Here is a 404,019-nt window from a genome sequence, read left to right as displayed (position 1 = left end):
CGGGGGGGCGGGCCCCCCCTCCCCGCCCCGCGCGCCCCTCACCCCGGTCCCCGGGGCCCCCTGCGGGGCTTGGGTTACCCCCCAATTTTTACCCCCCCCCCCCCCGCGGGGGGGGGGGGGGGCCCCCCCCCCCCCCCACGACCGGGTAGTGATCAGCCGCGCGGCTTCTCGACCATCTCGGTCGTCTCGATCTCGTCGCCGACCTGGATGTCGTTGAACTTGCCGAGGCCGATACCGGCTTCGTAATCGGTGCGCACCTCGGTGACGTCGTCCTTGAAGCGGCGCAGCGACTCGATGGCGAGACCATCGGCGAGCACGACGCCGTCGCGGATGACACGGGCCTTGGCGTTGCGCGTGATCGTTCCCGACCGCACGATGACACCGGCGATGTTGCCGAACTTCGAGGAGCGGAACACCTCGCGGATCTCGGCGACACCGGACTGGACCTCTTCGAACTCCGGCTTGAGCATGCCCTTGAGGGAGTTCTCGATCTCGTCGATGGCGTTGTAGATCACGGAGTAGAACCGGATGTCGACGCCCTCGCGCTGAGCGCGCTCGCGCGCCTTCGTGTCGGGACGGACGTTGAAGCCCACGATGATCGCGTTGTCGATCGTCGCCAGGTTCACGTCGGACTCGGTGATCGCACCGACACCGCGGTGGATGATCCGCAGCTGCACCGAGTCGTCGACCTCGATCTTGAGCAGCGACTCCTCGAGAGCCTCGACGGCACCCGAGACGTCGCCCTTGATGATGAGGTTGAGCGACTCGACCTTGCCCTCTTCGAGAGCGCGGGTGAAGTCCTCGAGCGAGATCCGCTTGCGGGCCTTGGCCAGCTGGGCGTTGCGCTCGACGGCCTCGCGCTTCTCGGCGATCTGGCGGGCCATGCGGTCTTCCTCGGTGACGATGAAGACATCGCCGGCGCGCGGAACCGAGTTCAGCCCCTGCACCTGCACCGGTCGCGACGGGTAGGCCTCGACGACCTGCTCGCCGTTCTCGTCGGCCATCGCCCGCACGCGGCCATAGGCCGTGCCCGCGACGATCGCGTCGCCGACGCGGAGGGTTCCCGACTGGATGAGCACCGTGGCCACCGAACCGCGACCCTTGTCGAGCTTCGCCTCGATGGCGACGCCACGCGCCGCCTTGTTCGGGTTGGCCGTCAGGTCGAGACCGGCGTCGGCCGTGAGCAGCACGGCGTCGAGGAGCTCCTGGATGCCGGTGCCGGCGCGAGCCGACACATCGACGAACAGCACGTCGCCGCCGTACTCCTCCGCGACGAGACCGTATTCCGTGAGCTGCTGACGCACCTTCGCCGGGTTGGCTTCGGGCTTGTCGACCTTGTTCACCGCGACCACGATCGGCACGTTCGCCGCCTGGGCGTGGTTCAGCGCCTCGACCGTCTGCGGCATGATGCCGTCATCGGCCGCGACGACGAGGATGGCGAGATCGGTCACCTGGGCACCGCGGGCACGCATGGCGGTGAACGCCTCGTGACCGGGGGTGTCGATGAAGGTGATCGCCCGCTCGATGCCCTCGTGCTCCGTCCACACCTGGTACGCACCGATGTGCTGGGTGATGCCTCCGGCCTCGCCCTCGATGACGTTGGTCTGACGGATCGCGTCGAGAAGTCGCGTCTTACCGTGGTCGACGTGACCCATGACGGTGACCACAGGGGGACGGATCTCGAGGTCGTCCTCGCTCTCCGCCTCCAGCTCGGCCTCGAGGTCGAGACCGAAGCCCTCGAGGAGCTCCTTGTCCTCGTCCTCGGGCGAGACCATCTGGATCTTGTAGCCCAGCTCCTCGCCGAGCACCTCGAACGTCGCCTCGTCCAGCGACTCGGTGGCCGTGGCCATCTCGCCGAGGTTGAACAGGATCGTCACGAGCGTGCCGGGCTGAACGGTGTACCCGGTCAGCGTCTCGATCTTGTCGGCGAAGTCCGCGATGGATGCGCCGCGGCGCATGCGGATCGTCTCCCCGTTGCCGCGGGTGACGTTGACGCCACCGACGACCGGGGCGCTCCGCATCTCGAACTCCTGCCGCTTCGCCCGCCGCGACTTGCGCTGCTTGCTCTTGCCGCCGCCCTTGCCGAAGGCACCGGCGGTGCCACCGCCGGGGCCACGGCCACGACCGCCGCCACCGGGACGACCGGCGAAGCCGCCGCCACCGGGACGCGCGCCGGGACCGCCGGCACCACCGGGACCGCCGGCGCCGCCGGGACGACCGGGGCCACCGGGACGCTGCTGGAACGGTGCGCCGCCGGGACGGCCGCCCTGGCCGCCACGCGGCGCGCCGGGACGAGGGGATCCGGGACGGGGCGCGCCGGGACGCGGAGCGCCGGGACGCGGCGCCTGCGGACGCGGGATGTTTCCGGGAGTCGGGCGCTGGCCCATGCCCTGCGCCGAGGCGAAGGGGTTGTTCCCCGGACGGGGGCCCGCCGGGCGCTGACCCATCCCCTGCGACGAGGAGAACGGGTTGTTGCCGGGACGGGGCGCACCCGGCTTGGGTGCTGCACCGTCGGAGGGCTTGGGCGACGCCGGGGTGGGCGCCGCAGCCGCGGGGGCCGCCGGCGCGGACTTCTGTGCCGCGGGCGCGGTCGCCGTCGGGGCGGGTGCCGGCGCCTCGGGCGCAGGCTTCGGACCGGGCTTCGGGCCCGGGGTCGGTGCCTTGGCGGCGGGCTTCGCCGCAGGCTTCGCGGCAGCAGCCGCCGGAGCGGCGTTCTTGAGCGACCCATCGGCCTCGATCGCCGCGCGCAGCTTGCGCGCCACCGGCGGTTCGATGGTCGAGGACGGGCTCTTCACGAACTCGCCGAGTTCCTTGAGCTTCGCAAGTGCGACCTTGCTGTCGACGCCGAGTTCAGCGGCGATCTCGTGTACGCGTGGTTTACCAGCCACAATTCTCCTGTCTGGGTCGGTCTGCCCAGACAGGGCAGACCACTAGTCGCGGACGGGTCTCATTTCGAGCCGTTCACTTTGTTTCCATAGCTGTTCAGCCTTTGTTTCTTGGTGGGTGCTGTTCGAAGATCCGCGTGTCCAGCTGAGTGGATACGCGCAGTGCTCTACCGAAGGCGCGGCGCCGCAACGCGGCATCGACGCATTCCCGGGTCGGATGCACCCACGCGCCCCTCCCCGGCAGGACAGCACGTTCGTCGATCACGAGAACGTCGTTCTGGGACACCACTCTGAGCAGAGCGGAGCGGGGAGCACGCGTGCGACATCCGACGCACGTTCGTACGGGTTCCATCTTACACCTGCGTTCCCCCGCCCCTCTCCCCGGCACGGTGAGTCGGAAGGCGGGAAGCGATCAGTCGTCGAGGACGCTGTCGGGCTGGATGTCGATCTTGGCTCCGGTGAGCTTGGCGGCGAGACGGGCGTTCTGGCCCTCCTTGCCGATCGCGAGCGACAGCTGGTAGTCGGGCACCAGGGCACGGACCGCCTTCGTGCCGGCGTCGAGCACGAACGAGCTCGTCACCTTCGCCGGCGAGAGCGCGTGCGCCACGAAGGTCGCCAGATCCGGGTCGTGGTCGACGATGTCGATCTTCTCCCCCGCGAGCTCCTCCGTCACGGCTCGCACGCGACGGCCCATCTCTCCGATGCAGGCGCCCTTGGCGTTGATCGAGGGGTCGTTCGCCTTGACGGCGATCTTCGTGCGGTGACCGGCCTCGCGTGCGAGGGAGACGATCTCGACGAGACCTCCCGCGATCTCGGGCACCTCCAGCGCGAAGAGCTTGCGCACGAGACCGGGGTGGGTCCGCGAGACCGTGATCTGCGGTCCTTTGAGCCCCTTCGCGACGCTGGTCACGTAGACGCGCAGACGCGAGCCGTGGGCGTACTCCTCGCCGGGCACCTGCTCTTCGGGAGGAAGGATCGCCTCGACCGAACCGAGGTCGACGTGGATCATGCGGGGGTTGGGGCCCTGCTGGATCACGCCGGCGACGATGTCACCCTCCTTGCCCTTGAACTCCCCGAGGACGGCGTCGTCGGCGATGTCGCGCAGGCGCTGACTGATGACCTGCTTCGCGGCGAAGGCGGCGATGCGCCCGAAGTCGTCGGGAGTCGCATCCTCTTCGCCGATGACGGCGCCCTCGTCGTCCCTCACCACCCGCAGCACGGCCACGTGGCCGGTCTTGCGGTCGAGGTCGACCCGCACGCCCTCGGGGGTGGCTCCGTCGGCGGAGACGTGCTTGGAGTAGGCGGTCAGGATCGCCTGCTCGATGATCGAGACGAGCTCGTCGAAGGGAATCGCCTTCTCCTTCTCGATCCCTCTCAGCAGACTCAGTTCGATGTCCATGACGGCCTCCTCTATTCAGCTCTCGTCGCGCCGGTTCGCACGCGCGACATCCGTACAACGATACCCTGTGAGCTGCGCGCGCTGCCACGACGGCCGTCGCTCCGACCCCGTCCCGATGCCCCAGGAGGACCCGTGAACACGTTCGACACCGTGGTGATCGGCGCCGGGATGGCGGGCGTCACCGCCGCCCGCATGCTGACCGATGCGGGACAGCGCGTCGTGGTCCTGGAAGCGCGCGACCGCATCGGCGGACGGATGCACAGCGACCGCGAGGCGGGGTTCCCCGTCGATCTCGGGGCGTCCTGGATCCACGGCATCGACGACTCCCCGCTCTGGGATCTCGTGCAGGCTCTCGGCATCCCCACGCTCGAATACACGGTCGGGAGCTTCCAGGTCGGTGGCCGGCCGATCGAGAACTTCGACGGCGAGGCGAGGCCGATGGATGCCGCGGCCACCCGGCAGTGGATCGCCGACGTGGAGGAGGCCGACCGGCTGCTGGTCTGCGAGATCGACGCCTCATCCCCCGGCGACACCTACCTGGACGTGACGGAGCGCGCGCTCGACCGCTCGGCGCTGGCCCCCGAGCGCATCGACGAGATCCGCGAATTCTTCCGGCACCGGGTCGAGGAGCAGTGCGGCGCCTGGATCGGCGACCTCGATGCGCACGGCCTCGATGAAGACGCGATCGACGGCGACGAGGTCATCTTCCCCGGCGGATACGACGAGCTGCCGCGCCGGATCGCCGCGGGACTCGACATCCGCCTCGGACAGGTCGTCGAGTACGTGGGGCGCTCGTCCGCCGGGGTCGTCGTCCGCACCGCCGATTCCGAGGTCACGGCCGACCAGGTGCTGGTCACCGCGCCGCTGGGCGTGCTGAAGGCCGGATCCATCTCCTTCGATCCCGCCCTTCCCGACGACATCGCCGGGCCGATCGACCGTCTCGGCATGGGGGTGTTCAACAAGATCTTCCTCCAGTTCCCGACCCGCTTCTGGCGCGAGGACAGCTACGTCGTGCGCGCCCTGGGCGAAGCCGGAGAGCGCTGGCACTCGTGGTACGACGTGTCCGCGGTGAGCGGCATCCCGACCCTCCTCACCTTCGCCGCCGGACCCCTCGGACGTCACCTGCAGGAGGCGACCGACGACGAGATCGTCGACGACGTCGTGGCCGCCCTGCGCGCGCTCTACGGCGACGCGGTCGTCGAGCCCCGGGCGCGATGGATCACCCGCTGGGGCGACGACGAGTTCTCGCGGGGGTCGTACTCGCACCTCGCCCTCGGCTCCTCTCACCACGATCACGACGAGCTCGCAGGACCGGTCGACGGCGTGCTGCACTTCGCCGGGGAGGCGACCTGGGGCGACGAACCCGCGACGGTGGGGGCCGCCTACTACTCCGGCCATCGCGCCGCGGAGCGCATCCTCGGCCGTCCCGTCGACCGGGATGCCTTCGCCGCGGGGATCAGAGCTCGCGAGCGGACGGCAGATCGTTGATCGCGCGGATGAGCCGGAAAAGGTAGCCGATCTGCCGCTGGTCCAGATGCAGGATCAGCCGCGGCAGGTGGAGCACGTCGTCGTCGGCCACCTCTGGACGCCGCGGATCGTTGCGCTCGATCCGACCGGATGCGAGCATCGAGCCGAACCGGTCGTTGAGCTGCTCGATCTCCTCGTCGGTCGGCGCCGTGCGAAGACGCAGCACCAGCGAGTCGCCGACCCATCGCAGTGAGTCGTAGTTGCGCCAGAAGCCGGCGATCTCGGCGCAGGCGGCCTCGACCGAGTCGGTGACCAGCACGCGATCGAAGTCTCCGACCGAGATGACCCCCATCGGCTCCAGCGTCTCGTCGATGAAGCGGCGCAGCCCCTGCCAGAAGGTTCCGCCCGGCTGGTCGAGGAGCACGATGGGCGTCGGCTCCGCCTTGCCGGTCTGCTGCAGCGTGAGCAGCTCGAACATCTCGTCGAGCGTGCCGAACCCGCCGGGCAGGCAGACGAAGCCCAGCGACTCCTTCACGAGCATGAGCTTGCGCGTGAAGAAGTACTTCATCGCGACGACCTGGCCCTGCCCGGTCACGAGGCTGTTGGCCTTCTCCTCGAAGGGCAGGCGGATCGACACGCCGAGCGACAGCTCAGGCCCCGCTCCCTCGGCGGCCGCCTGCATGATCCCCGGCCCGGCCCCGGTCACGACCATCCATCCGTCGGCGGCGAGGGCGGCGGCGATGTCGCGCGCCTGGAGGTAGAGCGGGTCGTCGTGACGGGTGCGCGCCGACCCGAACACGCTCACCTTCGGCACCCCGCGGAACGGCGCGAAGAGACGGAACGCGTCGCGCATCTCGGCGAGAGCCGCGGACGCGATCTTGAGGTCGAGCCGGTTCGCGTCGTCCTCGCCGAGCTGGATCGCCGTGCGCAGCATCCGCTTCACCAGGCGCCGGTCGGTGTCGACACCGGCGTCGTCGAGCAGGGTGTCGAGGGCGGCGTCGAGCTCGGCGTTCAGGTCGGCGTTCAGCGCCGGCGGAAGCGGTTCGTCGATCATGGCGGGCGGTTCAGCTCGTGAGCCGGCCGACGACCTCATCGATCGAGACCGCGTCTCGTTCGCCGGTGCGGCGATCCCAGACCTCGACCTGGCCGTCGGCGGCCCCGCGCCCGACGACGACGATCCACGGGATGCCGACCAGCTCCGCGTCGCCGAACTTGACGCCCGGCGAGACCTTGGCGCGGTCGTCGTACAGCACGTCGAGTCCGGCGGTCTCCAACTGGGCCGACAGGGCCTCGGCCACCTCGTACGCCACCTGATCGCGGCCGGCGGCGACGACGTGGACGTCGAACGGAGCGACGGACGCGGGCCAGATCAGTCCCTTGTCGTCGTTGTTGAGCTCGGCGATGATCGCGAGGATGCGGGTCACGCCGATGCCGTAGGAGCCCATCGTCACCGTCACGAGCTTGCCGCTCTCGTCGAGCACCTTCAGCCCGAGAGTCTCGGCGAAGAAGCGTCCCAGCTGGAACACATGGCCGATCTCCATGCCGCGGGCGAGCTCCACCGGGCCCGAGCCGTCGGGCGCGGGGTCGCCTTCGCGCACGTTCGCGATCTCCACCACGCCGTCGGCGAAGAAGTCGCGGCCCGCGACGACCGAGTGCGCGTGCTTCTGATCGATGTTGGCGCCGGTGATCCATCTCGTGCCCTCGCTCACGCGCGGATCGACGAGGTAGCGGATGCCGGTGGCCGACTCCTCGCCGAGCACGGGGCCCGTCGGCGACCAGGGCCCGATGTAGCCCTTCACGAGGAGGGGGTTGTTCTCGAAGTCGTCGTCGGTCGCCGTCGAGACGTCGGCGGGCGCGAAGGCGACCTCCGCGCGCTTCTCGTCGACCTCGCGGTCGCCGGGGATGCCGACGACGACCAGCTCGCGCGAGCCGTCGAGATGTGTGAGGGCGAGCACGACGTTCTTGAGCGTGTCGGCCGCGGTGTACTCGCCGTCGAGGTGCGCATTGCTGTGCGCGACGAGCGTCTCGATCGTCGGGGTGTCCGGCGAGTCGAAGATCACCGGCGCGGCTGAGGCATCGAAGGGGACGGCGTCGGGCACGGCGGTCGTGAACGCCTCGACGTTGGCCGCGTAGCCTCCGGCGCTGCGGACGAACGTGTCCTCCCCGACGGGCGTCGGGTGGAGGAACTCCTCGCTTCGCGCCCCTCCCATGAGTCCGTTGTCGGCGTTCACGATGACGTACTCGAGTCCGAGGCGCTGGAAGATGCGCTCATAGGCGTCGCGCTGCTCCTGGTAGCTGACCTCCAGGCCCTCGTCCGAGGCGTCGAAGGAGTAGGCGTCCTTCATGGTGAACTCGCGTCCGCGGAGGAGCCCGGCCCGCGGGCGCGCCTCGTCGCGGTACTTGTCCTGGATCTGGTAGATCGTCAGCGGCAGATCTTTGTACGAGGAGTACAGATCCTTCACGAGGAGCGTGAACATCTCCTCGTGGGTGGGGGCGAGCAGGTAGTCGGCGCCCTTGCGGTCCTGCAGACGGAAGATGCCGTCGCCGTACGACTCCCACCGGCCCGAGGCCTCGTAGGGGTCGCGCGGCAGGAGCGCCGGGAAATGCACCTCCTGGGCACCGGCGGCGTCCATCTCGGCACGGATGACGGCCTCGATCCTCGACTTCACGCGGAGACCGAGCGGCAGCCAAGTGAACACGCCCGGAGCGGCGCGACGGATGTAGCCGGCACGGACGAGCAGGCGATGGCTGGTGACCTCTGCGTCGGCAGGGTCTTCGCGGAGCGTGCGGAGGAAGAACTTCGAGAGACGAGTGACCACGGCTCAAGTCTAGTGAGCCGTGGTCACTGCCTCCGCGGACCGGTCAGTTCAGCGCGGGCAGGCCCGACGGCACGACTCCGCCGCCGTAGAGGCTGGCCGCGAGCTCCTGCAGCGCCGTGAGGGCCACGCGCTGCGGCAGAGGGCCGTAGGAGATGCGCGCCACGCCGAGCTTCTCGTATTCCGATGCGGCCAGCGCCCCGGGGAGGCCGATGACGCTCACCTTGCGCTCGCCGATGCCGTCGACGAGCTGGCGGGTGACGTTGGCGTCGAGGATGCCGGGCACGAAGACCGACGTCGCCCCGGCGTCGAGATAGGCCCGTCCGCGCTGGATGGCGTCAGCGGTGCTCTCCTGCACCGACCGGTGCCCTGCGCGCACGAAGGCGTCGGTCCGGGCGTTGAGCGCGAAGGGCACGCCTTCGGCTTCGGCGGCCTTCACGATCGCTTCGACCGCGGCCACGGACTCGTCGAACGGCTTCAGGCGGTCTTCGACGTTCGCGCCCGCGATGCCCACGCCGATGGCGAGCCGCGCGGTCTCGCCCGCGTCGCCGTAGCCGTCGTCGAGGTCGGCGCTGACCGGTACGTCGACGGATGCCGCGATGCGCCCGACCATGTCGATCATGATCTCGCGCGGGGTGGCGCCGTCGTCGTAGCCGAAGGAGGCGGCGATGCCGTGTCCCGCCGTGGCGATCGCCTTCGTCTCGGGGAGAGCCGCGACGGCACGGGCGGACACCACGTCCCACACGTTCACGACGCGGAGGATCTCCGGGGCGTCATAGAGTCCGACGAGGGTCTGGGCCTTCGATGCAGTGGTCATGACACCCACGCTAGTGCGGGTCTTCGACATCGGGGCCGGTCGGCGGGATGCGTCCGGCTTTCGGGTGACGGATGCCGGCGCATTTGACGTGGGCGTGGGCGAAGCTCGCATCGGTATCGCCCTCGTCTCGGATCGCATTCCGGTATGTCGGTTTATGGGTCTGATCTGGGTGTTCGAATGTCGGTGGTCCCTGGTTGGGTGGGGGTATGACGGGGGTGGCCGGGACGACGATCGAGCAGGTGAGAGCACTGGGTGCGGTCACCGAGATGCTCGTCGAGGTCGAGCGGACGATCAGCAGCGTGCAGGCCGTGCGCGACGGGTTGTTGGCGGTCGGGTCGCGGTTGGCGGTCGAGGTCGCGGGGCGGGCCGGGTCGGCTGATGAGGTGGATCTGGTGTTGCGGACGGTGGCGGCGGAGTTCGCGGCCGCGCTGCGGGTCAGCGACCGGACGGTGCAGCGGCGGATGACGGATGCGTCGTGGCTGGTGGAACGGTTCCCGCTGGTGTGGCGGGCGCAGGGCGAGGGGCGGATCAGTGCCGCCCACGCCCGGGTGATCTGCGACGCCGCAGACCACCTCGACGACCGGGCAGATCGGGACGCGTTCTCGGCGGAGATGATCACCTTCGCGGAGACGGAGTCCGCGAACCGGACGGCGCGGATGGCGCGGCGGGTCGCGGAACGGTTCTCATCCCGTTCGATCGACCAGCGGCATGCGGATGCGCGGTTGACGCGGGGGGTGTGGGTGAACGACCTCCCCGACGGGATGGCCGAACTCGGGATGCGCGGGCCCGCCGCGCTCGTGCACGGCGCGTTCGACCGGATCACCCGGATGGCGAAGACCGTGCAGCACCAGACGCCGAGCCCCGCGGTCGAGCAAGACCCGCGCACGCTGGGTCAGGCCCGCGCCGACCTGGCCCTCGACCTGCTCCTGACCGGAGCCCCCGCCGGACACGACACCCCCGGCGGGCTCCTCGCCGCGGTCACCGCCACCGTGTCGGTCACCGTCCCGGTCACGACCCTGATCGGCACCGGGACGACACCGGCCGAACTCAACGGCCGCACCCCGATCGACCCGGCCACCGCCCGCACGCTCGCGGGCGCAACATCCGGATGGGACCGCATCCTCACCCACCCCATCACCGGCGCCCTCCTCACCGTCGACCGGTACCGGCCCAGCTCAGAACTCAAACGACACCTCACAGCGAGGGATCAACGCTGCCGATTCCCCACCTGCGGCTACCCACCCACGAACTGCGACATCGACCACCACCACGACGCCGCCCTCGGAGGACCCACCACCGCCGACAACCTCGGACACCTCTGCCGCCGCCACCACACCCTCAAACACCACACACCCTGGCACGTCGAACCCCACACCGACGGCCACTACACCTGGACCAGCCCCACCGGCCAGACCTACATCGACCGGCACCCACCCCCGAACACCATCACCTTCACCCAAGACGACACCCCACCACCCTTCTGACCCCACCCTTCAGAGCCGACACTCTTCAGAGCCGACACCCTTCTGAGCCCGGGACCCTTCTGATGAAAAGGCGTCCGAGGGATGCGGGTTCGAGCAAACGACCACCGCCACCCGACCTAGTGTGGGAGCATGCCTCAGCGCCGATCGCACGTCGCCCCGTCCGCCGCACAGACCGAACTGGCCGCGGCATTGGCCGCGCTCCGGCGATCCCTCGAGGCTCCTATGGAGTTCCCGCCCGAGGTGCTCGCCGAGGCCGAAGCCGCGCGCGCGGCGGAACCCGACCTCGACCTGTGCGACGTCCCGTTCGCGACCCTCGACCCTGCCGGCTCGCGGGACCTCGACCAGGCATTCCATCTGGAACGCGACGGCTCCGGATACATCGTCCGCTACGCCATCGCCGACGTTCCCGGATTCGTCACTCCGGGTGGGGCTGTCGATACCGAGGCCCGGCGCCGCGGTCAGACCCTGTACGCCGCGGACGGCAGGATCCCGCTGCATCCGGCCGTGCTCAGCGAGGATCGCGCCTCTCTCCTCCCCGGCGTCGACCGACCGGCCTTGGTCTGGACCTTCTCGCTCGACGCCGAGGGCGCCGTCAGCGAGTTCCGCTTGGAACGGGCCCTCATCCGTTCCCGCGTCCAGCTCGATTACGAATCGACCCAGGCGTCGCTCGACCGCGGCGAAGACGGTCCGGCATCCCTGCTCGCCGAGATCGGAGCGCTGCGGATCGACCAGGAACGACGCCGCGGTGGCGCGAGCCTGAATCTGCCCGACGAAGAAGTCGCGCGCGCAGAAGACGGCGCGTATGACATCGAGCGCGCCAGCCCCCTGCCCGTCGAGGAGTGGAACGCGCAGCTGTCCCTGATGACCGGCATGGCGGCGGCATCCCTCATGATCGACGCCGGCGTCGGCATCCTGCGCACGATGCCGAGACCCGATGACGATGCGTTCGAGACATTCCGACACCAGACCGAGGCCCTCGGCCGCCCCTGGACGTCCGGCGACTACGGCGAATACCTCCGCGGCCTCGACAGGACCGATCCGCTGGCCCTCCCCGTGCTGCAAGCGGCAGCGGCGCTCTTCCGCGGCGCCGGCTACGTCACGTTCGACGGAGAAGCTCCCAGGGACGCGATCCAGGCAGCGATCGCCGCCCCGTACGCCCACGCCACAGCGCCGCTGCGGCGCCTCGTCGACCGCTGGGTCCTGGCGATCTGCCTCGCCGTCTCGACCGGACGGGAGATCCCCTCCTGGGCGCGCGAATCGCTCGATCAGCTTCCTGCCCTCATGCAGGAGTCGGGCCAGCGGGCATCGCGGCTGGACGCCGCGACCGTCAACGCCGTCGAGGCCGCGCTGCTCGTGCCGCTGGTCGGCATCGAGGTCGACGCGACCGTGATCGAGCTGCGCGGCGAACGCGCGTCGGTGCAGATCGCCGACCCGGCCGTGACCGCCACGGCGCCGGTACCCGCCGATGCGAAGCCCGGAGACGTCGTCCGCCTGCGCGTCATCCGTGCCGACATCGCGAACGGCGAGGTCGAGTTCGCGATCTGAATCCCGGGACGGCGCCCGGCGAGCTCAGTCGGACGGGACCACCGTGGTCGTCATCACCAGCAGTTGCGGGTCGGTCAGGTCCAGCGCCACCGAGATCGAGGCGAACGCGGAGAGCGATTCGACATGCGTCCCGCCGCAGAGGATGACGGCCTCGCCCTCGGGCAGCGCGCAGTGCCAGCGGCGGCGATCCACGATCGTCGAACCTCCGCCTCGATGCGGCTGGGCGCCGCAGAGGCCACCCAGGCCGCGAGCTGCGCATTGATCCGCGACTCGCGCTCAGCGATTGTCGCAGCCAAGGCCTCGGTGTCGAACCCGGCACGACGCAGGCTCTTGCCGAGGCGGTACTCGTCGACGGCACCATCCTCGTGGATCCGACTGGTCTGATTCGCCCGTCCCTCGAAGTCGGGATTGCCGAGGGCGTCCGCTCCCGGATCCTTGCGCCACAGGTGGGCGACCGAGAGATCGAGGGCGAGCGAGGCGAGATGGCAGGCCGTGTGCCCGCGACTCAGGCCCGCGCGACGACCGGCGTCCACGGCCAGGCTGACCGACGCCCCGGGCGCGAGCGCGGCGGGCGCGTCGGCGACGAGCCGATGACCCACCAGCCAGGTCCATCCCTCGGCGCCGCGCTTGACCGGGATGTCACGGCCGACGGCGAACACGCCCTCGTCGCTCACCGCGGCCATGACCGCTTCGGCGACGGACGCCGCGTCACCGCCCATACGGATTTCGCCCGAGTCGCCCGGCTGATCGGGCCAGGTGTGGTCGACGGGGTGGAACGGCGTCGCGTCGACCACGACCACCGCGCCGTCGGGCGTGCTCTCGACGCGGGTGACGACTCCGTCGCCGGTGACCGCGCCGCCGGCGAACGAGACCAGCGTGGAAGCCATCAGGCCGTGACGACCTGAGCGGTGCCGAGCGGCGCCTCCGGTCCCATCTCGGCGGCGATCCTGTTCGCCTCCTCGATGAGCGTGGCCACGATGTCGGCCTCGGGCACCGTCTTGATGACCTCGCCCTTGACGAAGATCTGCCCCTTGCCGTTGCCGGAGGCGACGCCGAGGTCGGCCTCGCGCGCCTCGCCCGGGCCGTTGACGACGCATCCCATCACAGCGACACGCAGCGGAACGGTCATGTCCTTGAGCCCCTCGGTCACGTCTTCCGCGAGCGTGTACACGTCGACCTGCGCGCGCCCGCACGACGGGCACGACACGATCTCGAGCTTCCGTTCCCGCAGATTCAGCGACTGGAGGATCTGATGCCCGACCTTGACCTCTTCGGCCGGGGGCGCCGACAGCGAGACGCGGATGGTGTCGCCGATGCCCTCGCCGAGGAGGATGCCGAACGCCGTCGCGCTCTTGATGGTGCCCTGGAAGGCGGGACCCGCCTCGGTGACGCCGAGGTGCAGCGGCCAGTCGCCCATCTGCGCGAGAAGGCGATACGCCTGCACCATGATCACCGGGTCGTTGTGCTTGACCGAGATCTTGAAGTCGTGGAAGTCGTGCTCCTCGAAGAGCGACGCCTCCCACCGGGCGCTCTCGGCGAGCGCCTCGGGAGTCGCCTTGCCGTACTTCTGCAGCAGCCGCGGATCGAGCGAACCGGCGTTCACGCCGATGCGCAGCGACACCCCCGCATCCGATGCCGCCTTAGCGATGGCCCCGACCTGATCGTCGAACTTGCGGATGTTGCCGGGGTTCACACGCACCGCCGCGCACCCGGCGTCGATCGCCTGGAACACGTACTTGGGCTGGAAGTGGATGTCGGCGATCACCGGGATCTGGCTCTTCTTCGCGATGATGTGCAGCACGTCGGCATCATCCTGCGAGGGAACGGCGACACGAACGATCTCGCATCCGGATGCCGTGAGCTCGGCGATCTGCTGCAGCGTCCCGTTGATGTCGGTGGTCTTCGTCGTCGTCATCGACTGCACGCTGATCGGCGCATCTCCGCCGACGAGCACCTTGCCCACTCTGATCTGGCGGGACTTGCGACGCGGGGCGAGGACTTCGGGGATCTTCGGCATCCCAAGGTTCACTGCTGGCACCCCTCAAGCCTACGCCGCCGCGACACCGCGGGGCTGGACGCGGGCCGCGTGCGGCGCCGGAGGCACGGCGTCATCCGCCCCGGCCGGTCATCCGCGGTGTGGTAGTTTTCACCCGATGCACGCGAACCTCACCTGGTGGCCCGCCTCCTAGGCGGTGTGTTCGCGTTCCCACGAATCGAGACCGCCTCCGGGGCGGTCTTTTCGTTGAGCCGAGCCGGAGCCCTGCACAGGAGACAACGATGACCCCCTCACGACTCGCCGAGCTCAGCGCCGACCCCGACGCATCCTTCGTGCTGATCGCGCGCGAGGGCGCCGACACGGTCGAGCTGCTCAGCGGCGAGGTCGTCGACGTCGACCTGCTCGCCGACATCCCCCTCCACCGCGGCGGCGCCGCACGCGAAGTGTTCGCCCTGGTCCCCTACCGGCAGGTGCGAGAGCGCGGCTTCGTCGCCCAGGACGACGGGGCGCCTCTGCGCTGCCTCCTCGTCGACGAGCACCTGCGCCTTCCTGCCGCTGAGCTCCTCGAATCGCTTCCCGACGCGCCGGTTCCGCTGCGGGACGACGGCTTCGACATCGCCGACGACGAGTACGCGGCCATCGTCGAGACGGTCATCACTGATGAGATCGGCCGGGGCGAAGGGGCCAACTTCGTCATTCGCCGAGACTTCACAGCGACCATCGACGTCGACGACCGCACCGCCGCCCTCACCTGGTTCCGCGCTCTCCTGACCCACGAGCGCGGCGCCTACTGGACGTTCGCGGTCGTCACGCCCGGTCATATCGCCGTCGGAGCGAGCCCCGAGGCCCACGTCGTCGCCCGCGAGGGCGTCGTCACGATGAATCCGATCTCGGGAACGTTCCGTCACCCCGCCGGCGGCGCGACCAACGAGACGCTGGTCGACTTCCTCTCGTCGACGAAGGAGACCGAGGAGCTGTTCATGGTCGTCGACGAGGAGCTCAAGATGATGAGCGCCGTATGCTCCGACGGCGGGCGGATCACCGGTCCGCATCTCAAGGAGATGTCGCGTCTGACCCACACGGAGTACATGCTCCGCGGTCGCAGCGCGCTCGACCCCCGCGACATCCTGCGCGAGACGATGTTCGCCCCGACCGTCACGGGCTCCCCGATGCAGAACGCGTGCGCGGTCATCCGACGGCACGAGCGCAAGCCCCGCGGATACTACTCCGGCGTGGCGGCCCTGTTCACGCCGAATGCCGACGGCGGTCACGACCTCGACGCCCCTATCCTCATCCGCACCGTGTACCTGCACGACGGCCGGCTTAACGTGCCCGTCGGCGCGACGCTGGTGCGACACTCCGACCCGCTCGGCGAGGTGTCCGAGACCCATGGCAAGGCGGCCGGCGTGCTCGGCGCGATCGGCGCGATCGACCGTGACCGGGTCGCCGAGGCCCGCACCGACACCGACGCCCCCGGCGACGAGCCGTCGCTGTCCGACGACCCCGACATCGCGGATCTCCTGTCGTCGCGCAACGCCCGGCTCGCCGACTTCTGGCTGAACCCGCAGGGCGACGATCGCGACGGACCCTTCGCCGGGCGCACCGCCGTCGTCGTGGACGCCGAGGACCGCTTCACTACGATGCTCGCCCATCAACTGCGTCACCTAGGCCTCGTCGTGTCGATCCGCCCGTGGAGCGAGGTGCAGGACGCCGAGATGGATGCCGCCGACGTCGTCGTGGCGGGGCCGGGGCCCGGCGACCCGCGAGACGCGTCGAACCCCCGGATCGTCCGCATGCGCGAGGTCGTCTCCCGGCGGCTCGACGACGGAGCCCCCCTGCTCGCGGTCTGCCTGAGCCACCAGATCCTCAGCGACCGGTTCGGCATCGCTCTGACTCCGCTCGATGCACCGCATCAGGGCCTGCAGAAGGTCGTCCCCGTCTTCGAGGAGGAGGCGTCGATCGGCTTCTACAACACGTTCACCGCGCGAGTCGCACCGGGAACGCGCGACGTCGGCGGAGCCGAGGTGTCGGCGGATGCCGTCTCCGGCGACGTCTACGCCCTCCGCGGCCCGCATTTCGCTTCCGTGCAGGGGCATCTCGAGTCGATCCTGTCCCGCGACGGCATCCGCACGCTCGAGCGGCTCGTCGCTCACGCCCTCACCTGATCGGCGCGGCCCGGCGCGCGGCGAGCAGGCGGCGCTCGGCCTCGTTCCGGGTGAGCGTCAGCGCCCGAGCATCCGCCGCTGCGGCTTCGCGCACCAGGCCGAGGCGACGCAGCAGGTGCGCCCGAACCGCGTGCCAGAGATGGAACCCCTCGAGCGCGTCCTGCAGCGCGTCCACCTCGTCGAGCGCGCCGCTCGCGTCGCCCGTCTCCGCCAGTGCGACGGCGCGGTTCAGACGGACCAACGGCGACGGATCGAATTCCCGCAGCATGTCGTAGAGGACGACGATCTGCCGCCAGTCCGTGTCCTCGATCCGGTCCGCATCCGCATGGCACGCCGCGATCGCCGCCTGAAGCTGCCATCGACCGGGGCACCGCAGCGCCGCGGCACGATCGAGCGCCTGACGCGCCCGCGCCTCGAGGCGGTGGTCCCACCGATGGCGATCCTGCTCCCCGAGCAGCACGAGTTCACCCGCCTGCGACCTCGCGGGCTCCCTGCTCCGGTGGAACGACAGCAGAGCGACGAGTCCGTGCGCCTCCGCCTCTCCCGGCAGAGCATCCGCGATCACCTCGGCGAGCCAGAGCGCGTCGTCCGCGATGTCGCGATCCGCGTGCGCGTCGCCCTCGGGAACGAGATGCGCTTCGTTGTACATCACCGACACGACGGTCAGCACGAGATCGAGCCTCGGGGCACGCTCGGCGCCGACCGGCACGCGCAACGGGATGCCGGCCGCGCCGATCTTGCGCTTCGCCCGGACGATCCTCTGCCCTGTGGCGACAGGCGAGCTCAGGGTCGCGCGTGCGATCTGCTCGGTGGTGAGCCCGCACACCGCGCGCAACGTCAGAGCGAGCTGCGCCGAGGGCGTCAGAGACGGATGGCAGCAGCCGAACAGCAGCGGCAGGCGCTCATCGATCTCGGACTCCGGTGCGGGGCGCTGGTCGGCGAGGAGCTCGAGCTTCTGCCGATAGCGCTTCTCGCGACGCAGACGGTCGAGCGCGTTGTGCCGGGCCGCGGTCGTGAGCCATGCGCCCGGCTTCGGGGGCACGCCGTCTCTGCGCCACTGCACGAGAGCCTCCGCGACGGCATCCGCCACGGCCTCCTCGGCCAGATCGAGATCTCCGAGCGACGCCGTGAGGGCGGCCACGATCCGCGCCGACTCGACGCGCACCACCTGCCCGAGGGCGAGGTCGGATGTCATTCGAACTGGCTGTAGTCCGTCACCATCGGACGGATCTCCACAGAGGTGCCGGGCAGCTCGAGCATCGGCCAGGTGCGGACGAGGGCGATCGCGGCGTCGAGGTCGGGCACGTCGATGATGCTGAAACCGCCCACGGCCTCACGAGCCTCGGTGAACGGACCGTCGACGACGACGGCGCCCTGCGCCGCATGCCGCAGCGTGGTCGCCGTCTCGACGGGCTGGAGTTCGGCCCCGCCGTCGCTGATCGCTGCGTCGTTGTCCTGGAACCACCGGTAGACGCGCGCATACACGTCTTGAGCGACCTCGGGTGCGACCTCGGCGTCGTGCTCGGGCGTCGACGTGAACATGATGACGTACTTCATGACAGGTGTCCTTTCCTCTGGAGAACCGTTACACCTGCACAGCGAACGGACAAGGACGATTTCGACATCACTGCAGGATGTTCACCGGATTGAACAGATCGGCGATCAGCAGAAGCGCCCCCATTCCGATCAGCAGCACGGCCACGACGACGGTCAGAGGCACGAGCCGGGTGGCGTCGACCGGTGCCGGCGGAGGCCGACGGAACAGCTTCGCCCCCGCCCGCTTGATCCCCTCCCACAGCGCGACCACGATGTGACCGCCGTCGAGCGGCAGCAACGGGATGAGGTTGAACACGAACAGCGCGACGTTCAGCGATCCCAGCAGCCCCAGCAGCACGGCGAACCGGTTGAGGACGGGGGCGTCGGTGGCCGCGACCTCGCCGGCGATCCGTCCGACGCCGACGACGCTCAGCGGTCCGTTCGGATCGCGCTCTCCGCCGGTCACCAGCGAGACGGCGACATCCCACAACCGCACGGGCAGGGTCATGATCAGCGAGGCCACCCTGCCGACGGTCTCCCCCGTCAGCTGCGGTCCCGCACTCAGGGGCTGCTGCAGGTATCCCATCTGCGAGCCCATGCCGACATACCCGACCTCCTTGACGACCGGCTGTCCGGCCTCGTCGAGGATCGGCTGCCCGCCGGCATCGGTGATCGTGCGCTGGGCGGCGATCGGCGTCATCGAAAGGGTCTCCTCGGCACCGTCGCGCCGCACGACGACGTCGAGGGTCTCGCCCGGCGACGCCTGCACGATCGCGGTCGCCTCGGCGAACGTCGACACCGGCTGCCCGTCGATCGAGATGAGGACATCGCCCGGCTCGATTCCCGCCTCCGCTGCGGGGGACGGCGGATCGTCGGCCGTGCATTCGGTGGCCGTCGACTGTGCCGGCACCACGCACTCCGTCACGGAGGCGATCGTCGTGGTCCCCTGCTGGATGCCGATCCCGGAGACCAGGACCGTGAAGATGATCAGGGCGAGGAGCAGGTTCATCAGCGGGCCGCCCAGCATGACGATCACCCGCTTCCACACCGGAAGGCGGTAGAAGACGCGGTCCTCCGCCCCCTCGGCGATCGTCTCGTCGTTGGCCGAGCGCGCATCCTGGATCAGCGAGCGGAAGATCCCGCGCGCCGGACCGGTGGTCGTCGAGGCCGGGTACATGCCCGACATCGAGATGAACCCGCCCACCGGAAGCAGCTTGACACCGTACTCCGTCTCTCCGAGGCGCTTCGACCACAGGCGAGGCCCGAAGCCGATCATGTACTGGCCGACACGCACGCCGAAGAGCTTGGCGGGGACGAGATGGCCGACCTCGTGCAGGCCGATCGACAGGCCGAGGCCGATCAGCATGAACAGGATGCCGCCCAGGTAGAGCAGGATTTCCACGAGGCAACGCTACTGCCCGCTGTCTAGGAATCCGCCCGGCACCGCCGAGCGACTACGCTGATCGGGTGACCTCCCGGCAGCTGCGACTGATGCGCGCTGCCGCCGTCTCGTCGGTGGCCACACTCATCGCCGCCGTCTCCCACACGCTCGGCGGCGGAGCGGCGCCGCATCCGCTTCTCGTCGTCGCGGTCGCGATCCTGCTCCTGCCGGCGTGCGCCGTGCTGGTCGGGCCACGTCGATCGCGTCCCCGGGTGGCCGCCGCCGTCGTCGTCGGACAGGCGGCGTTCCATCTGGTCTTCCAGGCGCTGGGATCGCCGACCGGATCCGCGGCGCTCGGTGCGGGCTCCCCCGCCGGTGCCGCACACGCGCACCACCTCGACCTCACGGCGCTCCCCGCCGCGGCACTCGGCGCCGCCGCCGCTGCGCCCGGCCCCGCCATGATCGGCGCACACGTCGTCGCCGCCGCGCTCACGACTCTGCTCCTCTGGCACGGCGAGACGATCGTCCGTGCCGTCGCCGGCTGGTTCCTGGCGCGCCTCCACGCGGCGGTCGCGTGCTCACCCGCCGAGCACGGGCGACCTGTCCCCCTCCGTTCGCTCGTTATCGCGACGCGCGACGCCGCCGTCTCCGCCGCCGTGTCGCGGCGCGGCCCTCCCCTGCTCCTGCGCGGCTGAACGGTCGCACTCGATCCGCCGCGCCGCCGCGCGCGGCGTGACCCTTTCCCGCGGGTTCCCGCGTCGTCCCGGCGCGCCCGCAGACGAGCAATCAGGAGATCACCCATGAACACCCTCACCACCCCTCGCGACCGCTCCCGCCGAGCCGGCCGCCTCTCGCTCGCCGTCGTCGGCGGCGTCGCCCTCGCGCTGGCCGTCCCGACGATGGCGGGCGCGCACGTCGGGGTCAGCCCCGATCAGGTCGCCGCCGGCGATCACGGCGTCCTCACGTTCTCGTTCTCGCACGGCTGCGACGGCTCCCCCACGACGGCGCTGCACATCACGATGCCCGACGGGCTGGCCTCCGTCGCGCCGACCATGGACGGCGACTGGTCGATCGACGTCGAACGCGGAGACGACGGGCTCGTGCGCGCCGTCACCTACACCGCCCTCGCCCCGGTGCCCAACGACCTGCGCGGCGCGGTGAGCATGTCGGTCGGACTCGACGAAGACACCCCCGAGTCGCTCGCCTTCCCGGTCGTGCAGGAGTGCGTCGAGGGCTCGACCGAATGGACGCAGCTGGCCGAGAACGGTGAGGACCCGCACTCGCTCGATGCTCCGGCACCGGTCGTCACCGTCACCGAAGCCGCCGCAGGCCACGGCGCGCACGCCGACGCCGGCGCCGGCGAGGACGAAGCGGATGCCGCGGCGGAGTCGGCGGCATCCGATCCGCTTCCGGTCGCCCTGGGCGCCGGCGGGCTCGTCGCGGGCATCGCCGCGCTCGTCGTCGCCGTGCTCGCGTACCGCCGGCGCGTCTGACGCCTGCGGCCCGCCCCTCCTCGACCGTGGAGGGGCGGGCCGCAGACCGGGTTCGTCGCACCTCCGTGAGATCATGGAGGCGACATGTCGATGGAACAACAACCGAGCCTGCCTCCCGTGCTCCGCCCCGCGAACCCGCCCCGGCGTGAGCTCTCCGAACTCGCCGCCCGCTATGCCCGCGCCGTCCGGGGCGACGTCGAGGGGGTCGTGCTCTCGGGGATCACGCTCGCCACGGCCGACCTGCGGCCCGGAGAGGCGTTCGTGGCCATCCGGGGGCTCAACCGGCACGGCGCCGATTTCGCGGTCACCGCCGCCGAGAAGGGCGCGGTCGCGGTCATCACCGACGAAGACGGCGCCGAGATCGCCGCATCGAGCGGTCTGCCGATCCTCGTCGTCGACGACCCGCGCGCCGTTCTGGGCGATCTGAGCGCCTGGGTCTACGGGACTGGCGCCGACGACCCGCTTCCGCTGCTGTTCGCGACGACCGGCACCAACGGCAAGACGAGCGTCTCGCATCTGCTGGAGGGCATGCTCGAGCAGATGGGCGTGATCACCGGGCTCTCGTCGACCGCCGAACGCCACATTGCCGGCGAGGTGATCGTGTCGCGCCTGACGACGCCCGAGGCCTCCGAGATGCACGCGCTGCTCGCACTGATGCGCGAACGCGACGTCGAGGCCGTGGCCGTCGAGGTCAGCGCCCAGGCGCTGTCGCGGCACCGCGTCGACGGGATCCGGTTCGACGTCGCGGGCTTCACCAACCTCAGCCACGACCACCTCGACGACTACGCCGACATGGAGGAGTACTTCGAGGCCAAGCTGCCGCTGTTCCGGCCGGACCGCGCCCGTCGCGGCGTCGTCTGCCTGGACTCGCCCTCCGGCGCCGTCGTGGTCGAGCGGGCCGAGATCCCCGTCGTGACCGTCGGAACCCCGTCGATCGCGGCCGACCCCCACGCTGCTGCGCGGGCCGACTGGGTGGTCGTGATCGATGACGAGCGCGCCGCCGGCACCACCTTCACGATGAGCGGGCCGGCCGGTTCGCTGACCACGACCGTGCCGGTGATCGGCCCCCACATGGCGGCGAACGCGGCGCTCGCGGTCGTGATGCTGCTCGAGGGCGGCTACGCCTGGGCGCGGATCGTCGAGGCGCTGGGCTCGGGCGACGGCATCCGCGCCTATCTGCCCGGACGCACTCAGCTGGTCTCCGGAGAGCGCGGCCCCGCCGTGTTCGTCGACTTCGGGCACTCCCCCGACGCGTTCGAGAAGACCCTCGCCGCCGTGCGCCGGGTCACGCCCGGCCGTGTGCTCATGCTCTTCGGCGCCGACGGCGACCGCGACGCGAGCAAGCGCTACGACATGGCGCGCACCGCCGTCGAGGGCAGCGACATCCTCGTCGTCACCGACCACCACCCGCGCTTCGAGGACCCCGCGTCGATCAGGGCGACGCTCGTCGCGGGAGCGCGGTCCGCACGACCGGATGCCGAGATCCACGAGTACTCCCCGCCGGAGAGCGCGATCGTGGCGGCCGTCGGACTGGTCGGCGACGGCGACGCGATCCTCTGGGCAGGCCCCGGCCATCAGGACTACCGCGACATCCGCGGGGTGCGCACCCCCTATTCGGCGCGCGAGCTCGCTCGCCGCGCACTCCGCGCCGCCGGGTGGCCCGTGCCGGATCCGCGGTGGCCGGTACCGTACTCCGACGAGGACTGACCGCTCAGGCTGCGGCGATGAGCCGGTCGGCCGTGCGCCGCGCCCAGGTCTCGGCCTCGGCGAGCGATTCGACCGTGAGGACGTCGGGCGCGTCATGGGCATCGACGACGCGGGCGATGGTGTCGACGATGCCGAGGAACGACAGACGCCCCTCGTGGAAGGCGTCGACGGCCTGCTCGTTGGCCGCGTTGTAGACCGCCGGGAATGTGCCGCCGGCGCGGCCGACGGCTTTCGCCAGTGCGACCGACGGGAACGCCTCGCCGTCGAGCGGCTCGAACGTCCACGACGTCGCCCGCGTCCAATCGAGCGGGCGGCCCACGCCCCCGACCCGATGGGGCCAGTCGAGCCCGAGCGAGATCGGCAGCCGCATGTCGGGCGGCGATGCCTGCGCGATGGTGGAACCGTCGATGAACTCCACCATCGAGTGCACGATCGACTGCGGATGCACCACCACGTCGATGTCGTCGTATGCGATGTCGAACAGCAGATGCGCCTCGATGACCTCGAGCCCCTTGTTCACGAGCGTGGCGGAGTTCGTCGTCACCATGCGCCCCATGTCCCACGTCGGGTGGGCGAGGGCCTCGGCCGGCGTGACGTCGGTGAGCCCGCTGCGGTTGCGTCCGCGGAACGGACCGCCGGATGCCGTCACCACGAGCCGCCGCACCTCCGCATGCGTCCCTGAGCGGAGCGCCTGGGCCAGGGCCGAGTGCTCGGAGTCCACGGGCACGATCTGGTCGGGCCGGGCTGCGGCGAGGACGAGCTCGCCGCCGACGATGAGGGACTCCTTGTTGGCGAGAGCGAGAGTGCGACCGGCCTGGAGCGCGGCGAGCGTCGAGCCGAGCCCGATCGACCCCGTGATCGCGTTCAGGACGACATCGGCGTCGACGTCGCGCACCAGCTGCTCCGCCTCGGCGGCGCCCAATGCGGTGTCGTCGACGCCGAACTCCGCCGCCTGGGCGTTGAGAGACGCCGCGTCGGTGCCCGCGGCGAGACCGACGAGCTCGAAGCGACGCGGATTGGCCCGGATCACGTCCAGAGCCTGCGTTCCGATCGAGCCGGTGGAGCCGAGGACGATGATGCGACGCATGACGCCAGCCTAGGACACGGCCCCGGCCGGCCCCCGCCTACTGCTGCTGGACGGGAGTCGTGGCCAGGATGTCGACGACGAACACAAGGCTCTCCTTCTGGAGCTCGTGCCCCTCGTTCGCGCCGTACCCGTCGGAGGGCGGCATGACCACGAGAACCTGCGATCCGACCTTCTGGCCCTCGAGCGCCTTCTGGAAGCCGGCGACGACACCGGTCGTCTGGAACTGCGCGGGAGCGGCGTCCCGGCTCCAGCTGGAGTCGAACTCCTCGCCGTCCGACCACTTGACGCCGAGGTACTGCACCACGACCAGATCGCCCGACGCGACCGTCGGGCCGTCGCCCTGCTTCAGGACGGCGACCTGGGTCTCGGCAGGGGCGTCGCCGTCGGGGATCGTGACGGTCGGACGACCCGCGTCGTCGAGCTCGACGGTCGGCATGCCGGGCACCGGGTCGACCGGTGTGCCCGTGGCGACCTCGGGGAGCTTGTCCACCGCCTCCGCGTACACGACCTTGCTGGTCCCGCCCTCGCCGAACACGCTGCCGGGCAGGGTCAGGACGATCCGGGAACCGGCCGGCTGGCACTCCAGCGCCGCGACGAAGAGCGATGACTGGTCGGTGTCGAGGAGGACCGGAAGGACGCCGCCCTCGCCGCGTGCCGATGAGTCGACGACCTCGCCGGTCGCCGCCTCGATGATCTGGAACTGCACCGAGACGAGGTCGCCCACGACCAGGTCGTCGCCGTCGCCCTCGCTCACGACCGTGCGCTCGACGCCGTCGAAGGCGGCATCGGCGGGCACCGAGACCGTGGTGTCGGTTCCCTCACCCTCCACGGTGACGGCATCCGACGTGGTGCCCGGCTGCGCGTCCAGCGCACACTCGCTCGCCGCCGACGGCTCGGGAGAGCTCGAACTCTCCGGTGCGCCGCTGCCGGAGCACCCTGCGAGCAGAAGGGTCGCCGCGGCGACGGTGGACAGGACGATGGGCAGACGCTTGCGCACAGTGAGACCTCGAGATCGCGGGCGGGACACCTCATCCTGCCCCATTCCCCTTTGCCCTCGCTGGGAGGCACGACGGGAATCTCCATTCCCCGTACGGCATGCATCGCGGAGTAGCCTGCTCTGATGACCTCTGAGCAGTCCGTCGAGCCCGGGATGTCACCCGACGGCACGACGTCGTCGGACGAGGAGACAGCGAGACCGCGGCAGGCCGGCTTCACGTACGCGCTCGGACGGAGCCTGATCAGTCCGCTCGCGCGCCTCGTCTACCGCCCCCGGATCGAGGGCAGGGAGCACGTGCCGCCGACCGGCGCCGTCATCTTCGCCAGCAATCATCTGTCTTTCATCGACTCCGTCGCGATCCCGGTGGCGGCGCCGCGACCGGTCCACTTCCTCGCGAAGTCGAGTTACTTCGAGGGAGCGGGCTTCCGAGGCTGGCTCAGCCGGACGTTCTTCCAGTCGATCGGAGCGATCCCCGTGCGCCGCGGCGCCGGTCAGGCGGCGCTCGACGCGCTCGACCTCCAGCGTCAGCTGCTCGACGAAGGTCTCGCGGTGGCCCTGTACCCGGAGGGCACCCGATCCACCGACGGCCGGCTGTACAAGGGACGCACCGGAGTCGCCTTCCTCGCCCTGCAGACCGGAGCGCCTGTCGTTCCGGTCGGTCTGATCGGCACCGACAAGGTGATGCCCGTGGGAGCCAAGGTGCCGACCGTCTCCGAGCGGATCACCGTGAAGTTCGGCGCGCCGCTCGACCTGTCGCCGCACGGCCCGGCCTCCAGCGGACGCGCGCGCAGGCTGGCGACCGACGACATCATGGCCGCGATCCATGCGTTGTCCGGGCAGGAGCTGGCGGGTGCCTACAACGAGGCGCCCGCGCAGGGAGCCATCGAGAAGATCAAGCAGGCTCTGCCGCACGAGCGTCGCTGACAGAGCGACCGGACCGGCGCTCGGACTCAGGCGAGGGCCGTCACCGTCGCCTCATGCCGCACGGGGAAGTTCATCGAACTGGCGATGAAGCACCATTCGTTGGCCTGCGCGTGCGCCCGCTCCGCCGCCTCGAGCATCGACGACTCGGCGACGACGACCTCGGGTCGTAGCAGGACCTCCTCGAACGCGCCGCCGCCGGCTCCGTTCTCGCGCATGAGCCCGCTGGCGCGATCGCTGTACGAGACGACGACGACGCCGGCGGTCACGCACGCGTGCAGGTACGACAGCAGGTGGCACTCGGACAGCGAGGCCAGCAGGAGATCCTCGGGATTCCACCGCGACGGGTCGCCGCGGAAGGGCTTGTCCGACGAGGCCAGGAGCTCGGGCTTCCCCTCGACCGTGATCGTGACGTCGCGACGGTAGTCGCGGTACCCGCTCGTGCCGCTGCCGGTGTTGCCCGTCCAGATGGAGGTGAGTTCGTAGCGGTGCTCGCCGAGGGCCCGGGATGTCGACTGGTCTGCCATTCCCTCAGTCTGCCAGTGAGCCCGCACCGGACGCGGCGATAGACTCGACGGGTGCTGGAGACTCTCACCGTTCAGGATGCCGTGGAACTCGCCGTCGTCGAACGGAGCGGCTTCGTGGAGTCTCGGCACGCCGGTGCCGCGGTCGTCCTGTCGCCGGACGGAGACGTGATCGCGCGCCACGGGAACGCCGACGCGCTCATCCTGCCGCGCTCGAGCCTCAAGCCCTTGCAGGCGGTGGCGTGCATCACGGCGGGCGCCGCTCTCGAGGGCGAGCAACTGGCGCTCGCGACCGCGAGCCACACCGGAACCGACCGGCACGCCGGCGTGGTGCGCGACGTGCTGACCGCAGGAGGCCTGACGGAGGACCACCTCCGCTGCCCTCCCGCCTGGCCGAGCGACACCGCGACGCGCGACGAGCTCGTGCGCGAGCACGGCGAGCCGGCGCGGGTGCGCATGAACTGCTCGGGGAAGCATGCGGCGATGCTGCGCGCCTGCGTCGCGACGGGCTGGTCGACCGAGGGGTACCTCGACCCGGGGCATCCGCTGCAGTCGCACATCCGCGACACCGTCGAGCGTCTCACCGGCGAGAAGGTGGCGCACACCTCGATCGACGGCTGCGGAGCCCCCGTGCACGCGGTGACGCTGACAGGACTCGCCCGCGCCGTCCACCGCGTCGGCACGGCATCCGACCGCTCTCCCTTCGCGCTGCACCGCGTCGCGGGGTCGCTCGTGCGCGCGGTGCGCGAGAACCCGTGGACGATCGAGGGTCCGGGTCGTCCCGACACCATCGCGACCGAGACGCTCGGCGTCTTCACGAAGGGCGGCGCCGAGGGCGTGATGGTCATGGTGTCTCCGGACGGCACCACCGTGGCGCTCAAGATGCTCGACGGCGCTCCGCGTGCGTCGACCATCGTCGCCGCGACGCTGCTGGCTCGCTCGGGCGGCCTGAGCGACGCCGACGTGACCGCCCTCGGCGACGCTCTGCCTCTGGAGGTGCTCGGCGGAGGGGTACCGGTCGGGAGAGTTCGGCCGGGGCGCGGCATCTGACGTCGTCGCACGCTTCAGTACGGCGCGAGCGCGGGGACGATCACCCGTCGCGCCCTCCGGCCCCCAGCCACCGACCAGGCCCGCCCCTCGTGCGGGAGCGCGAAGGGAGGCAGCTCGCGGACACCGGCGAGCTGCCGGAGCTCGCCCGGCTGTTCGGCGCGGATGAGCACCTCGCCCTCTCCGCGCACCCGCTGCCAGACGGACCAGCTGCGCTGCCAGGTCTCCGCATCGCCGACGACGATGCACGGCGCCGACGGCCGCAGCCTTTCCGCTCCGACGGGGATCACCTCGCAGTCGGGATGGGCATCCGCGAAGCGGGCGATCACTTCGGCGGTGCCCGAGCAGACCACGGCGGTGACTCCCGCCTCGGGCCGCCAGTCGCGCAGCCGCGACGGGCGTGAGGCCGCGAGTTCTCTCGGTTCCACCCAGGCGAACTGGACCTCCCTCTCGCCGAGCCGAGCACGACCCGGCGGACGGTCTCTCACGAACCCGGAGGGGTCGCCGCCGGCGGCCAGGTGCTCCATCCGCGTCGCCATGCGCAGCAGAGCCCGTCGCGGCAGTGCGTCGACGAGTCGGCCCACCGCTCCTGTCGACCGTGTCGCGGTCAGGACCACCGTGCTGCCGCGGTCGACGCGGAGGATCTGCTCCCAGCGCTGGGCGAAGAGCTGAGCGTACTCCGGCGGATAGGCCGCGATGCGCGCGTCGAGATCGTCGCAAAGCACTAGGGAGGGCAGCGGCGTGCTGCCGACCGCCCAGGTCTCCACGAGATCCCAGGCACCCTCCGGGTCGGCGGGCACCCAGGCGGCATCGGATCGTTGGGCGGCCAGGACCCGAAGAGCACTGGTGCGCCCGGAGCCGGGCGCACCGAGGATCGCGAGGCCGCGGTCGACCCCGCAGACGAGGAGCTCCGCGGGTTGCGTCTGACGATCGGGGTCGTCACCGCGGCCGAGCACGATCGAGCGACCATCGGGAGCCGCTGCCGTGTCATCCCCGATCATCGCCTCGAGCGGCAGCCGCATCGGCAGCGCGGGCAACCAGGGACTCCGCGGCGGCCCGGCCGCCGCCCACCGCATGCCGACCCGTCGCAGCTCGGCCGCACCCGTCAATGCGATGCGCATCGCCACCGGCTCCGCGTCCTCGGGTCGCCGCACGAGGCCGAGACCCCGCGAGGCCGGTCCTCCGGGGATCTCCGCCGCCGCGGCCGTTCCGATGACCAGCCTGCTGTCGGAAGCGTCGCTCACGCGCAGGCTCAGGCGCAGCGGGCAGTTCGCCGCCAGCGCGTCTCGCACGACACCCGACGCACGCTGCGTTCCGAGGATCAGGTGCATGCCCAGAGCCCGCCCGCGGGCGGCGACGTCGGTGAAGACGGCTCCGAGGTCGGGATGCTCCTGCAGGAGCGCGGCGAACTCGTCGACCACGATGACCAGTCGCGGCATGGCCACCTCACTGACATCGCGCGCTCCTGCACCGGCCAGCACCGCTTCCCGCCGTTTCAGTTCGGCGGTGAGGCTCGACACGCCTCGACGGGCACCGTGCTCGTCGAGATCGGTGATCACGGCCACCACCTGGCGGAGCTCCCGCAGCGGCTCGAAAGCCGTGCCGCCCTTGAAGTCGGCCAGGACGAAGGCGACGCGATCGGGCCCGTGCGCAGCGGCGATCGCGGTGACCCAGGTGACGAGCAGCTCGCTCTTCCCCGTTCCCGTCGTGCCGGTGACGATCGCATGCGGCCCCTGCTCGACGATGTCGATGACGATGTCGCCGTGCGTCCCTCGGCCGACGACCGCGGGAAGCCCCTGGACGCCGGCGGTCTGCGCCAGCTCGTGCAGCGACACCGCGTCCGGGAGTCCCGCCGCGTCGTCGACGGCTCCCACGTGCTCTCCGGCGATCGTCCGCGCCTGAGCCGCCGAGAGGCATTCGATCGCGACGTCGGTGATCCCCTGCGGTGTCCGGAGCGTCGCCCTGCCGGGTTCGACGACGTCGATGACGGTCGTGATGCCGTCGGGGACGTCGGATCCGGGCTCAGCCAGCCAGATGAGCGCGTCCGCATCCGTTCGCCCCGTCTCTGCCGATGCCACGGCCACCCGACAGCCTCCCCGGCGCGCCCTCGTCGCGTGCGGGAGCGCGTCGAGTCCGAGTCGGGGGAGCTCGCTCCCGACGATCGAGAGCTGGCCCGCGCTGAAGCGAAGGCAGAGCTGCATCACCAGCGCCCGCGCTGCGGCCGAGATGACCGGCGCCGGGCCACGCAGGCAGACGCCGCGCCCCAGAGCCACGGAGACGGGCGCATCGTCCAGGATCGCGCACCTCTCCTGGAAGTCCCGTGCTCGCGCGTCGTCGCCTCCGGAGCAGCGCACGGCGCTCGCGACCGTCCCCCGGCCGAGCACCACCGGGGTGGAGGAATCGGGAGGGTGCCCTGCGCGCAGCGGCGGCCGAGTGAGGCATGACGCCGCATCCGGCTCGCGCAGCCATCGGGTGGCCCGCTCCTCCTCCTGCCTGCGCCGAAGCTCGGCCTCTGCTGCCGACCATCCTTGCGCGGCCTCGGCGTCGCTGCGTCGTCGGTCGCGACGGCGGCTGCGGGCGGCGTCGACCAGTGACGCCGCGATCATCAGCGGGCCCAGAGCGGCGAAGCAGAGCGCGTAGAGCGAGCCGGTCACCCACCACAGCACGACGCCGGCAGCGATGGGCACCGCCGCGGCCATGAAGGGCAGCGGGGGACGGCGCGGTGCGGCAGGCGGGGCGGGGAGGGCGATCGGAAGGGAGTCCATGCCCCCAGTGGACCGCAGGATGAGCGCCCGAGCGGCGCTGTCCACAGTCCTCGCGGGCTATTCGGCGGCGGGCTCGACTGTGGAGGGCGAGTCCACGTCGCTCACCTGGACGATGACGAGGGTCACGTTGTCCCGACCGCCGTTCTCCAAGGCGGCGGCGAGCATGGCGTCGACCGCATCGGCCGGGTCGGCGTTCTCCCGCAGGAAATGCTGGATGCCGTAGTCGGTGAGCTCTTTCGTGAGCCCATCGGAGCAGATGACGAAACGGTCGCCCGCGCGCACATCGATGGTGATGTAGTCGGGCGGGGTCAACTCGCTCGCCCCCACGGCGCGTGTGATGACGTTGCTGTACGGGTGGCCCTCGGCCTCTTCCGGACTCAGCTTGCCGGAGGCGATGAGCTCCTGCACGACCGAATGGTCGGTGGTCACCTGGACCAACCGGTCGTCGCGCAGCAGATACACGCGGGAGTCGCCGATGTTGAGCGACACCCACTGGGGCACCTCTCCGGTGACGTCGAGGAACACGCCGGTGAGGGTCGTCCCCGTGCCCTCGTCCGTCGCCTCGGGGTGGTCGGCGATGTCGCCGACGGCGAGCTGCAGGGCGTTCTCGATCGTCGTCCGATCGACCTCGCCGGCGTCGACGATCGCGCGCAGACGCGCCACGGTGCTGCGGCTCGCGATCTCGCCGCCCGCGTGACCGCCCATGCCGTCGGCCACGATGAACAGCGGGAACTCCGCCAGGAAGGCGTCCTGGTTGGTCTCGCGGCGACGCCCCAGATCGGTGACACCCGCCCACGATAGCTGCAGTGGACCCTGCGCGATCGTGACGCTGCGCGTCTTCGTCGTCTCAGCCACGTACTGCCTCCGATGGACCTGCGGCGAGTCGGGCGGACGCAGGATACTCACACATCGTAGTGGAACTCGCCATACCGGTTCACACCCGGGCGCCGGGGTCCTCGGGAAGCGGGAACAGCTCGTCGAGGACCGCGAGGTCATCGGCCTCCGGGCGCCAGGCGTCGCCGGCCGCGGCGTTCGACTCGACCTGCGCGGCCGATGTGGCACCGGCGATGACGCTCGACACGGCCGGACGCGTCAGCAGCCACCCGAAGGAGGCCTGCAGCATCGTGATCCCGCGTTCGTCGCAGAACAGTCGGAAGCGGTCGAGCGCGTCCCAGGGCGCGTCCTCCCACACATGGGGCCGGGCCGTCATGATGCGGCTCGAGGCCGGTCCGCCTTCGCGCGTGAACTTGCCGGTCAGCAGACCGTTGTGCAGCGGGAAGTAGGGGAAGAAGCCGAGCCCGTAGCGCTCGACCGCCGGCAGCACCTCGCGCTCGACGGCGCGGGCGAGCAGCGAGTAGTGGTTCTGCGCGGAGATGAATCGGCCGGTCGAGCGCCCCCGAGCGGTGAACTCGGCCTCGGCGATCTGCCACCCGGTGAAGTTCGAGTGGCCGTAGTAGCGGATCTTCCCCTCGCGCACGAGGTCGTCGAGAGCGTCGATGGTCTCCGCGACGGGGGTCTCGGCATCGGGCAGATGCAGCTGGTACAGGTCGATCCAGTCCGTGCGCAGCCGCCGGAGGGATTCCTCGACCGCGCGGCGGACATAACGACGCGATCCCCGACCCCCCGGGAAGTCGTAACCCATGTCGCGCTCGTGCCCGAATTTCGTCGCCAGCACGACCCGATCCCGCCTGCCCTCGAGCGCCTCGCCCATCAGTGTCTCGCTCGTGCCGGCCACGGCGCCGTACATGTCGGCGGTGTCGAAGAGCGTGATGCCGTTCGCGATCGCCGCGTCGATCACCTCGCGGGTGCCCGACAGTGTCTCGGTGGCGGTGCCGCTGCGGCCGAAGTTGTTGCATCCGAGACCGGTGGCGGACACGACGAGACCGGAGGCGCCGACGCGGCGCTGCGAGATGACCATGCCTTCCACGTTAGCGCCCGGAGTCGGGCGGTCGGGCGGTCGAGCCGACATGCGACAGGGCCCCCGACGCATGTCGAGGGCCCTGTCGGAAGTTCACGCGGGAGGCTGCGTGGGCTCCGACGGCGGTGCAGGCGGCGCGGTCGGAGGCGCCGTCGGCGGGGCAGGCGGAGCAGCGGGCGGTGCTGCCGGAGGCGCCGGCGGCGTGTTCGGCTGAGACGGCGGGACCGGTCCACCGGTCGTCGGCGCGGCCGGGGGCGCGTAACCAGGCTGCGCCGGCGGAGCGTAGCCGGGCTGCGCCGGCGGGGCGTAGCCCTGCTGTGCGGGCGGGGCGTAGCCCTGCTGTGCGGGCGGGGCGTAGCCCTGCTGCGCGGGCGGGGCGTAGCCCTGCGGGGCCGCGTAGCCCTGCGGCGCCCCGTAGCCCTGCTGGGGTGCTGCGGCGGCGGGCTGGACGGGGATGCCGTCCCACACCGTGCGGTCGCCGAGGAAGCCGTTGCCCGCCCACGGAGCAGGCGTGACGTTCGGGTTCCAGCGCGACTTGTCGAAGGCGTTGATGCCGAGCCACACGATGCTCAGGAAGACGTAGAGGACGACCCAGACGGCATCCTTCTGCAGCTTGAGGCCGACTCGCCAGGCGGCGATGACCGACAGGACGCCGAGGGCGATCGAGAAGATGAATCCGATGCCGATCCAGCTCAGCAGCGCCGCGCCGCCGATGCCGTAGAGCACGAGCCACGGGCTCAGGTCGCCGAGCTTGAAGAAGACCATCATGTTGTAGATGGGGACCCAGGCGCGCCATCCTCCCTGCACGCCGGCCTTCTGGAAGATCTTCATGTAGAAGAGGGATACCAGGACGTATCCGGCGATCGCGATCAGCAAGATCACGAAGAAGTATGCGAAGAGGAGGCCAAGATAGCCTGCTCCGTAGTCGTCGTATCCCATGAGACTCACATTTCTTTGGCCTGGGGAGGCGCTTCTCGCCTCCCGTGATGAAGCGAGCGCTTCGCATTCGTCATGCTAGCGGTGCGCTCAGGGGCGGGCAACGAACCACGCGGAGGGTCTCCGCCGCGTGGCGGCGGCCGTCATTCGGCGACGACGAGCTCCAGCACGTTCGCATCGTCGGTGTCGCGGAATTCGACTCCACGCTCATCAGCCCACCGACGAAGGGCCAGCGGCGAGGTGATGCGCGGACGATCCTCGGCCAGTGCCCGCACGAGCAGGCCCTTGGACTTCTTGTTGAAGTGGTTCAGAGCCCTCCCCTGCTCGGTGACGACCCGGACGTACCGGGAGGGGACGGATGCCGGAACAGGTCCGAGCGCGACATACGCCTCGCTCCGCAGGTCGAGGACGAAGGGGGGCTCCGCCCCCGCGATGGCCGCCGTCGTCGCATCCCCCCAGTGCCGTCGCAGCGCCGGCAGCCCGGGGAGCGACGTTCCGGCGGAGAGACGGTAGGCGGGAAGGGGGTCCATCGCCCCGATCGGGCCGAGTGGCGCGCTGTGGATCCACACGTGAGCCCCCAGCCAGCGCCGGGAGGCGGACGACAGCGTAGCCGCGTCGAGGGCATCGAACAGCACGCCCGTGTAGCGGTCGACCGCCGGCATGGTCGGCGCCGTGCGCAGCATCCGGTTGTCGACGATGTCGTCGAGCTGCCGCTCGCTCAGCTTGAGGATCCGGCGCGCAGCCTCGCCGTCGGCGGCGAGATCGACGAGCGCGTCGACCGCCGCCGCCCTGCGTCCCGAGAGCGACGGCAGTGCCAGTGACTCGAACCGCAGCGGCGCCCCGGAGCCGCCCCGGCGCTTGGTCTCGGAGGGAGGGAGCAGGATCTTCATGGTGCCTTCGACAAGAACATCCGCCCGCGACCGTCCGCGCTCATCGGATGAGCGGGGACGGTCGGAGGCGGATGGGTGGATGTGCTGCTAGGCGATGAGCGCGGCGTTGCCGGCGACGATCGTCAGGGTGTCGCCCTCCATCGAGAGGAACCCGTCCTGCGCGTTCGCCAGCACCTTCGCGCCGTCGGTCTGCGTGATCCGGACCTGGCCCTCGGCGAGGATCGCCAGCACCGGCTCGTGGCCGGACATGAATCCGATCTCGCCCTCGACGGTCTTGGCGACCACGAGGCTCGCCTCCCCCGTCCAGACCTCCGCGTCGGCGGACACCAGGCTCACCGTCAATGCCATGGTCAGCCGTTCTCCTTCTGGATCTTCGCCCACTGCTCCTCGACGTCGGAGATGCCGCCGACGTTGAAGAAGGCCTGCTCGGCCACGTGGTCGAAGTCACCGCGGGTGATCGCGTCGAACGACTCGATCGTGTCCTTCAGCGGCACCGTCGAACCCTCGACACCCGTGAACTTCTTCGCCATGTAGGTGTTCTGCGAGAGGAACTGCTGGATGCGACGTGCGCGCGACACGACGATCTTGTCTTCCTCGGAGAGCTCGTCGACACCGAGGATGGCGATGATCTCCTGCAGCTCCTTGTTCTTCTGGAGGATCTGCTTGACCGTCGTGGCGACGCGGTAGTGGTCCTCGCCCAAGTAGCGGGGGTCCATGATGCGCGACGTCGAGGTCAGCGGGTCGATGGCCGGGTACAGACCCTTCGACGCGATCTCACGCGAGAGCTCGGTCGTCGCGTCGAGGTGGGCGAAGGTCGTCGCCGGAGCCGGGTCGGTGTAGTCGTCGGCCGGCACGTAGATCGCCTGCAGCGAGGTGATCGAGTGACCGCGCGTCGAGGTGATGCGCTCCTGCAGGAGGCCCATCTCATCGGCGAGGTTCGGCTGGTAGCCCACGGCCGAGGGCATACGACCGAGAAGGGTCGAGACCTCGGAACCGGCCTGCGTGAAGCGGAAGATGTTGTCGATGAAGAGCAGCACGTCCTGCTTCTGCACGTCGCGGAAGTACTCCGCCATCGTCAGAGCCGACAGGGCGACGCGCAGACGCGTCCCCGGCGGCTCGTCCATCTGGCCGAAGACGAGAGCCGTCTTGTCGAAGACACCCGCCTCCTCCATCTCGTGGATGAGGTCGTTGCCCTCACGAGTGCGCTCGCCGACGCCGGCGAACACCGACACACCACCGTGGTCCTGCGCGACGCGCTGGATCATCTCCTGGATGAGAACGGTCTTGCCGACACCGGCTCCACCGAACAGACCGATCTTCCCACCCTGCACGTACGGGGTGAGGAGGTCGATCGACTTGATGCCGGTCTCGAACATCGTGGTCTTCGACTCGAGCTGGTCGAAGTTCGGCGCCTTGCGGTGGATCGGCCAGCGCTCGGTCACCTCGATGGTCTCACCGGGCTCGCCGTTGAGGACCTCGCCGATCACGTTGAAGACCTTGCCCTTGGTGATGTCGCCGACGGGGACCGAGATGGCCTCGCCCGTGTCGCGGACCTCCTGGCCGCGGACGATGCCGTCGGTCGGCTTCAGGGCGATGGCGCGGACGAGGTCGTCGCCGAGGTGCTGGGCGACCTCGAGGGTGATCTCGCTGGACTCCTCGCCGATGACGATGGTGGTCTTCAGCGCGTTGTAGATGTCGGGAATCGAGTCGTGCGGGAACTCGATGTCGACAACCGGACCGTTGACGCGTGCGACGCGCCCGACGACCGCGGTCGCCGACTGGTCAGCCGGGGCGGTGAGGGTCATTTTCGTCTCTTTCCTGATGGTCTATTTGCTCGACGAGAGTGCATCGGCGCCGCCGACGATCTCTGCGATCTGCTGCGTGATCTCCGCCTGACGCGCGTTGTTGCGCAGACGGGTGTAATCGGTGATGAGCTTGTCGGCGTTGTCGCTGGCCGACTTCATCGCCTTCTGGGTCGCGGCCTGCTTGGCGGCGGACGACTGCAGGAGAGCGTTGAAGACGCGGCTCTGGATGTAGACCGGCAGGATCGCGTCCAGCACGGTCTCGGCATCCGGCTCGAATTCGTAGAGGGGGTAGACGGTGTTCCCCGCCTCCGACTCGTCAGCCTCCGTGATCTCCAGCGGAAGCAGACGCACCGACTCGGGCGACTGCGTCATCATGCTGACGAAGCGGTTGTAGACGAGGTGGATCTCGTCGACGCCGCCCTCGTCGCCCCCGCGCGAGAAGTCCTCGAGCAGCTGCTGCGAGATCTCCTCCGCCGTGTGGAACGACGGGGTGTCGGTGTCGCCGGTCCACTCCGCAGCCGCCTCGATGCGACGGAACTGGAAGTAGCCGACGGCCTTGCGACCGACGAGGTAGAACACTGGTTCCTTGCCCTGCTCGCGCAGGAGGGAGGCCACCTCGAGACCCTCGCGGAGGATCTGCGAGTTGAAGGCTCCCGCCAGACCGCGATCCGACGAGAAGATCACGACCGCGGAGCGGCGGATCGTCTCGGGTTCGCGGGTGAGCGGGTGGTCGACGTTCGAGTGCGTCGCGACGGCCGACACGGCCCTCGTCACGGCGCGCGCGAAGGGCGTGGACGCCTTGACGCGTCCCATCGCCTTCTGGATGCGCGAAGCCGCGATGAGTTCCATCGCCTTCGTGATCTTCTTGGTCGTCTGAGCAGAAGAGATCTTCTGCTTGTAGACCCTGAGTTGAGCGCCCATGGATTCAGTACCTCACGCTTACGCGCGACGACCCTTGACGATCTTCTCCTGGTTGACGTCGTCCGCCTCGGCAGCCTCGTGCTCCTCGTGACCGGGAGCGCCGATGCCCTGCCCCTTGCCGCCCTGGAACTCGAGGACGAATGCGTCGGTGTGCTTCGTCAGCTCGGCGACGGTGTCGTCATCGAGGACGTTCGTCTCGCGCAGAGTGTCGAGAACCTGCGTGTTGCGACGCAGGTAGTCGAGCAGCTCGCGCTCGAAGCGCAGCACGTCGGAGACCTCGATCGAGTCGAGCTTGCCGTTGGTTCCGGCCCAGATCGACACGACCTGCTCCTCGACGGGGTACGGCGAGTACTGCGGCTGCTTCAGCAGCTCGGTCAGACGCGCGCCACGCGAGAGCTGACGACGGGAGGCGGCGTCGAGGTCGGAGGCGAACATCGCGAAGGCCTCGAGCGAGCGGTACTGCGCCAGCTCCAGCTTCAACGTTCCGGACACCTTCTTGATCGACTTGACCTGAGCGTCACCACCGACTCGCGAGACCGAGATGCCCACGTCGACCGCCGGACGCTGGTTGGCGTTGAAGAGGTCGGACTGGAGGAAGATCTGGCCGTCGGTGATCGAGATCACGTTGGTCGGGATGTACGCCGAGACGTCGTTCGCCTTGGTCTCGATGATCGGGAGACCCGTCATCGACCCCGCGCCGAGCTCGTCGGACAGCTTCGCGCAGCGCTCCAGCAGACGGGAGTGCAGGTAGAAGACGTCGCCCGGGTAGGCCTCGCGGCCCGGCGGACGGCGCAGGAGGAGCGACACGGCGCGATAGGCCTCGGCCTGCTTCGACAGGTCGTCGAAGATGATGAGGACGTGCTTGCCGCCGTACATCCAGTGCTGGCCGATGGCCGAGCCCGTGTAGGGCGCCAGGTACTTGAAGCCCGCGGGGTCGGATGCCGGAGCAGCCACGATCGTGGTGTACTCCAGGGCACCGGCCTCTTCGAGCGCGCCCTTCACCGAGGCGATGGTCGAGCCCTTCTGGCCGATCGCGACGTAGATGCAGCGGACCTGCTTGGTGACGTCACCCGACTCCCAGTTGGCCTTCTGGTTGATGATCGTGTCGATCGCGATGGCCGTCTTGCCGGTCTGACGGTCGCCGATGATGAGCTGACGCTGACCGCGGCCGACGGGGATCATCGCGTCGATCGCCTTGATGCCGGTCTGCATCGGCTCGTGCACCGACTTGCGCTGCATGACGCCGGGCGCCTGCAGCTCGAGTTCGCGCACCGCGTCGGTGGCGATCGAGCCGAGACCGTCGATCGGGTTGCCGAGCGGGTCGACCACGCGGCCGAGGTAGCCGTCGCCGACGGGGACCGAGAGGACCTCGCCGGTGCGGGTGACCTCCTGGCCGGCCTCGATGCCGGTGAAGTCGCCTAGGATGACGACGCCGATCTCGTGCTCGTCGAGGTTCAGCGCGAGACCCTTGGTGCCGTCGGCGAAGGTCACGAGCTCGTTCGCCATGACGCCGGGAAGTCCCTCGACGTGGGCGATGCCGTCGGCGGCGTCGATGACGGTGCCGACCTCCGTCGCCGCGGCCCCGGTGGGCTCGTAGGCGGCGGCGAAGTCCTTCAGCGCGTCACGGATGACGTCGGGGCTGATCGATAGTTCTGCCATTGTCTTCCCTTTGTATCTGGGTGCGCGGTTCCCCGCGCGAAGTCGTGTTAGCCGAAGCTCTTGTTAGCTGACAAGCTTCTGGCGAAGGTCTGCGAGACGGGCGGAGATGCTGCCGTCGATGACGTCATCGGCGATCTGCACGCGCAGGCCTCCGACGACGGCGGGATCGATGACGACGTTGAGCGCGACCGTGCCGCCGTAACGACGCGACAGGGCGTCGCTGAGACGGGTGCGCTGCGCCTCGCTGAGCGGCGAGGCGCTGTGGACGGTCGCCACGATGCGATCGCGCTGGCTCGAGACGATGCGCATGGCACGGCTGAGCAGCTGTCGCACCCGGCGCTCACGCGGCAGCCGCACGAGCGAGGTGACGATGAGCGCCGCCGGAGCGCTGGTCCCGGCCTCGGCGAGCAGACGCTCGACGAGGACGCCCTTGGCATCCTCTCCCCCGAGGCGGCTGCCCAGGGCGAGCTCGAGTTCGGCGTTCGCCGCGATCACCCGCGAGAACCCGAACAGTTCGCCCTCGATGTCGGCACCCGGCTCGGCGATCGTCGCGGCGCGGATCGCGAGCTCCTCGATGCCGTCGATCAGCTGGTCGGAGTTCGACCAGCGCTCGGCGACGGCGGACGTCAGCACGCTCCGCGCGGCGGCGGAGTATCCGCCGAACACCGCGGAGACGACGCTCTGACGCGCCTCGGCAGGAGCGGAGGGATCGGCGAGCGCGCCGCTCAGCTGCGGCGACTCGCTCACGGCTCGCGCGGCAGCGAAGAGCTCCCGTGCGGTGTCGAGAGTGACGCCCTTCGCTGCGGCAAGCGTCTCGATGGATGCCGCGAGTGCCTGAGTGGTCGCGCTGCCCATTACTTCGCCGCCTTCTCGGAAGACTCGAGGTCGGCGAGGAAGCGATCGACGACCGCCGTGGCGCGAGCGTCGTCGGAGAGGCTCTCGCCGACCACGCCGCCGGCGAGGTCGAGGGCCAGGGAGCCCACCTCGCTGCGCAGCGAGACGAGGGCCGTCTGACGCTCGGCCTCGATCTGCGTGTGAGCGGTCGCGGTGATGCGCGCGGCCTCGCTGGTCGCGGTCTCCCGCGCCTCGGCGACGATCTTCTTGCCGTCTTCGCGGGCGGCCTCGCGGATCTCGCCGGCCTGCGTGCGAGCCTCCGCCAGCTGGCGGGTGTACTCCTCGAGCGCTGCCTCGGCCTGCTTCTGCGCCTCGTCGGCCTTCGCCATGTTGCCCTCGATGGCAGCCGAACGCTCGTCGAGCATCTTGGTCAGCTTCGGAAGGGCGACCTTCCACACCACGATGAGGATGATGAGGAACCACACGCCCGACCAGATGATGTCGTACCACGCGGGGATCAGCGGGTTGTTCGCCGATTCGCCCTCTGCTGCGAGGTTCGTGACAAGAGCGTTCAGCATCCTGTCTCCTTCAGAAGTCGGTGCGGATTACGGGAAGGGGATGAATCCGACGGCGATGCCGACGAACGCAAGCGCCTCGGTGAAGGCGATACCGATCCACATGAGGACCTGCAGGCGACCTGCCAGCTCGGGCTGACGGGCGACACCCTCGATCGTCTTGCCGACGACGATGCCCACGCCGATGGCCGGGCCGATGGCTGCGAGGCCGTAGCCGACCGCCGCGAGGTGGCCGTTGATTTCAGCGAGAACCGTAGTTGCGTCCACGGGTTTTTCCTTTCGTTGGGTGGGAGGGCTGATGCCCGCCCGCTCAGTGCTCTTCTGCGACCGCGAGCTGGATGTAGACCGCGGTGAGGACGGTGAAGACGTAGGCCTGCAGCACGGCCACCAGGATCTCGAAGATCGTGAAGGCACCGCCGAAGGCGAGGGTTCCGACACCCAGGGCGGCCCAGCCGCCGCCCGCGGTGAAGAAGAAGAACTGGGTGGCCGCGAAGCACAGCACCAGGATCATGTGGCCGACGACCATGTTCATCAGCAGTCGCAGGGTGAGCGTCACCGGGCGGATGATGAACGTCGAGACGAGCTCGATCGGCGTGACGATGATGTAGACCGGCCACGGCACTCCCGACGGGAAGAGCGCGTTCTTGAAGAAGTTCTTCGGGCTCTTGCGGATGCCGGCGTAGATGAAGGTGACGTAGCTGACGATCGCGAGGACGAGGGGGACGGCGATGATGCTGGTGCCGGCGATGTTCAGGAACGGGATGATGCCCGTGATGTTCATGAACAGGGTCATGAAGAAGATCGTCGTGAGGATCGGCAGGAAGCGGTCGCCGTCCTTCCGCCCGAGCAGGTCGTGGGCGATGCCGCCGCGGACGAAGCCGAGGCCCATCTCGACCAGGCTCTGGAAACGACCGGGAACCACCGTCATGCGACGGGTGCCGAGCCAGAGGATCAGGACGACCGCGATGACCGAGAGGAGCTGCACCAGGTGGATGCGGTGCACCGGGATGCCCGCGACCTCGAAGAGGATCTCCGGGAAGAACTCGTCGATCGACGGGCCGTGGAACTCGCCGTCGGTGGCGAGTCGAGGGATCAGGGTCGCAGCAAGATTGAACAGCGCGGGCTCCAGCTTCGGGGCACCGGTCTAAACCGGGGCGACGATGGTCGGTGTGCTACACAGCGCAAGCGCTCGCGGGCGAGCGGCGGGCACTCCTCAACCCTATCAGAATCTGAGGATGCCCTAAGACCGCGGACGGCCCTCGGCAGAGCCCTCGTCGGGCTGATTCGCGGCCCCCGGCGCGCGGTCCTCCGGCACCTCGGTCGGCAGGCTCGTGTCGCTCACGTTCGGCAGTCGCATGCGCGTGAGAACGATCACGTCGATCACGAGCGACATGATCACCCCGGCCACGATCGACAGGAAGAACACCATCGGGTGCAGCCACGGCTGACCACTGAGCAGGATCATCACCACGACGAAGACGCCCAGCTTGAGGAGCCACCCGCCGAGCACGATCGCGAAGAAGAGCTGCACGTACAGCGGGTCGCCGTACCAGCGGTTGGCGACGAGGATGCTGATGCCCGTGATGGCGAGGAAGAGGGCGGAGAGGAGCACTCCGAGGAGGCCGCTGACCAGGCCCTCCCCCTGCGCGACCGCGAACCCGACCCCGCCGGCGACGAGCGCCAGCACCGCCGTCGCCACCGCCGACCAGATCAGGGTGCGCCGCAGGATGGGCGTGCTGGACACGGGACTCGGACTCATCAGGACTCCACGGGGGTCGGATCGGGTGCGACGCCCGCCGCGGGTCGTCGCCGACGGGTCGGGCTCAGGGTGATGACGAGACAGGCCGCGATGCCGACGATGCCGAAGCCGACACCGGGGAGGTACTGGCCGGGCCAGTCCTCGCGGGCGCCGACGTACATCAGCAGGACCGCGAGCGAGAGCACGGCCGTCCACGCGTAGAAGATGAGGACGGCGTCGCGGTCGCGGTGGCCCAGATCGAGCATCCGGTGATGCAGGTGCTTGCGGTCGGGTGAGAACGGCGACTTGCCGGCGTTCATGCGCCGCAGCACCGCCAGGCCGAAGTCCAGCAGCGGCAGCAGGACGACCAGCAGCGGCAGCAGGATCGGGATGAACGCACCCAGCAGCTGCGAACGTCCCAGCCGGTCGGGATCCAGCGCGGAGGGGTCCATCTGACCGGTGAGCGCGATCGCCGACGTCGACATGAGCAGTCCGATCACCAGCGCACCCGAATCGCCCATGAACAGCTTCGCCGGACTCCAGTTCAACGGGAGGAAGCCCAGGCACGCCCCGATGAGGACGGCGGCGACGAACGTCGACAGGTTGAAGTAGCTCGAGGCGCCGGAGTCGCGCGTGAAGATGTAGGAGTACGCGAAGAACACGCCGTTCGAGATGAGGCACACCCCCGCGACCAGGCCGTCGAGCCCGTCGATGAAGTTCACCGCGTTCATCACGATGACGATCGCGAACATCGTCATCGTGATGCTCACCCAGCTGGAGAACACGATGAGGTCGCCGAACGGCAGCGAGAGGATCTGCAGTCCTCCGCCGACCGTGATGATGCCGGCGGCGAGGAACTGCGCTCCGAGCTTGATCATCCAGTCGAGATCCCACAGGTCGTCGACGACCCCGATGACGGCGATCAGCAGCGATGCCCCGAGGATCGACCACATCGTCGTGGGCGGAACCCAGATGCTCTGGAAGAAGGGGTTCGCCGCCGACACCAGGAAAGCGGTGGCGATTCCCAGGAAGATGGCGACGCCGCCCAGCCGCGGCGTCGGCGTGGTGTGCACGTCCCGATCGCGGATGCCGGGGTACAGCTTGAAGCGGAGGCTCAGCCGCCACACCGCCCAGGTCAGCCCGAAGGTGATGACCGCGGTGAGGATGACCGTGAAGAGGTACTGCTTCACGGATTCCCGTCCTGCGGCGGCTCCTCGGCCTCGAGCAGATCGCCGAGCACCTCGAGCAGCTGGGAACGGGACACGACGCCCTGACGCAGGATCCGGACCTCGCCCCGTTCTCCGTCGGCACGCCGCACCAGCGACGTGGCGTCGACGATCGTCGAGGCGACCCCGTCCTTGCTCATGCCGTCGTCGAGGTAGACCGCGACGCTGTCTCCCAGCATCCGCTCAGCGTCGTGCGCCGAGATGGCGGCGGCCTGGCCCGTGAGATTCGCGCTCGACACCGCGAGCGGACCCGTCTCGGCGAGGAGTTCGAGCGCGACCCGCCCTTCCGGCATCCGTACGGCGACGGTTCCGCGGGTCTCCCCCAGATCCCAGACGAGCGAGGGCTGGGCGGGGAGGACGATGGTGAGGCCGCCGGGCCAGAACGCCTCGACGAGCCGCTGGACGGCCTCGGGGACGGACTCGGCCAGAGCGGAGAGCGTGTCCTTCGAACCGATCAGGACCGGCGGAGGCTGATCGCGTCCGCGCCCCTTGGCGTCGAGCAGTCGCTGGACCGCGGTGGCGGAGAAGGCATCGGCGGCGATGCCGTAGACGGTGTCGGTGGGGATGACGATGAGGTCGCCGCGGCCGATCGCCTGGCGCGCGTGACGCATTCCGGCGAGCAGCTGCGCCTCGTCGCGGCAGTCGAAGATGGTGGTCATGACCGTTCGATTCTATGCGGGGCGGGGGCGGCTCACGCGCCCGGCGACCTGATCAGGCGCGGAGCGCCGTCGTGGCGCGGTCGCGCAGGGTGAGGTCGCGGTGCGTCGCGGCGGCGCGCCAGCCGGCGTCGGTGAGCAGATCGCGGATGGCTCCGCCCTGCAGCTCGCCGTGCTCGATGACCAGCAGGCCGCCAGGGCGCAGCAGCCGCAGCGCGCGCGAGCTGAGCTTCCGCACGACGTCGAGTCCGTCCACTCCCCCGTAGAGCGCCAGGGCCGGATCGAACAGACGCACCTCGGGATCGCGCGGAACCGCGGCGTCGGGCACGTACGGCGGATTGGAGATGACGACCGACGCCGTGCCGTCGAGCTCCGGGAACGCGTCGGCCAGATCGGACAGCACGAGGGTGAGGTTCTCGGCGTGCGCGGTGTTGCGGTCGGCCCACGCGTACGCCTCGGGCGAGAGCTCCGCCGCGAAGATGCGGGCATGGGGCACCTCGGTCGCCATCGCCAGGGCGATCGCACCGCTCCCGGTGCCGAGATCCACGCCCACGGGCTCGGGCTCCGGTGCGTTCAGCAGCGCGTCGATCGCGTACTGCACCACCGTCTCGGTCTCGGGGCGGGGCACGAAGACCCCGGGACCGACGGCGAGCTCGAGATGCCGGAAGGGCGCCGTTCCGGTGATGTGCTGCAGCGGCTCGCGCGCGGCTCGCCGTGTCACCGCCGCGTCGAGGACGGCGGCGTCGGCCTCGGAGACCCGATCGCCGCGCACGACCGCAGCCTGCACCTCGCCGCGACGCCGGTCGAGCACGTGCCCGGCGAGCAGTTCGGCGTCGACCAGCGGATCGGGCACGCCCGCGTCGGCGAGACGCCGGGCGGCGGCGCGCACGAGGGCGGCGAGGAAGTTCTCGGGCATGCGTCCAGCGTAGAGTGCATGCGACTGTCACAATTCCGGCCCGCGCAGCCTGCTCGCCGTAGGCTGGAGCGGCAGCGACCCGCACAGGAAGGCTCCTCATGCCCGGCATCCACTCCGACATCACGACCGCATTCGGCAACACCCCCCTGGTGCGCCTGAACCGCGTGACCGAGGGCGTCGAGGCCACCGTCCTCGCCAAGCTCGAGTTCTACAACCCCGCCTCGAGCGTGAAGGACCGCCTCGGCATCGCCATCGTCGACGCGGCGGAGGCCTCGGGCGAGCTGAAGCCGGGTGGGACGATCGTCGAGGCCACGAGCGGCAACACCGGCATCGCGCTGGCGATGGTCGGCGCGGCCCGCGGCTACAAGGTGATCCTGACGATGCCGGCGTCGATGTCGAAGGAGCGGCGGATGCTGCTGAAGGCCTTCGGCGCCGAGCTCGTGCTCACCGACCCCACCAAGGGCATGACCCACGCGGTCGCCGAGGCGGAGGAGATCGCAGCCAGGACTCCCGGCGCGATCCTCGCGAAGCAGTTCGCGAACGAGGCCAACCCGGCCATCCACCGCAAGACCACGGCGGAGGAGATCCTCCGCGACACCGACGGCAAGGTCGACTACCTGGTCGCCGGCATCGGCACCGGCGGGACCATCACCGGCGTCGGGCAGGTGCTGAAGGAGCGCGTCCCCGGCGTCACGATCGTCGCCGTCGAGCCGAAGGACTCCCCCATCCTCACCGAGGGCCACCCCGGTCCGCACAAGATCCAGGGCATCGGACCGAACTTCGTCCCTCCCATCCTCGACCGCGAGGTCCTCGACGAGGTCATCGACGTCACCTTCGACGATGCGATCCGCGTCGCCCGTGACACCGCCAGCCGGGAGGGCATCCTCGTGGGGATGTCGAGCGGCGCGGCCATCTGGGCGGCGCTCGAGGTCGCGAAGCGACCCGAGGCCGCCGGCAAGACCATCGTGGTGATCATCCCGTCGTTCGGTGAGCGCTACCTGTCCACGGCGCTCTACGAGCACCTGCGCGACGAGTGATCACGAGCATCGCGACCCGGCTCCGCGAGGATGTCGCCGCGGCTCGCCTGCGCGACCCCGCCGCCCGCACCTCGCTCGAGGTGGCGCTGCTGTATCCCGGCCTGCACGCGATCTGGGCGCACCGCGTCTCGCACGCGCTGTGGCGGCGGCGCCTGCGCCTCCTGGCCCGGGCGACGTCTCAGCTCTCGCGTTGGCTGACCGGGGTCGAGATCCATCCCGGCGCGCGGATCGGCCGCCGCTTCTTCATCGACCACGGCATGGGCGTCGTGATCGGAGAGACGGCCGAGATCGGCGACGACGTGATGCTCTACCACGGCGTCACGCTGGGCGGTCGCACCCGTGATGCAGGCAAGCGGCACCCCACTCTGGAAGACGGAGTCGCCGTCGGCGCCGGCGCCAAGATCCTCGGCCCGGTGACGATCGGGGCGGGATCGGTGATCGGGGCGAACGCCGTGGTCACCAAGGACGCCCCGGCCGACAGCATCCTGGTCGGCGTGCCGGCGAAGCCGCGTCAGCGTGGCACGGTCGACGACACCCGGGCGCTGCTCACCGCGCCCGAGTACTCCATCTGACCGGCATCAGCGTCGGCTCTCGCGCTTCGCCTCGTCACGGCGACGGAGGAGGACGAGCGGCAGGAGCACGCTTCCGAGTGCCGTCACGAGCCACACGATGACCGCGCCCAGCAGCCAGCCTGCGAGATCGACGATGCGCAGACCGCCGACGGGCAGCAGCACGACGACGATCAGCGCTATCAGCGTCGAGAAGATGCCGATGCCGCCCATGAGCACCGGCGCGTAGCGATCGGCCAGGCGACTGACCCAGGGCGCCAGCACGCTCTGGAGCACCGCGAAAACGACGATGCAGACGAGGAATCCCCACCACTGGTCCCACTGGATCCGGAAGCCCGGGAGCACGGCGTCCGCGACGATGAGACCCAGGCCGGCTGACACGAGGTACAGCAGCGCCCGATACAGCATTGTGATCACGCGCCGAGCATAGCGCTCCCGCTCTCGCGCGTCAGGAGTCAGATCCGACGGCGGCGAGCCGCGCCTCCTCGTCGGCGGCGATGGCGCTCTCGATGATCGGGTCGAGCGCGCCGTCCATCACCTGGTCGAGGTTGTACGCCTTGAACCCGGTGCGGTGGTCGGCGATGCGGTTCTCGGGGAAGTTGTAGGTGCGGATGCGCTCCGAGCGGTCCATCCCGCGGATCTGCGACTTCCGGGCGTCGGATGCCGCGGCATCCAGCTCCTCCTGCTGCTTGGCGAGCAGGCGTGCGCGGAGCACCCGCATGGCCGCCTCGCGGTTCTGCAGCTGCGACTTCTCGTTCTGCATCGACACCACGATGCCCGTCGGGACGTGCGTGATGCGCACCGCCGAATCGGTGGTGTTGACCGACTGACCGCCGGGGCCGGACGAGCGGAAGACATCGATCTTGAGATCGTTCTGGTCGATCTGGATCTCTTCGGGCTCGTCGACCTCGGGAAAGACGAGAACGCCGGTCGTCGACGTGTGGATGCGCCCCTGGGACTCGGTCGCCGGCACGCGCTGCACGCGGTGCACGCCGCCCTCGTACTTCAGGTGCGCCCAGACGCCCTGCGCCGGATCGGTCGACGACCCCTTGATCGCCACCTGGACGTCCTTGAAACCGCCGAGGTCGGACTCGTTGCGCTCGAGCAGCTCGGTCTTCCAGCCCTTCGACGCCGCGTACTGCACGTACATGCGCAGGAGATCGGCGGCGAACAGAGCTGATTCGGCCCCGCCCTCCCCCGCCTTGATCTCCATGATCACGTCGCGGGCGTCATCGGGGTCGCGCGGGATGAGCAGGCGGCGCAGACGCTCCTGAGCCGTCTGGAGTCCGTCTTCGAGCACCGGGATCTCGGCCGCGAAGGCGTCGTCCTCCCGGGCGAGTTCGCGCGCCGCGTCGAGATCGTCGGATGCCGCGACCCACGCCTCATGCGCCGCCACGATCCGCGACAGCTCGGCGTAGCGACGGTTGACGCGCTTCGCGCGGCCGGCGTCGGCGTGCACCGCCGGGTCGGAGAGCTCCTCCTGCACCCGGCGATGCTCGTCGATCAGAGTCTGGACGGACTCGAACACCGAGACCTCAGCGGATGTTGTTGTCGTGGCCGTGCGCGCCCGACGGAAGCGTCGGGATCGACTTCTGCATCTGCACGAGGAACTCCACGTTCGAGTGGGTCTCCTTGAGCTTGCCGAGCACCACCTCGAGGGCCTGCTGCTGGTCGAGGCCGGCGAGGGCGCGACGCAGCTTCCAGGTGATCTTGACCTCGTCGGCCGAGAGCAGCATCTCTTCGCGGCGCGTGCTCGACGCGTTCACGTCGACCGCCGGGAAGATGCGCTTGTCGGCGAGCTGGCGCGAGAGGCGCAGCTCGCTGTTGCCGGTGCCCTTGAACTCCTCGAAGATGACCTCGTCCATCTTGGATCCGGTCTCGACGAGAGCCGTGGCGAGGATGGTGAGCGACCCGCCGTTCTCGATGTTGCGCGCTGCACCGAAGAAGCGCTTCGGCGGGTACAGCGCCGAGGCGTCGACGCCACCGGTGAGCACCCGACCGGATGCCGGGGCGGCGAGGTTGTAGGCGCGCCCCAGTCGCGTGATGGAGTCGAGCAGCACGACGACGTCGCGGCCGAGCTCGACCAGGCGCTTCGCGCGCTCGATCGCGAGCTCGGCGACCGTCGTGTGGTCCTCGGCGGGGCGGTCGAAGGTCGAGGCGATCACTTCGCCCTTGACCGTGCGCTCCATGTCGGTGACCTCTTCGGGGCGCTCGTCGACGAGCACGACCATGAGGTGCACCTCGGGGTTGTTCTGCGCGATCGCGTTCGCGATCTGCTGCAGGACGATGGTCTTGCCGGCCTTCGGGGGCGCGACGATGAGTCCGCGCTGGCCCTTACCGATCGGGGCGACCAGGTCGATGATGCGCTGGGTGAGCTTCTCGGGGGCCGTCTCGAGACGCAGGCGCTCCTGCGGGTACAGCGGGGTGAGCTTGCCGAAGTCGACGCGCGTGGCGGCGTCGTCGACCGACAGGCCGTTGATCGAATCGACCTTGACCAGCGCGTTGTACTTCTGGCGCCCCTGCTGCTCGCCCTCGCGCGGCTGCTTGATCGAGCCGACGACCGCGTCGCCCTTGCGCAGGTTGTACTTCTTGACCTGGCCGAGCGAGACGTAGACGTCGCTCGGACCGGCGAGGTAGCCCGTGGTGCGCACGAAGGCGTAGTTGTCGAGCACGTCGAGGATGCCGGCGATCGGGATCAGGACGTCGTCCTCGCCGATCTCGGTGTCGAACTCGTCGGTGGGGGCGCCACCACGACGCTTGTTGCGCTGACGGCCTCGGCCGTTGCCACCCGCCTGGTCGTCGTCGGCGGCAGGCTGGTTCTGCTGCTGATCGCCTCCGTTGCCGCTCTGGCCGCCGCGTCCGCGGTTGCGGCTGCGGTTGCGGTTGCGGCTGCGACCGCCCTGCTCGTCGCCGCCGTCCGACGACTCCGATGCGCCGTCGGCGCCCTGGGTGCCGCCCGTGCTCTGGAGAGCGTCCTTGCGGTTCGCGTCGCTCTGGGCACCGCCGTCGGGCTGCGCTCCGCCGTCGGTCTGCGCGCCGCCGGTCTGCGCGCCGCCGTCGGTCTGCGCGCCGCCGTCGGTCTGCGCGCCGCCGTCGGTCTGCGCGCCGGTCGACGGGGCGTCGGCGGCATCGGCGGCGGGCGCGGCGGCCTCGCCGGCGGGCTTCTTCGCGCCGCGGCGACCGCGTCCGGTGGTCTTGGGAGCGGCTTCCGCCGCGCCGTCGCCCTCGACGGCCGGAGCGGCTGCCGTCTCGCCCGCGGCCTCGCCCGGCGCCTCGGCATCGGCCTTCTTCGCGCGACTGCGGCGGGGGGCCTTCGCCTTGGGGGCCGCCTCGGCGGTGTCGGCTCCGTCGCCGGACGGCGCCGACTGCGGTTCGGACGCCGTGGGGGCGGCATCCGTCTCGGGCGCCTTCTCCGCCTTCGCCGCGCTGGCGGTGGTGGCGCGCCGAGGCGCGCGCTTGCGCGCCGGTGCGGCCGTCTCCGTCGCTTGTGCGTCGACGACCGACGTGGACTGATCGTTCTGGGTCTCGGAGAGGTTCTCCACGAGTACTCCCTTATATGTCATGGGGAATGAGCGGTGAACGCGCGCAACGGGTGCTGCGCGCGATCGCACGGACCGGCGCTCGGCGCCGGCCTGCCCCGGCACGGGTTCTCGGAGAGAAGCAGTGCCTCAGGGGTTCGCGTGCGGGTCTTGCGAGAGTTGCAATGGGGCCAGATTCACGAAACTACGTGGAGCCCTCCGCTCGGTTCCCCACTGTACCACCACGCACGTCGACGGCGAGCAGCAGCGCCTCCCACGGGGTGTCGGTGACCTGCGCGGCCAGCTCGACGGCGTCCAGACGGCCGCCGGGGCCGTCGGCGAGCACGAGCACGCTGGGGCCGGCGCCCGAGACCACGGCGGCGAAGCCCGCCGCACGGAGCGCCTGCACGAGACGCTGCGTCTCGGGCATCGCCTCGGCACGGTAGTCCTGATGGAGCCGATCGGCGGTCGCATCCAGCAGCAGCTCGGGACTCTGCATCAGCGCGGCGATGAGCAGGGCGGAGCGCGAGACGTTGAACACGGCATCCGCGGTCGAGACCTGCGGCGGCTGCAGCGACCGCGCCTGCGACGTCGACATCGTGTACGGCGGGACGAGCACGAGCGGAGACACGCCTCGGTGCACCAGGAGCTTCTTGTGCTGCGGCCCCCGTTCGCCCATCCAGGCGATCGTCAACCCGCCGAAGAGCGCCGGGGCGACGTTGTCGGGATGGCCCTCGAGTTCGGTGGCCAGGCGCAGCAGGTCGGCGTCGTCGATGTCGACGTCACCGGCGAGCAGCCCCTTCGCCGCGAGCACTCCGGCTGCCACGGCGGCTCCCGAGGAGCCCAGCCCTCGCCCGTGCGGCACGCCGTTCTCGGCGACGATGCGGAGGCCGGGAGGGGTCCTGCCCGCATCGGCGAAGACGTAGGCGATCGTCCGGACGACGAGGTTCGACGCGTCGCGCGGGATCTCGTCGGCCCCCGACCCCGACACCTCGATCTCGAGACGACCGGCGGGCAGCGCCGTCACCTCGAGGGTGTCGTAGACGCTCAGGGCGAGCCCCAGCGTGTCGAACCCGGGGCCGAGGTTGGCGCTCGTGGCCGGAACCCGCACCTCGACGGTGCGCCCCGCGACGGTGCGCCCCTCGACGGGCGCCGCGGATGCCGGCATCGTCACTCGCCCTCCACACGCAGCACCGACACGACCCGCTCGACCACGTCGCTTCCGGCGAGAGCGTCGACCGTCGCGCTGAGCGCGTGCTCGGTGGCGCGGTGGGTGCCGATGACGAGGCGCGCCGTCGGCTCGTCCTCCCCCTCCACGGTCTGCACGACCGTGGCGACCGAGACGCCGCCGTCGCTCAGGATGCCGGCGACCGTGGCGAGCACGCCTGCGGCGTCGGAGACCTCGAGCGTGATCTGATAGCGGGTCGTGACATGACCGATCGGCACGACCGGAAGGTTCGCGCGGGTGGACTCACCCACCCCGACACCGCCCGCGATGTGACGGCGGGCGGCCGAGACGACGTCGCCGAGCACCGCCGACGCGGTCTGCACGCCACCGGCGCCGGCGCCGTAGAACATCAGCGAGCCGGCCGCCTCCGCCTCGACGAACACCGCGTTGTTGGCACCGTGCACCGAGGCGAGCGGATGCGACGCCGGGACCAGCGCCGGGTACACGCGCACCGAGATCGACTCGGTGCCGTTCGCCTCGAGGCGCTCGCAGACCGCGAGCAGCTTGATCACGAATCCGGCCGCGCGCGCCTCGTCGATCATCGATGCCGTGATCGAGGTGATGCCCTCGCGGTGCACGGCGTCGAGGGGGACGGCGGTGTGGAACGCGAGGCTCGCGAGGATCGCGGCCTTCTGCGCGGCGTCGTAGCCTTCGACGTCGGCGGTCGGGTCGGCCTCGGCGTATCCGAGGCGCTGCGCATCGGCGAGCACGTCGGCGAAATCCGCACCCTCGGTCTCCATCCGATCGAGGATGTAGTTCGTCGTGCCGTTGACGATGCCCATGATGCGCACCACGCGGTCGCCCGCCAGCGAGTCGCGCAGAGGGCGGATGATGGGGATGGCGCCGGCGGCGGCCGCCTCGTAGTAGACCGAGGCGCCGACCCGATCGGCGGCCTCGAAGAGCTCGGGTCCGTGCGTGGCGAGCAGCGCCTTGTTCGCGGTGACGACGTCGGCGCCGGACCCGATCGCCTGGAGGATGCTCGTGCGGGCCGGCTCGATGCCCCCGATGAGCTCGATGACGATGTCGGACCCGAGGATCAGCGACTCGGCGTCCGTCGTGAAGAGCTCCCTCGGCAGATCGGCATCGCGCGGCGCATCGACGTCGCGGACGGCGATGCCGGCGAGCTCCAGCGCGGCTCCGGCACGGTCGGCCAGCTCGTCGCCGTGGCGCAGCAGGAGCGCTGCGACCTGCGAGCCGACGGCTCCCGCACCCAGCAGCGCCACACGAAGTCGTCGGTAGTCGGTCATCGGATGCTCCTTCGGAGGTGGGTCATTGGTCTCCCTCGGGGGCGTGCGCCCCGTCGATGCCGGCGTCGCGGGCCAGCAGGTCGTCGATGGTCTCGCCGCGGACGATGACCCGTGCTCGGCCGTCGCGCACGGCGACGATCGGCGGTCGCGGCACATGGTTGTAGTTGCTCGACAGCGACGCGCAGTACGCCCCGGTCGCGGGCACCGCGAGCAGATCGCCCGGCACCAGATCGGCCGGGAGGTACTCGTGGTCGACGACGACGTCGCCCGACTCGCAGTGCTTGCCGACCACGCGGCTCAGCTGCGGCTCCCCGCCGCCGGCGCGCGACGCGAGGCGGGCCGAGAACTGCGCGCCGTACAGCGCCGTGCGCGCGTTGTCGCTCATGCCGCCGTCGACGCTGACGTACCGTCGCACGGCCCCGGAGGAGACCGTCACATCCTTGGTGGTGCCCACCTCGTAGAGGGTGACGCCCGCCGTCCCGACGATCGCCCGGCCCGGCTCGAACGACAGCGCGGGCACCGGGATGCCGCGAGCCGCGCAGCCCTCGGCCACGGCCTCGACGATCTCGCCCGCGAGCTGCGCGATCGGCGTCGGGTCGTCGACCCGCGTGTAGGCGATGCCGAACCCGCCGCCCAGGTTCAGCTGCGGCACGGGACCGCCTTCGAGCAGGGCCGCGTGCAGTTCGAGCACGCGGGAGGCCGACTCGCGGAAGCCGGCGACGCCGAAGATCTGCGACCCGATGTGGCAGTGCAGTCCGGCGAAGTCCAGACCCGGCAGCTCGCGGATGCGCGCGACCGCGTCGGCGGCATCCCCGACGGGGAACCCGAACTTCTGGTCTTCGTGCGCCGTGGCGAGGAAGTCGTGGGTCTCGGCGTGGACTCCGCTGACCACGCGGACGAGGACGCGCTGCACGGCACCCGTTCGCGCGGTGATGGCGGCCAGTCGCTCGATCTCGATCGCGCTGTCGACGACGACGGTGCCGACGCCGACCTCGACCGCGCGCTCGAGCTCGGCCGTCGACTTGTTGTTCCCGTGGAAGCCCAGGGACGCCGGCGCCACGCCCGCCGCGAGGGCCACCGCGAGCTCACCGCCGGTGCAGACGTCGATGCGCAGGCCCTCGTCGACTACCCAGCGCGCCACCGTGGTCGACAGGAAGGCCTTGCCCGCGTAGTAGACCTGCGCGGTCGTGCCGTGCTCGGCCGCCGCGCGGTCGAAAGCGGTGCGGAACGCCCTGGCTCGCGCGCGGACCTCGTCTTCGTCGAGCACGAGGACCGGGGTGCCGTGGTCGCGCGCGAGTTCGGCGGCGCTCACCCCGGCGATGACGAGCGCGCCCTCGGCGTCGCGCGTGGCGGATGCCGGCCACACGCGATCGGCGAGGTCGTTCGCGTCTTCGGGGACGGAGAGCCATTCCGGAGCGAGCGAATCGGCAGGGGGAAGCACGGAGCACCAATCGTGGGAGGGATCTCGGGCGGAACGCGCACATCGAGATTGACCCGATTCTAGGGCACCGTCCTCGGCCGACTGATCACGGTGACGCCCGGCGTCAAGCCCTTGTTCCCGTCCGGGGAGGCCTCAATAGGGTGGGGATCGTGACGAACACTCCCGCGACCTCGACGACCACCGATCCCTCGGCCGATCAGCCGGATCGTCCCGGTCTCATCGCCCGTGTCACACAGCCCGTGATCGCCTGGGCCCTGCGGCGGCGCCTGGTGCGCGCCGCGCTGCTGTACTCCGAGCGCCGCGGACCGATGCTGGCCGACAGCGTCACGTACCGGGCGCTGTTCAGCGTCTTCGCCGGCGTGCTGCTGGGCTTCTCGCTCGCCGCGCTGTGGCTGGCGGGCAACCCCGACGCGTGGCGGGCGATCATCGACGCCGTGCAGGCAGCCGTCCCGGGCCTCATCGGCGCCGACGGCGTGATCGATCCGAGCGACCTGCGTCAGCCGGCGTCGCTGTCGATCGCAGGCATCATCTCGCTCGTCGCGCTCGTCGGGGCCGCGCTCGGTGCGATCGGGTCGCTGCGCACCGCCGTGCGGGTGATCGCGGGCACCGTGCAGGACGACATCCTGTTCATCTGGGTGATCCTGCGCAACCTCCTGCTCGCCGTCGGCATCGGCCTGTCGTTCGTCATCGCGGCGGCGCTCACCTTCGCCGGACAGCTCGGCGTCGCCTGGATCAGCGACCTGCTCGGGCTGCCATCGGATGCGCCGGTGGTCGAATGGGGCGTGCGCGTGATCTCGCTCGTGATCGTGTTCGGCCTCGACACCCTGCTCCTCGTGGGGGTGTTCCTCCTGCTCTCGGGCGTGCGTCCGGCCGGGCGCTCTCTCTGGTCGGGGGCCCTGCTGGGGGCGGTCGGACTGGTGGTGCTGCAGCAGCTGTCGAGCCTGTTCGTCGGCGGAGCGACCAGCAATCCGCTCCTCGCCTCGTTCGCCTCGCTGCTGGCGCTGCTCATCTGGCTGAACTTCTCGGCGCAGGTGATGCTGATCGCCTGCGCGTACATCGTCACCGCCGAGGAGGAGCGTACCGATCGCGTGCACGAGCGGTTCGGCGCCACGACCTTCCCGCTGCGCCGGCTGCAGCGCGCCGAGGTCGACGTGCGCATAGCGACCGACGAGCTGCGTGCGGCGCAGCGGGCCGTGGCGGGAGACGACGGGAAGTCGTGACCCGCCGCCCGGTCAGCTCGGGCACACGCCCTTCTGCTGCAGCGCGGCGTCGGTGACGATCGCACCGTCGACATCGAGGTCGATCACGGCCTCGGTCCCGTCGATCGCGAGCCCGGTGAGAGTGAGCCCGGCCGGGAGGCGGTCGGCGATGCACACTCGCTGCGTCCGCGTCAGGTCCTGACCCACCGAGCCCAGCATCGATCCCACGCCGTCGACGTCGACGTCCACGCCGCCGATCGTGAGGCCGACCGGGGTGAGCTCGATCTGCCCGTCCGCCGCTCCGGGCGTGAGGGTGAGGGCCACCGGGACCGATGCGCCGAACACCGTGAACGACCCGCCGAGGGTGGCGTTCGGCTCGTCGAGCAGGACCGACTCCACGGGGAGATCCGTACTCGCGAGAAGATCGGTGAACTGTGTCTGATCGATCCGGATGGTGCCCGAGGCGCCGTCGAGCCCGCCTCCGTCCACGGCCACGCCCGTAGCCGTGACGTCGGCCGCGCCGGTGATGCCCTCGAGCGTCACGGCATCCGTCGTCAGGCGGAGGGTGTCGAGCCGCCCGCCGATCAGCTGCGGCAGCAGCACGCCCTCCGTCTCGACGGCGAGCTGCTGGTCGGCCGGAAGGTCGAGCTGGTCGACGACGATCGACCGGACGACGCCCGGCAGGATCGCCCGGGCGAGGAGCTCGGCGGCGACCACGAGCAGAGCCAGCACGATGGTGACGACCAGCAGGACCCACGGCCAGCGACGGCGCCTCGGCGCAGCATCCGTCGCCTGTCCCGTCTCATCGCTCATGCTGACATCCTCTTGCACGCGCCGCTCGCATCCTCGCTCCGCGTCACATCCGCTCGGGCGCGGAGACGCCGAGCAGGTGGAGACCGTTGCGGAGCACCTGCCCGGTCGCGTCGTTCAGCCACAGACGAGTTCGGTGCACGCTCTCGATCGGCGCGTCGCTCAGCGGGATCACCCGGCAGTTGTCGTACCAGCGGTGGTAGAGGCCGGCGAGCTCTTCGAGGTAGCGCGCCACGCGGTGGGGTTCACGCACCTCGGCGGAGAAGGCGACGATGCGGGGGAACTCCTGCAGCGCGCCCAGCAGAGCGGCCTCGGTCTCATGGGTGAGCGTCTCGGGCGCGAACTCCGAGCGGTCGACTCCGGAGTCGGCGGCGTTGCGGGCGACGTTGTGAGTGCGCGCGTGGGCGTACTGCACGTAGAACACCGGATTGTCGTTGGTGCGCTTCTGCAGCAGCTCGGGGTCGAGGGCGAGCGGCGAGTCGGCGGGCGAGCGCTCGAGCGAGTAGCGCAGCGCATCCGTCCCGAGCCACTCGCGCAGGTCGTCCATCTCGATGATGTTGCCGGCACGCTTGCTGAGGCGGGCCCCGCCCACCGAGACCAGCTGGCCGATCAGCACCTCGACGTCCTTGTCGGGATCGTCTCCGGCGGCTCCGGCGAGCGCCTTCAGACGGTGCACGTAGCCGTGGTGGTCGGCGCCGAGCAGATAGATCTTGTGCTCGAAGCCGCGGTCGCCCTTGTTGAGGTAATAGGCCGCGTCGGCGGCGAAGTACGTGTATTCGCCGTTCGAGCGGCGGATCACGCGATCCTTGTCGTCGCCGAAGTCGGTCGTGCGCACCCACACCGCGCCGTCCTCGTCGAACACGTGTCCCTGAGCGCGCAGGCGGTCGACCGCCTGATCGACGAGGCTCACCCCGTCGGCGTTCTTCGCGTGCAGGATGCGCTCCGAGAACCACACGTCGAAGTGCACGTTGAACTTCGACAGCGAGGTCTGCTGCTCGGCCAGCTGGTATTCGTAGGCGAGCTCGCGGGCGACGACGACCTGCTCGGCGTCGGGAAGGTCGAGGAGGTCGGGTCGTGCCGCGAGAACCCGGACCGCCAGATCGTCGATGTAGCTGCCGGCGTACCCGCCCTCGGGGGTCGGCTCGCCCTTCGCCGCGGCGACGACCGACTGCGCGAACCGCTCCATCTGCGCGCCCGCGTCGTTGATGTAGAACTCGCGCGCCACCGTCGCACCGGATGCCGCCAGCACGCGGGCGATCGCGTCGCCGAGCGCCGCCCAGCGGGTGTGGCCGATGTGCAGCGGTCCGGTCGGGTTCGCGCTCACGAACTCGATGTTGACGCTGCGGCCCGCCTGGGTGTCGTTGGTGCCGTAGGCCGGGCCGGCATCGACGATCGTCTTGGCGAGGGCGCCCGCGGCAGCAGCGTCGAGGCGGATGTTGATGAAGCCCGGGCCCGCCACCTCGGCGCTGGCGATGCCCTCCGTCTGCGCGAGCCCGTCGGCGATCTGCTGCGCCAGCTCGCGCGGATTCGCACCGAACGGCTTGGCCAGGCGCATCGCGATGTTCGACGCCCAGTCGCCGTGATCGCGATTGCGCGGACGCTCGAAGACGATGTCGGATGCCGTGAGCTCGAGCGACTCGCCGGGACGTCGTTCCTCGTTGAGCGGCATGAGGACGGCGAGGAGGGCTGCGGCGAGCGTTTCAGGGTTCATAGACCCCTCAGTTTACGGCGCGGCATGACCCCGACCGACGCGCGAAGGGCGGGTGGAGTTTGCGTTCGCGTTCCCGTGACTTACTCTCATCCCATGCACGCCTCCGCCGCCCCGCGCCGACTGCGCTCCGCAGGCATCGTCATGGCCCTGCTCCTCGCCGTCGCCGCCGGCATCCTCGGCGTCTGGCGTCCGTGGACCCCGCTGCCGTCCGCCGCGCCGGTCGGAGCCGCCGCCGACGGGTCGTCCGGGGCCGCCACGGTGGTCGCCCCGGCGCCGCTGGCCCTTCCCGAGAACCCGCGCGTGCTCGTCTTCGGCGACTCCTGGACCTACGGCTCGGCGGCGAGCGACCCGACCCTGGGATACGCGTACGTACTTGCCGGCCTGATCCATGGCGAGACCGTCGTCGATGGCGTCCGTGGCAGCGGCTATCTCAAGCCCGGCCTCGACGGGCCGACCTTCGGCGAGCGCATCGCCGCACTGGACCCCTCCCTCGCTCCCGACCTCGTCATCATCCAGGGCTCGATCAACGACCGCGCCCAGGGCGTGGCCGGGTACCGCGAAGCCGTCACCGCCGCGTGGGACGCGCTGGGCGCGATCTACCCCGAGGCGGCGATCGTCGTGCTGGGCCCCGCACCGCACGAGCTCCCGGTGGGAGCCGCGACCGCCCGCATCGACGCCGACCTCTCTGAGCTCGCCGCCGCACGCGGCTGGTGGTACATCTCCCCCGTCGCGCAGAACTGGATCACCGATCTGAACTACCTCGACGTCATCGACGTGGAGGTCGGGCGGCAGCATCCGTCGACCGCCGGGCACCAGTACCTCGCCGAGAAGGTCGCCGCAGCGCTCGACGAGCTGCGCGTCGCGCCGGTCACGGTGGCCGGCGGGTCGGAGACCACCCCCGACGAGTGATATCGTCGTTCGGTACGCCTCCGTAGCTCAGTGGATAGAGCGCCGGTTTCCGGTACCGTAGGTCGCAGGTTCGACTCCTGTCGGGGGCACGGAGGGGTGTACGCGGATGGTATGCGAATACGTACGCGTAACCCCCAAGTACGAGAAAGCCGCCTGGTTTCAGGCGGCTTTTCTCGTTGGAGATGCAGCTCAACAGTCCGTCGGCGCCAGGATCGAGCAGGCGATCTACGCTCCCGAGACACTCACTACCGACACCAGTCGCCAGAGCGCACTGACCGACTGGTCCACCTGTTCGCGGGTGATCGCGCCACCGACGTACTGGAGGACGAGTCCGTCGAGTGACGCGAAGACCGCGCGCGCCAGCGCCTCGTTCTCGCCACTTCTCTCGTCACCGAACATCGCTCTGGCGACTTCTTCGGTGTATCTGTCGTACATGTCGATGATCTGCGCGCGCACCGATTCGTCGCGACCCGCCTCGAGGATCATCTCGAACTGGTAGATGTGCAAGTCCATTCGCGCGCCGAGGGTGGACCACAGTGCCTCCTTGTAGTCCTCCTCCGAGGCGAGGAAGTTCTCGAGGTGAGAATCATGCATCGCGGTCTGCGCCGACCACTCCAATGCAGCTTCGGCGAGAGCAGACAGGGACCCGAAGTGATGAGCCACGAGTGAGTTGTTCACCCCGGCTTCCTGCGCGACCTTTCGGAAGGTCATGCCGTGCAGACCGTGTCGAGCCACGACGCGCACGGCGGCTTCGACGAGCGCCTCGCGGCCGGTTCCGTACTTGATGCGTGAGGATTCCTCGGCCATGTTGGCACCCTACCCCGCGTACGAGCTCGAACCAGCCATGCCACCAGATTTGAGCAAATGCTTGACACTGAACTGAGCAAGTGCTGAAATTGCGGTCATCACCCGCCGGTTCAAAGGAGAACGACATGGCAACCGCCCGAACGGATGCACCCGCCGAGCAGACGACCACGCTCAAGCGCAACAGTCTCGGCGTCGTCGGCATCGCCTTCTTCGTCATCGCGGCCGCCGCACCGATGGCGGCATTCGTGGGCGCATCGCCCGTCGTGTTCTCCATCGTCGGACCCGGTGCTCCAGCGGTCTACGTCATCGTCGCCGCGGTCATCGCGATCTTCGCGATCGGGTATCTGAAGATGAGTCGCCACATCACGAACGCCGGCGGCTTCGTCGCGTACATCGCGCGCGGTCTCGGGTCGCGTGCGGCAACAGGAGCGGCCGGCATCGTCGTCGTCACATACCTGGCCCTGCAGATCGGGCTCGTCGCGCAGTTCGGCGTCTTCGCTCAGCAGCTCGCCGCGCAGGCGGGACTCGATCTGCCTGTGTGGGTCTGGGTCATGCTCGCCATCGTCATCACCACCCTTCTCGTCATGCGGGGTGTCGATCTGAACATGCGGGTACTTGGGGTCATCATCGCGCTGGAGGTCATCGTCGTCGCTGTGCTCATCGTCGGCATCCTGATCGCGTTCCCCGGCCAGGACCCCTCGCTCGTCAGCTTCAGCCCTGCCGTTCTCGCCAACCCGGGTGTCGGCGTCGCCGGGCTGTTCGTGTTCACCTGCTTCACGACGTTCGAGGCGACCACGGTGTTCGCGGAGGAAGCGCGCAACCCGCGAAAGACCATCCCCGTCGCGCTCTTCGTCGTCATCGGCTTCGTCGCGGTGTACTACACGCTCGCCACCTGGGCCGTGAGCTACGGGCTCGGCGCCGACAACGTGCAGCAGGCATCCGCCGACAACCTCTCCGGGGTGATCTTCGACCTCGCCGACCGCGCCGTCGGCCCCTGGCTGTCCCTCGTCCTCCAGATCCTCGTGCTGACGAGCTTTCTCGCGATGCTCATCGGCGTGCAGAACATGTTCGCCCGCTACTGCTTCGCCCTGGGGCGCGCCCGGGTGCTCCCGCAGATCTTCTCCCGTGTGTCGCAGGTCAAGCGCGCACCGTACCTCGCGGCCCTCGTCGACGCCGCTGTCTGCATCGTCGTCCTGGCTGCGTTCTTCGCCGCCGGAGCCGATCCCATCGTCGTCATCTACGCCTGGTTCGTCGCACTCGGCACCATCGGTTTCATCGTCATGATGACGCTCGCCTCGGTCGGGATCCTCGCGTTCTTCCTCCGAGAGCGCCTGGAGACCGGCTTCTGGAGTACGAAGTTCGCTCCGACTCTCGCGCTCATCCTGAACGCAGCCGTCCTCGTGATCGCGCTGTCCAACTTCGACGTGCTGCTGTTCGGCGACGGGACGGTCGCGAAGGCGATGCTGTGGCTGATCCCCCTTGCCTTCGCCATCGGGTTCATCATGCCCAGCTTCCGGAAGAACATCGACTTCCAGATCGTCGCGATCTCCTGACCTCATCGACTCCGAGTACAACGCAAGGAAACAGAACCATGAGCACCACCACCGACTCCCAGGTCCAGGCACAGGGCTTCGTCGCCCAGAACGACTGGCCCGATGTGTCCGCGATGATCAGCGGCTTCGGGGACCCGAGTCTCGCCGCGAGCGGCGCACTCGCCGGGAAGACGCTCGACGTCCGCTACGACAACGGCTGGGTCATCCGCCACGAGTTCCGCACGGAGAACGAACTCATCTGGACCCTGCTCGACGGTGACGGTGCTGGCTCGACCGGAACGCACGCCTACCGAGCGGTGGAGGTCCGACCCGGGATTCAGCTCGTCGACGTCCTGAAAGGCGATGGCGCGGACACACACGCCGTGACCTTCGTCATCGACCTGGAGGACGGCCGGGTCACGACCGCCGACAGCGAGATCACCGTCACTGACGGTGACGGGCGCACCGGGACCACATTCCTCTCCGGACGAGTCGTCGGCACCGGCGAGATCGAACCGCGACGGCGCAGCGACGAACTCGTCGGCAAGCGCATCTACTACCGCTACAGCGAGACCGAGCGCTACGAGCACATCTACCTCAACGGAGGAACCTTCGTCTGGCACTGCATCTCCGGGGCTGAGAGCGGACTCGCAGACGTCGACGAGACGAGAACGTTCGAACTCGCGGACGGCATCGTCATCTTCTACTGGAAGGAGAGCGTGATGCCGGTGGAGAGCTTCCTCGTCGTCGACCTGGAACACAAGCGCTCCATCGGCCGGATGTTCTGCTGGGAGAACTCCACGCAGAGCGTCGTGCACATCCCCTTCGACAGCCGCTTCACGATCCTCAACGAGACCACCTACCCGAACGACTGACCGGCCACGCGCCGATCACGAAGGAGACGACGATGTCCGACTTCATCAGCAACGCACGCTTCGACCGCACAGCGGCCGAACCCTTCGAGGTCGGCACTGTCCAGTGGACTCGTCGCCCCGGCGAGGGAGAACGAGGAGACCTGTCCTCCGGGTTCTGGTTCATCACACCGGAAGAGACACCCGGCGCGATGCGGGTGGTCGGGCACGCCGACGAGACGGTGTACATCATCGAGGGTCACCTGCGGATCGAGCCCGAGGAGGGTGAGGTGTTTGAGCTGACAGCGGGGTCGGTCGCCTCCTTCAACAAGGGAACCGCGGCGCTCTGGACCGTTCTCGCACCCACCGTCGAGTTCTTCGTCTACTCCTGAGGGCCGAACCATGACGAGCGAGCATTACGACACGGTCATCGTCGGGGCTGGGTTCGCCGGACTCACCGCCGCGCGTGAACTCACTGGGAGCGGACAACGGGTCCTTCTCGTCGAAGCGCGGGATCGCATCGGTGGGCGCACCTGGCTCGACCGCCGCCTCGGACTCGACATCGAACTCGGGGGCACCTGGGTCCATTGGACCCAGCCCTACGCGTGGGCTGAGCTGCATCGATACGGACTGGACGTCGTCCCGAGCCCGGAACCGGAGATGGCATGGTGGCAGGTCGACGGACGACCGACCGCCGTCACGCCCGAGATCTTGCTCGAACTCCTCGACGAGCCGAACCGGGAACTGGGAGCAGAGTCGCGCGCCGCGTTCCCGCAGCCGTTCGCACCGTTGCGGTCCGCCGACGTCGCGCGGCTCGACGCCCTCCGCCTTTCGGATCGTCTCGATGCGTGCGAGCTCGACCCGGCGCGCAGGACGCTGCTGCGCGCCTTCTGGACGCTGAACTTCAACGGGCGCCTCGACGAGGCCGCCTACACCCAGGCGCTCCGTTGGCTCGCGGTCGCCAACGGCGACTGGAAGGTCATGTTCGAGGCGTGCGCCAGCTACAAGATCGTCGGCGGTACGCGTGCCCTCGCCGACGCGATGCTCGCGGACTCGACTGCAGAGCTGCGTCTCGGCGCACACGTCGCGGCGGTCATCGACAACGCCGGCGGCACCCACGTCGAACTCGCAAGCGGAGAGACAATCAGCGCGGATGCCGTCATCATGACCGCCCCGCTGCACGCGCTCTCCCGCATCCGCTTCGACCCGCCCTTGCCGCCGGAGAGCGAGCGAGCGGTGTCGTCCGGCCAACTCGGCCTCGGGACGAAGGTCTGGCTCTCGATCGCGGGTGAACTGCCACATTTCGTCGCGTTCGGCGACGAGGCAGACCCGTTCACGTTCCTGCAGTCCGAGTACCACGTCGATGGGCGCACCCTCGTCATCGGTTTCGGCCCGGACGCGCACGGCGTCGACGCGGCTGACGTGAACGCGGTCCAGGCTGCGGTCGACCGGCTCGTCCCCGGACTCACCGTCCTCGACAGCGCCGGCCACGACTGGACCGCGGATCCCCTGTCAGGCGAGACCTGGCCGATGCACCGCACCGGCTACCTCACCACCGGCCTGCCGGCGCTGCAAGCCGGACACGGTCCAGTGATCTTCGCCGGCTCCGACATCGCCGACGGATGGGGCGGTTTCATCGACGGCGCCATCGAAAGCGGGCTCTCCGCCGCGCGAAAAGTCACGGCTGCGGATCGGCGTCGCCTCGCTTCGAGCGCAAGGAGATCGGTCCCTTCGGCGATCACCCGGGTGACTCGCTGACGGAGGGTACGCGGGCGGGCGTGGATCCAACGCCGCGCTCAGCGGCCGATCGCGTCCAGCGCACCGAAGACGATTCGCGGACTCCCCTCACCGGCGTGCGTCACGGTGAACAACGTCCGCGTGCACGAGCGGCAGCGCACGATGGCGACGCGCGGGTCGAGCTCCACGACCGCGACCGCGAGCGGCGCCTCGGTGCCGCAGCCGCCGCAGACTCCCACGAGGCCGGTCACGTCGGAGCCGAAGAGGTCGGACAGCATTCCCGCCAGACAGTTGCCGTCGACGATCGTCGAGGAGTGGTCGGCATCCATCAGCGTCCTCCGAATCGCTCGGTCCGCACCCGCGCCGGATCATGCCCGATGCGCACGAGGATGTCGGCGACGTGCTCGACGAACCCGGTCGGACCGCACACGAACACGATCGGCTCCTGCTCGGGCGGCCAGGTCGCCGCGCGGACCGATGCCTCGTCGACACGACCGACCGTACCGTCCCACCCCGCGGCGGCCGATCGCGTGTAGGCCCAGCGCACGTCGACGCCGGCATCCCCGGCCGACTCGACGTCGCCGCGGTACAGCGCGTCGTCCGGAGTGCGCACGGAGTACAGCAGGCGGACGGATGCCGTCGCCCCGGCATCCGTCGCGGCTCGCATCATCGCCATCAGCGGCACGATGCCCGATCCTCCCGCGATGAGCTGCACCGGGCGCCGCTCGGTCGCCGACGCATCGGGCCGCCACACGAAGAAGTTCCCGAGGGGCCCCTTCACCTCCAGCTCGTCGCCGTCGCGCACGTCGTGCACCAGGTACGGCGACACCTCGCCGTCGACCACCTCGTCGACCGCCAGCTCGATCACCTCCGACGGCGCCCCGTACGAGCCGAGCGAGTACGACCGCACCGCCTGGTAGCCGTCTTCGGCGGTGAGCCGGATGTCGACGTGCTGTCCGGGATCGCTGCCCGGCCACCCGGGAACCGCGAGACGGATGCTGCGCGCGGAGCGCGTCTGCGTGCGGGTCTCCACCACGCGCGCCGGACGCCAGTCGCCGACCGTCACCAATAGCGTTCCTCGGTCCAGGGGTCGCCGTGCATGTTGTATCCGTTCTGCTCCCAGAATCCCGGCGCGTCGCCGTCCATGAGCACGAGCGCCCTGATCCACTTCGCGCTCTTCCAGAAGTAGAGGTGCGGCACGAGCAGCCGCGCAGGACCGCCGTGCTCGGGGTGCAGGGGCTCGCCGTCGAACTCGACGGCGATCCAGGACTTCCCGCCGCGCAGGTCGTCGAACGGGATGTTCGTCGTGTACCCGCCGTGGGAGTGCGCCATGGCGTGGGTCGCGGCGGTGTCGACGTCGGCAAGGAGCGTGTCGAGCGAGACGCCGCGCCACGTCGTCCCGAGCTTCGACCAGCGCGTCACGCAGTGGATGTCGGTGCGCACGTCCTCGATCGGCAGCGCGAGGAACTCGTCCCAGTCCCACGACGCGACGACGCCGGTGTCGTCGCTGATGTCGAAGCGCCAGTCCGACAGGGGAACGCGCGGCGTCGGACCCGCCGACAGCACCGGGAAGTCGTCGGTCAGATACTGGCCCGGGGGCAGCTCGGGGATGCTCTCCCGGCGACGAGCACCGAATCCTCGCGAGATCACGGCCATGGTCCCTCTCCTTCATCGCCGACAAGGGGGACGCTAGCAGAGCACGGACCGCGCGAGAAGCGGGCGGTCCGCACGAGAATGTCGGTGGTCGGGTGCACACTGTCCGCATGGAGATCACACTCGTGCAGCCCGAGGGACTGGTCGTCAGTCCCGCCTTCAGCCACGTCGCCGTCGTGCCTCCCGGCGCGACGACGATCCACGTCGGCGGCCAGAACGGCGTCGACTCCGCCGGGGCGCTCGTCTCGACGGATGCCGCGGAGCAGTCGATCCGCGCGGTCGAGAACGCCGAACGGGCGCTCACCGCCGTCGGCGCCGGCCTCGAAGACGTCATCAGCTGGACCGTGCTCATCCATCAGGAGGCCGACCTGCGCGCCGCGTACGGAGCCGTCGCGGCGAAGCTCGCCCGGAAGGGCGCGCCTCCGCTGGTCACCGCGGCGATCGTCCAGGGCCTGGGGGTTCCCGGTGCCCTGATCGAGGTCAGCGCGGTGGCGGCCGTCATCCGCGACTGACGGCGGCCGGCGGCGGCCGGCTTCGATCAGTGTCAGCCGCCGATCTCGGCGAACGCGGCCAGCGGGATCCCGATCCATGCGGGGCGGTTGCGCTTCTCGTAGACCGCCTCGTACACCGCCTTGTCGGCCACGTACGCGGCGAGAAGACGCTGATGCTCCGCGCCGATCGACTCGCCCACGCCGATGGCGTCGGCGTATCCGGCGAGGAACCGGCTTCGCGCGCGCTGCGACCACTCCCTCGCTCGCGTCGCCCGCAGGGCCTCCTCCTCTTCCTCGCCCTCGCCGACCGCGCCCCGTGACAGCTGCACGACCCCGGGCACGTAGTCGAACGAGCGGAGCATGCCCGCGACGTCGCGCCACGGCGAGTCGGGAAGGACCCGTTCGTGGAACGGTCGGCCCGGCTCGCCCTCGAAGTCGACGATGCGCCAGCCGTGCGACGTCCGCAGGGTCTGACCCAGATGCAGGTCACCGTGCACGCGCTGCACGTCGAGCCCGTCGAGCGCGGCCACGGCGGCGTAGGCCTCCCGCAGCCGCGGGGCGTGCGCCTCGAGCTCCGGCACCACGCCCAGCGCATGATCGAGCCGCTCCCCCATCGCTCGAGCCAGCGCCGACACGGCATCCGTACCGCGCCGTTCGGCCGGGAACCTCTCGCGCAGCATCTCGTGCACCTGCGCGAGCGCCGCGCCGAGCCGCGCCGCCTCGCCGGCGAAGTCGCCTCCCGACTCCTCCACGCTCTGCGACGGGTCGGCGAGCAGCGTGCGGACGCTGCCGGTGGCGAGCTCGAACCCGTCCGACGCGGTGCGGAGGAACTCCTGCAGCATCGCCAGCTGCATCACCTCGCCGTCGACGTCGACCTCGACCCAGCCGTACAGGGCCGCGATGCTCTCGGACGCGCCGCGCGTCAGCTCCTCGTGGATCTCGATGTCGGGGTTCACGCCCGGACTCACCTTGCGGAACACCTTCATGATCGCGGTGTCGTCGAAGCGCACCGACGAGTTCGACTGCTCGCCCGAGAGCGGCGATCCGCGCAGGCCGGGATCGAGCGCCGCCTGCCCCGGCACGCGACGGAACCTGAGCCCGTCGATCGTTGCCTCTCCCCCGTCCTCGGCTGCGACGAACGCCCTCAGCCACAGCGCCATCGCGACGCGATCGTGCACGGCGTCGAACAGATACCGCTCCGCACCCTCGCGCTCCACGGCGCCGACGAACGCGTGACCGATCGCCTCGACGTACTCGCGGTAGCTCGCCAGGGGCACCTGATACAGCTCCGAGCCGCCCTCCGCATCGGTGTACTCGACGGTGATGAGGAACACGGTCACCGCGGGACTCGGCGGCTCCTCGGTCAGCTCCGCGAGAGTGCGGATCCCGCTCACGCGGAACGGGCGCCCCTTGCCGGCGAACCAGCGCGTGCGTCCGAGGTACTCCTCCAGGACTCCGGGTTCGATCTCGATCACAGCATCCCCATCTCGTCGGACTCGTCGGGGCGCTCCTGCAGCTGGAACCAGAAGAAGCTGTGCCCGCCCAGAGTCAGCAGATACGGCAGTTCGCCGATCCGCGGGAACGGCACCTGCCCCACCAGCTCGACCGGCACGAGGCCCTCGAAGCGGCGGAGATCCAGTTCGACCGGCTGCGGGAACTGCGACAGGTTGTTGACGCACAGGATGACGTCGACCGTGCCGTCGTCGTTGGTGTGCTCGCGCGAGTACGAGAGCACTGCGGGGTTCGATCCGCCCAGGTCGTTGAAGCTGCCGAGCCCGAAGGCCGGGTGCTTCCGCCTCGCCTGGATCATCTCGCGCGTCCAGTGCAGGAGCGACGAGCGGTCCTCCTGCTGCGCCTCGACGTTGACGGCGAGATAGCCGTAGACCGGATCCTGCACGAGCGGACGCGTCAGCTTGCCCGGATTCGCCTTCGAGAAACCGGCGTTGCGGTCCGAGCTCCACTGCATGGGCGTGCGCACGCCGTCGCGGTCGCCGAGCCAGATGTTGTCGCCCATGCCGATCTCATCGCCGTAGTACAGCACCGGAGAGCCGGGAAGCGAGAGCAGGAGGGCCGTGAACAGCTCGATCCGGTCGATGTCGTTGTCGAGGAGCGGAGCGAGACGGCGGCGGATGCCGATGTTCGCCTTCATCCGCGGATCCTGCGCGTACTCGCTCCACATGTAATCGCGGTCCTCGTCGGTCACCATCTCGAGCGTGAGCTCGTCGTGGTTGCGCAGGAAGATTCCCCACTGGCATCCCGACGGGATCGACGGCGTCTCGGCGAGGATCTCGGTGATGGGATAGCGCGACTCGCGACGCACCGCCATGAAGATGCGGGGCATCACCGGGAAATGGAAGCACATGTGGCACTCGTCGCCCCCGACCTCGGGGTCGCCGAAGTAGTCGACGACATCGGCCGGCCACTGGTTCGCCTCGGCCAGCAGCACCCGCCCGGGATACTCCCGGTCGACGATGCGACGGACCTTCTTCAGAAAGTCGTGGGTTTCGGGGAGGTTCTCGCCGTTCGTTCCCGGCCGCTCGTAGAGGTACGGCACGGCGTCGAGGCGGAAACCGTCGAGACCCATGTCGAGCCAGAACCGCATGGCGTCGATCATCGCGTCGTGCACCTTCGGGTTGTCGAAGTTCAGGTCCGGCTGGTGGGAGAAGAACCGGTGCCAGAAGTACTGCTGCCGCACGGGGTCCCACGTCCAGTTGCTCGGCTCGGTGTCGACGAAGATGATGCGCGCGTCCTCGTAGAGCTCGTCGGTGTCGCTCCAGACGTAGAAGTCGCCGTACGGCCCGTCCGGATCCCTCCGGCTTTCCTGGAACCACGGATGCTCGTCGCTGGTGTGGTTCATCACGAAGTCGATGATCACGCGGATGTCGCGCGCGTGCGCCGCGTCGAGGAACTCCTGGAAGTCGGCCGTAGTGCCCAGGTCCGACTGGATGCCGGTGTAGTCGGCCACGTCGTAGCCGCCGTCCCGCAGCGGCGACGGGAAGAACGGCGGCAGCCAGAGGCAGTCGACACCGAGCCACTTCAGATAGTCCAGCTTGTCGATCAGTCCGCGGAAATCGCCCGATCCGTCGCCGTCGCCGTCCTGGAACGACCGGACGAGGACCTCGTAGAACACCGCGGTCTTGAACCACTCCGGCTCTGCGCTGCCCGGCGTGTCGGGGAACGGCTCCTGCGTGAGGATGGGGATCGATGCGGTGTGCGGGGCGGGCTCAGCAGCTGTCGTCACAGGAACCTCCGTAGCCGGGACATGTCACCACCGTGGCACGGGAAGGCGCCGAGCGCGTCTCCCTTGCGTCGTCGACAGCACAGGGTGTATTCGGTGCCCCGCACCATGCCTCACTTCTTCTCCGGGTCGTGCCCCCAGTTCATCAGCGAGTACCGCCACGGCGTCTCGGTCACATCGCCCTTCGGCCGCTGCGCGGTGTGACGTGCGACGTAGCCGACCACCTTGCGCATCCAGGCGATGTCGTCCGACGTCAGGTCGGCCTTGTGCGTGCGCAGCAGACGAACGATGCGTCGGCCCGATCGGTGACCGGTCGACTCACCCCCGTCCGACTGTCCGACGGAGCGCGACTCGTCGGTCTCGAGCCATCTCTCGAGCTCCGCCGGCGTCATGTTCACGTCGCGCCGCCAGTCGTCCCAGACGTCCGCCAGTTCGTCGTCATGCGTGGTCATCATCGATCCTTCCTCTCGGTCGTCTCTCTCGATCCTGCCCCCGGATCCGACCTCGAAGGGTCGCCGTGGTCAGATCCGACCCCGCACCGGCGTGCGCTCGACCGCATCGGGCTCAGCGGGCATCGCCATCTCGGCGCGCACCCCGAGCAGGCGCACCTCCCGCTCGGCGTCGAGGGTCGAGCCGAGCGCCAGCGCCGCGGCGATCACGTCGTCGGGATCGGAGGTCGGCGCCGGCAGCTTGCGACCGAAGGTCTTCGTCTCGAACGGCGCGTAGCGCACCTTCAGATGCACCCGGATCACCGGTCGTCCCTCGGCCGCGCAGTCGTCCGACGCCTGGGCGGCGAGCACACGGATCGCCGCCTCCACCTCGGCGGGCGTGGTGAGGTTCTGCTGATACGTCGTCTCGCGGCTGTGGCTGCGGGCGACCCAGGGGGTCGCGTCGACGACCGCGGGTCCGAGCCCCGATCCGAGCCCGCGGTACCACACGCCCATCTTCGGTCCGAACTCGGCGACCAGTTCCTGCTCGTCCGAATCGGCGAGATCGCGCACGGAGCGGATGCCGTGATCGGCGAGTCGCTTCTGCACCTTCGCCCCGATGCCCCAGAGGTCGCGCGTCGACTTCTCGCCCATGACCTCGAACCAGTTCTCCTCCGTCAGACGGAACAGTCCTCGCGGCTTGCCGAACTCCGTGGCGATCTTCGCGCGGATCTTGTTGTCTCCGATGCCGACCGAGCAGTGCAGGCCGGTGGCGGCCAGCACCGCCGCCTGCGCATCTCTGGCGACCGTCTCCGGATCGTCGCAGCTCACGCCCAGGAAGCACTCGTCCCAGCCGATCACCTCCAGCACGACGCCCGGCATCGCGCGCAGCGTCTCCATCACCTCGGCCGACGCCTGAGCGTACGCCTCGTGGTCGACGGGCAGGAAGACGGCGTCGTCCGGGGCCTTGCGTGCGGCGATCTTCAGCGGCATCCCCGATCCGATGCCGAACGCCCGCGCCTCGTACGACGCGGTCGAGACCACGGCGCGCTCGGTGGGATCTCCGCGCCCGCCGACGATCACGGGCAGGCCGGCGAGCTCCGGCCGGCGCAGCACCTCCACGGCCGCGATGAACTGATCCATGTCCACGTGCAGCACCCAGTCGGCCATGAGAAGAGTGTGACCGCTGGTGGGGCGGATGTCACCCCTCGTCAGGTCATCGCGATTCCGATCGCGGTGACGATCACGGCCAGAAGCGGCAGCGCACCCTGCATCGCGGCCGCCCTCGCCCTGCGGCGGTCGGAGAGCACCAGCACGAGGGCGGCGGCCGTCATCATGCCGGTCCCGGCGAACACCAGGGTCACCCCGACCGTGTTCGCCCCGACGATCACCAGCCCGACGCCGAGCAGCGTCGTCAGCGCCAGGAAGAGGTTGTAGAAGCCCTGGTTGAAGGCGAGCTGCTTCATGGTGACGGCATCCGCCTCGCTGGCGACGCCGAAGATGCGCCGCGTCTCTGGCTCGGTCCAGCGCAGCGACTCGAGCGCGAAGATGAAGACGTGGAAGGCGGCGGCGGCCGCGGCGAGGACGAGTCCGACGATCAGCATCCGCCGATTCTCGCAGACCTCGCCGCTCACACCAGGAAGATCGGCAGGAGTCCCGGATTGTGCGCGTGCACGAGCACGGCGAACACCACGGCGTCGAAGAGCAGGTGCACGGTGACGACGTAGGCCAGTGAATGGGTGCGCAGGAAGATGAAACCCTGCAGCAGCGCGAAGGGGATCGTCAGCAGCGGACCCCACTCGCGGTAGCCGAGCTCCCAGAGGAACGACACGAAGACGATCGCCTGGAGCAGGTTCGCGATCACGTCGGGGAAGTGCCGTCGCAGCAGCGCGAACACCGTGCAGATGAAGAACAGCTCGTCCCAGATGCCGACCGCGCCGACGCCGACGAAGAGCCGGGCGATCAGGTCGGGCGTGTCGACGACGGGCCAGTTCTGGTACACGCCGCTCGTGATGAAGTAGAACGGCAGGATCAGCCAGCCGAGCACCAGGACGGCGACCAGCCACCCCCACTGCAGTCGCCCCCAGCGTCGGCGGGTCCGCCAGGGGAAGCCGATCGCCCGGTCGCGGTAGACGAAGCGCGAGATCGCGTACGGCACCGCCACCGCCCCGCCCAGCGCGAGGGTGAATCGCAGCATCGCCAGGTTGTCGAGCTCGGCGGCCAGCGGGATGATGCTCACGATCAGCAGGCCGATCGCGATGAGCGAGAGGTCGCGCGTGAGCGACGGAGCGGAGGAGCGCGCCCTTCCTCGCTCGGCGAGCCACGCGGTCGCGACGCCGAGTGCGAGCAGCACCCAGCCCAGCCAGGCCTCTTCGAGGACGAAGAACGCGGGCGCCGCCGCACAGACGAGGAAGGCCGGGGCGATCGCCGCGCCGACCGTCGTGGTCCGGGTCGCCTCCGTCACGCGCGCGGCTTCCGCCGGTAGACGAGATCACGGATGTCGCGGCCCTTCGCGAGGCCCTTGCGCTCGAAGGCGGTCATCACCCGACCCTTGAAGCGCTCGGCCCACTCCCCGTCGAAGGCACGCTCGAAGCGCGGATCGGCGTCGAGCACCTCCCGCATCTGGAGGGCGTAGTCCTCCCAGTCGGTCGCGAGGCGCAGCAGCCCGCCGTCGCGAATCGCCCGCGCCGCCGCGTCGCCGAAACCGTCTCGGATGAGGCGCCGCTTGGTGTGGCGCTTTTTATGCCAGGGGTCGGGGAAGAAGATCCAGACCTCGCGCGCGGCGGCCTCCGGCAGGAACGAGGCGAGCACCTCCGGCGCGTTCGCCTCGACGACGCGGAGATTCCGCGCTCCCGCACGGTCGGCGTCGAGCATCGTGCGGGCCAGGCCCGCGCGGAAGACCTCGACGGCGAGGAAATCGTCGTCAGGACGAGCGGATGCCGCGGCCACGATCGCGTGTCCCTGACCCGAGCCGATCTCCACGTACAGGTCGGCGTCTCGCCCGTACTCGGCCGCCGGATCCAGGCGCGCGTCCGGGTGGACGGAGGTCCAGGCCACGTCGCGCGGGACGTCGACGAGGTACTGCGGGGCCAGGTCGACGAACGCACGGTCCTGGGCCTCGGACATGCGGCCGCTGCGGCGCACGAACGACACGGGTTCGTCGCGGAAGGTGCGGGGTTCGGGCATGGTTCCAGGCTAGGGCGCTCAGCCGGACGGCGCGGTCACGAAGTCGATGAGCTCCTCGACCCGGCCGAGCAGCGCGGGCTCGAGGTCGCGGTACGTGGTGACCTTCGACAGGATGTACTGCCAGGCCCGACCGGTGTCGCCCGGAGTCTCGTGCGGCCAGCCGAGCGCGCGGCAGACGCCGGTCTTCCAGTCCGTGCCCCGCGGGACCTCGGGCCACGCCGCGATGCCCATCGCCTGCGGCGTCACGCACTGCCAGACGTCGACGAAGGGGTGCCCGACGATGCGGAGGTGGCGGCCGTGGGGGCCCCGCGACACGGCATCCGCGATCCGCGACTCCTTCGACCCCGGGACCAGGTGGTCGACGAGCACGCCGTAGCGTCGCGTCGCGCTGGGCGGCTCGGCGGCGAGCAGCTCGTCGAGCAGGTCGATGCCCTGCAGGAACTCGACGACGACTCCCTCCACCCGCAGGTCGGCTCCCCAGACCTTCTCGACGAGTTCGGCGTCGTGCTTTCCCTCGACGAGGATGCGGCTCGGCATCGCGACCCGCGCGCGCTGGTCGGCGACGGCGAACGATCCGGATGCCGTGCGCCGCGGACCCTGCTCGCGCGCCGACGGGACGACGAGCCGAACCGGCGATCCGTCGATGAGGAAGCCGCCGCCCAGCGGGAAGAGGCGCCTGCGGCCCCGCCGGTCCTCCAGCTCGACGGTGCCGCCCTGAACGCGGGTCACCGCGCCGCAGTAGCCGTCGTCGGCGACCTCCACGACCAGGTCGAGCTCCGCGGGAACCTGCGGCACCGTCTTCGCACCCCGCTCGCGCCAGCCGGCGGCGAGCACGTCGGATCCATACCTGTCGTCCATGCCTTCCAGCGTATGTGTCTCCGCTGACGGCGAACGGAGAACCCGCGGCGGATGCTGTCGCGTGTCGGCCTCTGTGCATAGACTCGACGCATGGGGCGGCAGTCGGTCAGGGACAGTTCGACGCGGACTCGCTGGCTGGCACGAGCGGGGGTCGTCCTCGGTCTGGTGGTCACCGGGTTCACGGGATCGGGTGCTCATGCCACCGACCCGGTGACGTTCGGCTCCGCGCACGTCGTCGACGAGGCGGGCGCGCTGACGGATGCCGAGCGGGCCTCCGCCGAGGAGCGGCTGTCGGAGCTCACCCAGGCCAGCGGACTCGATCTCTTCGTCGTGTTCGTCGACGAGTTCACCCAGCCGGGCGATGCAGACGACTGGGCGAACACGGTCGCGTCGGACAACGGCATGGGCGCACGCGACTACCTGCTGGCCGTGGCGGTCGAACAGCGCACGTACTCGTTCAGCGCCGACTCGTCGGGCCCGATCGGCGAGTCGCAGCAGGAGAGCATCGAACGCGCGGTCGAGGAGCGTCTCAGCGCCGACGACTGGGCCGGGGCGGTCACCGCCGCGGCCGACGAGATGCAGGGCGACGGAGGCGCGGGCGCTCTGCGCGTGGTCCTCGTCGTGGGCGGCGTCGTCGCCGCCGCTGCGGTCGTCTGGGTGGTGATCGCGCTCGTGCGGCGTTCCCGGCGCGACGCCGAGATCCGACGCCGGGGGGCGATGCCGGAGACGCCCGACCCGAACGACCCGTTCTCGACGCTCACCGACGAGCAGGTCGAGACGCAGGCCGGTGTCGCGCTCGTGCAGGCTGACGACGCCATCACCTCCAGCCGTGAGGAGCTCGGGTTCGCCGTGGCGCAGTTCGGCGACGGCGCCACCGCGGAGTTCACTCGGGCGGTCGACATCGCCAAGGCGAAGATGTCGGAGGCGTTCGATCTCAAGCAGAAGCTCGACGACGAGATCGAGGACACGATCCACGAGCGTCGCGCCTGGCACATCCGCATCATCGGCCTCGCCGACGAGATCGACGACGTCCTCGACGAGAACACGGCGGCGTTCGATGCGCTCCGCAAGCTCGAGCAGAACGCACCGCAGGAGCTCGAGCGAGTGCGGCGCGAGCGCGCGGCGCTCGACCCGGTCCTCGCCGCCGCCGCGCCGGCGCTGGCGACCCTCGCGGCCTCCTACGACGCCGATGCGCTCCGCACCGTGACCGACAACCCCGCCCAGGCGGCTGAGCGCGCGGCACTCGCCGACCGCTCGATCGACGCGGCGGCCCAGGCGATCGCCGAGGGGCGCACCGGAGAGGCCGCCTTCGCGATCCGCACCGCCGAGCAGTCCGTCGCCCAGGCCGCGCAGCTCTCCCAGGCGATCTCGGCGCTCGGTGCCGAGCTCGCTTCGATCGAGACGCAGGCCGGGGCGCTCGTCGCCGAGCTGCAGGGTGACCTCGCCGCGGCCCGGCAGCTTCCCGATTCCGACGGCTCGATCGCCTCGGCGGCGTCGGTGACGGCCCAGCAGCTGCAGCTGGCACAGGCGAACCTCGACGGCGCCGCTCGCAACCCGCAGCGCGCCCTCGAGACTCTCTCCGCCGCGAACGCGCAGATCGACGCGGCGCTCGCCCGGGGCCGTGAAGCCGTGGAACGCTCGCGTCGCGTGCAGCAGATGCTCGACCAGACGCTGGCTCAGGCCGGGTCCGAGGTGCGGTCGACGAGGGAGTACATCGAGACCCGACGCGGCACGGTCGGGTCGACCGCCCGCACCCGTCTGGCCGCGGCCGAGGCGAGCCTCACCCAGGCGCAGAACCTCCGCACCACAGACGCCGACGCCGCCCTCGCCGAGGCCGGCCGGACGCTCGATCTCGTGCGACAGGCGTCGTACGCGGCGCAGTCCGACATGCAGTCGTACAGCGCGCCGAGCTATCAGGACGACGGCTGGGGCGACCTGTTCGGCGGCTCGGGCCGTCGATCGGGCGGCTCCGGCATCGGCGGCGACATCCTCGGCGGCATCATCGGCGGACTCCTCTCCGGCGGGGGCGGAGGCTCCTCCCGCGGCGGCGGCTGGCGATCCGGAGGCGGCGGCGGATTCCGCAGCTCCGGATTCGGCGGCGGCCGTTCCGGAGGCGGCCGTCGCTCCGGAGGAGGACGCTTCTGAGCCGCATCTCCTTCTCACGCAGAACTCGACGTACACCCTCTGAAAGGAACCACGCATGACCAAGCAGTCCATCTTCGGACGTATCTCGACCCTCGTCCGCGCGAACATCAACTCGCTCCTGGACTCTGCGGAAGACCCGCAGAAGATGATCGATCAGCTCGTCCGCGACTACACGAACAGCATCGCCGACGCCGAGTCGGCGATCGCCGAGACCATCGGGAATCTGCGCCTGCTCGAGCGCGACCACGAGGAAGACGTCCAGGCCGCGACCGAGTGGGGCAACAAGGCCCTCGCCGCCAGCCGCAAGGCCGACGAGATGCGCACCAAGGGCGACATCGCCGACGCCGACAAGTTCGACAACCTCGCGAAGATCGCCCTGCAGCGACAGATCAGCGCTGAGCGCGAGGCCCGCGGTGCCGAGCCGCAGATCTCTGCGCAGACCGAGATCGTCGACAAGCTCAAGTCCGGCCTCAACGGCATGAAGGACAAGCTCGGCGAGCTCAAGAACAAGCGCAGCGAGCTGCTCGCTCGCGCGAAGGTCGCCGAGGCGCAGACCAAGGTGCAGGACGCGGTGGGCTCGATCAACGTCCTCGACCCGACCAGCGAGCTGGGCCGCTTCGAAGACAAGGTCCGGCGCCAGGAGGCCATCGCGCAGGGCAAGATCGAGCTCGCCGCGTCGAGCCTCGACGCGCAGTTCGAGAGCCTGGAAGACCTCGGTGAGCTGACCGAGGTCGAGGCCCGACTCGCCGAGCTGAAGGCAGGCGGCACGGCACCCCGTCAGGCGATCGAAGGCTCCTGACACCACCGCGGATGCCCCGGACCTCGCGTCCGGGGCATCCGCTCCTTCCTCTCCCTGGAGGCCCCCTTGGTGCGTTTTCTCATCGTTCCGCAGTGGCAGGGGTCGCCGGCGCCGCGCGCCATGCTGCTCGTCGACGGCGCTTCGGCGATCGCGGGCGACCTGCCGCGCGCCGCGACCACCGTGCTCGAGGTGCCCGTCGAGGCGGGTGAGTCGCTGGGAACGGGGGTGCGGCGCCTCAGCGCCCTGCTCCGCACGCGCGAACTGCTGCGCGAGCACACGGCCGCCGGCGAGACCGTGGTCATCGGCGGTGACTGCAGCGTCACGGTCGCCGCGCTCGACGCGCTCCCCGGCGGGATCGACGATCTCGCCATCGTCTGGTGCGACGCCCATGGCGACCTGCACACTCCCGACACGTCGCCGTCGGGCGCCTTCTCCGGCATGGCGCTCCGCGCCGTCCTCGGCGAGGGCGAGCGACAGGTGGCCCTCTCCCCCGGCATCCCTCGCGAGCGGGTCGTCGCGGTGGGCATGCGCGATCTCGACGACGCCGAGATCGACCAGCTCGCCGGCCTCACGTCGCTCTCGGCCGACGACGTGAAACGACCCGACGCCCTGCTCGACGCCGTCCGGGCGACCGGCGCGTCGAGGGTCTGGGTGCACATCGACGTCGACGTGATCGACCCGCCCGAGATGGCCGGCGTCTCGGCCCCCGCGCCGTTCGGCGTCTCTCCGGCCGCGCTCGGCAGTGCGATCCGCAGGCTCCGCGAGGAGTACCCCGTGGTCGGGGCGACCATCGCCGGCTTCGCACCGCGCTCGCCCGCCGACGCGGTCGATGACTTGGGTGTTCTGCTGCGTCTGATCGGGGCCGTCGCGTGACCGAGGACTGGCGTCGCGTCGCCGAGGCGGTGCTCGCCCGAGGACGCCGATTCGATCGCCGCATCCCCGCCTTCCTGCTGCGCTCCCCCCTCAGCCGTCTGGGCTACCTGTGGGCCACGGCGGTGGGGTGGCTGTGGGGATCCCTCTGGAGCACCGGGCGCGTGGAACGCCGCGCCGGTCTCTGGGTCTTCCACGGCATGCCGTCGTGGACGTTCAACCGCGGCGGTGTCTGCGTCGGCGGGTGCTTCCTCACCGGCGACTCCCGCCCGACCGAGGCGGTGCTCCGTCACGAGGCCGTGCACAAGCAGCAGTGGCTGCGCTACGGCTTCCTGATGCCCGTGCTCTATCTCTTCGCGGGCCGCGATCCGCTGCGCAACCGCTTCGAGATCGAGGCCGGGCTCGAAGACGGCAACTACGTGCGCCGATCGAGCTGATCAGCGCGAAGCGGGCAGCAGTCCGAAGCGCTCGGGGGCGTGGATGAGCGCGGGATCGACGCCGAGGCCGGTCGTCAGATGGTCGACGATGTCGGCGGTGCCGAGGTAGCCGCCGAGCAAAGTGACCCGGGTCTCCACGTCATCTGCGCACATCATCTCGTCGGCCCACGCGCAGGTCGCGCGCGCCAGCGCCTGTCCAGGAGCGCAGGGGCGGCCGGACCCGGGTGCTCCCGAGCGCTGATCACGCGCGAGCCAGGTGACCGTCATGCGACCGGGGGCGTCGATCACGCCGATGTCGGTCGCCTCGGCGACTTCGATGAAGATGCGGCCGGACGCGCACAGCGGCAGAGTGGCGAGGAAGACCTCCAGCTCGGTGAGCGAGTTCTCGTCGGCGGTCACGAGGTGATGAGAACGGCGACGCGCGGCGCGCCGTTCTGCTCGCGTGCCGCGCAGCTCGAGGGAGGTGTTCATGGTGATCCCATGCTACACCAAGTGAAGGCTTGCCTAACCTTCCTCGACGAGCGCCTTCCGGAGGGCGGAGAGCTCGTCGTCCGTCATCCCGTTCGCGCGCAGATAGCCGGCCGCCGAGCCCCACCGCTCATCGACATGGTCGAGCAGACGCCGCATCACCGGCGCCGGCGACTGCGTGGCCAGAGCCACCGCGTGCACGGCCTCCGGATGCTGCGCCCGCAGGTAGGCCGCGATGCGCGCGGACCGCTGCGGCGGGAGCTGCGACTCCGTCAGCGCGTAGTCGGCGACGACGGCCTCGCGATCGGCGCCGACCGCCGAGAGCGCGAGGGCGACGGTGACGCCCGTGCGATCCTTGCCGACCGTGCAGTGCACCAGCGTCGGCTCGCCCGCCGCGATGATCCGGATGGCCTGCACCAAACGCTCCCCGCTCTCCTCGAGCAGATGCAGATACAGCTCGTCGAGACTCGTGTCGGCCTCGAAGAACGAGCGGACGGAACCGAGGAACAGGGGCAGATGGGTGGTGTCGGGCCCTTCGATCTCGGTGGGCTCGGCCGCCACCTCCTCGCCGTCGCGGAGGTCGACGATGTGGCGGATGCCGGCGCGCAGCGCCGTCACCCCCGCGGTGGTCGCGCCCGAGAGCTGCCCGGAGCGCAGCAGCATCCCTGACCGGATGCGACCGCCGTCGGCGGGGATGCCGCCCACGTCGCGGACGTTGTTGACGCCGTCGATGTCGAGCACGGTCATGCCGGCACCTGGGGCGTGCGCGGAGGAACCGGGTAGCGACCGGCGATCACGATGCGGTTGAACGCGTTGATCGACACGCACGCCCAGCTCAGTGCCGCGTACTCCTTCTCGGTGAACACGCTGCCGACCCGGTCGTACACCTCGTCGGAGACACCCTCCTCGGAGATGAAGGTGAACGCCTCGGCGAGTTCGAGAGCCGCGCGCTCGCGCTCGCTGAACACTCCGCTCTCGCGCCAGACGGGGATCTGGGTGAGCGTGTCGACGTCGAGGCCGGCCTTCTGCGCGCGATCGACATGGATGCGCGCGCAATAGCTGCATCCGTTCAACTGCGAGCAGTGGATCATCACGATCTCCTTGAGACGGTCGTCGATGCCGTTGTCGGCGCAGATCTGGCCGACGGTCCGGGAGAACGCGTCGAGCGCCTTGTAGGCGGCCGGCTCGGTCTTGGACAGGTGCACGCGCGTCTCGCTCATACGACCATGATATTCGTCGTCGGAGCGTCGGAGCCGGCGCTCCGGATGCTCGGAAAATGCAGAATGCGCATTCAGATCAGATAAATGTGCGCAGATCATCATGGTGTGACGCATTATTACTTGTCACTGTGTCCTGCGATTTCTTCCCGTACCCGCGAAGGGAGCAGAATGTGCGAGTGGCGACCGAGATCACCGAGTTCAGCTATCTTCCCGCGCAGGCCGAGGCCTTGGGCGTACCGCTGCCGCCGGTGGAGCGTCTCTCCCTCCCCCTCGCCGACGGTCGCACCCTGAGTGCTCTGCGCTTCGGCACGGCCGCTCCGCAGGTGACACTCCTCCACGGCGCCGGGCTCAACGCCCACACGTGGGACACCACCGCCCTCGCACTCGAGCGGCCCCTGCTCTCGATCGACCTCGCAGGCCACGGCGACTCCTCCTGGCGAGGCGACGCCGACTACTCACCCCGGATGCTCGCCGCCGATGTCGCAGCAGCCCTCGAGACGTGGACCTCTCAGCCGCAGCTGATCGTGGGTCAGTCGCTCGGCGGACTCACCGGCGCGGCGCTCGCGGCATCCCGTCCGGATCTGGTGTCGGGTCTGGTCGTCGTCGACATCACGCCGGGGATCGACGTCAGCGCCGGGCCGGCGACGCTCCGCGCCTTCTACGCCGGGCCCACCGACTTCGCGACCCGCGACGAGCTGGTCGAGAAGGCGATGTCGCTCGGTTTCGGCGGCACGCGACCCGAGACGGAGCGCGGCGTCTTCCTCAACACCCGCGTCCGGTCGGATGGACGCGTGGAGTGGAAGCACCACTTCGCCCACCTCGCCGCCCAGACGCTCGCCGCGCACGACCCCGGCACGGTCGAGACCCCCTCCCCGCGGCACGAGACAGGATGGGACGATCTCGTGGGCGTCCGGGCTCCGCTCACCCTCGTGCGCGCATCCCGCGGTTTCGTCGCCGAGGCGGATGCTGCGGAGCTCCAGCGCCGCATCCCCTCCGCCCGCGTCGTCGTCCTCGACGCCACGCACAACGTCCAGGAGACGGCTCCCGCCGCCCTCGCCGACCTCATCGCCGCATCCGCCGACCCCCGCTCCTTCTCCCATCCGTAGGCTCGAACCACCGGCACACAGCACCTGCCGCACCGAGAGGAAAGCTCCATGTTCCGACGCACCCGCCGTCTCGCGCTGATATCCGCACTCGCGGCCACGGCGGTGATCCTCAGCGCCTGCTCCGGCACGCCCGCCGAGACGCCGTCCACGTCACCCGGAGAGCCCGATCCGGACGCCACCCTGCACGTCGGCCTCGTCCTCGAGCCCACCAACCTCGACATCCGGCACACCAGCGGCGCGGCGCTCGAGCAGATCCTCGTCGACAACATCTACGAGGGCCTGGTGACCCGCACGCAGGAGAACGAGATCGAGGGCAGGATCGCCTCGGACTACGAGATCTCCGACGACGGACTCACTTATACGTTCACCCTCAACGAGGGCGTCGTCTTCCACGACGGCACCCCGCTCACCTCCGCCGACGTCGTCTCGTCGTATGAGACCGTGCGCACCGACACGACGGTGCAGGGCAACGCCGAGTTCGCCTCGATCGCATCGATCACCGCGCCCGACGCCGCGACCGTCCAGATCGTGCTGTCGGCACCCGATCAGGATTTCCTCTTCGCGCTCACCGGCCCCGCCGGGCTCGTGTTCAAGACCGGCGACACGACCGACCTGAAGACCGCGGAGAACGGCACGGGTCCCTTCACGCTGACCCGCTGGAACAAGGGCAGCACCATCACCTTCGCCCGCAACGACGCCTACTGGGGCGAGAAGGCCGGCGTCGCCGAGGTCGAGTTCCAATACATCCCCGACTTCACCGCCGGTGTGAACGCGGCACTCGCGGGCGACGTCGACGTGCTGACCGCCGTCGATCCGAACCTCGCGCCGCAGCTGGAGGACTCCGGCGACTTCACCCTCACCCAGGGCCGCACCACCGACAAGGCCACGCTCGCCTTCAACAACAAGAAGGCACCGCTCGACGACGTCCGCGTGCGCGAGGCGCTGCGACTCGCGATCGACCACGAGGCTCTGATCGAGGCCGTGGGCGCGGGAACGCCGCTGTACGGTCCCATCCCGGAGCTCGACCCCGGCTACGAAGACCTGTCGGACGTGATCTCCTACGACCCCGAGAAGGCGAAGCAGCTGCTGGCCGATGCCGGTCAGGAAGACCTCGAGCTGACACTGACCATTCCCTCGTTCTACGGGACGACGGTGCCGAAGGTGCTGATCTCCGACTTCGCGAAGGTCGGCGTGACGCTCGAGGTCGACTCGGTCGAGTTCCCGGCCTGGCTGGAGGACGTCTACACCAACCACGACTACGACCTGAGCTTCGTGCTTCACGTCGAGCCGCGCGACTTCGGCAACTTCGCCGATCCGGAGTACTACTTCGGTTACGACAACGCCGAGGTGCAGAGCCTGTACGAGCAGGCCGAGACCGAGGTCGACGCCGAGAAGTCGGCCGAGCTCCTCGCCCAGGCCGCGAGGATCGTCTCCGAGGACCACGCCGCGGACTGGCTGTACAACGGCGAGACCATCACCGCCGTGAGCCCGATCGTCACCGGGTTCCCGAAGGACTCGATCAACTCGCGCATCGACCTCGCGGGCGTGACCGTCTCCGAGCAGAAGTAGGCGGTCCGCGCTCCGTGGTCCGGTACGCGCTCATCCGAGGAGCCCTGCTCATCGCAGGGCTCCTCGTGGCGAGCGTGCTCATCTTCCTGACCCTGAGGGTCTTCCCCGGCGACGTGGCGCAGCTCATCGCCGGGACGCAGGCCTCCCCCGCCGAGGTCGAGGCACTGCGCGAGGCTCTCGGCCTCAACCGGCCGCTCGTCGCCCAGTACACCGACTGGATCGGCGGCATCTTCCGCGGAGACCTCGGCACGTCGCTGCTCTCCGGAGCGTCGGTCGGCGAGGAGCTGCTGCTCAAGGCGCAGGTCACGGTGCCGCTCGGCCTGATGTCGCTGGCGATCGCCGTCGTCATCGCCGTGCCGTTCGGCATCCTCGCCGCGCTGATGCGCGGTCGGCGCGGCGGCACGGCGCTGAGCGTCGGAGCGCAGGCCCTCGCCGCCGTGCCCGTGGTGTGGGCCGGCATGATGCTCATCGTCGTCTTCTCCGTGTGGCTGGGCTGGCTGCCCCCGCAGGGGTTCCCCCGAACCGGATGGACGACGCCGGGTCGGGCGATCGAGGCTCTTCTGCTGCCGGCCCTGACCATCGGGATCGTCGAGGGCGCGATGCTGATGCGCTTCGTGCGCAGCGCGACGCTGCAGGCGGCCGGTCAGGATTTCGTACGCACGGCCGCGGCCAAGGGCCTGACCCGCACGCGCGCCCTCATCCAGCACGGCATCCCGGCCGTCGGCCTCTCGATCGTCACCGTGCTCGGTCTCCAAGTGGCGGGGATCATCGTCGGCTCGGTCGTCATCGAGCAGCTCTTCACCCTGCCGGGCATCGGGCGCATGCTCGTGGCCGATGTCGGCACGCGCGACCTGGTCAAGGTCCAGAGCGAGCTGCTCGTGCTCACCGGCTTCGTCCTCGTCATCGGCTTCCTCGTCGACCTGCTGCACCGGTCGATCGATCCGCGACAGAGGGAGATCGCATGACCTCGCGCTGGCTCCCCCGACTCTGGCGCACCGCGACCGGTCGCCTCGGACTCGTCGTCGTCGCGGTGATCGCCGCGACGGCGCTCCTGTCGGTGTTCTGGACGCCGTTCGACCCGCAGGCGTCGAGCATCGCCGAGCGCTGGCTCCCCCCGAGCTGGCCGCACCTTCTCGGCACGGACGACACCGGCCGCGACATCCTGAGCCTGCTCATGGCCGGGGCGAGGACGACCGTCTTCGTGAGCGTCGGGGCGGGCATCGTCGCGACCGTCGTGGGAATCGCCCTGGCCGCCCTCGGCGCACTCACCGCGCGGTGGGTCCGCGAGACGGTGTCGGTCTTCGTCGACATCCTCATCGCCTTCCCGGTCCTGCTCATCGCGATGATGATCTCGTCGGTCTGGGGCGGCTCCCTCTGGGTGGTGATCTGGGCCGTCGGCATCGGCTTCGGCGTGAACATCGCGCGCGTCACCCGACCCGAGCTGCGCCGCGTGCAGCAGAGCGACTTCGTCGTGGCGGCGCGGGCGTCGGGCCTGACTCCGGCGCAGAGCCTCACCCGGCACCTGCTCCCCAACGTGGCCCCGGTCTTCATCGTGCAGCTGTCGTGGTCGATGGCCGTCGCCGTCCTGGCGGAGGCGGGCCTGTCGTACCTCGGGTTCGGCGCGTCTGTGGTCGAGCCCAGCTGGGGCATCCTCCTCGCCGACCTCCAGCGTTACATCGGCGTCCACCCCCTGTCGGTGATCTGGCCCGGTCTCACCATCACGATCACGGTGCTCGCCCTGAATCTGCTCGGCGACGGGCTGCGCGAGGCGACCGACCCGACCCTCCGGCACCGCTCCGCCGAGACCCACACCCCGGCGGTGGTCGCATGAGCCTGACGGTCGACGACCTCGTCGTCGAGATCGACGGGCGACGCGTGGTCGACGGCGTCTCGTTCGAGGTGCCGGACGGCACCCGGCTCGGCCTCATCGGAGAGTCGGGTTCGGGCAAGTCGCTCACGGCGCTCGCCGTGCTCGGCCTCCTGCCCGAGGGCGCCACCGCGAGCGGCAGCATCCGCTGGGACGGCACGGAGCTGATCGGCATGCCGGATCGAGAGCTGGCGACGCTTCGCGGCGACGACATCGGGATGGTGTTCCAAGAGCCCCGCACCGCCTTGAACCCCATCCGCACCGTCGGCCGGCAGATCGCCGAGTCGATCCGCATCCATGAGCGCATCGGCCGACGCGAGGCGCGCGACCGCGCGATCGCCGAAGCCGCCCGCGTGCGCCTGCCCGACCCCGAGACCATCGTCGACCGCTACCCGCACCAGCTGTCGGGCGGGCAGCGACAGCGGGCGGCCATCGCCATGGCGCTCGCCTGCCGGCCGCGGCTCCTCATCGCCGACGAACCCACCACCGCTCTCGACGTGACGATCCAGGCCGAGATCCTGTCGCTGCTGCTCGCGCTCGTCGAAGAGGAGGGCATGGCCCTGACCTTCATCACGCACGACCTTGCCGTGCTCGCCCAGGTCGCCACCGAGGGCGTCGTGCTCGAGCGCGGACGCGTGGTCGAGAGCGCGCCGGTGTCGACGCTGCTCACCGCCCCCTCGTCATCGGTCACCCGGGGGCTGCTGCGCGATGCGACGGCCACCCTGTGGCGACCGGACGGAGGTGACCGGTGAGTCTCATCGAGGCGCGCGGGCTGAGCCGCGACTTCGTCGAGCCGCGGCGCTCGTCCTTCGGGCGCGCCCGAGTCCGGACCGCTCTCGCCGCGACCGACCTCGACGTGATGGCCGGCTCGTCGGTCGGCATCATCGGCGAGTCGGGATCGGGCAAATCGACGCTGGTCCGGCTGCTGCTGGGCCTGGATCGTCCGACGACGGGCACGGTGAGCATCGGCGGACGGACGGTCGACGCGACGGCATCCGCGAGATCGCTCCACTGGCTGCGCCGCGAGACCGGGCTGGTGTTCCAGGACCCCTACGCGTCGCTCGACCCGCGGATGACCGCCGGGCAGATCGTGCGCGAGCCGCTGTGGGCGCTCGACATCCCGGGCGATCACCGTGCCCGGGTCCGCGAGGTGCTCGCGCAGGTCGGTCTCGACGCCGACATGGCCGATCGATACCCGCACGAGTTCTCGGGAGGGCAGCGCCAGCGCGTCGCGCTCGCGCGGGCGATCGTGCATCGCCCCCGCATCCTCGTGGGCGACGAACCGCTCTCCGCGCTCGATGTGACCGTCCGCGCGCAGATCCTCGACCTGCTGACCGAGCTGCGGCGGACAGCCGATCTCACCCTGCTCCTCGTGTCGCACGACATCGGCGTGGTGCAGAACCTCTGCGACACCGTCGTGGTGATGAAGGACGGTCACGTCGTCGAACGCGGCTCGACCGACGACGTGCTCCTCCGCCCGACACACGACTACACGCGCACCCTGCTGTCGGCGATCCCCGTGATCCCCGACGCCGGCCCCGATCGTTGAGCGAGCGACGACCTGACGAGACCCGGCGTCAGCCCTTGGCACCGAAGAGCCGTCGGCGACGCCGTCCGGTCGGCTTCAGCACCCGGCGCATGTAGACCGTTCCCAGCTCGCGACCGAACTTGCGCCCGACGCCGCCCATCCTCCCGGCCTCGACGAACCCGAGCTTCTCGTGCAGACGGATGGAGGCCTCGGCACCGCTGTCGCTGATGACCGCCACCATCTCGCGCAGGCCGATCTGCTCGCAGGCCTCGATCAGCGCCTGGAGGAGGGCGGCTCCCAGGCCCTTGCCGCCCGCGCCCGGTCCGAGATAGATCGAGTCCTCCACTGTGTACCGGTAGGCGTTCTTGCCCGCCCACGGCTGCGCCAGGGCGTAGCCGATGACCTCGCCGGCCGGCGACACCGCCACCAGGAACGGCAGCTCCAGCCGGTCGAGCAGAGCGAACTTCTCGCGCCAGTACGGGATGCTGCTGCGCCGCTCGTCGAGCGTCACGGCCGAGTTGCTCACGAAGTGGTTGTAGATCTCGCGCACGTGCGGCAGGTCGACCGCGCGCGCTGCACGGATGGAGTACGAGAACACCTCGGGCGCAGCATCCGGACGGAGATGACGCGGCAGGACGCGGCGACGGTCCCCCGGCTCGAACTGCATGCGCTCAGCTTAGGGAGGAGGGGCCCTCACCCTCCACCCGCCAGTCGATCGGATCGGCACCGCGTTCCGCGAGGAGCGCGTTCACCCGCGAGAACGGACGCGAGCCGAAGAACCCCCGGCTGGCAGACAGAGGCGACGGATGCGCGGACGCGATCACCGGCGTGTCGCCCAGCAGGGGCTGCAGGTTCGCGGCGTCCCTGCCCCACAGCACGGCGACGAGCGGCTGCGCGCGCGCGACCAAAGTCGCGATCGCATGCTCGGTGACCTTCTCCCAGCCCCAGCCGCGGTGGGATGCCGCCGCGCCGGGCCGGACCGTGAGAACGCGGTTGAGCAGGAGCACGCCCTGGTCGCTCCAGGCGGCGAGGTCGCCGTGGGGTGCGGGAGCCAGGCCCAGGTCGCTCTCGCGCTCGCGGTAGATGTTCGACAGGCTCCGCGGCAGCGGACGCACGTGGCGGTCGACGGCGAACGAGAGCCCGATCGGATGTCCGGGCGTCGGATACGGGTCCTGCCCCGTGATGAGCACCGTGACGTCGGAGAGCGGCCGCTGGAACGCTCGGAGCACGTTCTCGCCGGCCGGGAGGTAGCCGCGACCGGCGGCCTGCTCGGCGCGCAGACGCTCGCCGAGCTCTGTGATCACGTCCTGCACCGGCGCGAGCGCCTCGGCCCAGCCGGGATCCAGCGCACCGTCGTCGGCGAGCTGCGCGAGCGTGCGCGCCATCGTCAGTCGACGGACCGCACCCGCAGCGGACCACGGGCCAGCAGATGCTGCGCCGACTGGGCGACGGGGCGCATCGTGATGAGATCGAGGTTCACGTGACCCGGTGACTCCAAGGCGTAGGCGATCACGTCGGCGACGTCGTGGGCGACCAGCGGCGCCTCGACACCGGCGTAGACCGCCTCGGCGGCGACCGAGTCGCCGCCGAGGCGGTTCAGCGTGAACTCCTCGGTGTGGACCATTCCCGGGGCCACCTCCACCACGCGGATCGGCTCGCCGTTGAGCTCCTGGCGGAGGACTTTGACGACCATCGCCTCGGCCGCCTTCGCCGCGTTGTACCCCGCGCCCCCCGCATACGCCGTCTGCGCGGCGGTCGATGTCACGAACACCGTGTCGGCGTGACCGTCGGCGGCGGCGGCGCGGCGCAGCGACGGCAGGAGGCCGGCCACGAGACGCTGCGTCGCGAGGACGTTGGCGTCGAACATCCACTGCCAGTCGTCGATCGAGGCGTCCTCGACGCGGTCGGTGCCGCGGGCGCCTCCCGCGACCTGCACGAGCGCGTGCACGGGTCCCGATCTCTCGAGCTCGGCCACCAGGGCGTCGACCGCGGTCCCGTCGGTGAGGTCGCAGGCGACGGCCGATGCGCCGGTCTCTTCTGCGAGGGCCGTGAGCCGGTCCTCCCGGCGTGCGACGCCGACCACGTCCCACCCGCGGCGGCGGAGCTCTCGCACCGTCGCCGCCCCGATCCCCGAGCTCGCACCCGTCACCACTGCACGTCTGATCACCATGTCTCCACCGTACGACGCCGGCCCGGGATTGCGGGGCACGGCACTGTTACGTCACATTTCCCACTCCTTGTTGACACCGGACGATATTCCGTACTGTCACTGCAACGGCATCCGCCATCCGACCTTCCAACCGTTCCAGGGGGAACACATGTCCGCACCGGAGAACTGGCGCTTCGAGACCAAGCAGATCCACTCGGGTGCCGCACCCGATCCGGCCACGAAGGCCCGCGCCACGCCGATCTACCAGACCACGTCGTACGTCTTCGACAGCGCCGACCACGCCGCGAACCTCTTCGCGCTGGCGGAGTTCGGCAACATCTACACCCGCATCCAGAACCCCACGCAGGACGTGCTCGAGCAGCGCCTCGCCGCGCTCGAGGGCGGCACCGGCGCCCTCGTCCTCTCCAGCGGGCAGGCCGCCTCGACCTTCGCCGTGCTGAACATCGCTCAGGCGGGCGACCACATCGTCTCGTCGAGCTCGATCTACGGCGGCACCTACAACCTCTTCAAGTACACCCTCGCCAAGCTCGGCATCGAGGTCACCTTCGTCGAGAACCAGGACGACGTCGAGGAGTGGCGCCGCGCCGTGCGCCCGAACACCAAGCTGTTCTTCGCCGAGACGATCGGCAACCCGCAGATCAACATCCTCGACATCCGCACCGTCGCCGACGTCGCGCACGAGAACGGCGTGCCCCTCATCGTCGACAACACGATCGCCACGCCCTACCTGATCCGCCCGTTCGAGCACGGCGCCGACATCGTCGTGCACTCGGTGACCAAGTTCCTCGGCGGACACGGCACCACGATCGGCGGCGTCATCATCGACGGCGGCAGCTTCGAGTGGTCGAAGAACGTCGACAGGTTCCCCGGGCTCACGGTGCCCGACCCCTCGTACCACGGCGCGAGCTACACCGCCGCCGTCGGCGACCCGCTCGCCTACATCATCAAGGCGCGGGTGCAGCTGCTCCGCGACCTGGGATCGGCCATCGCCCCGCAGAGCGCGTGGAACCTCATCCAGGGCGTCGAGACCCTGTCGCTGCGCATCGAGCGTCACGTGCAGAACGCGCAGGAGATCGCCGAGTGGCTCGACGGCCGCGACGACGTCGCGACGGTGAACTACTCCGGGCTGCCGTCGTCGCCGTGGTACGCGACGGCGAACACCTACGCGCCGAAGGGCGTCGGCGCGGTTCTCTCGTTCGAGCTCAAGGGCGGTGTCGAGGCAGGACGCGAGTTCGTCAACAGCCTCTCGCTGTTCAGCCACCTCGCCAACATCGGCGACGTGCGGTCGCTCGTGATCCACCCCGCGTCGACCACGCACGCCCAGCTGACGCCCGAGCAGCAGCTCACCGCGGGCGTCACCCCGGGCCTGGTGCGTCTGTCGGTCGGCATCGAGAACGTCGACGACCTGAAGGCCGACCTCGACCAGGCCCTCGCCGCGGCGCGTCGGGTCTCGGAGGCCGCGCGCGCCTGACGTCCGCCCTCGGAGGGCTGCTGAAAGGAGGAACACGCCGGTGCGGGGCTCACCCCACCGGCGTGTTCCTCCTTTCAGCGGGCGGTCGGGGGGCGCGCGGGGCGGGCGGGGCGGGCGTCGGGGCGCGCGGGGCGGGCGTCGTAACGTGCGGGCACGGTCGACGTGCGCACGGAAGAATGGGGGCATGGACTGGCAGACGACCTCCGAGGACACGGTGCCTTCGGCACCGGTGACGGAGGCCGACGTCCGGCTGCTCCGCGCCCGACCGCCGGTGACGGGCGCCTGGCGCGACGGCGACCCCGTGGGAGGCCGACGGTTCGCCGCCTTCGGCCCGTTCGCGACAGAGAGCGGCGCCGAGCTCCCCGGCATCCGCATCGCCTACGAGACGTGGGGCGAGCTGAACGCCGCGCGCGACAACGCGATCCTCGTCCTTCACGCGCTCACCGGCGACAGCCACGTGCGCGGCGACGCGGGCGCCGGCCATGCCACCGCCGGCTGGTGGGAAGACGTCACCGGTCCCGGCGCCGCCCTCGACACCGACCGCTGGTTCGTCATCGCACCGAACATGCTCGGCGGCTGCCAGGGCTCGACCGGCCCGGCGAGCGTCGCCCCCGCGGGTCACGAATGGGCCTCCCGCTTCCCGTACCTGACCATCCGCGATCAGGTCGCCGCACAGGTGCGACTCGCCGACGCCCTGGGCATCGACCGCTGGGCCGCGGTCGTCGGCGGTTCGATGGGCGGCATGCACGCGCTCGAGTGGGCGGTGACCCATCCGGAGCGCGTCGAGCGGCTCGCGGTCCTCTCGTCTCCCCCTGTCACCACGGCCGATCAGATCGCCCTGAACACCGTGCAGCTCGAGGCGATCCGGATGGACCCCCGGTTCCAGGGCGGCGAGTACTACGACCTCGGAGACGGCGACGGTCCGCACCGCGGTCTGGCCCTCGCGCGTCGGATGGCCCTGCTGAACTACCGCAGCCCGATCGAGCTCAATCAGCGGTTCCAGCGCTCCTGGCAGTCGGGCGTGTCGCCGCTCGGGCACGGAGGCCGGTTCGCGGTCGAGTCGTATCTCGACTTCCACGGCAACAAGTTCACCCGCCGCTTCGACGCGAACAGCTACATCACGCTGGTGGAGGCCATGAACTCGCACGACGTCGGACGCGACCGCGGCGGGGTGGAGGAGGCCCTCCGCGCGGTGACAGCGACGACGCTGGTTCTGGGCATCGACACCGATCGCCTGTTCCCCGTCGACGGGCAGCGGCGCATCGCGCGCGGCATCCCGAACGTGCTCGGCGGTGACGCGGTCGTGGTCACCAGCGACTTCGGCCACGACGGCTTCCTCATCGAGACCGAGGCCGTGGGCGCGAACCTGCGTCGGCTGCTCGACACCTGACCGCTCACGCGGGCGTGAAGCGCCAGGGCAGGCTGCGCGCGTCGAGCTCTCCCTGGTCCCACGCGTAACGGGGGCCGTCCCTCACACGCGTGCGAAAGAGCGAGGGAGCCCCTCCCGCCGCGAGAGCCGCGCCGACGTCGGAGAAGGCCGCGAGCTGACGGAGGGTCATCCAGGTCGGCGGGAACATCATCCAGGCACCGGCGCCATGCCGGGCGAGGGCGTCTGCCGGGGTCACCCACGCGAACTCGGCGACCTCGCCCGGAGAGGGCACGGCGGCCTCGTCCGGTGCGGCGGCCAGGAAGAACCAGGTCGGGATGCGCACGGGCGCCTGGACGGGCGGATGCCACCGCGAGAGCGGCACCGGATCGTCGACGACGAGCCCCACCTCCTCGAACGTCTCGCGGATGCCGGCTCGGCGCGCGTCGTCGCTCTCCGATGCACCGGGGCGACGGTCGACGGACTCGACCGTGCCGCCGGGGAACACCCAGGCGTCGGCGAACGAGCCTCGCGTCGGGCGTCGGATGAGCAGCACCTCGACGCCGCGCTCCGCCGCGCGCAGCAGCACGACCGTGCCGGCGACGGGGAGGTCGTCGTCCGGAGGGGTCACCTCGCCACTCTACGATGCGGCGAGAGCCGCGGCCGGAGCGCGTCGGGCCTCGAGGCGGTACGACAGCAGCGCGATCGCCAGCCCGGCCGCGGCCAGCGCGGCGCCGGTCCACGCCGGAGCCGTGAAGCCCCAGCCGACGGCGATGACGACACCGCCGAGGAACGCGCCGAGGCTGTTGCCGATGTTGAGGGCGGAGTGGTTCATGGCGGCGGCGATGGACTGATTGTCGCCCGCGACGTCCATGAGCCGGGTCTGGATGGAGGGGCTGAGGACCGACGAGACGAAGCCGACCACGACGATCATCAGGCTGAGACTGACGATCCAGATCGAGACGACGGCGAGCAGGGCGAAGACGCCGGCCATCGCGGCGAGCCCGAGCAGCAGCGTGCGGCGAAGGTCGATGTCTGCGAGGTGCCCGCCGACGAGGTTGCCGACCGTCATGCCGACGCCCATCAGCACCAGGACGATCGGAACCACCCCTTCGGGTGCCCCCGCCACGTCGGTGACGAGCGGCGCGATGTAGCTGTAGACGGCGAAGAAGCCTCCGAAGCCGATGGCGCCGACACCGAGCGTGAACCACACCTGACCGATCCGGAAGACACCGAGCTCCTGACGCATCGTGCGACCCGGGGATCCCGGATGCTGCGGCACGAAGAGCGCGATGCACGTCGTCGCGAGGGCGAACACGAGCGCCACCACGGCGAACGCGGCGCGCCAGCCCCACTGCTGTCCGAGGAAGGTCCCGAGCGGCACGCCGACGACGTTCGCGACCGTGAGCCCGGTGAGGATGAACGCGACGCCCTTGGCCCGGTTGCCCGGCCCCATGACATCGGCGGCGACGAGGGCGCCGATGCCGAAGAAGGCACCGTGCGGGAGCCCGGCGAGGAACCGCGAGACCCCGACCAGCTCGAACGTGGGCAGCACCACCGTCAGCGCGTTGAACACCGTGAGAGCGAGCGCGAGGACGATCATGACGCGGTGCCTCGGGTAGCGCGCCGCGAAACCGGCGATGGTCGGGGCGCCGATGACGACGCCGAGCGCGTACAGCGAGATGAGCCAGCCGGCCCGGCTGAGAGCGTCGGCCGGGCTGGCCGCCCAGAGCGAGGGCAGCAGGTCGCCGGCGATGTCGGGCAGGAGGCCCATGACCACGAACTCGGTCATGCCGATGCCGAAACTGCCGATGGCGAGAGAGAGGAGCGCCCTCTTCGCCGCACCCCTCGAGGTCGTCGAGGGATTCACCGGTTCAGCTTAGCGGTCTTCGGACCCGTCGATCGCCGCCTCCAGCCGCTCGATCTTCGCGTCGAGCTCTCCCGAATATCCGGGGCGGATGTCGGCCTTGAGCACGAGCGAGACCCGCGAGCCGAACGGCATCACGGCCTCGGTCGCGCGCTTGACGACATCCATCACGGTGTCCCAGTCGGGTCCTTCGATCTCGGTGAACATGCTCGTGGTGCGGTGAGGCAGTCCCGACTCGCGCACCACCCGCACCGCGGCGGCGACCGCGTCGTGGACCGAGTCGCCGCGGCGCTCGGCACCGTCGGCGGGAGCGCCGCTGGGGGCGACGGAGAAGGCGATCAGCATGGTTTCACTTCCTGGTTCTGGAGGGACGGGCGGAGGGCACACGTGCGAGAGCGCGGATGCCGACGACGAGGAGGACGACGAGCAGGAGGTTGCGCGCCGTGAGCAGAGCGACGGCGAGCGGCTCGGCACCCAGCAGCGCGTCGTACGCGAGAGGATAGATCAGGCACGTCAGCCCGCACAGGGCGAGGACGATCACGGCGGGGATCCGCGACCGGGGGCCGTCGAACACGATCCACAGGATCAGCGGCGCGAGCAGCCAGGTCTGGAACTGCGGCGAGCCCACCTTGTTCGTGACGATGAGGGCGGCGACCAGGGTCAGCGCCGACGGAGGGAACAAGCGGGCGAACGCCGCACCGCGCAGCGCCTTGACGACGGCGAGGGCGGTGACCGCCCCCACCACCAGCACCATGAGCGGCGTGAGCGCCGTCGAGACGGCTTCGGCTCCGGACGCCCGGATCTGGAAGGTGAGGATCTCGAAGCTGTACTCGATGCGCGCCGCTCCGGCCACCGCCATCCATAGGAACGGCGTCGCGGCGACGGCCTCGATCTGCAGCCCGCGACCGGTCTGCTCGGTGAGGAAGCCGAAGACCTCGGCATCGGCGCCGAGCAGGAGCAGACCGACGATGACCGCCGCCGTGACCGCGGCGGCGGCGAGCAGCATGCGTATCCGTTCTCGCCCGGCGACGAGCGCGGCGAGCACGAGGGCGCCGGGCCAGATCTTGATCCAGGCCCCGACGGTCAGAAGCGCCGCGGCCACCGCAGGACGGGAGGCGAGCCAGAGGCCGCCGATCACGGCGATCGGAACGGTGAGGGCGTCGAGGCGATACATCGCGATGGGCCCCAGCAGCAGCACCGCCGCGCACCAGAACCACGCCGCCGCGCGTCGCGGCCGGGTGGGAGACCGGCCGAGGAGCACACCGAACGCGAGCGCGCCGACCGCTGTGACCAGCACCGCCCAGGCGACGAGGTAAGCCCCCGCGACGCCGAGCAGCGGAACGAGCGGCGCCGCCGCGACCTTGGCGACGAGCATCGGCACCAGGCCGAGCTGCGGATAGACCCAGGTCTCGGTCACCCCGACGATCGCGCCTCCGCTGAGGGCGGACGACGCCCACGGTTCGTAGACGAGGACGACGTCGCCCATCGGCTGACTCGGATACAGCCAGCCGGTCCACGCCGTGACCAGGTGCACGAGCAGGAAGGCGCACCAGAGCACGACGACGCGCCCCGTCCGGGCGGGATTCACGCCAGAACGTCCGCGATCGCGAGGGGCAGCGCGTCGGCGACATCCAGCGCGACGATCGGATGCCCCGTGCCCCCGTCGTGCACGCCCGACGCGATGCGGCCCGCGTGTCCGTGCAGCCAGGCGCCGGCCGCAGCGACCTCGGCGAGCGGAGCGCCGGGGTTGGCCGCAAGCATCGCGCCGAGAACTCCCGCGAGCACGTCGCCGGTGCCGGCCGTCGCGAGCCAGCCCGTTCCGGCCTCCACGGCGATGACGGCTCCCCCGGGGTCGGCGACGAGCGTGCGCGCACCCTTGAAGAGCACCGTGCCGTCGAGGGCCGCGGCGACTCCGGTCGCCGCCTCGGCACGATCGTCCGAGGGACGGACGCCGAGACGGTCGCGGAGCTTGGCGAACTCGCGGGCGTGCGGCGTCACGACGATCGGAGCGCGCGGACCGCGCTCCCGGGCCCCCGCGGCCAGATCGAGTGCTCCGGCGTCGACGACCACGGGAGCGGATCCGGCGAGGATCCGGGTGAGCGCCTCGGCCTCTTCCGCGCTGCGGGCGTCAGGATCGGTCCCCGATCCGATCACCCAGGCGTCGACACGCGATCCCCCCGCGTCGGGTCCGGCCACCGTCTCCGGCCGTCGGGCGAGCACCGCGTCCGCGACCCTGGACGGTCCCGCGAACCGCACGAATCCCGCCCCGCTGCGCCAGGCGGCCTCGACGCCGAGCACCGCGGCGCCCGGGTACGCGATCGAGCCGGTGCGCAGGGCGACGACACCGCGCGCGTACTTGTCGTCGTCGTCCGACGGAGCGCGGAGGAACCGCGCGGTATCGCTGCGGGACCACTCGCGCACTTCGACCATGACTCCACGTTAGCGGGACGACCCGCCCTGCACCCCGGCGGAGGTAACGTCGAACGGTGACTCTTCTCTTCACCCCGCTCCGCATCCGCTCCGTCACCTTCCGCAACCGCCTCTGGGTGTCGCCGATGTGCATGTACAGCGCCCTCGACGGCGTCGTGCAGGAATGGCACCACACGCATCTCGCGCAGTTCGCCTCCGGCGGCGCCGGCCTCATCGTGGCCGAGGCCACGGCGGTCGTGCCCGAGGGGCGCATCTCCCCGCGCGACGCCGGACTGTGGAACGACGAGCAGCGCGACGCCTGGGCGCCCGTCGTGCGCTCGATCCACGACCGCGGCGCGGTCGCCGGCATCCAGCTCGCCCACGCCGGACGCAAGGCCTCGACCTGGTGGCCGTGGGCTCCGGGCCGCGGGTCGGTGCCCGCCGAGGACGGCGGGTGGACGACGACCGCGCCCTCCGCCATCGCCTTCGACGGGTTCGCGGAGCCCGTCGCGCTGGACGCCGCCGGCATCGATCGTGTGGTCGACGCCTTCGCCGCATCCGCGCGCCGCGCCCTGGATGCCGGCTTCGACGTGCTCGAGCTGCACGGCGCGCACGGCTACCTGCTGCACCAGTTCCTCTCCCCCCTCTCGAACACGCGCGACGACGAGTACGGCGGCACCCTCGAGAACCGCGCGCGACTGCTCCTCCGGGTCGTCGACGCCGTACGAGCGGAGGCGGGCGATGAGGTGCCGCTGCTCGTGCGCATCTCGGCCACCGATCACGCCGACGGCGGCTTCACCGCCGAGGAGGCGGCCGTGGTCGGCGACTGGGCCGCGCAGCACGGAGCCGACTTCATCGACGTCTCCAGCGGCGGACTCGTGGCGCACCAGCGGATCGAGACCTTCCCCGGCTATCAGGTGCCCCTGGCCGAGACCGTCCGCCAGGGCGGACGCATCCCCGTGTCGGCCGTCGGGCTCATCACCGCGGCGGAGCAGGCCGAGCAGGTGCTCGCCGACGGAGCGGCCGACGCGATCTTCGCCGGTCGGGAGTGGCTGCGCGATCCGCACTTCGCGCTCCGCGCGGCGCACGAGCTCGGCGCGGATGCGGACTGGCCGCCGCAGTACGAGCGCGCGCGCTGGCGCTGACACGCGCGAAGGCCGCCGACCCGGGTCAGCGGCTGCGGATGCGACGCGTCGCGTCCTGCACCTCGCCGACGAGCTCCTCCAGGATGTCCTCCAGGAACAGCACCGCCGTCGTCCGACCTTCGCCGTCGCGCACCTTGGCCAGGTGACGGCCGGCACGGCGCATGAGCGCGAGCGCGTCCTCCAGGTCCGTGTCCTCCTGGACCGGGACCATGTGGTGGATGCGCTTCGCGGGAATCGGCTCGACGAGCTTCTCCGCGGCATCCGGTCCGTCCGAGGCACGCAGGACGTCCTTGAGGTGCACGTACCCGACCGGCACGGCATCCGCGTCGACGATCACGTACCGCGAGAAGCCGTAGCGGGCGACCGCCTTCTCGATGTCGTCGGGCGTCGTCGACTGCGGAAGCGTGATCAGGTCGCCGAGCGGCACGGCCACGTCGCGGGCCTTCTTGTCGGTGAACTCCACCGCCGCCGCGACCGTTCCGGCGGTGTCGGTCAGCACCCCCTCGCGCCGCGACTGGTCGACGATCGTCGCGACCTCCTCGAGGGTGAAGGTCGAGGCCGCCTCGTTCTTCGGCTCCACGCGGAAGAGCCGGAGCACGCCGTTGGCCGACGCGTTCAGCAGCCAGATCACCGGCATGAAGACCTTCGACACCCACACCAGCGGTGTGGCGAGGAGCAGCACCGCGCGATCCGGCACCGAGAACGCGAGGTTCTTGGGGACCATCTCGCCGAAGACGACGTGCAGGAACGAGACGATCAGCAGGGCGATGGTGAACGACACGACGTCGACCACGGCGTCGGACCAGCCGATCGCATGCAGCGGCACGGCGAGCAGGTGGTGGATCGCCGGCTCCGACACGTTCAGGATCAGCAGCGAGCAGATCGTGATGCCCAGCTGCGACGTCGCCAGCATCAGGGTCGCGTGCTCCATGGCGTAGAGCGCGGTCTTCGCCGGCCGGGAGCCCTGCTCCGCCCGCGGTTCGATCTGGGAGCGGCGGGCCGAGATCACCGCGAACTCCGCGCCGACGAAGAACGCGTTCGCCGCCAGCAGCACGACGAGCCAGGCGAGTCCTCCCCAGTCGCTCATCGGGTGACCTCCTCGTCCGGATCAGCGGGTCTCGGCACGTATCGCACCCGATCGACGCGACGACCGTCCATCCGGACGACCTGCAGGACGCCGCTGTCGACGGAGACCTCGTCGCCCGCCGCCGGCACGCGCTCGAGAACGCTCATGACGAAGCCGCCCACCGTGTCGTACACGTCTCCTTCGGGCACCACCACGCCCGCGCGGCGGCGCAGCTCGTCGGGCCGGAGCTCTCCGGGGAACGTCACGCCGTCGCGCCCGCGGACGATCCCGGCGCGGGTGCGGTCGTGTTCGTCCGAGACCTCTCCGACGAGCTCCTCGACGAGATCCTCGAGGGTCACGAGTCCGGCCGTGCCGCCGTACTCGTCGACGACCACGGCCAGCTGATACCCGCGGGCACGCAGCTCGGAGATGAGCCCGTCGACGTGCACCGTCTCCGGAACGCGGAGCGCGTCGGTCGCCAGAGCCCCGACGGGGACGTCGTCGCGACGATCGCGCGGCACGGAGATGGCGGCTTTCAGGTGCACCACGCCGGTGATGTCATCGAGATCGTCGTCGTAGACCGGGAAGCGGCTGTGCCCGGTGCGCCGCGCGAGCTGGATGACGTCGTCGGCCGAGTCGCCCGCGGCCAGCGCGTGCATGCTCGGACGTGCCGTCATCACGTCGGCCGCACTCAGCCGGGAGAAGGTGAGCGTGCGGTCGAGCAGCGTCGCGGTGTCGGCCTCGAGCACTCCGGCGCTCGCCGAACGGCGCACCAGCGACGAGAGCTCTTCGGCGCTGCGCGCCCCGGACAGCTCCTCCTTCGGCTCGATGCCCATGCCGCGGAGCACCCCGTTGGCGCTGCCGTTGAGCACCACGATCGCGGGCTTGAACACGGCCGTGAACGCGACCTGGAAGGGCACGACGAGCTTGGCGGTCTGACGCGGCAGCGCGAGAGCGAAGTTCTTCGGCACGAGCTCGCCGAGGATCATCGACAGCACCGTCGCGATCAGCATCGCGACGACGGTGGCGATCGGCGCGACCGCGGCCTCCGGGATGCTCCAGGCCACCAGCGTCGGACCGAGCAGGTTCGACAGCGCCGGCTCCATCGTGTAGCCGGTGAGGAGGGTGGTGAGGGTGATGCCGAGCTGGGCCGAGGAAAGGTGGGTCGACGTGTGCTTGAGAGCGCCGATGGTCAGCGAGAGCCGGGACTCCCCCCGCGCCTGACGCGCCTCGAGGTCGGCGCGGTCGAGGTTGACGAGCGCGAACTCGCTCGCCACGAAGAGACCGGTCCCGACCGTGAGCAGGAGCCCCACGCCCAGCATGATGTAGTCCATCAGACGTTCCTCTCCGGTGAGAGAGGCGGACAGTGGGGCGATCGACTGCAACTGGGAGGGTCGTCCATTATGCCGACGATTCTACAGAACGCATCGGGGAACGCGACCTCGGCTACCAGCTGACCGGCAGTGCCTTGCCCTCTTCATAGCCGGCGGCGGACTGCAGACCCACGAGGGCTCGGTCGTGGAACTCCGGCACCGACGATGCTCCGGCGTAGGTGAAGGACGATCGCACGCCCGAGGTGATCATGTCCAGCAGATCCTCCAGCCCGGGGCGTAGCGGATCCAGGTAGATCTTCGACGAGGAGATGCCCTCCGCGAACAGCTCCTTGCGCGCGCGCTCGTACGCGTCGAGGCGGCCGAACCGCGCCTGCACGGCCTTGGTCGAGGCCATGCCCCATGACTCCTTGAAGATGCGCCCCTCCGCGTCGCGCTGCAGCTCTCCCGGCGCCTCGATGGTGCCCGCGAACCAGGAGCCGATCATGACGGATGCCGCGCCGGCGGCGAGCGCCAGAGCGACGTCGCGGGGGTAGCGCACTCCCCCGTCGGCCCACACGTGCGCGCCGAGTTCCTTCGCGGCCTCCGCCGTCTCGAGGACCGCCGAGAACTGCGGTCTGCCCACGGCGGTCATCATGCGGGTGGTGCACATGGCGCCGGGACCCACCCCCACCTTCAGGATCGACGCGCCCGCATCCACGAGATCGTGCACGCCGTCGGCCGTGACGATGTTCCCGGCCACGATCGGCAGGTCCAGACCGAGGTCTGCGACGGCGCGGATCGCCCGCAGCATCCCCTCCTGGTGCCCGTGCGCGGTGTCGACCACCAGGACGTCGACCCCCGCCCCGGCGAGAGCCTTCGCCTTGGCCGCCACGTCGCCGTTGATGCCGACGGCCGCGGCGACCACCAGGCGCCCGTGGGCGTCCACCGCCGGCCGGTAGAGCGTCGATCGCAGGGCCGATCGGGCGCTCAGCGTGCCCACCAGATGCCCGTGGCGGATCACCGTCACCATCTCGACTCCGGCATCCGTGATCACGTCGAACGCATGGCGCTCCGAGCCGATGTCGTCGGCGTCGATCGACGGAACACCCTGATGCACCAGATCGCCCAGCTGCGCGTCGGGCAGCGCGGTGGCCAGCCGGGTCGCGGGCAGGATGCCGAGGATCCGGTCGACATCGATCGGCGAGCCGCCCCGGGCGACGACGATGCCGTGCCCCGTCGTCGGCGGGAGCAGGCGGAGGGCGTCGGCGACCGATGCTTCGGGCGGGAGCACGAGGGGCGAGTCCCAGAGCACCGGCTGCCCCTTGACGTCGCGGATCGCCGCGTCGAGGTCCTGCAGCGGAAGGTCCTGCGGGAGCACGCCGAGTCCGCCGCGTCGGGCGAGCACCGCCGCGAGCCGCGGGCCGGTCACCGAGTTCATGTTCGACGCGACCAGAGGAAGAGTCGCGGCGGTGCCGTCGTGAGGCGCGAGGTCGACCTCGAGCCGGCTGGTGACCGCCGAGCGGCGCGGGACCAGGAAGACGTCCGAATAGGTCAGATCGACGGTCGGCTGCGCACCTGAGAACTCCATGTCTCCACGGTATCCGGATCGGTCCGCGCCGGGGTCACGGCTTCGACGATCACAGGGGCGAAACACGTTAGGCTTGACAGTCGAGAGTGTGCGGACCCTGGCGCATCCTGCGCGGCGTCCGCACGAGAGTGCTTCAGCGATGAAAGAGGGCGATCGAGCGTGTCGAACCAGGTGACCGGCGTCGGGGGCGACGGGGGGTTCGGAGCCAATTCCTGGCTCGTCGAAGAGCTCTACGAGCAGTTCAAGGAGAACCGCGACTCGGTCGACAGGGAGTGGTGGCCGATCCTCGAGAAGTACCACTCCGACACGGCGGGCGGCACCGCCCCCGCGGCATCCTCCGACGCCTCCGCCCAGCCGGCGCATCCCGTCACGGCCCCGGTGCCCGTGATCGGCGCTCAGCCCGTGGCACGCACGACGACGAAGCCCGCCGCCGCGGCGCCGATCCCCGCGCAGGCGCCGAAGCCTGCCACCAAGGATGCGGCGGACCAGGCCGAGGAGGACAAGGTCACACCCCTGCGCGGGCTGCCCAAGACCCTCGCGGCGAACATGGACGAGTCGCTCACGGTCCCCACCGCCACCAGCGTGCGCACGGTGCCGGCGAAGCTGATGATCGACAACCGCATCGTCATCAACAACCACATGGCGCGCACCCGCGGCGGCAAGATCAGCTTCACCCACCTGATCGGCTGGGCGCTCATCCGCACCCTCGACGAGTTCCGCAGCCAGAACGTGTTCTACGCCGAGATCGACGGCAAGCCGTCGGTGGTCGCCCCGGCCCACGTGAACCTCGGCATCGCGATCGACCTCCCCAAGCCCGACGGCACGCGCGCGCTCATGGTGCCCAGCATCAAGCGCGCCGACACGATGACCTTCGGCGAGTACCTCGCCGCCTACGAAGACCTCGTCACGCGCGCTCGGGGGAACAAGCTGACCGCCGCCGACTTCCAGGGCACCACGGTCTCGCTGACCAACCCCGGCGGCATCGGCACGGTTCACTCCGTCCCGCGCCTGATGAAAGGCCAGGGCTGCATCATCGGCGCCGGCGCCCTCGAGTACCCGGCCGAGTTCCAGGGCGCCAGCGAGAAGACGCTCAACGAGCTCGCGATCGGCAAGACGATCACGCTCACCAGCACCTACGACCACCGCGTCATCCAGGGAGCGGGCTCGGGCGAGTTCCTCAAGAAGGTGCACGAGCTGCTGATCGGTCAGCGGGGCTTCTACGACGACATCTTCGCCGCCCTGCGCATCCCGTACGCACCCATCCGGTGGAACCCCGACATCGCCGTCGACCTGGCCGAGCGCGTCGACAAGCAGTCGCGCGTGCAGGAGCTCATCAACTCGTTCCGCGTCCGCGGCCACCTGATGGCCGACATCGATCCGCTCGAGTACGTCCAGCGCTCGCACCCCGACCTGGAGATCGAGAGCCACGGCCTCACCTTCTGGGACCTCGATCGCGAGTTCGTCACCGGCGGCTTCGGCGGCCGCCGCGTCGCCAAGCTGCGCGACATCCTCGGCGTGCTGCGCGACTCCTACTGCCGCACCGTCGGCATCGAGTACATGCACATCCAGGACCCGGAGCAGCGGCGCTGGTTCCAGGAGAAGCTCGAGGTCAAGTACCAGAAGCCCGGCCACGACGAGCAGCTGCGCGTGCTGCGCAAGCTCAACGAGGCCGAGGCGTTCGAGACGTTCCTCCAGACCAAGTTCGTCGGCCAGAAGCGCTTCTCGCTCGAGGGCGGCGAGTCGCTCGTCCCCCTGCTCGACGAGATCCTCCAGGGCGCGGCGACGGCAGGACTCGAGGGCGCCGCCATCGGCATGGCGCACCGCGGCCGGCTCAACGTACTCACCAACATCGCGGGAAAGACCTACGGTCAGGTCTTCCGCGAGTTCGAGGGGACGCAGACCCCCGGGAACCAGCGCGGCTCGGGCGATGTGAAATACCACCTCGGCACCGCGGGCACGTTCGTCGCCGACGACGGCTCCCAGCTGCCGGTGTACCTGGCGGCCAACCCCTCGCACCTCGAGACCGTCGACGGCGTGCTCGAGGGCATCGTGCGCGCGAAGCAGGACCGCAAGCCCATCGGCACGTTCGCGTGGCTGCCGATCCTGGTGCACGGCGACGCCGCGTTCGCCGGCCAGGGCGTCGTGGTCGAGACGCTGCAGATGTCGCAGCTGCGGGGCTACCGCACCGGCGGCACCATCCACGTCGTGGTCAACAACCAGGTCGGCTTCACGACGTCGCCGAACGACGGACGCACCTCCGTCTATGCGACGGATGTGGCGAAGACGATCCAGGCTCCGGTGTTCCATGTCAACGGCGACGACCCCGAGGGCGTGATCCACGTCGCCCAACTCGCGTTCGAGTACCGCGAGCGCTTCCACCGCGACGTCGTCATCGATCTCGTCTGCTACCGCCGACGCGGCCACAACGAGGGCGACGACCCGTCGATGACCCAGCCGCTGATGACCGATCTCATCCAGGCCAAGCGCTCGGTCCGCAAGCTGTACACCGAGTCGCTCGTCGGCCGCGGCGACATCACCGAGCAGGAGTACGACGAGGCGAAGGCCGACTTCCAGAACCGTCTGGAAATCGCGTTCGCCGAGACCCACGCCGCCGAGACGGGCGCGACACCGATCGTCTCGGAGGAGGCTCCCGCGGAGGAGCAGATCGGCGAGCCCGACGTGACCGGCGTCGCGACCGAGGTCATCCAGCTCATCGGCGACGCGTTCGTGAACAAGCCCGAGAACTTCACCGTGCACCCGAAGATCCAGCAGCTGCTGGACAAGCGCCTCGACATGAGTCGCAACGGCGGCATCGACTGGGGCTTCGGCGAGCTGCTCGCGTTCGGTTCGCTGCTCGTCGAGGGGACGCCGGTGCGCTTCGCGGGACAGGATGCGCGCCGCGGCACGTTCGTGCAGCGCCACGCCACCCTGCACGACCGCGCGAACGGCCAGGAGTGGCTTCCGCTGTCGAACCTCTCCGACGCCCAGGGCCGCTTCTTCATCTACGACTCGCTGCTCAGCGAGTACGCCGCGCTCGGCTTCGAGTACGGCTATTCGGTGGAGGCGCCGGAGGCCCTGGTGCTGTGGGAGGCGCAGTTCGGCGACTTCGTCAACGGTGCCCAGTCGGTCATCGACGAGTACATCTCGTCAGCCGAGCAGAAGTGGGGCCAGCAGTCGAGCGTCACGCTTCTGCTCCCCCACGGATACGAGGGCCAGGGGCCGGACCACTCGTCGGCCCGCATCGAGCGGTTCCTGCAGCTGTGCGCGCAGGACAACATGATCGTCTCGCGCCCGTCGACCCCGGCGTCGTACTTCCACCTGCTGCGTCGCCAGGCCTACGCCCGCCCCCGCAAGCCCCTGATCGTCTTCACCCCGAAGGCGATGCTGCGGCTGCGCGGCGCGACGAGCCCCGTCGAGGACTTCACGCACGGCCGGTTCGAGCCGGTGATCGACGACCACCGCGAGCTCGATCGGGATGCCGTCGAACGGGTGCTCGTCCACTCGGGCAAGGTGCACTGGGATCTCCGCGCCGAGCTCGACAAGAACCCGAACCCCGCCATCGCTCTCGTCCGCCTCGAGCAGCTGTACCCGACGCCGATCGACGAGCTCAAGGCGATCACCGATTCCTACCCGAACGCCGAGCTGGTGTGGGTGCAGGAGGAGCCGGAGAACCAGGGCGCCTGGCCGTTCCTCGCTCTCGCGTTCGCGGATGTACCCGGCGATCGCAGGTTCCGTCCGGTCGCGCGCAGCGCCTCGGCGTCGCCGGCGACCGGATCGTCGAAGGTGCACGCGGCCGAGCAGGCGGCCCTGCTGCGGCAGGCGCTCACGCTGAGCTGAGGCGGATCGCTCCGCCTCAGCGGATCGCTCCCCCTCAGCGGGGCGTCAGTACCAGATGTCGAGGGAGGGCGCGGGGAACGCGACGAACGCGCGGTCGAGCGCGCCGATCGCTTCTCCGTCGCCGTCCACGCGACCGGCGCCCTGCAGGGACGCCGCGCGCACGGAACCGGCGTAGAGGCTCGAGAGCGCCGACACATCGAGTGCGAGGTCGACGGCACGGCCCTCGACCCGGTCGACCGTCGCCGCTCCCCCGGCATCGACCCGAAGACGCCAGTCCCCCGCCGCGAAGCCGAGTGCGTCATCGACGCGGATCGTGACGTCCAGCGGAGCCGAATACCGCCGAGCGGTCAGCGCCGCCGGAACGTCGATGATGCGCAGCCAGCCGTGATCGTGCACGGTCGCCGTCACTCCTCGCTGATCGAGCACCAGCCACGGCAGCGGATCGTCGAGCGGACGCAGGTCGGCGGTGACCTCGTCGACGAGGTCGTGCTGCAGCGCGAAGCGCCACAGGGCCGACACCGCGTCAGGCGTCTCCGCGACCAGCAGCCGGACGTCGAGATCGAACCGGAAGGAGTCGCCCCTCTCCGTGAGACGGTAGGCGAGCGCTCCGCAGACCTCGCCGGTCTCGTCGAGGTAGCGAACGCCCCGCACCTTGTCGCGCTCGGGAGTGGTCGGGGCCGCGCCCGACAGGCCCTCCCAACGCCCCTGCCAACCGGGTATGCGACCGGGAGCGCTCCGCCGGGCGCGGGCGTGCACGGCTGCGAGGTCGAGGGCGAGCGTCTCGCGGTCGACGTACTCGACACGTCCGGGCGCGGTGGGACCGCTCCAGCCGGCACGGCGGGTGTCGACGGTGAAGGCGAGCACCGGCAGGGCGGAGCCGAACCCGTACCGGCCGTAGATGGTGGCCTCGGACACCGTCAGCCCCGCGACCGGGATGCCCGCGGCCGCCGCGGCACGCAGCTCTCCCTCGAGCAGCGCCCGCGCGATCCCCCGTCGACGGTGCGTGGCCGCGACGGTCACCATGCTGATGGCCCACATGTCGATCTCGCCGCCTCCGGGCAGCGTCATCGGCGTCACCCAGGCGTTCGTCGTCGCCACGGGGAACGCGGTGGCCGCGACGCCGGGTTCGTAGACGCCGACGTTGCGCCGGGTGAGATAGGTCTTCCGCGCGGCGGCCAGGGATTCGGCGCTCGGCTCCGCACCGAGGAAGCCTCGATCGGCGGCTCGCTGGAAGGCCTCGGCGCGCGCGTCGTCGGTCAGGTCGACGACGCGGTACTCGAGTCCCGTCGAGCTCAGTCGTTCGATCGAGAGCGGGTCGGCTGGCACGTCGCGCGCATCGGGAGTGGTCATCGTCCCACCCTAGCGAGGGGCGCCGACCCCGGGTTCAGTGCTGCGCGGCCTGAACCTCGCGCAACCGGGCGAACACCTGGTCACGCAGCTCCTCGGGAGCCGTCTCCTTGCACGCCCGGGCGATCACCTCGGTGAGCGTGGTCGCGACGAGGGCCTCGTCCCGGCACGCCGGGCAGTTCTCGAGATGCTCGCGGATCTCGGCGTGCTCGGTCTTGCACACCTCGTTGCGGAGGTACTCCTCCAGATCCTGACGGGCCTTGTCGCAGCCGCAGTCGCTCATTTCTCACTCCTCGTGTCAGCCGCGGCGATGCCCCGCTCCGCGGCGTACTCGGCCAGCAGCTCCCGCAGCATCCGCCTGCCACGGTGCAGGCGACTCATCACGGTGCCGATGGGGGTCTTCATGATGTCGGCGATCTCCTGGTAGGCGAATCCCTCGACATCGGCGAAGTAGACGGCCAGGCGGAAGTCCTCCGGCAGGGACTGCAGGGCGTCCTTGACGACGGATGCCGGCATGTGATCGATCGCCTCGGCCTCGGCGGAGCGCCCGTGCGATGCCGTGGTCGACTCCGCGCCGCCGAGCTGCCAGTCCTCGAGCTCGTCGATCGTCCCCTGGAACGGCTCGCGCTGACGCTTGCGATAGATGTTGATGTACGTGTTCGTGAGGATCCGGTACAACCACGCCTTCAGGTTGGTCCCCTGAGTGAACGTCGCCCACGAGCCGTAGGCCTTCACGAAGGTCTCCTGCACGAGGTCGGCGGCATCCGCCGGGTTGCGCGTCATGCGCATCGCGGCGGCGTACAGCTGGTCCATGAAGGGCAGCGCCTGCTCCTCGAACTCGCGCCGAGGGTCGCTGACGGTCTCTGCGGTTGCGGTGTCATCCATCACCGGCCAGTCTAGGCCGCTGATGTCGAGCGTCCCGCGTTCCAGCGTGCCCAGCATCGACTCTCCTTGATCGCGCGCGACCCCGCTTCCCACGCGGCGGGGGCCGTCTTCACTAGAGTGAGAACCGATGAGCGCCCAGAGGTATTCCCCGCCCCGTGTCCACGGCGCGTACGCCGCGCCCACCGTCGACCGGGCGCTGCGCGCCGAGCTCACCATCCCCGGGTCCAAGTCGCTCACGAATCGCGAACTCATCATCGCCGCGATCGCCGACGGTCCTGGGCGCCTGATCGCACCCCTGCACTCCGACGACTCGGCCCGCATGGTCGACGCGCTGCGCGCGCTCGGGGTGGGCGTCGAAGAGGTCGACGGCGGGCACGAGTTCGGTCCCGATCTCGTGGTCACGCCCGCACGACTCGAGGGCGGCACCACGGTCGACTGCGGACAGGCCGGCACCGTCATGCGGTTCATCGCGCCCCTGGCGGGGCTCGCCGAGCACGACGTGCACCTCACCGCGCACGAGACGGCCCTGCACCGCCCGATGGGAGGGCTGATCAGCGCGCTCCGCGATCTGGGAGTCGACATCGACGACGAGGGCACCTGGGCGCTTCCGTTCACGATCCGCGGGCACGGGCGCATCCGCGGCGGCCGCGTCGAGATCGACGCCTCCGCGTCGAGCCAGTTCGTGTCCGGACTCCTCCTCGCGGCACCGCGGTTCGACGTCGGCCTCCACCTCGTGCACACGGGCGAGCACCTTCCCAGCCTCCCGCACATCGACATGACGATCGAGGCGCTGAGCCGACGCGGCATCCGCATCGAGCGGCCCGGCGTCGGAGAGTGGCTGGTCGAAGCGGGCGTGCCGCGGGCCAAGGAGATCGCGATCGAGCCCGATCTCTCGAACGCGGCGCCCTTCCTCGCGGCCGCGCTCGTCACGGGCGGCTCCGTCGCGATCACCGGCTGGCCGGCGCACTCGACCCAGCCGGGCGCCCTGCTGCCCGAGATCCTCCAGGCCATGGGCGCGCACGTCGGCCGCCACGGCGGAACGCTCACCGTGCGCGCGGGTTCGGGCATCCGCGGACTCGACATGGACCTCTCCGCCGCCAGCGAGCTGACTCCCACGCTCGCAGGCCTCGCCGCCTTCGCCGAGACGCCGACGACCCTGCGCGGCATCGGGCACATCCGTCGCCACGAGACCGATCGGATCGCCGCGCTGGTCGGCAATCTGCGCGCGCTCGGCGGAGAGGCCGAGGAGCTGCCCGACGGCCTGCGCATCATCCCCCGCCCGCTGCACGGCGGGGGCTGGGCCGCGCACCACGACCATCGGATGGCGACGACCGGCGCGCTCATCGGTCTGCGCGTCGCCGACATCGAGATCGACGACATCGGGACCACCGCGAAGACCCTGCCGGAGTTCACGATGCTCTGGGAGCGGATGCTGGGTGGCTGACCGATGAGCTGGCTCGACGACGCCGACGACCTCGAGGACGACTTCGAGGACTACGACGAGAGCAGCATCCGGACCCGTCCGAACCCGAAGGCGAACCGGCCGCGCACCAAACGACGCCCCGCTCACGAGGACGCCAGGATCGGCCGGGTGCTCGGGGTCGATCGCGGCCGGTACTCGGTGCTTCTCGACGAGGACTCCGACGCCGAGCACACGATCACCGCGGTCCGCGCACGAGAGCTGAGGCGGACGCCGATCGTCACCGGCGACCGGGCGCGCGTCGTGGGCGACACCTCCGGCGAGGAGGGGACGCTCGGTCGCATCGTGGGGATCGTCGATCGCACGTCGCTGCTGCGTCGCAGCGCCGACGACACGGATCAGGTCGAGCGCGTCATCGTCGCCAACGCGGATCAGATGCTCGTCGTCGTCGCCGCGGCCGACCCGGAGCCGCGCGCGCGCCTCGTCGACCGCTACCTCGTCGCGGCCCTGGACGCCGGCATCCGCCCTCTCCTCGTCGTCACGAAGACCGACATCGCCGACCCGACCGACTTCCTCGCGCATTTCGACGGCCTCGATCTGCAGGTGTTCACCAGCGCGCGCGACGAGATGCCCGTCGACCGGATCGGGGCGGCACTGGTCGGTCATTCGACGGTCTTCGTGGGGCATTCCGGGGTGGGGAAATCCACCCTCGTGAACGCGCTCGTCCCGTCGGCCGAGCGGGCCACCGGGCACGTGAATGAGGTGACCGGGCGGGGTCGCCACACGTCGTCGTCCACGGTCTCCCTGCGCTATCACGGGTCGACGGGGACAGGGTGGGTGATCGATACCCCGGGCGTCCGCTCCTTCGGCCTCGGTCACGTGGATCCGGCGCACATCCTGGCCGCCTTCACCGAGCTCGCGGTGATCGCGGAAGACTGCCCCCGCGGATGCACGCACCTCGCCGATGCTCCCGACTGCGCACTGATCGAGGCGGCGGAGCGCGGTGAGCTGAGCGAGACGGGTCGCGCGCGGCTCGACTCCCTGCAGCGACTGCTGCAGACGTTCGCCGACAAGGCCGAGCAGACCCCCGGCCGATAGGCTGGAGGGGTGACTGAGCGCCTCGACATCGGATCCCCCGCCCCCGACTTCACCCTCCTCGACCAGGACGGCGCCGAGGTCTCTCTCGCCGACCTGCGGGGCCGCAAGACGGTGCTGTACTTCTACCCCGCGGCCATGACGCCGGGCTGCACCACCCAGGCATGCGACTTCCGCGACAGCATGGGCGCCCTGCAGGGCTCCGGCTACCGGGTGATCGGCATCTCGCGCGACGAGCCGTCGAAGCTCGCCGAGTTCCGCGATCGCGACGCGCTCACCTTCACGCTCCTGAGCGACCCCGACCACGCGGTGCACTCCGCCTACGGGGCCTGGGGAGAGAAGATGAACTACGGCAAGGTCGTCGAGGGTGCGATCCGCTCGACCGTGGTCATCGACGAGGAGGGGGTCGTCACCCTCGCCCTCTCCAACGTGAAGGCCACCGGGCATGTCGCCCGGCTGCGGAGGCTCCTCGGCATCGACGCCTGACCGGCGCCGGACAAGGGCGGGTCACTCGGCGGCCGCTCGCCCGCCCTCACGTCGCGCGCTGGCGATGAGGAGTCCGAAGCCCACGAGCCCCGGCAGCCCGACCGCGACGACGAACAGCCACGGGATCGGCTGCATCGAGAGGGAGGCCACGGCGAGGGCGACCGCCAGCACCTGGAACACCACGCCTCCGGAGCGGGCCCACGACCTGCCGGCCCGGGTCCCGGCGGCGAACGCGATCAGGGCCGCGGCGCCGATCAGGGTGAGCGCGATCAGGGCGACCGCCGTGGGGAGGGATGCCGCGTCGCCGGCGCCGAGCCCCGTGAGCTCGATCACCGCGAACACCAGCAGCGCGACTCCCTCGGCAGCGAGAACGCCGGCGGCGGCGAGGGCGAGCCCGGGTGAGCGCACGATGGGTCTCCTGAGAATCGAGTGGGAAGGCGGAAAATCCTTGATTTCGCGGGCTCCATGTAACAGAATGGACAGCGTCATGTGCTCCCACAGCGGCGTGGGGCGGGCCACTCGCCCGCATCACAATACGCGGGCGTCCGTCCGCATATCACCAGGGTAACTGAACCCGAACAGTCGCCCGAAACTGAGCAGTCGCGTCGCGACATCTCAAGCAATCCACACCGAGGAGCCCCCATGGACTGGCGTGACAAAGCCGCCTGCCTGACCGTCGATCCCGAACTGTTCTTCCCGGTCGGGAACACCGGACCCGCCGTCGACCAGATCGAGAAGGCGAAGGCGGTCTGCGCCACCTGCACCGTGACCGAGATCTGCCTGCAGTACGCCCTCGAGAGCAGTCAGGACTCCGGCGTCTGGGGCGGCCTGTCCGAAGACGAGCGCCGCGCCCTCAAGCGCCGCGCCGCACGCGCGCGACGCGCTTCCTGAACTCCTCGAAAGCGGCCCGAGATCCTCTCGGGCCGCTTTCGTCTGTGCGGAGCGGGCGAGGCGGTCAGGGCTGCAGCCACCGCAGCGGGATGTCGATGACCACCTCGGTGCCCTCGCCCTCGCTCCCCCGCCACTCGATCGTCCCGCCGAGCTCGCCCTGGATCAGCGTGCGGATGATCTGGGTGCCCAGCCCTTGGCCGATTCGCCCCTCGGGCAACCCGAGACCGGTGTCGTGCACCGTCACGCGCAGGTTGTCCTCGGTGCGCGTCGCGTCGATGGTGACCAGTCCCTCCGTGCCCGCGAGTCCGTGCTCGACGGCGTTGGTCACGACCTCGGTGAGAGCGAGGGCCAACGGCGTCGCGTATTCGCTGGGCAGCACGCCGAACCGGCCGGTCGACTGGGTGCGAGCGCGGGTGTTGGGCGCGGAGGCGACCTCGGCGACGAGCTTCAGCACGCGGTGGAACACCTCGTCGAAGTCGACCTTCTGCGTCAGTCCCTGAGCCAGCGTGTCGTGTACGACGGCGATCGAGTCGACGCGCCGCATCGCCTGCGTCAGCGCGTCCCTGGCCTCGTCGGAGTGGGTCCGCCGTGCCTGGATGCGCAGGAGCGACGCGACCGTCTGCAGGTTGTTCTTGACCCGATGGTGGATCTCACGGATGGTCGCATCCTTGGTGATGAGCTCCTGCTCCTGGTGCCGCAGCTCCGACACGTCGCGGCAGAGGACGATCGCCCCGATCCGCGTGCCGCGGTCCTTCAGGGGGATGGCTCGCAGCGACACGGTCACCCCGCGCGCCTCGATGTCGGTGCGCCAGGGCGCGCGGCCCGTGACGACCACGGGCAGCGACTCGTCGACCTGCCGCGACGGCGGCACGAGCCGCGTCGTGACCTCGGCGAGCGACTCCCCCTCGAGCTCGTCGTCGAAGCCCATGCGGTTGAACGCCGAGAGTGCGTTGGGGCTCGCGAAGGTGGTGATCCCGTCGACGTCGATGCGGATCAGGCCGTCCGACGCGCGAGGCGCCCCGCGCCGCGGCGACGTCGGTGCGGCGAGGTCGGGGAAGCTGCCGTCGGCGATCATCCGGAACAGGTCGTTGGCGCAGTCCTCGAACGTGATCTGCTGACGCGACGGGGTGCGCGTCTCGCCGAGGTTCGTGTGCCTGGTCACGACGCCGATGACGACGGGGGCCGCGTCGTCCGCGCGGCGCTCCTGCACGATCGGCACCGCACGCACGCGCGTCGGGGTCTCCTCGAACCAGTCCGGCGAAGACGAGTCGACGATCGCCGCCGACTCGAACGCGCCCTGCACCTGAGTGCGCCACTGCGGCCGGACCCGTTCCCCGACGATGTCGCGATAGAACAGCGTGGCGGCGCCGCTGGGCCGCGCGTGAGCGACGGCGATGAACGAGCCGTCGTCGGTCTGGATCCAGATGACGATGTCCGCCGAAGCGAGATCCGCGAGCAGCTGACCGTCGCCGGCGAGACGATGGAGCCACTCGACGTCGCCGTCGGTCAAGATGCCCTGGGCGTGGGCGAGATCACTGAGGGTTGACACCCCACCAGCCTAGGGGCGACCGTCTCAGAGGATGGCCAGGGAGCTCGCGCGCCACCGCCGGTCCAGTCCCTCCAGACGGATGGCCACGGCCCGCGTCCGGCCCGGGCCGGCGACGACCACGACCGCCTCGATGATGCCGTCGAGCGGCTGCCCGATGCGCATCGAGAGGATTTCGAAGATCGGACGCGCGGGGGCGACGCCCCGCGCGCTGCGCGCCCGGGCCGACAGGTTCGCCCGGGTCACGAGACTGCGGAACGCGTCTTCGCTGAACCACCGGGCGAGCTGGTCGACCTCGCGGACGCCGGCCAGCACCTCGAGAACGCCGTGCGTCAGGCTGCGCAGCAGGGGTGCGGGGTCGGGGAGCTCGGCCGTGGACGTCGGCTGCGGGGCGAAGTACTCGTGAAGCATCATCATGGGAACTCTCAGTCGTTGAAACTGCGAGTCAGTAGAGCATGGCGCGGGGGCGCACTCCGGGGCCTTCGCGAAGGAATGTGGATAACTCGTACATGGCCGACGGGCCTCGCCTACGCTCGGTCGGATGCACTGGGATCGCCTGTTCGAAGACCTCGAAGGTCAGCTCGCCTCCGAGTGGGAGGCGGAGCGGGCGGCTCTCGACGCGGAGTCCGAGAGACTGCGGATCGCACGCCTCGATATGCGCGCCCGACTGCGGATGCTGTGCGCCGCCGGAGCCGAGGTCACCGTCGACCTCGCAGACGCCCGGCGGGTGCCCGTGACCCTGCGCAGCCTCGGTGCGGACTGGATCGCCGCGACGTCACGCGTCGCGACGGGTTCCGCGCCCGCTGCCACGCTCCTCATCCCCCATGACGCGATCACCGGTATCGCTCTCGACCACGGACTGCTCCTGGACAGTCTCGACGAGAGGCCCGGCCACGACCTCGCCCTGCGGGAGCGCATGACGCTCGGGTTCGTGCTGCGCGACCTCGCGCGACGTCGTGCGGCGGTGCGCCTGAGCCTGCGGATCGGCGACGATCTGCACGGCACGATCGACCGGGCGGCCGCGGACCATCTCGACCTCGCGCTGCACGACGCGGGTGATGCGCGCCGTGCGGCATCCGTCCACGGGTTCCGCGTCATCCCCTTCTCGGCGCTCGTGGCGGTGCGAACGCTCGGCGATCACCTGGTGTGAGCTGACGACGTGCCCCACACCTCGGGGAAGCTCGCGGTCTGCGACTGCCGCCAGAGCGCCATCCGCCGCGAGGTCTCCGACTGCTCGGCGAGGTACTCCTCGATGCTCGACTCCTCGACCCGCCATCTCGGCGGCGCGCCGAGCTGCGAGCCGCGCAGACGGCCCTCGTGCACGAGAGCGATCACCTCGTCGACGCCGATGCCCAGGAGCTCGGCGACCTGAGCGGGGGCGCGGAACCGCGGGGGGGACGCGGGCGAATGTGCCATGGTGCCATTGTCCCCCACCGTGGTCTGCGGGCCCCGGCCGGCCGCCCCCTGTGGATAACTCGGCAGGAGGGCGACCGAGTTCTGTGACGATACTCCCATGGCTGTCCTCTCCCGTCCTCAGCGCGCGTTCTGGGGCGACGTCCGGTTCCTCGTCGGCATCGTGTTGGTGGCGCTGTCCGTCGGCGGAGTGTGGCTGCTCGTCGCGGCATCCGACGACACGACGCCGGTGCTGCAGGCGAAACGGACCATCACTCCGGGCGAGATCCTCGAGGCCGGCGACTTCCAGGTGATCGAGGTCGGGCTGGGGCCCGTGACCGGCGACTACCTCGCCCCACAGGATCTGGAGCCGGGCCGCATCGCCTCCCGCACTCTGCAGAAGGGCGAGCTCGTGCCCTCGGGCGTGCTCGCCGACGCCGCGGAGAGCCGTCGCACGACGGTGGTGGTCGAGAGCAGCACCAGCCTCCCCGAAGAGGTCGTGGCGGGAACGGTCGTCGAGGTGTGGCATGCGCCTCCGCTCGACGACGGACGGTCGTTCGACGAGCCGCGCATCCTCGTCGCCGAGGTCATCGTGCGTGCGGTGGTCGAGGCCGACGGCATGCTCGCCGCCGAGGAGACGCAAGTGGAACTCGTCATCGATCGCGCCGACGTCGCCGAGGTGCTCTCCGCCATCACGGGCGGATCGACGCTCTCGGTCGTTCCCGTCCGATCCGGCTCATGATCGGCGTCATCGTGGCGATCGCGCAGCCCCGGGCGCGGGAACTCGCCATCGAACTCGAGTGGGAGGGCATCCGCGTCGTGGCGATCGCGCCGCCTACCGCACCGATCGAGCTCGCGCCGGGCGTACACGCGATCGTGGTTCCCGCGAGCCGCGACGTCCTGTCAGCTCAGCTGATCGCGGCGTGCGATCGGGCCGGAGTGCGGATCGTCGCACTCGGCAGCTCGGAGAGTCGCCTGGTCGGCCGGCTGGGCCTCGCAGCGGCGCTGCCGCCGGAAGCGGCCGGGTGGGAAGTGGCTCGGGCGCTCGTCACCGACGCGCCCGAGCCCGAGCCCGTGCCGGCCGCCTCCGCGCCGCGGGTGACCGCGGTCTGGGGCTCGCAGGGTGCCCCCGGCCGCTCGACCGTCGCCATCCAACTCGCCGTCGAACTGGCGCGTACCGGGCGCAGCACCGCCGTGATCGACGCCGACACCGTCGCCCCCTCCGTCGCGCTGCTCCTCGGTCTCGGCGACGATGTCCCCGGCGTCGCGGCGGCCTGCCGACGGGCTGAACTCGGCACCCTCGACCCGGCGGAGCTGAGCCGACTGGCGGTCACGGTCCCCAGCAGCGGCGGCGCGATCGAAGTGCTCGCGGGGATCAATCGACCGAGCCGCTGGCCGGAGCTGTCGGCGGGCCGCGTCGGCGCGACGCTGCGCGCCTGCCGCGGGTGGGTGGAGGAGACGGTGGTCGACGTCGCCGCGTCCTTCGACGCCGACGACGAGGTGACCAGCGACATCGCCGGTCCCCGACGGCACGCGGCGACCTCGACCGTGCTGCGCGAGGCCGATTCCATCATCGCGGTCGCCTCAGCCGATCCGCTGGGGATCAGCAGGTTCTTGCGCGATCACGCCGAGCTGCGACGGATCTCGTCCGCCGCGCCCGTGACCGTGGTGGTCAACCGCGTCCGCCCCGGCCCCCTCGGCATCGACGCACGCGGTCAGGTGCGGCGCACGCTCGAGCGATTCGCCGGCATCACCGACGTCGTCTTCCTGCCCTTCGATCAGCGCGCGGCCGATGCGGCACTGCTGCACGGGCGGCCCATGGCCGACGTCACACCGCGATCGCCGTTGGTGGCGGCGGTGCGTCGCCTGGCCACCGGGTCGTCACCTCGTCGGCGCGACGAGAGCGCTACTGGCGATAGCTCGCGAGGAAGTTCCCCAGTCGTTCGACGGCTTCGCTCAGCACTCGCGGCTCGGGGAGGGTCACCAGTCTCAGGTGGTCCGGCGTCGGCCAGTTGAACCCCGTCCCCTGCACCAGCAGGATGTGCTCCGCGACGAGCAGGTCGTACACCAGCTTCGCGTCGTCGCGGATCTCGTGGACGTTCGGGTCGAGTCTCGGGAAGGCGTACAGCGCCCCCTCGGGCTTCACGCACGACACCCCGGGGATGGCCTCCAGGCCCTGCCAGGCGATGTCGCGCTGCTCGTGCAGCCGACCGCTGGGGGCGATCAGCGCGTCGATGGACTGAACGCCCGAGAGAGCGGCCTGCACCGCGTGCTGGGCGGGGACGTTCGGACACAGCCTCGTCGACGCGAGAAGCGTGATGCCCTCCAGGAACCCCTTGGCGTGATCCTGGGGACCGGAGATGACGAGCCACCCCGACCGGTATCCGGCGACGCGGTAGGTCTTGGAGAGGCCGTTGAAGGTGAGGCACAGGAGATCGGGGGCCAGAGTCGCCGTCGGGATGTGCTCCGCGCCGTCGAACAGGATGCGATCGTAGATCTCGTCCGAGAGCAGCAGCAGCTGGTTCTCACGGGCGATCTGCACGAGGCCCTCGAGGATCTCTCGCGAGTACACCACACCGGTCGGGTTGTTCGGATTGATGATGACGATCGCCTTGGTCCGTGGCGTGACCTTCGACCGGATGTCCTCGAGGTCGGGCTGCCAGCCGTCGTCCTCGTCGCAGAGGTAGTGCACGGGGGTCCCGCCCGCGAGGCTCGTCATCGCCGTCCACAGAGGGTAGTCCGGCGCCGGGATGAGCACCTCGTCGCCCTCGTCGAGCAGTGCCTGCATGGTCATCGTGATGAGCTCGGAGACGCCGTTGCCGAGGTACACGTCATCGGGATCGATGCGCGGGAATCCCTCGATCTGCTCGTAGCGGCCGACGATGGCGCGACGAGCCGAGATGATGCCCTTGCTCTCGCTGTAGCCGTGCGCGGTCGGGAGGGCGGCGAGCATGTCGTGCACGATCTGGTGCGGCGCGTCGAAGCCGAAGATCGCGGGGTTGCCGGTGTTGAGCTTGAGGATCTTGTGACCCTCCGCCTCGAGACGCGCCGCCTCGACGAGGGCGTTTCCGCGGATCTCGTACAGGACGTTCTTGAGCTTCGACGACTGGTCGAAGTGGCGCGTTGGTGTCATCGGCCAAGCCTACAGCGACGAGGAGGGGGCCGGTCCGGTGCGGATCGGCCCCCTCCTCGTCGGGCTCACCTCTTGTTCTTCTTCTCCTGCGCTCGTCGCTGCTCACGGTTCGCGGGAGCAGGAGCGGGGGCATCCGTCCGCTGGCCGAAGGCGCCGCGCGGGGCCTCCCGGGCCTCGTCCTGCGGAGAGGGCGTCCGCGCGGCCGCCGCCTGACGCAGCCGGTCGGTGGCCGCCTGCTGCACCTGGCCGCGGTCGTTGCGGACCTCGACCTCGCCGGCGTCGTTCGCCGCGGAGTACTCGAGGCGCTGATCGCCCGCGCCGTCGGCGAGCCCCTTGGCCTCGACCTCGGCGGTCTGCGAGTCGCCGGCACGGCGCACCTCGACCTCGAGGTTGTAGAGATAGCCGACCGACTCCTCCTTGATCTGGCCCATCATCGACTGGAACATCGCGTACCCCTCGCGCTGATACTCGATCAGCGGGTCGCGCTGCGCCATGGCGCGCAGTCCGATGCCGTCTTTGAGGTAGTCCATCTCGTACAGGTGGTCGCGCCAGCGGCGGTCGAGCACCTGCAGCACCACGCGCCGCTCGAGTTCGCGCGTCGCGGCCTCGCCGAGCGACTCCTCGCGCTTCTCATAGGCGATCTTGGCGTCGGAGAGCAGTTCGCGCGTCAGGCCGTCGGCGGTGATGCCGCCCTTGCGGCCCGCCGCCTCCGACACCACCTCGTCGATCGTCACGCCGACGGGGTACAGCGTCTTCAGCTCGGTCCACAGCGCGTCGAAATCCCAGCTCTCGTTGTGCCCCTCGCCGGTGTGATCGCGCACGACGCCGCTGATCGCGTCTTCGATGAAGTGCTGCACGCGGTCGGCGATGTCGTCGCCCTGCAGGATGTGACGACGGTCGGCGTAGATGGCCTCGCGCTGGCGGTTGAGCACGTCGTCGTACTTGAGCACGTTCTTGCGCATCTCGGCGTTGCGCGCCTCGACCTGCGACTGCGCGCTGCGGATCGCCCGCGACACCAGGCCGGACTCGATCGGCACGTCGTCGGGGAAGTTGGTGCGGGCGAGGATCGCCTCCGCGGCCCCCGACTGGAACAGCCGCATCAAGTCATCGGTGAGGCTGAGGTAGAAGCGGCTCTCACCCGGGTCGCCCTGACGGCCCGAGCGTCCGCGGAGCTGGTTGTCGATGCGCCGGGACTCGTGGCGCTCGGTGCCCAGCACATAGAGTCCACCGGCCTCGATGACCTTCTCAGCCTCCTCCGCGACGACGGCCTTCATCGCCTCGTAGGTCTCGTCCCACGCGACCTCGTACTCCTCGGGGGTCTCGACGGGGTCGAGGCCCTTGCCCTTGAGTTCCTGCACGGCGAGGAACTCCGCGTTCCCGCCGAGCATGATGTCGGTTCCACGACCGGCCATGTTGGTGGCGACGGTGACCGCGCCCAGGCGTCCCGCGCGCGCGACGATCTCTGCCTCGCGCGCGTGGTTCTTCGCGTTGAGGACCTCGTGCTTGATGCCCTTCTTCGCGAGCAGACGCGACAGGTACTCGCTCTTCTCGACGCTCACGGTTCCGACGAGCACCGGCTGGCCGCTCGCGTGACGGTCGGCGATGTCCTCGACGACCTGGGCGAACTTCGCCGTCTCGTTCTTGTAGACCAGGTCGGACTGGTCCTTGCGGATCATCGGCCGGTTGGTGGGGATGGGGATGACGCCGAGCTTGTACGTCGACATGAACTCGGCGGCCTCGGTCTCGGCGGTACCGGTCATGCCGGCGAGCTTGTCGTACAGGCGGAAGTAGTTCTGCAGCGTCACGGTGGCGAGGGTCTGGTTCTCCGCCTTGACCGGCACGCCCTCCTTGGCCTCTATCGCCTGATGGATGCCCTCGTTGTAGCGGCGTCCGACGAGGATGCGGCCGGTGTGCTCGTCGACGATCATGACCTCGTCGTTCATCACGACGTAGTCGGTGTCCTTCTTGAAGAGCGCGAGCGCCTTGATCGAGTTGTTGAGGAACGAGATGAGGGGCGTGTTCGCCGACTCGTAGAGGTTGTCGATGCCGAGGTAGTCCTCGACCTTCTCGATGCCGGGCTCGAGCACACCGACCGTGCGCTTCTTCTCGTCGACCTCGTAGTCCTCACCCGCCTCGAGGGTGCGCGCGATCTTGGCGAACTCGGCGAACCAGCGGTTCGCCTCGCCCGACGACGGACCCGAGATGATCAGCGGCGTCCGGGCCTCGTCGATCAGGATCGAGTCGACCTCGTCGACGATCGCGAAGAAGTGCTCGCGCTGGACCAGGTCCTCCTTGCGCCACGCCATGTTGTCGCGCAGGTAGTCGAATCCGAACTCGTTGTTGGTGCCGTAGGTGATGTCGGCGGCGTACTGCTCCCGACGCACCGCCGGGGTCTGACCCGAGACGATGATGCCCGTCGTCATGCCGAGGGCACGGAAGACGCGGCCCATGAGCTCGGCCTGATAGCTCGCGAGGAAGTCGTTCACGGTGATGACGTGCACGCCCTTGCCCGCGATGGCGTTCAGATAGGCCGGGAACGTGGCCACGAGCGTCTTGCCTTCACCGGTCTTCATCTCGGCGATGTTGCCGAGGTGCAGCGCCGCACCGCCCATGATCTGCACGTCGTAGGCGCGCATGCCCAGGGTGCGCTTGGCCGCCTCGCGCACGGCGGCGAAGGCCTCGGGCATCAGCTGGTCGAGCGTCTCCCCCTTGTCGAAGCGCGCGCGCAGTTCGGTGGTCTCGTTGCGCAGCTCGTCATCGGTGAGCTTCGCGATGTCCTCTTCCAGCGCGCCCACTGCCTTGACCACCTGATTGAGTCGGCGGATGACCCGCCCTTCTCCGGCGCGCAGCAGCTTCTCAAGAGGATTGGCCACGGATGTCATCTCCCTGTCAGTGGGTAAATCGCCGGGCCGTCGATCGACGTGCGCCAGGCATACCTCGCCATGTTACCGGCCTGTGACCTGCACGTCGCCTGCATGGGAGTCTGCGCGTCGGACCGCGGGATTGCCCGGTATCCATATACTCGGTATCGCGTCGCACAGCACGCGGGTCGGAGGAGGACATGTCGGTTCGTCAGAGCCTGCTCGCCATCCTCGATCAGGGCCCCTGCTACGGCTACCAGCTGCGGCACGAGTTCGACCGCCGCACGGGTGCGACGTGGTCGCTCAACGTCGGTCAGATCTACAACACGCTGGAGCGTCTCGAACGCGACGGCCTGGTGCGCCGCGGGGATGCCGACGCCCAGGGGCACGTCTACTGGTCGATCACGGACGACGGTTCGGCCGACGTCGCGCGCTGGTGGGCATCGCCGGTCGAGCGCGATGCCGTCGCCCGCGACGAACTGGCGATGAAGCTCGCGGTGGCTGCGACCCTCCCGGGCGTCGATCTCGATGCGGTGCTGGGCGCGCAGCGCGCGGCGAGCGAGGGGCGGCTCGACTCGCTGCGCAGCAGGGCCGATCCGTCGCGCGACGACGCCGGGCCCGAGGCGCTCACGCGTGCGCTGATCCTCGATTCCCTGGTCTTCGCCGCCGAGGCGGAGGTCCGCTGGCTCGACCGCGTGGAGGAGCGTCTGCGCGCGCACCCGCAGCATGCGATGGCGCTCGAGCTCACCGCGGAACGTCCCCGACGCGGACGCCCCGCGACACGCGCCGCGGCCGACGCCTGACGCGCGGCGGAGATCCGTTCGCCCGGAGCGGATGCTCCGCCTCGCGCACGCCGGGGAAACTAGGATCGGGACATGGCAGGAATTTGGGGCAGGCGCAAACGCGAACAGGAAGAACTCGCCGCACAGGACGCCGATCTGGCGCGTCGGGCGGAGCAGGCGCTCGTCGGCGCCGATGAGCGCATCCGGACGACCTCCGATGAGCTCGCCTTCGCCGAGGCCGAGCTGGGCGAATCCCTGACCGCCGACCTCCGCGCCGCACTGACGGCCGTGCGCACGCACCTGCGCGAGGCGTTCCAGCTGCATCAGCTGAACCACGACGAGATCCCCGACACGCCGGAGGAGCTCCGCACGCGCAACGCACGCATCCTGCAGCTGTGCGACTGGGCGCAGGATCTCCTCGACGAGAAGACCTCGGTGCTCGCCGATTCCGTCGCCAGGGTGCGGCGGGCTCCCGAGATCATCGCCCAGGTCCGAGCGGATGCCGCGGCCCTCAGCTCGCGCATCCCGCAGACGAACGACACCATCGAGCGTCTGTCGGCGCGATACGCCGAATCGGCCATGCACCAGATCACGGCCAGCGCCGCGGAGGCGGAGCAGCTGATCGCGTTCGCGACGCACAGCGCCGACATCTCGGAGCGCCGCCGGGCGGCGAAGCAGAACGAAGAAGCGAACCTCGCGCTCGAGACGGCGACGGAGGCGACGCGCCGGGCCTCCGCCCTCCTCGACGCCGTGGAGGACTTCGAGATCGAGGCGCTGCGCGCCGAATCCACCCTCGCCGAAGTGGTGGCGGATTCGCGGGGCGACCTGATCGCCGCACGCAGCGCTCCCCCGGTCCCTGCCGTCGCCGAGGCGGTGACTGCTCTGCAGGCAGCGCTGAGCGCGCTCACCCCCGCGGGGACGCCGAACGATCCGTTCGCCGAGCTGTCGCAGCTGCGCAGCGCGAACTCCGCCCTCGACGCGGCGATCGCGAAGGCACGGCACCGGGCCGAGAATCCTCTGCCCAGCGTGGCGCAGGTGCAGCACGCCATCGATGACGCGGACCGCCAGCTGGGCGTGGCACGCGGGCTCATCGCGGGACACCGAGGGTGGATCGGCGCCGACGCGCGCACGCGACTCGCCGAGGCGGAGCGCCTGCGCGTCGACCTCTCCGACCTCCTTCCCGCGGAGGAGACCCGCGAGCAGGCGCTCGCGCAGGCCCGTCGCGTCGCTCACCTGGCCTCCGAGGCCCTGCAGCTGGCCCAGCGCGACATCGACTCCTCTCGTCCCGACGACCAGGGCTGGGGCGGTGGCGGCGGCTGGGGAGGTGGCGGCGGCTGGGGAGGTCGTCCCCGCGGAGGCGGCGGCGACATCGCGTCCGGCATCCTGGGCGGCCTCGTGATCGGCGGCCTCCTGGACGGCATGTTCGACTGACCCTCGACGGGGCATCGTCACGGCGAACGGCCCGCCCCCTGCCGGGGACGGGCCGTCGTGCGTATCAGCTCAGGAAGCCAGCGCCTCCGCCGGCGGGGCCTGCGTGCTCAGCGCGATGACGCCGTAGTCCCAGCCCTTGCGACGGTAGACGACGCTGGGATGGTCGGTGCGCGCGTCGACGAAGAGGAAGAAGTCGTGCCCGACCAGTTCCATCCGGTCGACGGCCTCCTCGACCGTCATCCATTCGGCGTCGAAGTTCTTGGTGCGGATGACGACGGGCGAGTACGCCTCCTCCTCGGGGCTCTGGACCGGGATGCTCCCGGTCGCCACCGCGCGCAGGACGTCGGCCGACGCTGGCTGCACGTCGATGCCCTCGAGCTCGCCCGTGCCCTTCTCGAAGTGGGCGCCGCGCGGGTGCTGGCGTCCGTCGACGCGCTTCTCCTTCGCGCGCCGCAGCTGCTCGCACATCTTGTCGATCGCGAGGTCGAGGGCGACGAACTTGTCTCCGTCCGTGGCCTCGGCGCGGACCACCGGCCCCTTGCCGACGAGCGTGAGCTCGACCGTCTCCTCCGGAACGTGCCCGTTGCGGAACACCCGGTGGGTGACCTTGACGTCGAGCCGTTGCGCGCGACTCGCGAACGTCTCGACCCTGGCGATCTTCTCCTCGACAACGGTTCGGAAGCGATCGGTGATACCCACTCCGACGCCGACGATGCTCGTTTCCATTGCTGTCTCCTTGTCCCGGTCCACCCGGCCAAGGGCGGACCGTTGTCGCCTTGTGGTCCCCCACCGTAGTCCGCATGTCGAAGGAAGTCACGACCCGGTTTCGCCGTGTCGCCCGGGAGTTGCCGATGAGTCCGCTCCGAATCCGGCCCGACGCGGCGTGGCGGCGAGCGCCACGGCGGACATCACGCGGAAGCCCGCGACGTCGAGGGCGCGCGCCGCTTCGTCGAGGGTGGCGCCGGTGGTGACGACGTCGTCGACGAGGACGACCCTGGCCCCCTCGACGACGCGGCGGGAACGGATGCTGCCGCGGACGTTGGCCGCTCGCTGGCCGGCGTCGAGACCGCGTTGATCGACCGGCCGCCGGCCGACCGTGAGCACGCGTTGCGGCCGCTCGCCGGCCCGTCTGATCAGCAGGTCGGGCACGCGGTAGCCGCGCCGACGGAAGGCCGAGCGCGACGTCGGGACCGGCACGATCCAGGTGCACGGATCGATGAGCGGATGCAGCACCGTGCCGAGCGCCGCTCCGAGGGGACGGGCGAGCAGCGTGTCGCCCTCCCCCTTGAGTCGCCGGATGCATCGAGCGGCGATCCCCTCGTAGGCGAGCGCCGCGTGGACCGTGAGGCCCGCGCGGGTCGCGGTGACCCGCGGCACGGGAGCCAGTTCGGCCGTGCACGCGCGACAGAGCAGCCGGCCCGGCTCTCCGCATCCCGCGCAGGAAGCCGCGAGGAGGAAGGCGGCGAGTTCTCCGCCCCACCCGTGCATCACAGAGAAGGAGGGCATGCGACGATCATGGATGGAGCGAGGACCCGTGCGGCGGCATCGTCGCCGTTTCCGGGGACGGCCGACCGGATCGGCGAGGCGTGCAGGAGGAGTGCGCGATCACTCCCCGGTGCGGGTCGCGAGGACCGACACGCCCGTCGCCACCTCGCGCCACGCCGAGCCGGCATGCGCGAAGAGCTGCCCCCCGACACCGAGCACGCGGACCCCCGCCGAGGCGCGCGCGCCGGCGATCGAGAAGGCGTCTCCGGGAGCCGCCTCCGAGGCGCCCGGCCCGCCGACCATCTGATTGAGCACCTGCGGGCTCTGCGGATCGACGAGAACGGCCAGTCGCTCCGTCCCCACCCACGACAGCCCCAGGGCCACGGCGGAGAGCTGCGTCAGCTGCTTCAGGTCTCCGAGCTCGACGGGAAGGCCGGCCGCATCACGGATCACCGCCGCCACGACGACCCAGCGCTGCTGGCCCACCGTGATCACCGCCGCCACCCGCGCGCCGTCCGGGGAGACGCGCATGTCCGAGATCTGCGACGCGTTCGGCCATGCGTTCGCCACCGCGTGCGCCACCACATCACCCCCGGTGGCCTGCAGCGCGTCGGGATCGCCCGTCGGCACCGTCCACGTGTAGCCGAACGGATCGAGGGTCGGCTCGATGAGCCCCGGACGAGCGTCGAGCTCGTCGCGATTGCCGTCGCCGACGAGGTACACGTGCCCGTCGGCGAGCTGAACCGCCGCGGTGGAATCGTCGATCGCGACGTCGATCGAGGCGATGGGCTGGTCGATGGCGAGGATCTGCTCGGAGATGCCGGGGATGGGCGAGATCTCGTCGCCGACGATCCGGCCGAATGCGCCGTCGCGCAGGATCAGGGTGCCCGCCTCCGGCGGATCGTCGATCAGCTCCACGACACCGGCATCGACCGTCCGACCGTCCACCGTGAAGCGCACCTGCGACACCGCGACCCCCGCCGCGCGCAGCGTCGCCTGGAGCTGGGTCCGCATCCGGGAGAGCGTGACCTGGTCGAGCCCGCTCGCCGGACGGGTCAGCGCCACCTCGGCCACCTGATCCGTGATCGGCACGGCATCCTGCGCCAGCTGCACGTCGGCGGGGAACGCCGACTGCACCGCCGGATCGAGCCAGGCGCTGGGAGACCCGCCGATCAGCGCCTGCGTCACGGTCGTCGCCGCGCTCTGGCGACGGGGGAACCAGCGCACATCCGGCACCAGACGCGCCCATCCGCTGTCGAAGTACTGCAGCGCGTAGCCCTCGTAGACGTTCGGGAACCGCTGCTCGTCGATCACGATGCCGTCGGGCGCCTTCGTGATGCGCCACTCCCCGTCTTCCCTCCGCTCCAGGGTGAACATCACATTCGACGCTCCGGGCGCCTCGGAGTAGGCGCCCGACTCGTCGACGCTCGCGACCAGGTCGAGGAGCACCTGCACCTCGGCCGTCTCCGCGTCGTCGACGGCATCGACCGGCACCGACGAGGTGAGGACGCGGGTGTCGGTCCCGGCGTCCACCGACACGCCCTCCCCGGGGCGCCACACCCGCTGCAGCGGCGGCGCGAGGAATTCGCGCGCCGTGCCCCAGTTGTCGGACGTGGTGATGCCGGCTTCGAGGAAGCCCTCGACGATCTCCTGCGGCCCCGCCCCCGCGATCGGTCCCGAGGCGACCGGGAGGAAGTCGACGTCCTGCGTCGACTCGCCGAGCACGAGGCCCACGGTGACGTCGCCGCTCGTGGGAAGACCCGCGCAGGCCGGCAGCAGCAGCGCGGCGGCGGCCAGCGCCGCTCCGCGCAGCATCCGGGATGCTCTGCGCCTCGTCATGACTCGTCCATCCGCGTGAGCAGGTCGGGGGGCAGGTCGACCCACGACAGGGGCTGGGTCGCGTCTCCGATGTCGGAGCGGGACTGCGGCTCGACCGGGATCGGACTCGGACCCTCCAGAGCGCCGCCGTGACGCGGGATGGTGAGCACGAAGTTCGTGCCGACACCGAGCTCCGACCAGACGGCCAGCGTGCCGCCGTGCAGCGTCGCATCGCCCAGCGCGATCGACAGACCCAGCCCCGTACCGCCGATGGTGCGCTGCCGCGAGGGATCGGCCCGCCAGAACCGGTCGAACACGCGCTCGGCATCCGCAGGAAGCATCCCGAGACCGAAGTCGCGCACACCCGCCGCCACCGCGTGCTGATTGCTGTCGACGGTGACGACGATCGGCCGCCCCTCGCCGTGCTCGATCGCGTTGCCGATGAGATTGCGCAGCACCCGGCGCACGCGTCGGGGATCCATGTCGACCGGCGAGTACCCGCCGGGGGCCACCAGCCTCAGCTCGGTGCCGCGTCCCTCGGCCAGCGGATGCATCTGTTCGATGACGTCTTCGGCGATGTGCGCGAGGCTCGTCGCCTCGAGCTCCAGCTGCACGGAGCCCGCGTCGTACCGGCTGATCTCGAGCAGGTCGGACAGCAGGGTCTCGAAGCGCTGCACCTGGGTGTGGAGCAGCTCGGCCGTACGCGCCGTCGTGGGATCGAACTCCGCCCGCTGATCGTTGAGCATGTCGGCCGCGAGGCGGATCGTCGTCAACGGTGTCCGCAGCTCGTGCGAGACATCGGAGACGAAGCGCTGCTGCACCATCGACAGCTCCCCGAGCTCCTTGATCTGCGCCTCGATGCTGTCGGCCATCGCGTTGAACGACCGGCCGAGGGTCGCCAGCTCGTCCTCGCCGTGCACCTCGAGCCGCACCCCGAGGTCGCCGGCGGCGAGCCGCGCACTGGTCTCGGCCGCCTGGACGATCGGCGTCGCGACGGCGCGGAGGACGATCCACGAGATCGCCGCGATGATCGCGACCAGGCCGATTCCGGCGATCCAGAGCGTCCGCTGGACGAAGACGAGGGTCTGGTCGGCATCCTGCAGGTCGTAGGCGAAGTAGATGGCGAACGGACCGGCCTCCGGCACGTTCAGCTGCTGTCCGACGACGATGCCCGGCACCTCTCCGCCGCTGGCGAGCGGGAGGGCGACCGACTGCCACGCCTGCCGGTCGTCGAACTCCACGACGCGCGCTTCGAGCTCCGGGCTGAGCCTGTTCCTGCTCAATCCGGCCGTGAACCCGTTCAGGCGCACGCCGTCGGTCACGGTCTCGATCCGGAAGCCGGCCAGCTGGTCGGTGCTCGACGTCCGCGCCAGATTCGCCTGGATGCCGCTCCACAGCTCGGCGAGGGCCGCGGGGTCGTCGCCGACCTCTGCCACGTCGAGGATGTCCTGAGCCTGATCGACGGCTCGCCGCGCGTCCTGGAGCGCGACGTTCTTGCGGGAGACGAAGAGATCGTTCTGGATCACCAGTGCCATCGTGACGCAGGTGATGAAGATCGCCAGCGACGTGGCGAGGAGGGTGATCGAGAGGGTGCGGAACCGGAGCGAGCGGCGCCACAGCGCCGACAGCACGGACGGCCAGCCGCGCCAGTCGCGCAGGACGGCGACCGCCGTGGTGGTCGCTCCGGTCGCGGCCATGCTGCCCCTAGCCGACGCTCCCGGCGCGATAGCCCACGCCGCGCACCGTCATCACGATCTTCGGATTGTCCGGGTCGAGCTCGACCTTGGCGCGCAGACGCTGCACGTGCACGTTCACCAGACGGGTGTCGGCCTTGTAGTGGTACCCCCACACCTGCTCGAGCAGCATCTCGCGGGAGAACACCTGCTGCGGCTTGGACGCGAGGGCCACCAGCAGCTGGAACTCGAGCGGCGTGAGCGCGATCGAGGTCGTGCCGCGACGCACCTCGTGGGCGTCGACGTCGACGATGAGGTCGCCGACCTTCAGCTGCTCGCTGGTGGTCTGCGGCGTCGGTCGCAGCCGGGTGCGGATCCGCGCGACGAGCTCCTTCGGATTGAACGGCTTGACCATGTAGTCGTCGGCGCCGACCTCGAGGCCGCGCACCACGTCGGCGGTGTCGCTGCGCGCGGTGAGCATGAGGATCGGCACTCCGGATTCCGCGCGGATGCGGGTGCAGATCTCGATGCCGTCCATGCCGGGGAGCATGAGATCGAGCAGCACCAGATCGGGACGCTGCGCACGCCACTCGTCGACCGCACGCGCACCGTCGGCGCAGAACACCGGTTCGAAACCCTCGGTGCGCAGCACGATGCCGATCATCTCGGCGAGCGCGGTGTCGTCGTCGACCACGAGGATGCGTGAGGTCATAACAGTTACCTTATGGCACCCAGTCTCGCCTTCTCCGGTCTCCGCACCACGTACGGGGATATGACACGATGGGAGCGCTCGACGGAGGGAGCGCTGTGACCGGCCAGACGTGGACCCCTGCCCCGAAGAAGGGCGTCATCCCGCTGCATCCGCTGACGTTCGGCATGCTGCTGGGCAAGGCGTTCGCCGCCCTGCGGCACAATCCGAAGGTGCTGTTCGGGTTCGCCGTCGTCATCCAGCTCGTCGTCGTGATCGCGACCGCCGGCATCATGGGCGTGGTCCTGTTCACCACGTTCTCGCGACTGTCGACCGTCTCGCCCGCCTCTCCGGATTTCGAGGCCGTGCTCGCCGGGACGATCGCGATCAACGCCATCGCCGGCATCCTCCTCGGGCTCGCGTCGATCGCGTTCACCGCCATGATGCAGGGCGTCGTCGCGGCCGAGATCGGCTTCGCGTCGGTCGGCGTGAAGGCGAGCCTGCGGATGCTGTGGCGGAGGATGGCGCCCGCCTTCTGGCGTCTGGCCGGATTCGCGTCGCTCGCGGTCATCGCCGTCTTCGGCGTGTTCACGGTCGTCGCGCTGATCATCGGCGCGTTCATCGCGGGCGGCCTGGGGGGGACCGTCGAGATGGTCGGGCTGATCGTGCTCGTGGTGCTCCTGGTCGCCGCGGCGTTCATTCCGCTGAGCATCTGGCTCAGCACGAAGCTCATGCTCGTCCCGTCGATCCTCGTGCTCGAGCGGGCACGGCTGCGCGACGCCCTCGTCCGCTCGTGGCGGCTGACCCGCGGACGCTTCTGGGTGGCCTTCGGCGTGGCCTTCCTCATCAGCGCGATCATGGGCCTCGCGATGCAGGTGGTCAGCCTGCCCGTCGCGATGCTGAGCTCGCTCCTCGGATCGGTGGTCGCCCCCACCGGCGCGGTCGAGCCCGGTGCCGTCATCGCGTTCGTCGTCACGCTCCTGGCCCCGCAGGTGCTGGTGCTGGTCCTGCAGGCCATCACCCTCGTCGTGCAGAGCACCGGAGCCGCGCTGGTCTATCTCGACTGCCGGATGCGGTACGAGGGACTCGATCAGACGCTGATCGCGCACGTGGAGCGCCGCGAGCTCGGGTGGTCGGACGATCAGCTCGGCGACCCGTTCGCCGTCGACCCGTCGCGCGCGGTCTCGAGCGCCCCTCCCCCTCGCCAGCTGCCCGAGCACCTGATGACCGCCCCGGCCCCGGGCGTTCCCATCGGGGCGCCCGTCGCCCCCGCGGTCTTCGCTCCCCCGCCCCCTCCGCCTCCGCATGCCGGTCCGACTGTCGCGCCGCCCCCGACCGACGGGCCGTGGACGCCGCCCGGCGGCGGCTGGGCGGCTCCGGGCAGCGGCGACGGGTCGGCATGATCGCGCGTCTCGACGAGGTCTGGGTCCCCGACGGCGACGAGGCGAGACGCTGGGCCGAGGAGGAACTCGCCGAGCCGCGCTATGCGGATGCCACGCCCACCTGGTTCGACCTCGTCGCCCGCGACATCGGGCGCTTCATCGCCGATCTCTTCAGTTCGCAGAACGGAGCCGGCGTCGGCCCGTCGGCACTGATCATCGTGAGCGTGATCGTCGTCGGAGCCCTCATCACGGCACTCATCGTCTGGGGCCGCCCGCGCGCCTCGCGCGCACGACGGCGATCGAGCGTCGACCTCCTCGGCGCCACCGATGACCGCAGCGCCGCCCAGCTCAGGGCCGACGCCGAGCGGAGCGCGCGCGACGGCGACTGGGACGCGGCGGTCGTTCTCCGCTACCGCGCCCTCGCCCGCGGGCTCCTCGAGCGAGACCTGATCGCCCCGGCGCCCGGTGCCACGGCGCAGTCGATCGCGCGGGAGGCGAGCGCGGCGTTCCCCGACGAGGGGGTCGCCCTGCGGGCCGCTGCGACGTCGTTCGACGACGTCCGCTATCTCCGGCACCCGGCGGACGAGCATCGCTACCACGAGCTCGCGGCGACGGATGATCGGCTGCGGGCCCGGCGCCTCGAGGCGGTGCCGGCGTGACCGTGCACGCCACCGCCGACGACGCGGTCTCCGCCACCGAGATGCCGCGACGGCGACTGCGGTCGGCCCTCGGGTGGGGTGCGATCGTCCTGCTCGTCCTCGTCGTCGCGGCGGTGTCGATCGGCGTGAGCGCCACCTCTCCCGCCGCAGGCGGCACGCTCGACCCCGAGGGCCGCGACGACACGGGCGCCCTCGCCGTCGCCGAGATCCTCCGCGACCGCGGAGTGGAGGTGACCGTCTCGCGCTCCCGGATCGACGCACGGGCGGCGATCGACGACGACACCACTCTCGTCATGACCAACCCCTTCACGCTGACGGACGACGGGCTCGCCGACCTCATCCGCCCGGCATCGCGGATCGTGGTCCTCTCCACCGGCACGCATCTGCTGGACCAGCTCGACATCGGCGAGAACGCCTCCGGGAGCACGACGTCGGCCGCCGCCGACTGCCCCGTCCCGGAGTTCGCCGAGGTGGGCACGATCCGTCCCGACCGGATGTTCTCGCCCGCCGACGGGGTCACGGCGTGCTTCGGCGACGCCGACGCCGGGGCCGTGCTCGTCGACGATCGCGACGACCGGCGCCGCGTGGTCGTCGAGGCGACGAAGCTGTTCAGCAACGCCTACCTCGCCGAGAACGGCAACGCCGCGCTCGCGCTGGCCCTGCTCGGCCAGACCGAGCGGGTCGTCTGGTACGTCCCGTCGTTCGACGACTCCGATATCGAGGGCCAGGCCCCGCAGGACGCCCTGGGCAGCCTCACCCCGGCGTGGGTGACGCCGGCCATCCTCCTGCTCCTCGCCGCCGGGATCGCCGCCGCGATCTGGCGCGGGCAGCGCTTCGGACCGCTCGTCGCCGAGACGCTCCCGGTGACGGTCCGCGCCTCGGAGACCATGCACGGGCGCGCGCGACTCACCGCGAGGGCTGCCGACGCGCCCCACGCCGCGTCCGCTCTGCGCGACGGCGCGCGTCGGCGACTGGCGCGGCGGCTCGGGCTCGCTGTGCACGCCGCGGTCGACGAGGTCGCCGACGCGGCATCCGATCGCCTCCGGATCCCGCGCGGTACGCTCCAGTCGCTGCTCGACGGCCCGCCGCCCGCCGATGACCGAGAGCTGATCGAGCTCGCACGGCGACTCGACGAGCTCGAAGACGCCGTCGACTCCGAGACCACCCGTTCCGCCCGTTCCACCCGACCATCCACCGCACAGAAGCCGAGGGAACCTCGTGACCGCTGACCATCCTCCCGTCGACGACACCGCCCTGCGTCAGGCGATGCACCGCGTGCGCATCGAGGTCGACAAGGCCGTCGTCGGACAGGCCGGCACCGTCACCGGCCTGCTGGTGGCGCTGCTCGCCCGCGGACACGTGCTGCTCGAGGGCGTGCCCGGGGTCGCGAAGACCCTCGTCGTGCGCTCGTTCGCCCGCGCGCTCGGGCTCGACACCAAGCGCGTGCAGTTCACGCCCGACCTGATGCCCGGCGACGTCACCGGTTCGCTCGTGTACGACGCGCGGACCGGCGAGTTCGACTTCCGCGAGGGCCCCGTGTTCACCCACATCCTGCTCGCCGACGAGATCAACCGCACGCCGCCCAAGACGCAGGCCGCCCTGCTGGAAGCCATGGAGGAGCGACAGATCTCCGCCGACGGCGTCAGCCGGCCGCTGCCCGATCCGTTCCTCGTCGCCGCGACGCAGAACCCCATCGAGCACGAGGGGACCTACTCGCTCCCGGAGGCGCAGCTCGACCGCTTCCTGATGAAGCTCGTCGTGGGAATGCCCGAACGCGACGCCGAGGTCGCCGTGCTCCGCCGGCACGCGGAGGGGTTCTCGCCGCGGCAGCTCACCGGACTCGCCGCCGTCGTCACCGCCGACGAGATCCTCGCCGCGCAGGACGCCGCGGGCCGCGTGGAGGTCACCGACGACGTGCTGGGCTACGTGGTCGACCTCGCCAGGGCCACGCGCGAGTCGCCGTCGGTCGAACTGGGAGCGAGCCCGCGCGCATCGACCGGCCTCCTCGCCGCCGCGAAGGCCTGGGCGTGGCTGAACTCCTCGTCGGCCGTCACCCCCGATCACGTCCAGACGATGCTGGTGCCGGTCTGGCGTCACCGGCTCCAGCTGCGCCCCGACGCGCAGATGGAGGGGGTGTCGGCGGATGCCGTGCTCGCCTCGGTGGTCCAGCAGACCCGGGTGCCGATCTAGGTGTTCGTCACCGGCCGCCTCGCCCTCGCCCTCGCCGTCGGCGTGATCCCGCTCGTCGCCGCCGGCCTCGCGGGGTATCCGGCCTCCCTGTTCCTCGGCGGCTGGATCGTGCTGTGCCTGCTGCTGACGGGGATCGACGTCGCCCTCGCCGCCGACCCGCGCCGGGTCGCGGTGACGCGCCGGCTGCCGGCTCGCACGCGCATCGGCGAGCCCGTCGTCGCGAGCGTCGCGCTGCACAACACCGGAGAGCGGATGCTGCACGCCGTGATCCGCGACGCCTGGCAGCCGACCGCCGGGGCGCCATCGACCCGCCCGCACCTCGCCGTCGCCCCGGGCGAGCGCGCGCGGGCGAGCGTGCCGCTGCGGCCGCGTCGGCGCGGAGAGCTCGTCAGCGACTTCGTGATGGTGCGGTCGCGCGGACCGCTCGGACTCGCCGGTCGCCAGGCGCGTCACTCCGTGCGTGGAGCCATCCGGGTGCTTCCCGCCTTCTCCTCGCGCAAGCACCTGCCGTCCCGGCTGGCGCGGTTGCGCGAGCTCGACGGCAACACGAGCATCCAGGTGCGAGGTCAGGGGACGGAGTTCGACTCGCTGCGCGAGTACGTGCGCGGCGACGACGTGCGCTCCATCGACTGGCGCGCGACGGCGCGCGCCGGGACCACCATGCTGCGCACATGGCGGCCCGAGCGGGATCGCCACGTCGTGATCCTCATCGACACCGGGCGCACCGCCGCGGCGCGCGTGGGTGACGGCACCCGCGTCGATGCGGCGCTGGAGGCGTCACTGCTGCTCGCCGCGCTCGCGTCGCGCGCCGGCGACCACGTGCACCTGCTGCTCTACGACCGCGTCGTCCGCGGCCGGGTCACGGGCGTCGACGGCGCGGCCCTCCTCCCGGCGATGACCGACGCCATGGCCCCGGTGCACGCGCGACTCGTCGACACCGACTGGCACGGTGCCTTCGCCTCGGTGCGCACCCTCACCACCCGGCCGTCCCTGATCGTCGTGCTGACCGCGCAGGACGCGGCGGAGTCGGCGAGGTCGTTCCTCGGCGCGTTCCCCGCCGCCTCCCGCGCGACGACCGTCCTGGTCGGCTCCGTGACCGACGACGGCATCGCCGCACTCGCCCGCGGCCGAGGGTCGCGCGAAGAGGTGTACCTGGCCGCCGCGGCCGAGCGCACGCTTCGCGACGCGGAGAACGTCGCCGACGCAATCCGCCGGGCCGGTGGCGAGGCGATCGCCGCGGACCCCGAATCGCTGCCGCCGCGCATCGCCGACCGCTATCTCGAGCTGAAGGCGGCCGGCCGGCTGTGACGACGAACGCTCACCCTGCGACGAGTCGCGGGGTGCCGGCCTCGAACTCCACAAGATCGCCCGTGTCGCCGCGTCGATGGGCGCGCCCGCCGATCACGATCATGTAGATGAGGAAGACGGCGAGCGCGGCTGCGCCGATGCCGATCTTCACCGGCCACGGCAGCGACCACCCCGTGACGAAACCCTCGACCAGACCTGCGAGGAACAGGGCGAACACGAGACCGAGCGCCACCGTCGCGAGCGACCGCCCCTCCTGGGCGAGCGCCTCGCCGCGGGAACGCGCGCCGGGCGCCACCCATGCCCAGAAGACGTGCAGACCGGCGGCCGCTGCGACGAAGATGCAGGTCAGCTCGAGCATGCCGTGCGGGAGGATGTACAGCACCATGACGTCGGCGCCGCCGTGCACCGCCATCACGGCACCGGAGACGCCGAGCCCCATCGCGTTCTGGACGAGCACGGCGAGAGGCCAGACGCCGGTCACGCCGAACAGCACGCACTGCATCGCGATCCAGGCGTTGTTGGTCCACACCATCCCCATGAACACGGCGGCCGGGTTCTCGGTGTAGTAGCCGGTGAACTGCTCGTCGGCGTACTGCTCGAGGGCATCCGGGGGGCCGAGCGTCGCGACGAGGGCGGGATCGCTCGCGATCCAGGCCGCCGTCCCGACGGCGACCGCGACGAAGGTGGCGGCGATGACGAGCGTCGTCCACCGCAGCCGGTACAGCGCGGCGGGCAGCTGACTCCCGAAGAAGCGCGAGGTCTGGGTCAGGATGCTGTCCGACGCGCCGGTGAGACGCAGCCGGGCGCGAACCAGGATGGTCGACAGGTACGCCCCCTGGGGTGAGTCGCCGACCGAGGTCTTCAGCTCGGCGAGGTCGGCCGATGCAGCACGATAGCGGACGATGAGCTCGTCGACGCCGGCCCCGTCGAGTCGGGCGCGGCTGAGCTCGTCCAGCCGCTCCCACTCCGCGCGGCGGGCGTCAGAGAGCGCATCGGCATCCACCTGATTTACTGTACTCATGTCCGTCCCGCTCGACGCGTCCGACGAGGTGCTGTCCGGAGAGGCCGTCGCCATCGACGTGCAGCCGGTCGGCTTCCTCCTCCGCGCGCTCGGCGCGCTCATCGACATGCTGCTCGGGTTCGTCGTGTTCGCCCTGTGGCTGTTCCTGCGCATCTGGCTCCTCGACGCCGGCGTGCTCGACGACGCGACCGACCGCATCGCGACGGTGGCGGCTCTCGTGGTCAGCTTCGTGGTGCTCCCGATCACCGTCGAGGTCGCGCTCAAGGGGCGCAGCCTCGGCAAGCTGGCGGTCGGCGGGCGCATCGTGCGCGTCGACGGAGGGGCCGCCGGCTTCCGGCACGCCTTCATCCGCGCGCTCCTCGGCGTGCTGGAGATCTACGCGACCGTCGGCGGCCTGGCCGTGATCACCGGCGCCCTCACCTCGCGATCGCAGCGGCTCGGCGATCTCGTGGCCGGCACCTACAGCCAGCGGGTCCGCACCCCTCGGCTCGTACCGGTCGCCCCGCAGCTCCCGCCCGTCCTGCAGGGCTGGGCGCAGGTCGCCGACGTCGCCCGGCTGCCCGACCGGCTCGCGCGGCGGATCTCGCAGTTCCTCCAGAGCTCCCCCCGCATGATGCCGGTCGCACGGGCGCGGGTCGCGCACGACCTGCTCATCGAGGCCGCTCCGTTCGTCTCGCCGATGCCTCCGGCGTCGCCCGAGGCCGCGCTCGTCGGGATCACGGTGCTGCGCCGGGAGCGCGAGCGCCGCGCGCTCGAGAACGCCGATCGGCGGGCGGAGATGCTCAGCGGACGACGGGTGGGCGTCTGACCGCTCAGTAGCGGTAGTGGTCGAGCTTGTACGGGCCGTTCACGGGCACTCCGATGTAGGCCGCCTGCGCGTCGCTCAGCTCGGTCAGCCGGACGCCGAGTGCGTCGAGGTGCAGCCGCGCCACCTTCTCGTCGAGCGCCTTGGGCAGGGTGTGGACGCCGATCGGATACGACGCGGCATCGGTGAAGAGCGCGATCTGGGCCAGGACCTGATTGGTGAACGAGGCGCTCATGACGAACGACGGGTGCCCGGTGGCGTTGCCCAGATTCATCAGGCGTCCCTCGCTGAGGACCAGCACGCTCCGACCGCTCGGCATCCGCCATTCGTGCACCTGCGGCTTGATCTCGATCCTCTCGGCGCCCTCGAGCGATTCGAGCCCCGCCATGTCGATCTCGTTGTCGAAGTGCCCGACGTTGGCGACGATCGCGAGATGCTTCAGCGCCTGCAGGTGGTCGGCGGTGACCACGTCGCGGTTGCCGGTCCCGGTGACCACGATGTCGACCTCTCCGGCCACATCGATCAGTCTCGCGACCTGGAAGCCGTCCATCGCCGCCTGCAGCGCGCAGATCGGGTCGACCTCGCTCACGATCACCCGCGCGCCCTGTCCGCGGAGCGCTTCCGCTGCCCCCTTGCCGACGTCGCCGTAGCCGCAGACGAAGGCCACCTTGCCCCCGATGAGCACGTCCGTGGCCCGGTTCAGCCCATCGGGGAGCGAATGCCGGATGCCGTACTTGTTGTCGAACTTGCTCTTGGTGACCGAGTCGTTGACGTTGATCGCGGGGAAGAGAAGACCGCCCGCCGCGGCGAGCTCGTAGAGGCGGTGCACGCCGGTCGTGGTCTCTTCGGTGACCCCGATGAGCCCGGCGGCGATCCTGGTCCACCGATCGGGAGAGTCGACGAGCGACCGGCTCAGCAGATCGAGGACGACGGCGTACTCGTGCGAGACGTCGCCGCTCGGCGCGGGGACGGCACCGGCCCTCTCGAACTCGACGCCCTTGTGCACGAGCAGCGTCGCGTCGCCTCCGTCGTCGAGGATCAGGTTCGGTCCGTCGAAGCCCTCGGCGGTCCAGTCGAAGATGCGCTCCGTGCAGTCCCAGTACTCCTCGAGCGTCTCGCCCTTCCACGCGAACACCGGAACGCCGGCGGGCGCGTCGACCGAGCCGCCCGGCCCGACGACGACGGCAGCGGCCGCCTCGTCCTGCGTCGAGAAGATGTTGCAGCTCGCCCACCGGACCTGAGCTCCCAGAGCGACCAGCGTCTCGATCAGCACCGCCGTCTGCACGGTCATGTGCAACGAGCCGGCGATGCGGGCGCCCCGCAGCGGCTGGGCCTCGGCGAACTCCGCCCGCAGCGCCATGAGGCCGGGCATCTCGTTCTCGGCCAGGCGCAGCTGGTGGCGGCCGGCTTCGGCGCGGGACGGATCGGCGATGCGGTATTCGAGCTCAGGCATGCCGACATCATCCCACTCCGACCGCCTCCGCCCGCGTCGGCGTCAGAAGCGGATCGCGTCGATGACCTTCACCCGCAGCGCCACGAGCGCGGGGATGAACCCCGACACGGCCCCGACGACGACCGAGGCGACGAGCCCCACGAGCGCCGCTCGCATCGGGAACGGGGGAACGTCCTGCATCCCGACGAACATCGACGTCACGAGCCAGTCGGAGCGCAGCACCGCCACGACGATCGCGATGCCGATGACACCCGCGACCGTGGTCGCGACGAGGCTCTCGAGGAAGACGGTGAAGAACACCCGACCCGAGCTCGCCCCGAACGCCCGACGGACACCGATCTCGCGCACGCGCTGCCGCATCGCCACGAGCTGGATGTTGATGAGGCTCAGCGCGCCGAGGGCGAGGATCACGGCGGCGATCCCGCCGGTGACCATCTCGAAGGTCGCCTGCGCGTCCATCGCGCCGGGCTGCGCGGCCCAGTCCGACCTGCTGACCGAGACGGTCTGCCCCTCGGGAAGTCCGGCGCGCAGGTCCATCGCCAGCACGGGACCGATGGCGTCGGCCTGGTCCTGACCGACCCAGATCTCCCACTGCGACCAGGCGCCCTCGGGCAGACCGTCCACGCGCGACCGGTAGGCGTCATAGAGAAGGTCGATGCGCAGCTCCTCGTCGCCCATTCCCTGACGGGGCACGACGCCGACCACCTGGTAGGTGCCGCCACCGTCTCCGGTGAGCCGGATGGTCGGATGCTGCGCCAGCGGCACGCGTCCGATGCGGTCCCACAGGGCCTCCGAGATCACCGCCGGCGGCGCGAGCGCCTCGACGTCGGTGTCGCGCAGCCAGCGCCCCTGCAACAGCTGCTCCCGATGGATCACGGAGTACAGGGGGTCGATGAGGCGAGCGGGGACGTCGGTGACCCCGTCGGGCAGCTGCACCCGCACGGTCATCCCCTGCGCGATGCGGGCGGTGTGGCTGAAGTCGAAGCGCTCCGCCACGCGCGCGAAGCGCTCGTCGACGGCGTCCATGTCGACCGCGGCCCCGTCGTCGTCGCTGACGGCGACGACGATGGTCGCGGCGCGCCCTCCCCAGCGGTCGGACTGCTCCGCCTGGTACTGCCGCTGATACTCCGAGATCGCCACGACGGCGGTCAGGGCGCCCACCGACACGGCGATGCCGATGAGGCTCAGCAGCACGCGGAGCTTGTGCACGCGGATCTCGGCCCAGGCGTCCGACAGGGCGCCGAGGAACCCGGTCATGCCGCGGGGCCGTTCATGCGGGAGGGCACCGGCGCCGCGAGCGTCGAGGCGGCGAACGCCCGCGTCAGGTCGGCGGTCTCGAGCACGCCGGCCTCGAGGCGGTAGTGGCGGCGGGCTCGGGCCGCGACGTGCAGGTCATGCGTGATGGTCACCAGCGCGGCATCCGTCTCGGTCGCCACCTCGTCGAGAAGGGCCATCACCGACGCCCCGGTGTCGATGTCGAGGGCGCCCGTCGGCTCGTCGGCGAGGATCAGGACGGGCCTGCGCACCAGGGCGCGGGCGATGGCGACGCGCTGCTGCTCGCCGCCCGACAGCCGATCGGCGACCTGCTCGACGCGATGGCCGAGGCCCACGCGCTCGAGCATGTCGGCGGCGATCCGGCGTCGGTCCCAGAACAGGCGCCCTCTGGCGTGTCCGAGCGGCATCATGACGTTGTCGATGGCCGTCCGCCCCGGCAGGAGGTTGAACTGCTGGAAGACGAATCCCACGTTCTCACCGCGGAGACGGTCGAGCCGTCCGGACCGCATCCGGCGCACCTCGCGGCCCTCGAACGACACCGAACCGGATGTCGGTGCGTCCAGCATCCCGAGGATGTTGAGGAGGGTCGACTTGCCGGAGCCGGAGCGACCGACGATGGAGACATGGTCGCCCGCGTCGACCTCGAGGTCGACGCGGCGCAGGATGTCGAGGGTCGAGTCGTCGGGGAGCAGGACGCTCTTGGCGACGTTCTCGAGAGCGACGAGGGTCACCAGCTCATCCCGCTGTCGCACTGCTCGACGCCGGGCGAGACCTCGTAGCAGAACTCCTCGACCGGGGCGACGAAGCCCGGAACGAACTGACGGATGCTGTCTCCTTCGGCCAGCCCCTCGGTGACCTCGACCATGACGCCGTCGTTGACCCCCAGCGTCACGGCGCGCTCCTCGGGCTCGGAGCCGTCACCGGCGTCGACCCAGACGTTGCCCGTCCCCGCGCCTCCCTGGACGGCGGTCACCGGGATCACGAGGGCGTCGTCGACCTGCCCGAGTGAGAGATCCATCGTAGCGGGAAGACCGGCGAACACCGTCTGGTCTGAGGGGATCGCGCAGCGGACGCTCGCCGTCCCCTCGGCGCTCACCTGCACGCGCACCCCGGTGCAGGCGAACGGCGCGGGGCCGCCGGCGATGGTGACCGTGCCCTCGGTCGGGGCATCGACCAGCCGGTAGAGCTGCACGGGCTCGACCGTCGCGAGCAGGTGGTAGCGCGCCGGCGTCAGTGTGTAGGACTCCGCGCCGACCGACGTCGTCTGCCCCTTGACGAGGGCGATCTCCGACACGTCTCCCGCCTCCGGCGCGACGACGTCGATGTCTCGGCGCGGCTCTTCCTGCCGCACCGTGAAGAGCTTCTGTCCCGCTGCGACCGTGGCGCCGTCGCCGACGTGGACCGCCAGCACCGTGCCGTTCAGCTCGCTGCGCACGGGGAAGGCCTCGTCGCGGGCGATGGTGCCGCTGAGGCTCAGCGAGTTCGTGACCGAGCCGCGCTCGACGGCGACGACCGGGTCGGTGATCCCCGCCTCCGGGGTCACGATGCTCTCGACCCGATCCGGGAAGAAGGCGATCCGCACGAGCGCCGCCGCGCACGCGCCGAGCACCACCACGAGAAGGAGAGGGAAGATCCAGCGACGCCAGACGATCACGACGGCCTTTCCGGACGTGCCGCCCTGGCAGGCCCCCGGACAGGCTACCCAGGAGGACGCTCGACGGCCGGGACGATCCGCACCGCGTGTCGGCAGGACGTCAGGCGCGAAGCGCCTCGTGCCGCACCACGATCCATCCCGCCGGCACCGACATCCGATCCGCGTGCGGGGAGCACAGGTCGTGCGCCTGCGGATCGTTCGGTGCGCCGAGCGGGCCCAGAGCCGCCATCTGGTCGCGGTAGTCGTACGTGAGCGTCGCCACGGCCTCGCGCGCGCAGCCGACCTTCGAGCAGAGTCGTCCGTCCATCACCGTCAGCGTAGGACGCCATCCGGAGGGTCGACGGATGCCGCGCCGCGCGCACCCGCACCGCCTAGACTTTCGTCATGCCTCGACGTCGCACCGCCCGCGCTGCCGCCGCCCCTCGGCGCGGAGCGCGGCACGGTCGACACGGACGGCTCGGGCGGAGCGAGGTCGTCCGCCCGCCGCTCGCCCCGCTCGACGGACGCCTCGACCGCTTCGACCTGGCGGTCGGCACGGCGGTGGAGTTCCTCCGCGGCACCTGGCCGGAGCTGCAGGACGTGCGATTCGAGATCGGCGCGATACCGGGTTTCGACGCCGCCGACGAGGTGCCCCGCTGGCACCTCGATCGCGATGCGCGTCGCATCGTGCTGTTCCGCCTTCCCATCGAGCGGCTGCTCCCGCCCGGTCATGACGACGCGGCGCATCGGCGCATGGCCATCGAGAGCGCGGTGTTCCGCGCCGCTGCCGAGTACGTGGAGCGCGAGCCCTGGGATCTCGGACACGACCACTAGCAGGCGGTCAGGGGTAGACGGTGACGGCCTGTTCCGCAGCGGCCCCGGGCCGCACCGGCAGCACGGCCATGGCTCCGGGTGCGGTCATCGCGACCGCGACGTGCACGGTCGCCGACGTCCGCAGCCGATAGGCGGTGTCGCGCGCGACGTCGACCGACCGGGTCTCCCCCGCCGGCACCTCGATCTCGGCGGGCTGGCCACCGCCGTCAGCGGGCTCGACCGAGACGACGGCGTCGTCATCCGATGTGTTCGCGATCTCCAGCCGGGACGCCGGACCCGACGGCACGGCCACGAGGACGTCGGTGTCGATCTCCGGCGCAGGCGTCACCCACGCGAAGTCCGACTCCGGGCCTGCACCGTCCTGCTGGCGGACGGCGGCGACGACCGGGGTCTCGGCGGTGATCTCCACCGTGTACGACCCCGGTTCGAGCCCGCTGAGCGAGACCTCGGCCGGGATGTCGGCGGTCAGCGGAACCGTCAGCTCCGTCGTCGCCCCCCGTGCGCCGACCGCCGTGACGGTGACGTCGGCGAGCGAGTCCGCATCCGGCGAGAGCAGACGCAGCACCGTCGCGTCGGCTTCGTCGCCCTCCACCGGGAACGCCTGCACGCCGGTGATCACGAGGTTCTCCTGGGCACCGGCGACCGCATCCTGCAGATCGATGCCGACGGGGTCGAGCACGCGCGTGAGCGACGACTGCAGAACCGCCCGCACGGGCGCCCCGACGGCGCTGACCTCGACGACCGGCGCCTCATTGCCGGCGGCGATCGACGCGAGCGGAAGGCCGACCTGCGTGCGCGCGGGCACGACGACGGTCCGCGCCCCGGGCACGGTGCCGTAGACCGAGAGCGCGACCGTCGCCGGGACGTCCCCGGCGTTGGTCAGCACGATGACGTCCTCCGCCCCGGTTCCGACGTCGCCGCCGACCAGCCACGACTCCAGGCGCGGCTCTCCGCACGGCAGCGCGGCGAAGCCGGCGATGTCGGCCTCGGCGACCGTGACCGACTCGGCGGCCGCGATGATCGGAGCCGTGCGTCCGTCCGCCTCCCCCGTGAGCACGCGGACGTCTCCGGCATCGGGCAGATCGGCGACCTCGAGGACCTCGGTCGTCGGTGTTCCCGACGTGGCCGCCGAGGTGAGATCGGGAGTCGCGGCGGGGCGCATCTCCGACGGGGCGGAGGTGTTGCGGCCGAGCGCGCGGAGGTCGCCGTTGCACACGAGCACGCTGTCGCCGGGCAGCGGGGTGACCTCGACCCGGGCGGGATCGTGCCGGACGACCGGCCACGGCGCGTGGACGGCCACCGTCACACCGACCACGCAGGCGACCGCCACGGCGGCGCCGGTGATGAGGCGGGCGCCGGTCGCGGCGACACGGAAGGCGCGGTTGCCGCTCATCGGTCCTCCTCCTCGGTCGGGTCGGGCGCGGGCTCCACGCCGACCATCGGATCGTCCGAGATCCCGTCGTCGTTCTCTCCGGTGGCCACCGTGGGGACGGTGACCTCCGTCACCGGGGCATCCGCAGCCTCCTCGTCGGCACGCCGCGGCAGCACCAGGGGCTCTTCGGGGGTGCGTCCGACGATCCGCGACTGCGCACGGGCCGCACGCCGGGAGGCGCGCGTGGGGATCGACAGCAGCAGCGCGGCGAAGACGACGATCAGCTGCAGGGTGATCGCCAGGCGCGCCTCGGCCTGTTGCGCCTGCGTCAGGGCCGACGGCGGGGCGGCGTCGACGTCGAGCCGCCAGAGGGTGCCGCGATCGGTGGAGCCGGCGTGCACGAAGCCGGGGCGCTGGTCGATCGCCGCGATCGCCCGCGTCCTCAGGTCGCGCGCCTTGTCCCCTTCCCCGTCGGAGGGGTGCGCGAGCAGGACGTAGCTGATTCCGCGTGCGGCGAGCTCGGCCGGCGCGTCGAAGTCGCGGGCCGAGAGCGTGTCGACCGCCAGCGACGAGATGTCGAATCCCTGCGGCTCGACCGCGGTCGTCATCATGGTCGACTGCGAGCCGAGGGTCTCGCTCGCGCCCCACGCCACGTCGACCGCGAGACCGCCGTCGTTCTGCGGCGTGAGCACGAGCGTGGCGAGCGGCCGATCACCCGCCGCCTGCGCCGCGACGTACGCGGGCAGCGTCGATACGGGCCCGTCGGTCAGGACGGCGCGCCCGGTGTGTGCGGCGGTGAGGGCCGGCACCGCCGACGCGACGAGGGCGAGGGCGGCCACCGCGGTGGCGAACAGGCGGAGCCCGGCGCGTGTCAGCGCGGTGTCGAGCGTGACGAGTGCCGCTCCGACCGCTCCGATCCAGGCGAGGCTCAGGCCGGCACCGGGCCAGATCGCCACCGGGGTGCCCTGCGTGAAGCTCACCGTGATGCCCACGGCGAGGAAGGCGGTCGCGAGCCCCGCCGAGGTGACGACGAGGAGCATAATCCCCGCCCGCCACCGCGGTGCGACGGCCGCGGCGAGCGCGAGCAGTGCCAGCGGGGCGCAGAGCAGCGGCGCCCAGGCGCCGAGCCCGCCGGGGGCCACCGCGGTCCAGCCGCCGAGGTCGGTGGTGGGGAAGCCGAAGGCGATGGCGAGGCGGCCCGCTGCGTCGGCCCCGGCCTGCGGTCCGTTCCAGACGGCTCCCGGGTCGCCCAGCACGCCGAGCAGCGTGCCGTGCGCGAGCTGCCACCCGACCAGAGGTGCGAACATCGCCGCCGCGGGCAGCGGAAGCCACAGCAGGCGGCCGGCGCCCCGGAGCCTTCCGGTGCCGAGCGCCAGGCCGATCGCGACGACCAGGAGCAGCAGGAGCGCGGGAGCCAGGGACGGGGAGCACGCGAGGACGGCGGCGAAGAGCAGGGATGCCGCGCCCGCCGCGCCCCAGGATCGATGCGCCACCACGGCGGAGTGGAAGAGCCAGGGCAGGAGCAGATGCGCCAGCACGGCAGCGGGTCGGCCGTCGACCAGGGCGGTCAGGAAGGTCGGCGCCACCGCCCAGGCCGCGCCCGCGAACACCCGCAGACCGGAGCGGTCGGTCACGCGCGTGGCGGCGAACCAGCCGCCGAGCACCGCGAGGGGAAGGGCGAGGATCCAGAGCAGCACCAGGGCGAAGGAGGGGCCGGCGGGCCACAGCGTGCCGAGCACGGCGATCACGGCGGCGAACGGATCGGCGGGTCCCACCAGATCGACGCCGACGCCGCGCAGGCCCCACGCGGCATCCGCCCACAGCCCCGTGACGGTCTGGCGCAGAGGGAGCAGGGCCCCGCCGCCGATCGCCGGCCAGGCGAGCACCGTCGTGAACGAGGCGACGCTCACGACGAGTGCGGTGAGCACGGCCCAGCCGCCGCCGCCCGAGAAGAAGTGCAGCTCACTGACGGCGCCACCCTCGCTGCCGTGCCCGTCGTCGAGTCGGCGGCGCATCTGCGACGACGTGACCCGGAGGGGGGCGATGCCGGCCCATGTCGACGAGCGGAAGGCCCGGATGCGCGAGCGGGAGCGTCCGATCGCGCCGATGCGCACCATCGCCGTGAGGGCGGCCGCCCACTCCGGGATCACGGAGCCGGGGCGCTTGGCGATGAGATCGGTGATGGATCGCCAGAGCGCCAGGGGAAGCAGGGCGAGCCAGTGCAGCGGGACGACGGGAGCCGGGGCGTAGGCGAGCCGGCGGTGCAGCTGCGCGAGCCGCCGGACGTAGGCGCGCCGCGAGCCTCCGACGGGAAGCGCCGCGGGACCGTCGGGGCTGACCGAGACCCGCGCCGCGGGCGCCAGGACCACCCGCCCGCCGGCGAGACGGGCGCGCACGCCGAGATCGAGTCCTTCGTCGGCGCCGGCGAGGGCGGGATCGGGGCGAAGGGCGTCGCGCACCTCGGCGCGGATGAGGATGCCGCGGACGTCGGAGCCGAGCGCGTCGTCCATCCCGTCGTGCTGACCCTGGTCGAGCTCTCCGGCGGCCAGCTCGACCGAGCGCCCCAGGGTGGTCATGCTCACGCCGAGCGAGACGATCTCGCGCTCGTCGTCGGTCGCCACGAGCTTGGGCGCCACGATCGCCGCGGACGGCGACCTCTCCAGCGTCCCGCTCAGCCGCTCCAGCGCGCGCGGATGAGGCGCGGTGTCCTGAGCCAGCAGCCAGACGGCCGCTCCGTCGAGCAGACGGGGTCGCGCGAGCTCGACCGCCTCGGCGAACGAGGTCGACGCGCGCGCCTCGATGATGCCCTCCACCGTGCCGGCGACGATCTCGCTGTCGCGCACCGAGGTCGCGTCGCCGCACACCACCAGGGTGACCGCCGCCGGGGGTGCGGTCTGGGCCCGGACCGCGTCGAGAGTGCGGAGGAGCTGGGCGCGAGCAGACGATCCGGGGCGCGCGACGATGATGGCGTGAACTCGGGCTGGCATGACGTCGTCAGCCTATGCGCGCGGTGATCGTCGCCGAGGCAGCCGACGCGGCGCGCCCGCGAAGCGGGTGCCGACCGTCTCTCCGCGTCGCGGGCGGAGATCAGCTCGCGCGGCGCTTGAGCTTGCGGCGCTCGCGTTCGGAGAGGCCGCCCCAGATGCCGAAGCGCTCGTCGTTGGCGAGGGCGTACTCGAGGCACTCGCTGCGCACGTCGCAGCTCGTGCAGATGCGCTTCGCATCGCGCGTCGAACCGCCCTTCTCGGGGAAGAACGCCTCGGGATCGGTCTGCGAGCAGAGCGCGTCGCTCTGCCAGGCGAGCGCGTTGTCGTCGTCGGCCTCCGGCTTCCGAACCCCCGGCACTCCGAGGTTGATCGGATCGACGAACCAGTTCTCCGGAACGTCGGAACGGTATCCCGTCATCTCGATCTCCACCCTGTGTATCCGCCCCCCGGCGGGCCGTGCTCTCACTAATTACACCCGTGTCATTCGCTCCGGTCAAGTCGCGGATCGTAAACCCTCAAGCGTCTCTTTAAAGTTCTTGACGGCCCTTCGGCGTGTCGCGACCCGGCGCGGCGACGAACGCCTCGCCGCGTCCGGTCAGCGTCACCGACTCCTCCTCGGGCGTCATGAACACGGCGGTTCCGACGGCGACCCGGCGCTCGTCACCGGATGCCGCTGCGACCGTGACCTCGCCCGCCGTGGCGAGCACCATCGTCGGCCCCTCCACGTCGACGGCGACCGGCTCCCCGTCGAGCACGATCCGATCGAGCGCGAAGTCCGGCACCGGCACGGGGTAGGGCGTGACGGCTCCGTCGGTCGCCGGCCGCAGCACCGGCACCTCGCCGGTGGTCGTGTCGAGGATCGCCAGCAGCTCGGGCACGTCGATCCGCTTGGGCGTGAGTCCGCCGCGCAGCACGTTGTCGCTGGCCGCCATGATCTCGACGCCGAGGCCGGAGAGGTAGGCGTGCAGCAGTCCCGCGCGCAGGAACACGCCTTCGCCGCGACGCAGCACCACGTGGTTCATCAGCAGCGCCACGACCACGCCCGGATCGCCGGGATAGGTCGCCGCGACACCGGAGATCGCGCGCAGCGTGGTCGCCCACTGCCCGTCCGTCGAGGCGCCCGCTGCCGCCTCGACCGCGGCGATGACGTCGTCGACCTCGGCCTGCGCGGTGCCGCCGAGGAGCCACGCGATGACGTCGCGGAGCGCGTCGCCGTCGGCGCGCAGCCGATGGCGGAGCGCGACGACACCCGCACTGTCGCCGAGACCGTCGAGCAGCTCGAGCGTCGCCGGCACCGGACGCAGGCCGCTGAGCGACTCGAACGTGTCGCTCAGGGCGACGATGAGCTCCGGCTTGTGGTTGTCGTCGCGATAGTTGCGCTGGGAATCGTCGGCGGCGAGGCCGCTCTCACGCGCCCATCCCTCGCGCGCCTGCGCGATCGTGGGGTGGACCTGGATCGACAGCGGCTGCCCGGCCGCGAGGAGCTTGAGCAAGTACGGCAGCGAGCCGCCGGTGATCTGGTCGAGCGTGCCGCCGCCCTCGACGTCGGCGGGGTCGCCCGGATGGTCGCCGAACCACACCTCCGCCTCCGGCGAACCGGACGGCGTCCGTCCTTCCAGTTCGGCGAGCAGCGAGTCGGATCCCCAGGCGTAGTCGCGGGGCGCATTGGTGAGCGGGAGCAGCATGCCACCAGCGTAGAGCCGGCCGGGATTGCTCAGGGACGACCGGGGCCGGGCGCGGTAGCCTGATCGCGATGGCTCAGTACACCAGGCATCCCGTGGCGGCCCGACCCACCGCCCCGGAACGCGAGTCGACAGGGCACCTGCTGTTGCGCGCCTACGTCATCCTCGTGCTGTTCGCCACCTTCGCGCACTCCGCGGTGTACAACCTGCTCGGCATGCTCGGAGCGGGCGTCGTGCTCGCCGTGCTCACGCTCTCGACCCTGGCGATCGGCGTTCCGATGCTCGCGCGCAACCGCCCGCAGCCGTTCCGGTGGCGACGTCTGCCGTGGGCGGCGCTCGGGTACACCGCCCTGGCTCTGGTCTCCGTCGCCTGGTCGCAGTGGCGGGGATCGACGGTCCTCACCGGTGTGCTCCTCGCGGCAATCGTCGTGAACGGGCTGTTCATCGCGCACGTGCTCACGTGGCACGAGATCGTCCGCGCGCTGTCATCCGCCTTCAAGTGGATCCTCGGCCTCTCGCTCGCCCTGGAGCTCTGGGTGTCGCTCGTCGTGCACGGGCCGCTCCTGCCGAACTTCCAGACGTTCCCCGACGGCAAGCTCGACCCGCAGTGGTACTGGGTGCGCGACAATCTGTTCGACGGAGGCCGCATCCAGGGCATCGTCGGCAACGCCAACCTCCTGGCGATCGTCTCGCTCTTCGCGCTCATCACCTTCGGCGTCCTGTTCGCGGCGCGGTCGCGGTGGCGCACGACGCTCGCGCTGTGGTCGCTGCTTGCGCTCTACTTCCTGGTCCGCACCGCATCGGCGACCGCGCTGGTCTGCGCCGCGGCGGCCGCCGTGACCCTCCTCGTCGCCCTGCTGATGCGACGGGCGGCGACCCCCGGCGCCCGCACCCGGATCTACACCGTCGCGATCGGCGGCACGATCGTCGCGGTCCTCGCCGTCTGGGCGCTCCGCGGGCCCCTGCTCGCCCTTCTCGGCCGCGACTCCGATCTCACCGGCCGCTCCGACCTGATCTGGGGCGCGGTGCTCGAGCGCGCGGCGCGGCATCCGCTCTTCGGCAACGGGTTCTCCAGCCCGTGGGTGCCGAGCGATCCCGCGTTCGACGGCTGGATCGTCGACCACGGGATCACCGTGTTCCACGCGCACAACATGTGGCTCGACGTGCTCCTCCAGCTGGGGGCCCTCGGGGTCGTCGTCATGGCGGTGGCCTACGGCAGTCTGCTGTGGCGCTCCTGGTTCTTCGCCGTGGACCGGCCCCGGTGGGACCTCGAGGCGGGGCGTCCCTTCTCGCCGCTGACGCTCCTTCCGAGCCTCTTCACCGTCGTGCTGCTCGTGCAGGGCCTCTCCGAATCGACGCCCATCATGCTGTGGGGGTGGCTCCTGGCGGTGCTGCTGTCGTTCAAGCTCAAGTCGGTGCCCCTGGTGGGCATGGGCGAGCGCGAGCTCCTCTTCGAGCGCGGCGCGCGCCAGCGGCGGGTGCCGTGACCCCGGTCCGCCCGGTCGTGCGCCTGCTCGGCTCCGTCGAGATGGCTCGCGCCTTCACGCTCGCGGCGCTGACGGCCGTCTTCGGCTCGTTCGCCATCGAGCGCATGACCTCGGCCGTCACCCTGGCCACGATCATCGCGTCGCTGTGCCTGCTGGGCGCCGCCATCCTCTGGGTGCGCCGCGAGGAGCTCTCGCCGCTGCGCATCGCCCCCTCGTCGCTCTTCGCCTTCCTCTGCTGGGCGCTGGTCAGCCTCGTGTGGACCACCGACCGCTCCGACACCGTCTTCGGCTGGCTCTCGCTGTTCGGCTTCGCCTTCCTGGCACTGACCATCGGCCACATCCGCGACACCCTGCAGACCGTGCGGGCCCTCGGCGACACGCTGCGGGTGCTGCTGGCCGTGTCGCTCGGACTCGAGATCCTCTCGGGCATCCTGCTCGACACGCCGTTCGTGTTCCTCGGGATCGAGGGCGACCTCGCCCTGGGCGGGCCGGTCCAGGGGCTCTTCGGCAGCCGCAACATGCTCGGCTTCATCGCCGTCATCGCCCTGATCACCTTCGTGATCGAATGGCGCACGCAGTCGGTGCACCCGCCGCTCGCCGTCGGCTCGGTCGCGCTCGCCGGCTCCCTCGCCTTCCTGTCGTCCTCCCCGACGGTGCTGGTGCTCGCCCTGGCCGTCGGAGTCGTGACGGCGGCGCTCACGATCGTCCGGCACACGGCTCCCGCACGGCGGAACATGGTGCAGTGGGCGCTGGGCATCCTCGTCGCCCTCGCGCTCGCCGTCGCGTTCGCCCTGCGCCACCAGATCATCGCCCTGCTCGACGCGGGCTCCGACTTCTCGGTGCGCGCGTCGCTGTGGAACACCATCCTCGATTTCGTGTCGCTCAAGCCGATCCAGGGGTGGGGCTGGTTCGGCGACTGGGCGCGCGGCGAGTACCCCTTCACCTACATCAACTTCCAACTCGGCGACCGTCATCAGAGCGCGTTGAACGCATTCTTCGACGTCCTGCTGCAGCTCGGCGCCGCCGGGCTGGTGCTGTTCCTGCTGCTCGGCGGCGTGGCCCTCATCCGCTCCTGGCTGGTCGCGAGCGTGCGCCGGTCGGTCGTCTACGCCTGGACGCCGATCATCCTGGTCACCCTCGCGGTCGACTCGATGTTCGAGAGCTTCACGCTCGTCGGCGCCGGGTGGTTCATGCTCGTGCTGTGCGCGCTGCGCGCCGGACAGACGCGCTCGTGGCGGGAGAACATCGATGCCGCTCAGACGGGCGCGATCCCGACCCTCCGCCCGCAGGCGTGACCCGTCAGGTCAGCGAGCGCAGCTTCTCGGACCACGCGAGGGCGTCGCGCACTCCGTCGTCGACCGAGCGCTGCGCCCGCCAGCCGAGCGCTTCGGCGGCGAGGTCGACGATCGCGAAGGCCCCGGCCTGGTCGCCCGGGCGCCGGTCGGTCTCGACGACGGCGAGCGGCTCGCCCGTCACGCGCTCGAATGCGGCCACGAGCTCGCGGACCGTGACCCCGTCGCCGGTGCCCAGGTTGATCACGCGATACGGATCGTCGTCGGACGCGACCTCGTCGAACCGCTGCACCGCGGCGACGTGCGCGAGCGCGAGGTCCCAGACGTGGATGTAGTCGCGCAGCCCCGACCCGTCGCGCGTCGCCCAGTCGGTCCCCGTGATCGGGAACGGCTCGCCGGCAACATGCGCCTGCATGATCTTGCCCAGGGCGTGCGAGGGCGTCGGGTTCTGCAGGCCCGTCCGCAGCTGCGGGTCGGCCCCGATCGGGTTGAAGTACCGCAGCGCGATGGCACGGAAGTCGCCGGCCGTCGCGGCATCCTTCAGGATCTGCTCGACCATGGCCTTCGTGGTGGCGTACGGGCTGGCGGGCGCGAGCGCGCCGCTCTCGTCGACGCCGTCCCCGCTCTCCCCCGCGTAGACCGAGGCCGACGAGCTGAAGACGACCCGCGGGATGCCGGCTTCGCGGAGCCGCTGCAGGAGCACGATCGTCTTGCCGACGTTCACCTGGTAGTACCCCAGCGGATCGGCGACGGATTCGGGGACGACGATGCGCGCCGCGCAGTGCACGACCGCGTCGATGTCGGGATGCTCGGCGAGCAGACGGTCGAGGACCTCTCCGTCGGCGATGTCGCCGACGTAGAGGTTGCGGTTCTCGCCGAACGCCCGCAGTCCCTTGGAGAGGTCGTCGAGGATGACGACCTCGATGCCGGCTTCGATGCACGCCGTCGCGACAGTGGACCCGATGTAGCCGGCGCCGCCGGTGATCAATACCTTCATCGCCCACAGTCTAGCCAGCGCCGTCCGCCGCGCAGGGAGGCCGCTCTCCGCGAATCCGAAGCCGGCGGACGGTAGGCTGATCTCTGCTCGTCGCGTCGCGCGCTGCCCTGGTCGGCAGCGGTCTGCGGCATCAACATCGGAGAACTCCCCAGTGGCCCACGTCCTTCAGAACGTCGTCTTCCCACTTGATCGCGACCCCGATCTGCTCCCCCTCTACGCCGACCCCGAGACCTGGTCGGTCATCGAGAACGAGCCCGTGCGCGTGTCGAACCGCGCGCACCTCGGCAACATCCTGGGCCGGCATCGCGCGCGCATCGTCGCCGGCCGTCGCGTCTCGCTCGGAACCTATTTCAACGCCTTCCCCGCGTCGTACTGGCAGCACTGGACCAGCGTGCGCGACGTGCGCCTCACCGTGCGCACGACCGGCCCCGCGACCATCCTCGTGTACCGCTCGAACGGCTCGGGCATCCGCCAGCGCGTCGCGACCCGCGAGGTGACGGGAGAGGCGACGACCAGCTTCGACCTCACCCTCACGCAGTACAGCGACGGCGGCTGGATCTGGTTCGACATCGTCGCCGACGAGAAGCCGGCGGTCCTCGAGGGCGCCGAATGGACGACGGAGCAGGAGCCGAAGCGCTCGGGCAAGGCGTCGCTGGGCATCACCACGTACAACAAGCCCGACTACTGCGTCGAGACGCTGCGCGCCCTCGCCGCGTCGCCCGACGCGCTGGAGTTCGTCGACCGCGTCTTCCTCGTCGATCAGGGCACGCAGCTCGTCGCCGAGCAGGAGGGCTACACCGAGGTCGCGGAGCGGCTGGGCGACACGCTGCAGGTCATCCGTCAGCCGAACCTCGGGGGTTCCGGCGGTTTCGCGCGCGCGATGAAGGAGTCGCTGGAGCGTCCCGAGAGCGACTTCGTGCAGCTGCTCGACGACGACGTGAGGCTCGAACCCGAGTCGCTGCGACGATCGATCGTGTTCGGGCGGTTCGCCACGTCGCCGGTGCTCGTCGGCGGACACATGTTCGACCTGCTCGATCGACCCAAGCTGCACGGCTGGGCCGAGGTGGTCGACCAGGCCCCCTTCATGTGGCGCAACCTCTATCAGGAGAAGATGCCCCACGACTTCGGCGTCTCGAACCTGCGCCAGTCGACCCTGCTGCACATGCGCATGGACGCCGACTACAACGGCTGGTGGATGTGCCTCATCCCACTCGACGCCGTGCGCGAGGTGGGTCTGGCGCTCCCGGCGTTCATCAAGTGGGATGACGCGGAGTTCTGCCTCCGTGCCGGCGAGGCCGGCTTCCCCACGGTGTCGATGCCCGGTGTGGCGCTCTGGCACGTCTCGTGGGTGAACAAGGACGACACCATCGACTGGCAGGCGTACTTCCACGCCCGGAACCGGATCGTCGCCGGTCTGCTGCACTCCGAGGAGCCGCGCGGCGGCCGCCTGCTCGTGCACAGCCGCCGGGTCGACCTCAAGCATCTGATGATGATGCAGTACTACCCCGTCGCTCTCCGCGCGCGCGCTCTGCGCGACGTGCTCTCGGGCCCGGGCCACATGCGCCGCAACATCGGCACGGCCATGCCCGCGGCGCGTGCGCTGGCCGCCGACTACCCCGAGACGACGGTGCACCTCGACCCGTCGACCGTGCTGCATTCCCGCCACGGACGACAGGTCTTCCAGCAGCTCTCCAAGAACGACCTCGACAACCCCACCGGTCTGCGGCTGCGGTGGTTCACGCTGTCGACCCTGGTGCGGCACTGGCTGCATCGCCCCGACCCGGCCAACGTGGCGCAGCCGCAGGTCGAGTTCGGCAAGGAGGACGCGTGGTGGTGGCGGGTGCCGGTCTTCGACAGCGTGCTCGTCAGCGCCGCCGACGGCTCGGGCAAGAACATCTACACCCGCGACCGCCGTCAGTACCGGCGCCTCCTGCGCGACAGCATCCGCCTGCATGCCGAACTGCGCCGCCGGTGGCCGGAACTGCAGCAGCGCTACCGCGAGGCGCTTCCGGAGCTCGTGTCCCTCCAGTCCTGGCAGCAGATCTTCGAGGAGAAGGCATGACCGCGGCGCCCGCTTCGTTCGATCCCACGACCGCGACGATAGTCATCGTCACCTTCAACCGCTCGCACCTGCTGTCGGGCCTCCTGACCAGCATCTCGGCGATGGACCCGAAGCCCGGCCGCGTGGTCATCATCGACAACGCGTCGGCCGACGACACCACGGCCGTGGTGGAGTCCTTCCGCGACAGCATCGGGACCGAGATCGTGTACCGCCGCCTCGAGACGAACACCGGAGGCTCCGGCGGTTTCAGCGAGGGCATGCGCACGGCGTACGAGCTCGGGTCCGAGTGGATCTGGATGATGGACGACGACGTCGAGGTCCTTCCCGACGGCCTCGCCAAGATGGGCCGCTGGGCCCCGCGCTTCAAGAGCATCCAGGGACGCCGCGTCGACTACGACGGCAGCGAGTTCTACTGGCAGTACCGGATCGCCGAGCGGATGGGGATCCCCATCCCGTTCGCGCCGTCCGGCTTCGACGAGTCGGGCTACAAGGAGATGAACAGCGGATGCTTCGAGGGGATGTTCATCCACCGGTCGATCGTCACCCAGATCGGGCTGCCCGACCCTCGGTTCTTCATCTACTGGGATGACCAGATGTACGGCTGGCTCGCCTCGCGCCGCACCACGGCCGTGATCGTCGACGAGTTCGTGCTGCGCCGCACGCGCGAGATCCGGCAGTGGGACATGGGCATCCGTCACATGAACGCCTCGAGCAACGCCTACCGCTACTACATCATGCGCAACCGCGGCTTCATCAAGCAGTACTACCGCGTGCACGGCGTGTACCATCCGGTCCTGTTCGGTCTCGGGACCGCGGCGACGTTCGTCAAGGAGCTGATCCGCCTGGTCTTCGTGGAGCGCACCGTGCGCGGCACGAGCAACCTCTTCCGCGGCATCCGCGACGGCGGCAAGGCGGGTCGCGATCGCTCGTGGCGGCCGATGGAACCCCTGGAGGCATGACGATGGACGAGCAGCAGCAGCAGCCGGAGCTGCGGTGGGCGCCCCTGCCGGCGCCGCCGAAGAGGACGGGTCGCATCTGGCTGATCGTCGGCCTCTCCGTGGCCGCCCTCGCCATCGTCGGGGTGCTGCTCTTCCTGCTGATCCCCCGTGCCGATTCCGCCGGCCCCGAGCCGAGCGCGACGCCGACGCGGAGCACCACTCCCTCGGCGTCGCCGAGCCCGACACCCACGCCGACCGCGACGGCGGAGCCGACCCCCGAGCCGGTGGTCACCGCTCCTCCGGCGGGAGACCCGAGCGTCGAGGTGTTCCGCGGCAAGGTCCAGCTGTGGCTCGACGACGCGGTGCGTGTGCTCGACCTCGTGGCCGGGGAGAGCGGCTCCGACGCCTCGCCGCTCATCGACACCCTGCGACAGGACGCGCAGCGCCTGTCGGACTCGGTCGCCCCGTCGTCGATCGAGGGCGCCTGGCGCAGCGGAGTGGCGGCCTACGCGCAGCGACTCTCCGACCTCGCGTCGGCGGCGTCGTCGGGCGCATCGCTCACGGATGCCGCGGCGGCGGCGCGTGCCGAGGCCGAGAACCTGCGGAGCATCGTCGGGCTCTGAGCGCGGGTCGGATCACGACCCTGATCGACCCTCTTCGGTCCAGTCGACCATGCCTGCGGAGACGCAGTCGGATGCCGGGATCACGACGGGTGCGCCGTCGAGGAGGCTGCACAGCGCCCATGCGGGCGTGCTCTCCGGAGCGCTCTGCGGGCCGCTGATCTGGAACTCCACTCCGCGGAGCGACCCTACCTCCCACAGTCGCGCACATTCCTCGATCAGCTCGGTCGACGCGTCCGCTCCCGTGGGGACCAGGACCGAGGCCGTGATGCCGCGCGGCTCCGAGAGCGCCCCGCCGGATCCGGACAGCGGCTCGACCGGTCCGGCGACGGCTGCGCAGACCACCTCCACCGAGCGCATCTCGAGGCCGCCGGCCTCGGACTCCGATGCATGATCGGAGATGACCGCAGCGGTGGCACCCCCGGCGACCAGGCAGGCGCCGGCGGCAAGGCCCCACACGATGCGCGTCCCGCGTCGCACCGGTCGATCGCCCGTCGCCTGGGCGACCAGGGTCTCTCTGAGCCGAGCCCGGAACTCCGGATCGATCCCTCCTCCGCTTCCGCTCATGTCGCCTCCTTCCCGCCCGCCCGGGTATCCGGGACGAGCTCCGTCATCGCGACGCGCAGTCGCTCCTTCGCGCGACTGAGTCGCGTGCGCACGGTTCCGGCGGGCAGTCGCAGCAGCCGAGCCGCGTCGACAGGGGCCACCTCCTCGATCACGCAGAGCGCGAGGATCTCCTGATCCGACGCGCTCAGCCGGGCGAATGCGGCCTCCACCTCACCTCGGCGATGCGAGCGCGTCTCGGCATCGAGCACCTCCTCCGCATGGTCGGGGACGACTTCGGGCCGGAGCCGTCGGAGGAGCCGGTCATGCCGCATCCTGGTGCGGGCGCTGTTGCGCGCGATGTTGGTCGCCGTGACGAGCAACCACCCGATCACCGAGCCGTTGACGACCCGCACGCGAGAGCGCAGCCGCCACGCCTCGAGGAACACCATCGCGGTGACGTCCTCGGCATCCTCACGCGAGCGGGTGAATCGGCCCGCGTGTCGGTGCACGCGGTCGACGTGCCGATCGAAGACGGCGGCGAAGGCGTCGGCGTCGCCGGCGCGTGCCGCCTCCCAGACGTCGGCGTCGCCGCTGTCCATGCCCTGCTCGGTATCGCTCACGGTCTTCAGCGCGGAACGAGGATCGAGGAGACCACGACGGCGCCGGGTCCGTACTGCTGATCCATCTCGCGTTGCAATGCGCCGTCCACGTCGTGGACGACCTGGACCGTGATGACGCCGGTCAGCGCATCCGGCCCCACCGTCATGATCTGCTGCTCCGTCATCCTCCGAGGATCCCCCACGATCGCCTGGACGCGCGCGTTCAGCTCCGTAGCGGTGTACGCGACGGAGAACACGCAGAGGGCTCCTCCCCAGACGTCACGGATCCTCTCCTCCGCGGATGCCGGATCCGATCGCACCCCGACATTGAGGATCGAAAGCCCCGCATGCACCGCGTCGAGCCGCATCTCCTCGAGGGTATCCGTCCCGGGCGGCACGGTCGGGATCTCGCTGCGGTCGATCCACATCGTGCCGAATCCCTCCATGCTCATGATCGTGCCGGTCGCAGCGTGCAACGCCTCGGACGACGCTCTGGTCTCGTCGACGATCTTCCATCCGCCGTCCGGCGCCGGGCAGCGAGAAGGCAGGATCGGCCCTCGCGGATCGGTCGTCGGCGTCGCGGCGATCGGCCCCGTCGAGACGACGGCGAGGGTCTCGGCGTCCGAGTCGTAGGCTCCCGTCACCGTGAAGTCGCCCCAGCGCACGCCGGCGTGCGCCTCGTACTTCCCCTCGACGGCTTCCCAGTCCCACCCGCTCAGCTCGACCCCGCCGCCGCAGACGGGCGGGTTCGACTGCAGCACCCCGAAGCACAGTCTCGTCTGCCCGTCGCGTTCGATGACCGACCCCGAGGCCTCCGTCATGAACGTCGACGAGATCGCGGCACCGAGGGCTCCCCCTTCTCGCACCTTCTCTGCGCCTGGCGTCGCGCACCCCGCGACGACCAGCACCGTCACCACCACCGGCACCGTCACCACCACCAGCACCGCGACCCCGCGTGCACGCCCCGCGATCGACCTCGCCACACCGACCACCTCACGATCTCCGGAAGACGCAGATGCGCCCTCACAGAGAAGTGTCGCGACGAGGCGCACCGTGACACGGAGGGGTCAGGTGCCGTAGTCGGCGTTATATCGCTCGAGCACCTCGGCGATGGGCGCATCGAGCACCAGCGCCCCCTTGTCGAGGTAGAGGCCCCGGGTGCAGAACCGACGCAGGTCGCGCTCGTTATGGCTCACGAAGAACAGCGTGCGGCCCTCGGCAAGCAGCTCGTCGATGCGGCGATAGCACTTGTCGCGGAACGCCTTGTCGCCGACGGCCAGCACCTCGTCGACGAGCAGGATGGGTTCATCGAGCTGCGAGACCACCGAGAACGCGAGGCGCACTTTCATGCCGTTCGACAGATGCTTGTAGGGCGTCTCCTCGAAACCGGCGAGTTCGGCGAAGGCGATGATGTCGTCGTAGCGTCGCGTGACCTCGTCGCGCGACATCCCGTGCAGTCCGGCCGTCAGGCGCACGTTCTCGCGGACGGTGAGATCGCCCACGAATCCGCCGGTGATCTCGATGAGCGGCGCGACCCCGCCGCCCACGCTCACGCTGCCCTCATCGGGGAGGAGCACCTTCGCCACCAGTCGCAGCAGTGTCGACTTGCCCTGCCCGTTGCGGCCGACGACTCCGATCGACTCCCCCGGCTGCACCGTGAACGACACGTCGCGCAGCGCCCAGAACTCGCCGGGACGCGAACGGCGGGAGGCGCCGGCGAAGAGATCCTTGAAGCTGCGGCGCCCGCGGCGGTTGCGCCGGAAGTGGACGCCGAGACCGCGCACCTCGATGGCCGACGACATCACAGCTCCTTCAGCACGGGACGCTCCAGGCTCCGGAAGGTCCACGCGCCCAGGGCGAGGATCGCGAGGCACATCACCGCGCTGATCACCACCGGCGTGGTCTGCCAGAGTTCCGGGAAGAAGCCCACCCGGTAGAGGGTGAAGATACCCGCGAGCGGATTGAAGGCCCCGATCGTGTCGAACGGCGCCGGAAGGTCCTGGAAGCTGTAGATGACCGGCGAGGCGTAGAAGAGCGCCCGCAGGATCAGCGCCGTGGTGCGCTCGAGGTCGGCGTAGAGCACGCACAGCGGCGCGACCAGCAGTCCGAGGCCCACCAGCAGCGCCGTCTGCAGGATCACCGCGACCGGGAACCACAGCAGCATCCAGGTGACCGTCGCCCCGCTGAAGACGGCGAAGAGCACCAGCACCGGGAGCGAGAAGAGGAACTCGATCCCCTTGCTCAGCACGATGCGGTTCACCCAGATCGACCGCGGGATGGCGGTGGAGCGCACGAGACGGGAGTCCTTCTTGAACGCCCGGGTGAAGTCCGACACCGACGTGTTGAACCACACCCACGGCAGGAGCGCCACGATGAGGAAGACGATGTACGGGTCTTCGCCCACGGTGCGGTGGAACACCTGCGTGAAGACGAACCAGTAGATCGCGCTCATCACGAGCGGATCGAGCACCGACCACAGGTAGCCGAGGAAGCTCGTCGCGTAGCGGACCTTGAGGTCACGGGCAGACAGCAGCCACAGCGAATGCAGATAGCGCCGGGGCGTCCCGGGCGCCCCGACAGCAGCGTGACTCACGATGATGAGTCTAGGAGAGAGTGTTGTTCCACAGCGACAGCGCCGAGCCGATGGCCATGTGCATGTCGAGGTACTGGTAGGTGCCGAGGCGGCCCCCGAAGTGCACGTCCTTCTCGCCCTTCGCCAGTTCCCGATAGGCCAGCAGGCCCTCGCGGTCGCTCGCGGTGTTGACCGGGTAATACGGCTCGTCGCCGCGGTCGGCGAAACGCGAGAACTCCCGCATGATCACCGTCTTGTCCTGCGCGAAGATCTCCTTGCGCTCCGGGTGGAAGTGCTTGAATTCGTGGATACGCGTGTACGGCACGTCCATGTCGGGGTAGTTCATGACACTGGTGCCCTGGAAGTCGGCCGTCGGGAGGACCTCCTGCTCGAAGTCGAGCGTCCGCCAGCTGAGCGCGCCCTCGGCGTAGTCGAAGTAGCGATCGACCGGGCCCGTGTACACCACGGGCACCTGGCCGACGGTCGCCTTCCGGTTCAACGGCTGGGTCTCGTCGAAGTAGTCGACGTTCAGCTTCACCTCGATGTTCGGGTGATCGGCCATGCGCTCCAGCCACGCGGTGTAGCCGTCGGTGGGCAGACCTTCCCAGGTGTCGTTGAAGTAGCGGTTGTCGTAGGTGTACCGCACCGGCAGCCGGCTGATGATGTCGCCCGAGAGCCTCTGCGGATCGGTCTGCCACTGCTTCGCGGTGTAGTCGCGGAAGAACGCCTCGAACAGCGGGCGCCCGACCAGGGCGATGCCCTTCTCCTCGAAGTTCGACGCTGTCTTCACGTCGAACTCCCCCGCCTGCTCCTTCACGAGCGCACGCGCCTGGTCGGGCGTGTAGGCGGACTGGAAGAACTGGTTGATGGTGCCGAGATTGACGGGCATCGGGAAGACCGTGCCCTTGTGCGTGGTGTACACGCGGTGGACATAGTTCGTGAACGTCGTGAACCGGTTGACGTACTCCCAGACCGTCGCGTTGGACGTGTGGAACAGATGCGCCCCGTACCGGTGGACCTCGATCCCCGTCTCGGGCTCCGCCTCGCTGTAGGCGTTGCCGCCGATGTGGTGGCGGCGGTCGATGACGGTCACCTTGCGGCCGGCCTCTGCGGCGCGCTCAGCGATGGTGAGGCCGAAGAAACCCGACCCGACGACGAGAAGATCCATGTGCTCCATCGTATCGGCGCCCGCCTGTGAGCTCGGACCGGCGGGCCGGGCCCGCCGCGGGCGGATGCCGTCAGCTCGCGGCGCCGGCCGTGGCCATCACCTCGGCGGCGGTGCCCACCACGATGCGCGGCGTGCCCGCCCACCGGGCGGCGTCGGTCGCGGCACGGCCGTCGACCAGCAGCCTGACACCGGGCAGCTGCGCCGGCTCGAGCTCGCGGTAGTCGGCGTGGTCGGTCTGCAGCACCGCGAGGTCGATGTCGTCACCGAGCGCGTAGGGCTCGAAGCCGAGCCGGCGCAGCTCCTCGTCGCTGTAGAGCGGGTCGTGCACCTGGACCACGGCGCCGCGCAGCTCGAGGGCCGCCACGGTCGGGAAGACGCCCGAGAACGCGGTCTCCTTCACCCCGCCGCGGTAGCTCGCGCCGAGCACCACGGCACGCAGTCCGTCGAGCGAGCCGAGGATGCCCTCGGCCTGGGCGACGAGGCGCTCGGGCATGGACTCGTTGACGCGACGGGCGGTGCGCACGATGTCGGCGTCGGGGTCGGTGGAGAGGTAGAGCTTGGGGTAGACGGGGATGCAGTGGCCGCCCACCGCGATGCCCGGCTTGTGGATGTGGCTGAACACCTGCGAATTGCACGCCTCGATCACCTGGTACACGTCGATGCCGTTGGCGCCGGCGAACAGCGCGAACTCGTTGGCGAGCCCGATGTTCACGTCGCGGTAGGTCGTCTCTGCGAGCTTCGCCATCTCGGCGGCTTCGGCGCTGCCGAGATCCCACACGCCGTTCGGACGCGCGAGGTCGGGGCGGTCGTCGAACTCGAGCACCGCCTCGTAGAAGTCGACCGCGCGGCGGGCGCCCTCGTCGGAGAGCGCTCCGACGAGCTTGGGGTACTTGCGCAGGTCGGCGAAGATGCGCCCGGAGTACACGCGCTCGGGCGAGAACACCACGTGGAAGTCCTCGCCCTCGGTGAGCCCGGAGACCTCTTCCAGCATCGGCTTCCACCGCCCGCGGGTGACGCCGACCGGGAGCGTCGTCTCGTACGACACGAGCGTCCCCGGACGCAGGTGCTCGGCGAGCGATCGCGTGGCCTGATCCATCCAGCCGAACTCGGGCTCGGCCGTCTCCTCGTTCACGAACAGCGGCACGACCACCACGACGGCCTCGGCCGACGGGATCGCCTCGGCGTAGTCGGTCGTCGCGCGCAGGCGCCCTGCGGCGAGCGCCGCGGTCAGCTTCTCCTGCAGTCCGGCCTCGCCCGGGAACGGCTCGACGCCCTGGTTCACGGCGTCCACGAGGGCCGGGTTCACGTCGACGCCGATCACGTCGTGACCGCGGTCGGCGAACTGCAGAGCGAGAGGGAGGCCGATCTTTCCGAGGGCCACGACGGCGATACGCATGAGGAGTAGTCTATGGCGCGGCGACCGGGCCGTTCGCACGCGCTGCGTCGAGCACCGCGATGACGCGCTCGGCGGCGCGTCCGTCGCCGTAGGGGGCGGCGTCGGTGTCGTCGGGTCGCCCACGGCTCACCCCGGCGGCGATCTCCTCGGCGGTGCCGGCCAGCACGTTCCATCCGAGCTGAACGGTCTCGACCCACTCCGTCTCGGTGCGGATGGTCGTGCACGGCACCCGCAGCAGGAACGCCTCCTTCTGCAGTCCGCCGGAGTCTGTCACGACCCCGGCGCTCGACAGCGCGGCGGCGATGAGTTCGGGGTACGCCAGCGGAGCATGCGCGATCAGCGCCCCCTGGGTCAGCGCGACGCCCTGAGCGGCCGCCCTCGCCACGACCCGCGGATGGGCCAGCAGGATCACCGGCTTGTCGAGCGATCCCAGCGCGGCCGCGATCTCGGCCAGGCGGGCCGGGTCGTCGGTGTTCTCGGCGCGATGGATGGTGGCCAGGTAGTAGCCCCCCTCGTCCAGGCCGAGTTCGGCCACGAGGGCGGAGGGCGCACCAGCCACCCGGTCGCGCACCTCGAGCAGCACGTCGGTCATGACGTCGCCGACCAGCTCCGTGCGGGCGGCGAGGCCCTCGTCGGTCAGATGGCCCACGGCGACCTCGGTGGGCGCCAGCAGCAGATCGGCGGCGTGGTCGGTCAGCACGCGGTTGTGCTCCTCCGGCATCCGGCGGTTGAAGCTGCGCAGCCCCGCCTCGAGGTGGGCGACCGGGATGTGCATCTTCACGGCGCTCAGCGCGGCGGCGACGGTGGAGTTCGTGTCGCCGTACACCAGCACCCAGTCAGGGCGGTGCTCGTCGAAGACGGCATCCAGGGCTCCGAGCATGGCCCCGGTCTGCACGCCGTGGGAACCGCTGCCGACGCCGAGGTGCACATCGGGCGCCGCGATGCCGAGGTCGTCGAAGAAGACGTCGGAGAGCATCGGGTCGTAGTGCTGACCGGTGTGCACGATGACATGCTCGACGCCCGCCGCCACGGCCGCCCGGTGGATCGGCGCGAGCTTGACGAACTGCGGACGCGCGCCGACGACGCTGAGGATCTTCACGGTAAGACAGCCTAGGCCGACGCGGTCGTCCCGGTGAGCCGCTCGAGGATGCCCTCCCACTGCGACCGATGCGCGTCGCCCGACAGGGCGACGGCGGCGTGGTCGGCCGCCTGCTTGCCCGCGCGCACGCCCTCGGGCGTGAGCTGGTCGAGCGCCGCCACGAGGGCGTCCTCGGTGAAGTCGTCGGTCACGACGCCGAGTCCGTGCCGTCGGGTGAGGTCGGCCATCTCCGGAGACGGCCCGACGATCACGGCGAGCCGCGCCTGCACGAAGTCGAAGAACTTGTTGGGCAGGGCGAGCTCGCCGTTCTCCGTGGTCGGCGGGAGGACGAACACGCCGACGTCGCGCCCGTTCAGCGTCGGCACGAGCGCCTCGCGGGGAACCGGCGGATGCAGGGCGACGCGCTCCCCCGCCTCGGCGGCGAGACCGGACAGTTCGGTGTGGAACCGCACGTCGTTGGGCACCAGGTACAGATCGAGGGTCACGTCGGTACGCGTGCGGGTGACCGCCCGCACGAGCTGACGCAGTCCCCGGCCCGGCTGGGCGTTGCCGCTGTGCACCAGCCGGATCGGCGATCCGACCTCACCGGGGGCGAGCGCGAGCGAGGGGCCGGCGTTCGTGATGACCTCGGGATCGAGACCGAGGGAGCGATACCGCTGCGCGATCAGCGGCGAGACGGCCGACGACGACGTCGTGAACGGGACGACCCGGCGCAGGAGCCAGTCGAGATAGCGCTGCTGCCGCCGCGCCTCGGCGGTGCCGTCGTCGAAGACGAGGCCCGGGAAGTACTCGTGGAGGTCGATGTGCATCGGCACCCCTCCGACCACCGGCCGGACGGCGAGCGCCGCATCGGCGTTGTTGGCGATCACGGCGTCGAAGCGCCGTCCGCGCAGCGCCCGTCGGGCCTCGCGGACGTAGGGGATGCGGTCGTGGGTCCAGCGGAAGATCTCCCGCTTCCGGGCGAAGGCGTCGACCTGCTGCATGACACGGTTCGTGGGGTAGCTCCCCGCCGGGTCGAGTTCGATGTGCTCGACCGACGGATGCGGCGGAGGGCCGAACGAGCACGTCGTCACCGCGTGGCGCTCGACGGCCGCCTCGACCTGCTTGATGGCCCGCGGGTCCTTCGAGATGTCGGTGAACGACGACACGAGCACCGAGGCGGTCACGAGCGCACCCCGCGACGCGAGACGATCGCGGCCACGGCATCGCTCCACACGTCGACCTGCGACTCGGCCGAGAGCGTGTGCGCGGCGGCATCCGCCGCTCGCTTCGCGGCATCGACCGCGTCAGGCGTCAGAGCGTCGAGGGAGCGACGGATGCTCTCCTCGCTGAAGTCGTCGGTGACGATGCCGAGTCCGTGCTCGCGCACGATGCGGGCCATCTCCAGCGACGGTCCGACGATGATCGCCAGGCGCGCCTGCACGAAGTCGAAGAACTTGTTGGGCAGCGCCAGCGAGTTGTTCTCGCTCGTCGGCGGGAGGACGTGGATGCCGACGTCGTAGCGGTTGAGGGTCTCGACGAGCTCGTCCTGGCCGACCGGCTCGAGGACGCGGATGCGATCGCCGAGCGCATCGGCCAGCTCGACGACGGCGGCGAGCTCGACCTGATTGTGCGTCATCAGGTAGAGGTCGAGCGTCACCTCGCTCGTCGAGGCCGCGACCGCCCGCATGATTTCGCCGAGACCGCGGTCGCGGAACGGATTCCCGCTGTGCACGAGGCGGAGGGGGGTGCCGGTGGCGCGCACCGGCAGATCGCGACGGTGCGTGGCGTTCGTGACCACACCGGGCGTCACCCCGTACTCCGCGTAGCGGCGGGCGATCTCGGCGCCGACGGTCGTCGCGGATGCCGCGGCGGCGCAGTGCCTGCGCACCAGCCAGGTCCAGTAGCGTCGCTGCCGGTCGCCCAACAGCCCCTCGGGCTGCGGGAGGCCGGGGAAGAACTCGTGCAGATCGGCGTGCACGCGCGACGCCCCCACGATCGCGGATGCGACGCCGACGGCATCCGCATCGTTGGCGATGGCCACGTCGAACCGGCGTCCGCGCAGCTTCCTCCTCGCCTGCTTCACGATCGGGGTCTGACGATAGGACCACCGGAACCACTCGCGCTCGCGCGCCACGTCGTCGACGAGATTGCCGATGCGACCGCGGTCCGGCACCCATGACTCGTCGAGCGGGATGTGCGCCACATCGGGGTGGGGCAGCGGCCCGGGCGAGCACGTGGTGACGTCGTAGTCGCGGGCGAAGAGGCGCACCTGCTTCATGACGCGCGGGTCGACGCTGATGTCGAAGAACGAGAGGATCAGCAGCCGAGGTCGTGGCCGTCGTCGGGTCATGGATCGTGCTCCTTCGAAGTCGCCCTCCATCCTGGCACGACGCCGCACGGCCGCCCCGAGCGGCGGGAGCGCGCCGGCCTCAGTCCACGAAGCGTCTGGCCGCCTCGGGATGCACCCGCGCCGGCACCCCCCGCAGCACGCTGTACGGCGGAGCGACGGTGTTCTCGGTCACCACCGCGCCGGCGGCGACGACGCTGTGGTGCCCGATGTCGGCACCCATCAGCACCACGGCGTTGGCGCCGATGTGGACGTTCGAGCCGATGGTGGTGGGGGCGCGGCGGATGTCGCGCGCCCGCTCGCTCAGGCATCGCTCCACCGTCGAATGGGTGTAGATCTGCACGCCGGCCGAGATGTCGCAGCCGTCGCCGATCACGAGCCCCCCGCTGCCGTCGATGACGGTGAACGCCCCGATCCACACGCCCTCGCCGATCTCCGGCTCGCCCACGATCCAGGCGTGCGGGTTGTATCGGTTGGGGGCGATGCCGTGCCAGTCGGGCACTCCGGCGTTCGGCGACTCAGCGGGCTCTCTCACGGTTCGGCGCACCTCCATCCCATATGATACGTAGCAGTCTGTCCGCTTCCGTGCTGCCATGGGAGCTCGCTACCGAGAGAACTCGAATCCATGTCTGTGCGTTCACAATCCATCCTGATCACCGGCGGCGCTGGATTCATCGGGAGTCATCTCGTCGACCGGCTCATCCGCGACGAACCGCGGCGCATCACGGTGGTCGACAACTTCTTCCTCGGCAGCATGGACAACCTGGACGCCGCACGGGCCGCCCGACCCGACCTCGACATCATCCGGCTCGACGCCTCGGATCTCGCCGCCATGCAGGACGTCGTCACGACGCACGAGATCGACACGGTGTTCGACCTCGCGGTGATCCCGCTGCCGACGTCGCTGACCTACCCGGCATGGACGGTGCAGACCAACGTGGGCATCGCCACGACGTTCTGCGAGATCGCCCGGCGCGGACTGGTCGAGCGCCTGATCCACGTCTCCAGCTCCGAGGCCTACGGCTCGGCCCGCTACATCCCGATGGACGAGGGCCACCCGCACGACGCGATCACGCCCTACGCCGCGAGCAAGTCGGCCGCCGACCACATCATCGAGTCGTACGTGCAGACCTTCGGGATCGACGCGACCGTCATCCGCCCGTTCAACAACATCGGCCCGCGCCAGAACCCCGGGTCGTACGCCGGTATCGTGCCGATCATCGTGCGCCGCGTCCTCGACGGCGTGCCGATCGAGGTGTTCGGCGACGGCGAGCAGACGCGCGACTTCATCTTCGTCAAGGACACCGCCGACCTGATCGCCCAGGTGCACGACTCCGACGCCTGCCGGGGCAAGGTCCTGAATCTCGCGACCGGTGTCGAGACCTCGGTCAACGAGCTCATCCGTCGCATCCTCGGCCTCATGGGGCGCCCGGATCATCCGGTCGTCCACACCGAGGAGCGCCCGGGCGATGTGCGTCGGCACCTCGCCGACGTCGCCCAGCTCGAGTCCCTCCTCGGCCACCAGTCGCCGCGCCTCACCGACGACGCGCTCGGACAGACGGTCGAGTGGTACACGTCGGTCCTCTCATGAGGCTCAACGTCCCGCTCACCGGCGCCCCGGAGGTCGACGCGGTCCGCGAGGTCATCGAATCGGGCTATCTCACGCAGGGCGCCAAGACCGCGGCGTTCGAGGACTCGATCCGCGCGTACACCTCCGCCCGGCATGCCGCCGCCGTCAGCTCGGCCACCACCGGCCTGCACCTGGCGCTCGTCGCGCTCGGGGTGCAACCGGGCGACGAGGTCGTCATCCCCGGTTTCAGCTTCCCGGCGACGGCGAACGCGGTGATCCAGCAGGGCGCGATCCCGGTCTTCGTCGACATCGACGCGGCCACCTTCAACCTCGATCCCGCGCTCCTCGAGGCGGCGATCACCGACCGCACGCGCGCGATCATGCCGGTGCACGCCTTCGGCCTGTGCGCCGACATGGACGCGATCACCGCGGTCGCCGAGCGTCGCGGGCTCCCCGTCCTCGAAGACGCGGCGTGCGCGCTGGGCGGCACGTACGACGGCCGGCACGCCGGCACGCTCGGCACCGCAGGGGTGTACTCGTTCCACCCCCGCAAGATCATCACGACCGCCGAGGGCGGGATGATCACGACCGACGACGACGCCCTGGCGGCCCGCATCTCGGTGCTGCGCGCCCACGGAGCAGTCCGCGGCGAGCTGTTCATGGAGTTCGTCGACGCCGGCTTCAACTACCGGCTCAGCGACGTGCACTCCGCCATCGGACTCGCCCAGATGACGCGCATCGACGAGATCGTCTCCGGGCGCCGACGCGCCGCCGCCGCACTGACCAGCCGGGTCGCCGGCATCGCCGGCGTGCAGGCGCCGACGGAGCCGGCCGGCACCGCGCACACGTTCCAGTCGTACGTCGTCCGCCTCGACGACGACATCGACCGCGACGAGGTCATCCGCCGCATGCGCACGCGCGACGTCGAGACGACCCTCGGCACGTACGGCATGCACCTGCAGCCGTACTTCCGCGAGCGCTTCGCGATCCCGGATGCCGCGCTGCCCGAGACCACTCGCGCCCACCACCAGGCGCTGACGCTGCCGCTGTACCCGCAGCTGACCGACGACGATCTCGACACGGTCGCCGAGGCGCTGCGTCTGAGCGTCGGGGAGAGCCCGCGACGATGACCCGCCCCGATGTCACGATCGTCGACTACGGGGTCGGCAACCTCGGCTCGCTCCGCAACGCGCTCGCCAAGGTCGGCCGCACCTCCGAGGTGACGAGCGATCCGCAGGCCGTCCTCGATGCCGCACGACTCATCCTCCCGGGCGTCGGCTCGTTCGATCACGCGGTCGACCGCCTCGGCGCGACCGGGCTCGGCGAGGCGGTCGTCACCGCCGCGCGCGACACGCGCACCCCGCTCGCCGGCGTCTGCCTGGGCATGCAGCTGATCATGGACGGCAGCGACGAGGGCGTGCGTCCCGGACTGGGTCTCATCCCCGGACGCGCCCACCGCTTCCCCGACGAGGTCGACGGCTCGCGCCTGCTCGTCCCGCACATGGGGTGGAGCGCGGCGGTCCCGGCGAAGGCGTCACGGCTCGCACCCTCGCTCGGCAACGGCGGCCGCTTCTACTTCGTGCACTCCTACGCCGTCGCCCCCGATGACGCCGCCGACGTGCTCACCTGGACCGACTACGGCGAGCGCTACGCCTCGTCGGTCGAGCGCGACAACGTGATCGGAATCCAGTTCCATCCCGAGAAGAGCCACCGCTACGGACTCACCCTCCTCGGCGAGTTCGCGGTGGCGGAGGTCTGATGCACGTCTATCCCCGGCTGATCCCGGTCCTGCTTCTCGAGGGCGAGCGCCTGGTGAAGACGCGCGGCTTCGACGACCCCCGCTACGTGGGCGACCCGGTCAACGTGATCAGCATCTTCAACGACCTCGAGGTCGACGAGCTCGTGATCCTCGACATCGGCGCGGCGAAGAGCCGCACGCCGGCTCCGATGGAGCTGCTCAGCCGGATCGCGACCGAGGCCTTCATCCCCCTGGCCTACGGCGGAGGCGTCGAGACGGCGGCGCAGGCGCAGGCGATCATCGCCGCGGGCTTCGAGAAGATCATCGTGAACACCGCGCTCGTGACGCACCCGCAGGCCGTGCGCGAGATGGTGCGCGCCCTCGGATCCCAGGCGATCGTCGCGAGCATCGACGTGCGCTCCACCGACGACGGCTACGTCATCCACACGCGAGGCGGGGTGGACGCCGCTCCGTTCACGGTGGAGGAATGGGTCGACCTCGCCACCGAGATCGGCGTCGGCGAGATCCTCGTCACCAGCATCGACCGCGAGGGCACGCGGGAGGGCGTCGATCTCGACCTCGTCCGCGCCGTCGCCGCCATCGCCACGGTGCCGGTGATCGCCCACGGCGGCGTCGGCGGGCGCAGCGACCTCGTCGCCCCGATCGAGCACGCCGGAGCCTCGGCGGTCGCCGCCGGCACGGCCTTCGTGATGCAGTCCGGCCGGGAGAGCGTGCTCATCAACTACCCGACGCGGCCGCAGATCGACGCTCTCTTCGGCCACCTCTTCGACGGCCGCGGCGAGCAGATCGTCACCGCGCAGGTCGGCCAGGAGGTGGATGCCGCGGCTGCCGACGAGTTCCTCCGCTCCCCCGAGGTGTGCCGCCGGTGCATCATCACGTCGGACGTGCCCGGTGCGGCCTTCGACGTCGACGGCGTCTGCTACTACTGCCACCTGCACGACTCGCTCGACAAGCAGTACCCCATCGGTCCCGAGAGCGAGAAGGCGCTCGATCGCTTCGTCGCCGAGCTCAAGGCCGCGGGCAAGGGCAGGAAGTACGACTGCATCATGGGCGTCAGCGGCGGCACCGACTCGTCGTACCTCGCCCACCTGCTGGTCTCCAAGGGCGTGCGCCCGCTGGCGGTGCACTTCGACAACACCTGGAACTCCCCGACCGCCACGTCGAACATCTTCGCCGTGCTCGACAAGCTCGGCGTCGACCTCGAGACCTACGTCGTCGACAACGCCGAGTACGACGACATCTACCGGTCGTTCATGCTCGCCGGGGTCAAGGACATCGAGGCGCCCACGGACATCGGATTCATGGGAGTGCTCTACCGGGCGGCCGAGAAGCACGGCATCCGCCACATCGTCGAGGGCCACTCGTTCCGCACCGAGGGCATCTCGCCGATGGGCTGGCTGTACATGGACGGCGGCTACATCCAGGGCGTGCACAAGCGCTTCGGCCGGCTGCCGATGAAGACCTACCCGAACCTCGACTTCGCGAACTTCGTGAAGTGGTCGGCGTTCAGCCGGATCCAGCGGACGCGTCCGCTCTACTGGATCGACTACAACAAGGAGGAGGCGAAGCGCTTCCTCGCCGACGAGTTCGGCTGGCAGTGGTACGGCGGTCACCACCTCGAGAATCGCTTCACCGCGTTCTACCACACGTACTTCCTGCCGACGCGTTTCGGCATCAACTTCCGTCAGATCGAGCTGTCGGCGCTGGTCCGCTCCGGCCAGATGGACCGTCGCCTCGCCGCGGCGCAGTTCATCGAGCCGCGCCACGGCGATCCTGAGCTGATCGCGATGGTGAAGAAGCGGATCGGCTTCGACGACGCCGGCTTCGAGCACGTCATGACGATGCCGAAGAAGGAGTACACCGACTATCCGACCTACAAGCGGCGCTTCGAACTGCTGCGTCCGTTCTTCTGGCTGATGTGGAAGCTCGACCGGGTGCCGAAGAGCTTCTACGTGAAGTTCTGCATCCCGCGCCGGAAGAAGCGATGAGCGACAGCGCGACCCTGATCTTCCGCAGGCAGAAGGCGCTGCTGCGCACGCTGTACTGGGTGTTCAAGCCGTTCGCGCTGTTCACCCGGCGACTCGACTGGGTCGTCGGCCCGGAGGACGTCGCCCTGATGGCCACGCACATCGCGGAGGCCCTGCCGAACAGCTACACGGCGGTGCACCTGCGCAATCCGTTCTACCGGGTGCGGTACGACGCGGTGATCCAGCGGCCGTCGACGCTCCTCGGCGGACGCCTCGCGACGGCTCGGCGACTGTACGGCGGTCCGATCCTCCTCGCGTGGCTGCTCAACCGCACGCGCGGCTTCATCTACGTGGGCGGCCAGGGATTCCTGGCCGGTCACCACGACGAGCGGGAGTTCGAGTTCGGCTTCATCCGGCGGCACGGCCGTCGCATCGTCTGCTACTTCACCGGCAACGACATCCGGTCGCCGCGACTGTCGACCGAGCGCGCGCTCGCCACCGGCCGTCCGAACCTGGGCTCGATCATCGCGACCGTCGATCCGGTGTTCGCGAGCGACGCCTACGACGACGCGCGCCGCGTGCGCGCCGAGGTCGCCGAGCGTCACGCCGACACGGTCTTCAACGCCCGCGAGGATCAGCTCTCGTACCTTCAGGGGCGCACGCATCCGTTCCGGTACTTCCAGCCCGACGAGGAGTTCGCCGGGCCGACCGACCGCTTCGACGCGATCGAGCGGATCGTGGTGATCCACGCCCCCTCCAACCCCCTCCTCAAGGGCACCGACCGGGTGCGCGAGGTCATGCGGCGCATCGTCGCCGAGCATCCGCACGTCGACTATCGCGAACTGACCGGCGTGCCGCACACCGAGGTCCTCGCGGCCCTCGACGAGGCGCACATCGCCCTCAACGAGTTCTATTCCTCGATGCCCGGGGTGTTCGGCGTCGAGGCGATGGCGCGGCGCTGCGTGCTGGTCACGAGCGCGCGGTCGGCCGACGAGCCCGACCTCGGTCCGGAGGCCGACGAGGCCTGGGTGCACGCCGACGTCGACACCCTCCACGACGTGGTCTCCCGTCTCGTGCGACAGCCCGAGTCGCTGGGTGCGCAGTCCGAGCGCGGCTGGCAGTGGGCGAAGCACCACGCGTCGGCCTCGGCGTCGCGACGGGCGATCGCGGATCTGCTCGGAGGGAACAGCGCCCGGGAGGGTCGATGAACCGCAATCGTCTCCCCCGGTGGCTCAATGCCCTCATCGACCGCATCGCCGATGCGCCGACGAGCCCGATCGGGCGTCTCGCGGCCCGGCAGTACGGCGCACCCCCGCCGACCGGCTCCGTGGCCGCCACGACCTTCGACGACCGCCCGATCCGCGTGCTCATCACCCCCGTGAACTACTCGGGCCAGGCGCGGGCGTGGGCACGCGCGCTGCAGGCCGGCGACCCGCGCATCTCCGCACGCAACACGGCGATCGACGTCGTCGGCGGATTCGCGTTCGACGCCGATGTCATCGTGCCGCTGTCGACGTACCACAACGACGCCGAGTGGCAGCGGCGGGAGTTCGACGCGGCGGCGACGGCGACGCACGTGCTCATCGAGGCCGAGGAGCCGCCGTTCGGACGACTCCTCGGACGATCCGTCGCGGCGCAGGCCGCCGCTCTCGAGGAGCGCGGGGTGAGCGTGGCGTACATGGCGCACGGCACGGACGTGCGGCTCCCCTCGCGGCACCGGCGCGACAACCCCTGGTCGCTCTACGACGACGAGTCGCTCTACGTGCCGCGCATCGAGACCCTCGCGGCCCGCAACATCGCCCTCATCGAGAACAGCGGCCGCCCGCACTTCGTCTCCACACCCGACCTGCTGCTGGATCTGCCCCGCGCCCGGTGGTGCCCGGTGGTCGTCGACGTCGACCGCTGGGCCGCACCGCGTGCGGAGCGCGCCTCGGACCGGCCGCTGCGGGTCGTGCACGCGCCCTCGGTCTCGGCCGTGAAGGGCACGACGCTCATCCTGCCCGCACTCGAGCGGCTCGACGCCGAGGGCGTGATCTCGCTCGAACTGGTGCGCGGCGTGCCGTCGGCGCAGATGCCCGCGATCTTCGCCGGCGCCGACGTGGTGATCGACCAGATGCGGATCGGCTCCTACGGCGTCGCGGCGGTCGAGGCGATGGCGTCGGGCTGCGTCGTCGTCGGCCACGTCGCCGAGGGAGTCCGCGACCTGATCACCCGGCAGACCGGCGAGCGGCTGCCGATCGTCGAAGCGACGGCCGATATCATCGAGGTCGTGCTCCGCGACCTCGCGGCCCGGCCCGATCTCTCCGAGCTGCGCGACGACGGGCGGCGGTTCGTGGAGCACGTGCACGACGGAACGCTGTCGGCCCGGGTGCTGAGCGAGCACTGGATCGACGGCGGCGACGAGGAACGAGAGGCTCCCCACCGATGAACCCCCTCGCCGAGCGCGCGTGGCACCTCGCCCCCAAGCCGCTGCAGGACGCGATCGCCTCGGGTGTCGACCGGCTCCGGGGCGCGACGGTGCCGGCGCCGCCGATCCCCGACCGCAGCAAGCCGTATCGGCTGCTCATCGGCCCCGTCAACTACGCCGGACAGGGCTATCGCTGGGCGCGCGCCGCCGAATCCAGCGGGCTGGTCTCGGCGCGCAACTATGTGCACACCGGGAACAATCCGTTCGGCTATGCGGCGGATCATCTCGTCACCTGGCGCACGTCGGAGCATTCCCGCGCCTGGCAGCGGTCGATGCTCGAGGTGATCCGCTCCGACTACACGCACGTCCTGATCGAGGCGTGCTTCCCGATCCTCGGCGGGATGTTCCGCGGCGACGTGCGCCGGCAGGTGGCGCTGCTGGAGGACGCCGGGGTGAAGGTGGGGATCGTCGGGCACGGCACCGACGTTCGGCTCCCCTCCACCCACCTCCGCAGCACGCCGTACTCGCACTTCGGCGCGGGTGCGGACGCCTGGGCGCCGGTGGATCAGATCGAGCGGAACGTCGCCGAGAACCTCGCGCTCATCGCGGACCTCGACGTCCCGGTCCTCGTCTCGACGGCGGGCCTGCTGACCGACCTCCCCGGCGCGCACCTGCTCGGCGTCGTCATCGAGCCGGAGCGGTGGTCGAACGATCGGCCCACGCTCGTGCGCGAACGGCTGCGTGTCGTGCACGCCCCGACGCAGACCCATGTGAAGGGCACGCGGCTCATCGAGCCGGCCGTCCGTCGTCTGCACGACGAGGGTCTCATCGAGTACGTCGAACTCGAGGGGGTCGCCCATGAGGACATGCCCGCGGTCTTCCAGGATGCCGACGTGATCCTCGACCAGTTCCGGGTGGGCGACTACGGCGTCGGGGCCTGCGAGGCCATGGCCGCCGGGCGCATCGTGCTCACCCACGTCACCGCGCAGGTGCGCGACGAGGTCGAGCGCAGGGCCGGGATGCCGCTGCCCATCCCGGAGGTCACCGTCGATTCGCTCGAGAGCGTGCTCCGCGACATCGCCGACCGTCGTGACCACTACCGTGACCGCGCGGCGACCGGGCCGGAGTACGTGCGGCGCCTGCACGACGGCACGTTCTCCCGCGACGTGCTGCTGCGCCACTTCCTGGAGGGGTGACATGCGGGTCACCATCGTCTCCCGCATCTACCGCCCCGAGCCGGCCGCTGCGTCGATCTACCTCGGCGCGGTCGCCGACGAGCTGCTCGCGCAGGGAGAGGACGTCGACGTGATCACGGCGTCGCCCCCGCGCGGCATGGCTCCGCATCCGCGCGGTGAGCGCGTCCGCACCTTCCCGGTGCTCCGCGACGCCAACGGGTACGTGCGCGGCTACCTGCCGTATCTGAGCTTCGACATCCCCCTCGCCGTCCGTCTGCTGGTCGCCCGGCGGCCCGACGTCGTCTTCATGGAGCCCCCGCCCACGACCGGCATCGTCGTGCGCGTGATCTGCGCGCTCCGCCGCATCCCGTACGTCTACGACGCCGCCGACATCTGGTCGGATGCCGCTCAACTCGAGCCCGTCTCCCCCGTCGTGATCACGGTGCTGCGCGCGATGGAGCGGTTCGCGCTGCGGGGCGCGGCACGCATCGTCACCATCTCGCAGGGCGTGGTCGACCGGTTGCGCCTGCTCGGCATCGACCGCCCCGTCGCCGTCACCGGATTCGGCGCCGACACACGGGAGTTCCCGCCGGCGTTCGCCGAGCCGGAGCGCCTCTTCGTGTACGCCGGAAGCTATTCCGCCTCGCACGGCGCCGAGATCGTCGTCGACGCGTTCGCGGCCTTCCTCGCCCACCACCCCGGCTATGTGCTGCGCTTCATCGGCAACGGCAGTGAACGGCCGACCGTCGAATCCCGTGCCGAGGAACTCGGGGTCGCCGCGAGCGTCGAGTACCTCGATCCCGTGCCGCCGGCGGAGCTGCTGCCCCATCTGGCAGCCGCGGTGGCGAGCGTGGCGACCATCCGCCCCAGCACCGTCTACGAGTACTCCTACGCCTCGAAGGTGTTCTCGTCGCTCTCGGCGGGGTGCCCCGTCATCTTCGCCGGTCCCGGTCCGACCGCGGCCGTGCTCCACGAGGCGAATCGTCAGGTGCGGGCGGGCATCGCCTGCGCCTACGACGCCAGGGAGATCGCGGATGCGATGACCGAGCTCGCCGCCCGCCGACTCGCTCCCGAGCAGCGGATGGCGTTGGGCGAGTGGACCGCCGAGGAGCATTCGATGTCGGCCGTCGCCCGCCGTGTCGTCGACGTGCTGCGCACGGCCGCGCGGAGGAGGGGCTGATGGCCGGCGTCTTCACGACGGCGACGGAGTGGCTCATGCGCCACCGGTCGTCGCTGCCCGGATGGATGAATCGCGCGATGGAGTCGGTCGCCCGCGACCCGGACGGCCCGATGGGCCGGCTCGCATCGCGGCTGCTCGGCGGCGGAGCATCCGTCGAGCCGACGACCGTGCCCGACGCCGCGATCCGCCTGTACATCGCACCGACCAATTACTCCGGGCAGGCGTTCGCCTGGGCGCGCGCGGCCGAGGCCGCCGATCCGCGGATCGGCGCGCGCAACGTCGCCGTCGAGCTGCCCGGAGGATTCCGCTTCCCGGCCGACACCACCGTGCCGATCGCGACCGTCAACGCCTCCCTCCCCTGGGCCGAGGGCGAGTGGCAGGCCGCCACCCGTTTCACCCACGTGCTCGTCGAGGCGGAGCGCTCCCTGTTCGGGCGCCTGTTCGACCGCGACCTCGCCGCCGAGATCGCTGCCCTGCGCGACGCCGGACTCTCGGTCGCGTACATCTGCCACGGCACCGACATCCGCGATCCCGCGGCCCACGCCCGGCGCACGCCCTGGTCGCCGTACCCCGAAGACCCGCGCACGGCCGTGCTGCAGGCGGATGCGGAGAAGAACCTCGCCCTGCTGCGATCCGTCCCGCTGCCGACGTTCGTCTCGACGCCCGACCTGCTCGACGACGTTCCCGAGGCGACCTGGTGCCCCGTCGTGGTCGACGCGGCTCGTTTCCGCGCGCGACGCCCCCCGCTCCAGGGCGGGACCCCGGTCGTCATGCACGCGTCGAGCTCACCGGTGCAGAAGGGCAGTCACCTCATCGAGCCGGCCCTCGCCGACCTGCGCGCGGCGGGGCGGCTCGACTACCGGCTGATCACGGGCGCTGCGGCCGCCGACATGCCGGGCATCTACGAGTCGGCCGACATCGTGCTCGATCAGTTCCGCCTGGGCTCGTACGGCGTCGCCGCGTGCGAGGCGCTCGCGGCCGGGCGCATCGTGGTCGGCCACGTGCTCCCCGGCGTGCGGGATCGCGTGCGTGAGTTCACCGGCCGGGAGCTGCCGATCGTCGAGGCGACGCCCGACACACTCCGCGAGGTCGTGACGGGAATCCTCGATGACCCGCAGGCCGCCGCGCGCGCGGCCGAGGCCGGTCCTGCATTCGTCGCCGCGGTGCACTCGGGGTCAGCGAGCGCGCGCGCTCTCGTCTCCGAGTGGATCGACGCCCACTGACACGGCGGGCGCCGTCCGAGCGCTGCGCTCCTGATCGCGTCGGTCCTTCCAGCGTCGCATCCGCTTCTCCACGGGACGCTCGACGAAGCTGTGCAGCGCCCAGGCGGCCACGATGTCGACGGCCAGCAGGGCGAGGAACCAGAAGACGTTCCACCACGACGGCTCCTGGTAGCCGAACACGCGCAGCGCGATGTAGATGAACGTCGCATGCACGAGGTAGAAGGCGAACGACCACTCCCCGAGCGTGACCTGCAGGCGGGACTCGAAGAACGAGCGCTTGCCGGCCAGCGAGCGGGATGCGAGCGAGACGATCGCCAGCGCGCACGCCACGGTGAACAGCTCGTTGGTGAAGGTCGGCACGTACTGCAGAACCGGCACCCCGAGCAGGTAGCGCTGCGACACCAGCGACGCGCCGATGACCACGAGCAGCGAGCCGACGCCGATCACCGGATGGATGCGGGGGCGCCAGCCCGACCTCATCGCCCAGGCGAGCGCCATGCCGAGCACGAACTCGGGCAGACGCTGGACGGGGAGCGGGACGAGCGCGAGTCCGGAGTCGGGCCAGAGGACGACGGAGAGACGGTAGAGGAACGCGGTCAGGACGACACCGGCGGCGAAGAACAGGGCGCCTCGTCGCAGCGTCGGCACGAGCACGCGCGAGATCCAGGGATGCAGGGCGTAGAAGAACGCCTCGCACGTCAGGGTCCAGGCGGCCGGGTTGCCCGAGAACAGGATGAGCGGGGCCAGCCACCAGCCCTGCAGCAGGACCACGGAGAGCGCGAGGACGCCGGGGTCGAACGGCTTGAGGAAGCTCCCCTCAGGCACGGTGCCCAGGGTGTAGAAGACCGGGATCGCCAGCAGCAGGGCGACCATGTGCGAGGGCCAGATGCGGGCGAAGCGCCGCCAGTAGAAGGTCGAGGTCGACACCCGCGGGCGCGCCGACCAGGTCAGCACGAAGCCGGACAGCACGAAGAAGAACGTCACGCCGTAGTACCCCTGCGCGAACACCTGCGAGATCGGTCCGGGCAACGGGGCGAACACGAGGATGTGATAGAAGAACACCACGAACGCCGCCCACCACCGAAGACCGGTGAGGGCGTCGAGCCGGGCCGTCGGCTGGGCGAGTGTCGCTGAGGCGTGCAGTGGGGGTTCCTGTCCTGATTCGACTCGAGAAGTCCTCGGCGATTCTACCAACCGGCGACGGCACGGCCGGTTGGCGGGCTCGGAGGGGCCCCGTAGGATCGTTTCGATGAGCGAATACGACGTCGACGTGGTCATCGCGGTGCATTCGGCGCAGCGACCGATCGAGCGGGCCGTGTCGTCGGTCATCACAGCGACCCGGGCGTCGGTGCGGGCCATCGTGGTCGCGCACAACATCGACCCCGACGAGATCCGCGCGCAGCTGGGGCGCTTCGCCGATCACCCCGACGTCCTCCTCCTGGGTCTGCGCGACGGCATCCCGTCGCCCGCCGGGCCCATGAACCACGGTCTGGATGCGGCGACCGCCCGCTACGTCGCCCTGCTCGGCTCCGACGACGAGTTCTCGCCCGGTGCCCTCGACGCCTGGCTCGAGCTCGCCGAGGCGGCCGGGGCGACGACGGTTCTGGCGCGCATCGACCGCCAGCTCGCCGGGCCCGATCCCCTTCCGCCCACCCGCCGACGCCGCATCCGCGATCTGGATGCCGTGAAGGACCGTCTCGCGTATCGCAGCGCACCGCTCGGACTGATCTCGCGCGAGCGCTTCGGGTCGCTGCGCTTCACGCCCGGCCTCGGCTCCGGCGAAGACCTCGAGTTCACAGCCGTGCTCTGGTTCACCGGAGCGAACATCGCCTATGCGCGCACGTCTCCGGGGTACTTCGTGCACGAGGACGGTGACGATCGGGTGACCTTCGCCGCGCGCCCGGTCGCCGACGACTTCGCGTTCCTCGACGCCATCTCGGAAGCGGCGTGGTTCGACCGGCTCGATCGCGCTCAGCGGCAGGCGCTCGGGATCAAGACCCTGCGCATGCACGTGTTCGACGCCATCCTCCTGCGGCTGCGCAGCCCCGAGGGGCTCGCCGCTCACCGCGCGGAGCTGAGGGCGGTCGTCGACCGGATCGAACGGATGGCCCCGGGCTCCGTCGCCCTGCTCTCCCGGGCCGACCGCGCCGTCCTCGACGCCCTCGACGAGACCGACATCGATCACGAGCGCGTCCTCGCCCTGCTGTCCGCCCGCTGGGGGCGCTCCCCGCAGGCCCTGCTCCCCCGCAATCCCCTGCTCGCCCTGCACCGACAGGGCCCCTACCGCACGCTCCGCGCGACCGTCGCCTGACCGTCCTCATGCAGCGCACCTCCCCCCTCGTCGACGTGACCGTCCCGGTCCACTCCGCGTCACGGCCGATCGCCCGCGCCGTGGCATCCGTCGTCGACCACACCCGCGCTGCGGTGCGGGTGACGGTCGTCGCCCACAACATCGATCCGCAGGTCATCCGGGGCAACCTCGGGGCATACGCGGATCATCCTCGGGTGCGCATGCGCGAACTGCGCGACGGCATCCCCTCGCCGGCCGGACCGATGAATCTCGGGTTCGGTCTCGCAGACGCCCGCTTCGTCTCGGTCATGGGCTCCGACGACGAGCTCGCCCCGGGGGCCGTCGACTCCTGGCTCGCACTGCAGAAGCGCACCTCGGCCGCCGTCGTGCTGGCGCGGATCCAGCTGGGCGGCGGCGGGTGCGACCCCTACCCGCCGGTGCGCAACGGTCGTCGCACCACGGGCCTCGACCCCCGCAAGGACCGCCTCGCCTACCGGAGCGCGCCCGTCGGCCTCATCGACCGTCGGCGTTTCGAGGGCCTGCGATTCACCGAGGGCCTCACGTCCGGCGAGGACCTCGCCTACTCGACGGCACTGTGGTTCAGCGGCGCGGAGATCGCCTACGACCTGCACGGCCCGGCCTACACGATCAACGACGACGCCGCCGACCGGGTGACCTCCGCCCCGCGCCCGGTGGCCGAGGACTTCGCGTTCCTCGTCGCGATCGAGGCCCTCGACGGGTTCGGAGGTTGGAGCCGCCGCGACCGCGAGGCGCTCGTGGTCAAGCTGATCCGTCTGCACTACGTCGACGTCCTGCGGGCGCACCTGACGCGCGGGAACGGCGTGCGCGAACAGGCGTCGGAGTTCATCCGCGTGCTCGACCGGCTCGAAGACATCGCCCCCGGTGCCCTGCGGCTGCTCTCGGTCGCCGATCGTCGCCTCCTCGACGCCGTCCGCTCCCCGCTGGTCGACGACCGGCGCCTCTCCGCGCTCGTCGAGACCCGCGGAGAGTACCGCCGGCTCGCGGCCATCGTGACCCGCGACCCGCTGCGGCTGCTGCACCGGCAGGCACCGCTGCGCACGCTGGGCGCGGGGCTCCGGGCCTCGACCGCCTGAGGCGGGGCGTCAGTTCTTCGCGTCGCGGGCGAGCCCGGCCAGGAACACCTGCTCGGCGAAGGCCGGCAGATCGGCCGCGACCTCGTGGAACCGTCCCGAGGCGGCGATGACGCCCTCGTCGAGATAGCAGATGCGGTCGTAGTCCTTGATCGTCGAGAGCCGGTGCGCCACCGAGATCAGGGTGACCTCGCCCTGCAGCGAGCGGATCGACTTGGTGACCTCGTCTTCGGTCTTGGTGTCGAGCGAGCTGGTCGCCTCATCGAGCACCAGCACCAGCGGATCGGTGTAGAGCGCGCGTGCGATGCCGAGGCGCTGCTGCTGACCGCCCGAGAGCGAGACGCCGCGTTCGCCGATGCGCTCGTGGATGCCGCCGGCGCGCGAACGCACCAGGCTGCCCAGCTGCGCGCGCTCCAGCGCACGGAGGACGCGCTCCTCATCGACCTCGTCGGTCCAGGTCAGCGCGACGTTCTGAGCGATGGTCCCGTCGAAGAGGGCCACCTTCTGCGGCACGTAGCCCACGCGACCGCGCCACTGCCGCAGCACGCTGCCGAGCGGGGCGCCGTCGATGGTGATGGATCCGCTCGATGCCTGGCTGAGGCCGAGGATGAGGTCGATCAGGGTCGACTTGCCGGCACCCGACGGGCCGACGATGCCGAGCGAGCTGCCGAGGGGGATCTCCAGCGACATCCCGCGGATGACGTCGTCATCGGCCTTGGGGTACCGGAAGCGCACGTCCTCGAGGCGCAGTTCGCGGGGCGAGGCGGCGAGTTCTCCCGTGTCGGCGGGCGAGGTCGACCGCGCCATGTCCTCCTCGGCGGCGGTGAGGTCGCCGATGACGTCGTTGGCCGACGGGATCGTCGCGATCGCCTGGACGATGCCTCCCTGGATGCCGGTGATCGCCGGGATCAGGCGGAAGCCGGTGGCGGCGAAGAGCGCCACCGACGACAGCGCCCCGGTCAGGCCGCCCTGGGCGAAGGCGAACGAGCCGATCAGGATGACCCCGCCGATCAGCGCGGCCTCGAAGGCGAAGCCGGGGATGATGCTCAGGAACGATCCGTTGGCGCGGGCACGGACGGAGCGGCTGCGGTTCTCGGTGACCAGGTCGGCCACGTCGGAGAGCCGGTTGCGCAGGCTGAGCTCCTTCAGGGCGTCCATCATCTCGGTCATCAGGATGGCGACGCGGTAGCTGAAGTCGCGGTTGACGACCGCGGCCTCCAGCGCCCGCTTGGTCACGACCTGGTGCACGACGAAGGCGACGAGCGTCAGGTAGACGAGCGCGATGATCGACGTGACCGGGTCGGCCACGAAGAGGACGACGATGATGAGCACGAACGTGAAGATCGAACTCGGCACCCGCATCAGCGGCAGGAGGAAGCCGGCCATGGTGTTGGCGATGCCGCCGTCGGCGATGCGGGTGATCTCCGCCACCGAGCGCTTGGAGCGCTCCTCCCAGCTGGAGTTGATGTACGCCTTGAACATCCGGTCGCCGATCTCGAGCTCGTACCGGGCGAACCGCCGCGTCGCGAACCAGTGCAGCGTGACCGACAGCACCGACTTGAGGATGATGAGACCGCAGGCGGCGACGGCGATGAGAGGAACCTGGTCCGGGCCGATCTCGCCGAGGATCGGGAGGTTCATGTTCCCCCCGGCGAGCGCCGGACCGATGAGCACCGCGAGAAGCGACATCGCGATGACGTCGAGCGAGGTGATCACGGTCGTGGCGATCATGTACCCCACGAAGTACCGCTGCGCCCCCACGGGCAGTAGCGGCAGGAGATCCTTGAGGACCGGCCAGATTCTCTTCATTCGCTCACTGCTCAGAACGTGGTCGACACGCCGGTGGCGGCCGAGGTGACGGCGCCCTCGACCACGGCGAGGGTGTGCAGCCCCTGCTCCATGGTCACGAGGTCGCTCGGCTTGCCGAGGACCGCGTCGCGGAACGCCTCGTGCTCGACCTTCAGCGGCTCGCGCTTGGCGTAGGAGTAGCGGGTGATGTCGCCCTCGGACACGCCGCGGAACGACGAGATCGAATCCCATTCCAGCGGGATGGTGCCGTTGGCGTAGAACGTCAGGTCGCCCGTCGCGGTGTCGGCGATGAAGGTGCCGCGATCGCCGGTCACCACCGTGACGCGCTCCTTCATCGGCGAGAGCCAGTTGACGAGGTGGTTGACGATGACGCCGTTGGCGAGGCGCCCCGTGACCGTGATCATGTCCTCGAACTCTCGACCGCTGCGGTGCGCCGTCTGGGCGAACACCGTCTTGTACTCGCTCTGCGCCACCCAGCTGGTGAGGTCGATGTCATGGGAGGCGAGGTCCTTCGCCACGCCGACGTCGGCGATGCGCGCGGGGAAGGTGCTCTGGCGACGGGTGGCGATCTGGAACACGTCGCCGAGCTCGCCGCCCTCGAGGCGGCGCCGCAGCTCCTGCAGAGCCGGGTTGAAGCGCTCGACGTGACCCACCGCCCCGACGAGGCCGCGCGACGCGAAGGCGTCGGTCATGCGACGACCGGCCTCGACGTTGTGCGCGATCGGCTTCTCGACCAGCGTGTGCACGCCCGCCTCGGCGAGCTTGAGCGCGGCATCCTCGTGGAACCGGGTCGGCACGGCGACCACGGCGAGGTCGATGCCCGCGTCGATCAGTGCGTCGATGTCGGGAAGGATCTCGAGGCCGCCCGCGACCCCGTGCGGGTCGCCACCCGGGTCGGCGATGGCGACCAGGTCGACCCCGTCGACGTCGCGAAGCACGCGGGCGTGGTGGCGCCCCATCATCCCGACGCCGAGCAGTCCGGCACGCAGATCGGCCATCAGGCGCCTGCTCCGGCCACGGCGTTCACGGCCGCGACGATGCGCTCGAGGTCGTCGCGGCTGAGCGACGGGTGCACCGGCAGCGAGACGACCTCGCGGGCAGCGCGCTCGGTCTCGGGAAGGTCGAGCCCGGGCGCGTACGGCGCCAGCGAGGGAAGACGGTGGTTCGGGATCGGATAGTAGACGCCGGCGCCGACGTTGTGCTCGCTCTTCAGCGCGGCGACGAACCCGTCGCGGTCCTCGGGGACGCGCACCGTGTACTGGTGGTAGACGTGCACCGCGCCGTCGGCGACCGGCGGCACGACGACGCCCTCGAGGTTCGCGTCGAGGAAGGCGGCGTTGGCCTGGCGCGTCTTCGTCCAGGCGTCGACCTTCGTCAGCTGCACACGGCCGATGGCCGCGTGGATGTCGGTCATGCGCGCGTTGAAGCCGACGACCTCGTTCTCGTACTGTCGCTCCATGCCCTGGTTGCGCAGCAGCTTCACCCGTCGGGCGATGTCCTCGGTCGCCGTCGTGACCATGCCCCCCTCGCCGCTGGTCATGTTCTTCGTCGGGTACAGGCTGAACATGGCGAACTCGCCGAACGATCCGACCGGGCGGCCGTCGAGCGAGGCGCCGTGCGCCTGCGCCGCGTCTTCGTACAGGGCGACGCCCCGGTCGGCGGCGAGCTTCTCGAGCTCGCGCATGCGGGCCGGGTGGCCGTACAGGTGCACCGGCAGGATGCCCTTGGTCTTCGGGGTGATCGCGGCCGCCACGGCCTCGGGGTCGAGCGAGAACGTGTCGGGCTCGATGTCGACGAACACGGGCGTGCCGCCGGTGAGCGCGACCGAGTTGCCGGTCGCGGCGAACGTGAACGACGGCACGATGACCTCGTCGCCTGCGCCGACGCCGGCGGCGAGCAGTCCGAGGTGCAGACCGGCGGTCCCCGAGTTGACCGCCACCGAGGGGCGCCCGGGCACGAAGTGCTCGGAGAACTCGTTCTCGAAGGCCGCGACCTCCGGGCCCTGCGCGACCATGCCGCTGCGCAGCACCCGGTCGACGGCCTCGCGCTCTTCGTCGCCGATGATCGGCTTGGCGGGGGGAATGAACTCGCTCACACGGTCTCCTTGATCAGTGTTCCGTCAGTCTCGGTGTAGCGCGCGCCGGTCGCGGGGCACACCCAGGTCTTGTCGTCGTCGCCGGCCGTCAGCGGCACACCCGACTCGCCCACCCAGCCGATGCGGCGAGCCGGCACGCCGGCCACGAGCGCGTAGGCCGGAACGTCCTTCACGACGACGGCGCCGGCGGCCACGGTCGCCCAGGCCCCGATCGTCACCGGCGCGACGCAGGTCGCGCGCGCGCCGATCGCCGCGCCGCGCTCGATGGTCACGCCCACGGGCTCCCAGTCGTGCGCGCTCTTGATCGTGCCGTCGGCGTTGATCGCCCGCGGGTACGTGTCGTTCGTGAGCACGACCGCGGGCCCGATGAACACGCCGTCGCCCAAGCGGGCCGGCTCGTACACGAGGGCGTAGTTCTGCACCTTGCAGTTGTCGCCCATGACCACGCCCGTCCCGATGTAGGCGCCGCGGCCCACGATGCAGTTCTCGCCGAGGCGGGCGTCCTCCCGCACCTGCGCGAGATGCCAGATCGAGCTGCCTGCGCCGATCTGCGCCTCCGGGGACACATCCGCCGAATCGACGATCCGGACATCGGTCGGTGAGGGCATGCAGAACTCTTCTCGCAGGACGGGAGCACGGGACTCGGCCATCCTATCTGCTCGCTCACCGGTTTCCTGAGAGGATAGGACGGTGATCAACCCAGCCAGCCCCGATCCGCACACCTGGGTCGTCGTCCCGCTGTACAACGAGGCCACGGTGATCGCGGGAGTGATCGCAGCCCTCCTCCCCTCGTTCCCCCACGTCGTCTGCATCGACGACGGATCGACCGACGGCTCGCTCGATGAGGCCCGACGCGCCGGTGCGCACATCGTGGAGCACCCGATCAACCTGGGTCAGGGCGCGGCGCTGCAGACGGGGATCGACTACGCCCTGGCCCAGCCCGGATGCGACTACATCGTGACGTTCGACGCCGACGGGCAGCACCGGGTGGAAGACGCCGTGGCCATGGTCGCGGCGGCGCGCGCCTCAGGCGCGGCGATCGTGTTCGGCTCCCGCTTCCTCGACGACCGGACGAACCCGGGCTGGATGAAGCGCGTCATCCTCAAGACCGCCGTGTGGGTGACGAACCTCACCACCAGCGTCAAGCTCACCGATGCGCACAACGGACTCCGCGTCATCCGCGCCGATGCCGCCCGCCAGATCCAGCTGAAGCAGGACCGGATGGCGCACGCGACCGAGATCGTGCTGCAGCTGGGGCACACCGGGCTGCCGTGGATCGAGCATCCCGTGGAACTGCTGTACACCGACTACTCGAAGTCGAAGGGGCAGTCCGTGCTCAACTCCGTCAACATCCTCGTCGACCTGATCGTGAGGTAACGCCATGTGGATCCAGATCGTCCTCATCGCCGGCGTCGTCGCCATCGGCGCCTTCTTCATGCGCCGCACCGGCGCCGACAACCACCTCGCGATCCGCCGCCTGCTCTACGGCGCCTTCGGGCTCGTCGCGATCGTCTCGATCCTCTTCCCGCAGTGGCTCACCTGGGTCGCCAACCTCGTGGGCGTCGGCCGCGGCACGGATCTGCTGCTCTACGCGCTGGTGCTGATGTTCCTCGTCTTCGTCTACACGCAGTCGAGACGCAACGCGGCGCAGCAGCGCCGACTGACGCTGCTGGCCCGCAAGCTGGCTCTGCTGCAGGCGACCACCGATCCCGCGGGCATCACCCCCCACGGCTCCGACAAGGTCGAGGACTCCGACGACGCGTGACCGCGGTGAAGAGGCACCTGCCTAGTCGCAGGCGGTGATCCGCCAGAGGCTGGCATCGCCCTCGGCCGCCACCTCCTCGAAGCCGGGCCGTCCCGAGAACCCGGTCATCCCCGGCATCAGGTACTCGCCCGGCCCCGTTCCCCCGATGCCGAAGTCCAGCACGTAGCCGGGCCTGCCGTAGGCGGCCAGCGCCTCGCAGACGGCCGGATCGTCACCGGCATCCCGCAGATCGGCAGCCAGGACGTCCCAGGCGCTGGACTGCGGAGGCGACCAGGTGCGCGGGATGACGTCGCGCTCGCCGAGCACGTACGCGAGGGCCGCCCCGGTCGAGGGGTTCGCGATGATCAGAGCGTCCTCGGGGACGAGGTCGGGCAGCTGCCGCAGCAGGGCGTCCTCGTCGGCCGAGAGATAGCTGCGCGCGTTGAGCGCGTACCGGGACTGCTCGTCGGTGTCGGCCGCGACGCGCAGCAGGATCACGGGGGCGACGATGATGCCCACGGCTCCGACGGCGGCGACGACGGCGATCGCGAGCGGCGACACGACCGAGCGCGGAAGAACGGCCCACCGGTGCCCGCGCGAGGTGACGGCCCGGACGACGACGGCGAGCCCGACAGCGGCCAGCGGCACGACGAAGAGCGGCACGACGGCCGCCAGGCGGAACGAGTCGCCGTACCACGGACCGGTGAGGGCGCGCTTGATCACCGGCAGATCGGTGGCGACGCTCACGATGTACAGCACCGAGACGCCCGCCCAGCCGATGATCAGCCAGCGGATGCTGCGCCGACGCAGCAGCACCACGATGCCGACGATCAGCAGTGCGCTCATCCCCAGCGCGGGGGGCAGCAGGGAGTGGCTGTTGAGGAGCACATCGGCCACCGCGCCGACCGGGCCGCGGTACGAGCGCCACAGCACGTGACCGGCCAGATAGGCCAGCGCCGCCCACACCACGGCCACGGCGGCCCAGCCCGCGACGATCACGAGGAGCACTCCGACGCGGGAGGCGCCGGCGGACCGGCGGCGGCGCCGCAGGAGCGCGCTCGTGAGCCAGAGCATGACGGTCGCGCCCCACACGAGCACGGTGGAGGGCTGGGCGAGCGTCGTCGCCGCGACCGCCAGCAGGGCGGCCGCGGCGGGCCCGGCCACGACGGCGAGGCGTCGGGGCCGGCGTGCGGCCATCCCGAGGCGCATCGCCGTGATCGTCAGCGCGACGGCGGCCGGGACGACCGCGAGCGACACGGCGTAGGGATAGAGCACGCCCCACTCGAACATGAGCTGCGGGAAGGCGAGCAGCCCCGCCGACAGCGCGGCGGCGAACGCCGTGACGAGCACATCGCCCCGGCTGACGACCCGGGCGAGCAGCGCGATGCCGAGCGGCCACACGACCGCGGCGATCACCAGAGCCACGGCGTTCGCGGCGACCGGGATCTGCGCGTTGTCCCACGCCACCAGCGAGGCCACCGCGTGCCACGCCGCGGGATAGAACGAGGTGCCGCCGATGAGTCCGGAGAGATCGAAAGACGAGGCCGAGCCCGTCTCGGCGACCCAGCGCAGCGCGTTGAGGTGGAAGACCGCGTCGTTGGTCTGCGAGATGGCCGCGGGCGTTCCCACGTAGGTCATCAGTCGCGCGGCGTTCAGCCCGGCGCCGACCAGGAGGCCGCCGACCAGCAGGCCCGTCCCTCTCCGGCGCGCCTCTGTGGGATGTGGAGCGATCCGACGGGTCACCGCGAAAGCGATGAGGTGGACCGCGACGGCGACGACCACGACCGCGATGCCGACGCCGACCAGACCCCAGCGGATGCCGAGGAAGGGGAACACGACGGCGAGCAGCGCGAGAAGACCGACCGAGACCGCGGGAGCCGCGGCCCAGAGCATCAGCCCGCGCAGGCGGAGCCCCGTGCCGATCGCCAGTCCCGGCAGCAGCATCACGGCCGCGGCCAGGCCGATGGGCCCCGCCTGGGCGAGCCAGTCGGTGATCATTCGTCGACCAGCGCGATCGCGCCCTCGATCTCGCCGTCGTAGATGACCTCGCCCTTGTTGATCACCACGCCTCTGGTGCAGAGCTCGCGGACCATCTCCATGTCGTGACTGACCACGACGAGGGTCTTCTTCTGCGCGATGAGCTCGGCGAACTTCAGGCGGCACTTCTCGCGGAAGGGCGCGTCGCCCACCGAGAGGATCTCGTCGACCAGGAGCACGTCGAGCTCGACATGGATGGCGACCGAGAAGGCCAGCCGCATGAACATGCCCGACGAGTAGTGCTTGACCTCCTGATCGATGAACTCCTCGATCTCACTGAAGGCGACGATCTCGTCGTAGCGCTCCTCGACCTCCTTGCGCTGCATCCCCAGGATGGCGGCGTTGAGGAAGACGTTCTCGCGGCCGGAGAGTTCGGGATGGAATCCGGCGCCGACCTCGATGAGCCCGGCCACGCGTCCGCGCGTGAGCACCTCACCGGCATCCGGCTCCATGACGCCGGAGATGAGCTTGAGCAGGGTGGACTTGCCGGAGCCGTTCAGGCCGAGGATCGCGACGGACTCGCCCTCGTTGATGACCAGGTCGAGCCCCTTGAGAGCCTCGAAGGTGCTGCTGGTCCGGCGGCGGCGGATCCAGGCCACCACGGTGTCCTTGAACGACAGGGCGTGGTTGAGGGTGAAGTTCTTGCGGACGCCATCGACGACGATGCTCGGGCGCGAAGCGGTCACGATGCTCATAGGTCTTGCGCGAACCTTCCTTCGAGGCGCCGGAACACCAGCTGCCCGATCAGCAGGGTGCCGACGGAGATCAGGAACGTCCAGAGCGTGTTCCAGCCGAGCTCGGGCGGAAGGTCCATCGTCACAGCGGTCACCGGCCGCCAGAACGCGTAGTGGAAGAGCTCGACCCCTTGGGTGATGGGGTTGAGCAGGTAGAGGTTCACGAGCCACTGCGGCCAGCCGAGCTTGTCCATCGCGTCTTGCACCATCGTCCAGGCGTAGAGCACGGGCGACGCCCAGGTGGCCAGCAGGAGCAGCAGCTCGACGATGTTCTCGGCGTCGCGGAAGCGCACGTTGAGCGCGCCGAAGAAGAGTCCGATGCCGAGCGCGAAGAGCGACACGATGACGATCCCGGCCAGGGCCGCGAGCACGGAGAGGACCGTGATGCCCGGGATCCAGCCCATGAACAGGCAGACGATGAGCAGCAGGGCGAGCTGCGGGAGGAAGTGGATGAACGCCACCATCACCGACGACACGGCGAAGAGCTGGCGCGGCAGGAACACCTTCCGCACCAGCGGCGCGTTGTTCACGATCGAGGTCGTCGCGTTCTTGAACGCCTCGGAGAACAGGTTGATGACCACGATGCCCGAGAACAGGTAGACGGGGTAGTTCTGGATGTCGCGGTTGAGGCTCAGGAACAGCCCGAGCACGACCCAGAACACGAGGAACTGCGCGCCAGGCCGCACGTAGGACCAGGTCCAGCCGAGCACCGAGTTGCGGTAGCGCGTGGTGACGCCCGTCCGCACCAGCAGGTACAGGAGGTAGCGCCAGCGCACGACATCGATCAGGCCCCGACTGGTGCCAGGGGTGTCGAACTCGGAACGCGGGACGACGGCGAAAAGATCACGGGTATCTGTCACGGGCCCACTCATTCAGCTGCGACGTGGGTCGTCGCAGCGCATCCCAGTATCCTATTCCACCCCTGGAAACCGACCGAGGACACCCCGAAGGGTGTCCTCGTGCCGTGCGCGCCGGGTGTCAGACGAGCTGCTTCATGATCTGCCAGCCCGCGTTGATCCGAGGCTGGTCGCCGGTCCAGCTGCCGCGGCCGTTCCCGCGGTAGAGGTACATGTCGCCGTTGGGGAGCACACCGAGCACGTCGACGTTGCCGTCGCCGTTGAAGTCGCCCGTGCTGAACACCTTCGCCATGCCGCCCCAGCCCTGGCCGATCGACCGGATGTTGCCCCAGTTGCCGTCGCCGGTCGTCGGGTACAGCATCAGCAGACCCGCCGACGTGCGACCCATCAGGTCGGCGAGGCCGTCGCCGTCGAAGTCGCCCACGCTGAACATGTCGGTGAACCCGGCCCAGCCCTGTCCGATCGTGACGCCCGAACCGGTGGCCCACCCGCCTCCGCCGCTGCCGCGGTAGAGGAGCAGATTGCCGCGAGGATCCACGGCGAGCACGTCGGCCACGCGGTTGCCGTCGAAGTCGAGGCCTCCCACGATGCGCAGGAAGTTGTTCCACCCGCTGCCGATGTTGACGCGCGGGCCGAAGCCGCCGCCGCTGACCCCGGGGTGCAGCCAGAAGGCACCGGCCGCGTCGACCTGACCGAGGTCGCTGAAGCCGTCGCCGTTGAAGTCGCCCATCGGGATCACGCGGTCGGTCGCCGCCCAGCCGCCCTGCGGCCGCAGGATGCCGCCCCAGTTGCCGTCGCCCGTGGTGCCGTACACCCGCAGCTCGCCGGCGTCGGTGAGGGCGACGAGGTCGCGCCCGTAGACGCCGTCGAGGTTGCCGGCGCCCGCGGGAAGCGCGCGCGGCGTCACGACGAGCGGGCCCGCGCCCGCCGCCGCGGCGAAGGTGTGCCAGCCCGATCCGATCGCCATGCCGTCGGTCAGCCAGCCTCCGGCCGAGCCGCGGTACAGGCGGAGCGTTCCGCCCGGTTCGGTGGCCAGCAGGTCGGGGTGCCCGTCGCCGGTGAAGTCGCCCGTGTTGAAGACGTCGGCGAAGCCCTGCCAGCCGTTGCCGATCTGCTTCGACCCCTTCCAGGTGCCCTTGCCGTTGCCCGAGTAGAGGAAGAGGCGACCGGCCGTGTCGCGGGCGATGAGGTCGGCGCGTCCGTCGCCGTCGAAGTCGCCGTTGCCGGTGAGCAGGTTCATCATCGACCAGCCGTTGCCGACCACGCGCGGCGCGGCGAAGCCTCCGCGGTCGTTGCCCGACCACAGCAGCAGGCGGCCGGCCGCGTCGGTGGTGAACAGGTCGGGAACGCCGTTGCCGTCGAAGTCCCCGGCGGGCGCGGCGAGCACGACGCCCGACCAGTCGCCGGTCAGGTTCGTGGGCGCGGACAGCGTGGTCGTGCCGTTGCCGCGCATCAGCTGAGCCGCGCCCGACGTCTTCACGGCGACGAAGTCGCGGTGCCCGTCGCCGTCGAGGTCGCCCACGCCGAAGAACTTCTTCACGCCGGTGAGACCGGTGCCGATCTTCACGCGGTCGCCCCACGCCCCGTTGAGGTACGGGTAGCCCCAGACCTCACCGGCCTTGTCCGCCCCGAGCACGAAGGGGCTCAGGTCGGTCGACGAGAGCGACGGGATCATCGACGACGGGATCTGCGTCGAGCCGAACCACTCGGTGAAGTAGTTGTAGAAGTTGCGGTTGCCGTGGGCGGAGCATCCGTCGCCCTCTCCCCATCCGGCGCGCAGCGCGGCGGCGTTGGGCTGGTACGGCGTGTAGTAGTACAGCGCCGAGGTCGCCTTGTTGGCGATGTAGACGGGCGACGAGCCGCAGGAGAGCTCGACGTCGTAGCGGATGTTCCACGTCTTCCCGGGGGCGTAGTACTGGAACCACTTGCCCTCCATGTAGATCTGCATCTGGCGCGCGGCGCCGTAGATCTGATGGAAGAAGCCGACGTACTGCGGGTCGCAGGGCGCGTCGTCGGGGCAGCCCTGACCGAGCGCGATGTTGAATCGTCCGGGCGTCGGCGCGGTGTAGGTGACGAGGCTCTGCTCCTTCTGGAGCATGACGATGAGCACCTGCGGGTTGATGTTGCACGACTGCGCCGCCCGGTAGATGATGCGGGCCGCCGACTCGTTGGCCGCGCCGGTGTAGCCCGCGCAGTACTTGTCGGCGGGGCGGGTGACCGACGTCGTCCGGAAGTCCTTGAGGCACGTGTAGCCCGAGGCGCAGCGCGCGACCTTGCCGTTGAAGAAGGCCTGGATCTGGGCCTCCGACATCGAGTTCTTGTTGGTGAACACGGCGTCGCTCATGATGTTGCCGGCGTTGAAGCCGACGAGGGTGGTCTTCACGCCGCCCCCGATGACAGGGCCGGCGGCCGACAGGGCGGCGCTCGACGAGACGGATGCCGCGGCGGCGGTGGCGGGCACGGCCGCTCCGAGGACCAGGGCGAAGGCAGCGAGGAAACAGGTGAGGAGGCGGGTGGTCCTCCGTGTGTTTCGCGAGCGTGGGGCACGTCGAGACATGTGACCAGTGTGACGGAAGTTGCCGGATGATGCCACTGTTACGGAGAAGCGGCGGAAAGCCGACCGCGTGTCGTGCGGATGTGCAGGCTGCTCTCAGCCGATCAGAGGTCGGCGTGCAGACCCCACACCCGCTCGGCCGATCCCATCCACGAGAACGCCCGCGAGCGATCCGCCGCCAGGACCCGCAGACGCGCCGCGCCCGCTCCCGCCGCGTCGGCGACGGCATCCGGAAGATCCGCCTCCCCGACGACGAGGCCGCCGTCGGCGATGACGTCGCGGTGGCAGCCGACGTCGACCGCCACCACCGGGACACCGAGCGCCATGGCCTCGACCGCGCGCCACGGCCACCCGGCCACCGGACTCGTCGCGGCCAGGGCCGAGGCGCCCGCGAGCACGGCGGCACGGTCGTGCGTCGACAGCGGTCCACGGGAGTGCGCGCGATTCTCGGGCAGGCCGACCGCCGCGGCCGCGTCGGCCAGGCGGGGCTCGTACCCCTCGGGCACGTCGAGCACCACGGCGTCGGCTCCGGCTGCGACGGCGCCGCGGAATCCCGCTGCGAGCGAGTCGGGCGTCCCGGTGAGAGCCACGTACGACGACGGCAGCGACAACGCCGCACGGCGCTCCTCCGCGTCGGGCGGCACACCCAGGTCGCGCGGCGGAGCACCGGCGATCACCCGCACCCGGTCACCGAGTCGTGCCAGCTCGGAGAGCCGCTCCCCCACCGCGTGCGACGGCACGACCACCGCGTCGGCGTGCTTGACGGCTCGCCGGAGCATGGCGCGCTGGAACGCCGCGACGCCCTTCGGCAGGAGCTCCGGCGCTTCCCAGGCCCGCAGGTCCCACACCGTGACGGTGGTCTGATCATTGTCGTGCAGTCGGTCGTGGCGGACCAGAGGGGCCATGAGCGAGGGGGCGTGGATGAGGCCTCCGCCGACGCCCGGCGCGATCCCGAGCTGCCACGCGGCCGCGAGCTCGCGGCGCGCCAGGGTCAGTGCGCGGACGTCGTCGAGACCGGTCATCGACACCTCGGCGCCCGCAGGGACGATCGCTTCCACAGTGCATCCGGTGGGCGCCGTCGCGATGAGTCCCGCCGTCAGGTCCTGGGCCGCGGAGGCCTGATCGTCGTCGACGACCTGATCGACCTGATCGAGGACTACGCGGAGCCGGGCACCCATGGCTCCAGGCTAACCTCGCGGAGCCCCGCCTCGGCGGAACGCCACCGCGCGCCCGCGAATGGGCCTCCGGCTCCCGTTCCCCGGCGCCGGGCGTCTTCGTGCTTGAATGCTCAGGTGAGCGACGGTCGACTTCCCAGACGGCGCCGATGGATCGGATGGACCGTCGGGCTCGTGCTGACTCTTCTGCTGGTGGCCGTGGGCTGGGTGGCGATCCGCGGCATCGGAGCGGTGAGCGATCTCCAACGCGTGGCCTCGGGCGCCTCTCAGCTGAAGAAGGCCATCGCCGAGGGCGACCTCGAGGGTGCCGCTCCCGTCGCGAGGAGCATCGCGTCGCACGCCGAGTCCGCCCATGCGCTCACCTCGGATCCGGTGTGGCACGCCTTCGGAGTCCTGCCGTGGCTGGGACCGAATTTCCGCGCGGTCAGCGAGGTGGCCGAGATCGCCGACGACGTGGCCGCCGACGCGCTCACGCCGCTGCTCGACGTCGCCGCCGATTTCGATCTGGCGAGCCTCGGCTTCGCCGGCGGGACGATCGACCTCGCGCCGTTCGCGCAGATCGAGAAGCCCCTCGGCACCGCGAGCGCGGCGCTCACGTCGGCCGAGCAGCGTGCGCGACGCATCGACGCCGAATCGACCCTGCCGCCGCTCGCCGAGGCGGTGGGCGAACTGCGCTCGTCCGTGACCGAGGCGGCGACGGTCGTCGGCTCGCTGCACGGGGCGTCGGTGCTGCTGCCGACCATGCTCGGCGGAGAGGGGCCGCGCGACTACGTGCTGGCCATGCAGAACAACGCCGAGCTGCGCTCATCGGGCGGGATCATCGGCTCGATCGCGCTGCTGCACGTCGAGAACGGCTCGATCTCCCTGCAGACCCAGGCGTCCTCGCGCGACTTCCCGCCGCTCGACGAGCCGCTCCCCGTGAGCGAGTCCACCACGGCGCTGTTCGAGGACCGCCCGGGGCGCTACCTGCAGAACCTCACCAGCATCCCCGACTTCTCCGAAGCGGGGCCCACCATCGCCGCGCGGTGGATCGGCCGTTTCGGCGGCACCGTCGACGGCGTGATCGCGGTCGACGCGGTCGTCGCCGAGCACCTGCTCGCGGCGACGGGCGATCTCGCCTTCGGCCCCTTCACGGCGACGGCCGACACCGTCACGAGCATCCTTCTCTCGGAGATCTACGCGACGATCCCCGATCCCGTCGTCCAGGACCAGGTCTTCGCCCAGGCGGCGAGCGGACTGTTCGCCGCGGCGCTGACCGGCGGCGACCCGAAGAAGCTCATCGGCGCACTGGCCGAGTCGGCCGGCGAGGGACGCATCCGCATCTGGAGCGCGCACGAGGACGAGCAGGCGGTCCTCGCGGCGTCCGCTCTCGGCGGGATCATCCCGGAGGACGGCCCGGCGGCGACCTTCGTCGGCGTGCTGATGAACGACACCACCGGCGCGAAGATGGACTACTACACGCGGGCCTCGATCGTCACCGCCGTCGGCACGTGCGACGGTGCGCCCACCACCCGCGTCGAGGTGACGTGGACGAACACCGCGCCGGCCGACGCCGCCGCCTCCCTGCCCCTGTACGTGACCGGCGGCGGTGCCTACGGCGTGCCCGCCGGCTCGGTGGGGACCCTGATCGCGGTGTACGGGCCCGACGGCGCCACGCCCTCGCGCATCGACCGGGACGGCTCCGAGGAGGGCGTGCAGACGGCGATGCTCGGCGACCGCTCGGTGGTCCAGCACGACGTGGTCCTCGCACCCGGAGAGTCGACGACGATCACGGTCGAGTTCCAGGGCGAGGGGGCCGGCGCCGAGTTCACCGAGACGCTCACGACGCCCCTGATCGAGGCCGCCGAGATGTCGCATGAGGAACTGCGTTGCGGTTCGTGACTTTCGCCCGCGGATAGGATACTGTCAGTCCACTGGGGAATATCTGGGCTCTGTCTTCCTGCCGTGGGGGCAGGATGAGTTCACGCAGTCGAATGCAGGGGTGTGTTCGGGTGCGATTCCGCGTGACATTTCTGGGGAGAAATCATGCTGAAGAAGCTGGCTGCCATCAGCCTGACCGCTGGCGCACTGGTCTTGATGGCGCCCGCCGTCGCGACCGCGGCGCCGTCCGTCCCGACCGAGTCGGGAACCTACCCCGCACCTCCCGCGGTGAAGGTCGACGATCCGATCATCGACGTCTGCGAGGTGTCGACGATCGTCTTCGGCCCGGACTACTTCCTGCCGGCCGAGAACGTCAACGTCTCGGTCTCGGGTCTGGACGCGGGCAAGGCCGCCGTCTCGGGGAACACGGCCGCTGCCGACGGAAGCCTGACCCTGACGTTCCGGCCGCCGTCCGACGGCGACGGCTCGTACGCGGTGGCGTTCGCCGGATCCCGGTCGTACACGGCGACCATCACGGTGTCCCAGGGCCACGACAGCGCGTCGAACTGCGACCACGACCCCGTCGTGGCCGCCGCGGGGGTCGAGCTGCCTCTCTCCGGAGACGGCTTCGAGCTCGCCCTCACCGGCGGAAGCGTGTCGCCGTGGATCCTCGGAGGCGGGGCCGTCGCTCTCGTCGCCGGCGGAGCCCTCGTCGCGACCGGCGCTGCACGCCGCAAGCGCGCCTGAGTCTGGCTGCCGCCTCGCGCGGTGGTCGGCTGGACGACGGTGATCCCTCCCCCTCCGATCACCGTCGTCTGGCGAGTCCGGTGGCCGCACCGGAAGCCCACGATCGCACCCTCCCCGGGGCGATCGTGGGCTGCGTCGTGCCCGTGTCAGGGCGACGGCGTCGGAGTGGGGGTGGGCGGATGCAGCGCCAACCGGATCATCTCGTGGATGTAGGCGTAGTCCGGCTGATGCTCATCGACGCCTGAGGCGGGCGTGAGCTCGATCGTGGTCACCGGCTCCTCTTTCGCCTTGAGCATCAGGTCGAAGAACTCCGGCAGCTTGTCCTGCGGCAGGTCGGTGCTGATGAGCGCCGTCCCCGCGGCCGCGACCTCGTTGAAGCGCGTCAGCACCGTCTGCGGCGTGAACTGGCCGAGGATCGCCTCCTGCAGCTCCCGCTGACGCTTCATGCGATCCCAGTCGCTCGTCGTGTACCGCGAGCGGGCGTACCACTGCGCCGTGTCGCCGTCCATGTGCTGCTGGCCCGGCTCGATCCAGCCGATGGCCCACTCGTTCACATCCGTGCCGTGCCACCCCTCGGGCGGCCCACCCTTCGGCAGGCGCTCGGCGACGGTGATGTCGACGCCGCCGAGCGCGTCGACGAGTTCGGCGAAGCCGTGCATGTCCACGAAGACGTAATAGGGGATCTCGATCCCGAGCACGCCCTCGGCGGCATCCTTGGTCGCCTCGATGCCGGGATCGGAGCCGTGCGCCACGGCATCCGGATAGAGCGCCGACCCGCCGTCCTCGCGGCAGATCTCGGCCGCGTTGCGCACGTGGTTCATCCACCCGTTCCACCCGCACGACGACGACGCGTGCCCCTCGAAGCCGTTCGGGTAGAGGGCCTGCATCGGACTGCCCTCGCTGAACGGGGCGTTCGGAAGCTCGCGGGGGATGCCCGTGATGGTCACCGCGCCCGTATCGGCGTTGACCGACACCACCGAGATGCTGTCGAATCGCATCGAGTCGCGACCGTCACCGCTGTCGGCGCCGAGCAGCAGGATGTTGTAGTACCCGTCGCTGGGCGGCAGGCTCGGTCCGCTCTGGCCGAAGATGGTGCTGACGGTGCTGCGGGTGGAGCCGACCACCGTGGCCGCGTATCCGGCCGCACCTCCGACGAGGCCGAGCAGCACCAGGGCGACGACGGGGATCGCGAACCGCGCCGCGGCGGGGACTCTGACGAGGCGCACCAGGCGCAGGGCGTCGAAGGTGAGCACGATCCACAGCACGACGTATGCCACGAGCAGCACCTGCACGAGGGTGAGCACCACGGCCGAGAACCAGCCGCCGCCCACGGTCAGCCAGAGCAGCACGGGGCGGGCGAAGAGCGCGAGACCCGCCGCGACGATCACCAGGAACCAGGCGAGCAGCGTGGCGCCGAGACCGATGCGGCCGAGCCGCCGATTGCCGGCCAGGACCTGCGCGGATCCCGGGATGAGAAGGTTCAGCGCGACCAGCCACCAGCCGCGCTTGGCCATCATGCCCCGATCGGCGGAGTCCGGATGCCGCAGCGGCCGGGTCTCGATCAGCGGGCGCCCCGTCGGCCGGGGCGGCGCCAGGGTCACAGCGACCCCTTCAGCCGTTCGTTCTTCTGCTCGACCTGCGATTCGAGGTCGCGGGCGAAGGCCTCGACGCGATCGGCGACGTCGGCGTCGGACGCACCGATGATGCGCGCCGCGAGCAATCCGGCGTTGCGCGCACCGCCGATCGACACCGTCGCGACCGGGATGCCGGAGGGCATCTGCACGATCGAGAGCAAGGAGTCCATGCCGTCGAGATACGCGAGCGGCACGGGCACGCCCACGACCGGGAGCGGCGTCATCGAGGCCACCATCCCGGGCAGGTGCGCCGCTCCCCCGGCTCCGGCGATTATCACGCGGATGCCGCGGGCGCGCGCCTCCCGCGCGTAGGACATCAGCTTGTCGGGAGTGCGATGGGCCGAGACGACCTCGACCTCGTGCGGGATGCCGAAGTCGGACAGCGCCTGGGAGGCGTCGCTCATGACGCGCCAGTCGGAGTCGGATCCCATGATCACGCCGACCAGGGGCGCGGCGGAGGAGTGCAGAGGCTCGGTCACCAGATCAGGCTACGGTCTGCGGCTGGGAGAAGCCCCCAGCGGCACGCCCTCTCCGGCGGGAATCCGGAGGCTCAGGCGAAGTGCGCGGCGGCCGCCCTGGCCACGTAGACGGCGTCGTCGAGGTCGTCGCCGGCGACGTTGACGTGCCCGACCTTGCGGCCGGGGCGCGGCGACTTCCCGTAGGTGTGGATCTTCGCCGTGGGGTGCTCCGCCATGGCTCCCCCGAAGCGCTCCTCGAGCGTGCCGTCGGCGGGGCCGCCGAGGATGTTGACCATCACCGACCAGGCCGCACGCGGCGCCGTGCTGCCGAGCGGCAGATCGGCCACCGCTCGCAGATGCTGCTCGAACTGCCCGGTGACCGCGCCGTCCTGGCTCCAGTGGCCGCTGTTGTGGGGGCGCATCGCGAGCTCGTTGACGAGGATGCGCTCATCGTCGGTCTCGAACAGCTCCACGGCGAGCATGCCCGTGACGCCGAGGCCCTCGGCGATCGAGCGGCCGATCTCCTCGGCGACCTGCACGAGGCGATCGGTCGCGGCGGGCGCGGGTGCGATGACCTCGGCACAGACGCCGTCGCGCTGCACGGTCTCCACGACCGGGTAGGCGACGGTCTCCCCGCTCGGCCGGCGCGCCACCTGCTGGGCGAGCTCCCGCACGAAGGGCACGAGCTCCTCGACGAGGAGCGCCTCGCCCTCGCCGACGGCATCCAGCCAGTCCCGTGCGTCGTCTGCGGCGCGGACGACCCGCACCCCCTTGCCGTCGTAGCCGCCCCGCGGCGTCTTCACCACGCCTCGGCCGTCATGGGCGTCGAGGAACACCTGGAGCTCGTCGGCGGTGCGGACGGCCGCCCAGTCGGGCTGCGGAACATCGAGCTCGGCGAGGCGGGCGCGCATCACGAGCTTGTCCTGCGCGAAACGGAGCGCATCGGGCCCGGGGTGCACGACGACGCCCTCGGCGACGAGCGCCTGCAGAACCTGCTGCGGCACGTGCTCGTGATCGAACGTGATCACGTCGACGTCGGCGGCGAAGGCGCGCACCGCCTCTGCGTCGCGGTAGTCGCCGACCGCGGTCGCCGCGAGTTCGGCCGACATGCCCTCCGCCTCGGCGAGGACGCGCAGCTCGAGTCCGAGCTCGACCGCCGGGGCGATCATCATCCGGGCGAGCTGCCCTCCACCGATCACTCCCACACGCACGGTCATCGCGTCTCCCTTCCGTCTGCCCCCATTCTTCCGCACGGCGGCCGCGGCGGATGACACGTCACGCCTCGCGGGACTCGTCTCGGCCGCCCTGGGCGTCGCGGTGCGCGAGGATCTGCCCGACCTCGATCTGGTCGGCGAGCGTCTCGTGCACGAGCGTCACGTTCGGCACGTTCGACAGCCGCAGAGGGTCGTCCACGCCGTTGGACAGCGTGATGGTGCCGGCGCCCCACAGCCGCTGGAGCGGACCACGACGGACCGAGATCGTGTAGCCCCTCGCGTGGGACATCTCCCGCCGGTTCCGCGCACCGACGCCGTCGTGACTGATGACGCGCTTCGTGGTGATCGTCGTGCTGCGCGAGTACCAGACGAGGAACGGCACCACGGCGGTGAGGAGGACGAGCAGACCCGCCGCGCACAGCAGCATCCAGTTCTCGAGGCCCGCAGGGAGGTTGTCGTAGAAGAAGGCGGTCGCCCCGAAGACGGCGATCAGCGCGACGGCCGACCAGAAGAGCCGGCGGGCGTGGCCACGGAAGCGGGCGATGAGCAGCTCTTGCGCCGGCACGCCGGGCGGCGGCATCAGGGGCCGGCCTCCGAGCGTCGTGGGCTGAGTCACCCCACCATTGTGCCCGGGATCGGCGACATCGCCGTCTGCCCGGCGGCGTGTCAGTTCAGGCCGGACGCACGTGCACGACGTCGCCGGCGGAGACGGCGTGATCGGATCCGTCGACGGTCACGACGAGCCGGCCCTGGGCGTCGATCGCCGTCGCCGTGCCCCGGAGCTCGCTGCCGCCGGGCATCGCCACGCCGACCGCCCGTCCGAGCGTGCCGCAGCGCGCCGACACCGCCGCGTGCAGACCGCTCGCGATCGCATCGTCAGCCGCGGTGAGCCGCGCGAGCCACGCGTCCAGTGCGCTCAGGTAGTCCGCGAGCAGCCGATCCTCGTCGACCGGGGCGCCGAGGGCCGCGAACGACGTCGCCGTCGGCACCGGCAGCTCGGCCCGGGTCATGGCCGTGTTGACCCCGGAGCCCACGATGACGGCATCCGTCGTCGCTTCGGCGAGAATGCCGCAGATCTTGCTGCCGTCGACGAGCACGTCGTTCGGCCACTTCACCGTGACGTCGTGACCCGGAAGCTGCGTCGCGGCCGCCTCGGCCATCGCGAGCCCGGCCGTCAGCGGGATCCACCCGCGCGCGTCGGAGCCTGCGGGCACCGTTCGCAACAGCACGGAGACGGCCAGGGACGCCCCGTCGGGCGCGATCCAGCGGCGATCGAGCCGCCCCCGCCCGGCGGTCTGATGCCTCGTCAGCAGCACCGACAGATGCGGCCACCCGTGCGCGTCGACCGCACGTTCGCGGAGATCGGCGTTCGTCGACCCCGTGTGCGGCAGCACCTCCAGGTGCGAGGCGACGGCGCGCGCCCGGGGGAAGCCGGCGGTCACGCGTCGTCCTCGCCGGCCTCGTCGTCGTCGTGCTCCTCGAGGATCGCGTCGTCCTCGCGCGCATGCCAGGTCTCCCACTCCTGCATGAGCCGCTCGACGGCGCCGTGGAACTTCGCCGTGGCGACGCCGGGCGTGGTGTCGCCGAAGTAGTGCTGCACCCAGGTCCGCAACCGTGCGACGGCCGCCTCGTCGGCACGCACGCGCTCGACCTCGGCGACGATGCGGCCCGCATCCTGTGCCGTGAGCCATTCGCAGTCGGCGAGATACCCGGCGGTGTCGACGGACGCGCGCGGGTCGGCGGGCCGGGTGATCAGGAGGGGCTTCCCCGCCGCGAGGCGGTCGTAGACCATCGCCGAGATGTCGACGACGGCGACGTCGGCCGCCGACAGCTGCCAGCCGAGGTCGGGACCGTCGTCGTACACGTGCTGCGCGCCGGCGTCGGCGGCGTTCGCCGCCTCGATCGCTGCGACGATCCGCCGGTGTGATGCCCCGTAGGCCTCGTCGACCACGCCGCTGCGCGGATGAGGACGGTAGATCACCCGGTGCCGGCCCGTCGCCAGCAGCTCGCCCACGAGCGTCTCGCCGTGCGTCGCGATCGAGCCGTAGAGCGCCGTGGGCCGGTCGCCCTCCCACGTGGGCGCGTAGAGGACGACCGTGCGCTCATCCGGTGTGTAGGGCAGCCGACCCGAGTAGTGGTCGGCCTGCGGGCGGCCGATGTCGATGGTGCGGCGGTCGACGTCGTAGTCCCAGAGCGTGCGGGTGAGCCGGTCACGAGCGGCCTGACCGGCCACGAACGCGTAGTCGTAGGCCTTGTACTGGTTCGTGGTCATGTACATCTTGTCGGACTCGCCGTGGTTGATGAACACGTGCCAGCGCCGCCCGTAGCGGAACATCTGGAAGTTCCGGGTGTTCTGGTTCACGTACAGCACGACCCGGATGTCCTGATGCGCGATGAACGACTCGAGGTCGCGCACCTTGGGCACGAAAGCGACGGGCAGGCCGCCTTCCTCCAGCAGCTTCTCGGCGCCGGTCGCGGAGCGGGACAGCACGACGACGGGCCACCGCTGCGAGAGCTCGGCGAGCGGGCGGTACCACTGCCGCATCTGGTACATGTTGACCGCGCCGTCGGCGAAGTAGACGGCCACCTGGAAGTGATCGAGAGGGTACGGCTCGCGGTCCGCGAGTCTCCGGCGGACCCGCTGGACGGCGCTGCGAGAGGCGAGCGCGCGGCGGAGGAGGCGGTACGCCTTCCTGGCGTCGGACAGTGCACCCATCCCTCCAGGATACTGAGTCGACCGGGCCTTCCCGCTCCTCGATCAGGGAACGACGCTCCTGGATCAGGGAACGACCGAGGTCGCCGTGCCATGATCATGATGTGTCTGCCAACGTGTCCGTCTCGCGCGCCGGAGTGTCGTTCATCATGCCGGTGCTCAACGAGCGGGCCTACCTCGAGCACGCCGTCGCATCCGTGCTGACCCAGGCGGTCGGCGCGCCCAGCGAGCTCGTCCTCGCGCTCGGCCCCTCGACCGACGGCACGACGGAACTCGCCGAGCGCCTGGCCGCCGCGGACGACCGCATCCGCCTGGTCCGCAATCCCGCCGCACACATCCCGGTCGGTCTGAACGCGGCCATCCGAGCCAGCCGATATCCCACCGTCGTGCGCGTGGACGCGCATTCGGAGCTCTCTCCGGGATACGCGGCCCGCGCCATCGGCACGCTCGAGCGCACGGGAGCGGCGAACGTCGGCGGCGTGATGCACGCCGAGGGTCGCACGCCGTTCCAGAAGGCGGTCGCCCGGCTCTACAACTCCCCCGTCGGCCTCGGAGGCGGCGCCTATCACGGGAGCACGCAGGAGGGGGAGGCCGAGTCGGCGTACCTCGGGGTGATGCGACGCGAGGTGCTCGACGAGATCGGCCTCTTCGACGAGTCGGTCCGCCGCGGCGAGGACTGGGAGCTCAACCTGCGCATCCGCCAGGCGGGGCACCGCGTCTGGTTCGACCCGGGTCTCTCCGTCACGTACTGGCCCCGGGAGAGCTGGCTGCGGCTCGCGCGACAGTTCCGTGCGACCGGTGCGTGGCGAGGAGAGCTCGTCCGGCGATTCGGTCGGCGCAACGGCATCCGGTACTTCGCGCCGCCGGCGCTCGTCCTCCTCGTGCTGCTCGCGATCGTGGTCGGCATCCTGCAGATCTCCGGGGTGCTGACCGGCCCGCTCTCGGTCGTCGCATCACTCGTGGCCTACCTGCCGCTCGCGCTGTACGTGCTGCTCGTGCTGGGCGTCGCCTCCGCCCCGCGTGGCGGCGGCCTTCGTCAGCGTCTCTGGACGCTCATCGTGCTGCCCACCATGCACCTGTCGTGGGGGGTCGGATTCCTCGGCGGTGTGCTCCGCGGGGCGCGCGACACGGTCGACGCCTCGCGCCTCGGCACGCGGAACACGCCTCTGCCGTGACCGTCAGCAGGCGATGATCACGGGGTGAGGAACCCCAGATCGAGGATGCGGTCGACCACCCGCTCGGCCGCGTGACCGTCGTCGCGTCTGTTGAACTGCGCCCGCCAGGCGGCGTAGCGACGGGCGTAGGCGGCCTCGTGGCCGTCGTCGGCCAGCGCGGCCACCAGCTCGTCCTGCGTGCGCAGCAGCGGACCCGGCGCCCGTTCGGCCAGATCGAAGTAGAAGCCGCGGAGCTGCCCGCGGTAGTGGTCCATGTCGGGGACCAGGAAGTACATCGGCTTGCCGGTGACGCTGAAATCGAACATGACCGAGGAGTAATCGGTGATGAGGGCATCGGCCGCGAGGAGCAGCTGCGCCGTCTCGGGGTACCCCGTCACGTCGATCACCCGCGCGCCCGCGTGGTCGCGCCCCTGCGGCAGTGTGCGCGTGTGACCCCGCACGAGCACCACGGCATCGGTCTGGCGGGCGAGGAGCTCGGGATCGATGAAGTCGACCATCTCGTCGCGGTCGTCGCGCCACGTCGGCGCGTACAGCAGCACCCGCTCGCCCGCTCCGATGCCCAGCGCTGCGCGGATCGCCGCCGGGTCGCCGGTCGTGAGCACGTCGTTGCGAGGGTAGCCCTCGACCCAGATCGGTCGTCCGAAGAACGCGTACGCCTTGCGGAGGATGCGCTCGGAGTAGGTGTTCTGCGCGAGCAGCACGTCCCACCGACGCGACTCCCGGATGACGGCGGCCATGCGCCGCGGATCGAACCCCGGCCGGTGCAGGGCGAGCCGCTTCAACGGAGTCCCGTGCCAGGTCTGCAGAACCTTCTGACCCGGCTTGCGCACGAAGCGGCGTCGCAGCCAGTCGTTCACCACCAGCAGACGGGCCGAGCCGCGCGCACGCCACCACTCCGGGCTGCCCTCGATGACGGCGACCGCTCCCTCCGGTACGGCGACCGAGAGGTCGACGACGCTCCAGTAGCGGCGCACCTGCGGAGCGCGCGCCGCGAGCTCACGGTCGATGGCCCGCGGGTTGCACCCGACGCTGCGCCCGTAGAAGCTCTCGAAGAACACCGCGTTCTCGGTGCCCCCCGCCTCGGCCTCGTAGCGCCCCTCGAGCGTCGTCTGCCCCTCGACGGTCTCGTAGACCGGCGAGACGGGAGCGGCGATGCGCACCTCTGCCCCGTCGACCTCGACGCGCACGCCGGTGAGCACCGCCGGCGCCACCTGCAGCGCATCGACGTCGACACCGGCTATGCGCAGCTCGTACCGACCCGACGGCAGCGGCAGGGCCGGTCCGCCCCAGCGGGACGCCTGCAGCGGGAAATGGGCCTTCCACGTCTTGCCGCCGCCGGTCAGCCGGGCGTCGACGCGTGCTCGCGGTCCGATGAGCTCCGCCGCCTCCGGGCGCTGACCGGTGCCGGCGACGACCAGCGCCTCGGACTCCTCGTCGATCCGGGCCGTTGTCATGCTGCTCCTCTCGGCGCGGGTATCCCCCGCGCGCGGATCGCCTGATAGACCCGCTCGGTGTTGCGTCCGTCGCGATACGCGTGCATCTCCGCGCTGAGCGTAGCGGAACGCGTCGACGCGGCGTCGAACGCCGCGGGGTCGGCGAGCAGGTGCCACAGTCGCCCGAGCAGATCGTCCCAACCGTCGGCCGCGTCGTCCCCCGCCACGTCCGCGAACCTGCCGTAGAACCCTCGGGTGCGGGCGTACTCGGCGGCATCCGGCGCCAGGAACAGCACGGGCATGCGCAGCAGACCGACGTCGTACGCCAGGGAGGAGTAGTCGGTGATGAGCACGTCGACGGCGGGGAGGGCGGGCGTCACGTCGGCGAGCACCCCGGCGCCCAGCATCCGCACGCGCGCCGTGGGCAGCGGTGGTGCGTACGCGCCCTCGCCGAGCGGGTGCGAGCGCACGAGCAGCGTCGCATCGCTCTCTTCGAGCACGCGGATGATGCGCACCCATTCGGCGGCCGTCGGCACCGCCGGGTCGGGGGCTCCGTCGCGCCAGGTCGGCGCGTACAGCACGACGCGGGAGCCGGGCGCCCGATCGCCCACGACTCGATCGAGCAGAGCGGATGCCGCGTCCCGGCGGTCGTCCGCCGAGCCGGTCGACAGGACGTCGACGCGGGGCTCGCCCGTCACGACCACGCGGCCGTCGCCGAGCCCGAAGGCGGATTCCAGTCGACCTCGCGCCCGATGCGAGGCGGCCGGGAGCACGCGGATCCGCTGCGTCGCGCCTCGGTACAGCAGGGCGATCAGCCGGCGGAGGATCGGCGCCCCCGGGACGTCGGGCACCTGGGTGGTGGCCGGCGAGTCCAGTCCGATGCGCTTGAGCGGGATGCCGTGCCAGAGCTGGACCACGAACGCGCCGCCGTCGGCATAGCGATTCACGTCGCCGAGGCCGTGCGTCACGACGATCACGCCCGCCCTGGCCGTCGCCCACCACCCGCGGACGCCGTCGCGGCGGACGGTGCGGATGCCGCGCGCCGCGGCATCCGCATCCTCCCGGTCCGACGAGGTGAGCCACAGGGTGTCGTGCCCCGCGGCGGACGCGTGGCGCTGAAGGGCGAGCGCCCCGTCGCCGATGCCGGCCCCGCAGCCGAAGACCCATCGCCGCGATCGCGGGACGAGCAGTGTGCCCAGGCGCCCTGCGAGGTACAGCGGGATCCGGAGCAGCTTGGCCGCATTGCCGGTGCCGAAGGAGAAGGACGCCACCCCGCGAGCCTATCGCGCAGTGGCGTCCTTCCCGTGTGCGACCGGTCAGCCGGCGAGATCGCCGAGCTTCACCTCGATGTCGTAGTCCTTGCCGCCGCGGACGTAGGTGAGGGTGGCGTCGCTGCCGCCGGCGGCGGCGCGCACCTGCGCGGTGAGGTCGCTCGCGCTGGTGATCGGAACGCCGTTGAACGAGGTCACGATGTCGCCGGCCTCGAGCCCCGCCGCCTCGGCGGGACCGCCGTCGGTGACGTTCGCGATGTGCGCTCCGGCGACCGTGGCGCCCTCCACGCTCGACGCGTCCTGGACGGAGGCGCCCAGCAGTCCATGGGTGGCCGCACCGTCGGCGATGAGCTCCTGGGCGACGCGCTCGGCGATGTTCGACTCGATGGCGAACCCGATGCCGATCGATCCGGCGTCCTCGCCACCGGGGCTCGCGATCGCCACGTTGATGCCGATCAGCTCGCCCTTGCTGTTCACCAGCGCTCCGCCGGAGTTGCCGTGGTTGATGGCGGCATCCGTCTGGATGACGGCGATCGAGATCGAGTCCGACGCCTGCTGTCCGGAGTTGCCCGGCAGGTCGAACTGGAAGGGTCCCTGGCCCTCGCCCTGCTCGGGCGACTGCTGCTGGTCGGGAGCGTCCTGCGAGGAGGAGTCCGGCAGAGCGGACGAGGCGATCTGGATGCTCCGGTTGAGCGCGCTCACGATTCCGGTGGTGACCGAGTTCGCGAGGCCGAGCGGGGCGCCGAGCGCGACCGCCGTGTCGCCGACGTTGAGCTTCGACGAGTCGGCGAACGTGATGGGCTTGAGGTCCTTCGCACCGGTCAGCTTGATCACCGCGAGGTCGTAGATCGGATCGGTGCCCACCACGGTGGCCTCGTAGATGCGACCGTCCGAGGTCGTGACACGGATCGTCGGATCGGCGACGGCACCCCCGAGGGTCACCACGTGGGTGTTGGTCAGGACGTAGCCGTCGTCGCTGATGATCACGCCGGAGCCGCTGCCCGACTGATCCGAGCCGGCGACCTCGATGGTGACGACCGACGGCAGTGCCTCGGCCGCGACCGCCGCGGTCTCGTTGACCGAACCGGGGTTGTTCACCGTCACGGTCTGCGGGCCAGAGGCGCTTCCGCTGGACGGGGTCTCCTGGAGGCCGCTGAGCAGTGCACCGCCGCCGAATCCGGAGATGCCGCCGACGAGGGCCGCCGCGACGACGAGCGCCGCGATCTTCGTGCCGCGCCGGCCGTCCTTGGTCTTGACCTCGGCGGGGGCGGCGGTCGAGCCGTCGAGCGGCGTGGTGGGCTGCGTGCGGCCGTCGGCGGCGGGGATGCCGAAGGCGGCACCCTGCGGAGCCGCCCCGGGGGCCGCGAACGGCTGGGGCGCCGCGGGCGACGGGGCGGCGGCGGGCGCGCCGGAGGCGAAGGTCGACGGCATCTCGTGGCCGTGCGTCGCGGCGGGGGCCGCCTGGGGGGTGTCGGCGGTCGCGTTCGTCGCGGGTGCCGAGTGGTCCTGGGTGTCGTCGTGGTTCATGGTGTGCTCCTTCATCAACGCCCCTTCAGACTGCCGCGCGTATCTGTGCGTTTCGTATGCCGAGGATGAGTTTCCGCTATGGCCTTAGCCTGTGTGTCATGAATGTCATTCCTGGCGCGTGGCGGCGCACGGCGGCCGGTGCGGGCCTGCTCGCCGCAGACGGGACCGTCGCACCTACGATCTTCGCAGAGATGTCGGCCAGGGCGGCCCGCACGGGGGCGATCAATCTCGGCCAGGGCTTCCCCGACGAAGACGGCCCGGCGGTGGTCCTCGACGCGGCCAGGGAGGCGATCGCGCGAGGCGCGAACCAATACCCGCCCGGCCGCGGAGTGCCCGATCTGCTCGCCGCGATCAGCGAGCACCAGCGGCGCTTCTACGGTCTCGACGTCGATCCCGGCTCGGAGGTCATCGTGACGGCGGGAGCGACCGAGGCGCTGACCGCCAGCCTGCTGGCGCTGATCGACGGCCCCGACGACGAGGTCGTCGTGTTCGAGCCGTACTACGACTCGTACGCGGCGGCGGTGTCGCTCGCCGGAGCGCGGCTGCGCACCGTGCCGCTGGCCGCGCCCGACTTCCAGCCCGACCTCGAACGGCTCGCCGAGGCCGTGACCGACCGCACGCGCGTCATCCTGGTGAACGACCCGCACAACCCGACGGGCGCGGTGTTCGATCGCGCGGTGCTCACCGAGATCGTGCGTCTGGCCGAGCGCCACGACGCGATCATCGTCACCGACGAGGTGTACGAGCACCTCGCCTTCGGTGTTCCGCACACCCCGATCGCGACCCTTCCGGGAGCAGCAGATCGCACCCTGACGATCTCGTCGGCGGGCAAGACGTTCTCCGTCACCGGGTGGAAGATCGGCTGGGTGCACGGGCGCGCCGACCTGATCACCGCCGTGCTCACGGTGAAGCAGTATCTGACCTACGTCAACGGCTCGCCGTTCCAGCCGGCCATCGCCGCCGGACTGCGCCTCGACGACGCATACTTCCGGGATGCCGCGGCAGCGCTGGCCGCGAAGCACGAGGTGCTGGGCGCGGGCCTCCGCGCCGCCGGTCTCACCGTGCACCCTCCCCAGGGCGGGTACTTCACCGTCGCCGACGCGACGGCGGTCGGCGGCGGGGACGCCGCGGCGTTCTGCCGCGCTCTCCCCGAGCGCGCCGGGGTCGTCGCGATCCCGCTGACCGCGTTCGTGTCAGCGGCCGAGAGGGCCCGGTTCGACGGGCTCGTGCGATTCGCCGCCTGCAAGCGCGTCGAGGTGCTCGAGGAGGCCGCGGCGCGGCTCGCGGCTGCCTTCTGACGCACGCGGGCGCGCGGGCGGGCGAAGCGCACCGATCAGCGCGGCACCACCGCGTAGCGGCGCACGCGCAGCGACGGGTTCGTCTCGCGCACGCGCTCGACGGTCTCGCGGTCGACGGCCGCGACCGCGATGCCCTCGTCGGCGCCCAGGCCCGCCCGCACCACGCCCTGCGGATCGACGATCTGCGAGTGCCCCACCCCGATCGGCGCCGGATGGTCGGCGGCGGCGACGAACACCGTGTTCTCGATCGCCCTCGCCGCCAGCAGGGTGGTCCAGTGATGCTCCTTCAGGGGTCCGCGCACCCACTCGGCGGGAACGACCAGCACGTCGGCCCCCGCGTCGACCAGGGTGCGCGACAGCTCGGGGAAGCGCAGGTCGTAGCAGGTCATCAGCCCGAACCGGACGCCGGCCACCTCGAACACCGCCGGCTCACCGATCTCCCCCGGCTCCACCCATGACGACTCGGTCTGCCCGAACGCGTCGTAGAGGTGCTGTTTGCGATACGTCGCGAGGATGCCGTCGCCGCGGACCGCCACGACCGTGTTCCGCACGCGATCACCCTCCGTCGCGCGTTCCGCCAGACCGGCGACGATCACCACTCCGTACTCCGCTGCCAGCGCCTCGAGGGTCGTGACGAACTCGCCGTCCAGCGACTCGGCGTTCGCGGCGAGACGCTCGTCGAGCGGATCGACGAAGAAGCTCGAGTACTCCGGGAGCACGACCAGCCGGGCGCCGCGCGCCGCGGCATCCGCGGTGAGCCGGGCGATGCGCTCGCGGTTTTCTTCTCGCGATGCCGTCGGAGCGAACTGGCAGACGGCGACCGGCACGGCGGTGGAGGGGTTCGACATGCCCCCATCCTCCCCCATCGCGACGCGCCCGAGGCGCTCGCGCGCTCCGGTCGATTCGCCGACCCCGGGGATCCGTGATAGGTTATTCCTTGTGCCGCGGGGTGGAGCAGTTCGGTAGCTCGCCGGGCTCATAACCCGGAGGTCGCAGGTTCAAATCCTGTCCCCGCAACAAGAGAAAGGCCCCTGATCAGGAGGAATCCGGATCGGGGGCCTTTCGCATATGCGCCGTGCGGTGTCGCCGGAGGCGTCGCCGGAACGTTCAGCGCCGACCGTCTCCGAAGCTCACCGAGCGGACGCCGGCTGCCTCGGCCTCCTCACGGGCGAGCCGGCGCTCCGCGCCGAGGTCCAATCCGCGGGCCAGCAGGATGTAGGCGACGGCGGATGCCGCGAGGCCGACGAAGAGCGCGATGTCGATCCCGCCGATCGCCTGGGCGATCGGACCCGTGAACCAGGTCGTGACGACGAAGGGGATCATCGCGACGATGCCGATCGCATACGCGGTGATGCCGCGCCATCCCCACGCGCCGTAGATCCCGTGCGGACGGAACATCTCGGCGACGGCATAGTGGCCGCGGCGGACGAAGTAGTAGTCGACGAGGTTGACCGACGTCCAGGGCACGAGCACGTACAGCAGCACCACGAGGAAGCTGCCGAACGAGTCGAGGAACTCGCCGGTCGAGAATGCCGCACCCAGGAGCCCGCCGACACCGATGACGGTGCACGCCACGATGCGCGTGGCACGGGTGGGGCGCACGGGCCGGAAGGAGTCGGCGACGGTGATGAGCTCGATGCTCGCCGCGTAGATGTTGATGGTGATCACCGTGATGAGAGCGGGAAGCGCCGACCACAGCAGCACGGCGCCCGCCCCGGGGAGGATCGCGTCGGCCGCGGCGGTGATCGCCTCGACGGGGTCGGAATCGGCGAACAGCGACGCGACGAACGCGCCCAGAACCATCAGCCAGCCCGCGCCGACGATGACGCCCGAGGCCGTGTAGAACAGCGCCTTGCGCGGACTCGTCTGCGGCGGCAGGTAGCGCGAGTAGTCCGACACGTACGGAGCCCAGCCCAGCGCATAGGCTGCAGCGGCCGCGAACTGCACGAGGAAGGCCGGGCCGTCGAAGTCGCCGGAGAAGTCGGCCGGCGTCAGGGGCAGTGCGAAGATCGCGACGACGCTGAAGACGCCGAACGTGGCGAGGAAGAGCCAGGTCAGCCACTTCTGCACCCGGTGGATCCAGTGATAGCCGACGATCGCGAGCGTGAGGGCGAGCGCTGTGATGAGCACGTACCACCAGGAGCCCGCGTCGAGTCCGGTGGTCGCGGTGAGCACCTGGCCTGCCAGCAGCTGATTGAAGATGTTGAAGCCGACGATGCTGGCGACCACCACCAGGCAGACGATCGCGACCCCGCGGTAGCCGAACTGCGCGCGCGACTGGATCATCTGCGGAAGGCCGAGCTGGGGGCCCTGGGCCGAGTGGAACGCCGTGAACACGGTGCCGACGCACACGCCCAGCACGATCGCGAGCAGTGAGACCAGGAAGTCGGCTCCCATCGCCACGCCCACCATGCCGGTGGCGAGCGTCGTGAGGTTGGCGTTCGACATGAACCACAGGGGGAACAGGCTGGTGGGTCTGCCTGTCCTGTCGGTGAGGGGGACCCAGTCGATCGACTTGACCTCGATCCCTGTCGTGGAAGGCACGGCGACCGCGGTCTGCACGGGGCCCGGCTCTGGCAGGTCGTTCTGCTGCTGGTTCACGGCGCTCCTTCGGGGGGGTAGGGAAGACGCTTGGGGCAACAGTACGACCCGCGCACTGCGTCTTCCCATCCCCCGAGTCCGATGGAGCCCATAGGGTCAGCCGATACGCGGATGGGCGCCCCCGCGGGAGCGCCCACCCGGTTCGTCACGACAGGGTCACTCCCCCGCGGCGGACTCCAGGTCGAGGAGCTTCTGCACGGCCGCGGTCAGACGCTTGTCGGCCTCGCCGAACTTCTCCAGGTCGCCCGCCGTCAACGCGGCCTGGCGGTCGAGCAGAGCCTGCTGCGCGTCGGCGAGAGCGGCGGCACGATCGTCCGAAGGCGCCGACGGCTCGGACGGCTCCGTCGGAGTCTGCCCCTGGTCGACGTTCTCGTCGGCCGGATCGGTCGGTTCGACCTCGTCATCGCCGCCCGTCGCGCCGGAGTCTCCGCCGAAGAGCGTGTCGAGCGCCTCGGTCAGCGTGTCTTCGAAGGCCACACGATCGCCGAACGCCACCAGCACCTTCTGCAGCCGGGGCAGCTGCGTACCCTCCGACGACTGCACGTACACGGGCTGCACGTAGAGCAGACCGCCACCGACGGGAAGCGTCAGCAGGTTTCCGTAGATCACCTCGGACTCGCCCTGCTGCAGCAGGTTCAGCTGCGGCACGACGGCCGTGTCGGAGTTGTAGGTGTTCTGCACCTGACCCGGCCCCGGCACCGTCGTGTCGGTGTCGATCTCGAGGAGCCGCAGCTGACCATAGCCCTCGCCCTTGACTCCGGCCTCCGCCCCGGCATCCGAGTCCACCGCGAGGTAGCCCATCAGCACGTCGCGACTGCCCCCGGCGCCCTGCGACGCGGGGATGAAGGTCGAGAACATCGAGAAGCGCGGGGAGTCCTGACCCGGCATCTGCATCGTCAGGTAGTACGGCGGCTGCAGCAGCGCGTCGCTGCGCGGGTCGTTCGGCGTCTGCCAGCGGTTGTCCTGCTGGGCGAACGATCCGGCCTTGTCGACGTGGTAGATGCCCAGGATGTCGCGCTGCACCTTGAACAGGTCGGTCGGGTACCGGACGTGGCTCATCAGCTCGCCCGACATCTCGCTGATCGGCTTGACCGTCGACGGGTAGACCTTCTGCCAGGTCTCGAGGATCGGGTCCTCGTCGTCCCACGCGTAGAGGGTCACCGAACCGTCGTACGCGTCGACGGTCGCCTTCACCGAGTTGCGGATGTAGTTGATGTCGTCGATCGCGAGCGTCGGCGACGTGACGTTCGAGTCGGCGATGGCGTCGGACAGGCTCACGCTCGTCGAGTACGGGTACGTCGAGCTGGTCGTGTAGCCGTCGACGATCCAGACGATGCGACCGTCGACCACGCTCGGGTACGGGTCGCTGTCGAGCTCGAGGTACGGGGCGACCTTCTGCACGCGCGTCTTGGGGTCGCGGTCGTAGAGGATCTGCGATTCCTCGTTGACGAGGTTCGAGAACAGGATCTGCTCCGACTGGAACTTCAGCGCGTACAGCAGCTTGGTGAAGGTGTCGCCGACGCTCGGCCCGCCGTCGCCGTCGAAGGTGGTCTTGGTCTCGCTCGACCCGTCCTTGCCGCGCGGGTAGTCGATCTCCGCCGGCTCCGCGCCCTCCGGTGCGCCGACGATCGAGTACTCCGGCGAGTTCTCGCCGAAGTAGACGCGGGGCTCGAAGTTCTCACGGTCGGTGAGGAAGCCCGACGACGGGATGCCGCGCTCGAGGAACACCGGCTCTCCGTCGCTCGTGCGCTGGTTTCCGGCCGCGGCGACGAGACCGTAGCCGTGGGTGTAGACCGCGACGCGGTTGTTCCAGTTGTCGCCGTCGCCGAGACCCGACATGTCGAGGTCTCGCACCGAGACGACCGTGTCCTGCATCTGGCCGTCGATCTCGTAGCGGTCGACGTCCATCGTCGTCTGGAACTGGTAGTAGCCGCGGTACTGCTCGAGCTGGCGGACCGTGGGCGGGATGACCTTCGGGTCCATGATGCGGATCGAGGCGGTCGTCTCGGCGTCTTCGCGCAGCTGACCGGCTGCGGCATCCGTCTCGGCCTCGAAGGCCGTGGTCTCGAGGTCGGCGACCCCGTAGGCCTCCTTGGTGCCGTCGATGTTCCGCTGGTAGTACTCCGCCTGGTAGGCGTTCTGGTTCGGCTTCACCTGGAACGTGGTCACGATCCAGGGGTAGCCGACGCCCACGACGAGGGATGCCACGAGAAGCAGTGCCGTGGCGGCGAGGGGGAAGCGCCAGCGGCCGATGACCGCCGTCACGAAGAACAGCACGGCCACGACGGCGGCGATGATGGCGAGGATCGCCAGGCCCGGGATGGTCGCGTTCACGCCGGTGTACGCGGCACCGGTGATGCGGTCGTCGGGTGCCGTGAGCGTCTTGTACCGGTCGAGCCAGAGGCTGGCGGCCTGCACGAGCAGGTAGAGTCCGGCGATCACCGCGAGCTGGATGCGGGCGGGCTTGGAGATGCGCAGCTCGCCCTGGCCGACGCGCACAGAGCCGTACAGGTACGACACGAGCGCGGTGACGAGCAGCGAGAGGAGCAGCACGGCCGAGACGAACGCCAGCAGGATCGAGTAGAACGGCATGGCGAACATGTAGAAGCCGGTGTCGATGCCGAACTGCGGGTCGACCTCGCTCGTCGCCACGCCGTTGATCCACAGCCAGACGGTCTTCCACTGCCCGGCGGCGGCGAAGCCCGCGAACAGGCCGAAGAAGATCGGCATGCCCCACATGGCCAGGCGCCGCAGCGGCTCGATGACCTCCTGGTAGCGATCGAGCTGCGAACTCAGTCGCACGTAGACCGGACGCAGCCGATACGCCAGCTGGATGACCACGAAGAGCGGCACCGCCATGCCCAGGAAACCGACCACGAACATGACCGCCGTGGCGATCCACTGCGTGGTGAGCACGCCGGTGAAGCCCACCTGGTCGAACCAGAGGAACTCGGTGTAGAGCGAGGCGAACACGAAGAAGGCCGCGATCAACGCGGCGATGATCACCAGGGAGATGCCGAGGATGCGTCGGGAGGTTCGAGGCGTGGCCGGGTTCGGAGCAGAGGCTGAGGTCGAGGTCACCCCTCCATCCTAGGCGGGCCTCACTGAAGGACGGCTGTCATCCCGGTCACGGGGAGGTCACGGCGCCGTCCGCGGGCGGCCGATCACGATCCGGTCGCGACGCAGGCGGGCAGGGACGACACGTCGCCCCCGTTCGCGATGACCTCCAGGGCGTCGAGCGACTCCTCCAGAGACGACGTCCGGATCACCTGCAGGCCGTCGGGCACATGCCCGACCACTTCGTCGCAGTTGCTCGCCGGGGCGAGGAAGAAGTCCGCACCGGCGTCGCGCGCGCCGTAGAGCTTCTGACGGATCCCGCCGATGGGACCGACCGTCCCGGCCGCGTCGATCGTGCCGGTCCCCGCGATGTTCCTGCCGCCGTTCAGGTCGCCCTCGGTGAGGGTGTCGATGATGCCGAGCGCGAACATCATTCCCGCGCTCGGGCCGCCGACGTTGTCGAGCTGCAGCGTGACGTCGATCTCGAAGTCGTAGTCGGTGCGCAGCGTGATGCCGATCAGCCAGGTCGTCGTGCCGCCCTCGGTGTGCTTCTCCGGCGTCACCTCGACGCTCTGCTCCTCGTCGCCGCGGAGCACCGTCAGCACGACCGGGTCTCCGCCGGCATCCTGGATCGCCTCGCGCAGCTGCGTCGCCGAGGTGACGGGCGCGCCGTCGATCGCGGTGATCACGTCTTCCGGCTCGAGGAGCCCGTCGGCGGGCGCGTCGGCCACGGCCTCCTGGACCACCACCTCGGCGCCCGTGTCGTAGCCGAGCTCGTTCAGCGCGGCGGCGGTCGCCTCGTGCTGGGAGTCGACCATCAGCATCGCGTTGCGCTCGTCGCGCTGCTCGGTCGTGACGCCCTCGGGGAAGACCGAGTCGAGCGGCACGACGGCGCGGGACGAGTCGGTCCACGCCAGCGCGAGCTCGAACCAGCTGGGCGTGCGCTCGCGATTGCCCACCACCTGGACGGTGGTGAGATCGAGCGTGCCCGACGTCTCGTACGTCGGGGCGCCCTCGACGCTGATGAGCGGCACCTTCTCGCCGTCGGCGCCTGTCGCGGTGCCGAGCGTGTCGTAGACCGGGCCGGGCCGCTGGATGACGTACGGCGTGGGGAGGAAGGTGAGCGCGACCAGCGCCACGAGCGCGACGATCAGCGCCCAGACACCGAGTCCCGGCTTTCCGGACCGCGTTCGATCCACAGCATCCTCCGTCGTTCGCGAGCGGCGTACATCGATCTGCTCGCTTCGGGGACGCGTGCAGAGACCTGTGACTAGCGTAGATGCCACGGCTACAGGCGTGCTGAGAGGGCGGGCGACATGGCAGACAACGATCCGACACCGGAGGACTTCCAGGAGTTCCTCCGACGGATGCTCTCGAATCAGGGCGGCGGCGACATCGATCCCGAGGCGCTGCGCGAGGCGATGCAGGGCATGGACGGGTTCTCGTTCGACCCCGCCATGATGCAGACGATCATGGCGCAGCTGCAGGGCGCCTTCGGCGCAGACCCCTGGGACAACGCCCAACGGCAGGCGCTGCACATCGCCAATCGCGACGGTCAGGGCGTGACCGACGGGTCGCGCAGCTCGCTCGTCGACGCATTCACGCTCGCGAACCTCTGGCTCGGCGAGGCCACGACGATCTCCGAGCTCGGGGAGGCCCCGACGGCGATGACGCGCGGTCAGTGGGTCGAGAAGACCCTTCCGGTCTGGAAGGAGATCGCCGATCCGGTGTCGACCAGCATCGCCGACGCGCTCACGGCCGCCCTCGACACCCAGGTGCCCGAAGAGATGAGGGGCGTCGTGCAGGGGGCCGGCAGGCTCATGCGCGGTCTGGGCGGCTCGGTGTTCGCCGCCCAGTTCGGCCAGGTGCTCGGCAATCTGTCGCTCGAGGTGGTCTCCGGCGGCGACGTCGGCATCCCGGTGCTGCCTGCGGGGACCGCCGCGGTGATTCCGCAGAACCTCACCGCCTTCGGTGAAGGGCTCGAGATCCCCGAGGACCAGATCGCGCTCTACCTCGCGACCCGCGAGCTGGCCTACGCCCGGCTCTACCGGCATGCGAAGTGGCTGCACCTGCACGTGATGGCGCAGATCACCGATTTCGCCCGCGGGGTGAGCGTCGACGTCGAGGCACTCGAAGACGTCGCGAGCAGGCTCGATCCCTCCGATCCGGAGGAGCTGCGCGCCGCGATCGAAGGCGGCGCCCTGCTTCCGGCGCAGACCGAGGCGCAGCGGGAGGCGCTGACGCGGCTCGAGAACCTCATCGCCACGATCGACGGATGGGTCGACGTGGTCACCGCTCAGGCGACCGCGCGGCTCCCCGACGGCGCGCGCATCGCCGAGGCGGCGCGCCGCCGGCGGGCGGTCGGCGGTCCGGCGGAGGATGCGCTGGGCGCGCTCGTCGGGCTCAAGCTGCGTCCTCGACGGATGCGCGAGGCGTCGGCCATGTGGCAGGCCGTGACGGATGCCGTGGGAATAGGCGCCCGCGACGCTCTCTGGGACTATCCCGACCTCATGCCGACGGCGGAGGACATCGACGACCCGAGCGCTCTCGTCGCCCGCCTGCAGGCGGCCGAGCGCGGCGAGCAGCCGGTGGCGGACGAGTTCGACGAGGCCCTCGCACGACTGCTCGACGGCGAGGACTTCGCCGATGACCCGGGGGCCGACGACGCGCAGAACGACGCGTCGGACCGGCCGGATGACGCCGACGGCGGCGGGTCGGCGGAGGGCGAGCGGCCGGTCTGACCGCGGAGGTCGGGTCACCGCTCGTCCCCCGGCGCCGCCGAGACGAAAGTTGTCCACCGATGGGCTCCGGAGGCTCCGCGCCCTTCGCCGGTTGCCCAGAATCGGGGGATGCCGCTCACCCCGCCCACCCTCACCCGCCTCCGCCCGGGGGCACCGCTGCTCTGGCGCGATGAGCACACGCTGCAGCTCGGCATCGACGACGGCGAGCGCATCGCCGCCGACGAAGCCTGGGTGGAGCTGCTGCTGAGCCGGATGCGCCACGGATTCCGTCGTACCGCGTTCGACGTGATCGCGCACGGGGCCGGCGCCCCCCGGCACGAGGCCCGGGAACTGCTCGCGCGCCTCGAGCCGCTGCTCATCGACGATCCGGTCCCGCCCCGCCCGGCCTGGGTCGAGACCATCGGCGTCACCGACGGTCGGGCCGCCCATCGCATGCGCGAGGCGCTCGCCGACGAGGGCGTCCTTTCGGCCGACCGGACCACCCCCGGCACCCTCGGAGTCGTGCTCGTGCGGGGCGCCGCGGCAGCCGTGCAGTTCGCCCCGTACCTGCGCGACGACGTGCCGCATCTCCCGGTCGCCTTCGAGCCCGACCACACGACCGTCGGACCGCTGGTCCTGCCCGGCGACAGCCCCTGTCTGGCGTGCCGCGATGCGGCGGACGTCGCCCGTGACCCGGCATGGCCGCTCCTGCACAGTCAGCTGATCGGACTCGGCCCGTCGGTCCTGCGCGCCGCACGAGTGGCGGAGGCTGCCCGCATCGCCGCCGAGCTCGCCCGCGGCGACGGCGGGGAGTCGGTACGGATCAGCGAGGACGGCTCGCGCGTGCGGCGCGCGGTCTCGTCTCGCGAAGGATGCCTGTGCCGCGTGCCGTCGTCCCCATCTCCGCCAGGAACCGCGACGGCGCACGCTCTCCGCGCCCTGCCCACCGCGACCATGAGAGCTCCGCGGTACGCGCGGCGCGCGTGATGCCGACGTAGGCCAGCCGTCGCTCCTCGTCGATCGCCTCGAAGGTGGTCGCGTAGGAGATCGGGAGGGAACCCTCCGCCCAGCCGGCGAGGAACACGTGCGGCCACTCGAGTCCCTTCGCCGCATGCAGCGTCGACAGCGTCACGGTGCGCAACGTCGGCTCGTGCTGGTCTTTCGCCCGCGCCATCAGCTCATCGCTGAAGGTGCGCAGATTCGCCTCCGGCCCGGCTTCCTCGGCCAGCCGCAGGATCGCCCGCCGCGCCTCCCAGCCGTCCCGCTGGGCGCCACCGGCGGCCGGGGGCTCGTCGCTCAGCCCCAGCTCTCGCAGCACCCGCCGCACGTTCGGCAGGAACCCGTGCTCCGACGGCGCGACCGCCGCCGCGCGCAGCGCGAGAACGGCCTGACGCACCTCGGGCATGGCGAAGAACCGAGTTCCGCCCAGCACCGAGGTCGCGATGCCCTCGGCGGCGAGCGCCTGCTGCAGCACCGCCGACTGCGCGTGCGCGCGGTAGAGGACGGCGATCTCGGCCGGCGATGCGCCGGCGGCGATGCGCGCCGAGATCGCGGCGGCGATGCCCTCCGCCTCGTCCGTCTCCGACTCGTACGCGGTGACGGTGGGGGCGTCGGCCGTGAACTGCTCGCGCGCCGGCACCAGCTCGAGCGCACCCGGGCGCCCGCGCATCAAGGCATTCGCGGCCGTGAGGATCGGCTCCTGCGAGCGGTAGTTGGTCTCGAGGCGCACGACGGTGGCGTCGGGGTGACGTCGCTCGAACTCCAGCAGGAACCGCTGCTCGGCACCCGCGAACGAGTAGATCGTCTGGCTCGCGTCGCCCACGACGCAGATGTCGTGACGGTCGCCGAGCCAGAGGTCCAGGAGCCGGTTCTGCAGTGGCGACACGTCTTGGAACTCGTCGACGGTGAAGTGCCGGTACTGCTCGTGGACGGATGCCGCGACGCGCGGTTCCGCCTCCAGCATGCCCGCGCACGCGAGCAGCACGTCTTCGAAGTCGAGCTGACGGCGCTCGTCCTTCAGCGCCTCGTACGCGCGCATCAGCTCGGCCAGCTGATCGGCATCGACACCCGTCACGGCGCGTCCGAGCGCGGCGTGATCGTCGATGGACAGCATCGAGACCTTCCGCCACTCGATCTCCGAGGCGATGTCGCGCAGCGTCGCCGTGCTCGGCCGAAGGCGCAGCGCGTCGGCGGCCTGCCCCAGCATCCGTACCTTGTTGTCGATGATGGCCGGCGCCGGGGAACCGGCGAGGGTGGGCCAGAAGAAGTTGAGCTGCGCGAGCGCCGCGGCGTGGAACGTGCGGGCGGCCACGCCCTCCACGCCGAGCGCGCGCAGTCGCCCCCGCAGTTCGCCAGCGGCCTTCGCCGTGAAGGTGACCGCCATCACGCGCGACGGCGAGTACGCGCCCGTGTCGACGCCGTGGGCGATCCGGTGGGTGATGACGCGCGTCTTGCCCGTGCCCGCCCCGGCGAGCACGACCACGGGGCCGCGCAGCACGGTCGCCGCGGCGCGCTGCCGCTCATCGAGAGCGTCGAGTGCGCTCACGCGCGCTCCTCGTACCAGTCGATGATCAGGGCGCGCGCGATGGAGGCGGGTCCGGGGAGCCCGACCGGCCCCTGCCCGGCGAGCGCGGAGGAGATCTCGCTGCGGGTGAACCAGCGCACGTCGATGATCTCCTCGCCGTCGGCCAGCGCCGCCTTCTCGTCGTCGACGACGGCGCGGAAGCCGATCATCAGCGACCGAGGGAACGGCCAGGACTGCGACGAGACGTACCGCACCGACGAAAGCCGCACGCCGGACTCCTCCTCGATCTCGCGGTGCACGGTCGCCTCGAGCGACTCCCCCGCCTCGACGAATCCGGCGAAGCAGGAGTACATGCGCCCGCCCCAGTTCGCGTTCGCCCCGAGCAGGAGCCGCTCGCCGTCACGGCTCTCCACGGCGACGATGACCGCGGGGTCGGTTCGCGGGAAGTGATCGCGTCCGCACACGAGGCACCGCCGCGACCAGCCGGCCTGCCGGAGCTCCGTCCCGCCACCGCAGGTCGGGCAGAACGGGGCATCACGCAGCCAGCCCGCCATCGCGATCGCCGTGACCAGCACCTCGGATTCCCCGCTGTCGATGCGGCCGCCCAGATCGCGCAGGCCGAGCCAGATCTCGTCGGGCGCGGCGTCGAGGGCGTCCGTCTCGGGGGGCGCTGCCGCGAGGAGCAGCGCTGCGCCGTCGGCCTCGCGCCCGAGCAGCGCCCAGGTCGCGTCGACGACCGTGTCGGGGGCGACCCGCAGGAGCGAGGAGTCCACGACCCTGACCCTGCCCTCCCGGACGACGATCACGCGGGTGCCGGCGTCGCCGCGCAGGCGCTCCATCGCACCCGGTTCCTCGCGGAGTTCGGCGGCACGATCGAGAGACGGGCGCTGAATGGTCATCGACTCCCTCTCTCACGGGCGTGGCGGAGGCGGGACCGCCCCGGCGTCGACCTACCCTGGGGGCATGGGACGCTCTCCTTTCACTCTAGCCGCGGCCGTGACGGCCGCACTCCCCGGCGCAGAGGTCACGGGTGCCCGCCCACTGAGCGCCGACGGGGACGGACGTTTCGACTCGGCGGTCGCCACGCTGGCCGACGGCCGCGAACTGGCCATCCGGGTAGCCGGCGATGAGGACGCGGCGCGGGAGCTCGCCGCCGAGTCGCTGGCGCTGCGCGCCCTCACCGACGGCGCCCGCGCGATGCTGCCCTTCGACGCTCCCCGGTACGTCGGAGAGACGGCCGTCGGCAGGAACCGCGCGCTGGTGACCGAACTCCTGCCCGGATTCCAGATCGAGGCGTCGATGGTGCCGGCGGGCCGCGGTGCGGCCGAGTCGATGGGCGCCGCGATCGCGGCGGTGCACGGACTGCCCACCTCGGTCGCGCGCGGAGCCGGGCTCGTGACGCGGTCAGCGGAGGAGACACGCGGCGAACTGACCCGCCTCGTAGACGACGCCGCCGCCACGGGTCGGGTTCCGGCGCGACTCACCGTGCGCTGGCGCGAGGCGGTCGCCGACGACGAGCTGTGGCGCTTCGAGTCGACGGTCGTGCTGGGCGGCGTCCAGGCGACCTCCTTCCTCTTCGCGGACGATCCCGACCGCGGCCCCGAGGTGACCGGCGTCATCGGCTGGCACGGACTGTCGGTGGGCGATCCTGCTGTCGATCTCGCCTGGCTGTCGGCGGCGCCGGACGCGGCCGGGGATGTGCACGCGTCGTACGCACGCTCGGTGGAGCGGGCTCCGGATGCCGGACTCGAGGTGCGTGCCCGCCTGCTCGCCGAGCTGGAGTTCGCCCGCTGGCTGGTGCACGGTTACACGCTGCGGCGCGCCGACATCGTCGATGATGCGGCGGGTCTTCTCGAGTCGCTGGCCGACGGCCTCCGCACCGACGATCTGGCCGTCATCGCCGCGCGCGGCGGTGGAGTCGATTCCGCCCTCGACGCCCTGGGGCGTGTTCCGTCCGGGACCGTGGCCGAGGTCGACACGTCGATGCAGACCGACGCCTACAATCCGAACGCCCTGTGGGCGCGCGAGGAGGATGAGGACGGCGATTCCCCCGCCGGCGCGGACGACGAACGCACAGCGTCCGGCCCGGCGGCCGAACCGCGCGACGAGGAGGACGCCTCCCCCGCGACGACCGACGACGCCGCCCGCCGTGCCGCGATGCTCACCGTCGAGACGGAAGACCTGTCGGGAGTCGCCGACGTCTTCGCTCGGGACGATCGGGAGCGGGATGCGGAGGAGCCGACGACCCGACCCACGGCGGTCGACGACCTCGGGGACGCTGCGGCGGACGACACCGACGAGGCTCAGCGTGCGGCCCGCGCAGCACTCCAGCGCTGGAAGAGCTCCTCTTCGGAGTAGACGCGGTCCCCGCGGATGACCAGGTCATCGGCGACGTAGTAGAGCGCGACGTCGATCTCGTCGAGCGGCACGTCGAAGCGGCGGTGGTACGCCAGGCGGTAGAGGGCGAGCTGCAGCATCCGCTCCTCCTTCTCCGCCGCGGTGCGCGGCGCCGCGCCGGTCTTCCAGTCGACGATCTCGATGCGTCCGCCCCGATCGTCACGACGGTAGACCGCGTCGAGCTTGCAGATGACGATATGGGGCTGCCCGGATCGTTCGACGGCGCCGATGCCCGCGCCCAGCGCGAAGTCGATCTCGATCTCGACCGCGATCGGCCGCCGTGCGCCCCACTCGCTGCGCTCGAACGTGGCCTGCAGCGCGGCGAGGTCGGCGGCGTCGGCGGCCGTGACGGATTCGCCTGCCGGCTCGCGGCCGTCGGATGCCCGAGACGACATGACCTCGTCTTCGTCGAGCTCCCACAGGGCCTCGTCGACGCGGCTGCCGACACCCACGAGCTCAGAGCGCTGCTCCACCCAGGCGTGGAAGAGCGTGCCGAGTCGCGTCTGCCGGTAGGGACGCTCCGGCATCGGACGCACGATCGACGAGAGCGTGCCTGTGAAGTCGGTCACGTAGTCCTTGAACCGCGAAGCCGGCACCCGGGTGGGCGCGGCGACGTCGGTTCCGCGCTGACGGGCGGCACGCTCCGCGAGCAGTCGCGACAGCTCCGGCGATGGCGTGCTCCCTCCTCTGCGCACGGCCTCCGCGACATCGGCCGCCGCCGCAGCGACGACCGATCGGCGGGCACCGAGCGGATCGAGGGGCCAGCTGAGCGTCGATCCCGGCCCTTCGTAGGGGTTCTCGGCCGGGTCGACCGGCGCGATCGGATCGAGGCCGAGCACCTCGAGCGCCTCGACCAGGTACGGACTCGGCGTGCGCGGCGCCTTCTGCCCCGCCCAGTGCGCCCCGGTGAGCAGCAGGTCGGTCCGGGCGCGCGTGACCGCCACGTAGGCGAGCCGCCGCTCCTCCTGCTGCTGGTAGGCGCGGTAGGCGTCCTTGAACCTCTTCAGGGCTCCGCCCCGCGGGTCGGCCTTCGTGGCGCCGGCCGACAGCGAGGCCTGGGCGAGCTTCTGCCGCTTCACCGGATCGGTCTCGTCGCCCATCGCCGCGAGGGGATCCCACTCGAAGCGCGGCAGTGCGTCGCTGTCGCCGCGCAGCGCGAAAGGCAGAACTCCGAAGCCGAACCATCCCGAGGTGTCGGTGACGCGGCTGGGCAGCTCGTCGACGACCAGACGCACCACGGCGACCGCATCCCACTCCAGACCCTTCGAGCCGTGGATCGTGAGCAGCTGCACCACACCGGGCTCCGGGGGCTCGGGCCGCGGCATCAGCTCGTCGGTGCTCTCGGCCTTGTCGAGCCAGGCGAGAAGGCTGCCGATCGTGCCGCGTTCGTCGGCGGCGAGGAACGCCCTCACCTCGTCGGCGAAGGCGCGCAGCTGCGTCGCCGCCACCCGTGCCGGTCCCCTCGTCTCGTTCGCGGCGAGCTCGATGTCGAGCCGGAGCTCGAGCTCGATCAGCCGGATCAGCTCGGGGATCGGCTGCGACGACGCGCGTCGCAGCCTCTCGAGCATCTCGCCGGCGGCGCGGATGCGGGCGCGGCCCTCCGGGGTGATCTGCTCGAGCAGACGGTAGTCGTCGCTCACGGCGCGCACCACGTCGACCGCGTCGATGATCGACACCGCCTCGTCGGCCCCGCGCGATGAGCGCAGTCGCGCGCGAACCTCCTCGGGCAGGGGGACCATGTCGGTGTCGCGCTCCGCCAGGGTGCGTCCGAGTTCGTACAGGGCGCCCATGTCGGCCACGCCCACCGCGAAACGCGGCCCGGTCAGAAGTCGGATCAGCGCGGACCCCGCGGTCGGGTCGTGGACGACGCGCAGGCAGCTGACGACGTCGACGACCTCGGGCGTGGTGAGGAGGCCGCCGAGTCCGAGGATGCGATGCGGGATGCCGCGGGCCGCGAGGGCCGCGGCGAAAGTCTGCATGTGGCGCTTCGACCGGAACAGGATCGCCCCGGTGTGGGGGCTCCCCCGCCCGGACGAGCGGCTTCGCTCGTCGTGCGCGGCGCGCCGCTCGGCGAACCACTCCGCGACCTCTGCCGCCTCGTCGTCCACCGTGAAGGGGAAGCGGACGCCGACCTCGCCCGCGCCCGCGCCGGGTCGTGCCTCCAGGGGCGGCACGTCCAACCCCGGCCGCTGCAGCGGCTCGAGCACGCGGTTGGCGACGTCGAGGATGCCGCGGTCGTTGCGCCAGCTCGTCATCAGACTGTAGGTCTGCGCGGTGTGCGCGCGCGCGAACGTCGTCGAGAAGGCGTACAGGTTGTCGGCGCTCGCGCCGCGCCACCCGTAGATGGACTGGTGCGGGTCGCCGACGGCCATGACCGCCGAGTCGCGGAAGAGCTCGGCGAGGAAGCGGGTCTGGATGACCGACGTGTCCTGGTACTCGTCGAGAAGGACGACGCGGTGCTGCTCGCGGAGCTCGGTGCGGACATCGGGGGCCGACTCGACGATGTCGTAGGCGCCGCCGACCTGGTCGGCGAAGTCCAGCACGCCGCGCCGGGACTTCTCGGCGATGTACTCGCGCACCAGCGCGGTCAGGGTGGGCAGGTGCGACAGGTTCGACGCCGCCTTATCGACGTCGCCGTTGGAGCGATAGGGCTCGAACGTCTTCGCCTGGCCGAGGGCGATGAGCTCGGCGCGGGCGAGGTCGGCACGGTGGTCGAGGGCGTCTCCGGCCAGCCGCTGCACGGCGTCGATGACCGTTCCGAGAGCGAAGTCGATGTTCTCGAGCGCGGGAAGATCGCTGCGGAGCACGACTTCTCGGGCCAGCATCCACGACGCCGCCTGGCTGAGCATCGCGACGTCGGGATCACGACCGATGCGGGCCGCGTGCTCGCGGACGATGCCGTCGGCGAAGGCGTTGTAGGTCGACACGCGGGGACGGATCATCAGATCCTCGGCGGCGCGGGGGGTCGCCGGATCCCACCCGGTCCCGAACGCCGCTGCGAGCTCGTCGAGCACGTGCGAGCGGACGAGGTCGCGCGGACGGCCGGGGGCCGCCTCGTCGACACGTCGGAGCGCGCCGCTGCGCACGATCTCGGGGAGGTGCGGCAGCAGGCCGCGGCGAGCGTAGTCGTCGATCACGGCCAGGCGCGACGCGATCCGCTCGGCGAGCTCGCCGGCCGCCTTGCGCGTGAAGGTCAGGCCGAGGATCTCGTCGCGCCGCACGTGTCCGTTCGCGACGAGCCAGACCACGCGGCCCGACATGGTCTCGGTCTTGCCGCTGCCCGCACCCGCGACGACGAGGGCGGGCTCGGGCGGCGCCTCGATCACGCGCTGCTGGGCGGCGGTGGGCGACGGCTGACCGAGAGCAGCGGCGATGTCGACCGCCGAGAGCGGGCTCGGACCGGCCCAGGCCGTCACGAGCTCACCGCCGGCACCGTGTGGATCCGGCACGGATGCACTCGCCGCTGCGTGTCGGCGCAGTGCGACTCGACCTGCGCCGTGAAGCTGGCCGCCGACATGCCCCGAGCGGCATCGGCCACGCGGCGCAGGAACGCGGCCCTCGCCTCGTCGTCGAGGGTGTGCTGGTGCGCGATGCGGTAGTCGCTCTTGGCGAGGGTCTTCGACACGATCACGAGTCGCGCTCCCGCGAGCGATTCCGGCGGTGCGCCCTCGACCAGTCCCTGCTGCACCGCGATCTGATAGGCGGCCAGCTGCGCATGCTCGACAACCGCCCCGTCGGACTCGGGATCGTTCTTGCCCGTCTTGAGGTCGACCACCACGGTCGGCCGCCCGCCCCCGTCGGCCATCCGCTCCCACCCCCGTCCGCGCGCGTGCGCATGCTCGCCGCACCCGGGCGGGTACGCCTCGACCCGGTCGATGTAGCCGTGGATGACCGCCTGGTTCGCGCGGTCGTCGTCGACCGTGCGCACCGCCGGCACGGCGGTGTCGTCGGAGAGGTCGACCGCGAAGCGGAACTCCACCTCGCTGCCGATCACCCGCCCGTCGTCGCGGCGCACGTCGCCGAGATACGCGTGCAGCCGCTCGACGAGAAGGTCGGCGCGCTTGCGCTCCTTGCGTCCGATCCACTCGGTCTCGAAGTCGAGCTCGGGCCAGTGCTCCGCGAGGATCGCGCGCATCCTCTCCAGATCGCCGTCGGGCACCCGCTCCATCGCCTCGTGCACGATGGTGCCGATGCCCGCGGTCGGCGGCATCACGGTGTCGCCTCCCAGAGAGGCGACGACCCAGTTCAATCCGCACTCCTCGTACGACTCCATCTTCGAGGGCGACACCCGCGCCCCCGAGACGACGAGGTCGCGCAGCGGAGCGTCGGTCGACGGCGGAGTCACGCCGTACCACTCGGCGGGATCGGCGCCCGGCACACCCTCTCGAGCCAGCACCGCCAGCTGCCCGGCGGCCTCGCCTCGCAGTGACGACGACGCCACCGAGGTCAGCGTCCGTCGATGACGGGCCACCATGCCGCGCAGCGTGAGGGGATGCTCGGCCGATGCATGCCGCTCGGGCGGCTCGGGCGCGGGGAGGAAGCCGAAGAACGCGCTCGGGCTCATGTCGTCGTCGTCGACGGCCGTGATGAGAAGGCGGTCACGGGCGCGCGAGACGGCCCGGACGAACAGCCTCAGCTCGTCGTGCAGGGCCGCGCGACGTCGATCGACGGCCGCGGGCGGTTCGACGCTCGCCCCGGTGCGGGCGGCCTCGATCGCGTCGGCCAGTCGCCAGGTGCGCAGCAGGCCGCCGCGCAGACGCACGTTCGGCCAGATGCCGTCCTGAACGCCCGCGACCACCACGGCGTCGAACTCGGTGCCCAGGGCCGTGGCGGGGGTCAGCAGCGTGACCCTGCCGGGTCGGTCGGGGCTCGAGAGCGAGTCCTCCGGCACCTCGCTGTCGAGGATGTCGCGGACGAAGATCTCCGGCCGCTCCGTCGGCGCGCGTTCGACGAATCGCTTCGCGGCGTCGAAGAGCGCCACCAGGGCGTCGAGCGACCGCGCCGTCTCGGCACCGGAGGGCAGGAGCGAGATCTCGCGCCAGGCGACCTGCAGCCTGCGTCCGTCGATCGCTCTGGCCTGATCCCACACACGCCAGAGCAGGTCGTGGATCGTCTCGCCCGCCGCAGCCGCCCGGGACAGACCGTCGAGCGTCTCGGCGAACCGGGACGCCGTGCGCGCCTCGGCGGCGTCGATGAGCGTGAAGTGCGCCGGATCCGCCATCGCGATCCGCAGCAGCTCGCGCGCGGGCATCGATCCCCCCTGTTCGAGCTCGAGGTGACGCAGGCGCGCCCGCAGGCGACGCAACCCGATCGCGTCCATCCCCCCGAACGGCGTCCGCAGCGCCTCCTCCAGCGCCTGAGGCGTGCGTTCCTCGACCGGGGTCAGCGCGAGACGGACGATGCCGACGATGTCGCGCACGATCCCCTCGCTCCCGAGCGGGCGCTGCACACCGGCGGCCCGCGTCGGGATCTCCCTGGCCGCCAGCTCGGTCTCGAGGGTGGTCACCTGCCGGGTGTCGTGGGCGATGACCGCCATCCGGTCCCAGTCGACGCCGTCGCCGAGGTGCCATCCGCGCATCACCCCCGCGATGCGGTCGAGCTCCTCGTAGGGCGACGGCGCCAAGAACGTCGTGACCGCGGGATCGGACTCGTCCCCCTCGGCGTCGACCGGCACGGGAGCACGGCGATGCTCGACGCGACCCGAGACCCCGATGGCCTGCGTGACCGTCCGCGTCAGGGCCGTGAGCGCCGGCCGCTGCCGGTGCGGCCCGTCGAGAACCCGCACGTCGGCGAGCACGCCGGCGAGCTGCGCGAAGAGCTCGGGCGTCGCCCCGCGGAACGCGCCCGAGGAGATGTCGGGGTCGCCGAAGGCGAGGACCGCGATCCCTCGCTCCCGCAGCGCGCGGACCACGTCGACCCCGCCTCGCGTCAGCTCCTGCGCGTCGTCGATGAGGACCACGCGCAGCGGGGCGAGCGGGCCCAGAGCCGCCGGGTCGGCGTCGCGCAGGATCGCGCTCGCCTCGCTGAGCAGGTCGGCGGAGTCGCGGTGCGCGGAGCGCATGGCGTCGAGGACCGCGCGGTACTCGACGAGGAAGTCGGCCGTCGCCGCCCAGACCTCGTCTCCCGAGGCCCGCAGCTCGTCGGGAGAGGCGCCGATCTCGGTGCACTCGGCGAGGAACGCCCGCAGCTCGGATCGGAAGCCCTTCGAGGCGCGCACCGACGCGCTCAGCGCCGCCGGCCAGGGGATGCGTCCGTCCTCCGCATCGCCGGCGAGCAGCTCGGCGACGATGCGGTCCTGGTCGGCGCCGGTGAGCAGTGCGGGGGGCTCCTCCCCCGCCCGCACCATCGCTCCGCGCACGAGCTGGAACGCGAACGAGCCCAGCGAGCGGGCGAGAGGGCCCGGTGTGGCCTGCGTGACGCGCACGCCGATCCGGTCGCGAAGCGCGGTCGCGGCCTGCCGGCTCGGGGTGAGCACGAGAACCTCCTCGGGGCGCAGTCCACCCCCGTCGAGCAGGTGCACCACGCGGTCGACGAGCGTGCGGGTCTTGCCCGTTCCCGGCGCCCCGATGATGACGCCGGAGGCGGTCGTCGGCGCGGCGACGACCGCCTGCTGGGCGGCATCCGAGGTCATGTCCTCCACGCTATCCGGCCCGGCCGACATCGCCGCCGGGCACGCCACGTCCGCGCTGTGCGCTCAGGGCGAAACCGGCTGCGGCGGCCGATCCGGCCGCGTGCGTGCGGGGTAGAGTTGGCGAGTCCGACGAACTTCAAGGAGCACGCGTGGAAATCCGCATCGGCATCATCAACACCGGCCGCGAGCTGAGCTTCGACACCGGCGCGAGCGCGGACGAGGTCCGCTCCCAGGTCGCCGCCGCTCTCGAGCAGAGCTCGACGCACCTCGACTTCGCCGATGTGAAGGGCAACACCTACCTCGTCCCCACCGCGCACCTCGCCTACATCGAGCTGGGCACCGAGGAGTCCCGCCGCGTCGGCTTCGTCGCCTGACCCGACGATGTACATCCTCCTCGCACTCATCGGCGCGTGCGCTCTGGGAATCGGCGCGCACTACCTCATCGGCGGCCGCGACCTCCGCGGGGTGGCCGTGACCCCGGGCATCGCCACCGCCGTGGCCGCCGTCGTCTACACCGGCCTGCAGTGGGCGGGGATCGGCGAGGGCGACGTCCTGCTGTGGCTCGCGAGCGTCCTCGGGTCGGTCGTCGTGGCCGTGGCGGCCACCCTGGCCCTGGTCGCGGCTCGCCGACGGTCGGATGCCGCGGCGAAGGCCGCCCTCGGCATCTGACCCGCGCCCGGGTTAGGAGGCGAGCCCCATCGCGTCCATGCGCCGCGCGTGGGCGCCCATGAGCTCGGTGTAGACCGGCTCGATGCGCTCGTCGGCGGCGGCGAGACGTTCGGGACGCAACGCCGACCGGCACACCAGGATGGTGTCTCCGACCAGTCTCCGCGCCCACATCGACAGCAGCGAACGCCACTCCTCGTCGCTCTCGATCGTCTCCTGGATGATGGCGACGATCTCGTGCCGCGCGTCGTCCTCGCGGAGGATCTCGGCGACGCGGCGGCCGGTGTCGGCGTAGCTCGAGGAGAGCGCCAGATAGAAGTCGTCGAGCATCCCGGCGGTGATGTAGACGGCGAGGAGCGTCTCGCGCGGCCGGGCGCCGATGGTCTTCCGCCGGAACGCGTCGAGGTTCTCGCGGAACGGCAGCATCAGCCGGGTCGGATCGTCACCGCGTTCGGCGATGAGCTCGACGATCGCTCGATGCTTCGTCAGGGCCGCCCCGGCGGCACGCGACAGCGACTCCTTCTCGGAGAGCTCGGGCGTCGCCCGGATGAGCCGGGTGAGCGTCTCGAAGTAGCCCAGCTGCAGGTAGGCGGCCTGGCCGAGGAAGCGACTGAGCTCCGGGGCGAGCTCGGCGAAGTCGACGCGGGTCGCGTCGCCCTGGTCGCCGCGACTGCGCAGGGCGAGAGTACGGCGCGGCGCGGCGTCGCGCTGCCAGAACCACTTAACCACGGGGCCTCCCTGTCGCCTTCGCCACGTCGTTCACAATACTCGGCGACGCGTGCGCTTCCTGGCGTGCGCCGCCCCTCCGGTAGGCTGGGCGTGTCCCGCCGTCGGAGCGGGACCCCGCGCCTGTGGCACACGAGACGGCGTGGATCCGTTGACGTGGCGGCCGCGCAGGTCGCCGGAACAGGCATGAACACGTGACAACCTTCGCTGATCTCGGTATCGATCAGGACATCGTCGAGGCGCTCGCTGCCAAGGGCATCGTGGATGCCTTCCCCATCCAGGAGCAGACCATCCCGCTGGGCCTGCCCGGCCAGGACATCATCGGGCAGGCCAAGACCGGCACCGGAAAGACCTTCGGCTTCGGCATCCCCGTCGTGCAGCGACTCGGCCTCGACCCCGAGCCCGGCGTCAAGGCCCTGATCGTCGTCCCCACCCGCGAGCTCGCGGTGCAGGTCTATGAAGACATCGACCTGCTCACCAGCAATCGCTCGACCAGCGTCGTGGCGATCTACGGCGGCAAGGCCTACGAGGGCCAGATCGACCAGCTCAAGGCGGGCGCGCAGATCGTCGTGGGCACCCCCGGTCGCCTCATCGACCTCGCCGGCCAGCGCCTGCTCGACCTGTCGAACGCGACCGAGGTCGTGCTCGACGAGGCCGACAAGATGCTCGACCTCGGCTTCCTCGCCGACATCGAGAAGATCTTCCAGAAGGTCCCGGCGGTGCGTCACACGCAGTTGTTCTCGGCGACGATGCCCGGTCCGATCGTCGCGCTCGCCCGGCGCTTCATGTCGAACCCCATCCACATCCGCGCCAACGACCCCGATGAGGGTCTGACGCAGGCGAACATCAAGCACCTCGTCTACCGTGCCCACTCGCTCGACAAGGACGAGGTGATCGCCCGCATCCTGCAGGCCGAGGGTCGCGGCAAGACCGTCATCTTCACGCGTACCAAGCGCGCGGCGCAGCGCCTCGTCGACGAGCTGAGCGACCGCGGCTTCAACGTCGGCGGCGTGCACGGCGACATGGGCCAGGATCAGCGCGAGCGCTCGATGGCGGCGTTCAAGGCGGGCAAGAAGGACGTGCTGGTCGCCACCGACGTGGCCGCCCGCGGCATCGACGTCGACGACGTCACCCACGTGATCAACCACACCATCCCCGACGAGGACAAGACCTACCTGCATCGCGCCGGCCGCACGGGCCGCGCGGGCAAGACGGGAATCGCGGTGACGTTCGTCGACTGGGAGGACCTGCACAAGTGGGCCCTCATCAACCGCGCCCTCGAGTTCGGTCAGCCTGAGCCCATCGAGACCTACTCGTCGAGCCCGCACCTCTACACCGACCTCGACATCCCCGAGGGCACGAAGGGCCGGCTGACGACGGCTCCCAAGACGCAGACGGTGAAGACCGAGCGCGCGCGTCGCCCCGAGCGCGCCGCGGATGCCGCGGCCGAGGGAGCGTCCGAGGGCGGGACGCGTCGCCGTCGTCGCCGGCGGAACAGCGAGAACCCGGTCGGCTCGACGTTCACCGAGGGCGGCACCGGCGCGGGCGCGGGCGCCGAGCGCCCCGCCGCGTCCGCCGACCGCAGCGCCGACGGCGGCGGAACGCACGACGGTGCCGGCAAGGAGCACCACGACGGCAAGCCCGCACCCGCGCGCCGCCGCCGGCGCCGTCGCGGGGGATCCGGTGCGCCCGGAGCCGCTCCCGCCACGGGGGCCTGACCGCCGCAGCGGTCAGAGGAGTCGCAGCGGTCAGGGACGTCGAGCAGGCGTCCCCGTGGCGCGGTCGATGATGCGCGCGACCATCGCCTCGTCGGTCGTGTTCTCGCCCGGCAGGTTGGGCTTGCCCGTGCCGTGGTAGTCGCTCGATCCGGTGACGATGAGGTCGTGGCGTGCCGCCAGATCGCGCAGGATGCGCTTGCCCGCGGCGGTGTTCTCACGGTGGTCGATCTCGAAGCCGCCGAGCCCCGCGGCGATCAGCCGCTCGATGTACGGCACCGGCATCATCCGATCGCGACCGGTCACCGGATGCGCGATGATCGCCACTCCCCCGGCATCCGTGACGAGGCGGACCGCCGTGAGCGGGTCGGGCGCGTAGTGCGGTTCGTAATACCCCTCGCGCGGATGCAGGATGCCGTCGAACGCCTCGGTCCGGTCGCGCACGATGCCGCGCGCGACGAGCGCGTCGGCGATGTGCGGCCGCCCGACGGTCGCGTCGAGCGTGGTCTGGGCGACGACGTCGTCCCAGTGCAGGTCGTAGTCGCGACCGATGTTGCGCACGATGCGCTCCGCACGGCCGATGCGGTCGTCGCGAATGCGATCGGTCTCGGCGCGCAGCGCCGCGTCGTCCGGATCGAAGAGGTAGGCGAGCACGTGCACGCTGCGCCACTCGTGCTTCGCCGAGAGCTCCATGCCGGGGAGGAAGCCCATGCCGAGCGCGACGGCCGCGTCGCCCGCCTCCGCCCAGCCCGTCGTGCGGTCATGGTCGGTGAGCGCGAGCGTGCGCACCCCATGCGCGTGCGCCTGACGCACGACCTCGGCGGGGCTCTCGGTGCCGTCGGAGTGGTTGGAGTGCAGATGCAGGTCGGCGGGACCGGCGAACCCGAGCGACGGAGTGGCCATCATCCGAGAGTACCGAGCGCCGCGGCAGAAGTTTCACAGCCACCCCTCTTAGGCTGGAGCGGATGTTTCGACTCCTGGGGATCCTGTTCACCGTGCTGCTCGCGATCGCGGCGGCCGTCGTGGTGTGGCCGCAGTTCTTCCACCTCGAGCAGACCTATCCCTTCGCTCAGCTGGTGTCCGCACGCGGGATCGTGCTCGCCGGCTTCCTCGGCGTCGCCGTGCTCGCTCTGCTCCTTCTCCTGGCGCGCCCGCTGCGCGGCTTCGCGGCGTCGATCCTCATCGTCGCCCTGCTCGGCGCCGGAGCCAGCGCACTGGTAGGCGCCGCCCGCGGCTTCGGCAGCGCGGCACTCCCGGAGAAGACCGCGGGGAGCCTACGCGTCCTGACCTGGAACACCGCGGGCCAGGCCGTCTCGGCCGAACACATCGCGCAGCAGATCCTCGATCAGGGTGCCGACATCGTCGCGCTGCCCGAGACGACCGAGGAGGTCGGCGAGCAGATCGCGCTGATGCTGCGCGAGCAGGGGCACCCGATGTGGGTGCACCACGTGCAGTTCCGCCCCGACGTGCCGAACGGTCCGCAGTCGTGGCAGACGACGGTGCTCGTCGCGCCCGATCTGGGCGAGTATTCGGTGATCGAATCGTCGAAGGACGGCAGCAGCAACACCGGATCCGTGCCGAGCGTCGTGCTCATGCCGGTCGACGGCGACGGGCCCACCGTGGTCGCCGTCCACGCCGTCGCTCCGCGCCAGGAGGAGATGGAGCAGTGGCGCACCGACCTGCAGTGGATCGCCGATCAGTGCCCCGAGGGCGACTTCATCCTCGCCGGCGACTTCAACGCCACCGTCGACCACATGGCGCCGCTGGGGGTCGACGGCGGCGACATCGGTTACTGCCGCGATGCCGCCTCGCGCACCGGCAACGGCCTGACCGGCACCTGGCCGAGCTCGCTGCCCGCTCTCGCCGGGGCGCCCATCGACCACGTCATGGCCTCGCCGAACTGGCGGCCGTCGGGATCGGTCGTGCTGGACGACGCCGGCGGCAGCGATCACCGGGCGCTGATCGTGCAGCTCGAGCCGGCGGGCTGACCTGCCGCACTCCCCGCCCAGGTGACAGACTGGAACGATGAGCACCGGACAGCGCGACACGATCGCAGACGCCGCAGCGGAGATCCCCGCCGAGGCGACCGTCGAGACCATCGAGAACAGCACCACCAACCGCAAGCAGCCCTTCCCACGCGGCTTCCTCGACACCATCTCGACCGGCTGGGCCGAGCGGCCCGAGACCCTCCCCCAACCGCGCGCCCAGGCGGCCTTCGCCGCGGCCAGGCGCGCGAAGGTGTCGGCCGCCTTCCCCGGCAAGCGCCTCGTGCTGCCCGCGGGCTCGCTCAAGCAGCGCAGCAACGACACCGACTACGTCTTCCGCGCGCACTCCGCATTCGCCCACCTGACCGGGTGGGCATCGGATGCCGAGCCCGACTCGGTCCTCGTCTTCGACCCGGTCGACGGCGGGCACGAGGTCACCCTCTACTTCCGCGAGCGCGCCGACCGCACCACCACCGAGTTCTACGCCGACGCCACGATCGGCGAGTTCTGGATCGGTCCGCGGCCCTCGCTCGCGGGCGTCGCGGCCGACCTGGGGCTCGCGACCGCACACCTCGACGACTTCGCGGCGGTCGACGGCGAACGGGTCCTCGACGACGACGACGAGCTCACCCGTTTCGTGTCGGAGCTGCGTCTGGTGAAGGACGAGTTCGAGGTCGCCGAGATGCGGCGCGCGGTCGAGATCACTGCGGCGGGCTTCGACGACATCGTCCGCGAGCTTCCGAGCGCGATCGCGCATGCGCGCGGCGAGCGCGTCGTGGAGGGAGTGTTCCATCGCCGCGCGCGGGAGGACGGCAACGGCGAGGGATACGACACCATCGCCGCGTCGGGCCCGCACGCCTGCTACCTGCACTGGACGCGCAACGACGGCACCGTCGCACCCGGCGACCTGATCCTGATCGACGCCGGCGTCGAGGCCGACAGCCTCTACACGGCCGACATCACGCGCACCCTCCCCGTGTCGGGCACCTTCACCGAGGTGCAGCGCCGGGTGTACGAGACGGTGCGCGAGGCCGCCGACGCCGCCTTCGCGGCCGCGCAGGTCGGCGTGCGCTTCCGCGACGTGCACGCCGCGGCGATGACGGTGATCGCGCAGCGCACGGCCGAATGGGGTCTGCTGCCGGTGACCGCCGACGAGGCGCTCGATGCCGACCAGGGCGGTCAGCATCGGCGGTACATGGTGCACGGCACCTCGCATCATCTCGGCATCGACGTGCACGACTGCGCGCAGGCGAGGCGCGAGATGTACTACGACGGCATCCTGGCGCCCGGAATGGTCTTCACGATCGAGCCGGGGCTCTACTTCCAGATCGACGACCTCACCGTTCCGGCCGAGCTGCGCGGCATCGGCGTGCGCATCGAGGACGACATCCTCATGACCGAGGACGGCCCGGTGAACCTCTCCGCGGGCATCCCCCGCACGGCCGACGACGTCGAGGCCTGGATCGCCCGCCTCCACCCCTGACCCCCCCTCCCCCTTCCCCTCCACCTCAGGGAGCCGGAGTGGATCAGAAATGCCGCTGGCACGAGCCGGTGGGAAGCATTTCTGATCCAGCATCCTCGTTCGGCGGACTAGCGCTGCAGGAAGTCGGCGACGAGCGGGGCGAGCGACGCGCCGATCTCGTCGGCCGCCCGCCGGCGCCCCTTGACCTCGAAGGAATGGCCTCCGCCGTCGATCCAGGCGACCTCGGCGTCACGGCACATCGCCACCGCCTCGTCGAACTGCTCGAGCGGCTGGATGAAGGGATCGTTCGTCCCCTCGACGAACAGCTGCGGCACGGCGATGGCGGGCAGGTGCTCGATGCGCGGCTTCTCGGGCCTTCCCGGCGGATGCAGCGGGTAGCCGAGGTACACCAGCCCGTCGACGTCCATCCCTTCGGCCACCGCCATCGAGGCCATGCGTCCGCCGTACGACTTCCCGGTCGCCCAGAGGGAGGCGTGGGGGTCTTCGGCCCGGGCGAGATCGACGACGGCGTTCCAGGTCGTGATCGCGTGAACGGCCGGGCCCGGCATCCGTCGTCCCTGCTCGACGTAGGGGAAGTTGAACCGCAGCGTCGAGATGCCCAGAGCGCCGAGCGCGCCCGCGAAGCCGCACAGGAACGGATGGTCCTTGCCCGCGCCGGCGCCGTGGGCGATCATCACCGTCGTCCCCCGCTCCCCCGGCGACCAGTCCGCCGACACCGTCGTCGGGCCCGACGGGAGCTCCACGGCGATGGTTCTCATCAGGCTCGCTGGAACGGGATCGCGAAGGGGACCTTCATCGCCTTGCCCGCCGACGCCCGCACCGTGCCGGCGATCACCAGCGCGAGATGCAGCAGGGACACGGCGAAGTACGCCGTGATCGGGATGCCGAGGGGATAGAAGTCCCTCGTCGGCGCCTGGGCCGTGAGCGCGAAGAGCAGCACGAAGTGCAGCACCAGCAGGAGCGTCGACACCAGCAGGTAGGTCAGGCCCCAGTTGAACGCCGTGCGGGCGTTCTCGCGGGCGACGCCACCGGCCCGGCGTGAGGCCGCACCGCTCGTCGCCATCGCGATGCCGGAGGCCAGACCGCCGATGAAGGGGAACGGCACGACGATCAGGAGACCGAGCACCCAGGGAAGCAATCCTCGCGGCGGCGCGGCGTGCGGGTGGGCGGGAGCGGCGTAGGGCGCGTACGCAGGCCCGGGCGCGGGCGCGCCGGCAGTGCCGGGGGCGGGCGGTGCCGGATATGCGGGAGGCGGCGGCGTCGCCGAGCCGTAACCGGGAACGGGTGGCGCCGGCGGAGGGAAGCCCGGCGCGTGGGCTGCCGGCGGCAGGGCGGGAGGGGGCGCGTCGTGGGGCTCGGGGTCGTTCATCGTGCGTCGTCCCGCGGATCGGGCGCGGGCGCGGCGCCCGGCTCGGGCGCGGGCATCGGCCCGGGTTCGGGCCCGGGTGCCGGTGCCGGTGCCGGTGCCGGTGCCGGTGCCGGTGCGGGAGCCGGTGTCGGTGCGGGAGCCGGTGCGGGAGCCGCTGCGGGAGCCGGTGTCGGTGCCGGTGCGGGAGCAGGGGTTCCCGGCGGGATGCGCTCTCCGTACTTCGGCGGCTCGTCGAGATCGACCGGCGGCCGTGCCGGTGCGACCCGCACTCCACCGAGGACCTGGCGTGCCTTGGCGAGCGAGGCGGCCAGCACCGTGACCTCGTAGTGGTCCGCCGCGAACTGGGTGACGCTGGCAAAGTCGCGGCGGCGCCGGACGATCGCGTAGGTGACCAGGCTCAGGAGCATGCCGAGCGCGACACCGATCAACACGAAGCCGACGAAGAGCTGCATCGGGACCTCGGGGTTGCCCAGCACGAGGATCGCCGAGAGGAACAGACCGATGAGCACGCCGTTGATCGCCCCCGACCGCGCGGCGGCCGCGTAGCCGAGCCTGCCGGTCACGCGCTCGACGGTGCGGACGCTCTGGCCGACGATGGCGATGTCACGGGCGGGCACCTCCCCGGCGATCAGTTTCGACACCGTCTTCTGGGCGCTCTCGTAGTCGCGCGTCGTGGCGACGATCTCGCCGGTGTCCGTGCCGCTCGCGGGACGATTCAGCATGCTCATCCGGCTATTCTTCCACGCTCCGCGATGAACGTACCGGGCGCGCCTCCCGGCACCCGCGCACTACGCTGGGCAGGTGAGCACACAACGGGTTTTCGCCGCGCGCCTGGCCGGGTGCGCCGTCTTCGACCCCCTCGGCGACCGGCTCGGCAAGGTCCGCGACGTCGTCATCGTGTACCGAAGTACCGCCGCTCCCCGCGTCATCGGCCTCGTCGTCGAGATCCCCGGTCGCCGCCACGTCTTCCTCTCGATCGGACGCGTGACGTCGATCCGCGCCGGCCAGGTCATCACCACCGGCCTCATCAACGTGCGTCGGTTCTCGCCGCGCGCCGGAGAGGTGCGGGTGCTCGCCGAACTGCTCGGCCGTCGCGTCAGCCTCGTCGACGGCAGCGGAACCGCGGTCATCGAGGACGTCGCGATCGAGCCCAACCGCCTGGGCGAATGGGCCATCGGCCAGCTCTTCCTGCGACGACCCAAGACGAGCGCGTCGCCGTTCGCCAAGGGGCCGACGACGTTCGCGGCCTGGAACGAGGTCGCCGAGCAGCACTCCCCCGGCGAAGCGCAGTCCGCCGAGCAGCTCATCGCCTCGTACTCCGAGCTTCATGCCGCCGACCTGGCCAACACGCTGCTCGACCTGCCGCAGCAGCGCATGATCGAGGTGGCCGAAGAGCTGTCCGACGACCGTCTCGCCGACGCCCTGGAGGAGATGCCCGAAGACGAGCAGGTGCACATCCTCGACCGGCTCGGCGACGAGCGCGCGGCCGACATCCTCGACCAGATGGAACCCGACGATGCTGCCGACCTGCTCGCGCAGCTGCCGCCGAACCGCCTCGAGCAGCTCCTCGAGCTGATGGAGCCGGAGGAGGCCGAAGACGTCAGGAATCTTCTGCGTTACGGACCCGACACCGCGGGCGGTCTGATGACCCCGGAGCCGATCATCCTGTCGGCGGACGCGACGGTGGCCGAGGCGCTGGCGCTGATCCGGCGCCACGAGCTGCACCCGGCTCTGGCCGCGGCGGTGTTCGTCACCCTGCCACCCTTCGAGACCCCCACGGGGCGGCTGCTCGGCCTGGTCCACTTCCAGCGGATGCTGCGCTACCCGCCGCACGAGCGACTCGGTGCCATCCTCGACGACAGTCTCGAACCCGTGCCGGTCACCGCCTCCGCCGCCGAGGTGGCGCGCATGCTCGCCAGCTACGATCTCGTCTCGCTTCCCGTGATCGACTCGGCCCACCGCCTCGTCGGCGCGATCAGCATCGACGACGTGCTCGACTACCTGCTGCCCGACGACTGGCGCTCGCACGACGGCGATGAGCCGACGACGGTCGCGAAGGAGGTGCGCTGATGGCTCGGTCGCCGCGCCTGGACGCACCTCTCGGCCGGGGGACGACGCGTGCTCGCCCGACCTCCCGTGACCGGTTCGGCCGCTTCACCGAATGGGTCGCGCGCGCCATGGGCACCCCCGCGTTCCTCGTCATCCTGTCGCTGTTCTGCGTGGTGTGGATCGTATGGAACACCCTCATGCCCGAGCACCTGCGCTTCGACGATGCCGCCCTCGGCTTCACCGCCCTCACCCTCATGCTGTCGCTGCAGGCGTCGTATGCCGCGCCCCTGATCCTGCTCGCGCAGAACCGCCAGGACGACCGCGACCGCGTGCAGATCGAGCAGGACCGGCAGCGGGCCGAGCGCAACCTCGCCGACACCGAGTATCTGGCGCGGGAGATCGTCGCCCTGCGGATGGCGCTCGAGGAGCGCAACACGCAACTCGTCACCCGCGATGTGCTGCGACAGGAGCTGAAGACGCTCCTCGCCGAGCTCGGCGAACCCGAGGAGAAGCCGCACGGCGGCACGGCACCATGACGGGGGCCGACAGCGTCCGCGCCGCCGTGTCGGCGGTGGTCGACCCGGAGCTGCGTCGCCCGATCGGCGACCTCGACATGGTGCGCGAGATCGAGGTCGACGGCGACCGGGCGCGCGTCGCCATCGTGCTGACCATCGTCGGCTGCCCGGCGGCGGCGCGCATCGAGGCCGACGTGCGACGGGCCGCGGCATCCGTTCCGGGCATCTCGACGGTCGACGTCACGGTCGGGGTGATGACTCCCGGCGAACGGAAGGCGCTCACCGAGAAGCTGCGCGACGGACGGCCTCCTCGCCAGATGCCGTTCGGTCCCGACTCGCTCACCCGGGTCGTCCTGGTCTCGAGCGGCAAGGGCGGCGTGGGCAAGTCGACCGTGACGGCGAACCTCGCGATCGCGCTGGCCGACCTGGGCCTGTCGGTCGGACTCGTCGACGCCGATGTGCACGGCTTCTCGATCCCCGGCCTGCTGGGGATCCCCGCGGGGACGCAGCCGACGCGCATCGACGACCTCATGCTCCCGCCGGTCGCGCACCGGGTGAAGACGATCTCGATCGGCATGTTCCTCCGCGACGGCGAGGCCGTGGTCGCGTGGCGCGGCCCGATGCTGCATCGCACCGTCTCGCAGTTCCTCACCGACGTCTTCTTCGGCGACCTCGACGTGCTGCTCATCGACATGCCGCCGGGCACCGGCGACATCGCCATCTCGATCGGCCAGCTGCTCCCCCACGCCGAGGTGCTCGTGGTCACGACACCCCAGGCCGCGGCATCCGAGGTCGCCATCCGCAGCGGACTGGTCGCGCGTCAGACCGGTCAGCGGGTGATCGGCGTCGTCGAGAACATGGCGGCCTGGACGCTGCCCGACGGAACCGTGCTCGACCTGTTCGGGTCGGGCGGCGGGGCGGCGGTCGCGGAGGCGCTCTCCGGCCCCGACGAGACGGTGCCGCTGCTGGCGTCGATCCCGCTGAGTCCCGCGCTGCGGGCCGGCGGAGATGCGGGCGAGCCGATCGTCGGAGGGGAGACGACGGATGCCGCCGCCGACGCCATCCGCGCGCTCGCGCGGTCGCTCGCCCGCCAGGGACGCCGCCTCGCCGGCCGCTCGCTCCCGCTCTCTCCCGGGTGACCCGCCCGCCCGGGTGATCGCGGACTCAGGTGGATTCGGAGTCGTACGGGGGGCGATCCCCCGCGGCGAACGCGCGGGGAACGCGAGGGGCGGCCGGCTCGGCGATCGTGGCCTGCGCCTTCGTCGCCGGCGCCGGCTCGGGCTCTTCGAACAGCGCGTCGCGGATGATGCGCCGCGGGTCGTACTGACGCGGGTCGAGCTTGCGCCAGTCGACGTCGTCGAGCTCCGGACCCATCTCATCGCGCATCCGCGTCTTCGTGTCACGGAGGTACTCGCCGGTGCGCCGCACGATGCGGGCGAACCCCTCGGCAGCTCGGGGCAGACGGTCCGGACCGATGATGAGCACTGCGATGAGGCCGATCAGCAGCAGCTTCTCGAAGGTGAGCCCGAACGTCATTCGTACAGGCTACCGCCGCGCCTGCGCTCTCCGCGCGCATGGAGCGCATACGCTGGGAGGAATCCCGGTCCCGGCACAGGAAGGCAGGCCATGAGCGAGCACGACGCCAACGCGCGTTTCCTTCGCGAGTCCATCGTCGAGCCGGGTGCCATCTCCCGAGCGCGCGCCCACGCGGTGGAGCTCGGGGCCGCGCCGGTCAGCCCGGTGGTCGGATCGCAGATCGCGGTGCTCGCTGCGGCGACGGCCGCGCGTTCGATCGTCGAGATCGGAACGGGAGCCGGCGTCTCGGGGCTCTGGCTGCTGCGCGGCGCGCCGCAGGCGGTGCTGACGACGATCGACAACGAGCCCGAGCACCTCGCCGCCGCCCGCCAGGCGTTCTCCGACGCGCGGATCGCGTCGACGAAGGCGCGCTTCATCACCGGTCGCGCCGCCGACGTGCTCCCGCGCATGAACGAGGCGTCCTACGACATCGTCCTGGTCGACGCCGATCCCGAGAACGTCATCGAGTACGTCGAGCACGGGCTTCGCCTGGTCCGCGACGGCGGCATCGTGCTCGTCCCCCGCGTTCTCGGCGGAGGTCGCGTCGCCGACCCCGTCCAGCGCGATGAGGTGACCGCCGCGTACCGCTCGCTCGTGCAGGAGACGCAGGAGTCGTCCGCCGTGCTCGCCACGGTCTCTCCCGCCGGCGAGGGGCTGCTGCAGCTCGTCAGTGTCGCCGACCGCGCCTGACCCGGGCGATGCTCGGCGTGCCGAATTCCGGATGCTCCGACGGCGACCCGGCGTGTCGACGGCGTGTCACCGGATCCTCTCGCCCGACACACCGACCGGCCTGAGCGGCATCCGGAATCCGGTACGACCAGCAGGATGCCGGACGACGAAGAGGGCGGCGGATCGGATGATCCGTCGCCCTCTTCGGATCCGCGTCGCGGACCGGGGTCGATCAGGCCGGCGCCACGACGGCCGCCAGCACGTCGTGAAGCTCCTTGGCCTCGGCGTCGTTCACGGAGACGACCAGACGGCCGCCGCCTTCGAGCGGGACGCGCACGATGATGAGTCGCCCTTCTTTCACGGCCTCCATGGGTCCGTCTCCGGTCCTCGGCTTCATCGCTGCCATCGTGGCTCCTTTTCCTCCGGTGGTATGCAACGAGTTTATCGGTGTCACCGGGCCTGAACGTCACCTGGGAAGGAAATCCGCTCCATCCCGCCCGCTCACGGCACCTGCCAGAAGGTGTTCCCCTGCGCGTACATCGCGAAGATCCAGAGCCACTGCCCGAGCACGCAGAGGAGCAGAACGCCGAGCCGCCACCACCGCGACCGGGGCACCGCGACGGCGCCCCACAGCGGGCTCAGCGGAAGGAGGAGGCGGAAGGTGCTCGACTGCGGGAAGAACACGGCGAGCAGATACAGCAGGTAGCTCGCACTCCACAGCCGCAGATCCGCGCCGAGCGCGCGCACCTGCGGCAGGAGCAGCAGCGCCGCGCCGGCACCGACGACCAGGAGCACGAGCACCACCGGGCCCGCCGCCTCCGGCAGACCCCAGAACCCGAACCAGAACTGCGCCGCCTGCACCCATCCCTCGAAGGGGATGAAGGTCTCGACCCCGCCCGCGACCCAGTGCCGACGCCAGGCCAGCTCCGTCGCGAGATACGCACCGGGATCGCCCGTCGCGAGACCGGCGATGACCTGCCAGCCGAAACCGGTGACGGTCGCGAGCGCGCCGAGCGCGAGGATGTGGGCGATCTCCCGGCCCTGCAGCGGATCGTCGCGTCGCCGTATCCACCGGACGATGCCGTGCAGTCCGACGAAGAGCGCGAAGGCGAGGACGCCGGGCCGCGTGAACGCCATCAGCGGGATCAGAAGATAGAGCTGCGCGTAGCGCCGCCGTGACATCGCATCGAGCGCCAGGAAGAGCAGGAGCAGGAACAGTGTCTCGGCGTAGCCGACCTGGAACATCGCCGCGAGCGGCCCCGCGGCGAAGAACACCACCGCCCACATCGCCGCGGACGCCCCGATGCGGTCGCGCAGCAGACGGTGCAGCGCCAGGCACGCGAGATAGCCCGCGACGAACGACAGCACCAGCGCTCCCGCACCCCACGAGCCGAAGACCGCGCCGAGCGCCTTCGCCGCATAGGCGAACACCGGCATGAACGCCCAGGCGTTCTCGGCCACATCGCCGGTCTCGGTCAGCGGCAGCGGGGCGGGGTAGCCGTTCTCGGCGATGAGCCAGTACCACTGCGCGTCCCACCCGACCACGAAGTCGGCGAGTCCCGCATCCGCCCCGAAGCGCGACGACGGCGTCGAGAGCGAGGCGGCCGTGAGGAGAAGACCGCAGGTCACCGCACGCGCGAGCAGGTAGACGATCGCGATGCGCAGGGCCACCGGCATCCGCGCCCACCGGCGCGCCGCGGTCAGTGCGAGGTGAGCCACGCGCGCAGACCCCGCTCGACGCCCTCGATCTGCGCGAGCGGAACGCGCTCCTCGTCGTGATGGGCGAGATGCGGGTCTCCGGGTCCGTAGTTCACCGCCGGGATGCCGAGGGCCGAGAAGCGCGCGACGTCGGTCCATCCGTACTTCGGTCGCGGCTCCGCGCCGACCGAGGCGACGAACCGGCCGGCGATCTCGGCATCGAGGCCGGGACGGGCGCCCTCGGCGGCATCGGTGATCTCGACGTCGAATCCGGCGAGCACTCCTCGCACGTGCGCGGCGGCGTCGGCGGCCGACTTGCTCGGCGCGAACCGGTAGTTGACCTCGACCTCGCAGGCGTCGGGGATCACGTTGCCCGCGACGCCGCCGGTGATCCGCACGGCGCTGAGGCTCTCGCGGTACACCAGGCCGTCGACGAGGACCTCGCGGGCGCGGTACTCGGCCAGCCGGGCGAGGATGGGCGCGGCGCGGTGGATCGCGTTCTCGCCGATCCAGGCGCGGGCGGCGTGCGCGCGGACGCCCGTCGTGCGCACGATCGCGCGGAGCGTGCCGTTGCAGCCGCCCTCGACCTCGCCGTTGGACGGTTCGCCCAGGATGGCGAAGTCGGCCTCGAAGAGATCGGGGCGGACCGCTGCGAGAAGACCCAGGCCGTTCTTCGACGCCTCGACCTCTTCGTTGTCGTACCACATCCAGGTGACGTCGATCACGGGGTCGGCGAGTTCGGCGGCCAGCTTCAGCTGCACGGCTACCCCCGCCTTCATGTCGACCGTGCCGCGGCCCCAGAGGTGGGGCACGCCGTCGATCTCGATGTCGCGCGTCGGCACGTTCGCGTTGATCGGAACCGTGTCGATGTGCCCCGCGATGGCGACGCGCTGCGCGCGCCCGAGGTTCGTGCGAGCGACGACCGTGTTGCCGTGACGCATCACCTCGAGATGCGGCACCGCGGCGACGGCCGCCTCGATGGCGTCGGCGATGGTGCGCTCCTCACCCGAGACGCTCGGTATGTCGCACAGCGCACGGGTGAGATCGACGGATGACGCGGTCGGATCGAGCACCATGCACCCAGCCTACTGACCGCCGTCATGCGTGACGGACGCGTCCACCCGGCGCGATAGCGTGGACGCATGAGTGATTCGCGCAGTGTGTGGGGTGTCGGACTGACCACGATCTCGGGTGACGGCACGGTACTCGACGCCTGGTACCCCGAGGTCGGCAGCGGATCGCCCTCGGCCGACGACACCGCCGCCGCCTCGGCCGCGCTCGCGGTGCTGACCGGTCCCGACGAGCGCCGGAACGTCTCCGTCGAGGTCGTGCAGCTGCAGATCGACCTCGACGAGGCGCCCGCCTCGACCGCCGACGCGTACCTGCGCCTGCACGCGCTCTCGCACCTCGTGGTGCGTCCGAACGAACTCAACCTCGACGGCATCTTCGGCCACCTGCCGAACGTCGCCTGGACCAACGCCGGTCCGATGCACCCGGACGACGCAGCCCGCCTGCGCCCGCAGCTGCAACGCGCCGGCATCCAGGTGCAGGGGCTCGACAAGTTCCCGCGCCTGACCGACTACGTGCAGTCGGCCGGCGTGCGCATCGCCGACGCCTCGCGCGTGCGGCTGGGCGCGCACCTCTCCCCCGGCACGACCGTGATGCACGAGGGATTCGTCAACTTCAACGCGGGGACGCTGGGCGCCTCGATGGTGGAGGGACGCATCTCCCAGGGCGTCGTCGTCGGCGACGGCAGCGACATCGGCGGCGGGGCGTCGATCATGGGCACGCTGTCGGGCGGGGGGACGCACCGCATCTCGATCGGCGCACGGACGTTGCTCGGCGCCAACGCGGGCATCGGCATCTCGCTCGGCGACGACTGCGTGGTCGAGGCGGGGCTGTACGTGACCGCGGGCACGAAGATCGTCCTCGCCGACGGTCCCGCGATGCCCGACGGCGGCCGCAAGACCGCGAAGGGCGCCGACCTCTCCGGACGCGACGGCCTTCTGTTCCGACGCAACTCGCTCACCGGGGCGGTCGAGGCGGTACGGCGCGCCGGTGTCGGAGTCACCCTCAACGATGCGCTCCACGCCTGAGCTCCGTCCCCTCGGCGATCGACACGGCCCGCGCTGCGGGCCGGCTCACAGCATCCGCGTGATACTGTCGACCTGACGCTCCTCGCAAAGCGAGACGTCTGCGTCGACACGCTCCCGCGCCACTAGCTCTGGTTCTGGCCATTTCGAACGGCGAAACGATGCGCGATCCCGCGCCGTCGCCCACCTTCCGCACCCGGCCCTGATGGTTCGTGCGTGCATTTTCGGAGATACACCCCTATGACTTCCTTCCTCGATCTCGGCGTGCCCGCCGACCTCGCCGCCGTCCTCGCAAAGGACGGCAAGACCGAGGCGTTCGCGATTCAGCGCGACACGCTCCCCGATTCCCTCGCCGGACGAGACCTGCTCGGTCGCGGCCGCACCGGCAGCGGCAAGACGATCGCGTTCGCACTCCCGCTCGTCTCCCGCCTCGCCGCCTCCTCTCGCCAGAGCCGCCCCGGTCACCCCCGCGGCCTCGTGCTCGCGCCGACCCGTGAGCTCGCGACCCAGATCGCCGCCACCATCGCTCCGCTCGCCGAGGCCAAGGGCCTGCGGGTCACGACGGTGTTCGGCGGCGTCAGCCAGCGTCCGCAGGAGCAGGCCATGCGCAGCGGCGTCGACATCGTCGTCGCCTGCCCCGGCCGACTCGAAGACCTCATGAAGCAGCGCGTCGTGCAGCTCGACGCGATCGAGGTCACCGTGCTCGACGAGGCCGACCACATGGCCGACCTCGGCTTCCTCCCGGGCGTCACCCGCATCCTCACCGCCACCCCGGCCGGAGGCCAGCGCCTGCTGTTCAGCGCCACCCTCGACCGCGGCATCGACACGCTCGCCCGCCGCTTCCTCTCGAATGCGGTCAGCCACGAGGTCGACGAGGCGAGCGTGCCCGTCGGCGAGATGACGCACCGCGTGCTGGTGGTCGACGGCGCCGAGAACAAGACCACCCTGGTGCGTGACCTCGCGTCGGGCACCGGCCGCCGCATCCTCTTCACCCGCACCAAGCACCAGGCGAAGAAGCTCGCAAAGCAGCTGACCGCTGCCGGCATCCCCGCCGTCGACCTGCACGGCAATTTGTCGCAGAACGCGCGCGAGCGCAACCTCAGCGCGTTCTCGACCGCTCCCGATGAGGGCGGCGTGCGCGTGCTCGTCGCCACCGATGTCGCGGCGCGCGGTGTGCACGTCGACAACGTCGATCTCGTGGTGCACGTCGACCCTCCCGTCGAGCACAAGGCGTACCTGCACCGTTCCGGCCGCACGGCCCGGGCCGGGGCGGCGGGCACCGTCGTCACGGTCGTGCTGCCGGAGCAGCGCCGCGACGTCAAGGACCTCCTCCGCAAGGCGGCCATCACCGCCCCGCTCGAGAACGTCACCGCCGACGCCGTCGCCGGACTCGTGCCCGAGCGCGCCCCGCACGTGCGCCCGGCGCCGGTTCCGGCCCAGCCGCAGCGACAGGCGAAGCAGCGCCCCGCGGGCGGAGAGCGCGCGGGGGCGTCGACTCCTCCCGCCCGTCGCCGTCGTCGCTCGGGGCAGGGCGGCCAGAGCCAGGGCGGCCAGGCCCGTCAGGGCGGCGGCCAGCGCCGGGGCGGCGGCCAGCGCCAGGGCCGCTGACCCTCGATCCCTCGACCGCACCCGAGGGATCAGGTGGCGGGAATGGTCGCCCGGCGCCTCTGCCAGCGGCCTTCTGCGCCACCTCCCCCCGCACGACCCCGCACAAACCACGAAGCCCCCTCCCGCGGGAGGGGGCTTCGTCGTCGTGTCACCGGGTCTGGAACGAGCGCTCCGGCGATCCGGTGTACAGCTGCTGCGGCCGACCGATCTTCGTCTGCGGGTCGAGCTGCAGCTCACGCCACTGCGCGAGCCATCCGGGAAGACGCCCGATCGCGAAGAGCACCGTGAACATGCGCGTGGGAAAGCCCATCGCCTTGTAGATGACTCCCGTGTAAAAGTCGACGTTGGGGTACAGGCGTCGCTCGCGGAAGTAGTCGTCGGCGAGCGCGATCTCCTCGAGCTCCTTGGCGAGATCGAGAAGGGGGTCGGTCACGCCGAGCGACGTGAGCACCTCGTCGGCCGCCTCCTTGACGAGCTTCGCACGCGGGTCGTAGTTCTTGTAGACCCGGTGCCCGAAGCCCATCAGCTTCACGCCCTCTTCCTTGTTCTTCACCCGCTCGACGAAGCGCGAGACGCTCTGCCCCGAGTCGCGGATCTGCCCCAGCATGGTGAGGACGGCCTCGTTGGCGCCGCCGTGCAGCGGGCCGGAGAGCGCCTGGATGCCGGCCGAGATCGACGCGAACTGGTTGGCGCCCGTCGACCCGACCAGGCGGACGGTCGACGTCGACGCGTTCTGCTCGTGGTCTTCATGCAGGATCAGCAGCAGCTCGAGCGCCTTGGACATGACCGGGTTGATCTCGTACGGCTCGGACAGCACGCCGAAGTTGAGCTTGAGGAAGTTCTCGACGAACCCGAGCGAGTTGTCGGGGTAGAGGAAGGCCTGTCCGACGCTCTTCTTGTGCGCGTAGGCCGCGATCACCGGCAGCTTCGCCAGCATCCGCACCATGTTCAGCTCGACGTGCTCGGGGTTGTGCGGGTCGGTCTGGCCCTCGTAATAGGTCGACAGAGCGGCGACGGCCGACGAGAGCACCGACATCGGGTGCGCGGTGTGCGGCAGCGCCGAGAAGAACCGCTTCAGGTCTTCGTGCAGCAGCGTGTGCCGACGGATCTTCTCGTCGAACTCGGCCAGCTCCGACGCCGAGGGCAGCTCGCCGTAGATGAGCAGCCAGGCGACCTCGAGGTAGCTCGTGTGGCCCGCCAACTGCTCGATCGGGTAGCCCCGGTACCGCAGGATGCCCTTGTCGCCGTCGATGAACGTGATCTCCGACTTCGTCGACGCCGTGTTGACGAAGCCGTAGTCGAGTCCCGTGTAGCCGGTCTGGCGGGTCAGCGTCGAGAAGTCGATGCTGTCGTGACCCGCCGTGCCGCGTACCAGCGGGAACTCGGCGGTCGTGTCGCCAATCGTCAGCTTCGCCGTCTGGTCTGCCGCTGCGCTCACGCGCACCTCCTCCTGGTGTCCGACCGCGCGAGTCGCGACGGCAGCGGACAAGATCGTGTCACCTCGGAATGGGCGATCTCTCGGCTCTCAGGCCAGGTCGGGTCTCGACCGAATCGCTGTTACAGCCTAGTAGTCTCCCAGGCCTACTGTGACATCAGCCAAACAGACGGCCGCACAGCGGTGGGAATCTACAGTTCTGCGCCGGTGAGACGTCGCGCAGCTTCGACGACCCGGTCGGTCGGGGCCGTCAGCGCGAGCCGGACGTGGCGGCCCGAGTCGGGGCCGTAGAACGGCCCCGGACCCGCCAGGATGCCGAAGTCGGCGAGGCGCTCCATCGACTCCCAGGCGTCGCGCCCCTCGGTGGCCCAGAGATAGAGCCCGGCCTCCGAGCCGTCGACGCGGAAGCCCGCCGCCTCCAGCGCGGGGCGCAGGGCGTCGCGGCGCGTGCGGTAGAGCTCCTTCTGCGCAGCGACGTGGTCGTCGTCGCCGAGGGCCACCGCCATGGCGTGCTGCACGGGCGCCGGGGGCATGAGACCGAGGTGCTTGCGCGCGGCCAGCAGGTCTCCGACGATGTGCGCGCACCCCGCGACGAACGCGGCGCGATACCCGGCGAGGTTCGACTGCTTGCTGAGCGAATACACGCTCAGCAGGTTCGAGCGCTTCCCGCCCGTCACGCGCGGATCGAGGACGGAGGGGATCGGCTCGGTCGCCCAGGCGCCGTCCCAGCCGAGCTCCGCGTAGCATTCGTCGCTCGCGAGAATCGCACCGAGCTCGCGCGCCCGGCGGACGGCGACCGCCAGCTCGTCGACGGTCCAGGTGCGTCCGTCGGGATTGCCGGGCGTGTTGATCCAGATCAGCTTGGTTCCCTCAGGCCACTCCGCCGGGTCGTCGGCGGCCAGCGGCACAGCGCCGGCGACCCGCGCTCCGACCTCGTAGGTCGGATAGGCGACGCGCGGGTGCACGACGATGTCGCCCGCGCCGAGACCGAGCAGCGTGGGCAGCAGCGCCACCAGCTCCTTCGAGCCGATCGTGGGCAGCACGTTGTCGACCGACAGATCCGCCACCCCGCGCCGCCGCGCGTACCACTCGACGATCGCCTCGCGAAGCGCCGGCGTGCCGACGGTCTGCGGGTACGCGTGCGCGTCGGTGGCGTCGGCGAGGGCTCGGCGGATGATCTCGGGCGTGGGGTCGACCGGGGAGCCGACCGACAGGTCGACGAGACCGTGCGGATGCCGGGCGGCGCGGTCGCGGAACGGCGCCACCGCGTCCCACGGGTAGTCGGCGAGGTCGCGGACGCTCACGACGGGCGCCTACTCGCCCTGGGGCGGGAGCGCGGCGACGATGGGGTGGTCGAAGGGATAGACGCCGACCTTGGCCGCTCCCCCGGGAGAGCCGATCTCGTCGAAGAACTCGACGTTCGCCTTGTAGTAGTCCTGCCATTCGTCGGGCAGGTCGTCTTCGTAGTAGATCGCCTCGACGGGGCACACGGGTTCGCACGCGCCGCAGTCCACGCACTCGTCGGGGTGGATGTACAGCGACCGTTCACCCTCGTAGATGCAGTCAACGGGGCACTCGTCGATGCAGGCGCGATCCTTGACATCGACGCACGGGAGGGCGATCACATACGTCACTCCCCCAGTCTACGTCTCGTGGACGACCGGTTCCTCCGAGGCCGGCGCCTGGGTGCGCACGGGCAGCCGCGAAAGCGACGGCCAGGCGACGACGAGAAGGACGAGCCCGGCGACCAGATAGGTCCAGATCCTCCCCGGAAGGGCGTCCTGCACCACCACGGACCCGCCCGGTCCGACGCCGGAGATCAGCACCAGCATCCCCAGCATGCCGAGACCGGCGGCGACGGCGGCCCCGCGATCATGGGTGAGGGCGCGGACGGCGACCAGGATCGCGGCGCAGGCGATCCCGCCGACGATGAGACCGACGGGGATGGGCCCCCACATCAGACTGTGCCCGATCGTCCCGGCGACGCCGTAGACGCCGCCCACCAGCGCCGCCGCCACCCACGACAGCACCCTCGACCACCAGCTCACTCGCACTCGTCGATCCTACCGGCGCGATCTCCGTGCGCCGCGGTCGGAATCGTCACGCGGCGAGCCCGAGCATCCGCAGCAGCGCGGCCACGAGCGCCGCCGCGACGACCACCACCAGGAACGACTGCCGCAGCCACAGGAGCCCCGCCGCGACGAGGAGTGCGGGCACGCGGGCATCGACGGTGATCGCCTGACCGGCTCCCAGCGTCTGCACGGCCACGAGGGCGGCGAGCAGCGCGACCGTGAGCAGGTCCGAGATGCGGGCGGGACGCGGGGCCTCGAGCACCTTCGGCGGCACGAGATACCCCGCGGCCTTGAGTGCGAGGCAGATCACCGCCGCGAGCAGGATGGCGCTCCACAGGGTCACGAGGCCGCTCCGGACCCGGCGTCCGCCGTGCGGGGCGGCCTGCCGAGCCAGTCGAACCAGCCGACGACGACGGCGACCAGGGCGGCGACGAGCACGGGGACCCCCGGCAGGAGGAAGGGCGTCAGCGCGGCAGCGACGACGGCGGCCGCGACGCCGACGGCGATCGCCTGCCGTCGCCGCAGCCGAGGCCAGAGCAGCGCGAGGAAGGCCGCGGCCGCGGCGGCATCCAGGCCCCACGTGCGCGGGTCGCCGAGCACGTCTCCGACGAGAGCCCCCACTAGGGTGGTGACGTTCCATCCGAGGAAGATCCCGATCCCGGTCACCCAGAAGCCCACCCGGCGCAGACGCGGGTCGCCCTGCGATATGGCGACGGCGGTCGACTCGTCGATGGTGAAGTGGGCGGCGGCCGCTCGGCGCAGCGGGCCGCCGCCGACGACAGGCGACATGCGCATGCCGTAGGCGACGTTGCGCACCCCGAGCAGCACGGCCGAGGCGATCGCCGAAGGCAGGGCGGCGAGACCGCCCGCGGCGAAGACGCCGATGAACGCGAACTGCGACCCTCCGGTGAACATCAGCAGGCTGAGAACAGACGTCTGCCAGACATCGAGCCCGGATGCGACGGCGAGGGCCCCGAACGAGACGCCGTAGGCGCTGGTCGCGACGACGACGCCGAGCGCTTCGCGCCACACCTCGCGCTCGGCCGTCACGGCGCCCCTCCCGGCGTTCGTTCCAGTGAACACATGTCCATCATCCTGAACGGAACGATCGGCATAGTCAAGCGAACGAACGTTTGACATGATGAACGGATGGAGGATCTCCGCACGCGCATATCCCGCACGCTCCGCCGCGAGCGCGAAGCCGTGGGCCTCTCGGTCTCCGAGCTGGCGCGCCGGGCGGGGGTCTCGAAGGCGACGGTCTCCCAGCTCGAGAGCGGATCCGGGAATCCGAGTGTCGAGACGCTGTGGGCCCTCGGCGTTGCGCTCGGCGTGCCGTTCGCCGTGCTGGTCGATCAGCAGGCGAACGCGCCCACGCTCATCCGCGCCGACGACCTCGCCGGCGTTCCGTCCTCAGCCGCGGCGTACAGCGCGACCCTGCTGTCGGCGAGCCCGCCCGGCGCCCGCCGCGACGTCTACCTCATCCAGGCGGAGCCGGGCGATCCGCGGCTCTCCGACCCGCATCATCCGGGCACGATCGAGCACGTGATCCTGATCGCGGGGCAGGCGGAGGTGGGCCCGGCATCCGCGCCCGTTCTTCTGAACCCGGGCGACTACCTCACCTATGCCGGGGACGCCGCGCACGTCTTCGACGCCACCGCCGCCGGCACGAGCGCCGTGCTCATCTCCGAACTGCGCTGAGGTCGCGCGGACCTCAGTACCAGTTCGTCGCCTGCGAGTGACCCCAGGCGCTGCACGGCGTGCCGTACACCGACTCGATGTAGTCGAGGCCCCACGCGATCTGCGTCGCCGCGTTCGTCTGCCAATCCCCTCCGGCCGACGCCATCTTGCTGCCGGGGAGGGCCTGCGGGATGCCGGTGGCTCCGCTGGAGGCGTTGTACGCCTGGTAGTTCCAGCCGGACTCCTTCGACCAGAGCGAGCTCAGGCAGGAGAACTGGTCGCCGCCCCAGCCGTACCGGCTCGCCATCATCTGCTGGGCCGTGGCCTTGGCGCCGTCCACGGTGTTCGCGGCGGCGAGAGCGGCCGCGGCGGCGGCTGCGGCGGCGGCAGCGGCGTCGTCGGCCGCCTTCTTCTCCTGCGCCGCCGTGAAGGCCGTCTGCAGGGCCGCGCTGGCGGCGGTGACGGCATCCGTCTCGGAATCGAGCTCTCCGGTCAGCACGGTGACCACGACCGACGGGAGCTCGTCCCGCTCGTCCAGGGCACCGATCGCCTCCTGCAGAGGGGCGACATCGACGGGAGCCGCCGCACTGACGTCGAGGCCGGAGGCGGCGACGTCGGCGGTGAGGGTCTCCGCGACGGCGACCGCGTCCTCGGCCCGGGTCAACGGCATCGCGGCCTCGTCGACGTTACGAGCCTGCGGTTCGTCGCCGGTGATCAGCTGAGCGACGGCAGCCGCGGGATCGGCCGGCTCGGCACCGGCGGCCGGCGCCGAGACGATGCCCGCGGTGAGGGTGATGCCGACGAGCGTCGTCAACGCGGTGCCGAGGATGATCATCGGCCGACGGGAGAGGGCGGCGCGAGCGGATGCCGCGTCAGAGGCGCGACGAAGCGCACGGGTTTCATGGAGCATGGTTCGACTTTCGGGTCGTCGTATGCCGCTTGCAGGAGACTCATCGGGAGTTCGCTCCGGGCACAAGTGCTCGAGTCTGCCCCATGTTCCTGAACGAAAACCGTCCCTCGCCTGGGATGAGCATGAGAGAGGGCCCCGCTCGCCGTTCGGCGTGCGGGGCCCTCTGCGCAGGATCGTCCGTCGACGCCGGTCAGGCGTTGGCGTCCTGCCGCTTGAGGCGCGCGGTCTCGCGCGCGCGGGTGTTCTGGTCGAGGTTCACCTTGCGGATGCGCACGGCCTCGGGCGTGACCTCCACGCATTCGTCGTCGCGCGCGAACTCGAGGCTCTCCTCGAGCGTGAGCACGCGGGGCGGCGTCATCGACTCGAAGTTGTCGGCCGTGGAGGAGCGCATGTTGGTGAGCTTCTTCTCCTTGGTGATGTTCACGTCCATGTCGTCGGCGCGCGAGTTCTCGCCGATGACCATCCCCTCGTAAACCTCTTCGGTCGGCTGCACGAAGAACGACATCCGCTCCTGCAGGGCGATCATGGCGAACGGCGTGACGACTCCGGAGCGGTCGGCGACGATCGAGCCGTTCTGGCGGGTCGTGATCTGCCCGGCCCAGGGCTCGTAGCCGTGCGAGATCGCGTTCGCGATGCCCGTGCCGCGCGTGGTGGTGAGGAACTCGCTGCGGAAGCCGATGAGGCCGCGCGAGGGGACGATGAACTCCATGCGCACCCAGCCGGTGCCGTGGTTCGTCATGTTCTCCATGCGGCCCTTGCGGTTCGCCAGGAGCTGGGTGATCGACCCGAGGTGCTCCTCCGGCGTGTCGATCGTCAGGTGCTCGAAGGGCTCGTAGGTCTTGCCGTCGATCTTCTTCGTGACCACCTGGGGCTTGCCGACCGTGAGCTCGAAGCCCTCGCGGCGCATGTTCTCGACGAGGATGGCGAGCGCCAGCTCACCGCGGCCCTGCACCTCCCAGGCGTCGGGGCGCCCGATGTCGACCACCTTGAGCGACACGTTGCCGACGAGCTCGCGGTCGAGGCGGTCCTTCACCATGCGGGCGGTCAGCTTGTGCCCCTTGACCTTGCCCATGAGGGGCGACGTGTTCGTGCCGATCGTCATCGAGATGGCGGGATCGTCGACCGTGATGGCGGGCAGCGGACGGACGTCTTCCGGGTCGGCGATCGTCTCGCCGATCGTGATGTTCTCGAAGCCCGCGATCGCGACGATGTCGCCGGGGCCGGCGGACTCGGCCGGGTAGCGCTCGAGCGCGCGGGTCTTGAGCAGCTCGGTGATGCGCGCGTTGCTGGTCGTGCCGTCCGAGCGGACCCACGCGACGGTCTGGCCCTTCTTGAGCGTGCCGTTGAAGACGCGCAGCAGCGCGAGACGGCCGAGGAAGGGGCTCGAGTCGAGGTTCGTGACCCAGGCCTGCAGCGGCGCCTCGTCGTCGTACGCGGGCGCGGGAACGTGCTCGAGGATGGCCTCGAACAGGGGCTCGAGGTCGTCGTTGTCGGGCAGCGATCCGTCGGCCGGGCGGTTGCGCGAGGCGGCGCCGGCGCGACCCGACGCGTAGACCACCGGCACGTCGAGCAGCGCGTCGACGTCGAGGTCGGGAACATCGTCGACGAGGTCGGAGGCAAGACCCAGCAGCAGGTCGTGCGCCTCCTCCTCGACCTCGGCGATGCGGGCGTCGGGGCGATCGGTCTTGTTCACCAGCAGGATCACCGGCAGCTTCGCCTCGAGAGCCTTGCGCAGCACGAAGCGCGTCTGCGGCAGCGGCCCCTCGCTCGCGTCGACGAGGAGCACGACGCCGTCGACCATCGAGAGGCCGCGTTCGACCTCACCGCCGAAGTCGGCGTGACCGGGCGTGTCGATGACGTTGATCGTCACCTCGCCGTCGGTCGCGTGCGCACCCTTGTAGGTGATCGCCGTGTTCTTGGCGAGGATCGTGATGCCCTTCTCGCGCTCGAGGTCGTTCGAGTCCATCGCGCGCTCGTCGACGTGGGCGTGTTCGCCGAACGAGCCGGTCTGACGCAGCATGGCGTCGACAAGCGTGGTCTTGCCGTGGTCGACGTGGGCGACGATTGCGACGTTGCGGAGGTCGGTGCGGAGGGCGTGCGCCATGCAGGTGTCCTAAAGAGTGTGGGATGTGCCGGGAAGCCGACGTTCCAGGATAACGCACCCTCGGAGTCCGTTCCGGAGCGGGGGTCGTACGATCGGGACCGTGACCCTTCCCCCCGACCCGCGACCCGACACCTTCGACCCGCCCGCCGCCTCCCGCAGCCGCCTGTGGTGGGAGATCGCGATCGTGCTGGCGCTGGGCCTCGGCCAGTCGGCCGTGTACGCGATCGTGCAGCTGGCCTATCGCCTCACCGACACGACCCCGCTCGCCGATCAGACGGCGACCCTGAATCCGTCGCGCAGCGACCGCGAGGTCTTCGATCTCGTCTACCAGGTGCTGTCCATCGGGTTCTCGCTGGTCCCCGTGCTGCTGGTGTGCTTCCTCCTGTGGCAGTCGCACCGCCCGCATCTGGCGGGTCTGGGTCTGGACGGCAGGAGGATCGGGAGGGATGCCGGGCGCGGCATCCTGCTCGTCGTCGCGATCGGAGTGCCGGGGCTCGCCCTCTACGTCGTCGGCCGTGCTCTCGGCCTGTTCGTCGCAGTGAACCCGGCCGGCCTCGATGCGCACTGGTGGACCGTGCCGGTGCTGCTGCTGGCCGCGGCGCGCGCATCGCTGCAGGAGGAGTTCGTGGTGCTCGGCTACCTCTTCGCCCGACTGCGCCAGCTGGGGTGGGGTCCGTGGACGATCATCGTCACGACCTCGGTGCTGCGCGCGAGCTATCACCTGTACCAGGGCCCGGGCGCGTTCATCGGCAACCTGGCCATGGGCCTGCTGTTCGGATGGCTGTTCCAGCGCTCGGGACGACTGCTGCCGTTCCTCGTCGCGCACTTCCTGATCGACGCCACGGTGTTCGTCGGCTATCCGTGGGCGGCCGCGACCTGGCCGCAGCTGTTCGGCCTGCCCGGCTGAGGGGCGTCCGGTCGTTTGATCAGATCGCGCTGATCCCGACCGAGACGATGGCGCTGACCCCGATGACTCCGAGCGCGAGCAATGCCGGGACATCCCAGCCTCGAACGATCGGCTCATCCGCGGCCCCCGAGGCGGCCTGCCAACGGTCACGGACGTCGGCGAGGTCACGAAGACCGGCGGGAGCCTTCGCGGCGTCGTCGTCGCCGGCAGGGCGCCGCACGGGGCGTGCTCTCCCGGGCCCGCCGTAGCAGGTGAGGTCGGTGCCGTCGTCGAGCGAGAACACCAGCTGCCAGCGCAGGTCGATGTCTCGGACGCGGTCCCATCCGAACGACGTCCGTCGGAGCATGTTCTGCACGATCGCCCCGCCGTCGTCCACGCGCACGGCGGAGACGAAGGCGACCTCGTAGACGATCCACATCGCGAGCAGAACCCAGGGAGCGAGCAGGAGCATCTGCCCCCACCCTGCGCGGACGACGGCGTCTCCGAGCAGGAAGAGCGCCAGCAGCGAGCACAGGACCAACGTCACCGCCCCGGAGGCCGCGCGCAACGTCCGCGCGGCCCCGGGCCGACGGTCGCTCGACACGTCAGCGTCCGCCGAGGGTGATCGACGCCCCGGGGATCGCCTGCAGCAGGCGGTCGGTGTACTCCTGCTGCGGGTTGGCGAAGATCTCGTCGACGGTGCCCTGCTCGACGACCTTTCCCTTCTCCATGACGCACACGAGGTCGCTCGACACGCGCACGACGGCCAGGTCATGGGTGATGAACAAGTAGGTCAGACCCAGCTCCGACTGGAGGTCGGCCAGAAGCCCCAGGATCTGGTCCTGCACGAGCACGTCGAGGGCCGAGACCGCCTCGTCGAGCACGACGATGTCGGGCTTGAGGGCGAGCGCACGGGCGATCGCCACGCGCTGACGCTGACCGCCCGACAGCTCGTTCGGGTACCGCGTGGCAAGCGCACGGGGCAATGCGACCTGGTCCAGCAGCTCCTCCACGCGCTCGCGGTGCGCTGCGCGATCGCCCACGCCGTGGATCTGCAGCGGTTCGGCGATCGTGTTGCCGATGTTGCGCAGCGGGTCGAGAGACCCGTACGGGTCCTGGAACACCGGCTGCATGCGCCGTCGTAGACCGAACGCCTGGGCGTTCGAGAGGTGCGAGACGTCCTGGCCGTCGATCTCGATCTTCCCCGCCGTAGGGTCCTCGAGCTTGAGGACCATCTTCGCCACGGTCGACTTGCCGGAACCCGACTCGCCGACCAACGCCAGCGTCTTGCCGCGAGGGATCTCGAACGACACGTCGTCGACCGCCCGGAACGCTTCGCTGCGGAAGTTACCCTGGCGGATCCGGTAGTCCTTGGTCAATCCCACCACCCGCACGGTCGGCGGGATGTCGGCGAGGTCGTCGAGCGTCTCGATGCCGCGATCCTCGACGACCGCCTGGATGCGCTGCGAGGCGACACTGGGGGCGGCCCCCACGAGTCGTTGCGTGTACGGGTGCCGGGGGTTCTCGAGGACCTCCCGGCTCGGGCCGGATTCGACGATGTTCCCGTTGCTCATCACGATGATCTTCTCGGCACGCTCGGCCGCGAGACCGAGATCGTGGGTGATGAGAAGAACGGACGTGCCTTTCTCGCGCGTGAGCATCGCCATGTGATCGAGGATGACCCGCTGCACGGTGACATCGAGCGCCGAGGTCGGCTCATCGGCGATCAGCAGCTTCGGGTCGGCTGCCAGGCCGATGCCGATCAGCGCTCGCTGACGCATACCTCCGGAGAACTGGTGCGGGAACTGGTGGAGGCGCCGCTCGGCGTCGGCCAACCCCGCCTGCTGGAGCACTTCGATCGCGCGCGCCTTCACGTCCTGCCGACCGCGGGCGATGCCGTTCGCGCGAATCGCTTCCTTCACCTGGAAGCCGATGCTCCACACCGGGTTGAGGTTCGACATGGGATCCTGCGGCACGAAGCCGATCTCCCGACCGCGGACGGCTTCGATCTCCTGTCGTCCCAGCGTCGACAACTCGCGGCCGTCGAGCGTGATCGAACCGCCCGTGATCCTGCCGGTCCCCGGCAGCAGGTTCACGATCGCACTGGCGGTCGTCGACTTCCCGGAACCCGACTCCCCCACGATGGCGACGGTCTCGCCGGGGAAGACGTCGAAGCTCGCGCCGTGCAGGACTTCGCGGTCACCGCCTTGAGCGCGGAAGGCGACCTTGAGGTCGCGCACGCTCAGGAGGGGGACCTTCGCGGTTGCGTGATCGGTCATCGCCGTGCCCTCGCTCTCGGGTCGATGGCGTCTCGGATGAGTTCGCCCAGCGTGACGAACGCGAGCACGGCGAGCGTGAGCGCGATCGACGGATAGATGAGCGCCATGGGCGCGACGCGCAACGAAGACTGCGCCGCACTGATGTCGTTGCCCCACGACATGGTGCCGCTCCCGAGACCGACGCCGAGGAAGGACAGGGTGGCCTCCGCCACGATCGAGGCTGCGAGCGACAACGTCGAGACGACCAGAAGGGGTGCGAGGGCGTTCGGGATCACATGCCCGACGAGCGTCCCGAACTTCGAACGTCCGAGCGCCCGCGACGCGACGACGAAGTCCGCTTGGCGGACCCTCAGGACCTCCGCCCGGACGACACGCGCGGTGGACGCCCACGCGAAACCTCCGATCGCGAAGGCGAGAACCGGCACGGAGCGGTACTGCGAGAACACCGTCATGACCACGACGGCCGCGAGGATGTACGGGATGGCGAAGAAGATGTCGCCGATGCGGGACAGCAGCGAGTCCAGCCAGCCGCCATAGAACCCGGCGAGCGCACCCATGATGAGTCCGACGATCGATCCGATCGCCGTCGCCAGCAGACCGACGGCCAGCGACGTCTGCGCGCCCCAGACGATCCGGGAATAGATGTCGCAGCCTTGGAAGGTGAAGCCGAGCGGATGCCCCTCGGCGGGGCCCGCGTTGCTGTTGGACAGCTGGCAGTCGCTGTCCGGCGGAGTCGAGGTGAACAACCCCGGCCACAGAGCCATGACGATGAAGAAGAGTGCGAGGACGACCGAGAACCAGAAGAGCGGACGACTCCGCAGGTCGGCCCAGGCGTCGCGCCACAGGTTGCTCGGCTTCTCCGCGATCCGCACGGCGTCGACCGCGATGGTCTCCGTCTCGATCGGCGCGACGTAGTGGTTCGGCGAGGTGGGGTCAGGCATATCGGATCCTTGGGTCGAGCAGACCGTACAGCAGGTCGATGACGAGGTTGACAAGCACGTACAGGATCACGAACACGGTCACGAACGACACGACGGTCGGCCCCTCGTTGCGGATGGCCGCCTGATAGAGCGTGTTGCCGACTCCGGGGACGTTGAAGATGCCCTCGGTGACGGTCGCGCCGACCAGCAGCACACCGAAGTTCGTGGCCGAATTCGTGATCACCGGGATCAGCGAGTTGCGCAGCACGTGCACAGGGATGACCCGACCGCGTGACAGACCCTTGCTGTACGCGGTACGCACCCAGTCCTGGTTGAGGGTGTCGATCACCGAGCTGCGCATCAGCCGCATGCTCACCGCGTACAGGCTGAAGCCGAGCACGATGGCGGGTAGCCAGAGACCGCCCCAGTCGTTGTCGGAGCCCACGGTCGGCTTGAACCAGCCGAGCTTGATCGCGAGGAAGTACTGGGCGAGGAACGCCACGACGAAGATCGGGATCGCGATGGCCACGAGTGCGATGCCGAGCATCGAGTGGTCGAAGATCTTGCCCTTGCGCAGGGCCGATACGGTGCCGATGACGATCGCGAGCACGAACTCGATCGCGATGGCCATCACAGCGAGGCGGCCCGTGACGGGAAGCGTCTCGGCGAGCACTTCCGACACCGGGCGACCCGAGAACGTGTTGCCGAGGTCGCCCTGGAAGACGCCGGTGATGTAGTACCAGTACTGCACGATGAACGGATCGTTCAGGTGGTACTGCTCGCGCAGCTGTTGCACGACCGCGGGGTTCGGGGTGCGGTCGCCGAAGAGGGCGAGGATCGGATCGCCCGGCATGGCGAAGACGAGGAAGTAGATCAGCAGGGTGGCTCCGAAGAAGACCGGAATCACCTGAAGAAGACGTCTGAGGATGTAGCCGAACATCTGTGGTCCTGGAGGAGAGGCGGAGAAGCGCGACAGCCTGTGAGGCGGTGACGACGAGTCGTCACCGCCTCACAGGTGAGTGCCCTGCGGCTTACTCGCCGTCCTTGGTGACCTGGTAGAGGATCGGCCAGGTGTCCCAGCCGAACTCGACGTTGTCGACCGACTCGCCCCAGGCGCCCATGGCGTTCGTGTACCACAGCGGGATGGCGGGCAGATCCTTGAAGAGGATCTCCTGCGCCTCCTGGAACTTCGTGATGCCGTCTTCCACATCGGTGGCGGAGGAGCCCTCATCGAGCAGCGCGTCGAACTCGGGGTTCGAGTAGTCGCCGTCGTTCGAGCCGGCACCGGTTCCGAAGAGCGGACCGAGACCGTTGAACATCGACGGGTAGTCGAACTGCCATCCGGTGCGGAAGGCGGTGGTCGACTGCCGCTCGGTGATGAGCGTGCGGTGCTCGGCGAAGGTCGGGATCGGGTTGCCCGAGGCCTCGATGCCGAGGTTGTTCTTCAGCTGGTTGGCGACGGCGTCGACCCAGCCCTGGTTGGGACCGTCCGCGTTGTACTGGATCTGGAACGAGCCTGTCCACGGGGAGATGGCGTCGGCCTCGGCCCAGAGCTCCTTGGCCTTGTCGGCGTCGAACTCCAGCACCTCCGAACCGGGGATGTCTTCGGAGTACCCGTCGATGACCGGGGACGTGAAGTCCTTCATCGGGGTGCGCGTTCCGCTGAAGACCACCTCGGTGATCTCCTCGCGGTCGATCGCGTGCGAGATCGCGGCACGGCGCAGCTGTCCCTCTTCACCGCTGAAGTGCTCGAGACGCTCGGGGATGGTGATCGTGGCGTTCGCTGCAGCGGGCTGGTTCACCGTGCGGTCCGGGAAGTCGCTCTCGAAGGTCTGCAGCGCGGTGTCCGGGATCTCCTGGATGATGTCGAGCTCGCCGCCCTGCAGGTCGGCGTATGCAGCGTCAGTGCTCGCGTAGAGCTTCATGTCGATGCCGCCGTTCATCGCCTCACGGGGACCCGTGTAGTCCTCGTTCTTGATGAGTTCGATGCTCTCGTTGTGCTTCCACGCGCCCTCCTCGGCGAACACGTACGGTCCGTTCCCGATCGGGTTCTCGCCGAAGGCCTCGAGGTCGTCCCATGCCGAGGCCGGCAGCGGGAAGAACGCGGTGTACCCGAGACGCAGGGGGAAATCCGACTCCGGCTGCTTGAGCTTGACGGTGAAGGTGAGGTCGTCGACCACAGCGAGGCCGGAGAGTTCCGGGACGTTCTCGTCGTAGGAGAAGCCCTCGATCGACTCGAAGAAGTAGCTGGAGAGCTGCCCGTTGTCGAGCGCCGCGCCGTAGTTCCAGGCCTTGACGAACGACTCCGCGTCGACCGGGTCGCCGTTGGCGAACGTCTGGTCGGCCTTGATCTTGATCGTGTACGTCTGCGAGTCATCGGTCTCGATGGACTCTGCGAGGTCGTTGTGCACCGCACCCTCGGCGTCGTAATACACCAGACCGGCGAAGATGCTCTGGAGCACCAGTCCGCCACCGACCTCGTTGGTGTTCGTCGGGATCAGCGGGTTCTGCGGCTCCGTGTTGTTCACGGAGATGATGGCCGTGGCGTCGCCCGACGACGCGTCGTCTGCGGAGTCGTTGCCACCACTGCTCGCGCAGCCCGCGAGCGTCAGGGCGCCGATCACGAACAGTGCGCTGCCCGCGAGGGCGATCTTGTTGCGCTTCACTATGTGTCCTCCTGGACTGTCACTTCAATCTGCGCGCTCACCGTCGAACGCGTAGGGATAGTCGAGCGTAACCCGCGTCTGCGCCGGACGAAGCACTCAGCTAACGAACTGTTACTGAGTGGTGATGATCCGAAATATCACGGAAACATCGTCGGGGCGGCCCCTGCGAGGCGGCGGCGCCTAGGCGAAGGCCTCCACCGGCGGGCAGGCGCACACGAGGTTGCGGTCGCCGTACGCCTGGTCGATGCGGCGAACGGGCGGCCAGTACTTCCCCGCGACGAGCGACGGCACGGGGTACGCCGCCTCCTCCCGGGTGTAGGCGTGATCCCACTCCCCCGCGATCAACGACACGGCCGTGTGCGGAGCATGCGCCAGCGGGTTGTCGTCGGCGGGCCAGCGCCCGCCGGCGACGGCATCCGCCTCCGCCTTGATGAGGATCATCGCCTCGACGAAGCGATCGATCTCGTCGATGTCCTCCGACTCCGTCGGCTCGACCATGAGCGTGCCCGCGACGGGGAACGACATGGTCGGCGCGTGGAAGCCGTAGTCGATCAGCCGCTTGGCCACATCGTCGACCGTAATGCCGGTGGCCTCGCGGAGCGGACGCAGGTCGAGGATGCACTCGTGCGCGACCCGCCCGTTCTCACCGGCGTAGAGCACTGGGTAGTGCTCGCCGAGGCGCGCGGCGATGTAGTTCGCCGACAGCACTGCGGCGGCCGTCGCCCGCTGGAGCCCGTCGACACCCATCATGCGCACGTACGCCCACGAGATCGGCAGGATGCCGGCCGAGCCGTAGGGCGCCGCCGACACCGCTCCACCTGCGAACGTGTATCCGCCCGCGTGCTCGGCGCGCTGCGCGAGCGGGTGCGACGGCAGGAACGGCGCCAGGTGCGCCTTCGCCGCGACGGGGCCGACACCCGGTCCGCCGCCGCCGTGCGGGATCGCGAACGTCTTGTGCAGGTTGAGGTGCGAGACGTCGCCGCCGAGGTCGCCGAACCGGGCATAGCCGAGGAGCGCGTTGAGGTTGGCCCCGTCGACGTACACCTGACCGCCCGCGTCGTGCACGGCGGCGGTGATCTCCACCACGTCCTGCTCGTACACACCGTGCGTGGACGGGTAGGTGATCATCAGCGCGGCGAGCTCGTCGGCGTGCTGCGCGATCTTGGCGCGCAGGTCGGCGAGGTCGACGTCGCCGAGCTCGTCGGTCGCGACGACGACCACCTTCATGCCGGCGAGCACCGCCGAGGCGGCGTTCGTGCCGTGGGCCGACGACGGGATCAGGCAGATCGTGCGGTGCGTGTCGCCGTTCGCGTGGTGGAACCCCCGGATCGCCAGGAGTCCGGCGAGCTCTCCCTGCGAGCCGGCGTTCGGCTGCAGCGAGACCGCGTCGTACCCGGTGACCTCGGCCAGCCAGCCCTCGAGCTGCTCGATCAGGTCGAGATAGCCCTGCACGTCGGACGCCGGGGCGAAGGGGTGGATGCCGGCGAACTCCGGCCAGGTGATCGCGGCCATCTCGGTCGCGGCGTTGAGCTTCATCGTGCACGAACCGAGCGGGATCATGCCCCGGTCGAGCGCGTAGTCGCGGTCGGCCAGCGACTTGAGGTACCGCATCATGGCGGTCTCGCTGCGATGGGCGTGGAAGACGGGGTGCGTGAGGAAGTCGTCCTGTCGCAGGAGATCGCGCGGCAGCGCACCCTGCGAGCCGCTCGCTCCCTGCCCGGGAGAGTCCTGTCCGAAGGCGCTCTGCCCCGAGGCGCCGTGCCCGAAGGCGCTCGGCTGCGGTCCGCCGAACACGGCGGTCAGACGGTGCAGGTCGGCGTCGGTCGTGGTCTCGTCGACCGAGATGCCGATCGTGTCGTCGTCCGCGACGCGGACGAGGATCCCGTGCTCGGCGTGGGCGACGGCCGCATACTCCGCCGCGCGCCCGGGCACCCGCACCAGGACGGTGTCGAAGAACGCCTCGTGCACGACCTCGGCGCCGGCCTCGGTCAGCCGTTCGCTCAGGCGCAGCGCCGCGTCGGCGACCCGGGAGGCGATCGCACGGAGCCCGTCCGGCCCGTGATAGACCGCATACATCGAGGCCATGACGGCGAGCAGCACCTGGGCCGTGCAGATGTTCGACGTCGCCTTCTCGCGGCGGATGTGCTGCTCGCGCGTCTGCAGCGACAGGCGGTAGGCGGGCTTGCCGTCGGCATCGACCGAGACGCCGACGAGGCGACCGGGCAGCTGACGCTCGAGGCCGGCGCGCACCGCCATGTATCCGGCGTGCGGGCCGCCGAAGCCCATCGGCACCCCGAAGCGCTGCGTCGTGCCGACCGCCACATCGGCGCCGAGAGCGCCGGGCGAGGTGAGGAGGGTGAGCGCGAGCAGATCCGCGGCGACGACGGCGAGGCCGCCGACCAGATGCGCCGCATCGATCACCGCCGACGGGTCCCACACGCGCCCGGATGCTCCCGGGTACTGCACGAAGACGCCGAACAGCTCGGCGGGCAGCTCGTCGCCCGAGGCGAAGTCGACGGGCACGAGCTCGATGCCGACGGCTTCCGCACGCGTCTGGAGCAGAGCCCGGGTCTGCGGGAACGCATCGGCGTCGACGGCGAAGACGTTCGAACCCGACTTCGATGCCCGTCGGGCCAGCAGCATCCCCTCGACGACCGCGGTCGACTCGTCGAGCATCGAGGCGTTCGCGGTCGACAGCCCGGTGAGCTCGGCGACCATGGTCTGGAAGTTGATGAGCGCCTCGAGACGCCCCTGCGAGATCTCCGGCTGATAGGGCGTGTACGCCGTGTACCAGGAGGGGTTCTCGAGCACGTTGCGCTGGATCACCTGCGGGGTGATCGTGCCGTAGTACCCGAGCCCGATCATGGGGCGGCTCACCACGTTGCGCGCGGCGAGGCTCCGCAGCTCGGCCAGCGCCTCGGTCTCGCTCGCGGCGGGCGGGATGGTCGAGGCCGTCGCCGACGACGGCGGCGTGAAGATCGAGGCAGGGACGGCCTCGCGCATGAGCGCCTCGACCGCCTCCTCCTGGGACCCTGAGCCGCTCCCCTGGGACCCTGAGCCTGTCGAAGGGGCGATGCCGAGCGCGTCCAGCATGATCCGCTGAGCGGCATCCGTCGGCCCGATGTGACGATCGGCGAAAGAGACCACGGGTCTGTCAGCCCTCCGTGTGCGCGACGTACGCGTCGCGGTCGAGCAGTCCGTCGAGGGCGCCGTCGGCGACCTCGACCCGGATGAGCCACGCGTCGTCGAACGGCGAGGAGTTCAGCAGCGCGGGGTCGTCGACGACGGCCTGGTTCACCTCGGTGACGGTGCCCGCCACCGGGGCGTAGAGCTCCGACACCGACTTCGTGGACTCGGCCTCTCCGAACACGTCGCCGCGGGCGACGGAGGTGCCGACGGCCGGCAGCTCGACGAACACGATGTCGCCGAGGGCGTCAGCGGCGAAGTCGGTGATGCCGACGGTCGCCACGGCGCCGTCGAGGGCGACCCATTCGTGTTCTTCGCTGTACTTGAGGGTGGTCAGATCGGTCATTTCGTCCTCCGGTAGAAAGGCAAGGCGGTCACGGTCGCGGGGATCTTCGTCCCCCGCACGTCGAGGAAGAGAGAGGTCCCCTCTTCTGCGGAAGAAGGACGGACGTAGGCCATCGCGATGGGGTGTCCGAGGGTCGGGCTCAGGGCGCCGCTCGTGATCTCGCCGACGACGGCGCCGTCGGCATCGGTCACCGCGTACCCCGCGCGTCCCGCGCGCCTGCCCTCGGCCACGAGACCGACGAGCACGGGGGAATCGGATGCCGCGGCCGCAGCATCCTTGCCGACGAAGCTCTCCTTGTCGGCGGCGACGACGCGTTCGAGCCCGGCCTGCGCCGGCCGGATGTCGCGCGAGAGCTCGTGTCCGTACAGGGGCATGCCCGCCTCGAGGCGGAGCGTGTCCCTCGCCGCGAGCCCCGCCGGCACGAGGCCGTGCGGTTCGCCGGCGGTCAGCAGCGCATCCCACAGGGCGCCCGCCTCGGCGGCGGGGATGAGCAGCTCGAAGCCGTCCTCGCCGGTGTAGCCGGTGCGGGCGATGAGCAGGGGCGCGCCGCGGAAGAAGGCGTCGGCCCACGCGTAATACCGCTGCGCGTCCCACGGCACGCCGAGATCGGTGATGCCCTCGGTCGCGGCGAGGATCGCCTGGGCCGAGGGTCCCTGCACGGCGAGCAGGGCGTAGTCGTCGGACGCGTCCTCCACGTCGACGCCGCGGTCGCCCAGGAAGCCCGCGAAGCTGCGCTCCTCCCCTGCACCCCGCGGCGGCGCCTCGCGCTCGGGGATCGACGGGAAGTCGCGCACGCGCGCGGCGAAGGCGGCGTCGACGAAGCCGCGGTTGCCGGCGTTGGCGATCACGAGGAACCGGTCGTCCGCCAGGCGGTACACGATGACGTCGTCGATGACGCCGCCGTCGTCGGCGAGCATCAGGGAGTACTTGGCCTTGCCGACCGGCATCGTCGAGATCCGCCCGGCGAGCGCGTAGTCGAGGAAATCGGCGGCGTGCACGCCGGTGACCAGGAACTCGGCCATGTGCGAGATGTCGAACAGCCCCGCCGCCCGGCGCACGGCGTGATGCTCGGCGAGGTCGGAGGTGTAGCGCACCGGCATCTGCCAGCCGCCGAAGTCGGTGAACGATGCTCCGTGCGCCTCATGGCGTTGACGGAGCGGGGTGTAGCGGGCGTCGGACATCGAGTTCTCCCGTGCGGATCGGGTGGACCGGCGGCGACGCCGTTCCTCGGAACTCCCCCTCTGTCATGGGCCTGAGAGCTTCGCCCGCAGCGGGGCTTTCACCGTCGGCGGATCACGGGGAGGCGGGAGACCCGCTTCGCTCGTTTTCGCTTTCCAGAGTGGCCGGAACCCTCGCGGTACGCGTACCTGAGAGATTGGCGGGGAGGCTTGCTCCTTCGGTGCCCGGCTGCATTCGCCGGGGCTCTCCCGCGGGGGTCGTTCGGCCCGTCTTCAGTTGTCGGTCCAGTGTAGCCCGCGCGGTCCGCCGCCGCGGGCGGCCCGCCGTGTCATCGTCCGGCGGCGAGCTCAGCCCGCACCTCGTCGCGCAGGCGGCCGAGATTGTCGGGCTCGGGAGCGGCCGCCAGAAGGGTCTTCGTGTACGCGTGCTGCGGGTTCAGGATCACCTCATCGGCCGGCCCGCGCTCGACGACGTCGCCCTTGTAGAGCACCATGATCTCGTCGGAGAAGTGGCGGGCGGTGGCCAGGTCGTGCGTGATGTACAGCACCCCCAGGTTCTCCTCCCGCTGCAGATCGGCGAGCAGGTTCAGCACGCCGAGGCGGATCGACACGTCGAGCATCGACACCGGCTCGTCGGCCACGATGAAGCGGGCGCCGGGGGCCAGAGCGCGCGCGATGGCGACACGCTGCCGCTGCCCGCCCGAGAGCTCGTGCGGGCGGCGCTCGGCGAAGCTCTCGCCGGGTGACAGCCGAACGCGCTCGAGCAGCTCCACCGCCCGGGCTCGCACCTCGGCGCGGTCCAGCTTCGGGTGGTGCAGCCGGATCGGGCGCTCGAGGTGATGCACGATCGTGTGGAACGGGTTGAGCGAGGCGAACGGGTCCTGGAACACCATCTGCACATCGGACCGGTAGCGCTCGAGCGCGCGCCCGCGGGTGCCCGACGGCGCGCCGTCGAGCAGGATCTCGCCGCTCGTGGGCGTCTCCAGCTTCATCAGCATCCGTGCGATCGTCGACTTGCCCGAGCCCGACTCCCCCACGAGGGCGATGGTCTTCCCCGCTTCGATCGTGAACGAGACGTCCTTCACGGCGTGCAGCACAGATGTCGTGAAGCCCGACCGGAGGTGGAAGTCCTTGGTCAGGTTGCGCGCCTCCAGAGTGGCGGTCATCGGATCCCCTCCCGGCTCGCTCCCGTGCGGACGAAGTCTCCGCGCTCGCCCTTCAGCGAGGGGAAGCTCGACAGCAGCTTGCGTGTGTACTCGTGCTGCGGGGTGCGGTAGATCTCCTCCGCCGTCCCCTCCTCGACGATCCGTCCCTGCAGCATCACGGCGATGCGATCGCTGATCTCGATGAGCATGGGCAGGTCGTGGGTGATGAAGATGACCGCGAAGCCCAGCTTCTCGCGCAGGCGCATGATCTCTCGGATGATGCCGCGCTGCACGACGACATCGAGAGCGGTCGTCGGCTCGTCCATGATCATCACCTGCGGATCGAGGGCCAGCGCCATCGCGATCATCATGCGCTGACGCATGCCGCCCGACAGCTCGTGCGGGAAGCTCGTCAGGCGCACCGGGTCGACGCCGACGAGGGTGAGCAGCTCTTCGGCGCGCTCCTGCTTCGCCTTCTTCGACATGCCGGGGCGATGGGTGTCGAAGATGTCGAAGATCTGCGCCTTGACATCGATCACGGGGTTGAGCGAGTTCATCGCCCCCTGGAATACCATCGAGATCTTGTCCCAGCGGAACGCGCGGAGGCCCTCGCCGTCGAGAGACGTGATGTCGATATCGTGTCCGTCGCGGTCGTGGAAGACGATCTCGCCGTCGGTCATCAGCGCCGGCGGCTTCAGCAACCTGTTCATCCCGTACGCGAGTGTCGTCTTCCCGCAGCCCGATTCTCCGGCGAGGCCGAGGATCTCGCCTCGGTTCAGCGTGAGAGAGACGTTCTTCACCGCCTTGACCGGCGGGTCGACCTCGTACTCGATCGAGACGTTCGTGGCGGTGAGCACGGCGTCGCTCATGCGGTGACCCCCTTGTCCTTGGCCGCCTTGCGCACTCGGCGAGCGGCGTCGGGCGCGTTGCGCAGCTTCGGGTTGATGACCTCGTCGATCGCGAAGTTGATCAGGGCGAGACCGGCGCCGAGGACGGCGATCATGAGACCGGGCGGGACGAACCACCACCAGGCTCCCCGGCCCAGAGCCTGACCCGACTGCGCGTCGTTCAGGATCGAGCCCCACGTGATCGAGGAGTTGGGGCCGAGGCCGAGATAGGAGAGCCCGGCCTCGCCGAGGATGGCGAAGATGATGGCGAAGAGGAACTGCGCGGTCAGGAGCGGGAGCAGGTTCGGCATGATCTCGACGAGGATCACGCGGAAGGAGCGCTCTCCGGCCACCTTCGAGGCGTAGACGTAGTCGCGGGTGCGCAGGGACCGGGTCTGCAGCCGCAGCACGTAGGCGGCGCCCGCCCACGACGTGATGCCGAGCACGAACGCGACGAGCTGCCAGCTGCGCTGCGGCACGAACGACGCGATCACCATTACCAGCGGAAGGCCCGGGATGACGATCATCACGTTCGTGAGGAGCGCGAGCGCGTCTTCGCGCCATCCGCCCAGGTAGCCGGCCAGCACGCCGAACAGGAGCGAGAGCACGATGGCGATGGCACCGGCGACGACGCCGATCAGCAGCGAGCCCTGCGCGCCGATCGCGAGCTGGGCGAGCATGTCGTTGCCGAGCTTGGTCGTGCCGAGCCAGTGCGCGGCCGACGGCGGCTGCAGCGCGGGATTGGCGGTGCTGCGCGGGTCCTGCGTGAAGAACGGCGCGACGATCGCGAACAGCACGATGGCCAGCACGAGGACCGAGCCCACGATGAACTTCGGCGACGAGCTGGGGAGGATGCCGCGGCGCCGGCGATCCTGCTGGGTGGCCAGCGAGACCGTGCTCGCGGGCGTCGACATCGGCTGCTCCTCGATCGTGAGCAGCCCGGCGGTGTTCTGCGGATCAGACATTCTGGCGAGCCCTCGGGTCGATGAAGCCGTAGACGAGGTCCATGAAGAAGTTGGCCGCGAGCACGGTGATGGTGATGACGAGGAACAGCCCCTGCATCAGCGAGTAGTCGTTGTTCGTCACGGCCTGGAACATCAGCTTGCCGATGCCGGGGTAGGTGAAGACCTGCTCCATGACGATGGAGCCGGCGACGACGAACCCGAGCGTGATGGAGAAGCCCGCGATCGAGGGGATGGCGGCGTTCCTGGCCGCGTACGTGGTCATGATACGCCGCGGCCGGAGGCCCTTCGCCTCGGCGGTGAGGACGTAGTCCTCCGCGAGGGTGGCGACCATCATGTTGCGCATGCCGAACATCCAGCCTCCGACCGAGGAGATCACGATGGTGATCGCCGGCAGCAGCGAGTGGGCGAACGCGTCGGAGAAGAAGGCCCAGGTCGGCTCCGGCCCGTCGGGGAAGTCGAACACGTCGTAGCCGCCGAACAGGGGGAACCAGCCGAGTCCGACCGCGAACACGGCGACCAGGATCAGCGCCATCCAGAAGTACGGGATCGACTGGAGCACCGTGGTCGCCGGGATGAGATGGTCGACCCAGGTCCCGCGCTTCCAGCCCGCCCAGGCGCCGAGGACGATGCCGAGCAGGAAGGAGAGGACGGTCGTGGTGCCGACCAGCACGAGCGTCCACGGGATGGCTCCCGCGATGAGCTCGGTGACCGGAGTGGGGAACTTCGTCACCGAGATCCCGAGGTCGCCCTGGAACATGCGGCCCCAGTAGGCGAGGTACTGCTCCCAGAGCGAGGAGTCGTCGCCGCCGAGCAGCAGCTTGATGTTGCGGATGGTCGTCTCGGAGATCTCTCCGCCGGCCCGCTGCATCTTGGCGATCATGATGTCGGCGGGGTTCCCCGGCATGAGCCGGGGAAGCAGGAAGTTGAGGGAGATCGCGGCCCAGAGCGTGAACGCGTAGAACCCGATTCTTCGTGCATAGAACTTCATGTCACTGATTCCTGACTTCCTGCTTCCCCGTCCCTTCCGCTTACTCGGCCGGCTGCAGGTGCGTCAGCACGTAGCCGGCCGCGATCGCGCCCCAGGAGGGCGGGAAGGCGTACATGTCGTCCTCCGTCGGCCAGCCGGTGAAGTCCTTCGTGTTGTAGAAGGTCTGCGTCGCGTTGATGACCAGCGGGATGTAGGGAACGTCCTTGACGATCTCGGTCTGGATCGTCGCGTACAGCTCCTTCTTCGTCGCCTCGTCGTCGGTGCTGATCGCCGCCTGGATCGCGGCGTCGACCGTCGGGTTGTTGTAGCGGCTGAAGTTCCAGCGCCCCGCCGGGACCTCGGTGCCGACCGGGCTCGTCGACTGCACGGCGGTGCCGCCGAACCAGTCGCGGTAGATCTGGAACGGGTCGGCGACCGAGGTGCCGATCATTCCGCCGACGATCAGCTGGAAGTCGCCGCCCTGACGCGAGTCGGAGAATTCCTGCCACTGCACCGTCGAGGGGGTGATCTTGATGCCGGCGGCGGCCGCCTGCTCCGCGATCAGCTTCGCGGCGTCGTTGTAGTCCGTCCAGCCGTCGACCGAGGTCAGGGTGAGCTCGAGCGGAACGCCGTCCTTGGCGTAGAAGTCGCCGTCCTTCGTGTATCCGGCTGCCTCGAGGATCTTCGCGGCCTCGGCGGCGTTCGCCTCCTGCGGGCTGACCTCGTTCGCCGAGTCGGCGACCCACTTCTCGTCGCGCGGAAGCAGCGCGTACGTCGGCGAGATGTCGCCCGTGAGACCGACGAACGCCTTGTCCTTGATCGTGGCTCGGTCGACCGCGAGGTTGAGCGCCTGGCGCACCGCGACTTCGGTCTGCGGGCCGGTGCAGCCGAGGTCGGCGTTCGAGCAGGTGTAGAGCACCGTCGGGTCCTGCGGGGTGTTGACCCAGTCGATCGCTCCGTTCGCCGTCACGTCGTCGGGGTTCGGAATGAACATACCGGTCCAGTCCAGCTCGCCGGCGGCGAGCAGGTCCTGCGCTGTCTGGTTGTTGTCGACGGCGATGTACTGCACCTTCTTGACGCCGAGCTTGTCGGCGTCGCGGAAGTTCTCGTTGGCGACGAGCGTGTACGACTCGCTGGTGGTCTTGTCGACGACGTAGGCGCCGGAGCCGACGGGCTCCTCGTTGGCGAAGTTCGCGAAGTCGGTGACCTCCGACCAGATGTGCTCGGGCAGGATGTACGTCGAACCCAGGCGCTGGAACTCGGTGGTGTACTGCGCAGCCGAGTAGGTCAGCACGACGGTGGTGTCGTCGGTGGCCTCCGCCGACACGAGTCCGTTGCCCTCGGGGTTGTTGGCCTCGTAGGTGAACGAGAAGGCAACATCCTTCGCGGTGAGCGGCTCTCCGTCGCTCCAGGTGAGGTCGGGCTTGATGGTGATCGTGATCACCGTGCCGTCCTCGTTGTACTCGTAGGAGTCGCCGATGAGGCCGACCGGCTCGGAGTCCGCGGTCTTGTTGAAGAAGAACAGCGGCTCGTAGATGGGTCCGAGGGCGCCGTGGAGCACCGTCGGCGCGAACGGGTTGTAGTTGGCGGTGATCGGCGTCTGGCTTCCAGCCCACACGCGCAGCGCGCGGTCGCCGTCGGCACTGTCGTCGCCGCTGCCGCCGGCGCCGCAGGCCGTCAGGCCCAGGGCGAGGACGGATGCCCCCGCGACGGCGGTGAGCGCGATCTTGCGCTTTCCGTTACGGATCATTCTTCTGTTTCCTCTCGGTGCTGCACTGCAGGAGGGATCTCTCCGATGGAGCAGGGCCCCGTCTTCGGAGTCCTGGACAGCCGGACGAAGGCGACGCGCCGTCTGTCCGGGTTTGTTAGGACAGTAACCTAACAAACCCGATCGCGTCGGACAAGCCTGGAGACCACACAGAGATAACGTTTCGGACTCGACGCGCCGTCGCGTCACACGGTCGCACTAAGTGTCCGAATGACACTAAGATCGGCGAGGGATGTTAAGGTGGCCATGACTCGAAGTCCGGACATCCGGGTCGCCGTTTCGACGGCGATCCTCACGCTGCGCCGTACAGAGACGGGCGAGGCCGTGCTCGCCCTTCCGCTCGTGCGACGCACGCGCGAACCCTTCGCGCACCAGTGGGCGCTGCCCGGCGGCTGGCTCACGGCATCCGAATCCCCCGTCGACGCGGCGGCGCGCACGCTCGCCGAGACCACCGGCCTCGCCCCCAGCTACCTCGAGCAGCTGTACGCGTTCGGCGCGGTCGATCGCTCCCCCACCCGCGTCGTGTCGATCGTCTACTGGGCTCTCCTGCGTCAGGACGACGTGCGCGCCCAGAGCGCCGCGCACCGGTCCTCCGGCCGCGCCCCCGAGAACGTCGAGTGGTTCGACGTGCGCACACTGCCCGCTCTCGCGTTCGATCACGCCGCCATCATCGAGTACGCGCTGTGGAGGCTGCGCAACAAGGTCGGCTACAGCCGCGTCGCGCACGGATTCCTCGCCGCCGAGTTCACCCTGTCGGATCTGCGCGAGGCCTACGAGGCCATCCTCGGCAGACAGCTCGACCCCGCCAACTTCCGTCGTCAGGTCGAGGCGACGGGCAACCTCCTCCCCACCGACCGCTTCCGCACCGGCAGCCACAGACCCGCACGCCTCTACCGCTACAACACCGATGTCGAGCTCGCCGATCGCGGCCCGCTCGGCCCCGAAGAAACGAGCATCCGATGACCCTTCGACAAGCTCAGGGACCGCGCTTGGACCTGACGTTCCGTACCGACCCGTCCGTCGACCACGCGATCCAGGCCATCGTCAGCGGCGCGTCGACCGACGCCACCTGCACCACCGACCTCGCCGTGGGTCCGTGGAACTTCGACACCCGGCCCGGCTACGGCCCCGGGTCGTCGATGGGCGACGTCATCCCCACCGGCGCCCCGCGTCAGGGCGAGCTGCCGGCCGAGTACCGGGAGGCGAGCGAGGACGAGCTCGATCGACGCATCCGAGCCGCGAAAGAGACGCTCGGCGACAGGGTCGTGGTCCTCGGGCACTTCTACCAGCGCGACGAGGTCGTGCGGTACGCCGACGACGTGGGTGACTCGTTCCAGCTCGCGGGTGCCGCCGCCGAGCGTCCCGACGCCGAGGCGATCGTCTTCTGCGGCGTGCACTTCATGGCCGAGACGGCCGACCTGCTCTCGCAGCCCGATCAGGCCGTGATCCTGCCGAACCTCGCCGCCGGCTGCTCGATGGCCGACATGGCCGACATCGACCAGGTGGAGGAGTGCTGGGAGCAGCTCACCGAGGTTCTGGGCGACCTCGACGCCGTCGACTCCGACGGACGGGTGCCGGTGATCCCGGTCACCTACATGAACTCCTCCGCGGCGATCAAGGGATTCGTCGGGCGGCACGGCGGGATCGTCTGCACCTCGTCGAACGCGCGGACGGTGCTGGAGTGGGCTTTCGAGCGCGGTCGTCGCGTGCTGTTCTTCCCCGACCAGCACCTCGGACGCAACACCGCGAAGGCGATGGGAGTGCCGCTGGAGCAGATGCCGATGTGGAACCCGCGGCGAGCGCTCGGCGGGTCCTCCGCCGCCGAGCTCGTCGACGCGCGCGTCATCCTGTGGCACGGGTTCTGCTCGGTGCACCGCCGCTTCACAGTGGCGCAGATCGACCAGGCCCGCGCCGAACATCCCGACGTGCGCGTGATCGTGCACCCGGAGTGCCCCATGGACGTGGTCGACGCCGCCGACGAGGCGGGATCGACCGACTACATCCGTCGCGCGATCGACGCGGCCACGGAACCTGCGACCTTCGCCGTCGGCACCGAGATCAACCTGGTCCGCCGCCTCGCCGCGCAGTACCCGCAGCACGAGATCTTCTGCCTCGATCCGGTCGTGTGCCCCTGCTCGACCATGTACCGCATCCACCCCGGCTACCTGGCGTGGGTGCTCGAAGAGCTGGTGGCGGGGCGCACGCCCAACCGGATCACGGTGGCCGACGACGTCGCCAAGCCCGCGCGACTCGCTCTGGAGCGGATGCTGGCGGCGAAGCCGCCGGTCGCCGTGGGCGCATGACGAGCGTCGTGGTCGTCGGGGCCGGCATCGCCGGGCTCACCGCGGCGCTGCACGCCCACGAGGCCGGGCACGCGGTGACGCTCGTGACCAAGGGACGGCTCGGCGACGGGTGCACCGGCCTCGCGCAGGGCGGGGTCGCCGGGGTCTACGGCCCGGGCGACTCACCGGAGCAGCATGCCCACGACACCCTGGCGGCCGGCGCCGGACTCTCGGATGCCGAGGCGGTGCGCGTTCTGGTCGCCGAGGCGGCGGAGCGCATCGCGGAGCTCATCGCGCGCGGGGTCGCCTTCGATCGCGACGCCGACGGACGTCTGCTGCTCGGCCGTGAGGCGGCACACGGTCACGCACGCATCGTGCACGCCGGCGGCGATGCGACGGGAGCGGCCATCGCTCGGGCGCTCACGGCCTGCGTGCGCTCCTCCTCCCTGCGAGTGATCGAGCATGCCTTCCTGACCGACGTCGTCGTGAGCGGGGGCGCGGTGCGGGGCGTGCGCCTGCTCAACGCCGCGCCGGCGATCCGGGAGGCCGTGGCATCCGAGCTGCGCGCCGACGCGGTGATCCTGGCGACCGGGGGTGCGGGACACCTCTACGCGCACACGACGAACCCGGTCGGCGCCACCGGAGACGGCATCGCGGCCGCGCTGCGCGCCGGTGCCGCGATCGCCGACCTCGAGTTCGTGCAGTTCCACCCGACGATCCTGGCCGCGGGCGCGCCGTTCCTCATCTCCGAGGCCGTGCGAGGCGAAGGGGCGACGCTGATCGACCCGGCGGGTCGACGATTCGCCTTCGACAGCCACCCCGACGGCGAGCTGGCGCCCCGCGACGTCGTCGCGCGCGCCATCGCCCGCCAGTCCGCGGCGCAGGGCGCGCCGATGCGCCTCGACGCGACCTCGCTGGGGGCCGCTTCCCTGGCCGCACGGTTCCCGACGATCGATCGGACGACACGGGAACGCGGATTCGACTGGTCACGCGAGCCGCTTCCGGTGACGCCCGCCGCGCACTACCTGATGGGCGGCGTCGTCACCGACCTGCACGGCCGCACCACCGTTCCCGGGCTGTTCGCGGTCGGCGAGGCCGCGCGCACCGGAGTGCACGGCGCCAATCGACTGGCCTCGAACTCCCTGCTCGAGGGCGCCGTCTTCGGCGCCAGAGCGGCAGCGGCACTGAGCGAGCCCTGGTCCGCCCCGTCCCCCGTCCGTGCGCACCACTCCGGCGGCCCGGCGCCGGCATCCCTCGAACACGGCGACCTGAGCGAGAGGCTGCCGTTCACGCGCGCCGCGCTGCAGCGGCTGATGTGGGACCACGTCGGGCTGCTGCGCACGGAGGACGGGCTCCGTCACGCGCTCGACACCGCGCGATCGTGGTCCGCGAGCGCGCCTGAGCCTCGCACCATCGCCGAGCACGAAGACGCGAATCTGCTGCTGCTCGCCGAGGCCACGGCCTCCGCCGCCCTCGCGCGGACCGGATCGGTCGGCGCCCACTACCGGCTCTCGGATGCCGAGAGCCGAACCTCCGCACCGATCCTGGAGACCGTCTGATGCTTTCGCCCGCCACCCTCGCCCGCGTCGTCGGAGCCGCTCTCGAGGAGGACGCCCCCTGGGGCGATCTCACCAGCACCACTCTGCTTCCGCCCGATGCGAGGGCCACGGCCGACCTCGTGGCACGCGAGCCCGGAGTGTTCAGCGGCGGTGAGGTGTTCGCCGCCGCCTTCCGCCTCACCGACGACGCGCTCAGGGTCGATGTGCACGTCGGCGACGGCGACGAGTTCGGAGCCGGCGACGTGCTCGCCTCGGTGTCGGGCTCGGCACGCAGCATCCTCACGGCCGAGCGCGTCGCGCTGAACTTCACGCAGCGCATGAGCGGAATCGCGACCCTCGCCGCCGCCTACGTGCGGGCGGTCGCGGGAACGCAGGCGCGCATCGCCGACACCCGCAAGACCACGCCGGGTCTGCGGGCGTTCGAGCGGCATGCGGTCGCGTCGGGCGGAGGCCGCAACCACCGGTACTCGCTGTCGGATGCGGTGATGGCGAAGGACAACCACCTCGCCGTGCTGAAGCGGTCCGGAGCCGACCTCGCCACCGCTCTGCGCGAGGCGCTCTCGCGTCTGCCGCACACGACCCACGTGATCGTCGAGGTCGACCGGCTCGACCAGATCGGCGACGTGCTCGAGGGCGGAGCGCACACCGTGCTGCTCGACAACTTCACCCTCGACGATCTGCGCCGCGCGGTCGCCCTGATCGACGGGCGGGCGACGGTCGAAGCGTCGGGAGGAGTCACCCTCGAGACCGTGCGCGACATCGCGGCGACGGGCGTCGACGTCATCTCGGTCGGAGCCCTGACGCACTCGGCCCGTGCGCTCGACCTCGGCCTCGACCTGCGGATCGATTGAGCGGATGCTGTACCTCGATCACGCCGCGACGTCTCCGATCCGCCCCGAGGTGCTCGAGGCGATGCGGCCGTACCTCACCGGGGTCTTCGGGAACCCCTCGAGTCACCACACCGCGGGTGAGGCGGCCGCGAGCGCGCTCGACGACGCTCGCGCGCGGGTCGCCGCGGTACTCGGCATGCGCCGCGGCGACGTGATCTTCACCTCCGGCGGCACCGAGGCGAACAACCTCGCCGTGAAGGGGATCGTTCTCGCGGCACTCGGCTCCGGTCGGAGTCACCTCGTCGTGTCGCCGGTCGAGCACGAGTCGATCCTCGAATCCGCCGCCTATCTGCGCCGCTTCCACGGGGTGGCGGTGACCTCGGTTCCCGTCGACGGGGCAGGACGGATCACCACCGCAGCCCTCGCTGACGCGCTGCGCGACGACACCGCGCTCGTCTCGCTCGGGCACGCGAACAACGAGATCGGCACGATCCAGGATGCTGCCGCTCTCGCGGGCGTCGCCCACGGTTCCGGTGCGCTCCTGCATCTCGACGCCGTGCAGTCGGCGGGCTGGCTGCCCGTGCACGGCCTCGACGCCGACGCCGTGTCGATCGCCGGGCACAAGCTCGGGGCGCCGAAGGGCATCGGGGCTCTCGCCGTGCGGGGGCGGGTGCCCCTCGAGCCCCTCCTCCACGGCGGCGGGCAGGAGCGGGGCCGTCGCTCCGGCACCGAGAACGTGGTGGGAGCGGTCGCGCTCGCGACGGCGCTCGAACTGGCCGAGGGCGAGCGCGACGCCGTCTCCTCCGCCGTCGCGGCAGCGACGGCGAGATTCATCGGCGGCGTGCGGAATGCGGTCCCGCAGGCACGGCTCACCGGCGACCCCGTGCAGCGGCTCCCCGGCACCGCGAGCTTCACCTTCGCGGGCACGAGCGGCGAGTCGGTGCTGCTGGAGCTGGAGCGACGCGGGGTCATCTCGTCGAGCGGATCGGCCTGCGCTGCGGGCAGCGACGAGCCCTCGCACGTGCTCGTCGCCTGCGGCATCCCGCCCGAGGTCGCGCAGACGTCGGTGCGCTTCACGTTCGGTCGCACCGCGCTCACCGGAGAGGCGCCGGAGCACCTGGCCGCCCTCGTCGCCGAGTCGGTGCTCGCGGTGGCGGGGTGACCGGCGGCTCTAGACTCTGCTGGTGACCGCCTCCGCTCCGATCGTGACGATGATCGTCCCGGGACGCGACATCGCGGCGTTCGCGCCTTCCGCCCTCGACTCGCTGCGTGCCCAGACCGAGCCGCGGTGGCGAGCCGTCCTCATCGACGACGGCTCCACCGATGCGACCGGCGCGCTCTTCGCCGCCGCCTCCGACGCCGATCCACGGTTCCGTGTGGTGCGCCACGAGGCGTCGCGGGGACTCGGAGCCGCGCGCAATGTCGGACTCGACCTCGTCGACACCCGGTTCGTCGGCTTCCTCGACGGCGACGACGAGCTGACCCCCGACGCACTCGACCGCCTGACCCGCACGCTCGACGCGTCGGGAAGCGACTTCGTGGCGGGCGCCTACGTGCGCCTCCGCCCGACCGGCGACGCCTACTCCCCCGGCCGCGTGCAGCCCTGGGTCGCGGCGGCGACCGATCCCGCACGGTTGGCCACGACGCTCGCGCAGCATCCGCGAGCGGTGTCGAACATCGTGGCCTGGTCGAAGGTGAGCCGCACCGACTTCTGGCAGGATCTGCGCTTCCCGGAAGGGGTCGCGTACGAGGATCAGGTCGTCGCGCAGCAGATGTACACCCGCGCTCGTGCGTTCGACGTGATCCCCGACGTGGTGGTGCGGTGGCGGGTGCGCCCCGACGGCACGTCGATCACGCAGGGCAAGGATCAGCTTCCCGTGCTGCGCGACTATCTCGCCGCCCTGCGCGGCGGCATCCGGGTGCTGCAGGATGCCGGACACCCCGCCGCCGTGACCGCGCGACTCGACCTGATCCTCGCGATGGACCTGCCCTCCCTGCTCGAGATCGCCGCGGTCCACGACGACCCCGCCTACGCGGCGGAGGTCGAGGCGTTCATCGACGACCTGCGCGCTCTGCCGGAGTTCCCGACCGCGTCGCCGGACGCGGCCATCGCGGCCGCCCTCTCCTGGTGATCTGCCCGCGACCCTGGTGACCTGCCCGCGACCGGTGCCGAACGGTCGGCGCCTCATGTCTCCGGAGGGTAGACCCGCTCGTCGACGCGCGGCTGGGCGAGCATCGGGACTCCGGCGGTGAGTGCGGCGACGGCATCCTCCCCCGCCGAATCCTCGGGAGCACGATCGGCACGCCTGTTCGCCAGCGCTGCGGCGATGCCCCCCGTGACCGCCTCCTCGACGGCGGTCTCGGTCGCCAGCACACGAGACGCCGCGACCTGCTGCGCGGCCAGCTCGGCGTACAGGCCGTCGCGCGCGAGCAGTTCGGCGTGCGTGCCCGACTCGACGATGCGCCCGGCCTCGACCACGTGGATGACGTCGGCGCCGATGACGGTGGACAGCCGGTGCGCGATCGAGAGCGTCGTGCGTCCCTTCGCGGCCTCGTCGATCGCCTCCTGGACCACGCGCTCCGAGACGGTGTCGAGGGCCGACGTCGCCTCGTCGAGCAGGAGCACGGGCGGATCCTTCAGCAGGACCCGGGCGATCGCGATGCGCTGCTTCTCCCCACCGGAGAGCCGGTAGCCGCGCTCGCCCACGACCGTGTCGTATCCGTCTTCGAAGCCGGCGATGATGTGGTGGATGTTCGCTGACGTGCACGCCGCGATCATCTCCGCCTCGGTCGCGCCCGGTTTGGCGTACAGCAGGTTCTCGCGGATCGTGGCGTGGAAGAGATAGGTCTCCTGCGACACGATGCCGACGTGGTCGATGATCGAGTCCTGTGACAAAGAGCGCACGTCGGCGCCCGCGAACAGCACCCTTCCGCCCTTCGCCTCGTACAGCCGAGGAGCGAGGTACAGGATCGTGGTCTTGCCCGCCCCGGATGGGCCGACGAAGGCCACGTGCCGGCCCGGATCGGCGACGAACGAGACGCCGTCGAGCGTCGGTCGCGCGTCGGGCGCGGCATCCGGGTAGCGGAAGACGACGTCGTCGAACTCGATCCGGCCGCGGGGCCCGGGCGCGTCGTCGACGTCGATCGCGTCGGAGGCGTCCTGGATCTCCGGCACCAGATCGAGGTACTCGAAGATGCGCGCGAACAAGGCGGACGACGTCTGCAGGTCGAGCGATACCCGCATCAGGCCCATCAGCGGCATCAGCAGCCGCGCCTGCACGGTCGTGAACGCCACGACCGTTCCCGCGGTGATCGCTCCGGTGCCGCCGGCGATGAGATAGCCCGAGACGAGGTAGATGACGGCCGGCACGCTCGCCATGAGCACCTGCACCACGGCGAAGAACCCCTGGCCGCTCATGGCCCGGCGCACCTGAAGGGTGACCTGGTTGCGATTCTCGGCCTGATACCGCTCCGACTCGGTGCGCTGGCGGTTGAACGCCTTCGACAGCAGCATCCCCGAGACGCTCAGCGTCTCCTGCGTGATCGAGGTGAGCTCCGACAGCGACTCCTGGGTCTCTCCCGCGATCCGCGCCCGCACCTGGCCCACACGGCGCTGGACGACGACGAGGAACGGCATCATCACGACCGCGATCAGCGTCAGCCGCCAGTCGATGAGGATCATCGCGACGAGCGACGCGATGACGGTGACCACATTGCCCAGGATGCTGGTCACCGTGTTCGTGAGCACGCCGGAGACGCCGCCGACGTCGTTCTGCAGCCGGGACTGGATGACCCCGGTCTTCGTGCGGGTGAAGAAGCCGAGCTCCATCGCCTGCAGGTGCTCGAACAGACGCACCCGGAGGTCGCCGGTCACGCTGTTGCCCACGGTGGCGGTCAGCCAGGTCTGCGCGACCCCGAGTGCGGCGGAGAGGAGGAAGAGAGCCACCATCGCCCCCACGAGCCAGGCCAGCAGCGACAGGTGCGGGCCGCCGCCCTCGACCGGGAACAGGGCGTCGTCGAAGATGCGCTGCACGATCAGCGGCGGGACGACCGCGATGCCGGCGCCCAGCACGACGAGGATGCCGGTGACGGCGATGCGCCAGCGATACGGCCGGAAGAGCGTGATGACCCGCGCGCCGAGCCCGCTGATGCGCGGCGCCTCGGCGTTCTGCCTCCGCTGCGCGTCTTCGTCGACGCCGCGGAACCCTCCTCGGTGCCCGCCGCCCATGCCGCCCATGCTCATCTCGCCAGCGTACCCAGCTGCACCGACACCGGGTCTCGTCGGGTCGCCCCGAGCGGCGCGATGCGACCCCTCCGCGGGGGGTGGACGCGGAAACCGAAGAATTCTCGGGCATCCGGAATGGAATGTCCCCACCTGTGGTTACGCTGAATGGTCCCCGCGCATCTGCGCTTCCCCCTCGTCCCGCGCCCAGGAGGCCGTATGTCCGCCGTCGACACGGGTTCGATCCCGACCACTGCTTCCGCCGTCCGGTCGGGAACGATCTCGCCCGCCGACATGCGGGTGATCTGGCTTCTGCTCGTCGCCGCCTTCGTCGCCATCCTCAACGAGACGACGATGGGCATCGCCATCCCGCATCTCAACGCCGATCTGGGCATCCCGCCCGAGCTCGGTCAGTGGCTGACCAGCGCCTTCATGCTCACGATGGCGGTGGTGATCCCCACGACCGGCTTCATCCTGCAGCGCTTCACCACCCGGCAGGTGTTCATCGCTGCGATGGTCTCGTTCTCGCTCGGCACGCTGATCGCACTGATCGCGCCCGGTTTCGCCGTGCTGCTGGCCGGCCGCGTGATCCAGGCAGCCGGCACGGGCATCATGATGCCCCTCCTGATGACCACCATCATGAACGTCGTGCCGCCGCAGTCGCGCGGCCGCATGATGGGCCGGGTGGGCCTGGTCATCTCCCTCGCTCCGGCGATCGGCCCGACGGTGGCCGGCGCCGTGCTCGACGCCCTCAGCTGGCGCGCGCTGTTCGCCATCATCCTCCCGATCGCCCTGATCGCCCTCGGCATGGGCGCGAAGTGGATGACCAACCTCGGCGAGACGCGCATCGTCCCGCTCGACGTGCTCTCGATCCCGCTCGCCGCGCTCGGCTTCGGCGGCATCGTGTTCGGACTCAGCCAGTTCGGCGGCGAGGGCGGCTCGGGTGAGACGGCCGGCATCATCTCGCTGGTCGTCGGTGCCGTGTCGCTCGGGCTGTTCGTGTGGCGCCAGCTGGTGCTGCAGCGGGTCGACGACTCGCTGCTCGACCTTCGTGTCTTCCGCTCGCGCACCTTCACGCTCTCCGTGATCATCATGACGATCCTCGCGCTGTCGATGTTCGGCACGCTCACGCTGCTCCCGCAGTACCTGCAGAACGTGGCCGGCCTCAGCGCGCTCGAGTCGGGACTCATCCTGCTCCCGGGTTCGGTGCTGATGGGTCTGCTCGGGCCGGTGATGGGTCGCGTGTTCGACGCGCACGGCACGCGTCCGCTCCTGATCCCCGGAACGATGCTGGTCTCGGCCGCGCTGTTCTTCTACTCCACCGTCGGCGAGCACACCGTCTGGTGGGTGCTCATCCTGGTCCAGGCGGCGATGTCGGTCGGACTCGCGATGTCGTTCACGCCGCTCTTCTCGGCGTCGCTCGGCTCGCTGCAGCGGTCGCTCTACTCCCACGGCTCCGCCGTGCTGAACACCCTGCAGCAGGTCGGTGGGGCGGCGGGCGTGGCTCTGCTCACCGTCACGTACTCCGCGATCCTGCACGCCGGGGAGGGCGAAGGGCTCTCCCGCGCGGTCGCCGGGGCGCCGGGCGCGCGGATGGCGTTCCTGATCGCGGCGATCATCTCGCTCGCGGCTGTGGCGCTCAGCCCGTTCGTGCGCAAGCCCGCCGACGATGCCGGCGACGGATTCCACGGCGGCCACTGACGGCCAGGCGGCGTCTGCGCGCTACCGCGTCTTCGGAGCGGGGATGTGACAGACGCCGCCGCTGCAGGAGCCCGCGGCGTCGCCGTCGAGCAGGTTCAGCGCGGCGGACAGCGGAACCGGCACAAGGGGCGCGTCCTGCTCCGACGCATCCTGTTGCTTCTCGGTCATCCCTCGATCGTACGCCTGCTCAGGCGGGTCGGCGCCGAACACCCTTCCCGCCGCCGACGATGCGGCGTATCGTCCGCTTATGATCATCGCTCCGCCCCCGCCCGACGCCGACGAGCGCGTCGCCGAGATGTACGCGGCCGATCGCGACGACGGCGGTGTCGTCTTCGCGCACACGCAGGCGATGGCGGTGAATCCCGAGGCTCATGCCGCCTTCGAGCGCGTGCTGGGTGCCGTGCTCCCGTCGATCGGCGTCCGGGTCTACGAGGCCGCGACACTGGGCGCCGCCCGCGAGATCGGGTCGACGCACTGCCTCCTCGCCCACGGGCGCAAGGCGCTGCGCGCCGGAGTGGTCGACGAAGCGGGACTCATGGCATTCGCCGCCGGTGACGACAGCGCCTTCACCGCGTCCGAGCGGACTGTGATCGATTTCGCCGCGCGGCTGTCGTCCGATCCGGCATCCATGACGGACGCCGACAGCCGACGGCTTCGCGACGCAGGCTTCTCCGATCGGCAGATCGTCGACATCGCTCTCGCGGCCGCGGCGCGCAATCTGCTCAGCCGCGCGCTGCTGGCGCTGGCCGTTCCCGTCGAAGAGGCACCGGGGCTCGATCCGGCGGTCGCATCGGCGCTCCGCCGGGCGGCCTCGGGCACGAGGCACGAGCGACCAGCCGATCGATAGGCGCCCGGTCGTACGGTTGAGCCATGCTCACTCGTCTCATCGCCCGCGTCTTCTGGGCGTGCAGCCGCTGGACCCTGGCGAGCACCCCCGCCCCGACGCGCCCCACCGTTCTCGTCGGCGCCCCGCACACCTCGAACTGGGACTTCGTCCTGATGCTGGCCATCGCCTGGCGGCTGGGCATCGACGTGCACTGGCTGGGCAAGAAGAGCCTCTTCCGCGGATGGCGTGGGCCGATCATGCGGCGTCTCGGCGGCATCCCGGTCGATCGCGCCGACCCCGCACGCGTGGTGGGCGATGTCGTCGGTCAGGTGCGGGCGGGCTCGGTCTTCGGTCTCGTCGTGACCCCCGACGGCACGCGGGGCGGCAACACGCACTGGAAGTCCGGCTTCTACCGCATCGCCCGGGAGACGGGGATGCCGGTGACCCTCGGCTTCGTCGATCGCACCACGATGACGACGGGCCTCGGCCCGACGTTCGACCTGACGGGCGACGTCGCCGCCGACATGGACCGGATCCGCGCCTTCTACGCCGACAAGGCGGGCGTGCGGCCCGAGCGGCGGAGCGAGCCCCGGCTGCGCGAGGAGAACTCGAGCGCGGCATCCGGCGCCCCCTGATCGCGGAGGGCCGGATCACTCGCCGTCGTCGGTATGCGCCCGCGCGTATTTCCGGTCTTTCGCCGAGATCGTCTCGATCATCCCCACGACCGCGCCGGTGATCTCACGGATCTCCTCGCGGACGGTCTCGTCGAGATGGTGCGAGTCGCCGGTCAGCACGCTCTGGCGGGCGTCGGGCGAGAGTCGGGACCACCATTCCTCGATGGGCGGGAGCGTCATGGAGCGTCCTCCTCTTCTTCCGGATGAGCGGACTGGACAGCGGCCGAGACCGCGCACGACACTGGGAACATGACAGCGGACATGCCGGGAGACGCGGCGATCGACGACCGCGCCGACGGGCGCGACGAGACTCCGAACGAGCGCGCCGATCGCAACTGGCTCGAGCTGCTGCAGGAGCTCCGGGTGATGCAGACCGGCACGCAGATCCTCACCGGGTTCCTCCTCGCGGTGGCGTTCCAGCCCCGCTTCACCGACATGGACGAGCTGCAGCGTGACGTGTACGTCGTGCTGGTGGCGCTGGCCGCGCTGGCGACCATCCTCGCCCTCGCCCCGGTGGGCATGCATCGTGCCCTGTTCGGACACCGGCGCAAGCCCGACCTGGTGCGCATCGCCTCGCGCATCGTCAAGATCGACCTGTTCGTCATCGGTGCTCTCACCATCGGCGTCACCACCCTCATCATCGACTTCACGATGAACCGCACCGCCGGGCTCGTGACCCTGGTCGTCGCGCTCGTTCTGGTGGTGTTCCTGTGGCTGGCGCTCCCTCGGATCATGCGCCACCGGCGCGCAAGGAACGGAACCCAGCGGGAGTGACGGCGACCCCGACTCAGCGGCCCGCCGGGTCGCGGTTCTCGGCGCTGACCATCCACGCGAACTGCTCGAGACGCTCGATGATGGCGTGCAGGATGTCGGCCGAGGTCGGATCCTCTTCGTCGACCTCGTCGTGCACGTCGCGCATCGTCGCGACCACATCGTCGAGACGCTCGGTGACGAGATCGATCGTCTCCGAGGTCGACACCTCGCCGGCCGGGAAGTTCGGCAGCGAGGTCGTCTGCGCGATGGTGGCGCTCCGGCCGTCCGGAACGGCGTGCAGGGCGCGCATCCGCTCGGCGACCGTGTCGCTGAAAGCGCGGGCCTCGTCGATGATCTCGTCGAGCTGACGGTGCGTGTCGCGGAAGTTCCGGCCGACGACGTTCCAGTGCGCCTGCTTGCCCTGCAGGGAGAGTTCGAGCAGGTCGACGAGCACCTTCTGCAGGTTGGCGGCGAGCGTCGGAGAGGCGGTGAAGCCCTTCTCCGCGTTCTGGCGTCGCGTCGTCTTCGCGCCTCGCGATGTCGAGGATGCGGTCTTCTTCGTGGTCTTGCTCTGAGCCATGGTGTGACCTCCTGGCGTCGACGCTAGCCTGGCCCGGGGGCCGGTCGCACGGGGGTTGACACCGTCGCGCGCGACCCCGATCGTGACGTGAGGACCAGAGAGGCGGAGCGGTGACGGAACAGCAGGACCGGGCGCGGGAGGATGTCGTGATCGAGGCGATCAGCGACCAGGACGCGGGCGAGGTGCTGACGGTTCAGCGGGCCGCCTTCGTCTCGGAGGCGGCGATCTACGGGAGCGTCGACATGCCGCCGCTGACGCAGACCCTGCCCGAGCTGGAGGCCGAGCTGCGTTCCGAGTCGGGCTTCGTGGCGCGGATCGACGGTCGCCTCGTCGGGGCGATCCGGTTCGTCGAGCGCGACGACCTGCTGCTCATCGGCCGCATCGCCATCGCTCCCGACATGCAGGGCGAGGGCATCGGCCGGATGCTGCTGCAGGCAGCCGAAGACGCGTCGAGCGCCCCGGTCGCCGAGCTCTTCACCGGCAGCCTGAGCGAGGCCAATCTGCGGTTGTATCGGGCGTGCGGCTACGAGGAGCACGAGCGCGTCCCCGACGGCGACGGCACCGAGCAGGTGTTCCTGCGCAAGCGGCTCGAAGCTTGAGAGCCTCCTGCGAAGAACCTTGAGAGCCTCTGCGAGTCGGCGCGCCACGCTTGAGCAGGCGCATCCGATCGGGCATCGTGGCCCGGACATGTCGCGACCGCGGCATGCCCCGACCGGAAGGAGAGTCTCGTGCTCACCCTCACCGACAACGCCACCGCCATCGTCTCGACCCTCGTGAGCCGACAGAGTGAGGCGCCGGATGCCGGACTGCGCATCCACTCCGCCCCCACCCCCGCCGAAGACGGCGGCGCCCGTCTGGCCGTGCTCGTGACGGCCGATCCGGAGCCCGAGGATCAGGTCGTGGAGGTGTCGGGCGCCCGCCTGTTCCTCGACGAGGCCGCCGCGTCGGCGCTCGACGACAAGGTGCTCGACGCGGGCGTCGACGAGGAGGGTGCCGTCTCCTTCGCCGTCATGGCCAAGGTCGCCTGACGACACGACTCCGGATGCCGTGCCTCATGGGGCGCGGCATCCGTCGTGTCCGGGCTCAGTCCCAGTCGAGGTACTCCTCGATGTGCACCGCGGTCTCGATCGGGTGCGTCATCGGGAACAGGTGATCCGCTCCCTCGATGATCTTGACGCTCGCGCGCTCGGGGACCGTCGCCTGCAGGCGCTCGCCGTTCGTCGGAGGCGTGTCCGCGTCGTCCGAGCCCTGGATGATGAGCACCGGGATCACCGGCGCGACGGGGATGTCGCGGTCTTCGACGCCCAGGAGCAGGAGCCCGTTCACCCGGTCATGATGCCGAGCCGCAAGCGCACGCGCCACCGTTCCCCCGACGCCGTGCCCGCCGACCCAGGTGTCGGTGAGGCCGACGTGGTCGATCACGGCGAGGGCGTCGGCCACCCGGTCGTCGATCGATACCGGAGCATCGCCGCCGCGGTAGCCGATGCGCAGCACGTGGAAGCCGGCTTCCTCGGCGAGATAGTGGCCGACCACTCCGAGCACGTCGGCCGGCAGGCCCTGCTCCTGGATGAGCACGAGCTTGACCGGCCCGTCTCCTTCGTCGACGTAGGGGACCGCGCGGCCCTCGGGCTCGAAGGTCTGGGTCTCGGTCATCGGCGTCAGTCTCCTCGTGCCGTCGTCAGGGGTCTTTCCAGCGTATCCCGCCGCTCGCGTCAGCCAGACCGCGGCTCAGCGCCTGGTCCAAGGGTCGAGCACGTCGACCCCCGTGTGCGCGAAGTCCCTCACGTTGCGCGTCGCGCAGATCGCATCGCGCGTGAGGCAGATGGCGGCGATCTGGGCGTCGGCGGTGCTGATCGGACGGCCGGCCGCTTCCCGACCGATCACGACGTGAGGATAGCGAGCCGCCGCCGCGTCGTCGAAGGCCAAGATGGAGTCGCTGCCGCGGAACGGTGCGATGGCGGCGTGAATACGAGCGGACAGCTCATCTCTTCGACGACCGTCAGGAAGTCTGCCGACGCCGGCCAACAGCTCGGCGAGAGTCACCGCGGTGATCGCGACGTCGCCCGTCAGCCCTTCGAGCCAGGCGACCACATGCTCATCCGGGGCCGAACGAAAGACCTCCGATATCACGTTCGTATCCAGAACGATCACGAGAAGTCCGCCGCCCGCGCGATGTCGTCGCGCTCCGGCACGACGAGGTCATCGATGCCGCCGTTCTGCCGCGCGGCATGCATGAGGACCAACCCGATGTGAGGTCTGCGAGCCGCGCGCGTCAGAATATCCCTCACTTCCGCCTCCATGGATCGGCCGTGTCGCTTTGCCTGCGCAGCGAGCTCCTGCTTGATCCGGTCGTCGAGCCCACGGACGATGATCGATGCCATCGAACTTCCTCCTCGTGTGCTAGCGCTCACGATATCACTGTTCTCTTCTCCTGTCCCCATTCGTGGTATCTGATTCCCATACGTCGAGCTTGTCTCGGGCGCCGCACACGGGAAGAACATGGACCGCGATCGTGAACGGTTTTCACGATCGATCGAGAAGTGCAGAAGTAGCGCTTCGCGCTTCGTCTCAGGCGGAGTTCTCGATCAGGTGGAGCTGGGTCCCGTCGACGTCGATGAGGAATCCCGCGCGCTGCCCCCAGCTCTGCATGCGCACCGGATGCAGACGAGGTCGGCCGGTGCTCCTCTCCTCGACGCCCGACTGAACGACAGCCCCGTACAGCTCGTCGAGGTCATCGACGCGGACGCTGCACATGAAAGAGCTCCGCTCCGGCACGAGTTCCGGGAACAGGAAGAACTCCAGCTCGAGCACTCCGCGGCGGAGAATCAGCCAGCCGTCGTCTCGATATGTCGGCCCGAATCCGAAGCCGCCGTAGAACGCGATCGTCTCGTCGAAGTCGCGTGACGGCAGATTCGGCACTGCGTGATCGGTCATCCGGCAAGAGTAGCCGCGCGTCACACATGTCCCGGCGCGGAGCCGATTCCCTTGCAGGGGAGGTCAGTTGTTGAAGCGGAACTCCACGACGTCGCCGTCCTGCATGACGTAGTCCTTGCCCTCGAGGCGCGCCTTGCCCTTGGCTCGGGCCTCGACGACCGAGCCGGTCTCGACGAGATCGTCGAACGACACGATCTCGGCCTTGATGAAGCCCTTCTCGAAGTCGGTGTGGATGACTCCGGCGGCTTGCGGAGCCTTGGCGCCCTTCAGGATCGTCCAGGCGCGCGCCTCCTTGGGTCCCGCGGTCAGATACGTCTGCAGCCCCAGCGTGTCGAAGCCGACACGCGCGAGCTGGTCGAGACCCGACTCGTCCTGGCCGGTCGATGCCAGCAGCTCGGCGGCATCCTCCGGGTCGAGGTCGATGAGCTCCGACTCGATCTTCGCGTCGAGGAAGATGGCCTGCGCGGGGGCGACCAGAGCGGCGAGTTCCTCTTTGCGCGCAGCATCCGTCAGCACCGTCTCGTCGACGTTGAAGACGAAGATGACGGGCTTCGCGGTGAGCAGTCCGAGCTCGCGGATCGGGGCGAGATCGATGCCGGCCACCGAGAGGAGCACACCGCGTTCGAGGGCGTCGCGCGCCTCCTTCGCCGTCTCGAGGACGACGGGCTCGATCTTCTTGCCGCGCACCTCCTTCTCGTACCGGGTGATCGCACGGTCGACGGTCTCGAGATCGGCGAGCAGGAGCTCGGCGTTGATGGTCTCCATGTCGGATGCCGGATTGACGGCGCCGTCCACGTGCACCACGTCGTCGTCGGAGAAACCGCGCACGACCTGCGCGATGGCATCGGCCTCGCGGATGTTGGCGAGGAACTTGTTGCCCAGGCCCTCTCCCTCGCTCGCACCGCGGACGATGCCTGCGATATCGACGAACGACACGGACGCCGGCAGGATGCGCTCGCTGTGGAAGATCTCGGCGAGCTTCTCGAGTCGCGGGTCGGGCAGGTTCACCACGCCGATGTTCGGCTCGATCGTCGCGAACGGGTAGTTCGCCGCGAGCACGTCGTTCTTGGTGAGTGCGTTGAAGAGGGTGGACTTGCCGACGTTGGGCAGGCCGACGATGCCGATAGTGAGAGCCACGGGGTACGAGTCTACCCGCGGGTCAGTGACGTGCTTCGCGGGTCACGTGCGCACCGCCCGGAAGGCGCGCGTGACGTAGGGCAGGTCGATGGTCTCGTCGCCCTGCACGCCCCGCTCGTCGAGGAGCGCGTCGATGTCGCGGCGGATGCGCCTCTTCTCATCGTCGGATGCCGTGATCACGGCGCTCCGCGACGCCGCCATCGCGTGCAGCGTCTTACGGGTGATCGGCCGGACCCACTCCCATCGCTCCTGCACCAGGGGTCCCAGGGGCGCGGCGACGACCGGATCACCGGCCGCCAGCATCCGCTCGGCGCTGCTCTGACTCATGATCTCGGTCAACCGGCGCACCCAATCGACGCGGTCGTCGCGGAGGTTCCAGATCAGGCCGAGAACTCCGCCGCGCCGGAGGACTCTGCCGATCTCCGCCGACGCCGCGGTCGGGTCCACCCAGTGCCACGCCTGTCCGAGCACGACGGCGTCGACGCTGTCATCCGGAAGCGGAAGACGCTCGGCGGTGCCCACGAACGCCGGTACGCCCGGGACGGCCGAACGCAGGGCGTGGAGCATCTTCGGGTCGGGGTCGATCGCGACCACCTCGGCGTCGGGCGCGCTCGCCAGCGTGCGCGTCAGCTTGCCCGTTCCCGCCCCGACGTCGGCGATCCGCCGCGCCCTCGGCGGCACCGTCTCGAGCATCCACGCCACGGCCTCGAACGGGTACTCCGGCCGCCCGGCTTCGTAATTGTGCGCCTCGGCGCCGAAGGAGGTCGCGCGCTCATCGGTCATGTCGTCAGCCTACGGCGAGCCTGCGACGGCCCGCGGGGATCGGCGGCGAGAGTGGACCCGTGCCCCTGGACTTCACTGCGATCGACTTCGAAACCGCGAACTCCAGCCCCGCCTCCGCCTGTGCGGTCGGACTCGTCCGGGTGCGCGGCGGCGAGGTCGTGGCCACGGCGGGATGGCTGATCCAACCTCCGCCCGGTCATGACGAGTTCCAGGAGTGGAACGTGCGCATCCACGGCATCCGGCCGTCCGATGTCGTGGCGGCGGCGACCTGGGTGGAGCAGTTCGACCGCCTGTGCGACTTCGCCGGCGCCGACGTGCTCGTGGCGCACAACGCCGGATTCGATCTCAACGTGCTGCGCCGTGCCGCCGAGGCGACGGGCATGCTGTGCCCGCCCTACCGCTCGCTGTGCAGCCTGCAGGTCGCCCGCAAGACCTATCAGCTGGAGTCGTACCGGCTTCCGCTGGCGGCGGCCGCCGCCGGCTTCGCCGAATTCGCCCATCACGACGCCCTCGCCGACGCCCGCGCCTGCGCGCACATCGTCATCGACGCCGCCCGCCGCGCCGGCGCCCTCGACGTCTTCGCGCTCGCCGAGAGTCTGAGCCTGCGCGTGACCGAGCCCGCCGTCCCCCTGCTGGAGCGCGCCGTCGCCTGATCGTCGGCACGCGATGCCGGACGCGCCCCGACGGGGTGCGCGCCTGCCACGGGAATGTCGGATGCCGGGCGCATCATGGGACACATGGACGCTCTGACACTCGCCCTCGTGCTCGTGGCTCTCGCAGCGGGGGTCGCCGCGGGCTGGTTCCTGCGCGCCTCCCGGGGCGCCGCCGTCCTCGCGCGCACCGAGGCCGAGCTCGCGGCAGCCCGCGACGACCGCGACCGGCAGTACGACCTCTACCGCGACGCGGTCGAGCACGCCCGCAGCGAACGACTGGCCGAGGCGCAGCGCGTGCAGCAGCAGAACGCCGTGCTCACGGCCCTCGCCCCGGTGCGCGAGAGCCTGCAGCAGATGCAGGCGAAGGTGAGCGCGATCGAGCAGGAGCGCCATGCACAGTTCGGCACGCTGGCCGAGCAGCTGCGCCGCGCCCAGGAGTCCGACGAGGCGCTCCGGGCGACGACCGAGTCGCTCGCCGGCGCCCTGCGCTCGACCGCCACCCGCGGCGTCTGGGGAGAGACGCAGCTGCGCCGGGTCGTCGAGGCCGCGGGTCTCACCCGCCATGTCGACTTCGACCTCCAGTCGACGATCTCGTCGGATCGCGGCAGCGGCCGCCCCGACATGGTCATCCGACTGGCCGGGGGCACCTCCATCGCCGTCGACGCGAAGGTTCCGCTCGACGCCTACCTCGAAGCGTCCGCCCTCCCCGCCGGCGACGCGCACGAACCGCAGCGGCGGGTGCTCCTGCAACGGCATGTCAAGGCGGTCCGCGCGCACGTCGACGCCCTCGCGAAGAAGGCCTACTGGACGGGGCTCGACGCGGGCCCGGAGTTCGTGATCTGCTTCCTGCCGAGCGAATCGCTCCTGGCGGCGGCGATCGACGAAGACCCGACCCTGCTCGACCACGCCTTCGGCCGGCGTGTGGCCCTCGCCTCACCCGTGAACCTGTGGGCGGTGTTGAAGACGGTGGCGTACACGTGGACCCAGCAGGAGGTGTCGACCGAGGCGCGCGTGCTCCTCGACCTCGGGACCCAGCTCTACGACCGGCTGGGCACGCTCGCCGGTCACGCCGACGACCTGCGCCGCGCGCTCGAGCGCACGGTCGACAGCTACAACAGATTCGCCGGCTCTCTCGAGTCGCGGGTGCTCGTGACCGCCCGGCAGTTCCCCGGCATCGACCCCTCCGCGCTGCCCCCCGCACCCGCGGTCTCGGAGCGGACCACTCGTCGGTTCACGGCCCCCGAGCTCCTCGACGGCGAGCAGGACGAGGCGATGCGTGCGCGCGGCTCGCGCTCGCAGGCCGACGACACCGCGACCGCCCACGCGGACGTGGGTGCACTGCGGGCACGACTCGAAGAGGAGTGATCGCCTCAGGCGGCGCCGGGGACGCCGCTCAGAAGAAGGATGACGAGGCCGCTCGTGGCGAGGAACGCGCCGATCATCCACCACGCGCTGATCTCGTGACCCTCGTCACGTCGCACCCGGAAGAGCACGTCGGTGCGACGTGCCGGGTCGCTCACCGCTGTCGTGGTGGCGACGGCGGGGGCCGCTGCGGCAGCCGCGCCTTCCGCGTCGGCGCTCACCCTCAGGATGCGCCCGGTGTTCGTCGTGATGATCTTCGTCGGAGCGGCCGTGGAGCCGCTCGTGTGCTGCGTCGTCATCTGTTCGCCCTCCTCTGCCTGCGGTGCCTGGCGGCTCCGTCGACGGCGACAAACCCAGTGTCAATTGTGACACGGCGATGCGCAGAAGGACGGATCGCGGCGTCGCGGCGCGATACCGGGTCGGTAACGATGGAGCGGTCGAACCGCCCGGTCAGACGCCCCGCGTCACAGCCACTTCGAGACGAGATGCTCCGACGCGATGCGCCGCAGAGTCCCCGACGCGCCGCGCAGGACGACGCTCTCCGTGTAGACGAAGCCGCGCTCCCGCCGCACGCCGGCGACGAGCTGGCCGTCGGTGACGCCGGTCGCGACGAAGATCGTGTTCTTGCCGCGAACGAGGTCGTCGGCCTCGTAGACCTTGTCCATGTCGAGGCCCGCGTCGATGCCGCGCTGGCGCTCATCGTCATCGCGCGGCCACAGGCGGCCCTGGATGTGACCGCCCAGCGCCTTGATCGCGCACGCGGTGACGATGCCCTCCGGGCTGCCGCCGATGCCCACGCACATGTCGGTGCGCGCGTCGTGGCGGGCGGCGTTGATGCCGCCCGCGACGTCACCGTCGCTCATCAGTCGCGTACCGGCACCGGCATCCCGGATCTCCTGGATCAGCTTCTCGTGACGGGGGCGGTTCAGCACCGAGACGACGATCTCGTCGACGGGCTTGTCGAGCGCTCCCGCGAGCTTGCGGATGTTCTCCCCGACGGGAAGCCGGATGTCGACGACGCCGACGCCCGCGGGACCCGTGACGAGCTTGTCCATGTAGAAGACGCTCGAGGCGTCGAGCATCGTGTCGCGATCGGACACCGCGATGACCGAGAGCGCGTTCTGCCGGCCGGCCGCGGTCAGCGACGTTCCGTCGATGGGGTCGACGGCGATGTCGCACAGCGGTCCGCGACCGGTGCCGACGACCTCGCCGTTGAAGAGCATCGGAGCGTTGTCCTTCTCGCCCTCGCCGATCACGACGCGCCCCTGGAAGTCGACCGTACCGAGGAACGCCCGCATGGCGTCGACCGCTGCGCCGTCGGCCGCCTCCTTGGCGCCACGTCCGATGAACGGGACGGCGCGGATCGCGGCCGCCTCCGTGGCGCGCACGAGCTCCATCGCGAGGTTGCGGTCGGGATGGAGGGGGCTCAGATCGGCTGTCAGACTCACCATGCGGTCAGCCTATCCAGCCGGGCTCCCCGGATGCGGCGGCTTTCGCGACTCGGAACGCGAAGGAATCACGATTCTTAACGAGGAGATAGGCGGGTTCCCGTTCGGCGGAACTGCGGGCCACGGCATCCGCTCATCGACACCGCTAGAGTGACTGCTGTCCCGGCTTCCCTATCGCAGGAGTTCTCATGCCCGTCGCCACCCCGGATCAGTACGCCGAAATGCTCGACCGCGCGAAGGCCGGCGGCTTCGCGTACCCCGCCTTCAACGTCTCCAGCTCGCAGACCATCAACTCCGTTCTGCAGGGTCTGACCGAGGCCGGCTCCGACGGCATCATCCAGGTCACGACCGGCGGTGCCGACTACTTCGCCGGCCACACCGTCAAGGCACGCGCCACCGGCGCCCTCGCCTTCGCGCGCTACGCGACCGAGGTCGCCAAGAACTACCCGGTCACTGTCGCACTGCACACCGACCACTGCCCCAAGGACGCACTGGCCGGATTCGTCGAGCCGCTCATCGCCGCCTCCGAAGAGGAGGTCAAGGCCGGCCGCAACCCGATCTTCCAGTCGCACATGTGGGACGGCTCGGCCGTGCCGCTGGCGGAGAACATCGAGATCGCGAAGGAGCTCCTCCCCCGCATGAAGGCGATCAACGCGATCCTCGAGGTCGAGATCGGCGTCGTCGGCGGCGAAGAGGACGGCGTCGCGCACGAGGGCTCGAACGAGGCGCTGTACACCACCTTCGCCGACGTCGACCAGGCCGTGCAGGCGCTGGGACTCGGCGAGCAGGGCCGCTACATCGCCGCCCTCACCTTCGGCAACGTGCACGGGGTGTACAAGCCGGGCGGCGTGAAGCTGCGCCCCGAGCTCCTCGGCGAGATCCAGGAGCAGGTCGCGGCGAAGTACAGCACCGGTCCGAAGCCGCTCGACCTCGTCTTCCACGGCGGTTCGGGCTCGACCGACGACGAGATCGCGCTGGCGGTCGCCAACGGCGTGATCAAGATGAACATCGACACCGACACGCAGTACGCCTACACCCGCGCGATCGCCGACTACATGTTCAAGAACTACGACGGCGTCCTCAAGGTCGACGGCGAGGTCGGCAACAAGAAGCAGTACGACCCGCGCGCCTGGGGCAAGATCGCCGAGACCGCGATGGCCGCCCGCGTGGTCGAGTCGACGCGCCAGCTCGGCTCCTACGGCCAGTCGAAGAGCTGACCTTGGGTCGTTGAGCCTGTCGAAGCGGGCTGAGCGCAATGGGTCGCTGAGCCTGTCGAAGCGCGAGGGGGTGTCCGGTCCGCCGGGCACCCCCTCTCGCGTCGGCGACGACCGACGACCTCAGCCGCGCATGTTCTCGAGATACGAGACGAAGGCCGGGTCGCCCATCATCGGCACGGCCAGGCACACGGATGCCACGAGCATCGTGGCGACGGCACCGACGAGCGGCACCCACCAGGTGATCCTGCCCGACCGCAGTCGCCGGATCGACGCCCAGGCGGTGACCGACCATCCGACGATGAGCACGATGGCGGCGACGGTCCCCCAGAGCTTGCCCTGGGCGTAGTTCGTGAACTCCCCGTCGATGCCGAGGATGGCCATGCTCTCGTTCATGACCCTGGTCAGATCGAGGTACGACAGGGCCGTGACGATGACGTTGATGAGCCCGTAGGCCAGCAGCGCGATCGTCACCACGCGGTCGACCGGGTGCGTTCGCCGCACCGTCGGATCGGTCGCCTCGCGCGGCACGCCGACGGGTTCGACGGCGATCGGCGCGGGTGCCTGCTCGCCCGTCGGTTCGAGCCCGGCCGCCCTCCGCTGCTCCTCGGGCGTCGCGAGCTCGCCGTACCGCGGGCGCTGCTCGGTCATCAGCTCGCCGCGCCGGCCGCCGACGCCCGACCGCCGAGAGCGCGCGCGTCGCGCTGCCCCGACGAGTCCTGGCGCAGCTCCTTGGGCAGCGAGAACATGAGGTCCTCTTCGGCCGTCTTGACCTCTTCGACGTCGCGGTAGCCGGCGTCGCCGAGAGCCTCCAGCACCTCGCGCACGAGGACCTCGGGGACCGACGCCCCGCTCGTCACGCCGACCGTCTCGACGCCGTCGAGCCACTCCTGCCGGACCTCTTCGGCGTAGTCCACCCGGTACGCCGCCTTGGCGCCGTACTCCAGGGCCACTTCCACGAGCCGCACGCTGTTCGAGGAGTTCGCCGAGCCCACCACGATCACGAGGTCGGCGTCGCGCGCCACCTTCTTGATCGCCACCTGACGGTTCTGGGTGGCGTAGCAGATGTCGTCGGACGGCGGGTTGTGCAGCTCGGGGAACCGTGTGCGCAGACGGTTGACGGTCTCCATGGTCTCGTCGACCGAGAGCGTGGTCTGCGACAGCCAGACGACCTTCGACGGGTCTTTCACCTGCACGGTGTCGGCCTCGTCGGGCGAGTTCACCACGGTCACGTGCTGGGGCGCCTCGCCCGCCGTGCCTTCGACCTCTTCGTGACCCTCGTGGCCGATGAGCAGGATCTCGAAGTCGTCGCGTGCGAACCGGACGGCCTCGCGATGGACCTTCGTCACGAGCGGGCAGGTGGCGTCGATCGCGTGCAGCCCTCGATCTGATGCCGCGTTCACGACCGCCGGAGAGACACCGTGCGCGCTGAAGACGACGTGCGCTCCCTCGGGGACCTCGTCGACCTCCTCGACGAAGATCGCCCCCTTGGCCTCGAGCTCGGTGACGACATGGATGTTGTGCACGATCTGCTTGCGCACGTACACCGGCGCCCCGTAGCGCTCGAGAGCCTTCTCGACGGCGATGACCGCCCGGTCGACACCGGCGCAGTAACCGCGCGGGGCGGCGAGCAGGATGCGCTTGCGTCCGACGACCGGGTTATCCTGAAGCCGCCCGGCCGCAGCGCGGACGCGCGGGATGCGAGGAACGGGGAGATGAACGGCAGTCGAAGTCACCCCTCGATTCTACCGGCGTGCGCCTGGGGAAGGCCGGGGTGCGCGCACGGCACGACGGCAGGGAGCAGAGGCGGATGACAGTCTTCGAGGCGGCGACGGGTCCCGGCGAGACGCCGCCGGCCGATGCGGTGGCGCCGCGCGATTCGACGCCCGCGGCGCCGACCTCGGTCGCACGGCTCAACGCCACGATCCGCGACTTCATCGCCCGGTGGAACACGGTATGGGTCGAGGGCGAGATCACCGCGTGGAACGTGCGCGCGGGCAACGTCTTCGCGCGCCTGAAGGACACGCAGTCCGACGCGCAGATCTCGATCCGCATCTGGTCGAGCGTGCGGGCGCGCATCCCCGCCGACCTCGGCGTCGGCGATCACGTCGTGGCGGCGGTCAAGGCCGATTACTTCGTCAAGTCCGGCGACTTCAGCTTCGCCGTGTCGGCGATGAAGCACGTCGGACTCGGCGACCAGCTGGAGCGCCTCGAGAAGCTGCGCCAGCAGTTGCGCCGCGAGGGCCTGTTCGACTCCGCGCGCAAGAAGCGCCTGCCCTTCCTGCCGCACGTGATCGGCCTGATCACCGGTGAGCGCTCCGATGCCGAGAAAGACGTGCACCGCAACGCCGAGCTGCGCTGGCCGCAGGTGCGGTTCCGTACCGAGTACGCCGCCGTGCAGGGAGATCGCTGCGTGCCCGACACGCTGGCCGCTCTACGCCGCCTCGACGCCGATCCCGAGGTCGACGTCATCATCATCGCCCGGGGCGGCGGCGATCCGCAGACGCTGCTCGGCTTCAGCGACGAGCGGCTGGTGCGAGCCGTGTCGGCCGCGACGACACCCGTCGTCAGCGCGATCGGTCACGAGAACGACCACCCGCTCCTCGACGACGTCGCCGACCTCCGCGCCTCCACGCCCACCGACGCCGCCAAGCGGGTCGTGCCCGACGTCGGTGAACAGCGGGCGCTCATCGCCCAGCTCCGCTCACGCTCGACGTCGCGGCTGACGCAGCGGCTGACGCACGACATCGCGCAGCTCGAGCAGCTGCGCTCGCGCCCCGTGCTGCGCTCCCCCGACCCGATCATCGACTCCCGCGCCCAGGAGCTGTGGCTGACCCAGGCCCGCGGCCGCGACGCGCTCACCCGCCGCCTCGACGACGCGGGCCGTCGCACCGGCGAGCTGCGAGCCGCGCTGCGGGCGCTGTCGCCGGCGGCGACGCTCGCCCGCGGCTACGCGATCGCCCATCTCGACGGAGGTGTGATCCTGCGCGATGCGGCGGATGCTCCGCGCGGGGCGGCACTGACCATCACGGTCGACCGCGGATCGGTGGCCGCGCGCTCCGAGGGCGAGATCGAGGAGGGGTCGTGACCCCGCGCACGCTGCACGCCGGGGATGTCGGCCGCACGCCGTAAGATGGAGGAGTGAGCGCCCTGAACGACACCCCGGTGGAGAGCCTGTCGTTCGAAGCCGCCCGCGATGAGCTCGTGACGGTCGTCGCCGAGCTCGAGCAGGGCTCGCCGACCCTCGAGCACTCGCTCGCGCTGTGGGAGCGGGGCGAGGCCCTCGCCGCCCGCTGCGAGGAGTGGCTGCTCGGCGCGAAGCGCCGCCTCGACGCCGCTCGATCCGCAGCATCCGGCTCCGACACCGGCGGCGCATCGTGAGCAAGCCGGCGCCGATCGTCGCCGAGCTCGGCCGGCCCGAGACGCCGGAGGAGACCGCGGCCCGCAAAGCCGCGTCGAGCAAGGCGTATCGCGGCAGCCAGACGATCCGCAACCTGGTCGCGGCGCTCCTGGTCACGGTCGCCGTCGTCGCCGTGATCATCTTCGCGGTTCCGCGGGGCGAGCCCGTCGCGGCCGAGAAGATCGACGTCGCGGCGATCGCCGCGGGCGTCGAGTCGACCGTGGAGAGCCCCGCGATCGTCCCCGAGCTCGACGGCTTCTGGCGCGTGAACGCGGCCGGACTCGAGAACGGAGCCACCCCGATCTGGGAGGTCACGCTCGCACCGGCAGCCGAAGACGAGCGCGGATTCATCAAGCTGGCACAGGCCTTCGACGCCGACTCCTCCTGGGCGCCGCAGCGTCTCAGCGGCGTCGCCCCCACCGACGAGGTGCGCATCGGCGGACTCGTGTGGGACGTGTACGACCTCGGCGCCGCGGGCTCCGACGCGAACCTCACCTACGCGATCGGCACGCAGGCCGGCGACGACTACGTCCTGCTCTACGGTTCCCGCTCGGCAGACTCGACCGCCGAGCTCGGCGAGACGCTCATCCCCCAGATCCGCGCCCTCTCGGAGGATTCATGACGAACACCCTGACCCCGTCCGCCGCCTGGCAGCAGATGAAGGAGGGGAACCGCCGCTTCGTGCGCGACGAACCGCGGCACCCCAATCAGGACGGCGCGCGGCGGCAGGACCTCGCTGCGGCGCAGCATCCGGTGGCCACCCTCTTCGGCTGCTCCGATTCGCGACTCGCGGCGGAGATCATCTTCGACCTCGGCCTCGGCGACCTGTTCGTGGTGCGCAATGCCGGCCAGGTGCTCGGCGAGTCGATCGTCGCGAGTCTCGAGTACGCGGTGGCCGTCCTCGAGGTGCCACTCATCGTCGTCCTCGCGCACGACTCGTGCGGCGCGGTGCGGGCCGCCATCGACGGCACGGCGATCGACGCCGCTCCCCTGCCCCCGCACATCTGGCGGCTGATCGCCCCGATCGTCCCGGCGGCGCGCAAGGTGCTGGCCGAGAGCGGCGGCACGACGGTCGCCGACATCGACGCCCACCTCGTCGGCGAGGAGCACCTGCGCGGCACGGTGCGCGACCTGCTGCAGTCGTCGGAGATCATCAGCGAGGCGGTCGCCGCGGGCCGACTGGGCATCGTGGGCGCCAACTACCGTCTGGCCGAGGGCACCGCCGTTCCGGTGATCGCGGTCGGCATCGACACCGACGAAGACAGCCAGGGGCAGGGCCCCGCAACCGAGGAGGGTTCGGAATGACCGAGACGCAGCAGCGCAGCGGCGACACCGCGCAGGACTACCGCATCGAGCACGACACGATGGGTGAGGTGCGCGTGCCCGCGAACGCGCTCTACGGGGCGCAGACCCAGCGTGCCGTCGAGAACTTCCCCATCTCCGGCAAGGGTCTGGAATCGGGCCAGATCGCGGCCCTCGCCCGCATCAAGAAGGCGGCGGCGCTGGCCAACAAGGAGCTCGGCACCCTCGACGGCGCCATCGCCGACGCCATCGCGCAGGCCGCCGATCAGGTCGCCACGGGCGCGCACGACGGCGAGTTCCCCGTCGACACCTACCAGACCGGTTCGGGCACCTCGTCGAACATGAACATGAACGAGGTGCTCGCGACCCTCGCGACCCGCATCCTCGGCGACCGGGTGCACCCGAACGACCACGTCAACGCGTCGCAGTCGTCGAACGACGTCTTCCCCACCTCGGTGCACATCGCCGTCACCCAGGCGCTCATCGACACCCTCATCCCCTCTCTCGACCACCTCGCGGTCGCCCTGGAGGCGAAGGCGGAGCTCTGGAAGGATGCCGTCAAGTCGGGTCGCACGCACCTCATGGATGCGACGCCGGTCACTCTCGGCCAGGAGTTCGGCGGCTACGCCCGCCAGGTGCGTCTCGGCATCGAGCGCGTGCAGTCGGCGCTTCCCCGCGTCGCGGAGGTCCCCCTGGGCGGCACTGCGACCGGCACCGGCATCAACACCCCGCTCGGCTTCCCGCAGAAGGTCATCGAGCTGCTCGCGACCGAGACCGAGCTGCCGATCACCGAGGCGAAGGACCACTTCGAGGCGCAGGCCAACCGCGACGGCCTCGTCGAGGCCTCGGGTGCGCTGCGCACGATCGCGGTGTCGCTCACCAAGATCAACAACGACCTGCGCTGGATGGGCTCGGGTCCCAACACGGGCCTGGGCGAGCTGCACATCCCCGACCTGCAGCCCGGCTCGTCGATCATGCCCGGCAAGGTCAACCCCGTCGTGCCCGAGGCCGTGCTCATGGTCTGCGCGCGCGTGATCGGCAACGACGCGACGGTGGCCTGGGCCGGCGCATCCGGCTCCTTCGAGCTCAACGTCGCGATCCCGGTCATGGGGACGGCCCTGCTCGAGTCGATCCGGCTCCTCTCGAACGCCTCGCGCGTGCTCGCCGACAAGACCATCGACGGCCTGCAAGCGAACCTCGAGCGCGCCGCGGCCTTCGCGGGCATGAGCCCCTCGATCGTCACCCCGCTCAACAAGCTCATCGGCTACGAGGCCGCGGCGAAGATCGCCAAGCACTCGGTCGCCAAGGGCATCACGGTGCGCGACGCGGTCATCGACCTGGGCTACGTCGAGCGCGGCGAGCTGACCCTCGAGCAGCTCGACGAAAAGCTCGACCTGCTGTCCATGACGCACCCGGGCTGAGCCCCGCCGTCGCGGCATCCGTCGTGAGGCCCTTATCTGCGCGGCATCCGGCATCCGTCGTCTGGTCCCGATCTGCTCACGCCGTCCCGATCTGCTCACTGGATTCCTGATTCGGTGAGCAGATCGGGACGCGGTACGCGGATCGGGACTCTGCACAACACCCGGTCTCCTGCGGATGCATTCACAGGCGCCGGATCCGACGTCTTCACGCCCCCGGCGAGGGGCATCCTGTCGCCATGCTCTCAGCGACGGACACGATCAGACGGCTCGGCGGCATCGCCCGAGGCACACACCTCCAGCGACTCGGTTTCAGCCGTCGATCGCTCTCCCGGGCCGTGGCCAGCGGAGCCGTCGAACGCATCAGAGACGGCGTCTTCGCCGTAGGAGCCATCGACCCCGAATTGCGATCCGCGATCGCGCACGGCGGCGCGCTGACCTGTGCGAGCGTGCTGCGGATGCTGCGCGTCTGGGTGCTCTCCCCGACACTCGTCCCGCACGTCTGGGTCGGCGCACACCGTCATGCCCACCCGCACGAAGGCTGTGCGTGCGTCGCCCACTTCTTCCGCGGTCGGCCGCCGCTCGGGCGCGTCGCGGTCGACGTGGCGCTCGTGCACTATCTCCGGTGCGCCGGCGACGAGGCCTTCTTCGCCGCCTACGAATCCGCGCTGCGGTTGCGGCTGCTGACGAAGGCCGCCCGCACGCGCATCAGGGAGTCGGTCCCGGCATCCGCTCGCTGGCTGCTCGAGCTCGCCCGCACGGATGCCGACAGCGGCCTGGAGTCTCTGCTCCGGCTGCGTCTGCATCTCCTCGGCATCCGTCTCGACTGCCAGGTGAGCATCCGCGGCGTCGGCCTGGTCGACTTCTTCGTCGGAGGTCGGCTCATCCTCGAGGTCGACGGTCGCGAGAACCACGAAGGGATGATCATGCGCCATAAGGACCTCGTGCGCGACGCGGCGGCATCCGCCCTCGGCTACGAGAGTCTGCGCTTCGACTACGCCCAGGTCGTGCACGACTGGCCGACCGTTCAGGCGGCCGTGCTCGGCGCTCTCGCGCGCCTACGCGACCACTCGTGAATCCCTGGCCCCGATCAGCTGAGCTCTCCCCCCTCCAGGAGTTCGGTGACGAGAGCCGCGATCGCCGAGCGCTCGGAGCGCGTGAGTGTCACATGCCCGAACAGATCGTGTCCCTTGAGCGTCTCGATGACACTGGCGATGCCGTCGTGCCGGCCGACGCGCAGGTTGTCGCGCTGACCGACGTCGTGCGTCAGGATCACCCGCGAGTTCTGCCCCATGCGGCTCAGCACGGTCAGGAGCACGTTGCGCTCGAGCGACTGGGCCTCGTCGACGATCACGAACGCGTCGTGCAGGGAGCGACCGCGGATGTGCGTGAGGGGCAGCACCTCGAGCAGTCCCCTCTCGACGACCTCTTCGATCACGTTGCCCGACACCACCGAGCCGAGGGTGTCGAACACCGCCTGGCCCCACGGCCCCATCTTCTCGCCCTGGTCGCCCGGCAGGTATCCGAGCTCCTGCCCGCCGACGGCGAACAGCGGCCGGAACACGATGATCTTCTTCTGCTGCTGCCGTTCGAGCACCGCCTCGAGCCCCGCGCACAGCGCGAGCGCCGACTTGCCCGTGCCGGCGCGCCCGCCGAGCGACACGATGCCGACCTCGGGGTCGAGCAGCAGGTCGATCGCGATGCGCTGCTCCGCCGAGCGGCCGTGCATGCCGAAGATGTCGCGGTCGCCGCGCACGAGACGGTATTCGCCGTCGCCGGTCACCCGTCCGAGCGCCGAGCCGCGCTCGGAGTGGATGATCAGACCGGTGTTCACCGGCAGTCCGCGCGCGTCTTCGCTGATTCCGACCTCGCTCTCGTACAGGTCGCTGATGTCGTCGCCCGACAGGTCGAGCGTGGCGATGCCCGTCCAGCCGGAATCGACCGCCTGCTCGGCGAGGTACTCCTCGGCGCGCAGGCCGAGCGATGCGGCCTTCACGCGCATCGGCAGGTCTTTCGAGACGATCGTCACGTCCTGCCCATCCTGGGCGAGGTGCATGGCGACCGAGAGGATGCGGGTGTCGTTGTCGCTCAGACGGATGCCGGCCGGCAGCACCGACGCGTCGGTGTTGGCGAGCTCCACCCGCAGCGTGCCGCCCTCGCCGACCTCGACCGGGAAGTCGAGGCGACCGTGCTCGATGCGCAGGTCGTCGAGATGGCGGAGCGCCTGCCGCGCGAAGTAGCCGATCTCCGGGTCGTGCCGCTTGCCCTCGAGCTCGGTGATCACCACGACGGGGACCACGACCGAGTGCTCGGCGAAACGGAAGAACGCCTGCGGATCGCTCAGCAGCACCGACGTGTCGAGCACATAGGTGCGCAGCGCCTGATCCGGCTCGACGACCGATGCCCGTCTCGTCGTCTTACGGGTGGACTGCTGCGCGGTGCTGGTGGACTGCTGCGCTGTACGTGTGGTCACGACCCACTCCCGACCCGGGGATGATCCCCGCCATGAGAACGAGTCGACCTGGGGCCACGAGTCGCTAACCGGAAGGCCGACTCGACCGGGCTCCTTGCCCGATGCCTCGAACGTACGACCACACACCGACTTAACGGCGGCTCGACACGCCAGCGAAATCCGGCGTGTCGGTGAACGTCGGGTGACGACGCGGGGCGTCAGCGACCGAAGCGGCGGTCGCGGTCGGTGTAGTCGCGGATCGCACGCAGGAAATCGACCTGCCGCAGGTCGGGCCCCAGCGCCTCGACGAAGTAGAACTCGCTGTGCGCGCTCTGCCACAGCAGGAAGTCGCTCAGCCGCTGTTCGCCGCTCGTGCGGATCACGAGGTCGGGGTCGGGCTGACCGCCCGTGTACAGGTGCTCGCCGATCATCTCGGGGGTGAGATGCGCGGCGAGGTCTTCCATGGTGCCGCCCGATGCCTCATGCTCGGTGATGATGCTGCGCACGGCGTCGACGATCTCATGGCGTCCGCCGTAGCCGACGGCCAGGTTGACGTGCAGTCCCGTGTGGTCCTTCGTGCGCTCCTCGGCGTCGGCGAGGACGCGGGCGAGCTCAGGCGGGAGGATGTCGGAGCGCCCGACGTGCTGCACCCGCCAGTTGCCCTCCCGCGAGAGGGCGTCGGCGAGCTCGGCGATGATCTCGATGAGGTCGGCCAGCTCGGCGGAGTCGCGCTTGCGCAGATTGTCGCTCGAGAGGAGGTAGAGGGAGACCACGCTCACGCCCAGCTCGTCGCACCACCGGAGGAACTCCTGCATCTTCGCCGCTCCCGCGCGATGCCCCTCGGCGGCTGTGGGGTAGCCGAGCTGGCGGGCCCATCGACGATTCCCGTCGATCATCATCGCGACGTGATGCGGGACGGATGCCGCGTCGAGGTGGCGTCGCAGCCGCTTGGTGTAGAGCCGGTAGAGCGGCCCTCGCAGCTGGCTGTCGCGGGAGATCACCTCCTTACGCTACCCGCTCGTCAGGCGGCCGCGGAACCTCGGCACAGGACATGTGCAGTTCGCGGCATGCGCCCCGGCTTAGAGTGAGCCGGTGAGCACTCCCGAGCCTTCCGCACCCGACGTCCCCCAGCTCCCCCTCCTCGAGGTGGCGGCGGTGGACGCGGCCGTCGAGATCAGGCCGACGTGGCGCGGATGGATCCACGCGGCGATCTTCCCGGTGGCCATCGCCGCCGGCATCGTCCTGATCGTGGTCGCGCAGGGGGGAGCGGCGAAGTGGGCGGCCGCGGTGTTCATGGCGAGCTCGCTGCTCCTCTTCGGCAACTCGGCCCTGTATCACCGCTTCGACTGGTCGCCCACCGTCAAGGTCGTCCTGAAGCGCATCGACCACGCCAACATCCTGCTGCTCATCGCCGGCACGTACACCCCCCTCGCGACCCTGGCGCTCCCGCCGGAGAAGGGGGCGCTGCTGCTGACGCTCGTGTGGTCGGGCGCCCTGCTCGGCATCCTGTTCCGTGTGTTCTGGATCCACGCGCCCCGCTGGCTGTACGTCGCCCTGTACCTGCTGCTCGGGTGGGCGGCCGTCATGTACATCGTCGACTTGATGCAGGCGAACGTGGCGATGATGGTCCTCGTCATCGTCGGCGGGCTGCTCTACACGGGCGGAGCGGTCGTCTACGCGCTCAAGAAGCCCAACCCGTGGCCCGGGCACTTCGGCTTCCACGAGATCTTCCACGTGTGCACCGTGCTGGCGTTCCTCTGCCACTGGACGGCCTGCCTCCTGATCACGCTCGAGCCGCTGTCGCCGTCGCTCGGGGCCTGATCGGGCTCAGGTGCGTCGCGGGTCGTCGTCGCCCTCACGCGTGACCGGCAGGTCGGCATCGGTCTCGGTGGCCGCGTCGGCGGCGCGGGCGGCCTCTTCGGCATCGAGCTCGTCGCGCACCTCTTCGCGGTACCGCACGCGCCGGATGCGGCGGTTCATGTCCCAGATCAGCAGGATCACGGCGATCAGCAGGACCACGATGGCCGCGAAGCCGACGAAGCCGGGAGTCACGGCCTCGGGCGCCACCGTCATGGTGGGCGTCGGCATCGGGGTCTCGGACAGAGCGCGCATGTGTCGGCCTTTCGTGCACAGGTCGCATAACCTGGTACCACCAGCCTAACGACCGGAAGAGCGCCCCCGTGACGACCGCACAAGAGCTCGACGAGCGCTACGGCCGAACTCGCCGTCGCCGGATGCCGTGGCTCATCGCCTCGGTCGTCGCGCTGCTCGTGGTCGCCGGGTTCGGCTGGATGATCGTCGCGCAGTCGATGGACTCGGTGGATGCCGACGACCTCGGCTTCGACCTCGTCGACGAGCACACCGTCGAGGTGCGTTTCCAGGTGTCGGGGGTCCAGGGCAAAGACGTCGTGTGCGTGGTGGAGGCCCTCGACGAGGAGTTCGGCGTCGTCGGCTGGAAGGTGGTCGAGATCGCCGGCACGGACGACCATTCCCGGGCGGTCTCGACGTCGGTCCCGACGGTGGCGGCGGCGACGACAGGTTTGGTGAACACCTGCTGGGTCGCCTAGACTCGACGCAGACAGACGACGCCCCGGCACCGTGCCGGGGCGTCTTGGCATATCCCCCGCAGCACACCGGCGGGATCCGAACGAAGGAGCTTCGCCATGTCCACCGACGCTCAGGTTCCCTTCCTCACGCAGGAAGCGTATGACCGGCTCGTCGCCGAGCTGGAGCACCTGTCCACCACCGGTCGCGACGAGATCGCCAAGCGCATCGAAGCGGCACGGGAAGAGGGCGACCTCAAGGAGAACGGCGGCTATCACGCCGCGAAGGACGAGCAGGGCAAGCAGGAGGCGCGCATCCGCACCCTCGAGAGCCTGCTGAAGACGGCCAAGGTCGGTGAGGCGCCGGCGAGCCGCGGCATCGTCGAGCCCGGCACCGTCGTCACCGCGGTGGTCGCCGGAGGCGAGGAGGTCTTCCTCCTCGGCAGCCGCGAGATCGCCGCCGGCAGCGACCTCGACGTCTACAGCGAGGCCAGTCCGCTGGGCCAGGCCATCCTCGGCCTCAAGGTGGGCGAGAAGTCGTCGTACGAGGCGCCGAACGGCCGTTCGATCTCCGTCGAGATCGTGAACGTGGAGACGTACACCGGCTGACCGCGACCGCGCACGAACGCCCCGGTGTCTCAACGGATGCCGGGGCGCTCTGCGTCTGGGCGCTCTGCGCCGGAGGTGCTCAGTCGGGAACGATGATCGGCGTGAAGCCCGCGCGGCGCAGCGTGTCGAGGGTCAGCTCGGAGTGCTCCGGACCGCGCGTCTCGACGCTCAGCTCGAGGATGACGTCGCTGATCTGGAGTCCGTGCCCGTGCCGGGTGTGCATCGCCTCGATGACGTTCGCCCCCGCCTCGGCGATGAGCTCGCTGACCCGTGCGAGCTGGCCCGGACGATCGGGCAGCGGCACCCGGATCGTCAAGTAGCGACCCGATGCGGCCAGCCCGTGCGACACGACGCGCTGCAGCAGGAGCGGGTCGATGTTGCCGCCGGAGAGGACGGCCATCGTCGTACCGGTCGCGTCGACCTTGCCGGCGAGGATGGCGGCGACGCCGGCAGCGCCCGCCGGCTCGACGACGACCTTCGCCTGCTCGAGCAGTACGAGGATGGCGCGCGCGAGGTCGTCGTCCGAGACGGTGACGACCTCGTTGACGAGCTCTCTGATGATGCCGAACGGGATCTCGCCCGGACGGGCGACGAGGATGCCGTCGGCGATGGTCGGACGCGTGACGATGTCGACCGGCTCGCCGGCGGCGAGCGACGGCGGCATCGCAGCGGCGTTCTCCGCCTGCACCCCGATCACGCGCACCGTGCGGCCGCGTTCGGCGGCGCGCGCCTTCACCGCGGCGGCGACCCCGGCGATGAGACCGCCACCGCCGATGCCGAGGACGATCGTGTCGACCTCGGGGGCGTCGTCGAGGAGTTCCAGCCCGAGCGTTCCCTGGCCGATCACGACGTCGCGGTGATCGAACGGGTGGATCAGCACGGCGCCGGTGCGCTCGGCGAACTCGGCCGCGAGGCGGAGCGAGGTCGCCACCGTCTCGCCCTCCAGCACGACCTCGGCGCCGTACCCGCGCGTGGCGAGGAGCTTGGGCACCGGAACGCCCAGGGGCATGAAGATCGTCGCGGGGATGCCGAGCGCCTGCGCGGCGAGGGCGACGCCCTGCGCGTGATTGCCCGCCGAGGCCGCGACCACGCCGCGCGCGCGCTCCTCGGCGCTCAGACGCGAGAGCCGATAGGCTGCTCCGCGGATCTTGAACGACCCCGTCCGCTGGAGGTTCTCCATCTTCAGGAGCACGGGCGCGCCGAGTGCGTCGGACAGCGCGCGTGAGGGCAGCGTCGGCGTGTGGGAGATCACCTCAGCCAGATTCTGAGCCGCGTGCTCGAACTCGGTCAGGCTGGGGACTGCGCTCATCGATTCCTCCGTTGCCGCTCGCGCGGCACTGTGCTCCAGATCAGGTCTGCGTGCGGGATGTCGCCGGTGCGCCACGACCCCGAGCTCAGCGTCACCGCCGCCACGTTCACGAACGCCGCCAACGGCACGGCGAACAGCGCACCGGGGATGCCGGCGATCATCGCTCCGCCGGCGACCACGAGGACGACGGCGAGCGGGTGGACCTTCACGGCCGAGCCCATCATGATCGGCTGCAGGATGTGTCCTTCGATCTGCTGCACCGCCAGCACCACGAGCAGCATCCACAACGCGATCCAGGGCCCGTTGTAGACCAGGGCGAGGAAGACCGCGAACGCGCCGGTGACGACGGCGCCGACGATGGGGATGAAGGAGCCGAGGAACACGAGCACGGCGACCGGCAGGGCGAGCGGCACCTGCAGGAGGAACGCGCCGAGTCCGATGCCGATCGCGTCGATGGTCGCGACGAAGAGCTGGGTCCTGGCGTAGTTGACGATGGTGCGCCACCCGTTGCGGGCGGCGCTGTCGACGGCCACGCGGGCGTCGCGCGGGAAGAGCTTGACCGTCCAGCGCCAGATCCCCCCGCCGTCCGCGAGCAGGCAGATCAGGATGAAGAGCGACAGCAGGGCGCCGGTCACGACGTGTCCGAGGGTGGAGCCGATGGCGAGGGCGCCGGACCACAGCGTCTGGGCCTGCTCGTTGAGGAAGGCGAAGCCCTGGTCGATGTAGTCGGCGATCTGCCGGTCCGAGAGCTGCAACGGTCCTTCGTGGAGCCACACGACGAATTCGTCGTAGGCGGCGACCGTGCTCTTCTGCACGTCGGGCAGCTCGAGACGCACCTGCCACACGACAAGCCACACGAGCGCCGACACGATCGCCACGGTGCCGATCAGCGAGACGGCGATGGCCAGCCAGCGCGGGATCCGGTGGCGCAGCATCCATTCGAACGCCGGCCACAGCAGGGCCGTGATGAGGATGCCGATCATCAGCGGGATCACCAGCAGCTTCAGCTGGATGACGAGCCACACGAACACGCCCAGCACGGCCGCGATCAGCAGGAGCCGCCAGGCATAAGCCGCGGTGATGCGCAGTCGCAGCGGCACGGCCTGATCGGTCTCGGTCGTGACCGTGCGCTCGGTGGAGGCCGGGCGCGGGAAGAACAGGTCGCGCAACCGGGGTCGCTGGTCGTCGCTCATCGCCCAAGTCTACGGCGGCCGCACCACCGGCGAGGACGCGATGTCGGCGCGCGGCGATACGCTGACGGACGTGACCGAGACCCTCAGTTCCGCGCAGGCGCGACGCATCGTCCTGGGCGCTCAGGGATTCAGTCGCGCGCGACCCGCGTCGGTGTCGCGCCGGCACCTGCACCGCGTCATGGAGCGTCTCGGCGTGCTGCAGATCGACTCGGTGAACGTGTTCGCACGGTCGCACTACCTCCCGCTCTTCTCCCGCCTGGGCTCGTACGAGCCCGAGCTGCTCGATCGGGTGTTCCTGGCCCGCACGACCCACTACGTCGAGTACCTGGCCCACGAGGCGACGTTCATCCCGATCGACGACTGGCCGCTGTGGCGGTTCCGGATGGACGACTTCCGGCGCCGGTGGGCCGGTGACGACTCGTGGCTGAGCACCAACGCCCGTACCGTGCAGTGGGTGACCGACGAGCTGCGCGCTCGCGGTCCTCTGCGACCGGCCGACCTCCGCGACGACGCTCCCCGGGAGCGCGGAACCTGGTGGGACTGGGACGACGTCAAGCTCGCTCTCGAGCACCTGTGGCGCACCGGCGACGTCGCCGTGAGCGGACGCCGCGGATTCGAGCGCTCCTACGCGCTGGCCGAGCAGGTCATCCCCGATGCGATCCTCTCGCGCGAGGTGCCCCGATCCGACGCGATCCGGGAGCTGACCCGCCGCGCGGCCCGCTCGTCGGGCGTGGGCACGGCGGCCGACCTGGCCGACTACTACCGCATCCGCGACCGGGCGGCCGTCACGCAGTCGATCGCCGACCTCGTCGGCAGCGGTGAGCTGGAGTCGGTGCGCGTGCGTGGATGGGAGCGCGGCGGTCGGCCGCTGCCGGCCTGGAGGCATCGCGACGCCGTCCTCCCCCGCCGGATCGAGGCCGCGGCACTGCTCACCCCCTTCGACCCCGTCGTCTGGTTCCGCGACAGGGCGCTGCGCGCCTTCGAGCTCGACTACCGCATCGAGATCTACGTGCCGGCCGAGCGGCGCCGGTACGGGTACTACTCCCTCCCGGTGCTGGTCGGGGATCGCATCGTGGCGCGCGTCGATCTCAAGGCCGAGCGATCGACCTCGACCCTTCAGGTGCAGTCGGCGTGGTGGGAGCCGCAGGCACGGCCCGACGATGCCGAGCCGATCGCCGCCGAGCTCGCGCTGGCCGCGTCGTGGCAGGGCCTCGAGCACATCTCCGTGTCGGGCTGGGGTGATGCGACGACGGCGATCCACGATTCCCTGCGTGCGCGGGCGGACGCCTCGGTGCACCGTCACACCCACGTCAGGGAGGCCGGCCCGTGAGCCGCCGCCGGAGGATGACGATCGCTGCCATGGTCGTGATCGTCATCGCCGCGGCGGTCGCGGCGGGGATCATTCTGACCGCGCAGCGCCCCTCCACCGCGCAGGAGGCCGCAGCGGCGTATCTGCGGGCGCTCGAGTCGGGCGACGCCGCCGCGGTCGACGCCACGGGGATCGACGTCTCCGACGCGACTCTCTCGGCGTTCAGCTCCGCGACGGAGAACCTCGACGAGGCGACCGTCACCGACGTGCGCACCGGTGACGCCGGCGAGGCCGTCGCCGACGTCGCGTTCCGCCTCGACGGCGACCGTCACACCGCCCGGCTCACCCTGTCGCGCGCCGACGGTCGCTGGACGGTCGACGCCGCGACAGCGCTGGGCACCCTGATGCCGTCGCCGAGCCTCGGGGCGTTCGTCGCCATCGGCGATGAACGCGTGCCCGCGGCCGAGGATCTGGCCCTGCTACCCGCCCGGTACACGGTCACGGCCGCGCCCGCCGATCTGCTCGAGGGCGAGAGCGTCGTCGCGGTGATGCCCGGCGATCAGGTCGAGGCGACCATCGACGTCGCACTTCGCCCCGAGGCGACGGATGCCGCTCAGCGGCGGCTCGACGAGCATCTGGCCGCCTGCACCGAACCCGCCGCCGCGCCGCCGGCGCGGTGCGGCATCCGCATCCCCTGGGGCACCGAGTTCCGCGCGGTCGGCGGCATCCGCTACCGTGTGGAGTCGCTGCCCGCGATCACCCTCGCGCCCCCGACGTTCTCGTCCGGCGGAGGCGTGCTCGTCGCCACGGTGACCGGCACCGGTCAAGACGGCGTGCCGCGCACCGAGACGTACCGCACCGAATCATGGAGCGTACGCGGCGATGTCGCGTTCACGGCCGACGGCGTGGTGCTGACTCCCTGGTGAGGGCGGGGATCAGAACTGCACGCGCGGGGGCTCGGAGATCGCCCCGCTGTCGGCGACCTCGAAGAACTCCCGCTCGGTGAACCCGAGGCCCTTCGCGAACAGGTTGTTGGGGAAGACCTTGATCTTGGTGTTGAGCTCGCGCACGCCGCCGTTGTAGAACCGCCGTGCCGCCTGGATCTTGTCTTCGGTGTCGACCAGAGCCTGCTGCACCTGAAGGAAGTTCTGGCTCGCCTGCAGCTGCGGATAGGCCTCGGCCACCGCGAAGAGGCTGCGCAGCGCCTGCTGCAGGTGCCCCTCGGCGATGCCCGCCTCACCCGGTCCCGACGCCGACAGCGTCTCGGCACGCGCCCGCGTGACGTTCTCGAAGACGGCCTTCTCGTGAGACGCGTAGCCCTTCACCGTCTCGATGAGGTTGGGGATCAGATCGGCTCGACGCTTCAGCTGGACGGTGATGCCGCTCCACGCCTCGTCGACGCGGACGTTCAGCTGCACCAGCGAGTTGTACGTGGCCCAGAGATAGATGCCGACGAGCAGGATCACCCCGACGACGATCAGTACTGGCACGAGCCATTCCATCAGAGCCCCACCCTTCCTCGTGTTTCTCCCATCCTAGACGCGCTGTCTGCACATGCACTGGGACGATTCCGCGCCGTCCGAACGGTCGGCATCAGTCGCCGAGCACCCGCTCGAGATGGCGGTTGCCGAACCGGCGATCGGGGTCGAGCCGCTCGCGCAGCGCGACGAAATCGTCGAAGCGCGGGTAGCTCTCGCGCAGCGCATCGGCGGTGAGCGTATGGAGCTTGCCCCAGTGCGGGCGCCCGCCGTGCGCGCGCATGATCGCCTCGACCGCGCCGAAGTACTCCGTCGGGTCGGCGCGCCAGTAGCGGTGCACCGCGATGTAGGCGCTGGCCCGCCCGTGCGCCGTCGACAGCCAGCGGTCGTCCTCCGCTGCGAAGCGGACCTCGACCGGGAACTCGATCCGCCAGCCACGGCTGTCGATGAGCTCCTGCAGCGCACGGAACGCCGGCACCACGTTCTCCGCCGGGAGGGCGTACTCCATCTCCCGGAACCGCACCGTGCGGCTCTGGGTCAGCACCCGGTGCGAACGGTCGGTGTAGGCGCGATCTCCGGTGAGCTTCACCGCGAGCCGGCTCAGCGGTGGAGTGATGGCCGGAACGAGCTGCCCCGCAGCGCACACCACCCGGTACACGCCGTTGGCGAGCAGCGTCTCGTCGACCCACTTGCCCACGACGGGCAGCGGCGCACGCACGGCCGACTCGGGCAGGCGCCTCTGACGCTTGGTCAGGGCCACGTCGGTGTGCGGGAACCAGTAGAACTCGAAGTGGTCGGAGGCGGCGACGTGGTGATCGATGTCGGCGAGCACGGCGTCGAGGGGCATCGGCTCGTCGACCGCCTCGAGCACGAAGGCGGGCACGCACTGCAGCGTCACCTCGACGATGATGCCGAGGGCTCCGAGTCCGACGGCCGCCGCCGGCAGCAGCTCGCTGTTCTCGGTCTCGTCGATCCGCAGGAACTCTCCGGCCGCTGTGATCATCGTGAGGCCGACCACCTGCGTCGCCAGACCGCCGAAGCGCGCGCCCGTGCCGTGCGTTCCCGTGGAGATGGCGCCGGCGATCGATTGACGGTCGATGTCGCCCAGGTTCTCCATGGCCAGACCGAACGGGGCGAGGAGCCTCGGGATGCGATGCAGCCGGGTGCCGGCGAGGAGCGTGACGCGGCCGGTCGCCGCATCCGCCGACACCAGCCCCTGCAGGTCGTCGAGCTCGAGCAGCACTCCGGGGGCGACGGCGATGCCGGTGAAGCTGTGGCCGGCCCCGACCGCCTTCACGGTGAGGCCGTGATTCACCGCAGCGAGCACCGCCCGCTGCACGCCCTCGGGACTGCGCGGACGCTCGACCCGGAGCGGGCGCACCGACGCCGACCGCCCCCAGTTCTGCCAGGTCCCCCCGATGCGTGTCACAGGAACGCCTTCCCCTCGCCGCGATAGGTGGGCAGCTCGTCGACGACCTCGTCGCCGGACACCAGATGATAGGTCGCGATGCGTTCGGCGGGCTCGCCGCTCTTCGCGTGCCGGAACCAGACCCGGTCGCCGATGCCCAGGTGCGTCGCTGCGGCACCCTGCAGCGGAGTCTGCACCTCGCCAGCAGCCTCACGAGACAGCGTGCGCAACCCTTCGGGCCACACCGGCTTCGGCTGGCGGGAGGCCACCGCGGGACCGGATGCGATCCACCCGCCGCCGAGCACCGTGACGATGTCGGCCGCCGGGCGACGCACGACGTCGAACGCGAACGCCGACGCCGGGGCCGGCTGGAACGACCGGTAGCCGTCGAACAGGTGACCGCCGAGGAGCCCGCTCCCCGCGCTCGCCTCGGTGAGCGACTCGTCGCTGGCGGTGAACTCGAGCGATCCGGTCCCGCCGCCGTTGAGGAACTCCAGCGGGGTGATCGCCCCGACGTCGCCGACGATGGCGGCGCGCCGCTCGCGCAGTTCGGCACGCGAGCGCGCCTGCACCGCACGGATCAGCGGGGCGTCGGAGCCGGCGTCGTCGCCTTGACCGGCGATCTGCGCGTCGTACATCTGAAGGCCCACGAGGCGGAATCCCGGGCGGGCGACCACCTTCCGGGCGAACGCGGCCACTTCGCCGGGCGTGAAGAGCGCCGACCGGCGCACGCCGATGTGCCCCAGGAGCGACGAGCGCCACGACGCGTCGACGTCGATCGCCACCCGCAGCTCCGGCCGCCCGACAGGCCCGACCACACTGTCGATGAGGTCGAGGTGGGCGACGTCGTCGACCATGAGGGTGATGCGCCGCGCCGCCTCGTCGTCGTCGCAGAGCCGTTCGAGAGCCGCCCGATCGACCGTCGGATAGCCCAGCACGATGTCGTCATGGGTGTCGGCGAGCCACAGCGCCTCCTCGAGGGTGAAGGCGAGGATGCCGCGGAAACCCGGAAGCGCGAGGACCGCGTCGAGCACCGCGCGCACGCGCACCGATTTCGACGCGACGCGGATCGGGAGACCGCCGGCGCGGACGAGGAGATCCATCGCGTTGTGGCGCAGCGCCTCGCGGTCGATCACCGCGACGGGCGCCGCAAGATGCCCGGTCGCCGCCGACAGCCGCGACCAGTACCGCGAGGGGTCGGTCCACTCGGGGGCGACCGGGACGGCGCCCCGAAGGGGGCTCTGATCATCGATGAGGTCGAGCACTCCCCCACCCTAGGGGTTCTCGCACCCGGGGTCACGCCCGGTGGCACCCGGTCGCACGAAGCCGCCGCCGCTAGGCTGACGGCGGGCCCCCGTAGCCCAATGGCAGAGGCAGGCGACTTAAAATCGCTTCAGTCTGGGTTCGAGTCCCAGCGGGGGCACGCGGCCCTCAGGCGGCACTCCCGTCGGCCCGGGTGGCATCCTTCTCGTGCCGGTCCGCGCGCGCCGATCGGGCCTCCTGCACCCGTCGGACGATCAGCACGGCGAGCGCGACGGCGATCGCCGAGTACACGGCGTAGTCGAGATAGCCGAGGTACCGCTCGAGGCGCTCGTGCTGCGTGCCGAGCGCGGCACCCACGCCGATCAGCAGGGCGTTCCACAGGCCGCTGCCCACGATCGTGTAGGCGCTGAAGCGCACGAGGTTCATGCGCGAGGCGCCGGCAGGCAGGGAGATCAGGCTCCGCACGCCCGGCACCATGCGCCCGACGAGGACCGTCCACCCGCCGCGACGCTCGAACCACCGTGCCCCGCGCTCGAGGTCGGTGCGGCTGACGAGACGGGTCGCTGCGAGCAGACGGACGGCTCTCTCCATGCCGATGGCCGCCCCCAGGGCGTAGAGCAGCAGGGCTCCCGCCCACGACGCCAGGGTGCTCCAGAACATGAGCCAGCCCAGATGGAGATCGCCGCTCTGACTGAGATACCCCGCGAAGGGGAGGATGACCTCGCTCGGAATGGGAGGGACCAGCACCTCGAGGAAGACCAGCACACCGACGCCGACGTCTCCCAGCGCGGTGAGGACGTCGGCTGCGAAGCCGGTCAGGCCCGTGAATCCGTGGTCGGAGGCGGCGGTGACCGCCGCGAGCGCGCGGGAAGAGATCATCGGCCGAAGAGGTCGCCGATCCCCGGGACGCCCAGGTCTCCGAGCCGCTCGCCCCAGCCCGTGGCCGTCTCGCCGAGACCGGACACCGATTCGCCGACCGATCCGAGAACGCCCTCCGCACCGCCGGCGATCGCATCGACGTCGACGCCGGATGCCAGAGCGTCGAGGTCGATCCCCTCGGCCCACGCGGTGAAGTCGACGCCGAGATCGGCCGCCTGCGCGAGCAGCGGGGCTGCGACGGCGCTCAGGACGGCACCTCCCGCCACCGCTCCGAGGATGCCGACTGCGGCGCCGCCCGCGACCGCCGCCGCGCCTCCCCCGCGGGCACCGCCGCCTCCGCCGCGGACGCGCGAGAGCAGCCCGCGCATGCGACCGGGGTTCATCGCCTCCGTGCGGCCGGCGGCGCGGGCGAGGTCGTCGGGCGACGCGGAGCGCGGGGCCTCGCCCGGCGTGAGCTCCGCGCGCATGCGCTCCTCGATCAGGGCCCGCTGCTGCGGTGTGAGGCGGGCGAAGGCCTCGCGGTGCATCTGCTCGACGCGCTGCGGATCGGCCGTCTGCAGGAGGTAGTCGTAGCGCGCGATCGCCGCACGGTCGGCATCCGTCGCACGCGGGCGCGGACGCTCGACGTGCGGTGCGCTCCCCGCGGTTCCTCGCACGCCGTCGACGGCTCCGCGCAGCATCCCGCCCCAGTCGGTCGCCCCGGCGTCGCGTGACGACCGGGAGCCGGCGCCGGAGTTCTTGTCGAGGGCCTCTGTCGCCAGGCCGATCAGACGGGAGAGCTTTCCCATGGGTGATCCTTTCGTGGGGCGGGCGGACCACCGGTCTCCACGACGTCGGACGACGGCAAGGGTCGAGGCGGTCCGCGACGCGGACACCAAGGTCTCCTCCACCCTCGCGGGCCGACGGGCCGGGCCATGAGGTCATGGCCGTAATGACGACACCGCCGCAGACGGGAGTACTCCCCTTGCGCGTCCGACGTTACCGAGCGGACCTATGCGTCGCCTCCACAGACGCGAACAGCCCTCCCGCGAAACGGGAGGGCTGTTGCGGTGCGCGCGACCGAGAGCTACTTGGCGGCGGCCTTCTCGGCGGCGACCTTCTCGCCGGCGGGCTTCTTCGCCGCAGGCTTCTTCGCCGGAGCCTTCGCGCCCGACGCCTTCGCGGCGGGCTTCTCGGCAGGAGCATCGTCGGTGACCGGCTCGTCGGCATCCGGCGTCTTCTCGGCGGCCGCGATCGTCGTCGCCGGCTCCGAGGAGTGCGATCCGGGCAGGGCGGGAGACGCCGGGCCCGCCGGCGCGGCGGGGGCCGCCGGACGCGGTCGCGCGGCGAACTCCTCGAAGACGTAGCGCGGGTTCTGCACGGTCTCGAGGTTCACCAGGTCGCGTCCGAGCCAGAGGTTGTTCCACCAGCCCCAGAGCACGCGGAACTTGCGCTCCCACGTCGGCATCGCCAGACCGTGGTATCCGCGGTGCGCGACCCAGGCGACGAAGCCCTTCAGCGCGAGCTTGCCCGACTGGAACACGCCGTTGTAGAGGCCGAGGCCCGCGACGGCACCGAGGTTCTTGTGGAAGTACTCCTTCGGCGTCTCGTCGCGGAGCACCGCGACGAGGTTCTTCGCGAGGAGCTTGGCCTGACGCACGGCGTGCTGGGCGTTCGGCACGCAGAAGCCGCCCACGCCGCCGCCGGAGAGGTCGGGCACGGCCGAGACGTCGCCGGCCGCCCAGGCGCCCTCGACGAACGCCTCGGGGGTGCCGACGCGCAGGTCGGCGCGGGTCTGGATGCGACCGCGCTCCTCGACAGGGAGGTCGCCGCCGCGCACCACGGTCGGGTTCGCCATCACGCCGGCGGTCCAGACGATGAGATCGGTCGGGATCACCTCGCCCGTCGAGAGCTCGACGTCGCCGTCGACCGCGCTGGTGAGCTGCGTGTCGAGGTGCACGAAGGCGCCCCGCTTGGCGAGATCCTTGAGCACCCACTCGCTGGTCTGCAGCGAGACCTCGGGCATGATGCGCCCCATCGCCTCGATGAGGTGGAAGTGCGTGTCGTCGAAGGTCAGCTGCGGGTACTTCGACACCAGGGCCGAGGCCAGCGAGCGCAGTTCGGCGAAGACCTCGATGCCGGCGAAGCCGCCGCCGACGACCACGACGGTGAGAAGTCGATCGCGCTCGGGACCGGCCGGCAGGGAGGCCGCCTTGTCGAAGTTCGACATCAGGCGGTCGCGGATGGCGACGGCCTCTTCGATGGTCTTGAGCCCGATCGCGTTGTCGGCGATGCCCGGGATCGGGAAGGTGCGCGAAACGGCGCCGGCCGTCACGACGATCTGGTCGTACGCGAACTCGTACGGGTCGCCGAGGGGCGGCGTGATCGTGGCGGTCTTGCGGGCGTGGTCGATGTTGGTGACCTTGGCCGTCAGCACGTGCGTGCTCTTGAGGTGACGGCGGTGGGCGACCACCGAGTGACGGGCCTCGATGGAGCCCGCGGCGACCTCGGGGAGGAACGGCTGGTACGTCATGTACGGCAGCGGGTCGACCATGGTGACTTCTGCTTCACCCTTGCGAAGGTGCTTCTCCAGCTTCCACGCCGTGTAGAAGCCTGCGTAGCCTCCGCCGACGATCAGAATCTTGGGCACAGTGCTGTTCTGAGGCACAGGGGGACAACTCCTCGGGAGTCAGGAATGTGGCGTGCGAGCGCGCGCCGATCGGATGCGCCGGGCAGCTGCGGTGACGCCAAGCGCTACCAGGATACCAGGGACTGTGAGCGCGATGAGCGGAAGGGTACCGTAGCGCAGCGATTCGGCGCTGGGAAGCAGCGGTGAGCCGGCCTCGGTGGGCGCGTCGGCGGCCGGCAGCGGAGGCACGGCGATCGGCGTGATGGTCGGCTCGGGCTGCGGCTCTGTCGCGGCGCGGCGATACAGACGGATCCATTCCGCCAGATCGCCCATCGGGTTGCGGTCGACGGGGGCGATGTCGGCGGAGATCGCGGCGGCGGCGTCGACGAGTCCGAAGCCGTAGAGCGGATCGCGCGGCTTCTGCGCGTCGGGCACCGGCATCGCCGTCCGGATGATCCGGTTGATGACGTCGATCGCCTTCATGTCGGGGTGCGCGGAGCGGATCAGCGCCGCGATCCCCGCGACGATCGGCGCGGCACCGCTCGTACCGCTCCACGACACGATCTCGCCGTTGGCCGAGACCCCGAGCAGTCCCTCGCTGGGTGCGGAGATGCCGATGGTGATGCCCTGCGTCGACGCCTCGACGCTCGCGGTGCCGGTCTGGTCGACGCCTCCCACGGTGAGGACCCCCGGGATGGTCGCCGGAGCGCCGATGATGTTCGTCCCGCTCCCCCGGTTGCCCGCGGCCACCACCACGACGACGTCGTTCTCGAACGCATGCAGGAACGCGTCGTCCCAGCTCTCGTCCCAGTCGAGGGTGTTGGTGGTGAACGACAGGTTGATCACGTCGGCGCCGTTGTCGACCGCCCAGCGCATCGCCTTGGCGACCTGCTCGGTGAACGGCACCGCGGCCGCGGCGCCGAAGCCGACCGAGATCGACAGCAGGTTCGCCTCGGGGGCGACGCCGATCATCCCCGTGCCGTCGGGTGCGCCCCGGCCGGCTGCCAGCGATGCGACCCATGATCCGTGGTCGCCGTCGACCGCCCCGAGCGGGGTGCGGCCGTCGGGGGTGCCGGCGCCCGAGACGTCGGTGCCGCCGGTCACCGCGCCGGCGAACGTCTGCGGCGCCTTGCCGATGCCGGTGTCGATGATCGCGATCGTGACGCCGTCGCCGCGGGTGGTCTGCCAGGCCTCGCGGATGCGCGCGCCGTCGAGCCAGTACTCGGCCGCGCGCACCGGGTCGGCGGGGTCGTCCGGAATCGGCGGTGGCGTCGCCGAGGCCCCCAGGAGCATGACGGATGCCGCCACCACCGCGAGGGCTGTGACGCTGCGCAGCATCCGACGAGGGATCATGCCGATGACGCCGCCTCCGCCCGGGCGGCGGCACCGGGGTCTTCGCACCGGCAGACCGCGGGCGACCAGGTCGAGCGCTCGAGGGCGGCGTCTCCGATCGGATTCACCCCGGGACCGGCCGCGAGGGCGTGCCCGGCGAGGGCGTGCAGGCACTTGACGCGTGTGGGCATGCCGCCCGCGGAGATGCCGTCGATCTCGGGGACGTCACCGAACTGCGCCCGATCGGCGAGGAAGGCCTCGTGGGCGGCGCGGTAGGCCGCCGCGATCGACTCGTCGTCGGCGAGGAGTGCGGCGAGCTCGGGCATCACCTGCGTCGCCTCGAGCGTCGACATCGCAGCGGTCGCGGCGGGATGGGTCAGGTAGTAGAAGGTGGGGAACGGCGTGCCGTCGGGCAGTCGCGGCGTGGTGGCCACCACGGTGGGGTTGCCGCAGGCGCACCGGGCGGCGATCCCGACGACGCCGCGCGCCGGGCGTCCGAGCTGAGCCGAGACGACGGCGAGCTCGGCGGGCGTGGGTGCGGGGAAGGGCGGCGTGGTCACCTCACCAGCGTAGGGGAGCCTCCGGGGAGGATGCTCGGAGGCGTGGCTCAGGGCGCGACGGCTGCGGTGTCGCTGAGTCCGGCCGAGACGACGGTGCGCAGCAGCTGCGGCATCCAGTCGGCCGGCTTCTCCTCGAGCGTGTCGCTCACGGGCTCCTGCTCGCGCGGCAGGGCCGACGGATCGAGGTCGTTGTCGATCAGGTACACGACCTCTCCCGGCTTGACGTAGTAGAGCCGCTCGCGAGCCTGCGTGGTGATGTAGGCCGGGTCGGTCCACCGCTCGCGCTCGGCGATGAGATTGGCGATCTCGTCTTCGGTGACCTGGACCGACGCCTCGAGCGCGGCGATCTTCTGTCGCTGGTCGATGAACGTCCCGAGCGTCGGGACCAGCACCCAGGCTCCCAGCACCACGAGGGACAGCATGATGACCGAGAACGCCGACAGACGGATGCCGGACGCCCACTCGCGCACATCGACGCGGGGGGCATCGCGCCGCGACCCGCGGGTGGACCGGCGTGCCCGCGCGCTCCGGGGATCCGCTGCACCGGGGCTCGCGGGACTCGACGTCCGCGGGCCCGTGGACGCGGAAGGAGGAGCCGGTCGTCGTGCCACGGCTCCTCCTCCTGCCGCCGCTCAGCGGCGGCGTCGAACTGTCTCGGCGTGTTCAGCCCTGGTAGCGCGGGAACGCGGAACGACCGGCGAAGACGGCGGCGTCGCCCAGCTCCTCCTCGATGCGCAGGAGCTGATTGTACTTCGCGACGCGCTCGCTGCGAGCCGGCGCACCCGCCTTGATCTGACCCGCGTTCGTCGCGACGACGAGGTCGGCGATCGTGGTGTCTTCGGTCTCGCCGGAGCGGTGCGACAGCATCGCGGTGTACCCCGAGCGCTGCGCCAGGCTGACCGCGTCGAAGGTCTCGGTGAGCGTGCCGATCTGGTTGACCTTCACGAGCAGCGAGTTCGCGACACCGCGCTTGATGCCGTCGGCGAGGCGCTGCGGGTTGGTGACGAACAGGTCGTCGCCGACGAGCTGCACCTTCGAGCCCAGCGCCTCGGTGAGGAGCTTCCAGTTGTCCCAGTCGTCCTCGGCGAGGGCGTCTTCGATCGTCACGATCGGGAAGTCGTTCACCAGGCCCTGGTAGTACTCGATCAGCTCGGGACCGGTCCAGTCCTTGTCGTCGAGACGGTAGACGCCGTCCGAGAAGAACTCCGTGGCGGCGACGTCGAGGCCGAGCGCGATGTCGGTGCCGGGCGTGAAGCCGGCCTTCTCGATCGCCTTCACGAGGAAGTCGAGGCCCTCGCGGTTGCTGGGCAGGTCGGGGGCGAAGCCGCCCTCGTCGCCGAGTCCGGTCGCGTAGCCGGCGGCCTTCAGCTCGCTGCGCAGCACGTGGTACGTCTCGACGCCCCAGCGCAGCGACTCGGAGTACGTCTCGGCGCCGATCGGGGCGAGGAAGAACTCCTGCATGTCGATGCCGTTGTCGGCGTGCTCGCCGCCGTTGATGACGTTGAAGAGCGGCACGGGCAGCAGGTGCGCGTTCGGGCCGCCGAGGTAGCGGAACAGCGGCAGGTCGGCCGAGTCGGCGGCGGCCTTGGCGACGGCGAGGCTCACGCCGAGGATGGCGTTCGCGCCGACGCGCTTCTTGTTGTCGGTGCCGTCGACCTCGATGAGGATCTCGTCGACGATGCGCTGCTCGCTCGCCTCGACGCCCTCGAGCGCCGGTCCGAGCTCGTCGATGACGGCCTCGACGGCCTTCAGCACACCCTTGCCGCCGTAGCGGCTCTTGTCGCCGTCGCGGAGCTCGTACGCCTCGAACGCACCCGTGGATGCTCCGGAGGGGACCGCGGCCCGCTGAACGATGCCGTCGTCGAGGAGCACCTCCACCTCGACGGTCGGGTTTCCGCGCGAGTCGAGGATCTCGCGTGCGCCTACAGCCTCGATCAGTGCCACTGATGTGCTCCTTGCTCAGGGAAAAGGGTGTGTGGAGCGTCGTCGGTCCTCGGTCAGTCTATCCCCGCCCCTCCGCAGCCCCCGTGAGCCGGGCCGGTCACACCACCAGCGCGATCGCGACGCCGTCCCAGCCCTTCGCTCCCACCGTCTGCAGCGCCGTGGCGTCGAAGCGCGGGTCGTCGCCCAGCATCCTCAGCCCCTCCCGCGTGCCGATCACCTTCGGATCCGTGGTGTCGTCGCGCACGATCTCGCCATCGCGACCGATGTTGTCGAGAACGATGACGGTGCCGGGGTGCCCCAGACGCGCCGCCCAGTCGAGGTAGAGGGTGTTCGACTCCTTGTCGGCGTCGATGAACACCAGGTCGAACCCGCCCACCAGCGTCGGCAGCACGTCTTCCCCGCGTCCGATGCGGATGTCGACGCGCTCCCCCACGCCTGCCGCGTCGATGCTCGCCCGTGCGACGGCCGCGTTGTCGGCTTCGGCCTCGATCGTCACGACGCGTCCTTCCGCGCCCACGGCCCGCGCCATCCAGATGGTGGAGTAGCCGCCGAGGGTGCCGATCTCGAGCACGCGGCGGGCGCCGCTCATGCGGATCAGCAGATCGAGCAGCTTGCCCGCGACCGGCGCGACCTCGATCTCGGGGAGGCCGGCGGCGCGTTGAGCGGAGAGTGCCGCCTCGAGGGCGGGGTCGCGCCCCACGAGCGTGTCGGCGAGGTAGGCGTCGGCGTGGGACCAGGCGGCAGGGGTGGGCTCCATGCCCTCAGCCAACCGCCGAGCCGACGAGGCGTCAAGGGGACGGTGTCGCGGGGTGCGCTGCTCGCGGAGGCGCGAGTTCCGGCTGCCGCCGGAACTGCCCGGTGACCACGAGCACGGCGATCACAGCGACCACGACGATCCATCCGGCGATTCCGAGTGGGCCGGCGAGCGCCAGGTCCGGCTTCGCCGCGGCGAAGAGGACGATGAGTCCGCCAGCGGCGTTCAGCGATCCGTGGGCTATCACCGCCGGCCACACCGATGCCGATCTCAGGCGCAGCCACCCGAGAAGGATTCCCCACACCACGCACCCGCCCGTCATGAGCAGGACTCCGCTGACGTCGGTGCGGCCGAAGTTGTAGCCCAGCAGGATGACGGGACTGTGCCAGACGCCCCAGATCGCGCCGCTGAGGATCAGGGCCGGCCACGTTCCGCACGGGCGCAGCGCGGGAAGCAGCCAGCCGCGCCAGCCGAGCTCCTCGCCGAAGGCCGGAACGGCGTTCACCAGCGCCGCGATCGGGATCATCGCGACCTGCGCCACGACGACCACCTCGACGGGCGGCAGCGGTGTGCCCGGCGGCAGCGCGTCGCGAAGCTCGGTCGCGAAGGCACCGAATGTGAGGTCGAGGCGCACGAACCCCAGCGCCGCCGACACGAGGATGCCGAGCGCGATGAGCGCCGGCGGCACCAGCCACGCCGCGACCATGAGCCAGACGACCCGTCTCGCCGGCCGCAGCGGCCACAGACCGAGGAACCGCGCGCGCTCACCCCTCGAAGGAACGCGCATCACCAGCGCGACGACGAGTGTGGCGGCTGCCGGGGTGAGCATCATGACCGGCAGCAGCAGCCCCGCCACCGGCTCCGCGAGGCCGTCTCCGAGCCAGAGCGGCAGCGCGACGAGCCAGGCGAGACCGCACGCGACGACGACGAAGACGATGACGGCGGCCCAGGGCACGGCTCGGGACGTGCGACCGCCGACGGCGGTCACGGCGTCACCTCCGGCCGTCCGGACGCGGCCCGCCGCGCCGGTCCGGCCGCTCGAGCCCTGCCGACATAGGCCTGCAGCAGCTCGGACGCCGTTCCTGCGCCGTCGATCGTCACGAGGAACGGATGCCGGCCGCGCCGCGACACCTCGATCGCGGGCCCGCTGCGCATGATGATCCCGCTGCGTCCGTCCATCCCGACGCGCCATCCCCAGCCGCCGAACTCACCGAACGGCGAGACCTCGACCGCGCGGGCCGAATCGATCTCGTCGATGGGGATGACGATGCGCGGCCAGCCGAGAAGCGACCGGGCGGCGAAGCCCTCGGGCGTCACCCGCACCCGGAAGGATGCTGTGGCCGCCAACGCCACGGCCACGACCACCAGCACGACCGTGACGATCCAGCCGCCCTCTCGACCGGTCGCGAGAAGGAACACCGCGAGGCCGGCGAGGGCGACCAGCACGACCAGCAGTCCGGCGAGCGCCGCCCGGGGCATCGATGTCGTGCCGAGCCACACGACCCGCTCGCCGTCGGCCACCCGGACGGCGTGCTTCGGCTCCAGCGTCCGGCCGGGCTCCGCGCGCACCCGCGGCTGTATCGCCCAGGCGGCGGCGCCGACCACGGCGAAGGCCGCGAACGACGCGGCCATGACACCCTCGATGCCGGGGATGACATCGGACGCGCTCACATCGCGCTGGATCACCAGCGAGCCGAGGCTCAGGGTCGTGGCGAAAGCGGCGAGTGCCACGGCGAGCGCGCCGAGAAGCCGCGCCGCTGCACCCCAGTGCTCACCGATCGTGAGGATGGTCGTGGTCGCGATGATCACGGGGACCGCGAATCCGATGCCGAGGATGATCCACAGGTAGGCCGACGGCGGGCCGAACGCGTCGGCGCCGTTCACGCCCCAGTGCGTCGCGACTTCATCGGGCAGCGAGGGCAACCAGACCAGCAGCGTCGCGACGCCGGCAGCGGAGATGATCAGCGGGGCGACGACGGCCACGAGGAAGAACGTGCGTCGTGCCCGACGCAGCAGCGACGGCGGGGTGCGGGTGATGTCGTGAGTGGTCATCGCGATTCCTCCGGGGGTGTCGAGGCGGCGGTCGAGCGGGACGAGGGCTCGCGGTGCGCCCGCACGACCTCGGCGAGGGTCTCGGCGGAGACCCCGAGAGCCGCTGCGCGCCGGATCAACACGTCGATCTCGTGCGCGATCTCGGCGAGCGGAGCAGCCGAGTCGGCGATGACCGCGCCGCGGCCTCGCCGAAGATCGATCAGGCCTTCGTCTCGCAGACTCTGGTAGGCGTGCAGCACCGTGTGCTGGTTGATGTCGAGCGCCGCGGCGACGTCGCGTGCGGCCGGAAGCCGGTCTCCGGGACCGAGCCCTCCGGCGAGGATGTCGGCCCGGATGGACGCGGCCACCTGGTCGTACAGCGGCCGCGAGCTGTCGACCTCGACCCTGATCAGCATGCGACCCTCCTCGATATCGCTACTAATTATATGAGAACTATAATTAGAGGCAAGCGCCGAGGACACCGCCGTCGGTCACCGGTCGTTCACCCCCGCGTGTCAGCATGGACGGGTGCCCCTCGCTCGTCGTCTGCGCCTCGAGGACGCCACCGTCATCGGCCTCGGATCGATGATCGGAGCCGGCGTCTTCTCCGTGTGGCCGCCGGCCATCGACGCGGCCGGCGGGGCGATCCTCGTCTCGCTCGCCATCGCGGCCTCGGTCGCCTACGGCAACGCCACGTCGTCCGCGCAACTGGCCGCCGCACACCCCGTCGCGGGCGGCACCTACGCGTACGCCCGCGCCGAGATCGGCCCCTGGTGGGGGTTCATCGCCGGTTGGAGCTTCGTGATCGGCAAGATCGCCAGTTGCGCCGCCATGGCCCGGACCTTCGCCGCCTACGCCGCCCCAGAGGGCGGGCAGGTGCCGCTCGCCGTCTCGGCCGTCGCCGCGCTCGCCCTCGTCAACTGCTTCGGAATCACGCGCACGGCGCTGGTCACCCGCATCCTCGTCGTGTGCTCGCTGCTGGGGATCGCCGTGGTCGTCGCCGTCGGGCTCGGTTCGGCATCCGCTCTGCACCCCGCGCCCCTGCCGGATGCCACCGCCTACGGCGTGCTGCAGGGAGCCGGTCTGCTCTTCTTCGCCTTCGCCGGCTACGCGCGCATCGCCACGCTGGGGGAAGAGGTCGTGGATCCGGTGAGGACCATACCCCGCGCGATCGTGCTCGCGCTGGGCGCCACCGTCGTCGTGTACACACTCGTGGCCGCCACCGTGATGGTGACTCTGGGCGGTCAGGCGACGTCGAGCGGCTCACCCCTCGCCGACCTCGTCTCGGCGGCGGGTCACCCCGCCCTCGCTCCCCTGGTGCGCGTCGCCGCGGCGGCCGCGTCACTCGGTGCGCTGCTCGCGCTGCTCACCGGCATCGGACGCACGACGCTCGCGATGGCGCGCGAGCGCGACCTGCCCTCGCCGCTCGCGCGGATCGACGAACGCTGGCGGGTTCCTCGCCGCGCCGAGATCGTCATCGCCGCGGTGATCATCGGCATCGTGCTCGTCGCCGATCTGCGCGGCGCGATCGGCTTCTCCTCGTTCGGGGTCCTGGTGTACTACTTCATCACGAACATCGCGGCCCTGCGCCAGGGGCCGGCTGCTCGTCGCTGTCCGCGCGTGCTGGCGGTGCTCGGCGCACTCGGATGCCTGACCCTCATCGTCACGCTCCCGCCGACCGCCGCCGCGATCGGCATCGCGGTGATCGCCGTCGGCGTCGCCTACCGGATGCTGCGTCTGCGCTCCGCCGCCGGATGATCACCACGCGGCGAGTGGGCGCACGCGTTCAGCGCCGCGCCGGACGAGGCCGCGGGCCGACCGCCGCTGCGACCGCCCGGCACACCGCCGGCAGCAGCGCCTCCGCGGTGCGGCGATACCCCAGCGCGCTCGGGTGGAATCGATCGAGGGCGAACATCGCCTCCGGCTCGTCGAGGAACATCGGCCCGACGGCGCGGCGCAGGTCGACGACCTCGGCACCGGCCCGCCGCGCCGTCTCGGCCTGGACGTCGGCGAGGCGGCGCGACATGCTCGACGCCAGACGCCGGAGCGGCTGCGGCACAGGCCGCAGAGCGCCGAGGTCGGGACACGTTCCCACGACGACCTCGGCGCCGACCGCCCGCAGACGGCGGATCGTCTCGTGCAGATGCTGTGCCGACACCGACACCGGCAGACGATGGGTGACGTCGTTGCCCCCGACCACGATCACCGCCGCGTGCGGGCGATATCCCTCCGGAACCGCGTCGAGCTGATCCGGCAGATCCGAAGACTCGGAGCCGACGACCGCGGCCGTGCGCAGACGTACGGGGCGTCGCATCCGCAATGCCACGCCCTTCGCGAGACGACCGCCCAGCGTGTCCTTCCGACGTTGCGCTCCGAGGCCGGCGGCGATGGAGTCGCCGAGCACGAGCAGGTCGATCGGCTCGCCGTCGAGAGCTGACCGCCAGACGCGATCCGCCCTCAGGGCGACCTCGCCGAGCGGCTTGCCGATGCGTCGTCGGGCGAGCGCCGCCTGCCGGGTGAGGACGATACGGATGCCGGCGAGCGCGCACGCCATGACCAGGCCCACGACGACGAAGACACGGACGGTGCGCACGGGTCGATTCGACACGGTGCTCGTGAACGCCCCGTGAACGGGCGGCTCTCGCCCGGCCCGGGAGCCCCGGCTCAGGCGAGCGGCTTGAGCTCCAACTCGCCGGCGCCCGAGGAGACGGTGGCGAAGGCGGTGTAGCCGTCGGCCGCCGAGCGCTCCAGCAGCGCCTTGAGGTTCTTCGTCCGACGCTCCAGCCGCACGCGCGCCCCGCCGGCGATGAGCGAGGACTTGTGCGCCACCAGCTCGGCGACCGGCACGTCGGCGTCGTGCACCAGCACGATCGATCGCGCCGCGGCATCCGGTTCGGCGGTGACGAGATCGACGATCCGCTCGAAGCCGAGCGAGAACCCGACTGCGGGCACCTGCTGGCCGAGGAAGCGGCCGATCATCCCGTCGTATCGTCCCCCGCCCCCGAGCGAGTACGAGACCGACGGGTGCGCGAGCTCGAAGATCGTGCCGGTGTAGTAGCCCATCCCCCGCACCAGGAACGGGTCGAACAGGAGCGGGACCTCGACCTCCGCCGCCTCGGGACCCGACGCGCGCGCCGCCGCCACCGCCTCGCCGATGCGGACGAGGTGCGAGACGACCTCGTCGGGAGCTCCGTCGGGAAGCGCCTTGCGGATCTGCCGTTCGCCGAACGGGTGGTGCTCCATGGTCTGCGGCCGCTGCAGGAAGGCCTGGAACGCGTCGACGGGGCCGGTGCTGGTGCCCTGCCGCACCGCCCGCTCGCGCAGCTCGGCGGTCACGCCCTCCGCACCGATCTTGTCGAGCTTGTCGATCGTGATGAGCACGCCCGGTCGCTCCTCGGCGGCGAAGCCGAAGACATCGAGCATCCAGTCGAGGGCTCGGCGGTCGTTGATACGCACGGTCGCCCCGTCGAGACCGAGCGCGTCTGTGGCGTCGAGCGTGGCGACCATGAGCTCGGCCTCGGCCCGCGACGAGTCGTCGCCCATGATGTCTATGTCGCACTGCACGAACTGGCGGTAGCGGCCCTTCTGCGGGCGCTCGGCGCGCCACACCGGACCGATCTGGATCGCGCGGAACACGCCGGGGAGCTGGCCGCGGTTGCTCGCGTAGAAGCGGGCGAGCGGAACGGTGAGGTCGTAACGGAGACCGAGATCGGACAGCGCGGCCGGATCGTCAGCCGCCTCGCGGATGGCGTCGGCGTCGAGACCGCGACGCAGGATGTTGTACGAGAGCTTCTCGTTGTCGCCGCCGATTCCGGCGTGCAGACGGTCGTACTCCTCGACCACCGGCGTCTCGATCTCGTCGAACCCGTGCGCCAGATAGCGATCGCGGATGACGGAGAGCACGCGCTCTCGGCGGGCCTTGTCGGCGGGGAGGATGTCGCGCATGCCGCGCGGCGGGTTCACAGTAGCCACGGCTCCATCTTCCCAGGTCGGGCCGACAGGCGACGGCGGCCCGGTTCAGGACTCCGCTTCGGCGGCGCGGACCTCGTCCTCCAGCATCCGCAGCCGCTCGCGCAGCGCGCGCTCGGCATCCCACCCCTCGGCACGGGCGGCGGCCACGAGGCTCAGCAGCGCTTCGCCGAGCTCGGCCTCCGACGCGGGTGCATCGACGCTCGCGACCGGCGTCACCCCGACGCCCGCCGCGCGACCGACGAGCTTCTGCGCGCGGGCGACCGCCGGCATCTGCCGGGGCACGCCGTCGAGCACGCTCGTGCGTGCGCGCTTCTCCGCGGCCTTCGCCGCATTCCAGTGCACCAGCACCTCCTCGGGGGTGGTGGCGACCTCGCCCGCGAAGACGTGGGGATGCCGCCGCACCATCTTCTCGGTGAGCGTCTCGGCCACGTCGTCGATGTCGAAGGGGTCATCGGGATCCTGGGCGGCGATGGCCGCGTGGAAGAGCACCTGCCAGAGCAGGTCGCCCAGCTCTTCGCGCAGATCGTCGCGCGTGCCGCTCTCGACCGCGTCGATGACCTCGTGCGACTCCTCGATCAGGTAGGGCACCAGGTCGCGGTGGGTGATCCGCTGCGACCAGACGCAGCGCTCCCGCACCTGTCGCATGGTCTCGGCGGCGCGACGGAGGGGGTCGTGGTCGTCGCGGGTCTCGGGCCGATCGCTCACGGTTCCTCCTCCGATGCGGCCGGGGTGGAGCGCTGCGCTCCCGGCATGGCCGCGACCTGACGGTACCAGCGCGCGCGCAGCGACACGACGACGGCCGAGAGCGCGAGGGCGAGGAGCGACCCGAGGAGGACTCCGAGGATCGCCTGATCTCGCACGCCGGCATCGGCGGCGAATGCGAGATTCGCCAGCAGCAGCGAGACGGTGAACCCGATGCCGCCGAGGGCTCCTGCCGCGACGATATCGGCGAACGGCAGAGCGGGCGGGGCGCCCTTCGGGCGGATGCGCATCGCGAGCCATCCGAACAGCGAGATGCCCACGATCTTGCCCGCCGGGAGGGCGACGACGATCGCCCAGAACGCCGGCGACAGCCGAGTCGGCGAGAGCGCGGGGATGACCACGAACGCGGCGACGAAGGCGAAGAGGGGCAGGATCGCGCCGTTGACCGCGGGCTCGAGCGCATGCCGTGCACGCGCCGCCGGCACCGGCGACATGACGAGACCGAGCAGCACCCCCGCGATGGTGGCGTGGATGCCGGATGCCGCCACCAGCCCCCAGGTGACGATCCCCACCACGACCATGGCCGCGGCGACCAGCGGATGGCCGGAGGCGTGCAGGAGACGGCTCAGGAGCCAGAATCCCGCGACGGCGACGACGGCGAGGCCGAAGAGCAGCCACTGCACGTCTTGCGCGAAGAGCACCGCGATGAAGACGATGCCGATGATGTCGTCGAGGATGGCCAGCGCGAGAAGGAACACCCGCACGGTCGAAGGCAGTCCGCGGCCGAACATCGCCAGCACCCCGAGCGCGAACGCGATGTCGGTGGCGGTCGGGATCGGCCATCCTCTCGCGGTGTCGGCACCGCCGGCGATGACCAGGTAGACCGCGATCGGGACCAGGACGCCACCCGCCGCGGCGATCGCCGGCTGCACGGCCTTGCGCACCGAATCGAGCTCGCCATGCGTCAGCTCGTGTCGGAGTTCGATGGCCACGACGAGGAAGAAGACGGCGAGGAAGCCGTCGGAGACCCAATGCGCGACGGAGAGGTCGAGGCTCGTGCCGGGCACCGCGATGTGCAGGTCGAGCAGCGCGGCGAGCGCATCGTTCGTCGGCAGGTTGGCCAGCAGCAGCCCGAGACCGGCCGCGAGCAGGAGGAGGACGGCCGGGAACTGCTGACCGCGGAGGGTGTTCGCTGAGATGCGCATCGCGACCATCGTAGGTCGGCGGGGATCGTCGCCGGGCGTCATGCGGTCCGAGCACCCCGATCAGCCCGGCTACTCTCATGGTGTGACCCCCGCACACACCTTCTCCGAGCCCACGAACACCGAGGCCATCCGCGTGATCGGCCGCTTCGAAGCCGGTCGCGGCATCCCGGAGGCGATGCGTTCCGATGTCAGGATGCTGGGCGGCCTGCTCGGGCAGGTCCTGCGGGAGTCCGGCGGCGACGGCCTTTTCGAAGACGTGGAGCGCCTGCGGCTCGCGACCATCCAGGCCTACGACGAAGAGACCTCCGATGCGTTCGATCGCGCCGCGGCGATCGCCGAGTCGTTCACCGTCGCGCGGGCCGACGAGGTGGCTCGCGCCTTCACCTGCTACTTCCACCTGGTCAACCTCGCGGAGGAGCACCAGCGGGTGCGCGTGCTGCGCGAGCGCGCCGGGCAGCCGGGCCCTTCGACAGGCTCAGGGACCCAGGGGTCGACAGGCTCAGGGACCCAGGGGTCGACAGGCTCAGGGACCCAGGGGTCGACGGGCTCAGGGACCCAGGGGTCGACAGGCTCAGGGACCCAGGGGTCGACAGGCTCAGAGACGCAGGGGCGGACGGCCGACACGGTCGCGACCGCATACGCACGCCTGCGGAGCGAGGTCGGCGACGACGAGGCGCGACGGAGGCTCGACGGCCTGCGCTTCCACCCGGTGTTCACGGCGCATCCGACCGAAGCACGGCGTCGGGCCGTGTCGTCGAGCATCCGGCGGCTGTCCGAGCTGCTCACCCAGCACGACGCGGCCAGCGCCGGCGGCGCGGAGCAGCGCCGCGCCCGACGCCGGATGCTGGAGGAGATCGACACCCTCTGGCGCACCGCGCCGCTGCGGGCGCAGAAGCCGTCGCCGACCGACGAGGTGCGCACGGTCATGGGCGTCTTCGACGAGACGCTCTTCACGACGGTGCCGCACGTGTACCGCCGCATCGACGACGCCCTCCGCGGCGACGAGTCGGGGGCCAGCTCACCCGTCGTCCCCGCGTTCGTCCGGATCGGCTCCTGGGTCGGCGGTGACCGCGACGGCAACCCGTTCGTGACGGCATCCGTCACCCGCGAAGCGTCGCAGATCGCCGCCGAGCACGTGCTGCTCGGGCTGGAGCGCGCCATCGACCGCATCGGCCGCACGCTGACCCTCGCAGCCGACGACACACCCCCGAGCACCGACGTCGTCGGCCTGTGGGAGGCCTTCGCCGCCGCCGAGCCCGATGTCGCGGCCGAGCTCGCGGCGCGGTCGCCGGAGGAGCCGCACCGCCGCGTGCTCCTCGTGCTCGCCCGGCGCGTGGCGGCGACCCGTCGCGGAGACCGCGACCGAGGGTACACGCATCCCGACGAGCTGCTCGCCGATCTGCGGGCCGTGCAGTGGTCTCTCGCCGATGCCGGCGCCCGGCGGCACGCCTACGGAGGCGTCCAGCACCTGATCTGGCAGGTGGAGACCTACGGCTTCCACCTGACCGAGCTCGAGGTGCGCCAGCACTCCCAGGTGCACGCGAAGGCGCTGGCGGAGCTCGAGGCGGGCGGCGCGATCAGCGCCCAGACCGAGGAGGTCCTCGAAGTCTTCCGTGCGATCGCCGACATCCAGCGCGAGCGCGGACTGCGCGCCGCCGGCCGGTACGTGGTGTCGTTCACGCAGGCGGCATCCGATCTCGCGAACGTGCACCGGCTCGCCCGCCACGCCCTCGGCGACGACGCCCCCGTCCTCGATGTCGTGCCCCTGTTCGAGACCTTCGCCGACCTGCAGGCCGCCCCCGAGATCCTCGCCGAGGCGGTGACGTTCCCCGAGTTCCAGCAGCGCATGGCCGCGACCGGCAACCGGCTCGAGGTCATGCTGGGATACTCCGACTCGTCGAAGGACGTCGGCCCCGTGGCGGCGAACCTCGCCCTCTACGCGGCGCAGGAGAAGATCGCCCGCTGGGCGCAGGAGTCGGGCATCGAGCTGACCCTCTTCCACGGCCGCGGCGGCGCGCTCGGCCGCGGCGGCGGACCGGCGAACTCGGCGATCCTCGCGCAGCCGCCGCATTCGGTCGACGGCCGGTTCAAGCTGACCGAGCAGGGCGAGGTCATCTTCGCCCGCTACGGCGAGCCCGCGATCGCCATGCGGCACATCGACCAGGTCGCAGCGGCGACCCTGCTCGCCTCTTCTCCCTCGGAGGAGGAGCGCACCAGTTCGGCCGCCGCCCGCTATGCCGAGGTCGCCGCGATCATGGACGCGACGTCGCGCGAGCGCTTCTTCTCGCTCGTGAAGGCGGAGGGCTTCGCCCCGTGGTTCGCGACCGTGACGCCGCTGGAGGAGATCGGCCTGCTCGCGCTCGGGTCACGTCCCGCGCGTCGCGGCCTGTCGGTGGAGTCGCTCGAAGACCTGCGGGCCATCCCCTGGGTGTTCGCGTGGACGCAGGCCCGCATCAACCTGGCGGGCTGGTTCGGACTCGGCACCGCGCTGCAGGCGGTGGGCGACGCCGAGCTGCTCGCCGAGGCGTACCGCGAGTGGCCGCTGCTGCGCACCATGGTCGACAACGTCGCCATGAGCCTGGCGAAGACCGATGAGCGCATCGCCGCCCAGTACCTCGCGCTCGGCGACCGCGACGATCTCGCCGCCCTCGTGCTCGACGAGCTCGCTCTCACCCGCGAGTGGGTCGTCCGTCTCACCGGGGGCGAAGGGCTGCTGGAGAACAAGCCGGTGCTGCAGCGGGCGGTCCAGCTGCGCAGCCCGTACGTCGACGCCCTGTCGCTGCTGCAGCTGCGCGCGTTGCGCTCGCTCCGCTCCGCCGGCGACGAGGCGCGCGGCTCGGGTGCCGACGCCGAGCAGCAGCGGCTGCTGCTGCTGTCGGTGAGCGGCGTCGCCGCCGGGCTGCAGAACACGGGGTGACCGCGAGCGGTCAGACCGATATATCGCCGACGGTAGAGTGGCTTCGGCCGACCCGGCGCACCTTCACGCGACACGATCGCTGCACCACTCTTCCCACCAGAAAGCCCTTCGCGTGACCGCTACGTCTCCCGCCGACTTCCACCCGCTCTCCCCCGCCGTGCAGCCCGTGTTCGACACGGTGCTCTCGCGCAGCCCGCACGAGCCGGAGTTCCACCAGGCCGTGCACGAGGTGCTGAACTCGATCACCCCGGTGCTCGAGCAGCATCCGGAATACGTCGACGGCGGCATCCTCGAGCGTCTGGTCGAACCGGAGCGGCAGATCCTGTTCCGCGTGCCCTGGGTCGATGACGCCGGCAGGCTGCAGGTCAACCGCGGGTACCGCATCCAGTTCTCGTCGGTGCTCGGCCCGTACAAGGGCGGGCTGCGCTTCCACCCCTCGGTCAACCTCTCGATCATCAAGTTCCTCGGGTTCGAGCAGATCTTCAAGAACGCGCTCACCGGCCAGGGCATCGGCGGCGGCAAGGGAGGGTCGGACTTCGACCCCCACGGCCGCTCCGACGCCGAGGTGATGCGCTTCTGCCAGTCGTTCATGAACGAGCTCTACCGCCACCTGGGAGAGCACACCGACGTTCCCGCCGGCGACATCGGCGTCGGCGGCCGCGAGATCGGCTACCTCTTCGGCCAGTACCGCAAGGTCACGAACCGCCACGAGTCGGGCATGTTCACCGGCAAGGGCACGGGATGGGGCGGCGCCGAGGTGCGCACCGAGGCGACGGGGTACGGCGCGGTGTTCTTCGCACAGGAGATGCTCGCCGTCCACGGCGACTCCCTCGCGGGCAAGCGCGTCGGCGTCTCGGGCTCGGGCAACGTCGCGATCTACGCCATCCAGAAGGCGACGCAGCTGGGCGCGACCGCGGTCACGGCATCCGACTCCTCCGGCTACGTCGTCGACGACGCCGGCATCGACCTCGATCTGCTGCGCCAGCTCAAAGAGGTCGAGCGGGCGCGCATCGTCGAGTACGCGAACCGGCGCCCGAGCGCCCGCTTCGTCGAGGGCGGCAGAGTCTGGGAGGTGCCGGTCGACATCGCCGTGCCCTCGGCCACGCAGAACGAGGTCGGCCTCGCCGACGCCGAGACCCTCATCGCCAACGGCGTGCGCGTCGTGTCGGAGGGGGCCAACATGCCGTGCGTGCCCGACGCGATCGACGCGTTCCAGCGGGCGGGCGTGCTCTTCGCGCCCGGCAAGGCCGCGAACGCCGGCGGTGTCGCGACCTCCGCGCTCGAGATGAGCCAGAACGCCTCGCGCCAGCGGTGGACGTTCGGCGACAGCGAGAACAAGCTGCGCGAGATCATGGGCGACATCCACCGGGCCGCGTTCGATGCGGCCGAGCGGCACGGCGTGCCCGGAGACTACGTCGCGGGTGCGAACATCGCGGGGTTCGAGCGCGTCGCCGCGGCCATGCTCGCCCAGGGCGTCATCTGAAGCCGGGTCTGCCGGGCACACTGCGGGAACTTCGCAGAACGACACGAACGTCGCAGGAATTCGGAGATTCTCTGCGAAGTTCGTGCTTTTCTGCGAGTTCTCGGTCGAGTGGGGGCGGATGCCGCTAAGCGCCGACCTCGCGATCGGCGGCGTGCCGCGCGAGAGAGCTGCCGTAGCGCTCGGTGAGCTGAACCATGAGGTCGGGGGTGTCGCGGTCGACGCCGAACACGTGACCGGGGAAGTCGAGCTCGGGCTGCGCGGCCGCGATCTCGGCCTCCCGGTCGGGTGACAGCAGCTGCACCGGATCGCCCACCGCCACCCAGCCGATGGGCACGACGGATCCCGAGGGCAGCACGGCGCGGCGGTGCACGATCGCGTTCACGCGCACCTCGCAGTTGTCGCCGATCAGGGCCCCGTTGAAGATGCGGGCCCCCGACGCGAGGAACACCTCCTCCCCGACGGTCGCACCCGCGATGCTCGCCAGCGTGCCCACGAGGGTGTGCGCGCCGATGTGCACGGCGTTGGCCGCGGTGGCGCGGATGAGCGCGTTCTCCATCACGATCACGTGCTCGCCGAGCGTGATCGGACCGCCCTCCGCGGTGATCACGGCGCCGTGCAGCACCTGGCAGTCGGGACCGACCTCCACGTCGCCGGAGATCACGGCGGTGGGAGCGACGACGGCGGTGTCATGGATCCGGGGCCGAGCCCCGAGGTGCTCGTACAGCATGCCGCCAGACTAGACCCGCGGATGCCGCGCCGCCCGGCATCCGCGCGGAATGGCTACGAGACCGGAACCGGCTCGGGGAAGATCGCGGTGAACAGCTGTCCCACCCACTCGAGCAGCTGCGCGTCGGGCAACGGCTCGAGCCCCACTCCGACGGCCGCCGGCACGGCGGGCATCGGCACGACGAGCGCCTCTCCCCCGGCGACCAGCTTCGCCTTCGGGTACAGCCGCTGCAGGCGCACCTTGATCGAGTCCTCCAGCCGGGCGGGCGCGATGCGCAGATTCGACCCCATCACCACGACATCCGTCAGACCGGCTCGGGCGGCACGACGACGCAGGCGCGAAACGGCCACCAGCCCCTCGACCTCTTCGGGCGGGGTGCCGTAGCGGTCGACGAGCTCGTCGACCACCAGGTCGATCGCGTCGTCCTTCGCGGTCGCCGCCGAGGCCGCCGACAGCTTCTGATAGGCCTCGAGACGCAGGCGCTCGCTGTCGATGTAGTGCTCCGGGATGCGGGCGTCGAGCGGCAGCTCGAGACGCAGCTCCTGCCCGGTCTCGACCTCGTCGCCGCGGAAGGTCGCGACGGCCTCGCCGATCATCCGCAGGTAGAGGTCGAAGCCGACGCCGGCGATGTGCCCGGCCTGCTCGGCGCCGAGCAGGTTGCCCGCGCCGCGCAGCTCGAGGTCCTTCAACGCCACCTGCATGCCCGAGCCCAGGTCGTTGTTCACCGCGATCGTCTGCAGCCGGTCGGCGGCGGTCTCGGACAGCGGCTTCATCTCGTCGTACAGGAAGTACGCGTAGGCGCGCTCCCGCCCTCGACCGACACGGCCGCGCAGCTGATGCAGCTGGCTCAGACCGTACTTGTCGGCGCGGTCGATGATGATCGTGTTGGCGTTCGAGATGTCGAGCCCGGTCTCGATGATCGTGGTCGACACGAGCACATCGAACTTGCGCTCCCAGAAGTCGTCGACGACCTGCTCGAGCTGATGCTCCCCCATCTGCCCGTGCGCGACCGCGATGCGCGCCTCGGGGACGAGCTCGGCGAGCTGCGCGGCGATCCGCTGGATCGACTGCACCCGGTTGTGCACGAAGAACACCTGGCCTTCGCGCAGGATCTCGCGGCGGATGGCCGCCGCGATCTGCTTGTCGCTGCGCGGGCCGACGAACGAGAGGATCGGATGCCGGTCCTCGGGCGGCGTCGCCAGCGTCGACATCTCCCGGATGCCGGTCACCGCCATCTCGAGCGTGCGCGGAATGGGGGTGGCGCTCATCGCCAGGATGTCGACGTTCGTCTTAAGCTTCTTCAGGCTGTCCTTGTGCTCGACTCCGAACCGCTGCTCCTCGTCGATGATCATCAGGCCGAGGTCTTTGAAGACGACGCCCTCGGTGAGGATGCGGTGGGTGCCGATGACCATGTCGACCGACCCCTCGAGCAGCCCCTGCAGCGTCAGGCGCACCTCTTTGTCGGTCTGGAAGCGCGAGAGCGCGCGCACCTTCACCGGGAAGCCCGCGAAGCGCTCGCCGAACGTCTCCATGTGCTGCTTCACCAGGAGGGTGGTCGGCACGAGCATGGCGACCTGCTTGCCGTCCTGGATCGCCTTGAACGCCGCGCGGACGGCGACCTCGGTCTTGCCGAAGCCCACGTCGCCCGAGAGCAGACGGTCCATCGGGATCGGCCGCTCCATGTCGGCCTTGATCTCGTCGATGGTCTGCAGCTGGTCCGGCGTCTCGGCGAACGGGAAGGCCTCTTCGAGCTCGCGCTGCCAGGGGGTGTCGGCGGCGAAGGCGTGGCCCTTCGCGCTCATCCGCGCCGAGTAGAGCTTGACCAGTTCGACCGCGATGTCGCGGACGGCCTTGCGGGCCTTGCCCTTGGCCTGCGCCCAGTCGCTGCCACCCATCTTCGACAGCGTCGGGGCCTCGCCGCCGACGTACTTCGACAGCAGGTCGAGCTGGTCGGTGGGCACGAACAGCTTGTCTCCCGGGTAGCCCCGCTTCGACGGCGCGTACTCGAGCACGAGGTAGTCGCGCGTCGACTTCGTGGCGTTGCGTCCGCCGGTCGAGACCTCGCGCTGGGTCATCTCGACGAAGCGGCCGATGCCGTGGGTGGCGTGCACCACGTGGTCGCCGGGCGTGAGCTGCAGCGGGTCGACGACGTTCTTCCGCCGTGAGGCCAGCTTCTTGACCACGCGCTGGTCGCCGCCGATGGTGCGACCGTAGAACTCGTTGTCGGTGAGCACGGCGAGCTTCGCCTCGGGCACCTGGAACCCGGCCTCGACCGAGCCGCACACCAGGGTGGCGACGCCGGGCTCGGGAGCCTCGGTGAGCGACTCGACGACGCGGGCGGCGACCCCGCGGTCGGCGAGCACGTCTCGGGCGCGGTCGACGAGTCCGTGTCCGGTCGCGATCACCGCCACGCGCCAGCCGTCGGCGAGGCGGGCGTCGACGAACGAGATGGCTCCGTCGACGTTGCCGTGGAACGACGGGATCACGGCTGAGGCTTCGAGCGTCTCGGCATCGGTATCGCCGATGCCGAACGGGCTCAGCCGCCACCACACGCCGCCTCGGTCGCGCACCACCTCGCGCAGGCGGGCGATGGTGAGGAAGTCGCCGGCGCCCAGATCGATCGGCGCGGAGGCGCCGGAGGTGGCGGCGCTCCACGCGGCCTCGAGGAACTCGCGGTTCGTCTCGCCGAGCGTGATCGCCCTCGCCGACGACCGCTCCGGGTCGACGACCGCGGTCGCGCTGCCCTCCGGCAGGTACTCGGCGAGCGACTTCAGCGGGCCGGACACCGCGGGGAGCAGGGATTCCATGCCCTCGACCGGAATGCCCTCGGCCATCTTCTCGAGCATGCCCGCGATCGCCGGGAATCCGCCGATCAGGGCGCGCGCCCGCTCGCGCACGTCGGGGGTGAGCAGCAGCTCCCGGCTGGGCGGCAGATCGACGGCGGCGACGTCGCCGGGGAGCGAGCGTTGATCGGCGACCGAGAAGGCGCGGATCTGGTCGATCTCGTCGCCGAAGAACTCCACGCGGTACGGATGCTCCGACGTGGGCGGGAAGACGTCGAGGATGCCGCCGCGCACGGCGAACTCGCCCCGACGGGAGACCATGTCGACGCGGGAGTAGGCGCGCTCGACGAGCTGCTCGGCGACCTGGTCGAGCTCGTTGCCCCGGCTGCCGACCGTCAGCTCGAGGGGCAGGATGTCGCCGAGGTTCCCGGCGATCGGCTGCAGGGCCGCCCGCACCGAGGCGACGACGACGATCGGCCGCTCGCCCGACCACTCGCGGATACGGCGCAGGGTCTGCAAGCGGTGCCCGACGGTGTCGGGGCTGGGGCTCAGGCGTTCGTGCGGGAGCGTCTCCCACGCCGGGAAGGCGAGGACCTCGGCGTCGGGCAGGTAGGACTCCAGGGCGAGGGCGAGGCTCTCGGCCCGGCGTCCGGTGGGCGCGACCGCGAGCAGGGCGGCGGGATGCCCGGCGCTCGCCCGCGCGTCGAGGAGGCCGGCGAGGGTCGGGGCGTCGAGCCCGTCGACGAGGCCGAGGTCGGCGTCGGTGTGCGCCCAGGCGAGGGCGTCACGGTACACAGACGCCTCTTCCAAGGCGCGCAGAATCCCCGGAACAGTCACCGGACAAGCCTAGTCGCGCCCGCCGACATGACGGCTCTCCTCAGTAGGCTGTCGTGATGGAAACGGTCGCCCTCACCACCGAACGACTCGTGCTGCGCGCCCCGACCGAGGCCGACATCGACGCGATCGAGGCGGCGTGCCAGGATCCGGAGATCCCTCGGTGGACGACGGTGCCGAGCACCTACACCCGCGCCCACGCCGAGGAATTCGTCACGCTCGTCGCCGAGTGGTGGGCCGAGGGGAAGGAGACGGTCTGGGGTATCTTCGTCGACGACACGCTCTCCGGCATGATCGGTCTGCACCACATCGAAGACCACCACTCGGGCGGCTACGCCGAGATCGGCTTCTGGGTCGCGGAATCCGCCCGAGGGAAGGGCTACATCTCCGAGGCCGCCCGCGCGGTCATCGACTGGGGTTTCGTCGAGCTGGGTCTCGTGCGGATCGGGTGGCGGGCCGTCGCGGGGAACGAGCCTTCGGCGCGCACCGCTCGCGCCTTGGGCTTCCGCTACGAGGGTCTTCACCGCCAGGCGCTCACCAGTCCGCGCGGTCGTGACGACGGCTGGTCCGCCGGTCTGCTGGTGACAGACGACCGCGCTCCGGTCGGGTGGCCGGTGCTCTGAGCCGTCAGGCCACGAAGGAGCAGACGACGAACGCGTCCGTCCCGTCGTCGGGCAGATAGGGCTCGGACAGCAGGGCTACCGTGCGGGCGCGGAAACGTGGATCGGTCGCATCGAGCGCACGCACGCCGGAGGAGGCGTCCACGACGCTGAATCCGTCGGCCGAGATCGCCAGGTCGTCGAAGGCTGCCTCCGTGCCGGCGAAGCGGCCGGGGCCGCCGTTCAGCCGCTCCAACGACGCCATCGCCTCCCGCCCGGTCATCGCGAGCAGATCCACGCCGTCGAGAAGGAGTGGACCCTGTCCGACGGCCGGCATGATCTCGACGAGCCGATCGGCCTTGTAGCGCAGGACGAGGCCGGGCTCGCCGCGCGTCTCCGTCACACTGTCGGCGGACTGCCCGAACTCGGCGTACGCCTCCGTCAGCGCCTGCTTCTCCTCGTCGCTCATCGCGCCGCCGAACATCTCCAGTGTCTCGCGCAGGATGTCGTCGGGGACGGCATCGCTCCCCCGCCCGGTGATGGCACCGTATGTGCCCGCGAGCGCATCGACCTGCGCCGGGGTCATCCCGAAGACGAGCCTCCCCAGCCCGCCTCGGGGGACGATCGTCCAGTCGCTCTCTGCCGCCATCGTGCTCCCGCCTCCTGACCGTCTTCTCCGAACCCAGCGAAGCCTAACCGGCGCGTCTTCACACTGCTCGTGACAGTGTCGGATGCCGGTGGCAGGATGGGCGCATGCCGGAGATGCCGGAAGTCCAGGGGCTGACGACCTTCCTCGCCGAGCGCGTGGTCGGTCGCACGATCGTGCGCACGACGGTCGGCGCGATCGCCGCGCTCAAGACCTACGATCCGCCGAACACGGCGCTGCACGGTGCCGAGATCACGGCGGCGACGCGACGCGGGAAATTCGTGGTGCTGTCGGCGGGCGACGACCTGCACCTCGTGTTCCACCTCGCGAAGGCCGGATGGCTGCGGTGGTACGAGCTGCTGCCGACGACGCTCATCAAGCCGGGCAAGTCGCCGATCGCGCTGCGTGTGGCGTTCGACGATGACAGCGGGTTCGATCTCACAGAGGCCGGCACGAAGAAGTCGCTCGCCGTGTACGTGGTTCGCGACCCCGAACAGGTTCCCGGCATCGAACGGCTCGGCCCTGACCCGCTCGACCCGTCCTTCACGCGCGAGGCGTTCGGAGGTGTGCTCACCGGGCGGCGGACGCAGATCAAGGGGCTCCTGCGCGATCAGGGGGTCATCGCCGGGATCGGCAACGCGTACTCCGACGAGATCCTCCACGCCGCGAAGATGTCGCCGTATGCCATCGCCGGGAAGCTCGACGACGCCGAGGTCGACCGGCTGTTCACCGCGATGCAGGAGACGTTGACGGATGCCGTGGCGGAGGCCTCGGGCAAGCCGCCGGCCGACCTCAAAGACGCCAAGCGCCGCGGCATGCAGGTGCACGCGCGACGCGGCGAGAGCTGCCCCGTGTGCGGTGACACCGTGCGCAGCGTGTTCTTCGCGGACCGGTCGATGGAGTACTGCCCGACCTGTCAGACCGGCGGCAAGACGCTGGCCGACCGGAGGCTCTCGCGGCTGTTGAAGTGATCCGGCGCGTCGGCGGCGCTGGGCGGCTGCACCGAGGCGCGCTCGACGAACCGCGTGCCGAGGGTGTGCAGCGCCGCACGCCCGGGCTCGCCGTCGATCGCGGCGAACAGGACCTCCGCCGCGCGGGCACCGAGTTCGAGCGTCGGCTGCGCGATCATCGTCAACGGCGGCTCCATCACGGCAGCCCACGAGCTGTCGTCGAAGCCGATGAGCGAGACGTCTGCGCCGACCCGGAGCCCGCGACGCCGAAGCGCCAGGAGCGATCCGGTGACGGCGTCGTTCTCGGTGCAGAACAGCGCCGTGGGCGGATCGTCGAGAGCCAGCATCCGCTCCACCTCCACCTCGGCGTGCTCCTCGGTCTTCGCACCGACCATGACCAGCTCGGGGTCGAACACGACGCCCTCGTCGTCGAGGGCGTCGAGATACCCCTGCAGGCGTTCGCCGTCGGTCCACAGGTTGCGCGAGGTGACGTCGATCAGCTCGCGCCGTCGCCGGGGGCGCTCCGCGACGGGCGGCCCCCACACGAAGCCGATCCGCCGATGGCCGGCATCGAGCAGACGGGCCACGGCGTCTCGGGCGGAGGTGCGGTTGTCGATCACGACGGCGTCGAGATCGAGCCCGGGCACGGCCCGGTCGACGAGGACCACCGGGATGTCGCGCGCCCTCGCCTGCGCGATGTGGCCGGCCGAGGCGGCGTCGAGCGCCGCGGAGGCGAGGATGATGCCGTCGACGCGTTTGTCGATGAGCACGTTGGTCGCCGCGATCTCCTCGTCGAGGTCTTCGTGGGTGCTGAGCACGAGCGTGTCGAAGCCGCGGGCGCGCGAGGCGTCGGAGATGCCACGGACCACGCCGCCGAAGAACGGGTTCGCGATGTCGGCGACGATCACCCCGAGGGTCTGGCTCACCCCCGTCGACATGCTGCGCGCCAGAGCGTTCGCCCGGTAGCCGATGCGCTCCGCGGCGGCGAGGACGCGCTCGCGCAGCTCGGGACTGACGTATCCGTAGCCTCCGAGCGTTCGGGCGGCCGTCGACCGCCCCACCCCGGCCGCCTCGGCGACCTCGGAGATCGTGGGAGGGACGGAGCGTTCGGAGGTCATGGCCCTCGTCCCCTTCCGCATCAGGCGTTCACCACATGCTAGCCGGGACCGGGTCGCCGCTCCGGCGACCGCGCGCGAACGCCCCCTCGACGAGGCACTGGTCGTGCGCGGCATCCGCTCCGGCACGCAGCGCGGCATGCAGAGCCGCGGCGGAAGGGGCGGCGTCTCGACGCCAGCCCGAGGCGTGCAGGTCGACGAGGAAGCCGGCGAGGAACGCGTCGCCGCAGCCCATCGTGTCGACGAGGATCTCGTGATCGGTCAGCAGGCGCGCCGCCGCCGTGCAGCGCAGCGCACCGTCGGTGACCAGCGCACCGTCGGTGCCGCGGGTGCCGAGAGCCAGTGACGCGCCGCGGCCCACGGCGTCGTCGAGGAGGGCGAACGCGGCGTCGTCGTCGAGTCCTGCGCACGACAGGAGAACGAGGTCGGCGGAGGGGGCGACGCGGTCGAGATACTCCGGCGTCCGGAACTCGGGCTCGCTGGAGAGGTCGAAGCTGACGAGTACGTCGTGTCCGCGCAGCCGGGGCAGCTGCGGCTCGGTGCGCGAATAGACGCTGGAGTGCACCAGGTCGAACCCGGCCGCGTAGGCCTCCCTGCCCTCGTCGAGATCGATCGGCTCCGCCACCGTGACGCCGCCGCCGTTCCAGCCGAGGAACACCCGTTCGCCGTCGATGACCCGCAGCGACGAGATCCCCGACTCGCCGCGACGGGCGACGCTGCGAGACGTGTCGACGCCGGCATCCTCGATCGCGGCGCGGAGGAAGAGGCCCGCGTCGTCGTCGCCGAACACGCCGAGGTAGCCCGCGTCTGCGCCGAGCCGGTGCGCGTACACGGCCACGTTGACGGCATTGCCCCCCGGGTAGTCGACACCGCGATCGAGGAACCGGTCGACGATGTTGTCGCCGAAGCCGAGTACGCGCATCGTCTCGCTCCGCCTCTCGTCTCAGTAGTCCATGACGCGGTAGTAGCGGCGCAGGTCGAGCGAGTGGTCGCGCACGCGCTCGAGGTGCTTGCTGACCCGCCCCATGACCGTGTCGAGCACGATCGGCGCGATCAGCGCGCGGTTCTCGGCGCTGAAACCGTCGAGCGCGTAGTCGCGCGTGTCGAACACGGTGACGTCCTTCGAGATGCGCTTGCTGAACGCCTCGGCGCGATCGGTGAGCGGACGGGTGCGGTCCTCGCCCTGGAAGATCAGGACGGCGGTGTCCTCTTCGAGCAGTTCGAGCGAGCCGTGGAAGAACTCGGCGCTGTGCACGCGCGTCGTGCGCAGCCACTGCATCTCCTCGAGGATGCACATCGAGTACAGGTAGGCGAACGACCACAGGGGCCCGCCGCCGATGAGGAAGTAGTAGTCGGTGTCCTTGTGCGCGTCGGCGAAGGCCTCGGCCATGGGCTCGGCCTGCTGCGCCGCCGCGACCAGCGCGTCGGGCAGGTTCACCAGCTCGTCGGCCAGCGAGGTGTAGCCGTCGAAGTCGCCGCGCCGGTGCAGGAGGCGCCCGACCAGGAGCAGCAGCTGCATGTCGAAGGGCCACGTCTTGGGCTCGGACGTCAGGGCGTGATCGACGCCCGTCGCGATCGGCGACTCGGGCTGACCGGTGAACGACACCGTGGTGGCGCCGGCCGCCTTCACGTACTCGATCGCTCGGACGACGTCTTCGGTCGTCCCGGTGACCGAGGTGAAGACGGCGAGGGTGCGCTCCCCGAGCGACGCGTCTCCGGCGACGACGAGCTCGGCCGCGATCGCCGAGCGCACGAGGAGGGTCGAGCGTTCGCGGGCCAGCAGTTCATAGGGCCACATCTGGCTGTAGGTGCCCCCGGCACCCACGAGGAGGACGTTGTCGATCCCCTTCTCGAGGAGCTGATCGACCAGCTCCTCGATCTGCGGGCGCAGAGCGACGGCGCTCGCGATCTGGGTCCGGAAGGTGGTCTCGTCGAAGCCGAGCATCATTGATCCTTTCGCGGGCGACCGGCGGCGGTGCCCGGTTCGATGTGGTACCGGTGTCAGGTGGGAGTCATGCTGGCACACGAGTGCTCACCACGTCAAACATCCGGAAAAACAGGCGTTGTACGTCGACATTCCGAAAAGAGCGAATGGGGGTGGTACCGGTGTCAGGTTTTCGGTTACACTCGCTCGACAAGGCACGCACCGAAGTTCCAACGGCGGATCGGTGTCCGCGGCTCCCGCGGTCGTCGGCCCGCCCGCTCAGAGAGGCAGACCATGCGCACGACACGCACACTCCCCATCGCCGCGGCTGTCGCGGCATCCGCCCTCGCTCTCGGAGGATGCGCGGGGGGCGCGACGCAGCCCGCGGCCGACGTCACCGCCGACCCCGTCTTCGAGGGGAAGCTCTCGATCCTGACCAAGTTCGGCGGAGACCCCCTCGAGCCGTACTTCGAAGACCTCGCCGCCGCCTACGAGGCCGAGCATCCCGACGTCGAGATCGAGCTGATCCAGGAGACGGACCAGTCGATCAAGGACAAGACGAAGACGCTGACCGCCTCGCAGGCCATCCCCGACATCTACTTCACGTGGGCCGGCGACTGGGCAGAGAACTTCGTCGGCGGCGGCCTCGCGGCCGACCTCAGCGAGCTCATCGCACCCGGCACCGAGTGGGGCGACCGCTTCGGCGAGGCGTCGCTGTCGGCCTTCGAGTACGACGGCAAGTACTACGGCATCCCGCTCTACAACAACGGCAAGTTCATGGGGTACAGCCGCTCGGCGTTCGCCGCCGCCGGGCTCGAGGTGCCGACCACGTGGGACGAGCTCATCGACTCGTGCGGTCCGCTCCGCGACGCCGGCTACGAGCCCATCGCCTTCGGCAACAAGGACGGCTGGCCGGCGCTGCACTACCTGCAGCAGCTGTTCATCTACAACGTGCCGAGCGATGTGCTCCAGGCCGACTTCGACCCCGAGACCGCCGAGTGGACGGACCCCGGCTACGTCGCGGCGCTCGAGCAGTTCGACATGCTCGTGAACGAGTGCACCGACAGCGGCACGGGGACCAACGGCGTGCTGTACACGACCGCCCAGGAGGCCCTGGCCGGCGGCCGTGCCGCCATGTACTACCAGGAGATCCTCGAGTTCGACACGGTGACCGCCGACGGCTCGGTGCTGACCACCGACGACTTCGGCATCTTCCCGCTCCCGGCGCCCGACGGCGCCGCCGGAGACCCCGAGGCGATCGAAGGCTCGCCGGAGGGCTACTTCATCAACGCCCGGTCACCGCAGGCGGCGCTGGCGGTCGACTTCATGAAGTTCGTGACCGAGCCGGAGAACGCCACCGTCCTGTCGTCGCCGCCGTACGGCCAGCCCAGCACCGTGGTCGGAGCCGTCACGGAGGAGACCTCCAGCATCGCCGTCTTCGAGGGCATCACGGCCGTCAACGAGGCATCCCAGCTCGTCGTCTGGCTCGACACGGTCACCGTGCCCGAGGTGGCCGACGCCTGGCTCGCCGGAGGCGAGGCGGTCATCAGCGGCAGCGCCACCCCCGAGGAGGTGCTGGAGAGTGTCCGCGCCGCGAACGATGCCGCGAAGTGACACCCTGTCGGGGGCGGGCTTCGGCCCGCCCCCGACCGTGACCGAGGCGATCACGACCGGTCGGGGCACGGGGCGCCCCCGCGGTCGGGGCCGCACCGGCATCGCCCGTCTCGCCGGCTTCGCGTGGGTGCTGCCGGCGCTCGTGGTGCTGGGCGTCTTCGTCTACCTCCCCCTGGTGCAGAACGTCGCGTTCTCGACGCAGGAGTGGGACATCTACTCGGGGATGTCGGAGTTCGTCGGCCTCGAGAATTACGAGAAGCTCGTCGGCGACCCCGTGTTCTGGGCGGCGCTCGGGAACAACGTGCTGTACTCGGTGCTGTCGATCGTGTTCCAGGTGGCCGGCGCGCTCGTGCTCGCCGCCATGATCGAGAGCCTGCGCAGCATCCGGTGGCGCAAGATCCTCCGCGCGGTCTACTTCGTCCCCTCGGCGATCTCGCTCACCGTGGCCGGTCTGCTCTTCTACTTCATCTACGAGCCGAACCTCGGCCTGCTCAACCACCTGCTCGAGACCCTCGGCCTCGGCGGACTCGCCCAGCCGTGGCTGGGTCAGGAATCCACGGCCATGGTCGCGATCATCGCGATGAGCCAATGGCAGGGCTTCGGCTACTCGACGCTGCTGTTCGCGGTCGCGATCCAGCGCATCCCCTCCGAGCTCTACGAGGCGGCCTCGCTCGACGGCATCGGACCGGTGCGGCGCTTCTTCCACGTGACCGTGCCGCTCGTGCGCGAGATGACGGGTCTCATGATCATCGTCACCATCTCGGGCGCCTTCCAGGTGTTCAACGAGGTGATGGTGATGACCAGCGGCGGGCCGAACAACTCCACACAGGTGCTGTCGAGCTGGCTCTACCGCAGCGGCTTCGTGCGCAACGACTTCGGCTACGCGGCCGCCATCGCGACGGTCATCTTCGTGGTGACCCTGGTGATCGCCCTCGCGCAACTCTGGTACACACGACGCCGAAGGGTGGAGTTCTGATGACCCGCACCGGATTCCTCGGCGCGATCTCGCGCGTCTTCCTCTGGGCCTTCCTGCTCGCGCTCGTCGTCGTGGTCGCCTACCCGCTGCTGTGGATGGTGCTCAACGGCTTCAAGACGAACGCCGAGCTGTTCGGCAACCCGTTCGCCCTGCCCCTCCAGTTCTCCTGGGACAACTACGCCGACGCCTGGAATCGCGGGGTCAGCGACTACCTCACCGCGAGCGTGCTCGTCACGGTGACGTCGACCATCGCGACCGTGTTCATCAGCGCCTGGGCGGCCTACGGCCTCACCCGGGTGCGGATGCCGTTCGGACGCACGGCCTCTGGGCTCATCCTCGGCGGTCTGATGCTGGCGCCCGCGGTCGCCCTCGTCCCCCTGGTGCGCATGTTCCAGTCGATGGGCCTGTACAACACGTTCTGGGCGCTGCTGATCCTGTACACGGCCTTCCGCATCCCGTTCACCACCTTCCTCATCCGGGCCTACATGATCGATCTGCCGCGCGAGGTCGACGAGGCCGCCGAGGTCGACGGCGCCAACCGGTGGACCACCTTCTGGCGCATCACGCTGCCGATGTGCAAGCCGATCATCATCTCGACCGTGATCCTCCACGTGCTCTTCGCCTGGAACGAGTACCTGTTCGCCATGGTCTTCACCAGCGGCACCGGCGTGCAGACGCTGCCGGTCGGGCTGACCAGCCTGATGAGCAAGCACGGCACCGACTATCCGGTCGTCTTCGCCGGGATGGTGGTCGCGGCCCTTCCGGTGATCGTGCTGTTCTTCGCCAGCCAGCGGTACTTCATCAAGGGGCTGTCGGAGGGCATCGGCAAGTGAGCACGGGCGCGGCGGCCGACATGCGCCGACGCGGAATGAAATGCGCCGGACGCGCCTTGTACACTCGGAGCATCAACGTGCTCCGGGGTCGGTGAGAATCCGAACCGGCGGTGACAGTCCGCGAGCGTCTCGGTTCATCCGCGATGCCGATCCGGTGGAACTCCGGGACCGACGGTGATGCGAGGGAGACCTCGCTAGTCCGGAAGGGAGGCAGCACGAGGCGCACACCTGCGCGCCTTCTGTCTGCGCCTCCCCTCGAACAGCCCCGGAGCCTCACAGGAGGACGACGGATGGCAGTGAACGAGGCGGAGCGCCGGGCGCTGACCCGCGCTCTGGAGCTCGCCGCCCGCGGCCCGCGCGGCGTGAACCCGCAGGTCGGCGCCGTCATCCTCTCGCCGGCGGGCGACGTGCTCGCCGAGGGATGGCACCGCGGCGCGGGCACCCCGCACGCCGAGGTCGACGCCCTGTCGAAGCTGGCGTCTGGCGCCGCGCGAGGCGCCACCGCGGTGGTGACCCTCGAACCCTGCAACCACACCGGGCGCACCGGGCCGTGCGCCGCGGCGCTGATCGAGGCGGGGATCGCGCGCGTCGTCTACGCGCTCGACGACCCGGGCGCCGTGTCGGGCGGCGGCGCCGAGCGGCTGCGCGACGCCGGCGTGAGCGTGGAGTCGGGCGAGCAGGCCGATGCCGCGCACGCCCTCATCGAGGGCTGGCTCACGGCGCAGCGACTCGGACGACCGCACATCACCGTGAAGTGGGCGCAGAGCCTCGACGGGCGGGCCGCCGCCGACGACGGGTCGAGCCGGTGGATCACCGGTCCCGAGGCCCGCGCCGACGTGCACCGGCGCCGCTCCGAAGCCGACGCGATCGCCGTCGGCACGGGCACGGTCCTCTCCGACGACCCGGCCCTCACCGCTCGCGACGGCGATGCGCTCCGGCCCGCCCAGCCCGTCCCGGTCGTGATCGGCTCCCGGCCGACCCCCGCGGATGCCGCGGTGCACCGGCATCCGCACGCCCCCCTGTTCTACGACTCGCACGATCTGCACGCGATCGTCGGCGACCTGCACCGACGAGGATTCCAGCGCCTCTTCGTGGAGGGCGGACCGACGCTCGCCAGCGCGTTCCTGCGCGCCGGCCTCGCCGACGAGGTGCTGGCGTACGTCGCTCCCGTGCTGCTCGGGGGCGACCGACTCGCCCTGACCGACATCGGCGTCTCGTCGATCGGCGAGGCGCTGCGCCTCTCGATCGACGAGTGGGTGCCGCTCGGCCGCGATCTGCTCGCCGTGGCGCACCCCGCCGACACCGACCGTTCCGCCGCCCCGACCGAAGGAGCCGACTGATGTTCACCGGAATCATCGAGGAGATGGGCGAGATCGTCTCGATCGCCCCCGCCGGAGACGGCTGGCGGCTGACCGTGCGCGCACCCCGGGCCGCGGCCGACGCGGTGCACGGCGAGTCGATCGCCGTCTCGGGCGTGTGCCTGACCGTGGTCGGCTCGACGGCCGACACCTTCGACGCCGACGTGATGAAGCAGACCCTCGACGTCTCGGCCCTCGGCGGCGCCACGGTCGGCACCCGGGTCAACATCGAGAAGGCGATGCCGGTCGGCGCACGACTGGGCGGGCACATCGTGCAGGGCCACGTCGACGGCACCGGCGTCGTGCTCGAGGTGCGGCCCGGCGCGCAGTGGAGCGTGCTGCGGGTGAGCCTTCCGGACGACCTCGCTCCGCTCGTCGTCGACAAGGGGTCGATCTCGGTCGACGGGACGTCGCTGACCGTGAGTGCGGTGAGCCCTTCGACAGGCTCAGGGACCCAGGGCGGAGGCTCAGGGACCCAGGACGGAGGCTCAGGGACCCAGGGCGGAGGCTCAGGGGCCCACTGGATCGAGGTCTCGCTGATCCCGGAAACGCTCGCCGCCACCACACTCGGGTCGCGCGCCGTCGGCGACCGGGTGAATCTCGAGACCGACATCCTCGCCCGTCACGTCGAGCGTCTGCTGGCGTTCCGATCGTCCGACACCGCCGCACCGGAAGGAGGCTCACGATGAGCCTGTCCCCCATCCCCGAAGCGCTCGACGCGCTGCGCGCCGGAAGACCCGTCCTGGTCGCCGACGACGAGAACCGCGAGAACGAGGGCGACGTCATCCTCTCGGCCGAGCTGGCCACACCCGAATGGGTGGCGTGGACCGTGCGCTGGTCGTCGGGCTTCATCTGCGCGCCGATGCCCGCCGACCTCGCCGACAGCCTTAACCTGCCGCCCATGGTCGCCGCCAACGAAGACGCACGCTCCACCGCCTACACGGTGAGCGTCGACGCCGCCGAGGGGGTCACGACGGGCATCAGCGCCTCCGACCGGGCGCACACGCTCAACGTGCTGGCCGATCCCTCGTCGACGGCGACCAGCATCATCCGCCCCGGGCACGTGCTCCCGCTGCGCGCGGTCGACGGCGGCGTACGCGAGCGCAGCGGTCACACCGAGGCGGCCGTCGAGCTGATGAAGCTCGCGGGCCTCCGCCCCGTCGGCGCGATCGCCGAGGTCGTCGCCGAGGACGGCAGCATGATGCGTCTGCCGGGGCTGCTCGAGCTCGGTGCGCGCGACGGCGTGCCGGTCATCACCATCGAGCAGCTCATCGCGCACCTCAACGAGGTCGACCCCGACGGGGCGACGCCCGCGCGTCCGCGCAACCGGCGGGTGAGTCTGCGGGCCGACGCCACGGTGCCGACCGCGCACGGCTCGTTCCGCTTCCTCGCCTACAAGGATCGCGTCACCGGAACCGACCACATCGCGGTCGTGTCGGGCGAACTCGGCGAGACGGCCCTGGTGCGCGTGCACTCCGAGTGCCTGACCGGCGAGGCCTTCGGCTCGTTGAAGTGCGAGTGCGGACCGCAGCTCGACGCCGCGCTCGACGCGATCGAGCAGGAGGGCGGCGTGGTCGTCTACATGCGGGGGCATGAAGGGCGCGGGATCGGTCTCATCAACAAGCTGCGGGCATACAGCCTGCAGGAGGAGGGCCTCGACACCGTCGATGCCAACCTCGCTCTGGGCCTTCCGGCCGACGCCCGCGAGTACGCCGCGGCGGCCGGCATCCTGAGCGATCTCGGCGTCTCGAAGGTGCGCCTGCTGACCAACAACACCGACAAGGTCGCGAAGCTGCGCGAGCTCGGACTCGACGTCGTCGAGCAGGTGCCGCTGATCGTCGGGGTCGGTCCGAACAACCACCAGTATCTGGAGACCAAGCGTGACCGCATGGGTCACATCATCGGCGCGGAAGAGCTCGCAGCGGCTCTCGCCCAGGGAGAGGATCAGGAATGAGCGGCGCAGGATCACCGAAGAACGAGACCGTCGACGGGCGAGGACTGCAGGTCGTCATCGTCGCCGGCACCTGGCACGACACCATCACCGACGGCCTCATCGCAGGCGCCGAGCGCGTGCTCGATCAGGCGCACGCCACCCACCGGCTGGTCCGTGTGCCGGGCTCGTTCGAGCTCGCCGTCGCGGCCCAGGCGGCCTTCGCCGGAGGAGCCGACGCGGTCGTCGCCCTGGGAGTGATCATCCGCGGGGGCACGCCGCACTTCGAATACGTCGCCTCCGCCACGACCGACGGCCTCACCCGTGTCGCGCTCGACGCCGGGAAGCCGATCGGTTTCGGCGTGCTCACCCTGGAGGACGAGCAGCAGGGCCTGGACCGGGCGGGGCTGGAGGGCTCGAAGGAGGACAAGGGCGCCGAGGCCGCGGATGCCGCGCTGCGCACCGCCCTGGTCGTGCGCGATCTGCGCGGCTGAGTCGTTCCGCTGAGGTCCCGGCTGAGGGTCGCCTCGCTGGCGGCGCCTCTCCGCCCGGTCGTACGGTGTGGGCATGGAGATCCTTCGCCACATCGTGCTGTTCGTGCATCTCATCGGCTTCGCCGTCCTCTTCGGGGCGTGGGCGGCCCAGGCGTTCGGCGGCAGGCGGCAGATCACCCGCATCATGGACTACGGTCTGCTGATCGCCGGTGTCGCCGGACTCGCCCTGGCCGCGCCGTGGGGACTCCCCGAGGGCGCCGAGCTGAACTACGTCAAGATCGGCACGAAGCTCGTCGTGCTGCTCATCATCGGGGCGCTGCTCGGAATCGGGAGCGCCCGCCAGAAGCGCGGCGACGCCCTGCCGCCCGCGGTGTTCTGGCTGGTCGGGGTGCTGACCGCACTCAACGCCGCCATCGCCGCCATCTGGCGCTGAGCGGGGCCGCCTCACTCCGGTCAGCGGCGCCGCCGTCGACCGGGTGACGTCGGCATGTTGACGTTGACATGGCGGTTCTGGTGACGTATGTTGACGTGGACATCCCCATTGTGGCGCGGCCGCATCGCGCCCGCTGCGATTCGGCCGCCCCCTCCGAAAGCATCCCGACGACGTGACCACCTTCTCCCTCGGCGACACCGACTTCCTCCGCGACGACCGACCGCACCGGGTCATCTCCGGCGCGATCCACTACTTCCGGGTGCACCCGGATCACTGGGAGGACCGCATCCGCAAGGCGCGGCTCATGGGGCTCAACACCATCGAGACGTATGTCGCCTGGAACGCCCACGAGCCACGTCGCGGAGAATGGGATGCGAGCGGGTGGAACGACCTCGGCCGGTTCCTCGACCTGGTCCATGCCGCGGGGATGGACGCGATCGTGCGCCCCGGACCCTACATCTGCGCGGAGTGGCACAACGGCGGGCTCCCCGTCTGGGTGACCGGCGACGGGCGCGAACTCCGCTCCTCCGCGCCGGACTACCTGGCCGACGTGAGCGCCTACCTGCGCCGGGTCTACGAGATCGTGGTCCCGCGACAGATCGACCGCGGCGGACCCGTCGTGCTCGTGCAGATCGAGAATGAGTACGGCGCGTACGGATCGGACAAGGCGTACCTGAAGGAGCTGGTCGCCGTCACCCGTGGAGCCGGCATCACCGTGCCACTCACCACCGTCGACCAGCCCACCGACCGGATGCTGGCCGACGGCAGCCTTCCGGAGCTGCACAAGACGGCGTCGTTCGGCTCCCGCAGCGCCGAACGCCTCGCCGCGCTGCGGCGCCATCAGCCGACCGGGCCGCTGATGTGCTCGGAGTTCTGGGACGGGTGGTTCGACTGGTGGGGCGGCGTGCATCACACCACCGACGTCGCCGCCGCGGCCGCCGACCTCGACGCCCTGCTCGCGACGGGCGCATCGGTGAACATCTACATGTTCCACGGCGGAACGAACTTCGGCCTGACCAACGGCGCGAACGACAAGGGCCGCTACCTGCCGCTCGTGACGTCGTACGACTACGACGCCCCGCTCGACGAGGCCGGGAATCCCACCGAGAAGTTCTTCGCGTTCCGCGAGGTGATCGCCCGCTACGCTCCCGTTCCCGACGAGCTGCCGGCGCGTTCAGACCCCGCGCCGGCCTTCGACGTCGCGCTCGCGCCGCAGGGTGCATGGACGGATGCCGCGGCATCCGGATCCACCACCGACCGCCCGCAGACGTTCGACGAGCTGGCGCATCTCAGTGCTCTCGTGCGCTACGACGTCGAGCTGCCCGAGGGACGGGGCGGACTCCTCGTCGTCGCCGACGTGCGCGACCTGGCCTGGGTGAGCGTCGACGGCGCCCCTGTCGGCACGCTCGCCCGCACCCGCCATGACGTCGCGATCCGCATCCCCGACGGCCGTGCGCTGAGCATCCTCGTCGAAGACCAGGGACGCGTGAACTACGACCGCCGTCTGGGCGAGGAGAAGGGCCTCGTCGGCGCGGTCACGCTCGACGGCGCCCCTCTGCAGGGCTGGCGCTCGACGCCTCTCGACGTCGCCGCCATCGCGGACCGTGTCGCCGGCTCGGCGGGCGACGATCGTCTCGGCGCGGAGACGGCCGGCGCAGGCCCCATCGCGTGGTCGGGCGACTTCGGGCTCGACGCCCCCGCCGACCTGTTCCTCGACACGGCGCTGGGGAGCAAGGGGTACGCGTTCGTGAACGGACTGTTCCTCGGACGCTACTGGCGCAACGGACCTCAGCGCACCCTGTACGTGCCGGGGCCGGCGACCCGGGCGGGAACGAATCGCCTGGTCGTGCTCGAGCTGGAGCAGCTCATCGAGCCGCGCGCCGTGTTCGCCCGTGAGCTGTCGCTCGGCGACACCGAGGAGTGATTCACACGCCCTGATGTCGCGCCCACAGTGCGGCGGAGGTGTCATCCCGCGACCGCATCGGGGCCCGGTAGACCGCGGGGCCGCTGCTCATGAGAGGGCGACCAGCTCGGCCTCGATTCTGCCGGCGTCGATCGTGACGTGCATCATCGTGCACACCGGCTGGCGGCGTCGATCGGTGGGCGAGCCGGGATTGAGCAGTCGCAGTCCCGACGACGCGACGGTGTCCCACGGGATGTGCGAGTGGCCGAAGATCAAGAGGTCGGTGTCGGGGAATGCGGCATCCATCCGCTTCTCGCGGCCGGTCGCCTGTCCGGTCTCGTGGACTACTGCGATCGCGACGCCCTCCACCTCGAAGCGGGCGATCTCAGGCAGGCGCGAACGCAGGTCGGCTCCGTCGTTGTTGCCGTGGACGCCGTGCAGCATCCTCGCCCGCGACGCGAGCAGGTCGAGGGTCGCCACGTCCACCCAGTCGCCCGCGTGCACCACGATGTCGGCGTCGTCGACCGCGCGCAGCACGCGGTCGGGAAGGTGCCGCGCGCGCTTCGGCACGTGCGTGTCGGCGAGGAGCAGCATCCGCGTGGTCACCTCTGACACGCTAGCGGAGCGGGCGCGCGTTTCGCGGCGCGGAGTCAGCGACAGGCGGCGAGGAAGCTCGTGATCGCGGCGATCGTCTCCGCGTTGTCGCGATGCAGGATGCCGCGGATACCGACGGCGGCGGCCCCGTCGATCGCCGTCCGGTGGTCGTCGATGAAGAGCACGTCGGCCGGCTCCGCCCCGAGAGCCTGGAGTGCGAGAAGGTACGCCCGCGGCTCGGGTTTGGCTACGCCCAGCTCGTGGCTGTAGCAGATCGGATCGAAGATCGACGCGAACCCGAAGCGGCGCTCCTCCTCCTCGCGCGCGCCGTCGGCGGAGTTCGACAGGATCGCCGTGCCGGCTGTGGGCCGGAGGGTGCGAGCGAACTCGATCAGCTCTCGGTTGCCGGTGCCGCAGTACGCGTCCCAGAAGTCCGCCCGGATGGCGACGCGCTGCTCGTCGTCGAGTTCGAGCGCGACGGCGAGGCCGGCCCAGAACGCGCACTCGGTGCCGACCGTGAGGTCGATCCGCGGCAGATCAGCGGCTGTCACGCGGGCGTCGAGTTCATCGCGTGCGAGCCCGGCGACGGCGCTCCAGCGCTCCCACCACTGCTCCTGCCAGCTGTCGTCGTCGACGACCTCCAGCACTCCCCCGATGTCGAACAGGATCCACGGTCTCGGCATCCGCACACCCTATGCGACGCGCCTGCATGCCGCCGGTGGCGGCGGGACCGGCCTGCGGAGCTGCGTTTCTCCTCCGGAGACGACACGTCAACATCGGTTGACGTCCCGACCTGTGTCAATGTATGTTGACGCCGGAGGTTCTCATGACACTCAAGACCGCCCATGCGCTCGAAGACCGCGGCGAGCCGATCGCCGAACTGCACCGACTCGCGAGGCTGCGCACCGAGATCGCGCGCGCCGAAGAGGCCGAGGTGCGTCGCGCCCGCAACCTCGGGTACTCCTGGCAGGCGATCGCCGGCGCCCTCGGCGTGAGCAAGCAGGCCGTCCACCGACGGTTCGGCAATCGCTGACGCACAGCCCATCCACAGACTTCGACGACGCACGAAGTACGGTCGAAGTACCCTTCTCAGAACGAGGTCCCGCATGTCCCGCACGGCGACACCCCACCGGCGCGGACGCGGCGCGCAGCCCGAAGGCCCCCGCGCCACGTTCCGCCAGCTCCTCCCCTTCCTGCTCGAGCACAAGCGCATCCTCGTCGTGGTCGCGGTGCTGAGCGTCATCGGCGCCGCGACGTCACTCGTGCAGCCCTTGCTCGTCGGGCAGGTCATCGACGCCGTGCAGACCGGCGGCGCCCTCGGCATGCTGGTGTGGCTGCTCATCGGCTTCGTCGTGCTGTCGTCGGTCATCTCGGGCTTCCAGCACTACCTGCTGCAGCGCACCGGCACGGCCGTCGTCTACTCGAGCCGACGCAAGCTCATCGCCCGCATCCTGCACCTTCCGATCAGCGAGTTCGACGCCCGCCGCACCGGCGACCTCGTCTCGCGGGTCGGCACCGACACGACCCTGCTCTACGCCGTCCTCACCCAGGGATTGGCGGATGCCGTCGGCAGCGCGGTGCTCTTCCTCGGGGCCCTCGTCGCGATGCTGCTGATCGATCCGCTCCTGCTGCTGCTCATCGTGGTCGTGATCGGCGTGTCGGTGGTGGTCGTGGTGCTCCTCAGCGGACGCATCCGCACGGCGTCGACCGCGCAGCAGGAGAAGGTGGGCGAGCTCGCGTCGGGCGTGGAGCGCGCGATCGGCTCGATCCGCACCGTCCGGGCGTCGGGGGCGACCGAGCGCGAGACCGCCGCCGTCTCCGAGCTCGCCTCCGAGGCATACGGCATCGGGGTGCGCATCGCGAAGATCTCCTCACTGGTGGTGCCCGTCTCGGGCATCGCCCTTCAGCTGTCTCTGCTCGTCGTGCTCGGTGTGGGCGGATTCCGCGTCGCAGCGGGAGCCCTCACCATCGCCTCCCTCATCGCCTTCATCATGTTCCTGTTCCTGCTGGTGATGCCTCTCGCATCGACGTTCGGCGCCATCACCTCGGTGAACCAGGCGCTCGGCGCGCTCGGACGCATCCAGGAGGTGCTCGACCTGCCGACCGAGACGCACGACGACGAGTCGGTTGCGGCGGCCCTTCGACAGGCTCAGGGGCCCACCGGGGCGGAGGCTCAGGGAGCCGGCGGGACGAAGGCTCAGGGGGCCGGCGGGACGGAGGCTCAGGGACCCACCGGGGCGGAGGCTCAGGGAGCCGGCGGGGCGGAGGCTCAGGGAGCCGGCGCGGTGGCGATCGAATTCCGCGACGTGCGCTTCCACTACCCGGCCGACGTCGTCGCCGCCCGACAGGCGGCTGCCAAGGAGGCGCACACCCTCCTCGCCGACGCGCACGTCGAGTCATCGGATGCCGCGACGCCCCCGGCATCCGATCATGAGGTCCTCCGCGGAGTCAGCTTCGCGGTGCCGCGCGGCAGCCGCGTCGCCCTCGTCGGCCCGAGCGGCGCAGGCAAGAGCACGATCCTCGCGCTCATCGAGCGGTTCTACGACCCGACCGGCGGCTCGATCCGCCTGCACGGGCACGACGCCCGGACGTATCCGCGCGACGAGCTGCGCGCACAGTTCGGCTACGTCGAGCAGGACGCCCCCACCCTCGCCGGCACGCTGGCCGAGAATCTGCGCCTCGCGGCACCCGCCGCGACGGATGCCGACTGCGAGCGCGTGCTGCGCGCCGTGAACCTCGGCGACGTGCTGGAGCGGAATCCGCTCGGCCTGCAGGCTCCGGTCGGCGAAGACGGCGTCATGCTCTCGGGCGGCGAGCGCCAGCGTCTGGCCATCGCACGGGCGCTGCTGACGAACGCGCCCATCCTGCTGCTCGACGAGTCGACCTCGTCGCTCGACGGAGTGAACGAGCAGCGGATGCGCGAGGCGATCGACGCCGTCTCCACCGATCGGACGCTGATCGTCATCGCCCATCGACTCTCGACCGTCGTTGACAGCGACCTGATCGTCGTGCTGCAGGACGGCCGCGTGGTCGGCCAGGGCCGTCATGCGGAGCTCGTGGAGTCCACCCCGCTGTATCGCGACCTCGCCCGCCACCAACTGCTCGCCTGAGCCCCGGTTCACCCGCCGAGACCCCGTGTTCGCGTCGAGACCCCGTGCTACGGCCGCACGCACGGCGGGGTCTCGGCGGCAAGGCGGGGTCTCGGCGGAAGGAAGCGGGCAACGCGAAGGCGGGAGGCCGGAGACCACTCAGCCATGGGTTCGTCTCCGGCATCCCGCCTTCGCGGGTCGGTTCCGCTGCGAGAGCGGAGGTGCCGGCTCCCCCGAGCCGGCACCAGTCTGGGGCTACGCCTTGTCGAGGCGGTAGCGGAGAGACGCGAGTTCGGCGCGCAACGCGGCCGGGACCCGGTCTCCGAACGTGTCGTAGAACTCCTCGGTGAGGTCGGCCTCGGTCCGCCAGGCCTCGGCGTCGACGGAGAACAGCTCCTCCAGATCGGCGTCCGGGATGTCGAGGCCGTCGAGGTTCAGGTCTTCGGTGCGCGGCAGGCGGCCGACCGGGCTGTCGATCGCGGGCACCTCGCCCGAGATGCGGCGGATGATCCAGTCGACGACGCGCGAGTTGTCTCCGAAGCCCGGCCACAGGAAGCGTCCGTCGTCACCGCGGCGGAACCAGTTCACCTGGAAGATGCGCGGTGCGCGGTCGAAGCGGAGCCCGCGACCGACCTTGAGCCAATGCCCGAAGTAGTCGGCCATGTTGTAGCCGCAGAACGGCAGCATCGCGAACGGGTCGCGGCGCAGCTCGCCGACCGTACCCTCGGCCGCAGCCGTGCGCTCGGACGAGATGTTGGAGCCGAGGAAGACGCCGTGGGTCCAGTCGGTGGCTTCGACCACGAGCGGCACGTTGCTGGCACGGCGTCCGCCGAAGAGGATGACGTCGAGCGGCACGGCCTGCTCCCAGTCTTCCGAGATCTGCGGGCACTGGGCCGCCGAGACCGTGAAGCGGGAGTTGGGGTGAGCGGCCGGACGACCCGAGTCGGGCGTCCAGTCGTTGCCCTCCCAGTCGATGAGGTTCGCGGGTGCCTGGTCGGTCAGCCCCTCCCACCACACGTCGCCGTCGGGGCGCAGCGCGACGTTCGTGAAGATGGTGTTTCCCCACAGCGTCTCGACCGCGGTCACGTTGGTCGCCTCGCCGGTGCCGGGCGCCACACCGAAGAACCCGGCCTCGGGGTTGATGGCCCACAGGCGCCCGTCCTCGCCCGGACGGATCCAGGCTATGTCGTCGCCGAGCGTCTCGACGCGCCAGCCGGGGATGGTCGGCCGCAGCATGGCGAGGTTCGTCTTGCCGCAGGCCGACGGGAACGCCGCCGCGACGTGGTAGGCCTTGCCCTGCGGGTCGATGACGCGGATGAGCAGCATGTGCTCGGCGAGCCACCCCTCGTCCCGGGCGATGACCGAGGCGATGCGGAGGGCGAAGCACTTCTTGGCGAGGATCGCGTTGCCGCCGTATCCCGAGCCGTACGAGTAGACCTCGAGGGTCTCGGGGAAGTGCACGATGTACTTGTCGTCGTTGCAGGGCCACTCGACGTCGGGCTGACCGGGGGCCAGCGGAGCGCCGACGCTGTGGACGGTCTTCACCCACGGCGCGCCCTCGGCGATCTGACGGGTGACGGCGTCGCCCACGCGGGTCATGATGCCGATGGATGCGACGGCGTAGGCACTGTCGGTGATCTGCACGCCGATGTGCGAGAGCGGTCCTCCGACCGGCCCCATCGAGAAGGGCACGACGTACATGGTGCGGCCGCGCATCGATCCCTCGAAGATCTCGTCCATCTTCGCGTGCATCTCGGCGGGGTCGGCCCAGTTGTTGGTGGGGCCGGCATCCTCTTCGCTCTCCGACGCGATGTAGGTGCGCCCCTCGGTGCGGGCGACGTCGCTCGGGTGCGAGCGGGCGAGGTAGGAGCCCGGTCGCCATTCCGGGTTCAGCTTGATGAGCTTGCCCTCGGCCACGAGGCCGCGCAGCAGCCAGTCGTTCTCGGCCCGCGACCCGTCGACCCAGTGCACGGAGTCGGGCTGGGTCAGGGCGCGGATCTCCTCGACCCAGGCCGTCAGCTCCGCCATCGCGGGGGTGGCGTAGGTCGGTGCCGCTCCGAACGTGCGCGCCGGGGAGACGGGAGACGTGCGGGGGGTGATGACTTCGGCCATGGCCATGGGTGCTCCTTTGAAGTGTGGGGCGTTGCACCAATCTTCTGCTCTGTGCGAGACGATTTTCCGCCGTAGGGAAGGATAAGAATCGCCATTCTTTCGCTACACTCAAGGAATGGCGTCCTCTGGCATCCACCTGACCACTCTCGGCCACCGCATCCGTCATCACCGGCTGGAGAACGGCTTCACCCTCGACGAGCTCGGCGCGCAGGTCGGCGTCGCCGGCTCGCAGCTCAGCCTCATCGAGAACGGCAAGCGCGAGCCCAAGCTGTCGCTGCTGCAGGCCATCGCCCAGGCCACCGGCACGCAGGTCACCGACCTCATCTCGGGCGAGCCGCCGAACCGGCGTGCCGCACTCGAGATCGAGCTCGAACGCGCGCAGGAGAGCCCGGTCTTCCGTCAGCTGGGCATCGCTCCCATCCGGGTCACGAAGGGCACGAGCGACGAGACGATCGAATCGATTCTCGGTCTGCACCGCGAGCTCCAGCGCCGGGAACGGGAGGCCATCGCGACGCCGGAGGAGGCGAGGCGTGGCAACACCGAGCTGCGCCTGCGCATGAGGGCGCAGAACAACTATCTGCCCGAGATCGAGAAGCTCGCCGAGAAGCAGCTCAAGTCGGCCGGCCACGTGCAGGGTGCCCTGACCCACCGCACCGTGAGCATCATGGCCGAGAAGCTCGGCTTCGAACTCATCTACGTCAACGACCTGCCCCACTCGACCCGGTCGGTCACCGATCTGGAGAACGGGCGCATCTACCTACCGCCCGCCTCGATCCCGGGGGGACACGGCCTGCGGTCCATGGCGCTGCAGGCCATGGCGCATCGCCTGCTCGGGCACCGCCCGCCCACCGACTACGCGCACTTCCTCCAGCAGCGGCTCGAGATCAACTACTTCGCCGCCTGCTGCCTCATGCCCGAGACCGCTGCCGTCGCCTTCCTGCAGCAGGCCAAGAAGGACCGCAACCTCGCCGTCGAGGACTTCCGCGACGCGTTCGGCGTCACCCACGAGGCGGCGGGCATGCGCATGACCAACCTGATGACCCAGCATCTGGGGATGCCGCTGCACTTCCTCCGCGTCGACGCCACCGGAGCGATCACCCGTGTCTACGAGAACGACGACCTCCCCCTGCCGATGGACGTCACCGGCGCCGTCGAAGGGCAGCGCGTGTGCCGCAAGTTCCAGGCGCGCGGCGCGTTCACCCAGCAGAACCGCACCACCGAGCACCATCAGTACACCGACACGCCCTCGGGCACCTTCTGGTGCTCGACGCAGACCGGCTCATCGAGCGACGGCGAGTTCTCGATCACCGTCGGGGTGCCCTTCGACGACGCCCGCTGGTGGCGGGGCCGGGAGACGAGCGACCGCGCCGTGTCGACCTGCCCCGACGAGGCCTGCTGTCGACGGCCGCCGAGCGAGCTGGCGGAGCGCTGGAGCGGGAAGGCCTGGCCGAGCGCCCGCGTGCACACGCACATGTTCTCGCCCCTGCCCCGCGGGGCGTTCCCCGGCGTGGACGACAACGAGGTCTACAGCTTCCTCGGGCGACACGCGAGCGAGTGACGGCGGTCAGCCCTCGATGAAGCGCTCGAAGCGGGCGAGGGCGGCCGTGACGGCATCGGCATCGGCCGGCTCGACGAACAGGTCGGGAGGTGTTCCCCTGCCGGCGTTCGCGTGGGTCCAGCATCCGATCACCGCGCCGTTCTCCACCAGGGTGGCGCGCACCATGCCGTTCTTCCCCGGCCCGACGGCAGGGGCGTGCTCGGGGGCGCACACGACCGTGCGGTCGGCGTACGAGAGGTAGTACTCGTCGAAGGCCGCGAGGGCCAGGACCGTCGGTGCGCCCGAGGCGCGACGCGGATGCCGCGCGGCGGAGAAGAGCCCCTCGGCGACCTCGTCGACCCGATGCGCGGCCCGGAGGGCGGCCTCGCGCGCCTGACCGAGTGTCAGTCCCGACCACCAGGCGAAGTCGGCGACCCCGGCCGGCCCGTGGCCGTCGATGTAGCGGACGAAGAGCTCGGCGAGCGGATCGGCGGGTGACGTGTGATCGCGGATGTGCGTCGACACGAGCACGAACCGCTGATCGCGGGAGACGCCGTCGCGCGCGACCACCGGCCCCTGGCAGACGAGCCCGTCAAGGGCGAGGATGCTCAGCAGATGCACGCCGCGCTGCCCGCCCGGATCGATGCCGATGCCGCGGAAGAGCTCGAACATCTCGGCCCGCGTGAGCCCGCCGTCGCGCAGACGCTCCTCGGTCGCACGCGTCGCCGCCGCCACCATCGCGTCGTCGATGCCGAGCTCGCGTCTGCGCGCGGCTCCCTGCCGCTGCTGCCGCTCGGCGGTCACCGACAGCACCCAACCCAGGTCGCGCGCCGCGACGGTGTGCAGCGTGCCCCGCATGGTCCAGGCCCGGACCAGGTCGCCGTCGTCGAACGCGCGGTCGACCTCACGGAGGGTCGGTTCACCCCGGGTGCGCGAGGCGAGCGCCCATCGACCGGCCGTGAAGTCCTGACTCTGCACGGCCAGCAGGTGACCGGCGGCATCGGCCACGGTCGCGGCCGGCGCGGTCAGGCGGTGCGAGCGAAGGCGCTCCTCCCGCAGGGCGGTGGTGTTCATGCCCCCATCATGGCGGGCACGACCGACGTCGGCCATCTCGGCTCAGCCGTCGAGCGTCACCTCTCGCCGCGCGGGCAGCACGACCGGATGCGAGCCCGCCATGACCTCGAGCACGCGGATCACCTGGCACGAGTACCCGAACTCGTTGTCGTACCAGACGTAGAGGATGAGGGTGTCGCCGTCGGCGATCGTCGCCAGTCCGTCGACGATGCCCGCCCGGTGCGAACCGACGAAGTCGGTCGAGACGACCTCGGGACTCTCGACGTAGTCGATCTGCTGACGCAGCTTCGAGTGCAGCGAGACGCGGCGCAGGTAGTCGTTCACCTGCTCCTTCGTGGTCGGGCGCTCCAGCGTCAGGTGCAGCACGGCGAGCGAGACGTCGGGCGTCGGCACCCGGATCGAGCTCCCGGTGAGCCTCCCCTGGAGCTGCGGCAGGGCCTTGGCGACGGCCTTCGCCGCTCCGGTCTCCGTGATCACCATGTTGAGCACGGCAGACCGGCCGCGACGATCGCCCCGGTGGAAGTTGTCGATGAGGTTCTGGTCGTTGGTGAAGGAGTGCACCGTCTCGACGTGGCCGCGCACGACCCCGAAGGCTTCATCGATCGCCGCGAGAACGGGCGTGATCGCGTTCGTCGTGCAGGAGGCCGCCGACAGGATGCGGTCGTCTGCGCCGATCGTGTCGTCGTTGATGCCGTGGACGATGTTCTTCAGCGCGCCCTTGCCGGGCGCGGTCAGCAGCACGCGGGCCACGCCTTTCGCGCGCAGGTGCTGCGAGAGCCCCTCCTCGTCGCGCCAGCGACCGGTGTTGTCGACGACGATCGCGTTGTCGATGCCGTGAGCGGTGTAGTCGACGGATGCCGGGTCGTCGGAGTAGATGACATCGATGCGCGTGCCGTTGGCGACGATCTGCTGAGCCTCCTCGTCGACCGACACCGAGCCGGCGAAACGTCCGTGCACGGAGTCGCGCAGGAGCAGCGAGGCGCGCTTGACGAGGTCGTTCTCGGCGCCGCGGCGCACGACGATCGCGCGCAGCCGCAGTCCGCTACCGCCGCCGGTGTGGGCGAGCAGGATGCGGGCCAGCAGGCGGCCGATGCGTCCGAAGCCGTAGAGCACGACATCGGTCGGCTCGGCGGCGACGGCCCCCACGGCGGGCGCGAGGATGTCGGCGAGGTAGGCGTCGAGCGGCAGGTCGCTCTCGGCGTGGCCGGCGACCAGCCGCGCCACGTCGATCGACGCGGCGCCGGGCGCGAGCCGGTGGATCGCCTCGAGCACGGCGAGGCTGTCGGCGAGGGCGAGCTGCTCGTGTCCCAGTTGCGCGACCCGATCGTGCATCTCGACCAGGCCGGTGGCGGAGAGGCCGAGCAGACGGTGGCCGTGCAGCGACGTCACGACGTCGCTGTCGCGGCGGAGGGCTCCGATGAGCGGGATCATCCGCTCGGCCAGCTCTTCTCGCGCGGTCCAGTCGTCGGTCGGGGCGGATTCGTTCATCTGCGTCCTTGCCTGTGATCGCGCGCCGAGGTCTCCGGCGCGCGGAGGTTGCCGGGTGAGCTTCGGGGGATGTGACCAGAGTAGAGGGCGCGACGGCGGCGCCGCGAATCGGTGCGTCTCACTCGGATGCCGATGCTGTACGTCTACACTGGTGGAATAATGACCACGACAGCATGCGGCGACGACGCCGACCTCCTCATCCGCGGCCGCATCCTGGCAGGAGGCGCCGACGACGCCGTCTTCTCCGCACTGGCGGTGCGCGACGGCCGCATCGTCGCGGTCGACGCCGAGGCCGAAGCGCTGCCCGCCCGTCGCACTCTCGAGCTCGACGGCCGCACCGCCGTGGCGGGGATCAACGACGCCCACCTGCACGCCGCCTGGCTCGGGGCGCGCTGGCCGCATCTGTTCTTCTCCGACACGCCCGCGCACGAGCAGCCCTCCGGCCGACTGGTCTCCGACCGCTCCGAGCGCCGCGCCGCCCTGCGTCGCGCCTGGCGGCTGCTCGCCGAGCTCGGCATCACCAGCTACACCGAGCCGGGCATCGGCCCGGGCGAGGACGACGGCGAGACCGGATGCTTCGGCACCGACATGCTCGAGGCGTATCTCGAGCTGCACCGCGAGCGGGCGCAGATCTCGCGGGTGACGCTGCTGCGGCTGTTCGGCACGATCGACGGCGAGAGCGATCTGGCCGACGTCGAGCGCGGCATCCGGAGCCCCGCCCCGGAGACCGATCCCGACTGGCTGGCGATCACCGGCGTCAAGATCTTCGCCGACGGCATCCCTCCCCTGGCGACCGCCTGGGTCGACGAGCCCTACGCCGACGGCTCGCACGGCGGCCTGCTGACCCGCGGCGGCGACGACCCGCTGTCGGCGTTCCGACGCATGATCGAGCTCGCCGCGGCGGCCGGACAGCAGATCGCGGTGCACGCGACGGGCGATCGGTCGATCGCCGAGTTCGCCTCGGCCCTCGAGTCGGCGATGGGCCCCACGCCGCCGGCCCCGCACTATGTCGTGCACGGCGACCTGGCGACCGCCGACCTGATCGCCCGCCTGCGCACGGTCGGCGCGGGTTTCGCGGTGCAGCCCCTGATCGCAGCGCACACGCACGACTGGGCGGGAGCGATCCTCGGCGCCGAACGCCTCGCCGACGCCTGGCCGCTCGCCGCGATGCTCGACTCCGGGGCGCTCACCACGGTCACCAGCGACTCCCCCATCGCCTCTCCGGATTGGCGCGTGAGCCTCGACGCCTGTCTCGAGCAGCTCACCGCGGCCGGCGCGACCGATGACCGGGCGACGCGGCGCCGACTGCTGCGATCGATGACCGCCGATGCGGCGCGTCAAGACGGCGCATCCGCGTGGAAGGGCACGCTCGAGACCGGCAAGGTCGCCGACATCACGGTCCTCGACGAGGACCCGACCGACCCGGGACGGCCGTTCGCGACGATCGGGGTGGCGCGCACGATCGTCGACGGCCGGACGGTGCACAGCCGGGACTGACCCGCGTCGGCGGGAACGCCAGGAGGGCGGCATGTTCACGCATGCCGCCCTCCGCCGGTCCCCCTCGGACCGGCACCGGCCGCGGCGCCGTCGGAGTGCGCCGCGGCCGGATCTCACACCGCGGTGGCGACGAGCACCCGCGGGCTGCCGGGCAGGGCCACCTTCTCGCGGACCTCCCACCCGGCCTCGGCGAGCCAGCTGCGGACCTCCGACTCGGGATAGACGATCGTGCCGTCGATAACGAGGTACTCCCCCGCGTGCAGGGCGTCGATGCCGCGCTGCTCCGCGTCGTCGTCGAGGAAGAAGTCGAGCACCGTCAGTGTGGCGCCCGGCTCCGCCGCCGCGCGAAGGCGGCGGAAGATGGCCGCGTTCTCCTCGGCGCCGAAGCGGTGGATCACGTGGTTCGCGAACACCAGGTCGTACGGGCCCTCGGGTGCTCCCGTCGCGGTGTCGGTCGGCTCGACGGTCGACCGCCCGGCGAGCCCTGCGGCCTCGACCGCCTCGGCGATGCCGTCGTCGAAGCCCGGCGCGTAGGCGAACGTCGTGTGCAGCTCGGGATTGCGCGCCATGACGGCGAGCGCGAACTCGGCGGACAGCCCGCCGAAGTCGAGCGCCCTCCGCGCACCGGCGAGGTCGATGGCACGGCCGAACTCCTGTGCGTGCAGCCGGTTGTACGTCATCACGCCGGCCATGAAGGTCGCCCAGCGCGCGTCGTCCATCTGCAGGTCGCCTGGCTCGGTGGTGTCGACGGTCCGGGCGAACTGCAGCCAGTGCGGATAGCTGATCTCGCTCAGGAAGGTGAGGAACGGGGCGAGGTCGAGCGCCGATGCCCCGCCGGTGAGATAGGCCTCGGCGTCGGGCGCGACGGTGTAGCGTCCGTCCGTTCGACCGAGGAGTCCCTGGGAAGCCATGGCGTCGGCGAGGATGCGGGCGATCCGTTCGCCGATCCCGCAGCGCTCGGCGATTGCCGTGACCGTGTCGGCGCCGTCCGCCACGGCGGCGAACAGCCCGATGCGACTGGCCTGGAAGAGCTGCTGCGACACCATGTAGCCCGTGGCGAGGTCGAGGATGCGCGCGGCATCGGGAAGGGTGGGTGCGGTCATGGCGACGGCCTTTCTTCGAGGGGCGCGGCGTGCGCGGGCGGAGACGGAATTTCTACGTTTGTAGGATTATAAGCGGGCATGAGGCCCGGGTGCGCGATCCACACGGGTCAGTCCGACACGAAATCGCGCACGGCGGCGCGGAAGTCGGCACCGTGCAGAGCGCTCCGATGGTCGCCCGACACCCGCAGCACGCGCCCGTCGGCGAGCAGTCCGACGAGGCGATCGGCTCCGTCGAACATGTCGTCGTCGGCACCGCCGATCAGCAGGGTGGGCACGGCCGGCGGCCTCGACTGCGGGTCGAACGGCGCGGTCGCCATCCCCTCCACCAGATCGAGCAGCGCGTCGGGGCGATTGCCCGGAACCGACGCGAGCTGCAGGATCATTGCCGTGAGCGGGTCGGCCGGCGCCGCCCCGCCGCGAAGCGCCTCGCGAGCCGCCGCCACGTCGACGAACGCGAAGGGCTCCGCGGCGCTCAGCCCGCCGAGGACGAGCCGCCGGACGCGGAGGAGCGGATGCTGCGCCAGATCCCACGCGAGCCGCGCGCCGAGGCTGTACCCGACGAGGTCGATCTCCGCGATTCCGCCGCCCTCGCCGCCGACCGCCGCCCCGGCGTCGGCCGTCACTGCGGCCACGGCCTCCGCGATCGCATCCGCCAGCGCGTCGACGACGGCGGAGGTCGTGGTGATGCCGGGCGATGCGCTGCCGCCGTGACCGGGGAGGTCGACGATCAGACGCGGACGCCCGTCTAGCACGGCCGCCCACTCGGCATCCGGCCAGTCCTGGGCCCCCGACGAGGCGAAACCGTGCAGGAACACGACCGGACGCCCGACGCCGGGGCGGCGGATGACGGAGGGGGATGACGTCATGACGCGCCGTCCTCTCGGATCGGGCGCGCCGCGGTCAGCGGAGTCGCGCCAGGAAGCGGTCGATGTAGTCCCGGTAGCCGGCGAGCCGCTCGCCGTCGGGATGCATGAGGTTGATGACCGTCGCGCCGACGGCCACCGAGATGAACTCGTCGGCCAGGGGTCCGTAGTCCTGATCGCGGATCGCTCCCGCGTCGCGGGCGGCCTCCATGCGGGTCACGAGCATCGCGCGCCAGCGGCCGAGGTGCGTGCGGTAGAGCTCGGTGAGCGCCTCGTTCGACATCGCGTACTCCCACAGCGCCAGCAGCACACGCCCGCTGGCGATCTCGTCGGCACCGCTCGGCAGTGTGCCCTCGAGCACCTGCCGCAGCATCTCGTCGGCGGTCGTGCCCTCCGAGATCGACTGCTGCAGCCAGGTGTCGTGCTCGAGCAGCACCGCTTCGAAGGTCGCCGCGACGATGCTCTCCTTGCCCGGGAAGTAGTGCTTCAGCGCGCCGTTCGCGAAGCCCGCCTCGGCCGCGATGCTGCGCATGGTCGCCGCCTCGAACCCTCCCTTGAGGATGATGCGCTTGGCCACCTCGACGATGTCGCGTCGACGCTGATCGTGGTCGATGATCTTCGGCATGGAGTCCTTCCGGCAGGTCTCGGTCGGCCGCCCGAGATGGCCTGCAGCTACCGTACCGCCGCATCGCGCACCTCCCGCAGAGCGAGCCACTGAGCGCGTCGCTCGCGCTGGGCGGCCGGGTCGGCGACGGGCGAGGCGAGGCGCAGGCGCTCGGAGTACGGATGCCGGGGCGCGCGGGTGACCTGCTCCCCCTCGCCGATCTCGACCAACTCGCCGCGATACATCACCGCGACGCGATGGCACACCCGACGCACCACGCCCAGGTCGTGCGACACGAACAGATAGGCGACGCCGGTATCGCGCTGCAGCTCGATGAAGAGGTCGAGGATCGCGGCCTGCGTGGTGAGGTCGAGCGCGCTCACCGGTTCGTCGCAGATGATCAGCCGCGGACCGCGCACCAGCGCCCGCGCGATCGCGACGCGCTGCCGCTGCCCGCCGGAGAACTCGCTCGGGTAGCGGTCCATGGCCGTCTCGGGCAGGCGCACGCGGTCGAGCATCTCGCGCACCGTCGCCTGGGCGGCTCGGGCGCCGATCCCCGTCGTCAGCAGGGGTTCGGAGAGGATGTCGCCGATCGTCATCGCCGGGTTCAGCGAGCCGTACGGGTCTTGGAACACCACCTGCACGTCATCGGCGAGGGAGCGACGGGCGCGGGCGCCGAGCCGGCTGATCTCCCTGCCGTCGAAGCGGATGCTGCCGGAGGCGACGGGGGCGAGGCCGAGGACGGCCTTGCCGAGGGTCGACTTGCCCGACCCCGACTCGCCGACCAGGCCGAGGCATTCGCCGGGGGCGATGTCGAGCGAGACGCCGTGCAGGGCCCGGAAGGCCTTGCGGCCGTGCCCGTACTCGACGACCAGATCGTCCACCTCGAGCAGCGGTGTCTGCCGTGCGCTCATGCGGGGACCTCCGTCTTCCTGGCGCCGGGCGTGGTCGCGCGGTCGAGCTCGGCGCGCCCCTCGACGTCGTCGAGCGAGGCGGCGATGAGCTCGCGGGTGTACGCCTCGCGCGGCGCCGCGAACAGCTCGTCGACGGCGCCCGTCTCGACGATCTCGCCTCCGCGCATCACGATGACCCGGTCGCAGATGTCGGCGACGACCCCGAAGTTGTGCGTCACGATGAGCAGAGCCATGCCGTACTCGGCCTGCAGCTCGCGAAGCAGCTCGAGCACCTCGGCCTGCACGGTGACGTCGAGCGCCGTCGTGGGCTCGTCGGCGACCAGGAGCGACGGCTTCCCGGCGATCGCGCCGGCGATGAGCACCCGCTGCGCCATGCCTCCCGACACCTGATGCGGGTAGCTGCGCATCACCCGGTCGGGATCGGCCATTCCGACGCGCAGCAGCATCGAGCGGGCGCGTTCCCGTGCGGCGGCGGCGCTGAGTCCGTGCGTGCGCCGGAGCGGCTCGACGAGCTGCTGGCCGATCGTGTACGACGGGTCGAGGTTGCTCATCGGCTCCTGCGGCACGTAGCCGATCCGGCGGCCGAGCAGGGCCTGCCGCTGACGCGCGGTGGAGCGGCCGGCATCGGCGCCTCCGACCCTGATCTCGTCGGCGACCGAGCGTCCCGTGGAGGGCAGCAGGTCGAGCACCGAGAACACCGTCTGCGACTTGCCCGACCCCGACTCGCCCACGATGCCCACGACCTCGCCCGGAGCGACGTCGAACGTCACGCCGTGCACGACCTCGGTCTCGCCGTTCGGGGTCGCGTGAATGACCCGGAGGTTCTCGACCCGCAGCGCCGGGACGGTCTCCGGCGCGGCCGGAGTCGGGGTGGCGGTCGGGGTCGGGGTCACGGCCGCGGTCGCGGTCGCGGCCGGGGTCGCCGGCGCGGCCGGTGGGGCCGGGGTCGGTGCAGCCGGTGCGGCCGCGGCGGTCGCGGCATCCGCTCGTCTCCTCCGGCGCACGCGCGGCGTGCGCACCTGCACGAGCTCGGCGAGGGTCGACCCCATGATCGCGAGGACGGCGATCGTCAGCCCGAGCGCGGCCGAGGGCCACAGCAGCATGAGCGGGTACGTGAGCATGAGGCGGAAGCCCTCGAGCATCATGGCGCCCCAGCTGGGCACGTTCGAGTCGCCGATGCCGAGGAACTGCAGCCCGGCCTGCATGCCCATGGCGATGCCGGCGGTGAGCGCGGTCTGGATGATGACCGGCGGATACACGGCGCGGAGCACGTGGCGCGAGACGATGCGGGCATCGGAGAGGCCCGACACGCGCGCGGCGTCGAGGTACGGCTCGGCGCGCACGGCGAGCGTCTGCGACCGCGAGATGCGGAAGTAGCCCGGCACCATGAAGATCCCGACCGTGACCATGAGGAGCTCGAAGTTGTTGCGGCTCCCGGCGGCGACCACCAGCAGGATGATCATGCCCGGGATCGACTGGAGGGCGTCGCTGATCCAGGTCGCCACGCGGTCGAACGCGCCGCCGAAGTATCCCGCGGCCACGCCGGAGGGAACGCCGACGACCAGCGCGGTGACGATGGTGACCAGCGCGCCCCACAGGGTGGTGCGCGTGCCGTGGATCAGGCGGGAGAGGATGTCGCGGCCGGTGGAGTCTCCGCCCAGGATGTGCTCGGGGCCCGGAGGCGCCTTGGCGGCCGCCAGGTCGACGAGGTTGGGGTCCATGGGCGCGAGCAGCGGCGCGAAGACGCCGACGAGGACGATCACGGCGAAGATCGCCAGCGGGATGAATCCCCCCGGATGGCGGAGGAAGCGTCGGAACAGGCTCGAACGGCGTTTCTGCGCCGCCCGGTCGAAAGCGACGCGGATGTCTGTCGTGGTCATGCGACGCGCACCTTCGGGTTGATCCAGCCGAGCACGAGGTCGAGCAGGAGATTGATGAGGACGACGAAGACGATCGATACGACCGTGATGCCCAGGAGCATCGGGATGTCGCCGTTCTGCGAGGACTGGTTGGTGAGCTGACCGAGACCCGGGAGGTTGAAGATCTGCTCGACCACGATGGCGCCGGAGAGCAGGCCGACGAACATGAGCGCGATCACCGTGAGCGCGGCGGGAGACGCGTTGCGCAGGATGTGCAGGTTCACGCGACCGGGCGAGAGCCCGCGGCTGCGGAGGGTGCGCACCCAGTCCTGACGGCTCTGCGCGATGACCGCGTTGCGCAGCTGCTCGGAGACGGCCACGATGCCGCCGAGCGCGAGCGAAACGGCCGGCAGCGTGATCGATCGCAACCAGCCCTCGACCGACTGCGTCGGGGCCACGTAGCCGACGGCGGGGAACCACTTCAGCTGCACGGCGAGCCACATCACCAGCACCAGACTGACCCAGAAGCCCGGAAGCGCGAACAGCACGACCGAGACGCCCTTGATGACCCGATCGAACCAGGTGCCGGGGCGCAGCCCGGTGATCATCCCGAAGGCCACGCCGACGACGGCGGTGATGAGCGTGGCGAACGTCACCACCGAGAGGGTGACGGGGACCTTGAGGGCGAGCTGCGCCGAGACGGGCTGGAAGTTGCGCCACGAGACGCCGAAGTCGAGCAGCACGGCGTGCGACAGCCACTCGCCGAACTGGACGAGGAGCGGGCGGTCGATGCCGATCTTCTCGGCGAGGGCCTGCTGCTGCGCCGGGCTCGCGGTCGTGCCGAGCAGCGATGCGGTCGGATCGCTGATGGCCAGATGGGCGAGGAAGAAGGTGCCGATCGAGACCGCGAAGAGCAGGAGGATGCCGGAGAGCACGCGCTTCGCCGTGAACAGGAGCATGGGAACCTCTCGGAGGGGACGGAGGGGAGGGATGCCGGGGCGACCGAGTCGTGCGGTCGCCCCGGCGGGCGTCAGCCCTTGGTGATGTACCGGAGCGTGGGGAACATCATCCCGACGACCGGCTGCAGCTGGATGCCGGGCGCCGTGAAGTACGTGTTGTCGGCCTGGTACCAGACCGACCACCACGCCTGGTCGACGAGCGCCTCGTTCAGCTCGGCGACGGCCGCCGTCTGGGCCTCGCCGCGCTCGGTCTGCACCTCCTCGACGAGAGGAGCCAGGACCTCGTTCTCGGCGTAGTCGGGGTTCGGGTTGAACCACTGCACGCTCGTGACCTGACGGGCGACCGTGGCGACGTCGTTCCCGTCCATGGCCAGGAAGGAGATGAACATCGGATAGTTCGGCGCGTTCAGCTGGTAGTCGGGCATCTGCATGTTGTCCCAGGTGACGGTGATGCCGATCTCGCCCAGCGCCTGCTCGGCCGAGGGCTTCCACATCTCGAAGATGGGAGACATCGGCATCGAGATCGAGAACCCGTCGGGGTAACCCGCGTCGGCCAGCAGCTGCTTGGCCTTGTCGACGTCGTAGGCGTAGGCGTCGTTGAGCTCGGGGTCGTTGATCGGCCCGCCGTCGGGGAACACCTGGTTGGTCGCGACGCCCGCGCCGTTGCCGACGGCGGCGAGGACCGCGGCGCCGTCGAACGCGTAGTTCAGGGCCTGCCGGACCTCGAGCTTGCCGAGCGGCTCGCTCTTGCCGCCGGTGTGATCGGTGATCACGAGTCCCGCCCAACCGGAGACGCGCTGGGCGACGTTCCACCCCTGCTGCTCCGCCTGCTCGAGGTTGGCCACGTCGCCGTACTGCACGTTGATCTGACCGCTGAGCATGGCGTTGTGGCGGGCGGTGGCGTCGGTGATCGGGAAGATCGCCAGCTCGGTGAAGGGATACGCCTTCGCGTCCCAGTGGTCGTCGGTCTTGGTGAAGTGGTACTCGGCGCCGGCGACGCTGGTGGCGCTGTCGAGCACGTAGGGGCCGGAGCCGACCGGGGTGCTGCCGAGCGTGCCGGCCTCGATCGCGGTCGGCGAGGCGATGTACGACCGCCCCAGGCCCATGAAGTAGAGGATCGTGTCGTCGCGCTGCGTGAGCACGATGCGCACGGTGTCGTCGTCGACCTTCTCGAACGCCGAGACGTTCGTGTACGCCTCGCCGGATCGGGCGCCGGCCTTGAGGTACTCGAGGCTCGCGACCACGGCATCGACGTCGACCGGGGTGCCGTCGCTGAACACGGCGTCGGTGCGGATGTCGAGGTCGATGCTGAGGTCGTCGTCGGCGACGGTCCACTGCGTCGCCAGCGACGGGATCGGCTCGCCGTCGGCGTCGAGGGCGATCAGGGCGTCGTACACCGCAGACAGGTAGGGCCCGTCGAAGCCGATGTCGGCGAGCGACGGATCCCACGACGTGACGTCGAGGAAGTTCCCGATGTCGAGGGAGTCGGGGCCTTCGGCGCCGGTGCCGCCGGACGAGTCCGTAGCGGCGCCGCCGCTGCAGCCGGCGAGCGCGAGGGTCGCGGCCACGGCGGCGGCGAGCGCGAGGGGCATTCGTTTCATGGTTCCTTCTCTCGGTGCGGGAGTGGTGAAGAAGGTCGAAGGGCCGCTCACCGGGAGACCGGATCGGACGTCACTTCGATGTGTCGTGCTGTTTAGTCTACATGCGTGGAAAAAGAGCACAAGGGTGTCTTCGCCCGTCGTTCGCCGGGGCCATGTCTCCCGGCGCACCCGACTTGACCGAGCGCGCAGATCTCGACGCAGTGGGGTGCGGGAGCGGACTCGCGCTGGCGAGGTCGAGTGCGCCGCCGGCGGGTTCTCAGGCTCGCCGGGTCGATCCTCACCACACCCCGTCGGCGCGCACGTCTCGATCGACCCAGAGGCCGGCCAGTGCGGCGCGGAGATCGTCGCCGTGGTCGCGCGCGAGGGCGAGGGCAGCGTGGTTCTGCTCGAGCTGCTCGATCCGCGAGGCGCCGAACAGCACCGAGGCGGTCGCGGGGTGGGTGAGGCAGAAGGCGATCCCGAGCGCCGCCGGCGTCACCGAGAATTCGGCGGCGATCCTCGCCACCTCGGGGAAGCTCGCGGCGATCCGCTCCCGGATGCCGCCCACATCGGCGCCGATCTTGCGCTGGGGCTGCCTGCCCGTCGCCAGGATGCCGCCCTCGAACACGTCGGACGCCTGAAGCGTCAGCGTGCCGTCGGCGAACAGCGGACCGTAGGCGTCGCCCTCCGCCATCGAACGCCGGGCGATGCCGTACTTCAGCTGCGCGAACCCCGGGCCCTGAAGCCCCCGCCCCCGCGCCTCCGACAGAGCGTCGTGCGTCTGCGCGATGCGCCAGTTGTTGATGCCCCATGACCCCACCAACCCGTCGTCGATGAGCTCGTTGACATCGGCGACGAGGCGCGGCATGTCGGGCGCGTCGAGATAGTCGCCGACGACGAGCGTGTCGAAGCGGTCGAGACCGGCGCGGTCGAGCGACTCCATCAGCTGCGCACGGAAGCCCTGGTTCGGCCAATCCCACAGCCAGAGCTTTCCGCACAGCACGATGTCCGACCGGGCGACGCCGCTCTCGCGCAGGGCGTGGCCGAAGCGGATGTCCGTCGTCGAATTCTCGGTATGCGGCCCCATGTTGTAGTACGCGACGTCGAAGAAGCCGGCATCGAGTGCGACGGCGCGCTCGATCATCCGGACTGCCTCGGCGTGCGGCATCCGATCCCAGGTGTTCCAGGATCCCAGGGCGAGCGGCGGCACGGGAGCGCCACCAGGATGCAGCGGCAGGCGGGGACGGGTCATCAGGAGCTCTCTTCCGATCGGCTTGTGTTTTTCTATGGTTGTAGAATATAACGGAGGCAGCCCCGCCCCGTCAGTGAGGACGACATGATCGACACCACCCCCCGCCGTGTGCTCGTCACCGGAGGCGCCTCCGGACTCGGACGCGCCATCGCCGCCGCCTTCCGCGCCGACGGCGCCGACGTCGTCATCGGCGACGTGAACGCGGATGCCGCCGCCGCCGTCGCCGCGGACATCGGCGCCACCGCCCTCCCCCTCGACATCGGCGACGAGGCGTCGGTCGTCACCGCCGCCGACCGGGTGCGGGCGGACGGCGGCCTCGACGTGCTCGTCAACAACGCCGGCGTCGTGGCCGGAGGCGGAACTCTGCAGGAGGTCGACGTCGCCGCGGTCGACGCGGCCCTGCGGGTCAACGTGCGCGGCACGTTCCTGATGCTGCGCGTCTTCGGCGGCCTGCTCGCCGAAGCCGGGCGCGGCAGCATCGTGAACATCTCGTCGATCGGCGCTCGGCAGCCCACTCCCGGCCTCGGTCACTACGAGGCCACCAAGGCGGCGGTCGACGCCCTCACCCGCACCGCCGCGATCGAGCTCGCCGGCCGCGGCGTGCGCGTCAACGCCGTCGCCCCCGGCCCGGTCCTCACGCCCCTCACCGCCGCCTTCGCCACCGACCCGCAGGCCAGAGCCGCCTGGGAGTCGCGCATCCCGCTCGGCGCCATCGCCGAGGTCGAGCAGATCACCCCGCTCGTGCTGTTCCTCGCGAGCGAGGCGGCCGGCCACATCACCGGGGTGTCCGTCGCCGTCGACGGCGGACAGCTCCTCATCTGACCCCGCCCCGACCCAGAAGGATCCACGACACCATGACCCTCCCCACCGCCACCCGCGCCGCGGTGCTCACCGAGCACGGCTCGCCGCTGACGCTGCAGGACCTCCCGCTCCCGTCCGAGATCGAACCGGGCGCCGCCCTCGTCCGCATCGCGTGCACGACCCTGTGCGGCACCGACATCGAGATCTGGGAGGGGCGGATGACCTTTCCCGGCATGCTGCCGATGGTGCTCGGTCACGAGATGGTCGGCGAGGTCGTCGCCCTCGGCCCGGGAACCGCCGACGCCCTGGGGCGCCCGCTCTCGATCGGCGACAGGATCGGCTGGTCGGAGTCGATCTGCGGTCAGTGTCACGGCTGCGTCATCCTGCGCGAACCCGTGGCGTGCGAGAGGCGCGGGTACGGCTTCCTGCAGCGCGCCGACGTGCCCCCGTTCGCGACGGCCGGCCTCTCCGAGTACGCCTATGTCACGCCCGGCGCCGCGAAGCTGCTGCTCCCGCCTTCGGTGAAGGACACCTGGGCGTCGATGGCGGGATGCGCGGCCAAGACCGTGCTGCGCGCGTTCGAGCGCGGCGGCCGCATCCGCCCGGGCGAGACGGTGGTCGTGCAGGGTGCCGGCGCCCTCGGCATCTTCGCCACCGCGGTCGCCCGCGTCGCCGGTGCGGGCCGCGTGATCACCGTCGGCGCTCCGGCCTCCCGCCTCGCGCTCGCGGCCCGGTTCGGCGCGGACGCCGTCGTCGACTTCCGCGACGGGCCGGTGGTCGAGCAGGTCGCCGAGCTCACCGGAGGTCGCGGGGCCGATCACGTCTTCGACTTCGCCGGCGCGCCGAGCGTCGGGCCGGACGCGGTCGGCATGGCCGCCCAGCGCGGAACCGTCGTGATCGTCGGCTCGACCGGTCCGGCCGGCGACGGCTTTCGACTCAGCACGATCATGGGCAAGGAGCTCACGGTCACCGGCTCGCTCAACGGCGACATCTCCGACTACGCCCGTTCGCTCGACTTCTTCGCGGCGTTCGCCGACCGGTTCCCCTGGGACGACCTCTTCAGCGCGCCCGTCGGCCTGGCCGACGCCTCGACGAAGATCGCCCGCATGCACCACCTCGATGAGGTCAAGGCCGTCATCGACCCGAGACTGTGAGGATTCCATGACCACTCCCCTCCCCCAGCGCGAGATCGGACGCAGCGGCATCCGCGCGTCGCTCTTCTCCCTCGGCTCGTGGCACACCTACGACCGGATGGACTTCGCCGATGCCGTGCGGATGCTGCGCGAAGCCGTCGATCGCGGCGTGAACCTCTTCGACGTCGGCGTCTACACCGCTCCCGGCATGCCGCCCGTCTTCACCGACGTGATCTTCTCGGCCATGGTGCGCGCGGCGGGGCTGCGGCGCGACGAATGGCTGCTGTCGTCGAAACTCTGGCTCGAGGCGTTCGGCGCCGACGGCTTCCGTCCCCAGCTCGAGAACGCGCTGATGCGGGTCGGCGTCGAGCACGCCGATCTCGTCATCCTCGGCGACCTGCGGCGCGACGACCTCGATCTGCGCGACCTCGTCGTCGATCTCGCGAACCTCGCCGATACCGGGCTCATCCGGGCGTGGGGCGTGAACAACTGGTCGGCGACGAGCATCCAGACGCTCATCGACATCGCCGGGGCGGAAGGCGTCGCCGGACCGCAGATCGCGCAGTTGAAGTACAGCGTCTCGCGGCGGTCGATCCCCGACGGCGAGCCGTTCGCCCGACTCTGGCCGCAGGGCCTCACCCTGCAGGCCTCCGATTGCCTGGAGGGCGGAGTCCTCGCCGGCAAGGTCGTCAGCGATCGGCAGATCGGCCGCGACCCCGGCGACATCCGCGAGCGCATCATCGACGACGTGCCCGCGTTCTCGGCCCTGGCGTCGTCGCTCGACGTGTCGCCCGCCCAGCTCGGCCTCGCGTTCACACTGACCCATCCCGCCCTCACGACCACCCTGTTCGGCGCGTCGAGCGTCGAGCAGCTGCGGGCCAACCTCGACGCCGCCGCTCTCGTCGACCGCATCGGTGCGGACGAGCTGCGCCGGGCCGTCGAGCCGTTCTGGGCCGACCGCGACGCGGTCGATCCCGAGGGCCCCTGAATCCGATCCCTCAGGAGAATCATGACCATCACCGCCCTGGGCCGCCCCGCGGTCACCCCCGTGCCGTTCGACCCCGAGGTGCAGACCGTGCTCGACGAGCTCGCGAAGAACCCGCAGCCGGCGCTGACCCGCGAGACCCTCCCCCGCGAGGGCGCGGACCGCATGTTCCCCGACAACGACGCGGTCATCGCCGGTCGCGCGATCGACTGGGAGGACCGCCTGATCCCCGGACCGGCGGGGGCTCCCGATGTCGAGATCACGGTCTTCCGGCCGCGCGGCAGCGCCCACGAGGCACGGCCGGCCTTCCTCAACATCCACGGCGGCGGCATGATCGTGGGGCATCGCTCGTGGGAGACGGGCCGGGTCGTCGACATCGTCGACGAGCACCGGGTCGTCGGCGTGAACGTCGAGTACCGTCTCGCTCCCGAGAATCCGTTCCCGGCGGGAGTCGAGGACTGCCACGCCGCCTTCGTGTGGCTGCACGCGCACGCCGCCGAGCTGGGCGTCGACCCCGAGCGGATCGTCGTGGGCGGCGGCAGCGCGGGCGGTGGTCTCGCGGCGGCGGTGGCCCTCATGGCGCGCGACCGCCGCGGACCGCGGATGGCGGGACAGCTGCTGCTCTGCCCGATGATCGACAACACCAACACCACGGTCGCCAGCCGCCAGTACGACGGCATCGGCACCTGGCAGCGCGATATGAACCTGCTGGCGTGGTCGTGCGTGCTCGGCGACGAGCTGGCGTTCAGCACCGATGCTCCGGCGTACGCGGCACCGTCGCGTGCCACCGACGTCTCCGGGCTGCCTCCGGCCTATATCGAGGTGGGCGAGGCCGAGGCGTTCCGCGACGAGGACACGGAGTACGCCCTGCGCATCTGGGCCACCGGCGGCCAGGCCGAGCTGCACGTGTGGGGCGGCGGCGCGCACGGCTTCGACATGTACATGCCCGACGCCGAGATCAGCCGCGCCGCCCTCGCGGCGCGCGCCTCATGGCTGCGGCGCGTGTGGAAGGCGTCGCGGTGAGCGCGCCGACCCCCGTCCCGTACGACCCCGAACTGGTCGCCGGTCTCGACGCGTTCGTCGATGCGGTCGAGGTCATCCCGCTCCGCGCCGACTCGATCCACGCGAATCGCGAGCACTTCGCGAGCCTCATCCCTCCCCTGACCGTGCAGGCGGAGGGTCGGCGGGTCGCGTGGGAGGACCGCGTGATCCCCGGCCCCGAGGGGGCGCCCGACCTCGAGATCACCATCGTGCGACCCGCCGTCGCGGCCGGCTCGCCGGCGCCCGCCGTGCTGTCGATCCACGGCGGCGGCATGGTGCTCGGGACCCGGTTCTTCGGCACCGGCGAACTCATCGACCTGGCCGAGCGCCACGGCATCGTCGGCATCGCGGTCGAGTACCGGCTGGCACCCGAGCACCCGGGACCGGCTCAGGCCGAGGACTGCTACGCCGCCCTCGAGTGGATGGCCGCGCACGCCGACGAGCTCGGCATCGACGCGAACCGCATCATCGCCTCCGGCATGAGCGCCGGCGGAGGGCTCTCGGCAGCCGTCGCGCTGCTCGCCCGCGACCGCGGCGGCCCACGCCTGGCCGGTCAGCTGCTCGGCTGCCCCATGCTCGACGACCGCAACGCGACCGTCTCGGCGCGCCAGTACGACGGCTTCGGTGCGTGGGACAGGAACAACAACGACACCGCGTGGGACGCGATCCTGGGCGACCGTCGATTCACCGATGCGGTGCCGGCCGCCGCCGCGCCGGCTCGTGCCCGCGACCTCTCGGGTCTGGCGCCGGCGTTCATCGAGGTGGGCGCCGCCGAGACGTTCCGCGACGAGGCCGTCGACTACGCCCTGCGCATCTGGGCCACCGGCGGTCAGGCCGAGCTGCACGTGTGGGCGGGCGGGTATCACGGCTTCGCCGGCTTCTCGCCCGACGCCGAGGTCTCGAAGGCCGCGAACGCCGCGCGCGAGAGCTGGCTGCGGCGCACGCTGCGCCTCGACGCGTGAGCGGGCGCCGGTGAGCATCCCCGCCGCGGGCGAGCCGGCGCGACCGCGCATGGGGACGCTCCGCGCCATGCTCGTGCTCGGCATGCTCGAGGCCTTCGGACCGCTGTCGATGGATCTGTACCTGCCGCAGCTGCCGCAGCTCGCGGCCTCTCTCGGCACGTCCGAGGCGCTGGGGCAGGCCACGATGTCGGCGTGCATGATCGGTCTCGGGCTCGGACAGCTCGCGGCCGGGCCGCTGAGCGACCGCTTCGGCCGCCGCTGGCCTCTCATGATCGGGGTCGCCGCCTTCGCGGTGCTGTCGGTGCTGTGCGCGGTCGCGCCGAGCATCGAGGTCCTGCTGCTCACGCGCTTCCTGCAGGGACTCGCCGGATCGGCCGGCATCGTGGTCTGCCTCGCCGTCGCCCGCGACCAGTTCGAGGGCGCGGAGCTCTCCCGGATGCTGTCGCTGCTGTTCCTCGTCTCGGGCACGGCGCCGATCATCGCCCCCGTGGTGGGGGGCCAGCTCGCACGCGTGATGGACTGGCGCGGCATCTTCTGGGTGCTCGGCGTCATCGGCGTCGGCCTCTTCCTGGTGGTCGTGCTCGCGCTGCCGGAGACGCTGACCCCCGAGAACCGGCACGGTGGAGGTCTGCGCGTCCTGGGCGGTCATGCCGCCGCGGTGGTGCAGGATCGACTCTTCGTCGCGGTGCTCTGCGCAGCCGCCGGCGGGGGCATCGCGTTCTTCAGCTACCTGTCGATGTCGTCGTTCGTGCTGCAGGAGGAGTTCGGGCTCAGCCCGCAGTCGTTCAGCCTCGCGTTCGCCGGCGGCGCGCTGGCCAGCATCGCCGGAAGCCAGGCGAGTCGTCTCGTCGTGCGCCGCTGGGGCCCGCTGCGCGTGTACCTCGGCGGCATCTCGGCCACCCTGGTCGCGACGCTCGTCTTCCTCGTGCTGGCGCTGTCCGGCACGGGCGTTTCGGGCGTCGTCGTCGCCCTCGTCGCGTTCATGCTGTGCGCCGGCATCGGCGGCCCGAACGGACAGACCCTGGCGCTCGCCCATCACGGCGTGCGCGCCGGCACGGCATCCGCTCTGCTGGGGATGTCGACCTACTTCCTGGGCTCGCTGCTCGCCCCGCTCGCCGCGGGGATCGGCGGCACCACCGCGCTCACCATGGCGGTGACGATGACGGCCGCCGCGGCCGTCGCCGCGATCGCCGCGTGGGCGTTCGTGCGAGGCGCGGCGGCCGGCTGAGCGGGCACACGCCCGGCGCGACGGAGAGCGAGCGAGTTCAGAACCCCAGGCACATCACGGCGACGCCGGCCGCCATGGCCCACGACTCGACCGCGAGCAGGCGCGCCGTGCGGCCGGAGTGCGTCGGCGCGACGATCCATTCCGCCACGACGGTCCAGAGGACAACCGCGATCACCCCGACGATCACCATCACCGAGAGGATCCCGGTCATGCCGTGCGCTCCGTGGCCGGCCACAGTCGCCGGTGCGGCTCCGGCCTGCGCCGCGGCCCCGACCACGGAGGCGCTCTCGAACGAGCAGACGGCCATCACGAGCGAGACCAGCGCGCGGTGGCAGCAGGTCGCGGCCGAGGGCCTTCCGCGCACGCCCATCGTGCCGAGCATCGCCGACAGCACGAGGATGACCCCGATCGCGAGACCCGTCGTCGCGTTTCCGTCGGTCACGGCCACCAGCACCATCGCCGCCGCCATGACGAGCGCGGTCTGCCGCCCCTGCCACGGCACGGCACGCCACGCGGCGATGCACGCGGCCGCCGAGACGAGGGCGGCCGCCGCCATCAGCCACGGCGCTGCGGGAAGGACGTGATCCACGCTCGCAGTATATTGATCGATCGCTCAAAAAAGCTAGCCCCGGCGATCGATCCCGGGGGCGGCGTCCGGATGCGACAAGATGGGCAGATGCCCCGCATCGTCGACCACGACGAGCGGCGTCGTCAGATCGCCGACGCGCTGCTCACCGTCGCCGCCCGCGACGGACACGAGAGCGTGTCGTCGCGCGCTGTCGCGAAGGAGCTCGGCGTGGCCACGGGATCGCTGTGGCACTACTTCGACGGGTTCGACGACGTCGTGCGCGCCGCCGCCGCCGAGGTCACGCGCCGCACCGACGAACGCATCGCCAAGGCGACCACGGGGCTGCACGGACTCGCTCGCCTGAGAGCGCTGATGCGCGAGGTGCTGCCGGTCGACGACCGCACCCGCACGGAGGCGCACGTCGTCGTGGGATTCTGGGGCCGCCTCGCGACGCTCGCCTCCACTCCGGATGCCGGCGCGCCGACGCTCGCGACCTGGCAGGAGAGCATCCGCGCCGCCATCGCCGAGGCGGTCGACGACGGAGAGCTGCGCGCCGACACCCCGCAGGATGCCGTCATCACCCTCCTGCGGTCGGTGACCTACGGCCAGCAGGTGGTCGAGGTCACCGAGCCGCAGGCGCCGTCTGCGCATCTCGCGGTGCTCGACGGCATCCTCTCCCCCTGGCGCGCCTGAGAGCATCGCCCGCCGACGATCCTCGTCTTGTGAGGTCGGGGTGTTCCGTCGTACCATCGATCCAACCCGTTTATTGAGCAGTCGCTCGAAATAGTGAGGTCGACGATGTCCCACCACTCCCCGCAGCCCGTCTCCATCGAGAAGATCGCCGTTCCGCATCCGCTCGACCCGCTCACCGGAGAGGAGATCGCCGCCGCACGGGCGGTGCTCCAGGCCGCCGGCCTGATGACCGAGACCACGCGCGTGCCGATGCTGCTTCCCGATGAAGCCACGAAGGACGAGCTCGCGGCGTGGCGACCCGGGTCGCCGATCGACCGTCGCGTCGACGTGACCCTCCTCGACATCGCCACCGGCGTCGCGACCGAGGTGATCGTCTCCCTCACGCGCGGCGAGGTCGTGAGCCGCATGCGCGTGCCCAACGATGCGCCGCCGTACGGACAGCCGCAGTACCTCTTCGAGGAGTACGAGCGCGCCGAGGCGATCGCGAAGGCCTCGCCCGAATGGCGCGCGGCGATGACCCGTCGCGGCCTGGCCGAGCACGTCGACCTCGCGTTCTGCTCGCCGCTCGCCCCGGGCTACACGGGGCGGGCTGACGAGGTCGGGCGACGGGTCATCCGCTCCCTCACCTTCCTGAAGTACGACGAGCGCGACTCCCCGTGGGCGCACCCCGTCGAGGGCCTCATCGTGCACATCGACCTGACGACGAACAGTGTGATCCGCGTCGAGGACTCCGGAGACGTCGCGGTGCCGGCCGGGCACGGCAACTACTACCCCGAGGTGCAGGGCGACGCCCGCACCTCGCTCAAGCCGATCGAGATCACCCAGCCCGAGGGTCCGAGCTTCACGGTCAGCGGATCCCTCGTCGAGTGGGAGGGCTGGTCGATGCGGGTCGGATTCAACGCGCGGGAAGGCCTGGTGCTGCACGACGTCTCGTTCGGCGGGCGCTCGGTGCTCAGCCGCGCCAGCGTGCCCGAGATGGTCGTGCCCTACGGCGACACCGCCCCGGGGCGATTCTGGATCAGCTACTTCGACGCGGGCGAGTACCTGCTGGGCAAGAACGCCAACCACCTCGAGCTCGGCTGCGACTGCCTGGGCGTGATCCGCTACCTCGACGGCTACGTCGCCGACGATCACGGCCATCCGGTGCGCATCCCGAACGTCATCTGCATGCACGAGGAGGACGACGGCATCCTCTGGAAGCACACCGACCTGTCGGGCCGCGCCGATGTGCGCCGATCGCGCCGCTTCGTCGTGTCGTACTTCTCGACGATCGGCAACTACGACTACGGGTTCTACTGGTATTTCTCGCTCGACGGCTCGATCGAGGTGGTGGCCAAGGCGACGGGCATCGTGTTCGCCGGTGCCGGCGAGCCGGGCGTGCCCCAGCCGCACGCGACCGAGCTCGCCCCCGGCGTCTTCGCGCCCGTGCACCAGCATCTGTTCTGCGCCCGCCTCGACGTCGCGATCGACGGCGACGACAACCGGCTCGTCGAGGTCGACGCGCAGCGCGTGCCGATGGGGCCCGACAACCCCTTCGGCAACGCGTTCACGTGGAAGGAGACCGTCCTTCCCACCGAGCTCGCCGCCCGGCGCGAGGCCGACACATCGGTCGCCCGGGTGTGGGAGATCCAGAGCACTTCCCGCACCAACCACGTCGGCCGCCCCACCGCCTATCACCTGGTGCCGCAGCCGACCGCGCTGCTGATGGCCGACCCCGCATCGTCGGTCGCCGCCCGCGCCACGTTCGCGACGAAGCATCTGTGGGCCACCCGTCACGAGCCGGGGCAGATCTGGCCGGCCGGGCGCTACCCCAACGCGCACCAGGGCGGCTCGGGGCTGCCCGAGTACTCCGCGGGCGATCGCTCGATCGACGGCGAGGACATGGTGCTCTGGCACACGTTCGGGCTCACGCACTTCCCGCGACCGGAGGACTGGCCCATCATGCCGGTCGACCGCGCCGGGTTCTCGTTCAGGCCGTACGGCTTCCTCGACCAGAATCCCGCGATGGACGTGCCGCCGTCATCGCAGGCGCACAGCGCGGCTTCGGGCGACGGATGCTGCGGCGGCGGCGCCGCCTGCACCTGCGGGCACTGACCGCCTGATCGCCCTCAGGAGATGCCGGAGGTGCCGGAGGTCGCGGAGGCGTCGGAGAGCGCGGAGGTGCCGGAGAGCGCGGCGATGGCCTCGCGCAGGACGCCCCCGACGCGCTCGAGCGTCGACGCCGCCTCCTCGGCCGGCGCACCCGTGGCGAGCATCAGCAGGGCGAGTTTGACCGAGCCGGATGCCGCGGCGAGCGCTGCCGCGGCACCGGCGGTGTCGACCCCCGCGAGCTGAACGACCGTGCGGAGGGAGCGGGCGTGCAGCTTCTCGTTCGTCGCCCGCAGGTCGACCATCACGCCGCGATGGGTCTTGCCGAGCCGGATCATCGAGAGGGTCGTGAGCATGTTGACGACGAGCTTCTGCGCGGTTCCGGATTTCAGACGGGTCGAGCCCGAGATGAACTCCGGCCCGGTCACGACCTCGATCGCGATGTCGGCCAGGGCGCCGATGGCCGACCCGGCGTTCGAGGCGATGGCCACGGTCAGCGCTCCGGCCTGGTGGGCGAACTCCAGCCCGCCCACGACGTAGGGGGTGCGGCCGGAGGCCGAGATGCCGACGACCGTGTCGTCGGCGGTGAGCCGCAGCCCGCGCAGGGCGGCGGCGGCGGCCTCCTGATCGTCTTCGGCGTTCTCGACCGCCGCCCGGATCGCCGTCTCGCCTCCGGCGATGAGGCCGACCACCATCGATGGGTCGGTGCCGAACGTGGGCGGGCACTCGCTGGCGTCGAGCACGCCGATGCGACCGGCGGTGCCGGCGCCGAGGTAGATCAGACGGCCGCCCCGGCGGAACCGCTCGGTGATGCCGTCGACCGCGGCTGCGATCTCGGCACCGCGGGCGGCGACGGCCTCGGGCACGCGGGCGTCTTCGGCGTTCATCCGTCGCACCAGCTCGCGTGTGTCGAGCAGGTCGAGGTCTCCCCGCTCGGCCGTGACGGCCTCGGTGTCGAGGCGGGAGAGCTCGTCGAGCAGGGCGGTGAGCCGGATGTCGTCAGTCGGCACGGTGAAGGAACCTTTCGTGGGGAAGATCGGTGCGGCGCGCCAGGAGCAGGGCGCCGTCGAGCGCGTCACCGCGGCTGCTGACGACGCGGCATCCCGCCTCATCGAGCGCGGCGGCGAGCCGGGCGCGGAACCAGACGTGATCGGTGAGACCGCCGTGGAGGGCGACGGCCGGGGCTCGCCCGGCGGATGCCGCGGAGGCCGGCGCCGCCGCGGAGGCGGATGCCGCGAGCAGGCGCACGCCCTCGGCCACGATGTCGGCGGCGACGTCGTCGCCGGCGGCCGCGACATCGAGCACGAGTGGGGCGAGGGTGCCGAGGCGGCGCGCGAGCGGCTCGTCGACGGCGAGCCAGGCGGGGATCCGCGCGGGATCTCCCACGCGGGAGCCGACGGCCTCGGTGAGGGCCGTCGCGGGTGCGAGCCCGACCGCGGCCCGCAGCACGCTCCGCAGCGCTTCGCGGCCGAGCCACGACCCGCTGCCGAAGTCGCCGAGCTCCGGACCCCACCCGTCGACGAGGTGCGCGCCCTCGGCGTCGAGCCCGAGAGCCGCCGCGCCAGTTCCGGCGATCAGGAGAACGCCCTCGTCGCCGGCGAGCGCGCCGGCATGAGCGGTCACGACGTCCGACGCGACGGCGGTCGGCGCACCCGCGCTGTCGGCGAGACGGCGGGCGAGCTCGAATGCCGCCGCCGGCTCGGCCCACGCGCCGGCGGCGCCCACCGAGACGGCGGACACGCGGCCCTCCAGCCCGCCGAGGAGGGGACGGATCGCCGCGAGCGCCGCCTCCACGCCGCCCTCCGCGGCCAGGCCCGGCGCCCCGACGCCCTCGCGGGTATCTCCGCGTCCCTCGCCGACGAGCAGACGGCAGCGAGACTTGCCGAGGTCGACGGCGACGACCGGATGCGGATGCGGACGAGACATGAAAATATCCTACGCGCAGCGCAGCATCCGTGAAACAATTGTTCATCATCGGCGAGAGAGGCGAGGACGACGTGAGCATCCAGACGACGATCGCGAACGCCGCCGAGACGCTGCCCCCGTCACTCGCCCGCATCGCCCACGCCGTCATCGACGACCCCGATGCGGTCACGACGAGCACGATCTCCGAGCTCGCCGCCGCGTGCGGCACGTCGGTGGCCTCTGTCGTGCGCTTCTGCCGGGCGATCGGCCTCACCGGATACCCGGCGCTGCGCGTCGCCCTCGCCACCGAGCTCGGCCGGGAGTCGGCGCAACGGCGCGCGTCGTCCGGCTTCGGATCGGAGATCTCCGCCGGCGACACCCTTCGCGCGGCCACGGTGAAGATCGCCGCGCTCGAGTCGCTCGCGATCGAGGAGACCGTGCGCCGGCTCGACCACACCGCTCTCGAGACAGCGATCGATGCGATCGACGGCGCCGACCGCATCCTGCTGTTCGGCGTCGGCGCGAGCCGGCTCGTGGCCGACGACCTGGGGCACAAGCTGCTGCGCATCGGCCGCACCCCTCTCGTGCTCTCCGACGCGCACGAGGCGAGCGCCGCGGCCGCACTCGGGGCGACGAGGTCGGTCGCCGTCGGCGTCTCGCACAGCGGAACGACCGCCGAGACCGTGCGGTTCCTTCTCGCAGCCCGCGCGGCCGGCACGACGACGATCGCCCTCACCGGCTCGCCCGGCAGTCCGCTCGCCCAGGCCGCCGATCAGACGCTCGTCACCCACGCCAGGGAGCCGCGCCTGCGCGCCGGAGCGATGGTGAGCCGCATCGCCCAGCTCGCGGTCGTCGACTGCCTCTTCGTCGGCGTGGCGCGGCGGCGGCACGCGCACACCGTGCACGCCCTCGAGCGCACGGCGGAGGCCGCCCGCGCCCTGCGCGGCGAGTGATCCGAGCCACGGCCGTGCCATTCCCGACCCGGCGGTGATACGATCGCGGAACGGATCGTATACAACGTCGTCGTTCCCACCAGCCCGAGGTGATCAGTCATGAACGGTGCACCCGCCGCCCCCGCCGAATCGGTGTCGACGCTCGTCGCGCGCAACATCAGCGACTTCCGCGCCGCCGTCTCGGAGTCGTTCGTCCCCCTGCAGGTCTCGAGCGCCGGCCCCGACCACTTCCGCGGCACGATCCGCGGCGCCGCCGTCGACGAGGTCCACGTGACCGACGTGCGGGCGACACCGCACGTGGTCGAGCGCACGCCCGAGCTCATCGCCCGCGGGGACCGCTCGTTCTTCAAGGTCAGCCTCATGCTCGCGGGGACCGGTCTGCTCATCCAGGACGACCGCGAGGCGGTGCTGCGCGCCGGCGATCTGGCGGTGTACGACACCGATCGCCCGTACTCGCTCGTGTTCGACGAGGACTTCCGCACGATGGTGGTGATGTTCCCGAAGCACCTGATCAGCCTCCCGCCCGACATGATCGGCCAGCTCACCGCCGTGCGCATCTCGGGCCAGGAGGGCCTGGGGGGCATGGTGGTGCCCTACCTCACGCAGCTCGCCGGCAACCTCGACCAGCTCGCCGGCACGACCGGAGCACGACTCGCGCACAGCGCACTCGATCTCGTCACCACAGTCTTCACCCGCGAGCTCGGTCTCGACGGCGTCGCGGCCGACCCGCACCGCGCCCTCGTGCAGCGCATCCGGTCGTACATCGACCGCAACCTCGCCTCGACCGACCTCGGGCCGGCGTCGATCGCCTCGGCTCACTTCATCTCGACCCGCCACCTGCACGGGCTGTTCCAGGAGCAGGGCGTGACGGTGTCGACCTGGATCCGCACGCGCCGCCTCGAGCGGTGCCGTCGCGACCTGCTCGACCCCATGCTCGCCGACCGGCCCGTCGCCGCGATCGCCGCCCGCTGGGGCTTCGTCGACGCCGCGCACTTCAGCCGCGCGTTCAAGAGCGCGTTCGGGATCTCGCCCAGCGAGTACCGCGCCGCCCACTGAGACGCTGCACCGCGGCCTGCGCCCGTAGTCTGGACGGGTGACCCGGACTCTGCACGCCCGCGCCGCCCTGCTCGACATGGACGGCACCCTCGTCGACTCGACCGCCGTCGTGGAGCGCCTCTGGCTCCAGTGGGCCGAGCCGCACGGCATCGCCCCCGAGCGCGTGCTCAGCGTGGTGCACGGGCGTCAGGGGCACCAGAGCATGGCCATCATGCTGCCCGAGCGCGATCACGCCATCAACCTGCGCGAGAACGAGCAGATGCTCGCCACCGAGTCGGCCGATGTCGACGGCGTCATCGAGATCCCCGGCGCCGCCGCCTTCCTCGAGGCGCTGCAGCCGTACCCGCACGCGATCGTGACCTCGGCCAACGTGCCGCTGATGACTGCCCGCATGACAGCGGCCGCCCTCGCGGTGCCGACGATCGCCGTGACGGCCGAGAACGTCTCGGCGTCGAAGCCCGACCCCGAGGGATTCCTCCTCGGTGCCCGACTGCTCGGCATCGATCCGGCCGACTGCGTCGTCTTCGAAGACTCCGGCGCCGGCATCCAGGCGGCTCACGCCGCGGGGATGCGGGTCGTCGGCGTAGGACCGCACGCCCACGCGCATGAGCCCACGGTCGCCGTCGCCGACCTGCGGCAGGTCTCGATCACCGCGACGGCCGACGGCTTCGCCCTCGAGATCGGCTGATCGGGCGCGGGGCATACACGACCGGTCGTCGAGCGAGCGGAGCGAGACGAAACGCCCTCACATGCCGGCGTGATCGAACGCGATGGTCGGCACGTCGACCACGTGCGAACCGCCGTCGGCGACGATCACGGCACCGGTGACGTACGACGACTCCCCCGATCCGAGGAACCTCACGACCGACGCGATCTCCGCCGGTCGCGCCGGGCGACGCAGGGGCACGTCGGCGGTGACGGTCGCGTAGGCCTCCGCACGCGAGTCGAGCTCCGCGTGCGCGGCGAACTCGTCCATCTCCTCGTCGGCCATGGGCGTCTGCACCCATCCCGGGCAGACCGCGTTGACCCGCACGCCGTGGCGCCCGTAGTCGCGCGCGAGCGTGCGGGTGAGTCCGATCAGGGCGTGCTTGCCGACCGTGTACCCGGCCACCGACGGACCGGCGAAGAGCCCGGCGAGCGACGACACGATGACGATCTGCCCCTTCGACTCGAGCAGCGCGGGCAGCGCCTCCCGCGCCATGGTGAACGCCGTGGTGAGGTTGGCGCGGATGGCGGCCTCCCAGCCGGCGTCGTCGGTCTCGGCCACGGGCGAGAACCCGTGACCGCCGGCGTTCGCGACGAGCACGTCGATGCGACCGAAGGTCGACAGCACCTCGGCGACGGCCGCCCTGGCCGATGCCGTGTCGGCCGCGTCGGCGACGATCGCGTGAGCGCCCGCCGCGCGCGCGACCTCGTCGAGCGGTTCGCGGCGGCGTCCGACCACGACGACGTGCGCGCCCTCCGCCGCATACCTCTCGGCGACGGCCGCGCCGATTCCCGTGCCGCCCCCGGTGATGACGATCACGCGTCCCGAGACGCTCGATCCGACGGCGAGTCCCATGTGTGCTCCTTCTGTCGATGCTTCCAGGCGAACGTTGCGCAACGGTGCCGTTCAGGCGGGGAACCCCGAGCGGGCGGAGTATCCGAAGTCGCTCACCAGCGTCGTCCCGTTGATCGCGCGGCTGACCGGCGACACGAGGTGGACGACGTGCGCGGCGACCTCCGCCGCGGACTGCACCGGGAACGCCGCGGTGGCGAAGGCCTCGTCACCGAGGTCGCCGCGGCTCATCGGGGTGTCGACGACCGACGGGGCGACGGCGTTCACGCGGATGCCGCTGCCGGCGAGGTCGACGGAGAGCGCCCGCGCGAACTGCACCAGCGCGGCCTTCGAGGCGCAGTACGGCGCCATCCCGGGCGAGGCGACGATCGCGGAGTCGCTCGCGAGCAGGACGACGGATGCCGCCGCCGCGGCCCGCAGCGCCGGAAGCGCGTGCTTGACGACGAGGAACGCCCCGGTCACGTTGACGGCGAACACCGCGTTCCATTCGGCGAGCGACGTGTCTTCGACGCTCGCGCCGACAGGGCCGGAGATGCCGGCGCAGTGCACCACGGCGTCGAGGCGTCCGAGCCGCCGGACCGCAGCGCCGACCGCCTCGCGCACCGCGTCCTCGTCGGTCAGGTCGGCGACGATGGGCACGGCATCCGCGACCTCCTGCACCACGCGGGCGAGCGCGCCCGCGTCGCGATCGAGCAGCGCCACCCGCACGCCCTCCGCGGCGAGCGCGAGCGCGGTGGCGCGTCCGATGCCGCTGGCGGCCCCCGTGACGAGTGCCGTCGTGCCCGTCAACTGCAGATCCATGGTGTCCCTCGTGCGCCGTCCGGCGCCGGCGGCGCGGGGAAGGGACGGCGGCGTCCTCCCCGTCATCCTGCTCCGCCCCGCGCCTGCCACAGCTCCCCTCCGGGCGGGTGTGCGCGCTCGCACCATCGTCCTTCGCTCAGCGTCAAGCCGCGCGGCGTCGTCGCGAGCAGACTCGCTGTATCGACGATCCCCTCGTCGTCGATGCCGTGTCCGCACGGCCGTCACCGAGCAAAGGAGCCGACGTGGCACACCAGCAGACCACCGCACCCGCCGCACTGTCGCACACCGCCCTCCGACCGGGCGCCCTCGGCGTCGCGGGCATCGTCTTCCTCGTCCTCGCCGCCGTCGCGCCCCTCACGGGCATCGTCGTCGTGGCGTCGCTGGCGATCGCCCTCGGCAACGGCGGCGGCACGCCGATGTCGTTCTTGCTCGTCGCCGCGATCCTGCTGCTGTTCGCGGTCGGCTATGCGCAGATGTCGAAGCAGCTGGTCAACGCGGGCGGCTTCTACGCCTTCGTCGTGAAGGGCCTCGGGCGCACCGGGGGGCTCGTCGCCGGACTCATCGCGACACTCGGCTACAACTTCTTCGTGGTCGGCACGATCGGCACGAGCGGCTTCTTCATGCAGACGATCATCCGCGACCTCACCGGCCTCGACGTGCACTGGCTGGTCTGGGGACTGCTGTCGATCGTCGTCTGCTTCGTGCTGGCGCGCATCGGGGTCGACTTCAGCTCGAAAGTGCTCGGCGTCTGCCTGGTGCTCGAAGTGCTGATGCTGGTCGTCTTCGACGTGTCGGTGCTCGTGCAGACCGGGTACGACCTGGGCGCGTTCAGCCCCGAGGCCGTGTTCTCGGGCTCCCTGCCGATCGGTCTGCTGCTCGCCGCCACCGGATTCCTCGGCTTCGAGGCCACCGCGCTCTTCAGCGAAGAGGCCAAGCAGCCGCTGCGCACCATCCCGCGGGCGACCTACACCTCGATCATCGCGATCGGCGTCATCCTCGGCGTCACCACGTGGGCGGTGGTCAGCGCCACCGGCGTCGCCCAGGCGCAGGCGACCGCTCTCGAGCACCTGCCCACCGGCGACCTGATCTTCTCGCTGTCGCAGCAGTACCTCGGCGGTCCGCTCACGACCGTGATGATGGTCCTGCTCCTGGTGAGCCTGTTCGCGGCGATGCTGGCGTTCCACAACTCCGCCACGCGCTACCTGTACTCCCTGGGGCGCGCGCGCATCCTGCCGCAGGCGTTGGCCCGCACGCGCGCCAACGGCGCACCGCAGCTCGCCGGCATCGTGCAGGCCGGCTTCGCGGGCATCGTCGCGATCATCTTCGCGATCGCCGGTGCCGACCCGATCCTGACGCTCGTCCCCGCGATGCTCGGCTTCGGCACCCTCAGCGTGCTCATCCTGCAGGGGCTCGCGGCGATCTCGATCGTCGTGCACTTCCGTCGCACCGGCGACCCGCGGTGGTGGAGCACCTTCATCGCTCCGGGCATCGGCTTCCTCGGCATCGCCGCCATCTCCGTGCTGGCGATCGTGAACTTCAACATCGTGGCCGGGTCCGAAGAGCTCGCGATCCGCCTGATGCCGCTGCTGCTCGTGCTAGCCCTCATCGGCGGCATCGTGTACGCCGCCTACCTGAGGCGCGCGCGGCCCGCCGTGTACGAGGGCCTGGCCACCGACCTGGAGAGGTTCAGCACCCGCTGAGCCCCCGCTTGACCCCCCGACCCTCGGAACCGAGACGAGAGAAAGACGAAGACGACGATGACGACCGTGAACCCCGCCGACACCTCCACCTGGCTGCCGCTCGAGGGCCTCGCCCCCGGGTTCGACGCCCACAAGGCACCGCACACGACCGCACTGAGCGGCCGCGAGATCACCGTGGTCGACGACCGGGGCACGCGCATCGTCCACCGCTTCGACGACGACACCGTCACGTGGGACTACAGCCCCGGCGCCGGTGACCCCACGGAGGCCGCCTCCGACACCGACGACTACGAGGCGTTCGAGGTCGACGACCAGCTCTTCTTCGTGCAGTTCCACCACCGCTACCTGCCGAACGAGGCGGTGTCGCTCATCCTCGACCTGCGCCACGGGCGGGCGCTCGCCGTGATCTCGGTGATCCTCCCGGCCCCCGAGCAGGGCCGCACCCGCGTGCAGCACGTCTTCGCACCCGGCGTGATCGAGGGCGTCGAGCCGACCGGCGTCGAGGCCGCGCCGACGACCACGCTCATCGGTCGCCGGGTCGAATGGGTCTACAGCGAGGAGCACGCCTACGAGCACGTGTACCTGTCGGAGCGCTGGTACTCGTGGCAGTGCCTCGCGGGCCCCGAGCGCGGCCTCGCCGACACCGACGAGAACAGCGTGTGGGAGGTGCGGCCCGGCATCTACGTGTTCGCCTGGCGCGAGAAGGTCATCCCCTGCGCCTCGGTCACCATCGCCGATCACCGCGATGCGGGCGCGATCCGCTCGCACGGCGTGCTGTTCGGGCTCGACGAGAGCGGCGAGGTCCCGACCCACTTCACGTTCGGCGCCCACGGCCGGCTGCTGTCGGTCACGCAGCACGCCCCCCACCTCGAGCCGGCGTCGTTCGGAGACGTCTGACATGACGGGCAGCGAGGGCGCAGCGCCCGCAGATCTGATCGTCACCGGAGCGGTGATCCGCACCGCCGACCGCGCCCGCCCGCGGGCGGAGGCGTTCGCCGTGCGCGACGGCCGGATCGCCGCCGTGGGGGCGCGCGCCGACGTCGAGCACCTGCGCGGGCCGGAGACGCGATCGCTGGACGCCGGAGATGCCGCCGTGTACCCCGGGTTCGTCGACGTGCACAACCATCACGCCCTCGCCGGTCGCACCGAGCTGTTCGAGCTGTCGCTGCCGCCGTCGCTCACCGTCGACGAGATCCTCGACCGGGTGCGCGAGAAGGCGGCGACGCTTCCCGATGACGCCTGGATCATCGGCGGCGCGGTGTCGACCACGCTGCTGCCGACGCTCGCGAACACCGCGTCCCGGCGTCGCCTCGACGAGGCCGCCGGCGGGCGACCGGTCGTGCTGATCGAGGACTCGCGGCACAACCGGTGGGCGAACACCCGCGCGCTCGAACTCGCAGGCATCACGGCCGACCGCATCCCCGTGGGGGGCGTGACCGTCCTCGACCCCGATGACGGCACCCCCACCGGGGTACTGTACGAGGCCGCCGGCATCCCGGTGCAGGAGGCCTACGACCGCAGCGGCGGGCTGACGGCGGCCCAGCACGTCGCGGCATCCCGGCGCGGCATCGAGCTGCTCAACTCGTTCGGCATCACGACCTTCCAGGATGCCGGTGTCTCGCTCGACATCCTCGGCGCCCTGGCCGACCTCGATCGGGCCGGCGAGCTGAACGCGTGGGTCGTGTCGTCGCTCCTCATCAACGACGAGATCTTCGGGGTCGATCCGATCGGCCAGCCCCTCATCGACCAGGGCGAGAGGTTCCGCACCGCCCACCACCGGCCCGACTTCGTCAAGATCTTCCTCGACGGCGTTCCCCCGGCGCGGACGGCATCCTTCCTCGATCCGTACCCGGCGGATGCCGTGCACGGGGCGCACTTCCACGGCGAGACGATCATGTCGTTCGACGAACTGCACGGCTGGCTGAGCTCGGTGGCCGCGCGCGGACTCGGGGCCAAGGTGCACTGCACCGGCGACGGCTCGGCGCGTCTCGTGCTCGACGTGACCGAGAGGCTCCGTCGCGAGGGCGTCACCACGCCGATCCAGATCGCCCATGGCCAGTTCCTGGCCGAGAGCGACATCCCGCGACTGGCCGAGCTGCAGGTCTCGGCCGACATCTCCCCCTTCATCTGGTATCCGGGTGTGATCCCGCAGGCGCTGGCCGAGGTGCTCGGCGAGCGCGCGGAGCACTCCCAGCCGAATCGGGCGCTGCTCGACGCCGGAGCGCTCGTCGCGGGCGGGTCGGACTGGCCCGTCAGCGACTCCCCCAACACGCTCGAGGGGCTGCAGGGGCTCGTGACCCGCGCCGATCCGCTCGGCCGGGCCGCGGGCGTGCTCTGGCCGGAGCAGGCGATCACCGCCGAGGAGGCGCTCGAGGTCTTCACGATCAACGCGGCGACCGCGATGGGCCTCGGCGCCGAGACCGGATCGCTCACGGTGGGCAAGTCCGCCGACTTCGTGGTGCTGTCACGCGACGCCATCGCCGGCCCCGCCGACGAGATCGTCGCGACCGACGTCGTGTCGACCTGGTTCGCCGGGCGCCTCGTGCACGGCCGCTGATCGGGGTGGCCGCGGTCTACGATGGGGCGATGCGACGATTCCCCGCCTCGGTCTACAGCGTCGGCGAGGAGCCCGATGCACGCTTCTCGCTCGCGAACGAGCGGACCTTCCTCGCCTGGACGCGCACGGCGCTCGCCCTCATCGCGGCCGGGGTCGCCCTCGAGGTGCTGGGTCTCGATCTGCACGCCGGCTTCCGCCTCGCGGCGTCGCTGCTGCTGATCGTCGGCGGCACGGTCGTCGCCCCCTTCGCCTGGTGGGAGTGGATGCGCTCCGAGCGCGCCCTGCGTCTGTCCCAGCCGCTCCCCGGCGCCTTCTCGGCCGCGCTGCTCGCGGGCATCGTCGTCGTCGTCGGGCTGCTGGTGCTCGCGGGCGTGCTCTGGCGATGAGTCCGTCGGCGCTGTTCGATCCGGGGCTCCAACCCGAGCGCACCGAGCTGGCGTGGCGACGCACGGCGCTGGCCATCGCGCTCGGGTCCCTGGTGTCGCTGAGGGTCTTTCCGCTGCTCCTCCCCGCTCCGGTGCAGCTGTGGGGCCTGGCCCCCGGTCTGCTCGGGATCGTCTTCGCCTGCGCGCTCTGGTTCGCGGCACGGCGGCGCCATCTGCGCGTCACGGCGGTGCTCACCGGCGCGGCATCCGGCGCCGCTCCCGGCGGGGCCCTGCTCGCAGTGCTGACGGTCTTCGGAACCGGTCTCGGGGTCGTCGCACTCGCGCTCGTCGTGATCGCCGTCAGCGTCTGATCGCCGCCGACCGCCCGACGGGCAGGCGGTCGCCGCTCAGTCGGCGATCGCCTGCACCGCTCGGCCCACCGCGCGCAGCACGGTCGGGTCGTGAGCCGATCGGGCGCCGGGCACGACGCGCACCGACTCCAGGGATCCGCCCCGGAACGGGAACGATCGGTGCTGCTCGTGGATCTCCCAGTCGACGGGTCCGCCGTAGTCGTATCCGACGCTGATGCCGGTGAACGGCGCCATGCCCAGCAGCATCGGCACCGTCGCGATCGACGCCGCCTCGACGCCGTCGACGTCGAGTCGCAGCCGCCACCTCAGCTCAGGGAGCTCGTCGACATGCAGCACCAGCTGATGCGGTCCCTCGGCGAGCCGTGCGCCGCGGGCCCGATGCATCACGCCGTAGGCGTTGTACGACACCAGCGGGGCGCCGTCGTCGAGGGCCACGAGGTAGCCGCCGCCCTGATCGCCGTGCGCCACGATCACGCCCGCGGCCTCGGGGCCCGCGACGAGGTCGACCTCGACCGCGAAGGATCGCAGCACCGTGAGCTTCGCGGAGCGGAACCGCTCGAGAGGCGGCCGGAAGGGCGTCAGCTCGATCGGCGCCGAGAGCGGCTCCTCGGTGTCGGGGCGCAGGCGGAAGAGCGATCCGTCGTCGTCGAGCGGGAACACGGTGTTGCGCCAGGCTTCGGCGTGCCAGCGCGCGGCGAGCCGCGCCACCTGCTCGGGATGCCGCGTGGCCAGGTCGACCGTCTCGCTCGGGTCGTCGGCGAGGTCGTACAGCTCCCACGTCCCGCCCGCGGGCCCGTCCTCCCGGGTGGGAGCCGTCGTCGAGACCGCCTTCCAGCGCCCGTCGACGATCCCCCGCCTGCCGACGCACTCGAAGTACTGCGTCTCGCGCCCTTCGGCGGAGGGGTCGCCCAGCACGGCGGTGATACTGCCGCCGTCCATCTCGAGGGCCGGACGCCCGTTGCGCTCGGCCAGCGGGGCCACCCCGCTGAGCTCGAGGAGCGTGGGCGCCAGGTCGGCCACGAAGACGAACTGGTCGCGCAGGCCGCCCGACAGCGGGGCATCGGGCCACGAGATGATCAGCGGCGCGTGCACCCCGCCCTCATAGGTGGTCGACTTGAACGAGCGGAACGGCGTGTTCGACACCCGCGCCCAGCCCGTGGGGTACTGGCCGAACAGGCGCGGCCCGCCGATCTCGTCGACGTCGCGCGGCACGTCGGTCACCCAGCCCTCGGGCATCGCGCCCATGCTGCCGAACTGCGCGAAGTAGCTGCGCGTGCCGGTCGGCCCGCCTTCCGCGGTGCCGCCGTTGTCGCTCGCGATCACGACGATGGTGTTGTCGCGCTCGCCGCTGCGGTCGAGCCGCTCGAGGAGTCGGCCCACGCTCTGGTCGATCTCGTCGACCGCGGCCGCGTAGACCTCCATGTGCCGGGCGAACAGCCGTCGCTCGTCGTCGGTCAGCGACTCCCACGCCGGAATGCGATCCCCGTCGGCGATACGGTCCTCCGGAAGGGCGGTGCGCTCGGGCACGATGCCCGCCGACCGCTGGCGGGCGAACCGCTCGTCGCGCAGCGCGTTCCACCCCCGCTCGTAGCGCCCGCGGTACTTCTCGATGTCGGCGTCCTTGGCCTGGATCGGGCCGTGCACCGAGGTATGCGCGTAGTAGAGGAAGAAGGGCTTGTCGGCGTCGTTGGCCCGGAGGTCGTCGATCATGCCGATCGCACGGTCGGTGAGCTCGTCGGTGAGGAAGAACCCGTCCGGGAAGTCGCGGACGTCGACGACCGAGTTGTCCTGCACGAGCCGGTGCGGGTGATGCAGCGACGTGAAGCCGTCCATGCTGCCGAAGTAGCGGTCGAACCCGCGCTGCAGCGGCCACGTCGCGCGGTCGGCTCCGTCGTGCAGGCGCGACTCGAGGGTGAGGTGCCACTTGCCCACCATGAACGTGGCGTACCCGCCGGCGCGGAGCGACTCCGCGAGCGTGGGCGCGTCTTCCGGCAGCTCGCAGCTGAAGCCCGGGTAGCCCGGATCGATGTGCGCCACGAAACCGAATCCGGCGCGATGCGGGTTGAGTCCCGTCAGCAGCGCCGCCCGCGCCGGCGAGCACATCGGCGCCGTGCGGTAGTTGGTGAAGACCCACCCGTCCTTCGCGAGGGCGTCGATGTGCGGGGTGTCGATCTCACTGCCGAACGGGCCGAGGTCGCTGAAGCCCAGGTCGTCGATCAGCATCACGACGATGTTGGGGGCACGGCGTCCGTCGGCGGCACCCCGGGCCCTGATCGGCTCGGGCCACGACGGCTCCGAATCGGAGGTGAACTCCGAGACCCGCCCCTCGAACCGCTCGTAGCCTCGTGCGCCGTCGCGCGCGGGCACTAGCCGGCCTTCCGGATCAGCTCGAAGATCTCCGATCGCAGCTCGGCGAAGCGCGGGAGGGCGCGCGTGGTCAGCTGGTCCCGGGGAGCGCCGAAGTCGATCTCGATCGTCTCGGTGACCTTGGCGGGGCGCTCGCCGAGCACCACGACGCGATCGGAGAGGTAGACGGCCTCGTCGATGTCGTGCGTGACGATCACGATCGTCATGCCGAACTGCTCGCGGATGCGGAGGCAGAGGTCTTCGAGCTCGAACCGGGTCTGCGCGTCGACCGAGGCGAACGGCTCGTCCATCACGAGCACCTCCGGACGGTAGGCGATGGCGCGCGCGATGGCGACGCGCTGCTGCATGCCTCCGGACAGCTGCCACGGGAACTTCGCCTCGGCGCCGGCGAGACCGACCGCCGCGAGCGCCGAGGTGATGCGCTGCTCGCGCTCGTCGGCGGGGAGGTGCAGGTGCTTGAGCGGCAGCCGCACGTTCTTCTCGACCGTGAGCCAGGGCATCAGCGACCGCGTGTACTCCTGGAAGACGAGCGCCATCTCCTCGGGCGGTCCGTCGATCGCGTGCCCGTCGATGGCCGCGCTGCCGGCGGTGATGCCCTGGAGGCCGGTGAGGCACTTCAGCAGAGTGGTCTTGCCGATGCCCGAGGGGCCCACGATGCAGCAGACCTCGCCGGCGGCGACATCGAAGGTGAGGTCGGCGATCACCGGGACCGCGCCGGACTTCGTCTGGTACGACTTGGCCAGTCCGCGCACGCTCAGCCGCGCGGGGGCCTGATCGGTGAGGGTCATGAGTTCTTCTCCTGCTGTTGCGAGGCGATGTACCAGCGCAGCACGCGGCGCCGGACGAGGGTGAACAGGGCGGTCGCCAGGTAGCCGATGATGCCGAGCACGAGGATGCCGGCCCACATGTCGGTGATGGCGAACGACTGCTGGGCGAGGAGGGTCGCGGCGCCCAGTCCGGTGGACGATCCGAGCATCTCGCTCGCGATCATCACGACGAAGGCCGTGATGAGGCTGACCTGCATCCCCGAGAGGATGCGCGGACCCGCGGCGGGCAGCATGACCGAGAACAGCCGCTCGGTCCGGCTCAGCCGGTAGACCCGGCTGACCATCTCGAGCGTCGGCTCGCCGGCCCGGACGCCGTCGATCGTCGAGATGAGGATCGGGAACACGGCGGCGAGCGTGATCGACAGGATGCGGGTCTCGGTGCCGAAGCCGATCAGCGAGACGAAGATCGGCACGAGGGCGACCGGCGGGATCGCCCGCAGGAAGTGGATCGTCGGCTCGGTCAGCCAGCTCAGCGGGCGCACGAGCCCGAGCACGAGACCGAGCAGCACGCCGATCACCGTGGCGAGCAGGAACGACACGACGAGGTTGCCGACCGACGAGGCCACGTCGGCGAGGAACGCCGGCGTCTGCGCGAGCTGACCGAGCCGCTCGAGGATCCGCTGCAGCGGCGGGAAGAACGTGTTCGTCGATCCGGCGGATGCCGCCCACCACAGCGCGAGCAGGAGGATCGGGACGGCGATCTCCGCCGTGATCAGCAGCCACCGCGGCGACGGGCTGCCCGCCTGCCGGCGTGCGAGCCGGGTGCGGGTCTGGAGCGAGGTGGTCAGCGCCATCACAGGGCCTGCTTCCGGTACTGGGGGTGCCAGTGCAGCAGCCGGCGCTCGCCCCACTGGCTGAGTCCCTGGATGAGCAGTCCGAGGACGCCGAGGATGAGGACGAACGCGAAGAGCTGCGCCTGGTTGCCGCTGATCTGCGCGAGGAGGAGGCTCTGGCCGAGGCCGGGCCCGCCGCCGAGGAGGCCGGCGACGACGGCGACCACGAGGGCCGTCGGCGCGGCCACCCGCACGGCCGTGCCGATGTAGGGCAGGGCGCTGGGCAGCACGATGCTCCGGAGGATCTCGCCGCGCCCCATCCCGTACGACCGGCCGGTCGCCCGGGCGACCGGGTCGGTGTCGAACACCCCGGCCGAGGTCTGCACGGCGATCGCGATGAAGCATCCGAAGAACACCAGGAACGTGCCCATGCTCCACGTCGGCCCGAGCACCAGCACGACGACCGGGAGGATGACGATCGGCGGGATCGGCTTGAGGAACTCGAGCGGCACCCGGGTCGCGTGCATCGCGAGCGGCGACACGCCGACGCCCACGCCGATGAGGGTGCCCACGACGATCGCGAGCACGAGGCCCGTGACCGCCATGCCGACCGTGGCCGCGAGCGCGGTCCAGGTGGTCGGAGCCGCCAGCAGCCGCGCCGCTTCGGCGATCGCGGCACTGGCCGGCGGAAGGGGCGAGGCGGCCAGCGGTCCGACCGTCGCGGTCCACTCCCACAGGGCCAGCGCGGCGATCACGCCGACGACGCCGAGGAGAAGGGGGGCGAAGGATCTGCGCATGTCGATCACTCCGCCGAGACGACGACGCCCTCGAGATCGACCGCCGCGGGAAGGAAGCCGAGGTCGACGAGCTTGTCGTCGACGCGCTGCAGGTCGATGGGCGCGACCTCGGCCGGCCAGAACGGGAGCTTGATGTCGTCGACCGACAGCGTGGATCCGGTGTAGTCGATCCCCGCCTGGATGGCCTCCTCCGGGTGCTCGTTGGCGTAGGCGTTGCTCTTGGCGACGGCGCGCTGGAAGGCGGCGATCGCATCGGGCTTCGCCGCGATGGTGCTCTCACCGGCCGTCCACAGTCCGACCGCGCCCTCCTCGAAGAAGCCGACCGACGGCGCATCGACGAACGTCGCCCCCGCTTCGCCGGCCTCGCTCGTGAACGGGCTCACCAGGCCCGCGGCATCCACGGTCCCCGTCTGCAGGGCGGCGACGGCCGACGTGAAGTCGAGCACCACCCATTCGATCGACCCCGGATCCACTCCCGCCCGGTCGAGAGCGTCGGTGATGACGACCTCCAGCTGCGCCTTCCGGGCGGGGACGGCGATGGTCGCACCTTCGAGGTCGGCCACGTCGCTGATCCCGCTGCCGGCGGATGCGTACAGTCCGGTGTCGTCGAGGGATGCCGGGTCGTCGGACTCGGCGGCTCCATCGATGTAGCCGTCGGCGGGGGCGACGACCTTGAGCGGCACACCGCCCGAGAGCGCGTTGAGGAGCGGGATGCTGGGGGCGTAGGCGATGTCGACCTGGCCTCCCTGCGCGGCGGCGAGGCCGGCGGGCGGGTTCGCGACGACCGATGTCTCGAGCACGATGCCCTCGTCTTCGAAGAAGCCCTGTTCCTGACCCAGGAGGAGTGCCCCGTCGGACACCAGTCCGATGGTCGCGACCTTGAGGGTGGTCGTGCCGCCGCCACCGGCGTCGGCATCGGAGGCTCCGGGGGCGGAGGTGCAGGCCGTGAGCGCCAGGACAGCACCGGCGGCGATGAGGCCGGCGGTGCGGCGGACCAGTCGGGTGCGGTTCATTGTCAGACTCCTCGTCGAGTTAGTCACCGTGTGGTGATTTTAAGAATCGTACTCTTTGCTGTTCGATTTCAGGTTACGGTGAGGTTACATTAGTCACCATACGGTGACGAAAAAAGCCATGATTCGATCATGGACGGGAGGGAGGGCCGCCATGCCCAAGATCGTCGATCATGATGAGCGCCGTGCGCACATCGCCGACGCCGCGACCAAGGTCATCATCCGGGTGGGCTTCGACAAGCTCACGATGCGCGAGATCGCGACCGAGGCCGGCTACGCGCACGGGGCGATCGCCCGCTACTTCCCCCATAAGCAGAGCCTGCTCACGGCGGCGTTCCTGCGCCTGTACACGCTGGCCAACGATCGCATCCATGCCGGGGTCGAGGGGGTGCGCGGACTCCAGGCGCTCGAGCGCATGTGCCGCGAGGTCCTCCCCTTCAGCCCGAACGGGCCCGCGTACGCCAAGGTCGTCATCGCCTTCTGGGACCACGCCTCCCAAGACGTCGACGTGCGCCGCATCCACCACGACAACAACATGCACTGGCGCGAGCTCTTCCGCCGCTTCCTCGAAGAGGCCCGCGAAGACGGCGAGCTCGCGGATCACGTCGTCATCGACACGGCCGTGAACGAGATCGCCTCGCGCAACGCCGGCTGGCAGATGATCTCGGTGCTGATGCCGGACTCGGCGGGAGACGGCCGCCTGAACGACGGGCTGGCGGCGCTGCTGACCTCGCTGCGGCGCGCTCCCGCGCCCGCCGCGCGCTGAGAGGGCCGCGGGCACCGGTCAACCCTTCCGGCCGGGACCGGAGACGACCTGGGTCACGGCGACCGACTTGAGGCCCTCGACCCCGAACTCGAGCCCGTAGCCCGAGCTCTTCACCCCGCCGAACGGCACCATGGGGTGCAGACCCCCGTGCGAATTGATCCACACGGTTCCGGACTGCATGCGCGACGCGGCTTCGCGGGCCGCCTCGGGATCGCTCGACCAGACCGAGGCGCCCAGGCCGACGTCGAGGGAGTTCGCCCAGGCGAAGGCCTCGTCGACGTCGGAGTAGCGGATCACGGGAAGCGCCGGTCCGAACTGCTCCTCCTGTACGAGGTCGGCATCGTTGTCGATGTCGGCGACGATGGTGGGGCGGTAGAACAGCTCGCCGAGCTCGGGCGCCGCCTCCCCGCCCGTGACGATGCGAGCGCCCCGGTTCCGCGCGTCGTCGACGAGCCGGGAGACGATGTCGAACTGCGGGCGGTTCTGCAGCGGTCCGAGGACGCTGTCCTCGTCGAGCCCGTTGCCCATGGGAACGGAGGAGGCGATGTCGGCCAGGGCGTCGACGACCTCGTCGTAGACCGAGTCGTGCACGTAGAGGCGCTTCATGGCGGCGCAGGTCTGGCCGGTGTTGATGAACGCGCCCCAGAACAGGTCCTGGGCGACCGCGGCGGCGTCGGTGCCCGGAAGCACGATGCCGGCATCGTTCCCGCCGAGTTCGAGGGTGAGGCGAGCCAGATTGCCCGCCGAGCTCTCGATGATCCGCCGGCCGGTCGCCGTCGATCCGGTGAACATGATCTTCGCGATGTCGGGGTGCGAGGCGAGCCGGGCCCCGACCTCGCGGTCGCCCGAGACGCCGATGAGGACGTCGGCGGGGAGCACCTCGTTCATCACGGCGAGCATCGCGAGCACGCTGAGCGGCGTGTACTCGCTGGGCTTCGCGACGACGGTGTTCCCCATGCGCAGCGAGGGGCCGATCTGCCAGATGGTGATCATGAGCGGCCAGTTCCACGGCCCGATCGCGCCGACGACACCGGCGGCCTTGTAGACGAGCTCGGCGTGCAGCTGCTCGTCGTCGACGAGCACCTGCGGCTCGAGGACGGTGGTGGCGTTGGTGCGCAGCCAGGCCGAGCAGGCGCCGAGCTCGAAGCGGGCGTTGGGTCCGTTGAGCGGCTTGCCCTGCTCCCGCGACAGGATGTACGCGAGGGCCTCGGCGTTCGCGTCGATCGCGTCGGCGGCGGCGAGGAGCAGCTCGCTGCGCTTCTCATGGCCGAGCGCCTCCCACGCGGGCTGCGCCGCCTTGGCCCGGGCGATCGCGTCATCGAGGTCGTCGACGGTGTGGACCGGAGCACGTCCGATCGTCTCGCGGGTCGCGGCATCCGGGATCTCGCGCCCCTCCCCTTCCGCGGCCTGCACGCGGTCGAGCAGAACAGCGGCATCCGAGGCGGCGGATGCGGGCACGGGCGTGGACGCGTCGGGGTCGGAAACGACGACGGATTCGGACATCGGGACTCTCCTTCGAGCGAGACGCGGGCCGGACGAGACACCGGCCGCCTTCTCATTGTGCGGCGCAGGCGTCGCCGGCACTTGTCCGGGAGCGCGCCGCAGATGTCCGAGTGCGAAGGATGCGGCGTCAGCGGGTGCGCAGGCCGTCGAGCGCGACGGTCAGCACGTCGCGCGCGAGGGCGTCGGCGTTCTCCGGTCCGCCCGGCCGGTACCACTCCACCAGCGAGTTGACCATCCCGAAGAGCAGTCGCGTGGCGACCGACGCATCGACGTCGGAACGCACCGCGCCCTGCTGCTGAGCCGCACGGACGATGCCGGTCACCTCGTGGTCGAAAGCGCGGCGCCGTTCGAGTGCCCGCCGCTCGACCTCGCTGTTCCCCCGCACTCGCAGCAGGAGCGTGACCGAGGGCAGGTGCGCGATGAGCACGCCGACCGCCCCCTGCAGGACCGTGGCGAGCCGATCGTCCGGAGCGACGGTGCGGGCGTCGGCCAGCACGCCCTCGAGTCCGTCGAGCGCCTCGCCGAGTGCGCTCTCGAGGATCTCCTCCTTGGACGAGAAGTGGTGGTAGAGCGCCGCCTTCGAGAGTCCGAGGCGTGCGGCGAGGGCGGCGACCGACGTGGCGTCGTACCCCGATTCGTTGAACACGCCGACGGCCGCATCGAGGAGCCCGCGACGGTCGTAACCGGGCCGGCCACGACGCGCGGCTTCGGCGCCACCGCTCGCTGCCCGACTGCCCGTCACCGTCTCAGTGTGTCACGGCGTCGCCCCCGGCTCAGCCCCGCTCACCCGGCTCGGTCCCGCGCCTCCGACTCAGCCCGCGCCCCGGCTCAGCCCCCTTCATCCGGTGGATGCGGGGTCGTCGCATCGGGTGAGGTCGCGTTGCGGGTGGGGGTCCCACCAGCGTCGGGTGGGGTCCCACCAAGCCGGGCCGCGGACCTTCGGTCTGCCGCTGTCCATGCGGATCTCCCACCCCGACGAATCCAGGGTGCGGTGATGGTGCCAGCACAGGGCGACACCGTTGTCGGTATGCGTCGGCCCGCCTCGCGAGTGCTCGTGCACATGATGGATCTCGCACCACGACCCCGGCACGTGACAACCCGGAATCAGACACTCCCGGTCCCGGAGCAGGATCGCTCGACGTTGATGGACGGTGAAGATACGCTCCGTGGCCCCGATTCCGATGATCCGCCCCTTGGGGTCGAACAGCACCCGCTGAACCGTGCCCCCGCACGCGGTATGCCGGGCCAGAGACACCGGCGCCGTGACGGGCGCGCGCGCGTCGACACCGTCGATGCGCGCCCATCCCCGACCGGTCGCGTACTCCTCCGCGTTCACCGACACGATCAACGTCGGCGCCGCACCCCCCAGACGCGGCATCTCATCATGGCGCGCCGCGATCCCCAGCGCGGCCGCGAACGCGTCATGCTGACGCTGGATGCGAGAGCGAGTGTCGGTGAACCCCTGCGGCATCCGGTCGGCGATGTCGGCCGCCGACGTCAGGTAGTCCGCATCCGTCTCGGCCGGTTCGAACCGCACCCCGGGCACCGGGGGCGCAGCCACCTGCGGATTCAGATACGCATCCCACACTCGCTGCAGCTGCGCCGCCACCTCCGGCAGGAGCGCGCCACGGATCGGGATCACTCCGTCTTTCATCCGACCCAAGACCAGGCGTCGGCCACGCATCGCGAGCTCTTCCGCCGGTTCCGCGCCATCGGGATCGAGATACGCGACGATCAGCTGCGCGAACGCCTTCAGATCGTCGACCGTCGGGGCCGGACCCGCCGCCGGACCGATCATCGCCTCCGTACCACCCGACTCCGCCGCGGCCTGGTCATCAGACGACGCGAATCCGCGCGCATAGGCGGCCAGCTCGGCATCCGCCCGCTGCCGATCCGCCGCGCCGATCCGCTCCCCCGCCTCTTCCACCGGCCCGGTCGCCGCCAGCAGCCCCGCTACCGACACGGCACCGTCCAACAGGGCCAGCCGCAGCGCCGGCCATCGTCCGGACAGCGGCGCCCCGGTCGTCAGTTCCACATCCCGGTGGACCACTCGGGCCGCTCTCACCATCCGCGCCGCCTCGGCCGCAGACGTGCGCAAAGCCCGCTGCAGCAGTTCGTTCATCGACCGACAGCCGTACCTTCCGCAGAAGCTCCCCGCCCCCGACCCGGCCGCCGCCGCGTCGATCGACGCGACCGCCTCGACCGTGATCGCCTCTGCCCGCCTCAGCACCTCCCCGATTACGCGGAGCACCTCGATCCGCTCCGCATCCTGCAGCCCCGCCAGCCCATCTCCCGACAGCACCGAATCCAGGTCGGCGACGACCCTATGGAGGACGGTGACGGAACTGTTCATACCCCCATCCCACCCCGGGCCACCGACATTCGCGCCCGAAAATCCCAGTTCCAACCGATATTCCGGAACTCGCGGCACGCAAGGTTTCCCAGCGGACCGCCTCAGCCCTCACGTCCTCAGCTGTCAGCATCCGCCGGGATTAGCGCGACCCGCCACCTCACTCCCGCGTGAAGTCCTCGAAGATCAGCGTCGTACGCGTCGAGCGGATCGACGGGATCGCCTGGATGTCCTCCAGCACGATGCGGCGCAGATCCCGCGCGTCGTTCGCGCGCACCAGCAGGATCACGTCGAAGTCGCCGCCCACCAGCGCCATGTGCTCGATCTCGGGGATCGCGCGGAGCCGGTCGCGCACCTCCTGCCAGGTCGCCTGCTCGATCGCGAGCGTGACGTAGGCGCTGGCGTGGTGGCCGAGGAGCACGGGATCGGTGCGCACGGAGTAGCCGGTGATCACGCCCAGGTCGGTGAGCCGCCGGATGCGCGCGTGCGCCCCCGCGCGCGAGATGTGCACGGCATCCGCGATCGCGGTCATCGACGCGCGGGCGTCCCGCCGCAGCTCGTCGAGGATGGCCCGATCGATGTCGTCGAGCCCGGCCGCCTCACCCCGTCGTTCCATCCTCGGATTGTGACACTTCGTCGTCGCTGGACGCAATTCACGACCGATCGTTCAGCAATGTTCGCGAACCGTTGGACATCTGTCGCCCGAGCGTCATGCTGTCGTCATCGAGTTCGGCGAGGAGGGCGGACGGATGCAGCACGCGGACCTGCTCCCGCGAGACACCGCGGTGCACCTGATCGACGAGAGCGGGGCGACCGTCGCCGACGACCGCTATGCGCTCCCCGACGCCGAGACGCTCGTCCGCGCCTACCGCGCCCTCGTCGAGGGCCGCCGCATCAACGACCAGGCGAGCGCTCTCGTGCGTCAGGGCCGGCTCGCGGTGTATCCCTCCTCGCACGGGCAGGAGGCGTGCCAGGTCGCGGCCGCGCTCGTGCTCGGCGCACACGACTGGCTGTTCCCCACCTACCGCGACTCGGTCGCCATCATCGCCCGAGGCGTCGCTCCGGCCGAGGCGCTGACGCTGCTGAAGGGCGACTGGCACTCCGGCTACGACGTCCGCGCCCACCGCGTCGCGCCGCAGGCCACTCCCCTCGCGACCCAGCTGCTGCACGCGGTCGGCCTCGCCCACGCCGCGAAGCACCGCCGCGAAGACACGGTCGTCCTCGCTCTGTGCGGCGACGGGGCGACGAGCGAGGGCGACTTCCACGAGGCGATGAACTTCGCCGCCGTCTTCCACGTGCCGGTGGTCTTCTTCGTGCAGAACAACGAGTTCGCCATCTCGGTGCCGCTCTCGCGCCAGAGCGCCGCCCCCTCCCTCGCGCACAAGGCCATCGGCTACGGGATGCCGGGGCAGAGGGTCGACGGCAACGACGTCGCCGCCCTCCTCGCGGTGCTCGGCGAAGCGGTGGACACCGCACGCGCCGGCGGCGGCCCCTCGCTCATCGAGGCGCACACGTATCGGATGCAGGCGCACACCAACGCCGACGACGACACCCGCTACCGGGAGCGCGCCGAGGTGCAGGCGTGGGAGGCGCGCGATCCGCTGATCCGCCTGCGGGCGCACCTCAGCTCGACCGGAGCGATCACCGCGGCCGACGAGCAGCGCTTCGCCCTGGGGGCCGACGAGATCGCCGCGGCCATGCGCGCAGCGCTCGGCACCGATGTCGAACCCGACCCCGAAGATCTCTTCCGGTTCGTCACCCGCGACCGTTCCCTGCAGCTCGACGAGCAGTGGGATCTGCTGCGCGGCGAGATCGGACGCGCGGCCGACGCCTCCGGCGTCGTGAAGGGAGCCCGGCCATGACCATCGCGCACGACGACCTGCGCACCGCCGGCGACCCGTCATCGCCCGGGGTGGCGACGATGACGATGGCCGCCGCGCTCAACCGCGCGCTCGCCGACGCGATCGCGTCGGATCCCGACGTCGTGGTCTTCGGCGAGGACGTCGGCGCGCTCGGCGGGGTGTTCCGGGTCACCGACGGCCTCACCGCCCGGTTCGGCGAGAGTCGCTGCTTCGACACGCCCCTCGCCGAGTCGGGCATCGTGGGCACGGCCGTCGGCATGGCCATGAACGGCCTCCGTCCGGTGGTGGAGATGCAGTTCGACGCCTTCGCCCTCCCGGGGTTCGAGCAGATCGTGAGCCACGTCGCCAAGATGGCCAACCGCACCCGCGGCACCGTGCGCATGCCGATGGTGATCCGCAT

376 protein-coding genes, 3 tRNA genes and 2 riboswitches (1 of these 381 cut by a window edge) are annotated in these 404,019 nt (G+C 70.7%); of the genes, 151 read left to right on the top strand and 228 right to left on the bottom strand.

Features of this window, described 5'->3' with window-relative positions; all coding sequences use genetic code 11:
- Nucleotides 1-152: 152 nt before the first annotated feature.
- From infB to nusA, 3 genes are all read right to left on the bottom strand, one after another.
- Nucleotides 153-2,888: a translation initiation factor IF-2 gene (gene infB / locus AB3M90_RS04305; RefSeq protein ID WP_412950166.1), complete on the bottom strand. Its 2,736-nt coding sequence runs from the start codon at nucleotides 2,886-2,888 to the stop codon at nucleotides 153-155.
- Between the two features lie 94 nt (nucleotides 2,889-2,982).
- Nucleotides 2,983-3,237 carry a YlxR family protein gene (locus tag AB3M90_RS04300; protein WP_412950165.1) on the bottom strand — a complete coding sequence of 85 codons (255 nt, stop codon included), beginning with the start codon at nucleotides 3,235-3,237 and terminating at the stop codon, nucleotides 2,983-2,985.
- 60 nt (nucleotides 3,238-3,297) lie between these two features.
- Nucleotides 3,298-4,284, bottom strand: coding sequence for a transcription termination factor NusA (gene nusA / locus AB3M90_RS04295; RefSeq protein ID WP_412950163.1), 987 nt, complete (start codon nucleotides 4,282-4,284; stop codon nucleotides 3,298-3,300).
- Between the two features lie 132 nt (nucleotides 4,285-4,416).
- Between nusA and AB3M90_RS04290 the strand changes: the two genes are divergently transcribed.
- Nucleotides 4,417-5,772, top strand: coding sequence for a flavin monoamine oxidase family protein (locus AB3M90_RS04290; protein ID WP_412950161.1), 1,356 nt, complete (start codon nucleotides 4,417-4,419; stop codon nucleotides 5,770-5,772).
- Here AB3M90_RS04290 and AB3M90_RS04285 read toward each other — a convergent pair.
- The 3 genes from AB3M90_RS04285 to AB3M90_RS04275 are packed head-to-tail and all read right to left on the bottom strand — an operon-like array spanning nucleotide 5,741 to nucleotide 9,384.
- A complete protein-coding gene (locus AB3M90_RS04285) occupies nucleotides 5,741-6,805 on the bottom strand; it encodes an LOG family protein (RefSeq protein WP_412950159.1) in 1,065 nt (354 codons plus the stop codon). The two genes, AB3M90_RS04290 and AB3M90_RS04285, sit on opposite strands and share 32 nt — an antisense overlap.
- 10 nt (nucleotides 6,806-6,815) lie before the next feature.
- Nucleotides 6,816-8,570 carry a proline--tRNA ligase gene (locus AB3M90_RS04280; protein ID WP_412950158.1) on the bottom strand — a complete coding sequence of 585 codons (1,755 nt, stop codon included), beginning with the start codon at nucleotides 8,568-8,570 and terminating at the stop codon, nucleotides 6,816-6,818.
- A gap of 43 nt (nucleotides 8,571-8,613) precedes the next feature.
- The gene (locus tag AB3M90_RS04275) at nucleotides 8,614-9,384 is read right to left on the bottom strand and encodes an isocitrate lyase/PEP mutase family protein (RefSeq protein WP_412950157.1); all 771 of its coding nucleotides are present in this window, start codon (nucleotides 9,382-9,384) and stop codon (nucleotides 8,614-8,616) included.
- A 206-nt stretch (nucleotides 9,385-9,590) separates the two neighbouring features.
- Here AB3M90_RS04275 and AB3M90_RS04270 point away from each other — a divergent pair, with 206 nt between their 5' ends.
- Together AB3M90_RS04270 and AB3M90_RS04265 are read left to right on the top strand one after the other, a co-directional pair.
- Nucleotides 9,591-10,868, top strand: a complete 1,278-nt coding sequence (locus AB3M90_RS04270; protein ID WP_412950155.1) for an HNH endonuclease signature motif containing protein — start codon at nucleotides 9,591-9,593, stop codon at nucleotides 10,866-10,868.
- A 129-nt stretch (nucleotides 10,869-10,997) separates the two neighbouring features.
- A complete protein-coding gene (locus AB3M90_RS04265; protein WP_412950154.1) occupies nucleotides 10,998-12,413 on the top strand; it encodes an RNB domain-containing ribonuclease in 1,416 nt (471 codons plus the stop codon).
- A gap of 74 nt (nucleotides 12,414-12,487) precedes the next feature.
- Here AB3M90_RS04265 and AB3M90_RS04260 read toward each other — a convergent pair whose 3' ends face one another.
- Both AB3M90_RS04260 and ispG read right to left on the bottom strand, forming a co-directional pair.
- Nucleotides 12,488-13,300 carry an alanyl-tRNA editing protein gene (locus tag AB3M90_RS04260; RefSeq protein WP_412950153.1) on the bottom strand — a complete coding sequence of 271 codons (813 nt, stop codon included), beginning with the start codon at nucleotides 13,298-13,300 and terminating at the stop codon, nucleotides 12,488-12,490.
- Nucleotides 13,300-14,451: a flavodoxin-dependent (E)-4-hydroxy-3-methylbut-2-enyl-diphosphate synthase gene (gene ispG, locus AB3M90_RS04255; protein ID WP_412950151.1), complete on the bottom strand. Its 1,152-nt coding sequence runs from the start codon at nucleotides 14,449-14,451 to the stop codon at nucleotides 13,300-13,302. The genes AB3M90_RS04260 and ispG overlap by 1 nt, the downstream gene beginning before the upstream one ends.
- Nucleotides 14,452-14,690: 239 nt before the next feature.
- Between ispG and AB3M90_RS04250 the strand changes: the two genes are divergently transcribed.
- Complete coding sequence (locus AB3M90_RS04250) at nucleotides 14,691-16,574, top strand: chorismate-binding protein (protein ID WP_412950149.1); 1,884 nt, start codon at nucleotides 14,691-14,693, stop codon at nucleotides 16,572-16,574.
- Here AB3M90_RS04250 and AB3M90_RS04245 read toward each other — a convergent pair.
- The 3 genes from AB3M90_RS04245 to AB3M90_RS04235 all read right to left on the bottom strand — a co-directional run bounded on the left by AB3M90_RS04245 (nucleotide 16,567) and on the right by AB3M90_RS04235 (nucleotide 19,512).
- Nucleotides 16,567-17,769 (bottom strand): RNA polymerase sigma factor, encoded by a 1,203-nt coding sequence (locus AB3M90_RS04245; RefSeq protein ID WP_412950147.1) that lies wholly within the window; start codon nucleotides 17,767-17,769, stop codon nucleotides 16,567-16,569. The genes AB3M90_RS04250 and AB3M90_RS04245 overlap by 8 nt on opposite strands.
- A complete protein-coding gene (locus tag AB3M90_RS04240; protein WP_412950145.1) occupies nucleotides 17,766-18,131 on the bottom strand; it encodes a YciI family protein in 366 nt (121 codons plus the stop codon). Before AB3M90_RS04240 ends, AB3M90_RS04245 begins: the two co-directional genes overlap by 4 nt.
- A 67-nt stretch (nucleotides 18,132-18,198) precedes the next feature.
- Entirely contained in the window at nucleotides 18,199-19,512 is a 1,314-nt protein-coding gene (locus tag AB3M90_RS04235; RefSeq protein ID WP_412950144.1) for a M50 family metallopeptidase, read from the bottom strand.
- Nucleotides 19,513-19,577: 65 nt separating this feature from the next.
- On the opposite strand from AB3M90_RS04235, the gene AB3M90_RS04230 reads away from it, so the two are divergent.
- The 3 genes from AB3M90_RS04230 to AB3M90_RS04220 all read left to right on the top strand — a co-directional run bounded on the left by AB3M90_RS04230 (nucleotide 19,578) and on the right by AB3M90_RS04220 (nucleotide 22,691).
- Nucleotides 19,578-20,186, top strand: coding sequence for a hypothetical protein (locus AB3M90_RS04230; RefSeq protein ID WP_412950142.1), 609 nt, complete (start codon nucleotides 19,578-19,580; stop codon nucleotides 20,184-20,186).
- 105 nt (nucleotides 20,187-20,291) lie between these two features.
- On the top strand, nucleotides 20,292-20,984 hold the full coding sequence (locus AB3M90_RS04225) for a YcnI family copper-binding membrane protein (RefSeq protein ID WP_412950140.1): 693 nt from the start codon (nucleotides 20,292-20,294) through the stop codon (nucleotides 20,982-20,984).
- A 90-nt stretch (nucleotides 20,985-21,074) separates the two neighbouring features.
- The gene (locus AB3M90_RS04220; protein WP_412950138.1) at nucleotides 21,075-22,691 is read left to right on the top strand and encodes a Mur ligase family protein; all 1,617 of its coding nucleotides are present in this window, start codon (nucleotides 21,075-21,077) and stop codon (nucleotides 22,689-22,691) included.
- A gap of 4 nt (nucleotides 22,692-22,695) precedes the next feature.
- Here the strand turns inward: AB3M90_RS04220 and dxr are convergent, their stop codons facing one another.
- Nucleotides 22,696-23,778: a 1-deoxy-D-xylulose-5-phosphate reductoisomerase gene (gene dxr, locus AB3M90_RS04215; protein ID WP_412950136.1), complete on the bottom strand. Its 1,083-nt coding sequence runs from the start codon at nucleotides 23,776-23,778 to the stop codon at nucleotides 22,696-22,698.
- A 37-nt stretch (nucleotides 23,779-23,815) separates the two neighbouring features.
- Nucleotides 23,816-24,775 (bottom strand): FKBP-type peptidyl-prolyl cis-trans isomerase, encoded by a 960-nt coding sequence (locus AB3M90_RS04210; RefSeq protein WP_412950135.1) that lies wholly within the window; start codon nucleotides 24,773-24,775, stop codon nucleotides 23,816-23,818.
- Nucleotides 24,776-24,898: 123 nt separating this feature from the next.
- Between AB3M90_RS04210 and AB3M90_RS04205 the strand changes: the two genes are divergently transcribed.
- A complete protein-coding gene (locus AB3M90_RS04205) occupies nucleotides 24,899-25,699 on the top strand; it encodes a lysophospholipid acyltransferase family protein (protein WP_412950134.1) in 801 nt (266 codons plus the stop codon).
- Nucleotides 25,700-25,725: 26 nt separating this feature from the next.
- On the opposite strand, the gene AB3M90_RS04200 is transcribed toward AB3M90_RS04205, so the two are convergent.
- Nucleotides 25,726-26,223, bottom strand: a complete 498-nt coding sequence (locus AB3M90_RS04200) for an OsmC family protein (RefSeq protein ID WP_412950132.1) — start codon at nucleotides 26,221-26,223, stop codon at nucleotides 25,726-25,728.
- 51 nt (nucleotides 26,224-26,274) lie between these two features.
- Between AB3M90_RS04200 and AB3M90_RS04195 the strand changes: the two genes are divergently transcribed.
- Nucleotides 26,275-27,270: an asparaginase gene (locus AB3M90_RS04195; RefSeq protein ID WP_412950131.1), complete on the top strand. Its 996-nt coding sequence runs from the start codon at nucleotides 26,275-26,277 to the stop codon at nucleotides 27,268-27,270.
- A gap of 14 nt (nucleotides 27,271-27,284) precedes the next feature.
- Here the strand turns inward: AB3M90_RS04195 and AB3M90_RS04190 are convergent, their stop codons facing one another.
- The 17 genes from AB3M90_RS04190 to prmC all read right to left on the bottom strand — a co-directional run bounded on the left by AB3M90_RS04190 (nucleotide 27,285) and on the right by prmC (nucleotide 44,106).
- On the bottom strand, nucleotides 27,285-30,032 hold the full coding sequence (locus tag AB3M90_RS04190) for an FtsK/SpoIIIE domain-containing protein (RefSeq protein WP_412950129.1): 2,748 nt from the start codon (nucleotides 30,030-30,032) through the stop codon (nucleotides 27,285-27,287).
- Nucleotides 30,033-30,089: 57 nt separating this feature from the next.
- Nucleotides 30,090-30,887 (bottom strand): PP2C family protein-serine/threonine phosphatase, encoded by a 798-nt coding sequence (locus AB3M90_RS04185; RefSeq protein WP_412950127.1) that lies wholly within the window; start codon nucleotides 30,885-30,887, stop codon nucleotides 30,090-30,092.
- 79 nt (nucleotides 30,888-30,966) lie between these two features.
- A complete protein-coding gene (locus AB3M90_RS04180) occupies nucleotides 30,967-31,950 on the bottom strand; it encodes an aldo/keto reductase (RefSeq protein WP_412950126.1) in 984 nt (327 codons plus the stop codon).
- Nucleotides 31,951-32,043: 93 nt separating this feature from the next.
- Nucleotides 32,044-32,889, bottom strand: a complete 846-nt coding sequence (locus AB3M90_RS04175) for a large exoprotein (protein ID WP_412950124.1) — start codon at nucleotides 32,887-32,889, stop codon at nucleotides 32,044-32,046.
- 140 nt (nucleotides 32,890-33,029) lie between these two features.
- Nucleotides 33,030-33,776, bottom strand: a complete 747-nt coding sequence (locus tag AB3M90_RS04170) for a YaaA family protein (protein WP_412950122.1) — start codon at nucleotides 33,774-33,776, stop codon at nucleotides 33,030-33,032.
- A gap of 87 nt (nucleotides 33,777-33,863) precedes the next feature.
- Entirely contained in the window at nucleotides 33,864-34,124 is a 261-nt protein-coding gene (locus AB3M90_RS04165; RefSeq protein ID WP_412950121.1) for a F0F1 ATP synthase subunit epsilon, read from the bottom strand.
- Between the two features lie 2 nt (nucleotides 34,125-34,126).
- The gene (atpD, locus tag AB3M90_RS04160) at nucleotides 34,127-35,581 is read right to left on the bottom strand and encodes a F0F1 ATP synthase subunit beta (protein WP_412950120.1); all 1,455 of its coding nucleotides are present in this window, start codon (nucleotides 35,579-35,581) and stop codon (nucleotides 34,127-34,129) included.
- Between the two features lie 21 nt (nucleotides 35,582-35,602).
- Complete coding sequence (locus tag AB3M90_RS04155; RefSeq protein ID WP_412950119.1) at nucleotides 35,603-36,502, bottom strand: F0F1 ATP synthase subunit gamma; 900 nt, start codon at nucleotides 36,500-36,502, stop codon at nucleotides 35,603-35,605.
- Nucleotides 36,503-36,520: 18 nt separating this feature from the next.
- Nucleotides 36,521-38,161 (bottom strand): F0F1 ATP synthase subunit alpha, encoded by a 1,641-nt coding sequence (gene atpA / locus AB3M90_RS04150; RefSeq protein ID WP_412950118.1) that lies wholly within the window; start codon nucleotides 38,159-38,161, stop codon nucleotides 36,521-36,523.
- Nucleotides 38,162-38,224: 63 nt separating this feature from the next.
- Nucleotides 38,225-39,016, bottom strand: a complete 792-nt coding sequence (locus tag AB3M90_RS04145; protein ID WP_412950117.1) for a F0F1 ATP synthase subunit delta — start codon at nucleotides 39,014-39,016, stop codon at nucleotides 38,225-38,227.
- On the bottom strand, nucleotides 39,016-39,573 hold the full coding sequence (locus tag AB3M90_RS04140) for a F0F1 ATP synthase subunit B (RefSeq protein ID WP_412950116.1): 558 nt from the start codon (nucleotides 39,571-39,573) through the stop codon (nucleotides 39,016-39,018). The genes AB3M90_RS04145 and AB3M90_RS04140 overlap by 1 nt, the downstream gene beginning before the upstream one ends.
- A 27-nt stretch (nucleotides 39,574-39,600) precedes the next feature.
- A complete protein-coding gene (gene atpE / locus AB3M90_RS04135; RefSeq protein ID WP_025103147.1) occupies nucleotides 39,601-39,837 on the bottom strand; it encodes an ATP synthase F0 subunit C in 237 nt (78 codons plus the stop codon).
- A 43-nt stretch (nucleotides 39,838-39,880) separates the two neighbouring features.
- Entirely contained in the window at nucleotides 39,881-40,699 is an 819-nt protein-coding gene (atpB, locus tag AB3M90_RS04130) for a F0F1 ATP synthase subunit A (protein WP_486642036.1), read from the bottom strand.
- A 111-nt stretch (nucleotides 40,700-40,810) separates the two neighbouring features.
- Complete coding sequence (locus AB3M90_RS04125; protein WP_412950114.1) at nucleotides 40,811-41,329, bottom strand: Cg1360 family ATP-synthase-associated protein; 519 nt, start codon at nucleotides 41,327-41,329, stop codon at nucleotides 40,811-40,813.
- Entirely contained in the window at nucleotides 41,329-42,498 is a 1,170-nt protein-coding gene (locus AB3M90_RS04120) for an MraY family glycosyltransferase (protein WP_412950113.1), read from the bottom strand. Before AB3M90_RS04120 ends, AB3M90_RS04125 begins: the two co-directional genes overlap by 1 nt.
- The gene (locus AB3M90_RS04115; protein ID WP_412950112.1) at nucleotides 42,495-43,193 is read right to left on the bottom strand and encodes an L-threonylcarbamoyladenylate synthase; all 699 of its coding nucleotides are present in this window, start codon (nucleotides 43,191-43,193) and stop codon (nucleotides 42,495-42,497) included. Before AB3M90_RS04115 ends, AB3M90_RS04120 begins: the two co-directional genes overlap by 4 nt.
- Before the next feature lie 52 nt (nucleotides 43,194-43,245).
- A complete protein-coding gene (gene prmC / locus AB3M90_RS04110; RefSeq protein ID WP_412950110.1) occupies nucleotides 43,246-44,106 on the bottom strand; it encodes a peptide chain release factor N(5)-glutamine methyltransferase in 861 nt (286 codons plus the stop codon).
- A gap of 98 nt (nucleotides 44,107-44,204) precedes the next feature.
- Here prmC and cysK point away from each other — a divergent pair, with 98 nt between their 5' ends.
- Both cysK and epsC read left to right on the top strand, forming a co-directional pair.
- Nucleotides 44,205-45,143: a cysteine synthase A gene (gene cysK / locus AB3M90_RS04105; RefSeq protein WP_412950109.1), complete on the top strand. Its 939-nt coding sequence runs from the start codon at nucleotides 44,205-44,207 to the stop codon at nucleotides 45,141-45,143.
- On the top strand, nucleotides 45,140-45,715 hold the full coding sequence (gene epsC / locus AB3M90_RS04100) for a serine O-acetyltransferase EpsC (RefSeq protein WP_412950107.1): 576 nt from the start codon (nucleotides 45,140-45,142) through the stop codon (nucleotides 45,713-45,715). The genes cysK and epsC overlap by 4 nt, the downstream gene beginning before the upstream one ends.
- Nucleotides 45,716-45,721: 6 nt before the next feature.
- Here the strand turns inward: epsC and AB3M90_RS04095 are convergent, their stop codons facing one another.
- From AB3M90_RS04095 to lysA, 6 genes are all read right to left on the bottom strand, one after another.
- Entirely contained in the window at nucleotides 45,722-46,120 is a 399-nt protein-coding gene (locus AB3M90_RS04095) for a hypothetical protein (protein ID WP_412951214.1), read from the bottom strand.
- Between the two features lie 40 nt (nucleotides 46,121-46,160).
- Nucleotides 46,161-47,240, bottom strand: coding sequence for a peptide chain release factor 1 (gene prfA, locus AB3M90_RS04090; RefSeq protein WP_412950106.1), 1,080 nt, complete (start codon nucleotides 47,238-47,240; stop codon nucleotides 46,161-46,163).
- 7 nt (nucleotides 47,241-47,247) lie between these two features.
- Entirely contained in the window at nucleotides 47,248-49,254 is a 2,007-nt protein-coding gene (gene rho, locus AB3M90_RS04085) for a transcription termination factor Rho (RefSeq protein ID WP_412950105.1), read from the bottom strand.
- A 181-nt stretch (nucleotides 49,255-49,435) separates the two neighbouring features.
- Nucleotides 49,436-50,398 carry a homoserine kinase gene (gene thrB / locus AB3M90_RS04080; RefSeq protein WP_412950103.1) on the bottom strand — a complete coding sequence of 321 codons (963 nt, stop codon included), beginning with the start codon at nucleotides 50,396-50,398 and terminating at the stop codon, nucleotides 49,436-49,438.
- 2 nt (nucleotides 50,399-50,400) lie between these two features.
- Nucleotides 50,401-51,705: a homoserine dehydrogenase gene (locus AB3M90_RS04075; protein WP_412950102.1), complete on the bottom strand. Its 1,305-nt coding sequence runs from the start codon at nucleotides 51,703-51,705 to the stop codon at nucleotides 50,401-50,403.
- A gap of 22 nt (nucleotides 51,706-51,727) precedes the next feature.
- Entirely contained in the window at nucleotides 51,728-53,146 is a 1,419-nt protein-coding gene (gene lysA / locus AB3M90_RS04070; RefSeq protein WP_412950101.1) for a diaminopimelate decarboxylase, read from the bottom strand.
- 149 nt (nucleotides 53,147-53,295) lie between these two features.
- On the opposite strand from lysA, the gene AB3M90_RS04065 reads away from it, so the two are divergent.
- Nucleotides 53,296-54,366, top strand: coding sequence for a YihY/virulence factor BrkB family protein (locus AB3M90_RS04065; RefSeq protein ID WP_412950100.1), 1,071 nt, complete (start codon nucleotides 53,296-53,298; stop codon nucleotides 54,364-54,366).
- 12 nt (nucleotides 54,367-54,378) lie between these two features.
- On the opposite strand, the gene AB3M90_RS04060 is transcribed toward AB3M90_RS04065, so the two are convergent.
- Both AB3M90_RS04060 and argS read right to left on the bottom strand, forming a co-directional pair.
- On the bottom strand, nucleotides 54,379-55,158 hold the full coding sequence (locus AB3M90_RS04060) for an LmeA family phospholipid-binding protein (RefSeq protein WP_412950098.1): 780 nt from the start codon (nucleotides 55,156-55,158) through the stop codon (nucleotides 54,379-54,381).
- A 43-nt stretch (nucleotides 55,159-55,201) separates the two neighbouring features.
- Nucleotides 55,202-56,866 (bottom strand): arginine--tRNA ligase, encoded by a 1,665-nt coding sequence (gene argS, locus AB3M90_RS04055; protein ID WP_412950097.1) that lies wholly within the window; start codon nucleotides 56,864-56,866, stop codon nucleotides 55,202-55,204.
- 93 nt (nucleotides 56,867-56,959) lie between these two features.
- Here argS and AB3M90_RS04050 point away from each other — a divergent pair, with 93 nt between their 5' ends.
- Both AB3M90_RS04050 and AB3M90_RS04045 read left to right on the top strand, forming a co-directional pair.
- Nucleotides 56,960-57,775, top strand: coding sequence for an SGNH/GDSL hydrolase family protein (locus AB3M90_RS04050; RefSeq protein WP_412950096.1), 816 nt, complete (start codon nucleotides 56,960-56,962; stop codon nucleotides 57,773-57,775).
- A 16-nt stretch (nucleotides 57,776-57,791) separates the two neighbouring features.
- Nucleotides 57,792-57,864: transfer RNA gene (locus AB3M90_RS04045), tRNA-Arg, on the top strand.
- Nucleotides 57,865-58,000: 136 nt separating this feature from the next.
- On the opposite strand, the gene AB3M90_RS04040 is transcribed toward AB3M90_RS04045, so the two are convergent.
- Nucleotides 58,001-58,582 carry a TetR/AcrR family transcriptional regulator gene (locus AB3M90_RS04040; RefSeq protein WP_412950095.1) on the bottom strand — a complete coding sequence of 194 codons (582 nt, stop codon included), beginning with the start codon at nucleotides 58,580-58,582 and terminating at the stop codon, nucleotides 58,001-58,003.
- A 125-nt stretch (nucleotides 58,583-58,707) separates the two neighbouring features.
- Between AB3M90_RS04040 and AB3M90_RS04035 the strand changes: the two genes are divergently transcribed.
- Genes AB3M90_RS04035 through AB3M90_RS04020 form a run of 4 tightly spaced genes read left to right on the top strand, consistent with a single transcriptional unit; the run spans nucleotide 58,708 to nucleotide 62,723 of the window.
- The gene (locus tag AB3M90_RS04035) at nucleotides 58,708-60,135 is read left to right on the top strand and encodes an APC family permease (RefSeq protein WP_412950094.1); all 1,428 of its coding nucleotides are present in this window, start codon (nucleotides 58,708-58,710) and stop codon (nucleotides 60,133-60,135) included.
- A 38-nt stretch (nucleotides 60,136-60,173) separates the two neighbouring features.
- Nucleotides 60,174-60,989, top strand: a complete 816-nt coding sequence (locus AB3M90_RS04030; protein ID WP_412950092.1) for a MoaF C-terminal domain-containing protein — start codon at nucleotides 60,174-60,176, stop codon at nucleotides 60,987-60,989.
- A gap of 32 nt (nucleotides 60,990-61,021) precedes the next feature.
- The gene (locus AB3M90_RS04025; protein ID WP_412950090.1) at nucleotides 61,022-61,357 is read left to right on the top strand and encodes a cupin domain-containing protein; all 336 of its coding nucleotides are present in this window, start codon (nucleotides 61,022-61,024) and stop codon (nucleotides 61,355-61,357) included.
- A 10-nt stretch (nucleotides 61,358-61,367) separates the two neighbouring features.
- Nucleotides 61,368-62,723 carry a flavin monoamine oxidase family protein gene (locus AB3M90_RS04020; protein WP_412950089.1) on the top strand — a complete coding sequence of 452 codons (1,356 nt, stop codon included), beginning with the start codon at nucleotides 61,368-61,370 and terminating at the stop codon, nucleotides 62,721-62,723.
- A gap of 38 nt (nucleotides 62,724-62,761) precedes the next feature.
- On the opposite strand, the gene AB3M90_RS04015 is transcribed toward AB3M90_RS04020, so the two are convergent.
- From AB3M90_RS04015 to AB3M90_RS04005, 3 genes are read right to left on the bottom strand one after another with little or no spacing between them, the layout of a single operon-like run.
- On the bottom strand, nucleotides 62,762-63,031 hold the full coding sequence (locus AB3M90_RS04015; RefSeq protein WP_412950088.1) for a DUF6510 family protein: 270 nt from the start codon (nucleotides 63,029-63,031) through the stop codon (nucleotides 62,762-62,764).
- Nucleotides 63,031-63,768: an FAD-binding oxidoreductase gene (locus tag AB3M90_RS04010; protein WP_412950087.1), complete on the bottom strand. Its 738-nt coding sequence runs from the start codon at nucleotides 63,766-63,768 to the stop codon at nucleotides 63,031-63,033. The genes AB3M90_RS04015 and AB3M90_RS04010 overlap by 1 nt, the downstream gene beginning before the upstream one ends.
- A complete protein-coding gene (locus AB3M90_RS04005) occupies nucleotides 63,765-64,358 on the bottom strand; it encodes a sulfite oxidase-like oxidoreductase (protein ID WP_412950086.1) in 594 nt (197 codons plus the stop codon). The genes AB3M90_RS04010 and AB3M90_RS04005 overlap by 4 nt, the downstream gene beginning before the upstream one ends.
- Before the next feature lie 107 nt (nucleotides 64,359-64,465).
- On the opposite strand from AB3M90_RS04005, the gene AB3M90_RS04000 reads away from it, so the two are divergent.
- A complete protein-coding gene (locus tag AB3M90_RS04000; protein WP_412950085.1) occupies nucleotides 64,466-64,867 on the top strand; it encodes a RidA family protein in 402 nt (133 codons plus the stop codon).
- A 32-nt stretch (nucleotides 64,868-64,899) separates the two neighbouring features.
- Here the strand turns inward: AB3M90_RS04000 and AB3M90_RS03995 are convergent, their stop codons facing one another.
- From AB3M90_RS03995 to AB3M90_RS03960, 8 genes are all read right to left on the bottom strand, one after another.
- Entirely contained in the window at nucleotides 64,900-66,321 is a 1,422-nt protein-coding gene (locus AB3M90_RS03995; protein WP_412950083.1) for a maltokinase N-terminal cap-like domain-containing protein, read from the bottom strand.
- The gene (gene treS, locus AB3M90_RS03990; RefSeq protein WP_412951213.1) at nucleotides 66,318-68,048 is read right to left on the bottom strand and encodes a maltose alpha-D-glucosyltransferase; all 1,731 of its coding nucleotides are present in this window, start codon (nucleotides 68,046-68,048) and stop codon (nucleotides 66,318-66,320) included. The genes AB3M90_RS03995 and treS overlap by 4 nt, the downstream gene beginning before the upstream one ends.
- Nucleotides 68,049-68,197: 149 nt before the next feature.
- The gene (locus AB3M90_RS03985; RefSeq protein WP_412950082.1) at nucleotides 68,198-68,536 is read right to left on the bottom strand and encodes a DUF3140 domain-containing protein; all 339 of its coding nucleotides are present in this window, start codon (nucleotides 68,534-68,536) and stop codon (nucleotides 68,198-68,200) included.
- A 69-nt stretch (nucleotides 68,537-68,605) separates the two neighbouring features.
- The gene (locus AB3M90_RS03980) at nucleotides 68,606-69,682 is read right to left on the bottom strand and encodes a DNA polymerase IV (RefSeq protein ID WP_412950081.1); all 1,077 of its coding nucleotides are present in this window, start codon (nucleotides 69,680-69,682) and stop codon (nucleotides 68,606-68,608) included.
- A gap of 41 nt (nucleotides 69,683-69,723) precedes the next feature.
- Nucleotides 69,724-70,116, bottom strand: coding sequence for a DUF1304 domain-containing protein (locus AB3M90_RS03975; RefSeq protein WP_412950080.1), 393 nt, complete (start codon nucleotides 70,114-70,116; stop codon nucleotides 69,724-69,726).
- 26 nt (nucleotides 70,117-70,142) lie between these two features.
- Nucleotides 70,143-70,976 (bottom strand): CPBP family intramembrane glutamic endopeptidase, encoded by an 834-nt coding sequence (locus AB3M90_RS03970; RefSeq protein ID WP_412950079.1) that lies wholly within the window; start codon nucleotides 70,974-70,976, stop codon nucleotides 70,143-70,145.
- Complete coding sequence (gene trmB, locus AB3M90_RS03965; protein WP_412950078.1) at nucleotides 70,973-71,698, bottom strand: tRNA (guanosine(46)-N7)-methyltransferase TrmB; 726 nt, start codon at nucleotides 71,696-71,698, stop codon at nucleotides 70,973-70,975. Before trmB ends, AB3M90_RS03970 begins: the two co-directional genes overlap by 4 nt.
- A gap of 18 nt (nucleotides 71,699-71,716) precedes the next feature.
- The gene (locus AB3M90_RS03960; protein ID WP_412950077.1) at nucleotides 71,717-72,556 is read right to left on the bottom strand and encodes a DUF3097 domain-containing protein; all 840 of its coding nucleotides are present in this window, start codon (nucleotides 72,554-72,556) and stop codon (nucleotides 71,717-71,719) included.
- Nucleotides 72,557-72,646: 90 nt separating this feature from the next.
- Between AB3M90_RS03960 and AB3M90_RS03955 the strand changes: the two genes are divergently transcribed.
- From AB3M90_RS03955 to AB3M90_RS03940, 4 genes are all read left to right on the top strand, one after another.
- The gene (locus AB3M90_RS03955; RefSeq protein WP_412950076.1) at nucleotides 72,647-74,701 is read left to right on the top strand and encodes a TPM domain-containing protein; all 2,055 of its coding nucleotides are present in this window, start codon (nucleotides 72,647-72,649) and stop codon (nucleotides 74,699-74,701) included.
- A gap of 55 nt (nucleotides 74,702-74,756) precedes the next feature.
- Nucleotides 74,757-75,500, top strand: coding sequence for a PspA/IM30 family protein (locus AB3M90_RS03950; RefSeq protein WP_412950075.1), 744 nt, complete (start codon nucleotides 74,757-74,759; stop codon nucleotides 75,498-75,500).
- 66 nt (nucleotides 75,501-75,566) lie between these two features.
- On the top strand, nucleotides 75,567-76,373 hold the full coding sequence (locus AB3M90_RS03945; RefSeq protein ID WP_412950073.1) for an arginase family protein: 807 nt from the start codon (nucleotides 75,567-75,569) through the stop codon (nucleotides 76,371-76,373).
- Nucleotides 76,370-76,807 carry a Fe-S oxidoreductase gene (locus AB3M90_RS03940; RefSeq protein WP_412950072.1) on the top strand — a complete coding sequence of 146 codons (438 nt, stop codon included), beginning with the start codon at nucleotides 76,370-76,372 and terminating at the stop codon, nucleotides 76,805-76,807. The genes AB3M90_RS03945 and AB3M90_RS03940 overlap by 4 nt, the downstream gene beginning before the upstream one ends.
- On the opposite strand, the gene AB3M90_RS03935 is transcribed toward AB3M90_RS03940, so the two are convergent.
- The 3 genes from AB3M90_RS03935 to AB3M90_RS03925 are packed head-to-tail and all read right to left on the bottom strand — an operon-like array spanning nucleotide 76,808 to nucleotide 78,495.
- Nucleotides 76,808-77,278 (bottom strand): SIP domain-containing protein, encoded by a 471-nt coding sequence (locus AB3M90_RS03935; protein WP_412950071.1) that lies wholly within the window; start codon nucleotides 77,276-77,278, stop codon nucleotides 76,808-76,810.
- Between the two features lie 33 nt (nucleotides 77,279-77,311).
- A complete protein-coding gene (locus tag AB3M90_RS03930; RefSeq protein ID WP_412950068.1) occupies nucleotides 77,312-78,022 on the bottom strand; it encodes a tyrosine-protein phosphatase in 711 nt (236 codons plus the stop codon).
- Nucleotides 78,019-78,495, bottom strand: a complete 477-nt coding sequence (locus AB3M90_RS03925; RefSeq protein WP_412950066.1) for a carboxymuconolactone decarboxylase family protein — start codon at nucleotides 78,493-78,495, stop codon at nucleotides 78,019-78,021. The genes AB3M90_RS03930 and AB3M90_RS03925 overlap by 4 nt, the downstream gene beginning before the upstream one ends.
- 176 nt (nucleotides 78,496-78,671) lie before the next feature.
- On the opposite strand from AB3M90_RS03925, the gene AB3M90_RS03920 reads away from it, so the two are divergent.
- From AB3M90_RS03920 to AB3M90_RS03895, 6 genes are read left to right on the top strand one after another with little or no spacing between them, the layout of a single operon-like run.
- Nucleotides 78,672-79,601, top strand: coding sequence for an alpha/beta fold hydrolase (locus tag AB3M90_RS03920; RefSeq protein WP_412950065.1), 930 nt, complete (start codon nucleotides 78,672-78,674; stop codon nucleotides 79,599-79,601).
- A gap of 48 nt (nucleotides 79,602-79,649) precedes the next feature.
- On the top strand, nucleotides 79,650-81,170 hold the full coding sequence (locus tag AB3M90_RS03915) for an ABC transporter substrate-binding protein (RefSeq protein ID WP_412950062.1): 1,521 nt from the start codon (nucleotides 79,650-79,652) through the stop codon (nucleotides 81,168-81,170).
- Between the two features lie 14 nt (nucleotides 81,171-81,184).
- Nucleotides 81,185-82,135: an ABC transporter permease gene (locus AB3M90_RS03910; protein ID WP_412950060.1), complete on the top strand. Its 951-nt coding sequence runs from the start codon at nucleotides 81,185-81,187 to the stop codon at nucleotides 82,133-82,135.
- On the top strand, nucleotides 82,132-83,001 hold the full coding sequence (locus tag AB3M90_RS03905; RefSeq protein WP_412950059.1) for an ABC transporter permease: 870 nt from the start codon (nucleotides 82,132-82,134) through the stop codon (nucleotides 82,999-83,001). The genes AB3M90_RS03910 and AB3M90_RS03905 overlap by 4 nt, the downstream gene beginning before the upstream one ends.
- A complete protein-coding gene (locus AB3M90_RS03900; RefSeq protein ID WP_412950058.1) occupies nucleotides 82,998-83,789 on the top strand; it encodes an ATP-binding cassette domain-containing protein in 792 nt (263 codons plus the stop codon). Before AB3M90_RS03905 ends, AB3M90_RS03900 begins: the two co-directional genes overlap by 4 nt.
- A complete protein-coding gene (locus tag AB3M90_RS03895; RefSeq protein ID WP_412950057.1) occupies nucleotides 83,786-84,586 on the top strand; it encodes an ABC transporter ATP-binding protein in 801 nt (266 codons plus the stop codon). The genes AB3M90_RS03900 and AB3M90_RS03895 overlap by 4 nt, the downstream gene beginning before the upstream one ends.
- A gap of 28 nt (nucleotides 84,587-84,614) precedes the next feature.
- Here AB3M90_RS03895 and AB3M90_RS03890 read toward each other — a convergent pair whose 3' ends face one another.
- Genes AB3M90_RS03890 through AB3M90_RS03880 form a run of 3 tightly spaced genes read right to left on the bottom strand, consistent with a single transcriptional unit; the run spans nucleotide 84,615 to nucleotide 86,735 of the window.
- Nucleotides 84,615-85,232 carry a GNAT family N-acetyltransferase gene (locus tag AB3M90_RS03890; protein WP_412950056.1) on the bottom strand — a complete coding sequence of 206 codons (618 nt, stop codon included), beginning with the start codon at nucleotides 85,230-85,232 and terminating at the stop codon, nucleotides 84,615-84,617.
- 4 nt (nucleotides 85,233-85,236) lie between these two features.
- Nucleotides 85,237-85,950, bottom strand: a complete 714-nt coding sequence (locus tag AB3M90_RS03885; protein WP_412950055.1) for a uracil-DNA glycosylase — start codon at nucleotides 85,948-85,950, stop codon at nucleotides 85,237-85,239.
- 2 nt (nucleotides 85,951-85,952) lie between these two features.
- Entirely contained in the window at nucleotides 85,953-86,735 is a 783-nt protein-coding gene (locus tag AB3M90_RS03880; protein WP_412950054.1) for an SDR family oxidoreductase, read from the bottom strand.
- A 148-nt stretch (nucleotides 86,736-86,883) separates the two neighbouring features.
- Between AB3M90_RS03880 and AB3M90_RS03875 the strand changes: the two genes are divergently transcribed.
- A complete protein-coding gene (locus AB3M90_RS03875; protein WP_412950053.1) occupies nucleotides 86,884-88,206 on the top strand; it encodes a bifunctional o-acetylhomoserine/o-acetylserine sulfhydrylase in 1,323 nt (440 codons plus the stop codon).
- Between the two features lie 184 nt (nucleotides 88,207-88,390).
- Complete coding sequence (metX, locus tag AB3M90_RS03870; protein WP_412950052.1) at nucleotides 88,391-89,596, top strand: homoserine O-acetyltransferase MetX; 1,206 nt, start codon at nucleotides 88,391-88,393, stop codon at nucleotides 89,594-89,596.
- A 4-nt stretch (nucleotides 89,597-89,600) separates the two neighbouring features.
- On the opposite strand, the gene AB3M90_RS03865 is transcribed toward metX, so the two are convergent.
- Genes AB3M90_RS03865 through AB3M90_RS03845 form a run of 5 tightly spaced genes read right to left on the bottom strand, consistent with a single transcriptional unit; the run spans nucleotide 89,601 to nucleotide 93,869 of the window.
- Complete coding sequence (locus AB3M90_RS03865; RefSeq protein ID WP_412950051.1) at nucleotides 89,601-90,203, bottom strand: NUDIX hydrolase; 603 nt, start codon at nucleotides 90,201-90,203, stop codon at nucleotides 89,601-89,603.
- A 9-nt stretch (nucleotides 90,204-90,212) separates the two neighbouring features.
- On the bottom strand, nucleotides 90,213-91,442 hold the full coding sequence (locus AB3M90_RS03860) for an MFS transporter (protein WP_412950050.1): 1,230 nt from the start codon (nucleotides 91,440-91,442) through the stop codon (nucleotides 90,213-90,215).
- 9 nt (nucleotides 91,443-91,451) lie between these two features.
- Entirely contained in the window at nucleotides 91,452-91,784 is a 333-nt protein-coding gene (locus tag AB3M90_RS03855; protein WP_412950049.1) for a thiamine-binding protein, read from the bottom strand.
- Between the two features lie 4 nt (nucleotides 91,785-91,788).
- Nucleotides 91,789-93,027, bottom strand: coding sequence for a hypothetical protein (locus AB3M90_RS03850; RefSeq protein ID WP_412950048.1), 1,239 nt, complete (start codon nucleotides 93,025-93,027; stop codon nucleotides 91,789-91,791).
- A complete protein-coding gene (locus AB3M90_RS03845; protein ID WP_412950047.1) occupies nucleotides 93,024-93,869 on the bottom strand; it encodes an NAD(P)H-hydrate dehydratase in 846 nt (281 codons plus the stop codon). Before AB3M90_RS03845 ends, AB3M90_RS03850 begins: the two co-directional genes overlap by 4 nt.
- Before the next feature lie 56 nt (nucleotides 93,870-93,925).
- Here AB3M90_RS03845 and AB3M90_RS03840 point away from each other — a divergent pair, with 56 nt between their 5' ends.
- Entirely contained in the window at nucleotides 93,926-94,993 is a 1,068-nt protein-coding gene (locus tag AB3M90_RS03840) for an NADH:flavin oxidoreductase/NADH oxidase (protein WP_412950046.1), read from the top strand.
- A 25-nt stretch (nucleotides 94,994-95,018) separates the two neighbouring features.
- Here AB3M90_RS03840 and AB3M90_RS03835 read toward each other — a convergent pair whose 3' ends face one another.
- The 3 genes from AB3M90_RS03835 to guaB1 form a co-directional block, all read right to left on the bottom strand.
- A complete protein-coding gene (locus AB3M90_RS03835) occupies nucleotides 95,019-96,080 on the bottom strand; it encodes a hemolysin family protein (protein WP_412950045.1) in 1,062 nt (353 codons plus the stop codon).
- Nucleotides 96,077-97,393 carry a hemolysin family protein gene (locus AB3M90_RS03830; RefSeq protein ID WP_412950043.1) on the bottom strand — a complete coding sequence of 439 codons (1,317 nt, stop codon included), beginning with the start codon at nucleotides 97,391-97,393 and terminating at the stop codon, nucleotides 96,077-96,079. The genes AB3M90_RS03835 and AB3M90_RS03830 overlap by 4 nt, the downstream gene beginning before the upstream one ends.
- Before the next feature lie 112 nt (nucleotides 97,394-97,505).
- On the bottom strand, nucleotides 97,506-98,960 hold the full coding sequence (guaB1, locus tag AB3M90_RS03825) for a GMP reductase (RefSeq protein WP_412950042.1): 1,455 nt from the start codon (nucleotides 98,958-98,960) through the stop codon (nucleotides 97,506-97,508).
- Nucleotides 98,961-99,119: 159 nt separating this feature from the next.
- On the opposite strand from guaB1, the gene AB3M90_RS03820 reads away from it, so the two are divergent.
- Entirely contained in the window at nucleotides 99,120-102,797 is a 3,678-nt protein-coding gene (locus AB3M90_RS03820; RefSeq protein ID WP_412950041.1) for a multifunctional oxoglutarate decarboxylase/oxoglutarate dehydrogenase thiamine pyrophosphate-binding subunit/dihydrolipoyllysine-residue succinyltransferase subunit, read from the top strand.
- 45 nt (nucleotides 102,798-102,842) lie between these two features.
- Here the strand turns inward: AB3M90_RS03820 and AB3M90_RS03815 are convergent, their stop codons facing one another.
- From AB3M90_RS03815 to AB3M90_RS03805, 3 genes are read right to left on the bottom strand one after another with little or no spacing between them, the layout of a single operon-like run.
- Nucleotides 102,843-104,147, bottom strand: a complete 1,305-nt coding sequence (locus tag AB3M90_RS03815) for a GNAT family N-acetyltransferase (protein WP_412950039.1) — start codon at nucleotides 104,145-104,147, stop codon at nucleotides 102,843-102,845.
- Between the two features lie 34 nt (nucleotides 104,148-104,181).
- Nucleotides 104,182-104,427 carry a zf-HC2 domain-containing protein gene (locus AB3M90_RS03810; protein ID WP_025103064.1) on the bottom strand — a complete coding sequence of 82 codons (246 nt, stop codon included), beginning with the start codon at nucleotides 104,425-104,427 and terminating at the stop codon, nucleotides 104,182-104,184.
- Nucleotides 104,424-105,086, bottom strand: a complete 663-nt coding sequence (locus AB3M90_RS03805; protein ID WP_412950038.1) for a sigma-70 family RNA polymerase sigma factor — start codon at nucleotides 105,084-105,086, stop codon at nucleotides 104,424-104,426. Before AB3M90_RS03805 ends, AB3M90_RS03810 begins: the two co-directional genes overlap by 4 nt.
- Before the next feature lie 70 nt (nucleotides 105,087-105,156).
- Between AB3M90_RS03805 and aroA the strand changes: the two genes are divergently transcribed.
- Genes aroA through bcp form a run of 3 tightly spaced genes read left to right on the top strand, consistent with a single transcriptional unit; the run spans nucleotide 105,157 to nucleotide 108,030 of the window.
- The gene (gene aroA, locus AB3M90_RS03800; RefSeq protein ID WP_412950037.1) at nucleotides 105,157-106,473 is read left to right on the top strand and encodes a 3-phosphoshikimate 1-carboxyvinyltransferase; all 1,317 of its coding nucleotides are present in this window, start codon (nucleotides 105,157-105,159) and stop codon (nucleotides 106,471-106,473) included.
- Nucleotides 106,474-106,476: 3 nt separating this feature from the next.
- Nucleotides 106,477-107,547, top strand: coding sequence for a ribosome small subunit-dependent GTPase A (gene rsgA, locus AB3M90_RS03795; RefSeq protein ID WP_412950036.1), 1,071 nt, complete (start codon nucleotides 106,477-106,479; stop codon nucleotides 107,545-107,547).
- Nucleotides 107,548-107,556: 9 nt separating this feature from the next.
- Nucleotides 107,557-108,030 (top strand): thioredoxin-dependent thiol peroxidase, encoded by a 474-nt coding sequence (bcp, locus tag AB3M90_RS03790; protein WP_412950035.1) that lies wholly within the window; start codon nucleotides 107,557-107,559, stop codon nucleotides 108,028-108,030.
- Between the two features lie 21 nt (nucleotides 108,031-108,051).
- Here bcp and AB3M90_RS03785 read toward each other — a convergent pair whose 3' ends face one another.
- Complete coding sequence (locus tag AB3M90_RS03785; RefSeq protein WP_412950034.1) at nucleotides 108,052-108,438, bottom strand: hypothetical protein; 387 nt, start codon at nucleotides 108,436-108,438, stop codon at nucleotides 108,052-108,054.
- Nucleotides 108,439-108,672: 234 nt separating this feature from the next.
- On the opposite strand from AB3M90_RS03785, the gene AB3M90_RS03780 reads away from it, so the two are divergent.
- Entirely contained in the window at nucleotides 108,673-108,921 is a 249-nt protein-coding gene (locus AB3M90_RS03780) for a WhiB family transcriptional regulator (RefSeq protein ID WP_136055103.1), read from the top strand.
- Nucleotides 108,922-108,985: 64 nt separating this feature from the next.
- On the opposite strand, the gene AB3M90_RS03775 is transcribed toward AB3M90_RS03780, so the two are convergent.
- Both AB3M90_RS03775 and AB3M90_RS03770 read right to left on the bottom strand, forming a co-directional pair.
- Nucleotides 108,986-110,470 (bottom strand): sensor histidine kinase, encoded by a 1,485-nt coding sequence (locus AB3M90_RS03775; protein WP_412950033.1) that lies wholly within the window; start codon nucleotides 110,468-110,470, stop codon nucleotides 108,986-108,988.
- 24 nt (nucleotides 110,471-110,494) lie between these two features.
- Nucleotides 110,495-110,881: an Rv3235 family protein gene (locus AB3M90_RS03770; protein WP_412951212.1), complete on the bottom strand. Its 387-nt coding sequence runs from the start codon at nucleotides 110,879-110,881 to the stop codon at nucleotides 110,495-110,497.
- A 127-nt stretch (nucleotides 110,882-111,008) separates the two neighbouring features.
- Between AB3M90_RS03770 and AB3M90_RS03765 the strand changes: the two genes are divergently transcribed.
- A complete protein-coding gene (locus AB3M90_RS03765; RefSeq protein ID WP_412950031.1) occupies nucleotides 111,009-111,617 on the top strand; it encodes a hypothetical protein in 609 nt (202 codons plus the stop codon).
- Here the strand turns inward: AB3M90_RS03765 and AB3M90_RS03760 are convergent.
- The gene (locus AB3M90_RS03760; protein WP_412950029.1) at nucleotides 111,605-111,883 is read right to left on the bottom strand and encodes a helix-turn-helix domain-containing protein; all 279 of its coding nucleotides are present in this window, start codon (nucleotides 111,881-111,883) and stop codon (nucleotides 111,605-111,607) included. The two genes, AB3M90_RS03765 and AB3M90_RS03760, sit on opposite strands and share 13 nt — an antisense overlap.
- Nucleotides 111,884-111,980: 97 nt before the next feature.
- Here AB3M90_RS03760 and AB3M90_RS03755 point away from each other — a divergent pair, with 97 nt between their 5' ends.
- Together AB3M90_RS03755 and AB3M90_RS03750 are read left to right on the top strand one after the other, a co-directional pair.
- A complete protein-coding gene (locus AB3M90_RS03755; protein ID WP_412950028.1) occupies nucleotides 111,981-112,601 on the top strand; it encodes an SAF domain-containing protein in 621 nt (206 codons plus the stop codon).
- Nucleotides 112,598-113,875, top strand: a complete 1,278-nt coding sequence (locus tag AB3M90_RS03750) for a CpaE/TadZ family protein (RefSeq protein ID WP_412950027.1) — start codon at nucleotides 112,598-112,600, stop codon at nucleotides 113,873-113,875. Before AB3M90_RS03755 ends, AB3M90_RS03750 begins: the two co-directional genes overlap by 4 nt.
- Here the strand turns inward: AB3M90_RS03750 and AB3M90_RS03745 are convergent.
- Both AB3M90_RS03745 and secA read right to left on the bottom strand, forming a co-directional pair.
- Nucleotides 113,766-114,992 (bottom strand): pyridoxal phosphate-dependent aminotransferase, encoded by a 1,227-nt coding sequence (locus AB3M90_RS03745; RefSeq protein ID WP_412950026.1) that lies wholly within the window; start codon nucleotides 114,990-114,992, stop codon nucleotides 113,766-113,768. The genes AB3M90_RS03750 and AB3M90_RS03745 overlap by 110 nt on opposite strands.
- Before the next feature lie 65 nt (nucleotides 114,993-115,057).
- Nucleotides 115,058-117,865 (bottom strand): preprotein translocase subunit SecA, encoded by a 2,808-nt coding sequence (gene secA, locus AB3M90_RS03740; protein WP_412950024.1) that lies wholly within the window; start codon nucleotides 117,863-117,865, stop codon nucleotides 115,058-115,060.
- 188 nt (nucleotides 117,866-118,053) lie between these two features.
- Here secA and AB3M90_RS03735 point away from each other — a divergent pair, with 188 nt between their 5' ends.
- Both AB3M90_RS03735 and AB3M90_RS03730 read left to right on the top strand, forming a co-directional pair.
- Nucleotides 118,054-118,656, top strand: coding sequence for a PadR family transcriptional regulator (locus AB3M90_RS03735; protein ID WP_412950023.1), 603 nt, complete (start codon nucleotides 118,054-118,056; stop codon nucleotides 118,654-118,656).
- A gap of 72 nt (nucleotides 118,657-118,728) precedes the next feature.
- A complete protein-coding gene (locus tag AB3M90_RS03730; RefSeq protein WP_412950021.1) occupies nucleotides 118,729-120,066 on the top strand; it encodes a coiled-coil domain-containing protein in 1,338 nt (445 codons plus the stop codon).
- Between the two features lie 69 nt (nucleotides 120,067-120,135).
- Here AB3M90_RS03730 and hpf read toward each other — a convergent pair whose 3' ends face one another.
- From hpf to mtrA, 5 genes are all read right to left on the bottom strand, one after another.
- On the bottom strand, nucleotides 120,136-120,792 hold the full coding sequence (gene hpf / locus AB3M90_RS03725; protein WP_412950019.1) for a ribosome hibernation-promoting factor, HPF/YfiA family: 657 nt from the start codon (nucleotides 120,790-120,792) through the stop codon (nucleotides 120,136-120,138).
- A gap of 87 nt (nucleotides 120,793-120,879) precedes the next feature.
- A complete protein-coding gene (locus AB3M90_RS03720; protein ID WP_412950017.1) occupies nucleotides 120,880-121,572 on the bottom strand; it encodes a ComF family protein in 693 nt (230 codons plus the stop codon).
- 99 nt (nucleotides 121,573-121,671) lie between these two features.
- Complete coding sequence (locus AB3M90_RS03715) at nucleotides 121,672-123,390, bottom strand: LpqB family beta-propeller domain-containing protein (RefSeq protein WP_412950014.1); 1,719 nt, start codon at nucleotides 123,388-123,390, stop codon at nucleotides 121,672-121,674.
- On the bottom strand, nucleotides 123,387-125,066 hold the full coding sequence (gene mtrB / locus AB3M90_RS03710) for an MtrAB system histidine kinase MtrB (RefSeq protein WP_412950011.1): 1,680 nt from the start codon (nucleotides 125,064-125,066) through the stop codon (nucleotides 123,387-123,389). The genes AB3M90_RS03715 and mtrB overlap by 4 nt, the downstream gene beginning before the upstream one ends.
- 7 nt (nucleotides 125,067-125,073) lie before the next feature.
- Nucleotides 125,074-125,754, bottom strand: coding sequence for an MtrAB system response regulator MtrA (mtrA, locus tag AB3M90_RS03705; RefSeq protein ID WP_412950008.1), 681 nt, complete (start codon nucleotides 125,752-125,754; stop codon nucleotides 125,074-125,076).
- 95 nt (nucleotides 125,755-125,849) lie between these two features.
- Here mtrA and AB3M90_RS03700 point away from each other — a divergent pair, with 95 nt between their 5' ends.
- Genes AB3M90_RS03700 through AB3M90_RS03680 form a run of 5 tightly spaced genes read left to right on the top strand, consistent with a single transcriptional unit; the run spans nucleotide 125,850 to nucleotide 131,269 of the window.
- A complete protein-coding gene (locus AB3M90_RS03700) occupies nucleotides 125,850-127,133 on the top strand; it encodes a glycerophosphoryl diester phosphodiesterase membrane domain-containing protein (RefSeq protein WP_412950006.1) in 1,284 nt (427 codons plus the stop codon).
- Nucleotides 127,130-127,771 (top strand): DUF4129 domain-containing protein, encoded by a 642-nt coding sequence (locus AB3M90_RS03695; protein ID WP_412950005.1) that lies wholly within the window; start codon nucleotides 127,130-127,132, stop codon nucleotides 127,769-127,771. Before AB3M90_RS03700 ends, AB3M90_RS03695 begins: the two co-directional genes overlap by 4 nt.
- Entirely contained in the window at nucleotides 127,768-129,000 is a 1,233-nt protein-coding gene (locus AB3M90_RS03690) for a DUF4350 domain-containing protein (protein WP_412950003.1), read from the top strand. Before AB3M90_RS03695 ends, AB3M90_RS03690 begins: the two co-directional genes overlap by 4 nt.
- A 37-nt stretch (nucleotides 129,001-129,037) precedes the next feature.
- Nucleotides 129,038-129,961 (top strand): AAA family ATPase, encoded by a 924-nt coding sequence (locus AB3M90_RS03685; RefSeq protein ID WP_412951210.1) that lies wholly within the window; start codon nucleotides 129,038-129,040, stop codon nucleotides 129,959-129,961.
- Complete coding sequence (locus AB3M90_RS03680; protein ID WP_412950001.1) at nucleotides 129,962-131,269, top strand: DUF58 domain-containing protein; 1,308 nt, start codon at nucleotides 129,962-129,964, stop codon at nucleotides 131,267-131,269.
- A 10-nt stretch (nucleotides 131,270-131,279) separates the two neighbouring features.
- Here the strand turns inward: AB3M90_RS03680 and AB3M90_RS03675 are convergent, their stop codons facing one another.
- Nucleotides 131,280-132,272: a stage II sporulation protein M gene (locus tag AB3M90_RS03675; protein WP_412951209.1), complete on the bottom strand. Its 993-nt coding sequence runs from the start codon at nucleotides 132,270-132,272 to the stop codon at nucleotides 131,280-131,282.
- A 16-nt stretch (nucleotides 132,273-132,288) separates the two neighbouring features.
- Between AB3M90_RS03675 and AB3M90_RS03670 the strand changes: the two genes are divergently transcribed.
- Complete coding sequence (locus AB3M90_RS03670) at nucleotides 132,289-133,098, top strand: RDD family protein (protein ID WP_412949999.1); 810 nt, start codon at nucleotides 132,289-132,291, stop codon at nucleotides 133,096-133,098.
- A gap of 4 nt (nucleotides 133,099-133,102) precedes the next feature.
- On the opposite strand, the gene ahcY is transcribed toward AB3M90_RS03670, so the two are convergent.
- From ahcY to AB3M90_RS03645, 5 genes are all read right to left on the bottom strand, one after another.
- Nucleotides 133,103-134,548: an adenosylhomocysteinase gene (ahcY, locus tag AB3M90_RS03665; protein ID WP_412949998.1), complete on the bottom strand. Its 1,446-nt coding sequence runs from the start codon at nucleotides 134,546-134,548 to the stop codon at nucleotides 133,103-133,105.
- 42 nt (nucleotides 134,549-134,590) lie between these two features.
- Nucleotides 134,591-135,805, bottom strand: a complete 1,215-nt coding sequence (locus tag AB3M90_RS03660; protein ID WP_412949997.1) for an ABC transporter permease — start codon at nucleotides 135,803-135,805, stop codon at nucleotides 134,591-134,593.
- Nucleotides 135,802-136,554: an ABC transporter ATP-binding protein gene (locus tag AB3M90_RS03655; protein WP_412949995.1), complete on the bottom strand. Its 753-nt coding sequence runs from the start codon at nucleotides 136,552-136,554 to the stop codon at nucleotides 135,802-135,804. Before AB3M90_RS03655 ends, AB3M90_RS03660 begins: the two co-directional genes overlap by 4 nt.
- The gene (locus AB3M90_RS03650) at nucleotides 136,551-137,477 is read right to left on the bottom strand and encodes an efflux RND transporter periplasmic adaptor subunit (protein ID WP_412949993.1); all 927 of its coding nucleotides are present in this window, start codon (nucleotides 137,475-137,477) and stop codon (nucleotides 136,551-136,553) included. The genes AB3M90_RS03655 and AB3M90_RS03650 overlap by 4 nt, the downstream gene beginning before the upstream one ends.
- 100 nt (nucleotides 137,478-137,577) lie before the next feature.
- Nucleotides 137,578-137,784, bottom strand: a complete 207-nt coding sequence (locus tag AB3M90_RS03645) for a DUF3499 family protein (RefSeq protein WP_412949992.1) — start codon at nucleotides 137,782-137,784, stop codon at nucleotides 137,578-137,580.
- A gap of 77 nt (nucleotides 137,785-137,861) precedes the next feature.
- Here AB3M90_RS03645 and AB3M90_RS03640 point away from each other — a divergent pair, with 77 nt between their 5' ends.
- Nucleotides 137,862-138,290, top strand: a complete 429-nt coding sequence (locus AB3M90_RS03640) for a hypothetical protein (protein ID WP_412949990.1) — start codon at nucleotides 137,862-137,864, stop codon at nucleotides 138,288-138,290.
- A 7-nt stretch (nucleotides 138,291-138,297) separates the two neighbouring features.
- Here the strand turns inward: AB3M90_RS03640 and AB3M90_RS03635 are convergent, their stop codons facing one another.
- The 4 genes from AB3M90_RS03635 to manA form a co-directional block, all read right to left on the bottom strand.
- Nucleotides 138,298-139,683 (bottom strand): DUF5719 family protein, encoded by a 1,386-nt coding sequence (locus tag AB3M90_RS03635; RefSeq protein WP_412949988.1) that lies wholly within the window; start codon nucleotides 139,681-139,683, stop codon nucleotides 138,298-138,300.
- Nucleotides 139,680-142,649: a glycosyltransferase gene (locus AB3M90_RS03630; protein ID WP_412949987.1), complete on the bottom strand. Its 2,970-nt coding sequence runs from the start codon at nucleotides 142,647-142,649 to the stop codon at nucleotides 139,680-139,682. Before AB3M90_RS03630 ends, AB3M90_RS03635 begins: the two co-directional genes overlap by 4 nt.
- Before the next feature lie 100 nt (nucleotides 142,650-142,749).
- Complete coding sequence (locus AB3M90_RS03625; RefSeq protein WP_412949986.1) at nucleotides 142,750-143,067, bottom strand: WhiB family transcriptional regulator; 318 nt, start codon at nucleotides 143,065-143,067, stop codon at nucleotides 142,750-142,752.
- Nucleotides 143,068-143,176: 109 nt separating this feature from the next.
- Nucleotides 143,177-144,334: a mannose-6-phosphate isomerase, class I gene (manA, locus tag AB3M90_RS03620; RefSeq protein WP_412949984.1), complete on the bottom strand. Its 1,158-nt coding sequence runs from the start codon at nucleotides 144,332-144,334 to the stop codon at nucleotides 143,177-143,179.
- A gap of 68 nt (nucleotides 144,335-144,402) precedes the next feature.
- On the opposite strand from manA, the gene AB3M90_RS03615 reads away from it, so the two are divergent.
- Together AB3M90_RS03615 and AB3M90_RS03610 are read left to right on the top strand one after the other, a co-directional pair.
- A complete protein-coding gene (locus AB3M90_RS03615) occupies nucleotides 144,403-145,818 on the top strand; it encodes an O-antigen ligase family protein (protein ID WP_412949982.1) in 1,416 nt (471 codons plus the stop codon).
- The gene (locus AB3M90_RS03610; protein WP_412949980.1) at nucleotides 145,815-147,113 is read left to right on the top strand and encodes an O-antigen ligase family protein; all 1,299 of its coding nucleotides are present in this window, start codon (nucleotides 145,815-145,817) and stop codon (nucleotides 147,111-147,113) included. The genes AB3M90_RS03615 and AB3M90_RS03610 overlap by 4 nt, the downstream gene beginning before the upstream one ends.
- A gap of 4 nt (nucleotides 147,114-147,117) precedes the next feature.
- On the opposite strand, the gene galE is transcribed toward AB3M90_RS03610, so the two are convergent.
- The gene (gene galE / locus AB3M90_RS03605; RefSeq protein WP_412949978.1) at nucleotides 147,118-148,107 is read right to left on the bottom strand and encodes a UDP-glucose 4-epimerase GalE; all 990 of its coding nucleotides are present in this window, start codon (nucleotides 148,105-148,107) and stop codon (nucleotides 147,118-147,120) included.
- A 151-nt stretch (nucleotides 148,108-148,258) separates the two neighbouring features.
- Here galE and AB3M90_RS03600 point away from each other — a divergent pair, with 151 nt between their 5' ends.
- From AB3M90_RS03600 to AB3M90_RS03590, 3 genes are read left to right on the top strand one after another with little or no spacing between them, the layout of a single operon-like run.
- Nucleotides 148,259-150,169, top strand: a complete 1,911-nt coding sequence (locus tag AB3M90_RS03600; RefSeq protein WP_412949976.1) for a glycosyltransferase — start codon at nucleotides 148,259-148,261, stop codon at nucleotides 150,167-150,169.
- A complete protein-coding gene (locus tag AB3M90_RS03595) occupies nucleotides 150,166-151,128 on the top strand; it encodes a glycosyltransferase (RefSeq protein ID WP_412949975.1) in 963 nt (320 codons plus the stop codon). The genes AB3M90_RS03600 and AB3M90_RS03595 overlap by 4 nt, the downstream gene beginning before the upstream one ends.
- Complete coding sequence (locus tag AB3M90_RS03590) at nucleotides 151,125-151,730, top strand: hypothetical protein (protein ID WP_412949973.1); 606 nt, start codon at nucleotides 151,125-151,127, stop codon at nucleotides 151,728-151,730. The genes AB3M90_RS03595 and AB3M90_RS03590 overlap by 4 nt, the downstream gene beginning before the upstream one ends.
- A 12-nt stretch (nucleotides 151,731-151,742) precedes the next feature.
- Here the strand turns inward: AB3M90_RS03590 and AB3M90_RS03585 are convergent, their stop codons facing one another.
- From AB3M90_RS03585 to AB3M90_RS03535, 11 genes are all read right to left on the bottom strand, one after another.
- Nucleotides 151,743-152,294, bottom strand: a complete 552-nt coding sequence (locus tag AB3M90_RS03585) for a hypothetical protein (RefSeq protein ID WP_412949971.1) — start codon at nucleotides 152,292-152,294, stop codon at nucleotides 151,743-151,745.
- Complete coding sequence (locus AB3M90_RS03580; RefSeq protein ID WP_412949968.1) at nucleotides 152,291-152,893, bottom strand: RNA polymerase sigma factor; 603 nt, start codon at nucleotides 152,891-152,893, stop codon at nucleotides 152,291-152,293. The genes AB3M90_RS03585 and AB3M90_RS03580 overlap by 4 nt, the downstream gene beginning before the upstream one ends.
- A gap of 5 nt (nucleotides 152,894-152,898) precedes the next feature.
- Nucleotides 152,899-153,855 carry a hypothetical protein gene (locus AB3M90_RS03575; RefSeq protein WP_412949966.1) on the bottom strand — a complete coding sequence of 319 codons (957 nt, stop codon included), beginning with the start codon at nucleotides 153,853-153,855 and terminating at the stop codon, nucleotides 152,899-152,901.
- 84 nt (nucleotides 153,856-153,939) lie between these two features.
- Nucleotides 153,940-154,674, bottom strand: a complete 735-nt coding sequence (locus AB3M90_RS03570; RefSeq protein WP_412949964.1) for an ABC transporter ATP-binding protein — start codon at nucleotides 154,672-154,674, stop codon at nucleotides 153,940-153,942.
- Nucleotides 154,674-155,465: an ABC transporter permease gene (locus AB3M90_RS03565; RefSeq protein ID WP_412949963.1), complete on the bottom strand. Its 792-nt coding sequence runs from the start codon at nucleotides 155,463-155,465 to the stop codon at nucleotides 154,674-154,676. The genes AB3M90_RS03570 and AB3M90_RS03565 overlap by 1 nt, the downstream gene beginning before the upstream one ends.
- A gap of 10 nt (nucleotides 155,466-155,475) precedes the next feature.
- Nucleotides 155,476-156,612, bottom strand: a complete 1,137-nt coding sequence (glf, locus tag AB3M90_RS03560) for a UDP-galactopyranose mutase (RefSeq protein ID WP_412949962.1) — start codon at nucleotides 156,610-156,612, stop codon at nucleotides 155,476-155,478.
- Nucleotides 156,613-156,682: 70 nt separating this feature from the next.
- Complete coding sequence (locus AB3M90_RS03555; protein ID WP_412949961.1) at nucleotides 156,683-158,008, bottom strand: nucleotide sugar dehydrogenase; 1,326 nt, start codon at nucleotides 158,006-158,008, stop codon at nucleotides 156,683-156,685.
- 10 nt (nucleotides 158,009-158,018) lie between these two features.
- Complete coding sequence (gene wecB, locus AB3M90_RS03550; protein ID WP_412949960.1) at nucleotides 158,019-159,107, bottom strand: non-hydrolyzing UDP-N-acetylglucosamine 2-epimerase; 1,089 nt, start codon at nucleotides 159,105-159,107, stop codon at nucleotides 158,019-158,021.
- Nucleotides 159,108-159,118: 11 nt separating this feature from the next.
- A complete protein-coding gene (locus AB3M90_RS03545; RefSeq protein ID WP_412949959.1) occupies nucleotides 159,119-160,273 on the bottom strand; it encodes a glycosyltransferase in 1,155 nt (384 codons plus the stop codon).
- The gene (locus AB3M90_RS03540) at nucleotides 160,270-161,439 is read right to left on the bottom strand and encodes a glycosyltransferase family protein (protein ID WP_412949958.1); all 1,170 of its coding nucleotides are present in this window, start codon (nucleotides 161,437-161,439) and stop codon (nucleotides 160,270-160,272) included. Before AB3M90_RS03540 ends, AB3M90_RS03545 begins: the two co-directional genes overlap by 4 nt.
- Nucleotides 161,440-161,518: 79 nt before the next feature.
- The gene (locus tag AB3M90_RS03535; protein WP_412949957.1) at nucleotides 161,519-161,971 is read right to left on the bottom strand and encodes an acyltransferase; all 453 of its coding nucleotides are present in this window, start codon (nucleotides 161,969-161,971) and stop codon (nucleotides 161,519-161,521) included.
- A 96-nt stretch (nucleotides 161,972-162,067) separates the two neighbouring features.
- Between AB3M90_RS03535 and AB3M90_RS03530 the strand changes: the two genes are divergently transcribed.
- Genes AB3M90_RS03530 through AB3M90_RS03490 form a run of 9 tightly spaced genes read left to right on the top strand, consistent with a single transcriptional unit; the run spans nucleotide 162,068 to nucleotide 172,717 of the window.
- Nucleotides 162,068-163,027, top strand: a complete 960-nt coding sequence (locus AB3M90_RS03530) for a dTDP-glucose 4,6-dehydratase (protein ID WP_412949955.1) — start codon at nucleotides 162,068-162,070, stop codon at nucleotides 163,025-163,027.
- On the top strand, nucleotides 163,024-164,136 hold the full coding sequence (locus tag AB3M90_RS03525) for a DegT/DnrJ/EryC1/StrS family aminotransferase (protein ID WP_412949953.1): 1,113 nt from the start codon (nucleotides 163,024-163,026) through the stop codon (nucleotides 164,134-164,136). Before AB3M90_RS03530 ends, AB3M90_RS03525 begins: the two co-directional genes overlap by 4 nt.
- Entirely contained in the window at nucleotides 164,133-164,765 is a 633-nt protein-coding gene (gene hisH, locus AB3M90_RS03520) for an imidazole glycerol phosphate synthase subunit HisH (RefSeq protein ID WP_412949952.1), read from the top strand. Before AB3M90_RS03525 ends, hisH begins: the two co-directional genes overlap by 4 nt.
- Nucleotides 164,765-166,753, top strand: coding sequence for an N-acetyl sugar amidotransferase (locus tag AB3M90_RS03515; protein ID WP_412949951.1), 1,989 nt, complete (start codon nucleotides 164,765-164,767; stop codon nucleotides 166,751-166,753). Before hisH ends, AB3M90_RS03515 begins: the two co-directional genes overlap by 1 nt.
- Nucleotides 166,750-167,940, top strand: coding sequence for a hypothetical protein (locus AB3M90_RS03510; protein WP_412949950.1), 1,191 nt, complete (start codon nucleotides 166,750-166,752; stop codon nucleotides 167,938-167,940). Before AB3M90_RS03515 ends, AB3M90_RS03510 begins: the two co-directional genes overlap by 4 nt.
- Nucleotides 167,937-169,160, top strand: coding sequence for a glycosyltransferase family protein (locus AB3M90_RS03505; protein ID WP_412949948.1), 1,224 nt, complete (start codon nucleotides 167,937-167,939; stop codon nucleotides 169,158-169,160). Before AB3M90_RS03510 ends, AB3M90_RS03505 begins: the two co-directional genes overlap by 4 nt.
- Nucleotides 169,157-170,335, top strand: coding sequence for a glycosyltransferase family protein (locus AB3M90_RS03500; protein WP_412949946.1), 1,179 nt, complete (start codon nucleotides 169,157-169,159; stop codon nucleotides 170,333-170,335). Before AB3M90_RS03505 ends, AB3M90_RS03500 begins: the two co-directional genes overlap by 4 nt.
- Before the next feature lies 1 nt (nucleotide 170,336).
- The gene (locus AB3M90_RS03495; RefSeq protein ID WP_412949945.1) at nucleotides 170,337-171,494 is read left to right on the top strand and encodes a glycosyltransferase family 4 protein; all 1,158 of its coding nucleotides are present in this window, start codon (nucleotides 170,337-170,339) and stop codon (nucleotides 171,492-171,494) included.
- Entirely contained in the window at nucleotides 171,494-172,717 is a 1,224-nt protein-coding gene (locus AB3M90_RS03490; RefSeq protein WP_412949944.1) for a glycosyltransferase family protein, read from the top strand. Before AB3M90_RS03495 ends, AB3M90_RS03490 begins: the two co-directional genes overlap by 1 nt.
- Here the strand turns inward: AB3M90_RS03490 and AB3M90_RS03485 are convergent.
- On the bottom strand, nucleotides 172,670-173,782 hold the full coding sequence (locus tag AB3M90_RS03485; protein WP_412949943.1) for an acyltransferase family protein: 1,113 nt from the start codon (nucleotides 173,780-173,782) through the stop codon (nucleotides 172,670-172,672). The genes AB3M90_RS03490 and AB3M90_RS03485 overlap by 48 nt on opposite strands.
- Nucleotides 173,783-173,966: 184 nt before the next feature.
- Between AB3M90_RS03485 and AB3M90_RS03480 the strand changes: the two genes are divergently transcribed.
- Both AB3M90_RS03480 and AB3M90_RS03475 read left to right on the top strand, forming a co-directional pair.
- Nucleotides 173,967-175,028, top strand: a complete 1,062-nt coding sequence (locus AB3M90_RS03480; RefSeq protein WP_412949942.1) for a glycosyltransferase family 2 protein — start codon at nucleotides 173,967-173,969, stop codon at nucleotides 175,026-175,028.
- Between the two features lie 8 nt (nucleotides 175,029-175,036).
- Entirely contained in the window at nucleotides 175,037-176,122 is a 1,086-nt protein-coding gene (locus AB3M90_RS03475; protein WP_412949941.1) for a glycosyltransferase, read from the top strand.
- A gap of 9 nt (nucleotides 176,123-176,131) precedes the next feature.
- Here AB3M90_RS03475 and AB3M90_RS03470 read toward each other — a convergent pair whose 3' ends face one another.
- Genes AB3M90_RS03470 through AB3M90_RS03455 form a run of 4 tightly spaced genes read right to left on the bottom strand, consistent with a single transcriptional unit; the run spans nucleotide 176,132 to nucleotide 180,631 of the window.
- Nucleotides 176,132-177,928 carry an ABC transporter ATP-binding protein gene (locus AB3M90_RS03470; RefSeq protein WP_412949940.1) on the bottom strand — a complete coding sequence of 599 codons (1,797 nt, stop codon included), beginning with the start codon at nucleotides 177,926-177,928 and terminating at the stop codon, nucleotides 176,132-176,134.
- Nucleotides 177,929-177,939: 11 nt separating this feature from the next.
- Nucleotides 177,940-178,926, bottom strand: a complete 987-nt coding sequence (locus AB3M90_RS03465) for a Gfo/Idh/MocA family oxidoreductase (protein WP_412949938.1) — start codon at nucleotides 178,924-178,926, stop codon at nucleotides 177,940-177,942.
- Nucleotides 178,926-180,023: a DegT/DnrJ/EryC1/StrS family aminotransferase gene (locus AB3M90_RS03460; RefSeq protein ID WP_412949936.1), complete on the bottom strand. Its 1,098-nt coding sequence runs from the start codon at nucleotides 180,021-180,023 to the stop codon at nucleotides 178,926-178,928. Before AB3M90_RS03460 ends, AB3M90_RS03465 begins: the two co-directional genes overlap by 1 nt.
- Nucleotides 180,020-180,631: an acyltransferase gene (locus tag AB3M90_RS03455; RefSeq protein WP_412949935.1), complete on the bottom strand. Its 612-nt coding sequence runs from the start codon at nucleotides 180,629-180,631 to the stop codon at nucleotides 180,020-180,022. The genes AB3M90_RS03460 and AB3M90_RS03455 overlap by 4 nt, the downstream gene beginning before the upstream one ends.
- Before the next feature lie 85 nt (nucleotides 180,632-180,716).
- Here AB3M90_RS03455 and AB3M90_RS03450 point away from each other — a divergent pair, with 85 nt between their 5' ends.
- The gene (locus tag AB3M90_RS03450; protein WP_412951207.1) at nucleotides 180,717-181,400 is read left to right on the top strand and encodes a glycosyltransferase family 2 protein; all 684 of its coding nucleotides are present in this window, start codon (nucleotides 180,717-180,719) and stop codon (nucleotides 181,398-181,400) included.
- A 4-nt stretch (nucleotides 181,401-181,404) separates the two neighbouring features.
- Nucleotides 181,405-181,788, top strand: coding sequence for a DUF2304 domain-containing protein (locus AB3M90_RS03445; RefSeq protein WP_412949934.1), 384 nt, complete (start codon nucleotides 181,405-181,407; stop codon nucleotides 181,786-181,788).
- 21 nt (nucleotides 181,789-181,809) lie between these two features.
- Here the strand turns inward: AB3M90_RS03445 and AB3M90_RS03440 are convergent, their stop codons facing one another.
- The 5 genes from AB3M90_RS03440 to AB3M90_RS03420 all read right to left on the bottom strand — a co-directional run bounded on the left by AB3M90_RS03440 (nucleotide 181,810) and on the right by AB3M90_RS03420 (nucleotide 189,127).
- Complete coding sequence (locus tag AB3M90_RS03440) at nucleotides 181,810-183,765, bottom strand: DUF6541 family protein (RefSeq protein WP_412949933.1); 1,956 nt, start codon at nucleotides 183,763-183,765, stop codon at nucleotides 181,810-181,812.
- The gene (locus AB3M90_RS03435; RefSeq protein ID WP_412949932.1) at nucleotides 183,762-184,499 is read right to left on the bottom strand and encodes an ABC transporter ATP-binding protein; all 738 of its coding nucleotides are present in this window, start codon (nucleotides 184,497-184,499) and stop codon (nucleotides 183,762-183,764) included. Before AB3M90_RS03435 ends, AB3M90_RS03440 begins: the two co-directional genes overlap by 4 nt.
- Entirely contained in the window at nucleotides 184,496-185,410 is a 915-nt protein-coding gene (locus tag AB3M90_RS03430) for an ABC transporter permease (RefSeq protein WP_412949930.1), read from the bottom strand. Before AB3M90_RS03430 ends, AB3M90_RS03435 begins: the two co-directional genes overlap by 4 nt.
- 106 nt (nucleotides 185,411-185,516) lie before the next feature.
- On the bottom strand, nucleotides 185,517-187,856 hold the full coding sequence (locus AB3M90_RS03425) for an FG-GAP repeat domain-containing protein (protein ID WP_412949929.1): 2,340 nt from the start codon (nucleotides 187,854-187,856) through the stop codon (nucleotides 185,517-185,519).
- A 197-nt stretch (nucleotides 187,857-188,053) separates the two neighbouring features.
- Complete coding sequence (locus AB3M90_RS03420) at nucleotides 188,054-189,127, bottom strand: glycosyltransferase (RefSeq protein WP_412949926.1); 1,074 nt, start codon at nucleotides 189,125-189,127, stop codon at nucleotides 188,054-188,056.
- A 114-nt stretch (nucleotides 189,128-189,241) separates the two neighbouring features.
- Here AB3M90_RS03420 and AB3M90_RS03415 point away from each other — a divergent pair, with 114 nt between their 5' ends.
- Nucleotides 189,242-191,005, top strand: a complete 1,764-nt coding sequence (locus tag AB3M90_RS03415) for a DUF4012 domain-containing protein (protein ID WP_412949925.1) — start codon at nucleotides 189,242-189,244, stop codon at nucleotides 191,003-191,005.
- Between the two features lie 144 nt (nucleotides 191,006-191,149).
- Nucleotides 191,150-191,731, top strand: coding sequence for an LAVTG motif-containing sortase-dependent surface protein (locus tag AB3M90_RS03410; RefSeq protein ID WP_412949923.1), 582 nt, complete (start codon nucleotides 191,150-191,152; stop codon nucleotides 191,729-191,731).
- 146 nt (nucleotides 191,732-191,877) lie between these two features.
- Here AB3M90_RS03410 and AB3M90_RS03405 read toward each other — a convergent pair whose 3' ends face one another.
- The 6 genes from AB3M90_RS03405 to AB3M90_RS03380 all read right to left on the bottom strand — a co-directional run bounded on the left by AB3M90_RS03405 (nucleotide 191,878) and on the right by AB3M90_RS03380 (nucleotide 197,753).
- Nucleotides 191,878-193,332, bottom strand: coding sequence for an LCP family protein (locus AB3M90_RS03405; RefSeq protein ID WP_412949921.1), 1,455 nt, complete (start codon nucleotides 193,330-193,332; stop codon nucleotides 191,878-191,880).
- Entirely contained in the window at nucleotides 193,329-193,796 is a 468-nt protein-coding gene (purE, locus tag AB3M90_RS03400) for a 5-(carboxyamino)imidazole ribonucleotide mutase (protein ID WP_412951205.1), read from the bottom strand. The genes AB3M90_RS03405 and purE overlap by 4 nt, the downstream gene beginning before the upstream one ends.
- A gap of 119 nt (nucleotides 193,797-193,915) precedes the next feature.
- Nucleotides 193,916-195,040 carry a 5-(carboxyamino)imidazole ribonucleotide synthase gene (locus AB3M90_RS03395; RefSeq protein ID WP_412949920.1) on the bottom strand — a complete coding sequence of 375 codons (1,125 nt, stop codon included), beginning with the start codon at nucleotides 195,038-195,040 and terminating at the stop codon, nucleotides 193,916-193,918.
- Nucleotides 195,041-195,098: 58 nt separating this feature from the next.
- On the bottom strand, nucleotides 195,099-195,653 hold the full coding sequence (locus AB3M90_RS03390) for a PH domain-containing protein (protein ID WP_412949919.1): 555 nt from the start codon (nucleotides 195,651-195,653) through the stop codon (nucleotides 195,099-195,101).
- A 55-nt stretch (nucleotides 195,654-195,708) separates the two neighbouring features.
- Nucleotides 195,709-196,479 carry a biotin--[acetyl-CoA-carboxylase] ligase gene (locus AB3M90_RS03385; protein ID WP_412949917.1) on the bottom strand — a complete coding sequence of 257 codons (771 nt, stop codon included), beginning with the start codon at nucleotides 196,477-196,479 and terminating at the stop codon, nucleotides 195,709-195,711.
- Nucleotides 196,476-197,753, bottom strand: coding sequence for a CDP-glycerol glycerophosphotransferase family protein (locus AB3M90_RS03380; protein ID WP_412949916.1), 1,278 nt, complete (start codon nucleotides 197,751-197,753; stop codon nucleotides 196,476-196,478). The genes AB3M90_RS03385 and AB3M90_RS03380 overlap by 4 nt, the downstream gene beginning before the upstream one ends.
- A gap of 146 nt (nucleotides 197,754-197,899) precedes the next feature.
- Between AB3M90_RS03380 and AB3M90_RS03375 the strand changes: the two genes are divergently transcribed.
- Nucleotides 197,900-198,925 (top strand): glycosyltransferase family 2 protein, encoded by a 1,026-nt coding sequence (locus tag AB3M90_RS03375; RefSeq protein WP_412951204.1) that lies wholly within the window; start codon nucleotides 197,900-197,902, stop codon nucleotides 198,923-198,925.
- A 17-nt stretch (nucleotides 198,926-198,942) separates the two neighbouring features.
- Here AB3M90_RS03375 and AB3M90_RS03370 read toward each other — a convergent pair whose 3' ends face one another.
- Genes AB3M90_RS03370 through AB3M90_RS03360 form a run of 3 tightly spaced genes read right to left on the bottom strand, consistent with a single transcriptional unit; the run spans nucleotide 198,943 to nucleotide 203,156 of the window.
- Nucleotides 198,943-200,379, bottom strand: coding sequence for a CDP-glycerol glycerophosphotransferase family protein (locus tag AB3M90_RS03370; protein ID WP_412949915.1), 1,437 nt, complete (start codon nucleotides 200,377-200,379; stop codon nucleotides 198,943-198,945).
- Nucleotides 200,376-201,629: a CDP-glycerol glycerophosphotransferase family protein gene (locus AB3M90_RS03365; protein WP_412949914.1), complete on the bottom strand. Its 1,254-nt coding sequence runs from the start codon at nucleotides 201,627-201,629 to the stop codon at nucleotides 200,376-200,378. The genes AB3M90_RS03370 and AB3M90_RS03365 overlap by 4 nt, the downstream gene beginning before the upstream one ends.
- Before the next feature lie 45 nt (nucleotides 201,630-201,674).
- Entirely contained in the window at nucleotides 201,675-203,156 is a 1,482-nt protein-coding gene (locus AB3M90_RS03360) for a S1C family serine protease (protein ID WP_412949913.1), read from the bottom strand.
- Between the two features lie 98 nt (nucleotides 203,157-203,254).
- On the opposite strand from AB3M90_RS03360, the gene AB3M90_RS03355 reads away from it, so the two are divergent.
- Nucleotides 203,255-204,454, top strand: a complete 1,200-nt coding sequence (locus AB3M90_RS03355; protein ID WP_412949912.1) for an aminotransferase class I/II-fold pyridoxal phosphate-dependent enzyme — start codon at nucleotides 203,255-203,257, stop codon at nucleotides 204,452-204,454.
- Between the two features lie 35 nt (nucleotides 204,455-204,489).
- On the opposite strand, the gene AB3M90_RS03350 is transcribed toward AB3M90_RS03355, so the two are convergent.
- Nucleotides 204,490-205,302 (bottom strand): carbon-nitrogen hydrolase family protein, encoded by an 813-nt coding sequence (locus AB3M90_RS03350; RefSeq protein WP_412949910.1) that lies wholly within the window; start codon nucleotides 205,300-205,302, stop codon nucleotides 204,490-204,492.
- A 95-nt stretch (nucleotides 205,303-205,397) separates the two neighbouring features.
- Between AB3M90_RS03350 and AB3M90_RS03345 the strand changes: the two genes are divergently transcribed.
- Nucleotides 205,398-205,471, top strand: a tRNA-Met gene (locus tag AB3M90_RS03345).
- Between the two features lie 90 nt (nucleotides 205,472-205,561).
- On the opposite strand, the gene AB3M90_RS03340 is transcribed toward AB3M90_RS03345, so the two are convergent.
- The 3 genes from AB3M90_RS03340 to AB3M90_RS03330 form a co-directional block, all read right to left on the bottom strand.
- Nucleotides 205,562-207,055 (bottom strand): purine-cytosine permease family protein, encoded by a 1,494-nt coding sequence (locus AB3M90_RS03340; protein WP_412949909.1) that lies wholly within the window; start codon nucleotides 207,053-207,055, stop codon nucleotides 205,562-205,564.
- A 156-nt stretch (nucleotides 207,056-207,211) separates the two neighbouring features.
- On the bottom strand, nucleotides 207,212-210,136 hold the full coding sequence (locus tag AB3M90_RS03335) for a UPF0182 family membrane protein (RefSeq protein ID WP_412949908.1): 2,925 nt from the start codon (nucleotides 210,134-210,136) through the stop codon (nucleotides 207,212-207,214).
- Nucleotides 210,137-210,219: 83 nt separating this feature from the next.
- The gene (locus AB3M90_RS03330; protein WP_412949907.1) at nucleotides 210,220-211,311 is read right to left on the bottom strand and encodes a YlbL family protein; all 1,092 of its coding nucleotides are present in this window, start codon (nucleotides 211,309-211,311) and stop codon (nucleotides 210,220-210,222) included.
- A gap of 117 nt (nucleotides 211,312-211,428) precedes the next feature.
- Here AB3M90_RS03330 and AB3M90_RS03325 point away from each other — a divergent pair, with 117 nt between their 5' ends.
- Entirely contained in the window at nucleotides 211,429-212,853 is a 1,425-nt protein-coding gene (locus AB3M90_RS03325) for a zinc-dependent metalloprotease (protein ID WP_412949906.1), read from the top strand.
- 802 nt (nucleotides 212,854-213,655) lie between these two features.
- Here the strand turns inward: AB3M90_RS03325 and AB3M90_RS03320 are convergent.
- Nucleotides 213,656-215,377 carry an ATP-dependent helicase gene (locus AB3M90_RS03320; RefSeq protein WP_412949905.1) on the bottom strand — a complete coding sequence of 574 codons (1,722 nt, stop codon included), beginning with the start codon at nucleotides 215,375-215,377 and terminating at the stop codon, nucleotides 213,656-213,658.
- Complete coding sequence (gene nudC / locus AB3M90_RS03315) at nucleotides 215,374-216,255, bottom strand: NAD(+) diphosphatase (protein ID WP_412949904.1); 882 nt, start codon at nucleotides 216,253-216,255, stop codon at nucleotides 215,374-215,376. Before nudC ends, AB3M90_RS03320 begins: the two co-directional genes overlap by 4 nt.
- A gap of 64 nt (nucleotides 216,256-216,319) precedes the next feature.
- Here nudC and AB3M90_RS03310 point away from each other — a divergent pair, with 64 nt between their 5' ends.
- The gene (locus AB3M90_RS03310) at nucleotides 216,320-217,714 is read left to right on the top strand and encodes a phosphotransferase (protein ID WP_412949903.1); all 1,395 of its coding nucleotides are present in this window, start codon (nucleotides 216,320-216,322) and stop codon (nucleotides 217,712-217,714) included.
- On the opposite strand, the gene AB3M90_RS03305 is transcribed toward AB3M90_RS03310, so the two are convergent.
- Complete coding sequence (locus AB3M90_RS03305; protein ID WP_412951202.1) at nucleotides 217,660-221,169, bottom strand: ATP-dependent helicase; 3,510 nt, start codon at nucleotides 221,167-221,169, stop codon at nucleotides 217,660-217,662. The genes AB3M90_RS03310 and AB3M90_RS03305 overlap by 55 nt on opposite strands.
- Entirely contained in the window at nucleotides 221,166-224,384 is a 3,219-nt protein-coding gene (locus AB3M90_RS03300; RefSeq protein WP_412949902.1) for an ATP-dependent helicase, read from the bottom strand. The genes AB3M90_RS03305 and AB3M90_RS03300 overlap by 4 nt, the downstream gene beginning before the upstream one ends.
- 149 nt (nucleotides 224,385-224,533) lie before the next feature.
- Between AB3M90_RS03300 and AB3M90_RS03295 the strand changes: the two genes are divergently transcribed.
- Together AB3M90_RS03295 and AB3M90_RS03290 are read left to right on the top strand one after the other, a co-directional pair.
- On the top strand, nucleotides 224,534-224,758 hold the full coding sequence (locus tag AB3M90_RS03295) for a DUF3107 domain-containing protein (RefSeq protein ID WP_412949901.1): 225 nt from the start codon (nucleotides 224,534-224,536) through the stop codon (nucleotides 224,756-224,758).
- A 7-nt stretch (nucleotides 224,759-224,765) separates the two neighbouring features.
- A complete protein-coding gene (locus tag AB3M90_RS03290) occupies nucleotides 224,766-225,053 on the top strand; it encodes a hypothetical protein (RefSeq protein WP_412949900.1) in 288 nt (95 codons plus the stop codon).
- 12 nt (nucleotides 225,054-225,065) lie between these two features.
- On the opposite strand, the gene AB3M90_RS03285 is transcribed toward AB3M90_RS03290, so the two are convergent.
- Nucleotides 225,066-225,779 (bottom strand): ferritin-like fold-containing protein, encoded by a 714-nt coding sequence (locus tag AB3M90_RS03285; RefSeq protein WP_412949899.1) that lies wholly within the window; start codon nucleotides 225,777-225,779, stop codon nucleotides 225,066-225,068.
- Between the two features lie 191 nt (nucleotides 225,780-225,970).
- Here AB3M90_RS03285 and AB3M90_RS03280 point away from each other — a divergent pair, with 191 nt between their 5' ends.
- On the top strand, nucleotides 225,971-227,494 hold the full coding sequence (locus AB3M90_RS03280; RefSeq protein ID WP_412949898.1) for a DEAD/DEAH box helicase: 1,524 nt from the start codon (nucleotides 225,971-225,973) through the stop codon (nucleotides 227,492-227,494).
- A 30-nt stretch (nucleotides 227,495-227,524) separates the two neighbouring features.
- Here AB3M90_RS03280 and AB3M90_RS03275 read toward each other — a convergent pair whose 3' ends face one another.
- Nucleotides 227,525-228,394, bottom strand: a complete 870-nt coding sequence (locus AB3M90_RS03275; protein ID WP_412949897.1) for a PHP domain-containing protein — start codon at nucleotides 228,392-228,394, stop codon at nucleotides 227,525-227,527.
- Between the two features lie 62 nt (nucleotides 228,395-228,456).
- On the opposite strand from AB3M90_RS03275, the gene AB3M90_RS03270 reads away from it, so the two are divergent.
- Together AB3M90_RS03270 and AB3M90_RS03265 are read left to right on the top strand one after the other, a co-directional pair.
- Nucleotides 228,457-229,479, top strand: a complete 1,023-nt coding sequence (locus AB3M90_RS03270) for an endonuclease/exonuclease/phosphatase family protein (protein ID WP_412949896.1) — start codon at nucleotides 228,457-228,459, stop codon at nucleotides 229,477-229,479.
- 37 nt (nucleotides 229,480-229,516) lie between these two features.
- Nucleotides 229,517-230,959, top strand: a complete 1,443-nt coding sequence (locus tag AB3M90_RS03265) for an aminopeptidase P family protein (protein WP_412949895.1) — start codon at nucleotides 229,517-229,519, stop codon at nucleotides 230,957-230,959.
- A gap of 107 nt (nucleotides 230,960-231,066) precedes the next feature.
- On the opposite strand, the gene AB3M90_RS03260 is transcribed toward AB3M90_RS03265, so the two are convergent.
- The 3 genes from AB3M90_RS03260 to AB3M90_RS03250 all read right to left on the bottom strand — a co-directional run bounded on the left by AB3M90_RS03260 (nucleotide 231,067) and on the right by AB3M90_RS03250 (nucleotide 233,056).
- Complete coding sequence (locus tag AB3M90_RS03260) at nucleotides 231,067-231,717, bottom strand: alpha/beta hydrolase family protein (protein ID WP_412949894.1); 651 nt, start codon at nucleotides 231,715-231,717, stop codon at nucleotides 231,067-231,069.
- Nucleotides 231,717-232,085 carry a magnetosome magnetite crystal formation protein family gene (locus tag AB3M90_RS03255; RefSeq protein ID WP_412949893.1) on the bottom strand — a complete coding sequence of 123 codons (369 nt, stop codon included), beginning with the start codon at nucleotides 232,083-232,085 and terminating at the stop codon, nucleotides 231,717-231,719. The genes AB3M90_RS03260 and AB3M90_RS03255 overlap by 1 nt, the downstream gene beginning before the upstream one ends.
- 239 nt (nucleotides 232,086-232,324) lie before the next feature.
- Nucleotides 232,325-233,056 carry a YflT domain-containing protein gene (locus tag AB3M90_RS03250; protein ID WP_412949891.1) on the bottom strand — a complete coding sequence of 244 codons (732 nt, stop codon included), beginning with the start codon at nucleotides 233,054-233,056 and terminating at the stop codon, nucleotides 232,325-232,327.
- A 73-nt stretch (nucleotides 233,057-233,129) separates the two neighbouring features.
- On the opposite strand from AB3M90_RS03250, the gene AB3M90_RS03245 reads away from it, so the two are divergent.
- Genes AB3M90_RS03245 through AB3M90_RS03235 form a run of 3 tightly spaced genes read left to right on the top strand, consistent with a single transcriptional unit; the run spans nucleotide 233,130 to nucleotide 236,031 of the window.
- A complete protein-coding gene (locus AB3M90_RS03245; protein WP_412949890.1) occupies nucleotides 233,130-234,398 on the top strand; it encodes a magnesium transporter MgtE N-terminal domain-containing protein in 1,269 nt (422 codons plus the stop codon).
- Nucleotides 234,398-234,913, top strand: a complete 516-nt coding sequence (locus tag AB3M90_RS03240; RefSeq protein WP_412949889.1) for a DUF1003 domain-containing protein — start codon at nucleotides 234,398-234,400, stop codon at nucleotides 234,911-234,913. The genes AB3M90_RS03245 and AB3M90_RS03240 overlap by 1 nt, the downstream gene beginning before the upstream one ends.
- Nucleotides 234,910-236,031 (top strand): Mrp/NBP35 family ATP-binding protein, encoded by a 1,122-nt coding sequence (locus tag AB3M90_RS03235; RefSeq protein WP_412949888.1) that lies wholly within the window; start codon nucleotides 234,910-234,912, stop codon nucleotides 236,029-236,031. The genes AB3M90_RS03240 and AB3M90_RS03235 overlap by 4 nt, the downstream gene beginning before the upstream one ends.
- 25 nt (nucleotides 236,032-236,056) lie before the next feature.
- Here the strand turns inward: AB3M90_RS03235 and AB3M90_RS03230 are convergent, their stop codons facing one another.
- A complete protein-coding gene (locus AB3M90_RS03230) occupies nucleotides 236,057-236,428 on the bottom strand; it encodes a twin-arginine translocase TatA/TatE family subunit (protein WP_412949887.1) in 372 nt (123 codons plus the stop codon).
- A gap of 90 nt (nucleotides 236,429-236,518) precedes the next feature.
- Here AB3M90_RS03230 and AB3M90_RS03225 point away from each other — a divergent pair, with 90 nt between their 5' ends.
- Nucleotides 236,519-237,157 (top strand): O-methyltransferase, encoded by a 639-nt coding sequence (locus tag AB3M90_RS03225; RefSeq protein ID WP_412949886.1) that lies wholly within the window; start codon nucleotides 236,519-236,521, stop codon nucleotides 237,155-237,157.
- A 211-nt stretch (nucleotides 237,158-237,368) separates the two neighbouring features.
- Here the strand turns inward: AB3M90_RS03225 and AB3M90_RS03220 are convergent, their stop codons facing one another.
- The 3 genes from AB3M90_RS03220 to dapE all read right to left on the bottom strand — a co-directional run bounded on the left by AB3M90_RS03220 (nucleotide 237,369) and on the right by dapE (nucleotide 239,910).
- Nucleotides 237,369-237,542, bottom strand: a complete 174-nt coding sequence (locus AB3M90_RS03220; protein ID WP_017203323.1) for a DUF3117 domain-containing protein — start codon at nucleotides 237,540-237,542, stop codon at nucleotides 237,369-237,371.
- Between the two features lie 95 nt (nucleotides 237,543-237,637).
- Nucleotides 237,638-238,855, bottom strand: a complete 1,218-nt coding sequence (locus AB3M90_RS03215) for a hypothetical protein (protein ID WP_412949885.1) — start codon at nucleotides 238,853-238,855, stop codon at nucleotides 237,638-237,640.
- Nucleotides 238,837-239,910: a succinyl-diaminopimelate desuccinylase gene (gene dapE / locus AB3M90_RS03210; protein ID WP_412949884.1), complete on the bottom strand. Its 1,074-nt coding sequence runs from the start codon at nucleotides 239,908-239,910 to the stop codon at nucleotides 238,837-238,839. Before dapE ends, AB3M90_RS03215 begins: the two co-directional genes overlap by 19 nt.
- A gap of 66 nt (nucleotides 239,911-239,976) precedes the next feature.
- On the opposite strand from dapE, the gene dapD reads away from it, so the two are divergent.
- Nucleotides 239,977-240,930 carry a 2,3,4,5-tetrahydropyridine-2,6-dicarboxylate N-succinyltransferase gene (dapD, locus tag AB3M90_RS03205; RefSeq protein ID WP_412949883.1) on the top strand — a complete coding sequence of 318 codons (954 nt, stop codon included), beginning with the start codon at nucleotides 239,977-239,979 and terminating at the stop codon, nucleotides 240,928-240,930.
- A gap of 237 nt (nucleotides 240,931-241,167) precedes the next feature.
- Nucleotides 241,168-242,535 carry a DEAD/DEAH box helicase gene (locus AB3M90_RS03200; protein ID WP_412949882.1) on the top strand — a complete coding sequence of 456 codons (1,368 nt, stop codon included), beginning with the start codon at nucleotides 241,168-241,170 and terminating at the stop codon, nucleotides 242,533-242,535.
- Between the two features lie 148 nt (nucleotides 242,536-242,683).
- Here the strand turns inward: AB3M90_RS03200 and AB3M90_RS03195 are convergent, their stop codons facing one another.
- The 6 genes from AB3M90_RS03195 to AB3M90_RS03170 all read right to left on the bottom strand — a co-directional run bounded on the left by AB3M90_RS03195 (nucleotide 242,684) and on the right by AB3M90_RS03170 (nucleotide 247,092).
- On the bottom strand, nucleotides 242,684-243,973 hold the full coding sequence (locus AB3M90_RS03195) for a citrate synthase (protein ID WP_412949880.1): 1,290 nt from the start codon (nucleotides 243,971-243,973) through the stop codon (nucleotides 242,684-242,686).
- Between the two features lie 188 nt (nucleotides 243,974-244,161).
- The gene (gene dapC / locus AB3M90_RS03190; RefSeq protein WP_412949878.1) at nucleotides 244,162-245,274 is read right to left on the bottom strand and encodes a succinyldiaminopimelate transaminase; all 1,113 of its coding nucleotides are present in this window, start codon (nucleotides 245,272-245,274) and stop codon (nucleotides 244,162-244,164) included.
- 9 nt (nucleotides 245,275-245,283) lie between these two features.
- Nucleotides 245,284-245,604, bottom strand: coding sequence for a ferredoxin (fdxA, locus tag AB3M90_RS03185; protein ID WP_412949877.1), 321 nt, complete (start codon nucleotides 245,602-245,604; stop codon nucleotides 245,284-245,286).
- 9 nt (nucleotides 245,605-245,613) lie between these two features.
- Nucleotides 245,614-246,024: a histidinol dehydrogenase gene (locus AB3M90_RS03180; RefSeq protein WP_412949876.1), complete on the bottom strand. Its 411-nt coding sequence runs from the start codon at nucleotides 246,022-246,024 to the stop codon at nucleotides 245,614-245,616.
- Nucleotides 246,025-246,070: 46 nt separating this feature from the next.
- On the bottom strand, nucleotides 246,071-246,385 hold the full coding sequence (locus tag AB3M90_RS03175; protein WP_412949875.1) for an AzlD domain-containing protein: 315 nt from the start codon (nucleotides 246,383-246,385) through the stop codon (nucleotides 246,071-246,073).
- The gene (locus tag AB3M90_RS03170) at nucleotides 246,382-247,092 is read right to left on the bottom strand and encodes an AzlC family ABC transporter permease (protein ID WP_412951201.1); all 711 of its coding nucleotides are present in this window, start codon (nucleotides 247,090-247,092) and stop codon (nucleotides 246,382-246,384) included. Before AB3M90_RS03170 ends, AB3M90_RS03175 begins: the two co-directional genes overlap by 4 nt.
- Before the next feature lie 99 nt (nucleotides 247,093-247,191).
- Here AB3M90_RS03170 and AB3M90_RS03165 point away from each other — a divergent pair, with 99 nt between their 5' ends.
- A complete protein-coding gene (locus AB3M90_RS03165; protein WP_412949874.1) occupies nucleotides 247,192-247,740 on the top strand; it encodes a helix-turn-helix domain-containing protein in 549 nt (182 codons plus the stop codon).
- A 13-nt stretch (nucleotides 247,741-247,753) separates the two neighbouring features.
- Here AB3M90_RS03165 and AB3M90_RS03160 read toward each other — a convergent pair whose 3' ends face one another.
- Nucleotides 247,754-248,629, bottom strand: coding sequence for an aggregation-promoting factor C-terminal-like domain-containing protein (locus tag AB3M90_RS03160; RefSeq protein ID WP_412949873.1), 876 nt, complete (start codon nucleotides 248,627-248,629; stop codon nucleotides 247,754-247,756).
- 190 nt (nucleotides 248,630-248,819) lie between these two features.
- A complete protein-coding gene (gene typA, locus AB3M90_RS03155) occupies nucleotides 248,820-250,733 on the bottom strand; it encodes a translational GTPase TypA (protein WP_412949872.1) in 1,914 nt (637 codons plus the stop codon).
- A gap of 100 nt (nucleotides 250,734-250,833) precedes the next feature.
- On the opposite strand from typA, the gene AB3M90_RS03150 reads away from it, so the two are divergent.
- On the top strand, nucleotides 250,834-251,640 hold the full coding sequence (locus tag AB3M90_RS03150) for a CPBP family intramembrane glutamic endopeptidase (protein WP_412949871.1): 807 nt from the start codon (nucleotides 250,834-250,836) through the stop codon (nucleotides 251,638-251,640).
- Nucleotides 251,641-251,659: 19 nt separating this feature from the next.
- Here the strand turns inward: AB3M90_RS03150 and AB3M90_RS03145 are convergent, their stop codons facing one another.
- The 13 genes from AB3M90_RS03145 to AB3M90_RS03085 form a co-directional block, all read right to left on the bottom strand.
- Nucleotides 251,660-252,166, bottom strand: a complete 507-nt coding sequence (locus AB3M90_RS03145) for a PH domain-containing protein (protein ID WP_412949870.1) — start codon at nucleotides 252,164-252,166, stop codon at nucleotides 251,660-251,662.
- Between the two features lie 58 nt (nucleotides 252,167-252,224).
- Entirely contained in the window at nucleotides 252,225-253,898 is a 1,674-nt protein-coding gene (locus tag AB3M90_RS03140) for a dipeptide ABC transporter ATP-binding protein (protein ID WP_412949869.1), read from the bottom strand.
- Nucleotides 253,895-254,839, bottom strand: coding sequence for an ABC transporter permease (locus AB3M90_RS03135; protein WP_412949868.1), 945 nt, complete (start codon nucleotides 254,837-254,839; stop codon nucleotides 253,895-253,897). The genes AB3M90_RS03140 and AB3M90_RS03135 overlap by 4 nt, the downstream gene beginning before the upstream one ends.
- Nucleotides 254,832-255,758 (bottom strand): ABC transporter permease, encoded by a 927-nt coding sequence (locus AB3M90_RS03130; protein ID WP_412949867.1) that lies wholly within the window; start codon nucleotides 255,756-255,758, stop codon nucleotides 254,832-254,834. The genes AB3M90_RS03135 and AB3M90_RS03130 overlap by 8 nt, the downstream gene beginning before the upstream one ends.
- 91 nt (nucleotides 255,759-255,849) lie before the next feature.
- Entirely contained in the window at nucleotides 255,850-257,484 is a 1,635-nt protein-coding gene (locus tag AB3M90_RS03125) for a peptide ABC transporter substrate-binding protein (RefSeq protein ID WP_412949866.1), read from the bottom strand.
- 180 nt (nucleotides 257,485-257,664) lie between these two features.
- The gene (gene gcvP / locus AB3M90_RS03120; RefSeq protein WP_412951199.1) at nucleotides 257,665-260,577 is read right to left on the bottom strand and encodes an aminomethyl-transferring glycine dehydrogenase; all 2,913 of its coding nucleotides are present in this window, start codon (nucleotides 260,575-260,577) and stop codon (nucleotides 257,665-257,667) included.
- 61 nt (nucleotides 260,578-260,638) lie between these two features.
- Nucleotides 260,639-261,016: a glycine cleavage system protein GcvH gene (gene gcvH, locus AB3M90_RS03115; RefSeq protein ID WP_412949865.1), complete on the bottom strand. Its 378-nt coding sequence runs from the start codon at nucleotides 261,014-261,016 to the stop codon at nucleotides 260,639-260,641.
- Nucleotides 261,013-262,197 (bottom strand): glycine cleavage system aminomethyltransferase GcvT, encoded by a 1,185-nt coding sequence (locus AB3M90_RS03110; protein WP_412949864.1) that lies wholly within the window; start codon nucleotides 262,195-262,197, stop codon nucleotides 261,013-261,015. Before AB3M90_RS03110 ends, gcvH begins: the two co-directional genes overlap by 4 nt.
- Before the next feature lie 164 nt (nucleotides 262,198-262,361).
- A riboswitch (glycine riboswitch) is annotated at nucleotides 262,362-262,456 on the bottom strand.
- Nucleotides 262,457-262,523: 67 nt separating this feature from the next.
- Nucleotides 262,524-263,360 (bottom strand): ABC transporter ATP-binding protein, encoded by an 837-nt coding sequence (locus tag AB3M90_RS03105; protein ID WP_412949862.1) that lies wholly within the window; start codon nucleotides 263,358-263,360, stop codon nucleotides 262,524-262,526.
- Entirely contained in the window at nucleotides 263,357-264,208 is an 852-nt protein-coding gene (locus AB3M90_RS03100) for an ABC transporter ATP-binding protein (protein ID WP_412949861.1), read from the bottom strand. Before AB3M90_RS03100 ends, AB3M90_RS03105 begins: the two co-directional genes overlap by 4 nt.
- Nucleotides 264,205-265,191: an ABC transporter permease gene (locus tag AB3M90_RS03095; protein WP_412949860.1), complete on the bottom strand. Its 987-nt coding sequence runs from the start codon at nucleotides 265,189-265,191 to the stop codon at nucleotides 264,205-264,207. The genes AB3M90_RS03100 and AB3M90_RS03095 overlap by 4 nt, the downstream gene beginning before the upstream one ends.
- Nucleotides 265,184-266,179, bottom strand: a complete 996-nt coding sequence (locus tag AB3M90_RS03090; protein ID WP_412949859.1) for an ABC transporter permease — start codon at nucleotides 266,177-266,179, stop codon at nucleotides 265,184-265,186. Before AB3M90_RS03090 ends, AB3M90_RS03095 begins: the two co-directional genes overlap by 8 nt.
- 40 nt (nucleotides 266,180-266,219) lie before the next feature.
- The gene (locus AB3M90_RS03085) at nucleotides 266,220-267,908 is read right to left on the bottom strand and encodes an ABC transporter substrate-binding protein (RefSeq protein ID WP_412949858.1); all 1,689 of its coding nucleotides are present in this window, start codon (nucleotides 267,906-267,908) and stop codon (nucleotides 266,220-266,222) included.
- 264 nt (nucleotides 267,909-268,172) lie between these two features.
- On the opposite strand from AB3M90_RS03085, the gene AB3M90_RS03080 reads away from it, so the two are divergent.
- From AB3M90_RS03080 to AB3M90_RS03055, 6 genes are read left to right on the top strand one after another with little or no spacing between them, the layout of a single operon-like run.
- Entirely contained in the window at nucleotides 268,173-268,889 is a 717-nt protein-coding gene (locus tag AB3M90_RS03080) for an NUDIX hydrolase (RefSeq protein WP_412949857.1), read from the top strand.
- Complete coding sequence (nadA, locus tag AB3M90_RS03075; RefSeq protein ID WP_412949856.1) at nucleotides 268,886-270,229, top strand: quinolinate synthase NadA; 1,344 nt, start codon at nucleotides 268,886-268,888, stop codon at nucleotides 270,227-270,229. Before AB3M90_RS03080 ends, nadA begins: the two co-directional genes overlap by 4 nt.
- Nucleotides 270,226-271,767 (top strand): L-aspartate oxidase, encoded by a 1,542-nt coding sequence (gene nadB, locus AB3M90_RS03070; RefSeq protein ID WP_412949855.1) that lies wholly within the window; start codon nucleotides 270,226-270,228, stop codon nucleotides 271,765-271,767. The genes nadA and nadB overlap by 4 nt, the downstream gene beginning before the upstream one ends.
- Nucleotides 271,767-272,618, top strand: coding sequence for a carboxylating nicotinate-nucleotide diphosphorylase (gene nadC / locus AB3M90_RS03065; RefSeq protein WP_412949854.1), 852 nt, complete (start codon nucleotides 271,767-271,769; stop codon nucleotides 272,616-272,618). The genes nadB and nadC overlap by 1 nt, the downstream gene beginning before the upstream one ends.
- 4 nt (nucleotides 272,619-272,622) lie before the next feature.
- Entirely contained in the window at nucleotides 272,623-273,759 is a 1,137-nt protein-coding gene (locus AB3M90_RS03060) for a cysteine desulfurase family protein (RefSeq protein WP_412949853.1), read from the top strand.
- Between the two features lie 22 nt (nucleotides 273,760-273,781).
- A complete protein-coding gene (locus tag AB3M90_RS03055) occupies nucleotides 273,782-274,729 on the top strand; it encodes a glycosyltransferase family 2 protein (RefSeq protein ID WP_412949852.1) in 948 nt (315 codons plus the stop codon).
- A gap of 53 nt (nucleotides 274,730-274,782) precedes the next feature.
- On the opposite strand, the gene AB3M90_RS03050 is transcribed toward AB3M90_RS03055, so the two are convergent.
- On the bottom strand, nucleotides 274,783-276,834 hold the full coding sequence (locus AB3M90_RS03050) for an ABC transporter ATP-binding protein (RefSeq protein ID WP_412951198.1): 2,052 nt from the start codon (nucleotides 276,832-276,834) through the stop codon (nucleotides 274,783-274,785).
- Between the two features lie 204 nt (nucleotides 276,835-277,038).
- On the opposite strand from AB3M90_RS03050, the gene AB3M90_RS03045 reads away from it, so the two are divergent.
- Nucleotides 277,039-278,520: an MDR family MFS transporter gene (locus AB3M90_RS03045; RefSeq protein WP_412949851.1), complete on the top strand. Its 1,482-nt coding sequence runs from the start codon at nucleotides 277,039-277,041 to the stop codon at nucleotides 278,518-278,520.
- 21 nt (nucleotides 278,521-278,541) lie between these two features.
- Here the strand turns inward: AB3M90_RS03045 and AB3M90_RS03040 are convergent, their stop codons facing one another.
- The gene (locus AB3M90_RS03040) at nucleotides 278,542-278,688 is read right to left on the bottom strand and encodes a hypothetical protein (RefSeq protein WP_412949850.1); all 147 of its coding nucleotides are present in this window, start codon (nucleotides 278,686-278,688) and stop codon (nucleotides 278,542-278,544) included.
- A gap of 79 nt (nucleotides 278,689-278,767) precedes the next feature.
- Between AB3M90_RS03040 and AB3M90_RS03035 the strand changes: the two genes are divergently transcribed.
- Both AB3M90_RS03035 and AB3M90_RS03030 read left to right on the top strand, forming a co-directional pair.
- Nucleotides 278,768-279,367, top strand: coding sequence for a carboxymuconolactone decarboxylase family protein (locus tag AB3M90_RS03035; protein WP_412949848.1), 600 nt, complete (start codon nucleotides 278,768-278,770; stop codon nucleotides 279,365-279,367).
- 23 nt (nucleotides 279,368-279,390) lie between these two features.
- Entirely contained in the window at nucleotides 279,391-279,981 is a 591-nt protein-coding gene (locus AB3M90_RS03030) for a 1-acyl-sn-glycerol-3-phosphate acyltransferase (protein WP_412949847.1), read from the top strand.
- 15 nt (nucleotides 279,982-279,996) lie between these two features.
- Here the strand turns inward: AB3M90_RS03030 and AB3M90_RS03025 are convergent, their stop codons facing one another.
- Nucleotides 279,997-280,200 carry a hypothetical protein gene (locus AB3M90_RS03025; RefSeq protein WP_412949846.1) on the bottom strand — a complete coding sequence of 68 codons (204 nt, stop codon included), beginning with the start codon at nucleotides 280,198-280,200 and terminating at the stop codon, nucleotides 279,997-279,999.
- A 69-nt stretch (nucleotides 280,201-280,269) separates the two neighbouring features.
- Here AB3M90_RS03025 and AB3M90_RS03020 point away from each other — a divergent pair, with 69 nt between their 5' ends.
- On the top strand, nucleotides 280,270-280,794 hold the full coding sequence (locus AB3M90_RS03020) for a DUF6328 family protein (RefSeq protein WP_412949845.1): 525 nt from the start codon (nucleotides 280,270-280,272) through the stop codon (nucleotides 280,792-280,794).
- 13 nt (nucleotides 280,795-280,807) lie between these two features.
- On the opposite strand, the gene AB3M90_RS03015 is transcribed toward AB3M90_RS03020, so the two are convergent.
- Nucleotides 280,808-281,353, bottom strand: a complete 546-nt coding sequence (locus AB3M90_RS03015; RefSeq protein ID WP_412949843.1) for a Dps family protein — start codon at nucleotides 281,351-281,353, stop codon at nucleotides 280,808-280,810.
- Nucleotides 281,354-281,463: 110 nt separating this feature from the next.
- Here AB3M90_RS03015 and AB3M90_RS03010 point away from each other — a divergent pair, with 110 nt between their 5' ends.
- Both AB3M90_RS03010 and AB3M90_RS03005 read left to right on the top strand, forming a co-directional pair.
- Nucleotides 281,464-281,952 carry a GNAT family N-acetyltransferase gene (locus AB3M90_RS03010; protein WP_412949842.1) on the top strand — a complete coding sequence of 163 codons (489 nt, stop codon included), beginning with the start codon at nucleotides 281,464-281,466 and terminating at the stop codon, nucleotides 281,950-281,952.
- A 129-nt stretch (nucleotides 281,953-282,081) separates the two neighbouring features.
- Nucleotides 282,082-282,381: a Fe-S cluster assembly protein HesB gene (locus tag AB3M90_RS03005; RefSeq protein ID WP_412949841.1), complete on the top strand. Its 300-nt coding sequence runs from the start codon at nucleotides 282,082-282,084 to the stop codon at nucleotides 282,379-282,381.
- 55 nt (nucleotides 282,382-282,436) lie between these two features.
- Here AB3M90_RS03005 and AB3M90_RS03000 read toward each other — a convergent pair whose 3' ends face one another.
- The 6 genes from AB3M90_RS03000 to AB3M90_RS02975 all read right to left on the bottom strand — a co-directional run bounded on the left by AB3M90_RS03000 (nucleotide 282,437) and on the right by AB3M90_RS02975 (nucleotide 286,207).
- Nucleotides 282,437-283,006: an alpha/beta fold hydrolase gene (locus tag AB3M90_RS03000; protein ID WP_412949840.1), complete on the bottom strand. Its 570-nt coding sequence runs from the start codon at nucleotides 283,004-283,006 to the stop codon at nucleotides 282,437-282,439.
- Between the two features lie 75 nt (nucleotides 283,007-283,081).
- Nucleotides 283,082-283,504, bottom strand: coding sequence for a type II toxin-antitoxin system VapC family toxin (locus tag AB3M90_RS02995; RefSeq protein ID WP_412949839.1), 423 nt, complete (start codon nucleotides 283,502-283,504; stop codon nucleotides 283,082-283,084).
- Nucleotides 283,501-283,734 carry a FitA-like ribbon-helix-helix domain-containing protein gene (locus AB3M90_RS02990; RefSeq protein WP_412949838.1) on the bottom strand — a complete coding sequence of 78 codons (234 nt, stop codon included), beginning with the start codon at nucleotides 283,732-283,734 and terminating at the stop codon, nucleotides 283,501-283,503. Before AB3M90_RS02990 ends, AB3M90_RS02995 begins: the two co-directional genes overlap by 4 nt.
- Before the next feature lie 187 nt (nucleotides 283,735-283,921).
- Nucleotides 283,922-284,287, bottom strand: coding sequence for a bleomycin resistance protein (locus AB3M90_RS02985; protein WP_412949837.1), 366 nt, complete (start codon nucleotides 284,285-284,287; stop codon nucleotides 283,922-283,924).
- A gap of 63 nt (nucleotides 284,288-284,350) precedes the next feature.
- Entirely contained in the window at nucleotides 284,351-285,424 is a 1,074-nt protein-coding gene (gene ychF, locus AB3M90_RS02980; protein ID WP_412949835.1) for a redox-regulated ATPase YchF, read from the bottom strand.
- 42 nt (nucleotides 285,425-285,466) lie between these two features.
- Nucleotides 285,467-286,207 (bottom strand): class I SAM-dependent methyltransferase, encoded by a 741-nt coding sequence (locus AB3M90_RS02975; protein WP_412949834.1) that lies wholly within the window; start codon nucleotides 286,205-286,207, stop codon nucleotides 285,467-285,469.
- Between the two features lie 59 nt (nucleotides 286,208-286,266).
- Between AB3M90_RS02975 and AB3M90_RS02970 the strand changes: the two genes are divergently transcribed.
- Both AB3M90_RS02970 and AB3M90_RS02965 read left to right on the top strand, forming a co-directional pair.
- Nucleotides 286,267-286,860, top strand: coding sequence for a 3'-5' exonuclease (locus tag AB3M90_RS02970; RefSeq protein ID WP_412949832.1), 594 nt, complete (start codon nucleotides 286,267-286,269; stop codon nucleotides 286,858-286,860).
- 84 nt (nucleotides 286,861-286,944) lie between these two features.
- A complete protein-coding gene (locus AB3M90_RS02965; RefSeq protein WP_412949831.1) occupies nucleotides 286,945-288,225 on the top strand; it encodes a DNA recombination protein RmuC in 1,281 nt (426 codons plus the stop codon).
- A 5-nt stretch (nucleotides 288,226-288,230) separates the two neighbouring features.
- On the opposite strand, the gene AB3M90_RS02960 is transcribed toward AB3M90_RS02965, so the two are convergent.
- Nucleotides 288,231-288,521: a hypothetical protein gene (locus AB3M90_RS02960; RefSeq protein ID WP_412949830.1), complete on the bottom strand. Its 291-nt coding sequence runs from the start codon at nucleotides 288,519-288,521 to the stop codon at nucleotides 288,231-288,233.
- Between the two features lie 165 nt (nucleotides 288,522-288,686).
- Nucleotides 288,687-289,673 carry a class II fructose-bisphosphatase gene (gene glpX, locus AB3M90_RS02955; protein ID WP_412949829.1) on the bottom strand — a complete coding sequence of 329 codons (987 nt, stop codon included), beginning with the start codon at nucleotides 289,671-289,673 and terminating at the stop codon, nucleotides 288,687-288,689.
- A 185-nt stretch (nucleotides 289,674-289,858) separates the two neighbouring features.
- On the opposite strand from glpX, the gene fbaA reads away from it, so the two are divergent.
- The gene (fbaA, locus tag AB3M90_RS02950; protein ID WP_412949828.1) at nucleotides 289,859-290,887 is read left to right on the top strand and encodes a class II fructose-bisphosphate aldolase; all 1,029 of its coding nucleotides are present in this window, start codon (nucleotides 289,859-289,861) and stop codon (nucleotides 290,885-290,887) included.
- A 120-nt stretch (nucleotides 290,888-291,007) separates the two neighbouring features.
- Here the strand turns inward: fbaA and AB3M90_RS02945 are convergent, their stop codons facing one another.
- Both AB3M90_RS02945 and AB3M90_RS02940 read right to left on the bottom strand, forming a co-directional pair.
- On the bottom strand, nucleotides 291,008-291,535 hold the full coding sequence (locus AB3M90_RS02945; RefSeq protein WP_412949827.1) for a DUF6264 family protein: 528 nt from the start codon (nucleotides 291,533-291,535) through the stop codon (nucleotides 291,008-291,010).
- Nucleotides 291,535-292,584 (bottom strand): 4-hydroxy-3-methylbut-2-enyl diphosphate reductase, encoded by a 1,050-nt coding sequence (locus AB3M90_RS02940; protein ID WP_412951197.1) that lies wholly within the window; start codon nucleotides 292,582-292,584, stop codon nucleotides 291,535-291,537. The genes AB3M90_RS02945 and AB3M90_RS02940 overlap by 1 nt, the downstream gene beginning before the upstream one ends.
- 110 nt (nucleotides 292,585-292,694) lie before the next feature.
- Between AB3M90_RS02940 and xseA the strand changes: the two genes are divergently transcribed.
- The 6 genes from xseA (at nucleotide 292,695) to AB3M90_RS02910 (ending at nucleotide 298,080) form a co-directional block, all read left to right on the top strand.
- A complete protein-coding gene (xseA, locus tag AB3M90_RS02935) occupies nucleotides 292,695-293,972 on the top strand; it encodes an exodeoxyribonuclease VII large subunit (protein ID WP_412949826.1) in 1,278 nt (425 codons plus the stop codon).
- 53 nt (nucleotides 293,973-294,025) lie between these two features.
- Nucleotides 294,026-294,265, top strand: a complete 240-nt coding sequence (locus AB3M90_RS02930; protein ID WP_412949825.1) for an exodeoxyribonuclease VII small subunit — start codon at nucleotides 294,026-294,028, stop codon at nucleotides 294,263-294,265.
- Nucleotides 294,262-294,906, top strand: coding sequence for a DUF4245 family protein (locus tag AB3M90_RS02925; protein WP_412949824.1), 645 nt, complete (start codon nucleotides 294,262-294,264; stop codon nucleotides 294,904-294,906). Before AB3M90_RS02930 ends, AB3M90_RS02925 begins: the two co-directional genes overlap by 4 nt.
- Nucleotides 294,903-295,589, top strand: coding sequence for a carbonic anhydrase (locus AB3M90_RS02920; protein ID WP_412949822.1), 687 nt, complete (start codon nucleotides 294,903-294,905; stop codon nucleotides 295,587-295,589). The genes AB3M90_RS02925 and AB3M90_RS02920 overlap by 4 nt, the downstream gene beginning before the upstream one ends.
- Nucleotides 295,586-297,007 carry a class II fumarate hydratase gene (locus AB3M90_RS02915; protein ID WP_412949821.1) on the top strand — a complete coding sequence of 474 codons (1,422 nt, stop codon included), beginning with the start codon at nucleotides 295,586-295,588 and terminating at the stop codon, nucleotides 297,005-297,007. Before AB3M90_RS02920 ends, AB3M90_RS02915 begins: the two co-directional genes overlap by 4 nt.
- Nucleotides 297,008-297,243: 236 nt before the next feature.
- On the top strand, nucleotides 297,244-298,080 hold the full coding sequence (locus AB3M90_RS02910; protein WP_412949820.1) for a DUF559 domain-containing protein: 837 nt from the start codon (nucleotides 297,244-297,246) through the stop codon (nucleotides 298,078-298,080).
- 14 nt (nucleotides 298,081-298,094) lie between these two features.
- Here AB3M90_RS02910 and phoH2 read toward each other — a convergent pair whose 3' ends face one another.
- On the bottom strand, nucleotides 298,095-299,381 hold the full coding sequence (gene phoH2 / locus AB3M90_RS02905; protein WP_412951195.1) for an RNA 5'-3' helicase PhoH2: 1,287 nt from the start codon (nucleotides 299,379-299,381) through the stop codon (nucleotides 298,095-298,097).
- Between the two features lie 293 nt (nucleotides 299,382-299,674).
- Complete coding sequence (locus AB3M90_RS02900) at nucleotides 299,675-300,454, bottom strand: isoprenyl transferase (RefSeq protein ID WP_412951193.1); 780 nt, start codon at nucleotides 300,452-300,454, stop codon at nucleotides 299,675-299,677.
- A 94-nt stretch (nucleotides 300,455-300,548) separates the two neighbouring features.
- On the opposite strand from AB3M90_RS02900, the gene trhA reads away from it, so the two are divergent.
- Complete coding sequence (gene trhA / locus AB3M90_RS02895) at nucleotides 300,549-301,277, top strand: PAQR family membrane homeostasis protein TrhA (RefSeq protein WP_412949819.1); 729 nt, start codon at nucleotides 300,549-300,551, stop codon at nucleotides 301,275-301,277.
- Nucleotides 301,278-301,283: 6 nt separating this feature from the next.
- On the opposite strand, the gene AB3M90_RS02890 is transcribed toward trhA, so the two are convergent.
- Nucleotides 301,284-301,568, bottom strand: coding sequence for a hypothetical protein (locus AB3M90_RS02890; RefSeq protein ID WP_412949818.1), 285 nt, complete (start codon nucleotides 301,566-301,568; stop codon nucleotides 301,284-301,286).
- A 68-nt stretch (nucleotides 301,569-301,636) separates the two neighbouring features.
- Between AB3M90_RS02890 and AB3M90_RS02885 the strand changes: the two genes are divergently transcribed.
- Both AB3M90_RS02885 and greA read left to right on the top strand, forming a co-directional pair.
- Nucleotides 301,637-302,023 (top strand): DUF4307 domain-containing protein, encoded by a 387-nt coding sequence (locus AB3M90_RS02885; RefSeq protein WP_412949816.1) that lies wholly within the window; start codon nucleotides 301,637-301,639, stop codon nucleotides 302,021-302,023.
- Nucleotides 302,024-302,119: 96 nt separating this feature from the next.
- Nucleotides 302,120-302,608 (top strand): transcription elongation factor GreA, encoded by a 489-nt coding sequence (gene greA / locus AB3M90_RS02880; protein ID WP_412949814.1) that lies wholly within the window; start codon nucleotides 302,120-302,122, stop codon nucleotides 302,606-302,608.
- Nucleotides 302,609-302,687: 79 nt separating this feature from the next.
- On the opposite strand, the gene ilvA is transcribed toward greA, so the two are convergent.
- Both ilvA and AB3M90_RS02870 read right to left on the bottom strand, forming a co-directional pair.
- Nucleotides 302,688-303,917 (bottom strand): threonine ammonia-lyase, encoded by a 1,230-nt coding sequence (gene ilvA, locus AB3M90_RS02875; RefSeq protein WP_412949813.1) that lies wholly within the window; start codon nucleotides 303,915-303,917, stop codon nucleotides 302,688-302,690.
- Nucleotides 303,914-305,110: an AI-2E family transporter gene (locus tag AB3M90_RS02870; RefSeq protein WP_412949811.1), complete on the bottom strand. Its 1,197-nt coding sequence runs from the start codon at nucleotides 305,108-305,110 to the stop codon at nucleotides 303,914-303,916. Before AB3M90_RS02870 ends, ilvA begins: the two co-directional genes overlap by 4 nt.
- A 70-nt stretch (nucleotides 305,111-305,180) precedes the next feature.
- Here AB3M90_RS02870 and AB3M90_RS02865 point away from each other — a divergent pair, with 70 nt between their 5' ends.
- Both AB3M90_RS02865 and AB3M90_RS02860 read left to right on the top strand, forming a co-directional pair.
- Nucleotides 305,181-306,440 (top strand): winged helix-turn-helix domain-containing protein, encoded by a 1,260-nt coding sequence (locus AB3M90_RS02865; protein ID WP_412949809.1) that lies wholly within the window; start codon nucleotides 305,181-305,183, stop codon nucleotides 306,438-306,440.
- Nucleotides 306,441-306,454: 14 nt separating this feature from the next.
- Nucleotides 306,455-307,345, top strand: coding sequence for a serine/threonine-protein kinase (locus AB3M90_RS02860; protein ID WP_412949808.1), 891 nt, complete (start codon nucleotides 306,455-306,457; stop codon nucleotides 307,343-307,345).
- A gap of 9 nt (nucleotides 307,346-307,354) precedes the next feature.
- Here AB3M90_RS02860 and AB3M90_RS02855 read toward each other — a convergent pair whose 3' ends face one another.
- The 3 genes from AB3M90_RS02855 to AB3M90_RS02845 form a co-directional block, all read right to left on the bottom strand.
- On the bottom strand, nucleotides 307,355-307,921 hold the full coding sequence (locus AB3M90_RS02855; RefSeq protein WP_050721493.1) for a LemA family protein: 567 nt from the start codon (nucleotides 307,919-307,921) through the stop codon (nucleotides 307,355-307,357).
- A gap of 91 nt (nucleotides 307,922-308,012) precedes the next feature.
- A complete protein-coding gene (locus AB3M90_RS02850) occupies nucleotides 308,013-309,326 on the bottom strand; it encodes a D-arabinono-1,4-lactone oxidase (RefSeq protein WP_412949807.1) in 1,314 nt (437 codons plus the stop codon).
- Nucleotides 309,323-310,570 carry an alanine racemase gene (locus AB3M90_RS02845; RefSeq protein ID WP_412949806.1) on the bottom strand — a complete coding sequence of 416 codons (1,248 nt, stop codon included), beginning with the start codon at nucleotides 310,568-310,570 and terminating at the stop codon, nucleotides 309,323-309,325. The genes AB3M90_RS02850 and AB3M90_RS02845 overlap by 4 nt, the downstream gene beginning before the upstream one ends.
- 85 nt (nucleotides 310,571-310,655) lie before the next feature.
- On the opposite strand from AB3M90_RS02845, the gene AB3M90_RS02840 reads away from it, so the two are divergent.
- A tRNA-Leu gene (locus AB3M90_RS02840) sits at nucleotides 310,656-310,728 on the top strand.
- Between the two features lie 8 nt (nucleotides 310,729-310,736).
- Here the strand turns inward: AB3M90_RS02840 and AB3M90_RS02835 are convergent.
- From AB3M90_RS02835 to AB3M90_RS02785, 11 genes are all read right to left on the bottom strand, one after another.
- On the bottom strand, nucleotides 310,737-311,447 hold the full coding sequence (locus AB3M90_RS02835) for a DedA family protein (protein WP_412949805.1): 711 nt from the start codon (nucleotides 311,445-311,447) through the stop codon (nucleotides 310,737-310,739).
- Nucleotides 311,444-312,235: a cation-transporting ATPase gene (locus AB3M90_RS02830; protein ID WP_412949804.1), complete on the bottom strand. Its 792-nt coding sequence runs from the start codon at nucleotides 312,233-312,235 to the stop codon at nucleotides 311,444-311,446. The genes AB3M90_RS02835 and AB3M90_RS02830 overlap by 4 nt, the downstream gene beginning before the upstream one ends.
- 278 nt (nucleotides 312,236-312,513) lie before the next feature.
- Nucleotides 312,514-314,076: an NAD(P)/FAD-dependent oxidoreductase gene (locus tag AB3M90_RS02825; RefSeq protein WP_412949803.1), complete on the bottom strand. Its 1,563-nt coding sequence runs from the start codon at nucleotides 314,074-314,076 to the stop codon at nucleotides 312,514-312,516.
- A 39-nt stretch (nucleotides 314,077-314,115) separates the two neighbouring features.
- Nucleotides 314,116-315,408 (bottom strand): S8 family peptidase, encoded by a 1,293-nt coding sequence (locus AB3M90_RS02820; RefSeq protein ID WP_412949802.1) that lies wholly within the window; start codon nucleotides 315,406-315,408, stop codon nucleotides 314,116-314,118.
- Entirely contained in the window at nucleotides 315,405-315,947 is a 543-nt protein-coding gene (locus tag AB3M90_RS02815; RefSeq protein ID WP_412949801.1) for a DUF501 domain-containing protein, read from the bottom strand. Before AB3M90_RS02815 ends, AB3M90_RS02820 begins: the two co-directional genes overlap by 4 nt.
- Nucleotides 315,948-315,994: 47 nt before the next feature.
- Nucleotides 315,995-316,417: an FtsB family cell division protein gene (locus AB3M90_RS02810; RefSeq protein WP_412949799.1), complete on the bottom strand. Its 423-nt coding sequence runs from the start codon at nucleotides 316,415-316,417 to the stop codon at nucleotides 315,995-315,997.
- 193 nt (nucleotides 316,418-316,610) lie between these two features.
- Nucleotides 316,611-317,891 (bottom strand): phosphopyruvate hydratase, encoded by a 1,281-nt coding sequence (gene eno, locus AB3M90_RS02805; RefSeq protein WP_412949798.1) that lies wholly within the window; start codon nucleotides 317,889-317,891, stop codon nucleotides 316,611-316,613.
- 97 nt (nucleotides 317,892-317,988) lie between these two features.
- On the bottom strand, nucleotides 317,989-318,648 hold the full coding sequence (locus tag AB3M90_RS02800) for an O-methyltransferase (protein ID WP_412949797.1): 660 nt from the start codon (nucleotides 318,646-318,648) through the stop codon (nucleotides 317,989-317,991).
- Between the two features lie 31 nt (nucleotides 318,649-318,679).
- Nucleotides 318,680-319,633, bottom strand: a complete 954-nt coding sequence (locus AB3M90_RS02795; protein WP_412949796.1) for a CPBP family intramembrane glutamic endopeptidase — start codon at nucleotides 319,631-319,633, stop codon at nucleotides 318,680-318,682.
- Nucleotides 319,630-320,697 (bottom strand): DUF1648 domain-containing protein, encoded by a 1,068-nt coding sequence (locus AB3M90_RS02790; protein WP_412949795.1) that lies wholly within the window; start codon nucleotides 320,695-320,697, stop codon nucleotides 319,630-319,632. Before AB3M90_RS02790 ends, AB3M90_RS02795 begins: the two co-directional genes overlap by 4 nt.
- The gene (locus tag AB3M90_RS02785; protein ID WP_412949794.1) at nucleotides 320,694-321,092 is read right to left on the bottom strand and encodes a GntR family transcriptional regulator; all 399 of its coding nucleotides are present in this window, start codon (nucleotides 321,090-321,092) and stop codon (nucleotides 320,694-320,696) included. Before AB3M90_RS02785 ends, AB3M90_RS02790 begins: the two co-directional genes overlap by 4 nt.
- 112 nt (nucleotides 321,093-321,204) lie before the next feature.
- Between AB3M90_RS02785 and AB3M90_RS02780 the strand changes: the two genes are divergently transcribed.
- Nucleotides 321,205-322,434 (top strand): APC family permease, encoded by a 1,230-nt coding sequence (locus AB3M90_RS02780; RefSeq protein WP_412949793.1) that lies wholly within the window; start codon nucleotides 321,205-321,207, stop codon nucleotides 322,432-322,434.
- Nucleotides 322,435-322,462: 28 nt separating this feature from the next.
- Here AB3M90_RS02780 and AB3M90_RS02775 read toward each other — a convergent pair whose 3' ends face one another.
- From AB3M90_RS02775 to AB3M90_RS02760, 4 genes are all read right to left on the bottom strand, one after another.
- Nucleotides 322,463-323,269: an SGNH/GDSL hydrolase family protein gene (locus AB3M90_RS02775; protein ID WP_412949792.1), complete on the bottom strand. Its 807-nt coding sequence runs from the start codon at nucleotides 323,267-323,269 to the stop codon at nucleotides 322,463-322,465.
- Nucleotides 323,270-323,340: 71 nt separating this feature from the next.
- Nucleotides 323,341-324,621 carry a histidine--tRNA ligase gene (locus tag AB3M90_RS02770; RefSeq protein ID WP_412951192.1) on the bottom strand — a complete coding sequence of 427 codons (1,281 nt, stop codon included), beginning with the start codon at nucleotides 324,619-324,621 and terminating at the stop codon, nucleotides 323,341-323,343.
- Between the two features lie 72 nt (nucleotides 324,622-324,693).
- Nucleotides 324,694-325,293 carry a nucleoside triphosphate pyrophosphohydrolase gene (locus tag AB3M90_RS02765; protein ID WP_412951190.1) on the bottom strand — a complete coding sequence of 200 codons (600 nt, stop codon included), beginning with the start codon at nucleotides 325,291-325,293 and terminating at the stop codon, nucleotides 324,694-324,696.
- Between the two features lie 56 nt (nucleotides 325,294-325,349).
- Entirely contained in the window at nucleotides 325,350-326,555 is a 1,206-nt protein-coding gene (locus AB3M90_RS02760) for a Na+/H+ antiporter NhaA (protein WP_412949791.1), read from the bottom strand.
- Between the two features lie 82 nt (nucleotides 326,556-326,637).
- Between AB3M90_RS02760 and AB3M90_RS02755 the strand changes: the two genes are divergently transcribed.
- Both AB3M90_RS02755 and gdhA read left to right on the top strand, forming a co-directional pair.
- On the top strand, nucleotides 326,638-329,472 hold the full coding sequence (locus AB3M90_RS02755) for a phosphoenolpyruvate carboxylase (RefSeq protein WP_412949790.1): 2,835 nt from the start codon (nucleotides 326,638-326,640) through the stop codon (nucleotides 329,470-329,472).
- Between the two features lie 112 nt (nucleotides 329,473-329,584).
- Complete coding sequence (gene gdhA / locus AB3M90_RS02750; protein ID WP_412949789.1) at nucleotides 329,585-330,955, top strand: NADP-specific glutamate dehydrogenase; 1,371 nt, start codon at nucleotides 329,585-329,587, stop codon at nucleotides 330,953-330,955.
- Between the two features lie 124 nt (nucleotides 330,956-331,079).
- Here the strand turns inward: gdhA and AB3M90_RS02745 are convergent, their stop codons facing one another.
- Nucleotides 331,080-331,682 carry a gamma carbonic anhydrase family protein gene (locus AB3M90_RS02745; protein WP_412949788.1) on the bottom strand — a complete coding sequence of 201 codons (603 nt, stop codon included), beginning with the start codon at nucleotides 331,680-331,682 and terminating at the stop codon, nucleotides 331,080-331,082.
- Nucleotides 331,683-331,735: 53 nt separating this feature from the next.
- Nucleotides 331,736-335,302 (bottom strand): transcription-repair coupling factor, encoded by a 3,567-nt coding sequence (gene mfd, locus AB3M90_RS02740; protein ID WP_412949787.1) that lies wholly within the window; start codon nucleotides 335,300-335,302, stop codon nucleotides 331,736-331,738.
- Nucleotides 335,303-335,358: 56 nt separating this feature from the next.
- Between mfd and AB3M90_RS02735 the strand changes: the two genes are divergently transcribed.
- A complete protein-coding gene (locus AB3M90_RS02735; RefSeq protein ID WP_412949786.1) occupies nucleotides 335,359-335,922 on the top strand; it encodes a GNAT family N-acetyltransferase in 564 nt (187 codons plus the stop codon).
- Nucleotides 335,923-335,926: 4 nt separating this feature from the next.
- Here the strand turns inward: AB3M90_RS02735 and AB3M90_RS02730 are convergent, their stop codons facing one another.
- The gene (locus tag AB3M90_RS02730) at nucleotides 335,927-336,547 is read right to left on the bottom strand and encodes a hypothetical protein (protein WP_412949785.1); all 621 of its coding nucleotides are present in this window, start codon (nucleotides 336,545-336,547) and stop codon (nucleotides 335,927-335,929) included.
- A gap of 104 nt (nucleotides 336,548-336,651) precedes the next feature.
- Between AB3M90_RS02730 and AB3M90_RS02725 the strand changes: the two genes are divergently transcribed.
- Nucleotides 336,652-337,515 carry an Fpg/Nei family DNA glycosylase gene (locus AB3M90_RS02725; protein WP_412949784.1) on the top strand — a complete coding sequence of 288 codons (864 nt, stop codon included), beginning with the start codon at nucleotides 336,652-336,654 and terminating at the stop codon, nucleotides 337,513-337,515.
- On the opposite strand, the gene AB3M90_RS02720 is transcribed toward AB3M90_RS02725, so the two are convergent.
- Genes AB3M90_RS02720 through AB3M90_RS02710 form a run of 3 tightly spaced genes read right to left on the bottom strand, consistent with a single transcriptional unit; the run spans nucleotide 337,461 to nucleotide 340,554 of the window.
- Nucleotides 337,461-338,612: a LacI family DNA-binding transcriptional regulator gene (locus AB3M90_RS02720; RefSeq protein ID WP_412949783.1), complete on the bottom strand. Its 1,152-nt coding sequence runs from the start codon at nucleotides 338,610-338,612 to the stop codon at nucleotides 337,461-337,463. The genes AB3M90_RS02725 and AB3M90_RS02720 overlap by 55 nt on opposite strands.
- Before the next feature lie 28 nt (nucleotides 338,613-338,640).
- Nucleotides 338,641-339,531, bottom strand: a complete 891-nt coding sequence (locus tag AB3M90_RS02715; protein WP_412949781.1) for a PfkB family carbohydrate kinase — start codon at nucleotides 339,529-339,531, stop codon at nucleotides 338,641-338,643.
- 21 nt (nucleotides 339,532-339,552) lie between these two features.
- Entirely contained in the window at nucleotides 339,553-340,554 is a 1,002-nt protein-coding gene (locus AB3M90_RS02710; RefSeq protein ID WP_412949780.1) for an SIS domain-containing protein, read from the bottom strand.
- A 273-nt stretch (nucleotides 340,555-340,827) separates the two neighbouring features.
- Here AB3M90_RS02710 and AB3M90_RS02705 point away from each other — a divergent pair, with 273 nt between their 5' ends.
- The 9 genes from AB3M90_RS02705 (at nucleotide 340,828) to AB3M90_RS02665 (ending at nucleotide 350,095) form a co-directional block, all read left to right on the top strand.
- The gene (locus tag AB3M90_RS02705) at nucleotides 340,828-342,147 is read left to right on the top strand and encodes an ABC transporter substrate-binding protein (protein WP_412949779.1); all 1,320 of its coding nucleotides are present in this window, start codon (nucleotides 340,828-340,830) and stop codon (nucleotides 342,145-342,147) included.
- The gene (locus tag AB3M90_RS02700) at nucleotides 342,134-343,123 is read left to right on the top strand and encodes a carbohydrate ABC transporter permease (protein WP_412949778.1); all 990 of its coding nucleotides are present in this window, start codon (nucleotides 342,134-342,136) and stop codon (nucleotides 343,121-343,123) included. Before AB3M90_RS02705 ends, AB3M90_RS02700 begins: the two co-directional genes overlap by 14 nt.
- On the top strand, nucleotides 343,123-343,956 hold the full coding sequence (locus AB3M90_RS02695; protein WP_412949777.1) for a carbohydrate ABC transporter permease: 834 nt from the start codon (nucleotides 343,123-343,125) through the stop codon (nucleotides 343,954-343,956). Before AB3M90_RS02700 ends, AB3M90_RS02695 begins: the two co-directional genes overlap by 1 nt.
- Nucleotides 343,957-344,030: 74 nt before the next feature.
- Nucleotides 344,031-344,176: riboswitch (FMN riboswitch) on the top strand.
- Nucleotides 344,177-344,246: 70 nt separating this feature from the next.
- Entirely contained in the window at nucleotides 344,247-345,296 is a 1,050-nt protein-coding gene (gene ribD / locus AB3M90_RS02690; RefSeq protein WP_412949776.1) for a bifunctional diaminohydroxyphosphoribosylaminopyrimidine deaminase/5-amino-6-(5-phosphoribosylamino)uracil reductase RibD, read from the top strand.
- Nucleotides 345,296-346,003 (top strand): riboflavin synthase, encoded by a 708-nt coding sequence (locus tag AB3M90_RS02685; protein ID WP_412949775.1) that lies wholly within the window; start codon nucleotides 345,296-345,298, stop codon nucleotides 346,001-346,003. Before ribD ends, AB3M90_RS02685 begins: the two co-directional genes overlap by 1 nt.
- On the top strand, nucleotides 346,000-347,268 hold the full coding sequence (ribA, locus tag AB3M90_RS02680) for a GTP cyclohydrolase II (protein WP_412949774.1): 1,269 nt from the start codon (nucleotides 346,000-346,002) through the stop codon (nucleotides 347,266-347,268). Before AB3M90_RS02685 ends, ribA begins: the two co-directional genes overlap by 4 nt.
- Nucleotides 347,265-347,738, top strand: a complete 474-nt coding sequence (gene ribH, locus AB3M90_RS02675; RefSeq protein WP_412949773.1) for a 6,7-dimethyl-8-ribityllumazine synthase — start codon at nucleotides 347,265-347,267, stop codon at nucleotides 347,736-347,738. The genes ribA and ribH overlap by 4 nt, the downstream gene beginning before the upstream one ends.
- A gap of 73 nt (nucleotides 347,739-347,811) precedes the next feature.
- Nucleotides 347,812-348,171 carry a Fe-S protein gene (locus AB3M90_RS02670; RefSeq protein WP_412949771.1) on the top strand — a complete coding sequence of 120 codons (360 nt, stop codon included), beginning with the start codon at nucleotides 347,812-347,814 and terminating at the stop codon, nucleotides 348,169-348,171.
- A 172-nt stretch (nucleotides 348,172-348,343) separates the two neighbouring features.
- On the top strand, nucleotides 348,344-350,095 hold the full coding sequence (locus AB3M90_RS02665) for a beta-galactosidase (protein WP_412949769.1): 1,752 nt from the start codon (nucleotides 348,344-348,346) through the stop codon (nucleotides 350,093-350,095).
- A gap of 87 nt (nucleotides 350,096-350,182) precedes the next feature.
- On the opposite strand, the gene AB3M90_RS02660 is transcribed toward AB3M90_RS02665, so the two are convergent.
- Both AB3M90_RS02660 and AB3M90_RS02655 read right to left on the bottom strand, forming a co-directional pair.
- The gene (locus AB3M90_RS02660; RefSeq protein WP_412949767.1) at nucleotides 350,183-350,680 is read right to left on the bottom strand and encodes a metallophosphoesterase family protein; all 498 of its coding nucleotides are present in this window, start codon (nucleotides 350,678-350,680) and stop codon (nucleotides 350,183-350,185) included.
- Nucleotides 350,681-350,724: 44 nt separating this feature from the next.
- Nucleotides 350,725-351,351 carry an HAD-IA family hydrolase gene (locus AB3M90_RS02655; protein WP_412949766.1) on the bottom strand — a complete coding sequence of 209 codons (627 nt, stop codon included), beginning with the start codon at nucleotides 351,349-351,351 and terminating at the stop codon, nucleotides 350,725-350,727.
- Between the two features lie 143 nt (nucleotides 351,352-351,494).
- Here AB3M90_RS02655 and AB3M90_RS02650 point away from each other — a divergent pair, with 143 nt between their 5' ends.
- Entirely contained in the window at nucleotides 351,495-351,701 is a 207-nt protein-coding gene (locus tag AB3M90_RS02650; RefSeq protein WP_412949765.1) for an AsnC family protein, read from the top strand.
- 73 nt (nucleotides 351,702-351,774) lie between these two features.
- The gene (locus AB3M90_RS02645) at nucleotides 351,775-353,778 is read left to right on the top strand and encodes an ABC transporter ATP-binding protein (RefSeq protein WP_412949764.1); all 2,004 of its coding nucleotides are present in this window, start codon (nucleotides 351,775-351,777) and stop codon (nucleotides 353,776-353,778) included.
- 234 nt (nucleotides 353,779-354,012) lie between these two features.
- Here the strand turns inward: AB3M90_RS02645 and AB3M90_RS02640 are convergent, their stop codons facing one another.
- Complete coding sequence (locus AB3M90_RS02640; protein WP_412949763.1) at nucleotides 354,013-355,875, bottom strand: phosphoenolpyruvate carboxykinase (GTP); 1,863 nt, start codon at nucleotides 355,873-355,875, stop codon at nucleotides 354,013-354,015.
- A gap of 109 nt (nucleotides 355,876-355,984) precedes the next feature.
- On the opposite strand from AB3M90_RS02640, the gene AB3M90_RS02635 reads away from it, so the two are divergent.
- Nucleotides 355,985-357,427: a helix-turn-helix domain-containing protein gene (locus tag AB3M90_RS02635; RefSeq protein ID WP_412949762.1), complete on the top strand. Its 1,443-nt coding sequence runs from the start codon at nucleotides 355,985-355,987 to the stop codon at nucleotides 357,425-357,427.
- Nucleotides 357,428-357,433: 6 nt separating this feature from the next.
- Here AB3M90_RS02635 and AB3M90_RS02630 read toward each other — a convergent pair whose 3' ends face one another.
- Nucleotides 357,434-358,480 carry a winged helix DNA-binding domain-containing protein gene (locus AB3M90_RS02630; RefSeq protein ID WP_412949761.1) on the bottom strand — a complete coding sequence of 349 codons (1,047 nt, stop codon included), beginning with the start codon at nucleotides 358,478-358,480 and terminating at the stop codon, nucleotides 357,434-357,436.
- A 42-nt stretch (nucleotides 358,481-358,522) separates the two neighbouring features.
- Nucleotides 358,523-359,968: a glyceraldehyde-3-phosphate dehydrogenase gene (locus AB3M90_RS02625; RefSeq protein ID WP_412949760.1), complete on the bottom strand. Its 1,446-nt coding sequence runs from the start codon at nucleotides 359,966-359,968 to the stop codon at nucleotides 358,523-358,525.
- 159 nt (nucleotides 359,969-360,127) lie between these two features.
- Between AB3M90_RS02625 and AB3M90_RS02620 the strand changes: the two genes are divergently transcribed.
- A complete protein-coding gene (locus AB3M90_RS02620) occupies nucleotides 360,128-361,465 on the top strand; it encodes an amidohydrolase family protein (protein ID WP_412949759.1) in 1,338 nt (445 codons plus the stop codon).
- A 113-nt stretch (nucleotides 361,466-361,578) separates the two neighbouring features.
- On the opposite strand, the gene AB3M90_RS02615 is transcribed toward AB3M90_RS02620, so the two are convergent.
- The 8 genes from AB3M90_RS02615 to AB3M90_RS02580 all read right to left on the bottom strand — a co-directional run bounded on the left by AB3M90_RS02615 (nucleotide 361,579) and on the right by AB3M90_RS02580 (nucleotide 370,599).
- Nucleotides 361,579-362,568: a methyltransferase domain-containing protein gene (locus AB3M90_RS02615; RefSeq protein WP_412949758.1), complete on the bottom strand. Its 990-nt coding sequence runs from the start codon at nucleotides 362,566-362,568 to the stop codon at nucleotides 361,579-361,581.
- Nucleotides 362,569-362,675: 107 nt separating this feature from the next.
- Nucleotides 362,676-363,434: an alpha/beta fold hydrolase gene (locus AB3M90_RS02610; protein ID WP_412949757.1), complete on the bottom strand. Its 759-nt coding sequence runs from the start codon at nucleotides 363,432-363,434 to the stop codon at nucleotides 362,676-362,678.
- A 34-nt stretch (nucleotides 363,435-363,468) separates the two neighbouring features.
- Complete coding sequence (locus tag AB3M90_RS02605) at nucleotides 363,469-364,056, bottom strand: TetR/AcrR family transcriptional regulator (RefSeq protein ID WP_412949756.1); 588 nt, start codon at nucleotides 364,054-364,056, stop codon at nucleotides 363,469-363,471.
- Nucleotides 364,057-364,103: 47 nt separating this feature from the next.
- Nucleotides 364,104-364,949, bottom strand: coding sequence for an ATP-binding cassette domain-containing protein (locus AB3M90_RS02600; RefSeq protein WP_412949755.1), 846 nt, complete (start codon nucleotides 364,947-364,949; stop codon nucleotides 364,104-364,106).
- Nucleotides 364,946-366,829: a dipeptide/oligopeptide/nickel ABC transporter permease/ATP-binding protein gene (locus AB3M90_RS02595; protein ID WP_412949754.1), complete on the bottom strand. Its 1,884-nt coding sequence runs from the start codon at nucleotides 366,827-366,829 to the stop codon at nucleotides 364,946-364,948. Before AB3M90_RS02595 ends, AB3M90_RS02600 begins: the two co-directional genes overlap by 4 nt.
- Entirely contained in the window at nucleotides 366,826-367,767 is a 942-nt protein-coding gene (locus tag AB3M90_RS02590) for an ABC transporter permease (protein ID WP_412949753.1), read from the bottom strand. Before AB3M90_RS02590 ends, AB3M90_RS02595 begins: the two co-directional genes overlap by 4 nt.
- A 71-nt stretch (nucleotides 367,768-367,838) precedes the next feature.
- Nucleotides 367,839-369,368 carry an ABC transporter substrate-binding protein gene (locus tag AB3M90_RS02585; RefSeq protein ID WP_412949752.1) on the bottom strand — a complete coding sequence of 510 codons (1,530 nt, stop codon included), beginning with the start codon at nucleotides 369,366-369,368 and terminating at the stop codon, nucleotides 367,839-367,841.
- Between the two features lie 277 nt (nucleotides 369,369-369,645).
- Nucleotides 369,646-370,599: an aldo/keto reductase gene (locus AB3M90_RS02580; RefSeq protein WP_412949751.1), complete on the bottom strand. Its 954-nt coding sequence runs from the start codon at nucleotides 370,597-370,599 to the stop codon at nucleotides 369,646-369,648.
- 84 nt (nucleotides 370,600-370,683) lie between these two features.
- On the opposite strand from AB3M90_RS02580, the gene AB3M90_RS02575 reads away from it, so the two are divergent.
- Genes AB3M90_RS02575 through AB3M90_RS02550 form a run of 6 tightly spaced genes read left to right on the top strand, consistent with a single transcriptional unit; the run spans nucleotide 370,684 to nucleotide 376,749 of the window.
- Nucleotides 370,684-371,421, top strand: a complete 738-nt coding sequence (locus AB3M90_RS02575) for an SDR family NAD(P)-dependent oxidoreductase (RefSeq protein ID WP_412949750.1) — start codon at nucleotides 370,684-370,686, stop codon at nucleotides 371,419-371,421.
- Nucleotides 371,422-371,453: 32 nt separating this feature from the next.
- A complete protein-coding gene (locus AB3M90_RS02570) occupies nucleotides 371,454-372,554 on the top strand; it encodes a zinc-binding dehydrogenase (protein ID WP_412949749.1) in 1,101 nt (366 codons plus the stop codon).
- A gap of 7 nt (nucleotides 372,555-372,561) precedes the next feature.
- On the top strand, nucleotides 372,562-373,521 hold the full coding sequence (locus tag AB3M90_RS02565; protein ID WP_412949748.1) for an aldo/keto reductase: 960 nt from the start codon (nucleotides 372,562-372,564) through the stop codon (nucleotides 373,519-373,521).
- Nucleotides 373,522-373,542: 21 nt separating this feature from the next.
- Nucleotides 373,543-374,541: an alpha/beta hydrolase gene (locus tag AB3M90_RS02560; RefSeq protein WP_412949747.1), complete on the top strand. Its 999-nt coding sequence runs from the start codon at nucleotides 373,543-373,545 to the stop codon at nucleotides 374,539-374,541.
- Nucleotides 374,538-375,521 (top strand): alpha/beta hydrolase, encoded by a 984-nt coding sequence (locus AB3M90_RS02555; RefSeq protein WP_412949746.1) that lies wholly within the window; start codon nucleotides 374,538-374,540, stop codon nucleotides 375,519-375,521. The genes AB3M90_RS02560 and AB3M90_RS02555 overlap by 4 nt, the downstream gene beginning before the upstream one ends.
- 10 nt (nucleotides 375,522-375,531) lie before the next feature.
- The gene (locus tag AB3M90_RS02550) at nucleotides 375,532-376,749 is read left to right on the top strand and encodes a multidrug effflux MFS transporter (RefSeq protein ID WP_412949745.1); all 1,218 of its coding nucleotides are present in this window, start codon (nucleotides 375,532-375,534) and stop codon (nucleotides 376,747-376,749) included.
- 37 nt (nucleotides 376,750-376,786) lie between these two features.
- Here the strand turns inward: AB3M90_RS02550 and AB3M90_RS02545 are convergent, their stop codons facing one another.
- Entirely contained in the window at nucleotides 376,787-377,338 is a 552-nt protein-coding gene (locus tag AB3M90_RS02545; RefSeq protein ID WP_412949744.1) for a hypothetical protein, read from the bottom strand.
- A gap of 87 nt (nucleotides 377,339-377,425) precedes the next feature.
- Between AB3M90_RS02545 and AB3M90_RS02540 the strand changes: the two genes are divergently transcribed.
- Both AB3M90_RS02540 and AB3M90_RS02535 read left to right on the top strand, forming a co-directional pair.
- Nucleotides 377,426-378,010, top strand: a complete 585-nt coding sequence (locus AB3M90_RS02540; protein ID WP_412949742.1) for a TetR/AcrR family transcriptional regulator — start codon at nucleotides 377,426-377,428, stop codon at nucleotides 378,008-378,010.
- Nucleotides 378,011-378,115: 105 nt separating this feature from the next.
- Nucleotides 378,116-380,104, top strand: a complete 1,989-nt coding sequence (locus AB3M90_RS02535; protein ID WP_412949740.1) for a primary-amine oxidase — start codon at nucleotides 378,116-378,118, stop codon at nucleotides 380,102-380,104.
- A gap of 14 nt (nucleotides 380,105-380,118) precedes the next feature.
- On the opposite strand, the gene murQ is transcribed toward AB3M90_RS02535, so the two are convergent.
- Together murQ and AB3M90_RS02525 are read right to left on the bottom strand one after the other, a co-directional pair.
- Complete coding sequence (murQ, locus tag AB3M90_RS02530; RefSeq protein WP_412949739.1) at nucleotides 380,119-381,108, bottom strand: N-acetylmuramic acid 6-phosphate etherase; 990 nt, start codon at nucleotides 381,106-381,108, stop codon at nucleotides 380,119-380,121.
- The gene (locus AB3M90_RS02525) at nucleotides 381,098-382,024 is read right to left on the bottom strand and encodes an N-acetylglucosamine kinase (RefSeq protein ID WP_412949738.1); all 927 of its coding nucleotides are present in this window, start codon (nucleotides 382,022-382,024) and stop codon (nucleotides 381,098-381,100) included. The genes murQ and AB3M90_RS02525 overlap by 11 nt, the downstream gene beginning before the upstream one ends.
- A gap of 71 nt (nucleotides 382,025-382,095) precedes the next feature.
- On the opposite strand from AB3M90_RS02525, the gene AB3M90_RS02520 reads away from it, so the two are divergent.
- From AB3M90_RS02520 to AB3M90_RS02510, 3 genes are all read left to right on the top strand, one after another.
- Entirely contained in the window at nucleotides 382,096-382,956 is an 861-nt protein-coding gene (locus AB3M90_RS02520; protein ID WP_412949737.1) for a MurR/RpiR family transcriptional regulator, read from the top strand.
- Nucleotides 382,957-383,055: 99 nt separating this feature from the next.
- A complete protein-coding gene (locus AB3M90_RS02515; protein WP_412949736.1) occupies nucleotides 383,056-384,012 on the top strand; it encodes an AraC-like ligand-binding domain-containing protein in 957 nt (318 codons plus the stop codon).
- Nucleotides 384,013-384,049: 37 nt separating this feature from the next.
- Nucleotides 384,050-384,700 carry an HAD-IA family hydrolase gene (locus AB3M90_RS02510; protein ID WP_412949735.1) on the top strand — a complete coding sequence of 217 codons (651 nt, stop codon included), beginning with the start codon at nucleotides 384,050-384,052 and terminating at the stop codon, nucleotides 384,698-384,700.
- A gap of 57 nt (nucleotides 384,701-384,757) precedes the next feature.
- On the opposite strand, the gene AB3M90_RS02505 is transcribed toward AB3M90_RS02510, so the two are convergent.
- Together AB3M90_RS02505 and AB3M90_RS02500 are read right to left on the bottom strand one after the other, a co-directional pair.
- The gene (locus tag AB3M90_RS02505; protein WP_412949734.1) at nucleotides 384,758-385,573 is read right to left on the bottom strand and encodes an SDR family NAD(P)-dependent oxidoreductase; all 816 of its coding nucleotides are present in this window, start codon (nucleotides 385,571-385,573) and stop codon (nucleotides 384,758-384,760) included.
- A gap of 51 nt (nucleotides 385,574-385,624) precedes the next feature.
- Nucleotides 385,625-386,371 carry an SDR family NAD(P)-dependent oxidoreductase gene (locus AB3M90_RS02500; protein ID WP_412949733.1) on the bottom strand — a complete coding sequence of 249 codons (747 nt, stop codon included), beginning with the start codon at nucleotides 386,369-386,371 and terminating at the stop codon, nucleotides 385,625-385,627.
- A 242-nt stretch (nucleotides 386,372-386,613) separates the two neighbouring features.
- On the opposite strand from AB3M90_RS02500, the gene AB3M90_RS02495 reads away from it, so the two are divergent.
- The 5 genes from AB3M90_RS02495 to AB3M90_RS02475 are packed head-to-tail and all read left to right on the top strand — an operon-like array spanning nucleotide 386,614 to nucleotide 391,364.
- A complete protein-coding gene (locus tag AB3M90_RS02495; protein WP_412949731.1) occupies nucleotides 386,614-388,071 on the top strand; it encodes an APC family permease in 1,458 nt (485 codons plus the stop codon).
- A gap of 57 nt (nucleotides 388,072-388,128) precedes the next feature.
- Nucleotides 388,129-388,968, top strand: coding sequence for a molybdenum cofactor biosynthesis F family protein (locus AB3M90_RS02490; protein ID WP_412949730.1), 840 nt, complete (start codon nucleotides 388,129-388,131; stop codon nucleotides 388,966-388,968).
- A gap of 1 nt (nucleotide 388,969) precedes the next feature.
- Nucleotides 388,970-390,628, top strand: coding sequence for an amidohydrolase (locus AB3M90_RS02485; protein WP_412949729.1), 1,659 nt, complete (start codon nucleotides 388,970-388,972; stop codon nucleotides 390,626-390,628).
- Nucleotides 390,629-390,657: 29 nt separating this feature from the next.
- On the top strand, nucleotides 390,658-391,014 hold the full coding sequence (locus AB3M90_RS02480) for a YidH family protein (RefSeq protein WP_412949728.1): 357 nt from the start codon (nucleotides 390,658-390,660) through the stop codon (nucleotides 391,012-391,014).
- On the top strand, nucleotides 391,011-391,364 hold the full coding sequence (locus tag AB3M90_RS02475; protein ID WP_412949727.1) for a DUF202 domain-containing protein: 354 nt from the start codon (nucleotides 391,011-391,013) through the stop codon (nucleotides 391,362-391,364). The genes AB3M90_RS02480 and AB3M90_RS02475 overlap by 4 nt, the downstream gene beginning before the upstream one ends.
- Before the next feature lie 36 nt (nucleotides 391,365-391,400).
- Here the strand turns inward: AB3M90_RS02475 and AB3M90_RS02470 are convergent, their stop codons facing one another.
- Genes AB3M90_RS02470 through AB3M90_RS02450 form a run of 5 tightly spaced genes read right to left on the bottom strand, consistent with a single transcriptional unit; the run spans nucleotide 391,401 to nucleotide 397,141 of the window.
- Entirely contained in the window at nucleotides 391,401-393,731 is a 2,331-nt protein-coding gene (locus AB3M90_RS02470; RefSeq protein ID WP_412949726.1) for an arylsulfatase, read from the bottom strand.
- Nucleotides 393,731-394,519 (bottom strand): ABC transporter ATP-binding protein, encoded by a 789-nt coding sequence (locus AB3M90_RS02465; RefSeq protein WP_412949725.1) that lies wholly within the window; start codon nucleotides 394,517-394,519, stop codon nucleotides 393,731-393,733. Before AB3M90_RS02465 ends, AB3M90_RS02470 begins: the two co-directional genes overlap by 1 nt.
- Nucleotides 394,516-395,352: an ABC transporter permease gene (locus tag AB3M90_RS02460; RefSeq protein ID WP_412949724.1), complete on the bottom strand. Its 837-nt coding sequence runs from the start codon at nucleotides 395,350-395,352 to the stop codon at nucleotides 394,516-394,518. Before AB3M90_RS02460 ends, AB3M90_RS02465 begins: the two co-directional genes overlap by 4 nt.
- Nucleotides 395,352-396,128 carry an ABC transporter permease gene (locus AB3M90_RS02455; protein WP_412949723.1) on the bottom strand — a complete coding sequence of 259 codons (777 nt, stop codon included), beginning with the start codon at nucleotides 396,126-396,128 and terminating at the stop codon, nucleotides 395,352-395,354. The genes AB3M90_RS02460 and AB3M90_RS02455 overlap by 1 nt, the downstream gene beginning before the upstream one ends.
- Nucleotides 396,129-396,133: 5 nt before the next feature.
- A complete protein-coding gene (locus tag AB3M90_RS02450; RefSeq protein WP_412949722.1) occupies nucleotides 396,134-397,141 on the bottom strand; it encodes an ABC transporter substrate-binding protein in 1,008 nt (335 codons plus the stop codon).
- Nucleotides 397,142-397,292: 151 nt separating this feature from the next.
- Here AB3M90_RS02450 and AB3M90_RS02445 point away from each other — a divergent pair, with 151 nt between their 5' ends.
- The gene (locus AB3M90_RS02445) at nucleotides 397,293-397,904 is read left to right on the top strand and encodes a TetR/AcrR family transcriptional regulator (RefSeq protein WP_412949721.1); all 612 of its coding nucleotides are present in this window, start codon (nucleotides 397,293-397,295) and stop codon (nucleotides 397,902-397,904) included.
- Nucleotides 397,905-397,922: 18 nt separating this feature from the next.
- Here the strand turns inward: AB3M90_RS02445 and AB3M90_RS02440 are convergent, their stop codons facing one another.
- The 4 genes from AB3M90_RS02440 to AB3M90_RS02425 all read right to left on the bottom strand — a co-directional run bounded on the left by AB3M90_RS02440 (nucleotide 397,923) and on the right by AB3M90_RS02425 (nucleotide 402,373).
- Nucleotides 397,923-399,407, bottom strand: a complete 1,485-nt coding sequence (locus tag AB3M90_RS02440; protein WP_412949720.1) for an aldehyde dehydrogenase family protein — start codon at nucleotides 399,405-399,407, stop codon at nucleotides 397,923-397,925.
- Between the two features lie 127 nt (nucleotides 399,408-399,534).
- Complete coding sequence (locus tag AB3M90_RS02435) at nucleotides 399,535-400,149, bottom strand: TetR/AcrR family transcriptional regulator (protein WP_412949719.1); 615 nt, start codon at nucleotides 400,147-400,149, stop codon at nucleotides 399,535-399,537.
- 96 nt (nucleotides 400,150-400,245) lie between these two features.
- Nucleotides 400,246-401,838 (bottom strand): HNH endonuclease signature motif containing protein, encoded by a 1,593-nt coding sequence (locus AB3M90_RS02430; protein ID WP_412949718.1) that lies wholly within the window; start codon nucleotides 401,836-401,838, stop codon nucleotides 400,246-400,248.
- 79 nt (nucleotides 401,839-401,917) lie between these two features.
- On the bottom strand, nucleotides 401,918-402,373 hold the full coding sequence (locus tag AB3M90_RS02425; RefSeq protein ID WP_412949717.1) for an Lrp/AsnC family transcriptional regulator: 456 nt from the start codon (nucleotides 402,371-402,373) through the stop codon (nucleotides 401,918-401,920).
- 133 nt (nucleotides 402,374-402,506) lie between these two features.
- Between AB3M90_RS02425 and AB3M90_RS02420 the strand changes: the two genes are divergently transcribed.
- Both AB3M90_RS02420 and AB3M90_RS02415 read left to right on the top strand, forming a co-directional pair.
- Nucleotides 402,507-403,619, top strand: coding sequence for a thiamine pyrophosphate-dependent enzyme (locus AB3M90_RS02420; RefSeq protein ID WP_412949716.1), 1,113 nt, complete (start codon nucleotides 402,507-402,509; stop codon nucleotides 403,617-403,619).
- Nucleotides 403,616-404,019, top strand: partial view of an alpha-ketoacid dehydrogenase subunit beta gene (locus tag AB3M90_RS02415; protein ID WP_412949715.1) — the beginning only. Its footprint extends 631 nt past the window's final position; only the first 404 of its 1,035 coding nucleotides appear in the window; it begins with the start codon at nucleotides 403,616-403,618; its stop codon lies off the right edge, out of view. Before AB3M90_RS02420 ends, AB3M90_RS02415 begins: the two co-directional genes overlap by 4 nt.

The organism is Microbacterium martis (assembly GCF_047246685.1).
In the GTDB taxonomy this organism is placed as follows: domain Bacteria; phylum Actinomycetota; class Actinomycetes; order Actinomycetales; family Microbacteriaceae; genus Microbacterium.
This window is presented reverse-complemented; position numbering and strand designations above follow the sequence as displayed.

Coding starts and splice junctions, on each gene's coding strand:
- AB3M90_RS04300 (WP_412950165.1), bottom strand. CDS start 3,237: ATGGAACCCGTACGAACGTGCGTCGGATGTCGCACGCGTGCTCCCCGC.
- nusA (WP_412950163.1), bottom strand. CDS start 4,284: ATGGACATCGAACTGAGTCTGCTGAGAGGGATCGAGAAGGAGAAGGCG.
- AB3M90_RS04285 (WP_412950159.1), bottom strand. CDS start 6,805: ATGATCGACGAACCGCTTCCGCCGGCGCTGAACGCCGACCTGAACGCC.
- AB3M90_RS04275 (WP_412950157.1), bottom strand. CDS start 9,384: ATGACCACTGCATCGAAGGCCCAGACCCTCGTCGGACTCTATGACGCC.
- AB3M90_RS04270 (WP_412950155.1), top strand. CDS start 9,591: ATGACGGGGGTGGCCGGGACGACGATCGAGCAGGTGAGAGCACTGGGT.
- AB3M90_RS04265 (WP_412950154.1), top strand. CDS start 10,998: ATGCCTCAGCGCCGATCGCACGTCGCCCCGTCCGCCGCACAGACCGAA.
- AB3M90_RS04260 (WP_412950153.1), bottom strand. CDS start 13,300: ATGGCTTCCACGCTGGTCTCGTTCGCCGGCGGCGCGGTCACCGGCGAC.
- AB3M90_RS04250 (WP_412950149.1), top strand. CDS start 14,691: ATGACCCCCTCACGACTCGCCGAGCTCAGCGCCGACCCCGACGCATCC.
- AB3M90_RS04245 (WP_412950147.1), bottom strand. CDS start 17,769: ATGACATCCGACCTCGCCCTCGGGCAGGTGGTGCGCGTCGAGTCGGCG.
- AB3M90_RS04240 (WP_412950145.1), bottom strand. CDS start 18,131: ATGAAGTACGTCATCATGTTCACGTCGACGCCCGAGCACGACGCCGAG.
- AB3M90_RS04225 (WP_412950140.1), top strand. CDS start 20,292: ATGAACACCCTCACCACCCCTCGCGACCGCTCCCGCCGAGCCGGCCGC.
- AB3M90_RS04220 (WP_412950138.1), top strand. CDS start 21,075: ATGGAACAACAACCGAGCCTGCCTCCCGTGCTCCGCCCCGCGAACCCG.
- dxr (WP_412950136.1), bottom strand. CDS start 23,778: ATGCGTCGCATCATCGTCCTCGGCTCCACCGGCTCGATCGGAACGCAG.
- AB3M90_RS04205 (WP_412950134.1), top strand. CDS start 24,899: ATGACCTCTGAGCAGTCCGTCGAGCCCGGGATGTCACCCGACGGCACG.
- AB3M90_RS04200 (WP_412950132.1), bottom strand. CDS start 26,223: ATGGCAGACCAGTCGACATCCCGGGCCCTCGGCGAGCACCGCTACGAA.
- AB3M90_RS04190 (WP_412950129.1), bottom strand. CDS start 30,032: ATGGACTCCCTTCCGATCGCCCTCCCCGCCCCGCCTGCCGCACCGCGC.
- AB3M90_RS04180 (WP_412950126.1), bottom strand. CDS start 31,950: ATGGTCATCTCGCAGCGCCGCGTCGGCGCCTCCGGTCTCGTCGTGTCC.
- AB3M90_RS04175 (WP_412950124.1), bottom strand. CDS start 32,889: ATGGGATACGACGACTACGGAGCAGGCTATCTTGGCCTCCTCTTCGCA.
- AB3M90_RS04170 (WP_412950122.1), bottom strand. CDS start 33,776: ATGAAGATCCTGCTCCCTCCCTCCGAGACCAAGCGCCGGGGCGGCTCC.
- AB3M90_RS04165 (WP_412950121.1), bottom strand. CDS start 34,124: ATGGCATTGACGGTGAGCCTGGTGTCCGCCGACGCGGAGGTCTGGACG.
- atpD (WP_412950120.1), bottom strand. CDS start 35,581: ATGACCCTCACCGCCCCGGCTGACCAGTCGGCGACCGCGGTCGTCGGG.
- AB3M90_RS04155 (WP_412950119.1), bottom strand. CDS start 36,502: ATGGGCGCTCAACTCAGGGTCTACAAGCAGAAGATCTCTTCTGCTCAG.
- atpA (WP_412950118.1), bottom strand. CDS start 38,161: ATGGCAGAACTATCGATCAGCCCCGACGTCATCCGTGACGCGCTGAAG.
- AB3M90_RS04145 (WP_412950117.1), bottom strand. CDS start 39,016: ATGGGCAGCGCGACCACTCAGGCACTCGCGGCATCCATCGAGACGCTT.
- AB3M90_RS04140 (WP_412950116.1), bottom strand. CDS start 39,573: ATGCTGAACGCTCTTGTCACGAACCTCGCAGCAGAGGGCGAATCGGCG.
- AB3M90_RS04125 (WP_412950114.1), bottom strand. CDS start 41,329: ATGAGTCCGAGTCCCGTGTCCAGCACGCCCATCCTGCGGCGCACCCTG.
- AB3M90_RS04115 (WP_412950112.1), bottom strand. CDS start 43,193: ATGACCACCATCTTCGACTGCCGCGACGAGGCGCAGCTGCTCGCCGGA.
- prmC (WP_412950110.1), bottom strand. CDS start 44,106: ATGCCCGAGAACTTCCTCGCCGCCCTCGTGCGCGCCGCCGCCCGGCGT.
- cysK (WP_412950109.1), top strand. CDS start 44,205: ATGCCCGGCATCCACTCCGACATCACGACCGCATTCGGCAACACCCCC.
- AB3M90_RS04095 (WP_412951214.1), bottom strand. CDS start 46,120: ATGCTGTATCGGGCGCTGCTGTACCTCGTGTCAGCCGGCCTGGGTCTC.
- thrB (WP_412950103.1), bottom strand. CDS start 50,398: ATGCCGGCATCCGCGGCGCCCGTCGAGGGGCGCACCGTCGCGGGGCGC.
- AB3M90_RS04075 (WP_412950102.1), bottom strand. CDS start 51,705: ATGACCGACTACCGACGACTTCGTGTGGCGCTGCTGGGTGCGGGAGCC.
- AB3M90_RS04060 (WP_412950098.1), bottom strand. CDS start 55,158: ATGAGCGATGAGACGGGACAGGCGACGGATGCTGCGCCGAGGCGCCGT.
- argS (WP_412950097.1), bottom strand. CDS start 56,866: ATGAACCCTGAAACGCTCGCCGCAGCCCTCCTCGCCGTCCTCATGCCG.
- AB3M90_RS04050 (WP_412950096.1), top strand. CDS start 56,960: ATGCACGCCTCCGCCGCCCCGCGCCGACTGCGCTCCGCAGGCATCGTC.
- AB3M90_RS04040 (WP_412950095.1), bottom strand. CDS start 58,582: ATGGCCGAGGAATCCTCACGCATCAAGTACGGAACCGGCCGCGAGGCG.
- AB3M90_RS04035 (WP_412950094.1), top strand. CDS start 58,708: ATGGCAACCGCCCGAACGGATGCACCCGCCGAGCAGACGACCACGCTC.
- AB3M90_RS04030 (WP_412950092.1), top strand. CDS start 60,174: ATGAGCACCACCACCGACTCCCAGGTCCAGGCACAGGGCTTCGTCGCC.
- AB3M90_RS04025 (WP_412950090.1), top strand. CDS start 61,022: ATGTCCGACTTCATCAGCAACGCACGCTTCGACCGCACAGCGGCCGAA.
- AB3M90_RS04020 (WP_412950089.1), top strand. CDS start 61,368: ATGACGAGCGAGCATTACGACACGGTCATCGTCGGGGCTGGGTTCGCC.
- AB3M90_RS04015 (WP_412950088.1), bottom strand. CDS start 63,031: ATGGATGCCGACCACTCCTCGACGATCGTCGACGGCAACTGTCTGGCG.
- AB3M90_RS04005 (WP_412950086.1), bottom strand. CDS start 64,358: ATGGCCGTGATCTCGCGAGGATTCGGTGCTCGTCGCCGGGAGAGCATC.
- AB3M90_RS04000 (WP_412950085.1), top strand. CDS start 64,466: ATGGAGATCACACTCGTGCAGCCCGAGGGACTGGTCGTCAGTCCCGCC.
- AB3M90_RS03985 (WP_412950082.1), bottom strand. CDS start 68,536: ATGACCACGCATGACGACGAACTGGCGGACGTCTGGGACGACTGGCGG.
- AB3M90_RS03980 (WP_412950081.1), bottom strand. CDS start 69,682: ATGGCCGACTGGGTGCTGCACGTGGACATGGATCAGTTCATCGCGGCC.
- AB3M90_RS03975 (WP_412950080.1), bottom strand. CDS start 70,116: ATGCTGATCGTCGGACTCGTCCTCGCCGCGGCCGCCGCCGCCTTCCAC.
- trmB (WP_412950078.1), bottom strand. CDS start 71,698: ATGCCCGAACCCCGCACCTTCCGCGACGAACCCGTGTCGTTCGTGCGC.
- AB3M90_RS03960 (WP_412950077.1), bottom strand. CDS start 72,556: ATGGACGACAGGTATGGATCCGACGTGCTCGCCGCCGGCTGGCGCGAG.
- AB3M90_RS03955 (WP_412950076.1), top strand. CDS start 72,647: ATGGGGCGGCAGTCGGTCAGGGACAGTTCGACGCGGACTCGCTGGCTG.
- AB3M90_RS03950 (WP_412950075.1), top strand. CDS start 74,757: ATGACCAAGCAGTCCATCTTCGGACGTATCTCGACCCTCGTCCGCGCG.
- AB3M90_RS03935 (WP_412950071.1), bottom strand. CDS start 77,278: ATGAACACCTCCCTCGAGCTGCGCGGCACGCGAGCAGAACGGCGCGCC.
- AB3M90_RS03930 (WP_412950068.1), bottom strand. CDS start 78,022: ATGACCGTGCTCGACATCGACGGCGTCAACAACGTCCGCGACGTGGGC.
- AB3M90_RS03925 (WP_412950066.1), bottom strand. CDS start 78,495: ATGAGCGAGACGCGCGTGCACCTGTCCAAGACCGAGCCGGCCGCCTAC.
- AB3M90_RS03915 (WP_412950062.1), top strand. CDS start 79,650: ATGTTCCGACGCACCCGCCGTCTCGCGCTGATATCCGCACTCGCGGCC.
- AB3M90_RS03905 (WP_412950059.1), top strand. CDS start 82,132: ATGACCTCGCGCTGGCTCCCCCGACTCTGGCGCACCGCGACCGGTCGC.
- AB3M90_RS03900 (WP_412950058.1), top strand. CDS start 82,998: ATGAGCCTGACGGTCGACGACCTCGTCGTCGAGATCGACGGGCGACGC.
- AB3M90_RS03890 (WP_412950056.1), bottom strand. CDS start 85,232: ATGCAGTTCGAGCCGGGGGACCGTCGCCGCGTCCTGCCGCGTCATCTC.
- AB3M90_RS03885 (WP_412950055.1), bottom strand. CDS start 85,950: ATGGCGCGCACGCTCGCGCAGCTCGCCGACGACGGTGCGCTGGATCCC.
- AB3M90_RS03880 (WP_412950054.1), bottom strand. CDS start 86,735: ATGGTGATCAGACGTGCAGTGGTGACGGGTGCGAGCTCGGGGATCGGG.
- AB3M90_RS03875 (WP_412950053.1), top strand. CDS start 86,884: ATGTCCGCACCGGAGAACTGGCGCTTCGAGACCAAGCAGATCCACTCG.
- metX (WP_412950052.1), top strand. CDS start 88,391: ATGGACTGGCAGACGACCTCCGAGGACACGGTGCCTTCGGCACCGGTG.
- AB3M90_RS03855 (WP_412950049.1), bottom strand. CDS start 91,784: ATGCTGATCGCCTTCTCCGTCGCCCCCAGCGGCGCTCCCGCCGACGGT.
- AB3M90_RS03845 (WP_412950047.1), bottom strand. CDS start 93,869: ATGGTCGAAGTGCGCGAGTGGTCCCGCAGCGATACCGCGCGGTTCCTC.
- AB3M90_RS03835 (WP_412950045.1), bottom strand. CDS start 96,080: ATGAGCGACTGGGGAGGACTCGCCTGGCTCGTCGTGCTGCTGGCGGCG.
- AB3M90_RS03830 (WP_412950043.1), bottom strand. CDS start 97,393: ATGGACTACATCATGCTGGGCGTGGGGCTCCTGCTCACGGTCGGGACC.
- guaB1 (WP_412950042.1), bottom strand. CDS start 98,960: ATGGAGTTCTCAGGTGCGCAGCCGACCGTCGATCTGACCTATTCGGAC.
- AB3M90_RS03815 (WP_412950039.1), bottom strand. CDS start 104,147: ATGACCACTCCCGATGCGCGCGACGTGCCAGCCGACCCGCTCTCGATC.
- AB3M90_RS03810 (WP_025103064.1), bottom strand. CDS start 104,427: ATGAGCGACTGCGGCTGCGACAAGGCCCGTCAGGATCTGGAGGAGTAC.
- AB3M90_RS03805 (WP_412950038.1), bottom strand. CDS start 105,086: ATGCTGGGCACGCTGGAACGCGGGACGCTCGACATCAGCGGCCTAGAC.
- aroA (WP_412950037.1), top strand. CDS start 105,157: ATGAGCGCCCAGAGGTATTCCCCGCCCCGTGTCCACGGCGCGTACGCC.
- rsgA (WP_412950036.1), top strand. CDS start 106,477: ATGAGCTGGCTCGACGACGCCGACGACCTCGAGGACGACTTCGAGGAC.
- AB3M90_RS03780 (WP_136055103.1), top strand. CDS start 108,673: ATGGACTGGCGTGACAAAGCCGCCTGCCTGACCGTCGATCCCGAACTG.
- AB3M90_RS03770 (WP_412951212.1), bottom strand. CDS start 110,881: ATGATGCTTCACGAGTACTTCGCCCCGCAGCCGACGTCCACGGCCGAG.
- AB3M90_RS03765 (WP_412950031.1), top strand. CDS start 111,009: ATGCACTGGGATCGCCTGTTCGAAGACCTCGAAGGTCAGCTCGCCTCC.
- AB3M90_RS03760 (WP_412950029.1), bottom strand. CDS start 111,883: ATGGCACATTCGCCCGCGTCCCCCCCGCGGTTCCGCGCCCCCGCTCAG.
- AB3M90_RS03755 (WP_412950028.1), top strand. CDS start 111,981: ATGGCTGTCCTCTCCCGTCCTCAGCGCGCGTTCTGGGGCGACGTCCGG.
- AB3M90_RS03750 (WP_412950027.1), top strand. CDS start 112,598: ATGATCGGCGTCATCGTGGCGATCGCGCAGCCCCGGGCGCGGGAACTC.
- AB3M90_RS03745 (WP_412950026.1), bottom strand. CDS start 114,992: ATGACACCAACGCGCCACTTCGACCAGTCGTCGAAGCTCAAGAACGTC.
- AB3M90_RS03735 (WP_412950023.1), top strand. CDS start 118,054: ATGTCGGTTCGTCAGAGCCTGCTCGCCATCCTCGATCAGGGCCCCTGC.
- AB3M90_RS03730 (WP_412950021.1), top strand. CDS start 118,729: ATGGCAGGAATTTGGGGCAGGCGCAAACGCGAACAGGAAGAACTCGCC.
- hpf (WP_412950019.1), bottom strand. CDS start 120,792: ATGGAAACGAGCATCGTCGGCGTCGGAGTGGGTATCACCGATCGCTTC.
- AB3M90_RS03720 (WP_412950017.1), bottom strand. CDS start 121,572: ATGCCCTCCTTCTCTGTGATGCACGGGTGGGGCGGAGAACTCGCCGCC.
- AB3M90_RS03715 (WP_412950014.1), bottom strand. CDS start 123,390: ATGACGAGGCGCAGAGCATCCCGGATGCTGCGCGGAGCGGCGCTGGCC.
- mtrB (WP_412950011.1), bottom strand. CDS start 125,066: ATGGCCGCGACCGGAGCGACCACCACGGCGGTCGCCGTCCTGCGCGAC.
- mtrA (WP_412950008.1), bottom strand. CDS start 125,754: ATGACCTCACGCATCCTCGTGGTCGACGACGACACCGCGCTCGCCGAG.
- AB3M90_RS03695 (WP_412950005.1), top strand. CDS start 127,130: ATGATCGCGCGTCTCGACGAGGTCTGGGTCCCCGACGGCGACGAGGCG.
- AB3M90_RS03685 (WP_412951210.1), top strand. CDS start 129,038: ATGCACCGCGTGCGCATCGAGGTCGACAAGGCCGTCGTCGGACAGGCC.
- AB3M90_RS03670 (WP_412949999.1), top strand. CDS start 132,289: ATGTCCGTCCCGCTCGACGCGTCCGACGAGGTGCTGTCCGGAGAGGCC.
- ahcY (WP_412949998.1), bottom strand. CDS start 134,548: ATGCCTGAGCTCGAATACCGCATCGCCGATCCGTCCCGCGCCGAAGCC.
- AB3M90_RS03660 (WP_412949997.1), bottom strand. CDS start 135,805: ATGACCGGGTTCCTCGGCGCCCTGTCGGACGCCTGGGCCGAGATCCGC.
- AB3M90_RS03645 (WP_412949992.1), bottom strand. CDS start 137,784: ATGGACGGACGACTCTGCTCGAAGGTCGGCTGCGCGCGCGAGGCCGTG.
- AB3M90_RS03640 (WP_412949990.1), top strand. CDS start 137,862: ATGCCTCGACGTCGCACCGCCCGCGCTGCCGCCGCCCCTCGGCGCGGA.
- AB3M90_RS03635 (WP_412949988.1), bottom strand. CDS start 139,683: ATGAGCGGCAACCGCGCCTTCCGTGTCGCCGCGACCGGCGCCCGCCTC.
- AB3M90_RS03630 (WP_412949987.1), bottom strand. CDS start 142,649: ATGCCAGCCCGAGTTCACGCCATCATCGTCGCGCGCCCCGGATCGTCT.
- AB3M90_RS03625 (WP_412949986.1), bottom strand. CDS start 143,067: ATGACGGGATACCGTTCCGACGTTCCGGAGAACTGGTTCGTCGATCCG.
- manA (WP_412949984.1), bottom strand. CDS start 144,334: ATGCTGCTCCCGCTCACCAATGCGCCCCGCGACTACGCCTGGGGATCC.
- AB3M90_RS03615 (WP_412949982.1), top strand. CDS start 144,403: ATGGCTCAGTACACCAGGCATCCCGTGGCGGCCCGACCCACCGCCCCG.
- galE (WP_412949978.1), bottom strand. CDS start 148,107: ATGAAGGTATTGATCACCGGCGGCGCCGGCTACATCGGGTCCACTGTC.
- AB3M90_RS03595 (WP_412949975.1), top strand. CDS start 150,166: ATGACCGCGGCGCCCGCTTCGTTCGATCCCACGACCGCGACGATAGTC.
- AB3M90_RS03590 (WP_412949973.1), top strand. CDS start 151,125: ATGACGATGGACGAGCAGCAGCAGCAGCCGGAGCTGCGGTGGGCGCCC.
- AB3M90_RS03585 (WP_412949971.1), bottom strand. CDS start 152,294: ATGAGCGGAAGCGGAGGAGGGATCGATCCGGAGTTCCGGGCTCGGCTC.
- AB3M90_RS03570 (WP_412949964.1), bottom strand. CDS start 154,674: ATGTCGTCGGCCATCGAGGTGCGCGGTCTCGGCGTCCACTTCCGGCGC.
- glf (WP_412949962.1), bottom strand. CDS start 156,612: ATGGATCTTCTCGTCGTCGGGTCGGGTTTCTTCGGCCTCACCATCGCT.
- AB3M90_RS03555 (WP_412949961.1), bottom strand. CDS start 158,008: ATGCGTATCGCCGTCGTGGCCCTCGGAAAGATCGGCCTCCCTCTCGCT.
- AB3M90_RS03540 (WP_412949958.1), bottom strand. CDS start 161,439: ATGACCCGACGACGGCCACGACCTCGGCTGCTGATCCTCTCGTTCTTC.
- AB3M90_RS03525 (WP_412949953.1), top strand. CDS start 163,024: ATGAGGCTCAACGTCCCGCTCACCGGCGCCCCGGAGGTCGACGCGGTC.
- hisH (WP_412949952.1), top strand. CDS start 164,133: ATGACCCGCCCCGATGTCACGATCGTCGACTACGGGGTCGGCAACCTC.
- AB3M90_RS03515 (WP_412949951.1), top strand. CDS start 164,765: ATGCACGTCTATCCCCGGCTGATCCCGGTCCTGCTTCTCGAGGGCGAG.
- AB3M90_RS03510 (WP_412949950.1), top strand. CDS start 166,750: ATGAGCGACAGCGCGACCCTGATCTTCCGCAGGCAGAAGGCGCTGCTG.
- AB3M90_RS03505 (WP_412949948.1), top strand. CDS start 167,937: ATGAACCGCAATCGTCTCCCCCGGTGGCTCAATGCCCTCATCGACCGC.
- AB3M90_RS03500 (WP_412949946.1), top strand. CDS start 169,157: ATGAACCCCCTCGCCGAGCGCGCGTGGCACCTCGCCCCCAAGCCGCTG.
- AB3M90_RS03495 (WP_412949945.1), top strand. CDS start 170,337: ATGCGGGTCACCATCGTCTCCCGCATCTACCGCCCCGAGCCGGCCGCT.
- AB3M90_RS03490 (WP_412949944.1), top strand. CDS start 171,494: ATGGCCGGCGTCTTCACGACGGCGACGGAGTGGCTCATGCGCCACCGG.
- AB3M90_RS03480 (WP_412949942.1), top strand. CDS start 173,967: ATGAGCGAATACGACGTCGACGTGGTCATCGCGGTGCATTCGGCGCAG.
- AB3M90_RS03475 (WP_412949941.1), top strand. CDS start 175,037: ATGCAGCGCACCTCCCCCCTCGTCGACGTGACCGTCCCGGTCCACTCC.
- AB3M90_RS03470 (WP_412949940.1), bottom strand. CDS start 177,928: ATGAAGAGAATCTGGCCGGTCCTCAAGGATCTCCTGCCGCTACTGCCC.
- AB3M90_RS03465 (WP_412949938.1), bottom strand. CDS start 178,926: ATGGCCGATCTGCGTGCCGGACTGCTCGGCGTCGGGATGATGGGGCGC.
- AB3M90_RS03455 (WP_412949935.1), bottom strand. CDS start 180,631: ATGCCCTCACCGACCGATGTCCGGATCGTCGATTCGGCGGATGTGTCC.
- AB3M90_RS03445 (WP_412949934.1), top strand. CDS start 181,405: ATGTGGATCCAGATCGTCCTCATCGCCGGCGTCGTCGCCATCGGCGCC.
- AB3M90_RS03440 (WP_412949933.1), bottom strand. CDS start 183,765: ATGATCACCGACTGGCTCGCCCAGGCGGGGCCCATCGGCCTGGCCGCG.
- AB3M90_RS03435 (WP_412949932.1), bottom strand. CDS start 184,499: ATGAGCATCGTGACCGCTTCGCGCCCGAGCATCGTCGTCGATGGCGTC.
- AB3M90_RS03430 (WP_412949930.1), bottom strand. CDS start 185,410: ATGAGTGGGCCCGTGACAGATACCCGTGATCTTTTCGCCGTCGTCCCG.
- AB3M90_RS03420 (WP_412949926.1), bottom strand. CDS start 189,127: ATGGGTGCCCGGCTCCGCGTAGTCCTCGATCAGGTCGATCAGGTCGTC.
- AB3M90_RS03410 (WP_412949923.1), top strand. CDS start 191,150: ATGCTGAAGAAGCTGGCTGCCATCAGCCTGACCGCTGGCGCACTGGTC.
- purE (WP_412951205.1), bottom strand. CDS start 193,796: ATGGGATCCGACTCCGACTGGCGCGTCATGAGCGACGCCTCCCAGGCG.
- AB3M90_RS03395 (WP_412949920.1), bottom strand. CDS start 195,040: ATGACCGTGCGTGTGGGAGTGATCGGTGGAGGGCAGCTCGCCCGGATG.
- AB3M90_RS03380 (WP_412949916.1), bottom strand. CDS start 197,753: ATGGGTGCACTGTCCGACGCCAGGAAGGCGTACCGCCTCCTCCGCCGC.
- AB3M90_RS03375 (WP_412951204.1), top strand. CDS start 197,900: ATGCCGGTGCTCAACGAGCGGGCCTACCTCGAGCACGCCGTCGCATCC.
- AB3M90_RS03370 (WP_412949915.1), bottom strand. CDS start 200,379: ATGACAACGGCCCGGATCGACGAGGAGTCCGAGGCGCTGGTCGTCGCC.
- AB3M90_RS03360 (WP_412949913.1), bottom strand. CDS start 203,156: ATGAACCACGACGACACCCAGGACCACTCGGCACCCGCGACGAACGCG.
- AB3M90_RS03355 (WP_412949912.1), top strand. CDS start 203,255: ATGAATGTCATTCCTGGCGCGTGGCGGCGCACGGCGGCCGGTGCGGGC.
- AB3M90_RS03350 (WP_412949910.1), bottom strand. CDS start 205,302: ATGTCGAACCCCTCCACCGCCGTGCCGGTCGCCGTCTGCCAGTTCGCT.
- AB3M90_RS03325 (WP_412949906.1), top strand. CDS start 211,429: ATGGCAGACAACGATCCGACACCGGAGGACTTCCAGGAGTTCCTCCGA.
- nudC (WP_412949904.1), bottom strand. CDS start 216,255: ATGACCATTCAGCGCCCGTCTCTCGATCGTGCCGCCGAACTCCGCGAG.
- AB3M90_RS03310 (WP_412949903.1), top strand. CDS start 216,320: ATGGGACGCTCTCCTTTCACTCTAGCCGCGGCCGTGACGGCCGCACTC.
- AB3M90_RS03300 (WP_412949902.1), bottom strand. CDS start 224,384: ATGACCTCGGATGCCGCCCAGCAGGCGGTCGTCGCCGCGCCGACGACC.
- AB3M90_RS03290 (WP_412949900.1), top strand. CDS start 224,766: ATGTACATCCTCCTCGCACTCATCGGCGCGTGCGCTCTGGGAATCGGC.
- AB3M90_RS03275 (WP_412949897.1), bottom strand. CDS start 228,394: ATGGCCACTCCGTCGCTCGGGTTCGCCGGTCCCGCCGACCTGCATCTG.
- AB3M90_RS03270 (WP_412949896.1), top strand. CDS start 228,457: ATGTTTCGACTCCTGGGGATCCTGTTCACCGTGCTGCTCGCGATCGCG.
- AB3M90_RS03265 (WP_412949895.1), top strand. CDS start 229,517: ATGAGCACCGGACAGCGCGACACGATCGCAGACGCCGCAGCGGAGATC.
- AB3M90_RS03260 (WP_412949894.1), bottom strand. CDS start 231,717: ATGAGAACCATCGCCGTGGAGCTCCCGTCGGGCCCGACGACGGTGTCG.
- AB3M90_RS03250 (WP_412949891.1), bottom strand. CDS start 233,056: ATGAGCATGCTGAATCGTCCCGCGAGCGGCACGGACACCGGCGAGATC.
- AB3M90_RS03240 (WP_412949889.1), top strand. CDS start 234,398: ATGGCTCGGTCGCCGCGCCTGGACGCACCTCTCGGCCGGGGGACGACG.
- AB3M90_RS03235 (WP_412949888.1), top strand. CDS start 234,910: ATGACGGGGGCCGACAGCGTCCGCGCCGCCGTGTCGGCGGTGGTCGAC.
- AB3M90_RS03230 (WP_412949887.1), bottom strand. CDS start 236,428: ATGACGTTCGGGCTCACCTTCGAGAAGCTGCTGCTGATCGGCCTCATC.
- AB3M90_RS03225 (WP_412949886.1), top strand. CDS start 236,519: ATGAGCGAGCACGACGCCAACGCGCGTTTCCTTCGCGAGTCCATCGTC.
- AB3M90_RS03220 (WP_017203323.1), bottom strand. CDS start 237,542: ATGGCAGCGATGAAGCCGAGGACCGGAGACGGACCCATGGAGGCCGTG.
- dapE (WP_412949884.1), bottom strand. CDS start 239,910: ATGGTGCTCGATCCGACCGCGTCATCCGTCGATCTCACCCGTGCGCTG.
- dapD (WP_412949883.1), top strand. CDS start 239,977: ATGAGTGATTCGCGCAGTGTGTGGGGTGTCGGACTGACCACGATCTCG.
- AB3M90_RS03200 (WP_412949882.1), top strand. CDS start 241,168: ATGACTTCCTTCCTCGATCTCGGCGTGCCCGCCGACCTCGCCGCCGTC.
- AB3M90_RS03165 (WP_412949874.1), top strand. CDS start 247,192: ATGGAGGATCTCCGCACGCGCATATCCCGCACGCTCCGCCGCGAGCGC.
- AB3M90_RS03160 (WP_412949873.1), bottom strand. CDS start 248,629: ATGCTCCATGAAACCCGTGCGCTTCGTCGCGCCTCTGACGCGGCATCC.
- typA (WP_412949872.1), bottom strand. CDS start 250,733: ATGGCGCACGCCCTCCGCACCGACCTCCGCAACGTCGCAATCGTCGCC.
- AB3M90_RS03140 (WP_412949869.1), bottom strand. CDS start 253,898: ATGACCGATCACGCAACCGCGAAGGTCCCCCTCCTGAGCGTGCGCGAC.
- AB3M90_RS03135 (WP_412949868.1), bottom strand. CDS start 254,839: ATGCCTGACCCCACCTCGCCGAACCACTACGTCGCGCCGATCGAGACG.
- AB3M90_RS03130 (WP_412949867.1), bottom strand. CDS start 255,758: ATGTTCGGCTACATCCTCAGACGTCTTCTTCAGGTGATTCCGGTCTTC.
- gcvP (WP_412951199.1), bottom strand. CDS start 260,577: ATGCTGGACGCGCTCGGCATCGCCCCTTCGACAGGCTCAGGGTCCCAG.
- gcvH (WP_412949865.1), bottom strand. CDS start 261,016: ATGACCGATCTGACCACCCTCAAGTACAGCGAAGAACACGAATGGGTC.
- AB3M90_RS03110 (WP_412949864.1), bottom strand. CDS start 262,197: ATGTCCGACGCCCGCTACACCCCGCTCCGTCAACGCCATGAGGCGCAC.
- AB3M90_RS03105 (WP_412949862.1), bottom strand. CDS start 263,360: ATGACCGCCACTCTGGAGGCGCGCAACCTGACCAAGGACTTCCACCTC.
- AB3M90_RS03100 (WP_412949861.1), bottom strand. CDS start 264,208: ATGAGCGACGCCGTGCTCACCGCCACGAACGTCTCGATCGAGTACGAG.
- AB3M90_RS03095 (WP_412949860.1), bottom strand. CDS start 265,191: ATGTCTGATCCGCAGAACACCGCCGGGCTGCTCACGATCGAGGAGCAG.
- AB3M90_RS03090 (WP_412949859.1), bottom strand. CDS start 266,179: ATGAAGTTCTATGCACGAAGAATCGGGTTCTACGCGTTCACGCTCTGG.
- AB3M90_RS03085 (WP_412949858.1), bottom strand. CDS start 267,908: ATGATCCGTAACGGAAAGCGCAAGATCGCGCTCACCGCCGTCGCGGGG.
- AB3M90_RS03080 (WP_412949857.1), top strand. CDS start 268,173: ATGACTCGAAGTCCGGACATCCGGGTCGCCGTTTCGACGGCGATCCTC.
- nadA (WP_412949856.1), top strand. CDS start 268,886: ATGACCCTTCGACAAGCTCAGGGACCGCGCTTGGACCTGACGTTCCGT.
- nadB (WP_412949855.1), top strand. CDS start 270,226: ATGACGAGCGTCGTGGTCGTCGGGGCCGGCATCGCCGGGCTCACCGCG.
- nadC (WP_412949854.1), top strand. CDS start 271,767: ATGCTTTCGCCCGCCACCCTCGCCCGCGTCGTCGGAGCCGCTCTCGAG.
- AB3M90_RS03060 (WP_412949853.1), top strand. CDS start 272,623: ATGCTGTACCTCGATCACGCCGCGACGTCTCCGATCCGCCCCGAGGTG.
- AB3M90_RS03050 (WP_412951198.1), bottom strand. CDS start 276,834: ATGGGCGGCATGGGCGGCGGGCACCGAGGAGGGTTCCGCGGCGTCGAC.
- AB3M90_RS03045 (WP_412949851.1), top strand. CDS start 277,039: ATGTCCGCCGTCGACACGGGTTCGATCCCGACCACTGCTTCCGCCGTC.
- AB3M90_RS03040 (WP_412949850.1), bottom strand. CDS start 278,688: ATGACCGAGAAGCAACAGGATGCGTCGGAGCAGGACGCGCCCCTTGTG.
- AB3M90_RS03035 (WP_412949848.1), top strand. CDS start 278,768: ATGATCATCGCTCCGCCCCCGCCCGACGCCGACGAGCGCGTCGCCGAG.
- AB3M90_RS03030 (WP_412949847.1), top strand. CDS start 279,391: ATGCTCACTCGTCTCATCGCCCGCGTCTTCTGGGCGTGCAGCCGCTGG.
- AB3M90_RS03025 (WP_412949846.1), bottom strand. CDS start 280,200: ATGACGCTCCCGCCCATCGAGGAATGGTGGTCCCGACTCTCGCCCGAC.
- AB3M90_RS03020 (WP_412949845.1), top strand. CDS start 280,270: ATGACAGCGGACATGCCGGGAGACGCGGCGATCGACGACCGCGCCGAC.
- AB3M90_RS03015 (WP_412949843.1), bottom strand. CDS start 281,353: ATGGCTCAGAGCAAGACCACGAAGAAGACCGCATCCTCGACATCGCGA.
- AB3M90_RS03000 (WP_412949840.1), bottom strand. CDS start 283,006: ATGACCGAGACCCAGACCTTCGAGCCCGAGGGCCGCGCGGTCCCCTAC.
- AB3M90_RS02990 (WP_412949838.1), bottom strand. CDS start 283,734: ATGGCATCGATCATCGTCCGTGGGCTCGACGACCGGATCAAGCAGGAG.
- AB3M90_RS02985 (WP_412949837.1), bottom strand. CDS start 284,287: ATGACCGATCACGCAGTGCCGAATCTGCCGTCACGCGACTTCGACGAG.
- AB3M90_RS02975 (WP_412949834.1), bottom strand. CDS start 286,207: ATGACCGATGAGCGCGCGACCTCCTTCGGCGCCGAGGCGCACAATTAC.
- AB3M90_RS02965 (WP_412949831.1), top strand. CDS start 286,945: ATGGACGCTCTGACACTCGCCCTCGTGCTCGTGGCTCTCGCAGCGGGG.
- AB3M90_RS02960 (WP_412949830.1), bottom strand. CDS start 288,521: ATGACGACGCAGCACACGAGCGGCTCCACGGCCGCTCCGACGAAGATC.
- glpX (WP_412949829.1), bottom strand. CDS start 289,673: ATGGTGAGTCTGACAGCCGATCTGAGCCCCCTCCATCCCGACCGCAAC.
- fbaA (WP_412949828.1), top strand. CDS start 289,859: ATGCCCGTCGCCACCCCGGATCAGTACGCCGAAATGCTCGACCGCGCG.
- AB3M90_RS02945 (WP_412949827.1), bottom strand. CDS start 291,535: ATGACCGAGCAGCGCCCGCGGTACGGCGAGCTCGCGACGCCCGAGGAG.
- xseA (WP_412949826.1), top strand. CDS start 292,695: ATGACAGTCTTCGAGGCGGCGACGGGTCCCGGCGAGACGCCGCCGGCC.
- AB3M90_RS02920 (WP_412949822.1), top strand. CDS start 294,903: ATGACGAACACCCTGACCCCGTCCGCCGCCTGGCAGCAGATGAAGGAG.
- AB3M90_RS02915 (WP_412949821.1), top strand. CDS start 295,586: ATGACCGAGACGCAGCAGCGCAGCGGCGACACCGCGCAGGACTACCGC.
- AB3M90_RS02910 (WP_412949820.1), top strand. CDS start 297,244: ATGCTCTCAGCGACGGACACGATCAGACGGCTCGGCGGCATCGCCCGA.
- AB3M90_RS02890 (WP_412949818.1), bottom strand. CDS start 301,568: ATGCGCGCTCTGTCCGAGACCCCGATGCCGACGCCCACCATGACGGTG.
- greA (WP_412949814.1), top strand. CDS start 302,120: ATGTCCACCGACGCTCAGGTTCCCTTCCTCACGCAGGAAGCGTATGAC.
- ilvA (WP_412949813.1), bottom strand. CDS start 303,917: ATGAGCGCAGTCCCCAGCCTGACCGAGTTCGAGCACGCGGCTCAGAAT.
- AB3M90_RS02870 (WP_412949811.1), bottom strand. CDS start 305,110: ATGAGCGACGACCAGCGACCCCGGTTGCGCGACCTGTTCTTCCCGCGC.
- AB3M90_RS02860 (WP_412949808.1), top strand. CDS start 306,455: ATGACGATCGCTGCCATGGTCGTGATCGTCATCGCCGCGGCGGTCGCG.
- AB3M90_RS02855 (WP_050721493.1), bottom strand. CDS start 307,921: ATGGAATGGCTCGTGCCAGTACTGATCGTCGTCGGGGTGATCCTGCTC.
- AB3M90_RS02835 (WP_412949805.1), bottom strand. CDS start 311,447: ATGATCTCTTCCCGCGCGCTCGCGGCGGTCACCGCCGCCTCCGACCAC.
- AB3M90_RS02830 (WP_412949804.1), bottom strand. CDS start 312,235: ATGGGAAAGCTCTCCCGTCTGATCGGCCTGGCGACAGAGGCCCTCGAC.
- AB3M90_RS02820 (WP_412949802.1), bottom strand. CDS start 315,408: ATGATCCCTCGTCGGATGCTGCGCAGCGTCACAGCCCTCGCGGTGGTG.
- AB3M90_RS02800 (WP_412949797.1), bottom strand. CDS start 318,648: ATGGAGCCCACCCCTGCCGCCTGGTCCCACGCCGACGCCTACCTCGCC.
- AB3M90_RS02790 (WP_412949795.1), bottom strand. CDS start 320,697: ATGACCACTCACGACATCACCCGCACCCCGCCGTCGCTGCTGCGTCGG.
- AB3M90_RS02785 (WP_412949794.1), bottom strand. CDS start 321,092: ATGCTGATCAGGGTCGAGGTCGACAGCTCGCGGCCGCTGTACGACCAG.
- AB3M90_RS02770 (WP_412951192.1), bottom strand. CDS start 324,621: ATGCGCGACATCCTCCCCGCCGACAAGGCCCGCCGAGAGCGCGTGCTC.
- AB3M90_RS02765 (WP_412951190.1), bottom strand. CDS start 325,293: ATGCGACAGGTGCGGGAGCGCTGCGTCTGGTCGCAGCGGATCACCCAC.
- AB3M90_RS02760 (WP_412949791.1), bottom strand. CDS start 326,555: ATGCGCATCTCAGCGAACACCCTCCGCGGTCAGCAGTTCCCGGCCGTC.
- AB3M90_RS02745 (WP_412949788.1), bottom strand. CDS start 331,682: ATGCTGTACGAGCACCTCGGGGCTCGGCCCCGGATCCATGACACCGCC.
- AB3M90_RS02735 (WP_412949786.1), top strand. CDS start 335,359: ATGGAAACGGTCGCCCTCACCACCGAACGACTCGTGCTGCGCGCCCCG.
- AB3M90_RS02730 (WP_412949785.1), bottom strand. CDS start 336,547: ATGGCGGCAGAGAGCGACTGGACGATCGTCCCCCGAGGCGGGCTGGGG.
- AB3M90_RS02725 (WP_412949784.1), top strand. CDS start 336,652: ATGCCGGAGATGCCGGAAGTCCAGGGGCTGACGACCTTCCTCGCCGAG.
- AB3M90_RS02720 (WP_412949783.1), bottom strand. CDS start 338,612: ATGACCTCCGAACGCTCCGTCCCTCCCACGATCTCCGAGGTCGCCGAG.
- AB3M90_RS02715 (WP_412949781.1), bottom strand. CDS start 339,531: ATGCGCGTACTCGGCTTCGGCGACAACATCGTCGACCGGTTCCTCGAT.
- AB3M90_RS02710 (WP_412949780.1), bottom strand. CDS start 340,554: ATGCTCGGCTTCGACGAGACCACCTTCCGGACCCAGATCGCGAGCGCC.
- AB3M90_RS02705 (WP_412949779.1), top strand. CDS start 340,828: ATGCGCACGACACGCACACTCCCCATCGCCGCGGCTGTCGCGGCATCC.
- AB3M90_RS02700 (WP_412949778.1), top strand. CDS start 342,134: ATGCCGCGAAGTGACACCCTGTCGGGGGCGGGCTTCGGCCCGCCCCCG.
- AB3M90_RS02695 (WP_412949777.1), top strand. CDS start 343,123: ATGACCCGCACCGGATTCCTCGGCGCGATCTCGCGCGTCTTCCTCTGG.
- ribD (WP_412949776.1), top strand. CDS start 344,247: ATGGCAGTGAACGAGGCGGAGCGCCGGGCGCTGACCCGCGCTCTGGAG.
- AB3M90_RS02685 (WP_412949775.1), top strand. CDS start 345,296: ATGTTCACCGGAATCATCGAGGAGATGGGCGAGATCGTCTCGATCGCC.
- ribA (WP_412949774.1), top strand. CDS start 346,000: ATGAGCCTGTCCCCCATCCCCGAAGCGCTCGACGCGCTGCGCGCCGGA.
- ribH (WP_412949773.1), top strand. CDS start 347,265: ATGAGCGGCGCAGGATCACCGAAGAACGAGACCGTCGACGGGCGAGGA.
- AB3M90_RS02670 (WP_412949771.1), top strand. CDS start 347,812: ATGGAGATCCTTCGCCACATCGTGCTGTTCGTGCATCTCATCGGCTTC.
- AB3M90_RS02655 (WP_412949766.1), bottom strand. CDS start 351,351: ATGCCGAGACCGTGGATCCTGTTCGACATCGGGGGAGTGCTGGAGGTC.
- AB3M90_RS02650 (WP_412949765.1), top strand. CDS start 351,495: ATGACACTCAAGACCGCCCATGCGCTCGAAGACCGCGGCGAGCCGATC.
- AB3M90_RS02645 (WP_412949764.1), top strand. CDS start 351,775: ATGTCCCGCACGGCGACACCCCACCGGCGCGGACGCGGCGCGCAGCCC.
- AB3M90_RS02640 (WP_412949763.1), bottom strand. CDS start 355,875: ATGGCCATGGCCGAAGTCATCACCCCCCGCACGTCTCCCGTCTCCCCG.
- AB3M90_RS02635 (WP_412949762.1), top strand. CDS start 355,985: ATGGCGTCCTCTGGCATCCACCTGACCACTCTCGGCCACCGCATCCGT.
- AB3M90_RS02630 (WP_412949761.1), bottom strand. CDS start 358,480: ATGAACACCACCGCCCTGCGGGAGGAGCGCCTTCGCTCGCACCGCCTG.
- AB3M90_RS02625 (WP_412949760.1), bottom strand. CDS start 359,968: ATGAACGAATCCGCCCCGACCGACGACTGGACCGCGCGAGAAGAGCTG.
- AB3M90_RS02620 (WP_412949759.1), top strand. CDS start 360,128: ATGACCACGACAGCATGCGGCGACGACGCCGACCTCCTCATCCGCGGC.
- AB3M90_RS02615 (WP_412949758.1), bottom strand. CDS start 362,568: ATGACCGCACCCACCCTTCCCGATGCCGCGCGCATCCTCGACCTCGCC.
- AB3M90_RS02610 (WP_412949757.1), bottom strand. CDS start 363,434: ATGACGTCATCCCCCTCCGTCATCCGCCGCCCCGGCGTCGGGCGTCCG.
- AB3M90_RS02605 (WP_412949756.1), bottom strand. CDS start 364,056: ATGCCGAAGATCATCGACCACGATCAGCGTCGACGCGACATCGTCGAG.
- AB3M90_RS02600 (WP_412949755.1), bottom strand. CDS start 364,949: ATGAGCGCACGGCAGACACCGCTGCTCGAGGTGGACGATCTGGTCGTC.
- AB3M90_RS02595 (WP_412949754.1), bottom strand. CDS start 366,829: ATGACCACGACAGACATCCGCGTCGCTTTCGACCGGGCGGCGCAGAAA.
- AB3M90_RS02590 (WP_412949753.1), bottom strand. CDS start 367,767: ATGCTCCTGTTCACGGCGAAGCGCGTGCTCTCCGGCATCCTCCTGCTC.
- AB3M90_RS02585 (WP_412949752.1), bottom strand. CDS start 369,368: ATGAAACGAATGCCCCTCGCGCTCGCCGCCGCCGTGGCCGCGACCCTC.
- AB3M90_RS02580 (WP_412949751.1), bottom strand. CDS start 370,599: ATGACCCGTCCCCGCCTGCCGCTGCATCCTGGTGGCGCTCCCGTGCCG.
- AB3M90_RS02575 (WP_412949750.1), top strand. CDS start 370,684: ATGATCGACACCACCCCCCGCCGTGTGCTCGTCACCGGAGGCGCCTCC.
- AB3M90_RS02570 (WP_412949749.1), top strand. CDS start 371,454: ATGACCCTCCCCACCGCCACCCGCGCCGCGGTGCTCACCGAGCACGGC.
- AB3M90_RS02565 (WP_412949748.1), top strand. CDS start 372,562: ATGACCACTCCCCTCCCCCAGCGCGAGATCGGACGCAGCGGCATCCGC.
- AB3M90_RS02560 (WP_412949747.1), top strand. CDS start 373,543: ATGACCATCACCGCCCTGGGCCGCCCCGCGGTCACCCCCGTGCCGTTC.
- AB3M90_RS02540 (WP_412949742.1), top strand. CDS start 377,426: ATGCCCCGCATCGTCGACCACGACGAGCGGCGTCGTCAGATCGCCGAC.
- AB3M90_RS02535 (WP_412949740.1), top strand. CDS start 378,116: ATGTCCCACCACTCCCCGCAGCCCGTCTCCATCGAGAAGATCGCCGTT.
- AB3M90_RS02525 (WP_412949738.1), bottom strand. CDS start 382,024: ATGTCTCGTCCGCATCCGCATCCGGTCGTCGCCGTCGACCTCGGCAAG.
- AB3M90_RS02515 (WP_412949736.1), top strand. CDS start 383,056: ATGAACGGTGCACCCGCCGCCCCCGCCGAATCGGTGTCGACGCTCGTC.
- AB3M90_RS02505 (WP_412949734.1), bottom strand. CDS start 385,573: ATGGGACTCGCCGTCGGATCGAGCGTCTCGGGACGCGTGATCGTCATC.
- AB3M90_RS02500 (WP_412949733.1), bottom strand. CDS start 386,371: ATGGATCTGCAGTTGACGGGCACGACGGCACTCGTCACGGGGGCCGCC.
- AB3M90_RS02490 (WP_412949730.1), top strand. CDS start 388,129: ATGACGACCGTGAACCCCGCCGACACCTCCACCTGGCTGCCGCTCGAG.
- AB3M90_RS02485 (WP_412949729.1), top strand. CDS start 388,970: ATGACGGGCAGCGAGGGCGCAGCGCCCGCAGATCTGATCGTCACCGGA.
- AB3M90_RS02480 (WP_412949728.1), top strand. CDS start 390,658: ATGCGACGATTCCCCGCCTCGGTCTACAGCGTCGGCGAGGAGCCCGAT.
- AB3M90_RS02475 (WP_412949727.1), top strand. CDS start 391,011: ATGAGTCCGTCGGCGCTGTTCGATCCGGGGCTCCAACCCGAGCGCACC.
- AB3M90_RS02465 (WP_412949725.1), bottom strand. CDS start 394,519: ATGACCCTCACCGATCAGGCCCCCGCGCGGCTGAGCGTGCGCGGACTG.
- AB3M90_RS02460 (WP_412949724.1), bottom strand. CDS start 395,352: ATGGCGCTGACCACCTCGCTCCAGACCCGCACCCGGCTCGCACGCCGG.
- AB3M90_RS02455 (WP_412949723.1), bottom strand. CDS start 396,128: ATGCGCAGATCCTTCGCCCCCCTTCTCCTCGGCGTCGTCGGCGTGATC.
- AB3M90_RS02450 (WP_412949722.1), bottom strand. CDS start 397,141: ATGAACCGCACCCGACTGGTCCGCCGCACCGCCGGCCTCATCGCCGCC.
- AB3M90_RS02445 (WP_412949721.1), top strand. CDS start 397,293: ATGCCCAAGATCGTCGATCATGATGAGCGCCGTGCGCACATCGCCGAC.
- AB3M90_RS02440 (WP_412949720.1), bottom strand. CDS start 399,407: ATGTCCGAATCCGTCGTCGTTTCCGACCCCGACGCGTCCACGCCCGTG.
- AB3M90_RS02425 (WP_412949717.1), bottom strand. CDS start 402,373: ATGGAACGACGGGGTGAGGCGGCCGGGCTCGACGACATCGATCGGGCC.
- AB3M90_RS02420 (WP_412949716.1), top strand. CDS start 402,507: ATGCAGCACGCGGACCTGCTCCCGCGAGACACCGCGGTGCACCTGATC.